This is a genomic window from Ruminococcus bicirculans (ex Wegman et al. 2014) (assembly GCF_000723465.1).
Taxonomy (GTDB): domain Bacteria; phylum Bacillota; class Clostridia; order Oscillospirales; family Ruminococcaceae; genus Hominimerdicola; species Hominimerdicola aceti.
Map to the genome: position 1 here is coordinate 403699 of NZ_HF545616.1, position 461373 is coordinate 865071.

Annotated in this window: 400 protein-coding genes, 9 tRNA genes, 2 other RNA genes, 6 pseudogenes and 1 riboswitch (2 of these 418 cut by a window edge); of the genes and pseudogenes, 262 read left to right on the top strand and 155 right to left on the bottom strand. The window is 42.8% G+C overall.

Translation table 11 applies throughout. The features are described from left to right. The 6 genes from RBI_RS01800 to RBI_RS01820 all read left to right on the top strand — a co-directional run. Nucleotides 1-1444, top strand: the 3' portion of a protein-coding gene (locus tag RBI_RS01800; protein WP_038670596.1) for a YfjI family protein. 2 nt of this gene lie to the left of the window's left edge; the window shows 1444 of its 1446 coding nt (coding positions 3-1446); only part of the start codon is in view: it crosses the left edge, with 1 base visible at nt 1; it ends in the stop codon at nt 1442-1444. Between the two features lie 137 nt (nt 1445-1581). Beyond that, nucleotides 1582-1764: a hypothetical protein gene (locus tag RBI_RS01805; RefSeq protein ID WP_038670598.1), complete on the top strand. Its 183-nt coding sequence runs from the start codon at nt 1582-1584 to the stop codon at nt 1762-1764. A gap of 460 nt (nt 1765-2224) precedes the next feature. Further along, nucleotides 2225-2413 (top strand): hypothetical protein, encoded by a 189-nt coding sequence (locus tag RBI_RS15165; protein ID WP_022049327.1) that lies wholly within the window; start codon nt 2225-2227, stop codon nt 2411-2413. A gap of 132 nt (nt 2414-2545) precedes the next feature. Next, nucleotides 2546-3445: a plasmid recombination protein gene (locus RBI_RS01810; protein WP_022049326.1), complete on the top strand. Its 900-nt coding sequence runs from the start codon at nt 2546-2548 to the stop codon at nt 3443-3445. Nucleotides 3446-3495: 50 nt separating this feature from the next. Continuing rightward, nucleotides 3496-3789 (top strand): helix-turn-helix domain-containing protein, encoded by a 294-nt coding sequence (locus RBI_RS01815; protein WP_038672924.1) that lies wholly within the window; start codon nt 3496-3498, stop codon nt 3787-3789. A 212-nt stretch (nt 3790-4001) separates the two neighbouring features. Next, nucleotides 4002-5273, top strand: a complete 1272-nt coding sequence (locus RBI_RS01820; protein WP_081855910.1) for a site-specific integrase — start codon at nt 4002-4004, stop codon at nt 5271-5273. Between the two features lie 164 nt (nt 5274-5437). On the opposite strand, the gene RBI_RS01825 is transcribed toward RBI_RS01820, so the two are convergent. Continuing rightward, nucleotides 5438-5512: transfer RNA gene (locus tag RBI_RS01825), tRNA-Glu, on the bottom strand. Nucleotides 5513-5533: 21 nt separating this feature from the next. Beyond that, a tRNA-Met gene (locus RBI_RS01830) sits at nt 5534-5610 on the bottom strand. A gap of 300 nt (nt 5611-5910) precedes the next feature. On the opposite strand from RBI_RS01830, the gene ppk1 reads away from it, so the two are divergent. From ppk1 to proS, 4 genes are all read left to right on the top strand, one after another. Further along, on the top strand, nt 5911-7971 hold the full coding sequence (gene ppk1, locus RBI_RS01835) for a polyphosphate kinase 1 (protein ID WP_038670600.1): 2061 nt from the start codon (nt 5911-5913) through the stop codon (nt 7969-7971). Continuing rightward, nucleotides 7968-8819: a magnesium transporter CorA family protein gene (locus RBI_RS01840; protein WP_242843657.1), complete on the top strand. Its 852-nt coding sequence runs from the start codon at nt 7968-7970 to the stop codon at nt 8817-8819. Before ppk1 ends, RBI_RS01840 begins: the two co-directional genes overlap by 4 nt. 210 nt (nt 8820-9029) lie before the next feature. Then, nucleotides 9030-9368 carry a hypothetical protein gene (locus RBI_RS01845; RefSeq protein ID WP_242843658.1) on the top strand — a complete coding sequence of 113 codons (339 nt, stop codon included), beginning with the start codon at nt 9030-9032 and terminating at the stop codon, nt 9366-9368. Nucleotides 9369-9393: 25 nt separating this feature from the next. Continuing rightward, on the top strand, nt 9394-10836 hold the full coding sequence (proS, locus tag RBI_RS01850; protein WP_038670602.1) for a proline--tRNA ligase: 1443 nt from the start codon (nt 9394-9396) through the stop codon (nt 10834-10836). Between the two features lie 76 nt (nt 10837-10912). Here the strand turns inward: proS and RBI_RS01855 are convergent, their stop codons facing one another. Continuing rightward, entirely contained in the window at nt 10913-11938 is a 1026-nt protein-coding gene (locus tag RBI_RS01855; RefSeq protein WP_051706290.1) for a CPBP family intramembrane glutamic endopeptidase, read from the bottom strand. Nucleotides 11939-12186: 248 nt separating this feature from the next. On the opposite strand from RBI_RS01855, the gene htpG reads away from it, so the two are divergent. From htpG to RBI_RS01905, 10 genes are all read left to right on the top strand, one after another. After that, a complete protein-coding gene (gene htpG / locus RBI_RS01860) occupies nt 12187-14076 on the top strand; it encodes a molecular chaperone HtpG (RefSeq protein WP_038670603.1) in 1890 nt (629 codons plus the stop codon). A gap of 334 nt (nt 14077-14410) precedes the next feature. Further along, complete coding sequence (locus RBI_RS01865; RefSeq protein ID WP_038670605.1) at nt 14411-15247, top strand: PRD domain-containing protein; 837 nt, start codon at nt 14411-14413, stop codon at nt 15245-15247. Between the two features lie 107 nt (nt 15248-15354). Further along, nucleotides 15355-17508 carry a PTS transporter subunit IIABC gene (locus RBI_RS01870; protein WP_038670607.1) on the top strand — a complete coding sequence of 718 codons (2154 nt, stop codon included), beginning with the start codon at nt 15355-15357 and terminating at the stop codon, nt 17506-17508. Between the two features lie 19 nt (nt 17509-17527). Next, complete coding sequence (locus RBI_RS01875) at nt 17528-17785, top strand: HPr family phosphocarrier protein (RefSeq protein WP_022286557.1); 258 nt, start codon at nt 17528-17530, stop codon at nt 17783-17785. A 133-nt stretch (nt 17786-17918) separates the two neighbouring features. Next, on the top strand, nt 17919-19553 hold the full coding sequence (gene ptsP / locus RBI_RS01880; RefSeq protein WP_038670609.1) for a phosphoenolpyruvate--protein phosphotransferase: 1635 nt from the start codon (nt 17919-17921) through the stop codon (nt 19551-19553). 220 nt (nt 19554-19773) lie between these two features. Continuing rightward, nucleotides 19774-20334 (top strand): RNA polymerase sigma factor, encoded by a 561-nt coding sequence (locus RBI_RS01885; RefSeq protein WP_051706294.1) that lies wholly within the window; start codon nt 19774-19776, stop codon nt 20332-20334. Next, the gene (locus RBI_RS01890; protein WP_038670613.1) at nt 20327-21130 is read left to right on the top strand and encodes a hypothetical protein; all 804 of its coding nucleotides are present in this window, start codon (nt 20327-20329) and stop codon (nt 21128-21130) included. The genes RBI_RS01885 and RBI_RS01890 overlap by 8 nt, the downstream gene beginning before the upstream one ends. Before the next feature lie 51 nt (nt 21131-21181). Beyond that, nucleotides 21182-22804, top strand: coding sequence for a vWA domain-containing protein (locus RBI_RS01895; protein ID WP_038670615.1), 1623 nt, complete (start codon nt 21182-21184; stop codon nt 22802-22804). A 154-nt stretch (nt 22805-22958) separates the two neighbouring features. Beyond that, the gene (locus RBI_RS01900) at nt 22959-23414 is read left to right on the top strand and encodes a LytTR family DNA-binding domain-containing protein (RefSeq protein ID WP_038670617.1); all 456 of its coding nucleotides are present in this window, start codon (nt 22959-22961) and stop codon (nt 23412-23414) included. Continuing rightward, a complete protein-coding gene (locus RBI_RS01905; protein ID WP_038670619.1) occupies nt 23411-24115 on the top strand; it encodes a LiaF transmembrane domain-containing protein in 705 nt (234 codons plus the stop codon). The genes RBI_RS01900 and RBI_RS01905 overlap by 4 nt, the downstream gene beginning before the upstream one ends. A 65-nt stretch (nt 24116-24180) precedes the next feature. Here the strand turns inward: RBI_RS01905 and RBI_RS01910 are convergent, their stop codons facing one another. The 3 genes from RBI_RS01910 to RBI_RS01920 form a co-directional block, all read right to left on the bottom strand. Beyond that, nucleotides 24181-24975 carry an ABC transporter ATP-binding protein gene (locus RBI_RS01910; protein ID WP_038670621.1) on the bottom strand — a complete coding sequence of 265 codons (795 nt, stop codon included), beginning with the start codon at nt 24973-24975 and terminating at the stop codon, nt 24181-24183. A gap of 10 nt (nt 24976-24985) precedes the next feature. Beyond that, nucleotides 24986-25957, bottom strand: a complete 972-nt coding sequence (locus tag RBI_RS01915) for an ABC transporter permease (protein ID WP_081855911.1) — start codon at nt 25955-25957, stop codon at nt 24986-24988. Between the two features lie 86 nt (nt 25958-26043). After that, the gene (locus RBI_RS01920) at nt 26044-27066 is read right to left on the bottom strand and encodes an ABC transporter substrate-binding protein (protein ID WP_022286548.1); all 1023 of its coding nucleotides are present in this window, start codon (nt 27064-27066) and stop codon (nt 26044-26046) included. A 218-nt stretch (nt 27067-27284) separates the two neighbouring features. Between RBI_RS01920 and RBI_RS01925 the strand changes: the two genes are divergently transcribed. Beyond that, a complete protein-coding gene (locus RBI_RS01925) occupies nt 27285-29675 on the top strand; it encodes a CotH kinase family protein (protein WP_038670623.1) in 2391 nt (796 codons plus the stop codon). 52 nt (nt 29676-29727) lie between these two features. Here RBI_RS01925 and RBI_RS01930 read toward each other — a convergent pair whose 3' ends face one another. The 3 genes from RBI_RS01930 to RBI_RS01940 form a co-directional block, all read right to left on the bottom strand. After that, the gene (locus RBI_RS01930) at nt 29728-30918 is read right to left on the bottom strand and encodes a metallophosphoesterase (RefSeq protein WP_038670625.1); all 1191 of its coding nucleotides are present in this window, start codon (nt 30916-30918) and stop codon (nt 29728-29730) included. 118 nt (nt 30919-31036) lie between these two features. After that, entirely contained in the window at nt 31037-32143 is a 1107-nt protein-coding gene (locus RBI_RS01935; protein WP_038670627.1) for an ATP-binding protein, read from the bottom strand. A gap of 116 nt (nt 32144-32259) precedes the next feature. Further along, complete coding sequence (locus RBI_RS01940; RefSeq protein WP_038670629.1) at nt 32260-33570, bottom strand: MATE family efflux transporter; 1311 nt, start codon at nt 33568-33570, stop codon at nt 32260-32262. A gap of 309 nt (nt 33571-33879) precedes the next feature. On the opposite strand from RBI_RS01940, the gene RBI_RS01945 reads away from it, so the two are divergent. After that, nucleotides 33880-34806 (top strand): LysR family transcriptional regulator, encoded by a 927-nt coding sequence (locus RBI_RS01945; protein ID WP_022286543.1) that lies wholly within the window; start codon nt 33880-33882, stop codon nt 34804-34806. A gap of 78 nt (nt 34807-34884) precedes the next feature. Here RBI_RS01945 and RBI_RS01950 read toward each other — a convergent pair whose 3' ends face one another. Then, entirely contained in the window at nt 34885-35367 is a 483-nt protein-coding gene (locus tag RBI_RS01950) for a metallophosphoesterase family protein (protein WP_038670631.1), read from the bottom strand. Nucleotides 35368-35449: 82 nt separating this feature from the next. Here RBI_RS01950 and RBI_RS01955 point away from each other — a divergent pair, with 82 nt between their 5' ends. From RBI_RS01955 to RBI_RS01965, 3 genes are read left to right on the top strand one after another with little or no spacing between them, the layout of a single operon-like run. Then, entirely contained in the window at nt 35450-35710 is a 261-nt protein-coding gene (locus tag RBI_RS01955) for a hypothetical protein (protein ID WP_022286541.1), read from the top strand. 39 nt (nt 35711-35749) lie between these two features. Then, complete coding sequence (locus RBI_RS01960) at nt 35750-36202, top strand: hypothetical protein (protein WP_051706296.1); 453 nt, start codon at nt 35750-35752, stop codon at nt 36200-36202. Next, the gene (locus tag RBI_RS01965) at nt 36180-36524 is read left to right on the top strand and encodes a hypothetical protein (protein WP_242843659.1); all 345 of its coding nucleotides are present in this window, start codon (nt 36180-36182) and stop codon (nt 36522-36524) included. The genes RBI_RS01960 and RBI_RS01965 overlap by 23 nt, the downstream gene beginning before the upstream one ends. Here RBI_RS01965 and fliB read toward each other — a convergent pair. Together fliB and RBI_RS01975 are read right to left on the bottom strand one after the other, a co-directional pair. Continuing rightward, nucleotides 36521-37624: a flagellin lysine-N-methylase gene (gene fliB / locus RBI_RS01970; RefSeq protein ID WP_051706299.1), complete on the bottom strand. Its 1104-nt coding sequence runs from the start codon at nt 37622-37624 to the stop codon at nt 36521-36523. The two genes, RBI_RS01965 and fliB, sit on opposite strands and share 4 nt — an antisense overlap. 104 nt (nt 37625-37728) lie before the next feature. Next, entirely contained in the window at nt 37729-38661 is a 933-nt protein-coding gene (locus tag RBI_RS01975) for a hypothetical protein (RefSeq protein ID WP_038670635.1), read from the bottom strand. Between the two features lie 313 nt (nt 38662-38974). Here RBI_RS01975 and RBI_RS01980 point away from each other — a divergent pair, with 313 nt between their 5' ends. The 3 genes from RBI_RS01980 to nrdD all read left to right on the top strand — a co-directional run bounded on the left by RBI_RS01980 (nt 38975) and on the right by nrdD (nt 40692). After that, entirely contained in the window at nt 38975-39526 is a 552-nt protein-coding gene (locus tag RBI_RS01980; protein WP_022286536.1) for an SH3 domain-containing protein, read from the top strand. Between the two features lie 56 nt (nt 39527-39582). After that, nucleotides 39583-40269 carry a M48 family metallopeptidase gene (locus RBI_RS01985; RefSeq protein ID WP_038672940.1) on the top strand — a complete coding sequence of 229 codons (687 nt, stop codon included), beginning with the start codon at nt 39583-39585 and terminating at the stop codon, nt 40267-40269. Nucleotides 40270-40401: 132 nt separating this feature from the next. Beyond that, nucleotides 40402-40692, top strand: a complete 291-nt coding sequence (gene nrdD / locus RBI_RS01990; RefSeq protein ID WP_038670637.1) for an anaerobic ribonucleoside-triphosphate reductase — start codon at nt 40402-40404, stop codon at nt 40690-40692. Between the two features lie 76 nt (nt 40693-40768). Here nrdD and RBI_RS01995 read toward each other — a convergent pair whose 3' ends face one another. From RBI_RS01995 to RBI_RS02015, 5 genes are all read right to left on the bottom strand, one after another. After that, on the bottom strand, nt 40769-41590 hold the full coding sequence (locus tag RBI_RS01995) for a zinc ribbon domain-containing protein (protein WP_038670639.1): 822 nt from the start codon (nt 41588-41590) through the stop codon (nt 40769-40771). 132 nt (nt 41591-41722) lie between these two features. Beyond that, nucleotides 41723-44671, bottom strand: a complete 2949-nt coding sequence (locus RBI_RS02000; RefSeq protein WP_081855913.1) for a YfhO family protein — start codon at nt 44669-44671, stop codon at nt 41723-41725. Continuing rightward, complete coding sequence (locus tag RBI_RS02005; RefSeq protein ID WP_022286531.1) at nt 44658-45605, bottom strand: glycosyltransferase family 2 protein; 948 nt, start codon at nt 45603-45605, stop codon at nt 44658-44660. The genes RBI_RS02000 and RBI_RS02005 overlap by 14 nt, the downstream gene beginning before the upstream one ends. Nucleotides 45606-45683: 78 nt before the next feature. Then, nucleotides 45684-46268 carry a hypothetical protein gene (locus RBI_RS02010; RefSeq protein WP_038670641.1) on the bottom strand — a complete coding sequence of 195 codons (585 nt, stop codon included), beginning with the start codon at nt 46266-46268 and terminating at the stop codon, nt 45684-45686. A gap of 48 nt (nt 46269-46316) precedes the next feature. Further along, a complete protein-coding gene (locus tag RBI_RS02015) occupies nt 46317-47186 on the bottom strand; it encodes an AraC family transcriptional regulator (RefSeq protein WP_022286529.1) in 870 nt (289 codons plus the stop codon). A 170-nt stretch (nt 47187-47356) separates the two neighbouring features. Between RBI_RS02015 and galE the strand changes: the two genes are divergently transcribed. The 5 genes from galE (at nt 47357) to RBI_RS02040 (ending at nt 50567) form a co-directional block, all read left to right on the top strand. Further along, a complete protein-coding gene (galE, locus tag RBI_RS02020) occupies nt 47357-48367 on the top strand; it encodes a UDP-glucose 4-epimerase GalE (protein WP_038670643.1) in 1011 nt (336 codons plus the stop codon). A gap of 52 nt (nt 48368-48419) precedes the next feature. Beyond that, on the top strand, nt 48420-48908 hold the full coding sequence (locus tag RBI_RS02025; protein ID WP_038670644.1) for a GIY-YIG nuclease family protein: 489 nt from the start codon (nt 48420-48422) through the stop codon (nt 48906-48908). Nucleotides 48909-49062: 154 nt separating this feature from the next. Continuing rightward, nucleotides 49063-49479: an STAS domain-containing protein gene (locus RBI_RS02030; protein WP_022286527.1), complete on the top strand. Its 417-nt coding sequence runs from the start codon at nt 49063-49065 to the stop codon at nt 49477-49479. A 4-nt stretch (nt 49480-49483) separates the two neighbouring features. Next, nucleotides 49484-49900 carry an anti-sigma F factor gene (gene spoIIAB, locus RBI_RS02035; protein ID WP_038670646.1) on the top strand — a complete coding sequence of 139 codons (417 nt, stop codon included), beginning with the start codon at nt 49484-49486 and terminating at the stop codon, nt 49898-49900. 1 nt (nt 49901) lies between these two features. Then, entirely contained in the window at nt 49902-50567 is a 666-nt protein-coding gene (locus tag RBI_RS02040; RefSeq protein WP_022286525.1) for a sigma-70 family RNA polymerase sigma factor, read from the top strand. 36 nt (nt 50568-50603) lie between these two features. Here RBI_RS02040 and RBI_RS02045 read toward each other — a convergent pair whose 3' ends face one another. After that, complete coding sequence (locus RBI_RS02045) at nt 50604-52013, bottom strand: helix-turn-helix domain-containing protein (RefSeq protein WP_038670648.1); 1410 nt, start codon at nt 52011-52013, stop codon at nt 50604-50606. Between the two features lie 209 nt (nt 52014-52222). Between RBI_RS02045 and RBI_RS02050 the strand changes: the two genes are divergently transcribed. Further along, nucleotides 52223-53212 carry a 2-hydroxyacid dehydrogenase gene (locus RBI_RS02050; RefSeq protein ID WP_038670650.1) on the top strand — a complete coding sequence of 330 codons (990 nt, stop codon included), beginning with the start codon at nt 52223-52225 and terminating at the stop codon, nt 53210-53212. A 97-nt stretch (nt 53213-53309) separates the two neighbouring features. Here RBI_RS02050 and gdhA read toward each other — a convergent pair whose 3' ends face one another. After that, nucleotides 53310-54662 (bottom strand): NADP-specific glutamate dehydrogenase, encoded by a 1353-nt coding sequence (gene gdhA / locus RBI_RS02055; RefSeq protein WP_038670652.1) that lies wholly within the window; start codon nt 54660-54662, stop codon nt 53310-53312. Nucleotides 54663-55071: 409 nt separating this feature from the next. Between gdhA and nth the strand changes: the two genes are divergently transcribed. From nth to RBI_RS02080, 5 genes are all read left to right on the top strand, one after another. Further along, nucleotides 55072-55698, top strand: a complete 627-nt coding sequence (gene nth / locus RBI_RS02060; RefSeq protein ID WP_038670654.1) for an endonuclease III — start codon at nt 55072-55074, stop codon at nt 55696-55698. Between the two features lie 66 nt (nt 55699-55764). Then, nucleotides 55765-56301 (top strand): DUF5662 family protein, encoded by a 537-nt coding sequence (locus RBI_RS02065; protein WP_038670656.1) that lies wholly within the window; start codon nt 55765-55767, stop codon nt 56299-56301. An 11-nt stretch (nt 56302-56312) separates the two neighbouring features. Next, nucleotides 56313-56516, top strand: a complete 204-nt coding sequence (locus RBI_RS02070) for a hypothetical protein (protein ID WP_038670658.1) — start codon at nt 56313-56315, stop codon at nt 56514-56516. Nucleotides 56517-56866: 350 nt separating this feature from the next. Continuing rightward, entirely contained in the window at nt 56867-57142 is a 276-nt protein-coding gene (locus RBI_RS02075) for an HU family DNA-binding protein (RefSeq protein ID WP_022286828.1), read from the top strand. Nucleotides 57143-57173: 31 nt separating this feature from the next. After that, nucleotides 57174-57581, top strand: a complete 408-nt coding sequence (locus RBI_RS02080) for a DUF6465 family protein (protein ID WP_038670661.1) — start codon at nt 57174-57176, stop codon at nt 57579-57581. A 177-nt stretch (nt 57582-57758) separates the two neighbouring features. Here the strand turns inward: RBI_RS02080 and RBI_RS02085 are convergent, their stop codons facing one another. Beyond that, the gene (locus RBI_RS02085; protein WP_051706303.1) at nt 57759-58313 is read right to left on the bottom strand and encodes an SH3 domain-containing protein; all 555 of its coding nucleotides are present in this window, start codon (nt 58311-58313) and stop codon (nt 57759-57761) included. Between the two features lie 344 nt (nt 58314-58657). Between RBI_RS02085 and RBI_RS02090 the strand changes: the two genes are divergently transcribed. Both RBI_RS02090 and RBI_RS02095 read left to right on the top strand, forming a co-directional pair. Next, a complete protein-coding gene (locus RBI_RS02090; protein WP_022286825.1) occupies nt 58658-59857 on the top strand; it encodes a 6-phosphofructokinase in 1200 nt (399 codons plus the stop codon). A gap of 363 nt (nt 59858-60220) precedes the next feature. After that, nucleotides 60221-62848 (top strand): valine--tRNA ligase, encoded by a 2628-nt coding sequence (locus RBI_RS02095; protein WP_022286824.1) that lies wholly within the window; start codon nt 60221-60223, stop codon nt 62846-62848. A gap of 141 nt (nt 62849-62989) precedes the next feature. On the opposite strand, the gene ileS is transcribed toward RBI_RS02095, so the two are convergent. The 4 genes from ileS to RBI_RS02115 all read right to left on the bottom strand — a co-directional run bounded on the left by ileS (nt 62990) and on the right by RBI_RS02115 (nt 69616). Continuing rightward, nucleotides 62990-66139: an isoleucine--tRNA ligase gene (ileS, locus tag RBI_RS02100; protein WP_038670664.1), complete on the bottom strand. Its 3150-nt coding sequence runs from the start codon at nt 66137-66139 to the stop codon at nt 62990-62992. 364 nt (nt 66140-66503) lie between these two features. After that, nucleotides 66504-67277 carry a putative ABC transporter permease gene (locus RBI_RS02105; protein ID WP_038670666.1) on the bottom strand — a complete coding sequence of 258 codons (774 nt, stop codon included), beginning with the start codon at nt 67275-67277 and terminating at the stop codon, nt 66504-66506. Between the two features lie 265 nt (nt 67278-67542). Then, the gene (locus RBI_RS02110) at nt 67543-68733 is read right to left on the bottom strand and encodes a coiled-coil domain-containing protein (RefSeq protein ID WP_038670668.1); all 1191 of its coding nucleotides are present in this window, start codon (nt 68731-68733) and stop codon (nt 67543-67545) included. 223 nt (nt 68734-68956) lie between these two features. Further along, on the bottom strand, nt 68957-69616 hold the full coding sequence (locus tag RBI_RS02115; RefSeq protein WP_038670670.1) for a Crp/Fnr family transcriptional regulator: 660 nt from the start codon (nt 69614-69616) through the stop codon (nt 68957-68959). A gap of 147 nt (nt 69617-69763) precedes the next feature. Here RBI_RS02115 and RBI_RS02120 point away from each other — a divergent pair, with 147 nt between their 5' ends. Then, nucleotides 69764-70456 carry an ATP-binding protein gene (locus RBI_RS02120; protein ID WP_038670672.1) on the top strand — a complete coding sequence of 231 codons (693 nt, stop codon included), beginning with the start codon at nt 69764-69766 and terminating at the stop codon, nt 70454-70456. A gap of 101 nt (nt 70457-70557) precedes the next feature. On the opposite strand, the gene RBI_RS02125 is transcribed toward RBI_RS02120, so the two are convergent. Together RBI_RS02125 and RBI_RS02130 are read right to left on the bottom strand one after the other, a co-directional pair. Beyond that, nucleotides 70558-71730: an FprA family A-type flavoprotein gene (locus RBI_RS02125; RefSeq protein ID WP_038670674.1), complete on the bottom strand. Its 1173-nt coding sequence runs from the start codon at nt 71728-71730 to the stop codon at nt 70558-70560. Nucleotides 71731-71826: 96 nt separating this feature from the next. Next, the gene (locus tag RBI_RS02130) at nt 71827-72822 is read right to left on the bottom strand and encodes an asparaginase domain-containing protein (protein ID WP_038670676.1); all 996 of its coding nucleotides are present in this window, start codon (nt 72820-72822) and stop codon (nt 71827-71829) included. 548 nt (nt 72823-73370) lie between these two features. Between RBI_RS02130 and RBI_RS02135 the strand changes: the two genes are divergently transcribed. After that, nucleotides 73371-74681, top strand: coding sequence for an alpha-amylase family glycosyl hydrolase (locus RBI_RS02135; protein WP_022286667.1), 1311 nt, complete (start codon nt 73371-73373; stop codon nt 74679-74681). Nucleotides 74682-75006: 325 nt separating this feature from the next. On the opposite strand, the gene RBI_RS02140 is transcribed toward RBI_RS02135, so the two are convergent. Next, a complete protein-coding gene (locus tag RBI_RS02140) occupies nt 75007-77163 on the bottom strand; it encodes an Ig-like domain-containing protein (RefSeq protein ID WP_038670679.1) in 2157 nt (718 codons plus the stop codon). Nucleotides 77164-77656: 493 nt separating this feature from the next. Between RBI_RS02140 and RBI_RS02145 the strand changes: the two genes are divergently transcribed. Further along, complete coding sequence (locus RBI_RS02145) at nt 77657-79174, top strand: glycoside hydrolase family 43 protein (protein ID WP_038670680.1); 1518 nt, start codon at nt 77657-77659, stop codon at nt 79172-79174. Between the two features lie 50 nt (nt 79175-79224). On the opposite strand, the gene putP is transcribed toward RBI_RS02145, so the two are convergent. The 3 genes from putP to RBI_RS02160 form a co-directional block, all read right to left on the bottom strand. After that, entirely contained in the window at nt 79225-80775 is a 1551-nt protein-coding gene (putP, locus tag RBI_RS02150) for a sodium/proline symporter PutP (protein ID WP_038670682.1), read from the bottom strand. A 122-nt stretch (nt 80776-80897) separates the two neighbouring features. After that, nucleotides 80898-82844 (bottom strand): threonine--tRNA ligase, encoded by a 1947-nt coding sequence (thrS, locus tag RBI_RS02155; RefSeq protein WP_038670684.1) that lies wholly within the window; start codon nt 82842-82844, stop codon nt 80898-80900. Nucleotides 82845-82976: 132 nt separating this feature from the next. Continuing rightward, nucleotides 82977-83333, bottom strand: a complete 357-nt coding sequence (locus RBI_RS02160) for a hypothetical protein (RefSeq protein WP_051706305.1) — start codon at nt 83331-83333, stop codon at nt 82977-82979. Nucleotides 83334-83947: 614 nt separating this feature from the next. Here RBI_RS02160 and rny point away from each other — a divergent pair. The 13 genes from rny to rpiB all read left to right on the top strand — a co-directional run bounded on the left by rny (nt 83948) and on the right by rpiB (nt 98245). Further along, the gene (gene rny, locus RBI_RS02165) at nt 83948-85513 is read left to right on the top strand and encodes a ribonuclease Y (RefSeq protein ID WP_038670686.1); all 1566 of its coding nucleotides are present in this window, start codon (nt 83948-83950) and stop codon (nt 85511-85513) included. Nucleotides 85514-85852: 339 nt separating this feature from the next. Further along, entirely contained in the window at nt 85853-87352 is a 1500-nt protein-coding gene (locus RBI_RS02170; RefSeq protein ID WP_038670688.1) for an O-antigen ligase family protein, read from the top strand. Nucleotides 87353-87762: 410 nt separating this feature from the next. Then, nucleotides 87763-88632 (top strand): prohibitin family protein, encoded by an 870-nt coding sequence (locus RBI_RS02175; protein ID WP_051706308.1) that lies wholly within the window; start codon nt 87763-87765, stop codon nt 88630-88632. 209 nt (nt 88633-88841) lie between these two features. Continuing rightward, on the top strand, nt 88842-89126 hold the full coding sequence (locus tag RBI_RS02180; protein WP_038670690.1) for a hypothetical protein: 285 nt from the start codon (nt 88842-88844) through the stop codon (nt 89124-89126). A 15-nt stretch (nt 89127-89141) separates the two neighbouring features. Then, nucleotides 89142-90242 (top strand): hypothetical protein, encoded by a 1101-nt coding sequence (locus tag RBI_RS02185; RefSeq protein WP_038670692.1) that lies wholly within the window; start codon nt 89142-89144, stop codon nt 90240-90242. A gap of 17 nt (nt 90243-90259) precedes the next feature. After that, nucleotides 90260-90979 (top strand): zinc ribbon domain-containing protein, encoded by a 720-nt coding sequence (locus RBI_RS02190; RefSeq protein WP_038670694.1) that lies wholly within the window; start codon nt 90260-90262, stop codon nt 90977-90979. A 55-nt stretch (nt 90980-91034) separates the two neighbouring features. Further along, complete coding sequence (locus RBI_RS02195) at nt 91035-92510, top strand: SPFH domain-containing protein (RefSeq protein WP_038670696.1); 1476 nt, start codon at nt 91035-91037, stop codon at nt 92508-92510. Nucleotides 92511-92715: 205 nt separating this feature from the next. After that, nucleotides 92716-94386, top strand: coding sequence for a formate--tetrahydrofolate ligase (locus tag RBI_RS02200; protein ID WP_038670698.1), 1671 nt, complete (start codon nt 92716-92718; stop codon nt 94384-94386). Nucleotides 94387-94689: 303 nt separating this feature from the next. Next, nucleotides 94690-95868 (top strand): DUF3810 domain-containing protein, encoded by a 1179-nt coding sequence (locus tag RBI_RS02205; RefSeq protein WP_051706311.1) that lies wholly within the window; start codon nt 94690-94692, stop codon nt 95866-95868. Next, nucleotides 95868-96665 (top strand): hypothetical protein, encoded by a 798-nt coding sequence (locus RBI_RS02210; protein ID WP_038670699.1) that lies wholly within the window; start codon nt 95868-95870, stop codon nt 96663-96665. The genes RBI_RS02205 and RBI_RS02210 overlap by 1 nt, the downstream gene beginning before the upstream one ends. A gap of 4 nt (nt 96666-96669) precedes the next feature. Beyond that, a complete protein-coding gene (gene tsaE / locus RBI_RS02215) occupies nt 96670-97125 on the top strand; it encodes a tRNA (adenosine(37)-N6)-threonylcarbamoyltransferase complex ATPase subunit type 1 TsaE (RefSeq protein ID WP_038670701.1) in 456 nt (151 codons plus the stop codon). Next, nucleotides 97106-97795, top strand: a complete 690-nt coding sequence (gene tsaB / locus RBI_RS02220; protein WP_038670703.1) for a tRNA (adenosine(37)-N6)-threonylcarbamoyltransferase complex dimerization subunit type 1 TsaB — start codon at nt 97106-97108, stop codon at nt 97793-97795. The genes tsaE and tsaB overlap by 20 nt, the downstream gene beginning before the upstream one ends. Nucleotides 97796-97807: 12 nt before the next feature. After that, the gene (gene rpiB / locus RBI_RS02225; protein ID WP_022287992.1) at nt 97808-98245 is read left to right on the top strand and encodes a ribose 5-phosphate isomerase B; all 438 of its coding nucleotides are present in this window, start codon (nt 97808-97810) and stop codon (nt 98243-98245) included. 202 nt (nt 98246-98447) lie between these two features. On the opposite strand, the gene RBI_RS02230 is transcribed toward rpiB, so the two are convergent. Beyond that, nucleotides 98448-99746 carry an O-acetylhomoserine aminocarboxypropyltransferase/cysteine synthase family protein gene (locus RBI_RS02230; RefSeq protein WP_038670705.1) on the bottom strand — a complete coding sequence of 433 codons (1299 nt, stop codon included), beginning with the start codon at nt 99744-99746 and terminating at the stop codon, nt 98448-98450. Between the two features lie 674 nt (nt 99747-100420). Here RBI_RS02230 and RBI_RS02235 point away from each other — a divergent pair. Continuing rightward, nucleotides 100421-100996, top strand: coding sequence for a biotin transporter BioY (locus tag RBI_RS02235; protein ID WP_038670706.1), 576 nt, complete (start codon nt 100421-100423; stop codon nt 100994-100996). After that, nucleotides 100977-101408, top strand: coding sequence for a DUF1284 domain-containing protein (locus RBI_RS13890; protein WP_051706313.1), 432 nt, complete (start codon nt 100977-100979; stop codon nt 101406-101408). Before RBI_RS02235 ends, RBI_RS13890 begins: the two co-directional genes overlap by 20 nt. A 76-nt stretch (nt 101409-101484) precedes the next feature. Here RBI_RS13890 and RBI_RS02245 read toward each other — a convergent pair whose 3' ends face one another. The 6 genes from RBI_RS02245 to RBI_RS02270 form a co-directional block, all read right to left on the bottom strand. Further along, a complete protein-coding gene (locus RBI_RS02245; protein WP_038670708.1) occupies nt 101485-101913 on the bottom strand; it encodes an acyl-CoA thioesterase in 429 nt (142 codons plus the stop codon). A 95-nt stretch (nt 101914-102008) separates the two neighbouring features. Then, nucleotides 102009-103142: a DHHW family protein gene (locus tag RBI_RS02250; protein ID WP_051706315.1), complete on the bottom strand. Its 1134-nt coding sequence runs from the start codon at nt 103140-103142 to the stop codon at nt 102009-102011. A gap of 15 nt (nt 103143-103157) precedes the next feature. Continuing rightward, a complete protein-coding gene (locus tag RBI_RS02255) occupies nt 103158-104573 on the bottom strand; it encodes an MBOAT family O-acyltransferase (RefSeq protein WP_038670710.1) in 1416 nt (471 codons plus the stop codon). 13 nt (nt 104574-104586) lie between these two features. Beyond that, entirely contained in the window at nt 104587-105102 is a 516-nt protein-coding gene (locus RBI_RS02260) for a DUF4358 domain-containing protein (protein WP_038670712.1), read from the bottom strand. A 17-nt stretch (nt 105103-105119) separates the two neighbouring features. Further along, entirely contained in the window at nt 105120-105983 is an 864-nt protein-coding gene (locus RBI_RS02265; RefSeq protein WP_038670714.1) for a GDSL-type esterase/lipase family protein, read from the bottom strand. Nucleotides 105984-106196: 213 nt separating this feature from the next. After that, complete coding sequence (locus RBI_RS02270; RefSeq protein WP_038670716.1) at nt 106197-107105, bottom strand: nucleotidyltransferase; 909 nt, start codon at nt 107103-107105, stop codon at nt 106197-106199. A 250-nt stretch (nt 107106-107355) separates the two neighbouring features. On the opposite strand from RBI_RS02270, the gene RBI_RS02275 reads away from it, so the two are divergent. The 17 genes from RBI_RS02275 (at nt 107356) to ppdK (ending at nt 122826) form a co-directional block, all read left to right on the top strand. Then, nucleotides 107356-108120 (top strand): SDR family NAD(P)-dependent oxidoreductase, encoded by a 765-nt coding sequence (locus tag RBI_RS02275; RefSeq protein WP_038670718.1) that lies wholly within the window; start codon nt 107356-107358, stop codon nt 108118-108120. A gap of 195 nt (nt 108121-108315) precedes the next feature. Next, complete coding sequence (locus RBI_RS02280) at nt 108316-109251, top strand: NPXTG-anchored protein (protein WP_038670720.1); 936 nt, start codon at nt 108316-108318, stop codon at nt 109249-109251. A 176-nt stretch (nt 109252-109427) separates the two neighbouring features. Beyond that, nucleotides 109428-109982 (top strand): 16S rRNA (guanine(966)-N(2))-methyltransferase RsmD, encoded by a 555-nt coding sequence (rsmD, locus tag RBI_RS02285; protein WP_038670722.1) that lies wholly within the window; start codon nt 109428-109430, stop codon nt 109980-109982. Beyond that, nucleotides 109982-110485, top strand: a complete 504-nt coding sequence (gene coaD / locus RBI_RS02290) for a pantetheine-phosphate adenylyltransferase (protein WP_022288083.1) — start codon at nt 109982-109984, stop codon at nt 110483-110485. Before rsmD ends, coaD begins: the two co-directional genes overlap by 1 nt. 16 nt (nt 110486-110501) lie before the next feature. Further along, nucleotides 110502-110993 (top strand): hypothetical protein, encoded by a 492-nt coding sequence (locus tag RBI_RS02295; protein ID WP_022288084.1) that lies wholly within the window; start codon nt 110502-110504, stop codon nt 110991-110993. Between the two features lie 197 nt (nt 110994-111190). Then, the gene (locus RBI_RS02300; RefSeq protein ID WP_038670724.1) at nt 111191-112549 is read left to right on the top strand and encodes a hemolysin family protein; all 1359 of its coding nucleotides are present in this window, start codon (nt 111191-111193) and stop codon (nt 112547-112549) included. A 48-nt stretch (nt 112550-112597) separates the two neighbouring features. Continuing rightward, nucleotides 112598-113851 (top strand): transglutaminase domain-containing protein, encoded by a 1254-nt coding sequence (locus RBI_RS13895; RefSeq protein WP_051706323.1) that lies wholly within the window; start codon nt 112598-112600, stop codon nt 113849-113851. A 127-nt stretch (nt 113852-113978) separates the two neighbouring features. Further along, nucleotides 113979-115001 (top strand): hypothetical protein, encoded by a 1023-nt coding sequence (locus tag RBI_RS02310; RefSeq protein ID WP_038670726.1) that lies wholly within the window; start codon nt 113979-113981, stop codon nt 114999-115001. Nucleotides 115002-115275: 274 nt separating this feature from the next. Continuing rightward, nucleotides 115276-115351, top strand: a tRNA-Val gene (locus tag RBI_RS02315). Nucleotides 115352-115452: 101 nt separating this feature from the next. Next, a tRNA-Asp gene (locus RBI_RS02320) sits at nt 115453-115529 on the top strand. 7 nt (nt 115530-115536) lie between these two features. Next, nucleotides 115537-115612, top strand: a tRNA-Phe gene (locus tag RBI_RS02325). 3 nt (nt 115613-115615) lie between these two features. Continuing rightward, nucleotides 115616-115691 (top strand) — tRNA-Gly (locus tag RBI_RS02330). A 39-nt stretch (nt 115692-115730) separates the two neighbouring features. After that, nucleotides 115731-115805 (top strand) — tRNA-Glu (locus RBI_RS14725). A 207-nt stretch (nt 115806-116012) separates the two neighbouring features. After that, complete coding sequence (locus tag RBI_RS13900) at nt 116013-117026, top strand: helix-turn-helix domain-containing protein (RefSeq protein ID WP_051706325.1); 1014 nt, start codon at nt 116013-116015, stop codon at nt 117024-117026. A 270-nt stretch (nt 117027-117296) separates the two neighbouring features. Beyond that, the gene (locus RBI_RS02340) at nt 117297-117965 is read left to right on the top strand and encodes a M23 family metallopeptidase (RefSeq protein WP_038672965.1); all 669 of its coding nucleotides are present in this window, start codon (nt 117297-117299) and stop codon (nt 117963-117965) included. Nucleotides 117966-118200: 235 nt separating this feature from the next. Then, on the top strand, nt 118201-119427 hold the full coding sequence (locus tag RBI_RS02345; RefSeq protein ID WP_038670727.1) for a class I SAM-dependent rRNA methyltransferase: 1227 nt from the start codon (nt 118201-118203) through the stop codon (nt 119425-119427). Nucleotides 119428-120198: 771 nt separating this feature from the next. After that, on the top strand, nt 120199-122826 hold the full coding sequence (gene ppdK / locus RBI_RS02350; protein WP_038670729.1) for a pyruvate, phosphate dikinase: 2628 nt from the start codon (nt 120199-120201) through the stop codon (nt 122824-122826). Nucleotides 122827-123166: 340 nt separating this feature from the next. On the opposite strand, the gene RBI_RS15500 is transcribed toward ppdK, so the two are convergent. After that, complete coding sequence (locus RBI_RS15500; RefSeq protein WP_081855916.1) at nt 123167-123373, bottom strand: GHKL domain-containing protein; 207 nt, start codon at nt 123371-123373, stop codon at nt 123167-123169. Between the two features lie 124 nt (nt 123374-123497). Between RBI_RS15500 and RBI_RS02355 the strand changes: the two genes are divergently transcribed. Further along, nucleotides 123498-124529 carry an IS3 family transposase gene (locus RBI_RS02355; RefSeq protein WP_148303542.1) on the top strand — a complete coding sequence of 344 codons (1032 nt, stop codon included), beginning with the start codon at nt 123498-123500 and terminating at the stop codon, nt 124527-124529. Nucleotides 124530-124747: 218 nt separating this feature from the next. Then, nucleotides 124748-124927, top strand: a complete 180-nt coding sequence (locus RBI_RS02360) for a hypothetical protein (protein WP_148303543.1) — start codon at nt 124748-124750, stop codon at nt 124925-124927. A 322-nt stretch (nt 124928-125249) separates the two neighbouring features. On the opposite strand, the gene RBI_RS02365 is transcribed toward RBI_RS02360, so the two are convergent. The 5 genes from RBI_RS02365 to RBI_RS15505 form a co-directional block, all read right to left on the bottom strand. After that, complete coding sequence (locus RBI_RS02365; RefSeq protein WP_038670735.1) at nt 125250-126158, bottom strand: radical SAM mobile pair protein B; 909 nt, start codon at nt 126156-126158, stop codon at nt 125250-125252. Then, on the bottom strand, nt 126146-126835 hold the full coding sequence (locus RBI_RS02370) for a radical SAM mobile pair protein A (protein ID WP_038670737.1): 690 nt from the start codon (nt 126833-126835) through the stop codon (nt 126146-126148). Before RBI_RS02370 ends, RBI_RS02365 begins: the two co-directional genes overlap by 13 nt. Next, nucleotides 126832-127269 (bottom strand): radical SAM mobile pair system MarR family transcriptional regulator, encoded by a 438-nt coding sequence (locus RBI_RS02375; protein WP_038670739.1) that lies wholly within the window; start codon nt 127267-127269, stop codon nt 126832-126834. The genes RBI_RS02370 and RBI_RS02375 overlap by 4 nt, the downstream gene beginning before the upstream one ends. Before the next feature lie 97 nt (nt 127270-127366). Next, the gene (locus RBI_RS02380) at nt 127367-127579 is read right to left on the bottom strand and encodes an Arc family DNA-binding protein (protein WP_038670741.1); all 213 of its coding nucleotides are present in this window, start codon (nt 127577-127579) and stop codon (nt 127367-127369) included. A 177-nt stretch (nt 127580-127756) separates the two neighbouring features. Then, nucleotides 127757-128005: a hypothetical protein gene (locus RBI_RS15505; protein WP_051706328.1), complete on the bottom strand. Its 249-nt coding sequence runs from the start codon at nt 128003-128005 to the stop codon at nt 127757-127759. Between the two features lie 164 nt (nt 128006-128169). Here RBI_RS15505 and RBI_RS14730 point away from each other — a divergent pair, with 164 nt between their 5' ends. The 9 genes and pseudogenes from RBI_RS14730 to RBI_RS02425 form a co-directional block, all read left to right on the top strand. Then, nucleotides 128170-128409 carry a hypothetical protein gene (locus tag RBI_RS14730; protein WP_148303545.1) on the top strand — a complete coding sequence of 80 codons (240 nt, stop codon included), beginning with the start codon at nt 128170-128172 and terminating at the stop codon, nt 128407-128409. 167 nt (nt 128410-128576) lie between these two features. Next, nucleotides 128577-130463, top strand: coding sequence for a hypothetical protein (locus RBI_RS02395; RefSeq protein WP_038670743.1), 1887 nt, complete (start codon nt 128577-128579; stop codon nt 130461-130463). A 91-nt stretch (nt 130464-130554) separates the two neighbouring features. After that, the gene (locus RBI_RS02400; RefSeq protein WP_038670745.1) at nt 130555-131073 is read left to right on the top strand and encodes a hypothetical protein; all 519 of its coding nucleotides are present in this window, start codon (nt 130555-130557) and stop codon (nt 131071-131073) included. Between the two features lie 46 nt (nt 131074-131119). After that, on the top strand, nt 131120-131353 hold the full coding sequence (locus RBI_RS02405; RefSeq protein WP_038670746.1) for a hypothetical protein: 234 nt from the start codon (nt 131120-131122) through the stop codon (nt 131351-131353). A gap of 43 nt (nt 131354-131396) precedes the next feature. Further along, on the top strand, nt 131397-132107 hold the full coding sequence (locus RBI_RS02410) for a hypothetical protein (protein ID WP_038670748.1): 711 nt from the start codon (nt 131397-131399) through the stop codon (nt 132105-132107). Between the two features lie 80 nt (nt 132108-132187). Beyond that, nucleotides 132188-132373, top strand: a complete 186-nt coding sequence (locus RBI_RS02415) for a hypothetical protein (protein WP_148303548.1) — start codon at nt 132188-132190, stop codon at nt 132371-132373. 789 nt (nt 132374-133162) lie between these two features. Beyond that, nucleotides 133163-133561, top strand: coding sequence for a hypothetical protein (locus tag RBI_RS02420; RefSeq protein ID WP_038670752.1), 399 nt, complete (start codon nt 133163-133165; stop codon nt 133559-133561). A 349-nt stretch (nt 133562-133910) separates the two neighbouring features. Beyond that, nucleotides 133911-134042: a hypothetical protein gene (locus RBI_RS15365; RefSeq protein WP_256322020.1), complete on the top strand. Its 132-nt coding sequence runs from the start codon at nt 133911-133913 to the stop codon at nt 134040-134042. Nucleotides 134043-134064: 22 nt separating this feature from the next. After that, nucleotides 134065-134616: pseudogene (locus RBI_RS02425) on the top strand (recombinase family protein); the annotation flags it as partial. A gap of 479 nt (nt 134617-135095) precedes the next feature. Here the strand turns inward: RBI_RS02425 and RBI_RS14435 are convergent. Continuing rightward, entirely contained in the window at nt 135096-137825 is a 2730-nt protein-coding gene (locus RBI_RS14435) for a glycosyl hydrolase (RefSeq protein WP_081855917.1), read from the bottom strand. Nucleotides 137826-137963: 138 nt separating this feature from the next. Continuing rightward, complete coding sequence (locus RBI_RS02440) at nt 137964-138971, bottom strand: zinc ribbon domain-containing protein (protein WP_038670758.1); 1008 nt, start codon at nt 138969-138971, stop codon at nt 137964-137966. A 154-nt stretch (nt 138972-139125) separates the two neighbouring features. On the opposite strand from RBI_RS02440, the gene rnpB reads away from it, so the two are divergent. From rnpB to RBI_RS02450, 3 genes are all read left to right on the top strand, one after another. Next, an RNA gene (gene rnpB, locus RBI_RS14255) (RNase P RNA component class A) lies at nt 139126-139472 on the top strand. A gap of 180 nt (nt 139473-139652) precedes the next feature. Further along, nucleotides 139653-141815: a putative bifunctional diguanylate cyclase/phosphodiesterase gene (locus RBI_RS02445; RefSeq protein WP_051706333.1), complete on the top strand. Its 2163-nt coding sequence runs from the start codon at nt 139653-139655 to the stop codon at nt 141813-141815. An 87-nt stretch (nt 141816-141902) separates the two neighbouring features. Continuing rightward, the gene (locus RBI_RS02450) at nt 141903-143852 is read left to right on the top strand and encodes a cellulase family glycosylhydrolase (RefSeq protein ID WP_051706335.1); all 1950 of its coding nucleotides are present in this window, start codon (nt 141903-141905) and stop codon (nt 143850-143852) included. A 60-nt stretch (nt 143853-143912) separates the two neighbouring features. Here RBI_RS02450 and RBI_RS02455 read toward each other — a convergent pair whose 3' ends face one another. Both RBI_RS02455 and RBI_RS02460 read right to left on the bottom strand, forming a co-directional pair. After that, on the bottom strand, nt 143913-144782 hold the full coding sequence (locus RBI_RS02455) for a DegV family protein (protein WP_038670760.1): 870 nt from the start codon (nt 144780-144782) through the stop codon (nt 143913-143915). A gap of 100 nt (nt 144783-144882) precedes the next feature. Then, nucleotides 144883-147237 carry an ATP-dependent Clp protease ATP-binding subunit gene (locus RBI_RS02460; RefSeq protein ID WP_051706338.1) on the bottom strand — a complete coding sequence of 785 codons (2355 nt, stop codon included), beginning with the start codon at nt 147235-147237 and terminating at the stop codon, nt 144883-144885. 231 nt (nt 147238-147468) lie between these two features. On the opposite strand from RBI_RS02460, the gene RBI_RS15020 reads away from it, so the two are divergent. Beyond that, nucleotides 147469-147624 (top strand): hypothetical protein, encoded by a 156-nt coding sequence (locus RBI_RS15020; RefSeq protein ID WP_022288524.1) that lies wholly within the window; start codon nt 147469-147471, stop codon nt 147622-147624. A 49-nt stretch (nt 147625-147673) separates the two neighbouring features. Here the strand turns inward: RBI_RS15020 and pap are convergent, their stop codons facing one another. Then, nucleotides 147674-149185 (bottom strand): polyphosphate:AMP phosphotransferase, encoded by a 1512-nt coding sequence (gene pap / locus RBI_RS02465; RefSeq protein ID WP_038670762.1) that lies wholly within the window; start codon nt 149183-149185, stop codon nt 147674-147676. A 197-nt stretch (nt 149186-149382) separates the two neighbouring features. Between pap and RBI_RS02470 the strand changes: the two genes are divergently transcribed. Continuing rightward, complete coding sequence (locus RBI_RS02470) at nt 149383-150417, top strand: hypothetical protein (RefSeq protein WP_038670764.1); 1035 nt, start codon at nt 149383-149385, stop codon at nt 150415-150417. Between the two features lie 101 nt (nt 150418-150518). On the opposite strand, the gene RBI_RS02475 is transcribed toward RBI_RS02470, so the two are convergent. From RBI_RS02475 to RBI_RS02485, 3 genes are all read right to left on the bottom strand, one after another. Next, nucleotides 150519-151511 (bottom strand): M15 family metallopeptidase, encoded by a 993-nt coding sequence (locus tag RBI_RS02475; protein WP_242843660.1) that lies wholly within the window; start codon nt 151509-151511, stop codon nt 150519-150521. A gap of 93 nt (nt 151512-151604) precedes the next feature. Continuing rightward, nucleotides 151605-152609 (bottom strand): hypothetical protein, encoded by a 1005-nt coding sequence (locus tag RBI_RS02480; protein ID WP_038670766.1) that lies wholly within the window; start codon nt 152607-152609, stop codon nt 151605-151607. Further along, nucleotides 152593-153354, bottom strand: coding sequence for a serine/threonine-protein kinase (locus RBI_RS02485; RefSeq protein ID WP_051706340.1), 762 nt, complete (start codon nt 153352-153354; stop codon nt 152593-152595). Before RBI_RS02485 ends, RBI_RS02480 begins: the two co-directional genes overlap by 17 nt. Nucleotides 153355-153415: 61 nt before the next feature. Between RBI_RS02485 and RBI_RS02490 the strand changes: the two genes are divergently transcribed. Then, nucleotides 153416-153835: a hypothetical protein gene (locus RBI_RS02490; RefSeq protein WP_051706344.1), complete on the top strand. Its 420-nt coding sequence runs from the start codon at nt 153416-153418 to the stop codon at nt 153833-153835. Between the two features lie 158 nt (nt 153836-153993). Here the strand turns inward: RBI_RS02490 and RBI_RS02495 are convergent, their stop codons facing one another. From RBI_RS02495 to RBI_RS02505, 3 genes are all read right to left on the bottom strand, one after another. Continuing rightward, a complete protein-coding gene (locus RBI_RS02495; RefSeq protein ID WP_038670767.1) occupies nt 153994-156033 on the bottom strand; it encodes a zinc ribbon domain-containing protein in 2040 nt (679 codons plus the stop codon). 203 nt (nt 156034-156236) lie between these two features. After that, nucleotides 156237-156611, bottom strand: a complete 375-nt coding sequence (locus RBI_RS02500; RefSeq protein ID WP_022288515.1) for a DUF4363 family protein — start codon at nt 156609-156611, stop codon at nt 156237-156239. Between the two features lie 13 nt (nt 156612-156624). Then, nucleotides 156625-157311 carry a DUF421 domain-containing protein gene (locus RBI_RS02505; protein ID WP_038670770.1) on the bottom strand — a complete coding sequence of 229 codons (687 nt, stop codon included), beginning with the start codon at nt 157309-157311 and terminating at the stop codon, nt 156625-156627. Between the two features lie 110 nt (nt 157312-157421). Here RBI_RS02505 and RBI_RS02510 point away from each other — a divergent pair, with 110 nt between their 5' ends. The 3 genes from RBI_RS02510 to RBI_RS02520 are packed head-to-tail and all read left to right on the top strand — an operon-like array spanning nt 157422 to nt 161117. Further along, nucleotides 157422-158921 carry a spore germination protein gene (locus RBI_RS02510; RefSeq protein ID WP_038670772.1) on the top strand — a complete coding sequence of 500 codons (1500 nt, stop codon included), beginning with the start codon at nt 157422-157424 and terminating at the stop codon, nt 158919-158921. Beyond that, nucleotides 158918-159985, top strand: a complete 1068-nt coding sequence (locus RBI_RS02515; protein ID WP_038670775.1) for a GerAB/ArcD/ProY family transporter — start codon at nt 158918-158920, stop codon at nt 159983-159985. The genes RBI_RS02510 and RBI_RS02515 overlap by 4 nt, the downstream gene beginning before the upstream one ends. After that, entirely contained in the window at nt 159972-161117 is a 1146-nt protein-coding gene (locus RBI_RS02520; RefSeq protein WP_038670777.1) for a Ger(x)C family spore germination C-terminal domain-containing protein, read from the top strand. The genes RBI_RS02515 and RBI_RS02520 overlap by 14 nt, the downstream gene beginning before the upstream one ends. On the opposite strand, the gene RBI_RS02525 is transcribed toward RBI_RS02520, so the two are convergent. Genes RBI_RS02525 through RBI_RS02540 form a run of 4 tightly spaced genes read right to left on the bottom strand, consistent with a single transcriptional unit; the run spans nt 161098 to nt 163478 of the window. Beyond that, the gene (locus RBI_RS02525) at nt 161098-161943 is read right to left on the bottom strand and encodes an RluA family pseudouridine synthase (protein ID WP_038670779.1); all 846 of its coding nucleotides are present in this window, start codon (nt 161941-161943) and stop codon (nt 161098-161100) included. The two genes, RBI_RS02520 and RBI_RS02525, sit on opposite strands and share 20 nt — an antisense overlap. After that, a complete protein-coding gene (locus tag RBI_RS02530) occupies nt 161940-162587 on the bottom strand; it encodes a hypothetical protein (RefSeq protein ID WP_038670781.1) in 648 nt (215 codons plus the stop codon). Before RBI_RS02530 ends, RBI_RS02525 begins: the two co-directional genes overlap by 4 nt. Next, on the bottom strand, nt 162556-162774 hold the full coding sequence (locus tag RBI_RS02535) for a hypothetical protein (protein WP_038670782.1): 219 nt from the start codon (nt 162772-162774) through the stop codon (nt 162556-162558). Before RBI_RS02535 ends, RBI_RS02530 begins: the two co-directional genes overlap by 32 nt. 44 nt (nt 162775-162818) lie before the next feature. Continuing rightward, the gene (locus RBI_RS02540; RefSeq protein WP_038670785.1) at nt 162819-163478 is read right to left on the bottom strand and encodes a histidine phosphatase family protein; all 660 of its coding nucleotides are present in this window, start codon (nt 163476-163478) and stop codon (nt 162819-162821) included. Nucleotides 163479-163651: 173 nt separating this feature from the next. On the opposite strand from RBI_RS02540, the gene RBI_RS02545 reads away from it, so the two are divergent. From RBI_RS02545 to RBI_RS02595, 11 genes are all read left to right on the top strand, one after another. Beyond that, nucleotides 163652-164245, top strand: coding sequence for a helix-turn-helix transcriptional regulator (locus tag RBI_RS02545; protein ID WP_038670787.1), 594 nt, complete (start codon nt 163652-163654; stop codon nt 164243-164245). 75 nt (nt 164246-164320) lie between these two features. After that, nucleotides 164321-165319 carry an FAD:protein FMN transferase gene (locus tag RBI_RS02550; RefSeq protein ID WP_038670790.1) on the top strand — a complete coding sequence of 333 codons (999 nt, stop codon included), beginning with the start codon at nt 164321-164323 and terminating at the stop codon, nt 165317-165319. Nucleotides 165320-165346: 27 nt separating this feature from the next. Then, a complete protein-coding gene (rsxC, locus tag RBI_RS02555) occupies nt 165347-166651 on the top strand; it encodes an electron transport complex subunit RsxC (protein ID WP_038670792.1) in 1305 nt (434 codons plus the stop codon). A gap of 13 nt (nt 166652-166664) precedes the next feature. Then, nucleotides 166665-167606 (top strand): RnfABCDGE type electron transport complex subunit D, encoded by a 942-nt coding sequence (locus RBI_RS02560; protein ID WP_038670794.1) that lies wholly within the window; start codon nt 166665-166667, stop codon nt 167604-167606. Further along, nucleotides 167603-168163: an FMN-binding protein gene (locus RBI_RS02565; RefSeq protein ID WP_038670797.1), complete on the top strand. Its 561-nt coding sequence runs from the start codon at nt 167603-167605 to the stop codon at nt 168161-168163. The genes RBI_RS02560 and RBI_RS02565 overlap by 4 nt, the downstream gene beginning before the upstream one ends. Then, nucleotides 168156-168839, top strand: coding sequence for an electron transport complex subunit RsxE (gene rsxE, locus RBI_RS02570; protein ID WP_038670799.1), 684 nt, complete (start codon nt 168156-168158; stop codon nt 168837-168839). Before RBI_RS02565 ends, rsxE begins: the two co-directional genes overlap by 8 nt. 2 nt (nt 168840-168841) lie before the next feature. Next, nucleotides 168842-169411, top strand: coding sequence for an electron transport complex protein RnfA (locus RBI_RS02575; RefSeq protein ID WP_022288499.1), 570 nt, complete (start codon nt 168842-168844; stop codon nt 169409-169411). Between the two features lie 15 nt (nt 169412-169426). Next, nucleotides 169427-170698, top strand: coding sequence for a 2-hydroxyacyl-CoA dehydratase (locus RBI_RS02580; protein ID WP_081855919.1), 1272 nt, complete (start codon nt 169427-169429; stop codon nt 170696-170698). Nucleotides 170699-170720: 22 nt separating this feature from the next. Further along, nucleotides 170721-171530: an RnfABCDGE type electron transport complex subunit B gene (locus RBI_RS02585; RefSeq protein WP_022288497.1), complete on the top strand. Its 810-nt coding sequence runs from the start codon at nt 170721-170723 to the stop codon at nt 171528-171530. A 206-nt stretch (nt 171531-171736) separates the two neighbouring features. Next, nucleotides 171737-174520 (top strand): right-handed parallel beta-helix repeat-containing protein, encoded by a 2784-nt coding sequence (locus tag RBI_RS13905; RefSeq protein WP_051706352.1) that lies wholly within the window; start codon nt 171737-171739, stop codon nt 174518-174520. Between the two features lie 79 nt (nt 174521-174599). Next, a complete protein-coding gene (locus tag RBI_RS02595; protein ID WP_022288495.1) occupies nt 174600-174848 on the top strand; it encodes a hypothetical protein in 249 nt (82 codons plus the stop codon). A 101-nt stretch (nt 174849-174949) separates the two neighbouring features. Here the strand turns inward: RBI_RS02595 and RBI_RS02600 are convergent, their stop codons facing one another. Genes RBI_RS02600 through RBI_RS02610 form a run of 3 tightly spaced genes read right to left on the bottom strand, consistent with a single transcriptional unit; the run spans nt 174950 to nt 179078 of the window. After that, nucleotides 174950-176863 (bottom strand): ABC transporter ATP-binding protein, encoded by a 1914-nt coding sequence (locus RBI_RS02600; protein WP_370817929.1) that lies wholly within the window; start codon nt 176861-176863, stop codon nt 174950-174952. Then, nucleotides 176864-178621 (bottom strand): ABC transporter ATP-binding protein, encoded by a 1758-nt coding sequence (locus RBI_RS02605; RefSeq protein ID WP_038670801.1) that lies wholly within the window; start codon nt 178619-178621, stop codon nt 176864-176866. 25 nt (nt 178622-178646) lie between these two features. After that, nucleotides 178647-179078 (bottom strand): MarR family winged helix-turn-helix transcriptional regulator, encoded by a 432-nt coding sequence (locus RBI_RS02610; RefSeq protein WP_022288492.1) that lies wholly within the window; start codon nt 179076-179078, stop codon nt 178647-178649. Nucleotides 179079-179277: 199 nt separating this feature from the next. On the opposite strand from RBI_RS02610, the gene RBI_RS02615 reads away from it, so the two are divergent. After that, on the top strand, nt 179278-180150 hold the full coding sequence (locus RBI_RS02615) for a LysR family transcriptional regulator (protein WP_038670802.1): 873 nt from the start codon (nt 179278-179280) through the stop codon (nt 180148-180150). A 166-nt stretch (nt 180151-180316) separates the two neighbouring features. Here the strand turns inward: RBI_RS02615 and RBI_RS02620 are convergent, their stop codons facing one another. Then, the gene (locus RBI_RS02620; RefSeq protein WP_038670804.1) at nt 180317-181051 is read right to left on the bottom strand and encodes a D-Ala-D-Ala carboxypeptidase VanY; all 735 of its coding nucleotides are present in this window, start codon (nt 181049-181051) and stop codon (nt 180317-180319) included. A gap of 247 nt (nt 181052-181298) precedes the next feature. Between RBI_RS02620 and RBI_RS02625 the strand changes: the two genes are divergently transcribed. The 9 genes from RBI_RS02625 to RBI_RS02665 all read left to right on the top strand — a co-directional run bounded on the left by RBI_RS02625 (nt 181299) and on the right by RBI_RS02665 (nt 189081). Beyond that, nucleotides 181299-182021, top strand: a complete 723-nt coding sequence (locus RBI_RS02625) for a carboxymuconolactone decarboxylase family protein (RefSeq protein WP_038670806.1) — start codon at nt 181299-181301, stop codon at nt 182019-182021. 15 nt (nt 182022-182036) lie between these two features. Further along, nucleotides 182037-182402 (top strand): MerR family transcriptional regulator, encoded by a 366-nt coding sequence (locus tag RBI_RS02630; protein WP_038670807.1) that lies wholly within the window; start codon nt 182037-182039, stop codon nt 182400-182402. A 241-nt stretch (nt 182403-182643) separates the two neighbouring features. Continuing rightward, on the top strand, nt 182644-183600 hold the full coding sequence (locus RBI_RS02635) for a hypothetical protein (protein WP_038670810.1): 957 nt from the start codon (nt 182644-182646) through the stop codon (nt 183598-183600). Between the two features lie 395 nt (nt 183601-183995). Continuing rightward, complete coding sequence (locus RBI_RS02640; protein ID WP_038670812.1) at nt 183996-184832, top strand: glycosyltransferase; 837 nt, start codon at nt 183996-183998, stop codon at nt 184830-184832. Next, nucleotides 184832-185956, top strand: a complete 1125-nt coding sequence (locus RBI_RS02645; RefSeq protein WP_038670814.1) for a CDP-glycerol glycerophosphotransferase family protein — start codon at nt 184832-184834, stop codon at nt 185954-185956. Before RBI_RS02640 ends, RBI_RS02645 begins: the two co-directional genes overlap by 1 nt. 5 nt (nt 185957-185961) lie before the next feature. Further along, nucleotides 185962-186816, top strand: coding sequence for an ABC transporter permease (locus tag RBI_RS02650; RefSeq protein WP_147338411.1), 855 nt, complete (start codon nt 185962-185964; stop codon nt 186814-186816). Nucleotides 186817-186843: 27 nt separating this feature from the next. Further along, the gene (locus tag RBI_RS02655) at nt 186844-187578 is read left to right on the top strand and encodes an ABC transporter ATP-binding protein (RefSeq protein ID WP_038670818.1); all 735 of its coding nucleotides are present in this window, start codon (nt 186844-186846) and stop codon (nt 187576-187578) included. A gap of 177 nt (nt 187579-187755) precedes the next feature. Further along, nucleotides 187756-188721, top strand: coding sequence for a 50S ribosomal protein L11 methyltransferase (prmA, locus tag RBI_RS02660; protein ID WP_022288483.1), 966 nt, complete (start codon nt 187756-187758; stop codon nt 188719-188721). A gap of 21 nt (nt 188722-188742) precedes the next feature. Continuing rightward, nucleotides 188743-189081: a hypothetical protein gene (locus RBI_RS02665; RefSeq protein WP_022288482.1), complete on the top strand. Its 339-nt coding sequence runs from the start codon at nt 188743-188745 to the stop codon at nt 189079-189081. An 84-nt stretch (nt 189082-189165) separates the two neighbouring features. Here RBI_RS02665 and spoIVA read toward each other — a convergent pair whose 3' ends face one another. Both spoIVA and RBI_RS02675 read right to left on the bottom strand, forming a co-directional pair. Beyond that, complete coding sequence (spoIVA, locus tag RBI_RS02670) at nt 189166-190641, bottom strand: stage IV sporulation protein A (protein ID WP_022288481.1); 1476 nt, start codon at nt 190639-190641, stop codon at nt 189166-189168. Nucleotides 190642-190653: 12 nt separating this feature from the next. After that, complete coding sequence (locus RBI_RS02675) at nt 190654-192213, bottom strand: DUF3794 and LysM peptidoglycan-binding domain-containing protein (protein ID WP_038670820.1); 1560 nt, start codon at nt 192211-192213, stop codon at nt 190654-190656. A gap of 226 nt (nt 192214-192439) precedes the next feature. Here RBI_RS02675 and RBI_RS02680 point away from each other — a divergent pair, with 226 nt between their 5' ends. Together RBI_RS02680 and RBI_RS13910 are read left to right on the top strand one after the other, a co-directional pair. After that, entirely contained in the window at nt 192440-193228 is a 789-nt protein-coding gene (locus RBI_RS02680; protein WP_038670822.1) for a ZIP family metal transporter, read from the top strand. Between the two features lie 243 nt (nt 193229-193471). Beyond that, a complete protein-coding gene (locus tag RBI_RS13910; protein WP_148303551.1) occupies nt 193472-196045 on the top strand; it encodes a right-handed parallel beta-helix repeat-containing protein in 2574 nt (857 codons plus the stop codon). 391 nt (nt 196046-196436) lie between these two features. Here the strand turns inward: RBI_RS13910 and RBI_RS02690 are convergent, their stop codons facing one another. Further along, complete coding sequence (locus RBI_RS02690; protein ID WP_117864865.1) at nt 196437-196838, bottom strand: hypothetical protein; 402 nt, start codon at nt 196836-196838, stop codon at nt 196437-196439. Nucleotides 196839-196907: 69 nt separating this feature from the next. Further along, complete coding sequence (locus RBI_RS02695) at nt 196908-198125, bottom strand: hypothetical protein (protein WP_038670825.1); 1218 nt, start codon at nt 198123-198125, stop codon at nt 196908-196910. A gap of 151 nt (nt 198126-198276) precedes the next feature. On the opposite strand from RBI_RS02695, the gene RBI_RS02700 reads away from it, so the two are divergent. Further along, nucleotides 198277-198720, top strand: coding sequence for a hypothetical protein (locus tag RBI_RS02700; RefSeq protein WP_022288477.1), 444 nt, complete (start codon nt 198277-198279; stop codon nt 198718-198720). A gap of 48 nt (nt 198721-198768) precedes the next feature. On the opposite strand, the gene RBI_RS02705 is transcribed toward RBI_RS02700, so the two are convergent. After that, nucleotides 198769-199842: a GGDEF domain-containing protein gene (locus tag RBI_RS02705; RefSeq protein ID WP_051706360.1), complete on the bottom strand. Its 1074-nt coding sequence runs from the start codon at nt 199840-199842 to the stop codon at nt 198769-198771. Between the two features lie 271 nt (nt 199843-200113). Then, nucleotides 200114-201046, bottom strand: coding sequence for an IS481 family transposase (locus tag RBI_RS02710; RefSeq protein WP_038670827.1), 933 nt, complete (start codon nt 201044-201046; stop codon nt 200114-200116). Between the two features lie 210 nt (nt 201047-201256). On the opposite strand from RBI_RS02710, the gene RBI_RS02715 reads away from it, so the two are divergent. Genes RBI_RS02715 through RBI_RS02725 form a run of 3 tightly spaced genes read left to right on the top strand, consistent with a single transcriptional unit; the run spans nt 201257 to nt 203542 of the window. Further along, nucleotides 201257-202114, top strand: coding sequence for a pyridoxamine kinase (locus RBI_RS02715; protein ID WP_038670828.1), 858 nt, complete (start codon nt 201257-201259; stop codon nt 202112-202114). Between the two features lie 21 nt (nt 202115-202135). Next, nucleotides 202136-202642: a tRNA (cytidine(34)-2'-O)-methyltransferase gene (locus RBI_RS02720; RefSeq protein ID WP_038670830.1), complete on the top strand. Its 507-nt coding sequence runs from the start codon at nt 202136-202138 to the stop codon at nt 202640-202642. A 27-nt stretch (nt 202643-202669) separates the two neighbouring features. Beyond that, on the top strand, nt 202670-203542 hold the full coding sequence (locus RBI_RS02725) for a DegV family protein (RefSeq protein WP_038670832.1): 873 nt from the start codon (nt 202670-202672) through the stop codon (nt 203540-203542). 67 nt (nt 203543-203609) lie between these two features. Here RBI_RS02725 and RBI_RS02730 read toward each other — a convergent pair whose 3' ends face one another. Further along, nucleotides 203610-205076: a hypothetical protein gene (locus RBI_RS02730; protein ID WP_148303552.1), complete on the bottom strand. Its 1467-nt coding sequence runs from the start codon at nt 205074-205076 to the stop codon at nt 203610-203612. Between the two features lie 254 nt (nt 205077-205330). Here RBI_RS02730 and RBI_RS02735 point away from each other — a divergent pair, with 254 nt between their 5' ends. Continuing rightward, a complete protein-coding gene (locus RBI_RS02735) occupies nt 205331-206956 on the top strand; it encodes a helix-turn-helix domain-containing protein (protein WP_038670836.1) in 1626 nt (541 codons plus the stop codon). 223 nt (nt 206957-207179) lie between these two features. Here RBI_RS02735 and RBI_RS15070 read toward each other — a convergent pair whose 3' ends face one another. Then, nucleotides 207180-208697, bottom strand: a complete 1518-nt coding sequence (locus RBI_RS15070; RefSeq protein WP_051706363.1) for a cohesin domain-containing protein — start codon at nt 208695-208697, stop codon at nt 207180-207182. A gap of 486 nt (nt 208698-209183) precedes the next feature. Here RBI_RS15070 and RBI_RS02745 point away from each other — a divergent pair, with 486 nt between their 5' ends. Further along, complete coding sequence (locus tag RBI_RS02745) at nt 209184-210938, top strand: SH3 domain-containing protein (RefSeq protein ID WP_417139219.1); 1755 nt, start codon at nt 209184-209186, stop codon at nt 210936-210938. A 52-nt stretch (nt 210939-210990) separates the two neighbouring features. On the opposite strand, the gene RBI_RS14885 is transcribed toward RBI_RS02745, so the two are convergent. Beyond that, nucleotides 210991-211164 (bottom strand): hypothetical protein, encoded by a 174-nt coding sequence (locus RBI_RS14885; protein ID WP_022288469.1) that lies wholly within the window; start codon nt 211162-211164, stop codon nt 210991-210993. Nucleotides 211165-211526: 362 nt separating this feature from the next. Between RBI_RS14885 and leuC the strand changes: the two genes are divergently transcribed. From leuC to RBI_RS02790, 9 genes are all read left to right on the top strand, one after another. Next, nucleotides 211527-212789 carry a 3-isopropylmalate dehydratase large subunit gene (leuC, locus tag RBI_RS02750; protein ID WP_038670838.1) on the top strand — a complete coding sequence of 421 codons (1263 nt, stop codon included), beginning with the start codon at nt 211527-211529 and terminating at the stop codon, nt 212787-212789. Nucleotides 212790-212880: 91 nt separating this feature from the next. Beyond that, entirely contained in the window at nt 212881-213270 is a 390-nt protein-coding gene (locus RBI_RS02755) for a hypothetical protein (protein WP_022288467.1), read from the top strand. A 27-nt stretch (nt 213271-213297) separates the two neighbouring features. Beyond that, a complete protein-coding gene (leuD, locus tag RBI_RS02760; RefSeq protein ID WP_022288466.1) occupies nt 213298-213777 on the top strand; it encodes a 3-isopropylmalate dehydratase small subunit in 480 nt (159 codons plus the stop codon). Between the two features lie 74 nt (nt 213778-213851). Then, complete coding sequence (locus RBI_RS02765; RefSeq protein WP_038670840.1) at nt 213852-214526, top strand: hypothetical protein; 675 nt, start codon at nt 213852-213854, stop codon at nt 214524-214526. Nucleotide 214527: 1 nt separating this feature from the next. Beyond that, entirely contained in the window at nt 214528-215610 is a 1083-nt protein-coding gene (gene leuB, locus RBI_RS02770; protein ID WP_038670842.1) for a 3-isopropylmalate dehydrogenase, read from the top strand. 34 nt (nt 215611-215644) lie between these two features. Then, a complete protein-coding gene (locus RBI_RS02775; protein ID WP_038670844.1) occupies nt 215645-216610 on the top strand; it encodes a PP2C family protein-serine/threonine phosphatase in 966 nt (321 codons plus the stop codon). A gap of 65 nt (nt 216611-216675) precedes the next feature. Further along, nucleotides 216676-218367, top strand: a complete 1692-nt coding sequence (gene ilvB / locus RBI_RS02780) for a biosynthetic-type acetolactate synthase large subunit (RefSeq protein WP_038670846.1) — start codon at nt 216676-216678, stop codon at nt 218365-218367. 26 nt (nt 218368-218393) lie between these two features. After that, nucleotides 218394-218972, top strand: a complete 579-nt coding sequence (locus tag RBI_RS02785; protein WP_038670848.1) for a hypothetical protein — start codon at nt 218394-218396, stop codon at nt 218970-218972. Between the two features lie 57 nt (nt 218973-219029). After that, entirely contained in the window at nt 219030-220184 is a 1155-nt protein-coding gene (locus RBI_RS02790) for an AI-2E family transporter (protein ID WP_022288460.1), read from the top strand. A gap of 222 nt (nt 220185-220406) precedes the next feature. Here RBI_RS02790 and RBI_RS02795 read toward each other — a convergent pair whose 3' ends face one another. The 4 genes from RBI_RS02795 to RBI_RS02810 all read right to left on the bottom strand — a co-directional run bounded on the left by RBI_RS02795 (nt 220407) and on the right by RBI_RS02810 (nt 225756). Continuing rightward, nucleotides 220407-222086 carry a [FeFe] hydrogenase, group A gene (locus tag RBI_RS02795; protein ID WP_038670850.1) on the bottom strand — a complete coding sequence of 560 codons (1680 nt, stop codon included), beginning with the start codon at nt 222084-222086 and terminating at the stop codon, nt 220407-220409. 8 nt (nt 222087-222094) lie between these two features. Next, nucleotides 222095-223987 (bottom strand): NADH-quinone oxidoreductase subunit NuoF, encoded by a 1893-nt coding sequence (nuoF, locus tag RBI_RS02800; RefSeq protein WP_171028891.1) that lies wholly within the window; start codon nt 223985-223987, stop codon nt 222095-222097. 1 nt (nt 223988) lies between these two features. Then, complete coding sequence (locus RBI_RS02805) at nt 223989-224465, bottom strand: complex I 24 kDa subunit family protein (protein WP_022288457.1); 477 nt, start codon at nt 224463-224465, stop codon at nt 223989-223991. A gap of 316 nt (nt 224466-224781) precedes the next feature. Beyond that, on the bottom strand, nt 224782-225756 hold the full coding sequence (locus RBI_RS02810; RefSeq protein WP_022288456.1) for a biotin--[acetyl-CoA-carboxylase] ligase: 975 nt from the start codon (nt 225754-225756) through the stop codon (nt 224782-224784). A gap of 205 nt (nt 225757-225961) precedes the next feature. Between RBI_RS02810 and RBI_RS02815 the strand changes: the two genes are divergently transcribed. The 8 genes from RBI_RS02815 (at nt 225962) to RBI_RS02850 (ending at nt 236545) form a co-directional block, all read left to right on the top strand. Next, entirely contained in the window at nt 225962-226924 is a 963-nt protein-coding gene (locus tag RBI_RS02815; protein WP_051706364.1) for a phospho-N-acetylmuramoyl-pentapeptide-transferase, read from the top strand. Between the two features lie 59 nt (nt 226925-226983). Continuing rightward, the gene (locus RBI_RS02820; RefSeq protein ID WP_242843662.1) at nt 226984-228075 is read left to right on the top strand and encodes a lysylphosphatidylglycerol synthase transmembrane domain-containing protein; all 1092 of its coding nucleotides are present in this window, start codon (nt 226984-226986) and stop codon (nt 228073-228075) included. Between the two features lie 14 nt (nt 228076-228089). Next, nucleotides 228090-228719: a CDP-alcohol phosphatidyltransferase family protein gene (locus tag RBI_RS02825; RefSeq protein ID WP_038673006.1), complete on the top strand. Its 630-nt coding sequence runs from the start codon at nt 228090-228092 to the stop codon at nt 228717-228719. Nucleotides 228720-228826: 107 nt separating this feature from the next. Continuing rightward, nucleotides 228827-229699, top strand: a complete 873-nt coding sequence (locus RBI_RS02830; RefSeq protein ID WP_022288452.1) for a phosphatidylserine decarboxylase — start codon at nt 228827-228829, stop codon at nt 229697-229699. A gap of 42 nt (nt 229700-229741) precedes the next feature. Beyond that, complete coding sequence (gene pulA, locus RBI_RS02835) at nt 229742-231700, top strand: type I pullulanase (RefSeq protein ID WP_038670852.1); 1959 nt, start codon at nt 229742-229744, stop codon at nt 231698-231700. 142 nt (nt 231701-231842) lie between these two features. Continuing rightward, nucleotides 231843-233258 carry an SGNH/GDSL hydrolase family protein gene (locus RBI_RS02840; RefSeq protein WP_038670854.1) on the top strand — a complete coding sequence of 472 codons (1416 nt, stop codon included), beginning with the start codon at nt 231843-231845 and terminating at the stop codon, nt 233256-233258. A gap of 318 nt (nt 233259-233576) precedes the next feature. Then, the gene (locus RBI_RS02845; RefSeq protein ID WP_158455050.1) at nt 233577-234872 is read left to right on the top strand and encodes an IS4 family transposase; all 1296 of its coding nucleotides are present in this window, start codon (nt 233577-233579) and stop codon (nt 234870-234872) included. An 80-nt stretch (nt 234873-234952) separates the two neighbouring features. Continuing rightward, a complete protein-coding gene (locus RBI_RS02850) occupies nt 234953-236545 on the top strand; it encodes a C39 family peptidase (RefSeq protein WP_038670857.1) in 1593 nt (530 codons plus the stop codon). Nucleotides 236546-236609: 64 nt separating this feature from the next. Here RBI_RS02850 and RBI_RS15170 read toward each other — a convergent pair whose 3' ends face one another. Next, on the bottom strand, nt 236610-238112 hold the full coding sequence (locus RBI_RS15170) for a leucine-rich repeat domain-containing protein (protein ID WP_367576859.1): 1503 nt from the start codon (nt 238110-238112) through the stop codon (nt 236610-236612). Here RBI_RS15170 and RBI_RS15175 point away from each other — a divergent pair. Beyond that, nucleotides 237997-238278: a hypothetical protein gene (locus RBI_RS15175; protein WP_242843664.1), complete on the top strand. Its 282-nt coding sequence runs from the start codon at nt 237997-237999 to the stop codon at nt 238276-238278. The two genes, RBI_RS15170 and RBI_RS15175, sit on opposite strands and share 116 nt — an antisense overlap. A 131-nt stretch (nt 238279-238409) precedes the next feature. On the opposite strand, the pseudogene RBI_RS15510 reads toward RBI_RS15175, so the two are convergent. The 8 genes and pseudogenes from RBI_RS15510 to RBI_RS02890 form a co-directional block, all read right to left on the bottom strand. Next, a pseudogene (locus RBI_RS15510) lies at nt 238410-239693 on the bottom strand (leucine-rich repeat domain-containing protein); the annotation flags it as partial. Between the two features lie 169 nt (nt 239694-239862). After that, nucleotides 239863-243294 carry an Ig-like domain-containing protein gene (locus RBI_RS13920; RefSeq protein WP_051706366.1) on the bottom strand — a complete coding sequence of 1144 codons (3432 nt, stop codon included), beginning with the start codon at nt 243292-243294 and terminating at the stop codon, nt 239863-239865. A gap of 133 nt (nt 243295-243427) precedes the next feature. Beyond that, the gene (locus RBI_RS02865; protein ID WP_038670861.1) at nt 243428-245128 is read right to left on the bottom strand and encodes a recombinase family protein; all 1701 of its coding nucleotides are present in this window, start codon (nt 245126-245128) and stop codon (nt 243428-243430) included. A 155-nt stretch (nt 245129-245283) separates the two neighbouring features. Next, on the bottom strand, nt 245284-245433 hold the full coding sequence (locus RBI_RS14890; RefSeq protein ID WP_158455053.1) for a hypothetical protein: 150 nt from the start codon (nt 245431-245433) through the stop codon (nt 245284-245286). 665 nt (nt 245434-246098) lie between these two features. Then, nucleotides 246099-247133 carry an AAA family ATPase gene (locus RBI_RS02875; protein WP_051706368.1) on the bottom strand — a complete coding sequence of 345 codons (1035 nt, stop codon included), beginning with the start codon at nt 247131-247133 and terminating at the stop codon, nt 246099-246101. A gap of 322 nt (nt 247134-247455) precedes the next feature. Beyond that, nucleotides 247456-249171, bottom strand: coding sequence for a DUF2079 domain-containing protein (locus RBI_RS02880; RefSeq protein ID WP_038670866.1), 1716 nt, complete (start codon nt 249169-249171; stop codon nt 247456-247458). Then, on the bottom strand, nt 249161-250384 hold the full coding sequence (locus tag RBI_RS02885; protein ID WP_038670868.1) for a M56 family metallopeptidase: 1224 nt from the start codon (nt 250382-250384) through the stop codon (nt 249161-249163). The genes RBI_RS02880 and RBI_RS02885 overlap by 11 nt, the downstream gene beginning before the upstream one ends. After that, entirely contained in the window at nt 250374-250766 is a 393-nt protein-coding gene (locus RBI_RS02890; protein WP_242843668.1) for a BlaI/MecI/CopY family transcriptional regulator, read from the bottom strand. Before RBI_RS02890 ends, RBI_RS02885 begins: the two co-directional genes overlap by 11 nt. Nucleotides 250767-251086: 320 nt before the next feature. Here RBI_RS02890 and RBI_RS02895 point away from each other — a divergent pair, with 320 nt between their 5' ends. Next, a complete protein-coding gene (locus RBI_RS02895) occupies nt 251087-251959 on the top strand; it encodes an Abi family protein (RefSeq protein ID WP_038670870.1) in 873 nt (290 codons plus the stop codon). A gap of 69 nt (nt 251960-252028) precedes the next feature. Here RBI_RS02895 and RBI_RS15615 read toward each other — a convergent pair whose 3' ends face one another. The 3 genes from RBI_RS15615 to RBI_RS02910 all read right to left on the bottom strand — a co-directional run bounded on the left by RBI_RS15615 (nt 252029) and on the right by RBI_RS02910 (nt 254864). Continuing rightward, nucleotides 252029-252277 carry an alpha/beta-type small acid-soluble spore protein gene (locus tag RBI_RS15615; RefSeq protein ID WP_022287571.1) on the bottom strand — a complete coding sequence of 83 codons (249 nt, stop codon included), beginning with the start codon at nt 252275-252277 and terminating at the stop codon, nt 252029-252031. Nucleotides 252278-252843: 566 nt separating this feature from the next. Continuing rightward, the gene (locus tag RBI_RS15120; RefSeq protein WP_038670872.1) at nt 252844-254196 is read right to left on the bottom strand and encodes a collagen-like protein; all 1353 of its coding nucleotides are present in this window, start codon (nt 254194-254196) and stop codon (nt 252844-252846) included. 83 nt (nt 254197-254279) lie between these two features. Next, the gene (locus RBI_RS02910; protein ID WP_038670874.1) at nt 254280-254864 is read right to left on the bottom strand and encodes a TetR/AcrR family transcriptional regulator; all 585 of its coding nucleotides are present in this window, start codon (nt 254862-254864) and stop codon (nt 254280-254282) included. A 296-nt stretch (nt 254865-255160) separates the two neighbouring features. On the opposite strand from RBI_RS02910, the gene RBI_RS02915 reads away from it, so the two are divergent. Beyond that, nucleotides 255161-255625, top strand: coding sequence for a DUF3592 domain-containing protein (locus RBI_RS02915; protein ID WP_038670876.1), 465 nt, complete (start codon nt 255161-255163; stop codon nt 255623-255625). A 194-nt stretch (nt 255626-255819) separates the two neighbouring features. Here RBI_RS02915 and RBI_RS02920 read toward each other — a convergent pair whose 3' ends face one another. Further along, nucleotides 255820-257010: an IS110 family transposase gene (locus RBI_RS02920; RefSeq protein ID WP_038670878.1), complete on the bottom strand. Its 1191-nt coding sequence runs from the start codon at nt 257008-257010 to the stop codon at nt 255820-255822. Between the two features lie 280 nt (nt 257011-257290). Here RBI_RS02920 and RBI_RS02925 point away from each other — a divergent pair, with 280 nt between their 5' ends. Further along, a complete protein-coding gene (locus tag RBI_RS02925) occupies nt 257291-261448 on the top strand; it encodes a C1 family peptidase (protein WP_038670880.1) in 4158 nt (1385 codons plus the stop codon). A gap of 57 nt (nt 261449-261505) precedes the next feature. Here RBI_RS02925 and RBI_RS02930 read toward each other — a convergent pair whose 3' ends face one another. Both RBI_RS02930 and RBI_RS02935 read right to left on the bottom strand, forming a co-directional pair. Next, entirely contained in the window at nt 261506-262120 is a 615-nt protein-coding gene (locus RBI_RS02930; protein ID WP_038670882.1) for a sugar O-acetyltransferase, read from the bottom strand. 193 nt (nt 262121-262313) lie between these two features. After that, a complete protein-coding gene (locus RBI_RS02935) occupies nt 262314-262496 on the bottom strand; it encodes a hypothetical protein (protein WP_038670884.1) in 183 nt (60 codons plus the stop codon). 427 nt (nt 262497-262923) lie between these two features. Here RBI_RS02935 and RBI_RS02940 point away from each other — a divergent pair, with 427 nt between their 5' ends. The 30 genes and pseudogenes from RBI_RS02940 to RBI_RS03085 all read left to right on the top strand — a co-directional run bounded on the left by RBI_RS02940 (nt 262924) and on the right by RBI_RS03085 (nt 291362). After that, nucleotides 262924-263994, top strand: coding sequence for an NAD-dependent epimerase/dehydratase family protein (locus RBI_RS02940; protein ID WP_038670886.1), 1071 nt, complete (start codon nt 262924-262926; stop codon nt 263992-263994). A gap of 14 nt (nt 263995-264008) precedes the next feature. Then, a complete protein-coding gene (locus tag RBI_RS02945; protein ID WP_038670888.1) occupies nt 264009-265238 on the top strand; it encodes a nucleotide sugar dehydrogenase in 1230 nt (409 codons plus the stop codon). A 361-nt stretch (nt 265239-265599) separates the two neighbouring features. After that, nucleotides 265600-266883, top strand: a complete 1284-nt coding sequence (locus RBI_RS02950) for a DegT/DnrJ/EryC1/StrS family aminotransferase (RefSeq protein ID WP_038670890.1) — start codon at nt 265600-265602, stop codon at nt 266881-266883. Nucleotides 266884-266907: 24 nt separating this feature from the next. Beyond that, complete coding sequence (locus RBI_RS15520; protein WP_038670892.1) at nt 266908-268527, top strand: sugar transferase; 1620 nt, start codon at nt 266908-266910, stop codon at nt 268525-268527. Continuing rightward, complete coding sequence (locus RBI_RS02960; protein ID WP_038670894.1) at nt 268524-269558, top strand: glycosyltransferase; 1035 nt, start codon at nt 268524-268526, stop codon at nt 269556-269558. The genes RBI_RS15520 and RBI_RS02960 overlap by 4 nt, the downstream gene beginning before the upstream one ends. 67 nt (nt 269559-269625) lie before the next feature. Next, on the top strand, nt 269626-269913 hold the full coding sequence (locus tag RBI_RS02965) for a glycosyltransferase (protein ID WP_038670896.1): 288 nt from the start codon (nt 269626-269628) through the stop codon (nt 269911-269913). After that, nucleotides 269892-270524, top strand: a complete 633-nt coding sequence (locus RBI_RS02970) for a hypothetical protein (RefSeq protein ID WP_038670909.1) — start codon at nt 269892-269894, stop codon at nt 270522-270524. The genes RBI_RS02965 and RBI_RS02970 overlap by 22 nt, the downstream gene beginning before the upstream one ends. A 64-nt stretch (nt 270525-270588) precedes the next feature. Then, nucleotides 270589-271491, top strand: coding sequence for a glycosyltransferase family 2 protein (locus RBI_RS02975; RefSeq protein WP_038670922.1), 903 nt, complete (start codon nt 270589-270591; stop codon nt 271489-271491). A gap of 10 nt (nt 271492-271501) precedes the next feature. After that, nucleotides 271502-272605: a glycosyltransferase gene (locus RBI_RS13930; protein WP_081855922.1), complete on the top strand. Its 1104-nt coding sequence runs from the start codon at nt 271502-271504 to the stop codon at nt 272603-272605. A gap of 56 nt (nt 272606-272661) precedes the next feature. Beyond that, complete coding sequence (locus RBI_RS13935; RefSeq protein ID WP_051706373.1) at nt 272662-273969, top strand: O-antigen ligase family protein; 1308 nt, start codon at nt 272662-272664, stop codon at nt 273967-273969. Then, nucleotides 273962-274912, top strand: a complete 951-nt coding sequence (locus RBI_RS02990; protein ID WP_051706375.1) for an ATP-grasp fold amidoligase family protein — start codon at nt 273962-273964, stop codon at nt 274910-274912. Before RBI_RS13935 ends, RBI_RS02990 begins: the two co-directional genes overlap by 8 nt. Then, a pseudogene (locus RBI_RS15525) lies at nt 274870-275330 on the top strand (ATP-grasp fold amidoligase family protein). The gene RBI_RS02990 and the pseudogene RBI_RS15525 overlap by 43 nt, the downstream one beginning before the upstream one ends. A 2-nt stretch (nt 275331-275332) precedes the next feature. Then, a complete protein-coding gene (locus RBI_RS03000) occupies nt 275333-276457 on the top strand; it encodes a CapA family protein (protein ID WP_038670938.1) in 1125 nt (374 codons plus the stop codon). 285 nt (nt 276458-276742) lie between these two features. Continuing rightward, entirely contained in the window at nt 276743-278233 is a 1491-nt protein-coding gene (locus tag RBI_RS03005) for an oligosaccharide flippase family protein (RefSeq protein WP_038670951.1), read from the top strand. Then, nucleotides 278230-279090 carry a LicD family protein gene (locus tag RBI_RS03010; protein ID WP_038670953.1) on the top strand — a complete coding sequence of 287 codons (861 nt, stop codon included), beginning with the start codon at nt 278230-278232 and terminating at the stop codon, nt 279088-279090. The genes RBI_RS03005 and RBI_RS03010 overlap by 4 nt, the downstream gene beginning before the upstream one ends. A gap of 119 nt (nt 279091-279209) precedes the next feature. After that, nucleotides 279210-280979: a phosphotransferase gene (locus RBI_RS03015; RefSeq protein ID WP_038670955.1), complete on the top strand. Its 1770-nt coding sequence runs from the start codon at nt 279210-279212 to the stop codon at nt 280977-280979. Continuing rightward, complete coding sequence (locus RBI_RS03020; protein WP_038670957.1) at nt 280966-281826, top strand: NTP transferase domain-containing protein; 861 nt, start codon at nt 280966-280968, stop codon at nt 281824-281826. The genes RBI_RS03015 and RBI_RS03020 overlap by 14 nt, the downstream gene beginning before the upstream one ends. Further along, a complete protein-coding gene (locus RBI_RS03025; RefSeq protein ID WP_038670959.1) occupies nt 281827-283356 on the top strand; it encodes a BCCT family transporter in 1530 nt (509 codons plus the stop codon). Between the two features lie 108 nt (nt 283357-283464). After that, nucleotides 283465-284242 (top strand): annotated as a pseudogene (locus RBI_RS14455) (transposase). Between the two features lie 190 nt (nt 284243-284432). Then, nucleotides 284433-284558, top strand: a pseudogene (locus RBI_RS14460) (polysaccharide biosynthesis C-terminal domain-containing protein); the annotation flags it as partial. Further along, complete coding sequence (locus tag RBI_RS03040; RefSeq protein ID WP_038670962.1) at nt 284558-285016, top strand: NUDIX hydrolase; 459 nt, start codon at nt 284558-284560, stop codon at nt 285014-285016. The pseudogene RBI_RS14460 and the gene RBI_RS03040, both read left to right, overlap by 1 nt. Nucleotides 285017-285029: 13 nt before the next feature. Continuing rightward, nucleotides 285030-286868: a glutamine--fructose-6-phosphate transaminase (isomerizing) gene (glmS, locus tag RBI_RS03045; protein ID WP_038670964.1), complete on the top strand. Its 1839-nt coding sequence runs from the start codon at nt 285030-285032 to the stop codon at nt 286866-286868. After that, on the top strand, nt 286819-287304 hold the full coding sequence (locus RBI_RS03050; protein WP_081855925.1) for a VanZ family protein: 486 nt from the start codon (nt 286819-286821) through the stop codon (nt 287302-287304). The genes glmS and RBI_RS03050 overlap by 50 nt, the downstream gene beginning before the upstream one ends. A gap of 42 nt (nt 287305-287346) precedes the next feature. Then, nucleotides 287347-287421: transfer RNA gene (locus tag RBI_RS03055), tRNA-Gly, on the top strand. A 123-nt stretch (nt 287422-287544) separates the two neighbouring features. Continuing rightward, a pseudogene (locus tag RBI_RS03060) lies at nt 287545-288096 on the top strand (polymorphic toxin-type HINT domain-containing protein); the annotation flags it as partial. Between the two features lie 12 nt (nt 288097-288108). Continuing rightward, nucleotides 288109-288957 carry a hypothetical protein gene (locus tag RBI_RS13950; protein WP_051706380.1) on the top strand — a complete coding sequence of 283 codons (849 nt, stop codon included), beginning with the start codon at nt 288109-288111 and terminating at the stop codon, nt 288955-288957. Between the two features lie 33 nt (nt 288958-288990). Further along, nucleotides 288991-289917: a polymorphic toxin-type HINT domain-containing protein gene (locus RBI_RS13955; protein WP_051706382.1), complete on the top strand. Its 927-nt coding sequence runs from the start codon at nt 288991-288993 to the stop codon at nt 289915-289917. A 5-nt stretch (nt 289918-289922) separates the two neighbouring features. Further along, entirely contained in the window at nt 289923-290267 is a 345-nt protein-coding gene (locus RBI_RS03075) for a DUF7668 domain-containing protein (RefSeq protein ID WP_038670967.1), read from the top strand. A gap of 102 nt (nt 290268-290369) precedes the next feature. Beyond that, entirely contained in the window at nt 290370-290825 is a 456-nt protein-coding gene (locus tag RBI_RS03080; RefSeq protein ID WP_272481049.1) for a hypothetical protein, read from the top strand. A 9-nt stretch (nt 290826-290834) separates the two neighbouring features. After that, nucleotides 290835-291362 (top strand): hypothetical protein, encoded by a 528-nt coding sequence (locus RBI_RS03085; protein WP_038670972.1) that lies wholly within the window; start codon nt 290835-290837, stop codon nt 291360-291362. Nucleotides 291363-291546: 184 nt separating this feature from the next. Here RBI_RS03085 and RBI_RS03090 read toward each other — a convergent pair whose 3' ends face one another. Beyond that, nucleotides 291547-292638, bottom strand: a complete 1092-nt coding sequence (locus tag RBI_RS03090; RefSeq protein WP_038670975.1) for a site-specific integrase — start codon at nt 292636-292638, stop codon at nt 291547-291549. 3808 nt (nt 292639-296446) lie between these two features. Here RBI_RS03090 and RBI_RS14895 point away from each other — a divergent pair. The 3 genes from RBI_RS14895 to RBI_RS13960 all read left to right on the top strand — a co-directional run bounded on the left by RBI_RS14895 (nt 296447) and on the right by RBI_RS13960 (nt 297931). After that, nucleotides 296447-296605 (top strand): hypothetical protein, encoded by a 159-nt coding sequence (locus RBI_RS14895; RefSeq protein ID WP_158455059.1) that lies wholly within the window; start codon nt 296447-296449, stop codon nt 296603-296605. Beyond that, nucleotides 296589-296732 (top strand): hypothetical protein, encoded by a 144-nt coding sequence (locus tag RBI_RS14900; RefSeq protein WP_158455062.1) that lies wholly within the window; start codon nt 296589-296591, stop codon nt 296730-296732. Before RBI_RS14895 ends, RBI_RS14900 begins: the two co-directional genes overlap by 17 nt. A 365-nt stretch (nt 296733-297097) precedes the next feature. Beyond that, complete coding sequence (locus tag RBI_RS13960; RefSeq protein ID WP_051706384.1) at nt 297098-297931, top strand: hypothetical protein; 834 nt, start codon at nt 297098-297100, stop codon at nt 297929-297931. 106 nt (nt 297932-298037) lie between these two features. Here RBI_RS13960 and RBI_RS03110 read toward each other — a convergent pair whose 3' ends face one another. The 4 genes from RBI_RS03110 to RBI_RS03125 all read right to left on the bottom strand — a co-directional run bounded on the left by RBI_RS03110 (nt 298038) and on the right by RBI_RS03125 (nt 300814). Then, nucleotides 298038-298247, bottom strand: a complete 210-nt coding sequence (locus RBI_RS03110) for a DUF7675 family protein (protein WP_038670980.1) — start codon at nt 298245-298247, stop codon at nt 298038-298040. Nucleotides 298248-298373: 126 nt separating this feature from the next. Next, nucleotides 298374-299945, bottom strand: coding sequence for an AAA family ATPase (locus tag RBI_RS03115; protein WP_038670982.1), 1572 nt, complete (start codon nt 299943-299945; stop codon nt 298374-298376). A 105-nt stretch (nt 299946-300050) separates the two neighbouring features. Further along, nucleotides 300051-300533 (bottom strand): SWIM zinc finger family protein, encoded by a 483-nt coding sequence (locus RBI_RS03120; protein WP_038670984.1) that lies wholly within the window; start codon nt 300531-300533, stop codon nt 300051-300053. Beyond that, nucleotides 300530-300814 (bottom strand): hypothetical protein, encoded by a 285-nt coding sequence (locus RBI_RS03125; protein ID WP_242843669.1) that lies wholly within the window; start codon nt 300812-300814, stop codon nt 300530-300532. Before RBI_RS03125 ends, RBI_RS03120 begins: the two co-directional genes overlap by 4 nt. A 385-nt stretch (nt 300815-301199) precedes the next feature. Between RBI_RS03125 and RBI_RS03130 the strand changes: the two genes are divergently transcribed. The 6 genes from RBI_RS03130 to RBI_RS03155 all read left to right on the top strand — a co-directional run bounded on the left by RBI_RS03130 (nt 301200) and on the right by RBI_RS03155 (nt 307182). Next, the gene (locus RBI_RS03130) at nt 301200-301976 is read left to right on the top strand and encodes a hypothetical protein (protein ID WP_038670986.1); all 777 of its coding nucleotides are present in this window, start codon (nt 301200-301202) and stop codon (nt 301974-301976) included. 70 nt (nt 301977-302046) lie between these two features. Continuing rightward, nucleotides 302047-303330, top strand: coding sequence for a WYL domain-containing protein (locus RBI_RS03135; protein ID WP_038670988.1), 1284 nt, complete (start codon nt 302047-302049; stop codon nt 303328-303330). An 11-nt stretch (nt 303331-303341) separates the two neighbouring features. Further along, nucleotides 303342-304406 (top strand): DUF6994 family protein, encoded by a 1065-nt coding sequence (locus RBI_RS03140; RefSeq protein WP_038670990.1) that lies wholly within the window; start codon nt 303342-303344, stop codon nt 304404-304406. Further along, nucleotides 304384-305070, top strand: a complete 687-nt coding sequence (locus RBI_RS03145) for a metallophosphoesterase (RefSeq protein WP_038670993.1) — start codon at nt 304384-304386, stop codon at nt 305068-305070. Before RBI_RS03140 ends, RBI_RS03145 begins: the two co-directional genes overlap by 23 nt. A 189-nt stretch (nt 305071-305259) precedes the next feature. Beyond that, a complete protein-coding gene (locus RBI_RS03150) occupies nt 305260-306741 on the top strand; it encodes a DinB/UmuC family translesion DNA polymerase (RefSeq protein WP_038670995.1) in 1482 nt (493 codons plus the stop codon). A gap of 15 nt (nt 306742-306756) precedes the next feature. Then, nucleotides 306757-307182, top strand: a complete 426-nt coding sequence (locus tag RBI_RS03155; protein ID WP_038670997.1) for a hypothetical protein — start codon at nt 306757-306759, stop codon at nt 307180-307182. A 107-nt stretch (nt 307183-307289) separates the two neighbouring features. Here RBI_RS03155 and RBI_RS03160 read toward each other — a convergent pair whose 3' ends face one another. Beyond that, nucleotides 307290-307580, bottom strand: a complete 291-nt coding sequence (locus RBI_RS03160; RefSeq protein WP_038670998.1) for a hypothetical protein — start codon at nt 307578-307580, stop codon at nt 307290-307292. Between the two features lie 158 nt (nt 307581-307738). Here RBI_RS03160 and RBI_RS15375 point away from each other — a divergent pair, with 158 nt between their 5' ends. Continuing rightward, on the top strand, nt 307739-307867 hold the full coding sequence (locus tag RBI_RS15375; protein ID WP_022287748.1) for a hypothetical protein: 129 nt from the start codon (nt 307739-307741) through the stop codon (nt 307865-307867). Nucleotides 307868-307898: 31 nt separating this feature from the next. After that, a complete protein-coding gene (locus RBI_RS03165) occupies nt 307899-309227 on the top strand; it encodes an NYN domain-containing protein (protein ID WP_038671000.1) in 1329 nt (442 codons plus the stop codon). Between the two features lie 316 nt (nt 309228-309543). On the opposite strand, the gene RBI_RS14465 is transcribed toward RBI_RS03165, so the two are convergent. After that, a complete protein-coding gene (locus RBI_RS14465; RefSeq protein ID WP_081855928.1) occupies nt 309544-311463 on the bottom strand; it encodes a cellulase family glycosylhydrolase in 1920 nt (639 codons plus the stop codon). Nucleotides 311464-312051: 588 nt separating this feature from the next. Here RBI_RS14465 and RBI_RS03175 point away from each other — a divergent pair. The 20 genes from RBI_RS03175 to RBI_RS03255 all read left to right on the top strand — a co-directional run bounded on the left by RBI_RS03175 (nt 312052) and on the right by RBI_RS03255 (nt 327241). Continuing rightward, the gene (locus tag RBI_RS03175; protein WP_038671002.1) at nt 312052-314229 is read left to right on the top strand and encodes a transglutaminase domain-containing protein; all 2178 of its coding nucleotides are present in this window, start codon (nt 312052-312054) and stop codon (nt 314227-314229) included. Between the two features lie 437 nt (nt 314230-314666). After that, the gene (locus RBI_RS03180; protein ID WP_038671004.1) at nt 314667-316010 is read left to right on the top strand and encodes a hypothetical protein; all 1344 of its coding nucleotides are present in this window, start codon (nt 314667-314669) and stop codon (nt 316008-316010) included. Nucleotides 316011-316335: 325 nt separating this feature from the next. Then, the gene (locus RBI_RS03185) at nt 316336-317466 is read left to right on the top strand and encodes a hypothetical protein (protein ID WP_038671006.1); all 1131 of its coding nucleotides are present in this window, start codon (nt 316336-316338) and stop codon (nt 317464-317466) included. 36 nt (nt 317467-317502) lie between these two features. Continuing rightward, nucleotides 317503-318609 (top strand): hypothetical protein, encoded by a 1107-nt coding sequence (locus tag RBI_RS13965; protein ID WP_051706386.1) that lies wholly within the window; start codon nt 317503-317505, stop codon nt 318607-318609. Nucleotides 318610-318665: 56 nt separating this feature from the next. Next, nucleotides 318666-318890, top strand: a complete 225-nt coding sequence (locus tag RBI_RS14905) for a hypothetical protein (RefSeq protein WP_038671007.1) — start codon at nt 318666-318668, stop codon at nt 318888-318890. Nucleotide 318891: 1 nt separating this feature from the next. Next, the gene (locus tag RBI_RS03200; protein WP_038671009.1) at nt 318892-319098 is read left to right on the top strand and encodes a hypothetical protein; all 207 of its coding nucleotides are present in this window, start codon (nt 318892-318894) and stop codon (nt 319096-319098) included. 181 nt (nt 319099-319279) lie between these two features. Continuing rightward, the gene (locus RBI_RS03205) at nt 319280-319633 is read left to right on the top strand and encodes a hypothetical protein (protein ID WP_038671011.1); all 354 of its coding nucleotides are present in this window, start codon (nt 319280-319282) and stop codon (nt 319631-319633) included. 32 nt (nt 319634-319665) lie between these two features. Next, nucleotides 319666-319920: a hypothetical protein gene (locus RBI_RS03210; RefSeq protein WP_038671013.1), complete on the top strand. Its 255-nt coding sequence runs from the start codon at nt 319666-319668 to the stop codon at nt 319918-319920. A 13-nt stretch (nt 319921-319933) separates the two neighbouring features. Continuing rightward, on the top strand, nt 319934-320413 hold the full coding sequence (locus RBI_RS03215) for a DUF6557 family protein (protein WP_158455065.1): 480 nt from the start codon (nt 319934-319936) through the stop codon (nt 320411-320413). Nucleotides 320414-320436: 23 nt separating this feature from the next. Continuing rightward, on the top strand, nt 320437-320934 hold the full coding sequence (locus RBI_RS03220; RefSeq protein ID WP_038671015.1) for a hypothetical protein: 498 nt from the start codon (nt 320437-320439) through the stop codon (nt 320932-320934). 481 nt (nt 320935-321415) lie between these two features. Continuing rightward, complete coding sequence (locus RBI_RS03225; protein ID WP_051706388.1) at nt 321416-322600, top strand: AAA family ATPase; 1185 nt, start codon at nt 321416-321418, stop codon at nt 322598-322600. A 382-nt stretch (nt 322601-322982) separates the two neighbouring features. Further along, entirely contained in the window at nt 322983-323483 is a 501-nt protein-coding gene (locus RBI_RS03230) for a hypothetical protein (protein WP_038671017.1), read from the top strand. 45 nt (nt 323484-323528) lie between these two features. Continuing rightward, the gene (locus RBI_RS14910; RefSeq protein ID WP_038671019.1) at nt 323529-323945 is read left to right on the top strand and encodes a hypothetical protein; all 417 of its coding nucleotides are present in this window, start codon (nt 323529-323531) and stop codon (nt 323943-323945) included. A 46-nt stretch (nt 323946-323991) separates the two neighbouring features. Beyond that, nucleotides 323992-324126, top strand: a complete 135-nt coding sequence (locus tag RBI_RS14915; RefSeq protein WP_158455068.1) for a helix-turn-helix domain-containing protein — start codon at nt 323992-323994, stop codon at nt 324124-324126. Between the two features lie 90 nt (nt 324127-324216). Next, the gene (locus RBI_RS15380) at nt 324217-324435 is read left to right on the top strand and encodes a cytidylate kinase family protein (protein ID WP_022287768.1); all 219 of its coding nucleotides are present in this window, start codon (nt 324217-324219) and stop codon (nt 324433-324435) included. Continuing rightward, on the top strand, nt 324377-324835 hold the full coding sequence (locus tag RBI_RS15530) for a cytidylate kinase family protein (protein WP_117859444.1): 459 nt from the start codon (nt 324377-324379) through the stop codon (nt 324833-324835). The genes RBI_RS15380 and RBI_RS15530 overlap by 59 nt, the downstream gene beginning before the upstream one ends. Next, a complete protein-coding gene (locus RBI_RS15535) occupies nt 324744-324965 on the top strand; it encodes an ABC transporter (RefSeq protein ID WP_022287770.1) in 222 nt (73 codons plus the stop codon). The genes RBI_RS15530 and RBI_RS15535 overlap by 92 nt, the downstream gene beginning before the upstream one ends. A gap of 169 nt (nt 324966-325134) precedes the next feature. After that, nucleotides 325135-325539, top strand: a complete 405-nt coding sequence (locus tag RBI_RS15540) for an ABC transporter permease subunit (protein WP_325213448.1) — start codon at nt 325135-325137, stop codon at nt 325537-325539. A 196-nt stretch (nt 325540-325735) separates the two neighbouring features. Continuing rightward, nucleotides 325736-326854, top strand: a complete 1119-nt coding sequence (locus RBI_RS03250) for an iron-containing alcohol dehydrogenase family protein (protein ID WP_038671021.1) — start codon at nt 325736-325738, stop codon at nt 326852-326854. A gap of 192 nt (nt 326855-327046) precedes the next feature. Continuing rightward, nucleotides 327047-327241, top strand: coding sequence for a hypothetical protein (locus tag RBI_RS03255; RefSeq protein WP_051706390.1), 195 nt, complete (start codon nt 327047-327049; stop codon nt 327239-327241). Nucleotides 327242-327291: 50 nt separating this feature from the next. Here RBI_RS03255 and RBI_RS03260 read toward each other — a convergent pair whose 3' ends face one another. Continuing rightward, nucleotides 327292-328239, bottom strand: coding sequence for a WYL domain-containing protein (locus tag RBI_RS03260; RefSeq protein WP_038671023.1), 948 nt, complete (start codon nt 328237-328239; stop codon nt 327292-327294). Continuing rightward, nucleotides 328236-329480 carry a WYL domain-containing protein gene (locus tag RBI_RS03265; RefSeq protein ID WP_038671025.1) on the bottom strand — a complete coding sequence of 415 codons (1245 nt, stop codon included), beginning with the start codon at nt 329478-329480 and terminating at the stop codon, nt 328236-328238. Before RBI_RS03265 ends, RBI_RS03260 begins: the two co-directional genes overlap by 4 nt. A gap of 142 nt (nt 329481-329622) precedes the next feature. Between RBI_RS03265 and RBI_RS03270 the strand changes: the two genes are divergently transcribed. Together RBI_RS03270 and RBI_RS03275 are read left to right on the top strand one after the other, a co-directional pair. Then, on the top strand, nt 329623-330858 hold the full coding sequence (locus RBI_RS03270; protein WP_038671027.1) for an RtcB family protein: 1236 nt from the start codon (nt 329623-329625) through the stop codon (nt 330856-330858). Nucleotides 330859-330870: 12 nt separating this feature from the next. Next, nucleotides 330871-331323 carry a DIP1984 family protein gene (locus RBI_RS03275; protein ID WP_038671029.1) on the top strand — a complete coding sequence of 151 codons (453 nt, stop codon included), beginning with the start codon at nt 330871-330873 and terminating at the stop codon, nt 331321-331323. Between the two features lie 364 nt (nt 331324-331687). Here the strand turns inward: RBI_RS03275 and RBI_RS03280 are convergent, their stop codons facing one another. The 12 genes from RBI_RS03280 to RBI_RS03335 all read right to left on the bottom strand — a co-directional run bounded on the left by RBI_RS03280 (nt 331688) and on the right by RBI_RS03335 (nt 350882). Then, a complete protein-coding gene (locus RBI_RS03280) occupies nt 331688-332887 on the bottom strand; it encodes a cation:proton antiporter (RefSeq protein ID WP_038671031.1) in 1200 nt (399 codons plus the stop codon). 42 nt (nt 332888-332929) lie between these two features. Beyond that, nucleotides 332930-333001, bottom strand: a riboswitch (Fluoride riboswitch). A gap of 46 nt (nt 333002-333047) precedes the next feature. Then, nucleotides 333048-335228 carry an ABC transporter ATP-binding protein gene (locus RBI_RS03285; RefSeq protein ID WP_038671033.1) on the bottom strand — a complete coding sequence of 727 codons (2181 nt, stop codon included), beginning with the start codon at nt 335226-335228 and terminating at the stop codon, nt 333048-333050. Nucleotides 335229-335263: 35 nt separating this feature from the next. Continuing rightward, entirely contained in the window at nt 335264-335806 is a 543-nt protein-coding gene (locus tag RBI_RS03290; protein ID WP_038671035.1) for a DUF1854 domain-containing protein, read from the bottom strand. A gap of 16 nt (nt 335807-335822) precedes the next feature. Then, a complete protein-coding gene (locus RBI_RS03295) occupies nt 335823-338093 on the bottom strand; it encodes an ABC transporter ATP-binding protein (protein WP_038671037.1) in 2271 nt (756 codons plus the stop codon). A 375-nt stretch (nt 338094-338468) separates the two neighbouring features. Then, the gene (locus RBI_RS03300; protein WP_038671039.1) at nt 338469-339965 is read right to left on the bottom strand and encodes a sodium-dependent transporter; all 1497 of its coding nucleotides are present in this window, start codon (nt 339963-339965) and stop codon (nt 338469-338471) included. Between the two features lie 269 nt (nt 339966-340234). After that, nucleotides 340235-341188: a carbohydrate kinase family protein gene (locus tag RBI_RS03305; RefSeq protein WP_038671041.1), complete on the bottom strand. Its 954-nt coding sequence runs from the start codon at nt 341186-341188 to the stop codon at nt 340235-340237. A 14-nt stretch (nt 341189-341202) separates the two neighbouring features. Continuing rightward, the gene (locus RBI_RS03310) at nt 341203-342573 is read right to left on the bottom strand and encodes a glycoside hydrolase family 32 protein (RefSeq protein ID WP_038671043.1); all 1371 of its coding nucleotides are present in this window, start codon (nt 342571-342573) and stop codon (nt 341203-341205) included. A 55-nt stretch (nt 342574-342628) separates the two neighbouring features. Continuing rightward, nucleotides 342629-344566 (bottom strand): PTS beta-glucoside transporter subunit IIBCA, encoded by a 1938-nt coding sequence (locus RBI_RS03315; RefSeq protein ID WP_038671045.1) that lies wholly within the window; start codon nt 344564-344566, stop codon nt 342629-342631. A 165-nt stretch (nt 344567-344731) separates the two neighbouring features. Beyond that, entirely contained in the window at nt 344732-345733 is a 1002-nt protein-coding gene (locus RBI_RS03320) for a LacI family DNA-binding transcriptional regulator (protein ID WP_038671047.1), read from the bottom strand. A gap of 140 nt (nt 345734-345873) precedes the next feature. Then, entirely contained in the window at nt 345874-347226 is a 1353-nt protein-coding gene (locus tag RBI_RS03325) for an MATE family efflux transporter (protein ID WP_038671049.1), read from the bottom strand. Further along, nucleotides 347219-349903, bottom strand: coding sequence for a glycosyl hydrolase family 59 (locus RBI_RS03330; RefSeq protein ID WP_038671051.1), 2685 nt, complete (start codon nt 349901-349903; stop codon nt 347219-347221). The genes RBI_RS03325 and RBI_RS03330 overlap by 8 nt, the downstream gene beginning before the upstream one ends. Nucleotides 349904-350063: 160 nt before the next feature. Continuing rightward, a complete protein-coding gene (locus RBI_RS03335) occupies nt 350064-350882 on the bottom strand; it encodes an AraC family transcriptional regulator (protein WP_038671053.1) in 819 nt (272 codons plus the stop codon). Nucleotides 350883-351032: 150 nt separating this feature from the next. On the opposite strand from RBI_RS03335, the gene RBI_RS03340 reads away from it, so the two are divergent. Together RBI_RS03340 and RBI_RS03345 are read left to right on the top strand one after the other, a co-directional pair. Beyond that, nucleotides 351033-351767, top strand: a complete 735-nt coding sequence (locus RBI_RS03340) for an AzlC family ABC transporter permease (protein WP_178086258.1) — start codon at nt 351033-351035, stop codon at nt 351765-351767. Then, nucleotides 351764-352093, top strand: a complete 330-nt coding sequence (locus tag RBI_RS03345; protein WP_038671055.1) for a branched-chain amino acid transporter permease — start codon at nt 351764-351766, stop codon at nt 352091-352093. The genes RBI_RS03340 and RBI_RS03345 overlap by 4 nt, the downstream gene beginning before the upstream one ends. 47 nt (nt 352094-352140) lie before the next feature. Here the strand turns inward: RBI_RS03345 and RBI_RS03350 are convergent, their stop codons facing one another. Continuing rightward, nucleotides 352141-353262 carry a metallophosphoesterase gene (locus RBI_RS03350; RefSeq protein WP_038671057.1) on the bottom strand — a complete coding sequence of 374 codons (1122 nt, stop codon included), beginning with the start codon at nt 353260-353262 and terminating at the stop codon, nt 352141-352143. Between the two features lie 172 nt (nt 353263-353434). Between RBI_RS03350 and RBI_RS03355 the strand changes: the two genes are divergently transcribed. Together RBI_RS03355 and cysK are read left to right on the top strand one after the other, a co-directional pair. Continuing rightward, nucleotides 353435-354148, top strand: a complete 714-nt coding sequence (locus tag RBI_RS03355; protein WP_038671058.1) for an acyl-[acyl-carrier-protein] thioesterase — start codon at nt 353435-353437, stop codon at nt 354146-354148. Between the two features lie 164 nt (nt 354149-354312). Then, complete coding sequence (gene cysK, locus RBI_RS03360; protein WP_038671060.1) at nt 354313-355245, top strand: cysteine synthase A; 933 nt, start codon at nt 354313-354315, stop codon at nt 355243-355245. A gap of 201 nt (nt 355246-355446) precedes the next feature. Here cysK and RBI_RS03365 read toward each other — a convergent pair whose 3' ends face one another. The 15 genes from RBI_RS03365 to RBI_RS03435 form a co-directional block, all read right to left on the bottom strand. Further along, complete coding sequence (locus RBI_RS03365; RefSeq protein ID WP_038671062.1) at nt 355447-356649, bottom strand: transglutaminase domain-containing protein; 1203 nt, start codon at nt 356647-356649, stop codon at nt 355447-355449. A 17-nt stretch (nt 356650-356666) separates the two neighbouring features. After that, complete coding sequence (locus RBI_RS03370) at nt 356667-357188, bottom strand: DUF4358 domain-containing protein (RefSeq protein WP_022286642.1); 522 nt, start codon at nt 357186-357188, stop codon at nt 356667-356669. Between the two features lie 145 nt (nt 357189-357333). Continuing rightward, a complete protein-coding gene (locus tag RBI_RS03375; RefSeq protein WP_038671065.1) occupies nt 357334-358245 on the bottom strand; it encodes a dihydroorotate dehydrogenase in 912 nt (303 codons plus the stop codon). Next, nucleotides 358238-359011: a dihydroorotate dehydrogenase electron transfer subunit gene (locus RBI_RS03380; RefSeq protein ID WP_038671067.1), complete on the bottom strand. Its 774-nt coding sequence runs from the start codon at nt 359009-359011 to the stop codon at nt 358238-358240. Before RBI_RS03380 ends, RBI_RS03375 begins: the two co-directional genes overlap by 8 nt. Before the next feature lie 18 nt (nt 359012-359029). Next, complete coding sequence (locus RBI_RS03385) at nt 359030-359512, bottom strand: hypothetical protein (RefSeq protein WP_038671069.1); 483 nt, start codon at nt 359510-359512, stop codon at nt 359030-359032. 21 nt (nt 359513-359533) lie between these two features. After that, complete coding sequence (gene pyrF / locus RBI_RS03390; protein ID WP_022286638.1) at nt 359534-360469, bottom strand: orotidine-5'-phosphate decarboxylase; 936 nt, start codon at nt 360467-360469, stop codon at nt 359534-359536. Between the two features lie 28 nt (nt 360470-360497). Then, the gene (locus tag RBI_RS03395; protein ID WP_038671071.1) at nt 360498-361766 is read right to left on the bottom strand and encodes a dihydroorotase; all 1269 of its coding nucleotides are present in this window, start codon (nt 361764-361766) and stop codon (nt 360498-360500) included. Nucleotides 361767-361852: 86 nt separating this feature from the next. Further along, the gene (locus tag RBI_RS03400; protein ID WP_051706392.1) at nt 361853-362332 is read right to left on the bottom strand and encodes a hypothetical protein; all 480 of its coding nucleotides are present in this window, start codon (nt 362330-362332) and stop codon (nt 361853-361855) included. A gap of 39 nt (nt 362333-362371) precedes the next feature. After that, nucleotides 362372-364039, bottom strand: coding sequence for a dihydroxy-acid dehydratase (gene ilvD, locus RBI_RS03405; RefSeq protein ID WP_022286635.1), 1668 nt, complete (start codon nt 364037-364039; stop codon nt 362372-362374). 42 nt (nt 364040-364081) lie between these two features. Further along, a complete protein-coding gene (locus tag RBI_RS03410) occupies nt 364082-364600 on the bottom strand; it encodes a hypothetical protein (RefSeq protein ID WP_038671073.1) in 519 nt (172 codons plus the stop codon). Between the two features lie 15 nt (nt 364601-364615). Next, nucleotides 364616-365413 (bottom strand): hypothetical protein, encoded by a 798-nt coding sequence (locus RBI_RS03415; protein WP_038671075.1) that lies wholly within the window; start codon nt 365411-365413, stop codon nt 364616-364618. 24 nt (nt 365414-365437) lie between these two features. After that, nucleotides 365438-366397 carry an ROK family protein gene (locus tag RBI_RS03420; RefSeq protein ID WP_038671077.1) on the bottom strand — a complete coding sequence of 320 codons (960 nt, stop codon included), beginning with the start codon at nt 366395-366397 and terminating at the stop codon, nt 365438-365440. A gap of 28 nt (nt 366398-366425) precedes the next feature. After that, entirely contained in the window at nt 366426-366671 is a 246-nt protein-coding gene (locus RBI_RS03425; protein WP_038671079.1) for a hypothetical protein, read from the bottom strand. A 10-nt stretch (nt 366672-366681) separates the two neighbouring features. Continuing rightward, on the bottom strand, nt 366682-367638 hold the full coding sequence (locus RBI_RS03430) for a type I phosphomannose isomerase catalytic subunit (RefSeq protein WP_038671081.1): 957 nt from the start codon (nt 367636-367638) through the stop codon (nt 366682-366684). A gap of 129 nt (nt 367639-367767) precedes the next feature. Continuing rightward, nucleotides 367768-368484, bottom strand: coding sequence for a hypothetical protein (locus RBI_RS03435; protein ID WP_022286629.1), 717 nt, complete (start codon nt 368482-368484; stop codon nt 367768-367770). Nucleotides 368485-368787: 303 nt separating this feature from the next. Here RBI_RS03435 and ruvX point away from each other — a divergent pair, with 303 nt between their 5' ends. Together ruvX and RBI_RS03445 are read left to right on the top strand one after the other, a co-directional pair. Further along, nucleotides 368788-369219 (top strand): Holliday junction resolvase RuvX, encoded by a 432-nt coding sequence (ruvX, locus tag RBI_RS03440; protein WP_022286628.1) that lies wholly within the window; start codon nt 368788-368790, stop codon nt 369217-369219. Then, nucleotides 369182-370042, top strand: coding sequence for a metallophosphoesterase (locus tag RBI_RS03445; RefSeq protein WP_051706394.1), 861 nt, complete (start codon nt 369182-369184; stop codon nt 370040-370042). The genes ruvX and RBI_RS03445 overlap by 38 nt, the downstream gene beginning before the upstream one ends. On the opposite strand, the gene RBI_RS15545 is transcribed toward RBI_RS03445, so the two are convergent. The 6 genes from RBI_RS15545 to ylxM form a co-directional block, all read right to left on the bottom strand. After that, nucleotides 370001-370309 (bottom strand): TSUP family transporter, encoded by a 309-nt coding sequence (locus RBI_RS15545; RefSeq protein ID WP_051706397.1) that lies wholly within the window; start codon nt 370307-370309, stop codon nt 370001-370003. The two genes, RBI_RS03445 and RBI_RS15545, sit on opposite strands and share 42 nt — an antisense overlap. Before the next feature lie 81 nt (nt 370310-370390). After that, a complete protein-coding gene (locus tag RBI_RS15550; protein ID WP_207732717.1) occupies nt 370391-370750 on the bottom strand; it encodes a sulfite exporter TauE/SafE family protein in 360 nt (119 codons plus the stop codon). Nucleotides 370751-370804: 54 nt separating this feature from the next. Then, the gene (locus tag RBI_RS03460; protein ID WP_022286624.1) at nt 370805-371038 is read right to left on the bottom strand and encodes a KH domain-containing protein; all 234 of its coding nucleotides are present in this window, start codon (nt 371036-371038) and stop codon (nt 370805-370807) included. A gap of 113 nt (nt 371039-371151) precedes the next feature. Beyond that, on the bottom strand, nt 371152-371394 hold the full coding sequence (rpsP, locus tag RBI_RS03465; protein WP_022286623.1) for a 30S ribosomal protein S16: 243 nt from the start codon (nt 371392-371394) through the stop codon (nt 371152-371154). A 67-nt stretch (nt 371395-371461) separates the two neighbouring features. Beyond that, complete coding sequence (gene ffh / locus RBI_RS03470; protein WP_022286622.1) at nt 371462-372829, bottom strand: signal recognition particle protein; 1368 nt, start codon at nt 372827-372829, stop codon at nt 371462-371464. Between the two features lie 33 nt (nt 372830-372862). Beyond that, complete coding sequence (gene ylxM / locus RBI_RS03475; RefSeq protein ID WP_022286621.1) at nt 372863-373258, bottom strand: YlxM family DNA-binding protein; 396 nt, start codon at nt 373256-373258, stop codon at nt 372863-372865. A gap of 207 nt (nt 373259-373465) precedes the next feature. On the opposite strand from ylxM, the gene RBI_RS03480 reads away from it, so the two are divergent. The 3 genes from RBI_RS03480 to RBI_RS15390 all read left to right on the top strand — a co-directional run bounded on the left by RBI_RS03480 (nt 373466) and on the right by RBI_RS15390 (nt 376932). Then, the gene (locus RBI_RS03480) at nt 373466-374434 is read left to right on the top strand and encodes an aldo/keto reductase (protein ID WP_038671085.1); all 969 of its coding nucleotides are present in this window, start codon (nt 373466-373468) and stop codon (nt 374432-374434) included. A 1586-nt stretch (nt 374435-376020) separates the two neighbouring features. Further along, nucleotides 376021-376371, top strand: coding sequence for a DUF1292 domain-containing protein (locus tag RBI_RS03485; protein ID WP_038671087.1), 351 nt, complete (start codon nt 376021-376023; stop codon nt 376369-376371). A gap of 429 nt (nt 376372-376800) precedes the next feature. Next, entirely contained in the window at nt 376801-376932 is a 132-nt protein-coding gene (locus RBI_RS15390; RefSeq protein ID WP_256321068.1) for a hypothetical protein, read from the top strand. On the opposite strand, the gene RBI_RS03490 is transcribed toward RBI_RS15390, so the two are convergent. After that, nucleotides 376925-377743: a sporulation initiation factor Spo0A C-terminal domain-containing protein gene (locus tag RBI_RS03490; protein ID WP_022286618.1), complete on the bottom strand. Its 819-nt coding sequence runs from the start codon at nt 377741-377743 to the stop codon at nt 376925-376927. The genes RBI_RS15390 and RBI_RS03490 overlap by 8 nt on opposite strands. A gap of 614 nt (nt 377744-378357) precedes the next feature. On the opposite strand from RBI_RS03490, the gene RBI_RS03495 reads away from it, so the two are divergent. The 5 genes from RBI_RS03495 to RBI_RS03515 all read left to right on the top strand — a co-directional run bounded on the left by RBI_RS03495 (nt 378358) and on the right by RBI_RS03515 (nt 386194). Continuing rightward, nucleotides 378358-378774 (top strand): PH domain-containing protein, encoded by a 417-nt coding sequence (locus RBI_RS03495; protein ID WP_038671089.1) that lies wholly within the window; start codon nt 378358-378360, stop codon nt 378772-378774. Nucleotides 378775-378842: 68 nt separating this feature from the next. Further along, on the top strand, nt 378843-379913 hold the full coding sequence (locus tag RBI_RS03500) for an FkbM family methyltransferase (protein WP_038671090.1): 1071 nt from the start codon (nt 378843-378845) through the stop codon (nt 379911-379913). A gap of 11 nt (nt 379914-379924) precedes the next feature. Then, complete coding sequence (locus RBI_RS03505; protein ID WP_038671092.1) at nt 379925-382396, top strand: beta-mannosidase; 2472 nt, start codon at nt 379925-379927, stop codon at nt 382394-382396. A gap of 229 nt (nt 382397-382625) precedes the next feature. Continuing rightward, nucleotides 382626-384359 carry an ABC transporter ATP-binding protein gene (locus RBI_RS03510; RefSeq protein ID WP_302465494.1) on the top strand — a complete coding sequence of 578 codons (1734 nt, stop codon included), beginning with the start codon at nt 382626-382628 and terminating at the stop codon, nt 384357-384359. Continuing rightward, nucleotides 384359-386194 carry an ABC transporter ATP-binding protein gene (locus tag RBI_RS03515; protein WP_038671094.1) on the top strand — a complete coding sequence of 612 codons (1836 nt, stop codon included), beginning with the start codon at nt 384359-384361 and terminating at the stop codon, nt 386192-386194. The genes RBI_RS03510 and RBI_RS03515 overlap by 1 nt, the downstream gene beginning before the upstream one ends. 143 nt (nt 386195-386337) lie before the next feature. Here RBI_RS03515 and RBI_RS03520 read toward each other — a convergent pair whose 3' ends face one another. Then, the gene (locus RBI_RS03520) at nt 386338-387534 is read right to left on the bottom strand and encodes an acetate/propionate family kinase (RefSeq protein WP_038671096.1); all 1197 of its coding nucleotides are present in this window, start codon (nt 387532-387534) and stop codon (nt 386338-386340) included. Between the two features lie 233 nt (nt 387535-387767). On the opposite strand from RBI_RS03520, the gene RBI_RS03525 reads away from it, so the two are divergent. The 3 genes from RBI_RS03525 to RBI_RS03535 are packed head-to-tail and all read left to right on the top strand — an operon-like array spanning nt 387768 to nt 394099. After that, entirely contained in the window at nt 387768-388931 is a 1164-nt protein-coding gene (locus RBI_RS03525) for a tRNA(Met) cytidine acetate ligase (protein WP_038671098.1), read from the top strand. Between the two features lie 20 nt (nt 388932-388951). Then, a complete protein-coding gene (locus tag RBI_RS03530) occupies nt 388952-393052 on the top strand; it encodes a lectin like domain-containing protein (protein WP_038671100.1) in 4101 nt (1366 codons plus the stop codon). A gap of 27 nt (nt 393053-393079) precedes the next feature. Continuing rightward, nucleotides 393080-394099 carry a cadherin-like beta sandwich domain-containing protein gene (locus RBI_RS03535; RefSeq protein ID WP_038671102.1) on the top strand — a complete coding sequence of 340 codons (1020 nt, stop codon included), beginning with the start codon at nt 393080-393082 and terminating at the stop codon, nt 394097-394099. Between the two features lie 215 nt (nt 394100-394314). Here the strand turns inward: RBI_RS03535 and RBI_RS03540 are convergent, their stop codons facing one another. After that, nucleotides 394315-395178 (bottom strand): polysaccharide deacetylase family protein, encoded by an 864-nt coding sequence (locus tag RBI_RS03540; RefSeq protein WP_038671104.1) that lies wholly within the window; start codon nt 395176-395178, stop codon nt 394315-394317. A gap of 180 nt (nt 395179-395358) precedes the next feature. Between RBI_RS03540 and RBI_RS03545 the strand changes: the two genes are divergently transcribed. The 3 genes from RBI_RS03545 to metE all read left to right on the top strand — a co-directional run bounded on the left by RBI_RS03545 (nt 395359) and on the right by metE (nt 401012). Continuing rightward, nucleotides 395359-397464 carry a methyl-accepting chemotaxis protein gene (locus tag RBI_RS03545; protein WP_051706399.1) on the top strand — a complete coding sequence of 702 codons (2106 nt, stop codon included), beginning with the start codon at nt 395359-395361 and terminating at the stop codon, nt 397462-397464. A gap of 43 nt (nt 397465-397507) precedes the next feature. Next, nucleotides 397508-398581 (top strand): 6-phosphofructokinase, encoded by a 1074-nt coding sequence (locus RBI_RS03550; protein ID WP_038671106.1) that lies wholly within the window; start codon nt 397508-397510, stop codon nt 398579-398581. A 169-nt stretch (nt 398582-398750) separates the two neighbouring features. After that, nucleotides 398751-401012, top strand: a complete 2262-nt coding sequence (gene metE / locus RBI_RS03555) for a 5-methyltetrahydropteroyltriglutamate--homocysteine S-methyltransferase (RefSeq protein WP_038671108.1) — start codon at nt 398751-398753, stop codon at nt 401010-401012. Between the two features lie 63 nt (nt 401013-401075). Here metE and glgA read toward each other — a convergent pair whose 3' ends face one another. Continuing rightward, nucleotides 401076-402518, bottom strand: a complete 1443-nt coding sequence (gene glgA / locus RBI_RS03560; RefSeq protein ID WP_038671110.1) for a glycogen synthase GlgA — start codon at nt 402516-402518, stop codon at nt 401076-401078. Between the two features lie 233 nt (nt 402519-402751). Between glgA and RBI_RS03565 the strand changes: the two genes are divergently transcribed. The 10 genes from RBI_RS03565 (at nt 402752) to RBI_RS03615 (ending at nt 414251) form a co-directional block, all read left to right on the top strand. Further along, the gene (locus RBI_RS03565; protein ID WP_038671112.1) at nt 402752-404368 is read left to right on the top strand and encodes an ABC-F family ATP-binding cassette domain-containing protein; all 1617 of its coding nucleotides are present in this window, start codon (nt 402752-402754) and stop codon (nt 404366-404368) included. 24 nt (nt 404369-404392) lie between these two features. Next, the gene (locus RBI_RS03570; protein WP_410081491.1) at nt 404393-404890 is read left to right on the top strand and encodes a GNAT family N-acetyltransferase; all 498 of its coding nucleotides are present in this window, start codon (nt 404393-404395) and stop codon (nt 404888-404890) included. 90 nt (nt 404891-404980) lie between these two features. Beyond that, nucleotides 404981-406480: a sialate O-acetylesterase gene (locus RBI_RS03575; RefSeq protein WP_038671114.1), complete on the top strand. Its 1500-nt coding sequence runs from the start codon at nt 404981-404983 to the stop codon at nt 406478-406480. A gap of 368 nt (nt 406481-406848) precedes the next feature. Continuing rightward, complete coding sequence (locus RBI_RS03585; RefSeq protein ID WP_022286601.1) at nt 406849-407118, top strand: ACT domain-containing protein; 270 nt, start codon at nt 406849-406851, stop codon at nt 407116-407118. 18 nt (nt 407119-407136) lie between these two features. Further along, complete coding sequence (locus RBI_RS03590) at nt 407137-408492, top strand: PFL family protein (RefSeq protein WP_022286600.1); 1356 nt, start codon at nt 407137-407139, stop codon at nt 408490-408492. 55 nt (nt 408493-408547) lie between these two features. Beyond that, on the top strand, nt 408548-409327 hold the full coding sequence (locus RBI_RS03595; RefSeq protein ID WP_038671118.1) for a sugar phosphate isomerase/epimerase family protein: 780 nt from the start codon (nt 408548-408550) through the stop codon (nt 409325-409327). 30 nt (nt 409328-409357) lie between these two features. After that, nucleotides 409358-410218 (top strand): histidinol-phosphatase HisJ family protein, encoded by an 861-nt coding sequence (locus RBI_RS03600; RefSeq protein WP_051706403.1) that lies wholly within the window; start codon nt 409358-409360, stop codon nt 410216-410218. A 130-nt stretch (nt 410219-410348) separates the two neighbouring features. Next, nucleotides 410349-411218 (top strand): dipicolinate synthase subunit DpsA, encoded by an 870-nt coding sequence (locus tag RBI_RS03605; RefSeq protein ID WP_038671122.1) that lies wholly within the window; start codon nt 410349-410351, stop codon nt 411216-411218. Then, nucleotides 411208-411792, top strand: a complete 585-nt coding sequence (locus RBI_RS03610) for a dipicolinate synthase subunit B (RefSeq protein ID WP_022286596.1) — start codon at nt 411208-411210, stop codon at nt 411790-411792. The genes RBI_RS03605 and RBI_RS03610 overlap by 11 nt, the downstream gene beginning before the upstream one ends. Before the next feature lie 377 nt (nt 411793-412169). Continuing rightward, complete coding sequence (locus RBI_RS03615) at nt 412170-414251, top strand: elongation factor G (protein WP_038671124.1); 2082 nt, start codon at nt 412170-412172, stop codon at nt 414249-414251. A gap of 205 nt (nt 414252-414456) precedes the next feature. Here RBI_RS03615 and RBI_RS03620 read toward each other — a convergent pair whose 3' ends face one another. Next, nucleotides 414457-415986 carry a YifB family Mg chelatase-like AAA ATPase gene (locus tag RBI_RS03620; protein ID WP_038671126.1) on the bottom strand — a complete coding sequence of 510 codons (1530 nt, stop codon included), beginning with the start codon at nt 415984-415986 and terminating at the stop codon, nt 414457-414459. Nucleotides 415987-416008: 22 nt separating this feature from the next. Continuing rightward, on the bottom strand, nt 416009-416956 hold the full coding sequence (locus RBI_RS03625; RefSeq protein ID WP_038671128.1) for an alpha/beta fold hydrolase: 948 nt from the start codon (nt 416954-416956) through the stop codon (nt 416009-416011). 1527 nt (nt 416957-418483) lie between these two features. Between RBI_RS03625 and rpoB the strand changes: the two genes are divergently transcribed. The 10 genes from rpoB (at nt 418484) to tadA (ending at nt 434591) form a co-directional block, all read left to right on the top strand. Next, on the top strand, nt 418484-422308 hold the full coding sequence (gene rpoB, locus RBI_RS03630; RefSeq protein ID WP_051706405.1) for a DNA-directed RNA polymerase subunit beta: 3825 nt from the start codon (nt 418484-418486) through the stop codon (nt 422306-422308). 119 nt (nt 422309-422427) lie between these two features. Next, the gene (rpoC, locus tag RBI_RS03635; RefSeq protein WP_038671130.1) at nt 422428-426006 is read left to right on the top strand and encodes a DNA-directed RNA polymerase subunit beta'; all 3579 of its coding nucleotides are present in this window, start codon (nt 422428-422430) and stop codon (nt 426004-426006) included. A gap of 109 nt (nt 426007-426115) precedes the next feature. After that, the gene (locus RBI_RS03640) at nt 426116-426583 is read left to right on the top strand and encodes an RNA polymerase sigma factor (protein WP_158455071.1); all 468 of its coding nucleotides are present in this window, start codon (nt 426116-426118) and stop codon (nt 426581-426583) included. A 175-nt stretch (nt 426584-426758) separates the two neighbouring features. Next, nucleotides 426759-428102 carry a hypothetical protein gene (locus RBI_RS03645; RefSeq protein ID WP_038671132.1) on the top strand — a complete coding sequence of 448 codons (1344 nt, stop codon included), beginning with the start codon at nt 426759-426761 and terminating at the stop codon, nt 428100-428102. 205 nt (nt 428103-428307) lie between these two features. Continuing rightward, nucleotides 428308-428733, top strand: coding sequence for a 30S ribosomal protein S12 (gene rpsL / locus RBI_RS03650; protein WP_022288664.1), 426 nt, complete (start codon nt 428308-428310; stop codon nt 428731-428733). Nucleotides 428734-428928: 195 nt separating this feature from the next. Further along, nucleotides 428929-429399, top strand: a complete 471-nt coding sequence (gene rpsG, locus RBI_RS03655) for a 30S ribosomal protein S7 (RefSeq protein WP_022288663.1) — start codon at nt 428929-428931, stop codon at nt 429397-429399. Between the two features lie 21 nt (nt 429400-429420). Next, a complete protein-coding gene (fusA, locus tag RBI_RS03660) occupies nt 429421-431499 on the top strand; it encodes an elongation factor G (protein ID WP_022288662.1) in 2079 nt (692 codons plus the stop codon). 114 nt (nt 431500-431613) lie between these two features. After that, complete coding sequence (gene tuf / locus RBI_RS03665) at nt 431614-432813, top strand: elongation factor Tu (protein WP_022288661.1); 1200 nt, start codon at nt 431614-431616, stop codon at nt 432811-432813. 147 nt (nt 432814-432960) lie between these two features. Next, nucleotides 432961-434121: a CPBP family intramembrane glutamic endopeptidase gene (locus tag RBI_RS03670; RefSeq protein WP_038671134.1), complete on the top strand. Its 1161-nt coding sequence runs from the start codon at nt 432961-432963 to the stop codon at nt 434119-434121. Beyond that, on the top strand, nt 434118-434591 hold the full coding sequence (gene tadA, locus RBI_RS03675; RefSeq protein ID WP_038671136.1) for a tRNA adenosine(34) deaminase TadA: 474 nt from the start codon (nt 434118-434120) through the stop codon (nt 434589-434591). The genes RBI_RS03670 and tadA overlap by 4 nt, the downstream gene beginning before the upstream one ends. Before the next feature lie 16 nt (nt 434592-434607). Here tadA and recR read toward each other — a convergent pair whose 3' ends face one another. The 4 genes from recR to ffs form a co-directional block, all read right to left on the bottom strand. Next, nucleotides 434608-435210, bottom strand: coding sequence for a recombination mediator RecR (gene recR, locus RBI_RS03680; protein ID WP_022288658.1), 603 nt, complete (start codon nt 435208-435210; stop codon nt 434608-434610). After that, on the bottom strand, nt 435210-435560 hold the full coding sequence (locus RBI_RS03685; protein WP_022288657.1) for a YbaB/EbfC family nucleoid-associated protein: 351 nt from the start codon (nt 435558-435560) through the stop codon (nt 435210-435212). Before RBI_RS03685 ends, recR begins: the two co-directional genes overlap by 1 nt. A gap of 24 nt (nt 435561-435584) precedes the next feature. Next, on the bottom strand, nt 435585-437204 hold the full coding sequence (dnaX, locus tag RBI_RS03690; RefSeq protein ID WP_242843678.1) for a DNA polymerase III subunit gamma/tau: 1620 nt from the start codon (nt 437202-437204) through the stop codon (nt 435585-435587). Nucleotides 437205-437241: 37 nt separating this feature from the next. Next, nucleotides 437242-437341: signal recognition particle sRNA small type (gene ffs, locus RBI_RS14490), an RNA gene on the bottom strand. A 241-nt stretch (nt 437342-437582) separates the two neighbouring features. On the opposite strand from ffs, the gene RBI_RS03695 reads away from it, so the two are divergent. Beyond that, nucleotides 437583-438515, top strand: a complete 933-nt coding sequence (locus RBI_RS03695) for an IS481 family transposase (protein WP_038671142.1) — start codon at nt 437583-437585, stop codon at nt 438513-438515. Between the two features lie 101 nt (nt 438516-438616). On the opposite strand, the gene RBI_RS03700 is transcribed toward RBI_RS03695, so the two are convergent. Then, complete coding sequence (locus RBI_RS03700; RefSeq protein ID WP_038671144.1) at nt 438617-439495, bottom strand: chemotaxis protein CheX; 879 nt, start codon at nt 439493-439495, stop codon at nt 438617-438619. Beyond that, nucleotides 439496-439876 (bottom strand): response regulator, encoded by a 381-nt coding sequence (locus tag RBI_RS03705; protein WP_038671146.1) that lies wholly within the window; start codon nt 439874-439876, stop codon nt 439496-439498. It lies immediately after the preceding gene. A 224-nt stretch (nt 439877-440100) separates the two neighbouring features. Between RBI_RS03705 and RBI_RS03710 the strand changes: the two genes are divergently transcribed. From RBI_RS03710 to RBI_RS03735, 7 genes are all read left to right on the top strand, one after another. Then, nucleotides 440101-440187: transfer RNA gene (locus RBI_RS03710), tRNA-Leu, on the top strand. 100 nt (nt 440188-440287) lie between these two features. Beyond that, nucleotides 440288-440536, top strand: coding sequence for a hypothetical protein (locus RBI_RS14495; protein WP_138339106.1), 249 nt, complete (start codon nt 440288-440290; stop codon nt 440534-440536). A gap of 89 nt (nt 440537-440625) precedes the next feature. Continuing rightward, complete coding sequence (locus RBI_RS03720) at nt 440626-441969, top strand: TrkH family potassium uptake protein (RefSeq protein WP_081855938.1); 1344 nt, start codon at nt 440626-440628, stop codon at nt 441967-441969. A gap of 12 nt (nt 441970-441981) precedes the next feature. Beyond that, nucleotides 441982-442626 (top strand): potassium channel family protein, encoded by a 645-nt coding sequence (locus RBI_RS03725; RefSeq protein WP_022288652.1) that lies wholly within the window; start codon nt 441982-441984, stop codon nt 442624-442626. A gap of 11 nt (nt 442627-442637) precedes the next feature. Continuing rightward, on the top strand, nt 442638-442799 hold the full coding sequence (locus RBI_RS14920) for a hypothetical protein (protein ID WP_158455074.1): 162 nt from the start codon (nt 442638-442640) through the stop codon (nt 442797-442799). Between the two features lie 17 nt (nt 442800-442816). Then, the gene (locus RBI_RS03730; RefSeq protein ID WP_038671150.1) at nt 442817-443035 is read left to right on the top strand and encodes a 3'-5' exonuclease; all 219 of its coding nucleotides are present in this window, start codon (nt 442817-442819) and stop codon (nt 443033-443035) included. A gap of 69 nt (nt 443036-443104) precedes the next feature. Next, nucleotides 443105-444838, top strand: a complete 1734-nt coding sequence (locus RBI_RS03735; RefSeq protein ID WP_038671152.1) for a DUF262 domain-containing protein — start codon at nt 443105-443107, stop codon at nt 444836-444838. A 92-nt stretch (nt 444839-444930) separates the two neighbouring features. On the opposite strand, the gene RBI_RS03740 is transcribed toward RBI_RS03735, so the two are convergent. Beyond that, on the bottom strand, nt 444931-445164 hold the full coding sequence (locus RBI_RS03740; protein WP_148303557.1) for a hypothetical protein: 234 nt from the start codon (nt 445162-445164) through the stop codon (nt 444931-444933). Nucleotides 445165-445581: 417 nt separating this feature from the next. Between RBI_RS03740 and pepF the strand changes: the two genes are divergently transcribed. After that, complete coding sequence (gene pepF / locus RBI_RS03745; protein ID WP_038671156.1) at nt 445582-447381, top strand: oligoendopeptidase F; 1800 nt, start codon at nt 445582-445584, stop codon at nt 447379-447381. A gap of 340 nt (nt 447382-447721) precedes the next feature. Here the strand turns inward: pepF and RBI_RS03750 are convergent, their stop codons facing one another. From RBI_RS03750 to RBI_RS03765, 4 genes are all read right to left on the bottom strand, one after another. Then, nucleotides 447722-447985, bottom strand: a complete 264-nt coding sequence (locus RBI_RS03750; RefSeq protein WP_038671158.1) for a DUF6171 family protein — start codon at nt 447983-447985, stop codon at nt 447722-447724. Between the two features lie 57 nt (nt 447986-448042). Then, a complete protein-coding gene (locus RBI_RS03755) occupies nt 448043-449677 on the bottom strand; it encodes a DAK2 domain-containing protein (RefSeq protein ID WP_022288647.1) in 1635 nt (544 codons plus the stop codon). Nucleotides 449678-449718: 41 nt separating this feature from the next. Further along, nucleotides 449719-450066, bottom strand: coding sequence for an Asp23/Gls24 family envelope stress response protein (locus RBI_RS03760; RefSeq protein ID WP_022288646.1), 348 nt, complete (start codon nt 450064-450066; stop codon nt 449719-449721). A 133-nt stretch (nt 450067-450199) separates the two neighbouring features. After that, the gene (locus RBI_RS03765; protein ID WP_038671160.1) at nt 450200-450850 is read right to left on the bottom strand and encodes an HAD family hydrolase; all 651 of its coding nucleotides are present in this window, start codon (nt 450848-450850) and stop codon (nt 450200-450202) included. Between the two features lie 233 nt (nt 450851-451083). Here RBI_RS03765 and RBI_RS03770 point away from each other — a divergent pair, with 233 nt between their 5' ends. The 3 genes from RBI_RS03770 (at nt 451084) to RBI_RS03780 (ending at nt 454971) form a co-directional block, all read left to right on the top strand. Continuing rightward, nucleotides 451084-452520, top strand: a complete 1437-nt coding sequence (locus RBI_RS03770) for a uracil-xanthine permease family protein (protein ID WP_038671162.1) — start codon at nt 451084-451086, stop codon at nt 452518-452520. A 91-nt stretch (nt 452521-452611) separates the two neighbouring features. After that, nucleotides 452612-453241 (top strand): uracil phosphoribosyltransferase, encoded by a 630-nt coding sequence (gene upp, locus RBI_RS03775; protein ID WP_038671163.1) that lies wholly within the window; start codon nt 452612-452614, stop codon nt 453239-453241. A 239-nt stretch (nt 453242-453480) separates the two neighbouring features. After that, nucleotides 453481-454971, top strand: a complete 1491-nt coding sequence (locus RBI_RS03780; RefSeq protein ID WP_158455077.1) for a glycosyltransferase family 39 protein — start codon at nt 453481-453483, stop codon at nt 454969-454971. A 45-nt stretch (nt 454972-455016) separates the two neighbouring features. Here RBI_RS03780 and RBI_RS15395 read toward each other — a convergent pair whose 3' ends face one another. The 5 genes from RBI_RS15395 to RBI_RS03805 all read right to left on the bottom strand — a co-directional run bounded on the left by RBI_RS15395 (nt 455017) and on the right by RBI_RS03805 (nt 460863). Then, nucleotides 455017-456453, bottom strand: a complete 1437-nt coding sequence (locus tag RBI_RS15395; protein WP_051706412.1) for a murein hydrolase activator EnvC family protein — start codon at nt 456451-456453, stop codon at nt 455017-455019. A 51-nt stretch (nt 456454-456504) separates the two neighbouring features. After that, complete coding sequence (locus RBI_RS03790) at nt 456505-457962, bottom strand: murein hydrolase activator EnvC family protein (protein WP_051706415.1); 1458 nt, start codon at nt 457960-457962, stop codon at nt 456505-456507. A gap of 179 nt (nt 457963-458141) precedes the next feature. Beyond that, nucleotides 458142-459047 carry a permease-like cell division protein FtsX gene (ftsX, locus tag RBI_RS03795; RefSeq protein WP_022288639.1) on the bottom strand — a complete coding sequence of 302 codons (906 nt, stop codon included), beginning with the start codon at nt 459045-459047 and terminating at the stop codon, nt 458142-458144. Next, complete coding sequence (ftsE, locus tag RBI_RS03800; RefSeq protein WP_022288638.1) at nt 459034-459720, bottom strand: cell division ATP-binding protein FtsE; 687 nt, start codon at nt 459718-459720, stop codon at nt 459034-459036. The genes ftsX and ftsE overlap by 14 nt, the downstream gene beginning before the upstream one ends. Before the next feature lie 57 nt (nt 459721-459777). Then, nucleotides 459778-460863: a PucR family transcriptional regulator gene (locus RBI_RS03805; RefSeq protein WP_022288637.1), complete on the bottom strand. Its 1086-nt coding sequence runs from the start codon at nt 460861-460863 to the stop codon at nt 459778-459780. 439 nt (nt 460864-461302) lie between these two features. On the opposite strand from RBI_RS03805, the gene rimM reads away from it, so the two are divergent. Then, a protein-coding gene (rimM, locus tag RBI_RS03810; RefSeq protein ID WP_038671167.1) for a ribosome maturation factor RimM crosses the window boundary here: on the top strand, nt 461303-461373 show its start. 436 nt of this gene lie beyond the right edge of the window; only the first 71 of its 507 coding nucleotides appear in the window; the start codon lies at nt 461303-461305; the stop codon falls past the right edge of the window.

Below are 461373 nucleotides of genomic sequence, written 5' to 3' on the forward strand. Positions count from 1 at the left end.
GAATGAAATCAAATGGGTAGAACCCCGTCCGCTTCGGCAGAGTGCGAACGCTATCCCTTTTCCGCTCGATGCGTTGCCGAGCGTCTTGCGAAACATGGCACAGTCGATCTCGGTCACGACTTCCACCGATGTGGGAATGGCAGGGACAGCGATGCTCTCAGCCGTGGGCTACTGCTTCACAGGTCTGTACCGACTTGCGGGCAAGGCAGACCACACCGAACCGCCTGTGCTGTATTCTATCATCATAGCACAGCCTTCTGAAAGAAAAAGCCCTGTTATGCACTTTATCAAAGCTCCGTTCGACACCTTTGAGAGCAAGTACAACAAAGACCACCGTGAGGAAATGTACAAGGCACAGCAGGACGTTAAGGCGCTGGAAGCCCGTGTGAAGTCTATGGAGAAAGAGGACGAGCCTGACACCGCAGCCATAGCAAAGCTCCGTGTCCAGGCAGATAATATCAGAAACACCGCTCCTATTCGTATCGCTGTTGACGATATAACGCCCGAATCCCTTGTGATAGAGCTGAGCGAGAATGATTCTCTGTTGATGATCTCTGACGAAGCCGGAATGCTTTCCAACTTCAACGGCAAGTACAATGGCGGTATTCCAAATCTCGACTTGCTCCTTAAAGCGTGGAACGGTGAGAAGTACATCTGCAACAGAGTTATCCGAGGACGAACGGAAATTCCCCGTCCTTATCTTTCTGTCGCTCTCGCAGGTCAGCCGTATATATGGGACAACATGATGAATGATACCGCTTTCAGGTCAAGCGGACTGATCGCACGTTTCGTTCCCTGCTTCGCCAAGAGCGATGTGGGAAATCGTAGATATGATACCGCACCTATATCAAAAGAAGTCAGGGAGCAATATCATGATTTCATTCATCAGCTCCTGAAAGGAAAAAAGGATCACAATGGAGAGGAAATGATACTGCACCTGTCCCGCCACGCTTCCGAGGAGTATATCGAATACTGCAACAACTATATCGAAAAAGAGATCAAGGAATCCATGTGCTGCTGTCAGGACTGGGGCGGAAAGTTTCATGGTCTGATACTTCGGATAGCCTGTATTCTTCATTGTGCCGACTGCTGTTCCAGGGGTATCGAGCCTTCCGAGGAAAGTGTAAATCATGACACACTGCTGAGGGCTTTTAATATAGCTCACTACTATCGCTATCAGGCGATATATGGTTTCAGCGTGAACGCTCCCGACGGGAACATTGTAAAGGCTGAGAAGATCATTCAGATTTTCAAGACAAAGAATATTAAACATGGCTTGAAGTCAGACCTCTACCACGCGTGCCGATGCAATCTTTTTCCTACTGCAAAGGACTTCTATTCGGCACTCGATACGCTTGCCGAGTACGGATATATCGCCTACGAAAATGTGACCGCCGCCAACAACAAAAAGGCTCAGATGGTTCATGTGAATCCCCATATCTGATTTTACCGGATTTTGTGTTTTTTGTGGTGGCTGACATTGAAACGACGGTATTACGGAGTTTGCAAAATACAGACTTGAATGTTGGTTGCTGTCGGTTGATGTTGGTTGAGCATTTTTGCGGAAAGGAGGTGACGTGTATGCCCGATATGGAAAGGGTTGAAAAGCTGACTTCTATCCTTGAAGAAAGAAGCGGTCTGGATGTTCGTGAAGCGGTAGTTCGTTTCTACAACTATCTATCAATCGAGGAGACCAGAATTTATGATAAGGAGACAGACTATCTGCTTGACACGCTCGGTGTTGAGATCGAGCTGCCGTTCTGATTCAGGATAGCGAACTTGGACATTTTTGTCCGAGTTAAAATTGAGGATAATCGCATAGACTTTAGCTCACTTTTGAGCGAAAGTTCATGAGTAGAATCATCATTTTTGAAATGCTGATTTTGAAAAAATGTAATGCGGATTTCTGCATTACTGTGTCCACATTTTCGGCTGCTCTGTCAGCCGTCTTAGCCCCGCAGGACGGAGTATGTACTTGTGATGTGGGTATTTCCCCGTCACAAGTACTACGGAGTTACAAGCGGCGCTCTGCACCCTTGTAATCGCTGCTACGCAGCTTTTTCCCTGCGACTCTCTATTGTGTCGTTCAGGAAAAATCTGTCCGTCAGGACTGGCGTAGCACATAGCGAAGTCTTGTGCTTGCCTTCTCCGCCTCAGCGGTCAAGAAAGGAGTTGATGCCTATGTTTTTGTATTGGATTTCGTAGAGATAGAGAAGTAAATCCAATGAACAAGAAAGGCGAAATTATGAAACAGAAAAGAATTTCATTCGGTCAGGGAAAGGGGTCTCTGACTCACAATAACAGGGAGTTCGTGGCGGACAATGTTGATCCGCTCCGTACTCCGCAGAACATCACCTTCGTGCGTCAGCCGATAGGCGAAGCATACGATCAGCTTTTTGCTGAATCCACCTAGCGTTATAATGCCAAACAGAAGCGTAACGACCGCAAGGTTCAGGGAAGCTATTACGAGTATCTCTTTGGGGTAAAACCCTGCAACACTGTCCGCACTGCCGCCGACAAACGTAAGAGCTTTTATGAGGACGTTGTGCAGATTGGCAAGATGGAAGATTCGGGATACGGCACTGAGGACTTTCAGCTTGTGGCTGATTGCCTGAAAGAGTACATGGAAAGTTTCCAGGATCGCAACCCGAACTTCTATGTTTTTAATGCCGTCCTGCACATGGACGAGGCAACTCCACACCTGCACATTGACTACATTCCTGTTGGGCATTACAAGCGTGGGCAAGACACACAGAACGGTATCGCCCAGGCTCTGAAAGAAATGAGCTTCGGTGAAGGGAAGCAGGCTATTGCCCGTTGGCGAGCTGCCGAGGTCGAAGTGCTGAATAAGAACTGCCTTGAACACGGCATCAAGCCCCTCGCTCCCGAAAAGGCGAGAGGTACGCTGGAAGTTGAGGAGTACAAGGAACAGCGTCGTCAGGCTGACGAACTGGCAGAGCAGAATGCTCAGGTCAAAGCGGAACTTGGCGAAAAGCGAGAAATGCTTAAAGCTGTCAAGGAGAAAACTGCTAAACTTGCGGAGATCGACAGCATTGAAACGGGAAAGACCGTGTTCGGCGGTAAGGTTACAGTATCGCAGGAGGACTGGCAGAACATCACCGACCTTGCAAAAAAAGAAGTTGCATCGCAGAAACAGACTAAGAAGCTCCGTAAGGAACGTGATGAAGCTGTTAGGGAGCGTGATGAACTGAAAGCAAAGTTGTCTGCTGTTTCTTCGGAGCTTGCTACCTACAAGAAAGCCGAGGAACAAAAGGGACTTTTCACCCGTGAGAAGCTGAAAAAGGAAGCCAAGCGTATCAGCCGTGAGGACGAGCTTTCCCGTGAACTGAGGAAGGCTAAGGCTTTTATTTCTGCCTGTGGGCTGAGTTCCGATTTTCAGCAGTACAAGTACAACAGCACTACAAGAAAAAACGTGCTGGAATAAACATACAAACAAGATAGAAAGCAGGGGAAGTACCTGCTATGGAGGTCACTATGACAACAAACAGAAAGAACGAGCTTATCGCTCAGCTCGTAAATATCCTGAGCGAACTTATCGAAGCCAATGATCCCGAACAGGTATCCAAGGTCAAGTCTGATGCCGTGGAGATGCTGACCGTAAAGGAATGCACCGAAGCAGTCAAGGGGTTGTCCGAACATACCGTCCGTAAGCTGATCAAGCAGGGTAAGCTGCCGTATCTGAGGACAGGTGACGGCGTGAACGGCAAGATGCTTATCAACAAGGCAGACTTGCTTGCGTATTTCAACGGACAGACAACCAACAAGTAAGTCTGTATGCTGAGAACGGCGATTTTACGCTGTTTGAACGTCAACAGACAGAAAAACCACAAACACCACAGAACAAAGGACATAGATTTGGGCATACTCCCGAAAAGACAAAAAGATACATTAAGTTACTTGACATACAGCCGAATGCGCGCTATGATTAGAGTAACAGGAGTATGCCATAAAATCTATGTTGACAGAAAGGGAATCAACTTATGGCTACGATAAGAAAAAGGGGAAACTCCTATCAGATCAGAGTTTCCTGCGGATATGATACATCAGGTAATCAGGTCGTGCAGACCATGACATGGAAGCCTGCGGACGGTATGAACAAGAAGCAGATCGAAAAAGAGCTTCAGAAGCAGGCTATTCTTTTTGAGGACAAGTGCATGAAAGGTCAGGTCACGGCGAATATCAAGTTTCAGGACTTTGCTGAGCAGTGGTTTGAGGAATATGCAAAAGTCAATCTTCGCCCTACATCATACGCACGAATGAAACAGCTCACCAAGCGTGTCTATCCTGCCATAGGTCACAAGCGGCTTGATAAGATAACTGCTCGTGATATTCAGAAGTTCGTGACAGATATGCTTGTCAACGGCAAGAATATGAACACAGGTAAGCCGCTGTCGAGGAAAACGGCAGTGCATCATCTAAGCTTCATAAGCGACGTATTCAGCTACGCTATCCGTATGGGAATGCTGACTGACAATCCTTGCAGACGGGTGGTTGTTCCAAAATCTGAGCAAGAGGAAAAGCAGATATATACGCTGGACGAGGTAAAAACACTCTACGAACATTTAAAGGACGAGCCTATGAAATACCAAGTGTATCTGCTGCTTGCGATATACAGCGGCTTCAGGCGAAGCGAAATGCTGGGATTGGAATGGAAAGACATCGACTTTGAGAACAGCCTGATCCATGTCCGCAGAACATCTCAGTATACAAAAGAAAAAGGCATATACACCGATACCACTAAGACGCGAAAGTCCAAGCGTGTGTCAAAGTTTCCGCCGTCTATAATGAATCTGCTAAAGCAGTTCAGGACAGAGCAGGCCAAGGAAGCGAAACAGCTCGGTACAAAATGGGAGGGTCACGACAGGCTGTTCACCAAATGGAACGGCGCACCTATGAATCCGCAGACTCCCTTTGAGTGGCTTCAGGGTTACTGCGAGCGTATCGGAATACCGTTCCGAAATATTCACTCTCTACGTCACCTCCATGCCTCGCTACTGATTTTTGAGGGTGTGGACGTTGTAGCGGTGTCCGCAGATATGGGACATAGCGTTGTTGGAACGACCTTAAATTTATATTCCCATATGTTCCAAGAGGCGAGAGCACGCAACTGCGATGCGATAAGCAACGCTCTAAGCTTCACGAACGAGGTTAAAGTGAAAGAAGAAAAGCACTCCGAGGACAGCACAGAGGGCACCTACGAAGATGAGGACGAGCAGGAAGAAGAACAGTTCGGACAAGTTTTCGGGGCATAAAAACAACCGCAGGGCGCAAGCCTTGCGGGGTACATAGAACACAGCCAAGAGGTAGTCGAAAGCGGTTATTTTCAAAATAAGTGGCAGATAAGTGGTTGAGGAGATTTTAGGGAAAAATAAATCCCTGAAAACAACGCAAATGCGTTATTTTCAGGGAAGTGATCTGGTGACCCGTACGGGAATTGAACCCATGATTCCGCCGTGAAAGGGCGGCGTCTTAACCTCTTGACCAACGGGCCGATTTTTCGCTATGAGAAATGTGGTAGCGGTAACTGGATTTGAACCGGTGACACCCTGGGTATGAACCAAGTGCTCTAGCCAACTGAGCTATACCGCCATATGCGTTTCTCATAGCGACTTGATTATTATACACTATTTATACCCCGTTGTCAACCTTTTTTGCACAAAAAGTTTGGACTTTTTTGATTTTTGCCTTTTTGCACAGTATTGTGCTTTCGCTAAAAAGCAAATGCGTCATTTTGCATAATTTTTATGTGCAGCTACAATATAGGAAGTGTATAATAAGAATATTTTACATGAATTTTGCTTAAAACTCTTTAACAGTTTGCCGTTTTGTGATATAATATATTAGATCAGTATAGATGTTTTGATATCATAATAAAAGGAGTATGGCACAATGAAAAATGTGTTTATGAATAGAGAGCTGTCATGGCTGAAATTTAATGAAAGAGTCCTTGAGGAGGCTGAGCGTGAGTGCGTGCCACTCTGTGAAAGACTTTCTTTTGCTTCTATCTATCAGAGCAATCTGGACGAGTTCTTTATGGTCCGTGTGGGTTCGCTCACTGACCAAATGGAGGTCGATCCGGACAGCAGGGAAAATAAAACAAATATGACCGCTAAGGAACAGCTCAAAGCCGTTATCGCTAGAGTGGGCGAACTTAACGAGCGTAAAAATAAGATCTACGCTGACCTTATGAAGAAAATAGCCGAGCAGGGCGTTGCTCTTGTTGATTTTTCCAAGCTTACAGCGGAGGAAAATTCTCAGTTGGAACAGTATTTTATTAATCAGATAGCTCCGCTCCTGTCGCCTATGGTGGTGGGCAAAAGACAGCCTTTCCCTTTCCTTAAAAATAAGGATATCTATGCCGCAGTTGTCCTTGAAAGCAAAAATTCTAAGGAGAAGCTGGGTGTTATCTCCTGCGGAAGTGAGGTCTTTCCAAGACTTATAAAGGTCGGTTCAACAGGCAAGTATATGCTCTCTGAGGAGCTTATCCTCCACTATGTACCTAAAATTTTCAAGGGCTACACCGTCAAGTCAAAGTCGCTTATAAGAGTTACAAGAAATGCTGATATCGACGCTGACGCACTTTACGACGAAGATCTTGATTACCGTGAGTTCATGGCTGACCTTATCAAGAAAAGAAAGCGTCTTGCACCTGTCAGACTGGAGCTTTCAAGACAGCTTGATAACAATATCGTTGATCTGCTCTGCAAACAGCTTGAAGTGAATAAAAAATCTGTTTTCAGAAACAGCACTCCTCTTGATCTGTCATTCCTGTTCCAGATACAGGATATACTCAGACAGAAAACCGAGCTTTTCTATAAAAAGAGAGTTCCGCAGAGGTTTACTGCCTTTGACGATAACAAGCCGATCCTGCCGCAGATAAAAAAGAAAGACAGACTGCTTTCTTATCCTTTTGATAGCATAAAGCCTTTTATCAATATGCTCCGTGAGGCGGCTGACGATAAAAATGTTGTGTCTATAAAAATGACATTGTATCGTGTGGCAAAGCACAGTGAGGTGGTCGAAGCCCTTTGTGAAGCCGCAGAGAACGGCAAGGACGTTCTTGTGTTGGTGGAGCTTAAAGCGAGATTTGATGAGGAAAATAATATCGAGTGGTCACGCCGACTTGAAAAGGCTGGCTGTACTGTTATCTATGGTCTGGAGGGCTATAAGGTACATTCAAAGCTTTGCCTTATCACAAAGCGTTCAGGCACAAAGACCGAGTATTATACTCAGATAGGCACCGGAAACTACAACGAGAAAACTTCAAGACTTTATACCGACCTGTCTGTTATGACCTGCGATAAGGACATCGCAAAGGACGCTATAGACGTGTTCAATGCTCTTGCTTCTGACGATACTGTAAAGAGCGTTGACAAGCTTCTTGTTGCACCGAATTGTCTGCAAAACAAGGTGCTTGATATGATAGACGAGCAGATAGCCATAGCACAATCAGGGGGAGAGGGCTATATAGGCGTAAAGATAAATTCTCTCACTGATAAGAAGATAATCGACAGATTTATCGAAGCTTCAAGAGCAGGCGTTAAGATAGACCTTGTGGTAAGAGGCATATGCTGTCTTATCCCAGGCGTTGAGGGCGAAACCGACAACATCAGGATAATAAGCATTGTAGGACGTTTTCTTGAACATTCCCGTATCTATATGTTTGGCAAGGGCGAGGAAAGAAAGATATATATTGCTTCCGCAGACTTTATGACAAGAAATACCCTCAGACGTGTTGAGGTCGCTACACCTATTCTTGACGAGGATATCAAGTCTCAGATAAGCATGATGTTCGACAAAATGCTTGCAGATAATTGTCAGGCAAGAGAGCTTGACTCTGACGGGGAATATACCCTTGTTTCAGACGGCAAAGAGCCGCTCAATTCTCAGGAATTTTTCTATGACCTTGCCTATGAAAGAGCTTCAAAGGCGGAGGTCGAGGATAAATGACAATATTTGCCCTGAAGGGTTCACTTGAAGAAATAACACCGGCACAGCTAAGCAAACAAACTTGCTCAGCTGTGTTTATTACCGACTCTGCTCACGCAGAGGAAACCCTCAGAACGGCGAACATAACCTACGAGGGCGTGATATCCCTGCGTGACGTTGTGTTCTGTAAGATAGAATCACAGCCTTTCTGTCTGGCAGGCACGCTTTCTATCCCCAAGCTTCTTGACATAAAGGGAAGCCGACACAGGATACAGTTTTTTATCGACAACAAAAACATGGTGATAATAGACGATGAGGAGTTCTCGCTCAGGTTAGTCCAACGCATACAGAGAAGCAGGCATAATCAGGGAGAGAGCAGGGAGCATTTTATCTACAATTTTTTCAGCGAATTTATGCTCCGTGACACCGAGCTTCTTGCGGAACATGAGCAAAAGCTTATGGAGCTTGAGGAGAACGTAAACGATGGCAAGACGGACGATTTTCTTGAAACCATAACGCCTATCAGAAAAGAGCTTCTTATTTTGAGAAGCTATTATGATGAAATAATGGATCTGGGCAGAGAGCTTGAAGAGGACGAGAACGGCTTCTTTGAGAAAAAACAGAAAAAATATTTCGGCACTATCTCAGACCGTGCCGACAGGCTCATGGGCAGAACTGTACATCTTCTTGAATATGCAACGCAGGTGCGAGACGCTTATCAGTCCCATGTCAATGCTCAGCAGAACAAGAATATGGAGTTTCTTACGGTCATATCCACTATATTTTTCCCTCTGACCCTTATCACGGGCTGGTATGGCATGAACTTTCAGAATATGCCCGAACTTAAAGAGGGTATCCGGGTGTTATAGCCCTTAGTATAATAGTAGTGATAGTGTGTATAATCTTTTTCAAACGAAAGAAAATGCTTTAAGGCGGACTTTGTTCCGCCTTTTTTCGTGCTAAAGGTCAGAAATGGCGGTAAATTCATATTTCACCTCTTGAATTTGGATAATAATTGTGCTATAATAACTTTATATTTGCGAAAAGAGGTGACTTGTCTGAATAAAGAATTACTGCTATTGCTGTTGAAGCTGGCAGCAGGCTGTGTCGTAATAATGACCTTTATCGTCATTGCCTGCCTTATCACTCCAAAAATAGCACGATTTATTGAAAAACGTCACCCTGAGCTTGCCGAAAAGGACGATCCCGAAAGGGTGGACGGTGAGAATACAGGGAATGATCCTGAGAACTATAAGGTACAGGGCATATTTGATAAGTCCCATATTGACGGCTGGGATCCCAACTATAAGATATATAACGAGGATATCTATGCTCTTAATTTTAAAAAGAAAAAGAAGAATGTCAGCAGTGAAGCTGTTAAAAAAGACGACGGCAACAAGAATAATGACAATGCCTGAATGATATAAGAAAGAGGTTTTATAAATGGCTAAGGATAAGAAAATGGTTGACGCGATAACCTCCATGGACGAGGATTTCGCAAAGTGGTATACTGATATATGTATGAAGGCTGAGCTTGTTTCATACACAAGCGTAAAGGGCTGTATGGTAATAAGACCTTACGGCTACGCAATATGGGAGAATATCCAACATATACTTGACACAAAGTTCAAGGAGCTTGGTCATGAAAATGTTTGTATGCCTATGTTTATCCCTGAGAGCCTGCTTCAGAAGGAGAAAGACCACGTTGAGGGCTTTGCACCTGAGGTAGCTTGGGTAACATACGGCGGAAGTGAAAAGCTTGAAGACAGACTTTGCGTAAGACCAACGTCTGAAACGCTTTTCTGCGAGCATTATGCTAATATAGTTCATTCCTACAGAGATCTTCCTAAGCTTTACAATCAGTGGGTATCTGTTGTACGTTGGGAAAAAACAACAAGACCATTTCTTCGTTCAAGAGAGTTCCTGTGGCAGGAGGGTCATACTATCCACGAGACACCTGAGGAGGCTATCGAGGAGACAGAGAGAATGCTCAACGTATACGCTGATTTTTGTGAGCAGCAGCTTGCTATGCCGGTCGTAAAGGGCAGAAAGACAGAGAGCGACAAGTTCGCAGGTGCAGAAGCAACATACGCTATCGAGGCTCTTATGCACGACGGCAAGGCTTTGCAGGCAGGCACTTCGCATTACTTTGGCGATGGCTTTGCAAAGGCTTTTGATATCACTTATACTGGAAGAGATAATAAGCTTGCACACCCATTCCAGACATCATGGGGCGTTACGACAAGGCTTATCGGTGCAGTTATAATGACACACGGCGACGATAACGGACTTGTTCTGCCACCTGCTGTTGCACCTGTTCAGGTAGTTATCGTACCTATAGCACAGCACAAAGAGGGCGTTCTTGACAAGGCTAACGAGCTTTACAACACACTTAAAAATGCAGGCATAAGAGTTAAACTCGACGATTCAGAGCAGTCACCTGGCTGGAAGTTTGCACAGTATGAGATGAAGGGCGTTCCTGTAAGACTTGAAATTGGTCCAAAGGATATTGAGAACGATCAGTGTGTGCTTGTTACAAGACACAACAGAGAAAAGGTATTCTGCAAGCTTGGTGAGCTTGTTGAAACAGTAAATGAAAGACTTCAGGCTGTTCATGATGGTCTTTATGCAAAGGCACTTGAAAACAGAGAAAGACGTACCTATGTTTGCAAGACACTTGACGAGATAACAAAGGCTCTTGAGGAAAAGGGCGACGGCTTTGTTAAGGCAATGTGGTGCGGCGACGAAGCTTGCGAGGATAAGGTAAAGGAACTCACAGGAGTAGGTTCAAGATGTATCCCGTTCGAGCAGGAAGAGATAGCAGATACCTGCGTATGCTGTGGAAAGCCTGCGAAGCATATGGTGCTTTGGGGCAAGGCTTATTAATAGGCTTTTTGGATAAAAAATATCGGGTGGCTGTCAATTTGTTATTGGCAGTCACCCGTTTTTTTGTTTGTGATTTTTAGCTGTTTGCTTGGACAAGACTCTTTATTATCGGTATGATAAGGCAGAGCATATATACTATAGTGGCAGGGTTTGTAAAGACGTATCTGCGACATTCTTTCGGTGTAAGCACGTTTTCACTGTCATCAATGATAAGCTTTTTAAGGCTTGTGAAAAGAACCATAAAGCCCACCAGACCTATGACTATCTCAGCAACGCTCATGAAGGTTTCATAGTGTTCAAGCCCTATTGCGTCAGATATGGACGAGAAGTTTGCAAGCAGATTGTTTAGACAGTGTATTATAACTGTTGGCAGTATCGAGCCGCACTTTGCGGCGATAATAGCGTAAACAAGTCCTGTGCCGAATGCCGAAGCCGCCTGAGGGATATTTCCGTGCATAAGTCCGAATGCAAGCGCTGAGAAAAGCACCGCCGCACCCCTTCCGTATGGGCTTAGAGCCGTGAGGATCGCTCCACGGTAGATAAATTCCTCCACGATAGGGGCTATTATCACAACGTATGAGAACTGCACTATTACTGCAATGGCAGAGGGCTGATGAATGGAAAAATCGCTTGTGGGAACTGTCACTCCGTTTTGACCAAGTATACCCGTGAGGATAGATATGAGCTGTGACAGCAGAATGTTTATCACAAAGCAGGCTGAAAACCATTTTAGCCCTTTTACTGCCGTGCCTTTTTTCGGCTTTATGAAGCTTGATTCTCGTTTTCGGAAAAGTATAGCAAAAACTATCCCAAAAACAAGCACGCTCATAAGAGTAATAAACAAATTTGCCGTCATGGAAAAAGTAGTTGAGCTTATAAAAGCGGTCTGCTTTTTCAGATAGCTGAGAACTGCCGAGTAGCTAAGAGTGATTTTTCCTGAGTGGTAAGTGTATGCAACGTAAAAGAATAACACTGCGAATATCCTGTTTAGCAGGTTGTATAGAATGAGCAGAAGTGAAATTTTCACGCAATCTATAGTAAGAAGTTTCTTTTCCTGCTGTTTTTCAGGGGTCAGCAGAGAAACAGACTTTTTGGTAGTCAAATATTATTCCTCCCTTGTTCGGTCTTATCTATATATTATAACACACAACATGGTGCTTTTGCAAATGGTATTTTGTCAGGTATGTGATGAAATGTTATGGATTTGTAAATAAATAAGAGAAATTTTGTGATAACTATTGCATTTTATCAACCTTGTTGTATAATATAATTAGCACTCAAATAGATAGAGTGCTAATTATATTGCTAACAATACTGAAAAGTAAAAAAATAAGGAAAGGTCGAGATTTTATGCAGACAAAAGAATTTAAGGCAGAATCCAAAAGACTGCTTGATATGATGATCAATTCGATCTACACTCATAAGGAGATTTTTCTCAGAGAGATAATCTCAAATGCAAGCGACGCTATTGATAAGCTGTATTTCAAGTCCCTGACAGATACTTCTGTGGGAATGAAAAAGAGCGACTTTGCTATCAATATCGCTATCGACAAGGAAAACAGAACGCTTACAGTTTCTGATAACGGCATCGGTATGACCGAGGAGGATCTTGAAAACAACCTTGGTACTATCGCAAACTCAGGCTCGTTCGCTTTCAAGAAAGACAATGACCTTGGGGACGATGTTGATATCATCGGTCAGTTCGGTGTAGGCTTCTATTCTACTTTTATGGTAGCAAAGGAAGTTACCGTTGTAACAAAGGCTTTTGGCAGCGATCAGGCTTACAAGTGGACATCTGACGGTGTTGAGGGCTACACAATAGAAGAGTGTGACAAGCCTGACGGCGTCGGCACAACTATCACACTTAAACTCAAGGACGATACTGATGACGAGAAGTATTCAACATATCTTGATCAGTATCAGATACAGTCACTTGTAAAGAAATATTCTGACTACATCAGATTCCCTATCAGAATGGAAGTCGAGCATACTCATTATAATGAGGAGGGTAAAGAGCCTGAGGTACACAAGGCTATCGAAACTCTTAACAGCATGACCCCTATCTGGAAGAAGAACAAGAGCGAGCTTAAGGACGAGGATTACAACAACTTCTACATGGAGAAGTTCGGTGACTATGAGCCACCTGTTACACATATCCATTCAAAGAACGAGGGCGTTGCAACATATGACGCACTGCTTTATATACCTGCTCGTGCGCCTTTTGACTATTACTCAAAGGACTATGAAAAGGGACTCCAGCTTTATTCAAGCGGTGTAATGATAATGGAAAAGTGTGCAGACCTGCTTCCTGACTGGTTCAGCTTTGTAAAGGGCGTTGTTGACTCTGAGGATCTCTCACTGAACATCTCCCGTGAGCTTTTACAGCAGGACAGACAGCTCAAGATAATCGCAAAGAACCTTGAAAAGTCCATAAAGAACGAGCTTGCAAAGCTTCTGAAAAACGACCGTGAGAAGTATGAGAAGTTCTACAGCGTATTCGGGCTTCAGTTTAAGTTTGGCATTTATCAGTCATACGGCGCTGCAAACGAAACTCTGAAAGATCTCCTTATGTTCCCGTCCTCATTTGACGGCAAGAACGTTACACTCAAAGAGTATGTTTCAAGAATGAAAGAAGATCAGAAAGAGATCTATTATGCCTGCGGCGAAACAAAGGAAAGGATCGAAATGCTCCCTCAGCTTGAAAAGATCAAGGATAAGGGCTATGAAGTTCTTTACTTTACACAGGACGTTGACGAGTTCGCTATCAAGGTGATGATAAACTATGACGGCAAGCCTTTCAAGTCCATAAGCGACGCTGATCTCGACCTTGACACAGAGGAAGAAAAGGAAGAGGCTAAAAAGCTTGACGAAGAGAACAAGGATATGTTCGCTTTCATGCAGGAAGCTATCGCTGACAAGGTAAAGACAGTTCGTCTTTCAAAGAAGCTTAAAACTCACCCTGTTTGTCTTTCATCAGACGGCAGTATAACTATCGAAATGGAGAAAGTCCTCAACGCTATGCCTCAGAATGACGGCAACAAGGTAAAGGCTGAAAAGGCACTGGAGATAAATCCAAACCACCCTATCTTTGAGAAGCTGAAAGACCTCTATGCTAACGATAAGGACAAGCTGAAAGACTATGCAAAGCTTCTTTACGATCAGGCTTTGCTTATCGAGGGTATGTCTATCGACAACCCTGTTGAGTTTGCAAACCTTGTTTGCGAGCTTATGACAAAGTAATAAAGCTATACAGATACTCTCTTAACATACCGAAAGCCGTGGGAACAGCAGTGTTTCCACGGCTTTTTTATGCTTTTCAGGCTGATAATTGTAGGTTTTATACAAAACAAAATGAGTTTATTTGTTAAAAAAACAGATTCGGAAAACAAATTTTATGTATGCTGTTGACAAATAAATATGGGTGTGTTAATATAATTATAGTGAAATTGATACATAACATCTTTTATTGGAGTGTTACCTTTCATTTATAGACTGGGCATGACCAACTTTGTACGGACATATTGTGTGGGTTCGTATTAAGGTTGGCTTTTTTTATTTTATAGGGGGATTTTTAATGAAAATAATCAAGGTGATAAATAATAACACCGTAAGCGTTATAGACGATAAAGGAAAAGAGCAGATAATCTCAGGCAAGGGGATAGGCTTTGGGAAAAAATACGGCGACGAGCCTGATAAGGATAAGATTCAGAAAATGTATCTTGTCACAGACTCAGAGCTTAGAAAAAGGCTTATCGAGTGCCTGACCGAGATACCATATGAGCATATAAAGCTTACGGCAGATCTTGTGGACTATATTTCTTCACATATCGACGGACGGCTAAACGAGTCGCTCATAATAACACTTTCAGACCACATCTCATTTGCCATTGAAAGAAAAAAGCAGGGACTTGAATTTGATAATCCTCTCATGGACGCCATAAGCGACTGTTTCCCGAAGGAGCTTGCTCTTGGAAGATATTGCGTGGCGGAGATATATCAGCGTTTGGGCGTTGAGCTGAGGGGTGATGAAGCGGGCTTTATCGCAATGCACATCATAAACGCAAGGCTCGGCACAAAAATGGAACAGATACAGGATATCACTAAAATGGTGAACAGCTGTGCTGAGATAGCAGACGCTTGCCTGGCAGGGAAGATAAACAAGAACTCTGTTGCATATGAAAGATTTCTTGTGCATTTAAAATATCTTGCGAAAAGACTCTTCAAATCTCAGGAGCTTCCTAATGTTCTCAGCAGGGACGAGGAGTTCGCTGATATCATAAAAAAGAAATTCAAAAAGCAGTATAAATGCGCAAAGCATATGCAGGATCATATTTTGAAGAATTATGCTAAAACTATATCGGAAGATGAAATGATAACTCTTACTATTCATCTGAAAAAAATAAGCGTATAGGCATTATTGCCACAGCTTATATATAATGTATTCGCTGCGGTATTATCATTAACGGTACCATAATGATAATTCGACTGAGATATAATTTTTTGGAGGATATTATTATTATGAAGGATAAAATTTTCGGCGTATTGCAGCGTGTGGGACGCTCTTTCATGCTCCCTATCGCACTGCTGCCGGTGGCGGGTCTGCTTCTTGGAATAGGCAGTTCTTTCACCAACGCCACAACTATCGAAACCTATCATCTTGGCAAATTCATCTATGAGGGCGGTGTGCTTTACACTATACTCGACATAATGAGCAAAACGGGAAGCGCCGTTTTCGATAACCTTGCGCTTCTGTTTGCAATGGGCGTTGCTATCGGAATGGCAAAGAAGGAAAAAGAAGTCGCAGCCCTTTCGGGTGCTATCGCCTATATCGTAATGAACACCACTATCAGCGCACTTATCACCGCAAAGGGCGGCGTTGAGGCGATGGCAGAAAATTCCACAACGTCAGTGCTTGGTATCACCACGCTGCAAATGGGCGTTTTCGGCGGTATCCTTGTAGGACTTGGCGTTGCGGCACTGCACAACAAGTTCTATAAAACAGAACTTCCGCAGGTGCTCTCATTCTTCGGCGGAACAAGATTTGTTCCTATCGTTTCAACTGTCACATACCTTATCGTTGGTATCATAATGTTCTATCTGTGGCCTATAGTACAGCTTGGTATATCAAAGCTTGGCGTGCTCGTTCTCAACTCAGGCTATGCAGGCACATGGATATACGGAATACTTGAACGTGCTCTTATCCCATTCGGACTTCATCACGTTTTCTATATGCCTTTCTGGCAGACAGAGCTTGGCGGCTCGATGATGATAGACGGCAACATGGTGGCAGGCGCACAGAACATATTCTTTGCAGAGCTTGCTTCAAAGTCAACAGAAGTTTTCTCAGTATCGGCAACAAGATTTATGGCAGGAAAATTCCCGTTCATGATATTTGGTCTTCCTGCTGCAGCATTTGCAATGTACAAAACTGCTCGTCCTGAAAAGAAAAAGGTAGTAGGAAGCTTGCTTCTGTCAGCGGCTCTTACTTCAATGATAACAGGTATCACAGAGCCTTTGGAGTTCACATTCCTGTTTGTTGCACCTCTTATGTATGCTGTTCATTGCGTATTGGCAGGACTTTCATATATGCTTATGCACATTCTTAACGTTGGCGTTGGAATGACGTTCTCAGGCGGTCTTATAGACATGACCCTTTTCGGAATTTTGCAGGGCAACGCAAAGACCCACTGGATATGGATAGTTGTTGTTGGACTTATCTATGCGGTTGTTTACTACTTTGTGTTCTACTTTATGATAACAAAGATGAATCTTAAAACCCCTGGCAGAGAGCCTGATGACGTTGAACCTAAGCTTTATCGCAGAAGCGACGTGAACGAGGCTAAGGCGGCAAAGGTAAAGAGCACAGACAAGAGGGCTTCAGACGTTGTAAGCGCAATGATACTCAAAGGTCTTGGGGGTAAAGATAACCTTTCCGACGTTGACTGCTGTGCAACAAGACTTAGAGTTACAGTGAATGACGCCTCAAAGGTCATGGACGATATGCTCAAGGCCAGCGGTGCTTCAGGCGTTATCCACAAGGGCAACGGAGTTCAGGTCATTTACGGACCAAAGGTCTCAGTTATAAAATCAGACCTTGAGGATTTTATCGACTCGCCATACAGCGATGACCCTGACAGCATTGTCGGCACTGAGAAAGCTTCTGATAAAATAGAAGAAAAACCGCAGACCGAGGGTGCAGAAAACACAGAAACTAACGGCAAGACGATAACGCTTTACTCCCACATGAACGGCACTGCCGTTAAGCTTGAAGACGTTGAGGACGATGTGTTCTCACAAAAGATACTCGGCGAGGGCGCAGCCGTTGAGCCGTCAGAGGGCAAGCTTTACGCTCCATGCGACGGAAAGATAGACAGCGTTTTTGACACAAAGCATGCCGTAAATATGGTATCGGACGATGGAGTGGAGATACTTCTCCATATCGGTATCGACACTGTAAAGCTTGGCGGACAGTATTTTGAAGCCCATGTCAGCGACGGTCAGGAGGTCAAGAAAGGCGACCTGCTCATAAGCTTTGATATGGATAAGATAAAAGCCGCAGGCTATAAGGTGACAACGCCTTTGATAATAGGCAACACGGACGATTATGCGTCTGTTGAACCTGTTGCACAAAACAGCGTTTCGGCAGGAGATATGATCTTGAAGATAAAATAATTATTTGGAGGTATTCATCATGAAAACATTTAGCTACACTATCACAGACGAAGTTGGTATCCATGCAAGACCGGCTGGACTTCTTGCAAAGAAAGCAAAGGAGTTCGAGAGCGTTTGCACTATCGAAAAGGGAGGAAAGAGCGTGAACATCACAAAGCTTATGGCTCTTATGGGTCTTGGCGTTAAGCAGGGCGATACTGTTACTGTTACCTGCGAGGGTGCAGACGAGGACAAGGCTTCCGAAGCACTCAAGGCATTTTTTGAGGAAACACTTTAATTATTATCTGTCAGCTGGGCGGTAAAAGCCGTCTAGCCGGCGGGACGTTTCTGCGGCGTGTTTGCAGGAGCGTCCCATCGGCTGGAAACAGCGTGAAAAATAATAAGATCTATGAGAAAAGGGGCGGATATTTATGACTAAGTATACAGGAAAAGGCGTTTACGGTGCGGTAGCAATGGGTAAGATCTCAGTATTCAAAAAGCAGGATACCGCTATAAAACGTATTCACACAGAAGACAGCGAGGAAGAAAAGAAAAGAGTTGCCGAGGCCAAGCAGGCGGCAACAGAACAGCTCCAGAGCATTTATGACAAGGCACTCAGGGAGGTGGGCGAAACAAACGCTCAGATCTTTGAGATACACATGATGATGCTTGAAGATGATGATTATAACGAGTCTATAGAGAATATCATCGACAGCCAGAAGGTCAACGCAGAATATGCAGTGGCAGTGACGGCAGACAACTTTGCGGAGATGTTCGCATCAATGGACGATCCTTATATGCAGGCAAGAGCCGCAGATGTAAAGGATATTTCCAACAGGATCATCGCAAACCTCACGGGCAATGTCAGCGACGGCTCAGCAGGTGACGACAAGATGATAGTTTGCGCCGATGATCTTGCACCAAGCGAAACTATATCTCTTGATAAAGACAAGGTGCTTGCCTTCGTTACTGCACATGGCTCATCAAATTCACATACAGCTATCCTTGCAAGAAATATGAACATACCTGCGGTAATAGGCGTAGGAAGCAAATTTCTGTCAGAAATAAAGGACGGCGACTTTGCTATCGTTGACGGCTTTACAGGGGAGATATTCGTTGACCCTGATGAAAAGACCACCGCTGAGCTTACCGCAAAGCAGAAAGCAGACGAGGAGAAAAAGCGTCTTTTGCAGACCCTCAAAGGCAAGGAGAATGTCACAAAGGACGGCAAAAAGATAAATATTTATGCAAATATCGGAAGCGTTGACAACATCGGTGCTGTGCTTCTCAATGACGCAGGAGGAATAGGTCTTTTCAGAAGCGAGTTTCTCTATCTTGAAAATTCAGATTTCCCTACGGAGGAACAGCAGTTTCATGCTTATAAGCGTGTTCTTGAGAGCATGGCAGGGAAAAAGGTCATCATAAGAACGCTCGATATCGGTGCCGACAAGCAGGTGGATTATTTCGGTCTGAAAAAAGAGGAAAACCCAGCTTTGGGATACAGAGCAATAAGAATTTGTCTTACAAGACCTGAGATATTCAAAACTCAGCTCAGAGCGCTTTTCAGAGCTTCCGTATACGGCAATCTGGGCATAATGTTCCCTATGATAACAAGCGTTTCAGAGGTAGAAAAAGCCCTTGCTATGTGTGGTGAAGTCAAGGCTGAACTTAAAGAACAGGGTATAACAGTTTCTGACAGCGTTGAACTTGGCATCATGATAGAGACCCCTGCGGCGGCTATCATAAGCGATAAGCTTGCAAAGCTTGTGGACTTTTTCAGCGTTGGCACTAATGACCTTACTCAGTATACCCTTGCTTGCGACAGACAGAACCCTGATATAGAGCAGTTCTGCGACACTCACCATGAGGCTATACTTAGACTTATTGAAATGTCTGCAGAGAATGCCCACAAGAACGGCGCATGGATAGGTATATGCGGTGAGCTTGCGGCTGACACTACTCTCACAGAAACCTTCCTGAGAATGGGCATTGACGAGCTTTCAGTTTCTCCGACCTTTGTTCTTAAGGTAAGGGACGCTGTAAGAAATATTGACCTCTCCAAATAATTTCTCATAGATCTTCACACGAAGAACACACCCTCGTTCATATGGACGGGGGTGTGTTCTTTTATTTGACAGAAGCACTTTAATGTGCTAAAATATCTTATCGGCACAATCGTGTTTGTACATAAGTTTGTTATCAATGCACAAAAAATAAAAGTAAAATTTGTATACTATTTTGCCATAAAATCTCCCGTGCAGAATCGTATATAAGTTATCGAGGGGTGTGAAAGACTTGACCGACACTGAGTTCGATTTCAGGGTGGAGCTGATCCTGAAAAATGACAAAAACGGGCTTAGGGAGATCTATCAATGCTACGGCAAGGTGATATATAACATCATGCTTGACATTGTGAAAAGTCCTCAGGACGCTGAGGACCTTACATCAGATTTTTTCCTAAAGCTGTGGGACACCGCAGGTCAGTACCGAAAGGGAACGGGGCATAAGCGATATCTGACTGTAATGGCGAAAAATCTCGCTCTTGACTTTATCAGAAAAAGGCGGCACGAAACGCCGACCCTTGATGATGAAGAAGCAGGGCATAAAGAACAGCAGGACAGTATGCGGGTAGACGACGATGTGATCGGAAAGCTCACCTTCGAGGAGGCTTTGAAGCTGCTTTCAGAGGACGAAAGGGATATCCTGAACATGAGGCTTGGAATGGATATGACATTTCGTGAGATAAGTCGGGCAGTGGGGAAGCCGCTGGGTACTGTCACATGGAAATACCGTCAGGCTGTTTTCAAACTAAAAAAGACCATAAAGGAGGACAGTATCTATGGCTAAGAACATAAAATTTCTTTACAAAAAGCATATTTCTGATACTGCCCCTGACATGGAAAAGCTCTGGGACAGGATAGAGGGACAGCTTGAAAACAAAACGGACAAAGATCGGACACAGATAAAAGTAAGCCACAGAAATTACAGAAAATTTGCAGCGGCAGCAGCCTCGCTCGTGCTTATTATCGGCGGTGTAAGCCTTTACGCCGATATCCGCTCAGAGTCGGACAGTGTTTCAAAGCATAGCGTAGAAACGGCTGACAAGGCTAGGCTTGAAAACAGAGAAGAAAAGACATACGAACAGCTCAGTTTCAGCCACACAGACACAAAGGCTTATGAGGACAGCTACATTCCAAAGGGCGATGATTATTTTACAGAGGACAGCGTTCTGGAAGATACAGACTTCTTTGCAGATGTGACAGTGCTTTCAGCAAGGCTTGACAGCGACAGCGCACATTACACCCTGAGAATAAACAGCCTTGTATCAAAGACAGGAGAAGAAAGCAAAACAAATATTACCATTGAAAGCTCTACCCCTTATATCATGCAGGAAAACAGAGAATATTTCATACCACTGAGGAAAGAAAACGGCACATATTCTATGGTCTTTGAAAATGCACCTCAAATAGAAATTTCTCTTGACGGGGATATCGTTTTTCAAAACGGCTGGAAAAGTCTTGACGATGATTCGGGTATTCTTAAGGACTCGCAGAAAAGCAAGAACGATTATTTCTATGACCGAATGAGATATTCCTCGAAAAACGATCTGCAAGACCTGCTTGCTAAGTGGAGGACTATGTAGCTAACAACGCAAGGGCATATCGCCCACGCTATTTTACGGGAGATGACAGGTATGAAAAAGACAACTTCAAACAGCATAAAAAGAAACTTGATCACAGCTCTGTCGCTTATGATGACGGCGACAATGCTTGCTTCATGCGGAAGCGGTTATGACGGCTCGGAGAGCAGAAAGAGCGGCAGCTATAACAATGAAAGAACAACTGCGGAAAACTACAGATACAGCAATGTTACAGCCGGAGATACTGACGGCACGGCGAATACAGGAGGGGGTTACAATACCGAGGAATATAACCATCTGACCGAAAACGGCTATAAGCTTGTTTCAGACGAACCGCTTTCCACCTTTTCCACAGACGTTGACACGGCTTCCTACACAAACGTGAGAAGAATGATAAACGACGGCTGGGAGGTCGACCCTGACGCTGTGAGAACAGAGGAGTTCATAAACTATTTCAAGTATGACTATGAAAAGCCTGCGGAGGGTGCGGTGTCTATAAATACCGAGCTTTCCGATTGTCCTTGGAACAGTGAAGCAAAGCTTATGCTGGTGGGGCTTCAGGCAAGGGAAGCAAAGGTCAAGGACGTTCCTACAAACCTTGTTTTTCTCATAGACGTGAGCGGCTCAATGGAGGACGAGGATAAGCTTCCTCTTGTTCAGCAGGCTTTCTCAATGCTTGTTGAAAACCTTGGGGCTGATGACAGAGTTTCTATCGTCACTTATGCAGGAAGCGACAGCGTTGTTCTTGAGGGCGAAAGTGGCGACAACAGCGAGGAGATAGTTTCAGCACTTAACAGCCTGTCAGCAGGCGGCTCGACAGCAGGTGCGGCAGGAATTACCACAGCTTACAAGCTTGCAGAGGAGTATTTCATAGAGGGCGGCAACAACAGAGTTATCCTTGCAACTGACGGCGATCTGAACGTTGGTCTGTCAAGTGAAGAAGAGCTTACCGACCTTATATCACAAAAGCGTGACTCAGGGGTATATCTCTCAGTGCTTGGCTTCGGCTCAGGAAACTATAAGGATAACAGGCTTGAAGCCCTTGCTGATAACGGCAACGGAAACTATGCTTATATTGACAGCGTTGACGAAGCAAAAAGAGTGCTTGTAACAGAAATGAGCGGAACTCTTTTCACTGTCGCAAAGGACGCAAAGGTGCAGATAGAGTTTAATCCCGAAAATGTTTCAGCATACAGGCTGGTGGGCTATGAAAACAGACTTCTCAATGACGAGGACTTTGAGGACGATACAAAGGACGCAGGCGATATTGGCTCGGGTCAGCAGGTCACGGTTTTGTATGAGATAGTGCCAAATAACGGCAATGAAAAGTCGCTGAAATATCAGGATAACGAGAGCAAGGCTGAAACCAACGAGCTCAGCGGAGAAATGCTCACAGTTTCAGTGAGGTATAAAGACCCGGAGGCGAGCGAAAGCAAGCTTATAGACAAGTCTGTTATGTGTTCTGACTATACAGAGGCTGTGTCACAGAATTTTGCAAAGGCTTGCTCTGCGGCAGAGTTTGCAATGGTGCTTAGAAAAAGCGACTATGCAAGCGGTCTTACCGCTCAGGGCGTTGTGGATTATATGGAACAAAACAATGTTGACAACAGCGAGCTTTTTGAACTCATATACAAATATATGCAAAACGGCACAGGCAGCGAGGCAAGCTACTGGTAAAAAACTAAATCAAGGGGGTGTTGCATGGTCATCACCCCTTTGGGTCATAAAATTTACCTCTTGCATAGAAATCTGCACCTGTCAGCCAAAAGGGGTTTACATGAAAGGAAAAATAGATTATAATAAGGCTGTCAGATAAAACGGGGGTGAAAGCGTGAAGGTCAGGATAGAGATAGACGAGAATATGTCTGAAGACGAGATAGTCATAAGGTGCGCCCAGCCCGATGAACGTGTGCTTAAAATGAAAAGGGCGGCGGAGTCCGCTGAGGGCGATCCTGAGATAGCTTTTTTCAAAGACGCAGTTCAGTTCTATCCTCCCCTTGATTCCATACTGTTTTTTGAAACAGGGGAACATAATCTTAACGCACATACCTCCGACGACGTTTTTCAGGTCAAAATGAAGCTTTTCGAGCTTGAAGAGATACTTCCGAGAAAATTCGTGAGAGTGTCAAAATCCGCTATCGTGAATGTAAAGCACATCTATTCCGTTGAGCGAAACATAACCTCTGCAAGCCTTATAAGCTTTGCAGGCACTCACAAACAGCTTTACGCCTCACGAAGCTATTACAAGCTTTTGAAGCTCAGACTTGGAGAAAGGAGATTTCTATGAAAAACAAAAATCTTATATGGGGCTTGTTCTTTATCCTTGCAGGCGTTGCGCTTATCCTTGACCGCACAGGTCTGCTTGGAAGTGTAAGCGTGTGGAGCGTTGTGATCTCACTGCTCCTCGTTCCTGTTATCGTAACGAGCGTCAGACACCTTAACTTCTGGGGAATATTCTTCCCTATAGCTATCATGGCGATACTCTTTGACGAAACTCTCGGTATCGAGAAGTTCACCCCATGGCCTGTTTTGGGTGCGGCACTGCTTCTCAGCGTGGGATTTTCATTTATTTTCCCTTACCGCTACAGGTTTACACAAAGCAAGTGGACCACCCACACTACCGATAATCCTGCTTGGGATAAATCCTCAGACAATGGGGAATATGTGCGTATCGACGCAAAATTTTCAGGCTGCACAAAGTATATAACCTCAAAGGTGTTGAAAAGAGTTGACATAAGCTGCCGTTACAGCGGTATGGAGGTGTACTTTGATTCTGCCGATATGGCAGGAAACGAAGTCGAGCTGAATGTTGATGTGCTTTGCGGCGGAGTGGAGCTTTATATCCCGAAGAACTGGGGCATAAAGGTGGAAGCCGACTGCGTTCTTGGCGGAATAGACCAGCCTAACGGAGCTTATGATGAAAAAGAAAAGATCCTTATCATAAAGGGCAGAGCAAAGATCGCAGGAATAGATATAACATATGTTTAGTCTTATGTGAAAGAACAAAAGTAAAAGCTGCGGAGTTTTCCCTCCGCAGCTTTTTGTATGTCTGATTATTCTTGAAGTATCATCTTGTCTGAAAGTTCGTCCTCGGCGGTGTCGGAATAAAGCTTCATAAGCTTTTCCACCGTCATGTTTGCTCTCTGCTCGCCCTCGATAGTAAGAAGCAGTTTGCCTTGGCTCATTACGATAGTTTTGTTGCCATATTCAATGGCATTTGAAATGTTGTGTGTTATCATAAGAGTAGTCAGCGCGTTTTCCTTTACTATCTTGTCGGTTATCCTCATGACCTTTTCTGCGGTCTTAGGGTCAAGTGCCGCAGTGTGTTCGTCAAGAAGCAGAAGTTTTGGTGTAACGATAGTCGCCATAAGCAATGTGAGCGCCTGTCGCTGTCCGCCTGAGAGCAAGCCCACAGGCATTTTCATTCTGTCCTCAAGACCTAAGTCAAGCTCCTTGAGCCTTTCTCTGAACACTGAAACGTCCTTTTTCCTGATACCGATAGTCAGCGAACGACGCTTTCCACGACTGTAGGCAAGGCCGAGATTTTCCTCTATGGTCATGTTTGGCGCAGTTCCTCTCAGCGGGTCTTGGAAAAGCCTGCCTATAGTTCTTGCACGTTGATGCTCCTTTAGGTGAGTGATGTTCTTTCCGTCAAGGAATATCTTGCCGGTGTCAGCCTCGTAGCTGCCACTGATAACGTTCATAAGTGTGGATTTTCCTGCACCGTTTGAACCTATTACAGTAACGAAATCTCCGTCAGCCACATCAAGGTCTATGTGCTGGAGCGCCTTACGCTCGTTGGCAGTGTTCTTGTTGAAGGTTATGTTTATATTTTCAAGCTTAAGCATTTTAAACCTCCTATTTGTCACTGCATACACGCTTGTATGCCTTTGTGATATACTTCTTGATAGCAGGCAGAGAGATAGCAAGGGCAACTATGCAGGCTGAGAAAAGCTTTGTGTAGTTGCTGTCCATACCGTGATTCATTGCAAAAGCAAGAACAAATCTGTATGCCACCGCACCGAATATCGCCGCAAGTATTCCGCAGAGGATCGAGTGCTTGCTGAAGAATATCTCACCGATAATGATAGAAGCAAGGCCTACCACCAGCATACCTGTACCGCTGTTTGAGTCGCCTGCTGAGGAATACTGAGCGTACATTGCGCCTGAAAGGGATACCAAAGCGTTTGCAATGGCAAAGCCCATTATCTTCATTCTGTCTGAGTTTATTGAAGAAGCCCTTACCATGTATTCGTTGTCGCCTGTGGCTCTAAGTGACATTCCTGCCTGAGTTTTAAGAAACCAGAAAAGCAGAACAGCCGCAATAACAAGCACGATACCTGCCGCTGCAAGCTTGTAATAGTCGCCGAAATATTTCTGTGCTATTGTAAATATAGTATCTTTCTTATAGAGTGAAATATTAGGTCTGTCCATGATTTTCAGGTTTATGGAATAAAGAGCCGTCATTGTGATTATTCCCGCAAGTATAGGCTGAACGTTGAGTTTTGTGATAAGTATTCCCGTCACGCTTCCTGCGATAGCTCCTGCAACTATTGACAGCAGTATGCCCTTGATAGGGTCGCCGTTGAAAGCCTGCATAACTGATACTGCAACGCCAAGGGTGAAAGTTCCGTCTACCGACAGGTCAGGGATATCAAGTATCCTGAATGAGATGAATATTCCAAGTGCAAGGATAGAAAAAACAAGACCCTTTTCAAATGTTCCCGTAACAACGCTTTCCGTGAGCTGAGTGTTTATTATCACAAGAAGTAAGATCAAAAGCACAGCTTTCGGTATAAGCGAGATAACTGTTTTCTTATTCAGTTTCATATAATTTTCCTTTCAATAAAAAATAGCAGGGAGCGAAAGTCCCGCTCCCTACTATTATACTATGTTTGATTTGATTTTGCAATAGTTTAATTAAAGTAAACTGTCTTTTCTCCGTTTGCAATATCGTCAGGAATAGTGATACCGATCGTGTCAGCAGTTGTCTTGTTGATATAAGTGCTGAGGTCTTCGTTGAATACCTTTATTGGTATTTCGGAAGCCTTCTTTTCGCCGCTGAGTATCTGAGCTGCCATGTTTGCAGTTTCCTTACCAAGGTCGGAATACTCGATACCAACAGTGCCAAGACCGCCGTCCATTACCATTGAGTCAGCACCAACGAACATTGGAACCTTCGCCTTGTTCATAACTTCTGTAACTGTACCCATAGCGCCTGCGATAGTGTTGTCGTTAGGGGAGAATACAGCGTCGCACTTTGCGGCAAGGTTCTGAGCAGCTTCCTGCACCTCAGATGTGTTTGAAGCAGCGCCTTCGATAACAGTGATGCCCTTTTCCTCACAGTAAGCCTTTACTTCTTTAAGGGTAGAAACTGAGTTGTCCTCGCCTGTGTTGTAAAGATAACCGAGAGTTTTTATTTCAGGCTTCATTTCAAGCGCAAAGTCAAGTATCTTTGTGATAGCGAGCTTGTCAGATGTGCCTGTGATGTTTGCCCCTGTGCTTTCAAGCGAGTCGCAAAGACCTGCACCGATAGGGTCTGTTACTGCGGAGAATACTACAGGTATCTCCTCAGAGTATGGAGCTGCGAGCTGTGCGCATGGTGTTGTGATAGCGATGATGATATCGTCACCGTCAGCCTTGAACTGGTCGAGTATCTGCTGAACAGTTGTTGACTCGTTGTTAGCCTGCTGAGCGTCGATAGTGCAGTTTTTGCCGTCAACATAGCCAAGCTCTGCAAGTCTGTCGATAACAGCATCTCTGATAGTGTTGAGAGATGTATGCTCCATTATCTGCACAATGCCTATCTTATAGTGCTTTTCTGATGAGCCGCCTGCCTTTGAATCGTTTGAGGAGTCCTCCTTAACGCCGCATGACGCAAGAGCAGCCACAGCCATTACCGCTGCAGCGGCAAGTGCCAGAACTTTTCTTAACTTCATATATGTACCATTCCTTTCGTATTTACGGGGATTTTACCCTACTACTCTATTAAAGCACAGCCGTAAAAGTTTGTCAAGTAAAAGTTAAAAGGATTGTAGAAATAGTAAAAGCCACAGAGAAAATCCCCATGGATTTTGTATGTTTTGCAGTTGGTTGACAGAAATGTGAAAAAAGGCTATAATGATATCTGTAGTATTGCAGAGCAGGAGGTTTTGTATTGGGACTAAAAAGGGTTTCCGTGATAGGGCTTTGTCTTGCGGCGGTGGCAGCGGTGGTAATGCTCGCTGCAGTTATAATAAGACCGCCGAAAATATATATAAGCGAGATATGCCCCTCAAACAGCGAAACATCTAAGAAAACAGCTATGCAGGACAAAAACGGAGAACCAAGCGATTGGATAGAGATATATAATCCTACAAATAAAGATATTTCACTTACGGGATTTTCACTTTCAAAAAATGGCGGTGGAGATCAGCCTTTGGGCGGATATGTCATTAAAGCCCATGACTATATAATAGTATACTGCTCGTCAGCAGGCTTTGAAAATGCTGATTTTCCTCACGCTGATTTCAGCATAGGCAAGGTCAGCGAAGCGGAGATAATATTGAAATATGACTCGTTCCAGTGTGAGAGCATAAAATTGCCTAAGCTTAACAAGGGCGTGAGCTATTCTAAAAATGTCAAGGGTGAAATGTACGTTTCAGAGCCTACACCTCTTGCGGCGAATGCAGAGAAAACTATCGGCGATACACCTGTGTTTTCTCAGGCGGCAGGCAGCTATGAAAAGGCTTTTGACCTTGAGATAACCGCAGGAGAGAGTCAGACGGTGTATTATACCACCGACGGCACCGACCCTGCCACGTCGGACACAAGAAAGGTCTATGAAAATGCCCTGAGAATTGACGACAGGTCAGATGATGAAAATGTCCTTTCGGCTTATGACCCTATGAAAATACAGCTTGACTATCGTGACAGCATAAAACTGCCTGACAAAAGCGCAGTTGATAAAGGCACTGTCATAAGAGCCTGTGCAGAGGGCACAAGCGGAAAGTGTGGAAAAACTGTTACTGCCACTTATTTTGTGGACGTTTCAAGTGCAGATCATAACGATCTGCCTATAGTATCAATTACCACCGATCCTGACGGGCTTTTCAACGAAAAAACGGGCATTTACTGCCTTGGGGACGTATACAAAGAATATGACGAAGAAAATCCCGACCACCCTTGGAACGGCTCTATCCCTGCAAACTATAATCAGCGTGGCAGAGAGTGGGAAAAAGAATGTTATGTTGAGTATTTCGACAGTGAGGGCAACAGCCTTATTTCTCAGGATTGCGGCATAAGGATACAAGGCGGCTGGTCTAGGGCGGATTATCAAAAGTCGTTCAGGCTTTATGCTCGAAACGATTACGGCAAAAGCTCTTTTGATACAGTTTTCTGGGATAGCTTTACAGATGTAAACGGCGAGGCTATCACCTCCTGCAAGACCTTTGTGCTTAGAAACGGCGGGAATGACGCCAATTATTCAAAATTCAAGGACATGATGATACAAAATATGGTGTCAGGCAGAGGTGTTGAAACTCAGCAGGGAACAGCCTGCGTGGTGTTTATAGACGGTGAATACTGGGGACTTTATACTCTCCAATCCGATTACAGCGACAGATATTTTGCGGATAGATACAATGTAGCAAAAAGCAACGTTGTCATGTATAAAAATGATGAGCTGAGCGAGGGTGAGGCTGAGGACGAAAAGCTTTTCAATGATATGTATAAGTTTATCACAGAAAACGATATGTCCATTGAGGAGAATTATCGCAAAGCCTGCGCAATGATAGATATGGATAACCTTGTGGAGTATGCCGCCACGGAAATGTATATCTTCAATGACGATTGGCCGCAGAACAACTATGCTTGCTGGCGCACAAGAACAATAGAGCAGGGCAATAGCTATGCAGATGGCAGATGGCGCTTTGTGCTTTTCGATACGGAATCGTCATGCTCGCATTATAACGAGAAGAATCTGGAAACAAATATGTTCTCGTATCTTAGAAGCCAAAGCTATACAACGTTTGGCGGAATACTTTGCAGCCTTATAGATAACGAGGAATTTGATTTGAAGCTCACCTCGGCAATGTGTCAGCTTGGAAGCGTGAACTTTACTGCGGAGCGGTTCGGGGAGTATCTCGAATATTATAAGAATATCTATTACGGCGAACTTGATAATTATTTCGACCGTTTTCCAACATGGGCAAACCTTGCGAAAGCTACAGACCCTATGATAATACGTTGGCAGAATTTTATTGAGGGAAGATATGATAAAGTGCTTGGCTATCTTGAAAGAGAGTTTGACTATTATGAGCGCAGAACAGTGAAGATATCAGCGGATAACGAGCAGGGAAGCGTTTTGATAGGGGGCGTTGAAATAGAAAGTGATTATAGCGGTACATATTTTGACGGCTGTGAGATAAAATTGAACGCACAAGCAAAATCAGGCTGGCATTTTGACCATTGGGAGGGCGTAAATGGCGATAATACCCAATCGGAGATAAAGGCTAAGGTGAATGGTGATATGAATATCAAAGCCGTTTTTGAAAAAGACATTGTGTAGAATAAAAAAGGTCTGTCACTAAAATCAAGTGACAGACCTTTTACTATATAACTTAACCTGCAAAATCAATATCTACAGAGCATATCTCAGCGTCAGTTCCTACCCTCATGAAAGTGCCGTATACACCAACACCAGAGGTGACAATGGAGTACATATTATCTTTCTTTATCATGCCACATGGGTTTTCCCAGAAAAGACCTATTGTCAGATTGCCTGGGAAAAGCTGCCCGTCATGTGTGTGACCTGAGAAATCTATGTCTGCACCTGCGTCAGCGGTCTTTTGAAGCTCGTCAGGCTCGTGGGAAAGCACAAATATCGGCTTGGTCTTGTCAAGATCCTTCGTAAGCTCTGATATCTCTGCACGAGTGCCGTCCTCAGTACCGGGCTTGTCAGTGTCACGCCTGCCCACAAGATAAAATTCATCGTTTATCAAAACAGACTCATCATTGATAAGCTTTATGTTACACTCTTTCATAAAGTTTGTCATTTTCTCGTTGTGGAGCTGTTTTCCGCCCCAGTCAAAGGTAAACCCCATGAGAATTTTTTCATCTATATCGTGGTTGCCATAGACCGCATAAACACCGTATTTGCTCTTTATGGACTTGAGCTGTGCCTTTATCCCTTCGGGATCGTCCATGCCGTCATAGCTGTTGTCAAAAATATCTCCTGCTATTATAACAATGTCAGCGTCCTGCTGGTTTATTTTCTCAACCATGTTGGTGATGTGATCCACACCGATAGCGTAACCCATGTGCAGGTCAGCCACAAGCACAGCTTTTAAATGCTTGTCACTGCCACATGACTTGTTGACAGTTACGCTGTATTCATTCACTTTGATGTTTCGTGCATTGAAAATGCCGTAAAGACAGGTCGCCACCGCACAAGCCACAACCACCGAACCTATGGAAATAACGCTTCCACGGGAAAAAAGCAGCGTGTTTTTGAGCTTCGTGTGCTTTGCGATAAGTCTTAGCAGGTCAAAAAGCACCACATACAAGAGTGAGTAGAGCATAATGCCTATCCAGTATGTAGAAATTCGCCTTATGACGATAGCAACGGCGGATTTTGGAAGCAGAAAAGCTATAACAGGCGAAAGCGCCATGAAAAGATAGACCACTGCAAAAGGCACTTTGAAACGCAGCCAGTTAAATCTGTGGTTGCAGTGCTTCATCCAGTAGAAAAATCGGAACATCATGTATGATGATACGCCCAGATAAAAGGGCAGAAGAAATAGAAATATCATTATTATGCCACCTTATAGATAAGTGAGGAATGAGGAATTAAGGTATCGCCTGCGGCGATGACTTTTTTGTAGGGGCGACCTTTGTTCGCCTGTTTCACCGCTTGTGGCTGATGAGTTTTTATTCCTCTTTGAATCTCTCCAAAAAGCTGTGTCTGCCCTCGTCGTCTTTGTATGCAATGACCTGATTGAGCATAACATTCTCCACACTCTTGAAAATATTGTATTCTACCTGCGGATTAACAAGCTTTAGCTTTGCAATAAGCTGTTTTATCTCCATACGCTTTGATACTGTCCTGCTGTCAGGTGCGCAGGTGGTGCAGGTGTCGGTGAACTTGCAGGCACACTGTATGAAACGCAGCCCGTTATAGTCACGCCAGCGCTTGATATCGTCCTCTCTGACCATATAGAGCGGCCTTATGAGCTGCATACCCTCAAAATTCGTGCTGTTGAGCTTTGGCATCATTGTCTGTATCTGTCCGCCGTAAAGCATTGACATAAGTATGGTCTCGATAACATCATCATAGTGATGTCCAAGTGCGATCTTGTTACAGCCAAGCTCCTGTGCTTTGCTGTATAAATGACCTCTTCTCATTCGTGCGCACAGATAGCATGGATTTTTCTCCACATTGTATACAGAGTCAAAAATATCAGACTCAAACACTGTTATGGGTATTCCAAGCCGCTTTGCGTTGCGCTCGATTATCTCACGGTTTGCAGGGCTGTAGCCCGGATCCATAACAAGAAATTTTACCTCGAAAGGGAACTTGCTGTGGCGGTGAAGCATTTGTATGAGCTTTGCCATGAGCATTGAATCCTTGCCGCCCGATATGCACACCGCTATCCTGTCATTAGGCTTTATAAGCTCATATTCGTTCACAGATTGTGTGAATCTGTTCCATATCTCCTTGCGGAATTTCTTTTGTATGCTCCGCTCAGCGTCCTGTGAGATATCTTCTACGACCTCTTTGGAAAGCTTTTCTCTCAGCCAGCCATAGTAGCCACCCTCTAGGTTTTCAGCGTCATAGCCAAGCTCTCGAAGCTTTTCTGCCTCAGTGTCGCTTATAAGTCCGCTTTTACAGCAGATAAGAAGCTTTTTGTCCTTTGGCAGGTCGCTTTTATCAAGCTTTTCGGCAGGGATGTTCACTGCTCCGTCAATGTGACCATACTCAAAAGAAAGCTCGTCCCTTATATCTATTATCAGCGTGTTGCCGCTTGTGTTTATCATTTGTCAGTTGACCTCCGCAAAATTTATCACTATTCTTTATGATAGCATAAAAATCAACTTTTTTCAAGCTTTACGCAAAAATAAAACGGCAAAGCCTGATACTTTGCCGTTTTGTTTTATGTCTTGTGTCTGTTTCTTATATAGAATATTATGGATATTGCCGCTACGATAAATTCCGTGACAGGATAAGCAAGCCATACGCCAGTTAATCCTGCTGCCTTGGACATAATGAAAGCCATTGGCACGATAAGAGCAAAGCCCCTTAATATGGTGATGGTCTGGGCTGGTATGATTTTTTCAGAAGCCGCAAAAAATGCAGATATTATTATATTGAAGCCTGAGAAAAACAATCCGGTGAAGTATATTTTCATGCCGTCCTCTGCCATGCGCTGAAGAGAGTCGATATGCTCGCTGTTGAATATAGCGGCGATAGGCGTTGTGAAAAATGCAATAGCAAGGTAAACCATAAGCGCAATCACAAGCTGTGATATAACAGAATATCTCAGCACTGCTCTAAGACGGTCTTTGTTGCCAATGCCGTGAGCAGCACTGATAAGCGGCTGACCGCCTTGTGCGATACCGGTGAATATGGATACAGCCACAATGGAAGTATTCGCTATCACTGCATAAGCTGCAACGCCTGTGTTGCCTGCAAGACCAAGTATTATTATATTGAACGCAAGCACTACGATGCCTGATGAAAGCTCAGTTATAAGCGACTGCACGCCTATGGACAATATGCCGCCAAAAGTTCTTCCTTCGTGCCTTGTCCTGACGATATGGAAGCTGTTCTTTTTGCGGAATTTGTATATGCTCAGTATGCAAAGGCTTATGACAGGCGAAAACCCTGTTGCAAGGATAGCTCCGAAAATGCCCATATCCAGCGGGAAAATGAACACATAGTCAAGTATTATGTTTGAAAAGCTTCCCGTAAGCATTGCCGCCATTGAAAGCTTTGGGTTTCCGTCGTTTCTTATAAAGCAGTTGAAAGTGTCGTTAAGCACAAAGAATGGTCCGAACATCATAAGCACTTTTAGGTAGGTATTAGTCATGCCCACAACGCTGCCCTTTGCACCAAGAAGCTTTGCAAGTGGCATTGAGAAAAACGCTCCGCCCAAAAAGTATATCGCTCCAAGCACCAGAGCCATAAGCAGTGCACAGGTGAAAACTCTGCTTCCTGCTTCGTCACGTCCCTGACTTTTGTATATTGCAAACTTTGTCGCTCCGCCCATGCCGATCATAAGTCCGGTGCCGTGGATAAGGCTGTATATTGGAATGGCGATATTCAGTGCAGTTACGCCGTCTGCACCCATGCCCTTTGCGACAAAGAACGTGTCCGCAAGGATATAGCACGATACACCTATCATTCCAAGAACGTTCAGAGAAGCATATCTGGCAAAGTCCCTAAGATGTGAATTTTTCTTCATTTTTACCCTCCGTTTATCCCACAAAAAAACGCCGAACACCGCTGTCTTTTAAAGCCTAACGACAGCAGGTCCGACGCAAAACTTCTACCCGGCGGCAGAAGTAAGCCTTAAACACATAAGATTATAACAGAGTATAAAGGCATTGTCAAGAGGTAAATGACTTTGCTTTATGTTAAATAAATGTTAAAAAACGCTCCTTGTGGTTGACAAGTTTTTAACAAAGCTTTATAATGAAATTGACAGAAAGCATATATAATATTATATGACAGCCTTGAAATTTTATATACCGATAACAAAGAAGGGAAAACTATGAATTTAACTCATCTCAGATATATGGTAGAGGTCGAAAGACTTGGGTCTATCACAAAAGCAGCTTCAGCACTTTATATGGGTCAGCCTAACCTTTCAAAAGCCATAAAGGAAATGGAAAGAGAAGTTGGCATACCGATTTTTAAAAGAAGTGCAAAGGGTGTTGTTGCCACAGAAAAGGGCAAACAGTTCTTGCAGTATGCAAAGGCCATACTTGTGCAAATGGATAAAATGGAGAGCCTTTATAAGGATAATGGTGAAAACGCTGTGAACTTCTCTCTGCTTTTGCCAAGGGCAAGCTATATAACCCACGCTTTCACTTGCTTTGTGAACAAGTTAGGCACGAATGTGGAACTTGACGCAAAAATAAGGGAAACAAACTCCATGGAAGCCATAAACGCAGTGGTGGAATGCGAATATAACATGGGTATAATCCGTTATCCTGTGGCGTATGAGAGCTTTTTCATGTCTATGATAGAAGAGAAAAATCTGAAATATCATAACGTGTGGGAGTTCGATTATGTACTTATCACAAGCGAAAACAGCCAGCTTGCTAAAGAAAAAGAGATAAACGAAACTGTCCTTGATAAATACATAGAGGTATTGCACGGCGATAATATCGTGCCGAACATCTCAGCGACTTACCAGAAGAAAAACGCTGAGCTTAATAATCACAGCAGGCATATTTACGTCTATGAGAGAGGAAGTCAGTTCGATATCCTCTCGGCTTGTCCAGACTCATTCATGTGGGTAAGTCCTTTGCCAAAGGAGATATTGAAGCGTTATGGCCTTGTGCAAAGAGTTTGTCATAGCTTCAAAAAGACCAATAAGGACGTTCTTATCTATCAGAGCAATTACCGCCTTAGCCATGCGGATCAGATGTTCCTTGATGAGCTTGAAAGGGTAAGAAAAGAGATATCAGAATAATTTTTAGCATAAAAATGCGGGCGAACATGAAAGGTGTTCGTCCGCTTTTTGTTTAACAAGATCTAAGCCCTGAGCATATTATAGGTCAACGTGACTACAGAATATGCCGCCGTCCTTTGTAATGTCGATATAGGCATAGCTTGCAGGCTTGCCGTCTCTCGGCTGACCTGCACTGCCGGGGTTTAAAATGTGGATACCCTCCTCATAGGCATAGTAGCGGCAGTGTGTGTGTCCGAAAAGTGCTATCTGTGCGCCTATTTCCTTGGCTTTGTAAAAAAGTCTGTCGGTAGAGTATTTCACGCCCCACTTGTGGCCATGGGTGAAAAATATCTTTATACCGTTATCGGTCATGTATATGTCATTTTCGGGAGTGAGCGAAGCAAAGTCGCAGTTTCCTGATACGTTTACTATCTTTTTGTCAAGATACTGCACTCTCAGGCTGTCAAGGTCACGTTCACCGTCACCAAGAAAAATAAACAGGTCGGCGTCGCCGTTTCTCTTGAATATTTTGTGCATTGCAGAATAATTTCCATGAGTATCCGAAAAAACGATTATTCTCATAGTTACACCCCTTTACCAGTTATAACAAGCAATATTATAACATAAATATTTATAAATACTATAGAAAAAAGGAGAATTTTTTATGAGCGCAAAAAACAGCTTCAATTCTATGGATCCAAAAGCCATGCAGGCGCTTCTTGCAGTGGCTTCAAGAAAGCTAGGCACTACTCCTGATGTGCTGAAAGGTCAGCTTGAAAGCGGAGTTTATGACAGGGCGCTTCAGGGTATGCCACAAAACGAGGCTATGATGCTTCAAAAGGCTTTGTCAGATCCGAAAACTGCCGAGAAAATATTGTCCTCACCACAGGCAAGGGCGATATTCAAAAAGCTTCAGGGAAAATAGTATTTTACAGGGCAAAAGCTTGAACAGGCGGTGAAATAATTGGACGATCTGATGAACAAAATACAGAATGTGCTTAATGACGAGGAAAGCATGAAGCAGATAAAGGAGCTTGCGGATATGCTCACGGCGGATAACGGCGGACAGGGAGAACAGGGCGGTCAGAGCGAAGCTCCACAAAGCCCTCAGAACATGGACTTTTCTCAGCTTCTCCAAAGCCTAGGCGGCGTTTCTCCACCTGCGGAAAGCAAGCCTGCGCAAGCGACACAGGCAGGGGGTCTTGATATTGCAAAGCTTATGAAGATACAAAGCATTATGCAGTCAGCTTCAAAGCCCGATAAAAATATCCAGCTTCTTCTTGCTCTGCGACCTCTGCTGAAAGAAGAAAATCAGGCGAAAATAGACAGGCTCATAAAAATATTCAAGCTTTTTGCGGTCTATCCCGCACTGAAAGAAAGCGGGCTTCTGGGAGGTGATCTGCTTGGCTTATTCTGATGACAATAATTTCACCACCATGCAGGAGGAAGCCATTCGCCGTGTGAGAGAAATGCAACGGCGTTCACGAAGCATTGTGGGCGCAAGCCCTGATAGCGAGCCTGCACCACCTAAAGCAGAGGAAACCCCTCGCACTCAGAATGCTCATAGCCCACAAAAATCCCCTCAGAGCAGTTCGCTTTTGAGCGGTCTGCTTGGGGGGAATTTAGGCGATATAAAGATAGACGAGGAAAAAGCCCTTATCGGTCTGCTTATTTACATATTATACAAGCAGGGCGCAGACATAAAGCTTCTTCTGGCGCTTGGTTACCTTCTTCTCTAAAGCGTCCATTCAAGAAGTGCAAGCATAGAAGTATCGGAGAAAATATCGGAAAGATAGCTGTCGTCATATATCCTGTCCATGTTGTCACCTGAGTATTCTATCTCCTTGCAAAGCTCCTTGACGGTTTCAAAGCGTGCGTGAGCGTCCTGCTCACGACTGAGGTTTATGACCTCTGCGGCAAAAACGAACACTATCATAGCCTTTATTTTTGACATCAGGTCGAAATCTCTCACAGCTTTAAGAAAATATCTGTATACAAAATACACCGCAAGCTTTTCGTACTCACCGCTCGTCTGAGCCTTTAAGGGTGCGGAAAGCTTTTTCACAAAGCGGCTTGCGTCTTTTATCTGCTGTGGGAGAATGTCGCCTATAAAGTCAAGACGTTCAAGATACGAAAGCATATTTTCGGCATTTTCCAAAGGCTTTTCAGGCAAAGCCTTTTTCAAGCTCTCCACACGCTCTGCAATTATCTCAGGGTGGGAAAGTTCCTGGGCAATGGCTTTTATCTCCTCTGTATCCTCTTCGTCAAGAGCATATTGTATCTCCGCTGACGCTGAAAGAACGTTCACAAGCCTGTCATGGAGAGAATATTCCCTGTTTTGAAGCAGGTCAATGAAAGCCGTCCGTGCAAAAAGCATGGTTTCAAGAAGCTGGGGATCGAACTCAAGGTCGTCAGGCTCTTCATCTATCTCTTTGGTAAAAAATCTCACAGGTTCATCATCGGAAAGATACATTCTCACAGCTTCTTCGCAGGCAAGTCCCACGCCTGCCTCCTTGTAATCTCCAAACCACTCGTAAAACCTCGGGTGTTCACGGCATATGTCTGAGATGTTTTCCTCACCGTAAGCAAGCTGAACAGAGCAAAGCCCCTTTTTGTTGAGCATAGGGCATTTGCCGTCGCAGTGGACAAGATATTTCACGCCCTCGTCTTCCGTAACTGAGTTCACAAACTTCCTGCCTATATCATTGTCAAGCTTTTTGTAAAAGCCGTAGGTGTCTTCGTCTATCTCGATATCCCAATCGGTCATACAGCAGTTGTCAGAACACTGCGAGCCGGTGCAGACAAATTTATCAAATATCTCAGGGTAAAAAAGCTTCATATAAATATCTCCTTATGAGGTGTTGACCTTATTATAATACTAATGCTTTTATCTGTCAACTTTCAGACTAAAAAAGGCAGACAAGCCACCTTGTCCACCTTTTGTCACTCTTGTGTGAAAACTATCCATTTTATGTTTTTGGGGCTTATCTCGTCAAGATACTCTGATGGCACTGTGACAGTTATCTGCCGTTTTGAAGTCGCCCCTGCCTTGTTCTCGGGTATCTCTTTAGCCACATATATGAAAAGGGAATCCTTGTCCTTGACCGCCCTTACTGCTTTGTAGTCGATATGCTCATATCCCGAAAGCTCTCCTTTTAGAAAAATAACATGGTTGTTGAAGCCGCCTTCGTTTTCAAAAGCTTCCATATCCTTTTTCATTTCCTGAATTTGCAGCTCACCATTGTATTTCAAATAATATTCACTGAAATCATCATAATTTGAAAACATTTTTTGATAGGGGAATGTCATGTTGGCTTCACTGCTGCACTTGTATATCTTTTGCTCAAAAGGAACGTCTGTAAGCTCACTTGTTACATTCTCTGTCTGATAAAGCTTGTTGCTTCCTGCATAATATACTGTCAAGCCGTTTTCACAAACGCTGTAAAGGCTGTCGGCAGAAAGTTTTTTTGAGAAAAGCTTCATGCTGCCCTCAGAAAAGTCCTCAGATTCTATGGTAAGAACACCGCTGTCACCCTCCAAAGAGCTTTCAGCATGTATCACCTGCGTGCTTGTGCATACTGTTATCTCAGCCTCAGTGCCGCTTTTTACGCACTCACAGAACTCAGCCCAGCGCATATCACTTTCTTCCGAAGAGTCCATGAAAAGCATACCATGCTCTTTAGCCGTGTCAGCGGTTATCTCACTGCCGTTCCATGCCGAGAAAAATATCTTTGCAGGGCTGTCAACGACTTCCTCTTGTTCGATAAACGAGGAGTTTTTAGTATTGACCACGCTCTCTTCAGATCGACCGCAGGCTGAAAAAAGGGTCAGGAAAATTGCAGCAGACAATGCACCGCAGATAATTTTTTTATGCAACTTCCTGCCCCCTTGCTTTTATACTATAAGGGCAACGCCTTCCAAGGCACGCCCTTAAAACTCATTATATCACATTTTGTTGATTCTGTTAATATGTATTTTAATCAAATTAGTAAACGCCTATTTGGCTATAATGTCAAAATATCGGTGTAAATATGGCAAATATCTCAAGAAGAGGGCTTGAAGAGTGAAATGTGACAATATTGTAATTAAACTGTCATTGACATTGATGATAAAAAATATTATAATATATTTATGTACCTGTGCTTTGTTTGCAGGTGTGCAGGTGTGTTCCTGCAAAAGGAGGCGAAATGTGACGGCTTGTGCCGTGCAATATATGGATAATAACAAGAATAACGTTTCCCGCAAGGCTTCGGGAAATACGGCGAGCGTTGTCGCAATAATAGTTGTGGGCATATTTGTGCTATGCGTGATACTTCTGCTTGCCAAGGGGCTTTTTGCAAGCAATAGTTCAGAAGTGCCAAAGGGTATAAATACTGCCACCATAAATACAAATGAGTCTGTGGCTGAGCCAGTGAACAGTACCGCCCCTGCGGATACGTCCGTTACTGATAACAGCAGTGTGGACGAAAGCGGTGCGGTAACAGATGTGTCCAGCGACGAGTCTAGCCAGACAGATGTGCTTGAAGTAATGTATGTCACAGAGTATGCTTATCTTCATGTGGCACCTGATAATGACGCTGAGAATATCGTTTGTATGTCACCGGGTGTTCAGGTAAACGTTCTTGAATATGAGGATAACGGATATGTGAAGATAAATTTCATGAACATAGACGGTCCACTCACAGGATATATTTATAAGGATTATCTTACAACAGACAGCTCTATAGCAGTACAGTGGTAAAAAATACAGCGCCGCACAAAAGAATGTGCGGCGTTTTTGGATATGGGGGCTTTGAAGTGCCGAAATATAATACTTTTATCGAGGATAAAAACGGAGAGCGCATTGACTTTATCCTTGACGTTGCCAAAAGAAGTCGCCTTAATATGGGTATGCGTGACGGCACTTTGACAGTGCGTGTGCCTTACGGCTGTTCAAAGCAGCAGCTTGAAAGCTTTATTAATAACAATCTGGGCTGGATAAAAGAGCAAAAAGACAAGGCGGCGGTGGGTCTGCCGAAAGATTTCTGCCATGGCGAAAGGCTCAGACTTTTGGGAAACGAGCTTACCCTGACCTTTGTTCAGGCTGATAAGTATTTTTCTCCCAAGATAGAGGACGGCAAGCTTCTTATTGCCGTGAACAAAACCAGCGACCAGACCTATGTAAAAGAGCAGACCACTAAGTTCATAAACGATCTCACAGTGGCGGAGATAACAAAAAGTATGCAGAAAATGTCTGCCTCCACAGGGCTTGTGCCTGAAAAGGTCACAATAAAACCGCTGACAGCAAGCTGGGGAAGATGTATCTCAAACAGGCATATTTCCATAAACTCAAAGCTTATCGTTTTCCGCAGAGAGTGCATTGATTACGTCTGCCTCCACGAGCTTTGTCATTTGGTCTTTATGGATCACAGCAAGGATTTCTGGGCTTTGGTGGGCAAGTTCTGTCCCGATTGGCGAGGCATAAGAGAAGAAATGAAAGGCTGACCATGCAGGCATACCCTACAAAATATACTCATGTGCTTTGTAGGTATTAACTATTGACAAATACAAGATATTGTGGTATCCTTTTATTGTGGCAACAATATGTATAACAAAGAAAAATGGAGGTAATGTAAAATGGTAAATGTGAACGTAACAGGCGGGGAGATGTCCCAGGCAGAGATAAATTCATATATCGACAGGGCTCAGAAGCTTTACCCTGAAAAGACTATCCAGACTATCGACCTAAAAATAGACGGCGACTTTGTTGACGTTGATTATCACTTTGCAGATGTGCCTTTTCAGCGTATAAGAAGAATAACAGGCTATCTTGTTGGAACTCTCGACAGATTTAACGACGCAAAGAGAGCGGAGGTCCGTGACCGAGTAAAGCATGGTCTTGCAAGCCCCAGCATATCAGAACAGTAAAAATGAAACACGGCATATGTCACCGAAAAAGTGGCATATGCCGTATTTTTTTATGGAAGTGTATTGGTGTAGCTTTTTAGACCTTGTTTCCGCAAACGCTGCAAAATTTGGCGCCGCTCTTCAGCTCTGAGCCGCAGTGAGGACACTTTTCAGGTGCGGTCTGCTCCACAGGCTGTTCAGCCGTTTCTGTAGGTGGTTCTATAGGCTCTGTCTGTTGTGGTATCTCAGGCTCAACTACGCTCTGTGACATAACAGGCTCGGCATTGTCGGGCTTTCTGAACTGTGACATATCAGGCTGAGCAAAACTCTGTTCTTGCGGTGTAGTCATTGGGATAGGCGCAGGGGCCTTGTCAGGCGTCTTTGCGGCAACAGGTATCTCAACGGCGAAATCTTCGCCCATAAGTCTGCCTGCAATAACAAGTCCACCGATAAAAAGCAGGAAAGCCGCAATAAATGGCAGAACATCATCAGCAAGTGAAAGGGCTACCCTGAACTTGTCATTGTCATAGCCCATTGTTATAGCGTTTGAGAAGTGACCTTTTACCGTAACATAGTATATCATTATGCCCTTTGTTATCATCACAACAAGCGGGAAAAGGATAAGAAAGCCTGCGAATGCACCATCAAGCTTTTTCTTGCCCTTTGCTCTTGCAGATGTGAAAAACGCCACAAGGCTGAATATGGCGAGTGCGCATGAAAGACCATAGGTGTTCACATAAGCGAAAATGTCGGGGGTGAACAAAAAGTCTATCTTGTTTGTGAAAACGTTGTTGTAAACGAGCTTTCCCACAGGGTCAGCCAGTGCGCCTGCTGCCGAGAGAATGAATGCGAAAAAACTCAGCAGACACAGGGACATTCCTGCATATGTAAGCTTCTTTGTGTAGATCTTTTTTGCCATTTTGATTAGTCCTTTCATTTGTGAAGTCTTTATCCGCTGTCCGAAAAAATAGGGGCGGATAGAATTTCCGTCCCTATTATAATACTATTTTATAAAAGCCTTGTCAATAGATTTTTTTCGCAGCTTTCGTCGCTATTTATCGTTTTTGCCGCTATCCTCGTCCTCGCCGAGAATATTTTTCATCATCTCGTTTATGTGCCGAAGCTTTTCGTCATCATCATTGTCAGGTCGGTATATCCTCAGTGGCTCGTCCGTTGTATCAGTTGTGTCATTTATCACAGGGGTTGTGGCTTTCTCACTGCTCTCAGCCGTAAAGTTAGCTTTTGCAAGCACCTTTTTCATGACTTTTCCACGCTTATATTCAAACAGGAATATAAGCACCAGCAGGGCAACACCAAAGCCCGTTATGATAAGAGATACTTTCCAATAGTCAGGTGAGAACTTCATTGTTATCTTGTTTTCACCCTGCTCCAAAGGGATAGTTATAAGGCTGTCAAGAGATTTTTCAGCCGTCACCTTTTTGCCGTTCACAGTGATAGTCCAGCCGTTTTCATATGGTATGGTTGTGAACAGTACAGAGCCGTCATTTTCAGCATTAACAGAGCCTTCGAGATAAGTGTCCTTAAAGCTTGTGACCTCAAGCACATTTTTCTGCATATCAGCGCAGGTCTGTGCAAAGCTGTCATAATCAAAGGTGTAGAAAAGCTGGTCTTTCCAGTAAGCTTCGTTATCGTCATTTGCCACCGTTATGCGTATGCGAAGCTCCTGCCCCTCATAGAATTTGCCGAGATTCATAATGGAATAATTGTCACCCACAAAGAACTGACCTGCATATTCCATAGGCTCAGAGCCGTCCATATAATCGTCCTCGTCCTGTATCCACACGTTGCAGGAACGTTCATATTTGGTTGGAAGATACATATAAAGATATGAGTCCTTATCCATTTTCACAACATAGTCAATGTGACATTCTGCAATGGAAGTGTCTGTAGGGAAGTATTTCGTGTGTCCGTCAGTGAGCTGAGATGTAGAAACGTTCTCCATTTCGCTGTTTATAACAGGTATCTTTGTGAAATATTCCTTTGTTGTGCCTGCGAGGGCGTTGAATACCATGTTTTGATTTTCAAAAGGATTATCTTCAGAAAGTGACACGTCCTCAATACCAGGCGAAGATACCATGCCAAGACCAAGAGCGTTAGGGTTGTTGTAGAATTTATATGTTGCGTCGCCCTCGGTGTATTCTGTAGTAAGCTTGTATTCCTCAGGGACTTTAACTCTTGTGCCTACAAAAGAGGTGTTACCCGTTTTGTCCATAAGATATTTTATGTCAAACAGAGCGTCCGTCATGAACGTTGTGCCGTCATATTTTGTGTAGTGTCCGCCGTAAGCATAGCCAAGCTTGTGGAGCATCATAAGGGCAGGTGCGTTCATTGTTGAGCTGGAGTGTGAAATGCCTTTGTAGCCTGTTCCGATAGGGTCGTTTACAGTTCTGTGGAAAGTTGCCTCCATGCGGTAGAAAAGCGATGGGTCATATTCCTTCATCATTGACACAGCGTTTCTAGTCTGGGTCATGTAAGGCTCATAGGAAGTGTATTTGCTGTATGCAACGTCAGTGTCTATCTTGTCGATAGTGTCAGCGCTGTTTGCAAAAAGCTCAACCGCAAGAACGCCTACCATTACGATACAAACAGCCTTTGATTTTGGATATTTCTTGATAAGATAGATAAGTGTGAAATATGCCGCCAGAGCTATCATGGATACCCATATGCCTTGTATAACGTTTGTGGTGTCGCCTGTTTCACTTGTCTTTGTTTCAAAAAGCTGGAAGTGAGAGTAGTTCTCACGCTCACACCAGAAGAGGAATACCATAAGTCCGAAGAAAATTCCGCCGATGTTCTTTGCGGTTATGCCCTCGAGGTTCTCAAACGCCCTGAATGCCATTACTATCATCAGGAATGAGAATATGAAAGAATATCTGTAAGGCAGCCAGTTCGGCACTTGGAAGCCGTGCATTGCCATATCAGCAGGCTTTATATACATTAGTATTACTAGCAGGAAAGTGAGCAGACCTGTAGAGGTCTTTTCTTTCATTGTTATCCTGTCGTTCATAAAGAACAGCGGAACAAGTATCAATACAGCCGTTCCGCAGTATATCATAGGCATACCCTCAGGGTAAACAGTGTCATATGACATTGGGAAAAGCTTTGTTATGAACGTGAGAAAATCAAATTGCGTTGCAAGTGAGAAATCAGGGTCAGTGAACTCAAACTTGCCGAGCTTCAAAGAATTGTAAACGGTTATAAGAACGAATGCCGCACACATAAGCGCAACAAGCGTGCCCATACCGAAAGCTACACAGCGTGAGAAGAACTTTTTTGGCAATATCCTGCCCTCTCTTGAAAGGCAGTACCAGCAGAAGTAGAAAAACGTGAAAATTCCCACCATATAGCCGATGTAGAAATGTGCAATGAACATAAGCGCCAGCGGCACTATATAAGGCACAAGCTTGCCCTCATCAACGAGCCTGTGAACGCCCCAGCATATAAGCGGCAGATAGATAAGTCCGTCAAGCCACATAGGGTCCATAAGTTGTACCACCATGTATGACATAAGAGCATACATGGTAGGGAATATGATAAGTGAGATAGTCTTAGGCTTCTGCACTGATATCTTTTTTAAGAAGAACATGAACGTCACAGCCGCCGTGCCTATCTTTGCAAGCTGTAAAATAAGGATAGAGGTCGCCATCATCGTTCTCGGCAGCAGCACAAGTATCAGCATAAAAGGACTTGCAAGATAATATGCAAACACACCGAACATTTCTCCGCTGAGGTTTCGTGACCAGTTGTAGATAAAACTGCCGTTGCCATGGAAAGCGTCACGGAACTGCTCGTAGTAGTAAACATACTGGCCGTTCAAATCAAGCACAAGCACCGAGCTGTCGCCTATAGGGTGTATCTTGAAAAACGCATAGGCTGAAAACATTATTGCCACAGGCAGAAAAAACACAAAAAAGTACAGCCGCTTATCATAGCACCATTTTTTTATAAATGAAAGGGGAGATGTTTTAGTCTTTTCCATTCTTTTTCTCCTCGTCGTCTTTTCTTATGATATCACGGATTATGTATCTAGGTCGCTGTTTTATCTCCTCGTATATCTTTGAGAGATAAAAGCCTATTATTCCAAGACTGAACATTATTATACTCGATGTGAGAAGCTGTAGGATTATGACAGTTGAAAATCCTACCGCCGACGCACCGATAAGCTTTTTGATAAGGGTGTGAAGTCCCAGTATGACAGAGAAAATAAACGTTATAACACCGCATACTGTCACTATCTGCAAAGGCGCAGATGTAAAAGAGGTTATGCTGTTTATGGCGAATTTGAAAAGCCCCTTTACAGACCACTTTGATTCGCCTATCTCTCTGTCAGCAACGTCAAAATATACACGCTCCGTCTTGTAGCCTACCCAGCTTGACATTGCTCTGAAAAACGTCAGTCTTTCAGGCATTGCATTCAGTGAATCTACCACAGCCCTGTCAAGAAGCTTGAAATCGGAAGCCGCTTCCATGTCGAGTCCGCTTGACTTGTTTATCATCTTGTAAAACCACAGAGAGAAAAATTTGTATACAGGGTTTTCCTTTCCACGGGAATTTTTTCTGCCCTCAACAATGTCAACGTCATTGTTTTTCCAGATGTTGTACATCTCGATTATGACCTCAGGAGGGAACTGCAAATCACAGTCCAGCAGTACGCAAGCGTCGCCCTTTGCAGTTTCAAGTCCTGCGAAAATTGCGCTCTCCTTGCCGAAATTTCTTGAAAAATTCACGCCCACGATATGCTCGTCATTGCGTGCAAGGTTTGAGATTATATCCCATGTTCTGTCCTTTGAGCCGTCGTTTACAAAAACAAGCTCATAGTCTATACCGTTTTCGCTTAGAAGCTTTGAAACAACAGAAGCACATTTTGCAACGTTGCCCTCCTCGTTATAGCTTGGTATTATTATTGATAGCATTTTTCGTTCTCCTATTCTTTATTGCCTTTATACACAAAACAGAACGCCATTTGTGAACATGACGTTCTTGAAATATCCTTATTTGTTTTCTCTTTCACGGCGTTTTTCATAATCTGTCCTCAGCTTGTTGAAGTTGTAAAGCATGATGAGCAGGAAAATATACACAAGTATCTTTGCTATTGCCGCAATAACGCCTGCAAGGGTGGTGACGAACTCTATTGGTATTAGCCTGTTGAGCAGGTCGCCTCCAAAGTAAATAAACGTCATAAGAGCAAGCTTGTTGAAACTGCCCTGAAGCCTTACAATGTTTGAAACGTCTTCCACAAGCTCTCTGTGGCTGTCAAGCGCCACAAGGAACATTCTCATAAGGTTCAGTGACATATAGACAGTTGCCGCCGACAGCAAAATGCTTATAACGTTCGCCGCCATTGCCGCAGGGGAGAGAAGTTTCAATAGAAGCTGACATACCACCGCAAGAGCGCACATAGCGGAAGAAGTGTAAGCAGGCTTTTTAAGATGTGCGAAAGCGTCAGTGCGTTCTTCAGCCTCAGCCGTTCCCACTGCGAAAAATAAAAAGCCTACAAGCTTTATAACGTAATTAGAAGTCCAGCCTGCGTTTAGCATGAAAAGCATGAAAAACGAGCCGACCATAAAGAAATTCATTGTTTAAGACCCTTTCGTAGCTGATTATACCTATTTATTATATCTCATTTATATACCCTTGTCAACCGAAAACGCCTTGTTTTCACCTTTTGTACACAAAGCGTCAGCCCTGTATTCCGTAGGTGACACACCCTTTGTCTTGTGGAATATCCGTGAAAAATAAAGGCTGTCATTATACCCTACCGACCTTGCCACAGCCGACACAGGAAGCTCAGTTTCTTCCAGTAAACGGCAGGCGGCGTTCACACGGAAATCAGTTATATACTGTGCAGGAGAAAGCCCCTCGTATTCCATGAAAGCTCGATATAGCGTGGCACGGCTCACGCCAACGAAATCGGTGGCATTCTCGACCCCTATCCCAAGGGTGTAGTTATGTGCAATGTAGTTTTTCGCCTTTGTGACATATCCCTTTGCGGTGCTCCCCGAACGGCTTTGACTTCCCGAGCGTTCCATAAGAATGCCCAGCGTGATGTAAAGCTGACCTGTCATTTTCACAAGATCTGAGCTTCTGTTTCCACTAAGACGATAAATGCGTTCAAGACTGTCTTTAAGCTCGCTTCCAAAGTCTGCGGAGATAACGGGACATTCTCTTGTGAAGCCTGCACGATCAAGGATAAATTCAGCGTCAGAGCCGTTGAAGCCTGCCCAGTAGTATTCCCATGGGTCGTTCTTGTCGGCAGTGTATGTTATAACAGTGTAGGGGTAAATGAGAAAAGTGTCCCCTGCGCTAAGGTGATACTCTCCCTGCGGTGTTTTGTATACGCCCTTGCCACTTATGATGTGGTGGATAAGATAATGGTCACGAACACCGCTTCCCCAACTGTGAAGCCCCTGACATTTTTCATAGCCCACGTTGTATACTGACAGCGAAAGTGCGTCCGTCTGGTCTGATTTAAAGGAATGGCGGTCTGTATTCATTCTGTGTGTTCCTTTCTGTGAGATGGTCTGTTATAGATATGATAGCATATTTTTATTCTCTTTGCAACAAAAATCCATGTGTTTGAAACAAAAATAGTATTGCAAAAACGTGAAAATATGGTATAATGTAAGTGTAAGAAAAAACCTGACATATTTGGGAGGTAAAGAATATGGCAAAAATACTCGTTACAGGCGGAGCAGGATTTATCGGAAGCCACACCTGCGTTGAGCTTCTTGAAGCAGGCTATGAAGTAGTTATAGTTGATAACTTTTCAAACTCAAAGCCGGAGGCTCTTAACAGAATAAAGAAGATAACAGGCAAGGACTTTGCTTTTTATGAGGCAGATCTTCTTGACCTTGCGGCGCTCGAAAAGATATTTGAAGAGAACAAGATAGACGCTGTTATACATTTTGCAGGTCTTAAAGCGGTTGGCGAATCTGTTCAGAAGCCTGTTGAATATTACCACAACAACATCACAGGCACTCTCATGCTTATCAAGGCAATGAGAAAATACGGCTGTAAGAAGATAGTTTTCTCATCTTCCGCAACAGTTTACGGCCCTGTAAACAAAGCTCCATATACGGAGGATATGCCTACATCAGCAACAAACCCTTATGGCTATACAAAGGTAATGATAGAGCAGATACTGAGAGATGTTTATGTTTCCGACAACGATTGGTCAGTTTCACTTCTGAGATACTTCAACCCTATCGGCGCACATAAGAGCGGTCTTATCGGCGAAGACCCTAACGGTATACCAAACAATCTGCTTCCTTACATTTGTCAGGTAGCAGTAGGAAAGCTTGAAAAGCTCGGCGTGTTTGGTGACGATTACGATACTCCTGACGGAACAGGCGTAAGAGATTATATCCACGTTGTTGACCTTGCTAAGGGTCACCTTTGCGCAGTCAAGTATGTAATGGAAAACAAGGGTGTTGAAGCCGTAAACCTCGGCACAGGAAAAGGCTCAAGCGTTTATGACGTTCTTCACAGCTTTGAAAAAGCCTGCGGAAAGAAGCTTCCATATGTAGTAAAGCCAAGACGTGCAGGCGATATCGCAACCTGCTATGCTGATACAGCAAAGGCAAAGAAGGTCTTTGGCTGGGAAGCACAATATGGTCTTGATGAAATGACAGCAGATAGCTGGAACTTCATTAAGAATAATCCTAACGGACTTTAATACGAAATATATTTAAAATATATTGTTATTGGTTTTATTATGGAGGATTATTTTGGACGACAGAACTTTTTACTTTTATACAATCGCTTTTATTTTATGTCTGCTTTTGTTATCATTAATTGTTCCATTGTATCGGAAACATAAAATTAATGACCAAATTAAAGGACTTGCAAACAATACGCTTGAAATGACGCCAAAACAATTTATGCAAATGCGTAAACAATCATTAGGTGGACGTGGAAAGCCGTCATATGCTTTGAAAAAAAATTTTGCTGGTGTTTATATACTATACAATAAAACCAAGAATAAGTATTATGTTGGGCAGGCAAAACAGATACTAAATAGGGTAAATGCTCATTTTACTGGTAAAGGCAATGGCGATGTGTATGCTGATTATAAGTATGGTGACGAGTTTACTATAAAAATGATTGCACTTGAAAATAGCGGCTATAAAACGTTAAATGAGTTGGAACGAAACACAATATCAGTATATAATGCATTTTCTAAAGGCTATAATAAAACTAGAGGAAATAAAGGGTAGAGTAATTCAACATAATAATTTTCCTAGGCAGGGACACACAAAAAAGTGTGTTCCTGCTTTTTTCACCCATACGATAATGCGACAAAAAAATCCCACTGTAAGTGATAATATATTTTCAGCGGATAAAACGAAAAAATGAAAGGAATGATAAAGCATGAATGTGGAGATAAAAAACTATCCGTCAGCCAGAACTCTTGTGGCAGAGATATGCGGCGATATCGACCACCATACAGCGAAATATTTCAGGGGAGAGATAGATAAAGCCATTAGAAGCCATAACCCTCTTACCCTTATCCTCGACTATTCTCAGGTGACTTTTATGGATAGCTCAGGCATCGGACTTGTTATGGGCAGATACAGGATAATGTCAGAAATGGGTGGCGAGGTGATAGTGGCGTCGCCTCCTGCTTATATCCGAAAGGTCTTGCAGCTTGCAGGTATGCACAGACTCACAAAGATAGTCACGGATATTGCCCCGTATATACAAGAGAAGAAAGCAGCTCAGGAACAGAATGAAAGCCCCGATGACAAAACAAAGGAGAGTGATAAAATTGAAACGAAAACCCCTTAATGAAATGAAAGTCAGTTTTCCCAGCTATTCTGAAAATGAGCGCTTTGCTAGAGTTGCAGTCAGCGGTTTCCTTACTCAGCTTGACCCTCAGATCGACGAGCTTGCAGATGTCAAGACTGCAGTGTCAGAGGGAGTCACAAACGCCATTGTCCACGGATACCGAAACACCCTAGGGGAGATATTCATGCAAATAAGGATATTCGAGAACAGACACGTCTACATAAAAATAAGGGATAAGGGCTGCGGTATCGCTGATGTAGAGCAGGCTATGCAGCCGCTTTTCACCACTGCACCTGAGGAGGAAAGAGCAGGCCTTGGCTTTGCGGTCATGGAAAGCTTTATGGATAAAGTGAAGGTGCGCAGCAAGCTTGGAGAAGGAACTACCCTTATCCTTGAAAAAACCTTGAAAGAAAGAGTATAAAATGAGCAGCATAGTCGAGACCCCTCTTGCAGAAGAAAATCTGGGGCTTGTTCACCTGTGCGCAAACCGCTTCCGCAACCGTGGCATAGAGTATGACGACCTCTACGGTGCAGGCTGTATAGGTCTTGTAAAAGCTGCGAAAGCCTTTGACAGCGACCGTGGTGTGAAATTCTCCACCTATGCAGTGCCAGTGATATTAGGGGAGATAAAAAGGCTTTTCCGTGACGGTGGCACGATAAAAGTGTCACGGAGCATAAAAGAGCTTTCCATGCGCCTTGTAAGAGAGCGTGAGCGATTTTCCATACAGCAGGGGAGAGAACCTACAGTAAGCGAGCTTTGTGAGCTGTCAGGAGAAAGCGAAGAAGCCGTTACCCTTGCCATGAACGTCGCCCTGCCCCCTGTTAGTCTTACTGAAAGCTCAGATGAAGACGACCGCCACGGACAAATAGATATCCCTGTTGATGCTCCTGACATAGAAATTGCTGACAGGCTCTCTCTCCGCCAGGTCATAGCTTCCCTTGAAGCGGAGGATAGAAAGCTTATATACCTGAGATATTTTCAGAATAAAACTCAAATGGAAACGGCAAAACAACTTGGTATGTCGCAGGTGCAGGTGTCAAGGCGAGAAAAAAAGCTGCTCACTTTAATGCGTGAACAGCTTAAATAATATCATTACAGTGGGCGGCTTTTGGTCGCCCATTTTTTACAAATAAGACCTGAGTATCTCGATAGTTTCTTCATGTGAGCAAACAGCGTCAGAATCTATAAAGTGCTGAAAATAATCCCAGAAAGCCTGAACAAGGCTCGTTTCGCTTATCTTCAAATAAGAAAAATCAGAGAAGCAGTTGTTTCTGGCAATGATGTTAAGACTTGTGTTGTCAGAAATGTTGATACAAAGATTTTTCGACACCGCAAAATAGTCGTTCTTTATTATCCTGTAGTCTGCCATGCCGTTTTCACAAAGCGATATCATTATCTGAAGCATTATCTTGCGTTCTGCAAGAGTGGGAAAAGTATATGAATTTCTCGGAAGCTCAAAAATCTCTCCCGTCGTCATAAACTCTGCAAGACCCTTTTCACTGAACAGATTTACAAATTTGTGTTCAGAAAGAGCCTTCTTGCCCATGGTGAGCTTTGCTTTTACAAATTCCTTTGCGTCAGCTGGCAAAAGTGCATGGGCGTTGTATATATCCTCTGTAAGACAAAGCATGGTGCATGGCTGAAAATCTACGCCGATGAAATTTGCGTTGTCATCGTACCAAAAGTAAACATATTCCAGAATATTCACGGCGTGGTCGAGAAGCTTTGCACATTTTGTCTTGAACTTTTCAAACTGCCGCATATAAAATTCTACCATAGGCTTAGATCTGTATATAACGCCCTCACAATAATCGCTGTCTGTTCTGATCAGAAAATTATTCGTTATCATTATGTTTGGCATGATGTTCGTGGAGTTGAAATATGCCGACGCACCCTCATAATAATAAAAAGCCTCATATTTTTCATGCTTTTGTGCAAGGTGACATATGAACGGAAAAATATCCAGATTGTATTTTGCGGTGTTTTTTTCGTATGAGGTGTTGTCAAAGAAGAACAGATGGTTTATGGTAGACTCGCTGCCTTCTGCGGCAATGGACAGCAGATTGGTAAGAAACTCTGTTGGCTGAGCGATGACCTGAATGTCAGAACCATTATGAACATCGCTGCATATAAGCACCTGCAGGTTTTTTCTAAGCTCACGTTTGTCGGTGTAGATGGATATCTCAGGCACAGAGTCAATATCAACTTCTGTCTTGAAAGTCAGAGCGTCAGGATCTTCCATGTTGGTGTTTGCCATATCGTGTATTATCTTTGACACCTGCTTGCGGCGATTGTAGACATCTTCCCCCATCTCAGAAATGTTATAAAGCTCCATGAGCCTGCTTTTATCCTCTGTGGAAAGCATGAGCTGCAAGCTTATATTTTCTACAAAATCTACGCTTGGCACTTTCCTTTCCCCTTTGAGTATCTTATGAAGATATGTTCTGTCGATACCACATTTTTCGGCAAGGGCTTTTATAGTAATATCTTTTTTCTTTATGTATTCTTTGAGAAGTTCCGAAAATTGTGACATTGGCATCATATCCTTTCTGTAGAAAACAGGCATTTAAAGTATATTTAAAGTATATTTTTACATACCGATACCTATATTATATCCTATTTACGCACAATTGTCAACCTTTGATAATTTTATCTTATTAAGGCAAAAACCGTATATTTTTATAAACAGCTGCAAAAAATACAAGCGTAAAATGAAATACTTTAAAATTTGGAGGAGTTTTCATGAAAATAATATTCTATGACGCAAAGCAGTATGATATAGATTCATTTGAAAAGCAGCGAAAAAACTATCCCGATATAGAAAGCATCTACCTTGAAGCCGACTTGACGGAAGACACAGCAAGGCTTGCCGAGGGCTGTGAGGGCGTGTGTGCCTTTGTAAGCTCAACGATAACAGGCTCAGTGCTTAGACGGCTCCATGAACACGGTGTAAAGCTTCTTCTTATGCGATGTGCAGGCTATAATAATGTTGATATAAAAGCCGCCGATAAATACGGCATAACAGTGCTTAGAGTGCCTGGGTATTCTCCGGAAGCCGTGGCAGAACACGCCATGGCGCTTGCGCTTGCAGTAACAAGAAGAATACACAAGGGCTATATAAAGGTAAGAGAGAACAATTTCAGCCTGAATGGTCTTATGGGACTTGATTTTCATGGCAAGACCGCTGGTATAATAGGCACAGGCAGGATAGGTGCGGCAATGTGCAGGATATGCCACGGCTTTGGTATGCGTGTTATAGCTTATGACGTTTATCAAAACCCTGACCTTGACTTCGTGAAGTATTATCCCCTTAGCGAAGTCCTGAGAGAAAGTGACCTTATCTCGCTCCATTGCCCCCTGACAGAATCAAGCTATCATCTTATCAATACTGAAACTATCTCCCTTATGAAAGAGAATGTTGTTTTCGTAAATACCTCCCGAGGTGCGCTTGTGAATACCGAAGACCTTATAAAGGGTATCAGAAGCAGAAAATTCCACGGAGTGGGTCTTGACGTTTATGAAGAAGAAACGGAGAACGTCTTTGAAAACCGACAGGAGGATATCCTAGAAAGCTCCGTGACCGCAAGGCTTCTGTCTTTTCCTAACGTTATCGTCACATCTCATCAGGGCTTTTTCACCGAAGAAGCCCTAGCCGCCATAAGCCGCACAACGCTTGAGAATGCTTGTGCTTTTGAGCGTGGCAGGATAATAAAAGAAAATCAGGTCAAATAGACTTACGGGAACATTCACATAAGTCTGGCATGATATAAAAAAAGCGGACAGTCAGTTGACTGTCCGCTTCGTATATAGCTTTGTTTATACGCTTATATTAGTAAGCGATACCCTGCCACTTCATTGCGTCAGCGACCTTCAGGAAACCTGCGATGTTAGCACCTGCAACGAGGTTGCCTTCAAGACCGTACTCCTTAGCTGCATTGTATGAGTTGTGGAAGATGTTTGTCATGATGTTCTTGAGCTTAGCGTCAACTTCCTCGAATGTCCAAGAAAGTCTCTCGCTGTTCTGTGACATCTCAAGAGCTGATGTAGCAACACCGCCTGCGTTAGCAGCCTTTGCTGGTCCAAAGAGAACGCCTGCATTCTGGAATACAGCGATAGCCTCTGGAGTTGAAGGCATATTAGCACCCTCAGCAACAGCAAATACACCGTTAGCTACGAGAGCCTTAGCTGACTCTTCGTTGATCTCGTTCTGTGTAGCGCATGGGAGAGCGATGTCGCACTTGATAGTCCAAATGCCGCTGCAGCCCTCGTGGTACTCAGCACCCTGTACTCTGTTTACATACTCCTTGATTCTGCCTCTCTCAACTTCCTTGATCTGCTTAACAACATCAAGGTTGATGCCGTTTGGATCGTATACATAACCGTTAGAGTCAGAAAGTGCAACTACCTTGCCGCCCAGCTCTGTAGCCTTCTCTGTAGCGTAGATAGCAACGTTACCAGAACCAGAGATAACAACTGTCTTGCCTGCGAATGTTTCATTCTTCATGCACTTGATCATCTCAGATGTGTAGTAGCAAAGACCATAACCAGTAGCCTCTGTTCTTGCAAGTGATCCGCCGTATGAAAGACCCTTACCTGTAAGAACGCCTGTGAACTCGTTTCTGATTCTCTTGTACTGACCGAACATATAGCCGATCTCTCTTGCACCTGTACCGATATCGCCTGCTGGAACGTCTGTGTCAGCACCGATGTGCTTGCAAAGCTCTGTCATGAAGCTCTGGCAGAATCTCATAACTTCTCCGTCAGACTTGCCCTTAGGATCGAAGTCTGAACCACCCTTACCGCCGCCGATAGGAAGACCTGTAAGGCTGTTCTTGAAGATCTGCTCGAAGCCGAGGAACTTGATTACTGATGCACATACTGAAGGGTGAAGTCTGATACCGCCCTTGTATGGTCCTATAGCAGAGTTGAACTGAACTCTGAAACCTCTGTTTACCTGTACCTTGCCATTGTCATCTACCCAAGGAACACGGAAAATGATCTGTCTTTCTGGCTCAACTATTCTGTCGATTATACCTGCCTCAACAAGGTCAGGTCTCTTTTCTACAACAGGAATGAGGCTTTCCAGTACCTCATATACTGCCTGGAGGAATTCCTTTTCGCCGGGATTTCTCTTCTCAACCTTCTCATAAACGCTTTCAAGATACGCATTGTTCAAAGCCATTATTAAAACTCCCATCTTATAAATTATAATTTGTGCACGGCTTTTTTACTCATTCCGCACATCACCTACTTATTATAGCACACTATTTTGCAATTTGCAAGTAGTAAAATGCAAAATTTCATAATTTTATTGAAATTGTATAAAAATCATAGCCTTTTTTTGAAATGTGAAGTAAAATCACGATTATAAATTCATAATTCGTGTAAAATTTCCGTGAAATGTCGACAAATCAGTGCACTGTGACCAAAGCTGTTTCTGCCTGCAAAAATGACAAAACGCATTTTTATGCCGGTATAACGCACAAACCCGCTGGAATATCGTCCCTGATATGAAATTTTGGTTGACGAATCCTGCAAAAAAGTGTACAATATAAAGTAATAAAGCACTTATAAACAAAGGAGCAGTACCGATGACAAAGAAAGAACGTGCACAAATGATAGTGGAAAGGCTGGAGCAGGTCTACCCCGAGGGCATATGCTCCCTTGACTATAAAAAGCCCCACGAGCTTATGATAGCAGGCAGGCTTTCTGCACAGTGTACAGACGCAAGGGTGAATATCGTCACAAAAGATCTTTTTGCAAAATATAAGACTATTGAGGATTTTGCTAACGCAGATGTTGCTGATATTGAGGAGATAATACGCCCATGCGGTCTGTATAAAACAAAAGCTCGCTCTATCGTAGCAATGTGCAGACAGATAATGGATAACTTTGGCGGTGAGATACCTGATACCATAGAAAAGCTCACTACCCTTGCAGGCATAGGCAGAAAGACGGCAAATCTTGTTATGGGAGATGTTTTTCATAAGCCTGCGGTGGTAACTGATACCCACTGTATAAGGATATGCGGCAGACTTGGGCTTACAAAAAATAAAGAGCCTGCAAAGGTGGAAGAGGATCTGAAAAAGATACTTCCCCCTGAGAGATCCTCTGATTTCTGTCACCGCCTTGTACTGTTCGGACGTGAATACTGCAAGGCAAGGGGAGAACGCTGCAGCGAGTGTCCCCTACTTGATATCTGCGGCAGCAGAAAATGACCGCAGGCTGTTGAAATAATAATGCAAAAGTAGTATAATAAGGTCACAAGATGAAATGCAGAGGAGATGAGCGTTTTGATAAAGGCATGGGAGCATTTCAAGACCATTACAAGACATCGCCACGGAGTGATAAAAAACTGCTATAAGGCAGGCATTTTGTGGCAGGGTCTGAGGCATGACCTTTCAAAATATTCCCCGGAGGAGTTTCTCAAGGGCTGTAAATATTATCAAGGCACACGTTCGCCCCATGAAGCAGAGCGTGAAGAATACGGATTTTCTTACGGCTGGATGCATCACAAGGGAAGAAATAAGCATCACTTTGAATATTGGACGGACTATGACCTGCGGACTAAGTTGATGACCCCTGTGAAAATGCCCCTTAAATATGTGAAAGAAATGTTCTGCGACAGAGTTGCCGCAAGCAAGATATATATGAAAGACAAATACGACGACGGTGCACCTCTTGCGTACTTTTTAAGAGCAAAAAAGACAAGAGCCATCCACCCTGAAACATCAGACCTTTTGGAGAAGCTTCTTACAATGCTTCGTGATAAAGGCGAGGACTACACTTTCGCTTATATAAGACGTTTGAAAAAATATTAGGGGGAATTTCCGTGGGAATTTTCAAAAAGAAAACTGTCAAGCCTGTCCCTGAGGAGTGCAGGGGAATGGAGATAAAAATAATGTCAAGCACCTGTACCGGCGAGAAAACTATCGGCTTTTATAACCGCAACACTCGTGAGATAATGTATCCCGAGCTTGTGAAAAGCGACAGCGATGTTGAGGCTTTTTATGAAAAATACGGATTGAAAAAATGAATTATGTAGCATGAGAGAGTATATAAAAGAATGTAAATATTTAATGAACTTTGAAATGAAATATATGTAAGAATATTTTGTGGGTGATTTTTACAAAGTGCGAAAAATAGGCGTTTATAAAAAAATAATGATGCTGATCGAAAGTTAATTATGGCTAAATTATAAATACTATTTCCAACGTGTGAATAAGTACAAAAATCAAGCGGTGACTATGCCTCTTTTTTATGTAAAGCTACAAAGATTGCAAGAAAGCACGCAAAATCGGGCAATTTATTTGACAAGAGAGGTCAAATACGTTATAATAATAGCATAAAAACAATGTAAAAAATTATAACGGAGGTAGATTCAAAATGACAAAAAATGATCTGATATCCGCAATAGCAGAAAAGGGCGGCTATTCTAAAAAGGAAGCAGAGCAGGCACTTGCGGCTGTAACAGAAACTATCACAGAGGCACTTGTAAAGGGCGAAAAGGTATCTATCGTAGGTTTTGGTGCATTTGAGGTAAGAGATCGTGCAGCTAAGGATTCTATCAATCCTGCAACAAAGAAGCCTATCCATGTTCCTGCAAAGAAGGTTCCTGCATTCAAGGCAGGCAAGGCTCTTAAAGAGGCTGTGGATAAGTAATTAGTAACACTTTTAAAGGAGAGGTTTTACAATGGCTGAAAAGAAGATCACCGCTGACAAGAAGGCAGAAGAAGCTGTAAAGGAAGTCAAGGCTGAGGTAAAGTCTGCTGCTGAAAAGACAGGCGCAGCAGTAAAGGAAACAGCAAAGAAAGCTGTCAAGACGGCAGAAAAGGCAGTAAAGACCGCAGCAAAGGCAACAAAGGCAAAGAAGGAAACTGTAAAGAAAGCAGTTGAGGCTGAGATAAAGGACGAGGTATTCGTTCAGTTCGCAGGCGTAGAGATAAATGTTGAAGCTGTAGTGGTTGCTGCAAAGGCTGACTACAAGGCAAAGGGTCACAGAACACCAAAGACAGTTTCAGTATACATCAAGCCTGAAGAGGGCGTTGCTTACTACACTGTAAAGGGCGTAGGCTCAGAGGATTACAAGGTAGAACTCTAATTGTAACATTTGTGTGTAGGGGCGAACAGCGTTCGCCCGCTATTTAACACGTTCTATCTGTATGATAAGCTACATCAAGCGGAGGACAACACCTCCGCTTTTTTGCGTATATAAACAGAAAGTGCAGCATATTTCCATGCTGCACTTTCTGCGTTATTTAAGAAATCGTAAAACACATTACTGTGGTGGTGTCGAGAAGAATGTCTGCCATGCGTAGCCCTTTGTGCCATTATATTCAACATAATACCAGCCGTTTTCGTTGCGGTAGTATTTGCAGGTCGCACCCGATGGGATAGTAAGAAGATTTTCACTGCTCGATGTAGGCTGTGGGTGGAGATAAACTGCACTTATGCACTGGATATCACCAACAGCGTCACCGTTGTCATCTTTATCACCGTCATATGGATCTTCGTCAGGCTCAGTGGTCTTTTTGGACTTTTTAGATGTTTCCTGCGGCTTTTCCGAAGTTGTGGTGGTCTTTGGCGGAATGTATTCCGTAGAAGTTATCGTACCGGTCTTTTTCGGAGTGGTGTTGGTGTTCACAAAAAGAGTTTTTGCAAATATCATTATTACTATGGCTACCACAAGTACAGTCAGCAGTATCGCTATTATTCCCTTTACAGTAGGAGTGAGCCAAGTGGAGCTTTCCTGCTGCTGAGGTCTGTTCTGACCCTGCGGTCTGCGATCCTGTTCAGGACGATAGTAGCCTTTATTGTTTCTGTTGTCAGGCATTATTTATATTCTTCCTTTCGGTTCTTTGACTAGAGTTCGACACATTTCGTGTCTATATCTTTAATTATACAAAATATAAACTGTTCTGTCAATTAAAATTCGGTTACGATTTACATTTACTTTATAACAATATGGTGTAAATCAGGAGGCGTTTTTATGTAATAGATGTGAAAATTATCAAAGTGGATAGATATAACGTTTTATTGAAGGCTTGTTTTGTTACAAAGGGAAAAAATATGTTAATAAATTTTCATAACCCTTTTATTTGTATATATAATATGCTATAATAATAACAAATATGAGAATTTTAATATTCTCAGTAAGCTGTAAGGAGATTGATGATAATGAATATTGCCGTTGCACAATCAGGAGGACCTACCTGCGCTATCAACGCTTCATTGGTGGGAGTTTTCAAACAGGCTGTGAAAACACCACAGATAGACGCCGTTTTCGGCTCGCTCAATGGTATCGAGGGTATCATAAACGACCAGCTCATAGATCTTAAGCTTGTTATAAAAACAAACGAGGATATGGAGCTTCTAAGACAGACCCCGTCAACAGTTCTCGGCTCATGCCGTTATAAACTTCCTGATGTTGAGGAGGGCGGTGAAACATATGAGCGTATCTTGAACTGCCTTGAAAAGCATAGGATAGAAGCTTTCTTTTATATCGGAGGAAACGATTCTATGGATACCGTGGCAAAGCTTTCCGATTATCTTGCGGCAAGAAATTCAAAGATAAGAGTTATAGGCATACCAAAGACTATAGATAACGACCTGCCTGTAACAGACCATACACCAGGCTTCGGCTCTGCCGCAAAGTATGTTGCCGCAACGGTTCAGGAGATAATCCGTGACAGCTCGGTTTATTCTATCGAGTCCGTCACTATCGTTGAGATAATGGGCAGACACGCTGGCTGGCTCACAGCTTCCACCTGCGTACTCAGAGCAAATGACGAGATAGCCCCTCACCTTATCTATCTTCCTGAAAATAACTTTACCGCCGAAAAGTTCCTGGAGGACATAAGAAATCAAATGGCAAAGCACAAAGCCGTTATCATCGCAGTTTCCGAGGGCGTAAAGCTTAAGGGCGAGGAAAACAAGCCGAGAGTTGTGGATAATTTCGGTCACGAGTATCTCTCTGGCATAGGAAAGACCCTTGAACAGCTCGTTAAAGAGAATATCGGCTGTAAAGTCCGTTCTATTGAGCTTAACGTTATGCAGAGATGTTCTTCTCATATCTGCTCAAAGACGGATATAGACGAAGCCGAGGAAATAGGCTCAGCAGGCGTAAAAGCGGCTCTTGCAGGGAAAACAGGTAAAATGATGATATTCAAGCGTATCAGCGACGTGCCTTATGTTGTGACCGTTGACAGCGTTGACGCCCATGATGCTGCAAATAAGGAAAAATTCTTCCCTGCCCAGTGGTTAAGCGAGGACGGCAATGACGTAAATCCGGAAGCCGTAAGATACTTCCTGCCACTTATCCAAGGCGAGGTAAAAATAGCAATGAAAAACGGTATGCCCGTTCATTTCAAGCTGTAAGCGTAAATTCGTTTTTATGCAAGTTGTAGGGTACGGCGCCCTCGACGTCCCGCTTGTTTAAGTCTTTTTCAACACTCTCAGCAGAGCAGTTTCAAGCTGTTCTGCTTTTTTCGTTCCATACCGTCATCAGCCCTTGACAATTCGGTGCAAAAGTGAGATAATATTATAATAGGTGCAGTAATGCCATATCATGCGGAAAGGAAAGAATATAATGTGTGATCTCAAATTCAGCTTTCAAATGAAATTCACAGTTCCGTTTCGCAGACAGCCTAAGACACGAGTCTGACGGCAAAAAAGCAAAACCTCTTGGTCTTGCCACGATACTGTGATAGAAAAAATATTTGCGAAAGGAATTGTTTTATAATGAAAAAAGAGCTTTCAAAGCTTTATGAGCCTAATAAGGTAGAAGATAAGATCTACAAATATTGGCTTGACGGCGGATTTTTCCACGCTGAGCCTGATTCCAAGAAAGAGCCATACTGTATAGTTATCCCACCACCGAACATCACAGGACAGCTCCATATGGGTCATGCCCTTGATGAAACTTTGCAGGATATACTTATCCGCTGGAAGAGAATGAGCGGATATGCCGCAGAGTGGATACCTGGTACAGACCACGCTTCTATCGCAACAGAAGCAAAGATAGTTGAAGCTATGCGTAAAGAGGGTCTTACAAAGGACGATATCGGCAGGGACGGTTTCCTTGAAAGAGCATGGGATTGGAAAAAGAAATACGGCGGCAGAATAGTTGAGCAGCTTAAAAAGCTCGGCTCTTCCTGCGATTGGGACAGAGAGCGTTTCACAATGGACGAGGGCTGTTCAAAGGCTGTAAAGGAAGTTTTCATAAACTACTATAATAAGGGACTTATCTATAGAGGCGAAAGAATAATCAACTGGTGCCCGCATTGCCGTACATCTATCTCAAACGCAGAGGTTGAGTATGAAGATCAGGCCGGTCACTTCTGGCATCTGAAATATCCTCTTACAGACGGAAGCGGATATGTAGAGCTTGCTACAACACGTCCTGAAACACTTCTCGGCGATACTGCTGTTGCAGTAAATCCAAAGGACGAAAGATATAAGGATATCGTGGGCAAGACACTTACTTTGCCGCTTGTTGGCAGAGAGATACCTGTTGTTGCCGACAGCTATGTTGATATGGAGTTTGGTACAGGCGTCGTAAAGATAACTCCTGCCCATGACCCTAACGACTTTGAAGTCGGTAAAAGACATAACCTGCCTGTTATCAACGTTCTTACTGAGGACGCAAAGATAGTTGACGATTATCCTGAGTATGCAGGTATGGACAGATACGAGGCAAGAAAGAAGATAGTTGAAGACCTTGAAAAGGGCGGCTTCCTTGCTTATGTTGAAGACCATGAGCATAATGTAGGTACTTGCTATCGCTGCGGAACAACAGTCGAGCCAAGAGTATCCCTTCAGTGGTTCGTTAAAATGGACGAGCTTGCAAAGCCTGCAATAAAGGCTGTTGAGGACGGCTCTATCAAGTTTGTTCCTGAAAGATTTGAAAAGAACTACCTTAACTGGATGAACGATATCAGAGATTGGTGTATCTCACGTCAGCTTTGGTGGGGTCATCAGATACCGGCATTTTATTGCGACGATTGCGGTGAAACTGTGGTAACAAAGGAAGACCACGCTTGCTGTCCTAAGTGCGGCAAGGAAATGCGTCAGGACCCTGATACACTTGATACATGGTTCTCATCAGCACTGTGGCCGTTCTCAACTCTCGGCTGGCCTGACAAGACAGAGGAACTTGAGTATTTCTATCCAACAAACACTCTCGTAACAGGCTATGATATCATTCCGTTCTGGGTATCCAGAATGATAGTTGCAGGCATGGAGAACATGAAGCAGAAGCCTTTTGATACTGTTCTTATCCACGGTCTTGTTAGAGATTCACAGGGCAGAAAGATGTCAAAATCTCTTGGCAACGGTATCGACCCGCTTGTTATCATCGACCAGTACGGCGCAGATGCCCTGAGATTTATGCTCGCAACAGGCAACGCACCTGGAAACGATATGAGATTTATCGAGGATAAGGTAAAGTCCTCAAGAAACTTTGCCAATAAGATATGGAACGCCGCAAGATTTATCATGATGAATCTTCCTGACGATTTCAAGGCTGATAAGCTCCCTGAAAACCTCAATGTTGAGGATAAGTGGGTAATATCAAAGTTCAATACTCTTGCAAAGGAAGTAAACGATAATCTTGATAAGTTCGAGCTTGGTGTAGCAGTTTCAAAGCTTTATGACTTTATCTGGGATATCTATTGCGATTGGTATATCGAACTTACAAAGCCAAGAATAGCCGCAGGCGGTGAAACAGAGGCTACCGCACAGGCTGTTCTCGTGTGGGTAATGAAGGGTATGCTTAAAATGCTCCACCCATTCATGCCTTATATCACCGAGGAGATCTGGCAGGCTCTCGTAAATGACGGCACAGCTATCATGGTTCAGGATTACCCTGTATATGACGAAAAGCTTGAATTTGCCGACGAAGAGGCAACATTCGAGAAGATAATCGCAGGCATAAAGAGCATAAGAAACTGCCGTGGCGAAATGAACGTTCCGCCGTCTGTAAAGGCAAAGCTTTATATTGAAACTGCACAGCCAGAAGTATTCTCACAGGGCGTAATGTTCTTTGAAAGACTTGCTTCTGCATCTGAGGTCATCATTACAGATAAGTGCGAGGAAAAGGATTGCGCCGCCGCTGTTACAGACAGTGCAAGATTCTTCATTCCGCTTGCCGATATCATAGACGTTGACAAGGAGCTTGCACGTCTTGATAAGGACAGAAAGAATGCACAGAAGGATATAGACTTCCTTAGCAAGAAGCTCAGCAATCAGGGCTTCCTTGCAAAAGCCCCTGAACAGCTTATTGAGGCTGAAAAGGCAAAGCTTGCAAAGGCAGAGGAGAAGATGTCAAAGATAATGGAATCTATCTCCGCTCTGGAAGCAAGAAAGTAATATAAAAAAACCAATGGCGAGGTCTTTCACCTCGCCATTTTTTGTGTTTTATGTAGGGGGAGCTGTGCATGGCTTATAACCCAAAACAAAAAAGGGAGGACAGCCCGAAAGCTGTCCTGCTTGATTTTTTATATCTCAGAATTAGTTCTTCTTTACGCCGATAGAAACTTTTTCGCCGTTGATGTCCCAATCCTTTTCGTTGCCGACATTTTCGCCAAGAACGATATCGTCTGCAAGAACGTCATGAGAAATAGCCTCTCTGTTCTTGTCAACAACAGCCATAACCTTTTCGCTGCCGCTTACAGAAACAGTGATGTGATCCATTACCTCAAAGCCCGAATCCTTTCTCATTGTCTGAACCTTGCTGATAACTTCTCTTACAAAGCCCTCTTCAATAAGCTCAGGAGTGAGAACAGTGCTGATAGCAACAGTAACACCGTTTTCAGAAAGGGTGTAGAAGCCCTCTTTCTGCTCAGACTCGATGAGAACATCATCCTTGTCAAGTGCTATCTCACCGCTTGAAAGCGTGAGTTTCAGGCTGCCAGTTTCGTTCAGTTCGCCCATAGCCTTGTGACCGTCAAGCTGTGAAAGCTGTGTTCTTATCTCACCAAGCTGCTTGCCGTACTTTGGACCAAGTGTCTTGAGCTGTGGCTTGAACTTATAATCAATATATGCAGATACATCATTTGAGAACTGAACGTCCTTGAGGTTAAGCTCGTCCCTGATGATGTCGATATAGTAGCTGTCAAGTGGGTGGTCTGCTGCAACGTACATCACGCTCAAAGGCTGACGGTTTTTAAGGCTTGCGCCGTTTCTTGCAGAACGTCCCAGAACAACTATCTCCAGAACTTCCTCCATGTCAGCTTCAAGCTTTTCGTCTATCATGTTCTCGTCGCAAACAGGATAATCGCAAAGGTGGATACTCTCAGGAGCGTCCTTGTCAACGCTTCTAACAAGATTCTGATAGATCTCCTCAGTGATGAAAGGCACCATAGGTGCTGCACACTTGCAGAGCGTAACGATAGCAGTGTAAAGAGTCATGTAAGCGTTTATCTTGTCCTGTGACATACCCTGTGCCCAGTATCTCTCTCTGCCTCTTCTTACATACCAGTTAGAAAGATCATCAACAAACTCCTGCATAGCCTTTGCAGCCTCAGGTATTCTGTAGTTGTTAAGGTTATCGTCAGCAGCCTTTATCATAGAGTTCATCTTTGAAAGCAGCCACTTGTCCATTACAGAAAGCTTGTCATATTCTATCTCATGCTTTGTAGGGTCGAACTGGTCTATCTCAGCATAAAGCACATAGAACGCATATGTGTTCCAAAGCGTGCCCATGAACTTTCTCTGACCCTCTGTTACGCCCTTGTCATGGAACTTATTAGGCAGCCATGGAGCAGAATTGGTGTAGAAATACCACCTGATAGCGTCTGCACCGTATTTAGCCAGTGCCTCGAATGGGTCAACAGCGTTGCCCTTTGATTTTGACATCTTCTGACCGTTCTCGTCCTGAACAAGTCCAAGCACGATAACGTTCTTGTATGGAGCCTTGTCAAATATAAGCGTTGAGATAGCAAGGAGTGAATAGAACCAACCTCTTGTCTGGTCAACAGCTTCTGAAATGAAGTCGGCAGGGAACTGTGACTCGAAAAGCTCCTTGTTCTCAAATGGATAGTGGTGCTGTGCAAAAGGCATAGAACCTGAGTCGAACCAGCAGTCAATTACCTCTGATACACGGTGCATCTGCTTTCCGCACTTAGGACATTTGATAGTTACAGCGTCGATGTATGGTCTGTGAAGCTCGATATCATCAGGGCAGTTGTCTGACATTGACTTAAGCTCCTCGATAGAGCCGATAGAATGTCTGTGACCGCATTCACATTCCCAAATGTTCAGCGGAGTACCCCAGTATCTGTTTCTTGAAATGCCCCAATCCTGAACGTTTTTCAGCCAGTCACCGAAACGTCCCTTACCAATGCTCTCAGGAATCCAGTTGATAGTGTCATTATTAGCGATAAGTCTGTCCTTGACATCTGTCATTTTGATGAACCAAGTATCTCTTGCATAGTAGATAAGAGGTGAACCGCATCTCCAGCAGTGCGGATAATCATGCTCGAACTTAGGAGCGGCAAAAAGCTTGCCTGACTTGTCAAGGTCTTTGAGTACCTCAGGGTCAGCGTCCTTTACGAACATTCCGGCATATGGAGTTTCAGCAGTCATGTCGCCCTTGCCGTCAACGAACTGAACGAAAGGCAGATCATACTTCTTTCCGACCTTAGAGTCGTCCTCACCGAAAGCAGGCGCAATATGAACGATACCTGTACCGTCTGACATAGTTACATAGCTGTCACAGGTAACAAAGTGACCCTTTTTGCCCTGCTTCTTTGCACTTTCGCCTGCGCACTCATAAAGCGGCTCGTATTCTATATATTCAAGATCCTTGCCCTTGTAAGTTTCAAGCACCTTGTATGCAGGCTTGTCCTCAGTTGCAAGCTTGCCGAGAACAGTGTCAAGAAGTGCTTCGGCAAGAATATAAGTGTAGCCGTCAGCGGCTTCTACCTTGCAGTAAGTTTCATCAGGGTTTACGCAAAGGGCAACGTTTGAAGGGAGCGTCCAAGGAGTTGTCGTCCATGCAAGAAAGTATTCGTCCTTGCCAACAAGCTTGAAACGAACGATAGCAGAACGCTCTTTAACTGTCTTGTAGCCCTGAGCAACTTCGTGAGAAGAAAGCGGTGTGCCGCAGCGTGGGCAGTAAGGAACTATCTTGAAGCCCTTGTAAAGCAAGCCCTTTTCATATATCTGCTTCAAAGCCCACCATTCAGACTCTATAAAGTTGTTGTCATAGGTAACATAAGGGTGTTCCATGTCAGCCCAGAAGCCAACAGTGCCTGAGAAGTCCTCCCACATACCCTTGTATTTCCATACAGATTCTTTACACTTCTTGATAAACGGCTCAAGACCGTATTCCTCGATCTGCTCCTTGCCGTCAAGACCAAGCATTTTCTCTACTTCAAGCTCAACAGGCAGACCATGTGTGTCCCAGCCAGCCTTACGAGGTACCTGATAGCCTTTCATAGCACGGTATCTTGGTATCATATCCTTGATAGCACGAGTGAGAACGTGACCGATATGCGGCTTGCCGTTAGCCGTTGGAGGTCCGTCATAGAAAACATAGGACTCGCCCTTTTTACGGCTGTCAATACTTTTTTCAAAGATATTGTTATCGTCCCAGAACTTTTCCACTTCTTTTTCTCTCTGAACGAAGTTCAGATTGGTGTCAACCTTTTTGTACACGAAGATCAATCCTTTCTGATTTTGTAATAAACGATCAGTTACGCATAAAGATAAAATGCAATAAAAAAGGCTTCCGCCCTGAAACAGGACGAAAGCCGTAAAGCCATTCGCAAACCACCTTTTCAGCATACTGACATATGCGTTCCCTTTAACGCAGGAAAAGCGGCGAAGCTTACTTATCATACTGATTTTCAGCCTGCAACTCGGAAGTGATATTCAGCCTAAAGCTAATCATACCGCCCTCTCACTGTCGGCGGCTCGCTGAGATTTTCGCATAAAGCCTACTGTCTTCGTCAACGTTTTTTACATATGAAATCAGTATATCACCATGCTGATGTTTTGTCAATGGTTATTTTGTTAATTTTCATGTATCTGACTTTTTTATTTTTGATATAAAGTCATTGAGCCTGTGTCCGCGTTGCTCCTCACGCTGTTTGTCGCGATACTTTTTCAAATGCTCGCCAAGCCTTGCACCTGAGCCCATGGAAAGCATAAATCTGTATTTCTCTTTTCTCTCCTCTGAACTTTCTCTGATGTGCCGTTTGAACTCCTCGTATCTGATGACCATATCGTTCTCTTCTGCGAACGTTTTTATCTTCTCTGCCAGCTTCAGGGAATAGAATAGGTCGATAGCAAAAACACCATAGAAAAAACCAATAAAGAACGAGAACGCCAAATTATTCGCAAGCCAGTTGAGTGCGTCAAGAATGTATGGGTGTATAAAGAAATAATAGACCGCGCCCAGTGCTGCCCATATGAGCGAATACAACGGACATATTATGCCTTTATAGTTGAATTTGTTTCCAGTGTAGTCCCACAGCTTGACGTGCATTTTTACAATGAATATCTCGCCTGCAATAAGCTCTATCACTGTCATTGCAATAGCCATAAGCAAAAAAAGTATAAACTTCTGCAAAGCAGTGTTGTCAGTGTGTATAAATTTTTCAAGTCCCGCCAGCAGATAAAGGGAGCAAAGCCCGAAGCCGTATAAAGGCAGATAAGGACCAATAAGAAAGCCAGGATTTATCCATTTTCTTGCTTTGTTGTTAGGCTCAAATCGTCTGAAAATAACTTCTATCCCCCAGCCTATCAGACACCCTGCAAAGAAAAGGAATGCCAAAATAAGTATATTGCTCATATAAAATATCCTTTCAAGGTTTATAAAAGCATTGTACCATATTTGCCGTATTTTTTCAATACTTTCAGGTAAAAAAGTTTGACTTTAATCAAAAAACATCAGCCTGCCACCACCTGTAGGGGAGCGGCGCAATTTCTGCTTGGCAGAAATGCGATGTCCTGCTTCTTTCGTTTATCATCTGTGCTATTTTCCACTTCATTCCTCGCAAATAAAAAAAGGCAGGAAACCGAAGCCTCCTGCCTTATATGATTTGAATAAGATGCTATTACATATAGCTCTTGAATTCGTTGTTTTCTTTTCTAATGCCTTCGATCTCAGCGTTTACCTGGCTGATCTGAATATCGACCTGCTCCTTCTCGGCGTTGAGTGCCTTAGCCTTTTCCTGAAGCTTAACGATCTCCTCGTAGATATCGCTTGCCTGCTTACCGAGATCCAAAGACTTTGCCTCAGTTTCAGCAATGCTTGCCTTAAGCTCGTCGATCTTCTTGTTGTTCATCTCGATCTGCTCCTGCGCAAACATACGCATTTTTTCCATTGGACTCATACCCATATTCTCGCCCTCCTCATTATTATTTGTATTTTCAGCTTCCGCAGCTTTCTTTTCAGCTATCTCGTCTTCTATAGACGGCATAGTAGACTCAGGGGCAGGTGAAACCACCATTGTGTCATCAAGGCTTATAGGCTCGATTGACGGCATCTCGACCTCGTCCATTGTAGGAACTTCCTCAGCCACAGTAGCTTCAGCCTTTGCATTTTCCTCTGCCTTAGCTTTTTCCTCAGCCTCTTTGAGAGCCTCAGGAGTAACAAGGTGAACGCTATTGTCCTCAGGAGGAACAGGAGCGGAAGCAGGTTCAGCCTTTGCAGGTGTTTCGATACCTGTTGCATACATATTGCTCTTTCTCTTTGCAATGCCGCTTGCAAGGCTTGCCGCCAGCGGATCAGTTATGTTCTGAGCAGGCTCTTCCTTATGCTCAGACGCAGGGTCGACCTTTGGACCCTTGTATGTATTCATTCTTTTGAAATGCTCGTCCATACAGCCCTGAACAGCCTTGATATCCTCAGGATCTTTATTAAAGAATCCTGCAATATCGTTTACGCTTCTGCCTTTCTGAAGCATTGAGGCGATAGCCGCAACACTGTGATCAACAAATCCGTCATCGTCCATAGCCAGATTTACAGTTACCCTTGCAGGCTCAACATTCTCCTGCTTTTTGTTCTTCTTTCCGAAAAGCTCGCTTACAGACATATTGAAAACGCTCTTTTTTCCGTTGCCGTTTTCATCAGCACCCTCTCTTACAGGCTGTTCAAAGCTTGCATAGTCAGGGAAGTGCTTTTCAAGTATTCTCGGAACATTATCCTTAGGCATCTCCATTTCTTTTGCTATCTCAGGAATGGAGTAGCCCTCCTTATACAAACGAACGATCTTGTCGCTTATGCTTTCATTCTTCTTTGCCAAAGCAATCAATCCTTTCAATCAATTTCCCAATACCGTGACTATTTGTAAATAAATACATTTCCACAATAAACGTTTAAGTAATTATGAACTGTCACGGCGGCACTATATATATTATACAACACAAAGCAGGTTGTGTCAATATAAAATATGCATTTTTTCTTTAAAAAGAGCAGAAAAAATGAATATGGTTAAATGACTTATTATTTACATATAAATTAACAAATCACGTTCCATGAGAGCAGTTTTCAGGCAGTATAAACTCCCGACCCTTGAGATCTATCAGCCCCTCACGGTGCATTTTTCCAAGCTCTGTTGACAGCGCACTGCGGTCAACGCAGAGAAAATCTGCAAGCTGTTGACGGTCGAAATTTGTCGTGACAATGTGCGATCCGCTTTTCTTTGCAAGCGAAGAAAGATAAGCCATAACACGCTCTCTGATAGTCCTTGGGGTTATCACTTGTATTTTTTCGTTGAGCCTGAGATTTTTCATAGCCGTTATCTTTAGAAGCCTAGCCGTCAGCGTTGAACTTTCCTTTATAATAGACTCAGGGGATAAAAACAGCACTGTGCATTGCTCCTTTGCACATACGCTCACCCCCAGCGGTTCACCTGTGCAGGCATAGACCTCTCCGAAAAGCTGTCCTGCCTCTAAAGGAGCGATTATGCTCCTGCCACCCCAAAGCTCGTCACGTTCGATAAGCGCCTTGCCCTCCAGAAGTATGCCGAAATAAGCGGTCTTGTCTCCTGCGTGAAAAATATAGCTTTCCTTGCGAAAGCTTTTTATGCCACTGCCGTCAGGTCTGAGAAACTGAGTTATCTCCTCGTCGCTCATGCCCTGGAAAAGGGGAGTGCCTTTTATTATCTTAATGTATTTATTATCCATTTTATCTTCCTCATTTTTACGAAATAATTTTATGCTTATGTTGTAATTACAACAGACTTTGCGATAAGATTATATTATAATCATAGCATAAAGTCAAGAGCTTTATGCCGAAACGAAATATATCAATAAAAATACGGAGGTAACCATATGATAAGACGAGTAATACAAATAGACGAAGAAAAGTGCAACGGCTGTGGTGCTTGTGCTAAAGCCTGCCACGAAGGCGCAATAGGCATGGTGAACGGCAAAGCAAAGCTTATGCGTGACGATTATTGCGATGGCCTTGGAGATTGTCTTCCAGCCTGCCCAACGAACGCCATATCCTTTGTTGAGCGAGAAGCTGCCGCCTATGACGAAAAGGCAGTGGAAGAAAACAAAAAACGCCTTGGCAAGCCTGTTTTCCATGGCTGCCCGGGCTCAATGATGAAAACATTTGCCAAAAAGCCAGCCCCGGTAGATACCCCGTCAGCAAAAACTCCGTCACAGCTTATGCAGTGGCCTGTGCAAATAAAGCTTGTACCTGTGAACGCACCTTATTTTGACGGTGCAGACCTGCTTGTCGCTGCGGATTGCACAGCTTATGCCTGCGGCAGTTTCCATTCCGATTTCATGACAGGCAAAATAACCGTCATAGGCTGTCCGAAGCTTGACGCCACAGACTATTCCGAAAAGCTTGGCGAGATAGTGAAAAGAAACAATATCTGCAGCATAACAGTAGCCCGAATGGAAGTTCCATGCTGTGGCGGAATAGAACACGCAGTAAGAAAAGCAGTAACCGACAGCGGCAAAAATATCCCCGTGGCAGTAAGAATAATCACCACAGACGGCAATGTGATATAACACAAAAGGCAGGACAAAACGTCCTGCCTTTTTCATATCTGTAGGGGCGGCCTCTTGCCGCCCGCATTTTTTTGTGTCTGATTTATCTGACTGAGCGAAATTTATTCACCCTTAGCCATGACCTCAGCCAACTCGCCCAAAGCCTTTTCCGAAGCCTCATTAAGCGTAGAGCGTATAGTCACAACAGGCTCAGCAATGGTAACATTCTTGAAGTTCTCCACATATCCCTTCATGACTCTTGCCGCAGTAGGCGCCCATGAGCCGTTCTCTACAAGACCTATCTTTCTGTTCTGATAGTTCTTTGACTTAAGGTGCATAAGGAAATCCTCCATAACAGGGAACACACCGCCGTCATAACTGCTTGCCATAAGTACGATCCTGTCATATCTGAAAGCGTCCTCAATATTTTCTGCCATGTCGCTTCTTGAAAGGTCGCTGATAACTACCTTCTCAGCACCCTTTTCTTTCAGCATCTCACCAAGCTTTTCAGCCGCCTTTGCAGTGTTTCCGTGTATTGAAGCATATGCAACGAATACGCCCTTGCTCTCAGGCTGATAGCTTGACCATGTGTTGTAAAGTCCAAGATAGTAACCAAGATCTTCTTTGAGTATAGGACCATGTAAAGGCAGTATCATCTTTATGTCCAGTGCCGACGCCTTTTTCAGCAGTGCCTGCACCTGTGCACCGTATTTGCCCACAATGTTGAAATAGTATCTTCTAGCCTCGCAAGCCCAGTCCTCCTCAACATCAAGTGCGCCGAACTTTCCAAATCCGTCAGCAGAGAACAACAGCTTTTCGCTCTGCTCGTATGTCACCATTACCTCAGGCCAGTGTACCATAGGCGCCATTACGAACTGAAGTGTGTGGTTTCCAAGAGAAAGCGTGTCCCCCTCTTTTACCACAACAGACCTATCGTCAAGTCCGTCAATGGTGAAAAACTGCTTCATCATAGGGAAAGTCTTTGCATTTCCCACTATCTTCATTTCAGGATATTTCTCCGCAAGCTTTTTGATGTTTCCTGCATGGTCAGGCTCCATGTGCTGAACAACAAGATAATCAGGCTTTCTGCCGCCCAAAGCCTTTTCAAGATTGTCAAACCAAACGTCCGTTACCCTAGGGTCAGCAGTGTCCATTACCGCTATCTTCTCGTCAATGATAACATAAGAGTTGTACGAAACGCCGTTTGGCACAACATATTGGCTCTCAAAAAGGTCAATGTCATGATCGTCTGCACCAATATAAATAACTGAGTCTGAAATTTTTGTGTCTGCCATTTTTATTACCTCCGTTGTACTTTTTCTAAATATACTATTTTAATATACTTTGATTTTATCACAAGCTCAGCATTTTGTCAATAACTGAAACAATGTTTATGAGAATTTTACCTCCTCAAAGAAAAGGTCTTTCCCCATGACCTCTTTCACAGGCATTTCCTCCTGATTGTAAGCAAGCAGAAGCTTCATATAAGCCGCCACCGCTGAGGTGGTGTATATTGGTATGCTGCCTGCCTTTATTATCTCCGCCACAGTGGAGTATATAGGCACTTTTCTTTTCAGACCGCAAATATACACCATGATGTTCTTTGTTATGCACCGCTTGATAAATTCCGTCAGTGCATAGCTTTTCCCTTCTGAAACGTCAGTGCAAGCCGTCGCACTGTGATAAGGTGAGTAAAGCACCGCCGCCGTGTCCTCGTTTGGCACAAAGCACCCGAAGTCCATTGCAGGATAACCCTCTATAAAAAGAACACGCTTCCCAAATTTGACATCATTATGGAAAATCCGTTCCCTAGGGCGTGACAGCATATTCTCGCTCACTCCGCTGAAAACAGAAAAGTCGTTGAAACCGTCATAACCATATACCCCAAACCTGTCCCGACAGGTGTCTGCAGGTATCACCCTAGTAGGAAGCATGACCCTCTCGTACAGCGTGAAAACGCCCTTGTATTTCCCCTCTTTTATAAGCCCCACCGCCGAGGTGAAGTTGAAAAGCCCGTTTGAACCTTTCTCGCCAATGGGCTTGTTGCTTGCGATAATAAAAAGGGGTATATCAAAATGCCTGAAATACATTCCAAGCAGAGCAGAAGTGTAAGCAAGGGTGTCGCTTCCGTGGGTGAGGATAACTCCCGAGTATAAAGCCGTGTCAATGCTGTTTATCTCGTGTATCATTTTCTCCCACCCCGAAAACCCCATGTTTTCGCTGAGTATATTAAGTACCTGTCGACATTCAAATTTCACATCATCGCCGTATGCACTCTTGTAAGCCTCCACAACAGCGTATTTTCCCTCACGCTCAACATCTATAATGCCGTCAGTAGTAATGCTCCCGATAGTTCCGCCTGTGAAAAGCACAAGTATCTTCTTCATATTTTTATCCCTGCCTTTACCAAAAATCAACCCTTGACATTTGTTATAAATATAATATCATTTCACGATTGATTTGTCAATAGTTGTACAAAATGCACAAAAGTGTGGATTATATTAATGAAAAATGAGTATTGAGAAATATGTCAGGATTTGATATAATAATAAGGCAACACCGCACAAGGCACGCCTGTCGGCTTTGCACGCAATCTGCTTGCAGATTTTCCGTCATATCGCACTAAAGCTCTCAAGCTGGTTCACCAGCTTTGAATACGTTAGTATTCCTGCGTCGCTTTAGCACAATCTGACGAAAAATCTGACGGCGCATCTTACGCACAATCCTTGTGCGGTGTTGCCTTTTGTTGTATTTTGTACAGTTTAACTATAGTTTCGCAGATATCTCATAAAATATAAATAAGCTGAGAAATTTAAGGACTAGAAACGTCATGCCACCCCTGTAGGGGCGAACATCGTTCGCCAGCCCTTTTTCGGCAGATCTATATTACCTGCGAACAACATTTTCTATTAGTATCAGAAAGGAAGATAATATTATGTGGGCATACGAAAGTGTATTTTATCAGATCTATCCTCTTGGATTCTGCGGTGCGCCATTTGAGAATGACGGCAAAGAGGAAAGCAGAATATTAAAGGTAATAGATTGGATACCTCATATCAAAAAGCTTGGTGCCAACGCTATCTATTTTTCACCAGTGTTCGATTCCGACACTCACGGCTATAATACCAGAGATTACCGCAAGATAGATTGTCGCCTTGGCACAAATGAGGACTTTGCAAAGGTCTGCAAAGAGCTTCACGAAAACGGCATAAAGGTAGTTTTGGACGGCGTTTTCAATCACGTCGGCAGAGGCTTCTGGGCTTTTCAGGACGTTCTGAAAAACCGTGAGAACTCACCATATAAAGATTGGTTCCATATCAATTTCGGCGGCAACAGCAACTATAATGACGGACTTTGGTATGAGGGCTGGGAGGGTCACTTTGACCTTGTTAAGCTAAACCTTAACAATCCGCAGGTAGTGGATCATATCTTGGAATGCATAACAAATTGGGTCAAGGAGTTTGATATAGACGGACTCCGCCTTGACGTTGCATATTGCCTTGATAAGAACTTCTTGAAGCGCCTCAGACAGCATTGCGATTGGCTCAAGCAGGATTTCGTTCTTATCGGCGAGCTTCTACATGGTGATTATGCTCAGTGGGTAAATCCTGAAATGCTCCATTCCTGCACGAACTACGAGTGCTATAAGGGACTTTATTCAAGCTTCAATTGCATGAATATGTTCGAGATATGCCACTCTCTGAAAAATCAGTTCGGACCTGAGAACTGGTGCAGATACAGAGGAATGCACCTGCTGTGCTTTGTTGATAACCATGACGTATCAAGAATAGCAAGCCAGCTCACAAATGAGCGTCATTTGCCACTTATCTATGGAATGCTCTTTGGTATGCCTGGTATCCCATGTGTATATTACGGCTCTGAGTGGGGAACAAAGGCAAACAAGAGCGAGGGCGATCCTGCGCTCCGTGTAAGCTTTGAAAAGCCTGAGTGGAACGACCTTACAGAGCTTATCTCAAAAATGGCAGAGGCACATAAAAACAGCAAGGCTCTCTGCTATGGCTCTATCAAAATACCTGTTCTTACCAATAAGCAGTGTATAATCGAGCGTGAGTTCGAGGGTGAGCGTGTCCTTGTTGCAATAAACGCTGACGATCAGCCTTTCACAGCTCACTTTGATGCAGGCTGCGGTCAGGCAGAGGAGCTTCTCACAGGCACTATCCATGATTTTGGTGGCGGCAGCGAGCTTAAGCCATACTCTGTAGAGTTCTGGAAAATGGAAAGATAGACCTATATGAATATAGAAAAAGGACAGCATTTTTTTCCAAAGTGCTGTCCTTTTTTTGTGTAGCAATAAAAAATGTAGGGGCGAACATTGTTCGCTCGTTTGGTTTACCTCAATTGTGTAGCGTACCAGTCATGTATCTTAGTGGCGACCGATAGTTCAAGCATTGTAGGGGACGGCGCCCTCGACGTCCCGATTTCGGAACGTTACCATTTGTAAGATCGCAAAAAACTTGTGTAATTTCGCCATATATCGTAGGGGCGACCTTTGGTCGCCCGCATATCACCTATCGCTTGCTTATTTTATATCATATGTTTCTGTATCCAGCCTACCTAACAATAACCATAACCGCCTGCGAAAAAGCCCCGTAAGAAGTCTTTCCGTTCACAGTTTTGTAAGCCCTTATCTTTACCATTCTAAGTGAGTAAGGCTCAAATCCTGATACGATAGCACTCTTTTTAGAGCCACCCACCTTTGCCGACTTCACATAATCACTGCCATTTGAAGAAGAGTATATCTCATATCCACTTGCACCCCCAACAGCTTTCCATGATACCTCAATGCTGCCGCTGCCTGCTGATTTAGCCGTGCATGAAGCCTTTGCAGGCTTTGTGACAGCCTCTACAGACTTTGAGTAGCTAGCCGAAATGTATTCTTTTCCGCCAGATTTTTTCACAGCCTTTACCTTGTAGCTGTACCCCTTTGCACGAGCAAGTCCGCTGTCAGTGAAGCTCACAGCCTTTACAGTTTTTATCCTCTGCCATTTCTTGCTTGTGTTGTCATATCTGTATATAGCGTAGCTGTCAGCACCCGTAACCTTTTTCCAAGAAAGCTTAACGCTCTTTTCACCGGTGGAAGAAACTTTTAGATTCGTCACTGTGGCAGGACGAATGTTGAAGTTCACAGTTTTTGTGCCTTTGTATAAGCCTTTGCCTGTTATTTTTACGCATGCCTGACCTATGGCTGTGTTCTTTGAGTAGCTCACAGTGTAGTCAGTGTTCTTTACAAGCTTTTTGCCACCATATGTCACTGCAGGCGCAGGAGAAACCGCCTTCCCTGTGTAGCTTTGCGTCTTTATAGCCGAAATACTGCTGTCACTGATTTTACCCTTTACAGTGACGGTACATTTAACATTTTTTCCTCCTGTTGTGTATGCCGTGATAGTTGCTCTGCCAACCCCTTTTGCAGTGACCTTTCCGTTTGACACAGAAGCAATTTTGCTGTTAGAAGACTTCCAGGAAACAAAGTCCGTCAGACCGCTTCCGCCACCCATTTTTGCAGAAATAACACTGCTTTTGCCCTTGTCAAGAGTCAGTGAAGCCTTATCCAATGTTACCGAAGCCGCAGGCTTTATGCTAGCCTTTATAGTTTTTGTTGAGCTGTTTCCGTATTTGTCATAAGCCGTTATCTTAACGGTAAATTCACCGCTTTTTACTGAATAGTCCTCAGCAGAAACATAAGCCGAAGCCTTGCCACCCGAAAGCTTTCCGCCTGCGTATTTCTTTGCGCTTTCACCATTTTTTGTAGGGTAAGCAGGGAAGACCACCTTTGAAACTCCGCTCTTGTCGCTCACATTGCAAGAAACATCAAAGCCCTTTGCTGTGATGTTCTCCACTTTTGCCCCCGATATGGTCGGCGCAGTTGTGTCAACATAAGTCTTTATGACCTGCTCAGAGCTGTTCCCGGCCTCGTCAGTAGCCGTTATGGTTGTGATATAATATCCGTCCTTGCCACCAAGGTCAGTTACCTTTACTGAGTGTGAAAGCGAGTTCACCGCCGATGTGTAAACACGGCTTATAGTCTTTGCCTTGTTGCCCTCAAAATAAGTGGATACCTTTACCGAAGTCACAGCCCTGTTGTCAGAAATATCCGCTTTAACAGTGTAGCCTTTTCCAGTGATGTTCTCACAGCCTGCGTTTGCGATAACAGGTCTTGTCGTGTCGATGTCAAGGCTTTGCGCAACGCCGTTTATGTAAAGTCTGTAGAAATAGTGATTGTTAGTAAGTACCTTTCTGTTTTTCACAGTGTAAACAGTGTCGTTCCAAGTCCATTTGTAGTTCTGCTCGATAAGCGTGGCTGTAGTTCCCTGACAGTCCTTTACAATGGCAACATGAGAGTAATCCTTGTCCTGCATTATGTCCCCGGCCTGCGGAGTTTTCACTTCACGAAGCTCCGCCCTTTTGCCGTAGCAGTACACGCTAGGCTTGTCGTCCACCATGTTTATGTTGTATACTGTAACGCCGAACTTTTCTTCATAAAAACGTGAAACATATCCTGCACAGCAGTAATAACCGGTGTCGGAATAGCCGAGAACGTATTTAGCGTCAACGCCCTCAAAAGAGTCTATGACCTGATAATCATAGTCCACAGTGACGGTCTGTTCGCTGTAGCTCACCGCATTTGTCACCTGACAAAGCATGATTATCATAACAGCACAAAATACTGCGCCCATAGCCGAAAAAACTTTTTTCAGCCCCTTTTCCATTCCAAACGCCCCCTAACTGACAGAATTATCTTATACGTTTTCGTATATCAACTTCATAATATCATAAAGGTTACAATTTGGCAACAGATTTTATCGCTTTTTTCCGAAATGACTAAAATATTTGTTTGTTTTCACAGGGAACACAAGTTCTATATTCAGATATATCCCCGAAATATAGACTGTTATATGCCATACGAACAAATGTCGGAGCAAAAATTACAATTTGTAACTTTTATACTTAACACGCTGTCAAAAACGTTTAAATTTACATATATCCCAGCAAAAAACTGTAGGGGCGAACATCGTTCTCCCGTCAAAGCTACTATCCCACTTAGATATCCGTATCAATTGATCGCTTTACCCAAACGCAAAGATCGTAAAGTGAAATTTGTTTTTCATTTGCACAAAAATTCACCGATCCTGCACGAGAAGATATTGAAAAGCCATCTGAAATAGATTATAATGTCTGTATAATATAAACGGAGGTCACAATATGAAGTACATAAATCCGGTCATATCAGGCTTTTATCCCGACCCTAGCATCTGTAAGGCTGAGGGCAAATATTATCTTGTTTGCAGCTCTTTTCAGTTTTTTCCGGGCGTTCCTCTATATGAAAGCGACGACCTTGTGAACTGGAAGCAGATAGGTCATGTTCTCACAAGAAAAAGTCAGCTCCCATTGGAGGGCGCAGGCTCTTGGGGCGGCATCTATGCCCCAACTATCAGATACAATAACGGCAGATTTTACATGGTAACGACTAACGTCACAAATGGCGGAAACTTCTATGTCTATACTGACGATATCCACGGTGAATGGTCTGAGCCTGTTTATGTTCAGCAGGGCGGTATCGACCCGTCACTGTATTTTGAGAATGGCAAAGCCTACTTTATGTCCAATGGTGAAGACGATGAGGGCAACCATGGCGTTACACAGTGCGAAATAGATATCGAAACAGGCAAAAAGCTCACGCCAAGCAAGACCATATGGACAGGTGCAGGCGGACGTTTCCTTGAAAGCCCACACCTCTACAAAATAAAGGGCGAATACTACCTTATGGCGGCTGAGGGCGGCACGGAATACGGTCATATGATAGTCTATGCCAAAGGTAAGACCCCTTATGGTCCTTTTGAGAATTATCCTCACAACCCAGTTCTAACAAACAGAAATCTTGGTGGATACGAGATACAAGGGTGCGGTCATGGTGACCTTGTGGAGGACGAAAACGGCAACTTCTGGTGCGTCCACCTTGCGTTCAGAATGATAAATATGTGGGTGATGCACCACATTACAGGCAGAGAAGTCTATCTCGTACCAGTGACTTTCGACGAGAACGGCTGGTTCACAATGGGAGATAATGGCACAACTCGCAAGGAAGTTGAAACCGACAGACTCGGGGATATCAGGCAGGAGTTTTGGAAAGAATACACTTTCGAGAATACCAAAGTCGGACGTGAGTGGTGCTTTATGCAAAACCCCGATATGAACCTTTATAAGCTCGATAAAAAACGCTTTGAGCTTACGCCAAACGAGCATACGATCTTTGAGGCAGACGGCTCGCCTGCTTTTATCTGCATAAGACAGAAAGAAATGAATTTATACGTGGAGTGCAAAGTCGAGATAACAGAGGGCGAAGCAGGATTGGTGTTCTACATGACCCCAGATCAGCATTATGAGATAGCGTTAAGACGCACAGATAAAGGCGTCGAGCTATTCCGAAGACTTTGCATAGGCGATATTCGCCATGAGGATCATGTCATAGCATTGCCACAGGGAGAAAGCTCGGCTGTGCTTTGCTGTAATGCTTCCAACTTTACATACAATTTCTCGGCGAAAACGCTTTCGGGAGATATAGACTTGGGCGGAGCTCAAACGAAGTTTTTGTCTACTGAGCTTGCAGGTAATTTCACGGGAGTTGTTATTGGTCTTTACGCTCAGAAATATGAGGATAAAGGCAATAAAGCGGTGTTTACGGAATTCAGATGCGAAAATAAGGAAAAGTATGATAGCTAAAAGATAAAATACAAAAGGTCCGTGGGCGTACCCATGGACCTTTTACTTTGTTATGCTTTTTCATCACAACCGCAGTTCACACCGTTCTTAACATCATCAAATGCCTTCAGCATTTCCTCGGACGGCTTCTTTGTGCAAAGGCTCACAATAATGATAAGTATAAGACTTACCGCAAAACCTACTACCAATGAGTAAAGCCCCGTCTTATCACCTAAAGTCTGTCCACCTGCAAGAGGTATGTAATCCCATATTATTACCGACAGCGCACCGCTGGCAACGCCTGCTGCCGCACCTGCGAGGTTTGTTCTCCTCCAATAAAGGGACATAAGTATTATCGGACCAAACGAAGCTCCAAGACCTGCCCATGCGTTTGAAACAAGACCCATTATACTGCTGTTAGGGTCAAGTGCTATTATGTATGCCACTACCGCTACAGCAAGAACCGTTATCCTGCTCACAAGCAGTACCTTCTTGCTCTCTGCCTTAGGTGCAATACATGAGTGGTAAATATCCTCCGATACCGATGAGGCAGTTACAAGCAGCTGCGAATCAGCCGTTGACATTATGGCAGCAAGTATTCCGCAAAGGAAAATTCCGCCGACGAATGGCAGACCAATATCGGAGTTGAATACCTTCTGTATCATCTCGATGAAAACATTCTCAGACTTGTTGTTTGCAAGTGCAGGCACAAGATAAGCCCTGCCCACGATAGCTATAAAGCAAGCGAAGCAAAGTGATATAGCACACCATACACAGCCTATAACTTTTGACTTTTTTACCTCTTTTTCAGAGCTTATAGCCATAAATCTTACCAGAATGTGCGGCATACCGAAATAACCAAGTGCCCAGCCGAGCTTAGAGATTATGTCGATGGCTGAAAGGGTCTGACCCTTTTCATCATTGAATATGTTAAGATAGTGATGTGCCTCAACACCGCTTGCAGTGATGTTGTCCATAACATTTCCTGCTCCAACAAGGAAAAATGCGATGATAGGTATAGTCACAACTCCTGCCAGCATGAGCAGACCCTGAACAAAGTCCGTTACACATACTGCCATAAATCCACCCATGAAAGTGTATCCCAAAATTACTACCGCACCGATAGTAAGACATATCTTGTAGTCGATACCGAATATAGAGTTGAAAAGCTTTCCACCTGCCGAAAGAGCAGACGCTGTGTAAACAAGGAAGAATATGACGATTGCCACCGACGATACCAAAAGCATTATCTTGTGCTTGTCCTCAAATCTGTTTTCAAGATACTTAGGAAGCGTCATGGAGTTGTTCGCTCTTATAGTGTATCTTCTCAGTCTGCCTGAAACTATCGCCCAGTTAAGTATAGTGCCGATAAGCAGACCTACAGCTATCCATATCTGCCCCGTTCCGAATGCGTAAACAGCGCCAGGCAGACCCATGAGCATCCAGCCTGACATATCAGAAGCCTGAGCCGAAAGTGCCGCTACCCAGCCGTTAAGTCCTCTGCCACCAAGGAAAAAGTCCTCGGAGCTTTTTGTTTTCTTCATATATGCAACACCTATGAGAAGCATTCCTGCCAAATAGAATGCAAATGCCACAAGCGTCCAGATCATATCTGATTTCATCTATTACCTCTTTCCCGAAGCGGATTTTATCCTGTCCGCCCCATATTTTATAAACGGCAACGCCGCACAAGAGAAACTCCCCCTGTGCGGTATCGCATAAAACGTCTGTATAACAAAGCCGATTACTTCGCCTTAGTCTTTATCTCCTCATCAAGCTTAGCGATAAGCTCGTCAACTGGCATTGCAGGAAGCTCGCCCTCTTTTCTCGAACGAACTGTAACAGTGTTGCTGTTTACTTCGTTGTCGCCAATGATGAGCATATAAGGTATCCTCTCAAGTCTTGCAGCCTTGATCTTAGTACCAATGTTCTCATCTCTGTTGTCAACAGTAACTCTCATGCCCATAGCAGTCATTCTGTCGGCTATCTTCTGAGCGTATTCAGCATGACCCTCCTTGATAGGAAGAAGTCTTACCTGCTCAGGAGCGAGCCACAGAGGAAGAACGCCGTTGAAATGCTCAAGCATATAAGCAAGTGTTCTTTCAAAGCAGCCAAGTGAAGTTCTGTGAATGATGTAAGGAAGCTTCTTCTGACCATCCTTGTCAACATAGTACATACCAAATCTTTCAGCCAAAAGCATATCTATCTGGATAGTAACAAGCGTGTCTTCCTTGCCGTAAACGTTCTTGTACTGAATGTCAAGCTTTGGACCATAGAACGCAGCCTCGTCGATACCGATATCGTAATCAACGCCAAGGTCGTCAAGAATAGTTTTCATTGCAGCCTGTGCGTGTTCCCACTGCTCAGCCGTACCCTCGTACTTGTTCTTAGGGTTAGCAGGATCCCACTGTGAGAATCTGAATGTGCAGTCATCAAGCAGACCAACAGTGTCAAGGAAATACTTAGCAAGCTCAAGACAACCCTTGAACTCTTCCTCCAGCTGGTCAGGTCTGAGAATGTAGTGACCCTCAGAGATAGTGAACTGTCTTACTCTGATAAGACCGTGCATCTCACCGCTGTCCTCGTTTCTGAACAGCGTAGAAGTCTCTGTCAATCTCATTGGAAGCTCTCTGTATGAACGCTGTCTGTTAAGAAATACCTGATACTGGAATGGGCAAGTCATCGGACGAAGTGCGAAGCACTCTTTTTCCTCATCATAAGGGTCGCCAAGAATGAACATTCCGTCAAGATAGTGATCCCAGTGACCTGATATCTTATAAAGATCTCTCTTTGCGAAAAGCGGAGTCTTTGTAAGCAGACAGCCCTTTGCCTGCTCGACATCTTCTACCCAACGCTGAAGAAGCTGGATAACTCTTGCGCCCTTTGGAAGCATAACAGGAAGTCCCTGACCGATACAATCAACAGTTGTGAAATATTCAAGCTCTCTGCCTATCTTGTTGTGGTCACGAAGCTTAGCTTCCTCCTGCTGTTTAAGGAACTCATCGAGCATTGAAGCCTTAGGGAATGCAGTTCCGTAAATTCTTGAAAGCTGCTTGCCGTCCTCTGCCTTGCCCCAGTATGCACCTGTGCATGAAAGAAGCTTAACAGCCTTGATAGGTGCAACGCTCATTATGTGCGGACCTGCGCAAAGGTCAACGAAATCACCCTGCTTGTAGAATGAAAGCTTTTCACCCTTATCGTCATGCTTGTGGATAAGCTCTACCTTGTAATCTTCGTGTCTTTCCTCCATGAGCTTTATAGCCTCGTCAGCAGAAAGCTCAAAACGCTCCAAAGCATAGCCCTCTTTTGCAAGCTTCTTCATTTCAGCCTGTATCTTTTCAAGGTCAGCAGGCGTAAAAGGCTTTTCTACCTCAAAATCATAGTAGAAGCCTGTGTCTGTAGCAGGGCCTCTTGCAAGCTTTGCCTCAGGATAAAGACTTTTTACAGCCTGCGCCATAAGGTGAGAAGCTGTGTGCCAGAAAGTTTCCTTACCAGCCTTTGAGTCAAAAGTCATGACCTCAAAATGGCAGTCATGGTCAACGACAGTTCTCATGTCGAAAACTTCGCCGTCCAGCTTTACGCAGCAGGCAGCCTTGTAAAGTCCCATGCCGATATCCTTGATTATCTCGCTTGCAGGCATTGCCTTTTCGATCTCACGGACAGAGCCGTCTTTTAATTTCAGCTTGATCATTTTTGATTCCTCCGATTTATATAATATTGTAATTCTTTATTATAACGTGCATAAACACGTTGTTTCTTTTGTAATGCGTCAAATATCACACGCTTTTTTTGTGGGCAAACTGAGGTCGCCCCTACAGGCATATTATTTGAAGTTCAGCAGTTCAGTATACTGCGAAACATACACATATATCCAGAAGCAAAGAAGCACTACGCTAAGCACCGTTGAAATGTCGCTCAAAACGTGCCTTGCCCTTTTTTTGATAGCCCATTGCCTGGAGCCGTCTTTTTTCACCCTGCAAACAAGCTGAGAGAAAAATGTGTTGAACCAGTATGATACTATCCATATGGGCAGAAAGGTGAGAAACCCTTGCTTGTCGGATATAGTCCCGTTCCATGATAACCAGCAAACATATCCTGCTGCACCATAAGCGCAAAACCCAATGGTATAGCAAATGATCGCAAGGATACGCCTTGTTTTCATGGCTTTCCTGTCTTTCATAGTATCATCACCCTCTTACATGACAAAAAGTCCCATAGGATACAAATATCCTATGGGACGATGATATCGTGGTTCCACCCAACTTCATGCGCAGTTTCCTGCACAACTCATTAGCTGCTCCTTTAACGCTGAGCCTGCGGCGTGTATTAAACGCACTCAGGGGCGGTATCCTCACTCTGCATAGTCCTGCACCGCTCACAGCTCGTATAAAAAACGTGCGGCGCTCTCTGAAAAGACCTTTCGCCGAGGGGCTTCCCCGTCAAAGCTTTCAAGTATAACTGCAAAAGACTTTATCTTTTGCTTCGACTAACATTTTAACACCTCTTCACCCGCTTGTCAAGGGGTTTGTTAGAAAATATATAATTTTGTGGATTTAACTAAAAAAATTCTTGACAACAGAGAAGTTTTATTATACAATAATATTATGCATTATAATTTTTATATAACTGAAAGATGAAGTATAGTTTTTTGTATTATTCTGATGTTTTTTATAAAATAAATTTTGCAATTTTGTATCTTTACAATTTAATATCAGGTGGATATCTTTTTTTCATGCGTTTTTTTACGCACAAAATATGGATATCCATACTTTCTAAGAAGGAGGAAAGCTATACATGGAACCAGGTATTGCTATTCTACTATGTGTAGTTGCTCTTGTTCTTGGTGCCGGTGTGAGCGGATTTATCTGCTTCAAACAGGGTATAAGCTATCGCAAAAAAACAGCCGAAGCTGCTGTAGGCTCTGCGGAAAAGGAAGCGGAGCGTATCGTTGACGACGCAAAGAAAAACGCTGAAACTCTGAAAAAAGAGGCATTGATCGAGGCGAAAGACGAGATCCACAAGTCACGCCAGGAAACGGAAAAAGAGCTTAAAGAGAGAAGGATCGAAGTTTCCAGACAGGAAAGACGTGTTCAGCAGAAAGAGGAGTCTATCGACAGAAAGCTCGATAATTTGGAGAAAAAGGAAGAAACTCTCCAGAACAAGCTGAAAAATGCTGACGAAAAGGTAGCTGAGGCTGACAGGATCAAGAAGTCACAGCTCGATATGCTTGAAAAGATATCTCAGTTCACTGTTGATCAGGCTAAGGATTATCTGCTTTCAAAGCTGGACGAGGATCTGGTGCATGAAAAGGCTGTGAGGGTCACAAACTTTGAAAATCAGGTGAAGGATGACTGTGAGGCTAAGGCCAGACAGTATATCTCGCTTGCTATCTCAAGGTGTGCTGCCGATCAGGTGTCTGAGTCAGCAGTGTCAGTCGTTGCATTGCCTAATGATGAGATGAAGGGCAGGATAATCGGACGTGAGGGAAGAAATATCAGAACTATCGAAACTCTCACAGGCGTTGATCTTATCATTGACGATACTCCTGAGGCTATCACCATCTCGTGCTTTGATCAGGTGAGAAGAGAGGTCGCAAGGATCGCACTTGAAAAGCTTATCCAGGACGGACGTATACACCCTACACGCATTGAGGAAATGGTAGAAAAGGCTAAGCGTGAAGTCGAGCTGAAGATCAAGCAGGAGGGCGAGAGAGCTATTCTCGAAACCAATGTTCACGGTGTGAACCACGAGCTTGTTAAGCTTCTTGGCCGTCTGCGCTATAGAACGAGCTATAGACAGAACGTGCTTAACCACTCTATTGAAGTCGCTCACCTTGCAGGAATGATGGCGTCAGAGCTTGGCGTTGACGCAAATCTGGCAAGAAGAGCAGGACTGCTCCACGATATAGGAAAGGCTCTCAGCTATGAGATAGAAGGCTCGCACGTTCAGATAGGTGTTGACGTATGTAAGAAGTATAAGGAAAGTCCTGAAGTTATTCATGCTATCGAGGCTCACCATGGCGACGTTGAAACAAGAACTGTTGTTGCGGCACTTGTTCAGGCGGCAGACGCAATAAGCGCCGCTAGACCGGGAGCAAGAAGCGAGAACTATGAGAACTATATCAAGAGGCTCCAGAAGCTTGAGGAGATCTGCACGTCCTACGAGGGTGTTGAGAAATCCTTTGCTATACAGGCAGGCCGTGAGGTTCGTATCATGGTACAGCCTGAGAAGATCAACGATGAAAAAATGGTGCTCGTTGCTCGTGAGATCGCTAAGAGGATCGAAACTGAAATGGATTATCCGGGACAGATCAAGGTCAATCTTATCCGTGAGAGCAGAGCTATCGAATACGCAAAGTAAATTGTGTAAACAGCGGGCAGACTTTAGGGTTTGCCTGCTTTTTTATTTCCCCGCACCGCTTCGCTTTAAGTGAGGAGTGAGGAATGAGGAATGAGGAATTAAGGTATCGCCTGCGGCGATGTATTTTTAATTTTCAATTATCATTTCTTTGTTTATAATTTAATATTCTTGTAGGGGCGAACAGCGTTCGCCCGTTTCGGTCATATCACTGTGATTTTAGAGTACTATTTTCAATGTGATATGCAAAGTGTAAAAAAACAAAGGTCAAACCAATTTCGGGCGAACATTTCGCCCCTACATAAAACAATAAAATATCTATGCTTTTTGGGGGATTTTTATATGTCAAAAGCAAAAGAGAAAAAAGAGGTCACTACCAATCAGGGTAAAAAGCACCTTTTCGGCAGTTCGGAAAAGTCGGATTTTATTCTGAATATGTCTGCCGAGTCTGCACAAAAGCTGTGCGGAGTTTACAGCATTATCGCTGTGCTTGTTCTGTGTGTTATCACAATTCCGTATTATTTCACACAGAATATCAAATACGGTATGGACGAAAGCGTCAACCGTACTCTTTATCTAAACGAAAAATTTATATTCTTTATATCTGCCGCTGTGCTTGCGGTCGGCTTTGTTGGATTTATCATTTTCCTTATTGCCAACATGAAAAAGCAGGTGGAGCTTAAAGACAACAAGAGCCTTATCGTACCACTTGTAGTGGTGCTTCTGTCGGTGGTATCTTGCTTGCTTTCAGCGGATATCTTCACATCTTTTTATGGCTATCTCGACCGCTCCGAGGGTATGCTCACCATACTTGGCTATTGGGGACTTTTTGCCGCAGGAATGACAGTTACGGCTGACGACCGCAGGATAAAGCTTTCAGACTTTATCGTAGGAATAGGCGCATTTGAAGCTATCGTGGGAATTTTGCAGGCTATACCTGCTACCGCAAAAATAGTTCCAAACTATTTCAAAGAGATATTCTCGGGCTTCTCATCAGGCGGTATGACCTATACAAAGGAATATATCGCAACAGGCTTTTTGTGTACGCCTTTTGCATTGGCGGCAGTGCTTACAGTGATATCTGCCTTTGCGCTTAATGGTATGCTCTATGATGATAAAAAGGCAAGAAAGATATTCTATGCTATCTCCCTTGCCCTTATGACAGCGGCTGATATCCTCGCCTGTGTTGTCCCTGCTATCTTGGGACTTGGTGCGGTTTATGTTATATCTCTTATTATTGCCGCTGTAAAGTCGGGCTTTGCAAAGGATAAGAAGCCTTTTATAGCCTGCCTTGTGACTTTTATAGTCGCAGGAGGGATCTTTGCGGGACTTTTCGCCTCAAACGAGTTCAGACTTATGGACGAGAAAATAATCTTCCATGACAGCTTCGACAGACTTTCTATCACAGGCACCGGCAGAGGCGATGATACCGAACAGTGGATATATCCTTATCTGTGGGACGACGGAATGTATACTGCCGAGCAAAACCTTATCTGGGGAACCGGTCCAGACAACTGGGGAACGATATTCGAGTCAGGTGCTATAATAGACCGCTCTTATAATGAGTATATCGACCTTTTGCAGTCAAGAGGACTCATCATTTTCGCACTTACAATAGTATTCCTTATTATGACTATAGTAAAAATGTGCAAGCTCGTAGCAGGCTTTATGAAAGACAAAAACGGCTGGACAGGCTGTGCAGTATCAGCGGCAGTTCTTTGCTATCTGGTACAGGCGTTTTTCAACATAAGTTCTGTTACATCATCACCATACTTCTGGATCGCGGCTGGACTTGTGTGGAGTTTCACAGCGGTAAAATCCAGTGCAAAGAAAAAGAGCTAACAAACCTATCTGTAGGGGTGGCCTTGGGTCGCCCGCTCTTTCATCAATACATTGATAAAAAAATCGGACGCAGTAAAATGAGTCCGATTTTTTATGCCTTTTTTTGCAGGCAATGATATAAACATATTAGCTTTTACATATATTGAAATATGGCTATAGACCTGTGCCGAATTTTTTTTGCCCATAAATAACGAGCGGATTTGAACGAACGAGAATAGGTGAGATTGCAAGAGATACAGCGAGCTAAATCAAAAAATCTGTTCACTGCTGACTTCCGCTGACTTCCCCGAACTTTGTCGGACTTTGCTAATTTGTAAGGCTTATGATATAATCATATTAAACCAAAGGACAGAAAGCCTTTGGTTAGACGGCAAGTCGAAAGACTTTGTTTTATACGAAAGGAAAAAATCATGAGCAAAGAAAAGGTCATTGACATTTCAACAAGAAAAACAGGAAAGATCGTTGGCATTTGTGCGGCGGCAGTTGCGGCTATAATAGTGGTCGTATCCTCCGTATCCATAGTTCCGGCAGGCTGTACGGGCGTTGTGACGACCTTCGGCAAGGTATCAGACACTGCACTCAACGAGGGACTGCATCTGAAAGTGCCTTTTGCACAGCGTGTAACAACAGTGTCAAACAAGATACAAGTTTATCAGGCTGACGCTGACGCAGTTTCAAAGGACTTGCAGACTGTGAACTCTACCATAGCGGTGAACTTCCGAATAAAGTCGGCTTCTTCTGCAAGCATTTTCAAGAATATCGGCTCAGATTACGAGAACGTTATCCTTATGCCAACAGTGCAGGAATGTATGAAGTCGGTATGTGCAAAATATACGGCTGAACAGCTTATCACTGACAGAGCGCAGGTGGGCGAGGAAATAAAGGCACAGCTCGTTTCAAAGGTGGATGAATACGGTATCGAGATAGAGAAATTCAACATTGTGAATTTTGATTTCTCATCTGAATTTAATGAAGCCATAGAGGCAAAGCAGGTAGCAGAGCAGAATCTTTTGAAAACAAAGACCGAGCAGGAGCAGGCTATAGTTGTAGCTGAGGCGGAGGCTAAGAAAAAGGTTATTGCCGCAGACGCTGAGGCAACTTCCATAAAGACCAAGGCTGAAGCTCAGGCAGAAGCCAACAAAACTATCTCTGAATCTCTTTCAAACGAGCTTATAAAGTATCAGACCATCGATAAGTGGGACGGCGTTCTGCCTAAGGTGGCCAATGACGCAAACCCTCTGATATCTCTTGACCTTGACGAGCAGAAAACCGCTGAATAACGCTGATTCCTGACAGAACGGCTGTCAATCGTTAAAAACACCAATGAGGGGTATAAAAATATGTTTAAATGAACAAAAAAGAACGTTTCTTTAACGTATTATGACATATTTCTTGACATAAAAAGCGTTTTCTGTTATCATAAATATATGTGAACATATTTTACTTTTATGGCATAAGGCTGTAAAATATGGAGTTGGGAGGAGAAAAAATGTTGAAAAAGCTATACCGCACATTAGGCTTTGCACTTATTTCCTGCAATTTGTTTTTCACCCCTGTCATGGCATATGCCGACAGCAGTGTGAGCGTGGGAACAAATATGTGCTTTGCTATACCGGGAGGACTTATAACAGGCTTTGTGCTTGTTTCAATGAGCCGCACAAAACAGAAAGCTACCAAGGCAGATAAATACATAAAGAGTAATCTTAAACTCAATGGGCGTAACGACACCTATCTGCGTACAACCACTGATAAGACTAAGATAAAAGACGATTGATAGGGGGTACGGAAAATGGCTGTTAATATTTCTTATAAATGCCCTAACTGCGGAGCGGAGCTTTTCTGGAGTGCTGACAAAAACTGCTGGGCATGTGAATACTGCGACGGACAGTTTACTTTAAAAGACCTTGAAGAAGCAGGCGGTGACGCTAAAAAGGCGGAGGAACTCAACAAGGATAACGTTGAAAAGCATGAAGAGGTCGATAAGGACGAATACAGTATGTCAAATGACGGAACTGTAGGAAATGACCTTGTAAAGTATACCTGCTCACACTGCGGAGCGGAGATAATCACCGACCGCTCAACTGCAGCAACAGTTTGCGTTTACTGCGGAAATGCGGTAATAATGGGAGAGCAGATAATAGACAATTTCTCCCCTGACTATGTTATACCTTTTAAAGTGCCGAAAAATCAGGTAATGGACACTTTCCAAAAATTCAGCAAGAAGCCTCTTACACCGAAAGATTTCAACTGCGATAGGGTAGTGGACAAGATGCAGGGTGTTTATATCCCGTTTTGGCTCTATTCAGGAAACTGCGAAGGCTCTATTACTGCAGAGGGTATAAACACAAGAACATGGACTTCGGGAAATTACAGATACACAGAGAAAAAGTATTATTCAGTTTACAGAAACGGAAATCTCAATTTCAAAGCTGTTCCTGTGGATGCTTCTTCAAAGACTGACGATGACGCTATGGACTCTATCGAGCCTTTTGATTACTCGGAAATGACAGCGTTCAACCCGGGTTATCTTTCGGGATATCTTGCAGAAAGATATGACGAGGATAAGGATAAGTGCCTGCCTAGGGCTAAAGAACGTATCGAGAACACAACTCGTGACGAACTTAGAAATACTTGTAACTACAACAGCGTAAACGTTCAGTCATATGAAAAGCACACCGAGATAAAGGACGTTAAATATGCTATGCTTCCAACATGGCTTTTGTATACAACCTATCAGGATAAGCCTTATTTCTTTGCAATGAATGGTCAGACAGGTAAATTTATCGGAAACCTGCCTATAAGCAAGGGAAAGCTTGTGGCTTACTCGCTTCTTGGTGGCGTGGGCGGATATATTATCGGAGCTATACTTCAGATAATGGGAATATTCTAGTAGGGGGTATCAGCTAAATGCCTGAAATATCAACGGCACTTATAATAAAAATAATAGTTATAGCGGTCGCTATAGGCGGTGGTATAGCAGTGATATATTCTGTGAAAAAAGCGGTATCGAACGCCATTGGCAGACAACTGAGCCGTGCCAACGACCTGCTAAGGACCATAAATGACGCAACTGAGGAAAGACAGAACAACGCCATGCAGTTTACTTATGTTGACCCTAATGTGGTGAACAACATAAAGAGAGATTTTCCTGACTATGATGAAAATATAGCAAAGAGCATAGTGGAAAACACTGTGATGAAATATTTTCTTGTTATAAACGGAGAAGCAAGCGAGAATCAGCTTGAATACTGTACCGAAGCGTTCAAGCAGAGAGCAGCCACGATGGCAAAAGACAACTTGTCAACGGTTACGCCAAAGCATTATGACGATATACATATCCACAAGTCGCAGGTGGCGTCTTATCATAGAGATCATGACGCTGCAACGGCAAAGTTTCAGGTATCTCTTGAATACAAGCTCAACGGGATAAAGGCACAGCACATTTATGAGGCGGATTATTCATACTATCTTTCAATGGGGATAGAGGGCGAAAACGCCAGCCTTATATGTCAGTTCTGCGGAGCACCTGTGGACACCGCAGGCTCAGTTTGTCCTTACTGCGGTTCTGAGATACACAGCTCTGTAGAGCGCACATGGAAAGTCAGCAGGATATCCATGCTGAGATAGACAAGTTTAAAACCCCTTGGGGTGAAATAATACAGACAACGAAAGGAATTTAACTATGGGACTTATTAAGATGTTTACATCAGCAGTCGGCTCAACATTTGCCGATCAGGTAGTAGAGTACTTCAGATGTGAGGATATGTCAACTAAGATACTCTGCCAGCCGGCTACTCTTGTTAAGAGAGGAAAGACTGTGAACAACGGCACAGAGGGCGTTATCTCAAACGGTTCACGCTTTGACGTTGCGGTAAATCAGGCGGCTTTGCTTATCGAGAACGGCAGAGTACACGATTTTGTTATCGGTACACAGGAAACAGCAGGTCAGTATAAGTATGATTCAACTGTATCTCCGTCACTTCTTGGCGGCGGCTGGGGTGACCTTGGCGCTTCTATCAAGGAGATAGGCAGAAGATTTACAGCAGGTGGTCAGGCTATGAACACCATGCGTCTTATCTACATAAACCTCAGACCTCTGCCTGGAAACAAGATAGGCTTCGGCAAGATACCTTTCAGAGACGGCGAAATGAACCTCACTCTTAACGCACAGGGTCATGGTCAGTATGAACTTCAGATCGTAAACCCTATGAACTTCTATGAGAACGTTGTTCAGAACGTAAATAAGGTACTTACTGTTGACAGCCCTGACGGCGTGGCAGTTCTCGGCCAGCTTAAGGCTGACATGACACCTAAGTTCCAGAAGGCTCTTACAAGGATATCCGCTCAGAAAATACCATACGATCAGCTTGGTCTTTATCCTGATGAGCTTGCTGAAGCAATGAATGCAGAGCTTGAAGAAAAGTGGGCTACAAAGGGTGTTAAGATAACAAGCCTTGCTATTGAGCTGAACGTGGATGAAGAGTCAAAGCAGAGAATCGCAAAATTCCAGGAGGCAAAAACTGTTGGAAGTGATCCTTCAATGCTCTATGCTATGGACAGAATGTCTATCAACAAGGCAAGAGAGGCAGCGGCAAGCAACGCAAACGGTGTTATGGCAGGCTTTATGGGCATGGGCATGGCAGGCGGCATGATGGGTCAGCCAATGGACGCAACAATGTATCAGCAGCAGATGCAGCAGAACATGATGAATCAGCAGGCTGCACAGGCAGCTCCACAGCAGGCAGCACCAGCGGCTGCACCAACACAGGCTGCACCAACACAGGCTGCACCTGAGAACGGCTGGACTTGTGCTTGCGGAACAAAAAACACAGGAAAATTCTGTGCTAACTGCGGACAGCCTAAGCCTGAGCCAAAGCCGGCAGCAGACAGCTGGAAGTGTTCATGCGGCACAGAGAACACAGGAAAGTTCTGTGCAAACTGCGGTTCACCAAAGCCTGAGCAGCCAGTAGGCTGGACTTGCTCATGCGGAGCAGTGAACAAGGGCAAGTTCTGCGCTGAGTGCGGAAAGCCAAAGCCTGCATCAGAGCCGCTTTACAAGTGTGACAAGTGCGGCTGGGAGCCTGAAGATCCGAAAAATCCTCCTAAGTTCTGCCCGGAATGTGGAGATCCATTTAACGATAACGATATTCAGAAATAATTCTTATAGTTATTTTGAGCCGTCCTGCGGAATGCGGGGCGGCTATTTTTGTGGGGCGATGTTCGGAAATGTGTTGGTTTATATAGTTTGTTTACATATGAAATATTGAAATCATCACGGATATGTGATATAATATGTAGCGTATGATATTATATATGGGTCTTTACCGATATACTAAAAATTTTTCCGAAAGGACTTGATCTAAATGCTGTCAGATATCGAAATCGCAAAGCAGGCGAAAATGCTCAAAATTGGGGAGGTCGCTGCTAAGCTCGGCATCTCAGAAGATGAATATGAGCCTTATGGTCACTACAAGGCTAAGCTTTCTGAGTCGCTTTATGCTAAAACTAAAAATGATCCAGATGGTAAGCTTATTCTTGTTACCGCTATAAACCCTACGCCTGCAGGAGAGGGCAAGACCACTATTTCCGTTGGATTGGCTGAGTCTATGAACAAGATAGGCAAGAAAGCTATGCTCGCTCTGAGAGAGCCTTCACTTGGCCCTGTTTTTGGTATCAAGGGCGGTGCAGCTGGTGGTGGATACGCTCAGGTCGTTCCTATGGAAGACATCAATTTGCACTTCACAGGAGATATGCACGCTATAACTGCGGCTAACAACCTGCTCTGCGCCCTTATCGACAACCATATGCAGCAGGGAAATGAGCTTCACATTGACCAGAGAAGGATACTTTTCAAGCGCTGCCTTGACATGAATGACAGAGCGCTGAGAGATATCGTTATCGGTCTTGGCTCAAAGGTAAATGGTATTCCTAGAGAGGATTCTTTCCAGATAACTGTCGCTTCTGAGATAATGGCTATTCTTTGCCTCGCTTCCGATCTGGCTGACCTTAAGGCTAGAATTGAGAAGATACTCGTTGCTTACACAACTGACGGAAAGCCTGTTTATGCTAAGGATATAGGCGGTTGCGGTGCTATGACTGCTTTGCTGAAAGACGCTTTGAAGCCTAACCTTGTTCAGACGCTTGAGAACAATCCTGCGCTTATCCATGGCGGTCCATTCGCTAATATCGCTCACGGCTGTAACTCAGTAAGAGCCACAAAGCTTGCTTTGAAGCTTGCTGACTACACTATCACTGAGGCTGGCTTCGGCTCTGACCTTGGCGCTGAGAAATTCTTTGATATCAAGTGCAGATACGCTGGTCTTAAACCAAGTTGCGTAGTTCTGGTGGCTACTGTAAGGGCATTGAAATACAATGGCGGTGTTCCGAAAACTGAGCTTACTAACGAAAATGTTGAGGCTCTCGAAAAGGGTATCGTAAACCTGAAAACTCATATTGAGAATATGCACAAGTTCGGTGTGCCTGTAGTGGTGGCTATAAATAGATTCCATACTGATACTGAGGCTGAGCTGGATGTTATCGAGAAAGTTTGCGGTGAAATGGGTGTTGAGTTCTCACTGGCTGAGATATTTGCAAAAGGCTCTGAGGGCGGTATCGACCTTGCGGAAAAGGTTTGCAAGACTATCGAAACAAAGCCTTCTGAGTTCAAGCCACTTTATGACGAGAAGCTCCCTATCAAGGATAAGCTTGATATACTTGCGAAAGAGATATACCGTGCAAACGGCGTGATCTATACAAAGCAGGCTGAAAAGGCTATAAAGGAGATCACTGACCTTGGATTCGGGGATATCCCTGTTTGCGTGGCTAAGACGCAGTATTCACTGTCTGACGACCCGACAAAGCTTGGCAAGCCTGAGAATTATGAGATAACAGTAAGAGATGTAAGGCTTTCAGCCGGTGCAGGATTTGTGGTAGCTTATACGGGCGATATTATGACAATGCCTGGTCTGCCTAAGAAGCCTGCGGCTTATAATATTGATTGCGATAATGAGGGCAATATCTACGGATTGTTCTAAGCCGTTTAAGTGAGGAGTGAGGAATTGGCATAGCCGACCGAACAAGTCACTTTGATAGAGTAAATACCGAGCGGAGCGATATTGCGGCGTGGCAAATGTAGGGGACGGCGCCCTCGACGTCCCGTTTTTGGGAGCGACGAGGTTTGAATTTATACAAACCATGTAGGCGACCAAGACGAGCGAACGCTGTTCGCCCCTACACGATTTGTGCGATAAGATAATTTGTAGGTAAGCAGATAATAAGTCGGGTAAACAGGCGCGTTGAGATAGCAGAGTAAAATACATGAACCGAGGTGAGCGGCAGTGACAGATACAGCGGTGAAAAAGAGTGCGGAAAGTGTGAAAATGCCTGAGAACGGCAAGAAAAAACATCTCTCTTGGCAGGTCATTGCCTGCGTTTGCCTTGTGGCAGTCAGCGTGGTGCTGAACGTGATCGCCTGGAAAAGTACGGCGTTCTGCGATTGGTATACGGCTCACGTTTTTCCAATTTGGGAAAATACATATGGCAGGCTCACTTCGCTGTTGCCGTTTTCCTTCGGGGAACTGCTTATTGCGGTGGCGGTTTTTGGTATTCCGCTTTCGCTGGTGGCTATGCTGGTGCTTGTGATAGTCAGAAAAGGCAAGAGAAAGAAAACTGCGAAAATTTTCGGGCTTGTTTATATGTGGATAGTCACTTTTGTGGTGACGGTGCAGACCTTTAACTGCTTTGTTATTTATCATTGTTCAAGCTTTGCAGAGCTTAATGGCATACCCACTGAACAGCACACCAGGACGGAGCTTGAAGCACTTGGCAACAAGCTTGTTACGGAGATAAATGCGCTTAGCAAAGAGGTGGAGCGTGACAGCGAGGGAAAATTCGTGCTGACCGCTGACCTTGACAAGACGGCTCAGGAGGCCATGCGTGGGCTGGGCAGTGAGTTTAAGAACCTTGGTGGGTTCTATGTCACTCCGAAAGCTATAAAATGCTCGTTCTTTATGAGCCAAATGAACCTTATGGGCATCTATTTCCCGTTCTCTATGGAGGCTAACTACAATCAGGATATGTATAAGGCGAAGCTTCCTGACACCATTTGTCATGAGCTTGCTCATACGAAAGGCTACATTCAGGAGGACGAGGCGAACTTTATCGCCTTTATGGCGTGCGACAGATCGGACAATGCTGATTACCGCTATTCGGGCTATCTGGCGGCGCTTGGCGAGGTTAGAAACAAGATTTTTGACTACGCTTCTGACGATAAGAAGATAGAATTTGACAGCTCTATCTGCGATGAGGTGTGGGCTGATATGGAAGCCAACTGGGACTACTGGCGGAGCGTTGACGAGGCTAAGGACACTGTTTTCGACAGCGAGGCAGTGGGGGAGATATCTGACAAGGCAATGGAAAAATCTCTGAAGCTCAACGGCGTTGAGGACGGCAAGCAGTCCTATGGCAGAATGGTGGATCTTATGCTAAACTACTTCAAGGACAAGGGTGAGCTGTGATGAAAATTCTTGCGGTCATTCTGTTTCTCGGGATAATGCTCAGTTCATGCGGAAACAAGGCGGACAGTGAAAGGCTCAATGATTCGGCTTTTACCACTACTGCGGAAAGCTCTGCGGTGGATAGTGACAGCATGGAAGTTGACGAAAGCTCGCAGGTCGGTGATGAGAGCGGTATTCAGGGCGACAGCTCGGAGGACGATATGAGGTGGCGGCTTTTTGAGGACACTTATAAGGAAACTGACAGCGGCAGGGCTGCGGAAAATTATGCTCACAACAAGGGCATAAAGATAGAGGGCTTTGTGAAATACGGGCAGGAAAATCCCCCTGTGTGCGATTTGATGCTTGGCGAAACCAGGTTCGCAGGGGTAGGCTGTGAGGTCATTGCGGCTTATAATTATCTCACATACGAGGGCTTTGAGCCTGACATGGCAAAGCTTGCTTATGATTTTGAAAAGAATGCTCTTATTGCGGCGGACGGTTCACTGGGGTCTAATCCTAGGAAAATAAGCGGACTTTTTAAGGCAATGGGAGTGGGATACAAGAGATTTTATAAGGCTGATGAGGCTCAGGCGGCTGTTGAAGAGGGCAAGCCTGTGATAGTTTCTTACCATATCGGGTTGAATATTTTCAGTGGTATTCACACGGTTTTCGCTGTTAAAGAAGAGGGCAGGCTGTATGTTTACAACTGCTACAACTCAGCGGCGGACAAGACAGAGGTGGAGAGCATTTATCAGCTTATGAATAAAAACAGCCTTTTTATTGTGGGCTACACGGAAGATGACGGTCAAATGAGGTGATAGGTTGACAAAGGTATACAAAACATCATCTGCGGCGGAAACTATCGCTTTGGGTGAGGAGATAGGCAGACGGCTGAAAGGCGGCGATCTTATCGCTTACAGCGGTGGTCTTGGTGCAGGAAAGACTACTATTACCAGGGGGATCTCCATTGGCATGGGACTTGGTGACGAGGTGACTTCGCCCACGTTCGCACTGGTGAACGAATACCGAGGGGACAGGCTCAGCCTTGTACACTTTGATATGTACCGCATAAATTCGGCGGACGATCTGGAAACTACAGGCTTTTTTGACTACATGGACGAAGACACTGTGCTTGCGGTGGAATGGTCGGAGAATATTGCTGAGGAGCTTCCTGAGGACGCTTTGAGGATAGATATTCAGCGCATTGACGAGGACAGCAGGGAGATAAGCATAACTGCACCTGAGGGAGATGATAGATTTGAAGATATTAGCTATTGACACAAGCGGAAAGGTCGCTTCGGTGGCGGTGACGGACGGAGAGAAGCTTCTTTGGGAGAAGTCTGTATACACAAAGCTCACTCACTCGCAGGTGATATTGCCTATGGTGAAGCAGGCTCTTGAGGAAACAGGGCTTACTTACGCTGACCTTGATTGTGCGGCTATTGCAAAGGGTCCGGGGTCTTACACGGGACTTAGAATAGGCGTGGCGGCTGTAAAGGGAATGTGCTTTGGCTGTGAGAGTTTAAAAAGCGCAGGAGTTTCCACTCTGCTTTCGCTGGCTTACAACTGCATAGGTTTTGAGGGCAGGATAATTTCTGTTATGAGGGCAAGGCCTAAGATAGTTTATGCAGGTGAGTTTCAGTGCAAAAACGGCGTTGTCACGAGGATATCCGCTGACAGAGTTTGCCCTGAGGAGGAAGTTTTTTCGGGAGAGTTTTCTGAAAAGACAATGCTTGTGGGTGACTGTGCAGCAGAGATAAAGGCGAAATATTTCGCTGACAACGAAAATGTTCAGCTTGCAAGCTATGTGAACAGGCTGCAGAGGGCTTCGTCACTGTGTCTTGCGGTGGAGGCTCAGCCTGAGATAATGGTTTCGGCGGACAGGCTGGAGGTATCATATTTGCAGGCTACAAAGGCGGAAAAGGATAAGGCACATAGGGATAAATAGGAGGAAATTAATATGAAAATTGCTATTGGCTGTGACCATGCAGGTCCTGAGCTTAAGGCGGAGATATTGGCACATTTGGACGAAAAGGGTGTGGAATACACTGATTTTGGTATTCAGGCAGGAGAGAAAGTAGACTATCCTGACAAGGCAAAGGAAGTTTGCGAGAAAGTGGCTTCGGGCGAATACGAAATGGGAATACTCATATGCGGAACTGGTATTGGAATGTCAATGAGCGCAAACAAGATAAAGGGAATAAGAGCGGCTTGCTGTTCGGATTATTTCTCTGCTAAGTATACAAGAGCGCATAATGACGCAAACGTGCTTTGCATTGGTGCGAGAGTGCTGGGTGCAGGCTTGGCTATCGAGCTGGTGGACGTTTTCCTTGAAACGGAGTTTGAGGGTGGCAGACATCAGAGGAGAGTGGATAAGATCTCTGAGCTGGAGAAGTAGTGAGGAGTTAGGAGTGAGGAATTAAGGTATCGCCTTGTGGCGAAGGATTTTTTTCTGACTTTTTGCTTTATGGAGCAGGGCGGCTTGTTGTTGCCCTGCTTTTTTTATGGGTACAAAAACGGCTGACAAGCTTTTCGCCTGTCAGCCGTTTCTATATTGAGGTTTGTATTTTTAGGTAAAAACCGTAATGGCAAGGTTTTTATTAGATAGCGTCGAATGCTTCGCTGAGATCGTAGATGATATCGTCGATATGCTCTGTGCCGATAGAAAGTCTGATAGTATTTGGCTTGATACCCTGATCTGCAAGCTCTGCTTCGTTAAGCTCTGCGTGTGTTGTTGATGCTGGGTGGATAACCAGTGACTTAACGTCTGCTACGTTTGCAAGGAGTGAGAAGAGTTTCAGGTGGTCGATGAAGTTCTGAGCTGTCTTTGCGTCGCCTTTTATCTCGAATGTGAAGATAGAACCGCCGCCGTTAGGGAAATACTTCTTGTAAAGTGCCTGCTGGCTTGGATCGTCTGATACTGAAGGGTGATTTACCTTTTCTACCTTTGGGTGCTTGTTAAGGAAGTCAACTACCTTAAGTGCGTTCTCAACATGACGCTCAACTCTCAGAGACAGTGTTTCAAGACCCTGCAGGAAGATGAATGCGTGGATAGGTGAAAGTGTTGCACCTGTATCACGGAGAAGGATCGCACGGATACGAGTTACAAATGCTGCGCCAGGGGCTGCGTCTGCAAAGCTTACACCGTGGTAGCTTGGGTTTGGTTCTGTGAGCTGTGGGAACTTGCCTGACTTCTTCCAGTCAAACTTGCCGCTTTCAACGATAACTCCGCCGATTGTTGTGCCGTGACCGCCGATAAACTTTGTTGCAGAATGGATAACGATATCTGCGCCGTACTCGATAGGTCTTACGAGATATGGAGTAGCGAATGTGCTGTCAACGAGAAGTGGGATATTGTGTGCGTGTGCGATATTTGCGATAGCTTCGATATCAACTACGTCTGAGTTAGGGTTGCCAAGAGTTTCGATATAGAGAGCCTTTGTGTTATCCTTGATAGCCTTTTCAAAGTTAGCTGGGTCAAGCGGATCGACAAACGTTGTTGTTATGCCGTAATCAACAAGAGTGTGTGCAAGCAGGTTATATGTGCCGCCATAGATGTTCTTTGCAGCTACGATATGATCGCCTGCAAGGGCTACGTTCTCAATAGCGTATGTTACTGCAGCTGCGCCTGATGCAACTGCAAGAGCTGCTGTGCCGCCCTCGAGAGCCGCGATACGTCTTTCAAAAACGTCCTCAGTTGGGTTTGTAAGTCTGCCATAGATGTTGCCTGCGTCCTTAAGAGCAAATCTGTCAGCGGCATGCTGTGAGTTATGGAAAACGTATGATGATGTCTGATAAATAGGAACGGCTCTTGCGTCTGTTACTGCGTCTGCTGTTTCCTGACCAACGTGGAGCTGGAGTGTTTCAAATTTAAGATTTCTTTCGTTTATTGCGCTCATTTTAAATTACCTCTTTCATTAAATTGATGTTTTTTAAATCCGATAAAAATTTTTGTTACTGAACTTTATGCTGATTTTAACAGCAACACATACAGCACATACACATTCGTGAATCGTACGCTGTTTTCAGTTTCAGTATTTTTACACTCATTTTCAACGCCTCATTTCAAATTCATATTAATCCTAGTCGTTTAGTATGTTTTAGCGTATTTATACTATACCACACCCATAGAGGAATGTCAATAGGTTTAAGGTGATTTTTCGCATTTTTGTGAAAACTGATATTAATTCTATCAATTTAGTAGGATTTAAGGGCAAAATGCACAAGGGGAAGTGAGGAATGAGGAAGTGGGGAAGTGAGGAATGAGGAGTGAGGTATGAGGAATTGGCAAAGCTGAACAGAGTTGTGCTCAAGTATGAAGTAAAAGACAGCACCGAGCGTAGCGATTTTGCGGTGGTAGGAAGTTGCCCGAAATATTGTAGGGGATGACGCCCTCGGTGTACAGTTCGGAATGGCAATGCCGTGTTTTCACTGTTTGTTATTAAATTTGTATAAAAGTATCGTTTACCGATGCCTTATAATTGTATACCGAAATAAATATTTTTGGTTGACAATGGACTTGGTATGTGATACAATATTAATTGTCAAATAAAAAGTAAAGGATAGGTTTACAATGAATAACAATGCTAAAAACAAAACAAAACAAATAGTCGGTATCGGAGTTATGACGGCTATAATCGCTGTGCTTTCGCAGATAACTATTCCGCTTCCTACTCACGTTCCTGTTACGCTCCAGACTTTCGCTGTGGCTCTCGCAGGATATTTTCTTGGCTGGAAGGGCGGAGCTGTGTCTGCTCTGGTCTATGGTCTGTTGGGCGCTATCGGTGTGCCTGTATTCGCAGGCTGGTCAGGCGGTTTCTCCGTTATCGTAGGGTATACAGGCGGATTCATTTACGGATTTATCGTTATGGCTCTTCTTTGCGGTCTTGGCGCAAAGTTCTGCTCTAACAAGATAAGCGGTAAGGTCATCGCTATCGTGCTTGGTATCGCAGGTCTTGCTTGCGACCACCTGCTCGGTGCTATCCAGTACGCTATCGTTGCTAATATCTCTATTGGCAAGTCTATACTTCTTGTTTCTGTTCCTTATCTTGTAAAGGACGTTATCTCTGTTGTTGCTGCTTACCTTATCAGCATCGAGCTTGTAAGCAGACTTGCAAAGACAGGTTGCTATGCTTACAAGAGAGCCTGAGCTTAGATTTCATCATCTGCTGTGCCTGCCGCTTTTTCAGGGAAAAGGCTACAGTGACGGTTTTTCGGTGAATATGCAGTCTGTGAAAGACAGATTGGAGAGCGAGGACACTGCGGTGCGGTTTGTGTGCAGCGGAGATATGATATGTCAGCACTGCCCAAACAGGACGGAGGACGGTTGTTTGCTTGACGGCTGTGGCGGAACGGTGGCACAGAAAGACAGCGAGGTTTGCAGACTTTCTGAGATAGAATGTCACTCAGTGGAGAATTATCGCAGTGCGCTGACAAGACTGAGAAGCAAAATGGATAAAAAGGCATTTGATATACTATGCTCGGAATGTCGCTGGGCAAAGCTTGGTTTGTGCAGCTTTGAAAAGTGGCGTGAGGGCGTTGATGGATTGCTTTCTTCGTGACAGGTCACGTCTGTCATTTTTTTACATAAAAGTACAGCTCCCGAGTGTCTTCTCGGGAGCTGTACATTTTTTTTGCTTATTCTTCACTTGCCTGATATGCGGATAGGAATTTCTCGTAGATATCGGGATAATGTTTTTTTAGTCTTACAGGCTTAAGGTCGGAGGTGGTGAAGCAGTGGGAGGTGTGGGCAAGGCAGGCTGTTTTCTGAGTGGTAAGGTCAAAGACTTCATAGTCAAGCTCGTAGGCACAGCCGTTGAACTTTGACAGCTTACAGCGCACTTCAAACTCATCTCCGAAACGGACGGGATATTTATAGTGTGTTTCCACGGAGAGCACTGGGGAAACTATCCCTCTTGCCTCTATTTCGTGGAAAGGGCAGCCAAGCTGCTCCATAAGGTCAACACGGGCTTCCTCAAGCCAACGGACGTAATTTGAATGGTGGATTATATCCATGCGGTCTGTTTCATAATAAAAGGCTTTTCTTTTGTAGGGGGTAAGTGTCATTTTATGTCCTTCTTTCTGTGGGTTTGACGTTGACGTTATATATGGGTGTGATAAAAATAGCGGGCGACCAATGGCCGCCCCTGCTTGCTTATGAGTTATTCAAGCCAGATGAAGTTGTTATCGGTGTTCACAAAGTCCATATTATAAAGGAAAATGACCTTTGTTATGCCGTTGTCTTTTACATATTCACTGACGGTCTTATCCATGATGTGGTAATAACGCATATCTATCATTGTGATGTGCTTATACTTGTCGGCAAAGTATGGCATAACTGTGTTTGCGTAGCTGTCCTTTATAATAAGGACGTGTTCGTCGCTTTCACCGTTTGTTTCTATTTCCGTGAGGGCGAAGTTTCCACCCATGAATGTGGAGTATTTATCCTTTTTGGTCTTGAATGAATCGTCAAAAAGGGTGTCTGTTTGTTTGTTTTCTTCAACATAATTTACCTTTACGCTGTTGTCAGGGTTTGTGTAGAAGTGCATTTCGTCAGCAGCGGAGAAGTCTGTTGGGGCTTTTGAATAAAGAGTGCCATGAAAGTCCTTTACAGTTTCTATATTGTAGGATACCTGTGGGATATCTTCATTCATGGCTGTCATAAGTGTGTCAAATCCCACTTTTGCGCCCTCGGCTGTCCAGTGGTGGTCGGTCTTATAGAAAACCTGAGTGGACTTTGCAGCATCTTTGAGCTGGTCATATGGGAAGCAGAGGTTTATCCTGTCGCTGAGGATAGAGCTTATATACTTTTCGCTTTCAAGCTGATCGTCGGTCTGTGTGACCGCAGGGAGCTTGTCTGACATAACGGAAACTGCATTCGGCACAAGAAGAAAGCTTACGTCGACGGATTTATCAAGGCTGTCAGCAAAATCGTTAAGACAGCTTATATTTTTCTCGATAAGAGGTCTGTTTTCCTGATAGTCTTGGAGATAATAGCCGTCCTTGCCGAAATATACACCGTTCTGATAGTTTTTCAGAAGCGTGCGGTCGGTGACTGTTTTAAGACTCACAAGCTGGTCTTTCATGAATATCTGATCGGACATATAGCTTTCGATATCCGATGTGAATTCGCCTTTTTCAAGCTTTTTCCATGAAAATTCAGGGGCTTGCTGGAGATAGCGGTTCTCATTTTCGGAGAATTCACGATCCTCGGAAATAAAGCTTGCCACTGCAAAGCCGAATATGAACAGCAGAAAGCACACTATCATAATATAGTTTTTAAGTTGTTTTTTCATATCTGCCGTCCTCCTTTAAAATCTGAAATACAGGAACGGATTGAATGAATTACCTGCAAGGTAGGCGGTGGAAACTGCCAAAAGTGTTAATGCCCACAGCGGTTGGAGTATACAGCCGCATATCTCAGGACACTTGGTTTGAAGTTTCAGGCAAAGCTTTTTTGGAAGCTGTGTTGAAGCTATCACAAGTATCACTATTGTTACTGCATACTGTGCGAGCCAGAACACTGTTTGGTGATTTATGAGAGGAAGTCCCCCTGCGCCGAACATATTCTTGAAGTTCTGTGTAAGCTTGCCGAAATCTTCATAGGAGAATATTCCCCAACCTATGACTATAAAGAGAAGTGCGTAGATATGCTGGAAAAATGCAGGTATCTTTTTCAGGGCTTTGCCCAAGAAAAGCTTTTCACATAGGAGTATCACACCGAAGTACACGCCCCAGAGCATGAAGTTCCAGTTTGCACCGTGCCAAAAGCCTGTGAGAAACCATACTATCATGATGTTAAGGCACTGTCTTGCTTTGCCCTTGCGGTTACCGCCAAGTGGGATATAGACATAATCTCTGAACCAGCTTGAAAGTGACATATGCCAGCGTCTCCAGAAATCTGTGATAGAGGTGGAGATGTAAGGGTAGTTGAAGTTCTCGAGAAAGTCGAAGCCGAACATTTTGCCAAGACCTATCGCCATATCGGAATAGCCTGAGAAGTCAAAGTATATTTGGAATGTATAGGCTATTATGCCTAGCCAGCTTGCGGCAACGCTCAGTTCGGATTGTGCTGAGTTTGAGATAGTGTCGAAAAGCTCGCCGATAGTATTTGCGAGAATGACTTTTTTGCCAAGACCTATGGAAAATCTCCACACGCCCTGTGCAAAATGCTCTATGCTCTCGTTACGCTTTTTGAGCTGTTCCGCAACGTCGATGTATCTTACGATAGGACCTGCGATAAGCTGTGGGAAAAGGGCAACATAGGTGGCAAGGTCAAGGAAGTTCTTCTGACTTCTTACTTCGCCCTTATAAACGTCGATAACGTAGGAAAGGGTCTGGAAGCTGTAGAATGAGATACCGATAGGGAGGGCAAGACCCAAGGTCTTTATCTGCGTGCCGAAAATGCTGTTTGCCGCACCGATGAAAAAGTCGGTATATTTAAAAAACAGAAGAAGCCCGATGTTCCACACCACCGCTCCTATCATTGCGATGAGCGGAGTGTATTTTTTTGCGTTTTTACGCTGTTTGTCTGCCAATAGTCCTGTTATATACGCAACGATAGTGGAAGCTATCATGAGGACGATATAAACAGGTTCGCCCCATGCGTAAAACACAAGGCTGAAGATAAACAGCACCAAATTGCGTGTTATGCGTGGGACGATATAATACGTTATCAGTACAATAGGCAGGAATGCGAACAGAAATGTTGTACTTGAAAAAAGCATATATTTATTACTCCTAGCCTATTATCTCTTTTGCTTTATCGTTATCGTTTGAAAGACAGAGGTAAACATAATTGCCGTTGGTTACAAGAACAGGGTCGCCTAGCTTTGTCATTTCCTCCGGAACATAGTTTTCAAAAACCTTTTTCTGGCTTTCGACTCTTGCTGTAAGTGTATCTGCGATAGCCTTTGCACTGTCTGCGTCCTTGGCTTCAAAGCAGTCTATCTCCTCGGCTGTTCCTCCTGATGAGCTTACATAGACCTTAGCCTTTGTATAGCTGTCTGCTGATATGCCGATTATCTTTTCTATCTTTGCTTCGTCAAGCTCTGCGAGCTCGTCCTTGAACTCTATGCCGTTCTTGAGCTTGTCCGCAACGGCTGTTACGTCAACGCTTTCGTTTGTCTGAGCGGCTGCCGCTGAATTTGCGGAGTTTGCTGTGCTGCTGTCAGAGTCTGAACCGCAGCCTGTAAGTGCTGCTGTGCCAATGCACATAACTGCCATAAGAGTGCAGAGTATCTTCTTTGTTTTCATAATTCTTCTTTCCTTTCTTATGTGTTGTCGATTATATAGTTGAGCCACTTGTCGCAGTATTCGCTCATAAGGTGTATTCCGTCTGAGGAGGCTTCCTCCGGAAGAGTGCCGTCTGCGCCTGCTACAGCGGAGGTACAGTCAAGATAATTTATACCTGTCTGCTGTGCCACTTCTGAGATAGCCTGATTGAATGTGGCTACATTTGTGTTATTTATGGCGTCGCCCTGCAAGCTTCTTGAAGCTGTTACAGGGAGGATAGATTCAGCATAGATAACAGCGTCAGGCTGTATCTCCTGAATTTTTGTGATAAGCTGTGTATAATAATCCTTGAAGGTGTCGATATAAGGCCAGCCAAGCTCGTTAGTGCCGAGGTTTATATACACTCTGCCATATTGTCTTTCTCCAAGAGCGTCGATAACAGTTCCTGCATTGCCGTTTGAAAGGGTGATGTTCTGGTCTGTCATAACGGTGTCGATGTGCATTCCCACAGAGCAAAGGAACGTTGCTTTTGGTTTATCGCAGTTGTTTTGCAGACCAACTGTTCGTGAGTCGCCTATGAAAACTGCGTCGGAAAGGTCGTCGGCGTCATCATGGGTAACTGAGCTGTCAGTAAGGCTTTCATCTATGCCACTCTCATCGACCATGCTTTCTGCCTGAGAAGAGCTGTCCGCATTGCTCTCGGAGCTTTCGTTCTCTGCCACAGAGCTTGAAGCTGACATCTTCTTTGCTTCCACAGCCCTGCTGTTGCCGCTTCCTGCATGGAAACCCCATATTGCCGCAAATGCTATGCACACAAGACAACTCAATGACACTATGCTTTGCTGTGCTGTGGCTCTTTTTTTTCTTATATTTTTCAAATTGCTACCGTGTTGGCTCTCCATTATACTACCTCTTATATTATCTCTCCTGACCTGCAAAAATGCAGATCCGTTTCAAAGATTATCATAACACATTTTACAGCCTTTTTCAAGTGCTTTTTAGTCGAATTAAGGATTTTCTTCACTTTTTACAAACAGACGCAAAAAAGTCGGGAGAATTTGTTCTGCCCGACTTATTGTTGACAAATTATTCTGTATTATTTGTTTGAAAAAGTTTTATTTCCAAAGCTTTTCAGGATAAACGCCAGCCTCTATAAGCTTTGCGATATCGGCTTTAACGGTTGGCTTATCTTCTTTATATGTAACGCCGAACCACTTATCGTGAGTTTCCAGAAGCTTGCAGTCTGCAATACCTGTTTTTATCATTATATCGATACCCGCAGGGAGGAGAAACTCCGCTGTCAGGCTGTCTTTATTTTCTTTCATAAAGTCTGTGAACATACCATTGAGCTTATCTATAAAGCCGTCAGGGCAAGCCCACATATTCATTGACACATAGCAGTTCTCGTCAAGCTCGGCTGTTTCTTCCTTGCCGGAATAGACCTTGCCGTCATTTTCACGGCGGATATTGTAGGTTTCAACAACGTCTGTGAGCATAGAGTCTTTAACTTCACAGACACCTCTGTTCACTGCACCGAAGTCGCTTAGAGTGTTTTTCAGTATGAAGCCTGCCATGCCGAGATGAAGCTTTTTGCGATCTGAGTTTTCATTGCAGAGAAAATCGTGGAGCTTCACAAAAGCTTCCTTACCGTAAAAATCATCAGCGTTTATTACTGCGAAAGGCTCATTTATAACGCCCTTGCAACAGCAGACTGCGTGACCGTGACCCCACGGCTTAACACGTCCCTCAGGTACGGAATAGCCCTCCGGAAGACAGTCAAGCTCCTGATAAACGTAATCTATCTTGACGTATTTTGAGATACGGTCGCCTATCATTTTATCAAAGGCATCACGGATATCCTTTCTTATAATGAATACGACCTTGTCAAAGCCTGCCTCAACGGCGTCATAGATAGAATAATCCATTATTATCTCGCCGTTTGGTCCGAAAGGTTCAAGCTGTTTTATGCCGCCTTTGAAGCGACTTCCAAGACCTGCGGCAAGTATGCAAAGGGTACAACTCATAATTTTTTATCTCCTTGTTCTTTGTTCTTTGATTTCTCAGTTTAATTTTATTCTATTTCTTAAAATTATATTAACATTATGCCATACTTTAAAGTAAATGTCAAGAGATTTTGACATTTTTATTCAGTTTTTTGCGATGCTTTTCTGCGTATTTTACATCTTTCTTACACTTGACAGGGTGATACTAATGTGATATACTGATATGACAAAAATCAAATAATATCCCTGAAAAGGGTGGAGGATGATATAAATGGCTAAGACGGCTTTGGTAACAGGCGCAAGCTCGGGAATTGGCAGAGAGATAGCGAGAGATCTATCTGCAAGGGGCTTTCGTGTTATAATCAGCGCAAGACGTGAGGAAAGGCTCAGAGAGCTTGCGAAGGAGCTTGGTGACAATACAAGGGTGATAGTTTGCGATGTTTCCGACAGGGAAGAATGTCTGCGGCTTTATGAGGAAACAAAGAACGAGAAGATATCAGTGCTTGTGAACTGCGCAGGTTTCGGTGCAGTGGGCAGCTTTGACGAGCTTCCTCTGGACACTGAGCTTAAAATGATAGACACCAACGTTACAGCGGTGCATATGCTCACAAAGCTGTTTTTGAAAGACTTTGTTGCCGCTGACAGGGGTTATATAATGAATATAGCTTCCTCGGCAGGGCTTATGTACGGCGGCCCTATGATGGCAACATACTATGCTTCAAAGACTTATGTTGTGAGCCTTACCAGCGCAATATATGAGGAGTTGAGGGCGAGAAACAGCAGGGTACACGTTTGTGCGGTATGCCCGGGTCCTGTGGATACGGAGTTCAATGACGTTGCAAACTGCAAGTTCGGCGTAAGCTCCATAACACCACAGTTTTGTGCAAAAAAGGCTCTTGTGGGAATGTTCGGCAGAAAACTCATCATTATCCCTGAGAAGTCTATAAAGGCACTTTATGCAGGGGCTAAATTTGCTCCTAGAGGTATGGTGCTGAAAGTGACTGGAAAGGTGCAGAAGAAAAAGCTTGATAAATGACGGTTTAGTATTTTTACATAAGATAAAAAAGTTTTGCAAAGTGCGGAAATTGGGCTATACTTCTAAAAATCAATAGTACAAATTGTTGTGATTGCATAAGAAAACGTTATCATATTTGTTAAATCAGCCGATTGAAATTTTTCGGAAAATAAAGTACAATATACTTAAAGTTATTTAAGAAAGGAAGTTTTAGAAATGAAACTTACAAAGATTTTCGCAGGCATGGCTGCAGCAGCTATAGCTACAACAGCTATGGCAGTAACAGCTTTCGCTGCTGATTCAACAGCTTACAACTATCTGTTCATCGCTACAGATATCCCATGTGAGTACAACGATAACGATGAGGCTCTTGTAAATGGTCAGGTCGTTACTTGTAAGGATCTTAAGGTAAAGATCGGTTCACAGGAGTTTAACGTAAGTGCTGCTCCTGGCAAGTCTGATTCAGACAAGCTCTGCTTCCAGATCATCAACAAGTGGAACAGCAAGTTCACATCAGAGATCACTGACTACACTGTAGCAGGCGCTGGTGAGTACATCACTATTGACTTCACAATTGAAGGTCTTGGTGACACAACAGGCAATGCTGGTGTATCTTTCCAAGCTGACGGCACTTGGGATTTCAGAAATCCAGATGACAAAGAAAAGGATAAGGTTGCACAGCCAGCTTACTTCCCTAACAAGTGCGTAGGTATCGCAGGTGGCGCAGGTGGATTCGACACAAACGTTGACTGCCAGGATACTGCTATCAACGGCGACGGCTCTTACACAATTTCTATCGCTCAGTCAGGTACTGTAAACGCTGAGGCTCAGAAGTTCGATGACGGCTCAACAAACGAGGGCTGGATATGGGCTGCTAACGCTGTTCCTGTTGCTCCTGCTACTTCTGGCACAGATTCAAACAGCAAAAAGGATGATTCCAAGACAGATTCTAAGTCTGACAGCAAGACTGATTCAAAGGCTAACAGCACAGCCGCAACAACTTCTTCAAAGACTGGTACAACAGGCACAACAACTGCTACATCTTCAAATGCAGCTTCTGACAAAACAGCAGCTACAGGCGCAACAGCAGGCATCGCTCTTGCAGGTATCGCTCTCGCAGGTGCAGCTATCGTAGTTTCTAAGAGAAAGTAATCTTAACTGAGGACTTGTTTCTTAGAGTACGTAATTAAAATAACTAAAGGGACTTCCACTGTGAAGTCCCTTTTTGTGTGTGGTATAAAAAATAAAAAAATATCGGCGAATAGTCTAGACAAATGGTAATTAATATAGTATAATGATTGTATACTTTTATTTTGGAGTTATTTTTTATGAGAGTTATTACAGGTTCATGCAGGGGAAAAAAGCTTAAAACTTTGGAGTCGTTGGATACAAGACCAACTACAGATATGGTAAAAGAGGCTGTTTTTTCCATTATTCAGTTTGATGTACCAGCAAGCTCGGTACTTGACCTTTTTGCAGGCAGCGGTCAAATGGGTATAGAGGCTCTCAGCCGTGGGGCTAGTCACTGCGTTTTCGTGGACAGCAATCCTGAGGCTGTGGCTATCGTCAAGGATAATGTGGATTCATGCGGTTTCAATAAGGAATCCCGTGTGCTTTGCATGGATAGTCTGGAATATCTTAAAGTTGCCAAAGCCGGGCTTGATATAGTTTTTATCGACCCGCCTTACAGAATGGGCATAGTTGAAAAGGCCTTGGAGCTTGTGGAGAGCAAGCTCAATGATGGTGCTATCATTGTGTGCGAGCATGAAAAGGAGCTTGAGCTTGGAGAAAGCTACGGCAGACTTAAGCTTCATAAGAGATATAAATACGGTAAGACCGCTTTGACGGTCTATAAGATACCAATGAAAGAAGTGGACTATTGATGCGTATCGCTGTTTGCCCGGGAAGCTTTGACCCTGTTACGCTGGGTCATCTGGATATAATCGACAGAGCTTCAAAGCTTTTCGATAAGGTGATAGTACTGGTGTCCTTTAATGCTAATAAATCGAGGGCTGCTTTTACGCCGACTGAGAGAATGGAAATGATAATCGAGGTCACAAAGCATCTTGATAATGTGGTGGTGGATTGTTATAACGGTCTGCTGGCGGATTATCTGCAAAAGACGGGCGCTAATGCTATCGTAAAGGGACTTAGGGCTGTGTCTGACTTTGAGTATGAGTTCCAGATGGCTCTTGCAAATAAAAAGCTTTACAATGACGCTGAAACGGTGTTTCTCACCACTACGGGAGAGAATATGTTCCTTTCGTCAAGCGTTGTAAAGGAGATCGCAAGCTTCGGCGGAGATATCACAGGCTTTGTGCCGAAACAGATACAGAGCAAGATCACTGACAGGCTCTATAAGCCTGCCAATAATATAGATCAGTAATGAAAGGGTGTTTAAAATGACGGTAGAGGAAATACTTGAACTTATGGACGAACTGCTTGACAAGTCTTCAAGCGTACCGTTTTCACAGAAAAAAATGATCGATGTTGAGCAGATGCGTGAATACATCGACAGCATAAGACTTAACCTTCCGGGTGAGATAAAGCGTGCAAAGGATATGACAAGAGATAAGAAAAATATCCTTACTGAGGCCAACAAGGAAGCTGAAGAGATCGTAAAGAAGGCTAAGGACGAGGCTAAGAAGCTTGTGGCTCAGGAGGAGATCATCAAGCAGGCGGCTGACTATGCAAAGCAGATAGCCGCAGAGGCTAACAAGCAGGCGGCTGATATCGTTGAGCAGGCTAAGGCTAAGGACAAGGCTATCCGTGAGGCACTTTCTGAAAATCTGAACAAGTCGCTTTCTGAGGCGGCTGAGGTGCTTACAAAGAGCCTTAAGGACGTAAACACTACTAGGGACGCAGTTTCCAAGATAGGTGCGGCAGAGAAATAATATTGTTTGATGTAAGCAGATGGGCTTTGCGGCTTGTCTGCTTTTTTCATAACTAAAATTGTCCATATGAAATTCAGGCAGAATGTGAAAAATTGTGACAATATCTATTGACAAAGAAGCATATGTTGCCTATAATAAATAGTATATGATAAAAAGGCGAGCTTTTTCGCCTATGTGAAAGGGACGGTATTTTTTTTATGGACGATGTCGGGCGACTGTGGACGGGAATAGGTGTTTGTGCGGCGGTAATATTGCTTATGGCTTTTCTTGCCTTGTGCGAAAATGCGGCTGTGGAGTTCAATGACGCAAAGCTAAAGAAAATGGCTGAGGAGGACAAAGACCCGAAGGCAATAAGGCTTGCGGCTTTGCTTGGCAGAACAGGCAGGGTAGTTGCGACAAACCTCATCGCACGTTCTATTATGATAATCGCAGTTTCGGTGGTGGGAGCGATCTACTTTTATGCACCGATTTCAAATAAGCTTCACAAGCTTTTTGATGTATATACTCAGGCTTCGTATTATATTATCGGCATATGTTCATTTGTTATAATAAGCTGTCTGCTTGCCCTTGTTATATGCACTTTTGGCGTAGGCATACCAAAAAAACTTTGCATTTCAGGCAAGGTGGGCGAGAGATTTATTCTAAATAGCTGTGTGGCTTACAAGGCGCTTTTGGCGGTGTTCAGCCCATTGGCGATAGTGAGCGGAGCGGTATCCGCAGGGATATTAAGGCTGTTTGGTGTTAAGTCAACAAACAAGGCGGACGCTGTCACTGAGGAAGAGATCCTCATGATGGTGGACGCTGTAAACGAAACGGGCGGTATCGAGGAAAGTCAAGCGGAAATGATAAGCAACATTTTTGATTTTGACGATATCGAAGTTCGTGAAGTTATGACACACCGCACAGAAATGGTTGCCATAGAAGAAAATTCCACGCTTTCGGAGGCTGTGAAGCTTGTTATAGGCGAGGGCTTTTCGAGAATACCTGTTTACTGCGACAATGCCGACAACATAAGTGGTGTTATATTCGCAAAGGACTTGCTCAGGCTGGTGTTTGAAGAGGATAAGAAAGAACGTCCTGTAAAGGAGTTCATGAGAGATATAACCTTTGTGCCTGAAAGCAACAAGTGTGGTGAGCTTTTCAAAGAGTTCACTGAAGATAAGACACAGATAGCAGTTGTGGTGGACGATTACGGCGGAACAGCCGGTATCATTACTATGGAGGATCTGCTTGAAACTATCGTGGGTAGTATTCAGGACGAATATGATGACGAAACGGAGGAGATACAGAAGGTATCTTCTGATTGCTATGATATGGTAGGCACAGCGGCGTTTGACGACGTTATGGAGGCTCTTGGCAAGGAGTATCACGGCGAGGTGGATTATGACACTATAGGCGGATTCGTTATGGACCTGCTGGGCCATGTGCCTGAGGATAACGAAAAGGTGACAGTGCATTGGGAAAACGTTGAGTTTAAGGTGCTGTCGATACATGAAAAGAAAATAGAACGGCTCAGGGCTGTGATAAAAAGAGATAATGAAGAGATCACGGACTAAGGGCTGAAAGATACAGACAGAATTTTGTGTAAAAATCGAGGACAAAAATTGAAAAAAAAGAAAATGGTCGCCGCACTCACAGCGGCAGTGCTTATCTGCACATCGGGGTGCAGTTTAGGCGGAACGGGAGAGAAAAATAAAAACCGTTCAAAAAATACTTTTGTGAACACTCATGCGTATGTTGAAGCCAGTTCGGAAAGACATACTGAAACAGGGCTTGACAGCAGAAATGAGAGCTTTACGGCACTTGAGATACCTGACACGGCAGAGTATATCGCCGATTTTCTTTGTACTGACGAAAAACGTGTGTTTTCACAGCTTTACAAAGGGCTGAGCGAATTTGAAAGCTCTGTGGAGCTGGCTGAGGGAGTTATAAGCAAGGACGATATCGGTGCGTTTATCTCCATGCTTACTTCGGCTTGTCCTTATATCGACTATATGGGTTCACAGTATACTATCTGCATTGACGGAGATGGATATGTGACATCTGTGGAGGTCACATATGACAAGACCGCTGAGGAAGCGCAGGCTGAGAAAGAAAAGCTGGATAAAAAGGTCGGGGAGATACTTGCAGGCATTGAGCAGGGCTGGTCGGATTATGACAAGGTGCTGTATTTCCATGACAGCATAATTCTTGAGTGTAACTATGACGATACAGCAAAAAATTGCTATTCTGCATATGGCTGTCTTGTAGAGGGCAAGGCTGTGTGCGAGGGGTATGCAAAGGCAATGCAGATACTTTGCACTAAGGCAGGTATAAAGTGCATACCTGTGGCAGGCAAAGCCTATGACGGCGGAGCTGTTCAGCCACATTTGTGGAACAAGGTCATGATAGACGGTGAATGGACGAACGTTGACCTCACTTGGGACGATCCTGTGACAGATGCAGGGGAGGACTATATCCGCTATGACTATTTTGGCATCACTGACGCCGAGTGTGCAAAAGACCATACAGCGGACGATAACAAGTTTTTGAACTATCCTGAGGCATTTTCCTCGGGGGCAAATTATTACAGAAGAAACGGTCTGTATGCTCAAAGCGGTGATGATGTCGTTCGGATAATGTGCCGTTCTGTGGCGGAAGCAATGGCTGACAGTGGATATGCAAGGCTAAAATGTGCTGACAGTGAAACGTATGACAAGGCTGTGGATACTCTCTTTGATGAGAATAGCGGTGCTATCTTTGACGTGCTGAGGCGTGCGTACAGTCAGGCTGGGGGAGATTGGTCTACCTCGAAATATGCGGTCATAAAAAATGACGAACTGTGTACTGTCACAATAATACTTTACAAAAATGAATAATTTTCTCAAAAGCAAAAAATATGCTCAAATGTGTTGAAATTTGCGGCACTTTGTGATATAATAAATGTATTAGTGCGATAAAATATGATATTTTGGATATATCTTGGAAAGGAATGTTATTTTTAGTATGAGCAGTGCTACTAAGCAGAAATCATCAGCAGGCAAGAACGTGCTGATATTCTTTATTGTTTTTATTATTCTGGAAATGCTTATAGTTGTGGGAGTGGGACGTGTTTTCAAAAACAAGAACGTTACACCGAGCATTGCAGGCTACAGCCTGTACATAATGAATGGTGACGGCATGGGTGACAGAGTTCCTGACGGCGCACTTGTTATCACATCGAACATGACCCCTAGCACAGACAAGATAGGCGAGGCAGTTGTGTGCGAGAACGTGCCTGATATTGGAACAAGCGTGTTCTGGCTTTATGACATCACTTCAACTGACGATAACAACGGCGTTGTTTACACTGTTTATCAGGAAAAAGACCCTGCAAAGCTTTATGAGATAAGCTCAAAGAACGTTGTGGGCGTAGCTTCTACATATTATATGACAGCAGGCAAGGTGCTTACGTTCATGTCCTCAACATTCGGCATGATAGTGTGCGCTGTTGTTCCTATATTCCTGCTCGTTGTTATCGAGCTTATAATTGCTATCGCTACTCATTCTTCAGATGATGAGGAAGAGGACGATGACGAGCAAGAACCTGCAGAGAGCGTTACTCTTGACGATTTCCTGTTCGGCGGCGAGAACGAGGGCGAGCAGATCGCAAAACATCGCAAGCACGTTGACGACGAGATAGCTTCTCACCACAAGGCTGAGCCTGAGGGTGAAGAGAAGGCTGAAACGGAGGAAGTTATCGAGGAAGTAGAAGAGGTCGAGGAAACTATATTTGAAAGACCTGCGGAAAAGGAAGAGCGTGCTGAGATAGACCGTTCTTACTACGAGAGAGCTTCACAGCTTCTTGACGAGGCGGCTTCAACTGAGGGTACTGTAGCCCCTGAGCCTGAGAAAAAGCCTGTGCCAAAGGCAAAACCTGCGGCAAAGCCTGCACAGCAGACAAAGACAGCGTCAGCTTCCTTGGAGGAACTTATGAAGCTTATGGAGCAGGAGCAGGAAAAGCTCAAAAAACAGCTTGATAAAAAATAATTCTTGAAAAAATTTTATCCGTCGGGCGTGTGGCTCGGCGGATTTTTTTTGAGGGGAAGCCTGATGAAAAAAGCCCATTTCAAGGCGAAAAATGCAGCTTTGATGTTGCAAATGCACATAAGTTTTTAAAAATATCGGACTAGCATTGTAAAATGATACAAAACATAAAAAATATCAAAAAAAGTGTTGACAAACAGGGTGGGATAGTGTATAATAGATACTGTTGTGAGGGACACAACAAAACAAAGTCCTGGAAACAACAAACCAGCTAAAAGGGAGCATAGCTCAGCTGGGAGAGCATCTGCCTTACAAGCAGAGGGTCACAGGTTCGAGCCCTGTTGTTCCCACCAATTATTTCGTGACAGGTAAAGAGATTTGCCTGTCAACGATAATAATTATTCTTCATTCTCGGAGAGCTGAACTCGAAAAGTTTGAAGTTATTTTTTTCAATGGCCGGGTAGTTCAGCTGGTTAGAACGCTAGCCTGTCACGCTAGAGGTCGTGGGTTCGAGCCCCATTCCGGTCGCCATTGTTTTGCTTCTGTAGCTCAGTCGGTAGAGCAGAGGACTGAAAATCCTCGTGTCGATGGTTCGATTCCGTCCGGAAGCACCAAATGCGGATTTAGCTCATCTGGTAGAGCGCCACCTTGCCAAGGTGGAGGTAGCGAGTTCGAGCCTCGTAATCCGCTCCAAAAAAAGTCCTTACGATAAGTAAGGACTTCATATTTTTTGCGGGTTTATTTCAATTACCAGAATACTTTTCTTCCTGAAAGGAGATGGAGGTGCGATTCCTCTGACCCGCTCCAGAAACGCCTTGCTTTTTAGCAGGGCGATTTTTTATGCTGTTTTGTGGGTGTGGATAGGGCAGTGATAAGATGAAAAAGATGCGAAAAAGTGCGTAGATAGGCGGCTTGACTGACAGTCCAGCCCGATTTTATTGACATTTTCAAAGCCGTGGGCTATAATGTTGACCATAGAGAGTGCACTCCGAACAAATTGAAAGGTGATATGCTATGGAAGATAAAATTACTCTTGGAAAATTCATTCAATCAAAAAGAAAAGAACTGGGGCTTTCTCAAAAAGACCTTGCTAAGGAGCTTTATGTTACTGAGTCGGCAGTGAGCAAGTGGGAGAGAGGGGTATCATATCCTGATATAACGATGATATCGGGACTTTGCAGGGTGCTGGGCATTTCTGAGCACGAGCTTTGCACGGCGAGCGAGGACAATCAGCAGAGAGAGGCTGAGTTTATGGCGCGAAGTTATAAAAGCTTTGTTCGGGGGTACACTATCATAACTGGGATAGGCTATCTTGCGGCGATAATACCGAGCTTTATTTATAATGTGGCTCATGGCGGTATAGGTTGGTTCATGGTGCTTATCACGTCGCTGATGCTGACGTTTTCTTTCATCAATGTGCCTGTGCTTGTGAGGGAGAATAGGGCACTGTGGACGCTTGGGACTTCAACAGTTTCGCTTATGCTTCTTTACGTCGCAGGGTGCGTTTATTCACACGGGGATTGGTTTGTTATGGCGGTGCTTGGAACGCTCCTTGGGGAGGCTATCGTATTTTTGCCTTTTGTGCTGAGAAGTGAACAGCTTGAAAAGTATGTGAGAAACAGCAAGGGGCTTGTGTGCATGGCGGCGGATTCGGTACTGACTTTTGCCTGCGTTATTTATGGTACGCTGAAATACGGTGACGTGGTAGACCTTCGTGAAGGCATGGCCGCTACGGTGGCTTGTGTGGCATTGGTGTGGGCTGTGTTCCTTATTATAAGGTATCTAAAGGTGAACGGCTTTTTCAAGTGTGCACTTTGCTTTGCGGCATCTGTGGTATGGGTAGCGGCAATGACTGTGCTGAGCAATGCATGGAACGGCATGAAACTGTCTGAGATAGTTTCGGTGAAAGGTGCTGACAACAGCCGCTATGATGTTATAGTCTGCCTTTGTCTGGCAGGAGTTGCGGCGGTGCTTGCTATTGCAGGGGTTGTGTATAAGTTTGTGAGGAAAAAACCGCAGGATAGGTAAGGCTGAGAGGACAAAAGAAAGATACAAAACGGATAGGGACAATTTGGACTTTGTGGGACGTCGAGGACGCCGTCCCCTACATAAATGTGATTAGAAATAGGGAATACCGCACTTGGGTGAAAGCTTGGGTGCGGTATTTTTATTTTGCTGTGAATATTTTACCCGTATATGTCAAAAATAATGCCAGAGGACTTATGCCGCCGATAGCATAAGACTGCCGTGGGCGCAACAGTGGCTGCGGAAATCATATCGGAGAAAGGTTTTGTGTGTATGAAAAAATTCAGTATCAGAAATTCACACGCAGGCAAGGCTCTGGGAGCGAAGGGTGTTTACATTACACTTGCGGCGTGTCTGCTGGCTCTTGGCGGTGCGGGTATAGCTGCATATAACAAGGCTATGGAGGATATCACCGACAATCTGACTATTTCGAGCGTTGACAGCACTGCGCCAAAGCAGGCTGATAACAAGAAAACGGACGTTAAAAAGGACGAAAGCTCCAAGCCGGATGTGGACATTCAGACGCAGCCAAATGTCATGCCTGTGAACGGTGAGATATTAGAGCCGTTTTCTAATGGCGAGCTTGTGAAGTCGGAAACTCTCGGCTACTGGAAAACCCATGACGGCGTTGATATCAAAGCTGACCTTGGCGAGCCTGTCAAGGCGATGAACAAGGGCACTGTCACAAAGATATGGGACGACCCTCTGTGGGGCAACTGCATGACTATCGATCATGGAAACGGCATTGTAGGGCATTGCTACAATCTGTCAAAGGAAATGTCCGTCAAGGAGGGCGACGAGGTGAATGCAGGGGAGGTCATAGGTGCTGTGGGCGACACTGCTCAGGCGGAAGCGGCAGAGCTTTCTCATCTGCACTTTGGCTTGAAAAAGAACGGTCAGTGGATAGACCCTATCGAGTTTATTGACCCTGCGGACAAATAAGCTTTCTTCATTTTGGCGCTTTGTAATACAAAGTGCTGATGTTATAATCCCCCATATAACGCCGCATCTGAAAATTTTCGGGTGCGGCGATACATATTTTTATTGCTGTGGGACATGGCTATCGGGACGCTGTCCTCTGCATTTTGTTATTGTTGCGTATCGTCTTGCAAAAATGGGTATGCTGTGGTATAATTATATCTGACAAATCGACAAATCTTGATTGTGAGGTATAATAATGAAAAGCAAAAGAATCTATCCTGCGTTCACTATATCGAAAAAAGGGGAAATGTCCCTGAAAAACGGTCACCCATGGGTGTATTGTGACGAACTGAGAAACGAGCCTGAGGGCTTGAAAAACGGTGAGCTTTGCGATGTTTTCTCTGAAAAAGGCTCTTATCTTGGAACTGGTTTTCTCAGCCTTAACAGCAAGATAAGGATAAGGATCTTATCTGACAACGCAAATGAAAATTTCTCGGAAAACTTTTTCCGCAGACGTATCCGCTATGCCATAGATTACAGAAAAACTGTTATGGGGGACGATTTTTCGGTTTGCAGGCTTATTTTTGGTGAGGCTGACGGCATGCCGGGGCTTACTATCGACAAGTATGGAGATATACTTGTTTCGCAGGTGCTTTCCTACGGCATGGATATGATAAAGGATATGATATTCAGGCTTCTTGTTGAAGAGCTTGCCAAAGACGGAGTTGCGGTTTCGGGCATAATGGAGCGTAACGATGTCGCTATCAGAAAGCTGGAGGGCTTGGAACAATACAAGGGCTGGTATAAGGCTGAATTTCTCCCTGAGCCACCGTCAAATATCACTGAGATAACGGAGAATGGCATACGCTATGAGGTCGATGTTGAGAACGGTCAGAAAACTGGATTTTTCCTTGACCAGAAATATAACCGCCTTGCGGTGTCGAAGATAGCAAAGGGCAAGAAGGTCCTTGACTGCTTTACCCACACAGGTTCGTTCGCACTCAATGCGGCAATGGGTGGTGCAAGGCACGTTACGGCGGTGGACGTTTCACAGTTCGCTGTTGATACGGCCAGGGAGAATGCTGAGAGAAACGGTCTGACTGACAGAATGGATTTTCTTTGCGCAGACGTTTTCGACCTGCTCCCGAAGCTTCTTGAGGAAAAGGCTGATTATGACATGATAATCCTCGACCCACCTGCTTTCACAAAGAGCAGAAAGACAGTTGGAAGCGCTGAAAGGGGATATAAGGAGATAAACTACAGGGCAATGAGACTTCTGCCAAGGGGCGGATATCTTGCCACCTGCTCATGTTCGCATTTTATGGAGAACAGGCTGTTTGTGAAAATGGTAATGAGTGCTGCAAAGGACGCAGGTGTTCAGCTCAAGCTTATTGAAGCAAGACAGCAAGCTCCTGACCACCCGATACTTCTCAATGTGCCTGAAACGGATTATCTGAAATTTTATCTTTTTCAGGTGGTATAGGGTTGACAAATGCTTGCGGATATGCTATAATATAGTTGTTTAATAAACTAGATATATTTCAGCGAGTCTGCTGAGTTCGGACATAAGTAGCTTATTTTTCCGCAGTAATGCGGCTGCTTCCAGCCGACAGAATAGACATTTTAGCCCTGCTTTTTTCAGCAGGGCTTTTTATTTTACATTTTGCTGTTGACAAATGCAGGCAGATGTGCTACAATAAAAGTGTCGAAAGACCGCATATATCACAGTTTGTCTGCTGTGTTCGGACATAAGTCACAGGTATTTTGGGTATCTTGGCTTCCAGCCGACGAAATAGACTTTTCAGCCCTGTTGATTTCAGCAGGGCTTTTTATTTTGCATTTTTGCTATTGACAAATGCTTGCGGATATGGTATGATATAGGTGGCTTAGAAATAAGCGTGGCGCACCCCGTTCGACGCATTATAAATGTACGGCATATCGTAAATTGCCGTTTGTCTGCGGTATCGGACATAAGTAGGTATTTTCTGCAGAGGTAGCAGCTGCTTCCACCGACAAAATAGACATTTCAGCCCTGTTGTTTTTCAGCAGGGCTTTTTTATGTGTTGATATTTAAAAACTGTCATATTGCACATAAAAAGCGAGCAAATATTGTATAAGATTTTATGTATAAAAGTGAGAAAAACCTATGGTAATTTGGCTTTAAATCTGTTATAATATATATGTAACCGTGGGCGACGGGATAATTGTGTCCGCACGCTTCGGAATTCAAAAAATTTTTGGAGGTAAAAAACCAATGGCAAAGAAGTATTGTTATCTTTTCTCTGAGGGTAATGCCAACATGAGAGAGCTTCTCGGCGGTAAGGGTGCTAACCTTGCTGAGATGACAAATATCGGTCTCCCTGTTCCTCAGGGCTTTACGATCACAACGGAAGCTTGTACTCAGTATTATGAGGACAACCGTGAGATCAATCCTGAGATCATGGCAGAGATCAACGAGTACATTGTAAAGATGGAAGAGATCACAGGCAAGAAGTTCGGTGACAAGGAGAACCCACTCCTCGTTTCTGTACGTTCAGGTGCTAGAGCATCAATGCCTGGTATGATGGATACAATCCTTAACCTCGGTCTTAACGAAGAAGTTGTTGAGACTATCGCTGCTCAGTCTAATAACCCAAGATGGGCTTGGGACTGCTACAGAAGATTCATTCAGATGTATTCTGACGTAGTTATGGAAGTTGGTAAGAAGTATTTTGAAGAGCTTATCGACGAGATGAAGGCTAAGAAGGGCGTTAAGCAGGACGTTGAGCTGAACGCTGAGGATCTTAAGGAGCTTGCTAACCAGTTCAAGGCTGAGTACAAGTCTAAGATCGGTTCTGACTTCCCAACTGATCCTAAGGAGCAGCTCATGGGCGCTATCAAGGCTGTATTCCGTTCATGGGATAACCCAAGAGCTAACGTATACAGAAGAGATAACGATATCCCTTATTCATGGGGTACAGCAGTAAACGTTCAGTCCATGGCATTCGGTAACATGGGTGACGACTGCGGTACAGGTGTTGCATTCACAAGAGACCCAGCTACAGGTGCTAAGGGTCTGTTCGGTGAGTTCCTTACAAACGCACAGGGCGAGGACGTTGTTGCTGGTGTTCGTACACCAATGCACATCTCTGAAATGGAGCAGAAGTTCCCAGAGGCATTCGCTGAGTTCAACAAGGTTTGCAAGACACTTGAAGATCACTACAGAGATATGCAGGATATGGAGTTCACTGTTGAGCACGGTAAGCTTTATATGCTTCAGACAAGAAATGGTAAGAGAACTGCACAGGCTGCTCTTAAGATCGCTTGTGACCTCGTTGATGAGGGCATGAGAACTGAGGAAGAGGCTGTTGCAATGATCGACCCAAGAAACCTCGATACACTTCTTCACCCACAGTTCGATGTAAAGGCACTCAAGGCTGCTACTCCTATGGGCAAGGGTCTTGGCGCTTCTCCAGGAGCTGCTTGTGGTAAGATCGTATTCACAGCTGATGATGCTGAGGCTTGGAACGAGAGAGGCGAGAAGGTCGTTCTCGTAAGACTTGAGACATCACCTGAGGACATCACAGGTATGAAGGCTTCACAGGGTATCCTTACAGTTAGAGGCGGTATGACATCACACGCTGCCGTTGTTGCTCGTGGTATGGGTACATGCTGCGTATCTGGCTGCTCAGATATCGTTATGGACGAGGCTAACAAGAAGTTCACACTCGCAGGCAAGGAGTTCCACGAGGGTGACTATATTTCAATCGACGGTTCAACAGGTAACATCTATGATGGTATCATTCCAACTGTTGACGCTACAATCGCTGGCGAGTTCGGCAGGATCATGGGCTGGGCTGACAAGTTCAGAACAATGAAGGTTAGAACAAACGCAGATACTCCTGCTGACGCTAAGAAGGCAAGAGAGCTGGGTGCTGAGGGTATCGGTCTTTGCCGTACAGAGCATATGTTCTTTGATCCTGAGAGGATCGCTGCATTCAGAGAGATGATCTGCTCAGACACAGTTGAAGAGAGAGAAGCTGCTCTTGCTAAGATCGAGCCAATGCAGCAGGCTGACTTCGAGGCTCTTTATGAGGCACTTGAGGGTAACCCTGTTACTATCAGATTCCTTGACCCACCACTTCACGAGTTCGTACCAACAGAAGAGGCTGATATCGAGGCTCTTGCTAAGGCACAGAACAAGCCTGTTGAGACTATCAAGGCTATCATCGCTTCACTCCACGAGTTCAACCCAATGATGGGTCACCGTGGCTGCCGTCTTGCAGTAACATATCCTGAGATCGCTAAGATGCAGACAAAGGCTGTTATCAAGGCTGCAATCAACGTTAAGAAGAATCACCCAGACTGGACAGTTAAGCCTGAGATCATGATCCCACTGGTAAATGATATCAAGGAGCTTAAGTATGTTAAGAAGTTCGTTGTTGAGACTGCTGACGCTGAGATCAAGGCTGCTGGTTCTGACCTTGAGTACGAGGTTGGTACAATGATCGAGATCCCAAGAGCTGCTCTTACAGCTGACGAGATCGCTAAGGAAGCTGACTTCTTCTGCTTCGGTACAAACGACCTTACACAGATGACATTCGGTTTCTCAAGAGATGACGCTGGTAAGTTCCTCAATGCTTACTATGATGCAAAGATCTACGAGAACGATCCATTTGCTAAGCTCGACCAGAACGGTGTAGGCAAGCTTATGGAAATGGCTCTTGAACTTGGTAAGCCAGTTAATCCAAAGCTCCACTGCGGTATCTGCGGTGAGCACGGCGGCGACCCAACATCTGTTGAGTTCTGCAACAAGATCGGTCTTGACTATGTATCTTGCTCACCATTCAGAGTTCCAATTGCTAGACTTGCTGCTGCTCAGGCTGCTATTGCACAGAAATAAGCGAAATTTACAACTGCCCTTATATGAGTACACCTTTGGCTTTGAGGAAGCTCAGCACTACCGAAAAGCACAGGGATCATATCTCAGACGAAACCAATGGGAAGATTTGACCATTAAGGTTTGGGTGAATGTATAAATATGCTGATAAAACCTCCGTAGTTTAACTGCGGAGGTTTTGTGTTATAGTGTGTGAAGGTCAGGCAAAGATAGTCAAGTGAAGTCTTTTTATATTAAAGATGATCTGCTTGTGTTATGCCATTAACGCAGAAAAATAAAAATGAACCGAATAGGAGCTATTACAAAGCTGTTGTATGTCATCATAACCATACAACAGCTTTTATCATTTGATCGGAAACTCCAATTTCAGAATAAACTCTGGGAACTGTTTTGGAATTTTCATTTCACCACCAAGATTTTCGACAGTCCTGCGAATGTTGTATAACCCAAAGCCGTGATTATTTTTGTTAAGCTTAGAAGTCTCTGTGGAATTTTTGTTATCCAAAGTTGGATTTGATATTTTAATCCTGTATAATAAAACTTGACACATACAAAACAATCAAAGTATAATAAAAACAAAGGAGTGTGTCATCAATGGGAACAGGAAAACAATATGATGAAGAGTTTAAAAAGCAGGCAATAAAGCTCGCAAGCTTCAGGCAGCGAACAAACGGATAAAAGAACTTGAAAAGAAAAACCGAGAGCTTGAAGAGCTTAATGAATTTCTGGAGGAAGCATCTGCTTTTTTTCACCGCGAACCGTCGGAAGTCAGGAAAGAAGAACGGTTAAAGTTCATTTCCAAAAAGACTGATGACTGTAGGATCACAGGAAGTATCAGTTTTTACTGCAAGGCTTTGGAGGTTACAAGACAAGCATTTTATGATCATCTCAGCCATAAAAACGCCCCCTGGAAGTATCAGGCACTTGCAGATGAAATGATGAAGATCCACGAAGAAGACCAATATAATGACTGCTACGGCAGGGAGCGTATGTATCTTGCATTGCAGCAGAGAAAGGCTGCCGGGAAAACTGACATTGACATTCCCTGTGAAGCTACTGTACGCAAGGTCATGGCGCAGATAGGATTGATACACAAGCCTCGCAGAAAGCCAAACGGGATAACCAAAGCTGATCGGCTTGCTCAAAAATCGGATGATCTTCTCAGACGTGATTTTTACGCAGACAGGCCTTTGAAAAAAGCTGTGACCGACATGAGCGAGGTGAAGGCAAAGGATGGAAAGCTCTATGTTTCAGCGATATTTGACTGCTTTGATCTGATGCCGCTGGGGATAGCTATTGAAGATAATATGAGAGCTTCGCTCTGCTGCCATACTCTTGAAAACGCAAACAAATCATATCCTGATATAAAAGGCTGTATCATACATTCGGACAGGGGCAGTCAGTATACAAGCGAAGAGTACCGAGCTGCTGTAAAGAAATATGGGATCATTCAAAGCATGAACAGCACTGGCGGAAGATGTCATGATAATGCACGCTGTGAAAGTATGTGGGCAAGAATGAAAGAAGAGCTGTTCTACAGCCACGAAGACAAGCCGGAGAACTACACTATGAAAGATTTGAAGACTATGATCTGGAGATATTATATGAGTTACTGGGCCAACAGAAGAATCTGCACCGCCAACGGCGGGCTGCCTCCGGCAGACCGAAGAAAGCTCTACTATGATCATATCTTTCTCACTGTATAATTCTTGTTCGAATAAAATGTGTCAAGTGATATTGACAAAACCAGATAGAACTTGTCAGACAATTTCAACGCAGTAAACCGTATCATGACAAGTACAAGACCCTTTCAGCATGGAAACAAAAAGATTATGCAAAGAAAAACGCTCCTGTACTGGAGAAGTACAAGAGCGTTGGAAGTCAGTTAAAATTATTGTATCCGGACGGCAGATTTTCGTCAGAAATGGTGCTTGACCGTCAAAGGCAGGCGTTGTATGAGGAACGTGAAAAACTCTATGAAGAATATCGCTACCTCAAAAAAGAGTATGCTGATTTGGACAAGGCAAGTCAAACGATTGGCGATTATCTTGAAAGTTTGCGTAATGAGCCTGAATGTAAAATGAAAAAGGGAGAGTTAGAATAACGATACAAACTGGAATTTATTTGTTTTTTATAATTCTATTTCTTATTCTCCCAACAACCATCCATATACTATATGGTGTTAGCAATATAAGGGCAAATTGAGATATAAAACCTATAGTATGAATCATTGGAAGGTATATTAACGTTAAAGGGAGTATTGAAAATAGAACAGTTAAAATGGTATGGAACTTGTGCTTATTAAAATAAAAGGCCCTGCGCAAAAATTGACATTATTATTCCAGTTAAAAACATAATTCCAAAAATAACAATGATTATAAATATTACTTTTCCCATTTTTTATTCAGTTCCTAACAAATTTCTGTTTAACGATTTCTTTTTCCTGTATTTTCTGTCCCACGGATTTCCTCATGATAGAAATAATCCACGATCACCGGATGCCCCTGCGGGACTCTGCCATAAGGCATTTCATTATCCACAAAGGGACAATCATACTTCTTAGCCATTTCCTCAGCTTTTACTTCAAGTGCTTCAAAGTAGCTGCGGTTATGCTTGTTATAGATCTCATCGTAAAGCGGTACAAGATCAGGATGTTTTCCGGCGATATAATCCATAATCGTCTTCTTGAAACCGCCTCGAAGATTGAGATTTTCGAGCCAGAACAGATCGCACTGATCCTTTACCCGCTCAAAGATCGCTTCAAAGTCCGTGATACCGGGAAATACCGGGGATACGAAACAGACTGTACGGATACCTGCATCATATACCTGCTTCATAGCAGCGATGCGCCGCTCAATGCTCGAAGCAGAGTCCATATCGTTCTTGAAATTTTCATCCAGTGTGTTGATCGACCATGAAACGGTTACTCGTCCAAGGTCCTTCAGCAGATCAATATCCCGTACCACAAGATCAGACTTTGTGCAGATCAAAATATCTGCGTCACTGCCGATCAGCTGCTCCAGAAGTTTTCTGGTATTCCTGAATTGCTCCTCCTGTGGATTGTAGCCATCTGTCACAGAACCGATAACCACACGCTGTCCGGCATATTTCTTCGGATTTTTAATTTCCGGCCAATGCTTCACATCAAGGAAAGTGCCCCATTCCTCCGTGTGTCCGGTAAAGCGCTTCATAAAAGAAGCATAGCAATACTTGCAGGCATGTGTACAGCCTACATAAGGATTGACCGAGTAACCGCCTACCGGCAGACTGGACTTGGTCATGATGTTCTTTGTTTCCACCTCACGAATGAGGATTCCATCGATTACTTCTGCCATGATCTCTGCACCTCCAACACTTTGTTGAATTCCTCCGGCATTTCCTGAATCATATTTTCATTCCCTATGATAGGGACAAGGTCTTCCTTCATAAACACCGGAATGCCGAGTGCGTGTGCCTGATCCGTCAGAGACCATGCCCATTCCGGCTCCGTATGAATCTTCCTGCTCTGAGCTCCAGTCATGGTGCCGACAACGATCCAATTGATTCCGGAAAGGTCAACTGTGCCGGGATCGTCGAATAACGGCTCAAAGGTAACATGGTAATGTTTTGCTCTGACGTTTTTCCGAAGGGCGTCGATACGCCAAAGTTCGGCTTTCCTCGTCACCGTAACGCCAAACCATGCGTTTTCCAGATCGGTATCAAAATCCAGCAGATCAGGTCGTTTGGTCAGAAACAGAAACTGATGCTGTGGATTTTCACGGATCTTTGCAAATACCTCGTCTCTCCATTCCGGCTTCCATCCGGAGAGATCGCTCATGCCGGTAAGAAGAAAGTTTTGCGGACGTTTCTTTTCCATCCTCTTGAGCTTGCCCGGAAAGAACTCAGGATCAGCGAAGTCATCAATCATATGCCAGCGTTTCACGTTGTTGCGGGCATAGCAATATGCACACCCCACTGTGCAGCCAATGACGATATTCATGTTCTGAATCTGATCTTTGATACAAATACTCATGACTTCTGCCACTCCTCAAGATTCTTTCTGATGCGGTCGAGGCATTCCTCAAACCGAGTTATTTCTTCCTCTGAAAAACCTTTGTAGTAAACACTGCCCATCTCATCAGATACAGAATCGTACTCGCCCTTTAAGGCATGTGCTTTCTCAGTCAGAAACAGAAGTGTTTTCCTTTTGTCCGTTTCAGACTGAACACGGCTTATCAGCCCTTGATTTTCCATTCTTTCCAGCATCGTAGTAAGAGATGTTATCGCTAATCCGCATTTAGTCGAGAGTGACCTGATAGAGATACCATCCTCCTGCCACAGCACATAAAGAATGCGCCCCTGGGCTCCATTAAACGCATCAATATTCTTTTCACTGAGAATCTTCTCGAAAATCCGGTCGCCAAGTTGTTTTATTTTGGTGACAAGAAATCCTCCATTCATTTCCATGCAAAAGCTCCTATATAGTAGTTTATTAGATTATACTATATAGAAGCTTTGTTGTCAAGAGCTTTTTCAAAAAATATTCTGTACAAATTTCGATTTGTCAATCTGTTTCACTTTCCGCTTCCGGCTTATAGTTCTTTTCAATATATTCCTCTACAGCCTTGATAAACATCTGGTTCATGCTCATGCCCATTTCAGAAGCAATAGCTTTCAGTTTTTCACGCTGTCCCTTTGGAACACGAATCTTGATGTCATCAAGGTGTGTTTTCACATACTTTGCCGTAATCGCTTTTCGTTTTTCATTATAGTACATAGAAATCAATCCTTTCATATTGTACCCAATATTAAAACATGAAAGGAGTTTTTCAAAATGATTCAAAAAAATAATTCCCATTGCAGCAAGTATTACGTTGATAGGCTCAGCAAGTCTGACAGCCTATGCCGATATGGTTTTGTCAATATCACTTGACACATTTTATACGAACAAGAATTATGCAGCGAGAAAGATATGATCATAGTAGAGCTTTCTTCGGGCTGCCTCCAGCAGCCCACCGTTGGCGGTGCAGATTCTTCTGTTGGCCCAGCAATTCATATAATATCTCCAGATCATAGTCTTCAACTCTTTCATAGTGTAGTTCTCCGGCTTGTCTTCGCGGCTGTAGAACAACTCTCCTTTCATTCTTGCCCACATACTTTCACAGCGTGCATTATCATGACATCTTCCGCCGGCACTGTTCATGCTTTGAATGATCCCATATTTCTTTACAGCAGCATCCCGGCATCCTTTCTCTGCTGCAATGCAAGATACATACGCTCTCTGCCATAGCAGTCATTATATTGGTCTTCTTCGTGGATCTTCATCATTTCATCTGCAAGCACCTGATACTTCCAGGGGGCGTTTTTATGGCTGAGATGATCGTAAAATGCTTGTCTTGTAACCTCCAAAGCCTTGCAGTAAAAACTGATCCTTCCTGTGATCCTACCGTCATCAGTCTTTTTGAAAATGAACTTAAACCGTTCTTCTTTCCTGACTTCCGACGGTTCGCAGCGAAAAAAGCAGATGTTTCCTCCAGAAATTCATTCAGTTCTTCAAGCTCTCGGTTTTTCTTTTCAAGTTCTTTTATCCGTTTGTTCGCTGCCTGAAGCTTGCGAGCTTTATTGCCTGCTTTTTAAACTCTTCATCATATTGTTTTCCTGTTTCCATTGATGACACACTCCTTTGTTTTTAGTATTCTTTGATTGTTTTGTATGTGTCAAGTTTTATTATACAGGATTACAATATTCAAAAAACAACAACTGTTGAAAGCATTATGAATAAAGACATTCTTTGTTCTGATGTTGTGGGTTTGATCGGTGAGCCTTTTGAGATCGAAACAACTTCAAAGTTCGATAAGGCTACGCTTACATATGTGATCGATAAGTCTAAGCTTGGTGATACTGAGTTTGACAACCTACTGTTTTTATGGTATGATGAAGAAAATGACAATTTTGTTGAGCTGGATACCACACTTGACGGGGAAAATTCAACTGTAAGTGTGGAGACTACACACTTCAGTAAGTATATGATCGTTGACGGAAAAGAATGGTATAGAGCATGGCAAGATATTTACACTAAAATAAACGAATCAAAAGGCCAGCATATTCCAAATGCAACTGTATTAATATCAAAAAGTTCAAATATATATAATGTTAATAACGCAAATCGAAATGAACTTATAGTTAGTAATATTGTAGACTCAATGTCGGATTCAGATATTATGAGCTTTTTGACCTACCAGAATGCTGGTGGAATGAACACCGATTTTACGAGTGTCAAAAGTGCGTTGAAATGGGATCCGATTTATTACAGCAGAACTGCTAATGCTAGTTATGGAATTGGTTTAGCAGCAGTTATACTCAATGATGAGGCTATGGGGTATAACTCTAAAATTATTTTTATTACTGACAGCAGTGTATCAGTTGACAGTAGATTTCTTAAGCTTGCAATTAATAACAAGATACCTATTTACTTTTTCTGTATTGGTGATTTTAATACAGCTGCATTGATAGGTTATGCACAGCTGACAGGCGGCAAGGTATACTCTGCTAAGACCGCTGCTGAAATAAATCAAAGCTGCAATGAAATAGGTCCTAAGACCTTTGTTGGAGAAACAGACACTGATGGTGACGGTTTTACAGATATTGAAGAAATGAGTGGCCTTATTGTAAGCTCAAATTGCAAAATTGTTAATACCGATTATATGAAAGCTGACACGGATGATGACGGCCTTGATGACAATGAAGAAGTCGATGTTGAGCTTACCAAAGTTGAAATTCCGGGCAAACAAGGAAATCCATCTATAGTTAAGTATTATCATCATATGTGGTCGGATCCGACAGAAAAATATTGTTGGGGAAGCGATAGCGATGCATCTAAGCACACATTACGATTATATGAAGACGGAGAATATAAATGCAGTAGATGCATTTTTCATAAAAAGTCACCGAGTTTACAGGACAAAGAAATCCTATCAGATGAAGACTATTTGACGGTAGAGTCGCTGCTAAAGACTATAAATTACTATGAAAGCAAACGAAATGCACCAGTTAATTCCTGGAACAGAACACATTCCGAAATGAAATTTATAGCTAAAATAGATGAAATTAGGAGAAAAGAGCCTTATCGAAACAAATATGATTTAATGGATAATTGTGGTTACTGCTATTCGGAAATTTTGAATTCACAACAGTATAAAGAATTGATGTCGCAATCACCAAGCATTTGTGAAGTGGTGTATAATACAGTTGACGATGATGATTTAAAAGGAAGAAAGTTTTGGGAACAAAAAGGATTACCTCAGATAATATTAGAAGAAATAACCACCAGCGTGTATGATGATCTTTCAACCATTACAACACTATTCAATCTAGGAGTATGTAATAATTCAAACGAAGTACAGCAGGAAGTTGCATTAGGTATAACAAAAGAACTTTTAACTTTTGCAATTGGAGAAATTACAGGAAGTGAAAAAATTAGATTTATTACTTCTGTATTATTTGAAAGCGTAAAAGAGTATAGTAGTAATAATACAAAAGTTGAACTTGGAGATGTATTTATTCATGTTACTATTACATCTTCAACTTCAAATATGTGTTATGAAAAAATGATTTTTTGGTATAAAGGAGATCAATTAATTAATATGCGCTATGCATATTAACTAATGTGGGGGTGTTGATATGTTTGCACCAAGATGTCCATGGTGTGGAGAAATAATTCCAATAAACTTTAAAAGAAGAGAACTTCGTTTTATGACGGATTTTTGTTCAAAGTGCGGACACGAGATCAAACTAAAAAAAGACAGCAGGCAATTCTGGTTAAATGCCTTATGCAATGCATCTTTGGTCGCACTGCCAGCTATTAAATATGAAAATACAGTTTCTTCACATATAGGTATCCGTACTATAAGAAGTTTCGACCACCCATATGTTAAAGTCAGCAAGCATTATGTTCCCGAAAAAAGAGCAAAATATAAAATAGTATGGGATCAGAAGAATGTCAAACACCCTAATTTTTGGATCATAGAAGATACTGTCATAATACTGTGTTTTGTAGATAAAAATGATATCGCAATTTCGCCGATGATAGCCGCAGCTTTATACACTATCGAAAAGGTCGATAAATGCACCTCGAAAGGGATACTTTCTTTTGTAAAGTATGGACTGCTTGACAAGGACTATGCTGCGGGGACAAATTTTCTTGTATACTGTGAAAATAAAGTTGTCGGCAGAGGTGTTCTTGAAGATGATATACATTATCCGTCATTTTGAAATCACAGTAAATATATAACATAAATAGTGCATAGGAGAAATGAATATGAGAGTATACTGTCGATGTGGAAATATGCTTACAAATCAGCTTGACCCTAACGATACGGAATATTATGTTTATTCAGACAGAGAATGGTGTGAGATACAGAAAAACGAATACATACACGTTTTGGACATTCCCTATCCTCGCTATAATGTTTGGCATTGCGAAAAATGTGGCAGAATAACTTTGTTTGATGATTCTTACAATTTAGTAAAAGTATATAAGCCGGAAGAATAGTCGTTTAAGATCATAACACAAACTTTGCCCTCGGAGAACAACATTGAAACAGCTTTTAAATTTCGAGATACAAATTTACGATATCATAAAAACGTCCTGCACAAACAGCACGAACACACCCTCGTCTGCCTGCGATGACCTTTACAAGACCAGGTTTATTTTTGCTGACGGCGAGACGATATTTTCCCCTGCACATTTTTGTCAAAAACTTAAAAGCCGTGGTTTGCAGGGCGTTTCGATAGCCCGAAACGGCGATCAACTTGCCTTGCCCGAAAGCGCATTTGAGTTTGATAAGATTTGCTTTCTTGAAACAAAATTCAAAAGCAAACAGAGCATTTGGACGATCAAAAGAGTTTGGCAAGACACCCATTGGTATGTAACATACCGTGAGATAAGCGGAGTGAAAAAAGCGCTTTTTTACAAAGTCTGCCCAAGCAGTCCCGATATCAAACAATGTATATCCGATCTGAAAAATGCGATACAAAAAGCACAAAAGCTTTGCGATACTATCGGCTATCACGGCTTTGAAGAAGATTTCCAAGAAGCCCACCGTCTTTTGAATGATACCGACCGCCTTGACAATGTGCTGAACGGCGCTTTGTCCGCCTGCGTTTTCGCAGGAATGGGAAGCTGGAACGACGAAGTTGCGGCGATATGCGAGGATAAAAATATCCCCCAGCACCAATACACCGAGGTCACAAACGCCCTGTTTTCGGCAATTTTGAATGTTATATGCGGAATTTGCAGTTCCTAAAAATATATAATTTATAGGAGAACTAAATATGAGATTTGTATGTCGATGTGGGAATATGCTCACAAAATGACGTTTTGATTATGGCATATAATTTTGGAATAATGGATTTACAAATTCATACCTTTTCAGGGGTAATGAATACTAACGGAAGAATAGATTTGTTTAATGAAAAATGCAATATGAATAGTTCAACTGATATAGGTAGTGTTAATGAGATCACTAACACATCAGATGAATTATTTAGAGTAGGATATATACTAAAGTGATTACGGGTGGTTTTGATGAAAATAAAACTCAAATATATTATGATTTCAATTTTGGTAGTCATAATAATATTGGTTGTTATTGTTTACAGATGCTATTTTTATTATCCCGATATACAAATTAAGGTATCCGGTTTGTATAATGAACACTCAAAGGTCGTATGTTTAAACAATAATTATTATAAAATTCAAGATGGAAATATATATAATTTAGATAATCAAAAAAAGCATATATCAGACAAGCGATAAATATGCATTTGTAAAATCATTCGGCGATTTACTCTGGGTAATTGATAACAGTACCAAAGACAATCTTAAAGTTATAAATTCATCAGGCAAAGTAGTAAAAAGTTATTCAATACCTGATTATACAAAGGATTTTTTTATCAATGACAATGTACTTTTCCTTGTGTCATCTGACGGAATTAAAATATATCAATTATATAACGGAGGTCATACAGAACAAATTTCGGTAGACTATTTTTTGTATTTGAATCAGAAAATTCGTATTTTAAGCTGTATAAATATAGCTGTGAATATGGGGAGTGTTTATATTTTGATATGGATTCAGATAACTATAATGATTCCTATTTTGCTGTCGATTCAAATAGGCAAAATATGATCAGTTCTAATGGAAGAGTCAATTTATTGCTTTATCAACAGGATCGAATAATTTACACCGAATCGTCATTCCGATTTAGAACATTGTATGAATATTCATTTGTCAATTGTCAAGAACATTGCTATAATAATCTTGATATTCGTGATTATGCTCAAGGATTTTTTGAAAATATGCCCTATGTATCCAATGACAAATATATCATATCTGTTGCTCAACGAACTACATCACGTTCAATCACAAGAGACGGAGGACCTACGGCAACTTCCTGCGAAATGTCAAAGCATGAAAACGATTGTTTATACATTATAAATACCGACGACTGCACAAAATCCTTTCGGCACTGCACACGGACTTTTGAGCGGATACTATATGTAGATGATGAAAAGGCGATTACCTATTATAACGGAGAGTATTTAATATATTCGTTTGATAAATGGGAGATCACAGCCGAGCAGCCTGCAGATGAAATAAAAAGCAGCGGTTCATACACATTTGAATCCTGCGGAGATTATATCTTTGTTTTTGATGATAATTATGATAAACTATTGAATACTATCAGCATAATGTAAGTTATTTTAATTGACCGTTGTACAGACTAAAAATCTGTGCAACGGCCTTTTCTCAAATATGTAATTGAAAAAATGCAAATAGTATCTTATTTGATGATTGCATTACGGCTAAAAATTGCATACTCGTTGCAAAGTCTACACGCTATGTGCGTAAACGAAGTACGGAAGATCAATGGAATTATCGATTGCGAGGATGCTGTGCAGTATCAAAGAGATTAAATCAGAGGTGCCAAGAAAACGGTATGTGATTTTTATTGATACTGCTACAAGTAAAGAGAAAAATTTGGTTGCAGTTGGTGATTACATTGCGGCTGAAAAAATAGTAAAATTGTAGTACGGAGGTAACTTATTGAAGATCGAATTTGAGTATGAGGTAAGGCTGATGATCGAAATTCTCTTTGAAAAGGACTTGATAAATCAGCCTACATACCTTAACATCATCAGAAATTATAGTAATCAAAAGCAGAAGAAAAGTGCATGACTTTGAAAGGACAGGTGACTGAATGTACACAACATTAAAGCAGGAAAGGAACAGACAGCGAACGGTTGTGTTTTACGGACGAGTATCAACGGAGCACGAGGCTCAGATCTCCGCTCTGGATAATCAGCTTCAATGGTATGACAATCAAGCAAAACAGCATAATAACTGGAACGTTATCGACAAATACATTGACGAAGGAATTACGGGAACGCAGACTAAGAAAATACCATCGTTCCTGCAAATGATCGAGGACGCACGGCAAGGAAAATTCGATCTTATAGTTACAAGAGAGGTATGTCGATTCGCACGAAATACGGTTGACACGCTGACGTTTACTCGTGAGCTAAAGAACTTGGGTATTGAGGTTTACTTTGTTGAGGACGACATCTGGACAATGGACGGTGACGGAGAACTCAGACTTACGCTTATGGCTACTCTTGCACAGGACGAGAGCAGAAAAATTTCTGAGCGAGTTCATGCGGGACAATATATCAGCCGCGAGAACGGTGTGCTATACGGGAACGGAAATATTCTTGGGTACGACCGAGTCGGCTCAACCTATGTGATCAATCCGTAGCAGGCGGAAACGGTGATGATAATATATGATTACTTTCTGCTGACAACGGTCACATCAACGATGAAATTATTAGCAAATTGGTATCGAGAATTACGCCGGTTGACAATACAAATTTTGAATGGATAATCAATCTCGGCGAGGAGAAAAGTGAAAAAATACGTTGTACGCTCACAGGCAGAAAAAACTCTGCTGAGTTTACGATTGGTGACGGCGAAAGCTGTCACTTTACATACTGGTTGATAAATTTACTTGGTTTAAACGGTGAAATTGTCATAAAATCTCGTGCAGGTGAGCTGCTGCTCAGGCTGCTATTGCACAGAAGAAGTAATTCTTGCAAAGTTTAGGATATCTGAATAGATAACATAAATTTCACCCCGTGTCTTATGATACGGGGTGTTTTTGTGTGCGAATAAAAAATAATAGAGGTCTGACGTTTGAGCCAGACCTCTATTTTGCTATGGATAATCACTTTTTCTTTATTTTTTTGTAGTCACGCTCTTTGAAACCGACCATGCACCGTAATATTTTGTGCCGTTCACTGTCGTGTAGGAACGGACACGAACGTAATATTTCTCGTTGCCGCTAAGTTTGGAGATTGTGGTCTTGTCGGTCTTGTTGTTTGTTATGGTGACTTTCTTTGCGTTTGTAAACTTGGAGTTAGTTGCATACTGTATCTCATAGCCCGTTGCAGAGCCTTTCTGCGCCCAATCCACGAAAAATGCTTTGGATTTAGACGTAAGCTTCTGTATCTCCTGCTTGGCAGGGTTTATGGTAAAGGTCTTCTTGATAATGCCACCATATTTGCCTTTGCCTGTTATCTTGACAATTGCCTTGCCGATTTTTTTGTTGTTTGAGTAGGAAGTTGTGTAATCAGTTCCGTTTTTCAGGGCAGTGCCGTTGTATTTCACAGTAATGTTCTGCGTTATAGCCTTGCCTGTGTATGCCTTGGTGGAAATGCCAGAAACGGAAGCTTTTGTGATATCATATTTTGCGGTCTTTATGCTTTTTATGTCAGACCATGGACCATAATAGGTCTTGCTTCCAACGTTTGTGTAGGAACGCACACGAACGTAGTAGGTCTTATCGGCTGTCAGACCACTTATTGTCAGGTTATCTGGCTTGTTGGCAGTGAGGTGTTTGGAAGCCGCACCGCTCATGTTTGCACTGGTGGAATACTGAATGTCATAGCCCGTTGCAGAGCCTTTCTGCGCCCAATCCACAAAGAAGCCTTTGTATCTTGTTTCAAGCTTTTGTATGGTCTGCTTGGCAGGGATAATGTCAAAGCCTGCGGAATAACTGCCGTAGTAGTTGCCCATGCCTGAGATAGCGATGTTAGCGTGACCGATTTTAACATTGTTCGTGACCATCACACGATAGTCGATGTTTTGACGGAGAACTTTGCTTCCGTCCTTAACAGTGACTGTCGGAATAATTGCACTGCCTGTGTACTGTGCAGTGCTTGCATAGGAATAGCCTGATGTTGGAAGCTTTTTTGTGGTGACCTTTACAGTGCACACGGCAGACCTTCCGTTAGGCAGGGAGGCTGTTATCTTTGCTGTGCCTTTGCCCGTGGCGGTCACAACACCGTCTTTTACTGTGGCAACGGCTGTGTTGGAGCTTTTCCATGTTACTGTCTGAGGGGTGCCTGAGGTCACGCTGGCTTTTAGGGTAATGCTGTCGCCGTATGTGACTTCTTTTGACGTGGAGTCAAGAGTTATCTGTGTATTGTCACTGCTGATAGGATAGCTTTTCAGGTCGGGCAGACTTGAAAGTGTCACAGCATAGTCGCTGTTATAGACCTTTTGCCACATACTTTTCTCGGTATATTTCTCAGAGCTTGATATGCAAAACTCACCGCTCCATGTGCCGAAATATGACCATGCGGTGTTTGCATCAAAGGCTTTGTCAAGGTCGAAAAGACAGCCGTTTTCTGTAAGGGCAACTATTTTTCCGTTTGGTGAATAGTCTGTGGCTTCAAGATATTTTGAGCTTTGGGCTGAATAATCTCTTGTGCCTGGGTAGATATCCTCTCCGATTATGTCAACATATTCGTCGCCAGGATACCAATTTGCCGCCTGACCATTCCATACCCATATGATATTGTCAAGCTTGTATTCATTCGTGAGCTTGTCATATATTGCCTGCCAAAGCTTTTTGTAGGCTTCCGAGCCGTCTGCACCCCACCAGAACCAACCGCCGCTTGCCTCGTGGAGCGGTCTGAACAGTACCGGAACGTCTGCGTCAGAAAGACGTTTGAGCTGTTTGGCGATCTCGTCAACGTCGCTCATAAGAGTGTTGTAGCCCTTAGGGTCTGAGCCGTTCATTATTTTGGTAAGCGAGAACTTTGAGCGGTCAACGTTTTTGGTGTAAAAACCACCCCACCAACGTGGATTTCCGCCGTCTGTACCTGAGAGAAGATATTTGTCAGGGACGTTCCAATGCCAGCAGAATGTTACTATTCCTCCTGCCCGTGAAAACTCGATAGCCTTTTCGACAGCGTCGGAGGTGTCACCGTTCTGGACACGGCATGGAGTATAGCGCATAAAGTCAAGACCCAACATAGCAGGGGTCTGACCTGTGGCGGACTTTATAGCTTTGAACTCAGTGCCGTTAAGACCACCGTCACAATACTGTCCTGTTATGACCTTTTTGCCGTAAACGTCCTTCATATAGCTGTAAAGGCGCTGTGTGCTTTGTGAAGCGTATGGGTCAACGAGATTTTCAGCGGCGGTGTAGGCATTTGAAGAGCTCATTTTTTCAATGGTTATGTAGTCGAGAGTAAAATATCCCCACGACATTGTTATTTTGACAGTGTTCTGCCCCTTTTTGAGATAAATACCATTCACTGTGGACGCTTTATAGGCAGAGCCGTTTGCACTGCTGAAAGTACCTGCATTTGAGCCGTTTACAGAAAGGTTGTTTATCTTATTCGATCCTTCTCCGCGGCTGTAAAGCTTTATTTTGTAGTATCCGCTTTCGCTGACTGTAACAGTCTGTGACCATGTGCAGCTTGAGTCTGAAAAACTAACTGACCTAGAGCCTGATGCGGAGCTGTCTGTTTGGATATAGGCAGAACCGCCCAAAGTGCCGTTTTCGGCTTCGTATTTAAGCGTCTGCTGTGCAAAAACAGAAAGCTGAGCCGAGCCTGTGGTGAGCATTGCCACACTTAAAAATGCGGCTGCGACCTTTTTGATATTGAACTTCATAGATGTTTTTTCCTTGTTATATTATTTACTGATAAAGCTAAGAGCTTAAAAGCATACATTTATTTTAGCATAATTTTTGTGAATTGTAAACAATATATCAAGGCTAATTATAAGATGATTTGTAAACTTTAATTTTGCTTATTTCATCAGCCAAATTTCGCAGACGTATTCGGAAGTGGATGAATAATCACCGTTAGGTTTTAGCTGACTACGACACATATCATATATTGCGCAGCCGAAATATTTGTAATCCAGTCTTTGTGAATAAACTGTAAGTGTGCCTTCTTCATCAGTGAAAAGCTCGTTTGAAAAATTCACTTTTTTGGCATACTCAAATACTTCATCATAGTTTTTACAGCAGTTCATTACATAGCTTATCCTTATAAATTCACTGTCTGAGGGAAGTCCAACGTCGCTGAGGTTGCTTTTTAGCTTATCCAATGTTATTTCATAGCAAGTATCGATCTCGCCCTCACTTTGCACATGAGTCAATGTTTCAAGACTCATTGACAGCAGATCGTCAAGCTGTCCGCAGACCCTCAGTGGTGCATAGCCTCTGCCTTCACGTTTTTTATTTATTTTGTCTGCAAATATTCTGCTTAGCTCATTTGCTCCGTCCTCAGAAAAATATGACGGCTCAGGCTCGGCTGGAGCTGTGTTATCCTTCTGCTGAACGTTATTTTCATCAGGCTGATTTTCGCCATTATTTTCTTCGGGCTGAGTTTCTTCAGGCAGGGTTGTTGTGGTGGTAGTAGTTCCAGCCGTGCCTGTGGAAGCCTGCCTAATACCGCCTGAAATTTTGTCTATCTCATCTGCCGTTGGTGCATGTGCGGTGGTGGTAGTAGGTACAGTTGTTGTGGCGGCAGTCGTTGTCTGCGGTATGGTCGTTACAGTGTCAGAAGTTGTCACAGCTTTTGCAGGCTCAGGTGTTTTAGTTTCTACGGCATTGTTTTTCTTGCTGACAACGGCAAACACTGACGATGCGGCTATGATAGCGACTGCAACACAAACCATTGGTATGGTTCTTTTGCGTGACGTGTTTACCTTTATAAGTAATTCTTTACGCTCGTTGACGATGGACATACAGGCAAAGCAGAAAGTAGAATCATCGTGAAGCTCGCTGCCACAGTGAGGACAAGTTCTCATTTTTTACGCTCCCTTGATTTGGTTATTTTAATTCTATCACATTTTTTGTAAATTGTAAATATGTTTGAGACGTTTTGCATGATTTTTAAGAATGCTCACTGTCTATGCAGGCTTTTATTTGACATTTCGTCATTCATGTGATATAATCATACTGTGAGCGAGCTATGCGATAGCGTAAACGTTCTAGGTTTATGAGGAAAGTCCGAGCATCATAGAGCAGGATAGCTGATAACGTCAGCCGAGGGTGACCTTAGAGCCAGTGCAACAGAAATATACCGCCAACTTTTGTTGGTAAGGGTGGAAAGGTGGGGTAAAAGCCCACCAGAATGGCGGAGACGTCATTGCTATGTAAACCTTATCCGATGCAACACCAATGGTAGCTTGCAAGTCAATGGCTGCTCGTCAGACTTGGGGCTATAGGTGGCTAGAGCTGTGCGGCAACGTACAGTCCAGATAGATTATCGCACTCGACAAAACTCGGCTTATCGGTTCGGTCACATTTGCTCCGTCAGTTAAACTTTTTTTAAGCTTAACTACGGGGCTTGTTTTTTAATAATATATAAATTTGGTAATTTGTTTTGTGCATTATAAATAAATTTCTATAATTCCCCTTGTGATTTTACGGAAAATATGTTATAATGACGCTAGACGTATTTATATAAGCAGAGGAGGGCTGTTTGTATGGAAATACCAGCTAAGACCTATAACGAAAAGTTCGAGAGCTTTTTGAAAATACTTGAAAGCGATGACAGATTTGATAATGTGTGCAAGAATTTTCTCGAAAGTATTTGCTCTGCACTTTATGTCAATGCGGCTACGGTAACAGTTTCAGGCTATGAAAACTCAGAACCTTTGAGTTATGAATTGATCGCTGATACACATAAATATACTGTATTTGCTTTTGATAAAGAATTTAATAGAAATAGATACAATGCAATGAAAAAAGCACTTATGCAAACTGGTATCCACGTTGCGGATAAGGCTCATCCGAATGGAGATGCGGAGGAAATATCCCTGCGTGGTGTGGTGTATCCTTGTTCACTCACTTGTGCTGTCAAGGATACCAATAAGTATGTTGCATATTTCAATCTTTTGTCCTCTGATCCTGAGAGAGTATGGTCCCCTGAGGAGATACAGCTAGCCTCACGTCTGACATACATACTTTCTGGTATGCTCCATACTAGGAGAGCGGCTGAACATGCTGAAAGCACTACTCGCACGCTTACTGATGTTATGGATAATATGAATTCCTATGTGCTTGCAGTGGCACAGGACAGTGGTGAGATAGTTTTTGCCAGCAAGAGCTTTGAACAGTATTTTGGAAAACTGGTCGGCAAAAAGGAAAGTGACGTTTTCAGCAAGACTTGGTGTGAACTTCCTGCTCATAAGGAAGGAATGCTTTTTGGAGGAGATTATTATTCCGAGATCATGAACAAATGGTTCAATGTGTCGGAAAAACTCATAAAATGGCATGACGGCAGAACTATCAGACTTTGTACACTTAATGATATCTCAGAAAAGATAAATTATGAGAGGGTCATCGAAAAGCAGGTCTTTTACGATAATCTCACAGGTCTTCCTAACAGATTAAGTCTTGATAAGAGTATACAGGGCATTATTGAAAGCGATGAGAACAGCACTGTTATGCTCATTGACCTTGATAATTTCAAAAACATAAATGACAGCTATGGCCACAATAATGGTGACCGACTTCTTAAAGAGATAGGTAAATTCTTTGAGGATTTTGCCCAGAAGAATAAAAAGCTGAGCGTTTTTAGATTTGGCAGCGATGAGTTCGTTGTGCTTCTGAGAGATCAGGATCAGACCGAGATCGACGAGATATGCAAGATCATACATGATAAGTTCAACACAGAGTGGCAGATTGCTAACAGCACTTGCTATTGCACTTGTTCAATGGGCGTTGCGAAGTTCCCGAAGCTTGACGATACTGTAAACACAGTTCTTAAAAGGATCGACCTTGCCATTTCATATGCGAAAAAGCAGGGCAAGAATTGTACTATAAATTATAACGAAACTATCGGCAGGATACTTTCAAGGCAGATCGAACTTGAAAGGCTCATGCACAAGGATATCACAAATGGCTTTGCACATTTCACGGCGTATTATCAGCCTATATTCAGCAGCTCCGAAAAGAAGCTTGTGGGCTGTGAAGCGCTTATGAGGTGGAATCCACCTGAGTTCGGTCAGGTTTCCCCTGCCGAATTTATCCCTATGGCGGAAAGGCTTGGCTATATCAATCTCTTGGGCGAGAACATAATAAGGATCGCAGGCAGACAGTGCAAAAAGTGGGCTGACGCAGGGCTTGATTTGAGAATGAACATCAATCTGTCTGTAGGTCAGATAATTGAGCCTGATTTCCTTGACAAGATAGACACACTTTTTGACGAAACAGGCGCACCCCCTGATAAGATATGTTTTGAGGTCACAGAAAGTCTTGCTATCCATGATATGGAAAAAATGAAGGAGCTTTTGAAGCATATAACAGACAAGGGCGTGAAGATAGCACTGGACGATTTCGGAACGGGATATTCTTCGCTTAACTGCATAAAGGAAATGCCGCTGAATACCATTAAAATAGACAAGTCGTTTATTGATGATATCGCAAAAAATCCTGACACTGCGGTGTTTGTTAAAATGATAGTTAATCTTTCTCACGACCTGCATATAGCAGTTTGCGCAGAGGGCGTTGAGGAACAGGTGCAGTTCGATATCCTGAGAGACCTGGAAACTGACGTTATACAAGGCTATTATTTCGGCAGACCTATGCCGTCAGACAAGTTTGAGGAGAAGTTCCTTAGCGAGAAACTCCAGTCAGTAAAATAAGTCGCCAAAAAAAGAAAGTTCGACCGTCGGGCGTAATACTCGGCGGTCTTATAAATATGTAAAAATCAAAAATAAAGGGGAAAGCTTATGAGTGATGAGAAAAAAGACGTAAACAGCCAGCAGGAGAATGTGGGCAAAAAGGGCATAAACAAAAAGCTTATTATCGCTTTTGCAGGCATGGGCGCTGTTATAGTGGGGCTTGTTATTGCATTGATATTGGTGGCAACATCAGGCAAAAAAGACGTGGACAGCTCGGCTTCAAAGGCGGAGAGCAGTTCTGCGGTGGCTTCAGAAACCGATGACACCAGTGAGGAGGACTCTGTGGCTGATGAAAGCGAGGACGAGCCTGATGCTGATGAGGAGGAAAGCAAAGACGATAAAAAGGAAAAGGGCTTTATCATTTCCTATTCAGGGGACAACAGTTGGCAGGACGGCGACAAGGTCATGACGGGCATGGAGATAGGCATTGAGAACAACTCCGATGAAGCCCTCAAGGAGTGGACGCTGGAGCTTGAAATAGACCAGCTCAAAAGCTGTGACGGCTGGAACGGCAACTTTAAGGTCAAGGGCAACAAACTCACGGTCACGAATGTTGATTACAATGGCGAGATCGCAAAGGGCGGTTCGACCTCTATTGGCTGTAATATTGGAACTGGAACAAAGCTCAATGTTAAGTCTGCAAAGCTAAACGGTGTGGAGTGTACTGTTAAAAAGGGCAAGGTATCACAGAATAATAACAATAACAACAATAATCAGAATAATGACAAAAAGGTCACGGAAAAGGACGTTAAAAAGCTTCTAAAGCGTACCTCAAAGGCTAAACAGGGTGATGATTGGCTTCACACAGACGGAAGCAAGATACTTGACAAGGACGGCAAAGAGGTTTGGCTCACGGGCGTGAACTGGTTTGGCTACAACACAGGCACTAACACATTTGACGGACTTTGGAACAGCGAGCTTGTGACATCGGTGGAGGCTATTGCAGACCACGGTTTCAATCTTATAAGAGTGCCTATGTCAGCGGAGCTTATCAACCAGTGGTCGGAGGGCGAATATCCAAAGGCGAACTACAATAACGCATACAATGAAGAGCTGAACTCGATGAACAGCCTTGAGATATTTGATTATTTTCTCAAGCTTGCGGAGGAAAACGGTCTTAAAGTAATGCCTGATATCCATTCAGCGGAAACCAATGCCAGCGGTCATACTGTAAATCTGTGGTATACTGACAAGGTCACTGTAAAGAACTATTACCATGCTTTGGAGTGGCTTGCCGACAGATATAAGGACAATGACACTATCGTTGCATTTGACCTGAAAAACGAGCCTCACGGCAAGCCTAACGAGGGTGACGCTGCGGCAATATGGAATGATTCAAAGGACGCAAACAACTGGAAGTATGTGGCTGAAACGGCAGCGAGCAAGGTGCTTGCGAAAAATCCTAATGTGCTTATAATGGTCGAGGGTATCGAAATATACCCTAAGAACATCAAGAAAAATGGGGATTATTCCTCCACCAACAGTGATGATTACTATTTCAACTGGTGGGGCGGAAATCTCAGGGGCGTAAAGGACTATCCTATCGACCTTGGCAAATATCAGGATAAGCTTGTTTACTCGCCGCACGACTATGGTCCGACGGTTTATCAGCAGCCTTGGTTCGAGGGGGACTACACATACAAGAGCCTTATGAAAGATTGCTGGAAAGACAACTGGTTCTACATTCAGGAGCAGGATATCGCACCGCTTCTTATAGGCGAGTGGGGTGGCTTTATGACAGAGCCTAACCTAACTTGGATGACCTACATGAGAAAGCTAATAAAGGACAATCATGTAAATCACACTTTCTGGTGCTTCAATGCAAACTCAGGTGACACGGGCGGACTTGTAAAGGACGATTTTGTTACATGGGACGAGGAAAAGTATGATTTTGTCAAGGAAGTTCTTTGGCAGGAGGGAGGCAAGTTCGTTGGACTTGACCACGCTATACCGCTTGGAGATAATGGTATAACTTTGAAAAAGGCAAAGGGTCTTTGATATCACATATAAAAATAGCGGACGAAGTTTTCGGGCTTCGTCCGCTTTTGTATTGTATTTTTATCGCTGGTCGCCCATAAAGAACAGAGCGAGAGTTCCAGGCCCTGAGTGTGAGCCTATAACAGCACCTGTGTAGCAGATATGCACAGTGGTCTTCTTGCCAAGCTTTTTTCGCATAAGGTCGGCTGCATATTCAGCGTCTGAAAGGCAGTCGCCATGGCAGACGGCTACTGTGGAATTATCCCAATTTCCCATGCGTTCGCACATCATATCCACAAGCTTTTCAATGGATTGCTTTCTGCCTCGTATCTTTCCAACTGGGATAAGATGTCCCTCGTTGTCAACGTGGAGAAGCGGTTTAATGCCAAGAATAGAGCCTGCTATGGCGGCGGTCTTTGATACTCTGCCACCTCGGTGGAGATATTTCAGGTCATCAACTGTGAAAACATGGCATAGGTGAAGCCTGTTGTCAGTGATCCACTGGGCAAGCTCGTCAATGGAAAGACCCTGCTTTTTCTTTTCGTCAGCCTTTATGAGCAAAAGACCTTCGCCTGTTGAAGCACAGAGGGAGTCTATGCAGATTATCTTGCCTTCTGGGTATTTTTCCATTACGCTATCTCTTGCAATGCAGGAAGTGTTGAAGCTGCCGCTAAGACCTGACGAAAATCCAAGATAAAGCACGTCATAGCCTGCGGCAAGTTCCTTTTCAAAAGCCTGTTCATAGTCGGAGATACCTATTTGCGATGTTTTCGTTACTGCTCCGTTTCGCATTTGGGAATAAAATTCAGGCAGCGTCATGTCATTCTTGCTCTTTACAACACCGTTTACTTCAAAAGATAATTCCAGAAGCGTCACGTCCATATTTTTTAATATATCCTCCGACAGATCGCAGGTGGAGTCGGAATATAGCTTGTATTTTCTGTCAGACATTTTTATCCTCCTTTTGCCGTTTGGACAACAATATATAAAAATATTATAACATATGGGCGGGCTTTTGTAAAATATCCCTCAACTATACTTTGTAAAATTTCTATGAACACAGTTGCCTGCGGTGCTGTGCGACAGTTAAGGTGTTTTCAGATACGCAAACAGAAAAGTCACGGCAGGCGGAGGAGATAAGCATATCGCTTATGCGATTTTCTATGAGGGCGGTAATTATGTGGCGTATCTCTCGTGCAGAGCCGCTTTTTGAAAGTGCCTGCTTTGCGATAAAAGGGTATACCTCTGGCTGACAGACGAGTGTACAGCCAAGTTCGGAGAGCCTTTTTTCAAGAGCGGATATTTCAAGGCGTGTAATGTTTTCCATATCGGAAAGGGTAAGGTCGTTAAAAACTATCACCTCATCTATCCTGCCTAAAAGCTCGGGAGACATAAAGCTTTTAAGCTCTGAGAGCATGGCTTTTTTCTTGGCTTCGCCATTTGACTTGCTGTTTGAAAAGCCCACGGCCTTGGTTTCGGCAAGCTTTTTCACGCCGATATTCGAGGTCATTATTATAAGGACATTGGAGAAAGAAACTGTCCTGCCAGCGGAGTCGGTAAGACAGCCGTCCTCTAGTATCTGTAAAAGCAGATTGTAGATGTCAGGATGAGCCTTTTCTATTTCGTCAAGAAGAAGCACACAGTAGGGCTTGCGGCGAATTTGTTCGGTGAGCCTGCCACCCTCGTCAAAGCCTACATATCCAGGGGGCGAGCCTATGAGCTTTGAAACGCTGTGGCGTTCCATGTATTCTGACATATCAAGCTTTACAATGGCGTTATCTCTGCCAAAAAGCGTTTTGGCAAGATCTTTTGCAAGCTGGCTCTTGCCCACTCCCGTTGACCCTAAGAAAATAAAGCTTCCCATGGGGCGGTCGCTGCCCTTTAGTCCTGCACGACAGCGGCGGACGGCAGAGCAGAGCGACTTTATAGCCGTCTGCTGTCCCACAATGCTTTCGCTTAGCTTATCTTCAAGCCCTGTGAGCCTTGCGGCTTCGTCCTGTCCGATATCAGCGCAGTTTATACCTGTGAGCGATGAAATAACGCTGTCAATGTGCCTTTTTTCAAGTGGTATGCGCTTTGGGCGGCACTCTGTTATGGCGGTGAGATATTCGTCACGGGTGAGCTTGCCTTTCACATAATCGTTGAAAGCGTCTGATATTTTCTCGCCAGAATTATTTTCACTTTGCTCTATGACCGCACAGGCACAGGCTTCGTCAAGGATATCAATTGCTTTGTCAGGAAAAAATCTGTCGGTGACATATCTTGCGGCAAGCTTAACTGCATATGGTATAAGGTCAGGGGAGATGTCAACGCTGTGGTGCTGTTCATATTTGTTTATAAGACCGCTGAGGATACGGCAGGTCTGGCTTTGATCAGGCTCATCTATCTTCACTTTCTGAAAGCGTCGCTCCATAGCTGAGTCTTTTTCAATATTTTTGCGGTATTCCTCAAAAGTCGTTGCGCCTATGAGCTGTAGACCGCCCCTTGCAAGCTGTGGTTTCAGGATATTTGCAGCGTCTATTGCACCCTCTGCCGCTCCTGCACCCATTATGTTGTGAAGCTCATCAATGAAAAGTATCACATTTCCAGCCTTTGCGGCTTCGTCCATACAGCTTTTCAATCGCTCCTCGAAGTCCCCACGATATTTTGCTCCTGCAAGGAGGGCAGTTATATCAAGGGAGAAGATCCGCTTTGAGGACAACGCAGACGGCACTTCTCCAAGCATGATCTTTCTCGCAAGCCCCTCCACAACAGCGGTCTTTCCCACACCTGCCTCACCTACAAGGCAGGGATTGTTCTTTGTGCGGCGGCAGAGTATCTCCATGATACGTTCTGTTTCAGCTTCTCTGCCTATGCAGGGGTCGAATTTTTCGCACTCGCTTTTGCGTGTAAGCTCTCTGCCGTAGCGTTCAAGGGTCTTTAGCTTGGGATAATTTCTGTCTGAAAAAATATTAGGCTCGTTGCCTGACAATGAGCAATCGTTGTACATCTTGTTGCAGTTCACCCCTAACTGCTGCAATATCTCAAAGGCACAGCAATCGCTGCGGCGGAGTATCATAGCAAGAATGTATTCCGTTCCTGCAATACCGCCACCCATGCTCTCGCACAGCCTTTTTGCGCCTTTTAAAACAGCGGCAGCGTTAGGAGTGATGTCATTTTTCGTAAGACGGCATGGCGTGCCTCTGCCTATGATGTATTCTATCTGCTCCTCTATCCTTTGAGCCGTGACCTCGTGGCGCAGAAGCACTGCACAGGCTGTGGAGTCCTCCTCATAGGCGGCAGAGAGCAGGATATGCTCAGTGCCGATATAAGTATGCCCCCAGCTTCCTGCCAGAGTGACGGCATTTTTCACAAGCTCTCTTGCCCTTGGTGTAAAGCTGTCGCTATCAAAAAACTGTTCGTTCATAAAATTCACCCCTTAAAATGTTTAAGACAAAGCTTTGTCTTAGCTACATTCTTGACAGTTTTGCGTCTTGTTATTCTCGCATTTTTATCGCTTTTATATTCTTATGCACAGGACAAATTCTCCTTGCAGATTTTTTTGTAACACATTTTTCTCTGCGTCATAAACTGTAATATAAAGCAACGGAGCAAAGCTTCAGCTTTATAAATCTTAATAAAAAAGGAGATTTCATTTATGAACGGTTGTGGATTTGGCGGTTGTTGGTGGATCATTATCCTTATTCTCATATTCTGCTGTGGCTGCGGCGGTTGCGGAAATGGCTGTGGCGGTTGTGGAAACGGCTGCGGTGGTTGTGGCTGCGACAATGGTTGCGGCGGCTGCGGATGCTGATCTGACGGCAAATAAAAGACGGCGGAGCATTACGCTTCGCCGCTTTTTTTTATTTATCTTCTTTTTCCAAACGCTTTTCAAGGCGTTTCACAATAGTTTTCAGTGCTTTTATGCGGGCGTATTTTTTATCGTTGCCCTCAAGTATCGTCCATGGTGCTATATCTGTGGAGGTAAGTGTTATCATGCGGTCAACATATTTCTCATAGGTGTCCCACTTTTCACGGTTGCGCCAATCCTCATCGGTTATCTTCCAACGCTTTTCAGGCGTGTTCTCACGCTCGTTAAAACGGCGGAGCTGTTCGTCTTTATCTACATTCACCCAGAATTTTATTATCTCTGCGCCCCAATCATGAAGCTGGCTTTCAAACTCGTTTATCTCACGATAAGCCATGTTCACACGTTCTTCGGGGGTGAGCTTTTCGATAGGCTCGACCATTACTCTGCCATACCATGTGCGGTCAAAGATAGTAAAGTGACCATTCTTTTCAAGACGTGTCCAGAAACGCCATAGATAGTGCCTTGCAAGCTCTGACGGTTCGGGTGCAGCGATAGGGTGAACTTCATAGCCCCTTGGATCAAGGGCAGCCGCAATGCGCTTGATATTTCCGCCTTTTCCTGCTGCATCCCAGCCTTCATAGCATATTATAACAGGTATCTTCTTCTGATAGCAGAGATTTTGCAGCTTGAAAAGCTTGTCCTGATATTTTTTCAGCTTTTTCTCATATTCCGCTTCGTCAAGGGACTTGTTCATATCCACTTCTGCAAGAGCAGGCATTTCAATAGTTTTATATTCAGGATAATTGTATCCGCAGGTGTCGAACTGTGGTTCGGGAATATAATGTTCGCCTTTCTCCTTGGCGGAAACTGCAGTGCTTACTGCCTTTGAGACCGCTGTCAGCACTTCAAGCTCAGCAGAGGCACGTTCATTTGCCCCAACGCAAGTCCACGGAGCAAATGCCGTGTTTGTGTTTTCAAGCATTTTGTCATATCTGCGGAAAAACTTATCGTATTTTTCCATGTTCTTTATATCGTGGCTTTCCACACGCCAGCTTGTAACAGAGGAGTTCTCCAGCTTTTCGATACGCTTTTTCTGCTCGTCTTCGGTAATGTGCAGGAAAATTTTCACGATAACATATCCGTCATCTGTAAGCTGCCTTTCAAAGGTGCAGATATCTTCAAGACGTGTGTCCCTTGTTTCCTTGTCTATCTCACCGTACATAAAGGCGTTCACAGTGTCACGATACCAGCTTCGATCAAGGATAAGAAACTCACCTTTTTTCGGCAGCGTCTGCCAATAACGCCACAGCCATGGCATACGCTTTTCTTGCTCATTCGGTGCACGATAGGAAACCACCTTGTAAAAACGTGGGTCAAGAGAGCGTATGAGCTTTGCTATCATCGAGCCTTTTCCTGCGGCAGACCAGCCGTCAAATGTGATTATAACAGGCACTCCTGCGGTCTTTATTTTGTTTTCAAGCAGGGTGAGCTGTTCTCTCAGCCCTTTTAGCTGTTCGGATATCTCTGATTTTTCTGTGTTTTTCTGTATGATCTTTTCAAGCATTGCTATCTCTCCTCTTTTCACTAAATTGTTATTATCACAACCTAATTTATTTGATTTATGTATATTATACACATTTTATCTTTATTTGTATATAGACATTTTTCATGAAAATGCTATCTCTTTTTTGTTAATACGGAGTTAATATTATTGGTTTATACTAATATGATATAAAATATCTCGCAAAGGACGGCAGTGATATGTCAAAAAAAGACGAAAAGGACATTAATATATCAAAGCTCGACAAAAGTCTGGAGGGTCAGGGTCTGTTGGAGGACGCTGATGACGCAGAGTATGAGCGCACGCTGGCTCAGCAAAGGCGTGAGGCTGAGGAGCGTGAAAGGCAGGTTTTAGAGCAGGCGGAAGCTGAAAGACGTGAGCGTGAACGTCAGGAAGAAAAGGAACGTGAACGCAGGCTTGCTCAGGAGCGTATCGAGCTTATGAAGCTCAAAAGCGGAGTTATTGATGAAAGCGAGTCTTCCATAAAGGAAGAGCATGACCAGATAAGAGAGCTTCATGGCTTTGAAAAGGTGCAGAATTTCTTTTATCACAACAAGGTGTGGATAATCTTTACAATATTTATCATAGCGGTGGCGGCATTTATTTTTATTGACGCTGCAAGGCGTGAAAAGGCAGACTTGACAGTGCTTATGATCGCAAACAATGGCTTGGAAACACGTCAGGAGGAACTGGAGGAGTTCTTTGAAAAATACACGGACGATCTTGACGGCAATGGTTATGTCCATGTTGAGGTCATTATGATTCCGCTAAATTCTCACAGCGACGATTATCAGCAACAGAACGTGAACAGCACTAAGTTCTTGGCACAGCTTCAGGGGGGCGAGTCTATACTTGTTATAACAGACTCAAACACTGACGAGGAGTTCAAGTCAATAATGACTCCTGAGTTGCCAAAGGAATTTCCGAACAACAAGTATGTTGATGATATGGGCATGAGCTGGAACATGGAGATCATGGCAAAGGAGCTTAACTTCGAGAATATGCCGAATGATATCCATCTTTCAATGAGAGTGCCAGTTAAGACTTTGGGCGACTCTAAGGAAACTATGCAGGAGAATTATGATAAGGCGTTCAAAGTTTTCAAACGCATAGTTGACGATATGACTGAGAAAGCCGTAGAGGCAGGAGATAAGGGTCTTACAACTGAGCCTGTCCACTATGATGACAGCAGTTTGGAAAGCTCCGATAGCACAGAAAGCTCAGAAAATAAGTAACGGATATTTGGCTGTAGGGGACTGCGTTTTCGACGTCCCGTATGACAAAGTAAAGAATAGCGGACAACCACTTTCCTGTGGCTGTCCGCTTTGTGTTTGTATCAGTATTGATAATCATAATTTGTGTTGTCCTGATAATAGCCGTCTGTGTAGCCGTCCGCCTGACTTGATTGTGTGTCGGAAGTGTTCAGGCTTGAACAGTTCTGATCTTCGGCATATTTGTAATCAGAGGTGACACCAAGATATTCTTCAAGGCAAAGACCGCTCTTTGTTACCGCCTGGGCTTTTTCCTTACCGAGATAGCGGATATGCCACGGCTCATACACATATCCTGTTTTATCCTCTTTTCCCTCAGGGTAACGGATAATAAAGCCGTACTCTGCACAGTGTTCAGCCAGCCAGTTTGCTTCGGGAGTGCCTGCAAAGCTGTCCTCGGTGGTGTTAACATCAAAGGTCAGACCCGTTTGATGTTCTGAATGTCCCGGACGGGAAGATACCTCGTCTGCGGCTTCTGTGCCACGCTCTGCGGCATAGGAGTTATAAAGAGATTCCTGATCCTGATATGAACGATAGCTTGAATTTACAAAGAGTGTTATGCCGTCCTGAGCCGCGGCAGCTGCCATTTCGTCAAAGGCGTTCTGTGCAATTGTGCTTACGCCCGGAGCGTAATCAGAGGGCAGGGAGTAGGTCTTGTTTACGATAAGAATGCCGTCAACAAAGGTCATGCCGTTTGACTGCTCTATCTTATGCTTTGTTTCTTCTGCTTTGCTGTTGTCGGAGGTTTTCTTTTTGGTGGTAGTCTTTGCTTCAGCCTGCTTTGTGCTTTCGGTCTGTGATGATGAATAAGCAGCAGGCTTGTTGTCTGACCTTCCACCACAGGCTTTCACTATCACAAAAATTATCACCAAAAGAATTGCTATGGCAATGATACGGTTTTTCATAACACGCCTGTGTTCTCTTGCGCGCCTTTCGGCACGGCGTTTTTCCATTTCAATGCGCATTCTTTCGTATTCTTCATCACGATAAGCGCTGTATTCGTCAGGCTGGCCATTAGTGTCTTGGGATAAATTCTCGTTATTAGTCTGATTATTCATAAATATCCTCTTTTTTGTAATTCGCTTTTTACGTTTTGTGTTGCCTTTATTATATCACAATCGCATAAAATATTCAAGTCGGATATTGTCGGCTTATTTCATAACATAAACATAGCATTGATATAGCGGCATAGATTCGTATTCATCATTATCTGGGTCATTCCACATATGGTCTTTTCTTTCCTGAACTATATCATCATGGAAAAAGCAAACACCAAGATATGTGTAATCTTCCAAGCCGTTGATCAGATTGTCACCGTAAGAGAGACCAAAGCTTGCATTATTTTTTAACCAAGTAAAAAGCTCTGTGTATGCCTCGTCATAGTCTGAAACACAGCTGTTGTTTGCTGTGAATTGTCGTATTTTGCTGTTGTTAGGCAGACCGACCTCAGAGAGATGTTCGTATACGTTGCCAATGCCTTGACAGTAGTCGTCCATTTGATACAGGCTCTTTTGCAGACATTCATCAAGCTGTCCGCTTGCACGGAGTGGTTTCAGACCATATTTCTCACGGAGAGGATTTACATAATCGAGCAGGTCAAGGGTCATCTGACTTGCACCATCAGGGGAGTAATATTCAGGCTCGACAGACTCGTCCAGCTGAGTATCTTCTGTGTTTTCCTGCGGTATATCCTGCTGTATCTCCGGCTCTGTCACAGGCTCAGTCACTTTTTCTGTAGTGGTAGTGGTGGTGACTGCGGCGGCTTTTGACTCTGCTAATGCCGCCCCTTCTACAATATCTGACGCAAGGGCAGCCTTGTCAGGCTCACGCTTTTTTGTGGTAGTAGTCATGACAGTGGTGACGGGAGGCAGAGTAGTTGTCACAGGTGTATTTGTGGTGACAGTGGCAGTAGATCGAGGTGTGCTTTTTTTCACAGCCGTGGTCTTATCACTATTGTTATTATAAGTATACACCCCGAAAACAGTTGCGGATACTAATGCCACAGCGATTATTGGTGTGGTTATTTTTGCTTTTAAAGAAACTTTTTTGGGGGTAGCGAGAACTATTTCTTGCCTCTTGTTTATTTCGCTCATGCAGCCAAAGCAGAAAATGGAATCGTCATGAAGGATTCTTCCGCAATTAGGACATTTTTTCATATTTTAATTTTCTCCTGATCTTATTAAGCACATTGTACAGCTCTTCCGCAGTGCTATATCTGTCGTCTGGATTGATAGAAAGGCATTTCTTTATGACTTTCAGAATTTTCTTGTTTTCGCACATTTTGACCGACGGGTGTTCACCTGTCAAAAGAACGTTCAGAAGCACTGCCAGAGAATAGAGATCCGTTCTTGCGTCAGATTGCTGCATACCGAATTGTTCAGGTGCGGCAAAGCCTACAGTTCCCAAAGTCTGGGTGTCAGAGCGTTGATTAGATTTATAAATTTTAGAAATATCAAAATCTATAATCTTGACATTATTGTCGTCACATATTATAATATTATCAGGCTTTATATCACGGTGAACGATGCCGCTGTTGTGAAGAGCATACAATCCCTGGCATATGGAGCAGGTAATGTTCAGGGCATCGTGTTCTGCTAGTGTTTCGCCGTTTGCATAATCCGTAAGAGTCATGCCGTCGCAGAATTCTTCATAGATAGTATACGCTTCAGTGCTTTCGGAGATCTCGTAGATACGGCAAAGATATGGATTATTTATCAATGCGAGCCTTTGATATACAGAAACGTCAGCAGGCTTATAGATAATGTGCCGCACCATTTTTACACCTGTGTCACTCTCTAAAATGACTTTTTCGTGCTTGCTGTTTTTAAATAAATAGTTTTTGCAGTCGAACATTTTGTCGATCTGTTCTGTTTCAAAATCATATAAGCTTTTTTGTGACATATTTCTCATCTCCAATGTAAAAATGTAAAAAAATAAATTATTATAGGAAGGAACTGGTGACATGAAAAAAACAACACAGCTTATGGAGGAGCTAAATGGAAGCGATGATATCAACAGTTTTCTAAGCAACAATAAGGATTCTCTTGACAGACAGGATTTTGCACGTTATCTTTGTGAGCTTGTGAAAAAGAAAAAGATGACAAAGATAGAGGTCATAAGAATATCCCAGCTAAATCAAATATATGGATATCAGATATTTGCAGGAGCAAGACTTCCAAGCAAGGATAAGATAATCGCTATCGCACTTGCAATGAAGCTTGATATTGATACCGTTCAGCGACTTCTGACCCTTGCGGGTGAAGCTCAGCTTTATCCTAAAAACACCCGTGATTGCATACTCATTGACGCAATAAATAAAGGCTATGATGTGGCAAAGCTCAACAAAGTGCTTTTTGAAAATGGTTCACAGTGCCTTAAATAACGATCGTTTCATAAATCAGCTCCGGCTCTTCGGGGCTGATTTTTTTTATTATCGTAACATATATTATATCACATTTTGACAAGGTTTTCAAGAGTTGTCAGGAAATAAAAACACACGCCGCAGAAAATTTCCGCGGCGTGTTTCTTACTATTTTACTCTTATGGAACGAGAGTTGTAGTTGTTGCCTTATCCTTTGCAGATGTAGTTGTTTCTGCTACAGAAGAATCGGTCTTTGCTGTTGTTGTGGTAGTAGTTGTTGCTTCGCTTGCTGCAGCCGATGAAGAATCGTCAGTTGCAGGCTTTGAAGCCGCACCAGCCTTAGTTGTTGTGTAACCCTCGGCTTCAATTACCTTCTTCTTGAAATCTGCTTCTTTGTTGTAGTAAGATGTTGAGAAGTAAGGCTCTTCAGTAAATGTTTCACCTGTTGCAACGATATTTGAGCAGTAGATCGAAGCATAGAATGAAACTGCCTTTTTCTCCTTATCTGTCTTTACAGTTATCTTGTAAAGATTGTAGAGTGCATTTGTGTTCTCCCAAGAATCATAATTCTTCTTGTTTGTGAATGCAACATAAGTGTCAACGTAATCAAAAGACTCGATAGATGTTACCTTGCCGTCAAAGTCAGCAGGATATGGAGCGTAATGACCCTTTATATCCTTTCTCATATCTTCGATCTTGTCATCGAGATATGACTGATAGCTGTCCATAGCAGCCTTGCCGTTGTCAGCTGTTACATATGCAGGGAATGTTTCGTCAACTGTTATTTCCTTAACATAAACAGTGTCGCCCCAATCGTTTGTTTCAGTTTTGCCGGAAAGTGTGATACCATTTCTTGCAAGTGAGGAATAAGGGCTGCAAGTTACCTTGAATGTGCCTCCGATGCCAATATAATCATCGCATGATACTGAGTAAGAAACATTGTCCTTAAGAGCAGCAGGGATAGACTCGCTCTTTACTGAGTAAGGCTTAACAAATGGAACACCGCCTGAGCATTCAAATTCAAGTCCCTCGAACGGGTCGATCTCCTGAGTTTTTTCAAGACCCTCAACAGTGAAATCCTTTGTTACCTTGCCGTCCTTAACGTCGGCTGTCTTGTATGTATAATACTTGTCGTCATATTCAAACCAAGTCATGTCACCGCTTTCTTCTGCGCCATAAACGTCTATGTTAGCTGTAACAGTGTACTTGTCGCCGTTTTTCAGATCTGACTTGTAGTCATAATCATAGTAGATAAATGGATATGCTGAGTCATATGAAACATCAGCAGAGCCGTTGCCGTCAAAGCCTGAGAACTTGACCTCAACGCCCTTGAAGAAGTCGATCTCCTCACCATTTTTTAGATCCTTTACAGTTACCTCAAACTCAGTGTTCTTTAGCTTTATGTTCTTGTCCTTGAGAGAATCCTCGTTGTACTTTACTGTGCATTTTACCTTGTCACCATTTTTAAGATTCTTGTTTGCTTTCTTATCAAAAGTGATCTTCAGCTTATACTCGCCATCGCTATTTGTTTTGAGAAGGGCATTTCTCATCTTCTTAGCTTCTGTAAAATCATCAGCTTTGTTAAATGCTTTTGTAAGAGTTTTCTTGTCAAGTGCAAAATACTTGCTTACCTTTGATGACTTGTCAGATGAGCTTGCATAGTCGGAAAGATCATCAAGGTCGTCAAGGTCAAGATCTGTCTCGTCAGCAAGGTCGCCGAGAGCGCTTGTAGCGTCTGCCATTGAATAGTAGCTCTTGTCATAGCAGTTAAGCTCTGCCTCAACATAGCCACAGCCGTCAATGCCCTTAAATTCAAACTTGAAAAGATCCTTTGCGTCGATCACCTGATATTTAAGAATGTTGCACAGAATGATGATCGCAACGATAACAACGATAAGAGCTGCAGCGGCGATAAGTGTTATCTTCTTGTGACCCTTTACCCATTCGCCAAGCTTAGCAAAAGGATTTGGCTTTGCAGCCGCAGGAGCTGCTGCCTGAGCGTAGTTGTTTGCTGGTTGTGCATACTGCTGGTCATACTGAGGAGCCTGCTGCTGTACAGGCTGAGTCTGCTGAACGGGTGCCTGAGCAGGTGCTGCCTGCTGTGTGGAAATGCCTGCTTCGGCTTCCATTTCGGCGACAGACGCACCGCAGCCGCCACAGAATTTTTCTTCTGGACCTATTGGCGCTCCGCACTTAGCACAAAACTTGATAGTGTTCATTTCATACCTCCATTGATACTTCTTTTCTAAACAGGATAAAATTTTTTATCCTATTCATACATTCTAAGTATAATATTAGCAGAAAGAAAAGTCAAGAAAAACTCGTTGAAACCGCCTTGTTCTGTATGATTTTTGTAGATTTGTACAATAACGCAAGAAAAAATCATACACTTTGATAACGTTTTAGACACAATTTTTCTACATTAAAAAACCGAATATAAATGAGGATACTGAGTGTGGTATATCTTCTCTGTCCATGAGCGTATGCTCTCGCACTCTGACAAAAATTCCTCAGAGCCCTTTTCCAATAGGGCTGGGAGCTTTGCCACTGCATAGGAGATATCATCAAGTGTGCAGGATTGTGCTATATATGATATTCTTACATAATATTTATTCCAGGCATTTTCGAGTTCTTCGAGCCGTTGTGCTGTGTCGCTGTCATCATTTCTGTAGCTGTTTTCAGCGGCGTTCACAAGGCTTATGAATTTATCGTTTTCTTTTTTTACCGCAAATACGGAGAACACTGACATGGCGGCTATGACAGTGAGGATAATAATGCAGGCGGTCAATCTTTTCATTGTGATTGCTCCTTTATACTTTTTTCTTGCCCTTGTCTTTTCTTATGGCAACTATCTGCCCTGAGGGGTCAGCGGTGCAGATGTAAACATCTTTCAGGGGCATACCCTTTTCTCCTAGCTTTTTCATGAGCCACTTTTCGTCCTTGCCGATAAGACCAAGGGCGGAGTATATTATCCTTCCGTTGTCGACAACGAGCTGTGGAGGATCGGTCTGAGATCCTTTTATGCCCATTCCGCCATTGTTTACAGGTCGAAACTGTGCTTTCTGATAGACCGATATCTTGCCTGTTGTTTCCACCACCGCAAGCTGTACCTCGTTTATATCGAATATACCCATGCTTCTTAGGGACTCCAAAAGATCGTCTGCGGAAAAACGCAGGTCTTTGAGCTGTTTTTGATCTATGATCCCACGGGACACGACTATTTTCGGAGAGCCGCATATGAGCTTTCTAAGCCCTCTGAATTTAAGCGAGCAGTGAGAGAGTATAACGTCAAGGCACACCAGCGTGAATATAGGCACTATGCCCATTGACATCGGTATAGTCATATCCTCGATAGGCAGGGTGGCGATGTTTGAAAGCAGAAGCGTTATAACAAGCTCAGAGGGCTGTAATTCGCCTATCTGCCTTTTGCCCATAAGGCGTATGCTTATGACAATGAGTATATAAAGTATAACGGCTCTGAAAAAAACTATCAGCATTTTGTTTTCCTCCAATATGGTCAAAGCTATTTTTTGCAGCTTTAATGCAGAATATTCTGATAACAGCCGCAGATAATAAATACAACAAAATTTCATGTAGGAGAAACAAAATGAATACACCCGATTTCAGAAACTACAAAAACGCTGAGATAGATAAGACCATTGACGCTGCCATGACTTCCCTTCGCACCATAACAGGCAATTCAATGGATCTTAACATAATGAATGTGAAGATATGCTCCGTAAGCTGTGCGTTGGTATCCATAGAGGGAATGATCTCAACGAGCGCAATGTCAGAGCTTATTTTCAGACCTATAATGGAGCTTTCTGCACAAAAGTCAAAGGGCAATTCAGAGCAGGTATTCGACTTCCTGACAAAAGAAAGCCTGCTTGCCGCCGAGAGAAAAACGGTCTTTAATTATGGTGACGTCATACAGTTTTTGTTTTCGGGCTTTGCGGTCATATTTGTGGAGGGGCTTTCAAAGGCTGTTGTTTACGGTATCCAAGGTTACGACAAGCGGTCGGTTTCTGAGCCTGCAAGCGAGCAGACTATAATGTGCGCACAGGATTCTTTTACGGAAACAATAAGAACTAATATTTCTCTTGTGCGCCGACGAATGAAAACACCATCGCTGCGGTTTGAGATGATGCAGATAGGAAAGCGTTCTTCCACCGACGTGTGCATGGTCTACATGAGCGACCGGGCAAGCTCAGACGCTGTGGACAGGCTGAGAAAACAGCTCAAAGGCATAAAGCTCGACACTGTTCTCACAAGCGGATATATCGAACCTTTTATCGACGAAGGCTTCGGTTCGTCAGTGTTTTCACAAATGGCTTATTCCGAAAGACCTGATATGATATGCACAAGGCTAAATCAGGGCAGGATATGTGTTTTTGTGGACGGCACTCCATTTGTGCTTATCTGCCCATCGCTTTTTGCGGAAAATTTCCAGACCATGGACGATTTTGCGGAAAAGCCTTTTTACGTCACCTTTATGCGGTGGCTGAAATATATTGCGTTCTTTCTAGCGGTGGCTTTTCCGGGTCTGTATGTTGCACTGGCGAGTTTTCACCCTGAGGTCTTCACATTGAAGCTTCTTCTGAATCTTGCAGTTTCAGAGGAGTCAACGCCTTATCCGTTGACAGTGGAGGTGCTTGTGCTAATGCTTCTATTTGAGATAATGAAAGAAGCAGGCTTGCGGCTTCCAAAGCCTGTGGGAAGCACTGTTTCTATAGTGGGCGGTCTTATCATAGGCGACGCTGCCGTAAAAAGCGGACTTGTGTCCGCCCCTCTGCTTATAGTGGTGGGGATAACCACAACATCATCGTTCGTTATACCGAGCCTTTATCAGCAGACGGCTATATTAAGGCTAGTGTATATCCTGGTGGGCGGCGGCTCGGGGCTTTATGGCATTGCACTTTGCACTGTGCTTTTGATGATAAATATAAACTCCATGGACGACCTTGCAGTATCTTACACCGCTCCTGTTACGCCATTTTTCTCAAAGGGTATAAAGGACGTTATTTCAAGGCGGAGCTTTCGGTCATATGAGAAAACTCACAGCACCATTAAAGAATACAAGCTTGACGAAAAGGGGGGAAGCCAATGAAAAAGCTTACGCCATCGCAGTTTTTTGCAATGCTTATCTGTACAAGAGCCTTTTCAATGATGACATTTCTCCCTGAAAGCACCGCAAACGCTTTGGAGCTTATGCTTGGAACAATGCTGTCTACAGCTTTTCAGATAGTTATGATATGCGGTATGGCGGCTTTCCACAAGCGCTTTCCTAATGATGACCCATGCACCCTTGTGGTGAGCCGTTCAAAGTGGGCAGGCAGGGGAGTTTGTACAATGTATCTTGCATATTTTCTTACAGTGTCATTTTATGTTATCGGCACCTTCACCTATTTTATGGATTATTATTTTTCTGATTATATACCACGGCTCATGATAGTTCTCAGCGTTGCCGCCTGCGGGATATATGTTGCAATGTCAGGTCTTGGGGTCATAGGAAAAACGGGAACAGTGCTTTTTGTACTTTTTCTCTTTGTGACATCTATCCTTGTTATAAGCTCTCTTGAAGATTTCACATTCGTTGATTTTCACCTTGCGGAAAGAAACGTTGGAAAAGGCATTTTTCATTCTGCTGTCAGCGAGCTTGCAAGAAGCTCTTATCTTGCAGTGATAGCTTTTCTTTTACCCTCAACAAAGGGCAATGCAGCAAAAACGTCTGTGTATTTTCTGCTCACAAGGCTTGCCCTTGTTGAAATAGTCTTAGGCTTTATCACAATGATACTTGGAGATTACACTCTTCTTGCAAAACTGCCATTCTTCGCACTTGCGGCATTTTCACGCACTGCCATAATAGAACGCTATGACGCCGCTGTTATGGGCGTGTGGGTAATGCTCTCGGTATATAAGCTGGGAGTATATTTCCATTGTTCAGGCAGATGCCTGAGATATGTTTTTCCTAAGCTCGGTTCTGGCTCGGGCGTGATAATAACAGCGGTGATTCCTGCGGCGGCAACGCTCTTTTGGCTCTTGCCTCACAAGTGGGAGAGCATCGCATACGCAGGGCTCAGCCCTATCCCACTCATATTTCTCGGAGGCGTAATACCGCTTCTATGCCTGATATTTGTTAAAAAGGGGGCGAGATCTGATGAAAAAGCGTAAGATACAGGTGGCTGTTGTGCTTTTTATCGCAGCAGTGACGCTGCTGTTTTCTTCTTTCGGCAGGCAGGTGGATATCGAGGAGCGTGTTCTTTGCCACGCCATGGGCGTTGACTATGAGAACGGGGAATACAATGTGTCACTGCAGGTCTTTAAGACCCAGAGTATGGGTTCTGACACTCCTCTTGATGTGAGCCAGTCCAATATACAGACTGTCAATTGCAAAGGCAGGAGTATCCGAGACGCCATTGAGGGCTGTCAGTATCAGATAGGCAGGGAGATCTTTTTTGGCCATCTTCAAATAATATGCTTTAATAAAAATACAGATTTTTCCTCTCCGGAGGAGCTTTTCTCTTTTGCTATAAAGGACAAAAATGTTTTTCTTGGAGTGGAGCTTTGCTTGGCGGAAAATACCGCAGAGGAGCTTATGAACGTTCAGCTAACAAGGGGAACGATGTCCTCAGAAAACTTCACACAGGTCATAAAAATGGGTGTGAAAAACGGCGTAACGGTGGAGTGCCGCCTTATCGATCTGCTTTCCTGCATAAGATCACCGCAGTATATCGCTATGCCAGTTATATCTATCAAACAACCGCTGGGAGATTTTGCGGAGAGCCATGAGGAAAAGTCAGCGGAACAGCAGGAGCCGCTTTTGGAAATAAAAAAGACCGCCCTTATACGAAAAGGTACGGTGCTTGAGAGCTATCTTTCCCACGCTGACGCATCAGGCTGTCTGTGGCTCACGGGAAAGGCAGAGCAGTATTCTGATATTATCGAATATAATGGAAGCCCCATGGACGTTAGGATAACCTCTGACAGCCACAGCCTGAAGCTTGATAACGAGAACGGCAGGCTCGTATGCAGATTGAAGCTCTCTGTTCTTGCACACACTTCTCTTGATATCCGTGACGAGAAAAGCTCAGACAAGGTGGCGGCACTTGTGAAACAGCGCCTTGAAGAAAATATCACAGGGGTGTGGAACAAAGCCATGTATGAGAACAGGACGGATATTTTTGATGTGTGGCGGCTTTTCCGTCACAAATATCCGCAAAGCTATCTGAAGTATGCCGACCGCCTTGATGAAGTGCTAGGCTCGGTGGAGCTTGAAACGGATATCACCTGTCGGGTGTCATAAGACAGAGCATATCCTCGGGAAGCGGTGCGGTAACAGTCACTATCCTGCCGTTTTCGGGGCTTTGAAAAGTCATTTTCTCGCAGTGGAGAGCCTGACGGCTTATAAGAGGGCTTGCCTCGCCATAAAGGTCATCACCCAGGAGAGGATAGCCCATAAAAGCCGAGTGTACTCTTATTTGGTGCGTTCTGCCGGTTTCAAGAAAGAAGTCCACAAGAGAAAGATCTCCCAGCCTTTTGCGTACAAGATAATCCGTTGCGGAATATTGTCCGTCAGCCCTCACACAGCGTTTTATTATAGTTTCCTGCTCCCTTGCGATAGGCGCACAGATACGCCCGCCGCAGTGGGGCAGGTCTTTTATTATCCCAACATAGGTCTTTTCAAAGCTTTTTTGGAGCATTGCGACGCTTCGCTGACTTTTTGCCACAAGCACACAGCCGCTCGTGTTGCGGTCAAGGCGGTTGACAGGCCTAAAAGCGAGGCTTGGATAAAGTGAGGCAAAAAGATTTCCCAGCGTATCGTCACGATGCTTTATTGACGGGTGGCAGGGCATAAAAGGCGGCTTTGAGAACACCACCACCTCGCTGTCCTCATAGAGGATATCAGCTTTCAGGTCAGGATTAGGGTCAAGAGCTTCACCGTCACCCTCGTTTATCATGATGATGTCATTTTCATATACAAGGTCAACAGTGCGGATAAGGACGCCCTTTCTTGTCATGCCGTTTTCAGTGCGTTTGAGCCTTGTTATGAGCCTTTTTGAAAAGCCCCTTGAACGCAGTACACATTCAAGGGCTTTTTCATTTTCTTCTTTTGTTATTGTCACAGTCATTTGCTGTATTTCCTCCAGCGCTTTATCATTGACGGCATTTTGTCCTGCCAGTAGCTTCCCATTATATCCTGCAAAAACACTATATAGCTTAGTCTGAAATATGGATAGATGATAAAAACAGGATATACTAACAGAAGTGCGGGGATATACATAACAAAGCTCAGCAGGAACGAGATATATCTGCCATGCTGACCGTCCATGAGCCTTACAGAAAGATCGCAGGCGTCAAAAATGTTGGTGCGTGGGTTTAGAGTCATTATATATGGCGCAAGGGCAAGGGATATCCAGTAATGCACCATAAGTCCGAAAAACACAACAGACAGACCGAGTGAGAACATGAAACAAAGAAGACCTGCGGAGGTAAGCTCGCTGAGCTTGCATACCCAGCCCCAATAATACACGCTGTAGGTTGAGATAGCGAAAGGTACTGCGGAAAATAATTTCAGTGAATTAATTATAATGGAAGAAAACATGGTGTGGGAATAATATACATAAGAATGCGAGTTTATATACTGCCTCGATCCCACATAGCTGTCTGCTCTTGCAATATCAACAAAAAATCTGCGGACAGTCCACATTTCAAAAGATGCAAAAGGTATAATGACAATGAGGTCAAGAAACCAGAATAGCCTTACGGAAAACATGATCTTTTATTCCCTGCCATGAGAAAAAGTACTCCCAGCCGATGCGTTTGAAAAGCATAAAAAGGGCAAGCTCGCACAGACCAAGAAATACAAACACCGCAAACAAAAATGCCGTGAGCGATACGCAGTTTCCCATGTTCTGGCTTATATTTTTTCTTGCTGACAGTTTTATCTCTTTGTTTGTCAAGCCTTTTCCCCCCTCGTTTCTGTTTTTACTGTTTACTTATCCTCTTAGTCGGTATAATAATCCTCAACAGTGTAATCAGGCATTTCCTCATATTTTGGCGGATATGTTCCTATTACCTCGAAAGCGTTTGAACGCTGCCACATGGAAGCTGTCACCATGACTTCAAAGCCCTCACCGAAATCGCAGGCGTAGTCCATAGGCTTCCTTTTCGGCACACCGAAGCCTGCCAGCATATTCATTATAAGACCTCCGTGGGTGCATACCGCAACATTTGTAAGACCCTCGTACATCATATCGGAAATGATGATGTTCAGAGCTTCATAACAGCGGTTTATGACCTCTCTTGTTGATTCGCCGTTCGGCGGAGGATTGTCAAGTCCTCCTTTTATGAACTGCTCATAATCAGGGTCATTCATAAGCTCATCAGCGGTCTTGTTCTCAAACTTGCCGAAGTCCATTTCACGAAGCTCGGGCATCTCAGCCACAAGCCTGTTAGGCTGGAGTATAGATATAGTCTGTTTGCACCTTTTTAAAGGCGAGGTGTAGACCTTCTGCACCGAAGGGTAATCATACTTTTCTATCTTTTCATAAAGCTGGTCAGCACCCTCTCTGCACAGCGGCAAGTCGGTAGTACCGATATAACGTCCGTCAAGATTTGCCTGCGTCATTCCGTGACGGATAAATGCTATTCTGTAGCCTTTCATATTTAAAATACCTGCTTTCTTTTTCTTTTATGATAAGTGATTTAAAACCTGCACAAATTTTTTTCACTTAAATACGTCATTTTATAGATTTTATATTTACAAATACATAAATTTATAGTATAATAGAATAATGGTTGAAAAACCAATATGATTTTATACATGGGAGATATTACATGAGCAATGACAGCAAAGATGAGCTGACTCTCAGGATAGGTGAGAAGCTTACCGCCGCAAGGATAGAAAGCGGCTATACACAAAGCTGTGCGGCTAGAGCAGTCGGCACCAGCCAGTCTTGCATATCAGCCGTTGAACACGGCAAAAAGCAGAACGTCAATATCATCATTGCTCTTATAAAGCTTTACGGTGCTTCCTATGAAGATGTGTTCGGTTTAGTCAAGGTCAGAGAAAAAAACTCTGCGTTAGGCTGTCCGGACGAGGGAAGCGAGCTGCTGAGGGAGCTTATAAAAGACAGCGGCATAAAGGGCCTTGAAACTCAGACGGACATGGCGGTGAAAATATGCACCTATATGCTTTTGAGAAAGCTTTACTCTGAAAATCCTCACAACTCCCACAAGCTTTTTGAGCTTGACACTGAGGAAACCATGGAACGCTGTGTAAAATATCTTTCTGCTCAGCCTAAAGACCTTGACAGGATCCTTGGTATGGCAGGAAAAAAGGTGAACAGGCTCGAGGTTTCAGTGGAAAAAAATCCTGAACTGAGGGCGTTTATCAAAGAGTGCGAACACATTTTGCTCGCTTGCACATAAGAATTTTGATACCGATGTTATCATACTTCGGATATTATAACACACTTTTCAACTAATTTCAAGTGAGGTATAAAAATGAAAAAGCCTGAAAGGCGGCTGTTTGTATCGGTAGCGTGTGCGGCGGCTCTTATGGTGTGCGGAGCGGTTATGATTCATCTTGATAAGAAGCCAGATGAAGCGACATTTTTCGCCATGGATTGCCCATGCACGGCGGCTGTGTACGGCGGCGACGCTGAGGCGGTGAAAGAGCGGATAAAGGCTTTGGAAAAGCTTTATTCGCCTTATGAGGAAGGCTCGGAGATATCACGGCTCAATGAGAGCGGCAGGCTTGAGCTTTCTGAGGAAACTGCACATCTTATAGAAAAGAGCATAGAGCTTACAAAAAAATACGGCGGAGCGGATATTTCCGCAGGGGCAGTGACGGAACTTTGGAACGTTACTGGCGATGAGCCGAGAGTGCCTGAGCAAAGTGAGATGCAGACTGCTCTTTCCGCTGTGGGATATGGGAATATAAAGCTTTCGGGGAGCGAATGTGTCCTTGAAAACGGCACACAGATAGACGTGGGCTGTGACGGAAAGGGCTTTGCCCTTGACGAAGCGAAAAAGCTGTTGGATAGTGAAAAAGCCGATTGTGCGGTGGTGAGCTTTGGCTCGTCAACGCTTCTTTACGGGCAGAAGCCGGATAAAACAGATTTCAAGGTTGCGGTCACAGACCCTTTTGATAACGATAACACCTGCCTTAGCTTCACAAGCGGCGGTGGATTTGTTTCCACTTCTGGTGGATATGAGCGTTATTTTGAAGCACAGGGCAAAAAGTGGAGCCATATTTTTGACCTGACAACAGGCTATCCATGCGAAACAGACCTTGTTTCAGTCACTGTGATAGGGCAGAGCGGCATTGAAACCGATTTTCTGTCTACCTGCATTTTTATTGGCGGAAGCGTTGAGCTTGACAGGTGGCTCAGTGATGAAAATATAGAAGTTATTGCCATTGATGAAAATGGCATAGTTTATTGCTCTGACAGTATAAAGAGCAGGATAAGTATAAGTGATGATAAATTCAGGTTTGAATAGTCATAAAGTATGATAAGGGGGAAAATTATGAAACTCAACAGCATTTTTCTTTCCCACAAAAAGGGGACGGAAAACAGCGAAACTATCGCCATGCCGCTGCCTGCAAGAGTGAAGATATCCATGTCACAGCACATGGGAGCACCTTGCGAGCCGACAGTTGCCAAGGGTGACAGAGTGCTTGTGGGACAGGTCATAGGCGAAAGCAACGCTTTTATGTCATGCCCTGTTCACTCGTCTGTGTCAGGCACAGTGGCGGCGATATCCGAACTGCTCACAGCAGGCGGAAAGGTGTGCAAAATGGTGGAGATCGACACCGACGGAGAGCAGGAGGTATCACCTGACGTAAAGCCGCCTGTTATAACAGACAAGGCGAGCCTTTGTGAAGCCGTAAGGCAGTCAGGCTGCTGCGGAATGGGCGGCGCAGGCTTCCCGACGCACATAAAGCTCAACTTTGACGAGAGCAAATACAAGGTTGATACTCTTGTTATAAACGCCGCTGAGTGTGAGCCTTACATAACAAGCGACTATCGTGAGATGATGGAGAACGCTGACGATGTTATGTGCGGAATAAAGCTCGTGCGTGATATGCTGGGGCTTAAAAAGGTCGTTATCGGTATCGAGGACAACAAGCCACAGGCTATAAAGCTTATGCGTGAAAAGTCGGCTGATGATGAAAGTATCGAAGTAAAGGTGCTGAAGTCATGCTATCCTCAGGGTGCAGAAAAGGTGATAATATTCAACGCCACGGGACGTGTAGTTGGCGAGGGTCAGCTTCCGTCAGATCAGGGCGTTATCGTAATGAACGTTACCACAGCAGGCTTTATCGGTGAGTATTCCAAAACAGGTATGCCACTCATATCAAAGCGTATAACTGTTGACGGTGACGTGGTATCTACTCCATGCAATGTGAAAGTACCTATAGGAACTTCTGCGGAGGATATACTGAAATTCGGTGACTGTGATAAAGAAAAGGTTAGAAAAGCCCTTTTTGGCGGTCCTATGATGGGAATGTGCCTTTATGAGCTTGACACCCCTGTGACAAAGACCACAAACGCCATTCTTGCATTTGGTGAAAAGGCTGATAAGAAAAAGGGTATCGAGGACAGGTGCACACAGACAAACTGCATAAAGTGCGGAAGATGTATCTCTGCTTGTCCGCTGAATCTTATGCCTACAGAGCTTGAAAAGGCTTATGACAGGCGTGATAAGGAAGCTCTTATGAAGCTAAAGGTGGGTCTTTGCATGAACTGCGGTTCGTGTTCATACGTCTGTCCTGCAAAGAGAGATCTTGCAGAGAAAAATCAGCTTGCAAAAGCTTTCATAAGAACATAAGGAGGTAAGAAAAATGGAAAAAATGCTTGTCAGCCCTTCGCCTCAGATAAGGGATAATATTTCTACCTCTAAGGTGATGACCCATGTGCTTGTGGCGCTTTGCCCTGCACTTGCAATGTCTGCCTATGTTTTCGGCGGACGTGCACTTATGCTCACAGGCTTCTGCATGATAACGGCACTCATATGGGAAAGGCTTTGCAATCTTATAATGAAAAGGCCTGATTCCACAAAGGACGTTTCGGCACTTGTGACCGGTATGCTTTTGGCGTTCAATCTCCCTGTGACAATGCCTTATTGGCAGGCTGCTATCGGCACATTCGTTGCTATCGTTATAGTAAAGCAGCTTTTCGGCGGTCTGGGACAGAATTTTGCCAACCCTGCTATCGTGGGAAGAATAGTTCTTATGCTTGCTTTCACAGGCAACATGACCCATTGGGTAGTGCCTTTCTATGACCCTGACAATATCGTAACAGGTGCGACCCCTCTTGCGGCGGCACATTCCGCCCCTGCCGATTATCTAGATCTTTTCCTCGGAAAAGTAGGCGGCTGTCTTGGCGAGGTGTCTGCGGCGGCATTGCTCATTGGCGGCATATACCTTATAATGATGAAGATAATCTCAGTACATACACCCCTTGCATTTATCGGCACAGTTTTCGTGTTCTCATATCTTTGCGGCGAGGACGGCATCTATCAGATACTTGCAGGCGGCGTAATGCTCGGTGCATTCTTCATGGCAACTGACTATGTTACAACTCCTGTTACAAAAACAGGCAAGGTGATATTCGGTATCGGCTGTGGTATCATCACTTGTGTGATACGCTTCTTCGGCTCTTATCCTGAGGGCGTTTCATTCTCAATACTGCTTATGAATATACTTACACCATATATCGACATGATAACAAAAACAAAGCCTTTAGGGGCTATAACAAAGAAGAAGGAGGCGAAGTCTGAATGAAAGATAAAATAATGCCTCCATTGGTGCTGACTATAATATGTATAGTTGTCAGCGGACTTTTGGTGCTTGCCTATAATGCCACATATGTTGACAATACAGGTGTTCTTACAGACGATATGAAAAAGGGCTGTGAGGAGATATTCGGCAAGGGCGATTATGAGATAATGCTTGACGGCGAGGGTGACAGCAAGACCCCTGTCACATTTGATACAGAGGGCGTGAACTCCATTATCACAGATAAAGATAACGGCAGATGCGTTATCGAGATAACTGAGGACGGCTATTCAAAGGGTGGACTTCATCTGCTTATCGGTATAAACAGCGAGGGAACTATCGAGGGGATAGAGTTTCTCTCTATAGGCGAAACTCCGGGTCTTGGCACAAAGGTGCAGGACGATAGTTTTCTTTCAAAGCTAAAGGGCTTTGGTGTTGACACTGATGAAAATTCTATCGACAATGTTACCGCTGCCACCTATTCTTCAAAGGGAATGAAATCTGCGTGCAAAAAGGCTGTGAAGCTTTTTGACGAGCATAAGGAGGAGATACTCAATGGCTGAGAAAAATTCTAATCTGTATGAATTTACAAAGGGTATCATAAAGCAAAACCCGACACTTGTTACGCTCCTTGGTATGTGTCCGACCCTTGCGGTCACAACAATGGCGAAAAACGGTATCGGAATGGGACTTGCCACAACGTTCGTGCTTGTCTGCTCAAACTTTGTTATATCCCTTTTGAAAAACGCTATCCCAAAGGCTGTAAGACTGCCTTGCTTTATCGTAATAATCGCAGGCTTCGTTACTCTTATCGAGTTTCTTATGAAAGGCTATATACCTGAGCTTTACAGTGCATTAGGCGTATTCCTGTCCCTTATCACGGTAAACTGTATTATCCTTGGCAGAGCGGAGGCTTTTGCCAGCAAGAACAAGATATTCCCGTCAGTCCTTGACGGACTTGGAATGGGTCTTGGATTTACACTTTCACTTTTCACAATGGGTTCTATAAGAGAGATACTTGGCACAGGCTCATGGTTCGGCTTCAAGATACCTTTCCTGTGCGACGATCCTATGACAGTGTTCATCATGCCGGCAGGCGGATTTTTCGTGCTTGGCTGTCTTATCGCACTTGTGAACAAGATAGCGAACAAGAAGCCGCCAAAGGAGATTTCCTGCTCAGGCTGCCCAAATGCGGCTTTGTGCAAGGGTCAGTGCAGAACAGAGAGTGAGGAGGCATAAAAATGAGCTACATACTTATACTTATCGGCTGTGTGTTCGTAAATAACGTTGTGCTTTCTCAGTTCATGGGAATATGTCCTTTCCTTGGCGTATCAAAGCAGATGAAATCATCTGTGGGAATGGGTGCAGCAGTAATATTCGTTATGATATGCGCAACAGCTATCACATATCCTGTATACAGACTTCTTGAGCATTTTGGTATAGAGTATCTCAAAACAGTGGCATTCATACTTGTTATAGCAATGTTCGTTCAGCTTGTTGAGATAGTCATGAAAAAGATGATGCCGCCTCTCTATAAGGCACTGGGCGTTTATCTGCCTCTTATCACAACCAACTGTGCAGTTCTCGGTGTTACTATCGGAAACATAGACAACGGCTATAATTTTCTTCAGTCCCTTACAAACGCACTTGGAACAGGACTTGCGTTTACTCTTGCCCTCTTGCTTTTCAGCGGAGTAAGAGCAAGGATAGAAAACTGCGATTTTCCTGAAACTTTCAAGGGCGTACCTGCAACGCTCATTGCGGCGTCTATCGTTTCGCTAAGCTTTATGGGCTTTTCGGGAATAATCTGATAATAATTTATCGATATGAAACGATCAAGGGTTGAATTTACAAAGCCGATGAAAAAGACCCACACTATATTGATACCATCAATGCTTGACTTCCACTTTCCGCTACTTAAATATGCATTTCTTAGCGGCGGATATAAGTGCGACGTTATCGGGGTGAACGAATACAGTCGGTCACAAATGATAAACGCAGGCTGGGAATATTCAAATAATGATGTCTGCTTTCCCTGCAACCTCATAATAGGACAGTTCATATGTGCATTGAAAAGCGGCAAATATGACACCGCAAAAACAGCCCTGCTGCTGCCTCAAACAGGAGGAGGGTGCAGAGCGTGCAATTACATTATGCTGCTGCGAAAAGCTCTTTTGAAAGCCGGTCTGCAAAATGTTCCTGTGGTGTCACTTAATGTCAGCGGTGTTGAGAAACACAGCGGATTTTCCATAACGCCTAAAATGGTGCTGACGGCTTGTGCAGCGATCTATTACAGTGACTTGCTTTTGTATCTTTATAATGAGCTTTCACCCTATGAACTAAAAAAGGGTGAAACGCTTGATAAAGTCCGCCTATGGAACAGCAGGCTGTCACGGCTCTTTGAACATGGCAAAGCAGCCGATCCGATCTCAATGTGCGTCATATTCCGCAAGATATGCGAAAGCTTTGCTACAATAAATTGTGATAAAAGCAGATCGGTCAAAAAGGTCGCCGTAACAGGGGAGCTTTACATAAAATTCTGTGCTCTCGGCAACGGCGAAACGGAGAAATACCTCCGTGATCTCGGTTGTCATATATATATGAGCGGCTTTGTTCCATACATAATGTACCTTACCGATTCCTGTACAAATGATGATAACATTTACGGAAGAAAAACCTTGGCAGGTGTGGGAGCAAAAGTCCTTATTGCCTATATGAAAACGCTTTGGTGCAAAATGAATTCTGCACTTGTACAAAACGGTTTCGAGCCTATGGAAGACTATAGATCCTTGAAAAGCTACGGTGAAAACTTTGGCTGCCTTGGCGAAACAATGGGGGACGGCTGGCTTATCGGTGCAGAAATGTGTTCAGCGTTGAAGAACGGCTGCAAAGGTGTTGTGATGCTGTTGCCGTTTGGCTGCCTTGTGAGCCACACCTGTGCAAGAGGCATAATAAAGCGTATAAAAAAGCTCTACCCAGACAGCATCATAACGGCGGTAGATCACGATTCGGGAACAGCGGACGTTAATATCAAAAACCGCATTAAGATGACCCTTGATTTTATGGATAATAATATAATAAAACACAACAAAAACTGAAATTCTGAAAGAGGAGAATGATATGGAATATTTGATCCCTTTGGCTATATTTGCCGCTTTGGGCATATTGGCAGGCGTTCTGCTGACGGTGGCTTCAAAGGTTTTCGCCGTTGAGGTGGATGAGCGTGTTGACGCTATCGCAGAAGCGCTTCCGCAGGCAAACTGTGGTGCTTGTGGCTTTTCAGGCTGTGCAGACTATGCCGACGCTATCGTGAACAAGGGTGCGGAATGTAACCTTTGCCGTCCGGGAGGCGAGGCTGCTGCAAAGAAGATAGCCGAGATAATGGGCGTTGAAGTGACTGCAGCAGAGCCACAGGTGGCTTTCGTGCGCTGTTCGGGAGATTGCTCTCATACACCGCATAAATACGATTTTGACGGCATTCAGAGCTGTGCGGCGTGCAACAGGTTTTATGACGGAAGCAAGCTTTGCACAAGCGGCTGTTTAGGCTACGGCGATTGTATCAAGGTCTGCTCTCAGGGGGCAATATCTATCGTTGACGGCATTGCCGTTATCGACAAAGCAAAGTGCATGGGCTGTGGGCTTTGCGCAAAAGCCTGTCCAAATGGTCTTATCGCAGTGAGAAGGATCTCTCAGGCTGTGGATATCTGCTGTTCATCAAGAGATGTGGGCAGAGTGACAAGGTCTGTTTGTCCTAACGGCTGTATAGGCTGTAAGCTTTGCGAGAAAAACTGTCCGTCAGGTGCCGTTACAGTGCAGAACAACCACGCTGTTATCGACTATGACAAGTGTACAAACTGCGGAAAGTGTGCAGAGGTGTGCCGTGTCCACGCTATCAGGTCTATCATGGGCGAAAAAGTGGAAGTGCAGTAAAATATTTTGCTTTAAAGGCTCTCTTGACGTTTATGCGTCAGGGGAGCTTTTTTTTGTGCCAAAAATACACAGCCAAATTTGTGCAGTGTTCACGAAGAGTTTAGCATTTGTTGACATATACTTATAAATGATTTATAATACTATTTGTACGAATAATTGTCAGCGGCAAGAAAAATATAGCCGAACTTTAAGGGGAACACAGCAGAATGAACATTAAAGGCAACAGAATTATCAGTGAAAAAAACGTTTTCAGACGGATAGCGGCACTTTTGACAACGCTCTTGCTCGTTATCACAGCGATTCCCGAGGGCTTCTCTACGGCTATAACATCGGTGGCAGAAGCGGCAGATACGGCTGTGACAGGTGCGTATTTTGATACAGACGGCATGGAAATCGTCACTTATAACGTGGTTAATGACTTCGGTGCAGACAACACAGGAAACGCCATGACCGGAAAGCAGATACAGCAGGCACTTGACGCTGCACAGGAAAATTCAGGACAGGGCATTTTCACAAAGGTCGTGATACCAAAGGGAACGTATCTTATTTCTTCTGCACTTGTGGTATACAGCGATACTTGGATATACTGTGAAGAGGGCGTTGAGATAAAAAGGTGCATTTCCTATGGACCTATGCTCAGGTGCGATAATAATGGTGTCGGCGGCTATGACGGCGTTAAAAATGTTATCGTTGAGGGCGGGCTTTGGAACGGAAACACAGACCAGTGGCCAAATACCGCAGATTTTTCAAATATCAGATTTGCACATTGCAGAAATATTCTTCTGAAAGATATGCACGTCAAAAATAACGAGAACGGTCATCATATGGAGATAGGCGGTGCGGCTGACGTCACCATAGAGGGCTGTACTTTTACAGGATATACTGGCTACAGGAAAAAAGAAGCCATTCAGCTTGATTGCATGAACAACAGCAGAGTTTTTGCAGGCTATGCGCCTTTTGACGATACATCATGCGAAAATGTGGTCATAAAGAATAATCTTTTCTCAGGCATTTGCAGAGGTCTTGGTTCTCATTCCGCCACTCTGGGTATCTATTATACAGATATTCTTATTGAGGGCAACGTTTTTGAGAATCTCGACGATGTGGCAATGATAATGTACAATTATAAGAATTGTACCATAACAAATAACACTATCACAAACTGCGCAAGCGGTATAGAGTTCAAGGCAATGTCCAGCCTGCCTAACAACAATTTCAATCCCCCTGTGGTGAAGTCTATGGAGGAAGCAGTTGACGGTTTTGAGGACGACGCAAACTCTGTTATTTCATCTAACACTATCTCTGTAAGCGGTGATGACGAATATGGCATTACAAGCGGCATACGCCTGACAGGGTATGAGGTCAAGGACAACGGTGTTATCCCTGACTATAATTTCAGAGTGGCAGGAGTAAAGATCCTCGAAAATCGAATCGAGAGCAACGGAACCACTATCGCACTTAATGACGCTGAAAATTGCAGTATCGAATCAAATATTCTCGTTACAAAGCAGGACGGTGTTAATTACAAGGATAAAAATGGTCTTACTCTCAATGAGTGTGACAATATAAAGATAACAGATAACTACATTTCAGGCTCAGCCAGAAACGGTGCTTCCGTTACTGACAGCTCAGGGAATACCCTTGATAACAATACCATAGAGAACGTTGGAATGAACGGAATAAATATCTACAACGGCTCTGAGAACAATATTGCAAGCTCAAACAGCGTAAATTCAGCGAAAAAGCATGGCATAGCAGTGGCTGCAAATTCTTCCGCTGTGATAAAGTCCAACAGCATTTCAAAGGCGGGGGACACGGGCATTCTTATTTATAACGGCTCAAAGGGCGAGTGCTCAGGCAACAAAGTTAAAAATGCCGTGGGGCATGGTATCGTGTTCAGCAAGAACGCTTCGGGCAAGGCGACCTCAAACACTGTTTCTGGCGCAGGCAAGCATGGCGTGCTTGTTACAGACCACTGCGGCAGTGTGGTTCTAAGCTCAAATAAGATATCAAACAGCAAGCAGAACGGCATTTGCGTGTCAAATTACAGCAGTTCTGTGAGTGTAAATTCCAACAGTATAAGTGGCTCAGTAAAAAGCGGCATAAGCGTAAGCTCTCACAGCAAGGCTTCGCTGAAAGACAACGCTGTGAACGGCTCAAAGTCTGCGGCAGTGTCAAAGAGCGCTGATTCTTCTATCAGCCTGCCGAGAGTATCAGGATTGTCTGTTAATTCTGTGAATAACACGGATATACAGATCAGCTTTTCTGGCAGATCAACTAACAAATGCGGCTATGAGATATACAGAAAAACAGGTGCAAAGGGAAAATACTCTGCCGTGGGGACGACTGCAAAAGGAAAGTTTACAGATGGATTTTTCAAGGCAAACACAGATTATTATTACAAAGTACGCTGTTATGAAACTGTGTCAGGTAAGAAGGTATACGGTGGATATTCCGCTGAGATAAAGGTAAGATCAGCAACGAAAAGATCTGTCGGGAAGGCGTCTGTCAAGGTGTCAAATCAGGTGTGGACAGGTAAGGCGCTGAAGCCTGCTGTCACTGTAAAGGACGGAAATGTCACCCTCAAAAAGGACAGGGACTATACTGTAAGCTACTCCGCAAACAAGGGCATAGGCACTGCTAAGGTGACTGTCACAGGGAAGGGAAGCTACACAGGTAAGATAACAAAGACTTTCAAGATAAACCCACAGGGACAGAGCATTTCTGCCAAGGGCGACAAGAGCGGAAAGAAGATAGCGGTCACTCTTGCAAAGCACAGCTCAAATTCAGGCTATCAAGTGTCATATGCCGACAACAGCGGCTTTAAGAACAGCAAGTCCTTGTGGCTCAGCGGAAACTCAAAGAACAAAGGCACAATAAAAGGTCTTAAAAGCAAAAAGACATATTACGTCAAGGCAAGAGATTATAAGACAATTGGCAAGACCAAAGTGTACGGCAAGTGGTCGGCTGTGAAGAAGGTAAGTATTTAGGGCAAAAAATTTTTCAAGCCGATTGACAAGGCTCTTATAATGTGGTATAATTCAAGATATGACAAGGAAGGTGAATATAATGACCAATGTTGTAAAGGGCGATCAGGTAAAGGATTCATACGGCAAGATCTATGATGTTATCGAAGTTCATGAGCATAATGTTATGGTGCTTGAGCCGGGTAAACCATACTGGGAGCGTATCTGCATGGGACGTTTTGATTTCGACTCATATTTCAGAAGAGCAGATGAGCCTATGACAGATGATATGCCTCGTCCAATGGGCATCGATGAAGAAGATTTCGATGAGGACGAAGAGGAAGAAGAATAAGATTTATTGCGGTTGGCTTTTGTCAGCCGCATTTTTATTGCACAAAAACGCCACGGAGATATTCTCTCCGTGGCGTTTTTCCTTGGGCGGAATAGCCACTTTTATGCTGTTTCTTCTGCGAAGTTTCCTGTGTAGAGCTGATAATACTTGCCCTTTTTGGCAATAAGCTCGTCATGTGTGCCACGCTCGATTATCCTGCCCTGCTCAAGTACCATTATGCAGTCTGAGTTTCTGACAGTTGAAAGTCTGTGGGCGATAACAAATGTTGTTCTGCCCTGCATGAGAGCGTCCATACCAGCCTGAACAAGACTCTCTGTTCTTGTGTCGATAGAGGAGGTAGCCTCGTCAAGGATAAGAACAGGAGGATCGCCGACTGCCGCTCTTGCAATGGCTATGAGCTGACGCTGACCCTGTGAAAGGTTCGAGCCGTCGCCTGTGAGAACAGTGTTGTAGCCGTCAGGAAGTCTTTCTATAAAGCCGTTTGCGTTTGCAAGTCTTGCGGCTGCCATACATTCCTCGTCAGTGGCGTCAAGGTTGCCGTAGCGGATATTTTCCATTACTGTGCCTGTGAAAAGGTGTGTGTCCTGCAAAACTATGCCGAGAGTTTTTCTCAGAGCAGGCTTCTTTATCTTTGTAATGTTTATTCCGTCATAGCGTATCTTGCCGTCCTGAATGTCATAAAAGCGGTTGATAAGATTTGTGATAGTTGTCTTTCCTGCGCCTGTTGAGCCAACAAAAGCTATCTTCTGACCAGGCTTTGCAAAAAGCTTTACGTCATGAAGAACGATCTTGCTGTCGTCATATCCGAAGTCAACACCGTCAAATACGACCTCGCCCTCCATTTTCTTGTAGTCAACAGTGCCGTCAGCCTGATGACGATGCTTCCAAGCCCATATGCCTGTACGCTCTTTGCATTCTTCAAGCTCACCGTTCAGGTTATATTTTGCATTAACGAACTCAACATAGCCATCGTCTGTTTCAGGCTTCTGGTCGAGAAGGTCAAACACTCTGCCTGCGCCTGCGGTAGCCTGAACAACGAATGCCATTTGCTGGCTTATCTGTGTGATAGGCTGTGTGAAGTTCTTGTTAAGGGATACAAATGTTACGATAGTGCCGAGGGTAAGACCTGCATAGCCGTTTATGGCAAGGATAGCTCCCACAATGGCACAAAGCACATAGCTGAGGTTTCCGATATTTGCGTTTATCGGCATCATGATGTTAGCGTACTTGTTAGCTTCGTTTGCACTGACTCTCAGCTTGTCATTTATCTTTACAAAGTCTTCTATTGCCTTATCCTCGTGACAGAACACTTTTACTACTTTCTGTCCGTCAAGCATTTCTTCGATAAAACCGTCAACTGCGCCAAGGTCACGCTGCTGAGCCGCAAAGTGCGCTCCTGACTTTGAAGCGAGATCGTTGGTCACCTTTACCATTACAAATGCCATTGCAATAGAGAGTATGGTAAGAGGAATGTTGAGGACTATCATGGAAACGAGGGTGGATATAAGTGTTGCAAGAGAGTTTATAAGCTGAGGTATGCTCTGGCTGATAAACTGTCTGAGAGTATCAACGTCATTTGTGTATACTGACATGATGTCACCATGCGGGTGTGTGTCAAAATATTTGATAGGAAGTGTTTCCATGTTGAGAAACAGATCATCTCTTATGTTTCTCAGCGTACCCTGACCGATGTTTACCATTATCCTGTTGTATGCGTATGAAGCCGCAATGCCCACAACGTAAACTACTGCAAGACCGCCGAGAGCCTTTGCAAGAGGTGAAAAATCATGGCTGGAGGCCTTTAGCATCGGTGTGATGTAGTCATCAACAAGTGACTGCATGAACATCATTCCCGCAAGTGTGGTGACAGCCTGAACAAGTATGCACGCCACTACTATTATAAATGAGAACTTATAGTTTTTGAGCATATATTTCATTACTCTGCCGAGGACTTTCATCTGGTCGCCTGACATTTTAGGCTTGCCGCCCATTTCTTTATTCATTGGCTTAGGCATTTAAGCTTCCTCCTTTCCTGATGACTGAACGTCGAAATCTCCGCCGCCCTTTACCTGAGATTCATATATCTCACGGTATATCTCGTTTGTTTCAACAAGCTTTTCGTGTGTGTCAAAGCCGTTTACTCTGCCACCGTCAAGAACTATTATCCTGTCGGCGTCCTGGACGCTTGAGATCCTCTGTGCGATAATGAACTTTGTTGTGCCTGGGATAGACTTTGCGAATGCCGCTCTTATCTTTGCGTCTGTTGCAGTGTCTACTGCGCTTGTGGAGTCGTCAAGGATAAGAACCTTTGGCTTTTTCAGAAGCGCTCTTGCGATACAAAGTCGCTGCTTCTGTCCGCCTGATACGTTTGTACCGCCCTGCTCGATATAAGTTTCATACTTGTCAGGGAAGCGTTCAATGAACTCGTCAGCGCAGGCAGCTTCACAGGCTTCGATACATTCGGCGTCTGTGGCGTTTTCGTTGCCCCAGCGTAGGTTGTCAAGGATAGTGCCTGAGAAAAGCACGTTTTTCTGCAAAACTACAGAAACCTGATCTCTCAGATATTCCATATCGTAATCTCTTACGTCCTTGCCGCCAACGCATACAGAACCGTCGTCAACGTCATAAAGACGGCTGATAAGATTTACAAGGCTTGTTTTTCCACAGCCTGTTGAGCCTATGATGCCGATAGTTTCGCCTGACTTTATGTGCAGGTCGATATTGTTAAGCACCATTTTGCCGCTTCCGTGCTTGTATGAAAAGCTTACATTGTTGAAGTCAACAGAGCCGTCTTTCATATCCTTTGCTGGGTTCTCACCGTTGTGAAGATCAGGTGTTTCCTTGAGTATCTCTGAGATACGTCTGATACTTGCTGTACTCATTGATATCATAACGAATATCATAGATAGCATCATAAGTGACATCATGGCGGAGATAACATATGTGAAAACAGATGAAAGCTCGCCTGTTGTCATAGTGCCTGCAACAACATTCTTTGCGCCAAGCCAGCTTATGAGCATTATGCAGGAGTAGATAACGAACATCATAACAGGGTTGTTCAGTGCGATAAGGCTTTCAGCCTTTACGAACATCTTGTAGAGGTTGCCTGAGGCTTTCTTGAACTTCTTCTGCTCGAAGTCCTCTCTTACATATGCCTTTACAACTCTGATAGCCGATACGTTTTCCTGTATGCTTGCGTTGAGGTCGTCATACTTTTTGAAAGCTTCTGTGAAAACTTTCATCGTCTTTTTAACGATGATTCCAAGAACTATGCCAAGAAGAACGATAGCTGCAAGGAATATAGTGCTCATTGAGCCGCTTACTGCAAAGCACATTGCCATTGAGCAGATGAGCATCAGCGGTGCTCTCACTGCGATACGGATTATCATTTGGTATGCGTTCTGAACGTTTGTAACGTCAGTTGTCATTCTTGTTACAAGACCTGCGGTGCTGAACTTGTCGATGTTTGAGAACGAATAAGTCTGCACCTTGCGGTAGATAGCTTCACGAAGATTGCAGGCAAAGCCTGATGAAGCCGAAGCCGCATATTTTCCTGCAAGAAAGCCCGAAAGCAGGCTGACCATTGCCGCCGCTACCATTACGCCGCCGAAAATATAAACGTTTGTCATGTTGCCCTTTTCAATGCCGTCGTCGATTATTTTCGCCATTATAAAAGGCAGAAGCATTTCCATAAAGACCTCAAGTGCGGTAAAGACAGGGGTCAGAATGGAGTCCTTCTTGTACTGTTTGATCTGTGCTAGTATTTCTTTCAAGCCAGATCCCTCCTCTCGCTTATTTTTATATTGTATTGTCTATCATTTTTTTCTGGAGCCGTTCCATTTCGTCAAGTTCCTGATCTGTAAAATTACGGAAAGCCATTGTTTCTATCTTTTTAAGACAGTCGCAAATGTCCTGCTGGAGGGTATAGGCTTTCTCGGTTGCTATTATCTTCTTGTGACGCTCGTCATCATCACTGCCCTCATAGGAGAGATATCCTCCTGCACGGAGCTTTTTTATAAGCCCTGATACCGTCGCACGGGAAATATTTAGATCGTGGTGTATCGCCGTTGAGAAAACAGGCTCGCCATTATGTTCCATTATGTACATAAGCACATGGCTCTGAGCGGCGGTTATACCCTTGCCTGCGAGCATGGTGTTTATCTCACATTCTATTTTCAGATGAATGTATTTGGAATACCGCAGAATGTTCTTTTTTCTGTTATCCGCCAAATTGTTCGCCTCCTTACATTTTTGCACCTAACATTTTGCCTTAATTAATAATATCACACTTTTACTTGAAAGTGAAATACAAATATGTTATAATGAATAAAAGAATTTTATAGATTACTATCAAATTTAATTTTTATTAAGAATTGTTTACCAAACGAAACAATTTGCGGAAATAAACAAACATAAAGGGGCGGTTATTGTGAATACTGTACAATTGGAGTGCTTTTTGGCTGTGGCGCAGTATCTTAACTTTTCCAAGGCGGCGGAATCTGTGAGCATCACTCAGCCTGCGGTGAGCCACCAGATAGGTTCTTTAGAGGACGAACTAGGGGTGAAGCTTTTCGTGCGAACGAGCAAGAGCGTTTCGCTCACAAGAGAGGGTATAATGTTTATTTCAGACGCAGAGCAGATACTTAAAATAGCAGGCTCAGCAAAATTCAGGCTGTCAGAAAAGCTTGAGGACGAACCTGTGAGGATAAGCATAGGCTGTCACAATCAGGCGGAGCTGAACGTTTTGACTCCTGCCCTAAGAGAAATGTCCAGGCTTTATGATGATCTTTTGCCGTATATAGATCTTACTCCGTTCAAGTCTATAGACAATCAGCTCAAAGATCAGAAGATACAGCTTCTTCTGTCATTTAAAAGTCCTCATAAACAGCCTTTTGACTATGTGGAGCTTTGCCGCTGTCAGTTTATGTGCCTTTGCCAGAAAGATCACCCTCTTGCAAAGGCGGATAGCCTTGATGTGGACGATATCTCAGGCAGACCTATTTTTATAGAGCGCCACACCTGTCCTGACGAGATATTTGCCTTGCAGCACAGGATACTTGAGAACGGCAAGGTGGATAAGATAATATTCTGTGGAGATTATGAAAGCGCAGTTGCAATGGCGGAAGCGGGGCTGGGGTTTATGATTTTCCCCGCCATAGGGGACGCTTACAAAGGTCCGCTAAAAGCGATACCGATAGAAGGCGTGAAAGAGATATCTTTCGGTGTCTATTATCTCAGGTCGCAGCTTGAACAGCAGGCAAAGGATATGCTTGGGATACTCAAAAATCAGTTTGCAAAATAAAAGCACTGTATCGGTGGGTGATACAGTGCTGTGAATGTTGCAAAGAAAATAATTAGTGGGCGACCTCAGGTCGCCCATACATAAAATCGCATATCAATAAGTGGTAGGGGCGAACAGCGTTCGCCCGCAGTATTACATATCAAACAATGGGTACATAATTTCATTTTTATGACACCTTCTGTAAATATTCTTCAAGACAGAGGTTATTTTCATACATTTCCTTTGCCGCCTTTTCGCCAACATATCTGTAGTGCCATTCTTCTGGAATAATACCGGTAATATCTTGCTTTTCGGCTGTGTAACGCTCTATAAAGCCATATTTGTAGCTGTTTTTAGCGAGCCAATCCCATACTTCCTGATTTGTAACTCTGCTGTCACCGCTTGCGATATCGACGCACAGACCAAGCTCGTGTTCACTTGTGCCGGGCATCGCCACCCATTCTTCCGCATAGGCTTTCGCCTTTTTGTCGCTGTAGCCTATTTTCTGATAGTGCTCATATTTGCTCTCAAGTATGTCCTGCTGATCCTCTGCGGTGCGGAACGATGATGTGATAGTTGGATATATCCCCTGCGAGCGTGCGTCATCAAACATTTTCTGAAGCTGTGGGTAAATGCGGCAGTCCACTGCCTGACCATTGTCAAGGGCGGTGAGTATCACTGAGCAATTCTCGCATATAGGCGTGTCATTGTTCACCAATGTGAGCTGCCAGTCCTGCCGGGCATTATACTCTGCAAGCTGAGATGAGGTCACGCTGTCGTCATAGGCGTATTCCACTGCGGCAGGGGTGAACTGCTTCTTGGGCTTCATATCAGGAATGTAATATCTGTATATAAGCAATGCCACAACCAAAATAATAATTGCAGTGGCAATTACGATATGCTTTTTGTTTTTCTTTGTCATAATGACTGCTCCTTTGCTTTTGTTGTATCCATAATACCATAATGAAGAGGTTTTCGCACGAGTATTAGCTTAACTGTTTCATAAGATTTTCTTAATGTGTCGGACTAGCGTTAAGCTATTGTCGGTGATAACAAATTTTGCATGACGATTTGTGCATATCGACGATTTTATAGAAAAGGTCTTGACTTGGAGTTAACTCCAGGTGGTAAAATGTAATCAATAAATAAAACACTAGGAGGTAATTATCATGGCAGTAAAACAGACAGCAGGCAGAAATAGTCTTGGCGACCTTGCACCTAAATTCGCAGAGCTTAATGATGACGTTCTTTTCGGCGAGGTATGGTCAAGAGAGGACAAGCTCTCACTGAGAGACCGTTGTATCGTTACGGTAACAGCTCTTATGGCAAAGGGCATTACAGACAATTCTATTAAATATCATATAGAGAATGCTAAAAATCACGGAGTAACAAAGACAGAAATGGTGGAGATCATCACTCACGCCGCATTTTATGTTGGCTGGCCTAACGCTTGGGCTGTCTTTCCAATGGTAAGGGAAGTGTATGCTGAGGAAAAGAACGGTTGCTCAGACTCGCTTTTTGGTCTTGGCGAGCCAAATGTGAACTTTGCTCAGTATTTTATCGGTAACAGCTATCTTAAACCGCTGAATGTCAAGGGCGTAGGCGTTTTCAACGTTACCTTTGAGCCAAAGTGCAGAAATAACTGGCATATCCACCACAAGGGCGGACAGATACTTCTTTGTACAGATGGCGAGGGCTGGTATCAGGAATGGGGTCAGCCTGCAAGAAAGCTACACCCAGGAGATGTTGTTTACATCGCCCCTGAGGTAAAGCATTGGCACGGTGCAACAAAGGACGAGTGGTTCACGCACGTTGCTCTTGAGATACCTGCCGGGGGTGCATCGAACGAGTGGTGCGAGCCTGTTTCAGACGAGCAGTATAATGCACTTTAATAGAGAGGTAAAGCTATGACTATTTCTGAAGTTAGTGAGAAATACGGGCTTACACCCGATACACTGAGATACTATGAGCGTATAGGACTTATTCCGCCTGTGCCAAGAACGAAAAGCGGTCTTAGGGACTATGATGAAAGCTCATGCAATTGGATAGAGTTCATAAAGTGCATGAGAGGCGCAGGTCTGCAAATAGAAGCCCTTATCGAGTATGTTGCTTTGTATCAGCAGGGCGACAGCACTATCGAGGCAAGAAAAAATCTGCTTATCGAGCAGAGAAAAGATCTCCTTGAAAAGCAGACTGAGATAGCTGCGACTATCGACAGACTCAACTATAAGATAGACAATTACGAAAAGATATGCGCTAAGGTCATAAAGTGACGGATAAGGTCTTGTTACAAAGGACGGCAGTAAAATGCCGTCCTTTTTTTGCAAAACTTGCTCTTTTCTGCTTTGATTTTTAACAATTTTATGCTATAATAAAACATAAATAATATGATTCTCTAGGAATCGTGGAAACATTCACTTAACATTATAATAGAATAAAAACGAAGGATATGGAAAATGCTGATGTGGAAAATAATAGCAGTGACAAAGAAACAGAGAAACAGGAGGAATGTATATGACTTATAAAAAGAATGTTTCAAAAATGGTGATTGCCATCGTTTGTGTCATTTTGTTTGCTATGACTGCGTTTTATTGTGTGCCGAGATTCTCTTTGCTTTCGTCGAATGCAGTGTCAGCAACGGTTGTGGATGCGGACAAGCATGGGACTGGCGGTTATGCAGTATTAAAGGTAGATGGAGCCAGAGAGGATGGAGGAACGATATTTTTCCATTATTATTATCCCGGAAACAAGTCTCATCTAAAACCAGATGAAAGTGTGTTGGTAAGTGGTAACATCGAGTTTATGGATGAATCGACAAAACAGGGTGTGAACGCAGACTTGGTTATCGGAACAAGGATGCCGGTACTTATATGTTTGATTTTATCCTTGCTGGGGGTGTTTGGTGCAATATGCCTGTTACCATCTGCAATTCGCAATTTCCATAATAAACCGTGGAGTAGTGATGAGGAGATAGCCACTAGGAACAAATTGGTGAATGCATTTTATACGGCTGAGATCTTAGCACTTGTAGTTGCTTTGATTTTCTTTGTGGCTGGTATGACGCAAGTGGTTGGATATGCCTGTGAGAAAAATCATACAACAGGAAATGTAACATATCAAAATTCTCGACAGAGCTCCCAGCATGTCAAGGTACATAGCGGAAACGGTGTCAGAAATTACAAATCACATTATGGGAAAGGCATCCGGCCAACCTATACGGTGTTGCAGATCAAGGCGAATTCGCCGGTCAATGGCACCGATGTGTTCTGGTACGAGGGAAATTGCATTATTCTGGGTAGCAAGAACGTTTATATAGGTTATAATGATGATTCTATGTCAGTCTTATCACAGTTTGAACTAGTAATGACGATCATAAGCGGTATGTTTTTATTAGTTCATGCAGTTTCTGCAATGTTGATCAGCAAGAAAAATCCATATGGAGGGAAATTTTTCTGGTTCTTTAAATTTTGACAAGCTCTTTCAGGAGTTGTTTTATATAATTTCACTTAAAATATTTGAGAGAAATGTATAAAGCTATATTGACAATAGCATTTCTCGTTATGACCTATGAAATATCCATAGTATTTATTGCGATCGTTAAGACTTCAATTTATTTTTGATAAAATGCCTCTTTTCAAATTACTATTGAGTGTGCTATGATCGATCATAGTGCAATACGCTCCTTCTTTCATTTTTTTATTTGCCTTTTGTTGCTTAAATGCGCTATTTTTTTCAACATTTTATTGTTGATTTTGGGGAAAGTTAAGCCTCGCCTGCGTTGACAAACAGCGGTTTTAATGGTATAATGGAATAGCTTACAGATTTGTGGGGATAATTTTGACAGAATGAAAAAAGGACGGTGCGCTATGGTAGTGAAAAATGTGGAGTTGCCTGAATACAGCGTGCTTATGTCTGTTTATGCAGGAGAGAAGCCTGAACATCTCAGGGCAAGTATCGAGAGTATGCTGTCACAGACCTATGTGACGAACGATTTTGTGCTTGTGTGCGATGGAAAGCTCACAAAAGAGCTTGACGAGGTCGTAGACTACTATGAGGAGAATTACGAGTGCTTTCACCCCATAAGGCTCAAGGAGAATGTTGGCACAGGAAGATGCGCCAATAGAGGTATAGACGCCTGCAAAAATGAGTATATAGTCAAAATGGACTCTGACGATATCGCTAAGCCTGACCGCTGTGAAAGGTCGCTTTATGCTATGGCGAAGCACCCTGAGATAGATATGCTTGGGGCTTATATAGACGAGTTCGACAGTCAGACGGGCGAAGTGATAGCCACAAAGAAAACGCCACTGACCAATAAAGAGATACACAAATATGCAAGGCGGAGAAATCCGTTCAATAATCAGACCCTTGTTTATAAGAAATCCCGTGCTTTGAGCGTGGGAGGTTACAGCAATATAAAACGCTGTGAGGACTATGAGTTCGTGGTGAAAATGCTTGCGGACGGCGCAAGGGGAATAAATCTTGACAAAACGCTTGTGATGTACAGAGTTACGGCGAACAATTATGAGAGAAGAAGAAACTGGGCGAACACAAAGTCCTTTGTGAATGTCAGGTGGAAGATATTCCGTATGGGATATTCAAATCTGTGGGACTTTATTGTTCCATGCACTTTTCAGTTTTTCATTTTCATAATGCCGAAATCGCTGACAGGCAAGATATATAAGAGGTTTCTTAGGAGATAATGGAGAGCCGCAAACGTATAATAAGACAGCACATAAAATCAGCACTGCAAAAAACGCTTTTGCCGCTGTGCTACAAGCTGTCAAAGAAAAAGGATATAGACAAAAAGCTCGTTATCCTTGCAGACCTTAACAGCGTTTCTACTCCTGAGAGCATGGAGCTTATAAAAGCGGAGCTTCAAAGCCGTGGCTATAAGGTCAGGGAGATGTACTGCGACCTTTCAAGCTGTGGAATGGTCTCGGGGCTTAAATATATGATGAGCTTTATGAAAGCTTACGCAAATGCAAGGGCTGTGTTCATATGCAACTATTTTGTGCCTGTGACTTCCTGCAAAAAGCGTGAGGAAACGACAGTGGTTCAGCTTTGGCATTCCTGCGGAGCATTGAAAAAGTTCGGCTATGACAGCGAGGAGGATATATCTTCCCATTTCAAAGGCTCTGTTACAAGAAATTTTGACCTTATCACTGTGAGCAGTAAAGAGTGCGTAAAGGCTTTTGTGTCTGCGTTCAGGCTGAAAGAAGATATCGTAAAGCCCCTTGGCGTCAGCCGTACGGACGTGTTCTTTGATGAAAGCTACAACGTGCAGTGCAGACGTGAGTTCTTTGAGAGATATCCCGACTACAAGGGCAAGAAGATAGTGCTTTATGCGCCGACGTTCAGGGGGAATGCTTTGGATTGTCATTGCGTGGGCGAGGAGTATGCCGCAGAGCTTGAAAAAAAGCTTGGGGAGGCTTGGAAAGTCATTATAAAAATGCACCCCAGACTTCACAGCGGGCTGACTAACTGCGATATTGCTACAAACAGGCTCATGCCTGTGGCAGACGTGCTTGTGACGGACTATTCGTCGCTTGTGTTCGAGTATGCACTGTATAAAAAGCCGTGGGTGATATTTGCCCCTGATATTGAGAGCTACAGCAAGGGCAGGAGCTTTTATCTTGATTATAAAACAGATATGCCTGCGCCTTTGGTGACGGAGGGAGAGAAGCTTGCACAGGCTGTGCTTGACAGTGAAAAGAGCTTTGACCATGAGGGCGTGGAGCGTTTCACGGAAAAATATATGTCTGCCTGCGACGGCAGGTCAACGGAAAGAATAATCGACAGCGCTTTGGAAAAAGAGCGTTTTTGACGGAGATGATAAAAATAGAAGGAAAAAAGTTTGATTGGTTCGGGCTTACCCAGATATTGAAGGAGCATAAGGGAAAGCTCAGACAGATAAGAATGTTGTCGGTGAACGAGCTGAAAAAGAAGTATAAGGGCGCAGCGTTAGGTCCGATTTGGGCGCTTATCAAGCCGACCTTTACCCTGTTTATACTGTGGTTTGCATTTGAGATAGGTCTAAAAAGAAACGGTGGAGTGCATTTCATTAACGGAAAGTATACTCAGTTCGTTTTCATGCTCACCGGCTATGTGCCATGGTTTTATATTTCAGAATGTATCGTTGGAGGATCGAGGTCAATAAGAAGCAACAAGCAGTTTGTAACAAAGCTGTCCTTCCCTGTTTCAAATATCATGACCTTTACCTCACTTTCGGGACTTTATATCCACATTTTGCTGTGTGCTATAATGTATGTGGTGTTGCTGTGTCTGGGCTTTGGACCGAGTATTTACAATCTTCAGTTTATTTATTATGCGCTGATGATGTATTTTTTCTTCCTTGTGCTTTCGTGGATGACTGCTCCTCTCAGTGCGTTCAGCAAGGATTTTGAAAATCTTATAAACTCTGTTATAACAGGACTTTTCTGGCTTTCAGGTATATTCTGGAACACATATGATATCTCGCCTTTGTGGCTGAGAAAGCTCATGTATTTCAACCCTATAAACTATTTTGTAAACGGCTATAGAAAGAGCTTTCTTACAGACACGTTTATTTTTGATTCTAACTATACCACCGAAACTATAGTGTTCTATGCGGAGTTTATCTTTATGATATTCCTCGGAGCGCACACCTATAAGAAGTTCAGGAAGATACTTCCTGACGTTCTGTAACAAAGGCTGAAAGGAACTGACTTTTAAATGGAAAATCAAGCGACTGAGCCAATTATTGAATTTTTGGACGTAAAAAAAGAATACTTTTTATATAAAAACGAAAAGGCACGCTTTAAGGCTATTTTCACAAAAAACAGGGGAGTAAAGAAGCACCCTGCCCTTAAAGGCGTGAGCTTCAAGATATACCCAGGCGAGTCTGTGGGAATTATCGGAAAGAACGGTGCGGGAAAATCGACCATTCTGAAAATGATAACAGGCGTAAGCTTTCCAAACAGCGGCACTATCACTGTAAGAGGAAAGGTTGCCGCATTGCTTGAGCTTACAGCAGGCTTTTCACTGGATATGACGGGTATGGAAAATATCTATCTAAAGGGCTATCTACTTGGTCTTAATGACGATCAGATAAAGGAGATAGAGCAGGATATAATTGATTTTGCAGATCTTGGAGAGTATATCGACCAACCTGTAAGAACATATTCAAGCGGAATGAAAATGCGTCTTGGCTTTGCTATCAATATAAATATCAAGCCTGATATCCTCGTTGTTGACGAGGCATTGAGCGTTGGCGACGCAGACTTTCAGAAGAAGTGCCGTGACAAGATAAATGATGTTATCGCCACTGGTGTAACGGTACTGTTCGTTTCCCACTCACGCAAGGCTATCGAGGAAACTTGCACAAGGGCGATATTCCTAAAAGACGGCAAGGTGCAGGTGGACGGCACTGTTGAGGAAGCCTTTGACGCTTACGATAAGAAAAAATGATCATGAAAGCTTTTCGTTCTTTGACGGGAAGCTTTTTGTTTACACCTGTTATAGTTGATATTTGATAAGTATATACAATTATCAATATTTAATTTTGTGTAATAAATCATAGTCAAAAAGCTTTACAAAATCGCAAAAATGTGTTATAATGAGATATTATCGAAAGGAATTGATATTATGAATTGGGTTGAAATGGATATATATACCACAACAGAAGGAATCGAAGCAGTAACGGGAAGTCTGCTTGGAATGGGTATAAACGGCTTTGTTATCAAGGACGCAAAGGATTTTCAGGACTTTCTTGATGATAAGGACGGCAACTGGGATTATATAGATGATGACCTTATGGGTCTAAAAAACTGTGAAACTACAGTGACAGTTTATCTCCCTGAGAACGCTCAGGGTCTTGAAAATCTTGAAGCTATGAAGCTGGAGCTTAAAGCGCTCAAAAAGCGTGACGTGAACAATGAGTTCGGCAGGCTTGAATATGAGCTTAAAAACGTCAAGGAAGAGGATTGGGCGAACAACTGGAAACAGTATTTCAAGCCTCTTTGCGTTGGCGAAAAGCTTCTTATAAAGCCGTCATGGGAAAAGGTCGCTGAGGGTGAAAAGAGAAAGATACTGGAAATAGACCCTGCCTCATCTTTCGGCACAGGTCAGCATAACACAACCCAGCTTTGTCTGGAGCTTGTGGAGAAAAATCTCCATGAGGGCGACAGGATACTTGACCTTGGGTGCGGAAGCGGAATACTTTCTATCGGCGCATTGCTCCTTGGTGCTGAAAGTGCAACAGCGGTGGACGTTGACGAAAATTCTGTTAAGATAGCAAAGGAAAATGCAGAGAAAAACCATATAAGCGCAGAAAAGTATACAGCTTACTGCGGAAATATCATAGACGATAAGGCTCTGGTGGAGCAGATAGGTACAGGCTATGACCTGCTTTGTGCAAATATCGTGGCAGATGTTCTTATAGGCATGAGCGGGATTTTCGGCGGATTTATCAAAGACGGCGGAACGCTCATAGTTTCAGGTATAATCGACCAGAGAAAAGATGAGGTGCTTGACAGGCTTAAAGCAGAGGGCTTTGAGCTTATTGAGATAAGAGAAAAAGAAGACTGGGTGGCTGCGTCATTCAGGAAATAAGAGATGAAAGGACGGATCAAAATGCAGTTATTGTTTTTGGTTATCAAGAGAATCGAGTTAGTAGACGAAATCATGCGTTCGCTGGCACAGGCAGGCATAAGAGGAGGAACGGTCATTGACAGCGTGGGAATGGCGAAATCTATTTCTACAATGGATAATCTGCCTATGATCGGCGTTCTGAGATCTATTCTCAGCGGCGAGGACGCTGCACAAAAGGGCAAGACAATTTTCGTTGCCGTTGCAGACGATCAGGTAGATGTTGCAAGAAAGGCGATAACTGATGTTACCGGCGACCTTTCACAGCCTAACGCAGGTGTGCTTTTCGGTGTGCCGATCAGCTTTGCAGAGGGCGTAAACTAACACTTTATACAAGATAAAAAGCGTTGCACTTTTCTCAGTGTAACGCTTTTTTTGTGGATCAGTTTATTTTCATTTATGAAACTCTTAGAGAATAAAACAGATAAGTCCCGAACAGCCCTCGTTTATCATGCGCTCGATAGTTTCCTTTATCTTCATGCGTGCGTCCTCAGGAAGCTTTGAAAGCTTTGTGTGCAGACCCTCGCTCACAAGCTCGTGGAGTGACTTGCCGAAAATGTTTGACTCCCATATCTTTTCAGGTGATTCCTCAAAATCGTTGAGCATATAAAGCACAAGCTCCTCAGATTGCTTTTCTGAACCGACGATAGGTGCGACCTCGGTGTTGATAGTGGTTTTCAGCAGGTGAATGGCTGGTGCGGCGGCTTTGAGCCTTACGCCGTATTTTCCACCCTGCTTTATTATCTCAGGCTCATCAAGGGTCAGCTCGTTCATTTCAGGCATAACGATTCCGTAGCCTGTTTTCTCCATTTCATCAAGAGCAGAGCTGAATTTCGAGAACCGCTCTTTTATCTTCACAAGCTCCAAAATTCTTGGCATAAGGTCGTTTTCGTCCTTTATCTCAAGCCCTGTGGCTTCGCCTATTATCCTGAAAAACAGCGCAGGGTCAAGCTCCACCTTTATGACTGCCGAGCCTTTTCCAAGGTCTATCTCAGCCACCGAGCCTGAGGACACCTGCTCACAGCAGCATATCTTTTCGGCACAGTCTGAAATGTCACGAAGATTTGTCACAGCCGAAGCCGCTTCCTTGATATGTCCGAAAACCGCTTCTTTCAGCCAGTGTCCCTTGTCAAGAGAGTTTATCCATGAGGGCATTGAAATGTTTATCTCTTTCACAGGGAAAGAGTATAGCAGAAGCGTAAGTATCTCTTTTATCTCTTTTTCCGAAAGCTCCAAACAGTTTATAGGCATAACTGTAGTGCCATATTTGTCGGAAAGCTGTTCGCAAAGGTCTTTTGTTTGCTGAGAGTAAGGCTCAGTGGTGTTCATAAGCACCACAAACGGCTTGCCTATCTGCTTCAGCTCGTCGATTATACGCTCCTCACATTCCTCGTATTCTTCACGGGGCAGGTCGGTGATACTGCCGTCTGTTGTCACTACAAGACCTATGGTGGAATGTTCTGTTATGACCTTTTGCGTTCCCACCTCAGCCGCCATGTTGAAAGGTACTTCCGTGTCAAACCACGGTGTGACCACCATTCTCGGGGCTTCATTCTCAATGTAGCCTATGGCGCTTGGGATTATGTAGCCCACACAGTCTATCATTCGCACGTTGAAGCTTGCTCCGCCCTCTAGGGTGATGTTCACAGCTTCCTCAGGAATGAACTTAGGCTCAGTGGTCATGATAGTCTTGCCCGCGGAGGACTGTGGCAGCTCGTCAATGGCACGCTCCTTGCGGTAGTCGCTTTCAATGTTCGGTATAACGAACTGCTCCATGAACTGCTTTATAAAGGTGGATTTTCCCGTGCGGACAGGACCTACCACGCCTATATAGATATCGCCCCCCGTCCGTGTGGCAATGTCGGTGTAAATATCGTTTTTCATGTGTCTGTCCTCCTAGTTCATTAATGGGATAAGCAACATTCCCTGTTTTGATATTTTATCGTCGGTAAGCTCGTTTTCTTCAAGTATTGCTGTTATGGAAGTTGAATATTTTTTCGCTATCTCCCAGATGTCATCGCTCTCATTGCAGTAGCATATTTTCAGAGCGTATTTGTCATTTTTCTCTTTCGGCTTATCTGTGAGTACCCTAAGCTCTGATATCATAGTCCCTGTCTGTTGAATAGTCATTTCGCCGCCTATCTTGATATCGGCTTTAAGCTCAGCTGTTGTTTCGTCTGCAAGATAGTATGTGCAGTTTTCTATGCACAGTTCAGGGGATATGGATATCTCACCATTGACATTCTCCGGAATGGGTATCTCATGCTCAAAAGGCGAATCGTTTTCAAGATAAAGGGGAGTGCCGTCCTCGTTCCTGCCGATAATACAGAACGTCACGCTTCCTGAAATGATAAAGGCTTTCTTTTCCTCGTCAAGCCTTGATGTCACATTGGAAAGGGTCGCCCAACTGTCGTGAACACAGCGTATCTCACCATCCTGGCAGGAAAGCTTTGCAGTAACACTGTGGCTGTCAGATAACTTTATGCTTTCGCTGTCAAGCTTGCTTTCACACCTTTCAGCCTCGCACTCAAAGCAGGTGGAGTATGCGTCTGTGACGATCTCACAGGTGGAAAGCTTTTTGGCAACGCAGTTCACAAGAAGCACAAGCTCACATTCAAGTGTGCCAGAATCGTCAGACTTTGGTATGATATCGCAGCCTGCAGGGGTTATCCTCACATCTGCGGTGAAAGTATCGTCAATGCCGTCTATGTCGATTATCTGTGAGAACGGCAGAGTAAACCGCATTGTTTCAGCGGTTTCTTCTCCATCGGTAGTTACGCAGGAGTAAAGCATCATTATCTCAGCGTCGCCCTTTGTCACAAGCTTGCCTGCTATCATTTTGTGTTCCTGTGGGATAATGCGGCAATCTGTCCGCAGGATAGTGCCAACAGGGGCTTTTGCCGCAGAAAGCTGCAATTCCTCTATTAGTGTGATACGCTTTGCAGCGGTAAGACGTTTTGCAGGGTATGTAACAGCAACCTTTTTAAGCTGAATGCCGCAGCCGAATGCGTCTGTGACTATAGGCACAGTTACTTCGCCCGTCACATTTGCGTGGATAGTCACAGCACCCCTGATATCAAGTCTGCGCTGATTTACCACACGGCAGTTGACATAATCGCATTTTGGCGTGAGCCATATCATAGGATCGCCGCAATCCCCTTGCAGGTCGAAAGACTTTGTGTAGTTCATTTTCTGCTCGATGCAGTTTATCCGCTTGTCGTTCTGGCTGATGTAAAGCACTCTTATGAGCACTGCCATGTCAAAGCTGAGCTTTCCGCCGTTTATGGAATGGCTCTGTACTGTTGGTGTGATAACGCATTTTAGTACCCTGAAAATATCAGGATAATAGTCGGGCAGCAGAAAATCCTTTTCCACAGCCTGCTCGCAGGAGGCGTCAAGGATAGTCCGTGTCATTGACAGCATCTCTCTGTTAAGCTTAAGATCCATAGTGTTCATCTTGTCTGTTTCCTCCTAAAAATAAACTGATCATACGATCGTAAAGGGCTTGTAATGCCCTGCTGAGAACATTATATTCACTTGGGACGGGTCATATTCTGAAAATCTCAGACAAATTTAATGTATTTTGTCGTCAGAGGCTTTTTCACACAGCGTAAAGGCTTTTCATAGACTAAGATATGTCATTGTATCTGACATAATACTGTCTGAAAGGAAACATAATAGTATGAATGGTCTACTTTGGGCTGCGGCAGGCACGGGCTTTACATTCTCTATGACGACGTTAGGTGCGGCTGTGGTCTTTTTCATGAGAAAAGAGGGGCAGAGCGAAAAGGTGCAGAAAGCCTTTTTAGGCTTTGCCGCAGGCGTTATGATAGCCGCAAGCGTGTGGAGCTTGCTTATCCCTGCCATAAACGAGGCGGAAGCTCTCGGCAGGATAGGCTGGATACCTGCCGCAGGCGGCTTTGCGCTAGGCGTGCTGTTTCTTATGGGGCTTGACAAGGCAATGCCTTATTTTTTACCTGAGCCTGAAAGGGAAGAGGGCGTCCGCAGGGGGCTAAAGCGTTCGGGAATGCTTATTTTCGCTATCACACTGCACAATATCCCGGAGGGCATGGCAGTGGGTCTTGCCTTTGCACTGGCGGCACATAATGACAGCTCGGTACTGCTGGCTTCTGCTATCGCACTTGCCATAGGCATGGGAATACAGAACTTTCCGGAGGGTGCGGCTATCGCACTGCCACTGAGGCAATCGGGCATGAGCAGGGCGAAAGCATTCGGCCTTGGCACTCTTTCAGGAATTGTTGAGCCTGTTTTCGGACTTCTCACCGTTCTTGCCGCAGGTGCTATCCAACCGCTTCTTCCGTGGCTTCTTGCCTTTGCCGCAGGAGCAATGCTCTATGTGGTGGTGGAGGAGCTTATCCCCGAAGCGCATCTTGGGGAAGGTCACATGGGAACAGTTGGCGTAATGCTAGGCTTCTTGCTTATGATGATACTTGATGTGGCGCTAGGATAAAAAGGCATATTTGTTAAAAAACTGCGGTGAGATTTTTCACCGCAGTTTTTTTGTTGTGATAACGCACAAGTATCATGTGTTGACTTTGTGAGTTATTGCTTTGGTCTTTTTGACGTTTTTCGGTTGACAAACGGGGCATGATTTGGTATAATTGAATATGTGTAAAATATGTTCTGCTAAAAAGATAAAAAGAACAAAAAGAGAGCAGCGATAACCCTAAGACAACGAAAGGACAGATGAGAATTGACAAAGATAACTCGCACCTTTATTGCCTTTGTAGCGGCGTGTTTACTCGCCATTATGCTTATGACAGTAAGGTGCTTTGCTTATGATTATTCCACTATCACCGGCACAAAAGCCAGTGGAGCGGAAATAAGCGGATATTCGGGAGCGCTTGAAGTGAATGTTGTTGACTTCGGCGCAGACAAAAAGGGAAAGAAAGACTCCTCAAAGGCGATACAGAAAGCCCTTGACTATGCCATTGACAACGGCTCCAACTCTGTGCAGATAAAGGTCGTTGTTCCGAAAGGAAAATACAGGATAGACAAGCTTTTGGAGATATATTCAAACACTTGGCTGTATCTTGAGGACGGAGCGACTATCGTCAGAAATTTTGACAAGGGCTGTATGATAAAGAACGCTCAGGCAAACGGTGCAGGCGGATATGGCAGCGAGAGAAATATCGTTATCGAGGGCGGCTGTTGGGACGGCAACCCTTCGCCTACTTCAAGACCATTTTCTAATATGAGATTTGGTCACATGAAAAACCTTTGGATAAAGAACGTTGAGATAAAAAACAATTACAATGGTCATCATGTTGAGATAGGCGGTGTAAAGGGCATCACTGTCGAGGATTGCGATTTTCACGGTTATACGGGAACATCTCAGAAAGAGGCTATACAGCTGGATACCATAAGTAACAGTGATGTTTTCCCGGCGTATGAGCCTTTTGATGATACCCCTTGCGACAATGCTGTAATAAAGAACAACAAATTCCATGACCTTATAAGAGGTCTTGGCTCACATTCAGCTTGTCTTGGTGTATATTATACTAATACACTTATATCAGGCAACTCATTTTATAATATGAGCGGAACAGCTATCGTACTTATTAATCATAAAAAATGTATAATCGAAAACAATACTATGAAAAACGTTGGCTGTGCCATAGATTTCAAGTACATGACCGATTATGAAAATGCAAATTTCCATGTGCCTAATTCAGGCTATGCAGGCATAAAGGATCGTCTTGACGATAATGCCAACACCATAATAAGAAACAACGACATAACCGTTGTGGGTACATATTATTATCCCCAGCCGTATGCTATCCAGATATTCGGCAAGAAGCTTGAAAAGTCATACTCACACCCTGATTACAACTATACCGTAAAGGGCGTGAAGATAGTAGACAACGCTATAAAAACAGCTGGTTCGGCAGTAAGGCTCACGGACGTTTCGGGAATTTTCATAGGTTCTAACGATATAAGCTATGACTATGACAGATATAATTATTCCATGGATCTTATATGGCTCAGTGAATCGTCACAGGTGACTGTGACCAAAAATAAGCTTACAGGCACAAAGCAGAACAGCGTTTATATAAGCGGTGGTTCAGGCAATGAGGTAAGCTCAAATACCATTAAAAAGCCAGGCGTGTCGGGAGTTTATGTTTCAGGCGGTTCTGATAAAAATACCATATCAGGCAATACTATAACCTCCGCAGGCTCCAACGGCATAAAGATAACCAAAGAAGCTAAGGCAGATGTGAGAAAAAACACTGTTAAGAAGTCTAAAAATCACGGACTTATATTCACCGCCGGAAGCGGTAAGGCTTCTGACAATATCCTTGAAGAAAACGGTCTTAGCGGTCTTATGGCTGACAACAGCGCTTCTGTGGAATTTTTCAACAACACCTGTAATAAAAATAAAGGCTACGGAATAAAAGCTAATAAGAAATCTCAGGTTAAAATAAGCGGAAACAGCTTTGCTGACAACAGCAAGGGCGATGTTTACGTCACAGGCAGTGCGGCAGTGCTTCTGAACGCACCTGATAACGTAAAGTCGCAGGATATCTGCTCTGATAAGCTAACTTTAACATGGGACGAGGTGTCGCAGGCTGACGGCTATTATGTTTACAGAAAGACCGACGCTGAGGACGCAGAGTTTGAGCAGATAGCAACTGTAACAGACGGCACTTCATTTACAGACTATGGACTTGTTCCAAAAACAAGATATGTTTATAAAGTGAAAGCTTTTCTTGACACTGTTGACAGTGTCCAAGAGGGAAGCGACAGTGCAGATATGAGCATAAAAACAAAGCTCACTATTGTGGGCTGTACCACAAATATGCGTGGCTCTATGTCATACACTGGCAAGGAGAGAACACAGATATTTGACGTTTTTGTAGACGGAGAAACGCTTATTCCTGACGTTGATTACAGAACAGTTTACTCTGACAACGTGAACATTGGAACTGCAAAGGTGACGGTTATAGGCATTGGTCAGTATTGCGACTCGGCTGATTTTCAGTTTGACATAATGCTAAAGTCTGACAATGTGATGGTCATAAAGCCGCAGGAGCTTAACCGCAAGTCTATCGTTACGGGCAAGCCTACAATGAAATCACAGGGCTATGAGGTAGCAGAAGCGGTCAAGGATAAGCTTGACCACACATCTCACAGAGAGCCTGCCATAGTGGTGAACTACAATTCACCTTCACAGGTCATTGCAAAGGCGAGAGCAGATATGTTGGATCTTAGAGTGCGCTCATATCGTGAGCTTACAGGGGAAACTATTTACGGCGCTTGGCTGTAAAATATAAAAATTGGCATAATAAAACACGGCTGATACTTTTTTCAGCCGTGTTTTTTATATGTTTTTATTTTGTTATCTTTAGAAGATCAACATAATACGCCTCATCAGATAGTCCTTGCATATGAATTGTTATCGCCCTTGCTTTATCTTCTGCCGCATATACAATGTTTCGTGAAGATAAAAACATAGAAACAATCAATGTAAATATAACAGCTACTATGCTATTTTTTTCACTACAATTCCTCCTAGTTATGATATGTATAAAATATTGCTGAACCCAGACACCTACATTAATTAAAATTATTCGCAAAAAATGAGCAGAAAAAATATAATAACTCTGTAAATATTGAGGATGCTCTATACCACCTAACTTAGATTGAACTATTTAGACTTATTGCTGTCGATTAGTCAGTATATTATATATACCAATTAGAATTGAACAAAGTAATGCTATCCCATTAAGACTATAACTTAGAATCATACCGAAGCCGCTTCCTGCATTAGGTGTTCCATAATCACCATTGAAAGCCATAAATATATGAATAAAAAAATCAGTATCGTAAAATATATAACCGATTATAACAGAAAAACAAATGGTCAATATAACACCCAAACAATATATTTTTATATTATGGCTGCTTAACTTAACAAAAAAAGCCAACTGTACCGCTGCATAAAGAATAAAAAAAATAAATATAGAAATAACAGAAGCTATCCCTGCTCCTAAATATGCAGTTAAATTAAACAAAAGAGCATATATGAAACTCATCAATACATATTTAACATATTTCATTATAATAATCATATCCCCTTTTGATGAAATCTAAGTCATCCTGTTTTGTATGTCTTTATTTTGTTATCTTTACTGCGGAGTCTGCTGAACGTCCTGCATTTGCGGAGCAAAATTTGCAAGGGAATAGAGCCTGTTCATGAAATCACCGTCAACAAAGAGGTTTTTCACAAGCACCTTTGTGTCAGGATTTTTGTTCTTAGGGTTGATCGTCTGCTGATAAACTGTTAGATAATTCTCATTGCCTGACTTGCTCACATAGCAATCTATCACCATATATGTAGGCAGGAATTGAGTAACAGCCGTCTGATAATCAAAAAGCGTGTAAGGGCTTTGCTCCATTGAAACCTTAAATGACTTTATGTCCTCAGGCACCATGAATTTGTATGCATCCTTGAGGTTTTTGTATTCTGCCCAATCGTCCTCAGACTCTATAAAAGGCTCTTTTGACTTGATTCTCACACCGCCCACAAGGAAAGCCAGCAGAAGGATAAATTCACTGCCCCATACTATCCACAAGATCGTGCCGTTTACAAGCGAGCCGTTATCTCTTGATGAATGTGATGACTTGTAAGACCAGCGACCCTCCTTGTTGATAGACTTTATATCATTCCAAAGGTCAGACGGGTGTGCGATTATGTCAAAAAGACCTGTCTTGTCATACTTCCTGAAATCGTAGGTGTAGTCATATGCGTTCATGGTGTATGACTTTTCAAGGCTTTTCTGTGCGGATTTTTTATCCTTGCCAAGAAGCTTGTCAAGCTCGAAAAACTGCCATACAGACTTTTTCTGCATCGTGGCAATGTCCTCGTCTGTGAAATCGCCTGTTGAATCGTTGCTGAAAAGATCATATGCCTTGGTCTGGTGATAAAAGTCATAATAATCACCGAAGCCGTCTGTGTTTTCATCAAAAAGCATATTCAGCTCGTCATAATAATCATAGGCTGTGTATTCACCCATAAGTTCATAGCCATATTTTTTCAGATCGTTGTAATCATACAGCGCCCATTTAAAATATGAGGCTAATAAAAAGCCCACCACTGCACAGGCAACTGCCACCACTGTGTTTCGCATTTTGAATGCTCTGACTATCTTTCCTCCCACAAAGCCAAGTGCGCATGACACCGCTATCGCAGCGATAACATTGAGATAGATGATAGTGCACCAGCCCTCAAAAAGCAGATAGAGCCAGAAAAGCAATCCGCCGCATACTGCCGTTGCAAGCACCATGAGCACTGCTCCAACTGGGCTGAATTTGCCCGACTCTTTGTAATGTTTGTGTTCTCCCATTTAAAATACCCCCTTATATACTTCAGGCATAAGCCATGAAGAAATTATATCACAGAATTAAAGATTTTTCAATGGTTTTGCTGAATTTATTCAGGCATAAAGAGAAATTTTTGTGGAAAACTATTTGCAATTATGAAAGGAGCGAACTTAGATGATAGAAAAGGATACAATAAAGCTTCTCAGGGAGTGCGATGCAGGAATAAAAATGGGTGTGCAGTCTATTGAGGATTCGCTGAAATACACTTCAAACGGAGAGCTAAAGCGAACTTTAGAGAAAAATCTTGCAGGGCATGTGGAGATACAAGAGAAGCTTCAGGGACTTTTAAATTCATATCATGACAGCGGAAAAGAGCCGCCTGCTATGGCAAAGGGCATGGCATGGCTTAAAACCAACTTCAAGCTTGCGGCAGAGAGCAGTGACGACGCTGTGGCAGATTTTATAACAGACGGCTGTAATATGGGCGTGAAGTCCCTGTCTGGATATCTCAACAATTATAAGGCGGCAGATGAGAAGTCCAAGAACATTGCCAAGGAGCTTATATGTCTTGAGGAACGCCTTTCTGTAGACATGAGAGGATATCTCTCTGCAAAATAGGCATGAAAATGGCAGCCGTGGAGTTTTTCCTACACGGCTGCCTTGATTTTATTTAGATACAACGCAGTTTTTGCCCTGATTTTTGCCCTTGTATAGCAACTTATCCACTTTTGAGATACCCTCGTCATAGTTTTCGTTCGGAGTCACTGAGTAAACTCCAAAAGTCATGGATATATTGAAACTTCGAGAATTTTCCTTAAATGTACACTCATGTATTTTCTGGCAAATGCTCTTTGCTATCTTCTCACAGCTTTCTGTGTCTGTATTTGGCACAACGAATAGTATTTCCTCACCGCCCCAACGGCACACATAGCCCTCGCTAGGCACGTTTCCAGCTATAACATCTGATACCACTCTAAGAACCTCGTCACCGACTTCGTGACCATATGTATCATTAACGTGCTTGAAATCATCGATATCGCCCAAACACATAGAATATACGCTGTTTGTCCTGCGGCTGTTGCTTTCTATCTTTTTGATAAAATCCATCATGGCACGGCGGTTGAAAAGCTGAGTGAGTGGGTCGATAGTAGCGAGCTTTTGAAGCTTTTCGTTCTGTGCTTTTGCTTCACGCTTGTTATGCTCATTTGTGAAAATGTATATGGAAGATACATAGATAATTATAATAAAGCTGCATAGAGTATTGTAAATGTATAAGATATTCTCTCTGTTGGTATCAAAGCTGTAAGGTGCGACCCTGTTTGTGACTATGATACGCATGACTATGAACACTACAACATCAAAGGACGAAAGTATATATGGTATCGCTTTCCTGTTTTGTGAAATGAAAAATGGAATAGGTATTATACACAGCATTATCTGCGTAAATCCTGCTGACCAGCCTATGTAATAAGCACCCATGCAGGCGTGTACTATTATCTCGCCAAGCACAAGGTAAGTAAATGATATTTTGCCTATCTTCTTAAAATGAAGCAGGAAATACATCACTGCATAGAATGCTACGCTGAAATAGTTATAATATACCATTTGGTATACTCCGAACCGATAAAACAGCACAAGATATATTATATGACCTAACAGCAGTATGATATCACCATAGCGATATATTTCCTCTGCGGTGAACATTCCTGCAAAGAGGTTTATTTCTTTTTTTATTTTCATACATTTGTTTCTTTCTTTGATATTTGGTTTGATGTTATAAACAAAATCACTTTACTTTAACAGATATATTATATACTATTTTAAACGTTTTTGCAAGACTAAATTTGTACAAATTATCATGATGAATTTTGTAGGTGCTAGCCTAAAAAGTGCGAAAAATGGCACTTTTTTGTTGCTTTTCATAGTGCGCATAAATCATATTATATTGATATGAACAATATGAAAAAATATAGTGAAAAAAATATTGCCGGCAAGCCATGGTGTAGGTTTGTCAATCATATTGGACACTATTATTAAGAAATTCGATAGGCGAAAACCATTTGAGGGGACGCATAGGACGGTTGTTTGTTCGACTTAAACGTGCAGCTAGCTGCACGTTTAAGTCGTCGCAGGAATAAAACCTATGGCACGAATAGAATTTGTTGTGATCTTCTCGGTGACTGCGCTCTACTTTGCCATTGTGCCTGGGCGTATATGGACGAATGAGTTTGTGTTCAATGCCAAGTTGTGAGAGCGTATTCTCAAACAGCGTTTTCTTGTCTCTTTTGCTTGGCGAAAAGCGGTTAGTAAATTCAAATCCATTGTCGGTCTGAATACATTTCACCGTTATTCCTCTGCGTTTGTACCATTTCACCAGCCTTTTTACAAAGTCTGCTGAAGAATAGGTGCTTTGCTCCTCATATCCGTATAAAAATCTTATCCTGGTATACTCATCGATCGCCGTGTATTGGTACAGCTTCATCTCAGAGTCAGCTATACACTTTCTCGGAACTACCTTTACGTCCACCTGAATACGCTCTCCGGGGTATGTCATCTGCTCGTATGGCTTTGGTTTATACGTCGCTTTCTTCGGCTTTTTCGGAAGCATTCCTAGTTTTTTCATAACCCTGTAAAGACTTTCAAGACAGCGTGTATACCCTTGTTTTCTGAGACGATGCCATAGTTCGGGAAGCTCAAGCGTTGGGTTTCGTTTGTGATACCTTTTGATAAGATCTATTTCTTCCTTGGTATGCTCGTTGGGATGATGATGCGGTCGGCGTGATTTAACTGCGAGGGACTCCACACTTCCGTCCCAGCGTTTCAGCCAGAAATATATATATGAACGTGATTTATTGTATTTTCTGCTCGCTCGGCTCACTCCATATTTCTTTGCGTAATTCATTAAGGATTGACGAAACTTCATATCTTGTGTTATACTATTCATGAGAGATAGGCTTCCTTTCTGATTTGTATTTGTGTGGTAACTTTATTTTATCAGATTTTTGCCTATCTCTCTTTTCTTTTTTCTTAATTTTGTCCAATATCTATTGTAGCACTACAGAAAAAAATATTGCCGGCAAGCCATGGGCTATTGAAAAATCCTGATGGATATGTTATAATAATGTTTATGAGTATTTTTTAAGAGGGTTTTATTATGCAGGGTTGTAAAAAGGTTGTTTCCATTCAGGATATATCAGGTCTTGGTCGGTGTTCGCTAACAGTGGTGATACCTGTGCTTTCCGCTATGGGTATTCAGGTGTGTCCTGTGCCTACGGCTGTGCTTTCGGCACACACTGGCTACAGCGAGTTTGTTATGAGAGATCTTACAGACTTTATGAAGCCTGCATTGGAACACTATAAAAAAATGGATATGAAATTTGACTGTGTGTACAGCGGGTTTCTAGCTTCAAGCGAGCAGATAGACCACTGTCTTGAGTTTTTCGAGGCTTTTCCTGACGCCCTGAAGGTCGTAGACCCTGTTATGGGTGACGGTGGAAAGGCATATAAGACTTACACAAAGGAGCTTTGCAGCCGTATGGTCGAGCTTGTAAAGGTGGCGGATATAATCACGCCTAACCTCACAGAGGCGGCTATACTTCTTGGTGAGGAATATCCTACGGCTTCAATGCGCAGCTCTGAGATAAAATCATGGCTTGTAAGGCTTTCAAAGCAGGGCGCAAAGATCGTTGTTATCACAAGCGTAAATCTTGCAGACGGCGGAATGTCAACTGTAGGCTATGACAAAGAAAATAACAGCTTTTGGAAAATAAAGAATGATTATGTTCCTGCACACTATTCAGGAACGGGAGATATGTTCACAAGTGTTCTTATTGGAGGACTTCTCAAGGGTGACAGCCTGCCTATCGCAATGAACAGAGCCACAGCGTTCACAGAGCTTACTGTCAAGACTACATACAGCTACCAGACCCCATGGACAGACGGTCTTATGCTGGAGGGTCAGCTTCCTTGGCTCACAAGCTATCAGGAGCTTAGGGACTATACGAATTTGTGATATCAGGAAGTGTTACCGAAGATGAACAGACTTAATATCGTGCTTGTAGAGCCGCAGATACCGCAGAACACAGGCAATATTTCAAGGACTTGTGCAGTGACAGGTGCGGCACTGCATCTTGTGAAGCCTTACGGCTTTGAGATAAGCGACAAAAAGCTAAAGCGTGCAGGTCTTGATTACTGGGATAAGCTGGAGATACATGAGTATGACGACCTTGACGACTTTTTCTCCAAAAACAGTGGTGAGTTTTACTTTTTTACCACAAAGGGCAGAATGGTACACTCAGATGTGGATTATCCGCAGGATAGGGAAGTGTATATAATTTTCGGCAGGGAGGACAAGGGGCTGCCTGAGAAACTGCTTTATGAAAATCCCCAAAGCTGTGTGCGGATACCAATGAGGAAAACGCTCAGAAGCCTTAATCTGTCAAACTCAGTGGCGATAGCATGCTATGAGGTGTTAAGACAGTGGGATTATCCCGATCTTGGCAGAGAGGGCAAGCTGACGCAATATACATGGGACGAATAAAATAAATAAAAAACGGAGGGTGAATTTATGGCAAAAATAAAACTTCTTACCGACTCAGCGAGCGATATCACTGAGGAGCTTGAAAAGAAGCTGGATATCCAGATAATGAATTTCAAGGTGGCAATGGGTGATGACAGCTACACATCAAGGATAGATTTCGACAACGAGAAATTCTACAAAATGCTCGACGATTTTGACGGCATACCTGTTACATCGCAGATAACAGCTTTTGAATATCAGGAAACTTTTGAGAAGCTCTACAGCGAGGGCTATACTGATGTTATAAACACTACCATAAACTCAAAAGGCTCGGCAACATACAACAACGCTGTTATGGCGGCAGAGGAGTTTTATTCCGCTCACCCTGAAGCAAAGGGCAAGTTCACTATATACAATATAGACGGCGAGAGCTACTCAGGAGCGTATGGCTATGCAGTAGTTCAGGGCGCAATGAAAGCCACAAAGGACGTTCCTGCGGCTGATATCGTGGCATTTATGGAGGACTGGATAAAGAACTGCGTTATTTTCTTTGCCCCATATACACTCAAATATGCAAAGAAGTCAGGAAGGATACCTTCTGCGGCAGCTTTCGTGGGCGAGGTAATGGGTCTTAGACCTATCATGAGGATACATGACCATGCTATCGTTACAGAAACAAAGGTAAGAGGCGATAAGGCTATTGTGCCAAAGATACTTGACCTGACTGTAAAGGAAATGATACCGCAGACACCTTACTGCATCGTTTACGGCAATGACGAGAGCGTCAGGGACGAAATGGCACAGGCTATGACGAAGAAGGTGGGCTATCCACCTGTGGAGTGTTTCCAGATAGGTGCGGCAATTGCAATAAACGCAGGTCCAAAGGTGACGGGCGTTATCTTTAAGGCACAGAACAAGTAAGTTTGATATGGATATAAAAAGACGGACGTTTCGCTTTGAAACGCCCGTTTTTTGTCAGCTCATGTTGTTATTTGTTTTTGCGTGATCTTCTGCCTGCAACTACAAGTCCGCTTCCAGCTATAACGAATGTAAGCAGTATACCGCTAACATTATTGCCTGTGTTAGGATTTGTGCTTCCTGCGTTGTTCTTGGCAGGGGTCTTGCTGTCAGTGTTTGAGTTGCTGTTTGTATTTGTGCTGTTGTTTGAACTTGTGTCTTTGTTGTCTGAATTTGTATCGCTGTTGTCAGAGCTTGTATCATTTGCCTTTGGCGTCATAGTAAGGTCAGTGATGACCCACATAGTGCCGTCAGAGCCGTCGCTCGTATCATTTTCATAGCGTTTGTAATTCACAAATTCGCCGTTGATCTTCAGCTTAGTATCAGGTCCGAATATGTAAGAGGTATTTTCACTCTCAACAAAACCAACAGCCGTCACATACACACCATAATAGTAAGTCTTTCCGGCTTCAAAAGCGGTGATCTTGTTTTCATAAATTTCGCTTCCCCACTCTGGCTCTGTAGAGATCAGACCGGTCTTGCTGTCAAGCTCCCACCACGCAGCTCGGAGCGCATAGTTTGCGCCGTCTGGCACATTGCCTGTAAACACGGGCTTGTCGCCGTCCTTGAAGTTGATGGTGGCGTCGTTGATCTCCACCACGTCTATGACTGTCACCGTAGATGCAGTGATCGTTTTAACAGCCGGGACATACATGAAGCCATCGACGAAATGAGCGGACACTTTCTGCCCGTTTACAGTAACTATAGTTTCGCTGCTGAAGGAATATCCGTCTTTTGGTTTAAGCATAAGGGAATACACATATTTTTTGCCGCCTTCAAATTTTGTGAAGGTTGGCAAAGAGCCGTGCGAACCATTGTCAGAATACCATGCGGCAACAGGTTCATTGTTTTCAAATTGCTGCCAGCATTCATAAGCCACATCGTATTTTTCATAGTCTACTGGTGTTACAAAAGCCGATGTCTCAGTTGTATCGCCAGCCCCATAATTAAACCTAACATCTTCAATAGTGGCATTGGTGATCTCTGATCTGTCAGGATATTCAGATATCTGCTTAAAGTGAGCTGTGAACGTCACATCACTTTTCACGGTAATTTTGCTCTGTATTTGATCAGAGGAAAGAGCGGTGCCAGCAGAAATGGGAGTATCACCGTCGACCTGGTAGACGGCAGCATCGGCTGTCCAGTAGGCGAACTCATAGCCTGGATTTGGTGACAAAACATTGATTATGCTGCCGGCAAAGCTGAGAGTTTCTGTTTCGGATACATTAAGCTTGTAGTAGTATGGCTTGTTAACATCATCGTCAATGCCATAATACACAAACGGGATCTGGTCGTTTTTGGTCATGGTCCCATGATCTCCGGGGTAAAATTTAACAGCATACGTTTCAGGATCTGCAAACGCTGTCATTGGCATCAGTGTCAGCACTATACACAGCGTAAACAAGGCTGTCAGCAGTTTTGTGGTCTTTTTTTTCATAATATACATCTCCTTTTGATATTATATTTTTTCTCATGTTCGCTACTATCTTATAAGCACACCTCCATTACTTTGTATTTTCCCTAATGTGATATCCTTTATCACATTATAACAAATCTATGAATAAATTTGTGATTTATTTCATAATAGTCATATGCCAATTCTGAAATTATATATCGTGGGGGACTTCCTTTTTTGATAAATATGATATATAATTAACGTAATACCATATGACAGCGGGAGGGATCGTTAAAATGAAGTTTTGCGAACAGCTTGGTAAGTATATAGAACAGCTTTCCTGCACGGCAAAGGAGCTTTGTGAGTTGTCAGGGATATCTCCCTCAACATTTAGCAGATACAGAAGCGGAGAGAGAATACCTGAGATAGACACTGTGGCGTTTGACGGGCTTTGCAACGCTCTTGAGGCTGTGGCAAGGGAAAAAGGCTATGGCGATATGACAAGGGAGAACATAAAAAGAGCCTTTCTTGACTGTGAAGATATCATACCTGCCGACAGAGAGTCTATGCGGCAAAATTTCAATACCCTTATCTCAGCCCTTGATATAAACATCAAGCGTATGTGCAAGGAGATAAATTATGATGTTTCCACCGTTTTCCGTATACGGAACGGCACTAGAAAGCCTGCCGACCCTGAACGCTTTGTCGCCGCAATAGCAGACTTTACTGCAAGGGAGCTTAGAACTCCCACAGAGATATCAGCGGTCGCACAGCTTGTGGGCTGTAATGAAAATGATATAGAGGATGTGTCACAGCGTTATGAAGTGATATGCAAATGGCTGTTCAGCGATCATGCCAGACAGAGCAGAGAGATAAAAAGCGGTGGAATTGAAAAGTTTCTTGATAAGCTTGATGAGTTTGACCTGAACGAATACATAAAGGCGATACGTTTTGATGAAATGAAAGTACCTGCATTGCCTTTTCAGCTTCCTGTGTCAAAAAGTTATTTTGGCATCAAGGAAATGATGGAAAGTGAGCTTGATTTTCTGAAAGCCACAGTCTTGTCACGTTCTAATGAGCCTGTGATAATGTACAGTGATATGCCTATGAAGGAAATGGCTGATGATCCCGAATTTCCGAAGAAGTGGATGTTCGGTATGGCTCTGATGCTTAAAAAGGGTCTGCACCTTTGTCAGATACATAATCTTGACCGCTCCTTAGAAGATATGATGCTTGGTCTTGAAAGCTGGATACCGATGTATATGACGGGGCAGATAGCACCTTACTATTTGAAAAACGTACAGAATAATGCTTTTTTGCATTTGCTGAAGGTGTCAGGTGCGGCGGCTCTTTCAGGGGAAGCCGTGGCAGGCTTTCACAGCGAGGGCAGATATTATCTGACCAAGTCCAAAAAGGAGCTTGGATATTATCGTAAACGTGCCAATGATCTGCTTTCAAACGCCTGCCCGCTTATGGAGATATACCGAAGTGACAGGGAAAAAGATTTCAGCGATTTTCTCACTGCCGACTCTCACAGACGTGGCGGGCGCAGGAGTATTTTATCTGCTCTGCCTGTTTATACTATGGATAATGACCTGCTCGATAGTATACTTGACAGAAACGGCATTGACGACCGCCGGGGCAGAGATATAAAAGCTTATGTCAGCGAGCGTAAAAAGCGAGTTGAGAGCATACTGGAAACCATGACCATAGAGGACGAGATATGCTGTCTTTCCCGAGAGGAATTTGAAACACGTCCCCATGCCCTTGACCTGTCGGGTGTATTCTGTGCCAGTGATGTTCTTTACAGCTATGATGATTATTCTGCACATTTAAAAAGCACAGAACGCTATGCACAGACACATGAAAACTATAGCCTTAATATGCTAAGCGGCAGACCTTCTGCAATTTGCAAATACTGATCCATGAAGGTCAGTGGGCGATGATATCAAAGGGTAACGCGCCTGCTATACATTTTGTTATACGACATCCGAAGCTTCTCAGCGCCTTAGAGAATTTCATTCCGCCTGTTATAGAAGATCAATAAAATGCAGGATCATACTATCCCCTTGGTGTTCCTGACGAAAAACGGACGTTTCCATCGGAAACGTCCGTTTTTATAGCCAAAAGAAATATATTCGGTTATTATTCTTCGTCCTTTGCGGCAAATCTGTTGAAGATAAATGCAAATATCGCAAAAATAACATATCCTGCGGCAATGACAGTAAGAATGTTCTTTGTCATTTCAACGCCTGTTGACGGATTTACTTTTGAGCTGTCAGCCTGCGATGAGGCCTCGTCAACTATCTGCTGTATCTTTTCTGTTGCCTGTGATTCTGTAAGCTTCTGCGAACTGTCGCCCTCGCTTACTGTAGTAACAGCCGCACCGACATTTGAAGGCTGTCTGGCTGCTGTTGTGGTGGTGCTTTCAGGCTGTGTGTTTTCGTCAGCCTTTGGCTCTGTGCTTGCTGTTGTAGTCGTTGTGGTCGTTGTATCGTCAGCAGGCTTTGGTTCTGCCGCTGTGACCTTTGTAACGGCTGATGTGTCAACTGCTTCCTTGACAGGTGTTACTTCTACGGAAGCTATCTGAAAATCTGCATTTGCCTTTAAGTAATAAAGCTGTACGAAAACCTCGTCACTTGTTCTTGAAGGGTCAAGATCTGAGTATATCCACTGTGCTTCCTCGCCACCTGTGAGCTTCGTGCTCTGTGCAGACCAGCTTCCGTCAACCAACGCACCGACTGCACCGCTTGCGTTGCCTGATGACTTTACGTTGACCTTTACATTGTAATGCTGTGAATAGTCTGTTATGTAGTCAGAAAGCTTGAAACCGAACTGAAGGGAAGTTTCGCTGTTGAAGTCAGCGTCACCCTGCTTGTGTGTGAAAAGCGGTTCGGACTCAGGCTGTGCAGATGTTGTGGTTGTGGTGGTTTCAACAGGCTTTGTTGTAGTTGTTGTAACTTTCTCAGACTTAGCCGTAGTTGTGGTAGTCGCTTCGGACTTGGTCGTAGTCTTTGCTGTAGTCGTCGTTGTAGTTGTGGTCGACTTTGATGTAGTTGTAGTAGCTTCAGCCTTAGATGAAGCAGTCGTAGTGGTCGTGGCAGGAGTTGTTGTGATCTCCTCCCCTGCACTGACAGTGAGCGGTGAACCCGCTGTAGGTGCTGAGTATGAAACTGACTTGTATCCACCGTCAGCTTCCGCCACCATCGTTTCAACCTCTACCCAATAGTTTATCTTGCCTGTTACGCCGTCCTTTACCTTGAAAGTCGCAAGGGCAAGGTCTGTTCTGTCCTTTATGTTAGAACCTGTAAGGTTTGCACCGACTATTTTTATAGTGCCTGATGAAGCAACATAGTTGGTTATAACAGAGAATTTGCTTCCCACATTGTATGTACTCTCGCTCTCCTCATCGGTCGGCACATATACTGTTACCTTTGACGGGTCATAATGCAGGTCTATAGTGAAGCCTGCAACGCCTGTTTTATCAGGCTCAAGGCTCGCTTTTACGTTTATGCTGTCGCCTGCCTTTGCAAAGTTCTTGTCGCTTGTGAGCTTTATCTCGTTTCCGCCTGATGCACTAGCCACCGTGGAAACAATGCTCGTGAGCATAAGAAACGCTGTTGCCACCGACAGCGCCACCTTGTTTATTTTCAGTTTTTTCATTTGATACCTCCGTTGCAAAATCGTGTTTTTCTGTCAGTATTTTGCTCTTGATTAATTTTGTTTACTATTGTTTTGTCTTTAATTTGTAATATTTCATTATAAAATATTACAAGTTCTGTTACCTTTGTCGTAATAGGATTATATCACAATATAAAGTAACACGTCAATAGTCAAAACAGCGAAAATAAGCATATTTTTTTGGATATATTTATAATGAGAGCATTTGTGTCACAATATGTATGTACCGATCAACAGCAAAGCCACTAAATAGGCTGTAATAAATCTGTAACTTTTAAGCGAAAGCTGCATTTTACTAAATGTAAATTTTTTATGAATCAAAAAGACTGTTGACAAAGCCCTGAGAAATGTACTATAATGAGGGTGAAGTTTTGTACTTGATACAGAAAAATGTACAAACCAATGTGTGTAAAAATAAGGACTTATACATAGGCGTGCCTTGTTGCGGTATTGCCTATATCTTCTGAGGTGAACGAGTTGATAAAAAAGATGATTTCATATATCCTGTCATTTGCTATTGCAGCGTCAATGGCGGCTTCATGTTTGACGGCTTCAGCGGCAAAAATGACGGGAAGCTGTACGGCAGACGTTCTGAACGTTCGCAGCGGTGCAGGCACAGGCTATTCTAAAACAGGCACAGTAAGCTATGGCGACAGCCTGACTATACTTTCTGAAACCACCGACTCAAGCGGTGCGAAATGGTATAAGATATCATGCGGCAATGTGACGGGCTATGTTTCTGCTGCATATGTTCAGCTAACATCAAGCGGTTCACAGGGCAGTTCTGACGCTGATTTTGAGAGCTATATGACAAAGCAGGGCTTTCCTGAAAGTTATAAGCCATATCTGCGAAAGCTCCATGAACAGCACCCAAAGTGGATATTTACCGCTCAGAAGCTTGGCGTGGATTGGAACACTGCGTTAAAGGAAGAATGTGTTGTGGGCAGAAACCTTGTCCATTCTTCGGCACTTGCATCGTGGAAGTCTATGGAAAAGGGTGCATATGATTTTAACGGCGGTTATTGGTATGGGCTTGACGGCTCATGGGTGGCGGCTTCAAAAGAGATCATAATGTATTATATGGATCCGAGAAATTTTCTCAACGATACATACATTTTCATGTTTGAAAATCAGTCATATGATCCCTCGTATCAGACGGAAAGCGGTGTAAAAACTATTCTTGCAGACACTTTTATGAGCGGAAGCTACACTTGTCCTGACACAAAGAAAAAGTATACATATTCGCAGACCTTTATGGACGCTGCAAAGAAATCGGGCGTTTCACCTTATCACCTTGCTTCAAGGTGCAGGAACGAGCAGGGCGTAAATGGTGCGCCGCAATCCCTTGGTACTGTGAAAGGCTATGAGAATTATTTCAACTTCTTTGACATTCAGGCTTATGCGACCTCCACCATGACAGCCGCAGAAATGGGCTGTAAGTATGCAAAAACTACTAATCCGACCTATCTTCTTCCTTGGACAAATCAGTACAAGTCCATAGTGGGCGGCTCGATATTCTTAGGCACAGGCTACATAACAAAGGGTCAGGATACCCTTTATCTGCAAAAATTCGATATGGTAGACGGCGGAAACGGGCTTTATTACCACCAGTATATGACCTGCGTTTTCGGTCAGGCGAATGAAGCCATTAGCCTAAAAAACGCCTATTCTCAGGATATTTTGAACAGCGCAATGGAGTTCAAGATACCTGTTTACAACAATATGCCTGATAAACTTTGCCCAAAGCCTACTAGCAGTGGAGATAACAACAATTATCTTAAATCTCTCAGCGTTTCAGGCACGAGTATTTCACCAAAATTCGATAAGTTCACCGCAAGCTATACTGCCAAAGTCAATGCGGAGGTTTCTTCTGTTACTGTTAATGCAAATCCGCTGGGCAAAAGTGCAAAGGTGTCTGGAAAGGGCAAGGTGAGCCTTAAAACCGGCGAAAACACTGTCAAGGTCACCTGCACAGCGGCAAGCGGTGTGAAACGGACATACACCATAAAAATAACAAGAAAAGCCGCTTCACAGACCTTGCAGCAGGGAGATGTGAACGGTGACAAGTATCTGACAGTTGTGGACGCTTTGCTCATGCTGCGTTACAATGCAGGCAAGACACAGCTTGATTCCGCTCAGCTAAAGCGTGCGGATATGAACGGTGATGGAAAGGTCGATGTTATCGACGCTCTTACGCTGCTGAAAAAGATAAGTCAGAGTTAAAAATGAAAAAAAAACAGGAGCGTTACCACCATGGTACGCTCCTGCATGAGGGCTATTTCATCATCATTGAAATGCCGTCCATTACGTCACCGATAGCTCTGATAGCACGTCCTGTGCGGCTTTTGAGCATTTTCTTTTCGCTTGATGTCGCCTCTGTGACTGCATAAGCCACTGTTCCTGCGGCTATCGCCATTGAAACGCCTGTTATCATTGACTTCATCTTCATTGCTGTTTCCTCCTTTTTTCTTTGTAATATTATTTTTCGCAGTAAGAGAACAGCTATGCCATGCAAATGAAGTCAAGAGGGTTGACGGTATTTTCCCGTGAATGTTCGTATTTTGTGGTGTTGTGAAAGATTTTTCAGTTGATGTTTAGTGCTATTGTATAAAATGTGATTAAAATTTTTGCAATTTATATGTAAAAGTAAAAGAGATATGTTCATATCTCAAACGTTTAGTATAAATATTATTCATAGATATATAATAAATATGTATTTGCATTAACATCAAAATAGTGGTATAATAAATGGGTATAAAAAATAAAGGATCTTGGTAAACTCTGAGATCTGATAGTAAGGAGTAATATTAAATGGGTATGACAATGACTCAGAAAATTCTGGCAGCCCACGCAGGTCTTGACGAAGTCAAGGCAGGTCAGCTTATAATGGCGAACCTTGACCTGGTTCTCGGCAACGACGTTACGTCCCCTGTGGCTATCAACGAGTTCAATAAAGCGGGCTTTACAGATGTTTTCGATAAGAATAAGGTCACAATGGTCATGGATCACTTTGCACCTAACAAGGATATCAAATCCGCTACACAGTGCAAGACCTGCCGTGATTTTGCTTCAAAGTATGACATAAAGAATTATTTCGACGTTGGCGATATGGGCATTGAACACGCTCTGCTTCCTGAAAAAGGACTTGTCGCTCCAGGCGACTGCGTTATCGGTGCTGACTCACATACTTGTACATACGGCGCACTTGGCGCATTCTCAACAGGTATCGGCTCAACAGATATGTGCGCAGGCATGGCAAAGGGAAAGACTTGGTTCAAAGTCCCTGCCGCTATCAAGTTCAATATCGTAGGCAAGCTTCCAAAGTATAGTGCCGCTAAGGACGTTATACTTCATATAATCGGCATGATAGGCGTTGACGGCGCACTTTACAAGTCTATGGAATTTTCAGGCGAGGGTCTGAAAAACCTCTCCATGGAGGACAGGCTTTGCATGGCTAACATGGCTATCGAAGCAGGTGCTAAGAACGGCATATTTGCAGTTGACGATGTTACACTTGATTACATCAAGGATAAGGTAGACAGAGAGTATAAGATATACAAGGCTGACGATGACGCTGAGTATGAGGCTGAATATACTATCGACCTCAGCCAGATAAAGCCTACAGTCGCTTTCCCGCATCTGCCTGAGAACGCAAGAACATTTGACGATATCCCGGAGGTCAAGATAGATCAGGTTGTCATCGGCTCATGTACGAACGGCAGGATAGAGGATCTGAGATGTGCCGCTGAGATACTTGACGGCAAAAAGGTGGCAAAGAACGTTAGATGTATCGTTATCCCTGCCACACAGAAGGTATATATGCAGGCCATGAAAGAGGGTCTGCTGGAGATATTCATAAATGCAGGCTGTGCGGTTTCTACACCTACCTGCGGTCCATGTCTTGGCGGACATATGGGTATTCTTGCAAAGGGCGAAAGAGCCGTTGCAACAACAAACAGAAATTTCGTGGGACGTATGGGTCACCCAGAATCAGAGGTTTATCTGGCTTCACCTTACGTTGCCGCCGCTTCAGCTGTGACAGGCAAGATCTCACAGCCGTCGGAAGTTATGTGATATTCGGGGAGAAAATCAGCTGACAGATCTTGCGTTGGGGGAATAATTGATATGCGGCATGACCGCATATACGACTTGGGAGCGAGAACAGATGAAAAATTATCTTAGGGAAATATTCTCCGATATACTTCTTAGTATTGTTACAAAGAAGTACGGAACTTCACTAAATGACTATCAGCGTGAGGAGAAGGCTGACGAGATCATTCAGGAACTCCATGACAAAAATACATTTACCGTGGAAATGACGCAGGCTCTTATTGACAAGAAGGGCTTCAATACCTTTTATACCTCCAATATCGGGGGTACACCTGTGTATGCTCTCGTTAAAGAGGGAATGTTCCACAAGGTAAAGATCTGCTATTTTATTACAAGAAACAAGGATACTATAGACGGCCCGTACCTTGAAAAGATATATGAAGAGCTTAGAAAACAGGCGATAGGAGAAAATATATTCCATTCGTCAGAGTTCAAGCAGGGCTGATAAAGTTTGACGAAAGGGGTTTTCATAATGAAAGCTTGCGGAAAAGTACATAAATACGGGGATAACGTAGACACAGACGTTATTATCCCTGCAAGATACCTCAACACACCTGATATGCAGGAGCTTGCACAGCACTGCATGGAGGATATTGACGTTGACTTTGCAAAGAACGTTCAAAAGGGCGATATAATGGTAGCAAAGAGCAATTTCGGCTGCGGTTCATCAAGAGAGCATGCGCCTGCTGCTATCAAGGCGAGCGGAATATCCTGCGTTATAGCAAAGACATTCGCAAGAATATTCTACAGAAACGCTATAAATATCGGACTTCCTATCATCGAGTGCGAGGAAGCTGCTGAGAAGATAGATAACGGTGACGAGGTGGAGATAGATTTCGACAGTGGCGTTATCACAAACAAGACCAAGAATGAGACTTATCAGGGTCAGTCATTCCCTGAGTTTCTTATCAATATCATCAACAGCAATGGTCTTCTTAACTCACTTAAATAAGATATTTTGAAGCTTTAAGGGGGGATCTCTCAAAAGGGGTCGCCCTTGAACTGTTTCTATGAAGGGGTGAAGCTATGAAAGCTGAAAAGCTATTTGCGGCACTTGCAGCAGGGGTAATGCTGGTGTGCAGCGCAGGCTGCTCGAAAAAAGAGGAGAGCAGCGGTAAATTTGAATACAGCAGCAAGGATTTTCTGCCTTTTATGGTAATGGTGGACGGCAGCAAGATAGACCTGACCCTAAGCTCTGCAGAGATAAACAGAAAGCTTGGCGGCAGTTTTGCAAGGGGAACTGCTTCAAACAGCAGTATAGTGCTTGTAGAAAAGGACGAAAAGACCGATAAAAAAGGCGTTACAACAAAGACCTTTGCCTGCAATAAGCCTGAGATAAATGGTGCTGGATTTTCCACTTTCAACGGACTTTGGGCGAATATAGACGAAGCAAGCATAGACAGCACTGTTTCACCCAACAGCATAAAGGTCAAAGGCTCTGACGGTTTGTCTTACTACTGGTCATATTATATGGACGGTGAGGAGATAGACTATAGTCAGGTGAACTTTGACGGCACTGATACGGCGGACAGTTATATGCAGTATCAGCTCAAAGGCATGGCTGCTGACGATTATTGCAAAAAGAAGCTTATTGACGGCGAGTGTTCGGTCTATACAGGCATTTTGTTCATGACAGCCGAAAAGCAGAGCTATTCCTGCGAGATAAGCGTTTCGACTTTAAATTCTGAGGAGGAAAAATAACATGGAAAAGAAAATAACAGTTATAAAGGGCGACGGGATAGGCCCTGAAATAGTAACAGAAGCACAGAAGGTCCTCGACAAGGTTGCTGAAAAGTTCGGTCATAAGTTTGTTTATACTGATATCCTTATGGGCGGCTGTTCTATAGATAAATATGGCGTTCCGCTTACAGACGAGGCTGTCGAGATAGCAAAGAACTCAGACGCAGTTCTGCTTGGCTCTATCGGCGGAAATACTTCCACTTCACCATGGTATAAGCTTGCTCCGAACCTCAGGCCTGAAGCCGGACTCCTGAAAATAAGAAAAGAGCTTGGTCTGTTCGCTAACCTGCGTCCTGCAAATCTTTATCCTGAGCTTAGAGAAGCTTGCCCCCTTAAGGACGATATAATCGGCGACGGCTTCGACATGATGATAATGAGAGAGCTTACAGGCGGTCTGTATTTTGGTGCGAGAAAGACAGAGAACGTTGACGGCGTTGAAACTGCCGTTGATACTCTTACATATAACGAGAACGAGATAAGAAGAATTGCTATCCGTGGCTTTGACATCGCCATGAAGAGAAGAAAGAAAGTTACAAGCGTTGATAAGGCTAACGTTCTTGATTCTTCAAGACTTTGGAGAAAGGTAGTAAACGAGGTAGCTAAGGATTATCCTGAGGTCGAGCTTGAGCATATGCTCGTTGACAACTGCGCAATGCAGCTTGTAAGAGATCCTAAGCAGTTTGACGTTATCCTTACAGAGAATATGTTCGGTGATATCCTTTCTGACGAGGCTGCAATGATATCAGGCTCACTTGGTATGCTGGCTTCCGCTTCACTGAACGACACAAAGTTCGGTATGTATGAGCCTAGCCACGGCTCTGCACCTGATATCGCAGGACAGGATAAGGCTAATCCTATCGCTACTATACTTTCAGCTTCAATGCTCCTGAGATTTTCTTTCGATATGGATAAGGAAGCAGACGCTATCGACAATGCTGTCAAGAAAGTCCTTGAAGCAGGCTACAGAACAGGGGATATCATGTCAGAGGACATGAAGCTCGTTGGCTGTAAGGAAATGGGCAGTCTTGTTGCAGATATGATATAACAGCACGATACCAGTTTTCAGACGGTGATAATAAATGTATTATTATATTTACGGAATAACAGACAAGGGAAATTACCGTGAACAGAATGAGGACTGCATTTTAATAGACCACGAGGTCATCAACAGCGGCAGCTATGAATCAACTGTCGCTGCTCCTTTTATTGCAGCCGTTTGCGACGGCGTTGGTGGAGAAAATGCAGGAGAGGTCGCCTCGGAGCTTTGTTTAAGGCATCTTTCCATTCTTGAATATAATTCAGGGGTGGATATGAAAAGAACGCTTATCGATGTTCACAACAAAATAAAAAAGCAGGGCGTAAGGGCTGAAAACGCTGCAAATATGCAGACCACCCTGTGTTGCCTTGCAGTGGACGAGGAAAGCAGAGCAATGTGCATAAACGTTGGCGACAGCAGAATGTACCGCTATGTGAACGGCACTATCAGACAGATATCTGTTGACCAATCCTATGCACGATATATGTATGAGCATGGCAGGATAGAAGATGTGTCAGAGCTTGAGCCACAGTATCAGAATGCCATAATATCTTCTATCGGCAGCACTCTCAATGAACCTGATGTGGCACAAACACCGTTGGTGGCTGATTTTGGCAAAGAACCTGACGATATGATAATCATAGTGTCAGACGGCGTGTCGGATTACGTTTCTGAGGAAGAAATGGTGGTGGGCCTTGGTCTTGACCTTTCTGTTTCTGAAAAGCTAGGCGCTATAATGGAGCTTGCCCTCACAAACGGCGGAACTGACAATGTTTCCGTTGTGGGCATAAAACCTTATCTTGACGATCATGAGCTTAAAACGCTCACAGCAAAAAAGGCTGTGGAAAAGACAGTGAGCGTGCAGGATATGCTTGAAAGTAAGAAGCCTGAAAAGGCGGAAGCTGTAGAGGAAAAGAAGCCTGACGAGCAGGCAAAGCTTTTCTCTGATACGGTGGACGAGCTTATGAGCCAAATGAATGAAAGTATTGACTTTTTAAAGCAGATATAGTATAATCATATATTGATATATTTTTATGATCTTAGATGTATTTTGTAATTTGGAGGAAATAAAAAATGTTGAAAGAGTTACGTGGCTCAGACGTTATAATTGAATGTTTGCTGGAGCAGGGCGTCGATACAGTGTTCGGCTATCCGGGCGGAGCAGTTCTAAACATATATGACTCGCTGTATAAATATTCAGATAAGATACACCATGTTATCACCGCCCATGAGCAAGCTGCCTGTCATGCGGCTGACGGATATTCAAGAACAACAGGCAGAACGGGCGTTGTTATCGCAACTTCGGGTCCGGGTGCTACGAACCTTGTAACAGGTATCGCCACAGCTTATATGGATTCTATCCCTATGGTGGCTATCACAGGAAACGTAACAAGAGATCTGCTTGGTCTTGACTCTTTTCAGGAGGTAGATATCTGCGGGATAACAATGCCTATCACAAAGCATAACTATATTGTGAAAGACCCTGCGGAGCTTGCTGACATTATCAGAGAAGCTTTCTATATTGCAAACGAGGGCAGAAAGGGTCCTGTTCTTATAGATATACCAAAGGATATCACAGGCGCACTTATGGTCTATGAGAAGAAAGAGCCTAAGAAGGTAGTAAATCACAATCCTGAGGGCATAAACGAGGAGATAGCTGCTGCGGCAGAGCTTATAAAGAATGCTGAGAAGCCTTTTATCTACGCAGGCGGTGGAGTTGTTTCTGCTGACGCAACAGAAGAAATGGCTGAGTTCGTAAGAAAAGTGGACGCCCCTGTTTCATTGTCACTTATGGGTCAGTGCGCACTTGACAATACTAAGGACTGCTATATCGGTATGCTTGGTATGCACGGTACAAAGACAGCCGCTATGACGCTCAGCGAATGTGACCTTATGATAGTTCTTGGCTCGAGATTTTCCGACAGAGTTCTTTGCAACGCTAAGACATTTGCAAAGGATAAGAAGATCATACATATTGATATAGACCCTGCCGAGATAGGCAAGAATATCGACGTTTACAGCCATGTTACTGGGGACGTTAAGTATATCCTTGCAAAGCTTTGCGAGCTGCTTCCTGATATGAAGCACGAGGCTTGGATGAATACTGTTATGGATTGGAAAAAGCAGTATGCACTGAGAATGGTGCCTATCGAGAGCGAGGACGAGGTGCTTCCGCAGGACGTTATCGAGGAGCTTGACAGACTTACAGACGGCAAGGCTATCATCTCCACAGAAGTCGGTCAGCATCAGATGTGGGCTGCACAGTATTATAACTTCAAGTGTCCAAGAAGCTTTGCTTCAAGCGGCGGACTTGGTACAATGGGCTACGGCTTTGGCGCAGGAATGGGCGCAAAGGTGGGCAACCCTGACAGAACAGTAGTAAACATCGCAGGCGACGGAAGCTTCTTCATGAACTGCAACGAGCTTTCTTCACTTGCAAAGCATAAGATACCGCTTATTGAGCTTGTTTTCGAGAATGACGTTCTCGGAATGGTAAGACAGTGGCAAAGACTTTTCTACGGCAAGAGATTTTCTCAGACTAACATTGAAAGAGGAACAGACCTTATGAAGCTTGCCGACGCATTTGGCGTTGAGGGCATAAGGATAACAAAGAAATCCGAGATAAAGCCGATGCTTGAAAAGGTACTCAAATGCGGTAAGCCTTGCCTTGTGGATGTTATCATCAACAAGGATATAAACGTTCTTCCAATGGTACCTGCCGGCGCAGACGTTTCACAGCCGATAATGAATATCGAACTTGATTAAGAAATCGAAATATAGGGGGTAATAAAATGGTAAAATATCCAAATGCCGCAAGCGATATCAAAAAGGTGTTTCTGGCAAAGATCATAGGTGTTATAGGAGTTCCGCTTGCTTTTATACCGGGGATAGGCGCACTTCTTTTGATGACTTGTACCGTAGCCGCAACTATTTTCAATGTATGGGGAATACTTGAAGCTTCAAAAGACCATAATGGTTATCAGACAGCTCTTGTTTTCACAGTGGCTGATCTTATCTTTTCAATAGTTGACACATTTATTGACAATAATGCGATATCAAGTGTTCTGAGTTTTGCTGGCAATGTAATGAACATAGCAGTGCTTTACTATATCTGTAAATCAACAGGCGACCTGCTCAGGGACGTGAAGAACTACGGCCTTGCAAACAAGGGCGACCATGTGTGGAATGTAAACAAGACCTGCCTTATTGTCATGGCAGTGTGCCTTGTTGTGGCGTTTATCCCGATATTGAACATTCTCGCCGCATTTACAACATTGGTGGTGCTTGTTGTAACTATCTATGCGTCTGTGGTATATCTGATCTATCTCTATCAGAGCGGACAGTATCTCAGCCTTAACACTAATTTCTAAGCGATTTGAGAGCTGTACGGCAAAGGCTGTACAGCTCGTTTTTGTAAGGAGAAACTAATGAAATTTACAAAAAAATTCAAAGAAAATGCAGCCCTTGTGGTTCTTGGCGTAGTGCTTTTTTGGGGATTGACCAACTATGACAAGTTTTTTAGACTTCTGGGCGTAATGATTGGGGTCTTGAAGCCTGTTATATTTGGCTGTATAATCGCATTTATCCTGAATGTGCCAATGTCAGGCATTGAAAAGAGGCTTTTTAAGAAGCCTAAAAAAGAGAAATATGCCAAAACTGTGGAAACGCTGAAAAGACCATGCTCGATAGTGCTGACCTTTCTGCTTTGCCTAGGCGTTGTGGCACTTGTGTGCTGGCTTATTATCCCTGCACTCATAAAGACTTTCTCTCAGCTTTCAGACGATATCCCTGTGCTTATTTCAAATATTTCCAACAAGCTCAACAATTCCCCTGAGATAGCAGGGTGGCTTGACAGAATGAATATAAGCACTGCTGATATTATCGATAAGGTTACAAGCTGGCTGAAAGACGGCGTTGTGATTTTGAACACACTCAGTTCAACAGTAAGCTTTGTGACAGATCTTTTCTCAGGTCTTGTGAACTTCTTCTTGGGAATTTGCTTTGCAGTCTATATGCTTGCCGCAAAAGAGCGGCTCAAAGACCTGTGCAAGCGCATAAGCTGTGCTTTTCTCAGCAATCGTATCACCGACCGTATAAGCCGTATATGCCGTCGCTCTATCGACACTTTTGCGAACTTTCTTGTGGGTCAGACCACGGAAGCCATTATCCTCGGCTCCCTTTGCGGTATTGGTATGGCTATCTTCCGCTTCCCGAATGCGGTGCTTATTGCCATACTCGTTGCCTGCACTGCACTTATCCCTATTGTGGGAGCTTTTCTTGGCTATGTGGTGGGCTTCCTGCTTATATGCGTGACGGATTTCAAGCAGGCTGTGCTGTTTTTGTTGTTCATGTTCATTATTCAGGCTATTGAGGGCAATCTTATCTATCCAAAGGTGGTAGGAAACTCGGTTGGTCTGCCGTCACTATGGACACTTTTTGCTATCACCATAGGCGGAAACCTCTTTGGCATATTCGGAATGTTCATCGCTGTTCCTGTGTTCTCTGTTATATACTGCACTCTCGGAGAGGTAGTCAACTACAGAAATGAAAAGAGAGCTGTCAAGGTGGAGGACATATCATAATAAAATAGTCCGTACAAAAAAGGCTGCATAATTTCGTGCAAACTTGAGCTTATTGACAACGTCCTAAATAAGCGGGACGTCGAGGGCGCCGTCCCCTACAATTTATGTAAATATGCTGTTCATATGTAGGGGCGACCTCAGGTCACCCATTTATTATAGTTTTTCGACACACAAAAAAGGCTGCACAGTTTCGTGCAGCCTTTCGCTATTTATGCTATTTTGTTATTTTACATAGCTTACATGAAGCAGTTCATGCTCTCTGCCCTTGAGGATACCCTCGTAAAGCTTATCCATAAGTGGATTTTCTTCTGAACGCTTCAAAGTGCAAAGCTTGTCAGCATTGTAAAGATTAACACTGCGCTCTTTCTTCTCGTCGATAGTAGCCTTTGGCTGACCAGCGCCGCCTATACAGCCGTTTGGACAAGCCATAACTTCGATAAGGTCGAAATGCTCGCCAGCTTTCATTCTGTTCATTATGACCTCAACATTGCGAAGTCCGTTTACAACGCAGACCTTGATAGCTTTGTCACCAAGAGGTACTTCAAGCTCTTTTATGCCCTCGAAGCCTCTTACGCCCTCGAATGCAAGATTTCTCAGGGAAGCAAGTGACTTGTCTGTGGAAACACGTCTGATAACTGCTTCTGTTACACCGCCTGTTACACCAAAGATAACACCTGCGCCTGTCATAGTTCCGAACGGCATATCAACAGCTTCCGGCTCTATCTCGTTGAACACGATACCGGCTTCTTTTATCATCATGATAAGCTCCTGAGTGGTGATGACAAAATCAACCAACGGTTTGCCGTTCTCGTCCTTGAACTCATCTCTTGCGGCTTCGCCCTTTTTGGCAGTGCAAGGCATAACAGCAACAGAAAGTATCTTCTTGCCCTCGCCCTTGAACTTCTCGTTTATTACGGAAGCAAACATCTGCATTGGTGAGCGGCAAGTGGAAATGTTAGGCAGTATCTCAGGATACTCGTTCTCAGCATACTTTATCCATGCAGGACAGCATGATGTGAACAGCGGGAGCTTTCCGCCGTTTGCAAGCCTGTCTGCAAACTCCTTTGACTCCTCCATAACAGTGAGGTCTGCGGCTGTTGAGGTGTCAAAAATGTAGTTGAAACCTATTCTTCTAAGTGCTGCAACTATCTTGCCCATAACGTTCTCACCGTTGTAGCCGAACTCTTTTGCCACTGCAACTCTTACAGCCGGAGCTACCTGAGCCACTGCAATAGTGTCCTCCTGATTAAGCTCTTTCCAAAGCCTGTGGCTGTCGTTCTTTATGATTATAGCGCCTGTTGGACAGACTGCCGCACACTGACCGCAGCCAACGCAGTTTGAATCGCCTATAGGCTTGTCAAATGAGCAGGCAACCTTCATTTTTGAGCCTCTGAATGCAAAATCTATTGCACCAACGTTCTGTACCTCGTTGCACACTCTTACACAGTCACCGCAGAGGATACACTTGTTGGCGTCCCTGGTGATAGATACGGAAGAATCATCGATACAAGGCTTGGACTTTGGATTGTCAAAACGTACCCTGTGGATATCAAATCTTGCGGCAAGCTCCTGCAATTTGCACTTGCCGTTTTTATCGCAGGTCGTACATTCGCCGCAGTGATTTGAAAGAAGAAGTTCCAATATCATCTTGCGGTATTTTCTCAGCCTTGGTGTGTTTGTGTATATCTCCATACCGTTTCTCGGAGGAGTTGAGCAAGCGGCTTCCATGCCACCCCACTTGTTTTCCACCATGCACATTCTGCAGGCACCGTATACTGAAAGCTCAGAATAGTAACAGAATGTAGGAAGCTCGATGCCTGCCTTTCTGATAAGCTCAAGCAGATTTTTTTCACCGTTTATAGCAACGGGGATATTGTCGATTATCATAAACTCTTTATTCATAGCTAAAATTAAACCTCCTTGACAGCTTTGAAATGGCAGTTGGAAATACAAGCTCCGCACTTTATGCACTTAGAGGTGTCGATCTTGAACGGCTTTTTGATCTCGCCGCTGATCGCACCCACAGGACAGACTCTTGAACACTTTGAACAGCCCTTGCATATCTCAGGGTCGATCTGATATGTCACAAGCTTCTTGCAGTTGCCTGATGGACACTTCTTATCTCTTATGTGAGCTTCATATTCCTCACGGAAGTTCTTTATTGTAGATACAACAGGGAATGCAGCCGTCTTTCCAAGACCGCAGAGAGCAGTTGAGGAGATAGTGTCGGCAAGCTCAAGAAGCAGTTCGATATCCCCCTCCTGACCGTTACCATTTACGATACGCTCAAGTATCTCAAGCATTCTCTTTGTACCCTCACGGCACGGAACGCACTTTCCGCAGGACTCGTTCTGGGTGAAATTCATGAAAAATCTTGCAACTTCTACCATACAGGACTTATCGTCCATAACAACAAGTCCGCCTGAGCCGATCATAGCACCGACTTTTTTCAGCGAGTCAAAGTCAAGCTGGATATCGAGGTTAGGTGTAACAAGACAGCCGCCTGACGGACCGCCTATCTGGACAGCCTTGAACTTTCCGTCACCTCTCATGCCACCGCCGATATCGAATATTACCTTTCTGAGAGAAGTTCCCATTGGCACTTCAATAAGACCGGTGTTCGAGATGTTGCCAGTAAGAGCGAAAGCCTTTGTTCCGGGGGAGTTCTCAGGGCCTATGCTCCTGAACCATTTTGCACCGTTGTTGATGATAACAGGCACGTTAGCCAGCGTTTCAACGTTGTTGAGAACAGTAGGCTCGTTGAAAAGACCATGTTCAACAGTTCTTGGCGGCTTAACTCTAGGCATACCTCTCTTGCCCTCGATAGAAGCCGTCAGGGCAGAGCCTTCACCGCAAACAAATGCGCCTGCACCACGGTTTATATGTATTCTGAATGAGTAATCTGTGCCGAGTATATTGTCACCAAGCAGACCAAACTGCTCAGCCTGTGCGATCGCACCTTTAAGACGTGATACTGCCAGCGGATATTCCGCACGAACGTAGATATATCCCTCTTTTGCGCCTGTTGCGATACCGGCTATCATCATGCCTTCAAGAAGTCTGTGTGGGTCGCCCTCCATGATAGAACGATCCATAAATGCGCCAGGGTCGCCCTCGTCACCATTGCAGACTATGTATTTTGTAGGGCTTTTCTGCTTTGCAACGCTTGTCCACTTTCTGCCAAGAGGGAATCCTCCGCCTCCACGTCCACGAAGATTAGATTCTGTCATTTCGTTGAGGATATCCTCAGGTGACATATTGAGAAGTGCCTTTTCAAAGGCTCTGTAGCCGCCTATAGCAAGATATTCCTTTATGGAAGTAGCGTCAATGTGGCCGCAGTGTTCAAGGACGATACGCTGCTGCATCTTATAGAATGGTATTTCTGACTGCTGGCGATATATTTCACCGTTTTTCTTGTAGCACAGTCTTTCAACGCACTCGCCATTGCAGATAGTCTTGTCAACTATCTCGTCAACATCGTCAAGCTTTACCTTAGTGTAAAGCCAACCCTCCGGCTCTATTCTAACAAGTGGACCCATTTCGCAGAAGCCGTGACAGCCGCTTCTTTTTACACCGATAGCGCCTTCGTGGATATCATCATCATGTGGCTCGTCAGCAAGTGCTACCACGCACTCCAATCCCTTTGCGGAGATAGTTTCTATAAGCTTCTGGTATATGTTCAGCGAACCGCCTGCAACACAGCCTGTACCTGCGCAAACAAGCACTTTTCTAGCCTGCTTGTCAACAAGCTTACCATACTGTTCACGGGCGTTGTCAAGATCGTATTTCGTTTTCAGCAGCATATTATTCAGCCTCCTTTTCTCTCAGTTCCTTAAGCAGAGCCGCAGCCTTGTCAGGATTCATCTCAGGGTGAACAACATCATTCACAGTGAGAACAGGGGCAAGTCCACAAGCACCAAGACATGAAACAGTTTCCACAGTGAACATCAGATCGTCAGTGGTGGTTTTCTTCTCGCTAAGACCAAGCTCTCCTCTGAGATATTCGAGAATAGGTATAGATTTTCTTACATGACAGGCAGTGCCGTCACAACATTTGATAACGTATTTGCCCTTTGGCTCGAGAGAAAAATTCTCATAAAAGGTCGCAACGCTGTATATTCTTGCTTCGCCTGTGCCAAGCTTTTTTGCAAGATATGGGAATATTTCCTTTGGAAGATAGTGATATATCTCCTGAATATCCTGCAATATGGCTATGACCGCTGTTTTTTCATGATTTTCAAGAATTTTGTCGATCGGTGAATAATCAAATTCTTTTGTCATAAAATTTCCTCCATATAATTAAAGTTAAATTTGATTACAAAGTCAATAATCAAGACATACTGTCAACTATAATTATATACTATATGACACAAAAAGAATAATGTTTTTATTTACATGGGCTATATATAATTAGAATAAGCATTGACTAACTTGTAGAAATACACATAAACGAAAACGTTTATATAGTTATAATGCATAAAAAATCGAGCCATTTCTCAATGACTCGACCTGCTGATACTATTTGATAAACTGAATTAATTATAAAAAATCATAGCCGTTTGTTTCATTAGATATACCTAACATTTCGTATATTATGTTAAGCCTTGCGAATACTTATCTCTCCTGAAGAAATATATTCTTCTCTGCCGTCCTCATATCTGACGTGCAGGCGACAGTCCTCATCAGCCCCAAGCATTGTGGCAGGAGTTTTTTCGCTCCCTCTTATGACGTTTATCTTCTCGCCTACCCACAGCAAGCGTTTTCTGTATTCTGGGTAAAAGCTGTTTTCTTCAAAGCTGTCATAAAGACGCATGAAATTGTTTATTATCTCTGCGGCTATCCTGTTTCGCATATCGCTTTTTCTTTCGTGGAATATCGGTCCTGCGATATCTCTTATTGCCTCAGGAAAACCGCCTTCCGGCTCGTAGGTGTTTACACCGATGCCAAGCACAGCGTAGTCAAGTCCGCCGCTTTCCATGCTGAAAGAAGCCTCCGTGAGTATTCCGCATATCTTCCTGCCGTTTATGTAAATGTCGTTAACCCATTTTATGTCAGGTTTCTGATCGCTGACCTTTTCCACAGCAAGGGCAACTGAAACTGCAGCAGCAGTGGTTATCTTAACAGCGTCAGCCGCAGCCATGTCAGGGCGGAGAAGAATGCTCATGTAAAGTCCCGAATCAGATGGCGAGAAGAAAGAACGTCCAAGCCTTCCACGCCCCTGGGTCTGCATACCTGCAATGACTATCCTGCCCTCGGGCACACCCTGATTTGCATAGTCTTTGAGTACCAGATTAGTGGAGCTTACTTCCTTGTATACCTCTATTTCAAGCCCCTGACGGTCAGGGTCAAGATATTTTTTTATGCCTGCAAGGGAAAGTATATCGGTGTTTTCATCAAGGGAATAGCCCTTGTTCGTCACCGCAGAGATAGGGTAACCGTTTTCCTGCAAAGCTTTCACAGCTTTCCAAACAGCCCCACGGGTACAGCCAAGCGTGTCAGCAAGCTGTTCGCCTGAAAGATATTTGCCCTTGTTATCGTCGAGAAGTTCCAGCACTTTGTCTTTTATTGCCATAAAAATGCCTCCTTAATAAGATAATTATAGCACAAAAGGTCAAAGTGTTCAACCCTCACCCTAAAAATCCCTAGCTTACTTCACATTAAGAAACCATTAAGAAAAAATTGTGCAAAATGACGGATAATAATATTTGCATTTTGCACAGCTATGTTGTATAATATAATAGTATATGTATGAATTGAAACAGAAAAGGACGATGACAATGTTTTATAACCTTTTGGCTAAGACTAATAATACTACATTGGTGCTGCTTGTGCCAATGCTGTGCAGTTTTCTTATTGCTTTTTTCAGCCTGAAATTCTTCAAACGCATTTTGCCTAAAGATCAGGGCAGAGCGTTCGCTGTGAACGGTGCTCTTTCTGAGGGCAAGCCTCGTGGCGCAGGAATTATTTTCGTGACTTCCTTTACCCTTTGCACAGCACTTTTCTATCCTCTCGATATCGAGAACATAATCTATCTCGTGCTTGTGTATGCCGCCATGCTCAGCGGATATTTTGACGATGCTGCTGAAACTCCTTGGGGCAACCTGAAAAAGGGTCTTATCGACCTCGTTATATCTCTTGGCATTGCGTTTACATACTATTTTTATAACGGCTCGCAGGTGAAGCTTTATATCACAGATTCCACTTTCACTATCCCTGCACCGCTGTTCATCATCCTTGCAGGCGTCCTCGTTTGGACGGCTATAAACGTTACAAACTGTACAGACGGCATTGACGGGCTATGCGGTTCATTGGTCATGACAGTTCTTCTGCCACTTGCATTTATGGTGACAAAGAGCGGTGCGGCTGATATGCTCCTTCCTATGATAATGTTCGTGACGCTTGCGGCTTATCTGTGGTTCAACTGCTCTCCTAGCCAGATGCTCATGGGCGATGCAGGCTCGAGAGCGCTGGGCGTTTTCCTTGCGGTGATGTTTTTGAAAACTGCCGCACCGTTCGCATTTATCCCTATGGCTATAGTTATCATACTTGACGGCGGACTTGGACTTCTCAAGCTTTCTTTCAGACGTTTCCTGAAAATAAAGAATTTTATGGAGGGCATAAGAACTCCTCTTCACGACCATGCAAGAAAGAACAAGGGCTGGTCTGATACTCAGGTAGTAATAAGATTTACAATTTTGCAGATAATAGTAAATCTGTGCTTTATTGCATTCGTGCTGTAAAAAATATGTGTGGGACAAAAACGGTCTGACCTTTTAATGGACAGGCTGAAAATTCGGAGATGATGAAAATAAAAAAGAACCTGAAATATGTTCTTAATATATTCTTTATTGTGGTCATAGGCTGGCTGACAGTCAGACTGCTTTTCAGAGGAGAAGAATTTTCCGACATAGTGGCGGATCTTCACCTTGCAAAGAAAAGCTGGCTTGCAGTGGGTGCTGTGTGCGTGTTCTGCTATGTGGCAGGTGAGTCGGTCATAATAAAGTATATGCTGAGGCTTTTTGAAGTAAAAACTCCTTTCAGGCGTTGTTTGAAATATTCGTTTATAGGCTTTTTCTTTAGCTGTATAACGCCGTCTGCTTCCGGCGGACAGCCTGCGCAGATGTATTACATGAAGAAAGACGGCATAAAGATAGGCTTTTCCACCTTGATAATGCTTATCATCACCATAGCTTTCAAGGCTGTGCAGGTGCTTCTTGCAGTGGCGTTCCTGCTCTTCAACTTTGGCTTTATAAAGCTTCATGTGGGACGGCTTTGGTGGCTTCTGCTTATCGGCTTTATACTGAATATCGCCTATATCGCAGGGCTTGTGTTTATTTTCTATAAGCCTTTGTGGGCGAGAAAAATGGGCATAAAGCTTATAAATCTTCTGACACGCATAAGGATACTCAAAGAAAAGAACAACGAAAAATACATAAACAAAATAAAGCGTATCTGCGACAATTACATGATCGGTTCGGAATATATAAAGAGCAATGTGCATACTGTGATAAATATTTTTCTTATCACACTGGTGCAGAGATTGTTCCTGCTGGCTGTCACATGGATAGTGTATAAGTCCTACGGCCTTAGCGGAACAGGTTTTTGGAATATTATCGCACTTCAGACTATGATAGGCGTTGCAGTTGAAATGCTGCCATTGCCTGGTGCGGCAGGCGTAACAGAGGGCTGCTTCACATATATGTTCATGGGCATTTTCACCGCAGAGCTTGTAAAGCCTGCAATGCTACTGAGCCGTGGACTCAGCTTCTATTTACTGCTGATAATGAGCGCATTGGTAACATTCGTGGCTCACTTTATCGTTATGAGGAATGATAAGAAGAATGGTCTTGAGGGATCGCAGGAAGTTAAAAAAGAAGTCGAAAAAGAATGAGAGGAAAAGAAAAAATGATCGGTTTTTATAATTATTCGGTAATACTCACATACATAGGACTTGTTTCGTCAGTGTTCGGCATTACACAGGTCTTTGAAAATCATATGTCCATAGCCTTTCTCTGCCTGCTTCTTTCAGGTATCTGCGATCTTTTTGACGGCAAGATAGCAAGAAGCATGAAAAACAGAACAGAGCATGAAAAGGTGTTCGGCATACAGATCGATTCACTGTGCGACCTTGTTTGCTTCGGCGTTTTCCCTGCTGTCATAGGCTATCACTACAACTCGGTTTATCCGCTTCGTCTTATCGCAAGCATTATGATAGTTCTTGGTGCTGTTATCAGACTTGGCTACTTCAACGTTATGGAGGAAGAGCGTCAGAGAAACACAACAGAGAACAGAAAAGAATATAAGGGTCTGCCTGTTACAACAGTTGCTATGATACTTCCTCTGCTGTTCATGGGTCAGCACAATATACCAAAAAATATTTTTCCATTTGTTTTCCATAGCTTTATGATACTTATTTCAATACTCTTTGTATTGAAAATAAATGTCAAGAAGCTTTCCATGAAAGGCGTGCTGATACTCTTTACTATAGGTGCGATAATCCTTCTCGGCTATCTTAAAATGCAGCATATAATCTAAGGTAAAAGTTACCTGAATGGAAAATGTTTTTGCCGGACAGGTGTGTGAAAAACAGGACGTCGGGGGTGTCGTCCCCTACAATAATGTAAATAAAAGGAGAGAAACAGATGAAATATCGTGACAGACAGGGCAGAGAATACGAACAGACCACATCTCAGGATAGCTTTCTTGCGGCTGCCTACAGCTCGGCAATGGGCAGGGCGCTTATGAAATTTCTCGGCTGTCCGATATTTTCAAAGTGTGCAAGAGTGATACTTGACAGCAAGTTCTCAGTGCCTTTTATTTTCGGCTTTGCAGAAAAAAACGGAATAGATATGTTTGACTATGAGGAAAGAATGTATCGCTCATTCAATGATTTTTTCACAAGGAAGATAAAGCCCGGCAGACGTTTTATCACTAAGGACAAGAATCTGCTGGTGTCACCTTCAGACGGCAAGGTGACTGCTTATAAGATAACACAGTCTGATACCTTTATTATAAAGAACGCAGTGTATAATACTGCCTCGCTTCTCAGGGACAGCAAGCTTGCAAAGCGTTATGAGGGTGGCTATGCAGTTATCATCAGACTTTCAGTGGACGATTATCACCGCTATTGCTATTGTGCAGACGGTGTAAAGAGCCACAACAGAAAGATAAATGGTATCCTTCACACTGTGAACCCTGTGGTGAACAATTATCTGCCTGTTTTCAAGGAAAACTCCAGAGAATATTGCATGATAAGAACGGAGCAGTTCGGAGATATTATTCAAATGGAAGTCGGTGCTCTTATGGTGGGCAGGATAACTAATCTGCACACTGAGGGGGGCGTAAAGGTCACAAAGGGCGAAGAAAAGGGATATTTCGAGTTCGGCGGCTCAACTATCCTGTTGCTTCTTGAAAAGGACAAGGTAAAGCTTTGCGATGACCTGCTTAAAAATACAAGGGAGGGCTTTGAAACTAAGCTTCTTCAAGGCTCGGTGCTTGGCGAAAGTCTGAAGTAAAAATATCTAAGAAGTAAGAAATATAGGCAAGGGGCATGGTTGATGTACAGATTGAATTATGAACAGTTCGACAGAGATAATCAATATATAGGAAACGATCTGGGTGCGGTCATGAAAGAGGGCAAAACTGTGTTCAAAACATGGTCGCCGCTTGCAACGGGAGTTTATCTTAATCTGTATCTTGACGGTGAGGGCAAAAGCCGTCTTGAAAGCCTGCCTATGGAAAGGCTTGACCACGGTGTTTGGTATGTGGAGATACTCCGTGACCTAGACGGTGTTTTTTATACCTATACATTTGAGTTTGACCACAAAACAAGGCATGAAACTATAGATATCTATGCAAAAGCCTGCGGAGTCAACGGAAACGTTGGTGCGGTGGTAAATTTCAAGACCACCAACCCTGAGGGCTGGGACAAGGTCAAGAAGCCTAAGTGCAGAAATGCCTGCGATGCAGTGGTGTATGAGTGCCACGTCAGAGATTTTTCTGCGGACAGTTCATCAGGCGTTGCTCCTGAGCATAGAGGAAAGTATGTGGCTTTTGCCGATAAGGGTACGAAATATCAGGGTGTGAACACCTGTATCGAGCATCTCAAAGAGCTTGGCATAACCCATGTTCACTTGCTCCCTGTGGAAGATTATGCCACTGTGGACGAGAGCAAGCCCTGGCTCAATCAATATAACTGGGGTTATGACCCTAAGAACTTCAACTGCCTTGAGGGGTCATATTCTACAGACCCTTATGACCCTAAGTGCAGGATAAGAGAGTTCAAACAGCTTGTTATGGCACTTCACGAGAACGGCATTGGTGTTGTAATGGACGTGGTGTACAATCACACTTACTATACCGAGGAGTCAGCTTTTGAGCGTTCTTTCCCATATTATTATCATAGGATAAGAAATGACGGCTCTTTTTCAAACGGCTCGGGCTGTGGAAACGAAACGGCTTCAAACCACATGATGATGAGAAAATTCATGATAGATTCTCTCAGATTTTGGGCAACGGAATATAAGATAGACGGCTTCCGCTTTGACCTTATGGCACTTCACGATATTGAAACTGTGAACATCATAAGGGACGAGCTTAACAAGATAGACCCTCAGATACTAATGTATGGCGAGGGCTGGACGGGAGGAGAGTCACCGCTCCCTGCTGACAGGCTTGCATATAAATGGAACTCATATCAATTTGGAAGAGTTGGACTTTTCAACGATAACATCAGAGATTCTATTAAGGGCGGTACTTTCAATCCATATGACAAGGGCTTTGTCAGCGGAAACAGAAATGCGGCTTCTACCCTAAGGCGTGGTATAGCCGGCTCTGTGCCACACTATCAGATAAATGACGCAAAAGAAGCTTGCTGGGCTTTTGAACCTACTCAGGCGGTGAATTACTGTGAGGCTCATGACAACAATACTTTGTGGGACAAGCTTTGTATATCGGCAAAGAATGACAGTGAGGGCGTAAGGATAAAAATGGATAAGCTTGCGGCGGCAATAGTGATACTTTCACAGGGCATGCCGTTCATACAGCTTGGTCAGGATTTCCTTAGGTCAAAGCCGAGGATACTCAAAGAGGGCGAAGCGCCAAACGATGTGAATATCTATTCCCATGACAGCTACAATGCGCCTGACTACACTAACTCCATAAAGTGGAACAGAAAGCTTGAATATAAAGAGGTCTTTGAGTATTACAAGGCTCTTATAAGGCTGAGAAAGGGAAGTCCGCTTTTCCGAATGTATACTAAAGAGGACGTGAACGCACATCTTCATTTTATGCACAATGACGATTGGAACTGCGTAAGCTGGAAGCTTGAAAAAGACGGAGAATGCTATGTTATCGCACTTAATCCTTACTACGAGAACAGGGGCTTCGGTCTGCCTGAGGGAAGCTTTTATCTCAGGCTTGATGAAAGTGGCAAGATGAACAAACAGCCCGTTTCAGGCAGTTTCGTCTGTCCACCGCTGTCGGCTGTGGTTTATAAGAGGATAAAGAATATCTAACAGACCCGTTAATAAAATAGTGAATAAATATTAATAATAAATTAATGTATATATCTTGCAGATAGAGTATAATTAAATTATTGGATCGAGAAATATTAAGGCAAAAGATACAAAAAAATTAAACAACGGAGGAAATCATAGTATGAAGAAGTTTTTGGCAGGCTTCTGTGCTGCGGCAATTGCAGCAGGATGCATGGGAATGACAGTCATGGCAGACACGGAAGCAACGGACAAGCTCACCTCTTACGAGGCAACAAGCGACAATGTTAAGCTTATCGGTCGTACTTACAGAAAGGGCGACACAACGATACTTGGCTATTCTGCAAGCGGTATCGAGTTCAAATGCACAGGCACAAAGGCTGTTTTCAATGTAAACGGCAGCGTAGGTGAGGCAAGAATTGGCGTATTTGTAAACGGCAAGCTTGTTAAGCAGGGCTACATAAAAAATAAGAAGACAAACGCAGTTGAGGTAGATCTTCCTGAGGGCGAAAGCACAGTTAAGCTCATAAAGCTTTCAGAAGCTGCACAGAGCGTTATCGCAATTGACAGCTTTGAGGTAGACGGCAAGCCACAGCCAACAGAGGCAGCAAAGCATTCTATCGAGTTTATTGGTGACTCTATCACTTGTGGATACGGCGTTGACGATCCACTTGGAAAGTCATTTTCTATCTACAACGAGAACGCCGCAAAGACATATGCTTACAAGGCAGCACAGAATTTTGGCGCTGACTACAGCTTTGTATCAGTAAGCGGAGCAGGTGTGATCTCTGGTTATTCAGGCAACGGCAAGATAAATGACGCACTGCTAGTGCCAAATTTCTATGATAAGTTCTGCTTTACATGGAGCTGGTTCGACGGTGAGCAGACAGCTAATTATGATTGGGATTTCTCACAGTATCAGCCTGAGCTTATCGTTGTAAATCTTGGTACAAACGATAACTCATACACAAAGGGTGACGCTGATAAGTGTGCTGAGTTTGAAAAGGGCTATGTAAATTTCCTCAAGGAGATAAGAGCTAAGAATCCAAATTCTGAGATACTTTGTACACTCGGTATTATGGGACAGGAGCTTTATCCTTCTATTACAGATGCAGTTGACACTTATAAGACTGAAACAGGCGACAGCAAGGTATCAGTTTTCGAGTTCAGCGTTCAGGACAGCGAAAACAATGGTTATGCAGTTGACTATCACCCATCAGCTGTTTCACAGAAGACAGCAGCTGATGAGCTTACAAATGCTATTGAAGGCATTTACGGCTGGGAGAGAGTTGAGTTGGTTAACGACGGCGTTGACGAAATGACAAAGGACGACGACGTTGAGTTCAATAACGTTGTTGAGGAGTCGTCAAGTGAGGAGAGCAGCGAGAGCAAAGCAGAGGAGTCATCTTCCGAGGCTTCTTCTGAAGCAACAAATGACAGCAGCGCAGCGGCTTCATCATCAAAGACAACGACAAATCCTAACAGCACCACAAACCCTAATACAGATGCGGCAATGGGCATAAGTATAGGTCTGGCAGCACTTGCAGGTGCAGCTATGGTGGTTTCTAAGAGGAAGTAATAAAGTAGATATTTACACCGCACAGAGGTAAGACTTTGTGCGGTGGTTTTTTGTTTGGTCTGAAAAAAATTGCCGAATTTTTTTGCCAATATCATTAAGCTAAAAAAGGAGCTCACACGAAAAAAGTGTGGGTTCTTTTTTTGACAAGAACACCGGAAAATCTTAATAAATTGTAAAACATAGCGAAAACCAGTTGACAAACCGCAGAAAATCTGCGGTTTCATTGTCTTTAGACAATGAAACCCTTTGAAGTAGGTATATGTTTTCCCATTTCAAGGATGGTTTCATTATGAAATATGTCGGCAGATTAAGAAAAAATTGATAACAGCTATTAAACATGTTTGTTCTGAGCGTAATACTTGTTTTGTCTCTCCCAAAAGAGATTTTACTCGTTCGAGCAAGATCTCTCCTCAAGATATTTTTAAGTGCCTTTTAACAATGGAAAGTTCATCTCTTTCTCATGAACTCTTGAATTACTTTGACTATTCTACCAATATTCCAACTAAATCTGCCTTTGTTCAAGCTCGCGCAAAAATCAGATCTGAAGCTTTTGGCTCTCTGTTTGACAAATTTAATGCTCTTTCTTCTGAAATTAAGCTTTTTAAGGGTTTCAGTCTTCTTGCATGTGACGGTTCAGATATACATATTCCGACAAATAAGAGCGATGCTGATTCGTTTATTTCTGGAAAGACTGGTTCTAAGCCATATAACATGCTACATCTCAATGCCTTGTATGATCTTTTATCCCATATTTACACTGATGTTATTATACAGAAAAAGCACTGTTCTAATGAGCACAGCGCTCTTCTCTCCATGGCACAGCGCCATTTTATAGATCTTGAGCAAATCATTGTTATTGCTGACAGAGGTTATGAATCTTACAATACTTTTGCACATTTTAATGAAGCAGGTCAAAATTTTCTCATAAGGATCCGTGATTCCAAGAATTGTATTATGTCAGTTCTTGATCTGCCTGAGGGTGAGTTTGATAAGTTAATTACTTTCAAACTTGTTCGTAAGCAGACAAATGCTATCAAAAAGCAATTGCTAAGCGATCCATACTTGAAGTTCATCTCTTCAAGCTGTACCTTTGATTTTGTTCCTTCAAAAAACAAAAAATCAGAGCCTACTGTTATTTATGAGTTGCCTGTACGGATTGTTCGCTTTAAAATATCAGATGACAGCTATGAAGTAATTGCTACAAATTTATCTGAAGATCTTTTTTTTTCTGATGACCTTAAAATGCTTTACTCCATGCGTTGGGGCATTGAAACATCTTTCCGAGACCTTAAATACACCGTGGGGCTTAGATATTTTCACGCAAAAAAGACAGAGAGCATCCTTCAAGAAATTTATGCTCGGTTGATAATGTACAATTTTTCTGAACTTGCCGTTTCCAATACTGCCGTTCAGCCCAATGATAGAAAGTGGTCTTACAGGATCAATTTCTCCCATGCTGTACATGTTTGCCGTAATTTCCTTTTAAAAAGGGTGCCTCTGTCTAGTGTTGAAGTTCTCATCGCAGCTGATATCCTTCCCATTCGCACTGGTAAGAACAATCCTCGTGCTCCTTCTCAAAAACACGCTGCATACTTCATTTACAGAATAGCATGATTTTTTACCCTATACTTGATTTTATGGAAAATAAATGCTATACTAATAAATGAAAACTCAATATATAGGGGGAAACAGTAATGATGAAGAAAATTATCGCTTTTGTGGCTGCGCTGTCGCTTATGTCAACGGGGTTTGCGCAGACCGCTTTTTCTGACAGCGAGGAAACTGCGGAAATCGTAACTTTCAGTGCTAAGGACAGCTCGGCTGACGATACGGAGGAGGTTTCGCTCCAAGCACCGATCGGTCTTAAGTCTGTGAACAATACTTCGTCCTCAAACACCTTCGCTTGGACGGCTGTTGACGGCGCAGAGGGCTATGAGGTGTATTATTGGCGTTCGGGGGAGTTCGTGAAAATAGGTGAAACAGCTGATACTAAGTATACATACAGCAAAAAGTCTTCTGCTACCAAGTATATGTACAAGGTAAGGGCTTTTAAAACTGTCAATGATGAAAGAGTGTTTTCTGATTTGTCACAGCAGTTCACTACCTGCACATTGCCGTCGGCGGTGAAAATGGACTCCACTATCACTTCAAAAAATTCTCTGAAACTGCGCTGGTCAAAGGTGTCAAAAGCCACAGGCTATAATGTTTATATGTATTCAAACGGCAAGTGGGTGCATTTGGCAGATACCACAAAAACTGAGTTCACTATCGACAGGCTTGAAAGCGCAAAGCAGTATAGATTTAAAGTCAGAGCATATAGGATATTCAACGGCGTGACTTACAGCGGCTCATTCAGCAGCGAAAAGAAGTCTTACACAAATAAAACTGTCAAGACCACAAGATATGTGACGGTGTATCGTTCAAAGAACGATAATGTTGTTATCGGCAGTATCCCTGCAAACACTGTGCTTTCGCAGTTCGGCGCAGTACAGAATGGGCGTATCGACGTTAAAATGCCAAAGACAGGCAAGCATGGCTGGATAAATGCTTCTTATGTTCAGCGTTACAATAATCTTGTGGTGGCTTGTATAAATCAGAACGGATATGTGGGCGGCTCGCCAATGCCAATGGGCTGTGAGGCGACTTCTCTTGCCACAGTTTTAAACTACATAGGCTTTTCAACGAATAAGAATTATGTTTCAAACGCCTATATCCCACACGGCGCAGTTGGAACTGTAGACCCTAACTATGCTTATGCAGGCTCGCCTTATACTTACACAGGACCCGGAGTTTATGCGCCTGTTATTGCGCAGACGGCAAATAAGTTTCTGAAAGACAGGCATTTGCAGAATAACTATCAGATAGAGCTTTACACCGATTATATCACAGGCAAAAACGTCAACAAAGAAAAGATAAGCACCAGCAAGCTCGACCTTGGAAGCACAAAGTCAGCTGGCGGACTTACCCCAGAGCAGATAAAGACCGAGATAGACAAGGGTCACCCTGTTATAGTGTGGATGGCGACAAACGGCAAGCCTATGTATCTTCTGCAAAATTGGAAGCTTACAAGGGGACAGAGATACACCCAACCGGGCTCAGGCAGTTACAGCTTCTTGTGGTATGCGCCGCAGCACTGCCTTGTTATAACAGGCTATGATGATGTCAGCGGAGATTTTATCTTCGGCGATGTGCTTACAGGCACAAAGAACAGACGCTTCTCGTACTCGAATTTCCAGAGCAGTTATAACATTTTGGGCAGACAGAGCGTTGTGATCTATAAGAAATAATTTTGTATATTGAGCAAAACAGCGTATCGCAGGGTTTCCTGCGGTACGCTGTTTTCATATGTAATTACTTCTTTGTAGTAACACTCTTTGAAGCCGACCAAGCGCCGTAGTATTTCGTACCCTTTACAGTAGTATACGAGCGAACACGAACATAGTACTTCTTTTTGCCCGAAAGCTTTGAAACAGTGGTCTTGTCTGTCTTGTTGCTTGTTATAGTAACTTTCTTTGCACTTGTAAACTTAGAGTTTGTAGCATACTGAATTTCATATCCAGAAGCAGAGCCTTTCTGCGCCCAATCCACAAAGAAAGCCTTGCTCTTAGCTGTGAGCTTCTGTATCTCTTGCTTGGCAGGATTTATCTTGAACGTCTTTGTGATAGTGCCTGTGTAAGAGCCTTTTCCTGCAATTTTTACTGTGGCAGTACCTATTTTCTTGTTGCTTGAATAGGAAACTGTATAGTCAGTGCCATTTTTCAGCGTTTTGCCGTTGTATTTAACAGTAATGCTCTGTGTAATATTCTTGCCCGTGTATGACTTATTTGAAATGCCCGAAACTGTGGCTTTCTTGAAGTTATTTTTGATTTTGAAGGTCTTTGAAACAGAACCTGTGTAGTTGCCCTTGCCCGTGATCTTTACAGTAGCTGTTCCGACCTTGGTGTTGTTTGAATAGGAAACTGTGTAATCTGTACTATTCTTCAAAGTTTTGCCGTTTAGCTTGACCGTTACACCAGGCTTCTTTGCCTTGCCATCATATGCGTAGGTCGAAGTTGAAAGTGTCACGCTTGCCTTTGAAATGCTAATTCTTGAAAGTGCAGGGATCTCGGCAGTTTCAAGCACCTTTTTGCAAACAGTACACTCTCTGTGCTTTGAGCCTTTAACTCCGATAGAAGCCGCCTTGTCGACTATCCAGCCGCTTGACTTGTGGCCTGTGGCTGGGATAGTTTCAGTGTAGCTGTCACCGCATGAGCAGGTGTATGTTCTTGTACCACTTACTGTGCAGGTAGGCTGCTTTGTGATCCTATTTGTATAGCTGTGTTTGTGGTTTGGGTCATAGTTATAATATCTTGTTGAGTTTGTTAAACACTCATTGAAATCAAGTATATTTATTTTCTCCCAATCGGCTTTTGAACCTTTATAGTAAACATTTTTCAAATTAGTGCAGTCATAAAATGCAAACATGCCAATGCTGTTTACACTTTTCGGAATCGTGATATTCTTTAATGTCTTACAATTAAAGAAAGATCTGTATGCGATCGTGTTAATAGTATCGGGAATTGTATAATCGGATCTGCTTGAATTAGCAGGATATTGCATTAATTGCGTCATTGCTTTGTCAAACCAAACACCGTCTTTAGAACAATATTTTTGATTATCAGGATCGACATTTATGCTGATAAGGCTGTCACAAAAATAAAATGTATCAATCTCTATGTATTCAGTGCTTTTGGGGATTGTGACCGTAGTTAAACTTGAACATTCGGAAAATGTAGCACTTCCAATGTACTTTACGCTCTCTGGTATGTCTATGCTGACAAGACTTTTACAACGAGCAAAAGCAGAGGAAGGAATGTTGTCAATATTTGTTGGCATTTTTATATGTGTTAAATTTGTACAGCCAGAAAATGATGATGTTCCAATATATGTGACACTATCAGGAATAATTATATCTGTTAGACTATCACAGTTTTCAAAAGCCCCATTTCCAATACTTGTGACGCTTCCAGGAATTGTATAGGATGATTGCTTAAGACCAAGTGGATATATCAACAAAGCAGTTTTGTCTTTATTAAACAATACTCCTTCATCTGAAGAAAATGAAGTGTTATCATTGCTGACAGATATATCTGCAAGAGCGGTGCATCCTTCGAAAGCATTATATGTAATGTTTGAAACACTATCAGGAATAAAAATATTTGTGAGTTTTTTACAGCCTGAAAATGATTTGTATTCAATGCTGTTTAATCCGTTAGACATTGTTATAGCCGAGAGATTCTCACAGCCCTTAAAAGCTTCATTTTCGATAGTTTTGACGTTTTCGGGAATAGTTATGCTTTCAAGACTTTTACAGCAAAGAAAGGATTGTTCTGGAATGTTATCAATATTTGATGATAATTTGATATCTCTGAGAGCATAACAATTTAGGAAAGCGTACTTTTCAATGCTTGTGATGCTATCAGGAATAACAACATTAGTAAGTGCTGAACAATCAGAAAATGCTTTTTCTCCAATAGTTTCAACACTGTCTGGAATATCGATTTTTTTCATACCTGAACAGCTTGAAAATGCAGATTTTTCAATTCTGACAACTCCATTTGGAATAATAACATTATCGAGATTTGTACAAGAAAAAAATGCTTCTTCTGGAATAGTTGTAAGGTTTGCTGACAGGGTAATATCACTGAGACTTGTACAGTAAAAGAACATGGATTTTCCTAAACTTGTAACACTATCAGGTATTATTATACTTTTTAATGCGGGGCATTCAGAAAATGCGAGATCTCCAATGCTTGTGACCCCGTCTGGGATAGTTATATTTTCAAGATACAAGCATCTTGTAAATGTGTTATCCTCAACACAAGTGATAGTGTCAGGTAGTGTTAGGTTTTTGATGCTTGTTGCCGAGAATGCATTTTTTCCGATACTCTTAACACCATTTTTTATATCTATTTTTTTAAGAGTATTACAATCTTCAAAAGCAGACGCTCCTATAATTACAACACTTTGTGGTATATCTATGCTTTCGAGGCAGGTGCAACCATGGAAAGCATAAGTCCCGATACTTGTTAGACCATTTGGTAAGGTCACATTTTTGAGTATATCACAATTTTCAAATGCGTTGTTTTCGATTTTTTTTACTCCGTTTGGGATCTTAATACTTTCTAGCTTCCTATTTGAATAAAAAGCACGATTGCCTATACTTGTTACCTGTTTACCATTTATATATGCAGGGATAGTCAGATTTTCGGTTTTTCCTGTATATTTGGTAATCGCTATGGTACCGTCATTCAAAACACTATACTGGAAATCACCATAGGTGTCTGCACTAGCTGATATGACAACTCCGATTTCCGTGGCTTGTTCTGCAATAGGCAAAACAGTGCTACTAAAAGTGATCGCAAAGGCAGCAACACAAGCTAAAATTTTTTTCATACATAATCACTCCCACGTATTTTATTTTTTTGAAAAAGATTATAACATCATGATAACACTTTCTGCAATAAATGTCAATATTGGAAATGTAATCTAAGCGAATTATAAAGTTAGTGAACAAAAACAGCGTATCGCAGGGTTTCCTGCGGTACGCTGTTTTCATATGTAATTACTTCTTTGTAGTAACACTCTTTGAAGCTGACCAAGCACCGTAGTACTTCGTACCCTTTACAGTAGTATACGAGCGAACACGAACATAGTATTTCTTTTTGCCCGAAAGCTTTGAAACAGTGGTCTTGTCGGTCTTTTTATTTGTTATTGTGACTTTCTTTGCACTTGTAAACTTAGAGTTGGTAGCGTACTGAATCTCATATCCAGTAGCAGAGCCTTTCTGTGCCCAGTCCACAAAGAAAGCCTTGCTCTTAGCCGTGAGCTTCTGTATCTCCTGCTTGGCAGGATTTATCTTGAACGTCTTTGTGACAGTGCCTGAGTAATTGCCCTTGCCTTTGATAGTGACCTTTGCCGTGCCGACTTTTGTGTTGTTTGAATAGGTCACGCTGTAATCTGTACCATTCTTCAAAGTTTTGCCGTTTAGCTTGACCGTTACACCAGGCTTCTTTGCCTTGCCGTCATAAGCGTAGGTCGAAGTGGAAAGTGTAACGCTTGCCTTTGAAATGCTAATTCTTGAAAGTGCAGGGATCTCAGCCGTTTCAAGAACTTTCTTGCAGACTGTACATTCCTTGTGTTTTGAGCCTTTAACTCCGATAGAAGCCGCCTTGTCAGTTATCCAACCGCTTGACTTGTGACCTGTGGCTGGGATAGTTTCGGTGTAGGAGTCACCGCATGAGCAGGTGTATTTTACTGTGCCTGCGGTGGTGCAGGTGGCATTGCTGAGAACTGTTTTTGTATAGCTGTGTTCATGATAATCGTCAAGCGCAAATGGTGAGAGCTTGTAAAGGGTCGGTGCTGAATTATTTGTGACATACCATTTTACCATGCCGTCACTGCATACAACAGGTTGACAATCTGAAAGTCCGAAGGAGTGAGAAATGGCTTTGGTAACAGTTTTGCCGTTTGAGTCAACTGTCATTGTCTTTGTGGCGGTCTTGCCTGTGGAACTGTTGTATTCTTCCCACATAACAAGGAACAGATTGTCATTTATCTTTATAAGCTGAGGGGTGCGGCAGGTCACTTTACTTGATGTGCCGTAGTTTGTGAGGGCAATGTTCTGTGTGCCGTTGAAAAGCTCGTCTGTGACGCTTATGTAAACATTTCTTGTCTTACAACTGCTTGAAACGTCTTTTGCATAGGCTATCAGACAGTTTCCGCTGCCAAGCTCAAAACCGCCTATTGAAGCGCCCGTGTAGTTGCTTTTGTTCATATCGAACTTAACAGGGATAGAAACGCTCACGGCTGTTGATTTTCCGTCAGCCTTATATTTTGTGAGAGTAATGCCGTTTACAGAAAGGTAGGAGCCGTTCATTGTGTAGTTGCTTGATTCTGAGTGGTCAACTCTGTAGATGTATTTTCCGCTTTCGTCAGCTTTGATGAATTGGTTGAATGAGTGGCTAACATAGCCGTCTGTAAGATTTGAAACGTCATACATTGAGTCGGTCAGGGACATGGAGGATTCGTCAATGGTGAAAAGCATATTTGCCTGATGATTTATGCCGTCACTGTCAGCATACATCTCATGGCAGGTGTAAACATAAAGCTTTCCACCCGCTTCTTCCATTCTCAGTGAGCCTGCCGAGAACGGCTTTGTTGTATTGACACCTGAGATACTGCATGAATTTACCTTGCTCCAGCTCTTGGTGTATTTGACTACTCTTACAACTTCCTTGCTGTCGCTTTCGAAAGTGTTGTTCTGACCGAACACGAGATAGTTATAGTCTTTTCCTGAATAAAAGCCACCAAATAGGTTAAGCTCTTTTGAAATAGTGCGTTGTGATATAAGCTTATTGCCGTCTGCGGAATAGTTTTCTACCACAATGCCGCTTGATGTGTTTTCAAGCCTTGTGAGCGTTCCGTCGCTGTTTTGTACAAGATAAGAGTTTGTGACCGATGACCATGTGTTGTAATGGTTATCTGAAGCATTGTCTGTTGTACGTCCGCTGAGTATAGTGGCAGAGCCTTTTGTGTCGCTATCCATAGGCGTAACTGTCACTGTACAGCTTGCTTTCACACTGTTGTCGGTGGTAGCGGTTATTGTGCATACGCCTGCCTTGTTTCCGTACACCTTGCCGTCTTTTGTAACCGAAGCCACAGAATTATCACTGCTTGACCATGTGAAGCCGTAGTCTATATCGGAATTGCTTCTTGCAGAAAGTTTAAGGCTGTTGCCCGTTTTGAGCGTGGCAGAAGAATTTGAAATCGTAACACTGCTAGGCTTTTTCCAAGCAATATTCTCTGAGTAGAAATTGCCGTCAGTATCACGCTCTATGGCTGTCACAGTGCCGTTCGTATAATACAAAGCGAAAACAGGATAAGCTGTTTTATATGAAGCCACCTGCTTGAAATCGCTGTTGAACTCCATAAGAGTGTTGTTGTTTACATACATGATAGTGCTGTCATTTTCGCTGTTGTATACAGTTCTTGTTCCAACGCTGTTGTAGAGATCATTTTTGTTTTCATGTTCCGCTCTTGAAACGCTTCCAAAGAGAGATAATGTATTATCTGTTGATGTATGAAATTTGGCAGATTCCACGATGTTTACAGTGCCGCTTGCAGAAGAAGTCCACGCAAGCTTGCCGTTGTCAAGCATTTGTGCGTTGTCATAATGATAATCGTAATATTTCTGATAGAAATAGTCGATAGATTTATCAGACACGGTTATTTTGTTATTTGAAATATTTCCAAAGCCAAGGGCGTTCATTTTGTGAGTATAGCCCCAATAAACGTAATCAGCGTTTCTTTCAAAATAGAAGTTTCCGTTTGTGCTGTCAAAGCCTGAGAACTTTGTTATGGCAACTTCGGTGCTGCAGGAGGACAGCTTATTTCCGTTTGAGTCCAGCAGAAATAGATTATCGCCTTTTTCAGCACCGCTGCTGTCTGTTACATAGTAATATATCCTGCCGTTATCGTCAACGCCAAAACAGTTTGGGTAATTTAAAATACCATTGGGGGTATACTTGCTCACATTAACGCTTTTGGTCACCTTTTCCGTATCGGTGTCAAAGGTCTTTATGTAATAAGAATATGACGAGCCCTTCACGCTGGAATTGTATGTGCTGGTATCTCTTTCGATATAATAGATCTTGGAGTTATTTGCATATACATTTATAATGTCACCAAGCGTTGCTACAGTTCTCACGGAGTTGTTGGAAAAGCTATAGAATTTAATTAGCTTCTTGTAGTTTTCCACAGTATAATAGTATAGTCCGTTTTCAGTGGCAGAAACCACGTTTACGAAAACCTGATCGGAACTGTTAAAAGTCAGAAAATCTGACGGCATTTTTACGGCGCCGTTTGCAGAATAAGCCTGAGCTGATATAGCGGTGTTCCCAAATATGCCGTTAATGCTTTCTTGAAGCGGAAGCAGTGCGGCAGAAGCTGTTATAACAAAAGCTGTAAGTCCTGCGGTGATTTTTTTAGTCAACATATTTATCCCTCTTTACTATGATCTTTACCCCGACCCTATGTGTATATTATACTACTTTTTTTGCCTGATTTCAAGTAAAAAGCTCCGCCACAGCGAATGCCACGGCGGAGTTTTTAGGACTTTTTGGGAGAAATTACTTGTTGCCTGTTGTCTTGTAAGCGTCGATCATCTTCTTGCTGGTGAGTCCAGAACGCCGAGCATATCTTTCTCCGTTCCTAATGTATGTCATCGGCTCTGATTCACCTGTCAGAAGTTTAATTTCCAGTTTCATTGTGTTCTTATTTATTGGAACTACACTTATACGGTCTATGACTGCCTTTGCCATTTCGTCGACTTGTTCCTTGTTCATTGGTAGGCTAGGATCATACATTTCACGGAAGTATTTTTCAATCCGCTTTATAGCTTTTGCATAACTATTGTCGTTTTCGCTTTTCTTTTCGATAAATCTTATCTGATGTTCTATTCCTTTTATTAGTTCACTGCTCTCGGTATTACGTTTTGTAAATTCTGATTTTGTGATAAGCTCCTCCATATAGAGCTCCAGCAGTTTATCACGCTTTTTATTTTCCTTTTCCAGTGTTGCTTTCAGGCCGCTTACCTGCCGCATTGCCTCGGCAGAGCGGTCTGATTCTTTATATATCCGAAGAAATGTTTCAACATAATCCTCAAGGTTTTCAGCCACGTCCTTGAAAAATCCCGACAGTATGCTGTAAAGTTCCGATTCCATTATTGCAAATGACGCACAGCTTTTTGCACCTTCTTTCTTTTTTTCTGAGCATATCCATTGATATATTGGCTGACCTTTTGATACGCTGTTTGAGTAACTTGTCCTCCAATATGGCTTGTCGTGAGCTGCACACCATATCTTACCGGTGAAGACACTTGTGTCTTTAAATGAGTGTTCACGGCTTTTTATGGCAGCACTTCTTGTTTCAAATATTCTGTTGCACTTGTTCCATATTTCCTCAGATACTATGGCAGGTACGACTTCGCCTGTTTCGTCTTTGTACATCACCCATTCTTCTTTGGGTAAAAAACGCTGTTCTTTTGTGCGGTAGTCAACTATTCTTACTTTGTTACCACAGTAAAATCCTTTATATTTTGGGTTTTGTATAATGCCTGAAACGGTGTTGTGATGTATCCTTGTACCATTGCGTCCACGGTAGCCCTTATCATATAGTATTCGTTCTATCTTTCTGACGCTCATATCACCAGTAGAGTAAAGGTCAAATATCATTCTTACCATTTCTGCTTCAGGTTCGTTTATGACAAGTTTACAGTCATCTTTATCATAGCCGAATATACGATTGTTGCCCATAACATTTCCGCTTTCTATTGAACGCTTGTGACCCCAGCGAACACGTTCAGAAAGCTTCCTGACTTCATCAGCGGCGATGCTTGACATTATAGTAAGACGCATTTCGCTGTCAGAATCAATGGTACAAATGTTATCATTTTGGAAGAAGACCCCTACCCCTGCTCGGAGAAGATCACGGGTATAGGTAAGGCTGTCGATAGTATTTCTTGCGAAACGGCTGACTTCTTTTGTAAGTACAAGGTCAAACCTTCCTGCTTTTCCATCTTCGATCATTCTCATAAATTCAGCACGGTTTTCAGCGTGTTCTCCTCTGACCCTGTCAACATACCCCTCAATGTAATTCCAATTTGGGTTTGACTTTATCATCTCTGTAAAGAAGTTTATCTGATTTTCAATAGAGTTTTCCTGTTCATCACGGGTCGTTGATACTCGTGCATAAAATGTAACATTGATTTCAAGATCAAAAATTGTTTTCCGCTCACGTTTCATAAGGTCAGCGGCTGCATAAATATCCATTAAAATTCTCCTTTCGTCAAAGCCTTGACTGATTGTTTTGACTTTGATTTTGTTTAGTTAATATGATTATACCATGCCGACAGCACAGGGTCAATGGCACGGAATAACTTACCTGTGGCAATATGTAGCAATGCCTTTCGGCACTGCATTTGCGGTCATGCCGCCAGTCTTTCGATCATCATTATCATTCTGTTGTACTTTTTGATGTCGATCTCGCCGCTGTTGAGCAGCAGCTTAGTCCAAGCAGCCAGGGTTTTCTTCTTCATTTCCAGCTTGGAATAGGGACTTTTCGGATTTTTACTCAATAGACATATCTCCTTTTCCATTTGCATCAGTAATATTTTCTCACACTCATCAAAAATTATCCATTTGTTTTTCACTGTTTTTCCAGTCAATGATATCACAAAAACTTTGAAATAGTAATCACCAACTGCAACAAAAAACTTGCTTGATTTTATTGCATTTATACCTTTCGACGCCGACACGATAGCACGCATTTACGCTGTTTCAGCCTGATTTTAGCGGTGTGCGACCTCTGAATTATCAAGGACCTGTTTTTACGACCCCATTGACTTCTCGACCTTGTCGTATCTCGCAAACTGCGTATTTTCGGCACTTTTGCGGCGAGCTTTGCTCGTCCGCTGTGAGTGTTTCGGGGGCTGCGACCCCGAAACTTTAACTTGCAATGAAATATTTAGCTTTGGTGTTTATAGCTCTAGCTGCTTAATTGTGCAAAGTACATAATTGCTCAAATCGTTGAGTTCGACTTGCACAAGCTAACCTTATTTAAAATATCGCCCACAGCGGCTCACAAATCGCTTGTGTGGGGTTTCCATTTGGCTTTGCTAAACTTACCCGACTGAAAACTAAAGCCCACAAATCGCCCCACGTTCGCTGATTGGGGTTGACAGTAAACATTGATTTAACTTTTTACTGTCACACTCTGTGAATTAAGATTTTACAAGGTTTTTTAGACTTTTTGAATCAGCTTGTTGACAGTAACTTCGCTAGTGTTTTTACTGTCACTACTGTCACGCTCACGGTCGTAATGAAGAATTATCAGCCTGCCGTTTCTAGTTCGCTTGTACTGAAAATCTATCCCGTACTTTCCGAGTGTGTAGCCGTTCTGAACCAGATCTCTTGTAACTCTGTTTGGATAGACTTGTTCTTGCGTGACTTCTTTTAGTTCACTTACAAGTTCTGACGCCGTACCTGAAAAATCAATTCTCTTTTTGATGTAAACATACAATGCCGCAAGAAAAATGTTGGCCTTACTTTTTGGAGCGGTCGGCTCATCGGTAACGACACACTTTTTCAAATCACTATCGAACTGCAAATTAATTTCTGCGTTTTCAATATCACGTCCTACACAATAAAGTTTTGCATTACGGCTGCCACGTTTTGTTTCGATCAGAACCATACTTCCGTCAACACAACCGCTGATTCCTGTACTTCCTGAGATCATATTAAACGGGTCCGTATCCTTGCATTTTCTTGTATGATGTACAACTATTATTGCGATTTCAAGTTTGTCAGCAAGTGCTTTCAGAACGGATAGGTCTTTGTAGTCTGAACCATAGCTTGAATCAGTATCGCTGCGAACCATTTGCAGAGTGTCAATAAAAACGATTTTCAGATCACGATGTTCACTCATAAAGCCTTCAATCTGCTCTTCAAGACCGCCTCCTATCGGGTCAGACATAACAGAGAAGTAAAGCATTTCAGTTGGTTCATCGGTCAGCTCATAGAGCCTGTTTTGTATTCTTGCGTAACTGTCCTCTAAACACAGATACAGAGCAGTTCCTTGTGAAGTTTTTAGACCTAAAATTTTTTCTCCTTTCGCTATTGACAGACACATATCAAGTGCCAGCCACGATTTGCCGACCTTTGGTGCACCTGCTAAGATATACAGACCTTGTGCGATCAAGCCGTCTATAACGAATTCTATTGGCTTGTACACAGTTGTCATTATTTCTTCGCAGGATCTAGTGATGAGTTTTTTCACGCTACCAGACCTCCTATTCTATTTTCAAGTTTCTGTTATTGTCACTGAACATAGCGAAATTTATATTCAAAACAAAAAGCTCGCAAAGACTTTTAAAATCTTTACGAGCTTATATTATTCTCCATTCTTATGGTATCGCATTTTAATACGTTTGTCAATAGTCATGGTCCATTTTCATTGTTTTGCACAGGAGATTTGATTTTGACACGGGGGTAAGATGTGCGTTTTCGCCGTCGCACTGTGAGATACCCCCTATGTCAAAACGTTATTAATTTAACAGAAACGAATTTTAGAGAACTTTTGCCTTAATAATATTCTTAATTTAATAATTTAATAATACAGTAACCATCCCGTGAACTTCACAAATGGAAAAAGTCTTTTTGTATTTCTCAAGCTTTCCTTGATAATCATTTTTGCGGTTGTCAAGAAGTATTATTTCAGCTTTTGAAACATCAGCATTATCCAAAAGATATACATTATCAAATTTGTAAAGCGACGGTATTATATATGTGTCTGCATATATGCAGACGGTTTTGTCTATGGTGTCGATAAATTCGTTAGTCTGCGTTATAAGTGCGGTGTTTTCATATCGTTCGGTGTATAACTGTATTTTATCACTAACTGTAACCGAGAAAAGTATGACCGCTGACATTGCGGATATAAGTAATACCTTTCGTTTCTGCTTTAATGTTGATACCTCTTTAACAAAAGCACAGAAAAGCATTGCTCCGCTTCCGAAAACGTATTGGTAATCTACATTATATTGATATGTGTAGTCTGTGCTGAGGTTAACGATTATCAGCGGAACGAGCAAAAACAGATCTGACGCTTTGTTTATTTTAAAGCAAACAAAAATAAAAGGCACTGTCATCAACAGCAGGAAAAGCAGTTTATCTACTGTTATCAGATTTGACACAAAATATGCCGGGTTCTTTATGACGTTTAAGATCACCGCAATAAGTCCGCTGTCGTTTTCGGCCAAGTAAATGTCATATCGGTTTACTTTTACACCCTCGCCAAAAATGTTTATGTATAAATTTGTGCCAATAAAGCCAAGTATGCCGATTATAGTGATAAGTAAACCGCTGGTCTTTTTCTTTTTGGAAAACAAGGAATACAGACCTAGGCAAATGATGTATACCCCTGCGTCCTCTTTGACTGAGAGTATAAGCAGACACGCTGCAACTTCACCAATGTGATTTTTCTTGCACATAAAATAATACAGCCACAATATAAATGCAGGCAAAAACATATTCTCGTGGATATCAAAAAACTGAGAACTGCAAAATGCAGGGTAGAAAAGATATATTATGCTGCACAAAACGGTGTCAGTTCTGCCGAGCTTGTAAAGCCTGCATATTTTTATCAGCGGCAATACTCCGCTTGCAATGATAAGCACTTGCAATATGACTAAAACAACCGAGTTTCTAAATATCATATATATTGGCAGTAGCAAATACCAGCAGGGTGAGAAATGCACATTGAAATGTGACATAAGCACATTTCGTTCGACCGTGGTGTATTGCTTGCACGTTTTACTCATATATTCAAACATTTGCAGAAAAATTCCCATATCAAAGCACGATGATTCATAGCTTTTTAGTTTGCATACGGTGCCGATCATCAATATTGTTACTGATATCACCGTGAACAACAGAACTGAAATTATCTCCGTTTTTCGGCATTTTAATATTTCAGTTTCCTTTATATCAGCAAACCTAAATATTATTATAGCCAAAACAGCAATGCAGGCAAAGCCGAAATATGCTGTGGTATTGGTCATTTTCCATATTGATATCAACGAATAAGCAAATATCAATCCTGTCAAAAGCAAATTTAAATTAACTCTTTTGAAAACAGTTATAAGGCAAAGTGTTGCTGAAAATGCGATGGTGGGAATGACTAATTGCAGCAGCGAAATGTTCGATACATAATACTTTGAGATAGGATCGGCGTCGCTGATAAGCATGGTATACAAACAGCCAAGAATATATCCGCATAAAATACACGAGAGGAGGTTTTGTTTGTTACTGAACATTGACGTCAAACTCCGAAAGGGTTATTTTATATGCAGAGTAATTTTTTAAATAAAAAGTGTGGTCGCCGTCTTTATTAGCGGTAAAATTTATCTCGTTGCCTGCAGTCTTGTCACAGAAAATTCTGTGTTCTGTTCCGTCCTGATAGTAGCCTAGTTCAATATACTCTCCGTCTTTGTCTGAATAATCAGAGGACAGGTCAAGTTCGATCTTTATAGTTATTTTTTGACCTTCATTCACGAAAACAGGCTCTTTTGTTACCATTTCACCATTGTTAAAGGTGTGGGTCGAACTTAGCTCGTCATCGATATTAATGTCAACAAAAGAGCAGAGGATAAGCGTGCTCAAAGTTATAGCAACAAGTATTATAATATTTGCATATGACTTCTTTTTCTTGGCAGTTATCTCGTTTATCCTAGTTTTCACCTTTTCTTTTTGTGAATACAAACACGCTGAAAATGCTGTATCTTGTTTACCATTTTCACATTTGTTTATCAGCATACCGCAGTAGTTATATTTCTCGGTATCATTCATCTCCTTGACAACTTTTTCGTCGCAAGCTATCTCAGACAGCAAATTCATACTGCGTGAAAGCTTGTATGCAAGCGGATCAAACCAATTGATTATACAAACGACCTGCATTACTATCCTTATGAATATATCGTGATTAAGATAGTGAAATTTTTCGTGCATACATACCACATCATAATTATCAGCTGCGATATTGTCAGGAAGAATTATTACAGGGGCGAACACGCCCATAAGCATAGGGCTTGAAATGCCTGGGCACTTTTTTACTTTCAGGCTTTTATTGCCGCATTTGTATACACCATTTTTTGTTGCCCAGCGGTCAACAAAGCGCTTTAAGGCAAGGTACCTGTAAATGCAAACAAAGCTGTTGAAAGCTACACCAATACACCAGACCGCAACAAGAAAAGGCATTATCTTCTTGACAGCTGGAATATGCTGCGTTTCTGTAAAAATGTATTTTTGTACGGAAATATTCTGAACTACGTCAGCGGTGACAGCCTGGTGAGGAATAAGAGTGGTCAGGTCTAAGGGAAATATTATCAGCAATGACAACGCTGAACATACCTTGTAGAATGATAATTTTTGACGCTTTTTGCCTACAGCTAAAAATATTTTACAGCAAAGATACAGGCACACTATTAGTACATTGCTCCGTATAAAATATGTAAATAAATTATTTATCATTATTTCTGTCCTTTACTTCTTCAAGAAAACGTATCAGCTCATCGATATCCTGACTGCTTAGCTTATCAGTTTCGTATAGATTTGTAACAAGGCTTGAAAGTGAGTTGTTATGGACCGAGCCAAAGAAATTTTCTGTTTCAAATTTAAGATAATCCGATTGGGATACCAGCGAATAATACTGACGCTCCTTACCTGTTTTCTCCGTTCTTAAAAATCCTTTTTCAATAAGGCGTTTAAGAAATGATATGAGAGTTGGTAATTTCCAATTATGGTCGCTCATTTTTTCTGCTATCTGAGAACTTGTGACAGGTTCGCTCATACTCCAAATAGTTTTCATTATCTCAAATTCCGCATCTGGAAGTTTTTTTATTTGGTTTATCATTACACACCTCCGTATTAGACATTTGTCTATAACGATATTATACACTTGTCTAAAATGCAAGTCAAGTTATGATGTGATGATTTTACAATTATTTAATATTTTCGACAATGCAATGATTCCTGTACTCTATCTTTAATATAAAAAATAATAAAGAGTGATAGCACTTAAGAATAACATAATTTCATTTTCATGACATCTATCTAGATATATTTACCATTGACTTTTTAGAAAAAATCGCATATAATAGTATTAACAGAACCCGACACGCCTCTTAGCAATGCGTACCACGTCGGGTCGTTTAATTATTAGGGGACTTTTTTATGCAGCTTAAAGAACAGCAACCATCAATGAATGTTGATCAACAAATCGAGAACTTGAAAATGATTGGGTTGAGAATTGTCAATGAAGAATATGCACGTCGAATTCTTAATGATATTTCATATTTCCGCTTGATAAAAGCATATGGCCTTGGACTAAAAGGTAAAAATAAAAATTTTGATGGTTCTATATCCTTTGAACAAATCGTTGAGTTATACCTGTTTAACGCCAACTTCAGGCAACTCTTATTTACTTGGATAGAGCAAATCGAAGTTAATCTCAGGTGTAGGGTAGCTAATCATTTCTCACATATTTATGGTGTACTAGGATATGAAGATCCGGATAATTTTAATGATCCTGGCTATCACTATGATTTTCTTTGTGAGATAAAAAAGGAAATATCCAGAAATAGCAAAGCCCCTTTTGTTAAGAATTTCAAAAATAATTATATTGACGGCAAAATTCCGTTTTACGCTTTGGTGGAGCTGTTCAGTTTCGGTACGCTCTCAAAGTTTTATAAAAATATGAAACCTCAGGACAAAAAAGCCGTTGCAACGTTGTATGGCGTGGGATATACTTATCTTGAAAGCTGGGTCGAACACATTGCTTTTGTGCGGAATATTTGTGCACACTATGGACGTTTGTATAATGTTAATCTTGCTAAAACGCCAAAGCTATATAAGCAATATACAGAAAAGGGGATAAGCAGTATCCGTGTATTTGCAACTCTTCTTTGCATAAAACATCTAATAACTAATGATCAACATTGGACAGCGTTTGTGGACAAACTAGATAAACTTTTTCACAAGTACCCTCACGTTGATAAAAAACTTATGGGATTTCCAGATGATTGGGTTAACATATTGAAAGAATAAACATTGAAACATCGCATTTGTTTTTACAAATGCGATGTTTTGATAAGAAAATATATCGTTGTGCTGCTCCTATACTGACAGTCTAACGGCATATGTAATCTCGATGCAATGACCTGTGTTTCTTACGCTGTTTCGGGTAAATATCCATTGTTGTTCAGGACTAATTATTTTGACCATCTGACCGCCTACAGAGCCGACCTCACGAGCTGTAAGATCGCCGTTGTAGCCCTGCTTGAGGTTTACGCCAACTTCGTTAGCTGCTTCCATCTTGAACTTGTTGAGTGTTTCTCTGCCTTCCTGAGTTGTGATACCTTTCATTTTCGTATCTCCTTTTCATTTGTTTTTCGGGTTTGCAATAATATTATATGTCTGCATGATTTGATTATAAGAGGTAATTTATAGAACGAAATGGGGCGGTTTTTGGAATGAAAAAATTAAAAGCTAAAATTAGTATGATTTTAAACGGAGCAAAATTCAAAAAAAATCATTTACATATAAATTATACTTCTTTTGGAAATTGTGTGATTTTGTATAGTCACTGTTTTCAATTGTCAAAATACCACTGGACACAGTGATTACATGTCCTGCACTGCTGCTGCCGTATTTCAGCACATAACCATTGAGATCAAGGGTGACGGTGCGGTTGACCACTAATGTGGTGTAAATGGTAATGTCTGACGTCGGTTTGACTGTTCCGTATGAAGCCTATCTGATTGCTGAAACCAGTTCCGCCGCTGTGGAAACTTCCGCCGTCCCACTCGCTGCCATATTATCCTCGGCAAATACACTTGTCGACACAAGGCAAAGAACCGTACAAAGGGTGAGCATGATACTGAGTATTCGTTTTTTTATTTTCCGTTACCTCTGTTTTCGTGTATATCGGCTCAGTCAAGAGCGGTTATGGTAATGGTGCCGATGAACTCCATAAGAAGTGTATTGTATTCCGATTGCTCAAATATAAATTTCAATGTTATATCTTTGGCTGATGCGTCATACATTCTGTTGAAGTTAAAGGAATGATAGTTGTTACTATACGGAAGTTTTGTTCCATCTCTTTTTATGCGTGTGATATCCCTGCAAAAATCTGCATCCTCACTGCTGTCTGTCATTTGGATGCAATAATAACCGGTGCTCCCGGGAGCGTTCGAGCCGACTCCCAGAGAGCCGCTTATGATGATATTGTATGTATGCCCCTTTTTCAGCGTAATTTCATCTGGGGAAGCTGAAATCAGACCGCCTCTGTTTATTTTTTCAGTAAATCCAATTCTTGCGGAATGGTTTTGAAGAAGAGCCGTCCCTACTGACGCTTTTGCATGAAAATACCCCGGGCAGTTGCCGTTCTGACCGGCATCGCCCTTGTCGCCTTTATCTCCTTTTTCGCCTTTATCTCCCTTGTCGCCTTTGTCTCCCTTGTCTCCCTTTTCGCCGTCTGTGCCGTCAATGCCTGCGGCTTTTACGCTGGTGTCGGTTTCTCCGATCCACCAGTTGCCGTTCTCGCCGATAAACGGGGTGTTTCCGTCCACACCGTCAGAGCCGTTTTGTCCGTTTGTTCCGTCCTTGCCGTCGGCTCCGTCTTTTCCGTTTATACCATCCTTGCCGTCAAGACCTTTCAAAACCGAAAGATCGTACAGGTTCAGCCATATTTCATCGCCGACATAGCGCCACTGCAGGGTGTTTTCACTTACACGGAACTCCGGTGTCTTTCCGTTTGCTCCGTCTGCACCTTTCTGCCCGGTGGGGCCTGTGATGTCGGCTATCGCCACAAGGTCCTGCCACTCATCGCCCTCGTAACGCCACTGTATGTGGGTTTCAGCTCGCTGCACCTCTATGCTTTTGGCGTTAATGCCGTCAGTGCCGTTGATACCGTCTTTGCCGTCGGCTCCGTCTTTACCGTCAACTCCGTTAATGCCGTCCTTGCCGTCGGCACCATTAGAGCCGTCTTTACCGTCTGTGCCGTTTATTCCGTTCTTGCCGTCAGAGCCGTCTTTACCGTTTTTACCGTCTGTTCCGTTTTCTCCGGCAGCGCCCCGCAGCTCGGTAAGCGCCACAAGGTCGTGCCAGTCGGCTTCGTCGCTGTATTTCCACTGAATCGCCGTGCCGTTGTTTCGCACCTCCGGCAGTGCGTCGCCTGTTTTTGCCGCCTTGCTCCATCCTATTGCAAGCACGCTGCAAAGCACCAAAAGAGCGGCGCAAATCGCCAAAACTGTACCTGTGAGTAGTTTTTTTCCTGTTTTCATCTTTTTTCCTCCGTTCGGAATTGTTTATCACGGCGGAGCTTTGCGCCGCTGCCCACGCCGTAAATGAGCGGCGGTCGATTGGCTTATGCTTGGTTTGCTTTGTACTTATCCACAAACAGGGCGACCCCCTGTTTTAAGACCTCCATCTGGGTTTTCAGATAATATTCATCCTCAAACATCGCATAATGAACGCAGGCGCGGACGAATATAAAGATCAGCGGCGTGATGACCGTATAGGGAATGCCGATCTTCGGCTCCAGCTGCTTGGCGTACTCGGTATAGCGTTCGTTCACGCCTTCAAAGAATTTCTTGCCGTGCTCGATATACTTCGGGTGCGTATATATCTGATACATCAGGCGATATTTTTTTCCATGCTTTTTTGCTGTCCAATACGGGACCTCCTTCACAAAACGGACAACATCCTCGGGGTCGGTGGGTGCCATCTCCATAAAGTCGTCCTCAACCTTTTCCATACAGTATGCCGTTGACTCAATGATCAGTTCATCAAGGTTTTTAAAATACGAATACAAATTTGCTTTCGTGCATCCGCACGCATCGGCTAGTGCTTTAATTCCTGTGCCTGTGAGCCCGTTTTCCGCATAGCACTCGAAGCACTTTTCCATTAGTTCACGTTTCCGCTCATTGTGCTGTTGCTCAGTTGTTTTCATGTTGCTTCGCTCCTTTTATGCGTACCGACCGTTCGTTTATGATTAGTATAACACAGATTTGCAACAAAGTCAAGAATTGTTCAAAAAATGAAGAAAATAAAGTTTCAACATGATCTTATAAAAAAGTCCTTACAGCAGAAAGAAAATAGCGGCTTACCTCAACGATCAAAAACCGTACTAATAAATATGTCCATAAGACTTATGGAAAGATGGGATAGGCTTATTGACTTTCCATGTTCTCATATGATATAATAAATTCACATTAACACAACATTTCTGTTCAGGGGGTATATCAAATGAAAAAGCAAAATGTAGGGCTTATCGCTCTGAGTATCGTTTTTATTCTTATGGGTGGTTTCTCTACTATCTATAATCTCAGCAAGTATGTTTCAAACAGGGTTTTCATGTCAAGTGCTGAGAAAACCACAGGCTATGTGAAGTGGATAGACCATGAGTTGAAAACTTGGGGACATAACAAAAAGGCAAGCAACAAAGCTGAAACATATTACATAACTGTCGCTTTTGATGTTGGCGGCAAGGAGTACACAAGAGAGATCTTCACAGGCACATATTATGTGAGTCAGAACGAAAAAGTGAACGTGTATTACAACACAGATAAAAACGGTGAGCCTGATAAGGTCGTGACCGATATTGATAATGATAAAAGACCGTATCTTACTTGGCCGCTGATACTTTTGCTTGGAGTTGTGCTACTTGTGCTTACTAAGAAAAATATTATATCGGTGGGGAGAAAGAGATAAAAAAGTAATCATTAAAATAGTAACCAAAAGAAACTTTGTGCAGCTAAATAATCTAAGAGCAGAAACCTGCTAAGAAAAATCAATAGGCAAAATGAACAAAGTTGAGAAAAGAAGCAAAGGAAAAAACGATATAGCAAAGCTGACGTTTGAAGGAAGTATTCAAACGCCCGATGAGTATGTACCTGAGACTACAATTAATGTTCGGAGTAAAACTCCATAACCTTGCCGTAGTAAACTCGAAGGAATTTGTTAAGCCCCGCAATCATTGCTTCTTTGCCGCATTTCCCTTCGCTGCGTTTCTTCTGAATAAAGTCATAGACAGCATTGTCGGCAGGTTTGTGTTTGATTAAGGACTGCATGATCTCGTAGCCTGTTTTTCGCAGATAACTGTTTCCACGCTTGGATATATGACGCTCAGAAGCGTGGAATGCACCCGACTGATAAGGCGGAGCGTCAATGCCTGCATAGGCAATGAGAGAGTGCTTGTTTTTGAATCTGCGTACATCGCCAATTTCAGCAATGATACGTGGAGCAAGTGTATCTCCGATACAATCCATTTCCTTGACAACAGAATATTCAGGCAAGGTGTTGCAAAGATCCTGCATTTGTGCTAAAATGGTATTGCGTGATTCCTCTATTGAGTGGATCAGCTTGACGGCTTCACTAACGGCAATTTTGACGGATTGGGAGTTAGGAAGCGTAGGGATACCGTTTTGAGCAAGGGCAAGGATTTCCGCTGCCTTACGCTCGTTTAAGCGGTATCCCTTTTTCTTTGCCCATTTGCAGTAATCAGATGTAAATTTCATTTCTCCCATATCGAGAATATTCTGAAAATGAATATATCGACTGACAAACTCGGTCAGCTTGTGATTTTCACCTTGATTTGAAAGAACATCATTGATTTTGGGCATAACTTGGTCAAGAAGATTGGAGAAGTTCACCTTTGATTTAACAAGCATACCTGTAACCTGATAATACTGACGTGCAAGAAATTTAAGTTCATCGTATATAACATTAGAGGGATAAGCCTTAACAAGCTCGTTCCAGTATGTAATACCGAAAGATGCGATTTTAATCGAATCAATTTTATCGGTTTTTGCTCGTCTTAAGCTTTGCGAGCAGAACTTCTTCATACGCAAGGCATTTACACAGCATACAAAAATGTTGTGAGAAGATAAATAGGTCGCAACAGGAAGATGATAGTGACCTGTATCTTCCATAACAACACGGGTTTCTTCATCGAATGATTTGATGAGAGAAATAAGAGAATCCAGTTCATCGGCAGTGTGACCAATGTCAAAGGGTGATTCAAGTATTTCGCCGCAAGGTTTCATAATGCAAACAGTACTTTTTCCTTTTGATACATCAATTCCTACACTAATCATGATAAATCCTTCTTTCTGATATTTTGTAATGTTTCCGCTCAGGAGCTTATTAAAATTCATTTTGGTTAGTGATGCGAACGCTGCTGTAAACACAGCAGGTACAACCTGCTTAATCGAATTTTATAACAAGAAGGCGGCTGACACTTTCTGCTACGAACGCTTAGTTCTAAGGAGATGACCGTCAGTCCATTACCTTCTTATTATATCAAAATAAGCATAGCCTGTCACCACTGTAGTCAGCAGTTTGGACTATGCTAATATCATACCAAAGGAGATCTTTATGAAGGTGATCTATAAATGTGCCGCCATTTTGACGGCAGCGATATTGTCAGTGCAGTTTCCTTGCGCAGCTTTTGCGGATATGGAGCATGGCGGAGATAATGACAGCCCGAAATTCAAGATGGGCAGGATAATTTTTACTGATAATGGTTATGGCTATGAAAAGGAAGGTCTGGAAAAATCGGAGATCGCTGATGAAGATCTGGCCGATACGGACGACGGGGGTTCAGCTTATGCACAAAAGGCAACGGCTTCGCTGCCTGCGAAATATGACCCCAGATCTAAGAATACGCTGACGACTATCAAAAATCAGTTCCAGACAGGCACTTGCTGGGCGTTTGCGGCACTTTCCTGCACTGAGAGCAATCTTATCCAAAAGGGGCTTGAAAATCAAAACGTGCAGTTTTCTGTGCCGAGCCTTGCCCTCTCTACATATGCTAACGGCGGATTTGACGAGTCAATATGGGATTGCGGCGGAACGTGGATGGATTCGTCCCTTGCAATGGCGGCTCATAGAGGACTTTGCTATGATGAATATGAGCCTTTCGTGTCCGACGGAACGGAAGCCACTATCGTATCTGAGGAGAAAAAGGGCATTTGCGAATATCAGCTTAATTACGCTTCCACTATCACAGGCGGACGAAACGCCATTAAAAACAAGATAAAAGAGCTTGGCGGAGTAATGGTGAGCTATTATGCAGACGACCTGTATATGACCTTTGATAACAAAAGCTATTACGATCCGGAAACTACAAAATATAGTGGAATAAATCATGCCGTAAGCGTAGTGGGCTGGGACGATAATTACAGCAAGTCAAATTTCCTTGCAGGCTATCAGCCAAAGAAAAACGGGGCATGGCTTGTGAAAGGCTCTTGGGGAGTATCCAGTGGCACGGACGGCTATTACTGGATATCCTATGAAGAGGCAGAAATGACCGATTGGGTGGCGTTCGACCTCACTGAAAGCTGTGATAATAATTACCATTATCCTGCTAATAAGGATAATTCTATATTTTATGTTAGCAATGAAAACAAAATGAGCGGTGCTGATGTTTTTACAGCAAAAAAAGACGAGCTTCTTGACAAAGTGGGCTTTATGTATCTCGGCTACACCGGAAAGTCTGACTACACTGTGCAGGTCTACACTTCTGTTTCAGACAGCACTCCTGTGGGGATACTTGAATGTGAGGTCAGCGGAAAGGTGCATAGCGACGGCTTTTATACCGTGGATATCCCTGATGTTGAGCTTGACGAGGGCGAAAGATATTCTGTCGTGATGACATTCAGCGGTGATGACGGCTCAGGCTATGTGACCGTTTATGGCTATTCAGACGGGGTCATGAAGCCTGGTCAGGCGTATATTTCCAATGACGGCGACAGTTGGACGGACGTTACCGACAAGGACGCTTATACTGGTCAGCCTATAATATTTGCCTATACCGATGATATAGATAAGTCTGATAAAAGCGAGCTTGAAACACTTGTGGCAAAGTATGAAAAGCAGAGCGGTTATGAGCGTGAGGTCAACAACGGCAAGAAAGTTATTGCAGACGAAAACGCATCAAAGAACGATATCACCAATGCCAAGCTTCTTATAAAGGCAAAGGCGAAAGAGATAAAGGAACAAAGCCTTGTTATAAAGACAGCGACGGATTGGAAAAACTTCGCAAAGCGTGTATCAGGCGGTGAAAGCTTTGCAGGAAAGCGTGTTGTGCTTGAAAAAGACATCGACTTCGGTGGTGCAAAAATATCGGCAGTAGGAACGGCTTTAAAGCCTTTTTGCGGATATTTTGACGGAAACGGACACGTTCTGAAAAACGCTGTTATCCAAAACAATTCTTATGCAGGTCTGTTCGGCTATGCTGAGGACAGAGCGCAGATAAAAGATCTCAGTGCTGAGAAAATAACTGTCAGCGGTAAGTACGCAGGCGGGATCGTTGGTGAATTTGATGCGGTATCTATTCAACGCTGTACGTTCAGCGGAACTGTCAAGGGTACAAGCTCAGCAGGCGGAATCGTGGGCAAAGCAGGTGGTCTGACCCTGACAGAGTGTGCTTCAGACCTTGCAAAGTCAAGCAGTTCAAATGCTAAAGCTATGGTGGGCAGTATCGATAATGACGCTTTTTATTATGGACAGCAATATGCCGATTGCTGGTATAACGGCAACTTTTCTGACAGCAAGGTAAAGAAAACGGCTTTGTCTAACGTTGCAAGCTCTGCAGCTTATTCGCTGAATACCGTTGGCGGAAAGCAGACAGACAGTGGCAGGTGGACAATGGCAGGCGGCAAAGCAAGGCTAACTCGTCCTGGGGAGCAGTCTTCCCACAAGATAACATTTGAAGCTCCCGACGGCAAGCATTATGCCTGCACTGATAAGGACGGCAAGGTGAAATATCCTGCTGTTAAAGTGCAAAGCGGTTATGCTCTTAAATGGTACAAGAACGGCATTGCTGTCGATGCGAACACAGTTTATACTGCTGACAACACAGTAAAGGCAAAGCTTGTTGAAGCAAAATTTGTCACTATCGACTATGTTTTAAATGGCGGCACGAACAGTACAGGCAATCCAGAATACCTCAGCAAAGGCGAAAGCGTGACGCTTTCCGAGCCGACAAAAGAGGGTGCAGACTTTGCAGGCTGGTATGATAACGCTGCACTTTCAGGTGAAAGAATTGAAAGCATCTCATATTCAGGCGGTGCAAAGACCATTTATGCCGCATGGAAGCCTTATACATATAACGTTACGTTTGTGGATAAGGACGGCAAGGTTATAAGTCAGCAGACAGTAGAATATGGTAAGTCTGCAAAAGCTCCGAAAGCCCCTGCTATAAAGGGTCTGCGTTTTACAGGCTGGGACAAGGACTATAAAAACGTCACAGAGGATATGACTGTCACAGCGGAGTATTCTGACAGCAAGCTTATTGCAGACTGCGAGATATCAGGCTTCAAGAACAGCTTCACATACACAGGAAAGAATATTGAACAGCCTGACGTAACGCTCACCTATGAGGGCAAAGAGCTTAAAGAGGGCGTGGATTACACTGTTTATTATAAGACCAATCTTAACGCAGGACCTGCAAAAATGACCTTTGTTGGAAAAGGCGAATACAGAGGCTCTGTCGCAAAAAGCTTTACTATCCAGCCAAAGGACGCTTCCAAGTTCAAGCTTTATTATGCTACACCGCTGTCGTTCACCGGCCAGGCGATAACACCTGATGTGCTTATAAAGGACGGCAATAAGACCCTAGAGCGTTATATTGATTATATGGTGATGTATTTCTCAAACGTGAACGTTGGCACGGGCAAGATAACAGTTGAATTTTACGGAAACTATAAGGGCAAGCAGACCGTTTCCTTTGTTATAAATCCTGCAAAACAGCAGATACAGGTGCTTGAAACAAGATACAAGGGCTTTTTTGTGGATTTTGTGCAGAAAGGATCTGCAACAGGCTATGAGGTCCAGTATGGCACAAAATCTGATTTTTCAAATGCTTCCACATACAGATCCACCACCAACAAGATGGATAAGATGACGGTACTTGGATTAGGAGCTTCAAAGACATATTATGTAAGAGTTCGCTCTTATACTGTCAATGGCGGAAAGACCTATTACGGCAATTGGTCAGACGCTAAAAGCATTGTGACGGCAAAGACTAATTTTGCAAACGCAAAGGTCAGCGGTATTTCTTCAAAAAGCTTTACCGGCAAGGCGATAACGCAGAAGATCACAGTAAAATACGGCTCAAAGACCCTTAAAAACGGCACAGACTACACTGTGAAATATTCTGCAAACACAAAGGTCGGCACCGCAAAGGTGACTATCACAGGCAAGGGCATTTACGGCGGAGTTATCACCAAAAGCTTTGCTATCTATCCTGCAAAGCAGGTGATACAGAAGCTTTACGGCACATATGCAGGCTTCTTTGTAGACTATGCACAGAAAGGCTCTGCCACGGGATATGAAATATCATACTCACAGCGTTCCGACTTTAAGGGAGCAAAAAGCGTAAAGGTAACAAACAACCGCACCGATAAAAGGACAGTTTCTGGGCTTGCAAGATATCAAAAATATTACGTCCGTGTAAGAAGCTACACTGTCAAAGGCGGAAAGACTTATAACGGAGCGTGGTCCGATAAAAAATGGGTCTATACTCAATGATATGACAGACGATAAAAATGCCCCTGATCATTTTCTGGTCAGGGGTATTTTTTATGCTCAGAAAAGTTCTGCTTTGTACTTGATAGAATCCTCCTCCGTTATCTCACGGATAACTCTGCATGGATTTCCTGCCGCAAGAGAATTTGGCGGTATGTCACGGGTGACAACGCTTCCTGCACCGATAACACAGCCCTCGCCTATGGTAACTCCGCCTGTGATGACAACATTGCTCGCTATCCAGCAGTTGGAGTGTATTGTGATAGGTTTGCCGTATTCATCATCATAAACAGTGCCGTCAGACTTTTTCTTCATGTTACGCTCCTGCCATCTGAATGGGTGAACAGGTGTGGCGATGGTGCAGTTGGGACCGAAAAACACGTTGTCGCCAATGGTCACAGGGCAGGTGTCAAGCACTGTCAGATTGAAGTTAGCATAGCAGCCTGAGCCGAACTTTGTGAAAACGCCATAGTCAAAATACACAGGGCCTTGGAGAAAAAATCCCTCGCCATGGTCGGGCAGAAGCTCGTTAAGGATAGCTTTTCTTCTCTCATCATCTTCATACAAACTGCTGTACTGCTGTGAAAGCTTGTGAGCCTTTGTCCTCAATTCTGCAAGCTCCTTGTCGGAGGAGTCATATATCTTGCCAGCAAGCATTTTTTCTTTTTCAGTCATTATAAAACGCCCTTTCTGTGTGTAGTTCCATTTGATTTTGTTGAGAGTATAGCACAAGTTTCGGGCTGTGTCAATAGTTTTTGGGGGGCGAGTGATAGAATAAAAAATGGTATACAAAAAGTGGAGAATGCTTATGGGCAAAGCACTCCCCACTTTATCATAATATATGAAAAGCTTGGCAGGGTAGAAAAAGTTATAGGTAAAATCCCTGCATATAATTTGTGTACATAAATGTGTCCTCGTCATCAGCGGTATTGTCACCAGCAGGCTTTTTTCTGACACTGGCACAGGAAGCCAACACTATCAGACCGCCTAGCACAATTGCAACGCTCACTCCAAGGGCTACCAAAACCGCACAGAAAATTTTTACTATCATAAACACCGCTCCAATCATATTTCTTATACTTCGCCATAATTACTATTATGATTATATGCTGGTTTTGCCTGATAATCAATAAAAGCCGTGTAAAATGCAGATAAAAATCAAGCCAGCTTTTGTCTGCATCAAAAATCTTGTGGTAAAAAAATTTTTTCAAAACGTTTCATGATTTAACAATTTTAAATGAAGAAAATTATAGCTTTCAGCTTAGTATAAAAATGCACAAACTGAGCTTTTTGTAAATGGTTAGCATTGTATATTACACTGAAAATGTACGATTTTTGAAAAAATATACATAAATATGGGGCAAATACTTGACTAGATTAAAATTTTGTGATAAAATTATTAACGTGAATGAGTGTGCTTATCCTATTTATATGTTTTGTGTATTGGCTGTACGTGTATGAAGTTGGGAGTAAAAGATATGCAGAAAATCGATTTGGAAGGTAAGGTTGTCCTTGTAACAGGAGCAGCAGGTTTTATAGGTTCTAATCTGGTAATTGAGCTTTTTAAGACTATTGATGATATCAAGGTCGTTGGTATCGACAATATGAACAATTACTATGACGTGTCCATAAAAGAGTGGAGATTAAAGGAAATAGAAAAGCTTGGTGGTCAGTGGACTTTTATTAAGGGAGACATATCAGACAAAAATGTGATAGATAAAATTTTTAGTGATTATAAGCCGTCTGTTGTTGTTAATCTTGCAGCACAGGCAGGCGTGCGTTACAGCATAACTAATCCTGATGCATATATTCAGTCAAACCTGATCGGATTTTATAATATATTGGAAGCGTGTCGCCATTCTTATGATAACGGTGAAACAGGCGTTGAACATCTGGTTTATGCGTCAAGTTCTTCTGTATATGGAACAAACAAGAAAGTTCCTTACAGTACCGATGATAAGGTAGACAATCCTGTTAGCCTGTATGCTGCTACCAAGAAGAGCAACGAGCTTATGGCTCATGCTTACTGCAAGTTGTATAATATCCCAGCAACGGGGCTTCGTTTCTTTACAGTTTATGGCCCGGCAGGCAGACCGGATATGGCTTATTTTGGATTCACAAACAAGCTTCTTAAGGGTGAAACTATCCAGATTTTCAATTACGGAAATTGCAAACGAGATTTCACATACGTTGATGATATAGTTGAGGGCGTTAAGAGAGTAATGCAAGGCGCTCCAGAAAGAAAAAATGGTGAGGACGGCTTGCCATTACCGCCTTATGCTGTTTATAACATAGGAAATCAAAATCCTGAAAATCTTCTTGATTTTGTTGATATTTTACAGCAGGAACTTATAAATGCGGGTGTTCTTCCTGCTGATTATGATTTTGAAAGTCACAAAAAGTTAGTTCCGATGCAACCAGGCGATGTGCCTATTACTTATGCAGACACAGAGCCATTGGAAAGGGATTATGGATTTAAACCGAGCACACCTCTCAGAGAAGGTCTGAGAAAGTTTGCTCAGTGGTATAAAGAGTTTTATAAAGTATAAGGAAGGCTAAGAAAATGAACAGAAAGATAGCAGTAGCAGGAACAGGTTATGTTGGATTGTCGCTTGCAGTATTGCTTGCACAGCACAATCATGTAACGGCTGTTGACATTATCCCTGAAAAGGTTGAGCTTATCAATAACAAAAAGTCACCAATTCAGGACGATTATATTGAAAAGTATCTTGCTGAAAAAGAGCTTGATCTGACAGCGACACTTGACGGTGAAGCTGCATACAAGGACGCAGAGTTCGTAATAATTGCAGCTCCAACTAACTATGACAGCAAGAAGAATTTCTTTGATACTTCTGCTGTAGAAGCAGTTATAGAACTTGTTATGAAAGTCAATCCTGATGCTATTATGGTTATAAAGAGTACAATTCCGGTTGGTTACACAAAGTCTGTAAGGGAAAAGTATAATACTGACAAGATAATTTTCAGCCCTGAGTTTCTCCGTGAGTCAAAGGCTTTGTATGATAATCTGTATCCAAGCAGAATTATCGTAAGCTGTGATGATGATACAAGAGAAAAGGCTGAAGCTTTTGCAAAGCTCTTGCAGGAGGGTGCGATAAAGGAAGATATCGACACGCTCTTTATGGGATTTACCGAGGCAGAGGCTGTTAAGCTGTTTGCTAATACTTACCTTGCACTGAGAGTTTCGTATTTTAATGAGCTTGATACATATGCAGAGGTAAAGGGACTTAATACACAGGATATTATAAATGGCGTTTGCCTTGATCCTAGAATCGGAAGTCATTACAACAATCCAAGCTTTGGTTACGGTGGATATTGCCTTCCAAAGGATACAAAGCAGCTCCTTGCAAACTATGAAAATGTACCGCAGAACATGATGTCTGCTATTGTTGAGAGCAACAGGACCAGAAAAGACTTTATTGCTGATAAGGTGCTTGAACTTGCGGGTTATTATACCGGAAGCAGCAATTGGGATAAGGATAGAGAAAAGGACGTTATTATAGGTGTTTACAGACTTACGATGAAGTCCAACTCAGATAATTTCCGTCAGAGCAGTATTCAGGGCGTTATGAAGCGTATCAAGGCAAAGGGTGCTACGGTTATAATTTATGAGCCGACCCTTGAGGACGGCGATACGTTCTTTGGCAGCAAGGTGGTAAATGACTTGGAGAAGTTTAAGTCAATGAGCCAGTCTATTGTTGCTAACAGATATGACAGCTGCCTTGATGATGTTAGGGATAAGGTCTATACCAGAGATCTGTATGGGAGAGATTAATTAGCTAGGAGCTTGATTTATGTACAATAACAAAGATAATCAGGAATCCTTTGAATAAGAGGTTTGACCTAGCCTGCGAATGATCTTTTTAATAAGAATATTCACAGGCTAGTTGTCGTGTGAAATAACTTACCTAATCAAAACGAATAATTATGAGGAGTGTGTTGAAAATGGGAAGAAAATTATTAATTGCAGCCTCTAAAAGATATGGAGATTATGCGAAAGAGATCTAATTGCAAAAGAAGCTCTCCGAAGTGTTGTTCCAACATTTAAAAGACCAGAAGACGTAAATAAAGAGATTGCTTAATAACAAGTTAATACATTCTGAAAAAAGAGATTGTGCGAAAAGAGGTAGAAAGTCATGTTTAAAGAAAATAATAAATTTGAGAAGTTTGAGTCTAAAGTATGGTTAAGCAGCCCAACCATGCATGGTCCAGAAATTGAATATGTGAAAGAAGCGTATGAAACAAACTGGATGTCCACAGTTGGTAAGAATATCAATGAAGTGGAAAGACTTGCCTGCGAATATATCGGCTGCAAATACGCAGTTGCATTATCAGCAGGAACAGCGTCATTGCATCTGGCAATGAAACTTGCAGGTATTGAAGCATATGGTATGCCAAAAGTTGGACATGGTGCATTAGAGGGAAAGAAAGTATTCTGCTCTGATATGACATTTGACGCAACCGTAAATCCGGTAGTTTATGAAGGTGGAGAGCCAGTATTTATTGATACAGAATATGACACATGGAATATGGACCCAGTGGCACTTGAAAAAGCATTTGAGATTTATCCGGATACGAAGGTAGTAGTTGTTGCACACCTTTATGGAACTCCTGGAAAAGTAGATGAGTTAAATGCGGTTATTAAAAAGCATGGTGCTATTTTAGTAGAAGATGCTGCGGAATCTATGGGAGCTACATATAAGGGAGTACAGACTGGTACATTTGGAAAATATAACACCATTTCTTTTAATGGAAATAAGATTATTACCGGAAGTGCAGGTGGCTGTTTTCTGACAGATGATGAAGAAGCTGCAAACAAAGTTCGTAAATGGTCTACACAGGCGAGAGAAAATGCTCCGTGGTATCAGCATGAAGAACTGGGATACAACTATCGTATGAGCAATGTGGTAGCTGGTGTAGTTCGTGGACAGTTCCCGTATCTGAATGAGCATATTGCACAGAAAAAAGCAATTTATGAAAGATATAAAGAAGGATTAAAAGGTCTTCCAGTTTCTATGAATCCAATTGACTTTGAAAATTCTGAGCCGAATTACTGGTTGTCCTGTTTGATTATTGATAAAGAGGCAATGTGCAAGCAGGTTCGTGGTGAGCAGGATGTGTGCTATGTAAAAGAAGCAGGAAAGTCTTGTCCAACAGAGATTTTGGAAGCGATTGCATCTATTAATGCTGAAGGACGTCCGATTTGGAAACCAATGCATATGCAGCCGATTTATCGTTTGAATCCATTTGTTGTAAGAGATGGAAATGGACGTGCTAGATCAAATGCGTATATTGCAGGTGGTGTAGCTGATGTAGGAATGGATATTTTTACAAGAGGATTGTGTTTGCCTAGCGATAATAAAATGACTGCGGAGGAGCAGGAGAGGATTATTGAAGTTATAAGAGCTTGCTTTGAATAAAAATATATTGTGGGAGAGATTATTGTGTCAAAGAAAAAAATAGTTGGAATTATAGCGTCATCTATTGTTGGTGGGACAGCAATAGTGACTTGGATCATGAAAAAGAAAGCAAAAAAAACAACTTATAAAGCTGAAAATATTGAAGCGATTCCGACACGCAATATGGGATTTTATGAAAAATATGTTAAAAGAGCGATAGATATTATTTGTGCGTCTGCAGCAATTATATGTTTTAGCCCTATATATATAGGTGTTGCAATTCTTGTCAGATTCAAGCTGGGAAGTCCAGTATTGTTCACACAGGATCGTCCAGGGTTGATTGGAGAAGATGGAAAAGAAACTATTTTTAAAATGTACAAATTCCGTACTATGACAGATGAAAGAGATGAAAATGGAGAGCTTTTACCAGATGAAGTACGTTTAACTTCATTTGGTAAGTGGCTTAGAAATACAAGTCTTGACGAACTTCCAGAGGCTTTTAATATTTTAAATGGTACACTTTCAGTTTGCGGTCCGCGTCCGCAACTTGTAAGAGATATGGTATTTATGACAGATGAACAAAGAATGAGACATACTGCGAAGCCAGGGCTTAGTGGATTGGCTCAAGTAAATGGGCGTAATGCAATATCATGGGAAGATAAGATTAATTGGGATTTAAAGTATATTGAAAAGGTAAGTTTTCTTGAAGATTTGAAAATTATTTTATCAACAGTGAAGAAAGCTTTTATTAAGCAAGAAGGAATTACGCAGGATGATATGGCTACAGCGGAGGATTTTGGAGATTATCTTTTGAGAACAGAAAAAGTAGATAAGGAAAATTATAATAAGAAACAACTTCAGGCAACGATGATTTTGAGTGGATCAGATGGCATTGAAAGAGAAGCGGGTTTAGTTTCTATTATTATGCCATCTTATAATACAGCTTCATTTATAGAAGAAACTATTCAATCTGTCTTGAATCAGACATATACAAATTGGGAATTGATCATAGTGGATGATTGCTCAACAGATAATACGAATGAAGTTGTTGATACGATAAAAGACTGTCGTATACATTATCTCAAAAATGAAAAGAATTCTGGTGCGGCAATAAGCAGAAATAAAGCGCTTCGAGAGGCTAAAGGTCAGTGGATCGCATACCTTGACTCTGATGATCTTTGGATGCCTGAAAAACTTGAAAAGCAAATTAAATTCATGGAAGAAAACGGATATGTTTTCTCTTACACCAATTATGAAGAGATTGACGTTGATGGATATAAAACAGGTGTAAAAGTCACTGGTCCTAAAAAAATAACAAAAACAGGAATGTTTAATTATTGTTGGCCAGGATGTCTTACGGTTATGTATGATGCTAATAAGATTGGTCTTATTCAGATTGAGGATATAAAGAAAAATAACGACTATGCCATGTGGCTGAAGGTATGTCGCAAAGCAGATTGCTATTTGCTTGATGAAATTTTAGGGCAGTATAGAAAAGGTCGTGTGGGAAGTGTAAGTACTCATAGTATTAGAACAATGATAGGGTGGCATTATAAGCTTTATCGTGAGGCTGAAGATATGGGAATACTATCAAGTCTTTTTAATACAGGAAGAAATTTAGTGTTTGGATTTTATAAGAAGAAAAGGTATGTAAGAAGACAATGAAAAGAGTTTGTATTATTGGACATTTTGGACATGGTGAAAATCTACTTAATGGACAAACAGTGAAAACCAAAATTGTTACAAAGGAAATTGTTAAAGAATTAGGAAAAAAAGAAGTTTCTTGTATAGATACTCATGGTGGAGTAAAAGCTTTGATAAGTGCCTTCCGTCATGCTTTAATAGCACTTAAATATCACAAAAATATAATTATAATGCCTGCTGAAAATGGATTGAGAATATTTGCTCCGTTATTAGTGCTGTTAAATCTGTTGTTTCATAGAAAACTCCACTATGTGGTTATTGGTGGTTGGCTTCCAGAGTTTTTGAAGAAGCGAAAAAAATTGACTAAAGCGTTGATGTCATTTGATGGTATCTATGTGGAAACCAATACTATGAGAAAGGCATTAGAAGCACAGGGATTCAACGATGTGTATGTGATGCCAAACTTTAAAGATTTGAATATTCTGAAAGAATCGGAACTTGTTTACCATCATACAGAGCCGTATCGACTCTGTACATTTTCCCGTGTCATGAAGGAAAAAGGAATAGAAGATGCTGTAAATGCCGTGAAGACAGTAAACGAGCACTTTGGCAGAATAGTTTACACTTTGGATATTTACGGCCAAGTGGATTCAGCACAAACGGAATGGTTTAATGAGCTAAAGAGTACATTTCCATTGTACATTAAGTATGGCGAATTTGTTCCTTTTGATAAAAGTGTCGAGGTGTTGAAAAATTATTTCGCCCTACTTTTTCCAACGTATTATGAAGGAGAGGGTTTTGCGGGGACACTTTTGGATGCGATGGCTGCAGGTGTTCCTGTAATCGCAAGTGATTGGCGGTATAATCCAGAGATCGTGAATGAGAAAACTGGATACGTGTATCCAGTTCATGATAACCATGCTTTTGTCACTACACTCATAAGTGTAGGAAACAATTCGGATCTGCTTCTTTCCAAGAAGTCAGATTGTTTAAAAGAAGCAGAAAAATACAGAGCAGAAAATGTCATCCAATGTCTGACATCTAAGTTATAGAATTAGGAAAATAATACGAAATCTTGTGAGATGCTGAAAAATTATAAAAATGGAGGTTAGTGCGGAAATGAAACTTACTATTGGTCTTGTTACCATGAATAGAGAACGACAAGTCGCAGAAGCAATTCAAAGTTGCTTACAGTCAAATTTGCCGAATGAAACAGAGTTTGTTGTCATCAACAACGCATCAACAGATAATACGGAAACCGTGGTGAAGTCAATTCTTGATTCATCCGGCTTTCCTTATGTATATTATAAAACTGAGTCCAATATTGGAGCGGGGGGGGGAGAACCCTTTGTTTTGAGAAATCCACGGGTGAGTACATCTACGGTATGGATGACGATGCCGTTGTAGATTTCGAGAACGATCCAGACTTTTTCGTGAAAGCAATTGAAATATTGGACGGACATCAAAATATTGCAACATTAGCCACACAGATATATGACACAGCATGGCAGGCAAATCGACAGGCTATATGTGGGAAAGAAATCTATCTAGGGGTGTATAGATGCAAGATGTTCTGCGGAGGTTCCCATTTCTTGCGAAAATCTTTTTTTGACACTTCACCGTATTTGTCAAATAAGTATGGATATGAGGAACTTCCACCATCGCTGATGGCCATGGATGCCGGAGTGATAAATGCATTTTGTCCCGATTTGATTGCGATTCACAAACCTGCTGTCAATAAATGGGTTCGTGCAAGTGATAAGAACATGGAGTATCTTATCATTGAGTGTGGGGTTCCATATGCAATCAAACGAAAGATGTATCCGATAATCTGCACACCACTTACGTTGTTAGCATATAAACAACGTTGTAAAAAGTATTTGCAGCAAACGAAAAGTATTAGAAAACAACTTTCAGATATTGTTTCCAATACTATGCAGATGTGTAATCGGATGGAGAGTATCAAATTTAGTACATTTGTAAAAATGTTTATGGATTTTGGCTCATCTATTTTGTAAACTTTCCTGTTTGAATTGCCTGCTTGATAGCAGTTAAAAAATTGCTATCGAGGTGAATAAATTAATGGGAAAGAAACTTACAATTGGAATTGTTACGATGAATCGTGAAGAACAGCTGGCAGAAGCTTTGTACAGCTGCTTGAGAACTGATTTGCCAAATGAAACAGAATTTGTAGTGATTGACAATGCTTCTACAGACAACACAGAAAAGGTTGTAAGGGAGATTTTAACGAACAGTGGATACGAATATTATTACGAAAAGCTTCCAGAGAATATTGGTTGCGGAAGAGGGCGTAATTACGCATTTTCAAAGTCCCGTGGATTATATTATTACTCATTGGATGACGATGCAGTCATAGACGAACATTGCAAGAAATTTTTTTTATATGCACTTGACATACTCGATAAGAATACAGGTATTGTCACGCTTACGACACAGATATATGATACTGCATGGAAGAGTGATAGACTAGATAGAACTTCGGTGAAACTGGAGGATGATCTGTATGAATGTAAAATGTTCTGTGGTGGTTCCCATTTTTTGAGACGAGATTTTTTCAAAGAAGCACCTTATTTCTCAAATAGGTATGGCTATGAAGAAATTCCTCCGTCTCTGTATGTGGTAGATGCAGGTTGTAAAAACGTGTTCTGTTCTGCAATTAGAATCATTCATAATCCAAAGGTGAACAAGTGGAATTGCAGTGATGAAAAAAATCATACGTTATTTATAAATGAATGTGTGTTACAATATGTGATTAAGAGCGCAATCTACCCGAAAATGGTAAAGCCCATTCTTTACATGGCATATAAAGCTCGTTGTTGGCGGCATTTGAAACATGTGCCGAATTGGAAGCAGCGAACGAATGATTTACTTTCTCAGGCAAAAGATAACGCAAAGTCGTTACAGAGGATTCGTCTGAGAACTGTAATTGAATTATATAAAAAATTTGGAAATGCAATCTTTTAAATGAAGAGAAATGGAGAGTGACATGTTACGAATTATATTTATCACAAATAGTATAGGGTTTGGCGGAGCAGAGAAAATGCTCACTTTCGTGGCCAATTCTTTGTCCGAACGTGGTCATATCTGTGCCATTGTAAACCTTGGAGCCGTTCCTGAATATGTCAATGTATATAAACAAAATATAGATGAGCACATAGATGTATTCAATGTGAAAGATAAGGTTCAACAAAAAAAACGAAAAGCAGAAATAAAGGCAGTTGCACAATACGCGAAGGAGTTTCATGCTGATGTTCTAATAGGCTTTACGAATTTTCCAAACATGTATGCAACTCTAGTCGGTAAAACGCTTAAGATACCGTCTATAATATCAGAACGAGGTGATCCGGCAATAACTTTGCCAAATACTTTTAAGGACAGAATCCTTAAGCTAATTATTGATAGTGCAAGTGGTGGCGTATTTCAGACAAATGGTGCAAAGGATTACTATGGAAAAAGACTGCAGAAACGCGGAAGCGTAATTCCTAATCCTATTTTTATTAAAGGAACCGTGCCTAATGTGCCATATGAAGAGCATGAGAAGACAGTGGTGTCCGTTGGTAGGATTGATAACAAGCAGAAGCGGTTAGATGTTATGTTGCAGGCATTTAGTATTTTCTCGAAAAAACATCCTGAATACACTTTGAAAATATACGGATCAGGCGATGATGAAAATTTGGTAAGACAGTGGTGTGCTGATTTGAACATCCAAGATCAGGTTAAGTTTATGGGAGTGACAAGAACACCAATGCAAGATATTTCCGATGCAGGAATGTTTCTTATAACTTCTGACTATGAGGGAATATCTAATTCACTTCTTGAGGCGATGGCTGTTGGTTTGCCTTGTGTTTCTACGAATCATACTCCCGGAGGAGCAAGATTGTTAATCGCAGATCATGAGAATGGCTTGTTGGCACCAATGGGCGATGTTGATGCTCTGGCGGGGGCTATGTGCGAATTTGCTGATAATCCTGAATTAGCACAAAAATGTGGTAATAACGCACGAGATGTTGTAAATAGATTTGAGCCGAGCAGGATTATAGATCTGTGGGAAGACTATATTGAGAAATTATGTAGGTAAACATGAGGGCTATGATGAGTTTCTGAAAGCGGCGCAATAAATCAAGAAGACTGATAATGAAATCAGATGGAAATATAGTTGAAATAAGGTGTTTGTTCATGAATCAAATACAATTAAATGAAAGGGTATTCAACCGTAGAATGGCTCTTAGCGGAAGAAGCGTCGGAGTAGCACTGTTTTGTCTTTATGTATTTATATCATCACTTGCGAATGATATGGTGCTCTCAAGTTCAATTGGCTCGTTAACCCTATATCTTTTTTTAGGATATTCTGTATTATACATTTTATTAAATAAAAAGCTTAAGATAGATCGGATGATAAAGTGGATGCTTGTCTTTATAGCATTTTGCGTATTCACTATGCTTTATTCGCCTGAGAAGGACTTTCTGTCTAATAGTGAATTTTATCTTCTTATCGTTAATTTCATTTTGATACTGTTTCTCTCACAGTATGATATTAACATTAATGATATAAAGAAAATTAGTTGGGCAAACGTTTTGAGCGGTGGAGTTTTGATTTTCATTTTGTTTGCAAGGGGAAATTTAACTGGTTTTTCTACATCAAATAGATTTGGGGAGGATTTGTTTGGAAATTCAAACATATTAGCTACCTTGTTGATGAAGACTGCATTGTATGCAATATGGTTGCTCGTGTATTCTGAGAATAAGATAATACATAAAATAGTTCTTACTCTGTGCTTAGTTGCATCGTATTATGGAATGTTTTTGTCTGGTGGAAGAAAATTTATTATTATTCCCGCTGTTTTCTTATATATTCTTTTGATTTTCAAGAGAGATAGTCATGGAAGGAAACACCTGGTGAAGTATACGGGGGTTGTTGTTGCAATAGTTATTGCAGGTTATTATTTGATTATGAATGTTCCCATGTTTTATGCAGTGATTGGCGAACGAATGGAGAGTTTGTTCTCCTTCATACGAACAGGGCACAGTATCTCAGGAAAATCAGCAGAAATAAGAGCAACTATGATTGAGATAGGATTTAATAGGTGGCTGGATAGTCCGATTTGGGGCTATGGTTTTGACAGCTTTAAACATTACAACAGGTTGATAACTGGGCATTTCTATTATTCTCATAATAATTATATAGAACTTTTATATGATCTTGGAATCATAGGATTTGCTATATACTATTGGTTCTATTGGAAATTGTTTTATGTTGCCTGGAAAGGAAAGAATAATTATGCTCCTGAAATTCGAGCATTTGTTATTGGGATAGTATTTTCAATGCTTGTGTTTGAATATGGTGCTGTGAATTATACAGAAACTGCAACGCAAATTATGCTTTTCTTTGCCTGTACAATGTTAAAAGAACCTAGATATGAAAGAAGGCACATAGATGAGTAAATTAAAGACAGCTTACGCTCTTATAACTAAAAAGGAAGATAAAAGAGGATTTCAGAAGGCCATTGCGGATAATATAACAAAAGCAGATATGTTACAAAGAATGTCAGATACGGCGTATTTGAAATTAATTTATAGGTTGATTTTTGGCAGAAAACTTGATCTCAAAAATCCGCAAACATTTAATGAGAAACTTCAATGGCTTAAACTAAATGACCGTAAGACAGAATATACAACAATGGTTGATAAATATGAGGTTAAGAAATATATAGCAGAAAAGATTGGAGAAGAGTATATTATTCCAACATTGGGAGTCTGGGATAATTTTGATGATATCGATTTCGATTTGTTGCCAAATCAGTTCGTTCTAAAGTGTACCCACGATAGTGGAGGACTTGTTATATGCAAAGATAAAAGCAAACTTGACATCGCAAAGGCACGTGAAAAGATAAACAAAGCGTTAACAAGACGTTTTTATTATTTCGGAAGAGAATGGCCATATAAGGCAGTAAAGCCGAGAATCATAGCCGAAAAGTATATGGTAGATGAATCAGTTTCTGAACTGCGAGATTATAAATTCTTTTGCTTTGGTGGAGTATGTAAATGCTTAAAAGTTGATTTTGATCGTTTTATCGAACATCGAGCAAACTATTATGATCCACAGGGAAATTTGCTTGATCTCGGTGAAAAGATATGCCCTCCAAATAAGGAGAAGGTGATTGTACTTCCAGATAATAAGGAGAAGATGTTGCAATTAGCAGAAAAGTTGAGTACAAACATACCGTTTCTGCGTGTAGATTTCTATGATGTGAACGGAAAGATTTATTTTGGAGAATTGACCTTTTTCCCTGCTTCTGGTTGGGGTGAATTTACAGATGAAAAATGGGATTACAAACTTGGAAAATGGATAAAATTGCCCGATTCAATGGGGGGTACATCTTTCTAACTCGTGAATTTGTAATAAGGCTACAAAATAAAAAGAAAAATTTTGCACTTAACGATTATAAGGTGTTTTGCTTCAACGGCGAACCTAAGGTTACTCTCGTCTGTAGTGAACGGTTTTCAGATGGTGGTCTAATAGAGGATTTCTTTGACGAACAGTGGAATCAAGTACCGATAAAAAGACCAGGACATCCGAATTCAAATACTGTAATATCGAAACCTGTAAATTTTGAACAGATGAAGAACTTGACTTGCAGATTATCACAAAATATTCCATTTTGCGTGTGGATTTTTATGAAATAGACATGAAATTATATTTTGGCGAGCTTACTTTATACCCAGCATCGGGATTTGAAGAATTTGAACCTGATGAATGGGACTATAAATTTGGTAAATGGATACATTTGCCAGGGAGGGAATAGACATGAGAATATTAATTGGTGCAGATATTGTACCTACTTTATCAAATCAACAATATTTTGAAGAAGAACAGATGGAGAAAATCATTGATAGTAGACTGTTTGAGTTGTTAAAAAAAGCAGATTATCGAGTTTTCAATCTTGAAGTACCATTGACAGATAAATCTAAGCCGATTGAAAAAGCTGGTCCTAATTTGATTGCTTCTGTAAAATCTGTAGCTGGATTGAAACAACTTGGCATTAATTTTTTAACTCTTGCCAATAACCACATATTAGATCAAGGGGAACAAGGCTTATGGTCTACGACGGAACAACTTGACAAAAATAAGATTTCATATGCGGGTGTTGGACATACACATGCAGAAGCAGCAAAACCGCATATCGTGGAAATGGAGGGCAAGAAAATTGGCATCTACTGTTGTGCCGAGCATGAGTTCTCTATTGTTAGTGCGAAGCAGGCAGGGGCAAACCCTTTTGATCCTCTTGAAAGTCTTGATCATATTGTAGCGTTGAGAGCACAATGCGATTATGTAATTTGCCTTTATCATGGTGGTAAAGAACATTATCGTTATCCTTCTCCAAACCTTCAGAAAACTTGCAGAAAAATTGTTGAGAAGGGAGCTGACCTTGTTATTTGTCAGCACACTCATTGCATTGGTTGTGAGGAAAAGTGGCAAGAGGGAACGATTGTCTATGGCCAAGGAAATTTTCTGTTTGACCACTCCGAGAGTGAATTTTGGCAGACATCTGTACTTGTAAGTGTAGATACTAACACAAAAAAGATTGAGTATATTCCTCTTCGGAAAAATGGGAAGGGTGTACGACTTGCGGTAGAGGATGATGCAACAAAAATTCTAACTGAAATGATGCAACGTTCTGAAGAAATAAAGAAGGAAGATTTTATTGAAAAACAGTATCGGGCGTTTGCTCTTCAAGTACGAGAATTATACTTAAAAACAGGGGATCCAATAGCAACATCTTTTGCATTTCGAGTTGTAAATAAGTTGTTAAGACATAAATTGATGCCTTGGTATTTAGACAGAAAACTAAAGAAAAATCGTCGATTTTTAATAAATTTTGTTGAGTGTGAAGCACACAGAGAAGTATACATGAACGGAATAAAGGAGTAGAATTCGAGCTTCCCTTGTGTTTATAGCATTGATGGGATAATGGAAGATAGTGTCAGATGACATATAAAAAATGAGCGAAAGAATAAAGGCTCGAATGAACCTTGAATACTGCAGATACTTTATGTTATGGTGGTGTTGTTTGTGATGAACGCATTATACGCGAAAAAAAGGAAGGTGCTACTCTTTTTGTTGCTACGTTCCTTTGTAATCAAGGTATATATAAGATATTAGAACAAAAAAACAGGTAGCTCTTGAAGGTGCCTAGTGAAACGAGGACAGAAACGTATGGAAAATAAGTCTTCATCGGGAAGAAAGGTTTTAATTAATTCAATCATATATTCTTGCAGTGGATTGCTGTTGAAGTGCTTTAGCTTTTTCTTGCTACCTTTATATACCGTCTATCTGACAACAGAAGATTATGGTATTAACAGCGTAATAACAAGTTTTATCTCGACAGCAAGCTTTATTGTTGCTTTTTCGCTGTTTTCAGCTGTTATGCGGTTTTACGTGGATTTAAAAGAAGAACCAGAAAAGCTAAAGAGATTCTATGGAACAATATCTTTATTTGTATTTTTTTCGGGTACAGCATTTGCTGTTGTATTAACCATATTTAGACAATTTACATCGAAATATTTGTTTTCAGGTATAGATTATTATCCGCTTATATTAGTAGCCTTAATTTCTCTGATTTTCAACTGCGAATATACAATTTTTGATAATATTTTACGAAGCCAACAAAGGGCATTGAAAAGCTCTATATGTAGTATAATTTATTTTTTTGTATCAGTAGCATTAAACATATTCTTTGTAGTTGGTCTTAAGATGGGGGCGCTTGGAACGCTTCTCGCATCCTTAATTGCATATGTGCTATATACAGCGTATTTTGTGATTGAAATGAGCGTGACTCATACAATTAAGTTCTGTATGGACTTAAAACTTTTAAAGGATGCATTAAAGTATTCCATACCGATCATGCCACACAATCTTTCAACACAAATAGCTCTATTTGTATCAAAATTATTGATTTCAGATGTGGGTTCATTAGCAGATTTAGGAGTTTACAGCGTCGCGACTCAGTTTGGAAATATTGCTGATACGATTCAGTGTTATGTAGATAGTGCTTATGGACCGTGGTTATACGAGAGATTACATAATAAAGAGAACAAATATAAAAAAACAATCAGACAAAATGTAAAACTATTAATCGCGGTGATCGGCTTATTCTTCGTTGGTATATCATTGTTTGCACAAGACTATATTGTACTTTTCTTGCAAAAAAGTTACGTGGGAGCATGGATGTATGTTCCTATGATCGTAAGTGTATTCGCCATTAAGACTACATACTATTTTTATGTAGAAATACTATTCTATTATAAAGAAGCATCAAGAAAGTTGTTCATAGCAACATTGACTGGCAGTGTGTTAAACATTTTGTTATCTGCAATATTTATTCCGATTTGGAGCGTATATGGATCGATTTTGGCGGATGCAATTGCGATGCTTGTTAGAGTGATAATTGTAGTTGCTATTAGCCGAAAATACGAAGATGTAGGGTTGAGGATTCGAGATTTTGTTATTAATTTTGTAATAATAGAGCTATTTATTTTTATGGGATTGATATTGAGCATTATGAAGTATCAAACAACATTCAGTATTTTTAATTTTGGATATAAAATTGTAGTGGCCTTTTTGTATGTGATAATGATATTTGTGATGAATAGAGAATCAGCAATGGTGCTGTTAGCTAATTTTAAAGAAAAGAGGAAGAAAAAATGACATCGGAAGAATTTTTAAAAGAGGTACTTAGTAGTCCGCTGTGTCCGGATAACTTTGAGGAAATTTACAAAGAATTCCGGAAATATCAAAAAATTACCATGGACACACTTATTGAATTTCACCGAGTGTGTGAAAAGAGTAATATAGAATATGAGCTAGCATATGGCTCTCTTTTAGGTGCAATTCGAGATAATGGCCAAATTCCTTGGGATTACGACATAGATGTGTTTGTAGCATTCAAAGACAAGGAGAGATTAATTGAGACATTAAAAAAAGAACTTGATGATAAATACTATTTTTATTGTCCAGAAGTTAATCAAAAATGCAGACATGTCATTATGAGGTTGGCGCCAAAAGGATACAGAAGTGAAGCTCTGCATGTGGATGTATTTTATTATGTTGGAACACCGAATTCTGTAGAAGAACGGAAGCTACATATTGAACAAATAAAAAGGACAGCACATACACGGTATTGTAAACTTGTTAATTGTAAAGAAGAAGCAGGAGGAAATGTGAAAAAATACATTCGCTTAATGCTGGATAAAATGAAATATTCTATGAAAAAAATAGAAGATTTGAAAAATGAGTATGAAAAACTATGCCAAATGTATCCGATTGACAAGTCAGATTATCTTGTGTCTGCCGATGTGTTTGCTGATTGGTATGAATTTCCAAGAATTCTATTTGAGGAAACAGAACTTTTCCATACAGTTGATGGGACATTTCGTATTCCGAAACAGTATGCAGAATTGCTTACTCTTGTTTATAAGGATTATATGAATATACCAGATTTGGACACAAGAATACGTGAAGTAATGACACATTTTAATTACTTGAAATTTATGGAAAATGCTTAACGCAGGGTTAGTTTGATGAAAAAAATAGGAAGGTTAGCAGAACGCTAACTTCTTATTATATGGCAGTGTTCACAAAAAGCTAAACCAACAATTTCATGAAAAAGGAGAGAAATAAATAGATGAATAAACAAGAAAGCGATATTTTAAAGACGCTTATAACAGAACCATTTATAAATCAGAGAATTCTATCAGAAGAGTCCAGGCATTCTTTAGGTGTAGTAAATCGTTCTATTAAGGAACTTATTAAGACTGGATATTTAGATGAGGAAGTACAACTTACACAAAAAGCTACTGATGAATTTAAACTGAATGCCCCTAAACGTGCAATTATTCTCGCGGCCGGTTTTGGCATGCGTATGGTGCCAATTAACACAGAAGTCTCTAAAGGTTTATTAGAAGTGAATGGTGAGACATTAATCGAAAGGTTGATTAAGCAACTTCAAGAAGTTGACATAAAAGAAATATACATTATTGTTGGTTTTATGAAGGAGCAGTATGAGTATCTAATTGATGAGTATGAAGTAGAACTTGTTGTAAATAAAGAGTATGCTTCAAAAAATAATCTCCATTCGTTGAAACTGGTAGCTGATAGACTAGAAAATGCATATGTGATTCCTTGTGATATTTGGTGTGATCTTAATCCATTCCGCCGACATGAGTTGTACTCTTGGTATATGGTCAGCGACTTGGTTGACAGTGAAAGTGACGTTCGCGTGAATCGGAAGATGGAGTTGGTATCTACTACAGGTAATGTGGGAGGTAATTCAATGGTTGGAATCTGCTATCTTGTGAAGAAAGATGCTAATGTAGTAAAGGAGCGCATAGAAACACTTTGTCAAAATCGAAAATATGATAATTCATTTTGGGAAAAGGCACTTTACAACAAGAACAAAATGATTGTTGATGCAAGGGTGGTGCATGCAACGGACGTAGTGGAAATTAATACTTATGAACAACTGCGAGAATTGGATAGTGCCTCCAATCAACTGAAAACAGATGCAATTGAGGTCATTTGTAAGAACTTTGATGTAAAGGCTGAAGAGATTTCACAGATTACAGTATTGAAAAAGGGAATGACAAATCGTTCATTTCTTTTTAGCTGCAAAAACAAAAAATATATTATGCGTATACCGGGAGAGGGCACAGATCAGTTAATCAACCGCAAGGAAGAAGCAGCCGTGTATCATATAATCGCAAGTAAAAACATCTGTGATAATATTGCATACATTAATCCTGAAAATGGTTATAAAATCACAGAATTTATGGAAGGAGCCAGAGTATGTGATCCACTGAATGTCGATGATCTTAAAAAGTGCATGGCAAAACTTCGTGCCTTTCATCAACTAAAACTTTCAGTTGATCATACGTTTGATATCTTTGCTCAGATTGATTTTTATGAGAGCCTTTGGAATGGCAATTCATCTGTTTATAAGGACTATCAGAAGACAAAAGAAAATGTGTTGAGTCTTCGAGATTATATTGATTCGCATGTACAGGAGAAGGTTCTAACACATATTGATGCGGTTCCTGATAACTTCCTTTTTACGGAAGAAACATCTGGGAAGGAAGATATCCGTTTGATCGACTGGGAATATGCTGGCATGCAAGATCCGCATGTTGATATAGCGATGTTTTGCATTTATGCTTTATATAATAAACGTCAGGTTGATAGACTTATCAATATTTATTTTGAAAATAAATGCGATAAGGAGACAAGATTAAAAATATATTGCTACATTGCAGCTTGTGGATTGCTTTGGAGTAATTGGTGTGAATATAAAAGAAATCTTGGTGTGGAATTCGGTGAATATTCATTACGCCAATATCGATTCGCTAAAGATTACTATAAGTTTTTTAAGGAGGAGATGATTGAAAATGAAAGTAGATAATGCAATTATTATGGCTGCAGGCACGGCTAGTCGGTTTGCACCACTCTCTTTTGAAAAACCTAAAGCACTAATTGAAGTGCGTGGAGAGATTTTGATAGAACGACAGATTAAACAGCTTCAAGAAGCCGGGATTACTGACGTAATAATAGTAACAGGTTATATGTCAGAGCAATTTGATTATCTGAAAGAAAAATATGGTGTCACACTAATTTACAATTCAGAATATTTGACTCGCAATAACAATTCTAGCATACATGCTGTAAAAAAATATTTGAAAAATAGTTACATATGTTCATCTGACAATTACTTCTTGACCAATCCATTCGAAAAAGAAGTAGACGATAGTTATTATTCGGCTATATTTGCAGATGGACGCACTGAAGAGTGGTGTATTAGTGAAAGTGATGGCATAATTAAAAAAGTTGTTGTAGGCGGTGAAGATTCATGGATAATGTTAGGACATGTATTTTGGTCAGACGAATTTAGCCGAAAATTTATATCAATTCTTGAGAGGGAATATAATCAACCAGAAACAGCCAATAAATTATGGGAAACAATTTATATTGAGCATATTGATGAACTTAGGATGAAAATTCGTAAATATCCATCAGATTTTATTTTTGAGTTTGATACATTAGATGAATTGAGAGGGTTTGATAAAACATATGTGAATAATACCAGATCAAATATTATAAAAGAAATTGCAGAGAAATTAGATATTACAGAAGATAGAATAATTGATATCAAGTCCTTTAAGGATTGCAACAATGCTGCAGCTGGATTTTCATTTAATGCTGGGAAAAAATATAAATATTATTACGATTCGAAGAAAATGGAGGAAATATAGATGAATAAATTAAATAGCAAAAGAATAGACTGGCTTATTACATTGGCTCCGTTTATTATTATCATTTCATTAGCTGGTGTGTTATTTGCATTTCCAAATGAGTCAAATACTATTATAAGCAAGGTTCGATATTTTTTTGGTGATACAGTGGGAATTTATTATTTAATAATTGGCGTTGCTGTGTTGATAGTTTCAATTTATTTGGCTATTTCAAAATATGGGGATGTAGTCTTAGGTGAGCCAAATGAAAAGCCAAGATATTCATTTTTTGGATGGGGCAGTATGATGTTCACCTGCGGATTAGCAGCGGATATTTTATTCTATTCGTTTGCTGAATGGGTGATGTATGCAACAAATCCTCATATTGAAGAACTGGGTTCAGTAGCTGAATGGGCAGGTGTTTTTCCACTTTTTCATTGGAGTTTTATTCCGTGGGCGTTTTATCTGGTGCTTGCTGTAGCATTTGGTTTTATGTTACATGTCAAAAAAATAAATCGCCAGAGATATTCTGAAGCATGCAGACCAATCATAGGGAAGCATGCAGATGGTATTTTAGGCCGTATAATTGACTTGTTTGCGCTGTTTGCTCTTCTTGCTGGAACAGCAACGACTTTTAGTGTTGCAACACCACTTTTAGCAGCAATCATCGTAAAATTATTTGGAATAACGATTAGCAGAACCGTAGTTACTGTCATTATTTTAGTCATTACATGTGCAGTGTATACATATGCAGTATTACATGGATTTAAGGGAATTAGTTTTTTGGCGAAACTTTGTATATATCTTTTCTTTGGACTGTTATTAATTGTTTTACTTATAGGTGGACAAGGAAAATTTATTATTGAAAATGGTTTTCAAAGTTTGGGGAAAATGTTGCAGAATTTTATAGAATTAAGTACATTTACAGATCCGGGTCGTACTAGTAATTTTCCGCAAGATTGGACAATTTATTATTGGGCGTATTGGATGGTTTGGTCTGTTGCGGCTCCATTTTTTATAGGTAATATTTCGCGTGGTAGAACGATAAAACAGACGATTCTTGGCGGGTATGTATTTGGTGTAGGATCGACAATAGTCAGCTTTGTGGTACTTGGTAATTATGGTTTAGGACTTCAAGTGAGCGAAAAAACAGATTTTATTTCACAATATGTAGCGGATGGAGACCTTTACGGATTGATTCTTAATATTATAGATACAATGCCGATGGCAAATGTGATTTTAGTAATTACAGTGTTATGCATGATTGCATTTTATGCCACATCATTTGACTCCATTGCATACACTGCAGCTTGTTATAGTTACAAAAAACTAGGAGAAAATGAACACCCGCATAAATTAATCGAATTATTGTGGTGTCTATTGTTGATTGTACTCCCAATAGCTTTAGTCTTTTCAGAAAGTTCGATGAATAATATTCAAAGTATAAGTATCATTTCTGCGTTTCCGATTGGAATAATTATGATAGTTATGATTATAAGCTTTTTTAAAGATTTAAAAAAATATATAATTGAAAAAGATAAGAGTAGATAAAAACAAAAACTTGTAAAAAGGCAGGAGCCGCAGCGACCCTCTGAAAAAAGTCTGTAAAAAGTCAGTCAACTGTGGTAAAATATAAATAACACAGGAGGCTGATTTTTTATGGGAAGAAGAAAAAGAGAACCAATGAGCGAAGAAAAAAAGAACATCATCGGAATGCTGCTAGAGGAGTATGATATCCGGTCAGCAAAGGATATAGAAGATGCTCTGAAAGATCTTCTTGGCGGCACTATACAGGAAATGCTTGAATCCGAAATGGACGAACATCTCGGATATGGCGCTTATGAGCATTCTGACAATCCGGACTACCGAAATGGTAAGAAACCAAGAAAATACGTGGAAACTTCGGAGAAACGGAAATTGAAGTACCGCAGGATCGCGACGGAACATTTGAGCCAAAGGTCGTAATGAAGCGTCAAAAGGATATTTCAGGTATCGGACCGTTCATCAGGTGCGAAATACGCTGAAATACGTTGGCGAAAAAAACAAGAAAGAATTTGCTAATGATCTGAAAACAATTTACCATGCGCCGTCTGAGGACGCTGCACTTGAACAGCTTGAGCGTGTGACGGAGAAGTGGGAAAAGGATTATCCCAATGCTATGAAAAGCTGGTACAAGAATTGGGACGTCATATCGCCGATTTTTAAGTTTTCAGCGGAGGTCAGAAAGGTCATTTACATCACCAACGCCATCGAAAGCCTTAACAGCGGATACCGCCGTCTGAACAAGCAGAGAAGCGTATTTCCAAGCGATACAGCGCTCCTGAAGGCTCTGTATCTGGCAACCCATGAGATTACAAAGAAGTGGACTCTGCCGCTGAGAAACTGTGGCAGAGTTCTTGGCGAGCTGGAGATCATGTACCCCGACAGGCTTGGCTGAGCGAGCCGCTGAAAATCAGCCTGATTCCATTGCGCTGCGCTCCATTCCAGCAGACTGACTGTTGAAGAAGCTTGACAAATTACGGTATTTATTGTATACTGTAAAAAAAATGAGCGGCTGTTTTTCAAGCCGCTCCACAATATCGTTTTTTATCACTGTTGTTGAATTTACAGAGATTTTTTCGCAGGGCCACATGATACCTGGCTGGACCCATAACATTATCAATCTCAGTGATACTGAGGATCTTGTTACTGTTATGACCTGCAATGAGATATTTGATCCAAGTCACCCTGATACTTTTGGGGAGCCTGTGTAATGTCAGAATACATAAGATCCCTCCGCCAGCACCTAGGCCACACCCCTCTGCTGCAGGTGGGAGCAAGCGTAATAGTAATAAACGAAGCAGGACAAATGCTCATGCAGCAGAGAACAGACTGCGGAAGCTGGGGATATGCAGGCGGCTCGGTGGAACTTGGTGAGTCTGTTGAGCAAACAGCCGAAAGAGAGCTTTTTGAGGAAACAGGTCTTAAAGCAAAAAAGCTCGAACTGCTTGGCGTCTATTCAGGTGAAAAAATGCAGTATACTTACCCCAACGGCGATAAGGTGTCAAACGTTGATATCGTCTACACCTGCCACGAGTATACAGGCGAGCTTAAAATGCAGGCTTCTGAGGTGTCGCAGCTTAAATTTATTGATATCTGCGACCTGCCGGAGGATATTTTTCCTCCAAATAGACCTGCTATAGAAGATTACATCAACAAAAATAAAATTTAAAGGAGACACTGTTATGTGCGGAATTGTTGGATTTACTGGAAATAACGAGGCAGCCCCGATCCTCTTGGACGGCCTGTCAAAGCTTGAGTATAGAGGCTATGACTCTGCCGGTATCGCTGTAAGAAATGGTGACGCAGAGCCTGAGATCGTAAAAGCTAAAGGCAAGCTGAAAGTCCTAAAGGAAATGACTAACGACGGCAAGGCTGTAAAAGGCGCTTGCGGTATAGGCCATACCCGTTGGGCTACCCATGGCGAGCCGTCAACTGTAAACGCCCACCCTCATTGCAGCGACGATGAAAATGTTATCGCCGTACATAACGGTATTATCGAGAATTATCAGGAGCTTCGTGAAAAGCTTATCAAAAAAGGATATACCTTTAAGTCAGAAACTGATACAGAAGTTGCCGTAAAGCTTATCGACTATTATTACAAAAAGTACCTGGGTACTCCTGTTGACGCTCTTAATCATGCCCTCGTTCGTATCCGTGGCTCTTATGCCCTCGCTGTTATGTTCAAGGACTATCCCGGAGAAATATATGCCGCAAGAAAAGACAGCCCTATGATAATAGGCGTTACAGGCGGCGAAAGCTACCTTGCTTCTGACGTTCCTGCAATACTTAAGTATACAAGAAATGTCTACTATATAGGCAATATGGAGCTTGCAAAACTTACAAAAGGCGCAGTTGCTTTCTACAATCTCGATGGCGAAGAAATACAGAAAGAAATGAAAACTATCGAGTGGGACGCAGAAGCTGCAGAAAAAAGCGGCTATGAGCATTTTATGCTCAAAGAAATACACGAACAGCCAAAGGTGATAAAGGATACTATCAATTCTGTGCTTACAGATGGAAATATAAGTTTTGAAAGCGTCGGACTTTCTGACGAGGATATGAAAAATATCCAGCAGGTGTATATAGTTGCCTGCGGCTCTGCCTACCATGTTGGTATGGTGGCTCAGTATGTTATCGAAGAACTGACTTCACTATCTGTCCGTGTGGAACTTGCTTCTGAGTTCAGATACAGACAAATGAAGCTTGCAAAGAATAGCCTCGCTATTATCATCAGCCAGTCGGGCGAAACTGCCGACAGCCTCGCGGCATTAAGACTTTGTAAAGAAAAAGGAGTAAAAACTCTCGGTATCGTAAACGTTGTTGGTTCATCTATCGCAAGAGAAGCTGATAATGTCTTCTATACCCTCGCAGGCCCTGAAATATCCGTCGCAACAACTAAAGCCTATAGCTGTCAGCTCGTTGCCGCATATCTCCTTGCAATGCAGTTTGCAAAAGCAAGAGGTGAGATATCCGACGAAAGATTTGCTCAGCTCGTTGAGGAGATTAATACTATCCCTGAAAAGATAGATAAAATTCTCGAGGATAAGGAACGCTTGCAGTGGTTTGCTTCAAAGGTAGTGAATATAAAGGACGCATTCTTTATCGGCAGAGGTATCGACTATGCAGTAGGCATGGAGGGAAGCCTTAAACTCAAAGAAATAAGCTACATCCATTCCGAAGCATATGCAGCAGGCGAGCTTAAGCATGGCCCTATCAGCCTTATCGAGGACGGAACTGTCGTGTTCAGCGTGGTAACACAGTCTGCACTTTATGAAAAGACCATAAGCAATATGGTCGAGGTAAAAAGCCGTGGAGCAAAGCTTTTCGGACTTACTACCTATGGGAATTATGCTATGGAGGACGTTGCTGACTTCACAGTTTACACGCCAAGGATAGATAACCTTTTTGCGGCAAGCCTTTCAGTAGTACCGCTTCAGCTTTTGTCATATTATGTATCAGTAGGAAAGGGCTATGACGTTGATAAGCCGAGAAATCTTGCAAAGAGCGTTACGGTGGAGTAAAAAGAGAAAAATACTTACATCGCTGTTTGCAGTGTACATCTTTGCCGTCCTCTGGCTCACACTCATAGACAGACAGTGGGGAGAACGTCAGGCGGAACTTATGCCCTTCTGGGAGGTGCGAAACCTTTTGGAGAACATAAGCATCAAGTATCTGCGGGATTTTTGGCTGGTACAGATTTTCGGAAACATTGCAATGTTTATACCTTTGGGTGTTTTGCTGCCATATCTTTTAAACGTCACAAAGTTCAAAAAAGTTTTCCTTATGTCCCTTGCCTTTTCAGCAGGTATCGAGATAACGCAGTATATCACAGGCAGAGGGCTTTGTGAATTTGATGATGTTTTCAACAACACTCTCGGGGCATGCGTGGGGTTCACATCTTGGCGTTTAAAGATGAGATACAATAAAAAATACAAGAATGAGCAAAGTCCGTGGTAACAGGCTTTGCTCTAAGGCAATATATTTTAGTATTGCCTTTTTGCAAGCATAGTACAATGGTCAGTATACAAGCTTCCCAAGCTTGGGATGCGGGTTCGATTCCCGTTGCTTGCTCCAAATAGCTGAGCAGACGTTTTGCCACGTCTGCTTTTTCTGTATTCGGATATTGATTTTTTACAGATTTTATAGTATAATTAGAATTGTAAAAATAATTGCTATCAATAACTTGGTTGGACTTTAGCACGTTCACTTCGTGCAGGCGATGTTCTTGTACTTTCAAATGGTGAACTTGTAACAGTTGAATGGGTTCAGCACGAAATTCTCGAATCACCTATCAAGGTTTATAACTTTGAAGTGCAGGATTTCCATACTTACTTTGTGGGCGAAAATGGGGTTTTTGTTCATAATGGGTGTGGAGATAATCAAAGTGTTTATGCTTTATACGATGAAAATACGAATCAAATCGAATATGTTGGTAGAACAAATGATCTGGAAAAAAGAAAAGCGCAACATAAAGCAAGTAATTCTTCGAGAAAAAATTTAAAAATGGTACCTATTGCTGAAGATATTCCATATGATGCAGCGAGGGGTTTGGAGCAACTTGGAATAGAAAAATATAATACTCTCAATCCTGTAAAGAAAAGCGGAAATGCTTATAATAATCAAATTAATGGAGTGAGTAAATCGGCGAAAAATGCGACTAAATCAAAAAGGTATCTTACAGCCGGCGAAGAATATGCGAATAAATTAGATGAATCATTGAATGATTATGGACTTCATGGCAGAATATAAAGGAGGTATATAGTGGGTACATGGGGGTATAAAATTAATCAAAATGATATATATAGTGATGTAAAGCAATACTATATTAGTTATCTTCAACTTGGAAAATCAAATATAGAAGCAACTAAAATGTTGATGGATAAATTTCACTGTATTTTAGCGAATGAAGATGATGCACCACTTTTTTGGATGGCATTGGCACAAATTCAGTGGCAAAAAGGAAGACTACTGGATGAAGTGAAACATCGTGCCATTGTACATATTGAAAAAGGTGCTGATTTAGAGTTTTGGTATGAGAGGTCGCAACAATTAGGCGATAAAAGGAAAAAGGCATTAAATGATTTAAAGGAACAGCTTGATTCTCAACCACCTCAGAGAAAAAAAATCCCAAAGAAAAATTTTTACAGGTGTCCATGGAAAATTGGAGACGCTTTTGCATATAAAATAACAAACGAGCTTGCTACAGAAAATAGTTTGCAAAACAAATATATAATTTTTCAAAAGTCTATGGAATTGTATTTTGAAGATAAGATATTCCGAGATGGAGATAAAGTACCTTTAATTCGTTTTTGGATAAGCGATAAATGTGATTTTAAGTATACTATAAGGTATTTTCCATGTGAGCCTGAACAACCCTTGCCACTAAAAAGTGGTAATTACCATTATCTAAAACAAATTTATTCAACATCAACTCGTAGCATTCCTAAATGTTTAATGATGCTAGGAAATTATGAGGTTTTTGTACCTAATGATGATAGTGGTTATATTGAGAAAATTGATAAATATAATTGGTGGAATTGGAACGAATTTGAAAAACAGGTCATAAATCATTATTGTAAGAACAGGGAGATAGGGAAATTTAAATATTAATCTTTCTGAGATGATGCGTGCAGTTTGCAATAAATGTTGCTGTGCGCATCAGTGTTCAGGAAAATAGCGAAGAAGTACATAACAGGCGAAGCAAGTTTCACCTGGGAAGAGATAAAGGGCGACTTATTTAAAGTTGCAATGACAGGAACGTCAATGTGGGGTTCTGCAAAGGACTTTGGCACATCTTATTGCTTTGTTGCTGGTACACTTGTGACTACTGAGGACGGACAAGAACCGATTGAAGAAATCGAAGTCGGCGATAGGGTTCTTTCGGAGGACGAAACAACTGGTGAAGTAGCTGTTAAAACGGTTACTGAAACCTATATCAATGAAACAGACGAGCTTATCCATATTTGTGTAAATGGCGAAACAATTTCTGCTACGCCGACACACCCATTCTATGTTGATAAACTTGGTTGGACTTTAGCACGTTCACTTCGTGCAGGAGATGTTCTTGTACTTTCAAATGGTGAACTTGTAACAGTTGAATGGGTTCAGCACGAAATTCTTGAATCACCTATCAAGGTTTATAACTTTGAGGTTGAGGATTTCCATACTTACTTTGTGGGCGAGTGTGGGGTGCTGGTACATAATGATTGTAATACAGGAAAATATAAAGAATTACGGGGCGAGGAAGGAAAAGAATCCCACCATATTATTCAAAATGCTTCTGTAAAAGATATGCCTGGATATAGCAGTAGTAACGCTCCAGCTATTTCTTTAGAGGGACCTTCGACGAGGATGGGAACAGAGCACTACAAAGCAACCCAATTCCAAAGTCATAATAATTATGGAGGTACTTATGGTGATGAGAGAAAAGTTGCATATATTTCACTAAGAAAAGCAGGAAAAACTAAAGAAGAAGCTTTTCAAGCAATTAATTACGCTGATAAATATTTTGTTGGTGAGTTGGGTTGGGATTTCACTACTATTACAAGTATTCCGAAAAATAGGAGATGAAAAATATGCATGGATATCAAATACGAACACTTATTGAAAAAATGTATCTAATTCAAAGACTAATAGTGGAACAGAATTGGGACGAACTGAAAAAAACATGTAAAATAGCGTGTGAAGTTGAGGAGATTCTTTATGAAATAAATCAATATCCAGGAAAAATCACATGCTGTGAAAACATTAATGATTTTTTTGATACATTAGTTTTGGGAGATTTCGATGGATTTAACATTTACGCTACAATCGATTTTTGGTATGATAATGAGCAAAGTGATTTATCTATGGAATGTTATGCAGAGTTTTATGGTAGATTATTAAAAAGCATCACGCTTAATAAAGTTCATGTTTTTTGAATGAATACTAGTTGTGATTAATGGCTAGGTGGGGTTAAACTTTTGAGAAATTGGGGCTTTAGTGAGAAATGCCATAATTAGCACGAGATTCTTGAATCACCTATCAAGGTTTATAACTTTGAGGTTGAGGAGTTTCATACTTACTTTGTGGGCGAAAATGGCATTTTTGTTCATAATGGGTGTGGAATAGAAGAAGTATCAACAAACAACGTTAGTAATGAGTCAGCATCCAAAGGAAAGCGTTGGCAAGTGGGAGACCCTATAGACGCGCCAACAGCATCTGGTAAAAATCCTAAGTGGTCTACAGTACGCCAACGTTATTGGAAAAATGAAGCTTACAATAATTCTGGAAATTATAGTGCGAGTGACCTCGCAAGAATGAAAAAGGGTAAAGCACCATCAGTTCAGTATCTAGAAAATGGTCAATGGTATTCAATGGAACTTCATCATAAAGACACTCCACAAAGAGATGGTGGTTCAAATATACTAGAGAATTTACTTCCGGTTTCTCCGTGGAAACATGATGAAATAGATCCTTATAGACACTTTAAGCCTTAGGAGGAAAAAATGAAAGCATTTTCAGTATTATTTCAAGAACGTAATTCCCCTATAATTATTTATAATGGAAAAACCGTATATCGATATTTAAGATGTACAGAAAAAGGAAAATACATATTAAAATTTAGGAATATTAAGACAAGAGCTAAGCGTATGCAGTTCTTTATGGTTCATCTTCTTAAAATGGATGGAGAAATCTATGTAAATGATAAACCATTCCTCGTTCCTAAAACGAAATTTCCACAGCTTGCTATAAATGAAGAAGAACTTCGCAATTGTCGCAGTATAATAATTAGTCTCACAAGTGGTCATTTTACCATTTGTAACGGAGAGGACACTTCTGGGGAAGGTTTGTATGCAGATTCTTTGATATTTGGCGCTGCAATTACTATCGATTGGTTAGATGAAGGTTGGTTTAGATTAAACTGCAACGACACAGAAAATGATGACGATTTTGATGATTTGATATTCGAGATGAAAGTCGAAACCAATGACAGAATGATTGATATAATTGAGGAATGGCAGCCGAGATATTGACTGATAAAGCAGCGGCATCCAGTTCGCTTCTTTTCTTATTTAACAGTTATATACAACAAATTTAATATTATGTTGTAGGTCTGCTGATTATAGACAAATAGCTTATCCATATTTGTGTAAATGGCGAAACAATTTCAGCAACGCCTAGTCACCCATTCTATGTTGATAAACTTGGTTGGATTCGCTATTTCACTAAGTAATGTAGAATGGTGGTATTCGTGCGGAAGTGGTGGAGTATGAACAAGCTAACATACATCGCCGCAACACGATCGTAGACAATTGGCTTGCCGATTGATAATGCTGCTTCTCTGTTATATCCTCGAAGTCGATAAGGTTTGTCGAGATTCTCCTTGAGCTTTCTCTTGCAACGTTTAAACTCATCCTTGATTTTCTGAATGTATTCTGCACGCTTTGCAGGATCATTTTCCATGTCCTGCAAAACGGCATAGTATGTATTCTGTGCGCACATAGCCCTGCAATAGTGGAGTCCATCCGGGACGCGTGCTTCTGCCTTTGTCAACAAAAAATCATTGCCCGTTTTTTCAGCACGACTAATATATTCTTTTAGCTTTGCCACTGCGACAATTCCTTTCAACACCGTACGATTATGTTTGCCACCCTTTCCAATACTAAAAATGTGGACAGTTTCGCTGTCAATGAATTTAATATCATCGACTTTTAAGTGAGCAAGCTCACGGCGTCGTAAGCCTGTGGTCACTCCAACATCACGAGTTGTTTCACCCGTTTCAGTATTGTATTTTGTCGGATCATTCTTTAAATGAGCTCCATGGCGTGGAGGGTGTCTAAATTCAATTGTTCTTCTGCCGAAAACTTTGCAAAGTGCAGAAAGATCAGTGTTGAGAGTATCAGCGGACAACCCCCTTGCTTCTCGTACATCAATGTACTCCTGTATATATTTTTCAGCCTCGAACATTGTTAGGTGACTTGTCTGAAACTTTTCTTTAAGATATTTACAAAATCGTTTTATTACTTTAATATATCTATTAAAGCTGCTTTCTGTAAATATCCTCCATTTATAAATGACTATTTCATCTAAAAACTTTTCAATTTCTTCATCTGAGAAACCTTTGTCTTTTAAATTCTTAATTCTGGCTTTCTTGATACTATTTTTGATTTTTAGTTTATGTTTCTTTGTACCAAAGAAACGCATTCCAGTTAGCCTATTTATTAGGACGTACTGCAACGTATTGTGACCAATTTCTACTTCTACATTTTTACCGTCAATAATTCTATTTACAATTTTAAACTTGCTCATCGAAATACTCCTTTTTATGGTCCTTGCTTTGTGTGTGGGTGGGGTCAAGTGCGGTTGACACTAACAGTATAAAGGTGTTATTTAGCAGCACGCTAAGGCCAGTGAATCGGATCATTCTCCGACCACCAAATGAAGACGCATGTCTTTTAAAAGACATACTCAGTGGACACCTTTATAGTGTCAGCAGGGTTATATCGCCAACCCGAGCGCTGCTGGTTAAGCAGACTAACTGATTTAAGAATCAATTAGTGACACCGGTTTTGGAGTATTTATTGATTTTTTAATCAATAAATTTGTAAAAACGATAAGCTTCTACAAACTCACACTACATCATACCAATTGTATGATATATAATGTATGCAAAAAACAAAAAAGGTCAGATGCATTTTTACAAAAATCTACGGAATAGATCTTTTGTTAAATTTTGAAGGAAAGCATGTTTCATCGGCCATTATTTTTAACAATAATCCTGTAAACTATACAAAACGTTATTAGTCTTAACTGTTTATTTAACTACATATTTTTTTACAAAACTGTTTTTTTTGCGTTTCCGAAAATCAGGAATGCAATGTTGGACTTTTTAAACAAGTATTTCCTTGTTAGTATCGTTGAGCTTGTCAATTTCATATCACGTAAATCAATAGCAAATAGTATAGCCTGAATTATTTCAAATTAAAGATATTGTTTTTTTAATGTAAAATACTTTTGTTGAGCTGACATACCACAATATGGATCATGAGCATGTTCAGATTTTTTATTGTTTTAATTTACTTCAACAAATGTTTCCTGCTGGAATTGCTGAGGTGAATTTTTTGTCATATTTCGCAAACACGACGAAAAAGCAAAAAGAGAGCCCACATTCTTTTTTTACGAATGTGAGCTCTCTATTTTTTGATACAAAAAAAGAGCATCTAAATGACTTAGATACACTAAACTTATACTTTTTTTAACAATTTTATCTTATCATATTTCTGTTCAAAAGTCAATGCCTTTTATCAAAAAAATAAAATTATATTTGAAGTTTATGCATTTCCAACAATGAATAATAAGCGTATTTGGATATAATGTATAAACTGATTGGCGGAAAATATCAACTATCTAAGTTGAACACTCATTATATAATAAGAAAGACAGCGAATTTCACGATTGATAGTATCTTTGTTATAAGCTTGAATAAGTAAAGATACCGAGTAACTCATTATTCTATTTTATTATGAGCAGTATAAGAAAAGAGATAGATATAACATATAAGTCAATTACATCTTTTTTTATCTTGCAGCTAATTATAGGTGCTTTGTCAATAAAAAAGTGAGCCACTTATCCTTATTTCTTATTTATTTGCTTACTTATTATAGCTTTATGTTTATATAAATGAAAACGTGATGTTTCCTAATGCGTTATCTTCAAGCTTTGCAGCAATATTACCAATGAAATGTTTGCGCATTTGTATAAAAAGCTGATTTTATCTTTAAAACAACTTGAGCTATTGCTTTTTTAGGGCAAACGTGATACAGAAAATAAACAACTATTATTTGCATTTAAACGATATATCTTCTTCCTTTGTAATATAAGCGGTGCTTTCTTCTTATATATTATAATGAGTAGCTTATTCTTCTTATTTTATCTTATAACAAGAATAAGCAAACATACTGAGTATGTTTGATCAAATAAAACTGAACCACTTATCCTTATTTCTTATTTATTGCTTACTTATTATAGCTTTATGTTTATATAAATGAAAATTTGTTGTTTTCTAATGCATTATCTTTAAGAATTACAGCAATACTGCCAATGAAACACTAGCACGTTTGTGCGATCCGCTGATTTTATCTTTGAAACTACATGAGCTATTGCTTTTTTAGGGCGAACGTGATATGGAAAAGAAACAACTATTATTTGCATTAAAATGATATATCTTCTTCCTTTGTAATATAAGAAGTAGTGCTTTCTTCTTATATATTATAATGAGTAGCTTACTCTTCTTATTTTATTTTGTAACAAGAATAAGTAAACATACTGAGTATATATGCTAAAATACAACTGAACCACTTATCCTTATTTCTTATTTATTGCTTACTTATTATAGCTTTATGTTTATATAAATGAAAACTTGTTGTTTTCTAATTTGCTAACTTCAGATTCTACAGCAATACCGCAAATGAAACATTAACATATTTGTGCAATACGCTGATTTTATCTTTAAAACTACTTGAGCTATTGCTTTTTTAGAGCGAATGTGATATGGAAAAGAAACAACTATTATTTGAGTTAAAACGATATATCTTCTTCCTTTGTAATATAAGTGAAGTGGTGCTTTCTTCTTATATTATAAAGAGTAGCTTATTCTTCTTATTTTATCTTATAACAATAATAAGTAAACATACTGAGTATATATGATCAAATAAAACTGAACCACTTATCCTTATTTCTTATTTATTTGCTTACTTATTACAGTTTTATGTTTATATAAATGAAAACGTGATGTTTTCTAATGCGTTATCTTCGAGCTTTGCAGCAATATTACCAATGAAATGTTTGCACAATTGTATAAAAAGCTGATTTTATCTTTGAAACAACTTGAGCTATTGCTTTTTTAAGGCGAACGTGATAAAGAAAATAAACAACTATTATTTGCGTTAAAACGATATATCTTCTTCCTTTGTAATATAAGCGGTGCTTTCTTCTTATATTATAATGAGTAGCTTATTCTTCTTATTTTATCTTATAACAAGAATAAGTAAACATACTGAGTATATATGATCAAATAAAACTGAACTACTTATCCTTATTTCTTATTTATTTGCTTACTTATTACAGTTTTATGTTTATATAAATGAAAACGTGATGTTTTCTAATGCGTTATCTTCGAGCTTTGCAGCAATATTACCAATGAAATGTTTGCACAATTGTATAAAAAGCTGATTTTATCTTTAAAACTACTTGAGCTATTGCTTTTTTAGAGCGAATGTGATATGGAAAAGAAACAACTATTATTTTCATTCTTTCTTTGTAATATAAGATGTTGTAATATAAGATGTGTTGTTTCTTCTTGTTTTGTTTTATAACAAGAATAAGTAAACATACTGAGTATATATGCTAAAATAAAACTGAGCCACTTATCCTTATTTCTTATTTTTTGCTTACTTATTATAGCTTTATGTTTATATAAGTGAAAATTTGTTATTTTATAATGCATTATCTTTGAGAATTACAGCAATATCGCCAATGAAACATTAACACCTTTGTGCGATCCGCTGATTTTATCTTTAAAACTATTTGAGCTATTGCTTTTTTAGAGCGAATGTGATATGGAAAAGAAACAACTATTATTTGCGTTAAAACGATATATCTTCTTTATTTTGAATATATAATATGTCATTTATTTTCTTATCTTATAAGTTGAACAAATATATCAAGTAATACAATTTTATTTATAATTATAAACAGTGTTATGGTGATCTGTCGTGGCACTGTTTGTATCTTCATCTGGGTGCTTTTAGTTGATAAATATATATGCTTTCTTTTTTTTGCTATGCCAAAGATAAGAATGAAAGTAACGAAGTTTTATTTATTGATGATTTGAATTTTAAAAGCGAAGTTCAAATTCTTGGAGAAGAGTTCGTTGTGTCGCCTGCCAAAAATCCTTTTGCGGTTTCTGTTGTAAAAAAATGCAGAAAGGCAATCGCTTATTTATCTTCATAACCACCCAAGTACAAATAATTTTTCTATAGCTGATATTGATACGTTTATATGCGAGGGTTCAATAAAGGCGATGTCTGTTGTTACAAATCAAGGCGAGGTTTATGTTTTGAATAAAAAGGCTGGCTATGAATACAATAAAGCAAGGCAGCTTATGTCTGAAACATTTTATTCTTTTGAAGAAGATGAGATTGATAATAATGAATTTGTAAAAAGATTCATAAAGAAATGTAATGAAGGAGGAATAGAGTATGTTAAATCCAAATAGACCAATTAAACCTCTTGATGACAGACCAAAAACACGCAGTGAAATTGCCGATATTATCGGATCTATGATGCACACAGATGAGAACGGCAATCCGGAAAATGAAACTGATGAACAACATACCGCATAATATTAATACCGCTCCGCTACGGCGAGGCGGTATTTTTATACCCAAACATCGGAACTAAGCACCTTACCGGGTGTTTTTTTCATACACAAACTAGCCATAAGGGACTCTATCGACAATGGCATAGATCTTCATTGTCACAAAAAATGTTCCGCTAGGTCAGATGCTATGAATATAACAGAAATTCACGAAAGGTGAGAATGAAATCCACCACCCCACAAATATCAACTATTTAGCAAAATATCAAACCATAGCAAAAATAAGAACAAATTCGTAAAGTATATCTAATAGTATTGTATTTTATACCGTCTTGTAGTATAATGTACATATGACAAAAGTCGTAAACCAACTAAAAACAGGACAAACATATGAAGAAAATACTCATTACTATTTGTGTGGCAGTGGGTGTATATTTTGCATTTAGCAATACAATTGATGAATTTCTGTATCCAGAGAAAAGACCGGGATTGAATACATACGACACATACACCACAACAACACAGCAGACCACTACCACAGTTACTCAGCAAACACCCATAGTCACTGATGAGGACGGATATGAGCCTCGTGATGACCGAAAGCCTGACTATGTTCAGCCTGCAGACCCGACATGGTCAAAAAGGACTTTTAACTGGACGAGCTATGACAAACAATATACCTTTGAAATATCAATGAATATTCAGGACGATATGTATGAATATTATCATAGTCTTTTGAGATACTCATATGTGAAAGATTATCATAACTATGTAAGTGACGACAATAATCATAAGCTCGTAAAACAGCTTGCAGATGAAATAAAAAGCCTTTGCGACCAATGCGGTTATGGCGAATCTGAGACTATAAGAGAAACTGCAAATTTCGTGCAGAGCATAGAGTATGTTGACGACATGACCTCAACGGGATATAATGATTTTCCAAAATATCCTCTGGAAACGCTTTATGACCAGTGCGGTGATTGTGAGGACTCGTCCATACTTTTGGGAGCTTTGCTCAAAGAACTTGGCTATGGCTGCATTTTTATCGAACTTCCTGAACACGTTGCAATAGGAGTAAAGGCAACAGACGATGCCCCCGGCACGTACTATGATTACAATGGAAGCCATTATCTTTACATAGAAACTACCAATTCCGGCTGGGATATCGGAACGCTTCCTGATGATTTCAACGAGGAAAAGGCTAAGATATACGATGTGTGGTAAAATTTCAAAAGCCCACAGATGCGATCAATGTGATCGGGTCTGTGGGCTTTTTATTATATTGTACATCAGAGATTTATCTAATTACAAAATGAATACCTTGTATCTGTTATTTTCTATCCTTAAAGAAATCCGCCCATTCGGGTTTTTCTTTATCAAAAATCTGTTTCTGCTCTTTTGTTAATTTATAAGGATAATCATGGAACATATTAAATTCAGTGGTTTTGTCAAAGCTGAATATCCACACTCTGATAACTGTAGGGTCATCTTTCCACCAAATAGTATCGGTTTCTTTGTTTTTGTACCATATGTTTGGCACTGCACTCGACCTCTTTTCATAAATCACATTCTCTTGCAATTTCAGTACATTCAATCTCAAGCTGAATTATCAAGTCTTAGATTATCAACACTGAAATACGTGGCTTCAAAAATTCAAATGTCATATTTATTTTTGGCAAACTATTTTTTCTATCCTGCAACAATGTCTCTTATTATCATCATAACTGATCCCCACAAGCAAAACCTCGCCCGAATAGTCTTTCAAGCAATCAGGATAATTCTTGTCCTTTATCTGCTGTATCGCTGACTCAGCAGATTTGTTGTATTTCAGTTCGACTATCATCGCAGGGTTGCTGTTATTTCTTCTTGGCTTGAAAACAAGATCAGCATAACCCTTGCCCGCAGGCAGTTCACGCTCCACTGTATATGTCCTCTTTGCAGAGTAATAAGCAATGGAAATAACGCAGGAAAGAGAGTTCTCATCATTGTATTTCAGAATAGATGTATTCTCGCTGTGCGCTTTATTGATAAGGTCAGCAACAGCCTGTTCATCACCATTTATAGTAGCCTGCAAAAGCTTGTCGGAAGCATTGATAGCTTTCATAACTTCTTCCCAACCGCCGTCTTCGATAGAGTTTATAAACTCCTGAGCGACTTCGCTGTTTGGAATCCACACGCACTTTGTGTAAAAATCAAAAGTCAGATAACCAAGGTGGACAAGCAGCGTGAAAATATCGTCCGCACTGCGCAGAGTAGTCATATCATTCTGAAATTTTGTCGGGTTTATCGGTATTTTCTCGCCTGCCACAAGCCGTGTCACTTTGTCTTTAAGCCCGTCAAAATTCATATCAATGTAGACTTTCAGCGCCTCATAGGTTTCTGTGGAAGTCCAATAGCTGTCAAAATCGTGACCTGTCATTGACATTACCACCGAACGAGGATTGTATGTTGCAATGCCTTTTAAATTATAGCCGTCATACCAACGCTTAGTTTCATCAAAAGGCATATTATATTTTTCACAAAGCCCCTTGACTTCGTCCTCAGTAAAGCCTGTATACTCTGCATACTCACGGGGATTTGTCATCGAAACCTCCGTAAACATATTTAATGCAGAATGTTCGCCGTACTTTTTTATGGGCAAAATGCCTGTCATATATGCGAGCGCAACATAGCTTTGGTCTTTCAAAAGATTTCGCAGAAAGTCAAGATATTTTGTCTGAGCGTCAGAATCGTTTTTGTGTATACGGAATATGCAGTCCCATTCGTCGATTATGAAAATAAAAGCAATTCGTTTGTCAGTATATATTTCGCCTAACACAGATTGCAGATTATCCCAGTCAAAACAATCAACGTCTGAAAAGCCCTTTTTCAGCTCGTGAAGCAATCTGCGCCTGAGATAGTCAAGCATTTCGTCCATAGTTTTAGAACGGTCAAGAAAATCGACCATATTTATATGAATAACATTATACTTGTTCAGATGCTTTTCGAAATCAGCAGATTTTGCGATCTTTAGCTCAGATAACATCTTACGAGAATCACAGCCACGGCTGTAATAGGCGGTGAGCATATTTGCTGCCATTGATTTGCCGAAACGACGTGGTCGGCTTACGCAAATAAACTGCTGTTCGGTAAAAAGTTTTGCATTTGTAAGTTCTATAAGTCCACTTTTATCAACATATATCTGTGAATTTATTGCACGCTGAAAATCAATATTATCAGGGTTAACGTAAATGCCCATTTGTCTTGCCTCCTTGAAAATATTTGTTATTCCTATTATACCATTTTTCTGCGGGGAAAGCAAGTCGATTTTTAGAAGCAAAACTTGTTAAAATAGGTTCTCACATCAGTTTTCCCATAGCTCAGTTATAATGTTATAAAACCGCATGTAAAGCTTGTCATCAGAAGCAAGCACCTCAGCTAAAAAAGAGCGAACAGTTTTATTATCAGCATATGCAATAAGCTTTTTTATTGCAACTTCTCTGGCCGCAAGATCATCTTTTGTATATGCAGGTCTGAGCAAAATATCGGTCGCATTTTTGAATGAAAGCCCATTTCCCCTACATTCATCAAATTTATAAAGTGCTGCCACCATATGCTTGCAGTTATATCCGTCGCAAGCGTATGGACAAGTATAATCCATATCTAAAATCTCATTTTCATCATCTTCTGAAAAAACTATCTTGACGATATAATCTTTGCTTCCTGATACAACGGCTTTAAGCTCGTTGTTGGAATATTTAATATCATGGACAGCACCATTTAAGAAATAATCATGACCTCTGTCATGTACCCCTGTTGAAAAAAGGCATTTCAACGCAATGTTCATTTTGTCACATCTCCCTGTTCCTGATAAGCTTGATCTGCACCAGTTATAAATTTTAAACTACCTTTTATATTATCGCTGAATTCATCAAGATCGTCAAATGTTATGACACTATCATTTATGAGTTTAAGAAGTATCATCATTACATCTGATTTACGGTATGGCACAATCACCCCTGGACTACGCTTATCTTTATTTATACGCTTTTCAAGCTCCCAAAACTTTTCAGAGGCAAGCTTTTCTTCGTTCAGCAGTGAAATATATTCTTTGATAAGTCTTTCCATATATGTCTCTTGCCATTTGGGAAGTAATTTTTTTAAATAAGTCCCAACCTTTCTTTGAAATATCCATTTTATTCTCTCTTCTTGTCGGTTTTTTATTATATCATTTTTCCTGTAGCAAAAACAAGGTGCAAAAAAAGTTTATTGTATGAGAAATACACTATCAAATATCTCGCAAAAAAAATATATGAAAAAAAGAATATATCATAATTGTGCCGAATTGGTTCGGCAAACTGTACTAAGTGGGTGCTATAATATATATAGAAGCTTGAAAAGGGAATAAAATCAAAAAAACACATCACAGACCATTTTGGAACAGTAAACAGAACCTTAAAGGTGCTATAATAAGCACATAAGGTCAAGACAGAGTTGATACGGAGGTAAGGCTATGAAAAAGAACACAAAGATTTTTAACACAGAGGTCATTGAGAGATCGGCATTGTCAGATAACATTCCACCATTTGACGAGCAAAGAAAGGGTACTCAGGTCATCATGATCGAGGAGGGCAAAAAGACGGTGATATATGATGATTATTCTATGTACTGTGACGCTGACGCAAGAAAGTGGAGAGTAGAGGCATACAACAGAAAAGACGGCAGAAAGCTTGACAGATTGTGTATGTGCGGAGGCGTTTATCCTACAAGAAAAAGGGCTATAGCTGAGATAGACAGATTTGCATACAGAGGTAAAAATCTGGTGTTCTTTGTCCTGCCAATAGATTTTACATATGACAAAAAGGCTATGATATGGCAGGGCGAGGAGCAGTATTCATGCGATGATAAGCTAGTCCTTGCAACTAAAAAAGAGCTTGTGGAAGAAAGCAAAAAGCGCATGAAATTCATGACAGACAGAATGGGGAGTGGAAGAATAAACAGAAAGAAGCTCACAAAAGCGGAAGCAGAGACTCTGGCGGCGTTTGATGAGTTTCAGAAGTATCGTGAGGATAAGTGTTATCCATATGCTATCATAGGTGGCAATGCAGTGCTTTATGTTAGTCCGTACAAAAACGATTGGAAAGCCGAGCGTGAGTGCCTGGATATGAAAGGCGACGGCATAGAAGGCTGTGTTTCAGCCTTTGTGTATAACAGTATCACCCCTGAAACAAGCGAGAAAGGAGATATCTTTTTCAAGATAATTTCAAATACTATAATTCGTGTGGCATAGCTGATTGACAGTGATATATTCCCTGTGATACAATATAATTATAGAGATAATTGTTATAGGAGGGCGAACTATGGCAGAAAAGGAAAATATAAAAGATAAGCTTGAAAATCTGAAAGAGGGGCATAGAAAGAGCAATAAGGATATCATAGAGTCGCTGTTTGCGATTCTGGGGTATCTGAAAAATAATACAGATGTGGACAATCCCACAAGTCAGACGCAAATGCGCAAGGTGGAGGAAATAAGCGAATATCTCGGCACAAAAAGCACATTTCACAACAAAATGGTAAACATGGCGATAGCCCTTGATTCCGCTGACGGCGTGACTTTGAATGAAAGACGTGACTGTAGATTGATGTTCGACTCAATAGACGCTCTTATCAAGGAATATGAAAGCGACGAGTATTTTGATGACGATGATGACGAACTGACCCTTGCAGAGAAAATAAACTCTGTGAGAGGTATATACTACAATCACCCATTTTCCAAAAGCGAGGTCACTGATCTTATAAATGCCGTGAAAATGTCAAAGGCGATAGACGAGGATAAAAAGCCTGACCTAGTTGAGCGTATAAAAACCGAGCTTGCTTCAAGCCATTATAAGGAGTATACCTGTCCCATATACAACACCGAAAATACAGATTCTCAGGGGCTAAGAGAGAATTTAAATACTATCCAGCAGGCGATCAGCAACAGGCAGCAAATAGCCTTTAAGTTCAATTTTTATACCACAGAATATGACCTGAAAGCAAGCCAATATATACTCAAACCTGTTTTGACAAAACGCAAGGACACTTTTGTAAGCCCGCATTTTATCGTTGCCGATAAGGGCAGATTTTATATGCTCGGCTGTTTTGAAAGCGACAAGCCGAGATATACAGAGGACAAAAAGAAGCTTTGCATATATCGTATCGACCTTATGTCGAATATCAAAATAAGAAAGATAGGCAAAAGCTTCGCGGCGGCAACAGGTGCTAACAACGTAAATAATGCCGTTCAGGGGAGCAGTTACGAGCGTTTTAAGAACAATCACCTTGGCATGAGCTATGACAGCCCTTCAACTGTTACCTTGAAAGTGAGAAATCCATATAAAACAGGAACGAACAATCTTACTTTTATCCATGACAGCTTTGGCGAGGATTATAAGATAACAACAGAGGCGTATAAAAAGGAACACAAGCTCCCTAAAAATCAGACGGATTTTGAGATAGTTGAAGTAAGGACAAGCCCATATGGCATAGTAAATTGGGCTTTGCAATATTCAGACAAAGTGGAGGTGATAGAACCTAAGAGCGTAGTCAAAAGCATAAAAGAACGAGTTGAAGAACTCTGTAAAAAGTATAATGTGAGTGTTTAGGAGGAATTTGTATGAAAACTAATGAGGAAATAACATCTTATGAGCCAAAAAATTTTAAGGAAAACTATAAGGCTTATCTGGTAGATTTGCTGACAAAAGACTATGAGTTTTGTAAAAGTAGGGAAGCGGCTGAGAAAAAGTGTAATAAGATAGTGTTAGATCTTAGAAAAAAAGGTGAAATAATAAAGGATAAAAGTGAGAGTTCAAACAAACTGTATATTGACCCTGACAAAAAGGAAAATGAAGAATTTTATAGAGAACTGTCAAATTTTCTTAATGCGTCAAGAATAAGTCGGAAAAATAATAAAATTTTGTCATTTGAAGCAAATGAAGCTCCCTACGGCATGATAACTGTGTATTATAAAGACAAATATGGTAACAAACAACACTTTACGGTACACTCAGACCAGTTTGGTTTCAGTGCAGTTCCATGTATATATTTTAGGAAGAATTATCCATTGAGCCGATATCTTGAAATGCAGAAAAATAAATCAGACAAAGACCCAGACGCAGTAGCTGAATTTCTTGCAAATTATGTTTATACCACAAGAACGCTTGGTGGTTCTTTTCTTTGGCCTGAAACTTTGTGGAAAGACTATAATAAGAGTAGAGGTAATGGAAACTATATTGAGGATAGAGTTGACTTAACTTTGTTAGAAATAAAGCATTACTTTGAGTATAGAGATTTGGACGATAAAAAGAAATTTAAATATAGCGGAGATATTCTTTTCCGCTATTATGATAATTTAGACGCTCAAACATGGTTTGGCTTCTTTGACAGCTTCGAGGACTATGTAGACTTCTTTATGTTCAACGATTTTGTAGACAAAGATAAGCAAACAAAGGAGTATACACCGATAAATATTCTTACGGGAGAAGCTTTTGAAACAGATTATCCAGGATATAAGAAGGACACTCTCAAAGAAATCGAAGACGAAAAACAGCTAAAAGAAATGCTCGAACGAGTTAGGGATATGGTTGAAAAGAGAACAAAGAAAATGGAAGACCTGATAAACGAATACAAGCAAACTAATGATACAAAAGGAGAAAAGCATGAAAATATACTGCATGAGTGATATCCACGGCTGTTATTCAGCACTTTGCGACGCTTTGGAGTTTGTCTTTGACCACCTTGACGAGCCTGACACAAAGCTTATCTTTCTGGGAGATTATATCCACGGCGGCGAGGACAATATAGCTGTGCTTAAAAAGATAATGGGCTTGCAGAATATATATGGTCATAGGAAGGTGGTGGCGCTTCTTGGCAATCACGAGGAAATGGTGATGAGCGGTTTTTCTTCGGTCAATGAAATGCTAGGCAGCGGCGAATATGATGACGCTGATGACTCGTATAGATATTGGTTTGAACGTCTGCCGAGATACCATGTTGAGGGCAACACTATCTTTGTCCACGCAGGCATTGACGAGGATTCTGGCAATGCTTGGGAATACTGCACCGAGGATTATATTTTTACAGAGCAGTATCCTCACCGGCTTGGCAAGATACACGGACTTGACAAAAAGGTGGTGGCAGGGCATGTCCACACCAGCAGTATAGCAGGCGACCGCAGATTTAACGATATCTACTATGACGGAGCGAGTCACTACTACATTGACGGAGATGTGCTCAGCACAGGAGATATAAATGTTCTTATGGTAGACACTGACACTGATAAGTATTATAAGGTAACAGAGAATTACAATATTCCTATTGAGCCTTATGACAGTGAAGCTTGGTAGACTATTGTATGCCGTCTTAAAACCCAATATAACACTAACGTCCCCAAGTTTTCCTCGGGGACGTTTTTTACTTTGTCAACTGCCATGAAAAGAGTTAATTAAAATTCAGAACTTTTGTTCGATTTTCTATTGTAAAACAGAAAGTTTCGTGGTATACTATTATACATAAAGGAAAAAGGCGGTGATGCTATGGAAAAGACTTATGTTGCAATAGACCTGAAATCTTTTTATGCTTCGGTGGAGTGCGTGGAAAGGCAGCTTGACCCATTGAATACAAACCTTGTGGTGGCTGATGAGAGCCGAACGGAGAAAACTATATGTCTTGCAGTGTCACCGTCACTGAAAAGCTTTGGTATTTCAGGCAGGGCAAGGCTTTTTGAGGTCATTCAGCGTGTGGAGCAGGTCAATAAGGAGCGTTTGCAGAAAGCTCCTAAAAGACAGTTTGCAAAGAAAAGCTATATCTATTCGGAGCTATCTGACCCTGCCTGCGAGCTTGATTATATCGTGGCAACTCCGCAAATGGCGAAATATTTGGCTGTGAGTGCAAAAATATACGGGATTTATCTGAAATATGTGTCACCAGAGGATATTTTCGCCTATTCTATCGACGAGGTCTTTATTGACGCAACGGGCTATCTCGGGCTTTATAACGTTGACGGACGTGGCTTTGCACAAATGCTCATTTTGGACGTGCTGAAAACTACAGGTATAACCGCCACAGCAGGCGTTGGAACGAATATGTATCTGTGCAAGGTGGCAATGGATATTGTGGCAAAGCATATCCCTGCGGATAAAAACGGCGTCCGTATCGCAGAGCTGAACGAACAGCTTTACAAAGAAACGCTGTGGGGGCATACCCCTATCACGGACTTTTGGCGTGTGGGCGCAGGCACAGCAAGCCGTCTTGAAAAGCTTGGTATTTACACCATGGGAGATATCTCACGCTGGTCGCTGGACCATTATCTTATAGGGAAGCTTTACAAGGTTTTCGGCAAAAATACCGAGCTTCTTATCGACCACGCATGGGGTATCGAGCCTACCGCCATACCTGACGTGAAGTCATACCGCCCCTCAAACAACAGCATTTCCTCTGGGCAGGTCTTGCAAGAGCCGTGTAATTATGAGCGCACAAGGCTTATTCTGTGGGAAATGGCTGATATGCTGTCCCTTGACCTTGTGGATAAGGGCGTTGTAACAAATCAAATCGTTCTCACTGTGGGGTATGATAAAGAAAGCTTGGCGGACGGTCACTATACGGGCGAGGTGGTTTGCGACCACTATGGCAGGAAGATACCAAAGCACGCCCATGGCACTCAAAATCTAGGCAGGCACACTTCCTCGACCAGAAAAATAATAGACGCAACCATGGCTCTTTTTGACAGAATTATCGACAAGACTTTGCTTGCAAGACGGCTTAATCTGACCGCCTGTAATGTCATAAGAGAAGAGGATATCCCCGAAATTGAGAGCTATGAGCAGATAAGCTTGTTTGATATGGCGGAAGCGGCAAATGCTGATAACAACGCAGAAGAAAAAGAAAGGGCATTGCAGGAAGCAATGCTCTTGATAAAGCACAAATATGGGAAAAATGCCATTTTAAAAGGCACGAACTATACCGAGGGCGCTACGGCAAGGGTGCGTAACCGCAGTATAGGCGGTCACAAGGCATGAAAGGTGGGTCTTACAATGTATGACAATTATTATGATATAAAGCAGTTTTCACGTCCGCACTATGACGATCATCCGCAAATGTCTATATCGGACAGGGCGGCGCAGTTCAGCCCTTTTGCAGCTTTGACAGGCTATGACGCCGCTGTTGATGAAACCGCAAGATACACCGAAATCAGGGAGGAGCTGACCGAGGACGAGGTAAACAAGCTCAATGACGATCTCAACCGCCTGCTTGATATGCTTGACGAACGCCCTGAGATAAGGGTGACATATTTTGTTCCCGATAAGAGAAAAAGTGGTGGCAGTTATCAGACCAAGACAGGCATAGTGAGAATTTATGACAGCTATACTAATGAGTTTGTTTTTATGGACAAGACTAGGATAGCTGTGGAGGATATGTGTTTGGTGGAGTTTGTGGAGGAGAGAGGGAAAATACAGTAGAATAAACCTTATTTGCCGTAATGTTTTTGCATTTTTTTTGTGTGAAAATGCGGAATAAGAAACGGATAGCCGTCTGATGAGGACGGTCTATCCGTGTTTGAGTGAGGTTACAGCCTTAAATTATCATGAATAATATCCATCAGTTCAAGTTCTGCATCTTCTACTCTTAAGGCAACTTCTTCATTCCAAAAGCGACTACCGCCAGCAAGAAACTGAATAAGGTCAAGCAATACAGAGAAATCCTCAACATTTACTTTCCCTGTATTTTTCCATTCAGGTATTATTCCCAACAAAGCGTTTTTGATTTTATCATATTCGCCTTCGTCGAATTCATTATCCGTACGAAGTTTTATCATAAAGCCATTATCATCTAAAATATAGTCATACAGCTTACTCATAATAGCACCACCTCAAAAGTTGATTGCTGATAGAATTATTATACCAAACAGCTCCGAAAAAGTCAATCTCTGCACACTTTTTCACGCCTTTTTTTCATTGCAATATACCGCCAGTTGTGCTATAATCAGGATATAGAGCAGAGCGGAGGTGAATCGCAATGGATAACAAAAACGAAGAATTAGTAAACTGTGTATTATACAAGAAAATCAAACGGGTGGAGAGCGCAGAAATATCTATCAGCAAGACCATGATAAAATCGGCTCAACAGGATAATGACGGCAATTGATGATCATATTAAATGAATAGGAGGGTTTTACTTGACCGTTGATACAAAAGAGGTAGTTACTATTATAGCCTATATGATAGGCGTCCGAATGTCAGCTCTGACCGTGAGTTACGGTGAATGTTCCGAGCTTATCGAGAAGCTCCAAGCCGACAAAGACGCTACTACCATACGATATTTATGTAAGCTGCGAACCGTACTGATGCAGAAATTCAAAAAGACCGATGATCTGATGCGGTTTCAGCTCAAAAATTTGCATAACATAGAATGGTACGATACGGATAATATCAAACAGCTTGAAAAATGGGGATTTACCATTATCCAAGCGAATTGCCGTTCAGAGAAGTATATGCAGGAATTTACAAGGCTCATCAATGAAAATATCGACAAATGCTCTCAACTATTCTACGATTGGCTGAATTGGGAGTATATCCGAGATCTTTTCTTTGTTCCGAAATACAACAAGAACGGTGTCATGAAGCAGGAGTTCACCAAGTACATGGCGAACATCGAGCATTACCCATTTCAGATGTATATTCACTGGCAACCTGCCGAAGTCGGGAGCATCATCTATTCCGACCGTAAGTTTTTGAAGATAATCTACGGTCAGCATAATGACAGCTTCACCGATTATACGAAATATCGGGACGCAGATGATGAAACACGAAACAATATCTATAATTTTATCGACAGCACCGAGAAAACAGCTATAGCTGTCGATTGTGAGAACTCTGATCCATACAAGCTTTATAGTGTTCTGAAAGGCTTGAATCAGGAGGAGCTTGCTAAGATCGAGAAGATCACGCTATATGACGATCCGAACACTACCGCAGGCTGGGATTGGCTCTCTAAATTCACGCAGATACCCGTTGAACATATAGAGATCGACCGAGTGACAGACAGAAAGTCACTGGTCGATGTGCGAATGACCGCAAGCGTAGTCACGGACTTCTACCGTGACGGGATAACATCTTTTATTATTGTGTCAAGTGATTCGGACTTTTGGGGACTTATCGAGAGCCTGCCGAAAGCAAAGTTTCTCGTTATGTACGAATACGAGAAGTGTGGAACGGCGATCAAGAACGCCCTCGCACAGCACGGCATTTATTATTGTGCCATTGATGATTTCTGCACCGCAGGCACGGAGGAGTTGAAACGTGCTGTACTCTTTGCAGAGCTTGAAAAGCATTTGCCCTCACTCATTGGAGAGAACCCTCTGGAGCTTACTCACAAGATATACGAAGCCACAAAAGTGACCGCTACCATGAAAGAAATGGAGAACTTTTGCAATAGATATGTCAAGACATTGCGTCTGAAGGTGAACTCCGAAGGGAAATTCGTGATAGAGATCCAAACAATCTAAGAAAAACTCGCATGGCTTTCTATCAATATCATTAAGCTAATAAAATCAAGAAATAAAATTGCGTGAAAATATCTAAGCCCCACGGTGTATTTAAGGTCATCAGAAGAAAAAAAGATCTTCAGATAAATTTGTAGCAAATACTTCATAGCCGTCATCTGATATTTTAAAGCGAACAATCCGTACAGGCAACACATAAATAACAGTAAGCTCTGATTTTTTTTGAAGGAAGAAAATAAAAGGTACAGTTAAAACTTTTTTGCATAAAAAAGACTTCATACCGCTGTGAAACAGTATGAAGTCTGAAAAAAATCTTAGATCACCAACAGTAGCATACAGAGTAGATCGTTACTGTGCCGTTTGCTGCACCTGCGTGGATCTGATCCAGCTTTCTGCCGAAATCGGAAGTGCCGAATGCTGACTTGCAGTTGTTGTAAGAATACTTTGCGTAGTAGTGTCCGTTTGCTGTGCCTGTTTCGCTTGGTGAAACCTTTGCCCACTCTGCTCCGCCTGACCAGCTCTGAAGAACAAATTCTACCTGATTCTGTGTTCCTGAGTATTCAACGTAGAAGTAGCCGTTTGACTGAATGTCATATGCGTTGAAGCTTCCGCCATTCTTTGAAGTCATTGCTGAAACAGCTTGACCCCATGCTGAAGCAGTTGAAGAACCCCAGAAGATCGATTTGTAATTGCTGCCTGAGCTGCTTGAAGAAGATGAAGATGAGGAAGAACCTGATGTTGATTCAAGATACCAAAGCTGGCACTTTCCGCCCCAGTAGCTCCACTGGTTAATGTTTGCTCCGTCAGCTGTGTTCTGTTCGTAAACGTCAAGGCATGAGTAGCAGTCTGAGATCTTTGTCTTGATAGCATAAGCGTCGCCGATCTTTACAAGCTGGAATTTCTGACAGTCACCGCCGTGATACTGCCACTGGTTGATGTTAGCACCATTGTCCCTGCTCCAATTGTATACGTCAAGACAGCTTTTGTAATTTGATGCACCTGTGTAAATAGTGTAATAGCCGTTTTCGTCGCTTACAAGCTTGAATTTCTGATTGTTTCCGCCTGTACCTCTGTACTGCTGAACGTTTGTACCGTTGTCAGCCTTTGCCTTGTATACGTCAAGATACTTGCCGCTGAGTGCGCTCTTAATGTAATATGTTCCGTCAAGTCCGAGAACTCCGCCGTTGGAATCTGTTGAAGTTCCTGAAGAAGAACCGCCGGAAGAGCTTCCTGAACCGCTGTAAACTGAGCAGGTCTTAGAAGTTGCCTTAATTCCGTTTGAGCCATTGATAAGTGTATTTCCCCATGAAGAAAGGCTTGAGCCGTCCCATGAGTTTGCAATGTCGAGGTAGCTCATGTCAGAGTTGTTGCCCTTCCATGACCAGCCAAGATAGCCTACGCCCTTGCTTGTGCAGTAGCTCATGATAGTAGCCTCATCAACGTCGCCGTTTGTGTGCTGACCGCCGAACTCGCCGATAACAACAGGCACACCGATGTTGAGTGCGTTATCAATGTTGTTTCTTACAGTTGACGCGTTTCCGCCTGCGTATTCATACATATGAATGGAGAATACGGTGTTCTTCTGTGAGTCTGCGTTGAAAACAGACTTACCGTAATCCTTGATGCTGTCAGGATACTGTCCCCAGCCTGCGCAGTCTACCATAAGCATATTTGTAATGCCTGCGTTTCTTACAGATTGGATAGCAGACTTGTAGCCGTCAGCCCATGCGCTTCCGTTCCATGTGCCGTACCATTCATTTGCGATGTTTACGATAACATATTTCTCAGTACCGCTGAGAACGCTCTTCATTTCCTTCCAGTAGTCAACGCACTTGTTAAGATCATAAGTGCTGTCGCTGCCTGTTGCGTCATGTACTTCAAGAATGCATATCAGCTTGTTTGACTTGCACCAGCTGATGATGTTCTTTACTTCCTGTGCGCTTGTTTTTGTGTACTTTGAGCCGTTTGCAAGTACGACTCTTACGGTATTTGCGCCGTTGTTTGCAGCGCCCTTGATAGAAGTTTCAGTCTTCTCTGTGTACCATGCATGAGCAATGTTCACGCCACGCATAACGAACTTGTTTCCGCTAGCGTCATAGATACTAGTACCGCTTACATAAAATCCTGATGCCGCCTCTGCGGTCGGTGTTGTCATAAAACCGAAGCAGGTTATTACGGCAAACATTACAGCAACAAAAGTCTGTAATGCCTTTACAGAAAAAGTTTTGTTCTGTACCATAAAAAGCTCCTCTTATACAATTATTTTTTTAATACCGGTATTCTAAGGCAGCACTGCATTATCCTTGTGCGTTGCTGCCTTAACTCTGTCAACGTAAAACATTATATTATTAAAAGTAAAATAAGTCAACTTAAATATTTGAGTAAAACGTTTACACAAATAATTTTCGTATTTTAGCACAATTTTTCGTAGATTAATTGAACAATATGACTAAATTTTATCGCATATGCAGTATAATATGTTGTATGTACACAAAACTCTGCTTTTAAAATTCAGAAAATTAAGAAACTTTTTGAAACAAAAATCGGTATATACGCTGCGTTGAGCATATATACCGATATAAAATTTCCTTTATATTGATTCTATCAAGCCGTCGGAATATATCTTTTTTTGTTCTCGTACAAATTCAGAGATCATAATCAGACCTCCTTATTCTTGTGTGGTATCACCGTATTTTACATCCTCCACTTCACGATCTAACTGAATGTCATGAGGCTTTCTATTTGTTGTATTTTATCTTGACATTGTCACATCTTTGTGATAAAATTAGTAATATGTGAGAAATTATAGTGGAAAGGAAAAAATAATATGAAGTTATTTAAGCGGACGCTTACGACGGCAGTGGCAGTGTGTCTTGCACTGCAAAGTGCAGTGGTATGCTTCGGAGCTGAGGCAGAGGAGCAAATTCCTGCTGGCGGAGAGGAAGTCGGTCTTTATACGTCGGAGAACGATGAAGCCATTCAGTTGACAGAGGATATGTATAGCAGTTGGTATGAAGGCGATCAGACGTATGACGGCACGGAAAAGACGCTTTATGGCTATTCTCTTATGGACAGCAACAACTATTACCAGCTCACTGAGGACGAGGACTATGTTGTTACTTATGAGAACAACATAAACGTAGGTACTGCGACGGCTACTTTCACTGGTATAGGTAATTACACAGGAAGCTTTACGAAGGATTTCAATATTGTGCCAACTGATATTTACCGTGCGAATATCGACTGCGAGTATGAGCAGAGCTATTGTGCCGGTAAACCTGTTCAGCCAAAACCTATTGTTACATACAATGATATTGTGCTTGCTGAGGGCGTTGACTATGAGATCGAATATGAGGACGACTGTGGCGAGCTTGGCTGGCATTATGCTTATATTAAAGGTATCGGCAACTTTAATGGAACCGATTCATTTGAGTATAACGTTGTAGAGGCTGAAATATCCAGCGAGAATATTTCTGTGGATACTAGCTGCACCTACACGGGCTACGCTCAGACTCCTGCACCTGTTGTTACAGTTAGTGGTGAGGTGTTAAGATGTGGCGTTGATTATAATGTATCATATACAAACAATGTGAATGCCGGAACAGGCTATATGACCATAGCAGGAATGAACGGCTATACAGGATATGTGACAGTGCCTTTCACTATCAGCCCGAAAGCTGTTTCTGATGTCGAGATACTAAAGATAGCAGACGTGGATTATACCGGCAAAGCTGTCAGACCGAGCCTTTTTGTCAAGGCGGACGGAAATATGATCAAGAGTTCTGACTATACTGTAACATATTACAATAACACAAATGTAGGTACAGCGACCGCTGTTGTTACTCTTGGTGAAAACTACGAAAGCAGGTACCCTGTTTCGACAACATTCAAGATCGTCCTTGGAAAGCCAACGGGATTTAAGGCTACCGCTGACTCTGCCACTTCTGTAAAGCTTAGCTGGAACAAGATCGGCAATTGCAAATACAGGGTTTATCGCTATGATCCAAAGAAAAAGACCTACAAGCGTCTGACGGTCACGAGTTCCACAAGCTATACTGACAAGAAGCTTTCAGAGGCAACGAGTTATACTTATGCCGTAAAGCTTGAATACAACTCTAAGACCGGCCCTTATATAACAGTAAAAGGCAACACAAAGTTATCCACTCCGAAAATGACGGTAAAGGCTTATAATAAGAAAGTCACAATAAGCTGGAAGAAGAACAAAAAGGCTGATGGATATCAGATATACTGGTGCAAGGGCGATGAGTGGACTATCCCACATAACGATTACTATAGTATGCCAAAGGATTGCTATAACGATTATGTTCAGCTCAAGAAGATAACAAAAAACAGCACGACCTCTTATACAAAATCAAACCTTTCAGGTTCAAAGAATTATCACTTCAAAATGAGGGCTTATAAGACCATAAACGGAAAGGTGGTTTACAGTAGCTGGACGGGTATCCAATGCAAGATAAACACTGTTTCAAGACTTAATGCGGCAACAAAAAAGAGCCACAGCACTTATAAGATCTACAATGTTCAGGGCAAGAAAACAAAGACCTCGACGCACACTCTTACAGCAGAGGAGAAGAAGATACTTAAAAACTTTGCCTCAAAGCATTTCAAGAAAGATTGGTCGGCGGCAAAGAAGATCGAATATACTGCGGACTGGATAAGAAAGAATTTGAAATATGGCAGGATACCGACAGGCTCGCATAGCAAGAATATCTTTGTTTACAAAGAAGGTCAATGTTCTGATTACAATGGCGCACTGGTGGAAATGATGGTTTATCTCGGCTATGACGCAAACCTTGTTATGGGCAACCGCCAGGGCGGAGGACAGCACTTCTGGGGCGAGATAAAGATAGACGGAGTGACTTATCTGCTGGAAGTCGGAGAAAAGGTCTATGACAGCCCACAATGGAATTACAAGTGGCAGTTTATGTGCCTTAAATATTCTGAGGCTGACGGCGGTTACAAGAAAAACGGAAAGCTATACTAAAACAAAATGCTCTGCGGAGAGTGTGATTCCGCAGAGCATTTTGTTTGCTTTAATAAATTTGCGATACCTAATAAACCATTATTGCTTCTTCGCTGATTTTTTTTGACATATAATGAAGAATATGTTATAATGGTTCAAAATAGAACGATTTTGAGAGAGGGAAGAGTAAATGTTTTTTTGGGATAAGCATAAAACGATCACCTGCTATTATGAATCATTGACAAAAGCGGTGTGTATATCTGGATGATAGTTATGGGACTGCAATTGCTATTTCGATAATGATCGTTTTTTCTTGTAAACTAAAGAGCAGCTGATAATTTTCAGTCGCTCTTTTTTGTTTTATGATGGCGAAAAAATCTTATGATACTTCTTGCCAAATCTCTTCCAATATATTATAATGTATTTAGAAGATCATATTTGAAAGGAACATATGGAAAATGAAAAACATTGTTACAGCCCTGATGCAGTTTGTGATACTTGTGGTCGCACTTGTCATTGTGACCTTTGCTATACCTAAGATCGCAGGAAACGATGACAGATATGACAAGTATATAACTGAAAACTCGAAGCAGACCGTCACTGTTGGAAGTGCCTTTGGTGTTGTCAAAGACGGTGAAAAGGCTTCGTATATTGATATTGACAACAGCCTGAAAAATATATTTAGTAAAGTGACTCCGCTGCAAAAGCCTGTGAATAAAATTCTGAACAGGCAGATAAGCTTCAAGCAGGCAAAATATTTTGAATACTATTGGCTCACTGCACTTATCTCAGGCGTACTTTGCTGGATATTTGCGGCAGGCTTTCCGTTTAGGATAGGGCGAAAGGGATTCAATGTGTTTGGTTCTGTGTATAATAACTTTTCAAAAGTTGTTCTCCTTGAAGATGAGATGACCCGTGAGGAATACGAGGTCGATCTGGGTATGACCATATGGGGACCTTTGTGGATAATCCTTATTGCTCTGCGTGCGACCTTTGCTATTACATGGGGCTTTATACTGCCTTTTGTGATAGCCGCCAATCTTGCCATAGGTATTATAAGAATAGTTGGAAATGTTATTATCGTCAGCGTCCGTGGTGCTGCCGCCGATGCAAAAAGGCACAGCCTTTCGCAAAAGCTCGACAAAACGACCTTTTCTATTTATCCTGAGGGCGGATATTTCAGAGTAGAACAGGATCAGGACAATGGTCAGGGCGTATATGTGAAAAATTATTGGAACGCTGTTGCGGCAAAGGCATTGTTTGAAAGCGAAGCCGGAAATAAGTCTTTCAGCAAGGAGGATTCTGAGGAAAACATTCTTCGTGGAGATATAAAAGAGAAGAAGTTTTATGAAACATATCGTTTGCTCAGCCGTATAAAGGGTCTTTTTAATAATGATATCAAAAGTAAAAAAGCAATTATCACCGCTTCATTAAAGAATAAAGAGGGCGGCTATGAATACAGATTTATTGCTGAACCGGAATTGTACCATGTTTATATGGTGGGTGATGAAGTCGCAGAAAACCTTAGCCATAAGGATCTGAAAATAGATTTTAATGCCGCAATGCTTCTTGACCTGCTTGACTTTGACCGAAAGGGTCAAAGATATGATCATAATGATTTTCTTAATTTGTATTACGCTGATAGTGATGAATTTACGGCCAAACTTATGAATTATAATCATAAGCTGATAGCAAAGTTTGGCAGAAACAGATATGACGAGTATTTTGAACAGCACAAACAGCAGATAATCGAACACCGCCGATATAAAAAGCTTTCGGCTGTGGGAGAGGACGATGAGTGAGAAAATTAAATATTCGATATAATAATCCTCCCACGGAATTGTTTCTGTGGGAGGGTTTGCTTTCCGTACACCAAATCACCTACCGCTTGTGCAACTTTTTTGCCGTTTGTGCAAATATTATTGACTTTTTGTTAAGAATCATAGATAATTATTATAAATATTCATGCTGTTAATTAGAGATGCTTGTTAAACAATGAAAATGAGAATAATAGAAAACTCAGCTAAAGTGTTTCTGCAGACGATGAGCTATGATACTGAAACAGTTGGGTGAGCAATGGCGGACACTATGGCGGCTGTCATAATGTCAGATGAAGAGAGGTAAAATATGGATAAAAAGATAAAAGCTTTTTTTGCAGCTATGGGAATTGCCACGGCGTTGTTAGTGCCTGTTTCTGCATCTGCGGATAATTCTGACTCAAAAGTGCAGGTGAGCATCGACATTACTTGGGACTCATTGGAGTTCACCTATACAGATCGGCAGTGGGATCCTGAGACACATTCATATATAGGCGGCGGTTGGTCTGACAGCGGCGGAAATTTTACTTTGACAAACACAGGGAATGTGGGTGTTATGGCGGATTTTTCATACAAACAAGCAGAGGGCATGGACGAGATAAAAGGCTATTTTTCAAGCAGTGAGCTAATAGTGCCTATTTCAGAAAGCCGAAACAGCAAACTTACTTTGTCGGGTAAACCGACAGCGCATTTTGAAAGCATGACGGTCGGCACGGTTACAGTGAATGTTACCACTGATGATTCGGGAGATGCAGGCGACAGTACGATAACAGGCTGGTATAAGGATGAGGAAACCGGCGATTGGTACTATTATGATAAGAACGGCAAATTGGTCACAGGTTGGTTTAAGGACGGCGGAAGTGAATGGTATTATGCCGATGAAGACGGCAAGCTTGTCAGAGGTTGGTTTAAAGACGGCGGAAACGATTGGTACTATGCAGACAAAGACGGCAAGCTTGTCAGAGGTTGGTTCAATGACGGCGGAGACGATTGGTATTATTCTGATAATGACGGAAAATTGCACACAGGCTGGCTCATAAGCCCCTTGGGTGCAAAGGGAAAGATGTTCTATTTTGACCTTATGGGCGTAATGCAAACAGGTTGGTATGTAGACGGCAATAATCGGTTTTATTTGGGAGCTGACGGCACAATGCTTTCCGCATGGCTTGTAAGCCCATTGGGATACGAGGAGGGCAAGACCTACTATTATGATGAAACAGGTGCAATGCACATGGGCTGGCTTACCGACCCTCCTGGGTCAGAGGGACAGACGTTCTATTTCAGCGAGCGTGGCACAATGGTAACAGGCTGGGCGAATATAGGCGACTATTGGTACTATTTTCACAGCGACGGCGTAATGGCAACAGACACCACTATGGACGGGAAGCACCTTGGCTCGGACGGAAGGTGGGACGGATACGGTGAAACACCAAATATGTAAGTAATATAATCAATTATAAAAAAGGAGAACTCACTTATGAAAAAGACAATTTCTATCACAATGGCATTTGCACTTGTGGCAACACTCAGCACGGCGGCGTTTGCAGCGGCGGCTGATGACGCTGACATCAAAAAGGATATCGGCGTAAATGCAAAGTATGTTGAGGATATCAAGACTTCAAAAACTATCAGTGCCGACGTTGTGTGGGGCGAAATGGAGTTCACATACAGCGTGAACGGAACAAAGACTTGGAACGCTAAAACCCACGAATATGACATTGATACCAAGGGCGAATGGTCTGCAAAGGGCAATGATATAAGCGTTACAAACCATTCCAATGCGGCAATCGACGTTGATCTTACATACCAGCCTCTTGATGAATACAGCGTTGTAAAAGGCACATTCACAAATGACGAATTTACTATACCCACAGCCGAGGGCAAGGCTGTTGATGATGAAAGCCTTACAGTAAGCACGGCTCTTACCCTAAGCGGCGAGCTTTCATCAAATGTTACCGCTCTTACAAAAGTAGGAAACGTAGCGGTAAATATTGCAGAAGCTTCGGAAAATGCAGATACAGATGTAAAAACAGTTTCATCATATAACGACCTTGTAAGCGCAATGGCAGCAGGCGGAAAGATAAAGCTTGATGATGATATCACACTGAAAAGCCGCATAAACTGCAAAAAGAACACTGTTATCGAACTCGACCTTAACGGTCACACTATCACAGGTCAGATAATGAACAATGGCGCAGATTGTACTATCAAAAACGGCACTCTTAACGGCGACGAAGGTCCGATAATGGTGCAGGGCGGCACAACAAATCTTATAGGCTGTAAGATATCCACAAAATATACTCCTGTTTATGTTTCGAGGGGTACTGCAAATATAACTGACTGCACTCTTACAAATGAAGATGCGAATAAAAGCGTAGTTATCAATAATACAGGTACAGTAAATATCAGCGGTACTACAAATATTTCAAGTACGATCTACAAAAATCCAAACAGCAAATATCTGCCTCACGTTCTTGCAGGCACATATAATTTTGACCCGACCGACTTTGTTGACAGCGAGAAGTTTACTATAACTCAGAGCGGTGAAAACTGGATAGTTGCGGAAAAATCGCAGAGAAGATAATAAGTTTTGACGATTCAGGGGTCTCATGATGAATAAGCAAAAAAGATGACGGCAAATTGATAGTATCTGTGCTGGCGGTTTGCTTTGCGGTGACGCTGCTTGTTATGATATATGCAATTTGCAGACCGCAGACAAAGCCCAAAGCAGAGTTTGTTCCACCCCCTTTTGAAAGCGAAGCACAGCAGGGCGTGCCTGATGTTCCGGAGGAGCTTGGCTACAGTTCTCCTGACAGGGACGATATGAGCTATGATTTCGCAGTGTGCGGAAAAAGGCTGGGATAGTATGAAGCCTGAAGAAAAATACGAACATATTTTCAAATGCATTTCCGAGATATGCTTTGATTATTTTCTGTCAACAAAGACGCAGGAACTTCTCAAGGTAAATATCAATAATACATTTTCACAGCTTATTGACGAAGTTGTCGAAGAAAGAAATCAAGAAATTCACGAGAGGTTCAAGGAAAAGGCTGAAAAATATATTTCAGAGTAATAGCTTTTTGACAAAACGAGCGTATACCGATTTGGTGTACGCTCGTTTTGATTATACCGTGGTCATTATTATGGTACTATAAGTGCCGTTTGTTGAATTATAAATAGTTTGGTATGCGACAAATAACTTACTAGACGTAACGGTGAAAGCGTGTTATACTATAAATATAGAGAAGATGAGTATGAAAGGAGTGGGCAACGTGGAAAGCGGTCGTGTTCAGGATAGCTTTTTTGGAATGTCTTTTAATCACCAGATGTCCTGGATAGATGAAACTGTTTCACACATAGTCACACATAATTTACAACCAAAGATAAGTGAAGAAGGTAGAGAATCCTATGGTCAAAAGGGCTACACACACGCCTTGAAAAGAATATTTGAAGTAATAAAGAGCGACCCAAAGAATATAACGAACCTAGATGAGATTGTAAAGGCGGAAAGAAAATTGAAGGACTATCTATATGACGGGAAGTTTTCAGATGATGAAATGCTAAGCTGTTGGGGTAAATACACAGAAAATTATATGAATGAGTTGTAGGATATGCGATTATAAGAAGAGAGGTTATTTTTATGTCAAAGAAGAAGTTGAATATTCCACTGTCGGAGTTTATAAACTTAAAGGAGAAAAAGCCAGAGGATATGACAGGCTGTGTCGTGCTATATAAGAATGGCAGCTTAGACGTAGCAACTTGGTATTCGCATGCCTACAACCCAGATGATGAGCCAGGGTATTTCAAACAGGGGTGTTTCTATATGGGTAAAGAAAATATAGTGGCGTGGCTTTCGATAAATGATTATGTTATTGACATGAATGATTCAGAATGATAATGGGGGAGATATGATGTACTTTTATCAAGTGCTCCAAAGCTGCGATGAATTTAAGGTTGTCAGCGAATTTTTAGCGATGATCAAAAGCTCTGAAAAATGCTCTGCCAATCAGAGGATAAGAGAGACTATAAAGGCGTTGCCTCAGATAACTCCCAACAAATCGGACAATGAAGTTTTATATATTGAGGAGCTTAAAGAAGCACAGGAAGAGGGCGAAAATTTTTATAATGTTTATCTGCTCGATAGATCAAATAACGAAACTTACAGCATAGAGGCGGTTCCTTGGGATGAGGTCTTAGGTTATGCAGTCGATGAAGCAAGCATTGCAAAGTATGGTGATGTTAAATTCACAGCGTTGGTTTTATATGAGATGACGTATTTTGGCTTTTCTGAGAAACAGATACAGAATACTATCAAAGCTTTTAATGATGAGGAGGCACTCTATCCAAAAAGCTGGCAAATGCCATTAGAACCATATGATTATGAATAGTGATATGAAAGGTGGATATGAAATTGGCTAACGTAAAAAATCAAGAATATACAAAAGAAATGTTTAAAGACATAGCGTTCTTTACTCTTGCCGAGCCTGGTGCTATGGGGGACGGCAATCTTATGGAATTTATCACAGCCGAAGGTGAGAAGTTCTCGCTTTTCTTTTCTGAAGAAATGCCATATTCAAAGGTCAAGGAGTATTTTCCTGCGTTAGATGATTGCTATTGGAATGGTCCTGAATCAGATGAATCCTGCAGAACTGAGTTCGTGTTCTACCTCAGTAAGGACGAAAGGAACTTCAAGCACACAAAGCCTCCGAAAAATTATACGCACCTGTATGAAGGTTTTGGAAATCACATATGTATACGTAAAGATTATTATCCTGTGGTCGAGCCGATCATAAGAGATCTTATAGAAAAGAATGAGCTTGTAAATTGGTATAAAAGAACTGAAAAAATAATAAACGCAATAAAAAATCTAACGGCTGAAAAGAAAAAAGAAAATATAAAATGCGATTAGAAGAATTTTTAGATTGTTTTGACATTAATTGTATAGTAGAGATAACGTGTGAAAGTGAACCTGTTAGGAGATGCAGAGTGTCGGCTGCACTATCTGACGACAGATACCCGGCGGTGGACTATGTGGTCTTGCCCGGCAGTGTTACATTTAAGGATGATGTCGTACATATACCAGTGATTTGTAAATTGACCTAGGGGACGTTCAGAAAGTGTATAAATACTTATTTTGCTGAACACGAAGAAAATGGGGCAGTATAATGACCCAAAGCAGGTGGATATTTTGTCAGAATCGTCGAATATTTTAGCACCCAAAAAATTTTATACGTCAGACCTGCATTTTTTTCTCTAATAGGATCGTTTGTATATATAATGGGCATACTATAAGGGATAAAACAGCAGGATATAAAAACAAAGAATGCGTTTTTATGCTTGATTTTTTCAAGCGATTGTATTATAATAGCATTGAAAGGAGCTGATAATCGGTGATTAAAGTTTTAAAAATATCTGCCGAAGGCCTTCCACTATACGATGGTAAATGTGAAATCAACTTTATCAACACACAAAGAACAACCTCAGGTGATACCGAAGGAATGTTTAAGCTTTCTTCTTCAAAAGCTAACAGGCTGTATACAAATAATATAGAAAGTTTTTTTGGAATCAATGCTTCTGGAAAGACCACAATTTTAAGGCTTATTTCTTTTGTTTTTTCTGTTTTAAACAACGAGCAAATAAATAATATAAAATACTGTGGAATACTTGGGGAAGGCAACGAGCAGAATGAGATTGTTTTTGATATTGTATTTGCGAACTGCGATACTGTAAATCTGCTGCACACAGTTATTAAATATGCAGATGAACACTATATAATAACTGAGGAATATATTAAGTCTAGGAAGTTGCTCGCATCTGACAACAAAACAAGCATCTTTGACTTTTCTTCGGCAACAACGATAATGAAAAGGAAAGATGATGAACAATACCTAGTAGACGATATGAGCATTATCGTGGGATACAAAAAAGCAGAAAAAACAACGATCGTATTTACTGATATGATTGAAATCACGAATATAAACAGACTCAAACTCTTAAAGGAATATCCTCTAAGTGTTCTATCTTATTTTGATCCCAAGATAGAATATATAAATACCAAGGAAAACAACGGAAAAACGGTTATATATCTTAAGTTTCGAGGCGAAAAAGAGAGAATATTATATGATCTTGCGGAACTCAATACCTATTTATCTTCAGGAACAATAAAAGGAATAAATGTCTTTGGAAGAGCCATATCTCTTTTTGAAACTGGTGGATATCTTATAATCGATGACCTAGAGAACCACTTCAATCATGAGATCGTATCAACGTTGATACGATTTTTCACGGACAAAAGAGTAAACCCGCATGGAGCAACCCTTATTTTCTCCACACATTACTTCGAACTTCTTGAACACATAAAAAGAAATGACTGCATTTATATTGTGGAAAACAAAGATAAAATCACAATAACTCCATTAAATGAACGAATACAGAGAAATGATGAAAATAAAGTGCAATCGTTTAAAAGTGGGCTCATAGGCAATACTGCTCCTTCATATGAAGCATATATCCAGCTCAAAAAAAGTATCATAAATAAGGTGGAGGCAATTGTCCCAAGCCCTGTCAGACCATAGTTTATTCATCGTTCACCTCGATAAGCTTGTGCTGCTTGCCGTTTCAGCTTGAAAGCTGATCCATAGACCTGTCGATCATAGCAAGATATTACTCATTGTGTGCTGCCTTCATAATCTGATTGTATTGCTCAAGGCTCATTATAACAACAATTTGCTATTTTTATACTTTTACCATTCCACAAATTTCTCCTGTTGTACAGTTTGTAATAAAAATGTGATTATTTTATACTTCTGTTTTGAAAATTGATTCCCGTGGCCTGAATTCCACAACAGTTGACAAAACTGCAAAAATATGATGTGATTTTCAGGTAATAATTTAAGGGCAATGACTCTCCGTGTAATTTTCACGGGGCGTTTTTTATTTTTTGTGGGGGTGTTTTCTGTGAAAGTCAATGAAAATAAGGGCAGAAGTGCGCTCAAAAGCCGCAATGTCACCATTTGTGCAGTTGTGGTGTTTCTTCTTATTACGGCTCTTACTTTAATGAGCAGCAGATATATGACCCAGTGTATCGACAGAGAAAATACCGCACAATCGAACAGGGGAGAGCTTTCTGACCTTGGACAGGAGCTTGCGGACGCTTCCGATTATCTTACCGATGAAGCTAGAAAATTCTCCGTAACAGGGGATATCGAACACCTTTATAATTATTGGTATGAGGTCTATGAGGAAAAGACTCGTGATCGTGTTATAAACAGCCTTTCCGCCATTGACCCTCCTGAGAACGAAACTGCGCTTCTTGCGGAAGCAAAAAAGTATTCTGATACTCTCATAAAGACCGAAACAGTGTCAATGAATCTTATGCTCACTGCAAAAGGGATAACAGCAAAACAGTTTGGTGACAGCAAGGACGGCAGATTGGCTGAGTATGTTTCCATTGTGTAGAATACGCCCCTGCCTGAGGAATACAGTGATCTTAGCTCTGATGAAATGAAGGAACGTTCCCGTGAGATACTTTATGACAGCTTTTATAACGACTCCAAAACTATGATAATGTCGCCTATAGAACGCTTTCGTCAGGCTCTTAATAAACGTCTTGACGCAGAGGTGGAAAGCGCTGCCGCAGGACGTGAAACTGCACTGGTGATACAGCTTGTGTGTTCAGCGAGCGTACTTGTTATTGTGGGCATAGTGCTGATAGTTTTTGAAAGCCTTTATGTCAGACCTATAAACGACTACTCCGAGAGCCTTTCAAAGCGTAATGAAAATTCTGCCGAATTTGACCTTCCAAACGTCCGTGTGTCCCCAAAGGGAGCATATGAGCTTTTTCGTTTTGGCGAGCTTTTCAACCGACTTTCGCAGATACTTCAAAATGAGCTTAAAAAGCGTGAAACAGCCGAGGTGTAAATGTGGCAGGCTAAAGAAGAAGCAGACAGGGCGAACAGCGCGAAAAGTGATTCTGCGGCAAAGCGGCATGAAAGCCTATGAGATAAGCGAGGAGCTTGGCTATTTCAGTGCAGACTATTTCACAAAGGTGTTCAAAGAGATAACTGGCGTTTCCCCTGCACAATATAAGCAATCATTGTGACTTGTCTGAAAAATATAGGGTTTTCTCTGATTTTTAGTGTTTTTATCTTTTGACCCCTGTGCTATACTATAAGCACAGGAGGTGATAGAAATGGACAATTTCGTTATTACCATAGCAAGAGGCTTCGGAAGCGGAGGAAAGCAGATCGGACTTGCTCTTTCAAAACAGCTTGGGATACCTTGCTATGAAAACCAGATACTCAGCATGGCTTCAAACTACAGCGGAATAAACAAGGATCTGTTTTTTTCAGGTGGACGAAAAGCTGAGGGGCTACCACCTTATCAAAAGGCTTATGAAGTCTGCGAATAAGGACGATATCGTTGAGCCGACGGACAAGAGCTTCATTTCTGACGTTAATCTTTACAATATTCAGGCGAAGATAATCAAGGAGCTTGCCAAGCAGCAATCCTGCATTATCATTGGAAAATGTGCAAATCACCTGCTGCGTGACTATGACAACACCGTAAGCGTGTATATAGAAGCTCCAAGAGCTTTCTGCGTAAAAAATGTTATTGAACGCCTTGGTGTCACCGAGGAAGAAGCCCACAGAATGATCTATCAGACTTCTTACTTCTCTCGGCCTTGCAATAACCTTCGGACTTATGAGGGTCATAAACATGGCTCACGGAGAGTTTGTGATGATAGGCGCATATACAACATATGTCGTTCAGCAGATATTCGTAAAATACTGTCCCGAAAGCATTCGTGACGTTTATTATTTTGTTGCGATACCTGCCGCATTCGGTGTGACGTTCATCCTTGGAAGCTTGCTTGAAAAGTTTATCATTTCCCGATTATACGGGCGAGAGATAGACGGCTTGCTTGCAACAGGGACATAAGCCTTATTTTACAGCAGGCGGCAAGAAGCATTTTCGGCACACAGGGTGTAAACGTAACAGCACCGTCATTCTTAAACGGTGGAATAAAGATAGGCGGCTGTACATTCTCATACAACAACTTTTCATCATTCTTCTTGTGGCACTTTGTCTGCTTCTGGTATGGTTTATAATGTATAAGTCAAACTTCGGTAAGCAGATGAGAGCTGTTATGCAAAACAGAACAATGGCGAAATATATGGGCATAAACTCACGCAAGGTGGATAACATTACCTTTGCTATCGGCTTAGGTCTTACCGGTATCGCAGGCTGCTTGGTGGCGCTTCTTGGTTCTATCGACTCGACTGTGGGTCAGAGCTACATAGTAAACAGCTTTATGGCAGTCGTTCTCGGTGGTGTCGGCAAGCTTCTCGGCACTGCTATCGGCTCTGTGATAATAGGCTCTGCAAGCATTTTTACAGAGAATTATACTTCATCAACTATCGCAAAAGCTATTGTTCTGCTTATCGTTATTATCTTTTTGCAGAAGCGTCCGCAGGGACTTTTCGTTATCAAGAGCAGAAATCTTGACGAGTAAGGGAGGTGTTTCGTTCAATGAAACTAAGCAGATTTTTCAGAAAGAGGGGAGCATTTTTCAGTGGCAGTGCCGCTTTTTGATATATTTTTAATAATTATTAACAAAATATCACAAAATTACTCTATAAATAGTTGTATTATTAAATCATATAATTATGACGGTAGAAAATGCCGTTAAAAATAACGGAGGAAAGAATATGTCTTACAACGAATTTTTACCAAGCTACTCTATTGGCGACGACTGCTACAAAGAAATACCTTATGTTACCCGACGTTATGGAAAAACCGCTGTTGTTATCGGTGGAAAGACCGCTATGGAAAAGGCTAAGCCTGAACTGCTTGCGGCTCTCAAAGGCTCTGACCTTGAGATAACCGACTTCATATGGTATGGCGGCGACTCAAATTATGAGAACATTGAAATGCTTAAAGCTATGCCGGAAGTGCAAAATGCAGATATGGTCTTTGGCGTTGGCGGCGGACGTGCCGTTGATACTGTAAAGACCCTTTGCGACAGAATTGACAAGCCGTTTTTCACTTTCCCGACCCTTGCTTCAAACTGCGCTTCCTGCACGGCAATATCTGTTATCTACAACGCTGACGGCACTTTCAAGGAATATGCTTACCTCAAAGCACCTGCGCTCCATACTTTCATCAACACAAAAATAATCGCAGAATCACCTGAAAAGCTTTTCTGGGCTGGTATAGGTGACGCTCTCAGCAAAGAGTACGAGGTGGTCTTTGCCTGCCGTGATAAGGATATGACCCATACGCCTTTGCTTGGTAGAGTTCTTGCAGAGGCATGCACAAAACCGCTTGTATCCTACGGAAAAAAAGCACTTGAGGATTGCAGAAATAACGTTTCTTCAAAGAATATCGAGCAGATAGCTCTTGATATTATCATTACAACAGGTCTTGTTTCAAATTTTACTGTTCATCAGAACAACCCCGATCCAAAGGACGATTACTATTATAATTCATCTCTTGCCCACTGCGTTTACTATGGCGCTTCGCTGTTTCCAAAGTGCGAGCATGATCACCTCCACGGAGAGATAGTTTCATTCGGCGTGCTTTGCCTGCTTACATATGACGAGCAGTATGAAGAACGTCAGCGCATTTTTGAGTTCAACCGCAGTATAGGTCTGCCATGTACTTTGGACGAGATAGCCCTGACAGAAGAAGATGTCCCAGCCATTGCACATAAGGCGGCAAGCGTTGTTGAGTGGACTTATGTTCCTGGCGAGCCTACAGAAGAAAAGTTTATCAAGGCGATACTTGATACCGATAGGGCAGGAAAGGAATTTCTAGCAAAGGCATAATAACAAAGAACAACAGCATATATAAATGGTGACTGAGCCGTATGGCTTTGTTATAAATAATAAAAATAGGAGAGTGCTTTTTGAACAAGTACAACACAATGGAGATTGCAGCGTAAACGGGGGGGTTACGGCGATCTTTAAAACCTCTCGCTGAGAAGCAGTTGACATTTACAACATTCAGGAGGTAAAACAATGAATAAAAATATTGTGATTCGTTTAGAGAAAAAAGAAGAATACTATGAAGTCGAAAACCTTGTAAGGGAGAGCTTTTGGAACGTTTACCTTCCCGACTGTCTTGAACATTATGTGCTTAGTCAGCTTAGAAATGACGCTGATTTTGTGTCGAAGCTTGACTTTGTGATGCTGCTTGACGGGCAAATCTTTTAAACGATAAAAAGCAAGGCTCTCTGCCATATAAACGGCAGAGAGCCTTTGTTTTATTTTTTCATCAAAGCCAACTGCCTGTCCACCCTCTCCTTGATTTTCCTGCGAAAATCATATGGCGAAAGCACCTCCACCACAGGTCCGAATGACAATAAACGTATTATTATCTCATTTTCATTCTGCTCATCATATTTAATAGATACCATACATTCACCGCTGTCCTCATCAAAGACCGACTCTTTTTCAAGCTCTGCAAATTCAAGCATAAAACGATTTACCGCATTTCGCTCGTTAAGTATCTTTATTTTTGCCTGTTTTTTCTTGTCTGTGACAGCTAAAAAGCTATCAGGCGTTATATCTGTCAACTTAGTTAGCGTGACCTGCGACAGATTTATAATTCCGCTGTCAACTATTCTGCGTTTTTGGTATCGGTTCACATATACCCTGAACTTGTTGTTTTTGGCAGAGTATTCGATTTTTGTGGGCAGAAAATAGTGTGTGATGCGGTTGTCTTTTCTTGTTTGAAAGCTTATTTTGATAAGCTTTTTGCCATGGATAGCCGAGAGTATATCCCGAAAATGCTGTATGTACTGTGGGTCATGAAAATCATCACCGTCAGAATATTGGTCAAAGCAGGTCAAAAAGTTTCTCTGATATAACTTTTTCGCATCAAGCAGTTCCGTCAACTGCGACTTTTGCTCAGTGTCAAGAAACAGACCGCTTCTCGGGTCGCTTAGCACTGCACAAAGCCATGCTTTTTCAAGTGCCGTCAGCGGGATATGAGGCTCTTTTTTCAGGATAGATCTGTATATGTTGTCCTCTTTTTTCAGCAGACCATATCCGTCCTCACATGTGAGCTTAGGTTCGAGGAAAAGAACGCTTTCAGAAAAGCCGTTTTGTCTGATTATATCTGCTATCTCAGCCTTTGTGACAGTGTGTCTTTTCAGAATTTTCTCCGTTATGCTGTAATAGGTGCTGTAAATTTCCGAAAACAGTTTCATTTGTCAGCACCTCCGTATATTTCATAAAGCCTTGCGATATCCGAATCAAATTTATCCTGCAATTCCTCGTTTGTTGTTTCAAATGCCACTATCCTGCCGATGAACGTTTTTATCCATGGGAAGGCTTCGTTAGCGTCAAAAAGGTCAATGTCAAAGGAGTAAAGCCCATTTGATATCTTTGCGACAGTACCGCTTCTTTTTTCACGTTCCAAACGCTTCACAACATACATTTCTTTCGTTTCGTCTACCGCTATTTCCATGTGGATATGCTCTTTTTGTCCGTATTTGCGAGCTTTTCCGAAGCTCGTTCCCCATAAAAATCTGCGGTTGTCCTCATAATATCTGTAATATGTATCATAGTCAGCTACCACATCAAGGGGAGTCACTTTCACAATGGAATCCACCCTTACAGACATCAAACGTTTCTGCTTTGTGAAATACATAATAAGATAATTTCTTCCTGTCTGCACCGAGCAATGTATCTTCATCGGAACGGCTGTTATCTCGTGCTTTTTGTCGTTCTTTCGGCTTACGCAGGATAGCAGAACAGCCTTTTTCTGCTCCATTGCCCCCATGATATCAATGAGTATCTCATCATCAAGAGTATGCACCATGTAAGCGTGCTTACGCACAAAAATATTATTTTTCGCACCCAGCTTATCCATGATAAAGCTGCCCACCACGCCAAAAGGATTTTCCTCAGAGAAGAATTTTATCATATCCCCCAAGCCCTTATACCTGCTTACAATATCATCTGTGTAACAACCGGTTTTGGTGTATAGGATATTTCTTCCGCTTTTGACCTCCGACACCAAGCCCTCTTTTACATATTCCTTTAGCTTGATACGGATTATCTGCACGTCTATTATCATGCCGTAGTTTGCAGAAACATAGTCTGCTATCTCCGATACCGACATGGCGTTATCTTCAAGAGCGTCCATTAAAATAAAGTGCAGACGGATATCATTGTCCGTAAAGGTTTTTGAACGATAGCACTGATACAGTGGGTTTTGAAAAATGTTGCCCGAATCCACCTGCACAGATACTTTCTTTTTGTGACCCTCCAAAGAGGTGTGAACGTGGTCTGAAAGCCAGCTTTCTATCCTGCGCTTTTCGTTGTCATAGGTGCGCTTGCTTTTTGCGTCAAAGCTTTCTCTTGTGTGAAATCCAAAGATATAGAAATCACGCACATATTCTCTTATCTTCTCAAAATTTTTTATAAGTTCAGAATATACTGCCATTCAGAACACCTCCTTTGATAACATTATACCAAATCTATACTCCCATTGCAATACATAACAAAACCTCGCACCTTTTTTTATATGATTATTTTGTATCTATCTGCTATAATACATACAACAGCAAAAGTAGGAGGTACACAAAATGTTTGAATATTATGATAAAGATAAAATGCTAGTACCGATCAAGATATGGACAGAGTCTATAGACGATATCGAGGAAAGCTGTCTTGAGCAGGCGATAAACCTTGCAAATCTTCCATTTGCCCATGACCATATCGCATTGATGCCTGATACTCATACAGGAAAGGGAATGCCTATAGGCGGTGTGATAGCCTGCAAAAATACGGTAATCCCAAATGCAGTTGGCGTTGACATCGGCTGTGGAATGGCTTTCGTGCAGACAGATATCCCTGTGAGCATTCTTCGTGACACTGTAACAGGGAGCGGCGAGCTTATAAAGGTGATAGTAGGAAATATACTCCGTACTATCCCGGTGGGTTTTAGTCACTACGGCAAGCCACAGACTTCTGCCGTGCTTGATAAGGCGCAAAGCGAGATAGAAAGATACAATGCTGACAGCGAATTGCTGAAATTTATCGAGCAGGGATATTATTCCGTTGGCTCATTGGGTGGTGGAAACCATTTTATCGAGATACAGGAAGACGAAAGTGGCATGGCTTGTATAATGCTCCATTCGGGAAGCCGAATGTTCGGCAACATGATAGGGCAGTATTTCAACAAGATAGCCCATGAGATGAATGACAAGTATTTTTCAACTGTTTCCTCAGAGTATAATTTGCCGTTTCTCCCTGTGGATACAGACGAGGGTCAGAGATATCTCAACTGGATGAAGCTTGCAATGGACTTTGCTTTTGAAAACAGAGAGGTAATGCTTGAAAAGGTAAAGCATATTTTCACAGAGCAGGTTGAGAAGTATACGGGTATCACATCGAACTATAGTGACGAGATAAACTGTCACCATAACTATGCCGCATTGGAAAATCACTACGGTGAGAACGTGTGGGTACACCGCAAAGGCGCTATCCATGCGGCAGAGGGCGAAGTCGCTATAATCCCAGGATCTATGGGCTCAAACAGCTATATAGTCAGGGGCATGGGCAAGGCTGAAAGCTTTTTGACTTCTTCTCATGGTGCAGGCAGAAACTATTCACGCACAGGCGCAAAGGAGAAATTCTCCGTTGAGTCTGTTATGGTAGACCTGAGGCAAAGAAACGTGGTGCTTGGAAAGACTAGTAAGAAAGACGTGGCTGAGGAGTGCCGCTTTGCTTACAAGGATATAGATGTTGTTATGAAAAATCAAAGTGACCTGACGACCCCTATAAAGAAGCTTTTCACAGTGGGTGTTGTCAAAGGATAGGAGGTAATTTATATGAAACTTGCAACTGCATTGGCTGAACGTTCTGATATCCAGAACAGAATAAACACGATCTCAGTCAGACTTGACAATAACGCAAAGGTGCAGGAGGGCGATGTTCCTGCGGAAGACCCAAAGGCTCTTATGGAGGAGCTTGACAGGCTGATAGTCCGTCTTGAAGACCTGGTGGCGAGGATAAATCTGACCAACAGCGGAACAGTATACGAGGGCAAGACTATCACAGAGCTTCTTGCACACAGAGATTGTCTGAAAAAGAAGGTAAGGGTATTGCGGGATTTTCTGAATACCGCAAGCGACCGTGTCACAAGAATGACAAGAACAGAGATAAAAATAGTCAGCACTGTGCCTGTGACAGAGATACAGAAAACGGTTGACGGTCTTGCAAAAGAACTGAGAACTGTGGACGAGAAAATTCAGGAGCTGAACTGGACAACAGAACTGGTGTGATGAAATGGGTGGGATATCTACAGGGTGGATGTATCTCTATCAGCAGAGAATGTGCTGATTATGGGCAGAAACTTCGGGCAGGTTTCAGAGGTTCAAGTCCTCATTTGACAACGCATTGCCAGCAACGTAACATGCGTATCGTAACAAATTCTTATTACCACCTTGCATCAACTGTAGATAGGGTAGGGATATGAAAAACGGCATGACCTTGATTTGGTCGTGCCGATTTTTTTATGCAATGTCATCAGAATATTTCGTAAAATGTGCAAATGCTCAAATTGTTCCCTCATAAAATGTGTGAAATCAAAAATTATTCACTCATAAAATGTGCAGAGAGTGCCGCAATCGCCTATTTTACGCCACTTTACTCTTCGTGTGCAAGAAGCCTTTTATAGCTGCGGTCAATGCCTATTGCACCAAGGGGTGCTGTGATAAGGATCGCAAGCACAGCCACAGAAAGCACTATCTTTCCGCAGGGCAGACCAAGGGACATCGGCACTGAGCCGATAGCCGCCTGCACTGTCGCCTTTGGCATATATGCCGTTACACAGAAAAGCTTTTCTTTAAGGGTCAGCTTCGTGCCGAGAAGACATATCCATACGCCCACGGCTCTGAAAATAAGCGCTCCGAAAATAAGAAGCACAGCCGCCACACCTGCCGTAAGGGTGTAGCGTATGTCCACTGCCGCACCAACAAGGACAAAAAGCACAGCCTCAGCGGCTATCCAAAGCTTGCCGAACTTTTCTGAAAGCCTTGCAGACACGCTTTTGTCAGCCTTTATTTTTATCACGCAAGCCATTGCCACAACTGCAAGAAGTCCCGATACAGCCACATAAGGCTTCAAAAATGTTTCCACTGACATGAGCAGGAATGCCAAGCCCAAGATAGCGATGACCTTTGTGCTGTTTCTTATTTTGTTACCTTTGCTGTAGGATATCTCAAAAATATAGAAAAGCACAAACCCTGACAGCGAGCCGAGAAGCACTCCGAGGATTATTGACACAGGGATATTGAGAAAATCTGTCGCCTTTGCAGAGCCGCCCTGCGCCATTGTTACGAATGTGGAGAACAGCACGATAACGAAAATATCATCGCATGAAGCTCCCGCAAGTATCATTTGCGGTATGCTTTTTTCAGTGCCATATTTTTCTTCCATAAGCTTCACCATTCTCGGCACTACCACCGCAGGGGATACCGCACCAAGCACCGCACCCATAACAGCGGCTTCCGTGTGGTTTATCCCAAGAAGCAGCGGAGCAAGGATAAAATATCCCAATATCTCAAAGCTTGCAGGCAGAAATGACATCATGACCGCAGGTCTGCCCACCTTTTTCAGATCAGACAAATTGAGTGACAGCCCTGCTTTGATAAGGATAATGATAAGGGCTATCTGCCGAAGCTCTGAGGATATGCCAAGTATCTTAGGATCCAGCAGATCGAGAACGTAAGTGCCTGTGAGAATGCCCGTTGCAAGCATACCGATTATCCTCGGCAGACCGATAGCCTGAAAAATGGCGGCGGCTGACAGCCCCATAAGAAAGATCACAGCCAGTGAAAATAACATAATCATACCTCCCAGAAATCAAAAAAGCTGACAACTCCTGCGTAAAAAACAGAAGTCATCAGCTTAATAAGCGGTTTAGGTTTCCCAGGGGAGAACATCATTCCCCGATATGAGATTTTACTATTGTATTCTACCACATTGCCGTGATAATGTCAAGTGCTTAACAGGTCTGCGGTTGGGCTTTTTTCATTTTTGTGGTCTGGCGCTGAGCCATAACGAGCTTGTAGTATACGCCCTTTTTCTGCATAAGTTCAGCGTGAGTGCCGAACTCTGCAAGTCTGCCCTTGTCAAGGACGATAAGCCTGTCGGCATTGCTGAGGGTGGAAAGTCTGTGAGCAATGGCGATTGTCGTTCTGCCCTTTGTGAGCTTGCCCAAAGCGTCTTGTATCTGCTTCTCCGTCTGAGTGTCAAGAGAAGCCGTCGCCTCGTCAAGTATTATTATCTTAGGGTCATGGAGTATCGCTCTTGCAATGGCAATTCTCTGACGTTCGCCGCCCGAAAGCTGATAGCCCTTGTTGCCCACTCGGGTGTTGTAGCCGTCAGGGAGCTTTGTGATAAAGTCATGTGCATTCGCAATTTTCGCTGCCCTTATTACCTCCTCAAAGGTAGCGTCAGGCTTTGCATATGCTATATTTTCAAGTACGTTTCCGTCAAAAAGGAAAGTTTCCTGCAACACCACGCCCACCTGTGAACGCAGGCTGTGCTGTGCAATATCCTTTATGTTCACACCATCAATGCGTATCTCTCCCTGCGTGCAGTCATAAAGTCTGAGAATAAGATTTATCATTGTGGATTTTCCCACACCTGAGTGTCCCACAATGCCTATCATCTCACCCTTGTTTATCTTGCAGGTTATGTCTTTCAGCACAGGATTGTATACCTTGTAGCCGAAATAAACGCCGTCAAATTCGATATCGCCTTGAATGTCAAGGTCAATAGGGTCATCACAATCACGAACGTCAGTGTCCTCGTCAAGTATCTCAAAGACCTTGCCTGCGGAAACTGAGGTGTCCGCAAGATTTCTCGGTATCTGTATGAGCCAGCGTATAGGTTCGTAAAGCATTGCAACGTAGGTGGTGAACTGTATAAGCTGACCTAATGTCATGGTGTGGTCGAGAATCATGTTTCCGCCGAAATACAGTACGAAGAAGTTACCAATGGTGAGGATAAATTCTGAGGCAGGAATGGTGAGATACCACATCATTTCCGCACGAACACAGCTTTTCGCCCAGCGTTCGGAACATTCTGTGTAGCGCTGTATCTCCCTTACCTCGTTGCCGTAGGACTTTACAACTCTTATGCCGTTTAAGATATCATGCAAAGTTTCTCCATGAGAAACGCCGTTTTTCCATACCTTTGTGTAGCGTATCGCCATGGCGTCAAAAAGCTTTTGCACTATTATGAAAACTATCGGCACAGGCAAAACTGTCATAAGCGCAAGCCGCCAGTCCATAATAAAAAGCAGTATGCCTATTATCACAAGGGAAAGTATTTTTACTATGGCGTCCTTGCCGTTTGCAGTGATGAAGTCCTCAAGCTTTGCGGCGTCGCTTGAAACACGGTTGATAAGCTCGCCTGCTGTTCGCTTTGATATGGAGTTCATGGAAAGCTGCTGTGACTTTTCAAATATCTCCTGCCTAAGGTCACGTCCCAGATTGAGTGCGACCTTGAAACTGTTTTTCATGTTGAAAAACTCAAACACTCCTGCCAAAAGCAGCAGGGTGACGATAGTGATGATAACTCCTGCAAGTCCTGCCCAATGGGTGTTTTTCGGGGTAACATACTTGTCGATTATAACTCTGTCAAGATATGGCGCAAGCACCCAAATAAGCTCGGAAAGTATCGTGCATATAACTGCGATCGCAAAATATTTCTTGTATGGCGCAATGCGTTTTATGAGCTTGACCATTGTCTTGCCCTTGCCAGTGCAGTAGATACATTCCTTTGCGCCCTCCAGCGGCAGACCGCATTTCGGGCATACAGGCTCTTCCGTGTCGGTTATCTCCATAAGCTCGCCTGTGCGCAAACAGTGGTCAAGAAGCTTCATAAGCTCGGCGTATCTGAGAAACTGATCCTGCGAAAAACCGCAGAAGCAGATAGTTTCACCGCTTTTCAGCGTTCCCTGAGCCATTGAAGTGCCTATCTGCTGTTTGCACTCAAACTCGGAGAAATCGTCTATGCTGTATTCAAGTGTTATCTCACTGCCGTTGTAAATGTATATCTTTTCTTTTGTCACGCAGAAATGTCCGTCCATTTTGTCGCCCTTACAGGTGAAGTTTGCAGGCAGGGAATATATGATATCTGCCTTGGCGTTTTCAGGAAGAGAGGTTTTTAGATCCATATTTTCACACTCCTTTCAGTGTGGTCTAACACCTTTTAGGTGTACATTTCAAGCACCTGACGGCTCTTTCTGTCAAGCTTATGAATGTCAGGGCAAAAATATTTGTTGCCGTCTGCGTCGTTGACGTAGAGATAATCATAGCCTATCATTCTGAAATTCTGATACCAGTCACGGATACAGATAGTTTTCTGCCCTGAAGTTGTGTCAGCCTTTACAAAGATCGCACCACGCATATTGTCCTTTATGCTGTAGACCTTTGTTATCTCAGGCATATAGTATTTGTATTCAAGATAACTGTCAAGAAGCTTGTATTGCTCATTGTCAAGCTCCGCCATATCTTTTATCACGCCTATCTCACGGAACTCTTTTTCGGAATTTTCGTATGAAAGGCTTATGTAGGTGGTCTTTGAGTAAAATGGTATGAGCCTTGTGGGGTTTACCTTGTGATAAGTCCTGCCCTCATAATCGAGGGTAAGAAAACCGCTTTCTTCCTTTGCAAGGCGTATCTTTTTGCAGTCAAGCAAGGTCAGCTTATCGACCTCGTAGACCTCCTGCTCAGCAGTAATATTTTCAGCCATTGTGTTCATCTCCTTACTATTCGTTTATGAACTGCAATGCTTCAGATTGCAGCTTGTAAAGCTCGAAATATTTGCCTTTTTCTTTTATGAGCTTGTCATGTGTTCCCATTTCTTTAAGCTCTCCATTTTCGATAACGCAGAGCATATCAGCGTCACGGAGAGTTGAAAGGCGGTGTGCGATAGAAATAATCGTCCTGCCCTGTTTCAGATTATCGATAGCGGCTTGTATCTTTCGCTCTGTCCTTGTGTCCATGGAAGCGGTCGCCTCGTCAAGGATAAGTATGTTAGGCTTCTGAATGATAGCCCTTGCGATAGATATTCTCTGCTTTTCACCGCCTGACAAGGATATTCCGCCCTCGCCGACCTTAGTGTTATAGCCCTCAGGGAGCTTTGTTATAAACTCATGTGCGTTTGCGGACTTTGCCGCTTCGATAACTTCTTCCATGGTTGCGTCAGGGTTTGCATAGCGGATATTGTCAGCTATCGACCCTATGAAAAGGAAAGTTTCCTGAGAAACTATTCCGATATTTCTGCGCAGATCGTCAAAAGCTATCTTTCTGATAGGTACGCCGTCAATGGTTATCTCACCGCCTGTTACGTCATAAAGCCTTGCCATAAGGTTTATGATAGTGGATTTTCCTGCACCCGTTTTACCAACGATTCCAAACATATGCCCAGCCTGCACCTTGAAAGAAACGTTTTTTATGATAGGGTGTCCTGCTTCATATTCAAAGGATACATTTTTAAGCTCGATATCGCCCCTCATGTTTTCCATGTGAACAGGGTGTTCGTCCTCTTTTACAGTAGGCAGAGCGTCCATTATCTCAAACATTCTTGATGCGGCGTCCATACATTTTGCCCAGCGGTCGCCTATCCATGTGAAAAAGTTGATAGGATCCATAGCCATTTCGGTATAGGAAATAAGTGCTGAAAGTGCGCCGAATAGTATGTGACCTTTTATAACAAGCACTGCGCCAAGGCAGAAAACAAGCTTGTTCACTATCCTGTAGAACGTCCATATAACAGGGATAGTGTTTGCTATTCGTGAGTTTATCCTTGAGTTTATCAAAAATGCGTCAGTGTTTTTTACCCTATAGCGTTCTATTTCTCTGTCCTCACGGGCGAAAGCCTTTACCACACGCTGACCGTTCATAACGTCAGACAGCACCGAGTTTGCAGAACGCATTGCAACGTCATATTTGCGGTAAAGCTTGCGCTGGCTTTTGTAAAATTGGTGCTGAACTATCTCTATCACCGAGATAGTGAGGATTATACCAAGTGACAGAAGTGGCGAAATTGTGAGCATTATCACCGCAATTCCCACTATCTTTACCACGTTTGTAAGTCCATACGGCACTATATCCGTGAAAAACCAGTAGATGTTCTGACTATCTCTGTCGACCCTGGACATAAGCGAGCCTGTCTGTTTGCTTGTGAAAAAGTCAAGGGAAAGCCGCTGCATTGAGGAGAATATCTTCACCCTAAGCCGGTGCGTAACAACAGGCACGACCTTTGAGGTTATAATGCCTGAAATGATACGCATTATCATTCCTGCAATGTTAATGCCCACGATGAGCATTACTATCATGAGTATCTTGCCATAGTATTTTCCGTTTTCCGCAAGCACATCATCATAGAGCATCTGAGAGCCGAATATCGGCGAAAGCACTGCGAAAACATTGCTTAAAACTATGGTGAGCAGTATGAGAAATACCGCACCCTTAAATTCACCGAACATAGAAAGCAGGCGTTTGAACACCGAGCGTCTGTCTACACATCTCGGACAGACAGGGCGGTTAGGGTCAGGATAAGGCTCACCGCAGGTAGGGCAGTGGGTCTTTACTCCTTCCAGCAGGCGGTCGTCAATAGGCTCGTTCTTGGCTGTGCAGTTCACACGCTGGCTGAATTTCTCAAATTTGTCAGCAAAGCCAAGTGAGAACCTCGCTATAGGGAATTCCTTGCCTGACTTGTCCTTTATCATAAGTCTTGCGGAATTTGCATAGCGGTCAACAAACATTTCTTCAATGCTGTCTATGGGGTATTCATCATAGCCTGATACTGTGAAGCTTACGAGATTTTTTCTCTTCTGCCCACGCTTCATTTTTCCGTATTCTTCATAGCCACGGAGTATGCAAAGGGTGTCTTTTGTGAAAGTTATGTATACGTCCACATATCCGCCCTCACCGTCAAGGTCAGCTTTTACGCAGTAAAGCAGCTCGTCAGTCATAACTCCACGCTTTAGCAGTTCGTTTTCTGCAAGCTGTGGCAAAACGTCAAAAAACTTCATGTATTCCCTCCTTTTCGGGATAAATTTCATATTCTTCCGATATAATTCTGTAAATTCGCATAACGTAACTGCCTATAACAGGTCAAAAAAAGACCTCTGATACCTGATATCAGAGGTCGCAATAGATCTGCAGTATAATATCCAGAAAGCTGATAAAAATCTCATTAGCTTTTGGCAATAAGGGCAGGCAAAATGACATCTGAAAGGCACATCGAACTTGCATTATTTGTAAGGCTTATATTCTCGTTAGTCTTTAGAAGATCAAAAAGAATATTTCTCATTTCACCCACCACCTTTCAGTTTATTCTTATAGCGTTTATCATTATACGATTTTTCGTGAAACATCACGCAAGGTTTATTATATAGCCAAACTTTCTATTTGTCAATAGGATTTTCCAAATTTTTTTTGCTTTTTGAGAAAGCTGCCCAGAATATCAGCACAAGAAGTATCACCGCAAAGCACATCCAGCCTATAAGGACCGGCAGACTTCTGTTTGAGAATGTGTCATAGTAGCCTTTAAGATAGATGAAACAGATAAGTGCAGGCACAACGTAGGCCATGTAGCTGCGAAGCCAGTTAGGGATATGCTTGCCCTTGCCAGTGTTGGCTTCCTTGATGAAGTTCTCCCAGCCCCAGCCGTTTTTGCGAACGCAGAAAAGCACTCCCACAAGAGAGCCAAGCGGCAGAAGATTAGATGATACCAAGAAGTCTTCAAGGTCCATGATAGTCGAACCTGCGCCCATTGGCTGGATATTTTTCAGCAGGTTAAATCCAAACACAGCAGGCATTGTAAGCACAAGTATCATCACAAGGTTTACAATAAGTGATTTTTTTCTGCTCCAATCCCACAGTTCCACCGACATTGTGATAATGTTCTCAAACACTGCGATAACGGTGGAAAGCGCCGCAAATGACATGAAGATGAAGAAGAATATTCCCCACAAACGGCTTGAAGCCATATGGTGGAAAACGTTAGGCAGAGTAATGAAAAGCAGTGACGGACCTGAATCAGGCTCGATTCCGTATGCAAAGCAGGCAGGGATTATGATAAGTCCCGCAACGACAGCCACGGCAGTGTCAAGAACGATAACGTTCACAGACTCGCCTACAAGAGTGCGGTCCTTTTTCAAATAGCTTCCGAATATCTCCATTGTGCCTATGCCTATGCTTAGTGTGAAAAACGCCTGAGTCATTGCGGCGAAAAGCACTGATGTGAAGCCTTTTTCTTTAAATACGTCAAAGTCCGGCACAAGAAAGAATTTAAGCCCCTCAGAAGCGCCTTTCAGCCTGATAGAGTTCACTGCCAGCACCACCATGAGCGCCATAAGCAGTATCATCATAATTTTCGTTACCTTTTCAATGCCGTTTTGCAATCCCAGTGCGCAAACACCGATACAAAGTATGATAACGATAGCCGAGAATATGAGCATGAGCCACGGGGAAGCTTGCATATCCTTAAAAGCCTCAGCCGTTGCCGCGGTGCTTGAAGCGTCCAACGAGCCAGTGGCATATTTAAAAGCGTAGTATAACATCCAGCCTGTGACCATGGTGTAAAACATCATGAGCAGATAGTTTCCTGCAATGCTCGTGTACTTCGTGCAGTGATATCGGCTACCGGGCTTTTCAAGTCGGTTGAAAGCCTGAGAAAGACTTCGGTTGCTTCCTCTGCCTATGGCAAATTCGCATATGAGTATTGGAAGACCCAACAGTACAAGGCAGATAAGGTATAGGAACAGAAAAGCTCCGCCGCCGTTTTGTCCGCAGATGTATGGAAATTTCCACACGTTGCCAAGACCAATGGCACACCCTGCGGACACAAGTATAAATCCCAATCGTGATTGAAAGGTTGCTCTGTTTTTATTTTCGTTCATAAAAAATATTCTCCTGTAAAAATAGTCATACAATCTCTATTATATAGTATATCGTGGCTTTTGTCAAATTTTCACAAAGTATCATGTTACTATGCTAAAACGTGCTAAAACGAGCCTTTCAAAAACGCAAAAGCGGGGCGTCGAGGGCGCCGTCCCCTACATATACTGCAAAATGTTTTGTGAAATTTTGCCGAAAACAAAAACCCTCCCAAAAGGGGAAGGCTTTGTTTTAAGGAAATGTATTATTAAAGGATAATTATTATGCAAATTTATATAAATTCTATTTTTCTGTAGGAGTCGATAGCGCCCTGATGTTTAACGCTTTCACCGCAGAATTTATTTGAAAACGCTATACAGCGTTCTAGCTGTGCATTGTCAAGGTCACAAAGACCTTCGGCGGTCACATTGAGAGTTTTCAGTGCATATAGGAACGAGCCTATAAATCCGTCTCCTGCACCTGTTGTGTCAACGGCTTTCACCTTTTCGCTCTCTGCAAAAGCCTGAGCGTTATTTGTGAAAGCATATGCTCCCTCTGAGCCGCAGGTGTATATCACAAGCTTCACATTGCCTGTGAAAAGCTTTGGCAGAGCGGCTTTGATGTCGTTTTCACCTGTGATAAATCCAAGCTCTTCGTCTGATATCTTCACAATGTCAGCCATTGGTATAAACTCATTCACGGTATCATGCAGAGCTTTCTTGTCGTTCCAAAGAGGAAAACGCAGATTAGGGTCAAAGCTTATCATTGCGCCTTTTTGACGTGCATAGGCGATAGCCTTTTTGTGTGCGTCTTTCATCGGAAAATCTCCAAGGGAAACACTGCAAAAATGCAGTGCGTATGCGTCCTCAAACCATTCCTCTTTTACCTGCTCCGCTGAAAAAAGCATATCTGCGGAGGGCTTTCTGTAGAATGAGAACGTCCTGTTGCCGTCATTTTCAAGGCTCACAAAAGCCAAAGCTGTGTTCGCCTTGTCGGTGAAGCTCACAAGGGAAGTGTCGATTCCAGCCCTTGCAAGGTCGCCTGCTATCTTTCTTCCGAATGGGTCATCACCAAGCTGAGTGATAAATTTCGAGCTTCCACCAAGGATAGTGAACGCTCCGCAGACGTTTGCAGGCGCTCCGCCGCTTTTAGGGCTGAAAGCCGTTACTTCTTCAAAGGCACAGCCTGTCTGTGCAGGAATAAAATCTATCAGTGCTTCGCCTATGGCAAAAAGTGTGTTTCCCATTGCAGTTCCTCCTCTCAGATGTCCCAGACCTGTGCCTCAAAGCCGTTTACTTTAAGCTTTACGCTGCCATTATCGGGATATATTCTTGTTGACATTACAGTTTCGCCGTCATTGATATATACCTCAATGCTTGACATATCTGCGATAACTCTTATGTTTCTCACGCTGTCTATCTCTGCATTTCTTGTTGTTCTGCCACAGCCGTATTTTTCGTCAGTAAATTTCATTGTAAAGAGCTTTTTCTCTTTATCAAAGTCAAGTTCCAGCTTGCCGTCAAGGGATATGCTGAAGCTGTCCGCAGGCTCGCCGTCAAGCTCAAATGGCAGAGGATATTCTGCAGTTTGACCGCTGCTCTGACGGCGTGCGTTGCTTTTAAGCTCGTCAAATTCAGCTATAGGCTGCTGTCTGAGCTTGCCGTTGGGTGCAACAGTTACAACTCTCGGTATGGTAAGGCAGTGCTGCCAGCCAAGTTCAGTTGTGGCATTGCCGTAGACCTTGTTATCCATGCCAAGCCAGCCTATGAGTATCCTCCTGCCCTGTGGGTCAAGAAATGTCTGCGGTGCATAGAAGTCAAAGCCCATGTCCCACTCGGTGAAGTCACCGAGAACGCTGTCCTCAAGCTTGCCCTGAACAGGAAAGTAGCCTGATTCGTTAAGGTTCTGCCATTTTGTTTCATAGTGGGGCATACCCTGCGGGCAGGTGCTTAAAAAGCCCTTGCCGTCTATCTCGAAATAGTCAGGGCATTCCCACATATAGCCGTAGCCCTCTTTGTATACTTTGCCGGTGTATTTCCAGTTTATAAGATCGTCAGATTCGTATACAAGCACACAGCCCTCGTCGTCAAGAGTTCTTGCACCCAGCACCATTTTCCATGCGTCGCCTTCTTTCCACACCTTTGGATCTCTCACATGGCATGAGCAGAAATCAGGGTAGTCGCTGTTTCTGAGAAGTACCTGCTTTTCACTCATTTTGCTTCCGTCTGTGGTGGTGACGTGGATAACGTTCGCACCTCTGCCGGCTTTGACATAATCATAATCGCCTATCATCTTCACATTACCTGTGTAGAAAATATGCAGAACACCGTCATTTTCAATGGCGCTTCCTGAGTAAACACCATGGCTGTCCTCAGGAATGTCAGGCATCATAACTGCTCTGTCATAAGTCATGTGCATAAGGTCGCTGCCGTGATAATGTCCCCAGCCTCTTGGCGTGTGACCGTCAGCGGCAATTGGGCTGTACTGAAAATAAACATGATATTCGCCCTTGTAAAAGCTCAGACCGTTCGGGTCATTGAGCCAGCCGTCAGGCGGTTCGATATGAAATCTCTGACGCCATTTTGCGTTCTTTATTCTTTCTCTGTTTTCCAGTTTTTCTTTGTTATCCATTTATATCCTCTCCTTTTAATGCGTTGACTATAATTATTGACGGTTTGTCTGTACTTTATGCGTTTACCTTTATTAGCTTATCTCCTATAGTCACTTCTGTGCCTTCTTCTGCAAGCTCCTCAACGGAGGCAAATTCGTCTGAATTGCCCACAAGAACAGGTGTGATAGTCTGATAGCCCTTGCTCTTTATAAAGTCCATATCGAAAGTGATAAGCGTCTGTCCCTTTGTTACTCTGTCGCCCTCAGAAACGTAAGCCTTGAAGCCCTCGCCTTTAAGCTCAACAGTGTTTATTCCAACGTGGATAAGAAGCTCCTTGCCGTTGTCAAGCGTCAAACCAACTGCATGGAAAGTGTCAAAAAGCGTTTCGACCTTGCCGTCGTCAGGTGCAACGACCTTGCCCTCAGTAGGTTCTATTGCCGCACCAAGACCAAGTATGCCCTGTGCAAAGGTCTGGTCAGGAACGTTTTCAAGCTTTACAGCCTTGCCGCTAAGCGGAGCTGTGATAATGCCGTCATCTGCTACGTCTGCATTTTCAGCCTTTGTTTCGATAGTCTGTGCAGGCTGTTCAGCCTTTTCTGTCTTGTTTTCGGAAGTCTTGTTCTCGTTTCTTATCTGCTCGTTATTGGTGCCGAAAAGCCAAGTAAGAGTGAATGCAACGCCCATTGCTACAGCCATTGAGATTATATACTTCACTGGGTGGTTGAGTGTAAGAAGTATTGCAAATATTCCTGTTACACCTGTTGCAGTTGCGCCAAGGTGGAGGATAGAAGCGACCATTGCTCCGCAAGCACCGCCGATAGAGCCGAATATGAAAGGCTTTACAAATCTAAGGTTTACACCGAATATTGCAGGCTCTGTGATGCCAAGCATACAAGACAGAGCAGAGGGATAAGCCATTGATCTTATCTTATTGTTCTTGCTTTTTACTGCCACTGCAAGGCAGGCAGCTCCCTGAGCCATATTTGCGGCAGATGCCAGAGGCAGCCAATATGTCGCACCATATTTAGCAAGCTGACCAATGTCGATAACAGTGTACATATGGTGTATACCGCCAACAACTGTTGTTGAATAGAAACCGCCCATTATGAACGAACCAATGCCGAATGGGATAGTGATAAGCTTCTGAACGCCTGTGATAATGCCATTTTCAAGGGCAACGAATACAGGACCGATAAAGGTGTAAACGAGAAAAGCTGTTACTGTAAGGCTCACAAGAGGTGTAACGAAAAGGTCGACAATGTCAGGCACTTTCTTGTGAAGCTTTTTCTCGATGTTCGCAAGAATGAATGAAGCGATTATGATAGGAATTACATGACCCTGATAACCTACCATGTGAACGTTGAACAGACCAAATATGGAGAACGTCTGCTCATAACCGTTTGTGGAAACTGTCCAAGCGTTTTGCAGGTCAGGGTGGATAAGGAACATTCCTATTACCGCACCAAGATAAGGGTTGCCACCGAACACCTTAGTTGCAGAATAGCCAATAAGTATCGGCAGGAATGTGAACGCTGCATTTGAAAGCAGTTTGAATATTGTGAAAACATATCCATTTGTGTCAAGGGAGATAAAGCCGTTTGAAGCCATGAAATTCAAGGCTTCCATTATTCCCATGATAAGACCGCCTGCAACGATAGCAGGGATTATAGGTACGAATACGTCACCGAGAGTTTTGATAAGCCTTTTGAACCAGTTCTGCTTCTGAGCCACCTGAGCCTTGACTTCGTCCTTTGAAGAGGCTTCCACGCCTGCCTCTGCGATAAATTCGTCATAGACCTTGTTTACCGTTCCGGTGCCTATGATGATCTGAAGCTGTCCTGAAGCTTCAAAAACGCCCTTTACAACATCAATGTTCTCCAGGGTATCCTTTTGTATCTTTGAGTTGTCTGCGATTATAAGTCTTAATCTTGTGGCACAGTGTGCGGCACTGACCAGATTTTCCTTTCCGCCTATAGCAGAAAGTATCTCACGAGCTGAACTTCTGTGATCCATAATATCCCGTCCTTTGCTTGCTTTTTTATTATTTTGTCCGAACTATGTTATTTTATCAGTTTCATTATTTATGTGATACCGATTTCATTAACTATATTATAACCCATGACAGTGCATTTGTCTATTGACAAATAATATAAACTTACAAGGAGGTATTACAAGGTTTCACACAGTTTCACATTTTTTCTCTGTAGACTCACGCTCTTCCAGCTCAAAATCGAGCGTCAGTGTCCTTGGTATAGAGCTTTCTCGCTTAAGTGAATTGAGCAGCATTTGTGCCGCTTCTATGCCTGCGGTGCGATAATGAAAATGCACAGAGGTCAGGGGAGTGGACGTGACATTACAAAGCTGAGAGTCGCCAATACCTGCTATCATTATATCCTCTGGTACTTTCAATCCCTGCTCACGGCAGGCAAGGAGCGCGCCTGCGGCAAGATTGTCGGTGGCACAGAAAATGTGGTCGTATTTTCTGCCGCTTCTCAGTAATATCAAAGCCCTTTTGTAGCCTGAGTCCATTTTAAATTCAGCCGTCTGCATATCAGACTTTTCAATGTTGATGCCGTTATCAGAAAGGGCGTGGAGAAACCCGTCTTTTCTTGCCTGACCTGCCGCCTTGTCCTGCTCGGTAACACCGATAAAAGCGGGCTTTTTGCAGCCTTTGTCAAGCATAAGCTTCTCTGCGGTATAGGCGGCTTTGTAATCGTCATGACAAACGCAGTTTGCACCCTTGTATTCCTGTCCCACAATTACCACCGGCACACGCATTTTTTTCAGCACAGCGTCATGGAGCGGAGTGAAAACAGAAGCCAAAAAGATAACTCCGTCAACACGATTGCTTCGGAAAAGCTCCAGATATTCCACTTCTTTCTTTGGGTCGTTGGCAGAGTTCACAAGCAAAAGCTGATAGCCCTGCTCACTGAGTACCTGACTTATTCCCTCCACCTCTCTTGCACAGCTCTCGCTTGAAAGCTTCGGTATAATAACTCCCACAAGCTTTGTCACCCTTGTTCTCACGTTCTGCGCCTGAACGCTTGGGGCATAGCCTGTGGCTTCTATGGCGGCTTCAATAAGCCTGCGCTTTTCTTCGCTCACATAGCCGTCGTTGAAATATCTGCTCACAGCAGATTTTGATACTCCTGCGGCTTTTGCAAATTCGGTAATGTTCATTCCTCGTCACTCCTTTTATTATATTATACCACTGCACTGTGAATTTTCAATATGGTTTCATATGAATATTTCATATATAATGTGAAACTGTTTCAACTTAAAAAACTGCCGCACCAAATCGGTACAGCAGTTATGAAAATCTATTTCACTATGGCATGAAGCCTCCATTTTCCACCCTTGTATCTTATAAGGCTCACCATAGCGGTTACAAACCATGTTGCAGCGGTGGTGTACCATATGCCCCAGTAGCCTATGAAAGCTATCCTTGTGAGGATAAGTGAAAGACCTATCCTGCATATTACCTCCGCCATGCCGTTTGCAAGGGCATAGTTTGTATCGCCTGCGCCGTTCAAAAAGCCCCTTGTGGTGTGGATAATACCCAGCGACCAGTAGAAAAGTGAGGTTATGATAAGCGCTTTTGCCGATATGCTTATAACAGTCTTGCCCTTGACAAACCAAGATGTTATCGCTCCACCGAACAGTGTGAACAGTACAAGCACCACTGCCGAGAATATCACCGATATCTTTATTGCACAAGCAAGACCTTTCTGTGCACGTTTTTCTTTTCCTGCGCCGATATTCTGTCCTGTGAATGTTGAAACCGCCGCATTAAGTGAAGAAAAGGGCTGTTGAACGAACTGTTCGATACGCATTGAAACTGTGTATGCCGCCATGACCGTTTCGCCAAAGCCGTTTGTCACACGCTGGAGAGCCACCATTGATACCGAGATAAGCCCGTTTTGTATGGCGATAGGCACGCCTGTTTTCACACAGCGGCACATCATGTCCTTGTCGGCGTGCATATCGTCGGCGGTGAGCTTTATCTCTCCGCTCACTGCAAAGCAGTACACAATACAAGAAATGGCAGAAAGTGCCTGCGTAAGCACTGTTGCCCATGCCGCACCTGCTATTCCGAATTTGAATACCACCACAAAAAGCAGGTCAAGGAGGGCGTTTAGCAAGCTTGCTGCACCCAAGAATATCAGCGGTGTTTTTGAGTCGCCCAAAGCCCTCATTATGGCGTTTATCCAGTTGTATGCAGCCACCGCTATCGTTCCGCCGCAGGCTATCTGCATATACGCCGCAGAATCTCCGATGAGCTTGTCGGGAACTTTCAAAAGCTCCAGTATAGGTTTTGCGGCAGGCACGGATAAAAGGCTTATTACAACGCCGAATATAGCCGTGACAAGTGCCGAATTGAACACTGCCGACCGCAGGGCTTTTTTCTTGCCTGCACCGAAATACTGTGCGACAATTATTCCTGCACCCACCGAAAGACCTATGCAAAGGGTGTAAAAAAGATAAGTGATAGAGCCTGTAGCACCAACAGCGGCAAGGGCGTCATCGCCCAGATAACGCCCCACCACCATAGTGTCCACTATATTGTATGTCTGCTGCAAAAGATTTCCTGCAAGCAAGGGCAGTGAAAACATTATTATGTGCCGCATTTCACTGCCTTGTGTCATGTCTGTTGTTCTGCTTATTTTAGTCATTATTTTCCTTACGCTTCTTTCTCGCTATGCCGTATATCACTGCACCAACTGCCGCAGCAGCGCAAATGCCTGCCCCAACAGCTATAGGAAGCTTGCTTTTGCCTGACTTAGTGCTTTCAGACTTCGCAGGCTTTTTCTTCTCGAATGGTATCTTTCCGCCTGTTACCTGCATAGCGTCAATTGTATATTTGCCTGATTTTATGGTTACCTTTGCGGTGTGAGCGCCCTCAGACAAGCCTTCAAAATGGCATGATATCTCACGCTGACCTGTCCTTGAAACTGTCACGAGCTGTTCATCACCTCCGTCTATTGATACCCCGAGTATAGCGTTTTCTCCTGTTTCACCTGAAAGCGCAAAGCCTGTTCCCTCAAAGTTTACTGTGAAAGAGTCGCCCTCTGTGCCATCTGATATGGTTCGTTTGTAGTTTTTGAAGCTGCTCATAAGGTTGTGTTCCCAGTTGCCCTCAAAAGTGAAGCAAGAGTCTGTTTCGTCAAAGCGAGTTACATATGTGTCACTGCCCTCCACAGGTTCAGCAGAGAAGTTGTCAAAGCTGTTTTTGTTGTATGAGCTGAAAAGTGACGCTCTGCCTGCGCCGATAAGTGATTCACCCTCGTTCACAGTGTATTCAGCCACCATGTTTCCGTCAATATATCCACGGATAACGTTGTTTACAGCCTCAACTTTAAGCTTGTGAGAAGCTGTGCCGTCAAAGCCGTCTATGCTTCCACTGCTAAGAGTGCCGTCATTTGCTTTAAGCTCCCAGCTTCCGTTCTCATAAAGCTTTATCCAATAGCCACTGTATGAATTGCAGCCAAGCGTGTATCTCAGACCAACGCCCACATAGTTTGATCCTGCGTCCTGCGAAGTCGCAAAAGCAGCGTCAACGTTCACAGAGTAGTTATACCACCTGTCATCACCGAATGTAGTCACAGGTTCGGGGGTGTAGCCCCACTCGTTGGCTTTCATGTCAGCCGTTATCTGCTGAACTAGCATATTGCCCTTGTCGGTCTTTTCCACCTCGAAAGCACCGCCCTGATCTGTTGTGTATCTTGGCGCATTGCCCCTTGATGAAAGATAATTCTCAGGATAGCCTGCATACTCAAAATCGTCCGAATATGGAAGCTTCAAAACAGTGCGTTCGCTCTCGTCAGCGTTTTTGTATTCTGTGCGCTTAGGTGTAACAGTAGAAATTGTCACAATAGAATTTGGCTTCACTGTCACAGCGTATGTATAAGCTCCGCCGTTCTCTGTAGGGGTTATATCCTCAGTTTTCTTGAAATAATTCTCGTCATAGCTGCCGTCAATGCTGTCAGGACCTCTTGTTTCCCATACGCTCACGTTGCTTGACGCCTTGTCAAGTCCTGATACCTTGAGGTCATACTGTATAGGCCCGCTGGTAGTGTTTGTGATAACAGTGCTGTAATCGCCTGTTTCTGTGTCTGTGGCGGTCATATAGCTGTAAACTGCGTCGACGATAGCGTGGCCGTCACCGCCTTTTTTGCCGTCGCTGTAGCAGCCGCTGTCAACGAACGCCCAGCCTTTTTCAATGAACTGTGAAAAGTGCAGAGACATATAAAATCCGCTGTCAAGCATATAATAACCGCTCCAAGGGTCGCAGGCTGAGATAAGCTGTTTCTGACAGTAGCAAGCGCCGTCATAGTATGCCGATACAACAGGCTGATACTCATAAAGTGTCATTTTGCCGTTGGGATACATTCCGATTATTCTGTTTGCAATATCAAGGGTGCCGTTTATGCCTGCCAGACCTGAGCCGTCATATCTGTATGTACCCTGCGCATATGCCATTGGCGAGCTTGCTTCGCTGAACCAAAGCTCTTTGTTTTCTTCATATGCAAGCTTCTGTGCGTTCTCGGTGGACTCGCTTGTGTAATGGCTTCCCACCACGTCAACAACGTTCATAAGTTCGCTGTCCTCATACATTCTGTCAGCAAAGCCCCATGTGCAGACCTCTTCACCACCGACTATCTTTATCTTTGAGTAGTCATAAGGGGTGCCTTTTTCACTTTTGAGATGAGAGGAAAGATATTTCACCCATTCAGGGTCAGCTCCACGCTCATTCTGCACAGCACTTACATAGTCAAATTCAAGTCCATATGTTTCATAAGCGGCGTCAAGGGTGTTTTTATACCATTTGTATCTTGCAGCATAAACATCGGAAGCGTCAGATACCCACTTTGGTTCACTCCACCATAGCATATCCAAGGTGAGGTCAGGATTTATCTTCTTTGCGTCAGCGGCAAGCTGGTATGCCGCACCTCTTGTTACGTCAGCCTTTTCGTCCTCTGTTCTCATTACAGACGGTTCTGTGCCTGATGATGAGTTTATATCCGCACCCATTTCCAACTTAAGGTGAGTAATGCCGATGCCCTCTTTGCCAAACATATACTCCATTATCTGCTCATATACATCAGGGTGTTCAGCCTTGTAATCTAGCAGAAGCCTTGATGAGTTGTTTGCGCTCACCATGCCTGCCCCTCTGTAGCGCATATTTTCTTTGAGCTGAGCCGTAGTTCCGTCAATAACTATCTCTCTTGTATTATTTGTATTGCTATCGTTCACCGTTGTTCCCTCCGCACTGCAATTGTAAGCGCCTGCGCCAGATATCATCATGACCAATGCTGACACCATTGACGCGCCCCTTTTTAGTATCGTCATAAGTTATCCTCCTTGCATAAAGCATGGCTTCTTGCTTTCTTATGACAATTATAAGCTTAAAGGAGTGTATGGTCAATCTGAAATATTTTGCATATTATTAAGATACGAACATTTTACTTTGAAATATGCTAAGAAAATTCTAATAAAGCTTAAAATATTATTACAAACCTGTTCCTCTTGAACGACGGTATTCTCTTGGCGAAACGCCCTCCAGCTTTTTAAAAACGATGCTGAAATAGTTTCTGTCCTCATAGCCCACCTGCTTGCCTATGTCGCCTATGTCAGAGTCGGTGTTAAGAAGCAGAGATTTTGCCTGAGAGATACGTCGTTTTGCAATATATTCAAGGGGACGCATTGAAGTTTCTGCTTTAAAAACACGGCAGAAATGTTGTACTGACACTCCCGAAAGTCCTGCAAGTGTTTCTGCGGTGATATCCTCCATGTATCGGCTGTCAATATACAAAAGCGCCTGCCTTGTAATGCTTCCCACGTTGTTTCGGCTGTCAGGGAAAAGCATTGCAGTCCTCATGGCGAGGATATATTCATACACAAGTGCGGAAGTTTTTTCGCCACAATTCACAGGGTCGGCAGCGGCAACAAAAATTCGCTCAAAAAGCTGAGCGGGTTTTTGGGTGTTTATCTCAGGGGAGAATCTAAAGCTGTCAAAGCCAAGGTTTGCAAGCATTTGCCCCGCAAATTCACCACGGAAAACTATCCAGTTTGTTATCCAATTTCCATTTGAGGGATAATATTCATGCGGAACGCTAGGGGGCAGATAAAATGCCGAGCCTTTAGTCTGCACAAATTCTTCTCCCCCGACAATTAGCCTGCCCTCGCCACCTGAGGTAAAAAGAAGTTGATGTGAAACAAGCCCTTTGTCCCTTGTGACATGATATTCAGGGTCGGAAATGCCTATTCCGGTGAGATAAAAGGGCAGGGAAGTCTGCCTGCCGATAACAGGATATATGACCTTTGTCACTGCCACACCTCCTTTTCAAAGTGTAGTTTCATGGTAAATTATATATCCACAAGTGCAATTTGTCAATGGTTCGGTGCTTGACTACAGGTAAACATTGTGCTAAACTTTTATACACAGCGTTTTTCGACACAGCGAACGCCCGAAAGGCAGATGAACATTTTGGAAAAAAATCACGATAGAAAAGCATTCAAAGCCCTGAAATGGGCTTTTCCTTATACAATACCGATATTCGCAGGTTTTTGGTTTTTAGGCATTGCCTATGGCATTTATGCTAACGCATCAGGATTCAGCTTTGTCTACCCCCTCATAATGAGCATGACGATATATGGCGGAAGCCTTGAATTTATCACAGTAAGTATGCTTCTTTCACCCTTTGCGCCTGTGCAGACCTTGATAATGGCGATAATGATACAAGCTAGGCACTTGTTCTATGGCATTTCAATGCTGGATAAGTTCAAAGGGCTTGGCTGGAAAAAATATTATCTTATCTATGGAATGTGCGACGAAACTTTCAGCATAAACTACTCAGCAGAGATCCCCAAGGACGTTGACAGAGGTTGGTTTTACTTTTTTGTTACGCTACTCAATCAGATATATTGGGTGAGCGGTGCAACTATCGGCGGTCTTATGGGTGATCTTATAAGCTTTGATACCAAAGGACTTGACTTCGCAATGACGGCTTTGTTCGTTGTGATATTTCTTGACCAGTGGCTCAAAGAAAAACACCATATGAGTGCATGGATAGGCTTGATATCAAGCGTTGTCTGCCTTATACTATTTGGTACAGACGATTTCATGATACCCACAATGATATGTATTCTCGTTCTGCTCACGGCTTTTCGCAAGCCTATAGAAAACCCTGAGAAAGCAGGTGACGCAAAGTGACGATAACTCAGCAGGTCATCACTATAGGAATGTGCGTTTTAGGCACTGTTCTCACAAGAGCACTCCCGTTTCTTATTTTCAACGGCAAACGCCCAACACCACGCTATGTGCAGTATTTGGGCAAGGTGCTTCCAAGCGCAATATTCAGTATGCTCGTGGTATATTGCCTTAGAAACGTAACACCTCTGCATTACAGTTACGGCTTGCCTGAACTTATCGCCATAGGCGTGACAGTGACAGTGCATTTGTGGAAAAGACAAATGCTTTTGTCTATTGCAAGCGGAACAGTGTGCTATATGCTTTTGGTACAGCTTGTGTTCAAATAAAACAAAGGGTCAGCATTTTCGCTGACCCTTTTGCTTTGCCCTGCTATTTAATTCTCCGAAACATCGATAACAACATATTCAGACTTGCAGCCTGTTTTGAATTTTATCGCCCAGTCTGAAATGCCTGATGTCACGATAAAGTTGGTGTCCTCACGCTTTTCATAGCCGTATGTGCGGTCATTGCCGCCGATGAGAGTGCCAAGGAAGTTTATTGGTATGAGCTGACCGCCGTGTGTGTGACCTGACAAAACAAGGTCTACCTTTGACGCCGCCTGAGCGTCATAATCACAAGGCTGGTGATCCATTACAACTGTGAACTTCGAGCTGTCAAGATCCTTTGTGAGCTCTTCCATAGATGCTCTGTGACCGCCCTTTTCCATTTCCTCAGACCTGTCCTGTCTGCCTATTATGTAGAAACGATCGTCGATAAGCACGGTGTCGTCCTGTAATACGTTGACATTGTTCTTTTCAAGCTCCGCAATAAGATCGTCACCGCTGTAGCCACGATACGAAGGGTCATAGTATCCCTTGTCATGGTTGCCAAATGAGAAATAAACGCCGTAGTTTGTTTTCAGCTTGCCAAGAGCTTCACAGCACTGTATCATGTCCTCTTTTGATGTGTCATCATCAACAAAGTCGCCTGTTATAAGCACCACATCGGGGTCAAGCTTCTGTATCTCTTCCATGTACTTTGCGAAGCCGTCCCCATGGAACGTTGTGCCAACGTGAGAGTCTGCAAATTGAACTATCCTTATGTCACCTGACTTCTTATCAGTTTTCAGTGTGTAGTCAGTTTCCCATACATTATTGCAAAGATACCAGCCCACCGCAAGATAAACCATCGTCAGCGGCACGGCGATAAAGCCTGCAAGGCATTTGCTTGCCTGTTTCTTTGATATCTTCTTTCCAATGAACACAAACAAGTCGCACAAAAGCCAGAATATAACAAGATGCAGCAAACAGATTATCGCATTTATCCAGTCCCATATAAGCCATATTATGCCGCCTGTGAGCACTATAAGACCTGCACTTATGGCGTATTTAAGTACCTTTTTATCCTTTGAAAGCTTTTTTATAAAGCCAAAAGCTGATATTCTTCTTGTGAGATAAATAAAGCCAGCCACAGAGCAGACCGCCACAAGAATAGCTATAATTAACCATAAAAACATATTTTGCCTCCTGTAAAATTGTTGTAATATCATTATAAGTAGCAAAGCGGACTAATTTCAACAAGTTTTTTTTAACATTTCTTTACCTCTGTTAACATTTGTACCTATGTGCTGTTGAAAAAAGCGACAATAAGTTGTATAATTATTATATAGCAGAATGGAGGAAAGCAATATGTATGAAATGAAACGCACTGTAAATTGCAGCCAGATAGGTTCGCATGGCATAATAAGAAATAGTTGCCTTGTTGACCTTTTGCAGGATTGCTCTGTTATCCACCTTGACACTCACCCTGTTATGTCGCCTTTTTTTGAGAAAGAAAACTGCGTGATGTTTCTTGTGTCAAGACAGCTTGATATAGTCCGCAGACCTGAGCAAAACGAAAAGCTCACCGTCAAAACATGGACATATGAGCTAAAAAGAATGTATGGCTACAGAAACACAGTTATATATGACGAAAACGGTGATATCTGCGTGAAGTCTATAGCTTCTGGCGCTTTCATGGACAAGACCTCTCAGCGGCCTATAAAAGCTCCACAAGAGCTTGTTGATAGGGTGAAGCTCTATCCAAAGCTTGATATGGAGTATCTTCCAAGAAAGATAGCCCTACCTGATACTGAGCCACAGGTATATGAGGATATCCCGGTGCTGAAATGCTATATCGACATGAACGAACACGTCAATAATGCGAGATATCTTGACATAACAGACGAGTTTGTGGAAAACGAGTCTGCTGTGAAGCGTATCCGTGTGGAATATAAAAATCCCTTGAAGCGTGGTAAAGCCATAAAGGCTCTTGTTTATACCGATGAGGGCAGAAAATTTGTGGAGCTTTGTGATGAAAATAATAAGCCATATTGCATTACCGAGTATGATTATAGGTCATAATGCACAAATTGAAGCTTGCAATAAACTGACTTTGTTGTATAAAACGCAGAAAGCATATTAATCCTATTGACATAGTAGGAATAAAGTGATATAGTATAACCATAGCAAACATAAGCGGTACAGAAAACCGCATAAAATAATTTTCATATCGGAGGTAGATTAAAATGTCAAAGATCTATAAGGGCGTTTCGGAGCTTATCGGAAAAACTCCAATAATCGAAGCAGTTAATTTTGAAAAGGCAGTAGAGGCTGACGCAACTATCCTTGCAAAGCTTGAATATTTCAACCCGGCAGGAAGCGTTAAGGACAGAGTTGCACTTGCAATGATCGAGGAAGCTGAGAAGAAGGGCGTTCTCAAAAAAGGCGCAACTATTATAGAGCCTACATCAGGAAACACAGGTATCGGTCTTGCGGCTGTGGGCGTATCAAAGGGCTACAAGGTAATTCTTACAATGCCTGAAACAATGAGTATCGAAAGAAGAAATCTTCTTAAGGCATATGGCGCACAGATAGTTCTCACAGAAGGCGCAAAGGGCATGACAGGTGCTATCAAGAAGGCTGACGAGCTTAAGGGCGAGATCGAGAACTCAGTTATCCTCGGTCAGTTCGTAAACCCAGCAAACCCAGCCGCTCACTTTGCAACAACAGGTCCTGAGATCTGGGAAGACACAGACGGAAAGGTAGACATCTTTATCGCAGGCGTTGGCACAGGCGGAACAGTAACAGGTGTTGGTCAGTATCTCAAATCAAAGAACCCTGACGTTAAGATAGTAGCAGTTGAGCCTGCAACTTCACCTGTTCTTTCACAGGGCAAATCAGGTCCACACAAAATTCAGGGTATCGGCGCAGGCTTCGTTCCTGATGTCCTCGATACAAAGGTTTATGACGAGATCCTCCCTATCGAGAATGAGGACGCTTTCAAGACAGGCAACAAGTTCGCTAAAACAGAGGGTATCCTTGTTGGTATTTCATCAGGCGCAGCACTTAAAGCCGCTGAGATACTTTCAAAGAGACCTGAGAACAAGGGCAAGACTATCGTTGCACTTCTCCCTGATACAGGTGAGAGATATCTTTCAACAGCACTTTTCGAGAGCTAATTTCTCAAACATACAAAATCGGAAAAGGGCAGACAGTCAGGCAAGCTGACGTGTGACCCAATGAACAAGCTTTCTTCGATCAAATCCGATATAAAAAGCCGCAGGGTATACAGTTTTTACGCTGTATGCCCTGCGGCTTTTATTAAGGCAACACCGCAAAAAGATTGTGCGGTATTGCCTTAAATAATCCCCTTATAAGCTTTAACCCATTATGTTATTATCAGAATAATCAGGCTCATACTCATAATCTATTCCGAGAGCATCTGAGAAAGCCTTTGAAAGCTTGTCGTAATCAATGCCGAGTGCATTGTCTGTGTCATAAGAATTATCCGAATCGTCACCATCTGCCGAGTTTAAAGAAATTCCGAAGCAAACCTTGTCCTCTGCGTCAATAACAGGTGTGGAAGAGACGTTGTAATCGTCAATGTAAAAGTTTGATATTATGTTTGTGACCTGCTCCGCAACAGCAGTGCTGCCTGCTCCCTCCGGCACGTCCAGTGACATATATATAGTTTTTCCCTTATCTGACATTGCTTTCTTTATGCGCTCAGGTATATCATAAACGCTGTCAAGCTTCTTGGCATTCTTGCATATGTAGCAATCGTCAGTTGAATTGCATTCAGGGAAGTCCTCTTTGTTCCAAGGATAAGAGCCGTCGTCCTTTGCAGTGTCAGGTACGTTGAAATATGCGTAGTCAGGAGCTTCGTTGCCACCGTCAAATGTCACATCAAGGTGATACCATTTGCCATCTATCTTCACAACGTTCCAAGCGTGTTCGCCGTTTTCTGTTGAGTGTATTATCTTGCTGTCGATGCCTAGAACATCAAAAAACAGCTTTATTGTTGTTGCGTTTCCCACACAGATAGTAGAGTGGTCATGGAAAAATCCGTAAGGATTGTATGACTCGTCATCTTCACTTTCATCAGATATCGCCACAAGAGAATCGTCATTAAAGTGCGTCTGAGAGAACACATAATCATAAACAGCCTTTTCCTTGTCATATTCGCTCATGCCGTCTTTGATTATCTCGCCCACAGCCTTTTTTAGCTCTTTGAGTATGTATTTGTCCTTATCGTCAGTGAGCTTTGAATCATCACCCGACTTGTAAGCTTCAACCACTGCCGTATCATCATAGATAGGGTGTATCTCACCGTTTACGTTGCCGTCACCGTCTGCGGGATCAAATATATCCTCCCCCAGAATGTTAGAAAGCGTGTTTTCCAGCTTTTCAAGCTTGTCGTTAAGCTCTTTTATCTTCTCGCTGTCGCTGCTTTCTGTTTGTGATGATGTGCTTTTAGCAATTTTAGTATCAGAACTGCTTTTATCTTTTGCACAGCCTGTGATACCCGCTGTAAGGCAGGTCAGACAAAGTGCGAAGGTAAGTATTTTTTTCGCAGTTGTCATTTTCTTTCCTCCGTTTTTTAATTTATCATGTCTGTTATCTCGTCAGATATCTCGTCAGCATTGTCAGAGATAACAAGCACCCAGTAATCTCCAGCCTGAAATATCTTTGCCGCCTGTATTTTCTTTGTTTCTTCAGGCTTGTAGTTTTCATATTGATTAAGTCTGTAGCTCAGCCTGTCTGCAAGCTGGCTTTTTGCACTGCTTCCGTCAGCCATTTTGAGCATTGATATCTCGTCAGCATAATTGCCGTCAGAGGAGTAAAGTATTCCTCCGTCGCTGAGCTTGTCAGCTTCTATACCATAAAGCTTTTCGGTATTCTTTGTGAAGCTGTCCTCACCGTAAAAAGTCGAAGCGTCCATGTGGTCGCCCTCTATTGCCGAAAGGATATCCTTTGCAGTTTTACCGCTGTCTGCCGTAGATGTAACAGCACTTTCGGAGGCCTCAGACGAAATGGTGTTGTCTGCTCCGCATGATGTCATTGAAAGCGTGGTAAGAACTGTAAGTGCAGATGTTATCACGCAAAGTACTCTAAGAAACATATCTTTCCCCTTTCTCTGTCAGCCTTTCCTGACGACTTAAATTATAGCACTTTTGCAAGCTGTTTTCAATGAATTTAAGAAATTCATAAGAAAAAATACCATAAAAATATCCGTCCTGTAAAAAGACGGATATTTTACTATGTTATTACCAAGGCTTAACAGTGCCGACTATCTCAGAGATGTTGTTTATACCGTTGTCTTCGCAGAATTTCTGCATACCCTCGGCTATCTTCACAGGTGCATAAGGGTCAGCAAATATTGCCGCACCTACCTGAACAGCACCTGCGCCTGCCATCATCATTTCAATGGCGTCCTCCCATGTAGCGATACCGCCCATGCCCATAACAGGTATTTTAACAGCGTTTGCCACCTGCCATACCATTCTTACGGCAACAGGGAACACCGCAGGACCAGAAAGTCCGCCCACGTTGTTTTTCAGTATAGGACGGCGTGTCTTTATGTCTATACGCATACCGAGAAGCGTGTTTATAAGGGAAACAGCATCAGCACCGTTTGCTTCAACAGACTTTGCAATGTCCACAATGCTTGTAACGTTCGGTGAAAGCTTTACCATAAGAGGCTTTTCTGTAACGTCCTTAACAGCCTTTGTGACCGCACCTGCAACGTTGCAGTCAGTGCCGAAAGCCGCTCCGCCCTGTTTTACGTTCGGGCAGGATATGTTAAGCTCTATCATGTCAACAGCCGTGCCGTTGAGCTTTTCTGCAAGCTCTGCACATTCCTCAATAGTTGAGCCTGCTATGTTGGCTATTATCCTTGTGTCCTTTGTTACAAGGTTTGGAAGCTCATAGTTTATGAACTTGTCAACGCCGCCGTTTTGAAGTCCAACAGAATTGAGCATACCGCTTGGAGTTTCCGCAACTCTCGGACCGGGGTTGCCCTCACGGCGGTGAAGCGTAGTGCCCTTTACGGATATTCCGCCAAGCTTTGAAAGGGGATAGAACTGCTCGTACTCTCTGCCGTAGCCGAACGTGCCGCTTGCAGGGATAACAGGGTTTTTGAACTCAACTCCGCAGAAATTCACATTTATCCTATTCATCAAACACTACCTCCTCGCTGTCGAATACAGGACCGTCCTTGCAAACGTGAGAATTGAACTCCTGACCGTCCTTGACAGTGCGGCATACGCATACAAGACACGCACCCACGCCGCAAGCCATTCTCTGCTCAAGAGATACCTGACAGTAAATGCCGTTTTCCTCACATATTTTTGTGATATTTTTCAGCATTATCATTGGACCGCAGGCATAAACGATATCAGGCTTTTCGCTTTTAAGCACGTCAAGAAGTGCGTCAGTAACAAAGCCCTTTCTTCCTGCCGAGCCGTCGTCAGTGCAAAGCTGAACGTCACAGCCCATAGCCTTGAAGTCCTCCTGCAAAATAACAGCCGCAGCGTTTCTGAAACCGCTTATAACAGTGGCGTTCTCGCCGTATTCCTTTGCAATGCCCACCATTGGAGGTGTGCCTATGCCACCGCCGATACAGACAGCTTTTTTGCCCTTTTCAAGCACCTTGAAGCCGTTACCCAACGGTGCGATAATGTCAACAAGGTCGCCCTTGTTAAGCTCGCTTATCTTGTCAGTGCCGTGACCTCTTACCTCAAAAACAAGGCGGATAGTACCCTTGTCCTTGTTGATATCGCAAATAGAGATAGGTCTGCGGAGGAAAAAGCCCTCTGCCTGCACCTGTGCAAACTGTCCTGCCTTTGCCGCCTTTGCAATGTGCGGACAGTATATCTCAATGTCAAAAATTCCTTTTGCAAGGGTCTTTTTTGAAACTATTGGGTATTTACCCTGCTTGTACATTAAAAATCCTCCCTGTACTTAGTTCTTTACCTCATTCGGAGCGTTCACCGCATCAAAAACGAGAGTGACCGAGTTATCATTATCAGTATAAGTAAGCTTTAGCGTGTAAGCGTCAGCAAAATAGCTTATCTCCTGCCTTTTGGACATATTCTCCCACCCTGCAGGGGGTGCAAAATCCACTCCGCTGTCGTCAACAAAGATAAGATCAAGATCGTCGCTGTCCATTTCGATAGTGCCTTTTAAGCAGGGATTGCCTGCTTCTGCATCATACATGAGATAATTGCCGTTTGAACGGATAATAAGGCTGAGATAGCCAGAATAAAGCTCGCTGTTGTCAAGGGGCGTTTCACGGCATTTCCACTCGCCTACGATACATCTTGGAAAATCGCTTTGCTCCTGCTGACTTTCTGTCAAAGAGCTTGTATCCTCGTTCTTTGCGCAGGAGCATAATAGCAAAGCTCCCACCGTCGCTGTAAACAATATAACGCCCTTTGCTGTCATACTCAGTCACTCCTTTAGTGTTTATTCAAGTGTGATCTTTGGCAGATATGAGATTATATCCTCTTTCATTCTGATAACTTCACGTCTTGCAGCCTTTGCAAAATCATGCTCGTCACAGTTATCCTCTTTCTTGTATGCACACATTACGCCACGGGAGGAGTTTACGATAGCACCAAGTCCGTGATCGTCAAATGCCTTTGATACGCCCTCAGCACCGCCGCCCTGTGCACCGTAGCCCGGTACAAGGAAGAATGTGTGCGGCAGAGCCTTTCTCATCTCAGCAAGCTGCTCAGGATAAGTCGCACCCACAACTGCGCCAACACCGCTGTAGCCATACTTGCCCATAACGTCCTTGCCCCACAGCTCGCACATTGAGCCCATTGTGGCATAAACTGTCTTGTTGCCTATCATAAGATCCTGAAGCTCACCGCTTGACTTGTTTGATGTCTTTACAAGAACGAAAATGCCCTTGTCATATTTTCTGCACTGGTCAAGAAGCGGGTTTATACCGTCTGAGCCGAGATAGCCGTTTACAGTGAGAGCGTCTGCACCGAAAGCTTCCACAAGTTCACCGCCAACATCAGTAAGACCAAGATGTGCGGTTGCGTAAGCTTCCATAGTTGCACCGATATCGTTTCTCTTGCCGTCTGTCATGACGAACATACCTTTTTCCTTTGCATACTGTATAGTCTTGTAAAGGGTCTTTACACCCTCGTAGCCATACATTTCATAGTATGCAGCCTGTGGCTTGATAGCAGGGCAGATATCGTGTATCTCGTCGATTATAGTCTTGTTGAACTCCCATATAGCCTTTGCCGCACCCTTGAGCGTCTTGCCGTATTTCTTGAACTTCTTTTCCTTGATGTATTCGGGAACATAGTCAAGCTTTGGGTCAAGTCCCACTACTGACGGGTTCTGTGTCTTTACGATATTTTCAATAAGTCTGTCAAATGCCATTTTTATCTTCCTTTCGGATATTTTTATATTAAAGCTCAAAAACGAGCTTTCCTCTGCATATTGTGTACATTACCTTGCCTTTGAGCCTTGTGCCTTTGAACACGCTGTTTTTGCTCTTTGAATTAAGCTCCGCCGGGATAACTTCCCATTCATAGTCAGGGTCAAAGATACAAAGATCGCATCTTTCGCCAACTGCTATCTTGATAGGCTCAAGCCCCATTATCTTTCTCGGATTTACCGACATTATCTCTGCTATCTTGTCAAGACCGCACTTGCCACTGTGATAAAGCTTTGTAAGCGTAGCTGCAAGGGAAGTTTCAAGTCCCACAACACCGTTTGGAGCTTTCTCAAAGTCAGCCTTTTCCTCTGCGGAGTGTGGAGCGTGGTCGGTGATGATGCAGTCGATAGTGCCGTCAAGAACAGCTTCCTCAACAGCCGCCCTGTCCTCCTCAGTTCTAAGTGGAGGCGACATTCTGAAATCTGCGTCACGGGCTAAAAGCTTTTCGTCTGTGAATGTGAAATAGTGCGGCGCAGTTTCACAGGTGACCTTAACGCCGTCCTTTTTCGCCGCTCTTATGATGTTCACAGAGCCTTTGGTGGAAACGTGGCATATGTGAACTCTCGCATTGCAGCTCATTGCAAGGCATATCTCACGGGCTGTGATATAGTCCTCAGAGGCTCTGTCCATGCCCTTTACTCCAAGCTTTTCGGATATATCGCCCTTGTTGATGATACCACCGTTTATTATCTTCAAGTCCTCGCAGTGAGAAGTCACGATAAGACCGTTCTCGTTAGTCTTTTCGATAGCCTGACGCATAAGCTCAGCGTTCTCAACAGGTCTGCCGTCATCTGAAATGGCGGTAACTCCTGCGGCTTTGAGTGCGTCATAGTCGCAAAGCTCCTGACCTTTCATGCCCTTTGTAACGCAGGCAATAGGGAAAACGTCGATACCTGTTTTCTTTGCCTTTTCAAAAACGTATTTCACGCCCTCAGGGGAGTCGATAGGCGGCTTTGTGTTCGGCATACAAGCGACGCCCGTGAAACCGCCAGCCTTTGCGGCGTTCGCACCTGTGATGATGTCCTCCTTGTAGGTAAGACCTGGGTCACGAAAGTGAACGTGCATATCGAAAAGCCCAGGCAATGCACAAAGCTTGCCCTTTGCGTCGATAACTCTCTGAGCATGCTCGTCAGTTTTTCCAAGGCTGACTATCTTTCCTCCGTCAATGCCTATGTCCGTTATACCGTCAAGCCCTGTCTGAGGGTCGCAGGCACGGATATTTTTGATCAGTAGCTCCATTTTTACTCCTTTTTATCTTAATCAAGTCTTTACTGCACAAAAGCTGCGGCTAAACATATCGTTCAGCCGTAGCCCTTGAAAATTCGTTATTTGCCGTCGTAGAACGAGCCGTCAGAGTCTTTTCTCTCGCATGAGTAAACTCCGTCAGAGTTCTGGAAAATGAACTTGCAGGTAGCGACCTTGTCGCTCTCGTCCTCAGATGGTACAGAAAGGTTTTTGTAGGAAATAGTCGAGAAGAACTTCATTCTCAGACCGATGTCAACAGTTGTATCTCTGTCAGACGGATTTACAAGAAGCTGTATCTTTCCGCTTCCCCCATCCTCCTGAATTTTAAACCAGCCCTTTGCGATAACTGAGCTGTTATCAGTGTGAGTGATAGTGAAATCGCCCTCGTCAGAGAACTCAAAAGTGATGTTTGCGTCTTTATCTGTCCATGTTCCAGAGATAAGCTCTCTTGAATCGCTTGATCTTGACGGCTGATTGAATACATATGTACAGATGAAAACACCTACTACTACAAGAACTACAAAGAGTATTCCAAGCAAGCCTGAAATGAATTTTTTCATATTATTCCGCCTTTCTCCCTTATTATTTTGTATCGGATATTAGTCCTTTATCTGAAGTATAGCACCTCTGTTTGCAGAAGTTACAAGTGAAGCGTATCTTGCAAGATAGCCTGTTGTTACCTTTGGCTGTCTTGGCTTCCAGTTCTTTCTTCTTTCAGCAAGCTCCTCGTCAGATACTTTAAGTGTGATAGAGCAGTTGTCGATATCTATTGCTATCATATCTCCTTCTTCAACAAGTGCTATAGGACCGCCTACGGCTGCCTCAGGTGAAACGTGACCGATAGAAGCACCTCTTGAAGCACCGCTGAAACGTCCGTCAGTGATAAGTGCAACAGTTGAGCCAAGACCCATGCCTGCGATAGCAGATGTAGGATTGAGCATTTCTCTCATTCCAGGACCGCCCTTTGGTCCCTCGTAACGGATAACTACAACGTCGCCCTCAACTATCTTGCCGCCTCTGATAGCAGCGATAGCGTCCTCCTCGCAGTCGAATACTCTTGCAGGACCCTCGTGGGCAAGCATTTCAGGTGCAACGGCTGAACGCTTAACAACGCAGGTGTCAGGAGCAAGATTGCCTCTGAGAACTGCGATTCCGCCTGTCTGTGAGTATGGGTTGTCTATTGGTCTGATAAGCTCAGGGTTCTTGTTTACAACGCCGCTGATGTTCTCGCCTACTGTCTTGCCTGTGCAGGTCATGCAGTCTGTGTTGATAAGGTTTTTCTTGTTAAGCTCACTGAGAACTGCATAAACTCCGCCTGCTTCGTTGAGGTCTTCCATGTATGTGTGACCGGCAGGAGCAAGGTGACAGAGGTTTGGCGTTCTCTTTGATATCTCGTTTACAAAGTCAAGGTCAAGCTCTACTCCGCACTCGTGAGCGATAGCAGGGAGGTGAAGCATTGAGTTTGTTGAACAGCCAAGCGCCATATCAGCTGTGATAGCGTTGATGAAAGCGTCCTTTGTCATGATATCTCTTGGTCTGATGTTCTTCTTGTAAAGCTCCATTACCTGCATACCTGCGTGCTTTGCAAGCTTGAGTCTTTCAGAATATACAGCAGGGATAGTGCCGTTTCCTCTAAGACCCATGCCAAGAACTTCTGTAAGGCAGTTCATAGAGTTTGCAGTGTACATACCTGAACAGCTTCCGCAAGTCGGACAGGCTTTGTTCTCAAATTCCTCAACGTCATCAAGAGTGAACTTGCCTGCGTTGTAAGTACCAACAGCCTCGAACATACTTGAAAGGGAAGTCTTTTTGCCTTTAACGTGACCAGCCAGCATTGGACCGCCTGATACGAAAATAGTAGGAACGTTTACTCTTGCGGCTGCCATGAGCAGACCAGGAACGTTCTTGTCGCAGTTTGGTATCATAACAAGAGCGTCAAAGTGATGAGCCAAAGCCATGCACTCTGTTGAGTCTGCGATAAGGTCACGGGTAACGAGAGAATACTTCATTCCCATGTGCCCCATAGCGATTCCGTCGCAAACAGCGATAGCAGGAAATACAACAGGTGTTCCGCCTGCCATTGCAACGCCCATTTTAACAGCTTCAACTATCTTGTCAATGTTCATGTGACCAGGAACTATCTCATTATATGAAGATACGATACCAACGAGAGGTCTGTCCATTTCTTCCTTTGTCATGCCAAGAGCATTGAAAAGTGATCTCTGTGGAGCTTTGTCTACTCCGTCACAAAAATAATTACACGCCATTTTTTATTACCTCTTTTGAAAAATATATTACTGAGAGCGGTATTATTCTCCGTCCTCATTCTCTTTTGTTTCAGCCTCGTCTGAGCTTTCCTCTGCCTTTGCAGGGTGCAGACGCTTTCTTACACCGTATGCAGAGCAGTATTCGCAAACGATATCCAGCACTGAGAATATGATAAGCATAAAATTCATTGAGAAGATACCTGTCACAAGCACGAACGCCGCAGGGATAATGAAAAGCGGGATCCCAGTGCCGTAAATATCTTCAAAATGATTGCCTTTTTTATATTGCCTTATCCAAAGCACCCAATAAAGTGCGATAACGAGCAGTGCAACAACAGCCCATATTATGAAAAGCAGCTTGCTTGAAAAGCCTACCTTGTAATCTCCGATAGCAAGGCACATATAGCCTATGCAGCCAAATCTGCCCACACACTTTGCAATGAAAACGATAATGTTCTCGTCCTCAAGCTCAGGCTTGTCGGCAGGTGTCTTGAAGCAGGCTATCACCGCAGGTATCAGCAAAAGCAAAGTAGGTATAAAACCTATTATACTGAACTTCATTTCGTTTTGTCCTCCTTAGCGGAATGGTCTGTGCTCCACTTCTAATACTTCTCTCTTCATTGTGCGGACTGCTTCATCAACAGCCGCCATAAGCTTTTTCTCAAGTGGTGTGCCAAAAGAATCGCTGTTATAGCTTACGCCAAACTGACACTTGAGATCACAATGCTCGTAGAGCGGACAATAATAGAAATAAGTCGCCCTGCCTCTGTCCTCGACCTTTGCCTTGAAGCACACATATGGGCCCATATCATTAACAGGCAGATACATCAATGCGTCATCAGGCACGCCGCCATTTTCCACCTTTTTGATAAGTTCATATATCTTGTTATCCGGTGCGTCAACAACGCCAAATAGCGGAGTGTTATCATCGGAATAGCCCGAATCATAATCATCATCGTTAATGTTCGGAAGGTAGGACGCTATATAGCAGATATCGCCATCCGTGTCAAGAAAATCACCGCTTAGATCAAATGTGACCTTCGTTCTTATCTCGCCATCCTCGCCGTCATATATCTCAAAATCCACTTTTCTTGAAGGCTTTGCAGGAACGTTTCCCGTGGCAAGCACTTCCGGTGAAGTGTGGTATGTCGGTCTTGTATAAGCACAATTGCTTCTCTTGCTTGAACTTGAAGTGGTTGCAGTGCTTGGTTTGCTTGAAGTTGTGGTGCTTGAAGAGCCGTTTATAGCCTCGTTTTTCTTGTCCATAGCCTGATTGAACAGGTCTTTAAGTCCTGTCGGACCGTTGCCGTTCTTTGCTGCAGCGTTGTCGATAGCGTCTACCGCACCTTTTAATATCTTGTCGAAAAGTCCCATTTTGAATTCCCCTTTACATCTTTATTACTTTTTGTGTGAAAGTCCAAGGAATGCCGCACCTATAATGCCTGCGTCATTTCCAAGCTTTGCAATAACTATCTCAGTGTTCTTTGCTGAATTCTTTGTGTAAATTTCCTTAGCCACAAGCTCTTTCAGTGGCAGGAGCAGAGGGTCGCCCTCGTTGCATACGCCGCCGCCGATACAGAGAATATCAGGCTGGAAGATGTTTATTGTGTTTGTGATTCCGCAAGCAAGATACTTTATGTATTTGTCAACAACTTCCTTGCCTGCCTTATCGCCGGCTCTCATGGCGTTGAACGCAGTTCTTGCTGAGACCTTGCCGTCCTCTTCGTTCATTTTCCACATGATAGAGTCCTTGTCCTCGAACATAGCCTCTTTTGTCATTCTTACAAGACCTGTTGCAGAAGAGAATACCTCAAAGCAGCCGTGTCTGCCGCAAGTACACTGCGGACCGTTAGGGTCGATAACAGTGTGACCTATCTCAGCACCTGCAAAGTTGAAGCCTGAATATATCTTTCCGTTAATGATTATTCCTCCGCCAACGCCTGTGCCGAGAGTGATGCAAACAGCGTCGTTCGCACCCTTTGCTGCACCTGCAACATACTCGCCGTATGCCGCAGCGTTAGCGTCGTTCTCAACATAGCAAGGCTTGTTGATAAACTTCTTCATAAGGTCAACAACGTGGAAGTTAAGGAAACCAAGGTTGTTTGAATACTCAATAACGCCCGTGTCAGAATTTGCAGTGCCAGGTGTGCCGATACCTACAGACTCTATCTGCTCTATCTCCAGCCCTGCGTTCTTTACAGCTTCCAAAGCGACCTTAGCCATATCTTCGCAGATCTCCTCCGCAGGTCTTGGCAGATTGGTCTTGCAGGTAGCCTTTGCGATTATCTCAAATTCTTCATTTACAACACCTGCTTTGATGTTAGTTCCGCCAAGATCAATACCAATGTAATACTTCATAATTTTTTCTCCCTTTTATTTTCTGAGCTTACTGAGCGTTATCGCTCTCAGTGTCATCGTCATATTCGTGAAAGTTTATCTCTTCCTTTTCCTCTTTTGGCTTTTGGGCTTCAGCCTTTTTTGCTACGGCGTCATATACCAGAAGATACACAAGCTCCAGCACCACAAAGCTGATAAGACCTATCCAAAATGAGCTTGCCACAAATCCGATAATAAAAGCGATCACAAGTGCGCCAAGCTCACCTATCTCTTTTTTTAGGTCAAGTTTAAGCATTTATCTCACCTTAGTCTATCTTTGTAAGCACGAATGTGCATTTGCCCTCAACAGTATACTTGCCAGTGCCTGCTGAAATGAATACGCTTTCGCCCTTCTTTGCAGAAACAGTTTCGCCACCGCTGATAACAGGCTCACCCTCGAGAACGAGAATACTGTTGAAGCTGTTTTCGTCAGCGTCAAGCTCAGCCTTTGTTTCAACGTTCACCCTGTATGTTGTGAAGTATTCGCATTTTGAAAGAAGCTTTATGTCATAGCCGTCTTTCTTCTCAACAGGTGTCTCAGGATACTGCTCAGCAGGAGCAAGCTTTGTTACGTCAAGAGCCTTGTTAACGTGAAGCTCTCTAGGCTTGCCGTCCTTGCCAACTCTGCCATAGTCATAAATTCTGTATGTAGTGTTTGAGTTCTGCTGTATCTCAGCAATAAGGATACCCTTGCCGATAGCGTGAAGCGTGCCGGACTTGATGAAGAAAACGTCGCCCTTCTTAACAGGTACAGCGTTTGTTACTTCAAGAAGCGTGTTGTCAGCGATCCTTCTTGCAAATTCTTCCTTTGTTATCTCGTGCTTGAAACCGTAGAGAAGAGTTGCACCCTCGTCACAGTCAACAACATACCACATTTCTGTCTTGCCGTATTCGCCTTCAACTCTCATTGCATAATCGTTGTCAGGGTGTACCTGTACAGAAAGATTGTCCTTAGCGTCAATGAGCTTAATAAGGATAGGGAAGTTCTCAAATCTTTCGCAGTTCTTGCCAAGAACGCCCTTGCCTGCCTTTTCGATATACTCATTGAGTGTCAGACCCTTGTATTCGCCGTCAGCAACAACGCTTGGACCGTCCTTATGACAAGAAAGCTCCCAGCTCTCTGCGACCTTATCATAATCGCACTTTTTGCCGTACTCATCTCTAAGTCTGGTACCGCCCCAGATGTAGTCCTTAAATGCTGGATCAAGTTTAAATATTGACATTTTATATAGCCTCCAATTATTAAATATACCTTTTAATATAATACCATAACTCCGTCTATAAGTCAATATTTCTGGTATAAAAAAAGCAGGAGAACGAACTGCTCGTCCTCCTGTTGATAGCGTTATTTTTTATTTCTTCTCGTCCTCACCGTTCTTAGGCTCGTCAAAAAGATTTTTCTTGTCAACGAACTTGCCGGTGCTTACGTCAAAGGCTTCGCTTGACTTCTTGTTCATGATTATCACAATTACCACAACTGCGATAGCAATTCCTGCGATGACCGCAATAACTATGATAATAGGGTTTGTTCCCTTTGAGTCTTTTTCTTCCTTTTCTGCATAAGTCTTTGTCTTGCAGTTCGTTACCGTTATGCCTGTTACTGTTATCTTTGCCCTGTCAGTCGCACCGATTATGATGTTGTATACCTGACTGAAATCGTCCGTGCCGTATGCAGTTGCGATAGATTCAAAATCATATGTAGCTGATGAATCGTCAAACTTCACAGGTGCTATCTTTGCCCATACCGCACCGTCCTGAGCAACTGATGTAGTGGTGTTGTCCCAGCTCTGGAAAATAAGCTCAGCATTGTATTTGTTTCCTGCCTTTTCGTTTATTTCCTCGCTCTTGAATGTGACGATTATCTCTGAATCCTTTGTAAGCCTTGTTGCGTTGAAAGTTGCCTGATCGACAGTGATAGACTGTTCCCAATTGCTACAAGTCGCTGCGGAAGAGCAGTCGATAGTAACGTCTTCTGTTTCTGCGTTTTCGGCAAAAGCTGTCAGTGTGCATGAGAATATTGAAGCGCAGGCGATGATAGCAGACATTGCTACTGATAAAAATTTCTTCATTTTTCTTTTTCCTTTCAAATTCTTATATAATATAATTTTGCACAAAACTTAACCCTGACATTTGTGCATACCCTCTGATAATAAAGCATTATAACATAATTAAAAGTAAAAATCAATAACCATAATGCACAAATAATCACAGTATTTAAGGAACTATTTTACTTTTTTAAGCAAATGGTATGCAGAGAGCTCTTCTACATTGCGTTTTTGCAGTTTAATTCCCAAAATCCTGCTTTAGGACTTGTTTTACAGACAGTGTTATGATATAATGATAAGAAAAGTCTTGATATAGAGGTGCGCAAAATGAAAATAATGGCAATAGATTATGGCGACGCAAGAACAGGCTTCGCAATAAGCGACCGCTCTGAGTTTCTTGCTTCTCCTATTGGCACTGTTCCTGAGAGAAACGCCGAAAGGCTTGCAGATAAGGCGGCTCAGACAGCTGCTGAATACGGTGCAGGTGAGATAATAGTAGGTCTGCCTATAAACATGAACGGCACGGAAGGCCCAAGAGCAGAGAAGTGCAGGGCATTTGCCGAGCTTTTGAAAGAGCGTACCGACCTGCCAGTGAGAATGTGGGACGAGCGTTCCACAACTGTCACAGCACACAATATCCTTAACGAAACAAACGTCAGGGGAAAGGCAAGAAAGGCTGTTGTAGATACAGTTGCCGCAACGATAATTTTGGAGGGCTATCTTGAATACAGAAGAAAAAAAGCAAAGCAGGCTGACTAAAAAGCAGAAAAGAAATATCATCATAGTGATAATAGTGCTTGCGGTAATGGTATTAGCCGACTTTGTGTGGTCTAATACCTATATCGAGGTCAAAAAGCTGTCAGCGCATTTTGATAACTTACCTGAGGGCTTCGAGGGCTGTAAGATAGTTCAGATATCTGACTTCCACAACGAGTGGGGCAAGGGCTACATAGACAGACTGACGGAAAAGGTCAAAGACTGTGAGCCTGACTATATCTTTGTCACAGGGGACAGCGTAGATCAGATCTTCCCCGATGTTGACCGCTCGCTGGAGCTTATGAAAAAGCTTCCTGACATATGTCCTGTCTATCTTGTTATGGGCAACCATGAATATAATCTTTCTCAGGAGGAAAGAGAGCAGTTCGTTTCAGGCTGTGAAAGCTATGGTGTAAACGTCCTCTATAACGAGCATACCACACTTACACGAAATGGTGATACTATAAGCCTGTTGGGCTTTGACAATATGGAAAATGACAGCGAGGCTTTTTCTCAGGTCACAGAGGATTTTGTCATACTGCTAAACCACTATCCCGAGGATTGCAACTATTTCAGCAAGACCGCAGTGCAGTATGGAACGCATATAGACATAGACTTCACAGGTCATGCGCATGGCGGACTTATAAGGCTTCCCCTTGTGAATGGTCTTTATGCACCTGGTCAGGGTCTGTTCCCGAAATACACCGACGGCACTTATAACGTGAACGATACAACCCTTGTGGTGTCAAGGGGAGTAGGCAATAGTGGCTGGACACAGCGTTTCTCAGACCCTTTTGAACTTGTGCTTTTCACTCTTGAAAAATAACTCTTTCAGTCCCATTAGGATAAGGAAAATACCGAAAGCTTTTGAAAGCAGGCTTTGCCCGACTTGTGTGGCAAGCCATGCGGATATGACAACAGCGGCCGTTCCCCACAAAACAGCGGGGACGGCTTTTTTCCATTCCACAAGTCCGTTTTTTGTGTGAAAAATAAGGCTTATAATAGCGATAGGGATAAAAAACACAAGGTTTATCCCCTGCGCCGCTAGTTGCGAAAAGCCTGCAAAGACCGTCAGATAAACTATAAGCACCATTCCTCCCCCAAGACCCATGGAGGCAAAGATACCGGTGAGAAAAGCCACCGCACATATTGTATACCAAGCCGTAATATCACCCTATTTCATAAATATCCTCACGCCTGCAATTATCATAAGTGCACCGAAAATGCGTTTTAGCAGGCTGTTTGAAAGCTTTTTCATGAGCATTGCACCCACTGCCGCACCTGCTAGACCAAGGGGTATGAATTTCACTGCCTGAGAAAAATCAAGACTTCCGCCCTTGAAATATACAAGTCCGCTTATAATAGACAATGGAAGCGTTATAGCAATGGACGTGGCGTGAGCTTTTTTCGCCTCACTGCCGCCTTTTTCAAGCATAGGCACTGCTATCATTCCACCGCCCGAGCCGAAAAAACCGTTGCATATCCCCACGGCTATACCTGTGAGCGCATTGAAGCATTTTTTATTTATACGCAAAAAAATCACCCCATACTATTATCTGTACGGGGTGATGATTTATTCACTGAACTATCAGTCTATCTCTACCATTATTTTCTGATCCACACGGGAAGCACCGGCACGCATTACGACTCTTATAGCCTTTGCGATCCTGCCCTGCTTGCCGATGACTCTGCCCATATCGTCCGGAGCAACGTGAAGATGATAAACCACGATACCCTCTGCGTTAGGCTCGTCAACAACGACCTCAACAGCGTCCTTGTTTTCAACAAGCTCAGAAACTATAGTTTCGAGTAATTCTTTCATAAAAATATCTCCATTCTCCCACGAAAATGCGGCAGGGAAGCGTTTTCCCCGCCGAAAACGGCAAGCGAAGTGGTGGGATAGGTGGCTCACCGTCTGAATTGTCTTGTCAGCTATTAGATAGTGCCGTTCTTCTTGAGAAGAGCCTTAACTGTATCAGTTGGCTGTGCACCGTTAGCGATCCAAGACTTTGCCTTTTCGTCGTCAACCTTGAGTACAGAAGGTTCCTTAGTTGGGTCATAGTAGCCCAGCTCTTCGATGAAACGTCCGTCTCTTGGATATCTTGAATCAGCAACTACGATTCTGTAGAAAGGAGCCTTCTTAGCACCCATTCTTCTGAGTCTGATCTTTACTGCCATTGTATTTTCACCTCCATAAAAAACTTCATATATCAAATCAATCACTTGATTGCTGATAGCTTATCAACTATTGTGGCATTCCGCCGCCAAGTCCTTTGAGAAGTGCCGCTCTGTTTCTTCTGGATTTCTTTCCGTGAAGATTTCCGCCGATACCGAACTGCTTCATCATTTTCTGCATCTGTTCAAACTGCTTAAGAAGCTGATTTACGTCAGATACCTGCGTGCCGCTTCCGGCAGCGATACGTCTTTTTCTCTTAGGGTCAATGATCGCAGGCTTTTCTCTTTCAGCCCTTGTCATTGAATTTATCATAGCCTCAGTCTTTTTCAGTTGAACCTCGCCCTGCTCCACCTGCTCGTCTGTTACCTTGTTTGCGCCTGGAAGCATTCTGATAATAGACTTCATAGAGCCCATTTTCTGTATCTGCTTCATCTGCTCCAGCAAGTCGTTAAGGTCAAAGCCCTTTTCCTGCATTTTTTCTGCAAGCTTTTTGGCGTCTTTTTCGTCAACTGTCTGAGTAGCCTTTTCGATAAGTGTGAGCATATCGCCCATGCCAAGTATTCTTGAAGCCATTCTCTCAGGGTGGAAAGCCTCAAACTCGTCAAGCTTTTCGCCCATACCAACGAACTTGATAGGCTTACCTGTTACAGCAAGCACTGAAAGCGCCGCACCGCCTCTTGTGTCAGAGTCGAGCTTTGTAAGGATAACGCTGTCGATACCAAGAGCCTCGTCAAAGCTTGAAGCTACCTTTACAGCGTCCTGACCGATCATAGCGTCAACAACGAGCATTATCTCGTTCGGCTCAGCGATCTTCTTGATGTCTTTAAGCTCGTTCATAAGCTCCTCATCAATGTGAAGACGTCCTGCCGTATCTATGATAACAAGGTCATTGCCATAATCCTTGGCGTGCTTGATACCCTCTTTTACTATCTTTCGTGGGTCTATCTGACCCATTTCAAATACTGCGACCTCGGCTCTCTCTCCCACAACCTTTAGCTGTTCAATAGCCGCAGGTCTGTAAACGTCGGCTGCTATAAGCAGAGGACGCTTGCCCTCTTTCTTGAACATCTTCGCAAGCTTTGCAGCGTGTGTTGTTTTACCTGAACCCTGAAGACCGCACATCATTATGATGCAAGGCGGCTTGTTAGGGAAGTTTATCTTCGAGTTAGCCTCGCCCATGAGCTTTATAAGCTCGTCATTAACTATCTTTATGACCTGCTGACCAGGAGTAAGGCTCTTTAGCACTTCCTCACCAACGCTTCTCTCTGTTACCTTGGCAATAAAATCTTTTACTACCTTGTAGCTAACGTCAGCCTCAAGCAGAGCCATTTTAACTTCACGCATTGCCTCTTTTACATCGGCTTCGCTAAGTTTACCTCTTGATTTAAGACGCTTGAACACGCCGTTTAGTTTTTCTGAAAGTCCTTCAAACGCCATAAGCTGTCCTCCGTATAATTTTTTTATCTATATCTATTCTTCTTCGGTATATTCTGCGTTGTCAAATTCATCAAGCTTAGAATCGAGATTTTCAAGAAGCACTATCACCTTTTCGGCAATATCTCTCGCATAATTCTTTTTTTTACATTCGTTAAAAACGTCCATAGCCTGAGCCTTGAACTCTTTAAGCTCTGCCAGATAAGCCTCCTGCTGTTTTAGCAGACCTAGCTTTTCTTCATAATCAGCCATTGCAGTTTCACATTTTTTTATAGCGTCATGAACGCCCTGTCTTGAGATATCTAGCTGAGCGGCGATCTCTCCCAACGACAGATCGTCATTGTAATAAAGATCCATGATCTCGTTTTGTTTATCTGTGAGCAGGCAGCCATACAAGTCGAGCAAAACGCTGTTTTGCAAATTTTTACTCATACCGCTTACCTCCTAATGGATTTCTGTAAAGTCATAAACCTTTACAATTATATATCAAGTTTACCGACTTGTCAAGGGGTTTTTATGAAAAAATAAAATTTAACAAAATTCTGTGGAAAAAGTCCTTTTTATATGGTATAATAATATATTGCTAGACATAGTGATGATAAATAGTATAGGAAATTGTATGCCAAGGGGGAAGAGTACATGATAAGCTATGTGTTGAAAAACGACAGATATGAAATGAAAGTCCCTGCCCTGACTTTTGGTGCGGCAGGTTTTGAGAGAAACGATTGTGACGATGTGTATTTTGAGTTTCTCGACAAATATGTAGAGCTTGGCGGCTGGTGTATCGATACCGCAAGAGTTTACTGCGACTGGCTGGAGAATGGTCACGATTCCAGCGAGGGCGTAATAGGCAGATGGCTCAAAGCCAGAAACAATCGTGATAAAATTTGTATTGCCACAAAGGGCGGTCACCCTGAAATGGGTCATATGGACGAAAGCCGTCTTAGCAGGGAAGAGCTTACAAAGGATCTTGAAGCAAGCCTGAGAGTGTTGGGCGTTGACTATGTGGATATTTATTTTCTTCATCGTGACGACCCGAAGATACCTGTGGAAGAGATAATGCCAGTTCTCAATGATTTTTATGAGAGCGGAAAGATACATTTTATAGGCGTTTCAAACTGGACAACTCAGAGGATAGAGGAAGCGAATAAGTTTGCAGAGGAAAACGGCATGGAGCCTATCAGGATCAGTCAGATAAACTACAGCCTTGCACATTCGAGCGTTGAAACTTTCGGTGACAATACTCTTGTTTGTATGGATACAAAGGAGTTCCGCTGGTACAAGAAGCATGATTTTCCTGTTATGGCGTTCTCCCCGCAGGCAAAGGGTTTTTTTGCAAAGCTTGCAAAGGGCGACGCTGCAAACAATCTCCCTGAGGGACAGTATGCAGGCCCTGCTAATCTTGCAAGACTTGCAAAGGTAAAACAGCTCAGCGAGCAGACGGGGGACACTCCGGCAAAGATAACCCTCGGCTATCTGAACAGCCAGCCGTTTTTTGTATCGTCAGTTTTCGCAGTAACAAAGCTGTGGCAGCTTGACGAGGATATGGAAGCGCAGGATCTTACATACGATCCAAAGACAGTGGCTTTCCTTGAAAATATGATATAAAATAAAAGCACTCTGCATTGACCGCAGGGTGCTTTATTTATTCTTGATACGTTATAGGGGACGGCGTCCCCGACGTCCAACCCTCTTGCACAAAAAAACTTAACTATGTGATATCTGAATACACCACATAGTTAAGTATGTACGTTCATATTGATTATGCCATTGGTATTACGCCCTTCTGAAAATTCTAGTCGTAAACTCATGCTAAATTGTACTTTGGACTCACGCCTTTCAGTAAAATTCTGTCCGCATAATATAAGCTATTCCATTGGATCTATTTCCTTTCGGTAAAAATAATCTCTAAGTGCAAATTACCTTTCCATTGGATTTATTTCCTTTCAAAATATTAAGTTATGCCTCAGTGGATAAAACCTAACGTGCCATCGGACTTAACACCTTTCGTGAAAATTTATTGTCAATGAAACTTATTACATTTCCATTGGAATTATCGCCTTTCGCATAATTTCAAGATCCTACGCTCATCATATCAGATAAGCCTTGCTGAAGTAACTGGCGGATTCACCTCCAAATATCAGATGTTCAAAAGCCTTGAGTGCATTTTCATAACGCACCACTCCTTCAGTATTTTATATGATCTTTAGAAAAATCTTAGTCAGTAAATCAAATCGGTAAGAGCATTAAGCTCGTAAATTTCTTGGCGGACTCACTCCATTCTATTTCATGTTCAAGTTCCTTTTGTGCATTTTCATATGCACCACTCCTCGAAATTTATTTGATTTTTATAGCTCTATGAGCTTTTTATGTTCAGAAGCTAAATTTTACATTGGAATCACTCTTTCAGTTTATTTCTTTACCTCTGAAAAGCTGAAATTGTGCATTGGAAACACTCCTGTCTAAATTTTATTTGCAAACCTTCTGTAACCGATCATGTCGATCACTCCTTATATAAAAGTTGCAAAATATTCAATTGTAAATTTGAGAGTATCCTTAAATTGCAGTAACTCTGTGCTGTGATTAATCCATGAGGCTCTGCAATTTCTTCCTGTGTAAATCATATATGTCTGGATTCCTGTCAGCTCATTCGTCTGCGTCTTGATCCTTTTTTACTTTAAGAAATTGCCGAGCCTATGGATACTCTCCTGGATCTCTGATGCGTCCATTGGACTCGCTCCTTTCATATCTTATTAGGTATCCGATGAGCCTGCCCGCCTGCTGAACTGTAGTGTACCTAGTGTCGGGTATATGCTGTGTCCACCGATCTGCCTGTGATATATAAGGAAAACCTCTTGCCTTACTTCGCTTTGCCGTGCCCTCTGAAATCGTTACTGTATCGTCAGACCGTTGACCGTTTCAGCGAACCCTGTTGTCTGCTTTTGTTTGGCTCTTTGTTTTTCCTTGACTATACTATACCACATCTTTTGTTACTTGTCAATAGTTTTTCTCAACTTTTTTGTGATTTTTATATTTAATATTACTTTTACAAAATGCGCTTGACTTTGATTTTGCAGTGTAGTATAATTAAAGTGTTGCGGTGGTCAGAAACAGTCTTTCTGTTCTGATTTTTTCGATATATCCCACTCAGAAAGTGCCGATATACCGCACAAGATCATGTTAGGAGGATAATTATGGATAACGAGTTTCTGCCGGACCTCTACGAGCTGGAGGACGAAAATGGTAATAAGCAGACTTTTGAGCTGTTGGACGCAATGGAGTATGGTGACGAGAAGTATTATGCTCTCACTCCTTATTATGAGAACGGTGATGAAGCCCTTGAAGATTCAGGCGACGTTGTGATACTCAAGGCTGAGTATGACGAGAACAATGACGAGATACTTGCTTCTATCGAAGATGATGACGAGTATGAGAAGATCGGTCAGATGTTCATGGAGCGTATCGATGAAATGTTCGAGTTTGACGATGAGGACGAAGACGATGATTGCGGCTGTGGCTGCGGTTGTCACGATCACCTGTCATAAGAAAAATATCTCAGCATATAGGCTTGTCAATATGTAAAATGTACAATTTTATGTACTTTGATTTGCTGAAATTACCTATTGATATTATGGATATGTTGTGATATACTAAATAACAGAAAAAGTTTCCTGCCTTGTGCGAACAAGCACAGTTATTATAAATCCAACACTTCTAAAAAGGGATTCAGACTCTGGAAAGGGATTGCAGACCTCCCGAACGAAACCGCATTTGCCGTTTCGTAAACGGACGAAGGGAGCGTGAAGCTTTCAGGCTGTTTTACCCACCCTGCTTTTATAGCGGGTTTATCGGCTGTGCGACGGCAAGGCGGCTTTTACTTAAACACTGAGCGTACCGATTTTTCGGTACGCTTTTTTGTGTCATAAAAACCATGTCGGCATAAAATGAGATAACGGAGCGTCTGCAGTGATCGTATGACAGTGGGTGACGCAGCCGAAGATCTGCGTCCGCAGGGCAGCCCGTTGTCATTTACTGCAGGACGTTTCGTTTATATAGAAAAAAGCCGCTGTGCCTGTGGGCATAACGGCTTTCTTCTTGTCAGATAAATAAATTACTTTCGCTAGTATGTTCAGCGGTGGCTGATAATGCCTTTTCCGCTGGATATTTGCTGTTTATGTATTCAGCGGCAACGAAAATAAATTCGCTGTTTGTGGGGTAGTGGTCAGGTCTTATGGCAAAATTACCGAATATCTCGGCTTTGTCTTTGTCATGAGCCTTTTCCCAACCGATCCTTATGGCGGTGCGCATATTTCTTTCAACGCTTACTGTGGTTACTCCATGTGCCGCCGCTATCTCTGGATAAATGACCTTTGTGACACGTCTGTTGGCTTTGTCTGTCGTAAGAGCCATTTTTATTGCCTCTTTGATGTAGCCATAGCCGTTATAATTCGGAGTTATGCACAACCGCTTCATCACGGTGGATATAGCAGATTGTATGTCGCCATTGGTGTACCCCTCGTCAGAGCTTCGCGTTATTGTGATGTTCAGATCTGCAGAATCGTCAGGACACTGAAGCGCTCTGAGTGCGTTTTTGATATCCGCACAGCTTAGAGGACTTTTTATTATCATGTCTGCGTATTTTGCAAGTCCATTGTTGGTTTTTCTGTCGGAAAGCATGATTATTTTCAGCTTAGGACAAGCCCCTTTGAGATTTTTGCACAGTTCGTAGGGAAATTCAGTTATTTCTGAAATTATCAGAAAATCAGGTTTGCTTTTAAGCACCTCAAGCTGTATCTCCAGTGGATTGTAGTCTGACTGCGCAACATTGTACCCCTGTTTTTTCAGATAGTCTGCCACCTTCATGCCGGCCTGATTGAGGCTTCCGACAAGGATTTTGATCACGTCTTTTTTACACATTTTAAATCTTCCTCCGGTTTTTTTATTTTTTTAACTTTATACTACACTTGCAGTATAACATTTTTACGATATAATTTCAAGTTTTTTACTTAATTTTCTTACTTTTTGTACTATGTTTTAAGAAACACGCAACAATCTATACATAGTAAATAAACAAATGTCGGTTATGACCAAATTTTAAATGAGATAATTGTGCAAATATTGTAATTTACACAGAGAAAATATGCTTTTGTGTCGTTTAAATCAATACATTATATGAATAAATTGACGATTCGCTATATTTTACATCAACTTTACATTGTTATGAAAGCTTATTTTATGTAGAAAAAAGTCGAAAACGCCAGCAAAGATTGCTAAATAATTAAAAAAATATTAAGATAAATGTGTGATTTTACATTTATTAATATTTACGAAATGATATAGAAATATATAAATGAATGGCATTTTTACATAGCTTTTACAAAAGATAATTTCTTGACAAAAGCTTTATTGCGTGGTAAAATATACGGGAGGATCGTTGCAAAAACATGGTCAGCAACTTTTTTGTGCCACCAGTTTGCAATGATGTCTTTGTAAAAAATTATAGATCATCTTGAGGGAGGCGACGTCGTTTTATGAAAAAAGACGTTATCAATTACATTTGGACAGATAAGAAAAGAACGATTTTTGGTCTGCCTATATCATTTACAAGATATTTTCTCACAGAAGATAAGTTTATAGCACGCAAGGGTTTTCTCAGCATAGAGGAAGACGAGCTTGACCTTTATAGGGTCATCGACAAAAAGCTTGTCCTGCCGTTCGGACAAAGAATGTTCGGCTGTGGCACAATAGTAATGAATGTCAAAGACGTTGATACGCCTATTAAGGAAGTCAAGTCCATAAAAGCGCCAAGAGATGTGCTTGCACAGCTTGATAAGTATATCAATATAAATCGTGATAGATACCGTGTAAGGGGCAGAGATATGGTCGGTGGTGACGGCGGTCATTGCCACGATCATGATGATTTTGATATCAATGACGATATCATATAAAGTTCTATAAGAATAAGGGGCTTTCGCAGATCTTTCTGTGAGAGCCTTTTTTGGAGAGGAAAGTGTGAATGTTTTCAAAAGAATATTTTCAGTCCCTTGAAAGCTCGTGGGACAGGCTCAAGACCTGCGAAAAGCCGATATTCATATACGGCATGGGCGATGGAGCGGAAAAGCTTCTTGATGAATTTGATAGACTTGGCATAAAATGCACAGGTGTTTTTGCAAGCGACGATTTTGTCCGTGGACAAAGCTTCAGAGGGTTTAAGGTGCAGACTTTCTCACAGGTGCAAGCGCAGTTTGGAAATATCACAGTTGTGCTTGGCTTTGGCACGAGCCTGCCTGAGATAATGGAGCGTATCGACAATATTGAAAAAAGCTGCGAGGTCATAGTGCCGGAAATGTGCGTTGCAGGCGATGAAAATTTCAGCAAGGAAAAGCTTCTCTCAATGTATTCTCAGGCTGAAAAAGCTTACCGCCTTTTTGATGACGATATTTCAAAGCTTACCTTTGAAAAGCTGACAGCGTTCAAGATAACAGGAAAGCTTTCTTATCTCCGTGAGATATTTACGGATAAGGACAAGATAACCGAGATACTTACCCTTGGAGAAAACGAGATATACTGCGACTTGGGAGCATACACAGGCGACACTGCCGCAGAGCTTATCTCACGCACAGGGGGAAAGTATGAGAGAATATATGCCCTCGAACCTGAGAGAAAAAACTTTCAGAAATGCCTGAAAAATCTAAAAGCCAATGACAATATAAGCTTTTATAACGCCGCCGCATGGAGCGTAGATACCGAACTTAGCTTTGCAGGAGGCGCAGGCAGACAGGGCAGAGTAGATGCCGCAGGAAAAAAGGTTCGTGCAAGAAGTCTGGACAGCGTCCTTGCAGGCAAAAAATGCACCTATATAAAATATGACGTTGAGGGAGCAGACCTAGAAGCTCTCAAAGGCAGTGAATATACCATTTCACGCTATGCCCCAAAAATATGCAGTGCGTTGTATCACAGACCATATGATTACATCACCCTGCCTCTGTATATAAACAGCCTTTGCAAAGGATACAAATTCTATATACGTCAGGAAAGATACTACCCCGCATGGGAAACAAACCTTTTCTGCATTCATGATAAATAAGGAGAAAAATAATGAGTATAACAGTAAGCCTTAACGATAACTGGAAAATGAAAAAAGCAGGCTCGCAGGAGAGTTTTGACTGCAAAGTTCCATGCTCTGTATATAAGACCCTGCTTGACTATAAAAAGATACCCGACCCATATTATCGTGAGAACGAGTATATCTCAACACAGATATGTGATGATGATTACGATTTTGAAACTACATTCACCGCAGACAAGGCCGCAGTGGAGTGCAAGCATACTGTCCTGCACTTTGACGGCATTGATACCATAGCAAACGTCTGTCTCAACGGCATTCACCTTGGCAGAGTGAACAATATGCACAGAGTATGGGAGTTTCCTGTCCATGGTATTATCAAAGAGGGGGACAACACTCTCACAGTGAAAATAACCTCGCCAAACAGATACATAAAAGAAATGGACGAAAAACGTCACCTTTGGGGCGTTGACTCCACCATGACAGGCTATACACATATAAGAAAAGCCCATTGTATGTTCGGCTGGGATTGGGGTCCAATGCTCCCTGACATGGGAATATGGCGCAGTGTATCCCTTATCGTTCCAGATGCAGGACGTATACTTGACGTTTACTACAGCCAAAAGCACACCGATAACAAAGTGACTTTGAAAGCCCTTTTGCATATAGAAAACCACGGCTGTAAAAAAGCTATGGTGGAAATATCCGACCCGCAGGGCAATATCACCGCAAAAACCGACATAAGCCTAGAGGAAAGTGCAGAATATTATGAAACAGAACTTGTGATAAGCGACCCTCAGCTTTGGTGGGTGAACGGCTATGGCGAACAGCCACTTTATATCTGTGCCGTGACTTTGTATGATGAAAATGACGCTTGCGCTGATAAAAATGCTCAGAGAATAGGTCTTAGAACTTTAACTGTCAGCCGTGAAAAAGATCAGTGGGGCGAGGAGTTCTGCTTTATAAACAATGGCGTGAAGATATTTGCCATGGGCGCAAACTATATCCCCGAAGACCAGATAGTCACACGCTGTAACGAAGTGAAAACAAGAAAGCTCCTTGCAGATTGCAAGGCCGCAAACTATAACTTTATAAGAGTGTGGGGAGGCGGTTATTATCCTGACGAGTATTTCTATGACTACTGCGACGAGAATGGTATCATAGTATGGCAGGACTTTATGTTCGCCTGCTCTGCATATCTGCTCACAGAGGAGTTTGAAGAAACTGTCCGTGGGGAAGTTCGTGACAACGTTATCCGCCTGAGAAACCACCCCTCTCTTGGTCTGTGGTGTGGCAACAACGAGATAGAATCAGCATGGGAATATTGGGGCCTTCCTAAGGACGAGGAAGCAAAGCGTGACTATCTTATCATTTTTGAGGATATTATCCCACAGGTGCTTAAAGCCTATGACCCATGCGAAAACACATTCTATTGGCCGTCATCACCTTCATCAGGGGGAGGCTTCAAGGACGCTTCCTCAAACCATGCAGGGGATATGCACTATTGGGACGTTTGGCACAACTTCAAGCCTATCGAAGCGTTCAGAGAATTTTATTACCGCTTCTGCTCAGAATACGGCTTTGAAAGCCTGCCTGATATAAAGACCTGCCGTGCCTTTGCCGATGAAACAAAGGGCGACTTTGACCTTTGCTCACCAGTTATGGCGGCGCATCAGAAGTGCGTCCAGGGCAACGAGAAGATAATGTACTATCTCGCTCAAATGGTAAGATATCCATATGATTTCAAACAGCTCATCTATTCCTCACAGCTTGTTCAGGCGGATTGCATACGCTCAAATGTTGAGCATATGAGAAGAGCAAGGGGCAGATGTATGGGTTCAGCCTATTGGCAGGTGAACGATTCAAACCCTGTTATCTCATGGTCAAGTATCGACTATTTCGGCAGGTGGAAAGGTCTGCATTATTATGCAAAGCGTTTTTACGGTCCGTGCCTTATCTCCTGCGACGATACCAATAGAAAAAAGCCTGTCCTTAACATATCCAACGAGCGAATGACAGCCTTTGAGGGTGTGGTAAAATGGACGCTGAGAAACAACAAAGCAGAAATTTTGCAAAGCGGAGAAAAATCCGTGAACGTTCCGGCTCTCACAGCACAGAACGTCCTTGACATAGACCTTTCACAGGAGCTTGTCAGCCGTACCGACCCTCGTGAAAAATATCTCGAATATTCCATTATGGAAAACGGCAAGGTGTTGAGCTTTGGCACAACGCTCTTTGTGCGCCCGAAAGAATTTACCTTCCTAGAGCCTGCCATAACCTACGGCATATCAGAAAGCGAGGATGAATTCGCCCTGACATTCTGTGCCGAGAATTACGCCAAAAGCGTCTGCCTCAGCCTGAAAACTGCCGACTGCGTTTTCTCTGACAACTGGTTCGATATCCACGGAAAAGAGCCTGTTACCATAATGATAGACAAAGCCTCCCTCAGCAGAAAAATGACAGCGCAGGAGCTGTCCGAGGAGCTTGAGATAATGCACAATTAGGGCTGTGATTTCAAAGGCTCTGCCTTGTCACCAGCAGTGAAAAGTCGATGCGATCATTAGCAAAACAAAAGCAATGCGTGCGAACGCTGTTCGCCACTACATAAAAAGTTATATCACACATTTTGTAGGGGCTGGCGTCCTTGACAGCCCACTGCTCTGCATTTGCTATCTTCCGTCAATGTTCCCCTGCGTATAAGTAGCCTGAAATAAAATTTTAGGAGGAACTGCTTTGAAAGTAAAACTAAGCAAATACTTGAAGCCCTATGCACTGTTTGCGGTGCTGACACCTCTATCCATGGTGGGAGAAGTGCTGGGCGACCTGCTTCAGCCAAAGCTTATGTCAAAAATAGTTGACGATGGCGTGCTGGGTCAGGATATGGATCTTATCATAAGAACGGGACTTCTCATGCTCCTTGTTCTTATAGGTGGCGGAGCTTGCGGAATTGCGGCTTCTGCATTCGGTGGGATAGCTTCCCAAAGCTTTTCAAGAGATCTGCGTGTGGACGTTTTTAAGCGTGTCATGGGTCTTTCTTTTGAACAGACCGACAAGTTCACAACAGGCTCATTGGTAACACGTCTTACAGCGGATATAACCGCTATCCAGCAAATGGTAGACTTCATGTTGAGAATGTTGGTGCGTGACAGCCTGCTGTTCTTCGGCGGAATAATCATGATGCTCACCCTGAACGTCAGGTTCGGTATCATAATTCTCTGTGCACTGCCTGTCGAGATAATCATGATGATAGTAATTCTCAAAAAGGCAAACCCATACTATTCTATCGTTGCAAAACGTCTTGATACCGTAAACTCTGTGGTTCAGGAGAACGTCACAGGCGCAAGAGTAGTAAAAGCCTATGTGAGAGAGGATACAGAAGAAAAGCGTTTTGACGATGCAAATATAAGCCTTATGGAATCAAACCTCCGTGTTCAGACCCTTATGGCTATCCTTCAGCCGCTTCTTATGATAATACTCAATCTGTCTGTTATTGCCGTTATAGTTATAGGCGGCTGGCAGGTGCAGGCGCAGGCTATGAAGGTCGGCGAGGTCATGGCGGCTATCACATATCTTACTCAGGTCTTGCATGGCGTAATGATGATGTCTATGATGTTCCAGACCCTCGCAAAGGCTTCCGCATCTGCAAACAGATTGAGAGAAGTCCTCGAAACTGACCCTGTTATAAAAAGCGGCAGCGTTTCCCTTTCAGATAAAACAGGGGGCACAGTGAGCTTTAAAAACGTTTCATTCTCCTATCCTGAAACCAAGGGCAGACCTGTTATCTCAGACCTTACCCTTGATATAAAGTCAGGCGAGAGCGTCGCCATACTAGGTGCAACTGGTTCGGGAAAATCTTCACTTGTAAATCTTATTCCAAGATTTTATGACTGCACAGCAGGAGAAGTCCTTGTTGACGGCGTAAACGTCAAGGATTGCAAGCTTGACGAGCTTAGAAAGAAAGTTGGCATAGTCCTGCAAAAGAGCGAGCTTTTCTCAGGCACAGTTGAGGACAACATAAAGTGGGGCGACAAAAACGCTACCCATGAGGAGGTCATCTCCGCCGCACAGGCAGCTCAGGCTGACGAGTTCATTCAGAAGATACCTGCAGGCTATGAGGGTATTATAGCCGAAAAGGGAGCTTCACTGTCAGGCGGTCAGAAGCAAAGGCTTTCTATCTCAAGAGCGGTACTTAAAAAACCTGAGATCCTCATTCTTGATGATTCCACCTCCGCCCTCGACCTTGGCACAGAAGCAAAGCTCCGTGCGGAGATAGACCGCAAAATGAACGGCACTACCCTTATCATAATCGCACAGCGTATCCAGAGCGTAAAATCATGCGACAGGATAGCCGTCCTCGATCACGGCAAGCTTTGTGCCTGCGATACTCATGAAAATCTATTAAAGACCTGCGAGGTATATCAGGATATCTACGCCTCACAGGTAAAAACGTCAGGAGGTGAAGTGTAATGCCTCCAATGCCTCCAATGGGACCCGGTGGAAGAAAACCGGGCGGACCTCACGGTGCAAGGCTCACAATGGAAAAGCCAAAAGACGCAAAGAACACCCTTAAAAAGCTTATCGGCTATATAGGCAGAAACAGATATCTGTTTTTCGCTCTTATCGGTGTAATGCTCATTATAACTCTGCTCAATCTTGCCGCACCGTCTATCCAGCAGATAGCTATCGACTGCATCACTCTCACTAAAAAGAAAACAAGCGTTGACTTCGGTGCGCTTGGCAAAACGCTCATAGGTCTTGGTGCAGTTTATCTCCTGTCCTCTGTTTTCACCTATATGCAGGGAATATTCTCTGCAAAGCTTTCGCAGTACACAGTAAAGACCATGCGTAAAGACTTGTTTTCAAGCCTTGTAAGACTTCCTATAAAATATCTCGATACCCACAGCCATGGCGATATAATGAGCCGTATGACAAACGACGTCGAGAATATCTCCACAACTATCTCTCAGTCTATAGGCTCGCTCATCTCAGGCGTGCTGACCATAGTGGGAACAGTTGTCATAATGCTTCTGTATTCACCGCTTCTTACCCTTATCTCACTGTCTACAGTGTTCCTTACCATATTCGTTTCAGGCGTACTCACAAAGTATATGAAGAAATACTTCATCAAACAGCAGGTGCTTCTTGGCGAGATAAACGGTGAAGTGGAAGAAATGGTCGTTGGCTATAGAACGGTCGTTTCCTACGGCAAGGAGCAGGACGCTGTTGACAAGTTCGAGAAAATGAGCAACAATCTGAAAAAATGCGGCATAAAAGCTCAGATATTCGGTGGTGTAATGGGTCCTTGCATGAACTTAATATCCAATTTCGGCTTTATCCTTATCGCAGCCTTCGGCGGCTGGTTCGCAATAAAAGGCTTTATAACAGTGGGAACCATTCAGGCTTTTATACTCTATTCAAAGCAGTTCTCACGTCCTATCAATGAGATTGCAAATCAGTTTGCAAATATCCAGACCGCAATAGCAGGCGCAGAGCGTATCTTTGAGGTCATGGACGCCGATAAGGAAACTGACGAGGGCAAGGCTGACTTTGAGGTGGAAAACGTCAAAGGCGATATCGACTTCAAGCATATCGACTTCTCGTACGTTCCTGAAAAACAGGTGCTCAAAGACCTTGACCTTGAGGTGAAAGCAGGTCAGAAAATAGCCATTGTCGGTGCAACAGGCTCAGGAAAGACCACCATAGTAAATCTTCTCACAAGATTTTATCCCGTTGACAGCGGTGAGATAACCATAGACGGTCAGAGCATTTACGATATCCCGAAAGACAAGCTCAGACGTTCCATAGCCATAGTTTTGCAGGATACAGTGCTTTTTAAGGACACCATAGAGGAGAATATCCGCTACGGCAGAGAAAACGCTACCCTTGATGAAATAAAGGCGGCGGCAAAGTTTGCGAACGCAGACGAGTTCATCGAAAGACTTTCCGAGGGTTACGACACAGTGCTTGCCGAGGGCGGCTCAAACCTTTCACAAGGTCAGCGTCAGCTTCTCTCCATAGCAAGAGCAGTGCTTGCCGACCCGAAGATACTTATTCTTGACGAAGCCACTTCCTCGGTTGATACCAGAACTGAGATGCACATTCAGTCCGCAATGGTGGCTCTTATGAAAAACAGAACGTCCCTTATCATCGCTCACCGACTTTCCACTATCCGTGACGCCGATAAGATAGTCGTTATCGACGGTGGACGTGTTGCAGAGCAGGGTAGCCATGAGGAACTTATCGCCGCCAAGGGCTGTTACTACAGACTTTATCAGACGCAGTTCTCAGGCGTTAAGACCTGATACAATGGTGTTTGGAAAACGTATATAGCCAATATCGTACGTTCAAACAAATCAAGGCACAGGAAAACCTCTCCTGTGCCTTTTTTATGCGCCAAAAAAAGACGGCTCTCATAAGAAAGCCGTCCTTAATGTTATCTGAAATATTACTTTGTAACAAGTGCCAGAGTATCTCTTGCAATGAGAAGCTCTTCGTTTGTTGGGATAACGTAAACCTTTGTCTTAGAATCGTCTGTGGAGATCTCTTTAAGTATTCCACGGCAGAGATTCTTCTCAGCATCAATGTGGATACCGAGGATATCGAGATTTGAGCAAGCAGCCGCTCTTACCTCAGGTGCGTTCTCACCGATACCGCCTGTGAAGATAACAGCGTCAAGGCCGTTCATTGCAGCAGCGTATGAACCTATGAACTTCTTGATCTGATAAGCGAATATCTCGCTTACGATAAGCGCTCTCTCATTGCCCTCACTTGCAGCAGCCTGAATATCTCTGTTGTCAGAGCCGATACCAGACAGACCAAGGAAGCCTGACTTCTTGTTCATGTATTCTGTCATCTGGTCAGGTGTAAAGCCCATTTTCTTTTCAACATAGTCAACAGCAGAAGGGTCAACAGAACCGCAGCGTGTGCCCATTACAAGACCGTCAAGAGGAGTGAAGCCCATTGATGTGTCAACAGACTTGCCGCCGTTGATAGCTGTGATAGAAGAACCATTTCCAAGGTGGCATGAAACTATCTTAAGCTCCTCGATAGGCTTGCCCATTACTCTTGCAAGCTCGCCTGAAACAAATCTGTGTGATGTTCCGTGGAAGCCGTATTTTCTTACATGAAGATCAGTGTAGCACTCGTATGGCAGACCGTAGAGATAAGCCTTTCTTGGCATTGTTGAGTGGAAAGCAGTGTCGAATACGACTACCTGTGGTGTGCCTGCTGGGATAACTGCCTTGCAAGCTCTCAGTGCAAGAGCGTGTGGGTGGTTATGTACAGGTGCAAGCTCAGCCAGTGCGTCGATCTGGTCGATAACTTCGTCTGTTACAAGGCAGGTCTCCTTGAATACCTCAGCACCCTGAACTATTCTGTGACCAACGGCTGATATCTCAGACATAGAGTCGATGACCTTTGTTTCGCCTGATGTGAGTACCTCAACGAGCTTTTCAAAAGCCTCAGTGTGAGTAGGGAAATTGCAATCCTCCTCGATGTGTCTGCCGTCGCCTGTCTTTGCGCTCACATGGCCGTCGATACCGATACGGTCGCAGTTGCCCTTTGCGATAACAGACTCGTCCTTCATATCCAGAAGCTGATATTTAAGTGATGATGAACCTGCGTTTACAACTAAGATTTTCATTGGAAAAAATCTCCTCCCGATTATAATATGTCAGATAACGGGCTTGACTTTAAGCCCATAATATCATATACTTATAGTATATCAATATTAATGATAAATTTCAAGAGCTTTTTTCATAAATATACATATTGCACAATTTTTTTACTAGGGCTTAACATATTAGTATCATAATTCGCAGTAAGCTTTTGAAAGACGGAATAAAATAAGCATAGGGTAGAAAGAGGAGTAAAAAAATGAAAATTGCGGGAATAGTTGCGGAATATAATCCGTTCCATAACGGACACAAATATCAGATACAAGCCACAAGACAGGCTGGCGCAGAGGGTATCGTCGCAGTAATGAGCGGCGATTGCGTGCAGCGTGGCTCAGCGGCTGTTTTCTCAAAATATGACAGAGCGCAGGCTGCTATAAGAAACGGTGCAGACCTTGTTATAGAACTGCCATGCCCGTTCTCATGCTCAAACAGTGAGGTCTTTGCAAGAAGTGCAGTAAGGCTTCTTGCAGGTCTTGGGGAGGACGTGGTAACGACCTTGTCTTTCGGCTGTGAAAGCGGTGATAGGAACGCCCTTGAACAGGCAGCTGAAATATCCGCAATGCTTGAAAATTCACAGCAGGTAAGAGAACTTTTATCTCAGGGAAAGACCTACCCGCAGGCTATGTATGAAGCCTCCATAGGTCTTTATGGCAGAACCGCCGAAGAGATATTCTCCACACCCAATAACGTTCTTGCAGTGGAGTATATAAAGGCTGCAAAGCGTATAGCCCCGTGGCTAGTGCCTTATGCCGTAAAGCGTGAAGCTGTTGCACATGATTCTCAGGCAGAGTCTGGTGATTTTGCTTCGGCTTCTCATATAAGAGAGCTTATAAAAGAGGGCGGTGAGTGGCAGAAATTTGTTCCATATGATTTTGAGGGCTGTAAGCCGTCCTTTACCCGGCAGGCAGGCAGAGAAATGCTTTTCAAGCTCTGCACAGCTTCAAGAGAAGATTTTCTTGCCCTCCCTGACTGCGACGAACACCTTGCCAACAGATTTATGTCTGTCGTAAGCTCCTGCCCTGAAACTATGGATATCTTTGAACAGCGTATAAAGTCAAAGAATATCACCATGGCAAGAGTAAGAAGAATGGTCCTGCACCTTGTTCTCGGCATCAGAAAAGACGATATCAGACAAGTGCCATACGGCAGGATACTTGCCTTTAACCGCACAGGCACACGCATACTTGCGCAGGCTGAGAACAGAACTTTGGAGTATGATACTTCGCTGAAAAAGCTTGAGGATATCTCCGACCATGCAAAGCGTGTTGCTTTCCTTGAAAAGAACGCAGTAAGACTTAGAGAAACAGCGGCATATGGCAGATGTATTTCAAACGAGTATGCCAGAAAGATAACCATAACCTGAGATAAACAGGAGGGCGGAAAATGAGAAGAATGAAAGGTGCGGCATGGCTTTTGACAGCTTTGCTCTTGGCTTTTCAGCTTTCGGCGCAGACTTTTGCACTTGCCAACGAGGATAACGGCATAAAAGTCGTTCCCGTAAACTTTACCCATAACGGCTATAGCTATGAGATAGAGGGCGTGGCCAAAAGCACAGACGGTGACTATCAGATAAAGTCCCCTGCAAGACTAGCCGCCCGAAAGCTCCCATCCACCTATGACCCAAGAAGCTCAGGAGAGATCACAACAGTAAAAGATCAGGCTTCGACAGGTGCTTGCTGGGCATTCTCAGCCCTTGCCTGTGCGGAGCAGGATCTTATAAAAAAGGGGCTTGAAAACCCCTCCGCAGAATTTTCCGTGCCTGCCTTGGTGCTGTCCTCAAATTCAGGCACAGCCACAGGTAAAGACGATTTTTCATCAGGGGGAAACTGGCTCTTTGCGGCCTCCGCCCTTGCAAATGGTCAGGGACTATGCTATGAGGATTACGAGCCGTTTTTAGAATCCGGCACAGAGAATATGATAGTTTCCGAAAATAAGAAAAGCGTCAGCGAATACAGGCTGAATTATGTCATGGAGCTTTCAAGCACCACGCAGGTGAAGCGTAAAATAATGGAGCTTGGAGCAGTTTCCGCAAGCTATTTTGCAGGAAATGGCTATATGAATCATAACAATACTGCCTACTATGATCCCGACGCCTCAAAAAACACTATCATAAATCATTCCGTCACAGTGGTGGGCTGGGACGATAACTACAGTAAGGATAATTTCAGATATAAGCCTGCCAATAACGGCGCATGGCTTGTGAAAGGCTCGTGGGGCGCAGATCAGGACAATGACGGCTTCTATTGGGTGTCCTATGACGAAGCAGAGTTCGGACAGTTTTGCTGCTATGACTTTGAAGAAAGCTGTGATAATACATATCACTACAGCAAAATGACAGGCTATGTTGTGAACGCCAGCAACGACGGCTCTGTTTACGGTGCAAATGTTTTCACCGCTAAAGCCGATGAAAAGCTTGATAAAGCAGGCTTTATGTATGTGGGCAAAACTGGCAGTGCGGATTACACCCTAAGCGTCTATACCAACGTTTCCGACAGCGACCCTATAGGCGTCCTTGAAACGCAGATAAGCGGCTCAGTGTCCGCAAACGGCTTTTATACAGTTGACTTTCCCGAGGATATCCTCCTTGAAGAGGGCGAGAAATATTCCATTTCAGTAAAATTCAGCGGCGACAGCGGCAGGGGATATCTCCTTGCAGAAAGCGACCGAACATCAAAGGTGCAGTCAGGGCAAAGCTATGTTTCCCTTAACGGCAAATATTGGTTTGACGTTGGAGCAGATAAGACCGACTCCATAGGAAGTCTTTTTATCTACGCTTACACTGATGATACTGCAAAGCCCGATAAAAGTTCACTTGAAACCACCCTTGCGAAGTACGGCACCCTTGCAGGCTGTGAAAGAGAAGCAAACAACGCCCGAACGGTGCTTGCAGATGAAACTGCTTCCAAGAACGATATCTCAAACGCACAAAAGCTCCTTATCTCCGCCGCAGAAGAACAGGACGAAGCCCTTGTTATAACCACAGAAGCCCAGTGGGGAAGCTTTGCAAAGCGTGTCAGCAGTGGCGAAAGCTTCGAGGGCAAGCTAGTCACCCTTGAAGCTGACCTTGACTTTGACGGAAAAACTATCTCACCTGTAGGCGATTCTGAAAACCCATTCATGGGCTATTTTGACGGCAACGGACATCTTATAAAAAACGCAGTTATCTCCTCAGGGGAGTATTCAGGGCTTTTCGCATACATAAAAAATGGTGCAGAGATAAATAACATTTCTCTGAAAAACTGTATAGTGAAAGGCGATTACGCAGGTGGAATAGTGGGTTTTTATCAAGGAACAGCCATAAAAGCCTGCACCTTTGACGGCACAGTGTCAGGAGAAGTCTATTCAGGTGGCGTCATAGGAAGACAATCCTGCGGTATCATAACAGAGTGTTCTTCAAACCTAAGGGAAAACAGCTCCGCCATTACAAATGCCTTTATAGGAGGCAGGGATATTGCCGTTTCCGTTGTGAACGCATACGGCTGTTACAGCAATGACAGCGACAGCTTGGTTTCAAGCCTTTCTGCAAAAAATGCACTTTCTCAAGGGGCATATGCAATGAACACCTACGGTGAAAAGTTCAAAGACAGCGCAAAGTGGACAATGGACGGCACTCTTGTGCGCCAGACCTCATATAGCGAGCAGGCTTCCCATAAGATAACATTCTCCGCTGTGGCACAGACCATAGAAGTCTGCACCGACTATGCAGGCAAAGCCGTGTTTCCGAATGTAAACGTTCAGCAGGGCTACACCCTCGGCTGGTATCGTAAAGGTGAACCTGTGAACAGCAACACAGTTTTCACAGAAAACACCACAGTTTCCGCAAAAGTCACCCCAAGTGACAAAGCAAAGATAGATTATATCCTTAACGGTGGCGAAAACAGCCCTCTCAACACTGATGAGCTTGGCGAGGGCGAAACCGCACAGCTTTCCGCCCCAACAAAAGAGGGCGCACAGTTTACAGGCTGGTATGCCGACTCACAGCTTAAGAGCGAGCCTATAATGTCCGTGAGCTTTTCAGACGGCTCAAAGACGCTTTATGCAGGCTGGAAAACCAATACCTGCAAGGTCGATTTCACCGATATAAACGGCACAGTTTTGTCATCTCAGACCGTAGAATACGGCAAAAGTGCCGATCCGCCCAAAGCACCGACCATAAAAGGCAAACGCTTTACAGGCTGGGATAAAGACTTTTCAAAAGTCACAGCCCATATGACAGTGCAGGCGGTCTATACCGACAGAAAGCTTATAAAAGACTGCGAGATATCAGGCTTTAAAACACATATGACATTCACAGGCTATGAGCTTGCTCAAAGCAGTATAACGCTTTCCTATGGCGATACCACTTTGACAAATAATAAAGACTATACCATTGACTATGCCGATAATATAGCCGCAGGCAAGGGCAAAATGATAATAACAGGCATTGGCGGATACAGCGGCACTATAGCCAAAGCATTCGACATTCTTCCAAAGTCCGCCCAATTGACAAGCGTCTATTATGTTGATACGCTCTCCTACACAGGCAAGCCTATAAGACCTGACGTTATGGTAACGGACGGAGGAAAATTTCTTCTTCCTGAACATGATTATACTGTTTCCTATAGCTCAAATACAAAAATAGGCGTTGGAAAAATGATCATAAGCTTCATGGGCAACTATCAGGGTACGATAACAAAAACTTTTACAATTTATCCTGCAAAACAGAAGATACAATCTCTGCAAACAAGATATAAAGGCTTTTTTATCGACTTTGCTCAGAAAGGCTCAGCCACGGGATATGAACTGCAGTACAGTACACGCTCTGACTTCACAGGTGCAAAAACCTTGATAATATCCTCAAACAAAACGGATAAAAAGACCGTTTCAAACCTGACGGCAGGGAAGAAATATTATGTAAGAGTGCGTTCGTATACAATAGTCAGCGGCAAGCGTTATAACGGCGCATGGTCTGATACAAAGAGCGTGACCACCGCAAAATATGATATTGCCAAAGCTAAGGTCGCAGGCATAAAAAACAAATCTTTCACAGGCAAGAACATTACCCAAAGCATAACAGTCACATATTCGGGCAAGACCCTTAAAAACGGCACAGACTATATAGTGAAATATTCCGCCAATAAGAATATAGGCACAGCTAAGGTAACAGTAACAGGAAAAGGCTCGTATGGCGGAGTGATAACGAAGTCTTTTGTCATCACCCCTGCAAAGCAGACCATACAAAAGCTCATGCCGGTGAAAAAAGGCTTTTATATAGACTATGCACAGAAAGGCTCTGCTACAGGCTATGTGATATCCTACGCTGAAAATATATCTTTCAGCGATGCAAAGACAGTTAAGGTGACCTCAAATAAGACCGACAAAAAGACCGTAACAGATCTTAAAAGCCAAAAGACATATTTCGTCCGTGTGAGAAGCTATACAGCCACAGGGACCAAGACCTATTTCGGACAGTGGTCTGATATAGCCAAAGTTTATACCAAATAATTATCCATGTTATCGGGAGGGATAGCAATGACCACAAAAACAAAGCTTGTAAAAAGAATATTCTCATCGCTCTTGACAGCCGCACTTGCAGTTCCAATGACGGCTCTCACTGCCCATGCAACAGGGGAGGCTTTCTTCTATCCGCCTAAAAACCCCGTCATGACCGATCAGCAGTTTGAAGTGTCCGTGACATTTTCTGCAGATTCAGAGATAGGAAGCGTTCAGGCAAATATCGCCTATGACGATTCCGTTATAGAATTTGTGTCAAGCGATAATGCCTCAGGCGGCGGAGGAGTTCTTACAGTAAACGGATTTCCTGATACCCCCTCTTCAGAAGTGGATTTCAGCTTTACGTTCAAAGGTCTGTCGGCAGGAAATGCAAATATAAGCCTGCAAAGCTGTCAGATATATTCCCCTGATTCAGAGCTTATCGGCTCGCCTACCGCCTATTGTGTCATAACAGTTGGAGGCGATAAGGTGGAAACCAAGACCGAAACAGAAACCACGACCACCACCGAAAAGACCACTACCACTACCACCACTGCCACTAAGACCGCACCTTCAAACGGCATACCCGATAAAGGCGTTCTTACAGCCCTGACAGTGGATAACGGTGAGCTTTCTCCTGCCTTTGCCTATAATGTCTATAACTATACAGTGAACGTTGACAATTCCGTTACCAATGTTGAGATAGAGGGAACAACAGCAAGCCCCTCTGATTATATATGGTATACAGGCACAAGCGAGTGTCAGGTAGGCGAAAATGTACGAACCATAACCGTCACAGACGTTGACGGCAATGCCGCCACCTATACTGTCACCATAATAAGAGCCGCAGGCGGAGATGAACAGCAGACCCAGACCGCCCAAAAGAAAGACAGCTCCGATACTTCATCTGCCGTGTCCAAAAACGCAAACGTTATGGACCAGTATAAAAAGATGCTCAATACCGCCCTTGCTATCGTCCTTATTGTCCTTGTTATTGCACTTGTAGTAATAATTATCTGGATAAGAGGAAAGATCAAAGGCGGCAAAAAGGATAAATAAGTTCTGTGTAAAGAGATGATAAACAGCCAAAAGAGGCGTATCAACGTGCTTTTGGCTGCTTGTGACAGCATTTTTCACTCTGCTTACACGAATACACATTTTTTTTACAAAAATCACACAAAAACAAGTATAATTTCGACACCTGCCAGAGTATAATGTGAATATGCTGATGGTGATTCAGTTTAGAGAGTGGCTCCAATAGGGGCTGCTTTTTTTTATGCTCCAAAAACTTTTTTCATGAATTCTTCTGTGGAGATGATCCCGCTGCGATTGTATCTGTAAAGACCAAAAAGGCAGCGCTCATCTTCTTTTTTTATTATATTGATTTTTTCCTCTACTCCAAGACTAGCCTCAAACCCCATGTTCTTTACGAGCCGACTTGCACTTTCGCAGGTTATGCCGAAAGGATAGGTGTAAACGTTTGGCTGAAAACCACAGTGTTCATCGCAAAGCGTTTGAAGCTTCGTGGTGTCGTTAAGAAATATCTTTCGGTAATCCTCGTAGCTTTCCCCCTCTAGCTGACCAACTCCACGCCTGCCATCAAGATTGTGCATATCGTAAGAGTGATTGCATATCTCCACATGACCGCTGTCACGAAGCACTGAAACGTCTTGCCAGTCAAGATAAGAGTAAGCAGGATCAGGCTCAGCCTCCTCGCAGGCAGCGTCAGTGTAAGCTCCCACAATAGATACAGTGGCTTTCATATCGTATTTTTCAAGAAGCGGCAGAAGATATTCTCTGTAGTTGTAAGTGCCGTCATCAAAGGACAGTATAATAGGCTTCTCAGGCAGCTCGCCCCCACGTTTCACATATCTTATAACGTCATTTACAAAAACAGTAGTGTAGCCGTTCTGCTTCAGATAAAGCAGATCCTTTTCAAGCTCGATAGGCGTTATGACATACTCACCGCTGCGATCTTCGTTTTTTACGATGCTGTGATACATTATGATCGGAAGCTTTATCCCATCTGTTTTTTCTTCTTTTGCAAAGGTCGGCATAACAGCCACCGCCGCCAGCATAGAAAGCACAGCTATAACACAAAGCATCACCCTTTTTCTTATCCTTAGACTTATGTACATATTTTATTTACCCCCTTTTTTACATATTCTTATTCACCTCCATATCATTAATTGCATCATAAGTTCACAAAAAATATGCTTGTGGTACTTGAAATAATTGTGCAATTATGATATAATAAACACGTAATATCGCAGTGTTGTGTGCTGCGTTAAAAACAAGTTCATAAGGGGGAACTGTATATGAAAACGTTGCGTTCAAAGCTGCTTTTGGCAATGCTTTCAATCGCACTTATCATCACGGTGCTGCTCAGCTTGGTTTCCGTGTATTTTATAAACGTTTCTGCAAAGGATACGCTCAAAAGCACCGCTGAACCACTGGCTGTTCAGGCGGCTAAGAATTTTGACTCGACGATCAGCTCTTATACGAATAATATAGTTTCGACCGTAAAGTCTGATTCTTTTTTAGGGGCAAAAACTGACGCTGACAGACTGAAGGCGGTAAAAAGTGGCTTTGCAGACAACACAGGCTTTTATCTGAATTTTACAGTTTATGACGGCAATGGCATTGTGCTTGCAACAGATAATGAAATGGTATCGTCATCAGTTGAAAAGGAGCACATCATAAGCGCTTGCGAAAGAAGCTCGGCTTATATAACCGATATATATACCTTTGGCGGTAAGAATTATTTTTCTATACTTGCTTCAACAAAGTCTGGCAACTCAGAACAAAAAGTCGCTTGTATTACCATTCAGAGCGATATGCTTGTCAATGCTCTTAATGAATATACCTTCGGAAAATCCGGCTATGTTTATCTTGTTGGCAAAGACGGAGATATCCTTCTTCATAAGGATACCGATCAGATAGGTAAAAATGCCCTTGAGATCGGTAAGAAAGATGAAGAATATACGGAAGTGACAAATGCCGTTGAGAAAATACTTGCAAATAATAGCGGTACAACAGAGTATAAATTTAAGGATAACAATTATATCGTGGGCTATTATGGTTCGTCATATTTTGACGGTACTGTCGTCATGGTTACAAATGTTGCCGACTTCACCACTGCAAGCTCCAGCGCACTTACTAATATCATTGTAATGGGCGTTGTGCTTATGTGCCTGACGGTGCTGTTCTCTCTGCTTTTTGCAAAGAGGATAACAAAGCCTATCATTTCTACCACAAACAGACTTCGTTCTCTCGCACAGGGCAACCTTACCGACCCTGTTGACGTTTGGTATTCAAAGGACGAGCTTGGCGTCCTTTCAAACTCTCTGGAAGAAACTATCGTCTGCCTCAGACAGTATATCAACCTTATCACAGTGGCTCTTACCCAGATATCCGAGGGCAACCTTTGCCATAGAATGGAAGGTACTTTCAAGGGCGACTTCTATAAGATAAAGAGTACGTTTAACGAGATACTCGACTCACTGTCTGATACCTTTGCTTCTATCAATATGTCAGCCGAGCAGGTGAACTCAGGAGCGGTTCAGGTGTCAAATATCGCACAGTCTGTATCACAGGGTTCTACACAGCAGGCTTCTGCGATCGAGGAGCTTTCCGCTACCCTCAGTGATGTTTCAAAGCAGATAACTCAGAACTCTGAGGACTCTAAGAACGCTTATAATATCGTACTTAAGAATACCGAAGCCGTTGACAACTGCAACAGCGATATGGGCAACATGGTAAATGCCATGAATGCTATCCATACTGCTTCTGATGAGATCTCAAAGATAATCAAGGTCATTGACGAGATCGCATTCCAAACAAATATCCTTGCCCTTAACGCCGCCGTAGAGGCCGCAAGAGAGGGTTCAAAGGGCTTTGGCGTGGTAGCAGACGAGGTAAGACGTCTGGCGTCAAGATCAGCCGAAGCCGCAAAGCAGACCGCTTCACTTATCGAAAACCAGTCTGCCGCTGTTTCAAAGGGCTCTAAGATAGCCGAAGAAACTGCTGATTCACTGAACAATATCGTAAGCAATTCAAATACTATAAAGGATCTCGTAAAGAATATCTCAGACGCTTCTGAGGCGCAGGCAGAGGCTATCGTTCAGGTAAATACGGGAGTAGACCAGATATCAGCCGTTGTATCAGCCAATACCTCGACTGCAGTCGGTTCAGCTTCCGCAAGTGAAGAGCTTTCAAGCCAGTCGCTCATACTAAAGAATATGATAGCACGTTTCAAACTTAGCGAGAACAGTGAAAAGGATAAGAAAGAGCATCAGACTTCAAGGTTCACATATATTGACGATGAGCCGGAAAGCGAGGCCACCCCTGAGGAAACTCAGCAGGATATCACTCCTTCCGACGAAGCCGATATAGAAGATTTCAGCACAAGCGATAAGTATTGATATCGTTGATAATGATAGAATTTCATTGAAAGGACTTGGTAAAATGAAGAAAAGAATAGGCATACTCACAAGCGGAGGAGATTGTCCGGGACTTAACGCAACTATCAGAGGCGTTGCAAAGGCTTGCTATGAAAAGTTCGGCGAGGACGTTCAGATAGTAGGTATCGAGGACGGCTATTATGGGCTTATCAATAATATGTGCAAAGAAATGAAACAGTCTGACTTTTCTGGTATCCTTACCACAGGCGGAACTATTTTCGGCACGAAGAGAACGCCTTTCAAGAAAATGCAGGTCATCGAAGAAGATAACGTGGATAAAGTAAAGGCTATGAAAGAAACCTATAAAAAGCAGAAGCTCGATTGCCTGCTCACCTTGGGCGGCAACGGCACTCATAAGACCGCTAACCTCCTTTCAACCGAGGGACTTAACGTTATCGGCCTGCCAAAAACTATCGACAACGATATCTGGGGCACAAGCGTAACATTCGGCTTCCATACCGCTGTTGACACAGCCACAGACGTTATCGACAGACTTCATTCTACAGCCAATTCCCACGGAAGAATACTCGTTGCAGAAATAATGGGCAATAAAGCCGGCTGGCTCACCCTCTATTCAGGTATCGCAGGCGGTGCAGATATGATAGTCATTCCTGAAATACCATATGATATCGAAAAGCTTGCCGCTGCCTGCGAAAAGAGAGAATCAAAGGGATTTTCTATCCTCGCCGTAGCTGAGGGTGCTTTTGATAAAGAAGAGGCAAAGCTTAAAAAGAAGGAAAGAGCAAGACTCCGTGCAGAGCAGGGTCTTACAACTGCTACCCCTAGAATTGCAAAGCAGATAGAAGAGCTTACAGGCAGAGAAACAAGAGTTTGCGTTCCTGGTCATATGCTCAGAGGCGGCAGTCCGTCAGCCTATGACAGAGTGCTTGCCACAAAGTTCGGTGTCCATGCCGCAGAGCTTATCGCAGCCGATAAATACGGCTATGCAGTGGCAATGATAAATGAAGTTGTGTCAGAAAACCCACTTTCAGAAGTCGCAGGCAAAACAAAATTCGTCCCTGCCGACCACCAGCTCGTCAAGACCGCAAAGGCTCTGGGCGTTGCATTCGGCGACTAAAATATGTGTAAACAGGCGGTGCAGTGTATGCTGTGCCGCTTTTTTGTATATGCCGATATAGCCTGAAACTATAGCAAACACAATAGTTTTAGTATTTTACAAATTCCTATTAAACCGATATAATATTATCATAAGCTTATGAAATAAAACCAAGAAAGGAATTTGATATATGAAAACAACAATAGTTGGCTATCCTAGAATAGGCTCTCTCCGTGAGCTGAAATTCGCTGAAGAAAAGTATTTCAGAAAAGAAATAACCGCCGCAGAGCTTGAAAAAGCAGCAGAGAAGCTCCGCCTTGAAAACCTTGACGTTCAGCGTCAGAGCGGTCTTGACCTTATCCCCTCAAACGATTTTTCCTACTATGACGGAATGCTCGATACAGCCGTACTCCTCGGTGCAGTTCCTGCAAGATATACCGCCCTTGGACTTTCTCCACTCGATACATATTTTGCAATGGCAAGAGGATATCAGGGCAGCGAGGGCGACGTAAAGGCGCTTGCAATGAAAAAGTGGTTCAACACAAACTACCACTACATGGTTCCCGAGGTAGATGACGATACAGAAATAAAGCTTTCCGATACAAAGCCTTTCGACCTGTTCAGCGAAGCCCTTGCAAACGGCGTGAAAACAAAACCTGTTATCATAGGCGCATATACTTTCCTTAAGCTTGCAAGATTTACAGGCAAGAAGAACGCCGGCGATATCGCACAGAGCGTTGTGAACGTGTATGCAGACGTTATTGCAAAGCTTTCAGCCCTTGGCGCAGAGTGGATTCAGCTTGACGAGTCTTGCCTTGTAAAGGATATGACCGCCGAGGATATCACATTCTTCAAGGATATCTATACAAAGATATTGGATAAAAAGGGCAGTGCAAAAATACTCCTCCAGACATATTTCGGCGACGTTCGTGATTGCTATAACGATATCTGCGCCCTTGCCTTTGACGGCATAGGTCTTGACTTTATCGAGGGCATCAAAACCGCAGAACTTGTTGAAAAGAACGGCTTCCCGAAAGACAAGGTGCTTTTCGCAGGCGTTGTGAACGGTAAGAATATTTGGAAAAACCACTATGCAAAAACTTTGGCTATCATTGACGATATAAAGGATAAGTGCGGCGAGATAGTCCTGGGCACTTCCTGCTCACTGCTCCACGTTCCATATACTCTCAAGAACGAGAGCAAGCTTTCTGATGACTATAAAAAGTATTTTGCCTATGCAGAAGAAAAGCTCTCCGAGCTTGCAGAACTTAAAGCCATCACAGAGGGCGAGTGCAGTGATAAGCTGGAAGCAAATAAAGCACTGTTCTCACAGCCAAGAAGCGGCGCTGATAAGTCGGTGACAGAGCGTGTTGCAAAGCTCACTGATAAGGACTTTGTAAGACTTCCTGAGTTTGCAGAGCGTGAAAAGATACAGAAGAAAGAATTTGGCCTGCCGCTCCTGCCAACAACAACTATCGGTTCTTTTCCACAGACTATTGAGGTCAGAAAAAATCGTGCGGCATTCCGTAAAGGCGAGCTTTGCGAAGCTGACTATGATAAGTTCATAAGCCAGAAAATAATAGATTGCATAAGACTTCAGGAGAAGATAGGTCTTGACGTCCTCGTTCATGGCGAGTTTGAAAGAAATGACATGGTAGAGTATTTCGGCGAGTGCCTTGACGGCTATATCTTCACAGAAAAAGCATGGGTGCAGTCTTATGGCACAAGATGTGTAAAGCCGCCGGTCGTATGGGGCGATATCTCAAGAGCAAAGCCTATAACAGTGAAGTGGTCAAAATTTGCACAGAGCCTCACAGATAAGCCTGTTAAGGGAATGCTCACAGGCCCTGTAACTATCCTTAACTGGTCTTTCCCAAGAGAGGATATCTCCCTTAAAGAGTCAGCAATGCAGATAGCCCTTGCTATCCGTGATGAAGTCCTTGACCTTGAAGCCAACGGCATAAAGATAATTCAGGTAGACGAAGCCGCTCTCCGTGAAAAGCTCCCTCTGAGAAGATCTGATTGGCACAGCGAGTATCTCGATTGGGCTATCCCTGCATTCAGACTTGTACACAGCGGTGCAAAGGCTGATACACAGATACACACCCATATGTGCTACAGCGAGTTCGCCGACATCATCAAGGATATCGACGATATGGACGCTGACGTTATCACCTTTGAAGCTTCACGTTCCGACCTGACTATCCTTGACGTTCTTAAGGAGAACAATTTCAGAACAGAGGTAGGCCCTGGCGTTTACGATATCCATTCTCCAAGAGTTCCGTCAGAGAACGAAATAGAGAATGCTCTTCATAAAATGCTCGATAGGATACCTGCACAGAAATTGTGGGTAAACCCTGACTGCGGACTTAAAACAAGAGGCGAAGCAGAAACAGTTCCAAGCCTTGAAAACCTTGTTGCCGCCGCAAAGAACGTAAGAAAAACATTGTAATTTTCATAAGGCATAAACAAAGCCCACAGAACATCAAAGTCCTGTGGGCTTTTTGTATTTATCTTATCCTATAAGCCAGTCATACATTTCCTGATATTTGTTAGCAGAAGCCTGCCATGAGAAATCCTGTGCCATTGCAGATTTGATAAGTCCGTTCCATTCGTCACGTCTGGCATCAAATATGTACTTTGCGAACATAACAGTGTTGTACATCTCGTGTGCATTGTAGTTTGCAAAGCTGAAACCAGTGCCGGTCCTCTCAAACTGATTGAACGGCTGAACAGTATCTCTCAAACCGCCAGTTTCACGAACGATAGGCAACGTGCCGTAACGCAGTGACATAAGCTGTGAAAGTCCGCATGGCTCGAAAAGTGACGGCATAAGGAATGCGTCAGCGGAAGCGTAAATGCGGTGGCTCATTTCCTCACTGTAGTAAATGTTAGCGGAAACTCTGTCAGGATACTTGCCTGCAAACCAGCGGAACATATCCTCATACTTCTGCTCACCCGTGCCAAGCACAACGAACTGTATGCCCTGTTCGCACATTCTTTCCATCATGTATGCAATAAGGTCAAAGCCCTTCTGATCTGTCAAACGGCTAACAATGCCTATCATAAAGCGATTGTCGTCCTGCGCAAGACCAAGCTCAGCCTGAATTGCTCTCTTGTTGTGTATCTTCTTCTCAAGCACGTTGTCATAATTGTATCTTACAACAATGTTCTTGTCAGTGTCAGGGTTGTAATCAACGTAGTCGATACCATTTACGATACCGCGGAGATCGTTAGCCCTTGCCCTCATAAGTCCGTCAAGACCCTCACCGTAGAACTGCGTCTTTATCTCCTCTGCGTATGTGTTGCTGACAGTTGTGATAGCGTCAGCATAAACAAGACCGCCCTTGAGCATATTTCCGTCAACGCCCGTTCTCAGCTTGTCAATAGTGAAGTAGTAGTCAGACAGACCGGATATCCTCTTGAACTGCTCAACTCCGTCATTTCCCTGGAATTTCAGATTGTGTATAGTCATAACGGTCTTTATGCCGCGGAAGAAATCGCCACCTGCAAAGCTGTCATGAAGATATACAGGTATAAGACCCGTCTGCCAGTCGTGACAGTGTATAACGTCAGGACGGAAATCAAGAAGCGGCAGAGCAGAAAGCACAGCTCTGTCAAAGTACATGAACTTTTCTATATCCCAGTGATGCTCAGTGTAAGGCTTGTCACCGGTGAAATAATGTTCGTTGTCGATAAAATAGAACGTAACGCCATCATAAACGCATTCAAGTACGCCCACATATTGGCTCTGACCTGCAAAGTCCATGTAGAAATGGGTCTTGTACTGCATCATGTCTTTCCACTGCTGTTTCATGCAGGAATATTTAGGAAGAATTACTCTGACATCATAATACCTCTTGTCAAAGCACTTAGGCAGAGAGCCAACAACGTCAGCAAGACCGCCTGTCTTGATAAACGGAACACACTCCGAAGAAGCAAACAAAACTTTTTTCATATTCAAGTTATCCTTTCCGACTTAATTTCTTGAATTTTCAGGGCAATAATTATCGCTATTGCCAATGTGTACATAACAATTATAACACTTTTTGTTGAAAACGTCAAGAGCAAAACCTCGTTTGCACCATAAAAGCGCAGTGATGAAAAATTAATAATTAAAAGTAGACATAAGCCGCTTTGTGTGGTATAATAAAGTGTCAAAGTATAATTATCAGATATAGGAGAGTTAAAATGATAACAGTATCAAACGTAAGCCTTTCATTCGGTGGTCAGCTTCTTTTCAAGGACGTTGACCTTAAATTTACAAACGGCAACTGCTATGGCATAATCGGTGCAAACGGTGCAGGAAAGTCAACATTTCTGAAGATCCTCTGCGGCGAGATAGAGCCTACCACAGGCGAGGTAGTGATCTCAAAAGAGGACAGACTTTCAGTGCTTCGTCAGGATCACTTTGCATTTGACGAGTATACAGTTCTCGAGACTGTAATAATGGGCAATAAGCGACTTTATGAGATAATGAAAGAAAAGGACGAGCTTTACGCCAAGGAGGACTTCACCGAGGAGGACGGCGACAGAGCAGGTCAGCTTGAAAGCGAGTTCGCAGAATTAAACGGCTGGGAAGCTGAGTCTGACGCTTCAAAGCTCATTCAGGGTCTTGGTCTTTCCGAGGATATCCTCTATTCACAAATGTCCACCCTCTCAGGTAACGAAAAAGTCAAGGTGCTTCTTGCACAGGCACTTTTCGGCAATCCTGATATTATCATGCTGGACGAGCCTACAAACCACCTTGATATCGACGCTATAAGCTGGCTTGAGGACTTCCTCGCAGACTATTTCGGAACTGTCCTCGTTGTATCTCATGACAGACACTTCCTTAATAATGTTTGTACCCATATCGTGGATATCGACTATACAAAGATAAAAATGTATGTTGGTAACTACGAGTTCTGGTATGAGTCCTCACAGCTCATGCAGAGAATGATAAAGAACCAGAACAAGAAAGCCGAGGAGAAGATCAAGGAACTTCAGGAATTCATTAACCGCTTCTCAGCAAACAAATCAAAGTCCAAGCAGGCAACAGCAAGAAGAAAGCTCCTTGATAAGCTCACAGTCGAGGAAATGCCTGCCTCATCAAGAAAATATCCTTTCATAGGCTTTAATATGGATAGAGAGCTTGGAAAAGACGTCCTCAAAGTCAATGGCATATCCAAAACAGTTGACGGCGTAAAGCTCCTCAATAATGTTTCCTTTACCCTCAGCCGTACCGATAAGGTCGCTTTCATCGGCGAGTCCGAGCAGGCTATCACAATGCTTTTCAAGATACTTGCAGAGGAAGAAGAGCCTGACGAGGGTACGATAAAATGGGGCGTTTCCACATCACGTTCATATTTCCCTATTGACAATTCAGCCTACTTCAACGATAATGACGAAAGCATCGTTGACTGGATAAGAAAATATTCCACTTCCGAGGTAACAGACACCTACCTCAGAGGATTCCTTGGCAAAATGCTCTTCTCATGGGACGAGATATATAAGCCTGTAAAAGTTCTCTCAGGCGGTGAAAAGGTAAGATGTATGTTCAGCCGAATGATGCTCTTCGGCTCAAACGTTATAATGCTTGACAGACCTACCAACCACCTCGACCTCGAATCTATCACAGCCGTAAATAACGGACTTAGAGATTTCAAAGGCGTTGTGATTTTCGCATCTCATGACCACGAAATAGTTCAGACAGTTGCAAACAGAATAATCGAGATAACCCCCGACGGCTGTATCGACAGACAGGGAACATATGAGGAGTTCCTTGATTGGCGACGTGAGCGTGGCATGAAGTCATTTATAGAGTAATTTTATTATGGAGAAGTATCCAAAATGGCAAAAATGAAAAACGTGACCGTAAGAGGTTACAATATTGACGACGTTCCTGCAATGGCAGAGATATGGAACGAAGTTGTAAAAGAGGGCAATGCCTTCCCACAGAAAGAGACCCTCGACTATGAGGGTGCGAAAAAGTTTTTTGCATCACAAACATTCTGCGGTGTTGCAGAGTATGAGGGCGAAACTGTAGGAATGTATATCCTCCACCCTAATAACGTTGGCAGATGCGGACATATCGCAAACGCAAGCTATGCCGTAAAAAGCACCTGCCGTGGAAAAGGAGCAGGCAAGGTCATAGTCGAACATTGTCTTTTCATAGCAAAGCAGAAAGGCTTTAAGGTGCTCCAGTTCAATGCCGTTGTTGCATCAAACATTAAGGCGGTAAAGCTTTACGAAAACCTCGGCTTTGTTAAGCTCGGCACTGTACCGAAGGGCTTTGAAAACAAAGAGGGCGTCTTTGAGGATATCATTCTTTTCTACCACACTCTTTGATTAGTGAGGAGTGAGGAGTGAGGAATTAAGGTATCGCCTGCGGCGATGATGTTTTTTGAATTTTTATAGATATTGAAAGGAGAAAAAAGTATGTTAAAGGTAGCAAATATTTTTTCAAACGATATGGTGCTCCAGCGTGACAAGAACATAACAGTCTGGGGACTTGGGGACGAGGAAAGAACTGTCACAGTTACTCTTAACGGCGTGTCAGTCCAGACGCAGGTCTGCGACGGCAGGTGGACAGCCGTCCTCCCTCCAATGAGTGCAGGCGGAGAGTACGAAATGACAGTTTCAGACGGCTGTACAGAGAAAAAATTCTGCCGTATCATGATAGGCGAAGTGTGGTTCTGCGGCGGCCAGTCAAATATGGAGCTTGAACTTCAAAACGCAAAGGGCGGCAAAGAAGTCCTCGAAAACCTCACCCCTGATTGCAACGTAAGATTTTATTACACTCAAAAGCGTGGCACTCTTGACGAAATGTTCTATGAGGACGAAAACAATACCGCATGGTCGCAGGCTTCAAAGGATAATTCAAGGGCATGGAGTGCAGTCGGCTTTTTCTTTGGAAGAAAGCTTGCCAAAGACCTTGGCGTAACAGTAGGACTTATCGGCTGTAACTGGGGCGGCACATCAGCCTCCGCATGGGTAGACAGACCGACCCTTGAAAACAACGCTGAAATAAGAAGCTACATAGACGAGTATGAAAAACGTATTGAGGGCAAAACTGTCGAGGAGCAGATAAAAGAATACAGAGATTATCAGAAATTTGAGCGTGTGTGGGATAAAAAATACGGCGAGCTTCTGCAAAAAGACCCAACAATGAGCTGGGAGAAAGCCAACGAGATCCTTGGCGATAAGAATTGGCCGGGTCCGATAAACTGCGTAAACCCATTCCGCCCAACAGGACTTTTTGAGACCATGGTGTCAAGAGTTTGTCCTTATACAATAAAAGGCTTCCTCTATTATCAGGGCGAGTCTGACGACCATAAGCCGGACAGCTATTATACCCTCCTCACCTCACTCATAAAACTTTGGAGAGAGAAGTGGGGCGACGACGAGCTTCCGTTCATAATCGTCCAGCTCCCAATGTTCAAATATGCCGCCGACCCTGATTATAAGCATTGGTGTAAAATAAGAGAAGCACAGATGAGAGCATATAAGACAGTGAAAAATACAGGAATAGCTGTTATCTCAGATTGCGGTGAGTTCAACGAGATCCACCCAAAGAATAAAGTACCCGTTGGCGAAAGACTTTGTTTGCAGGCAGAAAAGCTTTTCTACGGCATGGACGTAAAAGCATTCGGCCCTATCTATAAGTCGCTGGAGTATAAAAACGGCGGTATAGAGCTTAGCTTTGATCATGCCGAAAACGGCTTTGTAGTAAAGGGCGAAGCACAGGGCTTTGAGATAGCAGGCAAGGACGAAGAGTTTGTAAAAGCCGATATCACCATAAACGGCAGTAAGATATTCATCAAGTCAGACACCGTTGAAAAACCTCTCTATGCAAGATATAACTGGTTCAACTATTGCGAGGTAACTATCTTCAACGAAACAGGCATACCACTCGCACCATTCAGAACAGAAAAATAATCCAAGAACGTCCCCTAAATGGGGGCGTTTTTTGTAGGGGAGCGGCGAAATTTCTGCTCGCAAGCTCACAGAAATTGACGTCCCGCTCATCAAACTTTTTTTGTTTTGCAGAAATCTGACACCCCGCTTTTTTGCACTTCAACGTTTTTGATTTTTTTACGAATTTTTTTGTAATTCGTACAAATATGGGTAGGGGCGAACAATGTTCGCCCGTTTCGTTCACCGCAAACCACCTGCCTTGACCCTCGACCCATAACACGGATTTTCCAACGTTAATAAAATATTTATAATTAAAACTCTTGGCAAAATCTCCGCTGTGTGGTATAATAGAAGATATATAAATGAATTTGGAAAGGCTGGTCTTATTAATGAGAGCTGTTGTTACGGTTATAGGTAAGGACGCTGTAGGTATCCTTGCAAAGGTAAGCACAAAGTGTGCAGAATATAATGCGAATGTTATCGAGGTCACTCAGTCAGTTTTGCAGGACCTCTTTGCTATGATAATGCTTGTTGACATCACAAAGCTCAACTCCGATTTTGCTACCATGGCAGACGGACTTACAGAGCTTGGTCAGACAATGGGTGTAAAGATCCATACAATGCACGAGGATATTTTTAACTGTATGCACCATATCTAAAGAGGAGATTTCTGTAAAATGATTAATACATATGACGTGTTGGAAACGATACGAATGATACAGGACGATTGTCTTGATATTCGTACTATCACAATGGGCATTTCTCTGCTTGATTGTATCGACAGCGATATAAACGTTGCCTGCGAGAATGTCTATAAGAAGATAACCGCAAAAGCCGCAAGGCTTGTTGAGGTGGGCGAGCAGATAGAAAAGGAGCTTGGAATCCCGATCATAAATAAGAGAATTTCCGTTACCCCTATCGCTATCGTGTCCGCTGCCTGCAAGTGTTCACCTGTTCCATTTGCACACGCTATGGACAGAGCCGCAAAGGACGTTGGCGTAAACCTTATCGGTGGATATACAGCCCTCGTTCCAAAGGGCTTCTCCGCAGGCGATATCGAGCTTATCAAGTCTATCCCAGAGGCACTCGCTACTACTGAGAGAGTATGTTCCTCTGTAAATATCGGTTCAACAAAAACAGGTATCAATCTGGACGCCTGCAAAATGATGGGTGGCGTTGTAAGAGAGTGTGCAGAAAGAACAGTTGACTCTGCCTGCTTTGGCGCAGCAAAGCTCGTTGTTTTCTGTAACGCAGTTGAGGATAACCCATTCATGGCAGGTGCTTTCCACGGCGTTGGCGAGCCTGATTGCATGATAAACGTGGGCGTATCAGGTCCTGGCGTTGTAAGAGCCGCTTTGAGAAAATATCCTGACGCTGATATCACAAAGATATCCGACGTTATCAAGGAGATTTCATATAAGATAACAAGAGTAGGTCAGCTCGTTGGAACTATCGCTTCCAAGCGTCTTGGCGTTCCATTCGGTATCGTTGACCTTTCACTCGCACCAACTCCGGCCGTAGGCGACTCTGTTGCCCATATCCTCGAGGAAATAGGACTTGAAAAGTGCGGTACACATGGCACAACAGCAGCCCTCGCCCTGCTCAATGACGCAGTTAAAAAGGGCGGCGTAATGGCTTGCTCAAGAATAGGCGGACTTTCAGGTGCATTTATCCCTGTTTCTGAGGACGCAGGTATGATTGATGCCGCAAAGAGCGGTGCGCTCTGCATTGAAAAACTTGAAGCTATGACTGCTGTATGCTCAGTTGGTCTTGATATGATATGTATTCCGGGCGATACCCCAGCTGATACTATTTCAGCTATCATCGCAGACGAAGCTGCTATCGGTATGGTAAACAACAAGACCACCGCCGTAAGAGTTATCCCTGCTATTGGCAAGGGTGTTGGCGAAGAACTTGATTGGGGCGGACTTTTTGGCTGCGGACCTGTTATGCCGCTCAAAAAAGAGTCACCTTCCAAGTTCATCAATCGTGGCGGACAGATCCCTGCACCACTCCATTCTCTCAAAAACTAAATTTTCACGGCGGCAGAGCAATTCTGCCGCTGTTTTTGGTAAGGAGGAAAACAGATTGAAACGCTGTATGTTTGCAGACTTCACCTTTAAAATACCCTTTGAGGAGCGTATAAGACTTATAAAAGAGAACGGCTTTGACGGTGTAATGCTTGGCTTTTCTGACGGACTAAAATACACACAGTATGATATTGTACGTAATTTTGGACTGGAAATAGAAAACGTCCATTCACAGTTTGACCGCATGAACGCCCTTTGGACAATATGCCCAGAGAGCGAATATATCCTCCAACGAACACTTGAATGTGTAAGAGTGTGCGGTGAAAACGGCATAAAAACCATGATATGCCACCCCACTGACGGGCTTGTTCCGCCCGAAGTATCTCGTTTCGGTATAGAGAATTTCGCCAAGATAATACAGTGCGGAGAAGAAAACGGCGTCGATATCGCTTTTGAGAATATCCAGCTCCCGCAGTTTCTTGACGTGTTATTTGACCAGTTTGGAAACCATGATAACGTGAAATTTTGCTATGACACAGGTCATGAGAATTGCTTCTCAAAGAATACCGATTGCCTGACAAAGTTCGGCAGCAAGCTTGCTTGCCTGCATATCCACGATAACGACGGCAACACCGACGGACACATGATACCATTTGACGGTAACCTGAACTTTGAGAAATTTCTCAGAAAGCTCAAAAACCTCGACCACCAGCCACCATTGTCATTAGAGCTTTATATGTCAAAGTCCACCATATACCGAAATGCTGCACCTGACAGCTTTGTAAGACGTGCGGCAGAAGCGGCAAAACAGCTTGAAAAGCTTTACAATTCTATATAAGCACAAATTTTTGTACAGATAGGAGAACCTATGAAAACTCTTATAGATATGCACACCCACACAGGCTTTTCTCCAGATGGTGAGGGAACTGTAGAACAGTCTTTAGCAAAAGCCAAAGAGCTTGGCTTGGCGGCATTTGCCATAACTGACCATTGCGATTGCAATTTCCGCTATAAAGCTGACCATTATGGTGATCCTGAAGCCCTGAAAGACGGCATGATGTACGGCTCGGGGGAGTATGCCCCCGCAAGCATAGTCGCCCAGTATGAAGCTGCCAAGCATCTGGAGGGTTTAAATTTTCTCTGCGGAATAGAGCTTGGTCAGCCTTTGCAGGATATAGAATTTGCCGAGGAGATAGCCTCCGACAAACGCCTTGATTTTATCATCGGCTCACATCATCAGAATAAAGGCAAGGACGATTTCTATTGGATAGAGTACAAAAATATGGACTTGTCGCAAATCTATGCTCTCCTTGACGACTATTTCAAAGAAATGCTTGAAATGTGCAAATGGGGCAAGTTAGACGTTTTAGGACACCTCACCTATCCTCTGCGATATATCCAAGGCGACTGCGGCATACAAATAGACCTCTCCCCCTATGATGAGATAATAAGAGAAATTTTTTGTACACTTATCCAAAAAGGCAAGGGCATAGAGATAAATGTGTCGGGATTAAGGCAAAAATACGGCAAGCCCCTCCCGGACCTTGGCTATGTGAAGCTCTACAGATCCCTCGGCGGCGAGATATTGACCATAGGTTCAGACGCCCACTGCACCGCAGATATCGGCAGAGATATTTCCGCAGGCGTAGAAATGGCGCAGGCGGCAGGCTTTAAGTATCTGACCTATTTCAAAAAGCACGAGCCGAAGTTTATCAAGATAGAAATATGATATCATATCAAAGCGCCGCAATTCTTGCTTTGCAGGGATAGGGCGTTTTGTTTTGCCGGTAACATTTAGCCCACCGATACATATAATTATATATAACTCTATCAGGCATAGTCCCACAGGAGGTATCCATATGAAAAAAACAGTTTTCCTCTGCGTCGGCGGTGACGCAAGACAAACATATACAGCTCAGACTCTCACTAAAATCGGCAGGGTCTATACTTACGGCATGGACGATAAAGGCGAGGACACTATCCCCCTCGCTCATCTCGATCAGCTCACCGAAAAGGCGGACGTTCTCGTACTTCCTCTCATGAAAGCTGACGGGCTGGATATCTCTTCTAGCCGTAATGTAAAGGTATCATGCAGTGACGTTTCAACGCATTTAAAGAAAAATGCACTCGTGGCAGGCGGTCTGCTCCGCCGTGATCAAATAGAATATTTCTCCTCTCTCGGCTTCGATGTTAAGGATTATTATAAGCGAGAGGAGCTTGTTATAAGAAATTGTATCCCCACGGCGGAGGGCGCTTTGCAAATAGCCATGCAGGAGCTTGCTGTCACCGTGAACGGTTCCACCGTCCTGGTTATTGGCTATGGCAGAGTAGCAAAAGCCTGCGCTAAGCTTTTTCGGGCTGTCGGCGCAGATGTGACTATATCCGCAAGAAAGCTTTCTGCGCTTGCAGAAGCTGAGGGCGCAGGCTATAAAGCAGAACTTATCACAGCTCTTGCGGAAAACATTTCGGGGTATACTATAATAATAAACACCGTCCCTGCCATGATACTTGATGAAAAGCTTTTGGGCGTAATGGATAAAAACTCTCTTATCATAGACCTTGCCTCCCGACCTGGCGGAGTGGATCATGAAACTGCCGCAAAGCTGAACAGGCGTGTGGTATGGGCATTGGGACTTCCAGCCAAAGCCGCACCTATGACTGCAGGAGAGATAATCGCCCGAACAGTCACGGACATTTTGAATGAAAGGGGAACAAAGAATGTCACTTGACGGCATACGAATAGGCTTTTGCATGACCGGCTCCTTCTGCACCTTTGAAAAGGCATTTGCCGCCGCAGAACGGCTTGTGCAGCAGGGCGCAAAGCTTGTGCCAATAATGTCTTTCAACGCCGCATCTATATCTACACGTTTTGGCACAGCGGAAGAAAACATCAAACGCCTTGAAACCATAGCAGGTCGCAAGGTCATACGCACCATAGAAGAAGCCGAGCCGATCGGACCGAAAAAGATGTGTGATATCATGGTAGTAGCACCCTGCACCTCAAACACGGCAGCAAAGCTTGCTCTTGGCTTGACGGACACTCCAGCCACCATGGCGGTAAAAAGTCACCTGAGAAATGCTCGTCCCGTGGTCATCGCCATATCGACAAATGACGCACTGGCAGGGTGTGCTAAAAACATAGGTTATCTGCAAAATCTGAGAAACTACTATTTCGTACCATATGCGCAAGACAACTGCGAAAAGAAGCCAAACTCCATAGTGGCTGAATTTGAACTCATACCCGAAACTATTCAGTCGGCTCTTGAAGGGATACAGCTTCAGCCTATCATAAGGGTAAAATAACGCAAAGCTCTCCGAAACGCTCGGGGAGCTTTTTTTGCATTCACACATCTCTGATAACCGCACCCCTACAGATATTCGGGCAAGTCCTGCCGCCGCAAAATCGCTTCGCTCGGTGCTTGGGGGCAGCTTTGCTCATTCCTAATTCCTAATTCCTCACTCCTCACTCCTCACTTCTTCCTCCCCTTGTGCAATCTGCTTTATAACAAGTCTAAACTTTGTTCACATTCACGAAAGAAAATTTTCTTTCCACCCTTGCTATTTATGTGAAAATAGTATATAATTATCTTATGCGGTTGATATATTTTGTGTAAATGATACATATAATTATACTGCATATCACATTAAGCCGTCCAACGGCATAGATTGGAGCGATCAACTTGAAAAAATACGACAGCACAAAAATAAAAAATATTGCTATTGCAGGTCAGGCAGGTTCTGGAAAGACCTCTCTGACTGAGGCACTGCTATATAAAAGCGGAGCTACTGACAGGCTCGGCAAGATAACTGACGGAAACACTGTTTCTGATTATACCCCTGATGAGATAAAGAGAAAATGTTCTGTTTACACATCTCTTTCTTCTTTGGAAACTGGCGAGTTCAAGGTAAATCTTCTTGATACTCCCGGTATGTTCGATTATGAGGGCGAAGCTGTTGAGGGCATTGCCGCAAGCGGTTGCGTACTCATCACTGTATCAGGTAAATCAGGCGTTCGTGTAGGTACCCACAAGGCTTATGACCTTGCAAAGAAAATGGGCAAGCCTACAATGTTCGTTGTAACAAAGCTTGATGACGATAACGCAAACTTCAATAACGTTCTTACTCAGCTCAAAGCAGAGTTCGGACCTACAGTTTGCCCTGTTGTTGTGCCTGTTATCGCAGACAGAAAGATAGTTTCTTATGTAAATCTCATTGAGATGAAAGCATATAAGTATGAAGACGGCAAGGCAGTTGAAACTGATATGCCTACAGCTGATGTATCAGAGAAAATGGGTTATCGTATCGACGGACTTATCGAAGCCGTGTCCGAAGCCGTTGCAGAAACTGACGAGGCGCTTTTTGAAAAGTTCTTCTCAGGCGAAGCATTCACACAGAAAGAGCTTACCGACGGAATACATAGCGGCATGAACTCAGGCATTATAACTCCTGTTACCTGCGTTTCTTCCACAGACCTCTCAGGCGTTGATATGCTCCTTAAGGAGATAGACCTGCTGCTCCCTCCTCCGTCAGAAAAGGACGCTATGATAGGCGAAACAGCAGACGGCGAAGCTGTTGAAGTTTCCTGCGTTGAAAGCGACCCTATGAGCGCATTTGTATTCAAGACAGTTGCTGACCCATTTGTTGGCAAGATGTCATACATAAAGGTATTTTCAGGAAAGCTTACACCTAACAAGGAGGTTGTGAACGCTACCACAGGAAGCACCGAAAAGGTCGGAAAGCTTGTTACGCTTCAGGGCAAAAAGCAGATAGACGTTGCCGAAGCAGGCTGTGGAGATATCGTTGTTGCAATGAAGATGAACGTGAACACCAACGATACTATCTGTGACTCCGCAAGAGTTGTTAAGTTTGCACCTATGACATTCCCTAAGCCATGCTACAAAATGGCAGTAAGAGCTAAAAAGCAGGGCGACGAAAGCAAAATATCCGCCGCAATGACAAGACTTATGGAAGAAGATCTTACTATAGATTACAAGCTCGACCCGTCCACAAACGAGATGATACTAAGCACTTTGGGCGGACTTCACCTTGATTCTGTTGTGGGCAGACTTGCAGGAACATTCGGCGTTGAAGTAGAAACCTCCGTGCCTAAGATCTCCTATCGTGAAACTATCAGAAAGAAAGTCAAGGTGCAGGGCAGACATAAGAAGCAGTCAGGCGGTCACGGTCAGTATGGTGACGTTTGGATAGAATTTGAGCCATGCGTATCTGACGACCTTGTATTTGAAGAAAAGGTGTTTGGCGGAGCAGTTCCAAAGAACTTCTTCCCAGCCGTAGAAAAGGGCTTGCAGGAAAGCGTAAAGAAAGGCGTTCTCGCAGGTTTCCCTGTAGTAGGTCTGAAAGCTATCCTTGTGGACGGCTCATATCACCCTGTTGACAGCTCAGAAATGGCATTCAAAATGGCAGCTTCTATCGCATACAAAGAGGGTATGCGTCAGGCAGAGCCTGTTCTCCTCGAACCGATCGGCTCCTTGAGCGTTTTCGTACCTGACGATAACACTGGCGACATGATGGGCGAGCTTAATAAGAGAAGAGGCAGAGTTCTGGGCATGAATCCTGCTGAAAAGAAGGGTATGACCGAGATAGTTGCCGAGGTTCCAATGGCTGAAATGGCAGACTTCACACTGCTTCTGAGACAAATGACACAGGGTCAGGGCGTGTTCACCTTTGAAAAAGCACGTTACGAGCCGCTTCCTGCAAATCTTGTTGCAGACGTTATTGCAAAGAACGCAGTGGCAGATTGATTTTTTTGGAATAGAATTTTTAAGGGATAATTATAGAATTGTGATAAGGATAGTACGGGAACGTTTCGGGCGTTCCCGTACTTTTTTTGCACAAAAAAACAGACGGAATAAAAACCGTCTGCAATTATCATATGTATTTGAATAAACCATAGTAGGGGCGAACAGTGTTCGCCCGTTTCCTGTCAGCTTTTATGTGACGCACATATCACCCATTCCAATATTTTCTGTCAAGGCTTCGATACTGAACAGCCATTGCGATATGCTTTTTGTCTATGACCTTTGCACCGTCCATATCCGCAACAGTTCGTGCGACTTTAAGTATGCGGTCATAGGCTCTTGCTGAAAGTCCCAGCCTGTCAAAAACGTTCTCCAAAAGCTTTGAAGCCTCATCTGTCACAGGGCAGACCTCGTGAAGAATATCAGAGGTTATTCGTGCGTTGCAGGTTATGCTAGTGCCTTTGAAACGCTCGTTTTGTATGTCACGGGCTTTTTGAACACGTTCTCTTATGGACGCTGATGACTCCTCTTTGGCAGTGGAAGAAAGATCTGCAAACTCAACAGGTGCGACCTCCAAATGAATGTCGAAACGGTCGAGAAGTGGTCCGCTGACTTTGGAAAGATAGCTTGAAACTTGTTTCGGAGAGCATATGCACTTTCTTGTAGGGTGACCAAAATATCCGCATGGACAAGGATTCATTGCAGCGATAAGCATGAACGAACATGGGTATGTTATCGACCCTGACACTCTGGATATGGTCACCTGCCTGTCCTCCAAAGGCTGACGTAAGATCTCAAGAGCAGGACGTGAAAACTCTGCAAGCTCGTCAAGAAAAAGCAAGCCGTTATGTGCAAGGGATATCTCACCGGGCTTTGGCACAGAGCCGCCGCCTGAAAGTCCTGCCGGTGAAACTGTATGATGCGGTGAACGGAAAGGTCTGGTGGTGATAAGAGGACTGTTGCTGTCCAAAAGTCCTGCCACAGAATGGATATTTGTGGTTTCTATGGACTCCTCAAAGGTCATGGCAGGAAGTATCGACGGCATACGTTTTGCAAGCATTGATTTTCCTGAGCCAGGCGAACCTATCATAAGAACGTTGTGACCGCCTGCCGCTGCGACTTCCAATGCTTTTTTTGCCGCTGATTGTCCTTTTACGTCGGCAAAATCAAGACTTCCGAAATAGCTTTCAGCGGTGGGCTTATAATGTGCCGCAGGAACTATTGCCGCCTTTTTCTCAAAGTGAAAAACAAGCTCCCGTAAAGACCTTACGCCATAGGCTTTTATACCCTCCACAACAGACGCTTCACGAACATTGTCGGCAGGAACATATATCTCAGAAAGTCCCATTTTCTGCGCCATTATGGTCATAGGCAAAACGCCCTGAACAGGTCTTACTTCTCCGCTGAGAGAAAGCTCGCCGATAAAAGCGGAGGTGGAAAGCATACTGTCATCAACAAGGTCAGCCATTCGCAAGAGTGCAACTGCCACGGCCAAGTCATAGACTGAGCCTGTTTTTCTCACATCGGCAGGTGCAAGATTTATGATTATTTTTCTCAGAGGCAATGTTATCTCGCTTGAACGCAGTGCAGAACGCACACGTTCACGGCTTTCTTTTACAGATGCGTCTGCAAGTCCCACGATATCGAAAGAGGGCAGACCCTTTGAAGCTTCTATCTCCACCTTGACCGCAAAGGCATTAAGCCCCAGCAGACCTACACTGTTTATTAAAGCAAACACGTTGACTTCTCTCCCTTACGGCTTAATCTGAACACATTTCAGAGCTTATGATATCGAGCAGAAAATCTGCAATATCATTATACACCTCACGGCGGTTGGTTTCGTTCACAAGCTCGTGACGTGCATTTTCGTATATCTTCATCTCAACGTCACAGCCGTTGAGGGACAGCCTGTTGAACACGCTTAGTACGCCTTTTCCGTAGTTTCCCACAGGGTCGCCACTGCCTGCTATAAGATAGGTAGGCAAAGTTTTCGGATAGGTGGAGAACCACTTTTCGTTTGAAACATACCACAAAAGCTTTGCAAGATTTTCAAAGCCGTTTAGGGTGAAAATAAAGTTGCATTTAGGGTCTTTTTCGTAGGTGGAAACTATTTCAGGGTCACGGGATATCCAATCATATTCGCTGACCTTATCGGTAATTTTTCTTGTATAAGCACCGAAAGCAAGCTTATTTACGGCGTTGCTCCTATATTTATCACCATGGAGTATTTTGAGGCTGTCAACAAGGGTGAGCAAAGCAGGGATACCCTCCATGCCGCCGCTTGTTCCACAGAAGATAGCCGCTGTGAGGTTTCTGCCATGCTTGGTGACAAAAGCTCTTGCAAGGAAGCTTCCCATGCTGTGACCGAGAAGAAAATACGGCTTGTCAGGGTAGTTGTGTTTCATCATTTTTGTGAGAGTATACATATCCTCGACAGCGTTTTCCCAGCCATGTTCAGGGGAGAAGTAGCCAAGCTCGGAGCTGTCGTTCACACTGTCGCCATGACCGAGGTGGTCGTTTCCGCATACTGCGAAGCCTAAGCCTGTGAGAAACTCAGCGAGGTCGTCATAACGTCTGAAATATTCGCACATACCGTGGGATATCTGAACGACACCTCTTACTGTGCCGATAGGGAAACGAACGTAATACGCGATCTTATGAAGTCCGTCAGCGGACGGATAGTAGCTTTTGAAATGAGTACAATTCATAGAAATTTACCTCCTTAGGGTTAGGATTTCATGCAATTTTACTTATCAATAGTATAGCACTTTTTTGGGGAATAATCAAGGGTAAGTTTTTAAGTGAGGAGCGGAGTTTAAGTGAAGAGTGAGGAGTTTAAGTGAGGAGTGAGGAGTGAGGAATGAGGAATGAGCATAGCAGACCAAAGTAAATTGCAAGCATAAAGTAAAATAAAGCACCGAGCGAAGCGAGAGATAAAGCGCACGCTCAAGCCCGGCGCTAGAGGGCTTGTGGGGTCTAGGGGCAAAGCCCCTAGCGGAGTATGAGGCAGAGCCTCATTCGGCGCAAACCGACAAGGTGCAGATTGTAGTATCAAAAGCATATAGAAGTCAAACATCAGATAAAAGTGATATCGGAGTATAAAATCTGCACCGCTTTTCTATCCCATAGCAAAACGTAGATACGCAAAGAGCGAAGCGATTTTGCGGCAAGATAAACTATCCCGAATATATGTAGGGGCGAACAGCGTTCGTTCGTGTTCAGAATTTGTTATAATTTCAGAATTGTAGGGGAGCGGCGCAATTTCTGCTTTGCAGAAATTCGACGTCCCGACCCCCTCGCACGTCTTTGTACATCTGCATGACTTTATGGTAAATTCAAACCTCGTCACTTCGAGCGGGCTGTCGAGGGCGCCAGCCCCTACAAGCGTGATAGGATAGTTTTTTGTTCTGTCCTACAATGGTTGTAATCGTGGACTTGTTTCTTCGACGGGCGAACGCTGTTCGCCCCTACAGATTTGTTGCCGTGGGGGTCGTGTTTCAGTCGTTTTTTATTCGATTTTCAAGTTGCGTTCGGGGTGTGACATTTGGTATTAAGCCCTTGGTTGCGTATACACAAAATCCACAATGCACACCCACGCTTTGACACAAGTTCTCTACAGCCTGTTCCAGAAACTCACCTCGGTTTCACTAAGTCGCAGGGCTTGTATGTGCCCGCAAGTATCAAAACGCTTTCTACTTATACACGAAAAGCACCTCTTTTGTTGCATAAAAAATGCAACAATTGCAGAAATGTTGCCAAATTAAAATATAAATCATTTGTTTGCACAATTTGTTAAGTGAGTTTTTGTTGGATATGACAAGTAAATCGGATTTATTATGTAATGGCAGACAAGTTGGTGCATATAGTGATGAAATAAAGGGTAGGTTAGGGTGGAGGTAATGAGGCGGAGGGTGATAAAAGCAGGTGAGTAAACGAAAAATTTACGATTTGATAACACATTGGTAATAGTAGAAGTTTCTGCGTCGAATTGTGCGATTTTTGTTCAAATCGGAGAAAATAGGAAAATCGGCGAGATGTGTAAGCTAAAATGCTTGACAAGGGCTTGCTAATATTATATAATAGTATACTGTATCATAATGGAGTTTTCCACCTATTTCATGCGTTTTTGAGCGCAGAAAATCATGGAAAACACCGCCAAAACCACTGGCGAATACGATTGTTATATAGTGTTATATAAATGTATTTTCCAAATAAATTAAGGAGTGATTGAGCCTATGGTGAATGTCAAGGACGTAAAACTTGGTAAGAACACGAGAAAGAGCTTTGCCAAGATCAATGAGGTTCTGGAGATGCCTAACCTTATTGAAGTGCAGAAGAACTCTTATCAGTGGTTCCTCAATGAAGGTCTGAAGGAGGTCTTCAGAGATGTTTCAGCTATTACTGATTATAATGGTACGCTGGAGCTGACTTTTGTTGGATACCATTTCGACGAAGAGGCTAAGTATTCTGTTGCAGAGTGCAAGGCGAGAGATGTAACTTATGCAGTGCCACTGAGAGTTACTGCAAGACTTAACAATACCGAGACCGGCGAGATCAAGGAGTCCGAGGTATTTATGGGTGACTTCCCTAAAATGACCGACAGCGGAACTTTTGTTATCAACGGTGCAGAGCGTGTTATCGTTTCTCAGTTGGTGCGTTCACCAGGTGTTTATTACGCTTTTGATAAGGACAAGACCGGTAAGGATCTGTTCAAGACAACTGTTATCCCTAACAGAGGCGCTTGGCTTGAATATGAAATGGATTCTAACGACGTGGTTTATGTCAGAATCGATAAAAACAGAAAGATCCCTCTTACTACTTTCCTGAGATCGCTGGGTATTGGTACTAACGAGGAGATCGAGGAAGTTTTCGGTCCTGATGAAAGACTTACTCAGACTATCATGCAGAAGGATCAGACTGCTAACAGAGAGGAAGCTCTTCTTGAAGTTTACAAGAAGCTTCGTCCGGGCGAGCCTCCTACAGTAGATTCTGCTGTTACTCACCTGAACAACCTGTTCTTTGACGCTAAGAGATATGATCTTTCAAGATTTGGCAGATATAAGTACAACAAGAAGCTTGGCGTTGGTTCAAGACTTTCAGGTCACAGACTTTCAAGACCTGTTGTAAATCCTATGACAGGCGAGGTAATGGCTGAGGCTGGCGATCTTATCAGCTTTGATAAGGCTATGGAGATCGAGACCGCAGGTGTTATGGAGGCTTACGTTGACGTTGAGGTAAAGGAGCATCTTACTTCCGCAACAGGCGAGGCTGTTACAAAGCTTGAAGAATGCGAAGTTAAGATCATAGGCAACGGCATGGTAGACATCAACGCTTATGTTGATTTTGACTGCACTGAGCTTGGCATCAACGAAAAGGTATCTTTCAAGGCTCTCAAGGAAATTCTTGAAGATTCTGAGAATGAGGAAGAGCTTAAGGAGAACATCAAACTTAAGGCTGACGACCTCGTTCCAAAGCACATCACTATCGATGATATTATCGCTACGGTTTCTTACTTCCTCAACCTTTGCGAGGGCGTTGGTACTGTTGACGATATCGACCATCTTGGCAACAGAAGAATCCGTTCAGTAGGCGAGCTTCTTCAGAACCAGTTCAGGATCGGTTTCACAAGAATGGAAAGAGTTATCCGTGAGAGAATGAACATTCAGTCACAGGGCACTGAGGTCGTTACTCCTACAGCTCTTATCAATATAAGACCTATCACTGCGGCTATCAGAGAGTTCTTCGGTTCTTCTCCACTGTCACAGTTCATGGATCAGAACAACCCTCTGGCTGAGCTTACTCATAAGAGAAGACTTTCAGCCCTCGGCCCTGGCGGTCTTTCAAGAGACCGTGCCGGATTTGAGGTCCGTGACGTTCACTATACTCACTACGGCAGAATGTGTCCTATCGAGACGCCTGAAGGTCCTAACATCGGACTTATCTCTTATCTTGCTTCTTTCGCAAGGATAAACGAGTACGGCTTTATCGAAGCTCCTTACAGACGTGTTGACAAGGAAACAGGCGTTGTAACTGACGAAGTTGTTTATATGACGGCTGACGTTGAAGATAACTACATGGTCGCTCAGGCAAACGAGCCTCTTACTGAGGATAACAAGTTTGCCAGACCTAAGGTAAACGGCAGATACAGAGATCAGATCCTCGAGATAGAGAGAGAGAAGATCGACTTCATGGACGTTTCACCTAAAATGGTAGTTTCTGTGGCTACTGCTTGTATCCCGTTCCTTGAGAACGATGACGCTAACCGTGCGCTCATGGGTTCAAACATGCAGAGACAGGCTGTGCCTCTGCTCAAGACTGAGTCTCCTATCGTTGGTACTGGTATGGAATACAAGGCTTGTCTTGATTCAGGCGTTGCTGTTGTTTCTAAGAACGCAGGCGTTGTTGAGAGCGTTGACGCTGACAAGATCGTTATCCGTGAGGACAGCGGTATGCTCAGAACTTATGAGCTGACTAAGTTCAAGCGTTCCAACGCAGGTACTTGCACAAACCAGAGACCTATCGTCAATAAGGGCGAGAGAATTGAAGCTAATCAGATAATCGGTGACGGCCCTGCTACCTCAAACGGCGAGCTTTCACTTGGTAAGAACGCTCTTATCGGCTTCATGACTTGGGAAGGTTACAACTACGAGGACGCCGTTCTTCTGAACGAAAACCTTGTAAAGCAGGATAAGTACACTTCTATCCATATTGAAGAGTATGAGACAGAAGCCAGAGATACAAAGCTCGGACCTGAGGAGATCACAAGAGATATCCCTAACGTTGGCGAGGACGCTCTTAAGGATCTGGACGAGAACGGTATCATAAGAATAGGCGCAGAGGTTCGCTCGGGAGATATACTTGTTGGTAAGGTAACACCTAAGGGTGAAACTGAGCTGACAGCAGAAGAAAGACTGCTCAGAGCTATCTTTGGCGAAAAGGCTAGAGAAGTTAGAGATAATTCTCTTAAGGTACCTCACGGCGAGGCTGGTACTATCATTGATGTTAAGATATTCACAAGAGAGAACTGCGACGAGCTTTCTCCTGGAGTAAATATGCTCGTCAGATGCTACATCGCACAGAAGAGAAAGATCTCTGTGGGCGATAAGATGGCGGGTCGTCACGGTAACAAGGGTGTCGTTTCAAGAATACTCCCACAGGAGGATATGCCATTCCTTGAGGACGGTACTCCGCTTGATATCTGTCTTAACCCATTGGGCGTACCTTCTCGTATGAACATCGGTCAGGTGCTTGAGGTTCATCTTGGTATGGCGGCAAAGGCTCTTGGCTGGAAGATAATGACCCCTGTATTCGACGGTGCTCACGAGGCAGACATCAGAGAATGCTTCAAAATGGCTCAGCAGAATTATCTGGAGCATAAGGACGATGAGTTCACTCTCCACACAATGGACGAGGTCATCAACCCTAACGCTCTGAGCATGAGCGAGGACGGCAAGTTCACTGTTTATGACGGAAGAACAGGCGAGAAATTCGATAACAGAGTTACAGTCGGTTATATGTACTACCTGAAACTCCACCACCTCGTAGACGATAAGATACACGCACGTTCAGTTGGTCCTTACTCACTGGTAACACAGCAGCCACTCGGCGGTAAGGCTCAGTTCGGTGGTCAGAGATTCGGAGAAATGGAAGTTTGGGCGCTCGAAGCTTACGGTGCTGCTTACACACTTCAGGAGATCCTTACAGTTAAGTCTGACGATACTGTGGGAAGAGTCAAGACATACGAGGCTATCGTTAAGGGACAGAATGTTCCTAAGCCTGGTGTTCCTGAGGCGTTCAAGGTACTTGTTAAGGAGCTTCAGTCACTTGGTCTGGATCTCAAGGTACTCAACATCAATAACGAGGAAATAGATCTTAAGCAGTCGTTTGACGAGGACGAGGAGCTTGTTCCACAGCCTGCTATCGAAGATCATATCGATTTCGGCGTTGACGAGGGCGATCTCGACGAGGGCTTCATGGCTGAAGACGAGAACGGCACTTCCGAACTGGAGGGCAGCGCAGCTTCCGACGAGTCTGATCTGTTCCTTAATGACGGTGAATAATTTTGCACAGTAACTAAATAAGCTGAGGTCAAAGGGCGGAAGGCTCCGCCCTTGCGACCGTTTCATATAGAAGTCGGCTGTTGCCGTGCTTCAAACTAAACAGGAAGAGGGTACTGCTGTTGGAATTCAATGAGTTTGCATCAATCAAGATCGGTCTTGCTTCGCCTCAGAAGATCCGTGAGTGGTCTTACGGCGTTGTTACCAGACCTGAAACAATAAACTATCGTACTCAGAAGCCGGAAAAGGACGGATTGTTCTGCGAAAAGATATTCGGACCTTCAAAGGACTGGGAGTGTCACTGCGGTAAATATAAGAAAATTCGCTTTAAAGGCAAAGTCTGCGAGCGCTGCGGCGTTGAGGTAACAAGAGCCAAGGTTCGTAGAGAGAGAATGGGTCACATCGAACTTGCTGCACCTGTTTCTCACATTTGGTATTTCAAGGGAACTCCGTCAAGAATAGGACAGATGCTTGAAATATCACAGAAAAGACTTGAAGAAGTTCTTTACTTCACAAAATACATCGTTATAGATCCAGGTAACACTGAGCTTATCAAGGGTCAGCTCCTTACTGAAAAGGATTATAGCGAAATGCAGGAAAAGTATGACGAGGACGAGTTCAGAGCCGGCATGGGCGCTGAGGCTATCAAGGAGCTTCTTGAAGAGATCGACCTCGATAAGCTTTCAGAAGAGCTTAAAACTGAGCTGAAGGATCTTCCTGCAGGTCAGAAGCGTATCAAGCTTCTGAAAAGACTGGAGATCGTTGAGGCTTTCAGAACATCAGGCAACAGACCTGAGTGGATGATACTGGAGGCTATACCTGTTATACCACCTGATATCAGACCTATGGTACTGCTGGACGGCGGAAGATACGCAACCAGCGACCTTAATGACCTTTACAGACGTGTTATCAACAGAAATAACCGTCTTAAGAAAATGCTGGAGCTTGAAGCACCTGACATCATCGTTAGAAACGAAAAGAGAATGCTTCAGGAAGCTGTTGACGCACTTATCGACAACGGCAGACACGGCAGACCTGTTACAGGTCCTAACAACAGAGCATACAAGTCACTTTCAGATATGCTCAAAGGTAAGCAGGGACGTTTCAGACAGAACCTTCTTGGTAAGCGTGTCGACTATTCAGGACGTTCTGTTATCGTCGTAGGCCCTGAGCTTAAGATGTATCAGTGCGGTCTGCCAAAGGAAATGGCTCTTGAGCTGTTCAAGCCTTTCGTTATGAAAAGACTTGTTGACACCAATCCTACTATCAACATCAAGTCTGCAAGGAAAAAGGTAGACAGAGCTGAGCCAGAGGTTTGGGACGCACTTGAAAACGTTATTCAGGGTCACCCTGTAATGCTCAACCGTGCGCCTACACTTCACAGACTTGGTATTCAGGCATTCGAGCCTATCCTTGTAGAGGGCAGAGCTATCAAGCTTCACCCACTGGTTTGTACAGCGTTCAACGCTGACTTCGACGGCGACCAGATGGCTGTTCACCTGCCGATCTCAGCAGAGGCTCAGGCTGAGGCAAGATTCCTTATGCTGGCTGCCAACAACCTGTTGAAGCCTTCAGACGGACGCCCTGTTGCAGTTCCTACACAGGATATGATACTTGGTTCTTACTACCTGACACTGAAGAAGGACGGCGAGCCTGGCGAGGGCAAGGTGTTCAGAGATGTGAACGAGGCTCTTATGGCTTACGATCAGCACATCGTTTCACTTCACGCTGCTATCAAGGTAAGAATTACCAAGCAGATAGGCGACAAGCAGGTATCAAAGGTGATAGACGCTACAGTCGGAAGACTTATCTTCAACTCTATCATTCCTCAGAACCTTGGCTTTGTTGACAGAACAAATTCAGAAAAGCAGTTCGATCTTGAGATAAGCTTCCTTGTAAAGAAGAAGCAGCTTTCTGATATCATTGATAAATGTATCCAGAAGCACGGTACGACTACGACTTCCGAAGTTCTCGACAACATCAAGAGCCTTGGTTATAAGTATTCTACAAAGTCTGCTATCACAGTTGCGGTATGCGACGCTTCTATCCCTGAGGCTAAGAAGGATATCCTTGCTAAGGCTGACAGTCTTGTAGACAAGATAGACAAGCAGTATAAGAGAGGTTATATTTCAAGAGAAGAGAAGTCAAAGAAGTTCATCGAGATCTGGAACAACGCTACAGACGAAGTTACAGAGGCTCTGAAAGCTAACCTTGACCCATATAACCCAATCAACATGATGGCTGACTCAGGTGCCCGTGGTTCTATCAACCAGATCAGACAGCTGGCAGGTATGCGTGGACTTATCGCCAACACATCAGGTTCAACTATCGAGATGCCTATCAGAGCTAACTACCGTGAAGGTCTTAACATTCTGGAATACTTCATTTCTTCCAGAGGTGCGAGAAAGGGACTTGCCGATACAGCTCTGCGTACTGCTGACTCAGGTTACCTTACAAGACGTCTTGTTGACGTTTCTCAGGACGTTATCATTCGTCAGGAGGATTGCGGTACTCACGTTGGTATCGAGATATTCGACATAAAGAACGGAAACGAAATGATTGAGCCTCTCAGCGAGAGACTTGTGGGCAGATACCTTGTTGAGGACCTCAAGGATCCTAAGACAGGCGAGATGATATGCTCAAGAAACAAGCTCATAAACGTTCATGACGCTGAAAGAATAGTTGCTGCACTTGAAGCTGAGGGCAAGGATTCTATCTCTATCAGATCAGTTCTTCAGTGTCAGGCTAAGCATGGCGTTTGCGCTAAGTGCTACGGCGCTAACCTTGCAAACGGCAATATCGTACAGGTCGGTGAGGCTGTCGGCGTAATCTCCGCTCAGTCTATCGGTGAGCCTGGTACACAGCTTACAATGAGAACCTTCCACACAGGTGGTATCGCTTCTGCGGAAGATATCACACAGGGTCTTCCTAGAGTCGAGGAACTGTTTGAGAGCAGACGTCCAAAGGGTGCTGCTATCATCACAAGGATCGACGGCGTAGTTAGGATCGAGGAGGTCAAGAAGACCAAGCAGATCACTGTTACAAGCGAGGACACTGAAAATCCTGAGCAGGAGTCTTATGCTATCCCATACGGCTACAAGATAAGAGTTCGTGAGGGACAGGCTGTTACAGCCGGTGAGCCACTCACAGAGGGTTCTATCAACCCAGCTGATATCCTTGCAGTTAATGGTCCTAAAGCTGTTCAGAACTACATCATCACCGAAGTTCAGAAGGTTTACCGTCTGCAGGGTGTTGATATCAACGATAAGCACATCGAAGTTATCGTTCGTCAGATGATGAGAAAGGTCAAGATCGACGACTCCGGTTCAAGCTATCTGCTCCCTGGTTCACTTATCGACAGAGGAGAGGTCGCAAGACTCAACGAGGAGATACAGGCTCAGATCGACGCTGGCGACGAGAACGCAAGACTTATCACAACTGTTCCTGTTCTTCAGGGTATCACAAAGGCTTCAAGCTACTCGGATTCATTCCTGTCGGCTGCTTCATTCCAGGAGACAACTAAGGCTCTTACAGACGCAGCTATCAGAGGCAAGACCGATAAGCTCATGGGTCTTAAGGAAAATGTTATTATCGGTAAGCTCATTCCTGCCGGCACCGGTATGGACGTTTACAACAACGTTCAGGTGGTCAAGAATGAGAGTGCGGCTAATCATAACACCGCAGAAACACCGTTGTACTAATGACTTTTATATCAGCCTGCATGGTTCATTCATGCGGGCTGATTTTTTTATTTTGTATGAAACCTTTTTGCCTGCCACGGCGTTTTAGTATATGAAGGGAAGTGAAAGCATGAAGAATATGACCGAAAGCGAATACCGCCAACTTGTAGAGGAGTATTCGGATATGGTAACAAGGCTTTGCGTGGTGCACACGGGAAATTTTTCCGACGCTGAGGACTGCTATCAGAACGTGTTCTTCAAGCTTTTCAAGCAGATGAAAAAAGGCAGTCTGCCAAACCCGAAAGCGTGGCTCATCAGAGTGGCTCTCAACGAATGCCGGAGTGTTTTGCGGTATCGTTTGAGGAAAAACACAGTCGATCTGAACAGCATAACGTCTTTCTCAAAGGACGGCAGCGACATAGAGATACTTGACCTTATTTTCAGACTTCCCCCGAAATATCGGGATAGTATTTATCTTTATTACTTTGAGGAGCTGTCAGTGCAGGAGATCGCTGAGCTGACAAATATCAAGGAAAACACGATAAAAACACATCTCAAACGTGGAAGAGAACAACTGAAGGATATGATAATGTTGTGAACTATATGAATGTCAATAAAGACATAAAGTATCGGGACGTCGCATTTCTGTGAAACAGAAATTGAGCCGCTCCCCTACAAAAGAGGTAAAAACTATTATGTAGGGGCTGGACTTTCAGCATAACATTGACTAAAGGTATAGTTTGCAATGAGGATATCACAGAAAGGGGCAGCAAATGAAAAAGATAAATGCTTTTTACTGTATAAAAACTCCTTCGGATTGGAAGGAGAGTGTGCTTATGTATGACAAGCCTACAGAGAAAAATAAAACAAAACTTACAGGCTTTCAGCTTGCAGGTGCGGTGCTTGCGGCTTTGCTTCTGGTGGTGGGCGGTGCGCTGACCCTTTATCGCAGCGGTGATGAGCATAAGATCAATGTCGGTATGCAGCAGCCAAGTATAGACAGTTCGGAAAGCCTTGACAGCACTGAGCTTACGGCTGATTTAGAACAGGCACAAAATGCGCTTAAGCAGGTCGTTAAAGACAAAGAGATAACGGCGGTCGGAACGTATGCCGGCTGCGGCTCGGACGGAACGGGATATCTTTTTGTCGATAAGATATATGTTGAGAAATACACCTCTGAAAAGGGCGGATTGATCGACTATGTTACTGTGAATGAATATGAATACCTGAAATACCACTATTACGCTGCGTTTAAACTTGATTTCAGAGCGAAAGATGTTACCACAGGGAAGTTTGTTTATGCGGACGAACTGAAAGTGGGCGAAAAAATCGCAGTCGGCACAAACTGCGATAATCTGAGTAATTGGAACTCGGATGAGATCGCAACAGGTCTTGGCGAAACGGTCGGTGGCGACAGCTTTGGAACAGACTTCTATTATTCACTTAGATCATCAATAGCCTATGCTTATGATATCGACAGTTCAAAGGATACAGGCAAGGAAAAGCTTGATAAGCTCATTCTTGATAGTGTACAGCATATATACGAAGATATGATACTGCAAGCTGACGACTTCAGCATTGTGCTAAATCCTGTTGAAAAGGACTGGGGATTTAAAATTGGTACGCTGGTAAATTCTGTTAAGCATATCAATTATGATGCTGACAATTACGAAAGGGATATTATCTATCCGCTGATAATAACACCAATTCAAAAGGGTAAAGCCATAAACGTTTCCACAGCAGGAGGGTCAAAGGAAGGCATAATTATCAAGGTGGACGGAAGATATTTCAGTATAACTTCCAATTATAAGGATATTGTGGAGCAGGACGATACTAATAATGAATGGTACGGTTCCCAAAGTGCGACGGTAAAGAACAACAGAAATTACTTCTTTGATGAAAATGAATGGCTCGTTGCAATTAAATTTGCAACGGGTGCAAACACCTATTTTAGTGATGATCTGAAACTTTATATCAACGAAGTACAAAACGATATAACCTATTCGGACAAGACTGACGACAGCGATTGTGTTATAACTTATCATAGATTCAGCGAGACAGAGGTCGAAGTGGCGGATAAAGGAGAAATTTTAGATACAGACAGCAAGACGGAATGAGGAATAATTTGCAGGGCAGGACGTGAAAAGCCGCTGCCCTGTGCTTTTTATAGCTTTTGACAGAAAATTTAACTGAAATTTTCAAAAAGTTAAAAAAGTCAAGAAAAAGTGCTTGACAAGAGACGGAGAATAGTGTATAATATCAAGGTATGCTGATGTATTGTATATCAGCGTATAGTATCAAATCTATGAAAGGAGAGAAAATATGCCAACCTTTAACCAGTTAGTAAGAAAAGGAAGAAATGTCCTTGCAGACAAGTCTACAGCTCCTGCTCTTCAGAAGGGTTTCAACTCAAAGAAGAAGGTAGTTATCGATCAGAGCTGCCCACAGAAGCGTGGCGTTTGCACAGTAGTAAGAACTGCTACACCTAAGAAGCCAAACTCAGCTATGAGAAAGGTTGCCAGAGTTAAGCTCACAAACGGAAATGAAGTTACAGCTTACATCCCTGGTATCGGACACAATCTTCAGGAGCACTCCGTTGTTCTTATCAGAGGCGGACGTGTTAAGGACCTCCCTGGTGTAAGATATCACATCATCAGAGGCACTCTCGACGCTCAGGGCGTTGCTAAGAGAATGCAGGCGAGATCCAAGTATGGCGCTAAGAAGCCAAAGGCAGGAGCAGCCAAGTAATCAAAAACTGAAAAGCTCATTTTAGTAACAAGGTAATAACTCATTGTCGCATATTGCGAAGACCACAGTTTATGTGGAGTGATTAATATATATTAGTTGACTCTACAAGGAACTGACGGGGCTGTAAAACGGCTGTGTGCCGTGGTTACAGAGCGAGTACCTGTGAATTCATTATTTGTGAAGGAGGGAATTAAAGTGCCAAGAAGAGGTAGAGTTACAAAGAGAGACGTGCTTCAGGATCCAGTATACAATTCTAAGCTTGTTACACGTCTTGTAAACAACATCATGCTTGACGGTAAGAAGGGTGTTGCCCAGAAGATCGTTTACGGAGCATTTGAAATTGTCGAAGAAAAGACAGGCAGACCTGCTCTTGAAGTATTCCAGGAGGCTATGGATAACATCATGCCTGAGCTGGAGGTCAAGGCTCGCCGTGTAGGCGGTGCGACTTACCAGGTACCAATGGAGGTTCGTCCTGACAGAAGACAGACACTTGGTCTGAGATGGATAACAAAGTATTCTCGTGAAAGAAACGAGGACACAATGAGAGAGAGACTCGCAGCAGAGATCCTCGACGCTCTTAACGGCGTTGGCGGCTCATGCAAGAAGCGTGACGAAACTCATAAGATGGCTGAAGCTAACAAGGCTTTCGCTCATTACAGATGGTAAGAGGTATAAAGGAGGATATATATGGCAAGAGAATGTAAATTGCAGGATTACCGTAATATCGGTATCATGGCACACATCGACGCCGGCAAGACTACTACTACAGAGCGTATCCTGTTTTATACCGGTGTAAACTATAAGATCGGTGAAACACACGACGGTGCATCTACAATGGACTGGATGGCACAGGAGAAGGAGAGAGGTATCACAATTACTTCTGCTGCTACTACTTGCTACTGGAAGGGTCACAGACTCAACATTATAGATACTCCAGGCCACGTTGACTTTACAGTTGAGGTTGAGCGTTCACTTCGTGTACTCGACGGTTCTGTAACAGTTCTTTGTGCTAAGGGTGGTGTTGAGCCTCAGACTGAAACAGTTTGGAGACAGGCTGATAACTATCAGGTACCAAGAATGGTATATGTCAACAAGATGGATATCATGGGTGCAGACTTCTACAACGTTTTGAATATGCTCCATGAAAGACTTCATTGTAATGCCGTTCCTATCCAGCTCCCTATCGGTGCTGAGGACGACTTCAAGGGTATCGTCGATCTGCTCGAAATGAAGGCTTATGTATACTATGATGACCTTGGAAAGGATATCCGTCAGGAAGAGATCCCTGAGGACCTCAAGGAAAAGGCTGAACAGTATCACGCTGACCTTATCGAGCATCTTGCAGAAGTTGATGACGATCTCGCTGAGAAGTATTTCGCAGACGAAGAGATCACTATCGACGAGATGAAGAAGGTAATCAGAAAGAGTACTATCGCTAACACAATGGTACCTGTTACCTGCGGAACTTCATACAGAAACAAGGGCGTTCAGAAGCTTCTTGACGCTATTGTAGATTATATGCCTTCACCTATCGACGTACCACACATCAAGGGTACTGACGTAAATACAGGTGAGGAAGTTGAGAGAATTTCAGGCGACGATCAGCCATTCGCTGCTCTCGCATTCAAGATCGCTACAGACCCATTCGTTGGTAAGCTCTGCTACTTCAGAGTTTATTCAGGTGTTCTGACAGCCGGTTCTACAGTTTATAACTCCACTAAGGACAAGGACGAGAGAATCGGAAGAATCGTTCAGATGCACTCTAACGCAAGAAAAGATATCGACACAATTTACGCTGGTGATATCGGTGCCGCTATCGGTCTGAAGAACACAACAACAGGTGACACTCTTTGTGATGAAGAGCACCCTGTACTTCTTGAATCAATGGAATTCCCTGAGCCTGTTATCCAGCTCGCTATCGAGCCTAAGACTAAGGCAGGTCAGGAAAAGATGGGTATCGCTCTTGCAAAGCTTGCTGAAGAGGACCCAACATTCAGAACTTATACTTCTGAGGAAACAGGTCAGACAATTATCGCCGGAATGGGCGAGCTGCACCTTGAGATCATCGTAGACAGACTTCTCCGTGAGTTCAAGGTAGAGGCTAATGTCGGCGCTCCTCAGGTTTCATATAAGGAAACAATCACTGCTCCTGCAAGCGTTGATTACAAGTACGCTAAGCAGTCAGGTGGTAAGGGTCAGTACGGTCACGTTAAGATCAACGTTGAGCCAAACGAGTCCGGTAAGGGCTATGAGTTCATCAACAAGGTTGTCGGCGGTGCTATTCCTAAGGAATACATCCCAGCAGTTGATGCAGGTATCAGGGGCGCTATGGAGAATGGTGTTCTCGCAGGCTTCCAGGTAGTTGACGTTAAGGTCGAGCTGTACGATGGATCTTATCACGAAGTCGACTCTTCTGAAATGGCATTTAAGATCGCCGGTTCTATGGCGTTCAAGGAGGCTATGAGAAAGGCTTCACCAATCATTCTTGAGCCTATCATGAAGGTTTGCGTTATCGCTCCTGATGATTATCTCGGAACAGTTATAGGCGACCTCAACTCCCGTCGTGGACAGATCCTCGGTCAGGAGCAGAGAACTGGTGCTGTTCAGGTAGACGCTCTCGTTCCACTGTCTGAAATGTTTGGTTACTCAAATGACCTGCGTTCTAAGACACAGGGCCGTGGACAGTACACAATGGAGCCTGACAGCTACATTCAGGTACCAAAGTCTATCTCTGAGAAGATCATGGCTTCAAGAAACAAGGACTAATAAATTTGCGGAAAATTTTCTGCTTTTTCTATTGCAAATTTGCATTTTATTTGATATAATTATACTACGGTATGTTAAATCGGAAACTATTAAATTTTAAGGAGGAAAATTCCTATGGCAAAGGCACATTTCGAAAGAACCAAACCACACGTTAACATTGGTACAATCGGTCACGTTGACCACGGTAAGACAACTCTTACTGCTGCTATCACAAAGACTCTTGCTCTTGAAGGTCTTGCTGAGAAGAAGGATTACAACAACATCGACTCAGCTCCAGAGGAGAGAGAGAGAGGAATTACAATCAACACAGCTCACGTTGAGTATGAGACAAAGAACCGTCACTATGCTCACGTTGACTGCCCAGGCCACGCTGACTATGTAAAGAACATGATCACTGGTGCTGCTCAGATGGACGGCGCTATCCTCGTAGTTGCTGCTTCTGATGGTCCTATGGCTCAGACAAGAGAGCACCTTCTCCTTGCTAGACAGGTAGGCGTTCCAGCTATCGTTGTTTTCATGAACAAGGCTGACCAGGTTGACGATGAAGAGCTTCTCGACCTCGTTGAGATGGATATCAGAGAGCTCCTCGACAAGTACGATTTCCCTGGCGACGAGACTCCAATCATCAAGGGTTCAGCTCTTGCAGCTCTTGAAGCTCCAGACGATCTTTCAGATCCAGCTTACAAGCCAATCCTTGACCTTATGGACGCTGTTGACACATTTATCCCAACACCAGACAGAAAGTCTGATCTCCCATTCCTGATGCCTGTTGAGGACGTATTCACAATCACAGGCCGTGGTACAGTTGCTACTGGTAGAGTTGAAAGAGGTCAGCTCAAGACTGGTGACGAAGTTGAGATCCTCGGACTTTCAACTGAGAGACCAAAGACTGTTGTAACAGGTATCGAGATGTTTAGAAAGATCCTTGACTACGCTGAGGCAGGCGACAACATCGGTGCACTTCTCCGTGGTATCCAGAGATCTGACATTCAGAGAGGCCAGGTTCTTTGTAAGCCAGGTTCCATTCACCCATACACAAAGTTCTCAGGTCAGGTTTACGTTCTGAAGAAGGAAGAGGGCGGCCGTCATACTCCATTCTTCAACAACTACAGACCACAGTTCTATTTCAGAACAACAGACGTTACTGGCGTTATCACACTTCCTGCTGACAAGGAAATGTGCATGCCTGGCGATAACGTAGAGATGGATGTTGAGCTTATCACTCCAATCGCTATCGAAGAGGGACTTCGTTTCGCTATCCGTGAGGGTGGTAGAACAGTAGGTTCTGGCGTCGTTACAGCTGTTAGAGACTAATTTTTAGTTCGCTATATAAAGATCGGGTACAATATGTATCCGATCTTTTTTTTGTCTTAAAATATTATGAATAATAAGTTAAATGATATTTGCATGCTTTAAAAAAGTACGGTGATATGCTATAATTAGTATATCGGAGGTGAGAATTTGAACGATACAAATACTAAAGATTATATGATTGACGTTGCCCAGGATACCACTTATCAAAATCAGAGTGATGATTATAAGAAGTCGTTTGCAAAGTGGCGTTCAAATCCTCAGAATTCTTTTGGATTCCAGTTTATACATGATACAAGAGAACACTCATACATTGATGGCGAGGGTTTTGTGCCTCATAAGGCAGAGGTAGCTGAGAGGATCTCTATGCTAAAATGCTGTAGTTTGTTGGGCATTTGTCTTGTGGTAATGCTTGCTATTGATTTTCTTAACTATTTTATAGTGAATAAATACGCGCCGGATACAACTGGTACATTTGTGTATTTTTCTCAAACAGATGGCGGATATGGCAGATATGGTGTTGGAATGACTTTTATTTTAGGTCTGTTGTTTGCCGCAAAGTTTGTTGTGCCTGGTCTTATTTTTAAGATCGTTACTAAGATCCCTAATAAAGTCGTTTTTGCAAATTCAAAGGGCTACGAAAAAATGCGTGGAACTGCTGTGGTTATTATGATGGTCATAATCGTTGTGGGCAGAGTTGGACAATATATCCTTAGTCTGCTGTTCTCAACTGTGCATTTAGACGGGATATATTCTATTTTTGTATTCTCTGAAGATCCTGTTGTTGCTCTTGTTTCTTTTGCTTTCTTTGCGATCATTGTTCCTATAATGCAAGAGATAGTATTTCGAGGAGTTTTTTTGCAGACTTTTCGTCAATTTGGCGACACCTTCGCTATTATGATCACTGCTGTTGTGAATGGTTTATGCTACTATGATATTACATATCTGCCTTTTGTTGTATGTTGTACTGCGGTTCTTGGACTTTTTACTATACGAACAGGCTCGGTTTTTACTGCAATTTCAATGAGTATTTGCGCCCACATCACTAATTTTGTATTAAGTTACATTGTTCTCTATGATCTTCCTTATGCAAAAATAGCAGAAGTCATAATCTGTACAGTGATCGTTGGTGTATCACTTGTGATGTACTCGAAGCTTACAAGCTTTGGTGACTGGACATTCAACATTGAAAATGATAATTCTTTTATGACGATGTCAAAGCGAGTTAAGTCTTTCATTGCAACTAACTCGATCGCAGTGTGGATAGCTGCAATTCTTGTGACCATGTTTGTGTGTGCGAGGATAATATGACGAGAGATGAGCTTTACATGAAAAAAGCGTTGGAGCTTGCGGAAATTGCCGCAGAGCAGGGGGAAGTACCTGTGGGTGCGATAGTTGTGAAGCGTTCCAACGGTGAAATAATCGGCAGGGGATTCAATCGTCGTGAGTATGGGCGTTCCCCTTTGACTCATGCCGAACTTGTGGCTATTGAGGAAGCGAGTCGCAATCTTGGGGGTTGGCGGCTTATGGGTTGTGAGCTTTTTGTTACTCTCGAGCCTTGCCCTATGTGTACGGGTGCGATAATAAATTCTCGAATAGAGCGTGTGGTTTTTGGTGCGTATGACAAAAAGGCTGGTTCTTGCGGATCGGTGGTAAATCTTTTTGAGCTACCCTATAATCACAGACCTCTTTGCACAGGCGGTATACTGCAAGAGCAGTGTGCAGATACACTGACGGAATTTTTCAAAAATCTTAGACGCAAAAAAAACCTCTCCGAATAATTCGGGGAGGTTTTCCTTATATTTCGTTTCGATTTTCCAAAGCCTTGTAAAGCGTCACTTCATCAGCATATTCAAGCACTCCGCCAACGGGTAGACCGAACGCCAAACGTGTGACCTTTACACCAAGGGGTTTCAGCAGCCTTGAAATGTAAATTGCCGTAGCTTCGCCATTAACTGTAGGATTAGTAGCCATAATGACTTCTTTAACATTCTCAGGCTCTATCCTCGCAAGCAGTTCTTTTATTTTAAGCTTGTCAGGGGAAATGTCGTCCATAGGGGAGAGAAGTCCATGCAAAACATGGTAAACGCCTTTGTACTCCTTAGTACGCTCGAAAGCGGCTATATCCTTTGGGTCTTCTACTACGCAGACCGTTGTGTGGTCACGTCTTGGATCGGCACAGATAGGACACTTTGGCTTGTCAGTAAAGTTCTGACAAACGCTGCAAAGATGAACGCTTTTGTGGGCATTAGTGATAGCCGCTGCAAAAGCCGATGCGTCCTCGTCTGTCATGGACATAACATAGTAGGCAAGGCGCTGTGCGGACTTCATGCCTATACCAGGGAGCTTTGCAAATTGCTCTGCCAGAAGTACCAAAGGCAGTGCGTTTGACTCAGCCATTAAAACAGACCTGGGAATGATACTCCGCCTGTGAGTTTCTGCATTTCAGTGTCGCTTACTTCATCGAGGTTAGCAACAGCCTGATTAAAAGCTGCCATAACGAGGTCCTGAAGTGTTTCAACGTCCTCCGGATCAACTACCTCAGGCTTGATATCAAGCTTAAGTACGTTTCTCTTGCCGTTGATAGTTACCTCAACAACTCCGCCGCCTGCTGTACCTGTGAACTCTCTCTGCTCAAGGTCTGCCTGAAGAGCTGTGATCTCGTCCTGCATTTTCTGAGCCTGCTTGAGCATCTGATTCATGTTATTGGAAGGACCCTTGCCCATTCCCTGTGGAAGTCTTGCTTTCATTTTAAAAACTCCTTATATTCAAAATTATTTTTTTATATCAACTTCAATATCAAGTTTTTTCGCTTTGTCAAGCAACTGATTTATAGGATTTTCCGTATCCTCAGGTGCGACATTTTTGGCTGATTTGACTTTGATAGTGAAGTTTTGTCCGAAATTATTTTTCAGTATCTCATTAAGCACTGTAGCATCGCCGCTTGCTTTGAACTTTTTGAGATAAAAGTCATTGTGTACTATCATAAGCAGCACATTCTGACACATATAAGCCTTTGAATTGATTAAGAAACAGCCTATGGCAGGATTTGTCTGCTTGACCTGCTCCACAATGTTGTCCCAAGTCTGCACAAGCTTGAAGTCGCTTGCTTTCATTTTCTTGAAATCCGGGTCAAAAGGCTTTGGTGGTGGAGCTTGTTCCTGCTGAGCCGGTGTGGCGATCTGCGGTTGAGTCTGCAAAACGGAACCACTTTTTAGTGCATTCTCAAGCTGAGTTATTCTATTAAGAAGCACTGTGATCTCAGCATTGCCTGATACAGCCTGCGCAGTTGCACCTGCTTTTTGAGCAGCTCCGCACAGCTTTATGATACACATTTCAAGCTCAATACGCTTTGATGTGCTTTTGGCAAAACGCTCGCTGCACTCCTGCAAAGTATTTATATCCCCGAGTATCTCGTCCAGCTTCATGCGTTCTGCAAGGGCTTTAAGTCTTTCATACTCGTCAGGCAGACAAGTTATAAGATCCTTGTTGTTGTCGATAGTTTTGATTATCATGACATTTCTCATCTGAGCGAGCAGTTCACCTGCCAAGACTTTCAGATCTTTTGACATATCATAAAGCTTGTCAACGACTCTGAGTGCGCCTGCGGCGTCCTTTTCGGCTATCTTTTCAAGAATATCAAAAAGATAATCACGTCCTGCAATGCCGGAAGCTGAGGACACAACGTCAAGGGTTATGTCATTTTCATAGGCAACGCACTGATCTAAAAGAGAAAGTGCGTCACGCATACCACCGTCAGAAAGCCTTGCTATCATGCCTGCAGCATCTTCGTGGAGGGTAAAGCCCTCCTGTGAAGCAATATACATAAGCCTTGAAACGATGTCCTCGTTTCTTATCCTGTGAAAGTCGAAATGCTGGCATCTCGACACGATAGTAGCAGGAACTTTATGTATCTCCGTAGTGGCAAGAATAAACTTGACATGCGGAGGAGGTTCTTCCATAGTTTTCAGCAGGGCATTGAATGCGCCCGCGGAAAGCATATGCACCTCGTCTATGATATATACCTTATATTTACATCTTTCAGGAGTATAGACAACGCCTTCACGCAACTCTCTGATATCGTCTACTTTAGAATTTGAAGCAGCGTCAATCTCGATAATATCGGAAAGAGTGCCGTTGTCAGCGTCTTTGCATATCTCACATTCAAGGCATGGCTCACCGTCATGTGGGTCAAGGCAATTGATAGCCTTTGCAAAAATTCTTGCGCAGGTGGTCTTTCCCGTACCTCTCGAGCCTGTGAAAAGATAGGCATGAGCGGTCTTGCCGCTTTTTATCTGATTTTTGAGAGTAGTTGTAATATGCGGTTGTGAAACAACATCGTCAAATGACATTGGACGCCATTTTCTGTACAATGCCTGATACAAAACTCTCACTCCAATCAAGAAAATAAAAAAATCAATCCGACATATGGGCGTGCGGGCGGAACTGTGACACACGAAACAAACCGCTTAATGCTGCTCGGTTCCCCGCCTGACATGGTTCACAGCGTTTCATTGCACAGGACCCGCACACCTATATCTCGGATTGATGAGGAACAATAACTGAATCATATCAATCTAACTTTTGTTACCCTACTATTATAACATACTTCCAATGAAATTTCAAGTGTTTTTGAAAAAAAGTTATAAAAAAGGCTGTAGTGCTACAATAGATATTGGACAAAATTAAGAAAAAAGAAAAGAGAGATAGGCAAAAATCTGATAAAATAAAGTTACCACACAAATACAAATCAGAAAGGAAGCCTATCTCTCATGAATAGTATAACACAAGATATGAAGTTTCGTCAATCCTTAATGAATTACGCAAAGAAATATGGAGTGAGCCGAGCGAGCAGAAAATACAATAAATCACGTTCATATATATATTTCTGGCTGAAACGCTGGGACGGAAGTGTGGAGTCCCTCGCAGTTAAATCACGCCGACCGCATCATCATCCCAACGAGCATACCAAGGAAGAAATAGATCTTATCAAAAGGTATCACAAACGAAACCCAACGCTTGAGCTTCCCGAACTATGGCATCGTCTCAGAAAACAAGGGTATACACGCTGTCTTGAAAGTCTTTACAGGGTTATGAAAAAACTAGGAATGCTTCCGAAAAAGCCGAAGAAAGCGACGTATAAACCAAAGCCATACGAGCAGATGACATACCCCGGAGAGCGTATTCAGGTGGACGTAAAGGTAGTTCCGAGAAAGTGTATAGCTGACCCAGAGATGAAGCTGTACCAATACACGGCGATCGATGAGTATACCAGGATAAGATTTTTATACGGATATGAGGAGCAAAGCACCTATTCTTCAGCAGACTTTGTAAAAAGGCTGGTGAAATGGTACAAACGCAGAGGAATAACGGTGAAATGTATTCAGACCGACAATGGATTTGAATTTACTAACCGCTTTTCGCCAAGCAAAAGAGACAAGAAAACGCTGTTTGAGAATACGCTCTCACAACTTGGCATTGAACACAAACTCATTCGTCCATATACGCCCAGGCACAATGGCAAAGTAGAGCGCAGTCACCGAGAAGATCACAACAAATTCTATTCGTGCCATAGGTTTTATTCCTGCGACGACTTAAACGTGCAGCTAGCTGCACGTTTAAGTCGAACAAACAACCGTCCTATGCGTCCCCTCAAATGGTTTTCGCCTATCGAATTTCTTAATAATAGTGTCCAATATGATTGACAAACCTACATTTTGAAAAAAAGTTATAAAAAAGGCAAAGAACATCAACGCCGCTGAACAAAGCTGGACAGCGGCGGATATTATGTGCTTGTAAAATTATATCAGGTGGCAATGATGAAATTCAGCTTGCCAAACGGATAGTTCACCGGGATACAGAATGCAGTGCCTGACAGGGCAAGCTCACCATTTTCCAAAAATTTCTGCGGTGTGAGTGTAAGCTCAACGCCATGCTCGTTTGACTCATTTACAACGAACAGACCGTCGTTTACGTTAAGAAATTCGCCTGCTGTAGCGTTTACAAAGTCATCGACCTCCGTGAAGCTCTCTTTGGCAAACCTCTCAGCGAAAGCCATATATGTCTTTGAATCTGTGGCAATGCAAGCCTCAGCGTTATATTTTCCATTTATTTTTTGGATAACGATATGTTCTGCTGCAAAATTCTTTATAACTGACGCTTCCATAGGAGTGAAATCGTCACCGATAAATCTGATAAGATTTTTGAAAAGCAAAGTAACATAATCAGTACAGATACGAGCATTTTCATCATTGTCAAAATGATAGAACTCATTGATAAGGTTATGTAGAGTTTCTGTTTGATTGTCTGAAATATCGTCGGTTATCTGATTTTCAGCCTTATAGTCTTTAAGTGCCTTTTCAAACTCAGCATTGGTAAGAGCACCGTTATTAACAAGGGTCTGACCCAGGAGCAGGTAATCTGTAGGCTGCTGAACGAGAAGCTTTTCAACGTCGTCAGCGGTAACATAGCCAAGCTCCACGGCAAGGTCGCCAAAACGTTTATCGACACTCTGCTGAGTGATATTGACGTGCTCCACCTGCTCGGCTGTCATAAGACCAGCGTTTATAGCAAGAACGCCAAGGCGAAGTCTTGTATGCTTTTTAGCCTCGAAAGCCTGTGTAAGATCCTCAGCGGTACAAAGCTTATGGTTAAAGAGGTAGCCTCCAAAAAACTGCGCAAACATTTACAGTACCCCCTTTGCAACGTTCTCAAGGACTTTAAGAGCGTCATTATCAGCTATAGGTTTCTGCAAAAAGTCCACAGCTCCCGATTTAAGAGCGTCTTTCAAATGGCTCTGAGTACCAACAGAAGAAGCCATTATCACCTTAGCGTCAGGGTCTTCTGCTATTATCTGTTTGAGGGCTTCAATACCTGTTACCTTTGGCATGATGATATCCATGAAAACCACGTCAGGCTTGAACTCCTTATATTTGCTGACAGCCTCCTCACCGTCGGCTGCTTCATAAACGGCTTTTACTCCAAATCCAGAAATAGACATACTGAGCTTTTTGCGAGCGAACATAGAATCGTCGCATATAAGCACTGTCATTTCATTTATATTCACGATAGATCCCTCCCGATTATTTTGCGGCAGCAGTTCCGTAATTGCCGATGACGGAGAAAATAATTTCTTTACTGCCTTGTTTTTAATTATATCATAAAATTCTCCAAAAGTCAAGAGTCGTCAAATGTGTTTTATGTTGAAAATATACAAACCAGTAAATGCAGAATTTACTTGCAGTTTGCTTGACAAAATGAAAAAAGTATGCTATAATCATAGTGTTATGTGCCGGTGTGATGGAATTGGCAGACGTGTCGGACTCAAAATCCGATGGTAGCGATACCGTACCGGTTCGACCCCGGTCACCGGCACCATGAAAACGGGTTCTTGTATCAAGAGCCTGTTTTTTTTATTAGTGTCCTCATTCTCTTCTGTCTCTGCTTCACCACCAAGAGCATTGGCGATGACCTCGGCTTGACAGTGCTTTCAGACGAACAGAAACGCCCCTCAGAGCCGTCCGAGCCTGCCGAGCGGAAAACTAACCGCCTGAAAAGAAAAGACCTGAGAAGTACTTGTGTGAGCAAATCTCAGGTTATTCAGTTTCAAAAAGGGTATGCTGTCATTGTGGCGCGTGCCATAATGATGATATGGACTTGTGTGGAACGGTTTGCAGGTGTTCCAATAGACTACGGGCAAGCGGCACACATCAATATTGTGCCTTAACGAAATCTTAACACCGTAACCGTAATCTTAACAGCACCTTAACCACTCATGTGATATAATAAAGCTATAATTTTAACGAGAGGTGTACGATGTTACATAAAAATAGAGTAAAAAACAGAACTCATATGACTTCATTTCGGGTCATCATTATCAGTTTCTTTTGCCTAATTCTGGTAGGTTCGTTGCTTCTGATGCTGCCTATCTCATCAAGGCAGCGGTGTGTGACTTCATTCCCTGATGCAATGTTCACAGCCGTTTCAGCTACCTGTGTGACTGGGCTTGTTGTAAAGGATACTGCTACATACTGGTCTCTGTTCGGGCAGGCGGTCATTCTGATGCTAATTCAGATCGGAGGTATGGGCGTTATCACCGTCGGGCTTGCGATCATTAGAGCTTCAGGGCGGAAAATCGGTCTGTGGCAGCGCAGTACGATGCAGGAATCCATCTCCGCACCGCAGGTAGGCGGTATTGTGAAGCTGACAGGCTTTATCCTTAAAACATCACTTATCATAGAGATGATCGGTGCGGCTTTGCTTGCGCCCGTTTTCTGCAATGATCTTGGTTTCGCTAAGGGACTGTGGTATTCCTTGTTTCACAGCATATCGGCTTTTTGCAATGCAGGCTTTGATCTGTTCGGCATAAAAGAACCGTTCTCATCGCTGACCTTTTACCACAGCAACATCTATCTCAATATCATCATTATGCTGCTAATTATTACGGGAGGCATCGGCTTTCTCGTCTGGGGCGATATCGGAACACACAAGCACAGGATCAGGCGCTACTCTCTGCAAAGCAAGGTCGTACTGATGACATCTGCTGTCTTGATCGTTCTGCCTGCGCTGTATTTCTTCTTTTTTGAATATGACCATGGGACTATCCATGACCGGACGATCCATTCACTGTTTCAGTCTGTCACAACACGAACCGCAGGCTTTAACACAACTGATCTCGCTGCTATGGATGAATCAGGTACAGCCATTATGGTCATTCTTATGCTTATAGGTGGTTCTCCAGGTTCCACCGCGGGCGGTATGAAAACAACGACTTTTGCTGTTCTGTTACTTTCTGCGATCACAGTGTTTAGCCGCAGAAATGATGTGCAGTGCTTCAAAAGAAGAATATCAGACGAAACTGTCCGCAGTGCAGGCGCTGTTTTGTTTATGTATCTTGTATTGTTCTTTACAAGCGGTGTCATTATCAGCAGAGTGGAAAATCTACCGCTGCTGACCTGTCTGTTTGAAACAAGCTCAGCTATCGGTACTGTAGGGCTGTCACTCGGCATTACAAGCGGTCTGTCTGCTGTATCCCGTGTGATACTGATGATACTTATGTTTTTCGGGAGAGTCGGCGGACTGACACTCATTTATGCAGCTCTGCCGTCGGCGGACAGTCAGAATTCACGCTTACCGCTTGAAAAAATATCCGTAGGATAAGGAGTCTTATATATGAAAACAGTTTTAATTATCGGAGTAGGTCAATTCGGCAGTCACATTGCCAGACGCATGGAGGAGCTTCGGTGTGAGGTCATGGCAGTAGATGAAAATGAGAAGCATATCAACGATATCCTGCCTTATGTGACCAACGCAAGGATCGGTGACAGCACCAATGAGGAATTTCTCCGTTCGCTTGGTGTAGGAAACTATGATGTTTGTATCGTTGCCCTCGGCAGCCGGTTTCAGTCCTCTCTGGAAACAACGTCTTTGCTCAAGGAGCTGGGGGCAAAGAAAGTCATATCCCGTGCGACAAATGATGTACAAATGAAATTCCTGCTTAAAAACGGAGCCGATGAGGTTGTCTATCCTGAGAAGCAGATGGCACTTCGCATCGCTACAAAATATGCATCAGACAGCATACTCGACTTTATTCACTTGGATAACAATTACTCGATCTACGAACTGAAAGTACCAAAGGACTGGTTCGGAAAGTCGCTTTCACAGATCGATATACGAAAGAAATTCAAGATCAATATTCTGACGATCAAACGCGGAGAAGAGGTATTTATCCCTTCACCGGACACTGTAATTGAAACTGATGACATCGCATTTGTCATAGGTGAGGTTCGGGATATCCAGAAGTGTTTCAGAATCTAGGAGATGATCGTGTGAGAAATGTTCTGCTTGCACTATCTGTTGGAGCAATATTTCTCTACGGTTTTTATATTATGAAAAAAGTAGATGAATTCATCGAGGAGATACAAAAGAGCAGACGTGGACACGACCTGTCAGAAGATGATGTTGACGAACACAAAAGTGATATGTTATAATAACAAGGGTGATCCTTATGACTGCTAATTCTATAAAAAGCTCTAAAGCATTTTCTGTGTTCATCGTTTCCGCTAACAACCGCATAGTGCCTTTAGAGACAGCAATAGATCATAATGATCCTGTTGCAGAACGTGAGAGTTATACTGCTGAAAAATGTCTTCTCTATGTTGCTTTGACAAGAGCACAGAAGCAGGCATATATTACTTGTTACGGTAAAAAATCCGAGTTTATTTGATAAAGGTGTTGGACAACAAAAACTGTGCTGACATAACAGCGATCTTTATAGCCAAGGAGGGATAATACAATGGCTGATTCTAATAAATATATTGATATGAGTGCAAAGGAAGCTCTCAAACTTGCAAAAGATAAATATCTGCTTCTCCCAGATATTCAGCGGGAATATGTCTGGAGCATGGAGGATATTGAAAAACTATTTGAATCGATAGTTGATGGCTATCCAATAGGATCTTGCATCTTTTGGAAAACCAATAAAAAAACACTAAACGCAGAAAAGCCCAATCTTTATTTTTTCCTTAGAGAGTTTAAGAGAGAGGAAAGTAAAAACGAAAAGGCATCTGAAATGTTTGGCGAAGAGGGTGATTATTACATCGTCCTTGATGGTCAGCAACGTATAACATCTCTCAATATAGCGTTATATGGTTCTTATACTTGCTACAAAGGTGGTCGTGGTCGTTCAAAAAGCGATCCGAAATACTGGATAACCAGAGAGCTATATTACAATCTTGATTTTTACAAGAATGAAGAAGATGAGGAAAAAGACGATGAAAATCCACCAAAACGCTTCTCTTTTCTAACAAAGGAAGACGCAAATAATGGTAACTATTATAAAGTAAAGAACATTTTAGCTTTTGATGACGATAGAGCATTACTACGGGAACTCATAAAAGCCGGCTATGAAGAAATCATTCAAAATGATTTGTGCAGGCTGTTTTCAAGAATACATAGCTCAGGTTCTGATGGCATTGTTCATTACTATTGTATTTCTGAAAATACATATGATGAGGCGTTAGATATATTTGTAAGAGTTAATTCTACCGGACGAAAACTTTCAAAATCCGATCTTCTGTTTTCTACTCTTATTGATGGATGGAAGGAAGGAAAAGAGAATATTGAAAATACGCTCAAGTCTGCCAACAGCAAAGGTGATTCATTTAGTTTTTCTCGTGATTACTTGATGCGCTTACTACTTGTACTTGCAGATGCGCCTACAAATTTAAAAATAGAATCGTTTGACAAAAAGACTATACAAAAAATTCGTGACGATTGGGAGAATCTTTCAAAAGCATTTATCAATATGGTAGAAACGCTTGTATCAATAGGATTGTCTGATGGTTTCCTGACATCGTATAATGCAACGATGCCGATTGTATATTTTATCTATAAGGGTGGAAAAATCAATTCAGAGGGCGCTAAGAAGGAAATAAGAAAATTCTTATCGATTTCAATGGCAAAAAGGCTTTTCGGTGTTGCAAGCAACGACGCATTAAGGAGTACACGAGCTGCTCTTCAAAGCTATGACTGTAAAAAGAACCCGTTTGTTTTATCCATATTTGATTCTGTAACTCTGACAGGCAACAGAACCTTTAAAGTCGAAGAAACAGACATTGATTACTGGCTTGATAATTATACTATCGGTCCAAATACGTATATAATTCTATCATTGTTATATCCAACGCTGAAATTGTCACAAGAGTCTTTTCATCAGGATCATTGTCATCCCCACGTATCTTTTGATGACAAACCAATATCTTCATTAGGATTATCAGAAGAAACAGTTAGAGAGTGGCAATACAAAAGAAATCTTCTGCCTAATTTGCAGTTCCTTGAAGGTAGAGAGAACGAAAGTAAGAACAAGACTCCACTAAAAGATTGGATAGCTGATGGAAACACCATTAAATTTCTTCCTTCTGGAGTATCTCTTGAATTAAAAGATTTTGATGATTTTTTTACAGAACGTCGCAAGCTTATAAGAGGAGAATTGATAAGGATATTCAATATCAAAATCATTACTGAGTAATTTTGATATATCTATAGTTAAATAAAAGCGGAAACCCCCTATTTATAGAGTTTCCGCTTTAACTTTGACTCCAGTACTGGGTTCAAAGTTGCTTATTCAATTCCTTGCTTGCCCCTGCCTTTAGCCTTGTTCTTCTGCGCTTCTGCGTGGTCAAGCCGGAGCTTGGCAAGGTTCTCCTGAGTACGTTCAATTCTGCCGTCAATGTTATAGAGAGCAGCTTCAAGACGATTCAGGTTATGTGCAAAGCTCTCAAGCAGCTTCGTGGTATGTGATGCGGCACCTTTCAGGTAAGCGGACATACCGCCGCCCATCATGTTACTGTGCATCGTGACAGACAGGTCAAACCCTGGAAAGAGCCGACCTTCACGGAAGTATCAGCATACTTGATAGCCAGTACCGCATCTTCAAAAGCCTTAGCTTAATCCTGTATAATAAAACTTGACACATATAAAACAATCAAAGTATAATAAAAACAAGGGAGTGTGTCATCAATGGGAACAGGAAAACAATATGATGAAGAGTTTAAAAAGCAGGCAATAAAGCTCGCAAAGGAGATTGGCACCTAGCTTTATGCCGCTGGGTGTATTTTTATTTGTATCGTGTATTATTTTACAGTTCACCTGCCCTAATTTGACAAAAGTACGTCAATGGGGTATAATGTAACCAGCGTTACGCAAATTAATTATAGGCAATACCATACAAGACAAGCCTATACCTATTATTATAGAAACGAGGTCATGAAAATGAGCGAGGAAAGAATACCTAAGAGAAGTGAAGTGCCTGAACAGTTCAAATGGGCACTGGAGGATATTTATGCCACTGACGAAAAGTGGGCGGAGGACTTGCAGAAGCTTAAGGCTATGCCTGAGAGAATAACGGCGTTCAAGGGCAGGCTTAGCGAGAGTGCTGACACGCTTTATGATTTTATGCAGCTTTCAGACGAGATATCTGTTCTTTGCGACAGCCTTGGCAACTATGCTCAAAGACGTTCTGACGAGGACACTGCAAATGCAAAGTATCAGGGCTTTCTCGGTCAGCTTATGAACGCTTATGTTGCAGTAAACTCAGCAGGAAGCTTTGAAACACCTGAGATCATTTCTATCGAGGAGGATAAGCTTCAGAAATTCTATGAGGATAAGCCTGAGTTGAAGCTTTATAAGCGTGCGCTGGACAAGCTGCGTCGCAAAAAGGCTCATATCCTCTCTGAGGCTGAGGAGAAGATACTTGCCCTGACTGGTGAAATGGGTCAGTCCCCTGAGAATATCTACTCTATGTTTTCTGACGCAGACCTGCGTTTTCCTGACGCTGTGGATAAGGACGGCAAGGCTCATCAGGTCACACACGGAAGCTATATACCACTGGTGCAGAGCGAGGACAGAGTACTGAGAAAGTCGGCTTTCGAGTCTATGTACGGCACATTTGACAAGTTCAAGAACACCTGTGCGGCAACACTGTCGGCGCAGATTAAAGCGGTGAACTTCTATGCAAAGGCAAGAAGATATGATTCAAGCCTTGAAGCCGCTTTGGACGGAACAGAAGTACCTGTTTCAGTGTACAAAAATCTTATTGAAGCCGTCCATGACAATATGCACTATATGTACGATTATGTTGCGCTGAGAAAGAAGCTTTTGGGCGTTGACGAACTGCATTTCTATGACCTTTATACTCCTGTTGTTCCTGACGCAGATATGAAGATAACCTTTGAGGAGGCTAAGGAAACCGTCTTGAAAGCCCTTGCACCTATGGGCGAGGATTACCTTGCGATACTCAAAGAGGGCTTTGAGAACCGCTGGATAGACGTTTACGAGAACGAGGGCAAAACAAGCGGAGCATATTCCGCAGGTGCAAGAGTTCACCCTTATGTGCTGCTCAATCATAAGGATACACTTAACTGTATGTTTACGCTGGCACATGAAATGGGTCATGCTATACACTCGTATCTTTCAAATAAAAATCAGCCTGTGGTATATTCAGATTACGTTATCTTCGTGGCAGAGGTAGCCTCAACTTGCAACGAGGCATTGCTCATGCAGTATCTGCTGAAAAATACCGAGGATAAAAAGCAGAGAGCGTATCTTATAAACTACTTCCTTGAACAGTTCCGTACCACACTTTACCGCCAGACAATGTTCGCAGAGTTTGAGCTGAAAATAAATGAAATGGTAGCGGCAGGGGAGAGTCTGACAGCCGAGGGGCTGAACGAGCTTTACGGCCAGCTAAACAAGCTTTATTTCGGTGACGGAATAGTGCTTGATGATGAGATAAAATTGGAGTGGGCAAGGATACCTCATTTCTATTATGACTATTATGTTTATCAGTATGCAACAGGCTATTCTGCGGCTATCGCACTTTCACAGAGGATATTGAAGTATGGCAAACCTGCGGTAAAGGACTATATAGGCTTCCTGAAAGGCGGCTGCTCAACTGACCCTATCTCATTGCTTAAGGGTGCAGGTGTAGATATGGCAACAACTCAGCCTATCAATGAGGCACTTGCAATGTTCGGAGAGCTTGTAAAGGAAATGGAAGAGGCAATGTCATAAGTGAGGAGTGAGGAATGAGGAATGAGCATAGCCGACCAAAGTTGTGCCCCCAACACCGAGCGTAGCGAGAGATAAAACGCAGGCTCAAGCCCGGCGCTAGAGGGCTTGTGGGGTCAAGGGGCAAAGCCCCTGCGGAGTATGAGGCAGAGCCTCATTCGGCGACAGCCGACTAAGCGGTGCAGAAAAGTAAAAAAGCACACAACAGTAAAAGAAATAATAAAGCGGTGTCGGAGAAAAAATCTCTGCACCGCTTTTTCCTATCCCATTAAACAAAGTAAAACCCGCAAAGAGCGTAGCGATTTTGCGGCGGAAGGAACTTGCCTGAATGAACAGTATGCCTTTACCACTTCTTATCTATATCTGCACAACGCATACCTATCTTCAACGCCCTCAGCTCAACATAACAGCCGCATAAAACGCACATTCCGTCCACAAGCTTGTCGCAGCCCTTGCAAAACGCCAAACGCTGATGATACTCTTCCTCTGATACCCTCTTGTCCTCAGGGTATGCCGCAATGTGCGAACGCATATCACGGAGAAAATCATTTTCGTCCATATCCTCCAACAGGCATTTTCTACACTGAACCTTTGTTATATCACTCATAAAAATTTCTCCATTGTACAAAAAAGCGGACAGCTCAATGCCGTCCGCCTTGTTATCTTATTCTACAGAAATGATGTAGTAGTAAACAGGCTGACCGCCGTTTATAAGGTTTACATCAAGATTTGAGAACTTCGCAGCTACCTGCTTTTGCAGTGCCTCAGCCGCCTCGTCTGTAACGTCTGAGCCGTAAAGGATAGTGATGAATGAGCTGTCGCCCTTAACAAGCTTCTTTGTGAGCTTGTAAGCTGCCTTTGAAACGTCCTTTTCCACAAAGCTCAGCTTGCCGTTTTCAATGCAGAGTATCTCGCCCTGCTTGATAGCGTGACCCTCATAGTCAGAATCCCTTGCCGCAAATGTTACCTGACCTGTGGCAACTCTTTCAAGTGCATTGGTCATTTCAATGCGGTTCGTATTGAAATCAGCGTCAGGGTCAAATGCCAGCATTGCTGACATTCCCTGCGGTATAGTCCTTGTCTGAAGCACGCATACCTTTCTGTCTGCAAGCTTAACTGCCTGCTCAGCCGCCATGATGATGTTCTTATTGTTTGGCAGAACAAAAACTGTTTCAGCGGGGCATGACATTATTGCCGCAAGTATATCCTCAGTGGACGGGTTCATGGTCTGTCCGCCCTTAACGATGCAGTCAACACCGATATCTCTGAACATTGACTCAATGCCGTTTCCTGCCGCAACTGCAACAAAGCCGTACTGCTTTTCAGGCTTTGCAGGAACGAACTCCTGTTTTGCTTCTTTCTGTCTGGCCTTGTGCTGGAGCTTCATATTTTCTATCTTTGGCAGATTGATGTAGCCAAATTCAAGACCCTTCTGTATTGCCTTACCAGGGTCGTTGGTATGAACGTGTACCTTTATTATCTCATCGTCCTCGACAACTACAACGCAGTCACCTATGGTTTCAAGATAAGCTCTCAGCTTTGATGAATCGTCAGCGTCAGCTTTCTTTGTGATTATCATTTCAGTGCAGTATGTGAAGTGTATCTCACAGTCATACTGACCAACAGTAGCCGCAAATGTGTCGACTGTTACCTGCTGTTTCTGTGCAGGAGCATCAGCCTTTACTATTTCGCCACCCTTGAATACATCTCTCATTGCTTCAAAGATAATGAGAAGTCCCTTGCCGCCTGCGTCAACAACGCCTGCCTTGGCAAGTGCAGGGAGAAGCTTTGGTGTTTCGTTCAGTGAAAGTTCAGCCTGTTTGCAAACTTCCTCCATTATAATAATAGGATCGTTTGTGGAGTGGAGCATTTCTCTTGCTTTCTCCGCAGACTCTCTTGCAACTGTCAGGATAGTTCCCTCTGTAGGCTTCATTACGCTCTTGTATGCTCCTGAAACGCCCTGTTCCAGCGATTCAACAAGTTCGTTCGCACCCATTTCCTTTTTGCCTGCAAGTCCTTTTGCAAAGCCTCTGAAAATAAGCGAAAGTATAACGCCTGAGTTTCCTCTTGCACCTCTAAGAAGTGCAGAAGCTGTTGTGCTTGCAACAACTGAGCAGTCTGTATCGTCGCTGAGATTTTCAAGCTCTGCTACGGAATTTGTTATAGTCATTGACATATTAGTTCCTGTATCTCCGTCAGGTACTGGGAACACGTTAAGCTCGTCAACTGATTTTTTCTTGTTAGATATGCTGTGTGCGGCACTTATGACAGCGTCACGCAGCAAGCCTCCGTTTATCACTATAGTTTTCCTCCTATACTGTTATAGATATCCTAGGACGTTCAGCCTTTCATTTCGTCAACGTAAACGTTCACAGATTTAACGTTGACCCCTGCCTGCTCTGTCAGAACATAATTTACCTTGTGAATGATGCTGTCAACGATAGCTCCGACATTTATGCCGTAGTTCACAGTGATGTGCAGGTCAACGATAAGCTCGTCCCCGTCCTGACGGATTATAACGCCCTTTGTGGTGTTCTCTTTCTTTAGCATTGCAGAAACGCCCTGTTTTGCACCATAGGCGTTAAGTCCTGCCACGCCGAAACAGCTTTCGGCAGTATCCGAGATAAGCTGTCTGAGATATCCGGTGGATATACCTATAGTCCCTATATGGTTGCGAAACTTTATCACAGAAAACAACTCCTCTTGATCGTGGCAGGATCACAAGCTTATTTCTTATGCCGCCACATAATAATTTATTTTATTATATCATAAACATTTGACTTTTGCAATAGGTTTTCGCTCTTTTATACACCTGTCAAATTTATCCCAGAAGCCATTTTGCGGCTTCCAGAGGCGTTTCGGCTATATACACCGCACCTGCCTTGGAAAGCTCCTCTCTTGTGCCGTAGCCGTAAAGCATACCGATACAATCTATACCAAGAGCTTTTGCACCAAGCACGTCATGATGCCTGTCGCCTGCCATTATCACCTGTGAGCGGTCATTAACACCGCAGTTTTTCAAAGTGTGCACGATAACGTCCGCCTTTACGCTCCTGGAGCCGTCAAGCTCCGCACCGCCTATGTAGTCAAAATACTGTGCAAGGTGAAAATGCTCCAGTATCTTCACCGCAAAGACCTGCGGCTTAGAAGTCGCCACCGCAAGGTGAAGCCCAGCCTCCGACAGCATTTTAAGGCAATCTTCCACTCCCTCGTAAACACGGTTCTCGAAAATGCCCTTGGTGGTGTAGTATTCACGGTAGTATTTAACAGCCTGCTCGCATTTTTCATCATCAAAGCCGTAAAAATCCCTGAAAGAGTCTTTCAGCGGCGGACCGAGAAACTTTGTCATCGTGCTCATCTCAGGCTCTATGCTGAACTTTTTCAGTGCGTATACAGCCGAATTTATTATGCCCTCGCCCGACTCAGTAAGCGTGCCGTCAAGGTCAAAAAGAACATATCTGTAATTTTTCATGTCATTACCTCACATAATACAATATATCAATTGCTATTATAACGCAAAACGGCTTATTTGTCAAAGAAAATGGGCAATTACGCACAAAAAATCCTGCTGAAATACGGCATTTAGCTCATTGACAAAAATATTGTTATAAGTTAAAATTAAAAAGGCGGTTTGAGTCAAAACGTATCGCAAAGAAGTGTTTTCCATTTATATGGGAAAAGAAAAAATATGAATGAGGTGTTATTTTGAAACTTATTTTTGATGTTTCAGACAAGCCAAAGGCTGGTCAACTGGTAGTGTTCGCACTTCAGCAGATGCTGGCTATCCTTGCGGCGACCATCGCTGTGCCGCTTATTATCGGCAACGGTCTTACTCCTGCGGCTGCAATGTTTGGTGCAGGTGTGGGAACAATAGTCTATATCTTTTTCACAAAAAGAAAAAGCCCCGTGTTCCTTGGCTCGTCCTTTGCTTTTTTAGGCTCAATGGCGGCGGCCTTTGCAGGCGGCGTTTCAATGCAGCTTGGCATGCTTGGACTTATCGTCGGTGCATTCCTTGCAGGACTTGTATATGTCGTTATCGCAATAGTAGTAAAATTTGTTGGAGTAGGCTGGCTCAATAAACTCATGCCTGCGGTGGTAATAGGACCGACCGTTGCTATAATCGGACTTTCCCTTGCAGGAAATGCTGTTGGCGACCTGCTCAAAGGCGATGTTACAAAGCAGGTAACAGAGTATGCAGTTTCCACAGACAGCGGCACACCTGAGATCATAGAAACTGTATCCAATGTGCCTGTTGGCTCGTCATATGTGGCTCTTATCTGCGGACTTATCACCCTTGCAGTGGTAATGCTTTGCTCAACATATGGCAAGAAAACACTCAGACTTATACCTTTTATAATCGGTATCCTCGCAGGCTATGCAGCCGCAGCAATCTTCACTGTTATCGGCAATATATGTGATATTGACGCACTTAAAATAGTAGATTTCAGCGTTTTCAGCAGCTATATGCTCACAGACGGCAGCGTTTCACTGAAAACATTTGTTAGTTTGCCTGACTTTGCATTTGTTTCAGGTCTGAAAGGTCTTAAGGAGTTCGACTTCTCATATTTTGCAACTATCTTTGTTGCCTATGTGCCGGTTGCACTTGTTGTTTTTGCAGAACACGTTGCTGACCATAAAAACCTTTCTTCTATTATCGACCATGACCTCCTTGAAGAGCCTGGTCTTACAAGAACGCTTCTCGGCGACGGTGTAGGTTCTATCGCAGGCGCACTGTTCGGCGGCTGTCCGAACACAACATACGGAGAGTCCGTTGCCTGCGTTGCTATTACGGGAAATGCTTCTGTAGTAACTATCTTTGCGGCAGCAGTAGGCTGTATGCTGTTTTCGTTTATTACTCCGCTTGTTGCGTTCGTTGATTCTATCCCTGCCTGCGTAATGGGTGGCGTTTGTATCGCTCTTTACGGCTTTATCGCAGTTTCAGGTCTTAAAATGATACAGGACGCAAACCTTGACGATAACAGAAATCTCTTTGTTGTGTCCGTTATCCTCATTGCAGGTATTGGCGGTCTGACACTCACATTCGGTGATATAACACTCACAGAAGTTGCGGCAGCACTTATCCTTGGCATTCTTACAAACATTATGCTCTCAAAGAAAAAGGGCAACGCAGCCAAGAAATAATTATAACAAAATTGCAGAGGCGAACAGTGTTCGCACGTTACTGCACACAAAAAATGCGAATTTATAAATCATTACGAAAGGAAATCGGAAAATGGGAAACGTAAATATCATCAATCACCCGCTTGTAAAGCACAAAATAACGCTTATGCGTGACGAAAAGACCGGAACAAGAGAGTTCCGTATACTTGTGGAAGAGGTAGCAATGCTCATGGGCTATGAGGCTATGAGAGATCTTCCAACAGAGGACGTTGAGGTGAAAACACCTATCACCACAAGAAAGCTCCCTATGCTCTGCGGCAAAAAGCTTGCTATCGTGCCTATCCTGAGGGCAGGTCTTGGCATGGTAAGCGGACTTCTTGCACTCGTTCCGTCTGCAAAGGTCGGTCATATCGGTCTTTACCGTGACGAGGTCACACACGAGCCTCACGAGTATTACTGCAAGCTTCCTGATAGAATAAACGAGCGACTTGTTATTGTCTGCGACCCAATGCTTGCGACAGGCGGATCTGCGATACAGGCTGTTGACTTTTTGAAAGACAAGGGCTGCAAGAACATCAAGTTCATGTGCATAATCGCTGCTCCTGAGGGCCTTGACGCTCTGAGAACGGCTCACCCTGATATCGACATTTATGTAGGCAACCTTGATGAAAAGCTCAACGAGGACGCTTATATCGTTCCTGGTCTTGGCGACGCAGGTGACAGGATCTTCGGCACAAAATAATAGTCTTATACTAATACTCGCTGCTTTGTTTTTTGCAACAGAGCGGCGATTTTTTTGTCTTCTTCACTAAAAAAACTTTAAAAAGTTCCTTCAATTTCAGTTGTTAAAATAATTGAAACTTATTTCCGTTGATGATATAATTCAAATGTAGAAATATAGAACAAAATAAAAAAACAGGGCGAACTCATGTAAAAAAATATATTATGAGGATACATCCTAATAAGGAGATAAAAATGTTTGTGAAGAAAACCGGCCGATTTTTTGCGGTCACAAGCATGATCGTGTGCTGCTGTTGCACTGCAACTGTGTTTATCTCATACATAAAACGCAGTAACATACGAATGCTTTGTCTTGGACCATTTTTACTTGCGGCGGCGATAGTGTTGTATATTGCTCTGAAACGCTGTGAAAAGAAGCTTACCAAAAAGCGTGTCAGACTTATATTTGCTGTTTTCTGCCTGATTTTGCTTGCATTGCAGATATTGTTTGTGCGTTATCTTTATTACAACTACGAAATGGTTGACCCTAAAATAACAGGGGAGTTCGCAAAACGCTTTGTCATGGGTGAAGATCTGGGGAGCATCAAAGAAAGCTACCGTATTTATGCTGCAAAATACCCTAACGCATGGGGCATGATATATTTGCAGATACCATTTTTCGCCTTATGGAAGCTTTTCACCGGCGGCGTGAGCATATATGCGGGGCAGACCTTTAACGTAATTCTTATTCAACTTAGCGTAATAATGACCTTTCTCGCAGGTGAGAGGATTTTCAAACTTAACAGCCAAAGGCTTTTTTGCGGCATTATTTCGGCACTTATGCCTGTTATGCTTCTGTATACACCGTTTTTTCATTCTGACACAGCAGGCATGATATTTGTAAGCTGTACTCTTTATTTTCTCACCCTTGCGGTGAAAGAAAAATACAAAAGCAAAAGCGTTGTTTATGCTCTTATAGCAAGCCTTTTTATCGCACTTGGAAACACTGTCAAGGGAAGCATTGCAGTAATGCTGATTTCAGTGATGATATTTTTTGTGCTGAAAATGGGTGTAAAAAGGGGAGCTATCCTGAGCCTTGCGGCTGTTATGCTGTTTATTGGCGTGTCAAAGGCGGCATACTATGGCGGTCTTACTATGGGTATCTCTGATGAAAAAATGGTAGACAGATATCGTTTTCCTGTTACACACTGGATAATGATGAGCCTTAACAGCGACTACAAGACCCATGTTGACGAGGACGTTGACTTCACTATGTCATTTGATACATATGACGCCAAAAAGCAGGCGAATATCCGGGAAATAAAAGCCCGCCTTGAAAACATAAGCACCCCTTATGAAGCCTGCAAAATGGCTTATCACAAAGTCGCCAGAACGTGGGACAGCGGTGGTTTTGCCTATGGCAAATATCTCTCACGCTCCGACCCCTCAGGTGGTCTGCGAGAGGTATTGCACAGTCGCTTACTTGGTAGCTATGTAGACGGCTATCACAGTGCAATGCTCATAGCAATGGCGTTTGGTGCAGTTTATGCCGCTGGCAAGCGTCGCCATTCTGCTTTGTTTTTCAGCATAGTGACTCTCACGGGAGTTATACTCTTTTTCCTTATCTGGGAAAATCCACCTAGATATATCGTCACATTTATCCCCGTGATAATGCTTCTTTGCACTGCAGGAACAAGATTTATCACAGCGATTATTTCACGTCTTTGTAAGCGTGTGAGTGCTTCAAAATAAGATAAAAAAAGGCCTCTTATGTTTTTCCATAAGAGGTCGATTTTTTTATTGTGTAACATCAAGATAGAACGCAGGGTTCAATATATAACCCTGATAGCGTATCTCAATGTGCAGGTGGTCGCCTGTTGAAAAGCCGGTCGAACCCATTTTGCCGATAACGTCGCCTTTTTTCACCTCGTCGCCTATCTCTACATCTACCTCTGTGAGATGTCCGTAAAGGGTAATGAATTCGTTGCCGTGGTCGATGATAACATAGTTTCCATAACCGCCGCCACAGCCGCAGGACTCCTCCTTGCCGTAGTCATGAGTGCAGGTGGTGTTTATCTTTATGACCTTGCCACTGCATGAAGCGTGAATAGGCGTGCCGTGAGCCGCAGGAATGTCAAGACCCGTGTGATATGAGCCCCATCGTGCGCCCACGCCTGATGATACGGAGTAAGCCCCCGGAACAGGCCATGCGAAGTAGTAATCAGGCTCGGTATCTCCAAGCTTTTCGCCCTTGTCAAGGCGGTCATTTATCTCCTTGTGAAGCTCCTCAAGCTTTACATCTGCAAGCGCCATTGTGGCGGAAACTTCGTTATCTCTTGCTGTTCCGCCTGAGCCTGACGATTTCAGTATGCCGGAAAGGCTGCTCTCAAACTGCTCACGCTCCGCCTCATAGGCTTCGTTCTGCTCTCTGAGCTTCTTCTGCTTAGCTTTAAGCTCCTGCTGTGTTTTGGTACTGGAGCGGTAAAGCTGACTGAGCATATCTTTCTGCTGTGTATACTGTGTGTACTGAGCGTCATACTCGGCTTTCTGCTTGTCAAGGGTCTTTTGCATATCCTCATATTCAGTTTTAAGTTTTATAAGGTTATCAATGATAGTGTCATCATGGTGTGCCACACGCTTTATAAGCTCTAATCTCATGAGTATGTCATAAAAGCTGTCTGATTCCAAAAGCATTGTGGTGTAGCTGTCCGACCCTGCGATATACATTGCCCTTAATCTTTGTTTAAAGTCCTCTATGCCCTTGTTTATCTCAGCCTGCTTCTTATCGATATTTCGCTGATTGGTGTTTATCTGAAGCTCCAGTGCGGTCATGTAAGAGTTGAGAACGTCTATCTCGTCATTTATAGAATCTATCTTTTCTTTCAGAAGCTTCTGCTTTTTCTCGTTTTTCTCAATGTCCTCATCATATTTGTCGAGCTGTTCGTTTATTTCCGTCTGCTTTTTTGATAGCTCTCTTAGCTGTTCTGCATACTGTGTGATGTCAAAACCTGTTGACTCCTCCTGAGAATTATCGTCATTTTCTGTTTGTTCATCGCTTTGCTGACCTCCGTCAGCCACAGATTCAGTATAGCTATAGTCCTCCCCCTGCGAGCTTTCAGTGTCCGCTGAGGTTATCTTCAAAGACGAATTGTAGCTGCTTCCTGCAATACCAGCGGTAACAGCGAATGCGATAATGAAAGTGAGAATGCGTTTTAAGCTGTAAAGCCTGTTCATGAAATAAAAGACTCCTTTGGTTGTGGGGCAAGACCTTTCGGCATTGCCTGTTTATACATAATTTGACGGATTCTGAGCCACGCCGTTCAATCGTACCTCAAAGTGCAGGTGGTCGCCAGTTGAATATCCTGTTGAGCCGACAATACCCAGAACGTCGCCCTTGTTGACATGCTGACCCTGTGTTACGCTCATATACTGTGAGTGACCGTAAAGGGTCCAGTAGCCGTTGCCGTGGTCGATTATGCAGTAGTTTCCATATCCGCCGCCGCAGCCGCATGAGCCGTTCTTGCCATAATCGTGTGTGCAGGTGTTGCTGACGAGTATAACAGTACCCTCAGCGGCAGCGCATATCTTTGCGCCTCTTATTCCAGGAGACCAGATGTCGATACCCTTGTGATAAGCGCCCCAGCGCCAACCCACGCCGTAGGAAATATGATAATAACCCGGCACAGGCCATGTAAACTGGCTCTTGTCGGTATAATTGTAGTCACCGTTATTGGTAGAAGATTGACCGCTGTTAGAGGTGTTGCCGTTTGCATTAGAAGATGAAGAATTGCCGTTATTATTCTGCTGTTGCTGCTGTTGTCTACGTTCTTCTTCCTCTCTTCTCTTACGTTCTTCCTCTTCTTTTTTCTTACGTTCCTCTTCTTCCTTCTTTTTGATCTGCTCCTGCTCCTTGTAAAGCTTCTGGAGCTGTGTCTCGAAGTCTTCCTGCTCCTTGTTTATCTGCTCCTTATTAGCTTCATAAGCCGCCTTATCTTCCTCAAGCTGGTCGATAACAGCCTGACTTTTTGCATAAAGGTCGTCAAGCTTTTTCTTCTGCTCAGTGTGATAGGCCTTTTGTTCCTCAAGGGTAGTTTTGTTAGTTTCAAGTTCAGTCTTGTTGGCTTCAAGCTCTGCTTCCTGAGATTCATACTCGCCTTTAAGCTCAACAAGTCCGTCGATCATGGTGTTGTCATGGTCAGCCACTCTTTTGACAAGCTCTATTTTCATAAGCATATCATAAAAGTCCGTCGAACCAATAAGAATATCGGTGTATGAACTATTTCCGGCAACATACATTGCTCTAAGACGTTGTTTGAAGTCAACAACGCCATTTTCTATCTCAGTTCTCTTGTTTTTTATTTTTATTTCGCTCTTTGCGATAGCCTCTTCAAGGTCGGCTATCTCTGTTTCAAGGTCAGTGATAGAATCCTCAAGGGTCAGTATAGTTTCCTGAACAGTTTCTATCTGCTCTTGGATAGCTTTCTGATTTTCTTCCTCCTTGGAGATATCGTCCTTTGTGCTGTTTATCTGCTTGTCAAGGTCAGCCTGCTTTTGTTCAAGCTCGCTTATTTTATCCTTGGCAGAGGATATTTTTTTCTTGTTGTTCTTTATTGCCTGACTTTCTGCAGAAGCGTTCTGCGCTGTCATGACCGGCTGTGTGCCGCCTGCAAGCATTGTCATGGAAGCGACTACGGCGATAGTGAAAGCCAATACTCGCTTCATTGTGAATATACCTGTTTTCATACTTGTCCTCCGTCTTAAAAAAGACCATTTTTACACGTTTTTTATCTTTCTCTAACGCATTATCCTGCACGTTCTTTCTTTTTTATCTCATGTCAGGATATGCTTTAAACTGCAACAAAAGGCAGTCTAAAAACCCCGTTGGATCATAGCCTGCCTTATGTCTATATTTGGCAAATGTATTATACTTTAAGATGCTTGCCTGTGCTTATAGAAGTACCCACCGCACCGATAACAGCGCCTGCGATAAGATAAGATGCTGCAACAGGGAGCAAGAGGGATTTGAAGGAATACAAATTCTGAACACCGAGAATGCTCCAGAGCTTGAAGTCATCATTGAAGATGTTGTAAATTCCCTCGTAGGCAAACTTTGTGAGCAACAGTGCGCCTGCGGCTGCGAGCAGACCAACTATCATACCCTCGATAAAGAAAGGTATCCTGATAAAGCTGTTGGTAGCGCCTACATATTTCATGATGTTGATCTCTTTACGTCTTGCGAAAACGCTTGCTCTGGTGGTATTTGAAATGATTATCAGACAAACCACAACAAGTGCCACAATGACCGCAAAGGCAACTATCGTAAATACCCTTCTGATACTGATAAGGATATCAGCAAATGCTGTAGGGGACTTTGTTGAGTCAACATTGTCAAAGGTCTCTATCTGAGTGGTTGTTTCGCTCATCTTCTCGATATCCTTGACCGTTACTTTGTATGTGTCAGGCAATGGGTTATCATCGGCATACTGGAAGAAATCCTTTTCCTCATCAGTCATGCCCTTGAGCATATTTTTCCACGCTTCGTCCTTTGAATAAAGGCTCACCGTATTGATATTTCCGACCTCTTTGAGCTTATTTTCAAGGGTCTGCATATCAGCCTGACTTGTGCCGTCCTTAACGATAACGATGACTTCGCTCTTGTCCTCGATACCGCCGATTATTCTTGTAAGGTTAATGGAAACCAGCACCGAAGTGCCTACCATAAGCAGGGAAACGAGCAGGATACAGAAAGAGGCGAACGTCATCATTCTGTTTTTCCAAATGCCCTTGAAGCCTTGATTTATAAGATATCTAAAACTACTTGCTTTCATTGGAGCCTCCTATCACTTCGTCAAAGGCGATCTGACCTTTGTTGATGTTGATAATTCTGCCTCCGAAATAGCGCACAAGGTCATGCTCGTGGGTAACCATAAGAATGGTAGTGCCGCACTCGTTTATGCCCTTGAGAAGCTCTACTATCTCATATGAAAGAGCAGGGTCGATATTACCTGTAGGCTCGTCGGCAATGATGAGCTGTGGGTCGTTTACAAGTGCTCTTGCAAGTGCCACACGCTGTTGCTCACCGCCTGAAAGCTCGGTCGGATAGCTTTTCGCCTTATCGGAAAGTCCCACAAGGCTTATAACATACGGAACACGGCTTCTTATGTACTTTGCAGGAGCGTCGATCACTCTCAGCACGAACGCCACGTTCTCATAAACTGTCATTGTAGGGATAAGTCTGAAATCCTGAAAAACAACTCCGATAGTTCTGCGAAGGGCAGGTATCTTTCTTCTTCTCAGCTTTTTCAGATTGAAGCCGTTTACCATTACTGTACCGCTGGTCGCATCTATTTCTTTAAGAACCAGCTTGATAAGTGTTGATTTTCCGGCGCCTGAAGGACCTACCACGAAAGCGAAGTCGCCGTCGTTTATCTTCAGGTTTACTTTGTTCAGAGCGTCCACACCGCTTGAATAGGTAACGGACACGTCTTTAAACTCTACCAAAATTTACACCGCCTTAGTTTTACAGAGGCAAGCAAGCCTCTTTTTCGCTCGTAGGACTTAGAACTTGACAGGGTTAGCGGAGAGATATTTCTTTACCATGAGAGCTATCTTAAAGATGATAGCGTGGTCGAACTCTCTCAGGTCAAGACCCGTGAGCTTTTTGATCTTTTCAAGTCTGTACACAAGAGTATTTCTGTGAACAAACAGTTTTCTTGAAGTTTCAGAAACGTTCAGGTTGTTTTCAAAGAACTTCTGGATAGTGAAAAGTGTTTCATGATCCAGCGACTCGATAGAGCCTTTCTTGAAAACTTCCTTAAGGAATGTTTCGCAAAGTGTTGTAGGCAGGTGATAGATAAGTCTTGCGATACCAAGATTGTCATAAGAAACGATATTCTTGTCAGTATCGAACACCTTTCCTACCTCGAGAGCTATCTGTGCTTCCTTGAAGCTTCTTGCCAGATCCTTTACGCCCTCTACTACTGTTCCTATACCTACAGTGACTCTTGTATAGAATTCACTTGAAAGGGTATCGGAAATAGAACGTGCCAGCTTTTCCAGATCCTTAGACTCAACGCCGTTTGCCACTTCCTTAACAAGCACGATATCGCTCTCAGTGATGTTGAAAACGAAGTCCTTGGACTTGTCAGGGAAAAGGTTCTGGATAACATCGTAAGCTGAAACGTCATTTGTGGAGAGTATTCTGATAAGCAGCACCACTCTTGAAATGTCAGCGCTGAAATGCAGCTCTCTAGCTTTAACATGAACGTCGCCCGGCAGCACGTTGTCAAGCACTACGTTCTTGATGAAATTGTTTCTGTCGTATTTTTCGTCATAATACTGCTTTATGCTGGAAAGAGTAATGGCAAGTATGCTTGCATACTTTGCAGCCACCTCGTCTGTTCCCTCAACGAAAACAGCATAGTCAGGTTTCATATGAGCACCGAATGGCTTATAGGTATAACCGTCTCTAACAAAAATGTCGTGTGAATCGCCCAAATCTAACGAAACGAATTCGTTAGTCGTTCCGACCTGTGAAAGCTCAGAGCAGGCAATGATAGTTGCGTTCTCATCTATTACGCCTATGACGCAGTCGATAGTGTCACGCATCTGATGAACAACGCTCTGAAATAATCTGTTTGACATAAGTTATTCCCCTCTACTTGCAAAAATTTTCGACCTAAGTTCTGCCATGGGCATAATTACCCCATAAGGGCAGATGTCTGCACATTGTTATTATAACAAAAAACGATATGTTTTGCAAGTGTTTTATAGTGAAAATATGCAAAAAAACTTTTATACCGCAGTTTCAAGCACTGGTCTGCGGTCTGATATATTACAAATTGTAACACATTTTGCTCTCTTATGTGTGAATTTTTTGTTAAATCACAGGTTTTCATGGTGATTTTGTACAAAAGAGGGGCGCAAAGTTCGTTTTGAGTAACCGAATTGTAATTAATAAACTTTTTGTAAATATCCTGAGCTATGTGCATAACAGCGTAGTTAAAGCGTTGCAAAGGGTAAAAAAATATGTTACAATCTATAAAAAGAAAGCTGTAAGATTTGTTATCGGGAGGTAATCAAAATGGACGTAAAAAAATATCTTGAAGCAGGAAAGATAGTATCGGTGTTCGGCATAAAGGGCGAGATAAAAGT

Bases quoted from the DNA above. Each gene is read 5' to 3' on its own strand.
- RBI_RS01805 (WP_038670598.1), top strand. From the start codon at position 1,582: ATGCCCGATATGGAAAGGGTTGAAAAGCTGACTTCTATCCTTGAAGAA.
- RBI_RS15165 (WP_022049327.1), top strand. From the start codon at position 2,225: ATGAACAAGAAAGGCGAAATTATGAAACAGAAAAGAATTTCATTCGGT.
- RBI_RS01815 (WP_038672924.1), top strand. From the start codon at position 3,496: ATGACAACAAACAGAAAGAACGAGCTTATCGCTCAGCTCGTAAATATC.
- RBI_RS01820 (WP_081855910.1), top strand. From the start codon at position 4,002: ATGGCTACGATAAGAAAAAGGGGAAACTCCTATCAGATCAGAGTTTCC.
- ppk1 (WP_038670600.1), top strand. From the start codon at position 5,911: ATGAAAAATGTGTTTATGAATAGAGAGCTGTCATGGCTGAAATTTAAT.
- RBI_RS01840 (WP_242843657.1), top strand. From the start codon at position 7,968: ATGACAATATTTGCCCTGAAGGGTTCACTTGAAGAAATAACACCGGCA.
- proS (WP_038670602.1), top strand. From the start codon at position 9,394: ATGGCTAAGGATAAGAAAATGGTTGACGCGATAACCTCCATGGACGAG.
- htpG (WP_038670603.1), top strand. From the start codon at position 12,187: ATGCAGACAAAAGAATTTAAGGCAGAATCCAAAAGACTGCTTGATATG.
- RBI_RS01865 (WP_038670605.1), top strand. From the start codon at position 14,411: ATGAAAATAATCAAGGTGATAAATAATAACACCGTAAGCGTTATAGAC.
- RBI_RS01870 (WP_038670607.1), top strand. From the start codon at position 15,355: ATGAAGGATAAAATTTTCGGCGTATTGCAGCGTGTGGGACGCTCTTTC.
- RBI_RS01875 (WP_022286557.1), top strand. From the start codon at position 17,528: ATGAAAACATTTAGCTACACTATCACAGACGAAGTTGGTATCCATGCA.
- ptsP (WP_038670609.1), top strand. From the start codon at position 17,919: ATGACTAAGTATACAGGAAAAGGCGTTTACGGTGCGGTAGCAATGGGT.
- RBI_RS01890 (WP_038670613.1), top strand. From the start codon at position 20,327: ATGGCTAAGAACATAAAATTTCTTTACAAAAAGCATATTTCTGATACT.
- RBI_RS01895 (WP_038670615.1), top strand. From the start codon at position 21,182: ATGAAAAAGACAACTTCAAACAGCATAAAAAGAAACTTGATCACAGCT.
- RBI_RS01905 (WP_038670619.1), top strand. From the start codon at position 23,411: ATGAAAAACAAAAATCTTATATGGGGCTTGTTCTTTATCCTTGCAGGC.
- RBI_RS01910 (WP_038670621.1), bottom strand. From the start codon at position 24,975: ATGCTTAAGCTTGAAAATATAAACATAACCTTCAACAAGAACACTGCC.
- RBI_RS01915 (WP_081855911.1), bottom strand. From the start codon at position 25,957: ATGAAACTGAATAAGAAAACAGTTATCTCGCTTATACCGAAAGCTGTG.
- RBI_RS01920 (WP_022286548.1), bottom strand. From the start codon at position 27,066: ATGAAGTTAAGAAAAGTTCTGGCACTTGCCGCTGCAGCGGTAATGGCT.
- RBI_RS01930 (WP_038670625.1), bottom strand. From the start codon at position 30,918: ATGATATTTCTATTTCTTCTGCCCTTTTATCTGGGCGTATCATCATAC.
- RBI_RS01935 (WP_038670627.1), bottom strand. From the start codon at position 32,143: ATGATAAACACAAGCGGCAACACGCTGATAATAGATATAAGGGACGAG.
- RBI_RS01940 (WP_038670629.1), bottom strand. From the start codon at position 33,570: ATGAAGAAAAATTCACATCTTAGGGACTTTGCCAGATATGCTTCTCTG.
- RBI_RS01945 (WP_022286543.1), top strand. From the start codon at position 33,880: ATGAATTTAACTCATCTCAGATATATGGTAGAGGTCGAAAGACTTGGG.
- RBI_RS01950 (WP_038670631.1), bottom strand. From the start codon at position 35,367: ATGAGAATAATCGTTTTTTCGGATACTCATGGAAATTATTCTGCAATG.
- RBI_RS01955 (WP_022286541.1), top strand. From the start codon at position 35,450: ATGAGCGCAAAAAACAGCTTCAATTCTATGGATCCAAAAGCCATGCAG.
- fliB (WP_051706299.1), bottom strand. From the start codon at position 37,624: ATGAAGCTTTTTTACCCTGAGATATTTGATAAATTTGTCTGCACCGGC.
- nrdD (WP_038670637.1), top strand. From the start codon at position 40,402: ATGGTAAATGTGAACGTAACAGGCGGGGAGATGTCCCAGGCAGAGATA.
- RBI_RS01995 (WP_038670639.1), bottom strand. From the start codon at position 41,590: ATGGCAAAAAAGATCTACACAAAGAAGCTTACATATGCAGGAATGTCC.
- RBI_RS02000 (WP_081855913.1), bottom strand. From the start codon at position 44,671: ATGGAAAAGACTAAAACATCTCCCCTTTCATTTATAAAAAAATGGTGC.
- RBI_RS02005 (WP_022286531.1), bottom strand. From the start codon at position 45,605: ATGCTATCAATAATAATACCAAGCTATAACGAGGAGGGCAACGTTGCA.
- RBI_RS02010 (WP_038670641.1), bottom strand. From the start codon at position 46,268: ATGAATTTCTTTATGGTCGGCTCGTTTTTCATGCTTTTCATGCTAAAC.
- RBI_RS02015 (WP_022286529.1), bottom strand. From the start codon at position 47,186: ATGAATACAGACCGCCATTCCTTTAAATCAGACCAGACGGACGCACTT.
- galE (WP_038670643.1), top strand. From the start codon at position 47,357: ATGGCAAAAATACTCGTTACAGGCGGAGCAGGATTTATCGGAAGCCAC.
- RBI_RS02030 (WP_022286527.1), top strand. From the start codon at position 49,063: ATGAATGTGGAGATAAAAAACTATCCGTCAGCCAGAACTCTTGTGGCA.
- spoIIAB (WP_038670646.1), top strand. From the start codon at position 49,484: ATGAAAGTCAGTTTTCCCAGCTATTCTGAAAATGAGCGCTTTGCTAGA.
- RBI_RS02040 (WP_022286525.1), top strand. From the start codon at position 49,902: ATGAGCAGCATAGTCGAGACCCCTCTTGCAGAAGAAAATCTGGGGCTT.
- RBI_RS02045 (WP_038670648.1), bottom strand. From the start codon at position 52,013: ATGTCACAATTTTCGGAACTTCTCAAAGAATACATAAAGAAAAAAGAT.
- RBI_RS02050 (WP_038670650.1), top strand. From the start codon at position 52,223: ATGAAAATAATATTCTATGACGCAAAGCAGTATGATATAGATTCATTT.
- gdhA (WP_038670652.1), bottom strand. From the start codon at position 54,662: ATGGCTTTGAACAATGCGTATCTTGAAAGCGTTTATGAGAAGGTTGAG.
- nth (WP_038670654.1), top strand. From the start codon at position 55,072: ATGACAAAGAAAGAACGTGCACAAATGATAGTGGAAAGGCTGGAGCAG.
- RBI_RS02065 (WP_038670656.1), top strand. From the start codon at position 55,765: ATGAGCGTTTTGATAAAGGCATGGGAGCATTTCAAGACCATTACAAGA.
- RBI_RS02075 (WP_022286828.1), top strand. From the start codon at position 56,867: ATGACAAAAAATGATCTGATATCCGCAATAGCAGAAAAGGGCGGCTAT.
- RBI_RS02080 (WP_038670661.1), top strand. From the start codon at position 57,174: ATGGCTGAAAAGAAGATCACCGCTGACAAGAAGGCAGAAGAAGCTGTA.
- RBI_RS02085 (WP_051706303.1), bottom strand. From the start codon at position 58,313: ATGCCTGACAACAGAAACAATAAAGGCTACTATCGTCCTGAACAGGAT.
- RBI_RS02090 (WP_022286825.1), top strand. From the start codon at position 58,658: ATGAATATTGCCGTTGCACAATCAGGAGGACCTACCTGCGCTATCAAC.
- RBI_RS02095 (WP_022286824.1), top strand. From the start codon at position 60,221: ATGAAAAAAGAGCTTTCAAAGCTTTATGAGCCTAATAAGGTAGAAGAT.
- RBI_RS02105 (WP_038670666.1), bottom strand. From the start codon at position 67,277: ATGAGCAATATACTTATTTTGGCATTCCTTTTCTTTGCAGGGTGTCTG.
- RBI_RS02115 (WP_038670670.1), bottom strand. From the start codon at position 69,616: ATGGATAATAAATACATTAAGATAATAAAAGGCACTCCCCTTTTCCAG.
- RBI_RS02120 (WP_038670672.1), top strand. From the start codon at position 69,764: ATGATAAGACGAGTAATACAAATAGACGAAGAAAAGTGCAACGGCTGT.
- RBI_RS02125 (WP_038670674.1), bottom strand. From the start codon at position 71,730: ATGGCAGACACAAAAATTTCAGACTCAGTTATTTATATTGGTGCAGAC.
- RBI_RS02130 (WP_038670676.1), bottom strand. From the start codon at position 72,822: ATGAAGAAGATACTTGTGCTTTTCACAGGCGGAACTATCGGGAGCATT.
- RBI_RS02135 (WP_022286667.1), top strand. From the start codon at position 73,371: ATGTGGGCATACGAAAGTGTATTTTATCAGATCTATCCTCTTGGATTC.
- RBI_RS02140 (WP_038670679.1), bottom strand. From the start codon at position 77,163: ATGGAAAAGGGGCTGAAAAAAGTTTTTTCGGCTATGGGCGCAGTATTT.
- RBI_RS02145 (WP_038670680.1), top strand. From the start codon at position 77,657: ATGAAGTACATAAATCCGGTCATATCAGGCTTTTATCCCGACCCTAGC.
- putP (WP_038670682.1), bottom strand. From the start codon at position 80,775: ATGAAATCAGATATGATCTGGACGCTTGTGGCATTTGCATTCTATTTG.
- thrS (WP_038670684.1), bottom strand. From the start codon at position 82,844: ATGATCAAGCTGAAATTAAAAGACGGCTCTGTCCGTGAGATCGAAAAG.
- RBI_RS02160 (WP_051706305.1), bottom strand. From the start codon at position 83,333: ATGAAAGACAGGAAAGCCATGAAAACAAGGCGTATCCTTGCGATCATT.
- rny (WP_038670686.1), top strand. From the start codon at position 83,948: ATGGAACCAGGTATTGCTATTCTACTATGTGTAGTTGCTCTTGTTCTT.
- RBI_RS02170 (WP_038670688.1), top strand. From the start codon at position 85,853: ATGTCAAAAGCAAAAGAGAAAAAAGAGGTCACTACCAATCAGGGTAAA.
- RBI_RS02175 (WP_051706308.1), top strand. From the start codon at position 87,763: ATGAGCAAAGAAAAGGTCATTGACATTTCAACAAGAAAAACAGGAAAG.
- RBI_RS02180 (WP_038670690.1), top strand. From the start codon at position 88,842: ATGTTGAAAAAGCTATACCGCACATTAGGCTTTGCACTTATTTCCTGC.
- RBI_RS02185 (WP_038670692.1), top strand. From the start codon at position 89,142: ATGGCTGTTAATATTTCTTATAAATGCCCTAACTGCGGAGCGGAGCTT.
- RBI_RS02190 (WP_038670694.1), top strand. From the start codon at position 90,260: ATGCCTGAAATATCAACGGCACTTATAATAAAAATAATAGTTATAGCG.
- RBI_RS02195 (WP_038670696.1), top strand. From the start codon at position 91,035: ATGGGACTTATTAAGATGTTTACATCAGCAGTCGGCTCAACATTTGCC.
- RBI_RS02200 (WP_038670698.1), top strand. From the start codon at position 92,716: ATGCTGTCAGATATCGAAATCGCAAAGCAGGCGAAAATGCTCAAAATT.
- RBI_RS02210 (WP_038670699.1), top strand. From the start codon at position 95,868: ATGAAAATTCTTGCGGTCATTCTGTTTCTCGGGATAATGCTCAGTTCA.
- rpiB (WP_022287992.1), top strand. From the start codon at position 97,808: ATGAAAATTGCTATTGGCTGTGACCATGCAGGTCCTGAGCTTAAGGCG.
- RBI_RS02230 (WP_038670705.1), bottom strand. From the start codon at position 99,746: ATGAGCGCAATAAACGAAAGAAATCTTAAATTTGAAACACTCCAGCTC.
- RBI_RS02235 (WP_038670706.1), top strand. From the start codon at position 100,421: ATGAATAACAATGCTAAAAACAAAACAAAACAAATAGTCGGTATCGGA.
- RBI_RS13890 (WP_051706313.1), top strand. From the start codon at position 100,977: ATGCTTACAAGAGAGCCTGAGCTTAGATTTCATCATCTGCTGTGCCTG.
- RBI_RS02245 (WP_038670708.1), bottom strand. From the start codon at position 101,913: ATGACACTTACCCCCTACAAAAGAAAAGCCTTTTATTATGAAACAGAC.
- RBI_RS02250 (WP_051706315.1), bottom strand. From the start codon at position 103,142: ATGAAAAAACAACTTAAAAACTATATTATGATAGTGTGCTTTCTGCTG.
- RBI_RS02255 (WP_038670710.1), bottom strand. From the start codon at position 104,573: ATGCTTTTTTCAAGTACAACATTTCTGTTCGCATTCCTGCCTATTGTA.
- RBI_RS02260 (WP_038670712.1), bottom strand. From the start codon at position 105,102: ATGAAAACAAAGAAGATACTCTGCACTCTTATGGCAGTTATGTGCATT.
- RBI_RS02265 (WP_038670714.1), bottom strand. From the start codon at position 105,983: ATGGAGAGCCAACACGGTAGCAATTTGAAAAATATAAGAAAAAAAAGA.
- RBI_RS02270 (WP_038670716.1), bottom strand. From the start codon at position 107,105: ATGAGTTGTACCCTTTGCATACTTGCCGCAGGTCTTGGAAGTCGCTTC.
- RBI_RS02275 (WP_038670718.1), top strand. From the start codon at position 107,356: ATGGCTAAGACGGCTTTGGTAACAGGCGCAAGCTCGGGAATTGGCAGA.
- RBI_RS02280 (WP_038670720.1), top strand. From the start codon at position 108,316: ATGAAACTTACAAAGATTTTCGCAGGCATGGCTGCAGCAGCTATAGCT.
- rsmD (WP_038670722.1), top strand. From the start codon at position 109,428: ATGAGAGTTATTACAGGTTCATGCAGGGGAAAAAAGCTTAAAACTTTG.
- coaD (WP_022288083.1), top strand. From the start codon at position 109,982: ATGCGTATCGCTGTTTGCCCGGGAAGCTTTGACCCTGTTACGCTGGGT.
- RBI_RS02295 (WP_022288084.1), top strand. From the start codon at position 110,502: ATGACGGTAGAGGAAATACTTGAACTTATGGACGAACTGCTTGACAAG.
- RBI_RS02300 (WP_038670724.1), top strand. From the start codon at position 111,191: ATGGACGATGTCGGGCGACTGTGGACGGGAATAGGTGTTTGTGCGGCG.
- RBI_RS02310 (WP_038670726.1), top strand. From the start codon at position 113,979: ATGAGCAGTGCTACTAAGCAGAAATCATCAGCAGGCAAGAACGTGCTG.
- RBI_RS13900 (WP_051706325.1), top strand. From the start codon at position 116,013: ATGGAAGATAAAATTACTCTTGGAAAATTCATTCAATCAAAAAGAAAA.
- RBI_RS02340 (WP_038672965.1), top strand. From the start codon at position 117,297: ATGAAAAAATTCAGTATCAGAAATTCACACGCAGGCAAGGCTCTGGGA.
- RBI_RS02345 (WP_038670727.1), top strand. From the start codon at position 118,201: ATGAAAAGCAAAAGAATCTATCCTGCGTTCACTATATCGAAAAAAGGG.
- ppdK (WP_038670729.1), top strand. From the start codon at position 120,199: ATGGCAAAGAAGTATTGTTATCTTTTCTCTGAGGGTAATGCCAACATG.
- RBI_RS15500 (WP_081855916.1), bottom strand. From the start codon at position 123,373: ATGTGTCAAGTTTTATTATACAGGATTAAAATATCAAATCCAACTTTG.
- RBI_RS02360 (WP_148303543.1), top strand. From the start codon at position 124,748: ATGGTGCTTGACCGTCAAAGGCAGGCGTTGTATGAGGAACGTGAAAAA.
- RBI_RS02365 (WP_038670735.1), bottom strand. From the start codon at position 126,158: ATGGCAGAAGTAATCGATGGAATCCTCATTCGTGAGGTGGAAACAAAG.
- RBI_RS02370 (WP_038670737.1), bottom strand. From the start codon at position 126,835: ATGAGTATTTGTATCAAAGATCAGATTCAGAACATGAATATCGTCATT.
- RBI_RS02375 (WP_038670739.1), bottom strand. From the start codon at position 127,269: ATGGAAATGAATGGAGGATTTCTTGTCACCAAAATAAAACAACTTGGC.
- RBI_RS02380 (WP_038670741.1), bottom strand. From the start codon at position 127,579: ATGTACTATAATGAAAAACGAAAAGCGATTACGGCAAAGTATGTGAAA.
- RBI_RS15505 (WP_051706328.1), bottom strand. From the start codon at position 128,005: ATGAACAGTGCCGGCGGAAGATGTCATGATAATGCACGCTGTGAAAGT.
- RBI_RS14730 (WP_148303545.1), top strand. From the start codon at position 128,170: ATGGCTGAGATGATCGTAAAATGCTTGTCTTGTAACCTCCAAAGCCTT.
- RBI_RS02395 (WP_038670743.1), top strand. From the start codon at position 128,577: ATGAATAAAGACATTCTTTGTTCTGATGTTGTGGGTTTGATCGGTGAG.
- RBI_RS02400 (WP_038670745.1), top strand. From the start codon at position 130,555: ATGACGGATTTTTGTTCAAAGTGCGGACACGAGATCAAACTAAAAAAA.
- RBI_RS02405 (WP_038670746.1), top strand. From the start codon at position 131,120: ATGAGAGTATACTGTCGATGTGGAAATATGCTTACAAATCAGCTTGAC.
- RBI_RS02415 (WP_148303548.1), top strand. From the start codon at position 132,188: ATGGCATATAATTTTGGAATAATGGATTTACAAATTCATACCTTTTCA.
- RBI_RS02420 (WP_038670752.1), top strand. From the start codon at position 133,163: ATGCCCTATGTATCCAATGACAAATATATCATATCTGTTGCTCAACGA.
- RBI_RS14435 (WP_081855917.1), bottom strand. From the start codon at position 137,825: ATGAAGTTCAATATCAAAAAGGTCGCAGCCGCATTTTTAAGTGTGGCA.
- RBI_RS02440 (WP_038670758.1), bottom strand. From the start codon at position 138,971: ATGAGAACTTGTCCTCACTGTGGCAGCGAGCTTCACGATGATTCTACT.
- RBI_RS02445 (WP_051706333.1), top strand. From the start codon at position 139,653: ATGGAAATACCAGCTAAGACCTATAACGAAAAGTTCGAGAGCTTTTTG.
- RBI_RS02450 (WP_051706335.1), top strand. From the start codon at position 141,903: ATGAGTGATGAGAAAAAAGACGTAAACAGCCAGCAGGAGAATGTGGGC.
- RBI_RS02455 (WP_038670760.1), bottom strand. From the start codon at position 144,782: ATGTCTGACAGAAAATACAAGCTATATTCCGACTCCACCTGCGATCTG.
- RBI_RS02460 (WP_051706338.1), bottom strand. From the start codon at position 147,237: ATGAACGAACAGTTTTTTGATAGCGACAGCTTTACACCAAGGGCAAGA.
- RBI_RS15020 (WP_022288524.1), top strand. From the start codon at position 147,469: ATGAACGGTTGTGGATTTGGCGGTTGTTGGTGGATCATTATCCTTATT.
- pap (WP_038670762.1), bottom strand. From the start codon at position 149,185: ATGCTTGAAAAGATCATACAGAAAAACACAGAAAAATCAGAGATATCC.
- RBI_RS02470 (WP_038670764.1), top strand. From the start codon at position 149,383: ATGTCAAAAAAAGACGAAAAGGACATTAATATATCAAAGCTCGACAAA.
- RBI_RS02475 (WP_242843660.1), bottom strand. From the start codon at position 151,511: ATGAATAATCAGACTAATAACGAGAATTTATCCCAAGACACTAATGGC.
- RBI_RS02480 (WP_038670766.1), bottom strand. From the start codon at position 152,609: ATGAAAAAATGTCCTAATTGCGGAAGAATCCTTCATGACGATTCCATT.
- RBI_RS02485 (WP_051706340.1), bottom strand. From the start codon at position 153,354: ATGTCACAAAAAAGCTTATATGATTTTGAAACAGAACAGATCGACAAA.
- RBI_RS02490 (WP_051706344.1), top strand. From the start codon at position 153,416: ATGAAAAAAACAACACAGCTTATGGAGGAGCTAAATGGAAGCGATGAT.
- RBI_RS02495 (WP_038670767.1), bottom strand. From the start codon at position 156,033: ATGAACACTATCAAGTTTTGTGCTAAGTGCGGAGCGCCAATAGGTCCA.
- RBI_RS02500 (WP_022288515.1), bottom strand. From the start codon at position 156,611: ATGAAAAGATTGACCGCCTGCATTATTATCCTCACTGTCATAGCCGCC.
- RBI_RS02505 (WP_038670770.1), bottom strand. From the start codon at position 157,311: ATGCTGATAGTTTTTTTCAGAGCCGTTATACTTTATATACTCATTGTC.
- RBI_RS02510 (WP_038670772.1), top strand. From the start codon at position 157,422: ATGAATACACCCGATTTCAGAAACTACAAAAACGCTGAGATAGATAAG.
- RBI_RS02515 (WP_038670775.1), top strand. From the start codon at position 158,918: ATGAAAAAGCTTACGCCATCGCAGTTTTTTGCAATGCTTATCTGTACA.
- RBI_RS02520 (WP_038670777.1), top strand. From the start codon at position 159,972: ATGAAAAAGCGTAAGATACAGGTGGCTGTTGTGCTTTTTATCGCAGCA.
- RBI_RS02525 (WP_038670779.1), bottom strand. From the start codon at position 161,943: ATGACTGTGACAATAACAAAAGAAGAAAATGAAAAAGCCCTTGAATGT.
- RBI_RS02530 (WP_038670781.1), bottom strand. From the start codon at position 162,587: ATGTTTTCCGTAAGGCTATTCTGGTTTCTTGACCTCATTGTCATTATA.
- RBI_RS02540 (WP_038670785.1), bottom strand. From the start codon at position 163,478: ATGAAAGGCTACAGAATAGCATTTATCCGTCACGGAATGACGCAGGCA.
- RBI_RS02545 (WP_038670787.1), top strand. From the start codon at position 163,652: ATGAGCAATGACAGCAAAGATGAGCTGACTCTCAGGATAGGTGAGAAG.
- RBI_RS02550 (WP_038670790.1), top strand. From the start codon at position 164,321: ATGAAAAAGCCTGAAAGGCGGCTGTTTGTATCGGTAGCGTGTGCGGCG.
- rsxC (WP_038670792.1), top strand. From the start codon at position 165,347: ATGAAACTCAACAGCATTTTTCTTTCCCACAAAAAGGGGACGGAAAAC.
- RBI_RS02560 (WP_038670794.1), top strand. From the start codon at position 166,665: ATGGAAAAAATGCTTGTCAGCCCTTCGCCTCAGATAAGGGATAATATT.
- RBI_RS02565 (WP_038670797.1), top strand. From the start codon at position 167,603: ATGAAAGATAAAATAATGCCTCCATTGGTGCTGACTATAATATGTATA.
- rsxE (WP_038670799.1), top strand. From the start codon at position 168,156: ATGGCTGAGAAAAATTCTAATCTGTATGAATTTACAAAGGGTATCATA.
- RBI_RS02575 (WP_022288499.1), top strand. From the start codon at position 168,842: ATGAGCTACATACTTATACTTATCGGCTGTGTGTTCGTAAATAACGTT.
- RBI_RS02580 (WP_081855919.1), top strand. From the start codon at position 169,427: ATGAAACGATCAAGGGTTGAATTTACAAAGCCGATGAAAAAGACCCAC.
- RBI_RS02585 (WP_022288497.1), top strand. From the start codon at position 170,721: ATGGAATATTTGATCCCTTTGGCTATATTTGCCGCTTTGGGCATATTG.
- RBI_RS13905 (WP_051706352.1), top strand. From the start codon at position 171,737: ATGAACATTAAAGGCAACAGAATTATCAGTGAAAAAAACGTTTTCAGA.
- RBI_RS02595 (WP_022288495.1), top strand. From the start codon at position 174,600: ATGACCAATGTTGTAAAGGGCGATCAGGTAAAGGATTCATACGGCAAG.
- RBI_RS02600 (WP_370817929.1), bottom strand. From the start codon at position 176,863: ATGCCTAAGCCAATGAATAAAGAAATGGGCGGCAAGCCTAAAATGTCA.
- RBI_RS02620 (WP_038670804.1), bottom strand. From the start codon at position 181,051: ATGACAAAGAAAAACAAAAAGCATATCGTAATTGCCACTGCAATTATT.
- RBI_RS02625 (WP_038670806.1), top strand. From the start codon at position 181,299: ATGGCAGTAAAACAGACAGCAGGCAGAAATAGTCTTGGCGACCTTGCA.
- RBI_RS02630 (WP_038670807.1), top strand. From the start codon at position 182,037: ATGACTATTTCTGAAGTTAGTGAGAAATACGGGCTTACACCCGATACA.
- RBI_RS02635 (WP_038670810.1), top strand. From the start codon at position 182,644: ATGACTTATAAAAAGAATGTTTCAAAAATGGTGATTGCCATCGTTTGT.
- RBI_RS02640 (WP_038670812.1), top strand. From the start codon at position 183,996: ATGGTAGTGAAAAATGTGGAGTTGCCTGAATACAGCGTGCTTATGTCT.
- RBI_RS02645 (WP_038670814.1), top strand. From the start codon at position 184,832: ATGGAGAGCCGCAAACGTATAATAAGACAGCACATAAAATCAGCACTG.
- RBI_RS02650 (WP_147338411.1), top strand. From the start codon at position 185,962: ATGATAAAAATAGAAGGAAAAAAGTTTGATTGGTTCGGGCTTACCCAG.
- RBI_RS02655 (WP_038670818.1), top strand. From the start codon at position 186,844: ATGGAAAATCAAGCGACTGAGCCAATTATTGAATTTTTGGACGTAAAA.
- prmA (WP_022288483.1), top strand. From the start codon at position 187,756: ATGAATTGGGTTGAAATGGATATATATACCACAACAGAAGGAATCGAA.
- RBI_RS02665 (WP_022288482.1), top strand. From the start codon at position 188,743: ATGCAGTTATTGTTTTTGGTTATCAAGAGAATCGAGTTAGTAGACGAA.
- spoIVA (WP_022288481.1), bottom strand. From the start codon at position 190,641: ATGAAAAACGATATTTACACCGACATTGCCACACGGACGGGGGGCGAT.
- RBI_RS02675 (WP_038670820.1), bottom strand. From the start codon at position 192,213: ATGAACACTATGGATCTTAAGCTTAACAGAGAGATGCTGTCAATGACA.
- RBI_RS02680 (WP_038670822.1), top strand. From the start codon at position 192,440: ATGAATGGTCTACTTTGGGCTGCGGCAGGCACGGGCTTTACATTCTCT.
- RBI_RS02690 (WP_117864865.1), bottom strand. From the start codon at position 196,838: ATGAAATATGTTAAATATGTATTGATGAGTTTCATATATGCTCTTTTG.
- RBI_RS02695 (WP_038670825.1), bottom strand. From the start codon at position 198,125: ATGGGAGAACACAAACATTACAAAGAGTCGGGCAAATTCAGCCCAGTT.
- RBI_RS02700 (WP_022288477.1), top strand. From the start codon at position 198,277: ATGATAGAAAAGGATACAATAAAGCTTCTCAGGGAGTGCGATGCAGGA.
- RBI_RS02705 (WP_051706360.1), bottom strand. From the start codon at position 199,842: ATGAAAATAAAAAAAGAAATAAACCTCTTTGCAGGAATGTTCACCGCA.
- RBI_RS02710 (WP_038670827.1), bottom strand. From the start codon at position 201,046: ATGAATAGTATAACACAAGATATGAAGTTTCGTCAATCCTTAATGAAT.
- RBI_RS02715 (WP_038670828.1), top strand. From the start codon at position 201,257: ATGCAGGGTTGTAAAAAGGTTGTTTCCATTCAGGATATATCAGGTCTT.
- RBI_RS02720 (WP_038670830.1), top strand. From the start codon at position 202,136: ATGAACAGACTTAATATCGTGCTTGTAGAGCCGCAGATACCGCAGAAC.
- RBI_RS02725 (WP_038670832.1), top strand. From the start codon at position 202,670: ATGGCAAAAATAAAACTTCTTACCGACTCAGCGAGCGATATCACTGAG.
- RBI_RS02730 (WP_148303552.1), bottom strand. From the start codon at position 205,076: ATGAAAAAAAAGACCACAAAACTGCTGACAGCCTTGTTTACGCTGTGT.
- RBI_RS02735 (WP_038670836.1), top strand. From the start codon at position 205,331: ATGAAGTTTTGCGAACAGCTTGGTAAGTATATAGAACAGCTTTCCTGC.
- RBI_RS15070 (WP_051706363.1), bottom strand. From the start codon at position 208,697: ATGAAAAAACTGAAAATAAACAAGGTGGCGCTGTCGGTGGCAACAGCG.
- RBI_RS14885 (WP_022288469.1), bottom strand. From the start codon at position 211,164: ATGAAGATGAAGTCAATGATAACAGGCGTTTCAATGGCGATAGCCGCA.
- leuC (WP_038670838.1), top strand. From the start codon at position 211,527: ATGGGTATGACAATGACTCAGAAAATTCTGGCAGCCCACGCAGGTCTT.
- RBI_RS02755 (WP_022288467.1), top strand. From the start codon at position 212,881: ATGAAAAATTATCTTAGGGAAATATTCTCCGATATACTTCTTAGTATT.
- leuD (WP_022288466.1), top strand. From the start codon at position 213,298: ATGAAAGCTTGCGGAAAAGTACATAAATACGGGGATAACGTAGACACA.
- RBI_RS02765 (WP_038670840.1), top strand. From the start codon at position 213,852: ATGAAAGCTGAAAAGCTATTTGCGGCACTTGCAGCAGGGGTAATGCTG.
- leuB (WP_038670842.1), top strand. From the start codon at position 214,528: ATGGAAAAGAAAATAACAGTTATAAAGGGCGACGGGATAGGCCCTGAA.
- RBI_RS02775 (WP_038670844.1), top strand. From the start codon at position 215,645: ATGTATTATTATATTTACGGAATAACAGACAAGGGAAATTACCGTGAA.
- ilvB (WP_038670846.1), top strand. From the start codon at position 216,676: ATGTTGAAAGAGTTACGTGGCTCAGACGTTATAATTGAATGTTTGCTG.
- RBI_RS02785 (WP_038670848.1), top strand. From the start codon at position 218,394: ATGGTAAAATATCCAAATGCCGCAAGCGATATCAAAAAGGTGTTTCTG.
- RBI_RS02790 (WP_022288460.1), top strand. From the start codon at position 219,030: ATGAAATTTACAAAAAAATTCAAAGAAAATGCAGCCCTTGTGGTTCTT.
- RBI_RS02795 (WP_038670850.1), bottom strand. From the start codon at position 222,086: ATGAATAAAGAGTTTATGATAATCGACAATATCCCCGTTGCTATAAAC.
- nuoF (WP_171028891.1), bottom strand. From the start codon at position 223,987: ATGCTGCTGAAAACGAAATACGATCTTGACAACGCCCGTGAACAGTAT.
- RBI_RS02805 (WP_022288457.1), bottom strand. From the start codon at position 224,465: ATGACAAAAGAATTTGATTATTCACCGATCGACAAAATTCTTGAAAAT.
- RBI_RS02810 (WP_022288456.1), bottom strand. From the start codon at position 225,756: ATGGCAATAAAAGACAAAGTGCTGGAACTTCTCGACGATAACAAGGGC.
- RBI_RS02815 (WP_051706364.1), top strand. From the start codon at position 225,962: ATGTTTTATAACCTTTTGGCTAAGACTAATAATACTACATTGGTGCTG.
- RBI_RS02820 (WP_242843662.1), top strand. From the start codon at position 226,984: ATGATGAAAATAAAAAAGAACCTGAAATATGTTCTTAATATATTCTTT.
- RBI_RS02825 (WP_038673006.1), top strand. From the start codon at position 228,090: ATGATCGGTTTTTATAATTATTCGGTAATACTCACATACATAGGACTT.
- RBI_RS02830 (WP_022288452.1), top strand. From the start codon at position 228,827: ATGAAATATCGTGACAGACAGGGCAGAGAATACGAACAGACCACATCT.
- pulA (WP_038670852.1), top strand. From the start codon at position 229,742: ATGTACAGATTGAATTATGAACAGTTCGACAGAGATAATCAATATATA.
- RBI_RS02840 (WP_038670854.1), top strand. From the start codon at position 231,843: ATGAAGAAGTTTTTGGCAGGCTTCTGTGCTGCGGCAATTGCAGCAGGA.
- RBI_RS02850 (WP_038670857.1), top strand. From the start codon at position 234,953: ATGATGAAGAAAATTATCGCTTTTGTGGCTGCGCTGTCGCTTATGTCA.
- RBI_RS13920 (WP_051706366.1), bottom strand. From the start codon at position 243,294: ATGTTGACTAAAAAAATCACCGCAGGACTTACAGCTTTTGTTATAACA.
- RBI_RS02865 (WP_038670861.1), bottom strand. From the start codon at position 245,128: ATGGATATTTATGCAGCCGCTGACCTTATGAAACGTGAGCGGAAAACA.
- RBI_RS02880 (WP_038670866.1), bottom strand. From the start codon at position 249,171: ATGTTCAGTAACAAACAAAACCTCCTCTCGTGTATTTTATGCGGATAT.
- RBI_RS02885 (WP_038670868.1), bottom strand. From the start codon at position 250,384: ATGATAAATAATTTATTTACATATTTTATACGGAGCAATGTACTAATA.
- RBI_RS02890 (WP_242843668.1), bottom strand. From the start codon at position 250,766: ATGATAAACCAAATAAAAAAACTTCCAGATGCGGAATTTGAGATAATG.
- RBI_RS02895 (WP_038670870.1), top strand. From the start codon at position 251,087: ATGCAGCTTAAAGAACAGCAACCATCAATGAATGTTGATCAACAAATC.
- RBI_RS15615 (WP_022287571.1), bottom strand. From the start codon at position 252,277: ATGAAAGGTATCACAACTCAGGAAGGCAGAGAAACACTCAACAAGTTC.
- RBI_RS15120 (WP_038670872.1), bottom strand. From the start codon at position 254,196: ATGAAAACAGGAAAAAAACTACTCACAGGTACAGTTTTGGCGATTTGC.
- RBI_RS02910 (WP_038670874.1), bottom strand. From the start codon at position 254,864: ATGAAAACAACTGAGCAACAGCACAATGAGCGGAAACGTGAACTAATG.
- RBI_RS02915 (WP_038670876.1), top strand. From the start codon at position 255,161: ATGAAAAAGCAAAATGTAGGGCTTATCGCTCTGAGTATCGTTTTTATT.
- RBI_RS02920 (WP_038670878.1), bottom strand. From the start codon at position 257,010: ATGATTAGTGTAGGAATTGATGTATCAAAAGGAAAAAGTACTGTTTGC.
- RBI_RS02925 (WP_038670880.1), top strand. From the start codon at position 257,291: ATGAAGGTGATCTATAAATGTGCCGCCATTTTGACGGCAGCGATATTG.
- RBI_RS02930 (WP_038670882.1), bottom strand. From the start codon at position 262,120: ATGACTGAAAAAGAAAAAATGCTTGCTGGCAAGATATATGACTCCTCC.
- RBI_RS02935 (WP_038670884.1), bottom strand. From the start codon at position 262,496: ATGATAGTAAAAATTTTCTGTGCGGTTTTGGTAGCCCTTGGAGTGAGC.
- RBI_RS02940 (WP_038670886.1), top strand. From the start codon at position 262,924: ATGCAGAAAATCGATTTGGAAGGTAAGGTTGTCCTTGTAACAGGAGCA.
- RBI_RS02945 (WP_038670888.1), top strand. From the start codon at position 264,009: ATGAACAGAAAGATAGCAGTAGCAGGAACAGGTTATGTTGGATTGTCG.
- RBI_RS02950 (WP_038670890.1), top strand. From the start codon at position 265,600: ATGTTTAAAGAAAATAATAAATTTGAGAAGTTTGAGTCTAAAGTATGG.
- RBI_RS02960 (WP_038670894.1), top strand. From the start codon at position 268,524: ATGAAAAGAGTTTGTATTATTGGACATTTTGGACATGGTGAAAATCTA.
- RBI_RS02965 (WP_038670896.1), top strand. From the start codon at position 269,626: ATGAAACTTACTATTGGTCTTGTTACCATGAATAGAGAACGACAAGTC.
- RBI_RS02970 (WP_038670909.1), top strand. From the start codon at position 269,892: ATGGATGACGATGCCGTTGTAGATTTCGAGAACGATCCAGACTTTTTC.
- RBI_RS02975 (WP_038670922.1), top strand. From the start codon at position 270,589: ATGGGAAAGAAACTTACAATTGGAATTGTTACGATGAATCGTGAAGAA.
- RBI_RS13930 (WP_081855922.1), top strand. From the start codon at position 271,502: ATGGAGAGTGACATGTTACGAATTATATTTATCACAAATAGTATAGGG.
- RBI_RS13935 (WP_051706373.1), top strand. From the start codon at position 272,662: ATGAAATCAGATGGAAATATAGTTGAAATAAGGTGTTTGTTCATGAAT.
- RBI_RS02990 (WP_051706375.1), top strand. From the start codon at position 273,962: ATGAGTAAATTAAAGACAGCTTACGCTCTTATAACTAAAAAGGAAGAT.
- RBI_RS03000 (WP_038670938.1), top strand. From the start codon at position 275,333: ATGAGAATATTAATTGGTGCAGATATTGTACCTACTTTATCAAATCAA.
- RBI_RS03005 (WP_038670951.1), top strand. From the start codon at position 276,743: ATGGAAAATAAGTCTTCATCGGGAAGAAAGGTTTTAATTAATTCAATC.
- RBI_RS03010 (WP_038670953.1), top strand. From the start codon at position 278,230: ATGACATCGGAAGAATTTTTAAAAGAGGTACTTAGTAGTCCGCTGTGT.
- RBI_RS03015 (WP_038670955.1), top strand. From the start codon at position 279,210: ATGAATAAACAAGAAAGCGATATTTTAAAGACGCTTATAACAGAACCA.
- RBI_RS03020 (WP_038670957.1), top strand. From the start codon at position 280,966: ATGAAAGTAGATAATGCAATTATTATGGCTGCAGGCACGGCTAGTCGG.
- RBI_RS03025 (WP_038670959.1), top strand. From the start codon at position 281,827: ATGAATAAATTAAATAGCAAAAGAATAGACTGGCTTATTACATTGGCT.
- RBI_RS03040 (WP_038670962.1), top strand. From the start codon at position 284,558: ATGTCAGAATACATAAGATCCCTCCGCCAGCACCTAGGCCACACCCCT.
- glmS (WP_038670964.1), top strand. From the start codon at position 285,030: ATGTGCGGAATTGTTGGATTTACTGGAAATAACGAGGCAGCCCCGATC.
- RBI_RS03050 (WP_081855925.1), top strand. From the start codon at position 286,819: ATGACGTTGATAAGCCGAGAAATCTTGCAAAGAGCGTTACGGTGGAGT.
- RBI_RS13955 (WP_051706382.1), top strand. From the start codon at position 288,991: ATGTTGCTGTGCGCATCAGTGTTCAGGAAAATAGCGAAGAAGTACATA.
- RBI_RS03075 (WP_038670967.1), top strand. From the start codon at position 289,923: ATGCATGGATATCAAATACGAACACTTATTGAAAAAATGTATCTAATT.
- RBI_RS03085 (WP_038670972.1), top strand. From the start codon at position 290,835: ATGAAAGCATTTTCAGTATTATTTCAAGAACGTAATTCCCCTATAATT.
- RBI_RS03090 (WP_038670975.1), bottom strand. From the start codon at position 292,638: ATGAGCAAGTTTAAAATTGTAAATAGAATTATTGACGGTAAAAATGTA.
- RBI_RS14900 (WP_158455062.1), top strand. From the start codon at position 296,589: ATGTTAAATCCAAATAGACCAATTAAACCTCTTGATGACAGACCAAAA.
- RBI_RS13960 (WP_051706384.1), top strand. From the start codon at position 297,098: ATGAAGAAAATACTCATTACTATTTGTGTGGCAGTGGGTGTATATTTT.
- RBI_RS03115 (WP_038670982.1), bottom strand. From the start codon at position 299,945: ATGGGCATTTACGTTAACCCTGATAATATTGATTTTCAGCGTGCAATA.
- RBI_RS03120 (WP_038670984.1), bottom strand. From the start codon at position 300,533: ATGAACATTGCGTTGAAATGCCTTTTTTCAACAGGGGTACATGACAGA.
- RBI_RS03125 (WP_242843669.1), bottom strand. From the start codon at position 300,814: ATGGAAAGACTTATCAAAGAATATATTTCACTGCTGAACGAAGAAAAG.
- RBI_RS03130 (WP_038670986.1), top strand. From the start codon at position 301,200: ATGAAAAAGAACACAAAGATTTTTAACACAGAGGTCATTGAGAGATCG.
- RBI_RS03135 (WP_038670988.1), top strand. From the start codon at position 302,047: ATGGCAGAAAAGGAAAATATAAAAGATAAGCTTGAAAATCTGAAAGAG.
- RBI_RS03140 (WP_038670990.1), top strand. From the start codon at position 303,342: ATGAAAACTAATGAGGAAATAACATCTTATGAGCCAAAAAATTTTAAG.
- RBI_RS03145 (WP_038670993.1), top strand. From the start codon at position 304,384: ATGAAAATATACTGCATGAGTGATATCCACGGCTGTTATTCAGCACTT.
- RBI_RS03150 (WP_038670995.1), top strand. From the start codon at position 305,260: ATGGAAAAGACTTATGTTGCAATAGACCTGAAATCTTTTTATGCTTCG.
- RBI_RS03155 (WP_038670997.1), top strand. From the start codon at position 306,757: ATGTATGACAATTATTATGATATAAAGCAGTTTTCACGTCCGCACTAT.
- RBI_RS03160 (WP_038670998.1), bottom strand. From the start codon at position 307,580: ATGAGTAAGCTGTATGACTATATTTTAGATGATAATGGCTTTATGATA.
- RBI_RS15375 (WP_022287748.1), top strand. From the start codon at position 307,739: ATGGATAACAAAAACGAAGAATTAGTAAACTGTGTATTATACAAGAAA.
- RBI_RS14465 (WP_081855928.1), bottom strand. From the start codon at position 311,463: ATGGTACAGAACAAAACTTTTTCTGTAAAGGCATTACAGACTTTTGTT.
- RBI_RS03175 (WP_038671002.1), top strand. From the start codon at position 312,052: ATGAAGTTATTTAAGCGGACGCTTACGACGGCAGTGGCAGTGTGTCTT.
- RBI_RS03180 (WP_038671004.1), top strand. From the start codon at position 314,667: ATGAAAAACATTGTTACAGCCCTGATGCAGTTTGTGATACTTGTGGTC.
- RBI_RS03185 (WP_038671006.1), top strand. From the start codon at position 316,336: ATGGATAAAAAGATAAAAGCTTTTTTTGCAGCTATGGGAATTGCCACG.
- RBI_RS13965 (WP_051706386.1), top strand. From the start codon at position 317,503: ATGAAAAAGACAATTTCTATCACAATGGCATTTGCACTTGTGGCAACA.
- RBI_RS03200 (WP_038671009.1), top strand. From the start codon at position 318,892: ATGAAGCCTGAAGAAAAATACGAACATATTTTCAAATGCATTTCCGAG.
- RBI_RS03205 (WP_038671011.1), top strand. From the start codon at position 319,280: ATGAAAGGAGTGGGCAACGTGGAAAGCGGTCGTGTTCAGGATAGCTTT.
- RBI_RS03210 (WP_038671013.1), top strand. From the start codon at position 319,666: ATGTCAAAGAAGAAGTTGAATATTCCACTGTCGGAGTTTATAAACTTA.
- RBI_RS03215 (WP_158455065.1), top strand. From the start codon at position 319,934: ATGATGTACTTTTATCAAGTGCTCCAAAGCTGCGATGAATTTAAGGTT.
- RBI_RS14910 (WP_038671019.1), top strand. From the start codon at position 323,529: ATGAAGGAACGTTCCCGTGAGATACTTTATGACAGCTTTTATAACGAC.
- RBI_RS15380 (WP_022287768.1), top strand. From the start codon at position 324,217: ATGGACAATTTCGTTATTACCATAGCAAGAGGCTTCGGAAGCGGAGGA.
- RBI_RS15535 (WP_022287770.1), top strand. From the start codon at position 324,744: ATGGCTCACGGAGAGTTTGTGATGATAGGCGCATATACAACATATGTC.
- RBI_RS15540 (WP_325213448.1), top strand. From the start codon at position 325,135: ATGTATAAGTCAAACTTCGGTAAGCAGATGAGAGCTGTTATGCAAAAC.
- RBI_RS03250 (WP_038671021.1), top strand. From the start codon at position 325,736: ATGTCTTACAACGAATTTTTACCAAGCTACTCTATTGGCGACGACTGC.
- RBI_RS03255 (WP_051706390.1), top strand. From the start codon at position 327,047: ATGAATAAAAATATTGTGATTCGTTTAGAGAAAAAAGAAGAATACTAT.
- RBI_RS03260 (WP_038671023.1), bottom strand. From the start codon at position 328,239: ATGAAACTGTTTTCGGAAATTTACAGCACCTATTACAGCATAACGGAG.
- RBI_RS03265 (WP_038671025.1), bottom strand. From the start codon at position 329,480: ATGGCAGTATATTCTGAACTTATAAAAAATTTTGAGAAGATAAGAGAA.
- RBI_RS03270 (WP_038671027.1), top strand. From the start codon at position 329,623: ATGTTTGAATATTATGATAAAGATAAAATGCTAGTACCGATCAAGATA.
- RBI_RS03275 (WP_038671029.1), top strand. From the start codon at position 330,871: ATGAAACTTGCAACTGCATTGGCTGAACGTTCTGATATCCAGAACAGA.
- RBI_RS03280 (WP_038671031.1), bottom strand. From the start codon at position 332,887: ATGTTATTTTCACTGGCTGTGATCTTTCTTATGGGGCTGTCAGCCGCC.
- RBI_RS03285 (WP_038671033.1), bottom strand. From the start codon at position 335,228: ATGGATCTAAAAACCTCTCTTCCTGAAAACGCCAAGGCAGATATCATA.
- RBI_RS03290 (WP_038671035.1), bottom strand. From the start codon at position 335,806: ATGGCTGAAAATATTACTGCTGAGCAGGAGGTCTACGAGGTCGATAAG.
- RBI_RS03295 (WP_038671037.1), bottom strand. From the start codon at position 338,093: ATGAAGTTTTTTGACGTTTTGCCACAGCTTGCAGAAAACGAACTGCTA.
- RBI_RS03300 (WP_038671039.1), bottom strand. From the start codon at position 339,965: ATGAACGAAAATAAAAACAGAGCAACCTTTCAATCACGATTGGGATTT.
- RBI_RS03305 (WP_038671041.1), bottom strand. From the start codon at position 341,188: ATGGGAAACACACTTTTTGCCATAGGCGAAGCACTGATAGATTTTATT.
- RBI_RS03310 (WP_038671043.1), bottom strand. From the start codon at position 342,573: ATGGATAACAAAGAAAAACTGGAAAACAGAGAAAGAATAAAGAACGCA.
- RBI_RS03315 (WP_038671045.1), bottom strand. From the start codon at position 344,566: ATGGATCACAGAAGTTCAGCTCGTGAGATACTTTCTGCTATAGGCGGA.
- RBI_RS03320 (WP_038671047.1), bottom strand. From the start codon at position 345,733: ATGAACATTACCGAATTTGCAAAAGCCGCAGGAGTATCAAAATCTGCT.
- RBI_RS03325 (WP_038671049.1), bottom strand. From the start codon at position 347,226: ATGACTAAAATAAGCAGAACAACAGACATGACACAAGGCAGTGAAATG.
- RBI_RS03330 (WP_038671051.1), bottom strand. From the start codon at position 349,903: ATGACGATACTAAAAAGGGGCGCGTCAATGGTGTCAGCATTGGTCATG.
- RBI_RS03340 (WP_178086258.1), top strand. From the start codon at position 351,033: ATGAACATTTTGGAAAAAAATCACGATAGAAAAGCATTCAAAGCCCTG.
- RBI_RS03350 (WP_038671057.1), bottom strand. From the start codon at position 353,262: ATGTTTTTATGGTTAATTATAGCTATTCTTGTGGCGGTCTGCTCTGTG.
- RBI_RS03355 (WP_038671058.1), top strand. From the start codon at position 353,435: ATGTATGAAATGAAACGCACTGTAAATTGCAGCCAGATAGGTTCGCAT.
- cysK (WP_038671060.1), top strand. From the start codon at position 354,313: ATGTCAAAGATCTATAAGGGCGTTTCGGAGCTTATCGGAAAAACTCCA.
- RBI_RS03365 (WP_038671062.1), bottom strand. From the start codon at position 356,649: ATGACAACTGCGAAAAAAATACTTACCTTCGCACTTTGTCTGACCTGC.
- RBI_RS03370 (WP_022286642.1), bottom strand. From the start codon at position 357,188: ATGTTTCTTAGAGTACTTTGCGTGATAACATCTGCACTTACAGTTCTT.
- RBI_RS03375 (WP_038671065.1), bottom strand. From the start codon at position 358,245: ATGAATAGGATAAATGTGAATTTCTGCGGAGTTGAGTTCAAAAACCCT.
- RBI_RS03380 (WP_038671067.1), bottom strand. From the start codon at position 359,011: ATGTACAAGCAGGGTAAATACCCAATAGTTTCAAAAAAGACCCTTGCA.
- RBI_RS03385 (WP_038671069.1), bottom strand. From the start codon at position 359,512: ATGACAGCAAAGGGCGTTATATTGTTTACAGCGACGGTGGGAGCTTTG.
- pyrF (WP_022286638.1), bottom strand. From the start codon at position 360,469: ATGGCATTTGACAGACTTATTGAAAATATCGTAAAGACACAGAACCCG.
- RBI_RS03395 (WP_038671071.1), bottom strand. From the start codon at position 361,766: ATGGAGCTACTGATCAAAAATATCCGTGCCTGCGACCCTCAGACAGGG.
- RBI_RS03400 (WP_051706392.1), bottom strand. From the start codon at position 362,332: ATGAAAAAATTCATTTCAGGCTTGCTTGGAATACTCTTTGTAGTTCTT.
- ilvD (WP_022286635.1), bottom strand. From the start codon at position 364,039: ATGGCGTGTAATTATTTTTGTGACGGAGTAGACAAAGCTCCACAGAGA.
- RBI_RS03410 (WP_038671073.1), bottom strand. From the start codon at position 364,600: ATGAAGTTCAGTATAATAGGTTTTATACCTACTTTGCTTTTGCTGATA.
- RBI_RS03415 (WP_038671075.1), bottom strand. From the start codon at position 365,413: ATGGGACTTTTCGACAAGATATTAAAAGGTGCGGTAGACGCTATCGAC.
- RBI_RS03420 (WP_038671077.1), bottom strand. From the start codon at position 366,397: ATGAAGTATTACATTGGTATTGATCTTGGCGGAACTAACATCAAAGCA.
- RBI_RS03425 (WP_038671079.1), bottom strand. From the start codon at position 366,671: ATGCTTAAACTTGACCTAAAAAAAGAGATAGGTGAGCTTGGCGCACTT.
- RBI_RS03430 (WP_038671081.1), bottom strand. From the start codon at position 367,638: ATGTCAATATTTAAACTTGATCCAGCATTTAAGGACTACATCTGGGGC.
- RBI_RS03435 (WP_022286629.1), bottom strand. From the start codon at position 368,484: ATGAAGAAATTTTTATCAGTAGCAATGTCTGCTATCATCGCCTGCGCT.
- ruvX (WP_022286628.1), top strand. From the start codon at position 368,788: ATGAAAATAATGGCAATAGATTATGGCGACGCAAGAACAGGCTTCGCA.
- RBI_RS15545 (WP_051706397.1), bottom strand. From the start codon at position 370,309: ATGGTGCTTATAGTTTATCTGACGGTCTTTGCAGGCTTTTCGCAACTA.
- RBI_RS03460 (WP_022286624.1), bottom strand. From the start codon at position 371,038: ATGAAAGAATTACTCGAAACTATAGTTTCTGAGCTTGTTGAAAACAAG.
- rpsP (WP_022286623.1), bottom strand. From the start codon at position 371,394: ATGGCAGTAAAGATCAGACTCAGAAGAATGGGTGCTAAGAAGGCTCCT.
- ffh (WP_022286622.1), bottom strand. From the start codon at position 372,829: ATGGCGTTTGAAGGACTTTCAGAAAAACTAAACGGCGTGTTCAAGCGT.
- ylxM (WP_022286621.1), bottom strand. From the start codon at position 373,258: ATGAGTAAAAATTTGCAAAACAGCGTTTTGCTCGACTTGTATGGCTGC.
- RBI_RS03480 (WP_038671085.1), top strand. From the start codon at position 373,466: ATGATAAGCTATGTGTTGAAAAACGACAGATATGAAATGAAAGTCCCT.
- RBI_RS03485 (WP_038671087.1), top strand. From the start codon at position 376,021: ATGGATAACGAGTTTCTGCCGGACCTCTACGAGCTGGAGGACGAAAAT.
- RBI_RS15390 (WP_256321068.1), top strand. From the start codon at position 376,801: ATGACAGTGGGTGACGCAGCCGAAGATCTGCGTCCGCAGGGCAGCCCG.
- RBI_RS03490 (WP_022286618.1), bottom strand. From the start codon at position 377,743: ATGTGTAAAAAAGACGTGATCAAAATCCTTGTCGGAAGCCTCAATCAG.
- RBI_RS03495 (WP_038671089.1), top strand. From the start codon at position 378,358: ATGAAAAAAGACGTTATCAATTACATTTGGACAGATAAGAAAAGAACG.
- RBI_RS03500 (WP_038671090.1), top strand. From the start codon at position 378,843: ATGTTTTCAAAAGAATATTTTCAGTCCCTTGAAAGCTCGTGGGACAGG.
- RBI_RS03505 (WP_038671092.1), top strand. From the start codon at position 379,925: ATGAGTATAACAGTAAGCCTTAACGATAACTGGAAAATGAAAAAAGCA.
- RBI_RS03515 (WP_038671094.1), top strand. From the start codon at position 384,359: ATGCCTCCAATGCCTCCAATGGGACCCGGTGGAAGAAAACCGGGCGGA.
- RBI_RS03520 (WP_038671096.1), bottom strand. From the start codon at position 387,534: ATGAAAATCTTAGTTGTAAACGCAGGTTCATCATCACTTAAATATCAG.
- RBI_RS03525 (WP_038671098.1), top strand. From the start codon at position 387,768: ATGAAAATTGCGGGAATAGTTGCGGAATATAATCCGTTCCATAACGGA.
- RBI_RS03530 (WP_038671100.1), top strand. From the start codon at position 388,952: ATGAGAAGAATGAAAGGTGCGGCATGGCTTTTGACAGCTTTGCTCTTG.
- RBI_RS03535 (WP_038671102.1), top strand. From the start codon at position 393,080: ATGACCACAAAAACAAAGCTTGTAAAAAGAATATTCTCATCGCTCTTG.
- RBI_RS03540 (WP_038671104.1), bottom strand. From the start codon at position 395,178: ATGTACATAAGTCTAAGGATAAGAAAAAGGGTGATGCTTTGTGTTATA.
- RBI_RS03545 (WP_051706399.1), top strand. From the start codon at position 395,359: ATGAAAACGTTGCGTTCAAAGCTGCTTTTGGCAATGCTTTCAATCGCA.
- RBI_RS03550 (WP_038671106.1), top strand. From the start codon at position 397,508: ATGAAGAAAAGAATAGGCATACTCACAAGCGGAGGAGATTGTCCGGGA.
- metE (WP_038671108.1), top strand. From the start codon at position 398,751: ATGAAAACAACAATAGTTGGCTATCCTAGAATAGGCTCTCTCCGTGAG.
- glgA (WP_038671110.1), bottom strand. From the start codon at position 402,518: ATGAAAAAAGTTTTGTTTGCTTCTTCGGAGTGTGTTCCGTTTATCAAG.
- RBI_RS03565 (WP_038671112.1), top strand. From the start codon at position 402,752: ATGATAACAGTATCAAACGTAAGCCTTTCATTCGGTGGTCAGCTTCTT.
- RBI_RS03570 (WP_410081491.1), top strand. From the start codon at position 404,393: ATGGCAAAAATGAAAAACGTGACCGTAAGAGGTTACAATATTGACGAC.
- RBI_RS03575 (WP_038671114.1), top strand. From the start codon at position 404,981: ATGTTAAAGGTAGCAAATATTTTTTCAAACGATATGGTGCTCCAGCGT.
- RBI_RS03585 (WP_022286601.1), top strand. From the start codon at position 406,849: ATGAGAGCTGTTGTTACGGTTATAGGTAAGGACGCTGTAGGTATCCTT.
- RBI_RS03590 (WP_022286600.1), top strand. From the start codon at position 407,137: ATGATTAATACATATGACGTGTTGGAAACGATACGAATGATACAGGAC.
- RBI_RS03600 (WP_051706403.1), top strand. From the start codon at position 409,358: ATGAAAACTCTTATAGATATGCACACCCACACAGGCTTTTCTCCAGAT.
- RBI_RS03605 (WP_038671122.1), top strand. From the start codon at position 410,349: ATGAAAAAAACAGTTTTCCTCTGCGTCGGCGGTGACGCAAGACAAACA.
- RBI_RS03610 (WP_022286596.1), top strand. From the start codon at position 411,208: ATGTCACTTGACGGCATACGAATAGGCTTTTGCATGACCGGCTCCTTC.
- RBI_RS03625 (WP_038671128.1), bottom strand. From the start codon at position 416,956: ATGAATTGTACTCATTTCAAAAGCTACTATCCGTCCGCTGACGGACTT.
- rpoB (WP_051706405.1), top strand. From the start codon at position 418,484: ATGGTGAATGTCAAGGACGTAAAACTTGGTAAGAACACGAGAAAGAGC.
- RBI_RS03640 (WP_158455071.1), top strand. From the start codon at position 426,116: ATGAAGAATATGACCGAAAGCGAATACCGCCAACTTGTAGAGGAGTAT.
- RBI_RS03645 (WP_038671132.1), top strand. From the start codon at position 426,759: ATGAAAAAGATAAATGCTTTTTACTGTATAAAAACTCCTTCGGATTGG.
- rpsL (WP_022288664.1), top strand. From the start codon at position 428,308: ATGCCAACCTTTAACCAGTTAGTAAGAAAAGGAAGAAATGTCCTTGCA.
- fusA (WP_022288662.1), top strand. From the start codon at position 429,421: ATGGCAAGAGAATGTAAATTGCAGGATTACCGTAATATCGGTATCATG.
- tuf (WP_022288661.1), top strand. From the start codon at position 431,614: ATGGCAAAGGCACATTTCGAAAGAACCAAACCACACGTTAACATTGGT.
- tadA (WP_038671136.1), top strand. From the start codon at position 434,118: ATGACGAGAGATGAGCTTTACATGAAAAAAGCGTTGGAGCTTGCGGAA.
- recR (WP_022288658.1), bottom strand. From the start codon at position 435,210: ATGGCTGAGTCAAACGCACTGCCTTTGGTACTTCTGGCAGAGCAATTT.
- RBI_RS03685 (WP_022288657.1), bottom strand. From the start codon at position 435,560: ATGAAAGCAAGACTTCCACAGGGAATGGGCAAGGGTCCTTCCAATAAC.
- RBI_RS03695 (WP_038671142.1), top strand. From the start codon at position 437,583: ATGAATAGTATAACACAAGATATGAAGTTTCGTCAATCCTTAATGAAT.
- RBI_RS03700 (WP_038671144.1), bottom strand. From the start codon at position 439,495: ATGTTTGCGCAGTTTTTTGGAGGCTACCTCTTTAACCATAAGCTTTGT.
- RBI_RS03720 (WP_081855938.1), top strand. From the start codon at position 440,626: ATGTTACATAAAAATAGAGTAAAAAACAGAACTCATATGACTTCATTT.
- RBI_RS03725 (WP_022288652.1), top strand. From the start codon at position 441,982: ATGAAAACAGTTTTAATTATCGGAGTAGGTCAATTCGGCAGTCACATT.
- RBI_RS03730 (WP_038671150.1), top strand. From the start codon at position 442,817: ATGACTGCTAATTCTATAAAAAGCTCTAAAGCATTTTCTGTGTTCATC.
- RBI_RS03735 (WP_038671152.1), top strand. From the start codon at position 443,105: ATGGCTGATTCTAATAAATATATTGATATGAGTGCAAAGGAAGCTCTC.
- RBI_RS03740 (WP_148303557.1), bottom strand. From the start codon at position 445,164: ATGCACAGTAACATGATGGGCGGCGGTATGTCCGCTTACCTGAAAGGT.
- pepF (WP_038671156.1), top strand. From the start codon at position 445,582: ATGAGCGAGGAAAGAATACCTAAGAGAAGTGAAGTGCCTGAACAGTTC.
- RBI_RS03750 (WP_038671158.1), bottom strand. From the start codon at position 447,985: ATGAGTGATATAACAAAGGTTCAGTGTAGAAAATGCCTGTTGGAGGAT.
- RBI_RS03765 (WP_038671160.1), bottom strand. From the start codon at position 450,850: ATGAAAAATTACAGATATGTTCTTTTTGACCTTGACGGCACGCTTACT.
- upp (WP_038671163.1), top strand. From the start codon at position 452,612: ATGGGAAACGTAAATATCATCAATCACCCGCTTGTAAAGCACAAAATA.
- RBI_RS15395 (WP_051706412.1), bottom strand. From the start codon at position 456,453: ATGAACAGGCTTTACAGCTTAAAACGCATTCTCACTTTCATTATCGCA.
- RBI_RS03790 (WP_051706415.1), bottom strand. From the start codon at position 457,962: ATGAAAACAGGTATATTCACAATGAAGCGAGTATTGGCTTTCACTATC.
- ftsX (WP_022288639.1), bottom strand. From the start codon at position 459,047: ATGAAAGCAAGTAGTTTTAGATATCTTATAAATCAAGGCTTCAAGGGC.
- RBI_RS03805 (WP_022288637.1), bottom strand. From the start codon at position 460,863: ATGTCAAACAGATTATTTCAGAGCGTTGTTCATCAGATGCGTGACACT.